General features: G+C 40.9%; 451 protein-coding genes, 7 tRNA genes, 1 other RNA gene and 2 pseudogenes (2 of these 461 cut by a window edge). 301 read left to right on the top strand and 160 right to left on the bottom strand.

Going from position 1 to position 461,373, the window contains the following annotated elements; genetic code table 11:
- Together QMN06_RS08370 and QMN06_RS08365 are read right to left on the bottom strand one after the other, a co-directional pair.
- A protein-coding gene (locus tag QMN06_RS08370) for a SemiSWEET transporter (protein WP_281969671.1) crosses the window boundary here: on the bottom strand, positions 1-20 show its 5' portion. 250 nt of this gene lie to the left of the window's left edge; the window shows 20 of its 270 coding nt (coding positions 1-20); the start codon lies at positions 18-20; its stop codon lies beyond the left edge, outside the window.
- A 35-nt stretch (positions 21-55) separates the two neighbouring features.
- Complete coding sequence (locus QMN06_RS08365; protein ID WP_281969670.1) at positions 56-1,723, bottom strand: long-chain-fatty-acid--CoA ligase; 1,668 nt, start codon at positions 1,721-1,723, stop codon at positions 56-58.
- 285 nt (positions 1,724-2,008) lie between these two features.
- Here QMN06_RS08365 and QMN06_RS08360 point away from each other — a divergent pair, with 285 nt between their 5' ends.
- Positions 2,009-2,293: an H-NS histone family protein gene (locus QMN06_RS08360; RefSeq protein ID WP_281969669.1), complete on the top strand. Its 285-nt coding sequence runs from the start codon at positions 2,009-2,011 to the stop codon at positions 2,291-2,293.
- On the opposite strand, the gene QMN06_RS08355 is transcribed toward QMN06_RS08360, so the two are convergent.
- The gene (locus QMN06_RS08355; RefSeq protein ID WP_281969668.1) at positions 2,290-2,904 is read right to left on the bottom strand and encodes a helix-turn-helix domain-containing protein; all 615 of its coding nucleotides are present in this window, start codon (positions 2,902-2,904) and stop codon (positions 2,290-2,292) included. The genes QMN06_RS08360 and QMN06_RS08355 overlap by 4 nt on opposite strands.
- Before the next feature lie 335 nt (positions 2,905-3,239).
- Here QMN06_RS08355 and QMN06_RS08350 point away from each other — a divergent pair, with 335 nt between their 5' ends.
- From QMN06_RS08350 to QMN06_RS08285, 14 genes are all read left to right on the top strand, one after another.
- Complete coding sequence (locus tag QMN06_RS08350; RefSeq protein ID WP_281969667.1) at positions 3,240-6,098, top strand: 2-oxoglutarate dehydrogenase E1 component; 2,859 nt, start codon at positions 3,240-3,242, stop codon at positions 6,096-6,098.
- Positions 6,099-6,140: 42 nt separating this feature from the next.
- Positions 6,141-7,367, top strand: a complete 1,227-nt coding sequence (gene odhB, locus QMN06_RS08345) for a 2-oxoglutarate dehydrogenase complex dihydrolipoyllysine-residue succinyltransferase (RefSeq protein ID WP_281969666.1) — start codon at positions 6,141-6,143, stop codon at positions 7,365-7,367.
- Between the two features lie 30 nt (positions 7,368-7,397).
- Positions 7,398-8,834, top strand: a complete 1,437-nt coding sequence (gene lpdA, locus QMN06_RS08340) for a dihydrolipoyl dehydrogenase (protein ID WP_281969665.1) — start codon at positions 7,398-7,400, stop codon at positions 8,832-8,834.
- A gap of 11 nt (positions 8,835-8,845) precedes the next feature.
- On the top strand, positions 8,846-9,952 hold the full coding sequence (zapE, locus tag QMN06_RS08335; protein ID WP_281969664.1) for a cell division protein ZapE: 1,107 nt from the start codon (positions 8,846-8,848) through the stop codon (positions 9,950-9,952).
- Between the two features lie 77 nt (positions 9,953-10,029).
- Positions 10,030-10,866, top strand: a complete 837-nt coding sequence (locus QMN06_RS08330) for a 3',5'-nucleoside bisphosphate phosphatase (RefSeq protein WP_281969663.1) — start codon at positions 10,030-10,032, stop codon at positions 10,864-10,866.
- Between the two features lie 12 nt (positions 10,867-10,878).
- Positions 10,879-12,081: a tryptophan--tRNA ligase gene (locus QMN06_RS08325; protein ID WP_281969662.1), complete on the top strand. Its 1,203-nt coding sequence runs from the start codon at positions 10,879-10,881 to the stop codon at positions 12,079-12,081.
- The gene (locus QMN06_RS08320; protein ID WP_281969661.1) at positions 12,068-12,616 is read left to right on the top strand and encodes a methyltransferase domain-containing protein; all 549 of its coding nucleotides are present in this window, start codon (positions 12,068-12,070) and stop codon (positions 12,614-12,616) included. The genes QMN06_RS08325 and QMN06_RS08320 overlap by 14 nt, the downstream gene beginning before the upstream one ends.
- Positions 12,617-12,633: 17 nt before the next feature.
- Positions 12,634-13,557: a 4-hydroxy-tetrahydrodipicolinate synthase gene (dapA, locus tag QMN06_RS08315; protein ID WP_281969660.1), complete on the top strand. Its 924-nt coding sequence runs from the start codon at positions 12,634-12,636 to the stop codon at positions 13,555-13,557.
- 15 nt (positions 13,558-13,572) lie between these two features.
- Complete coding sequence (gene bamC, locus QMN06_RS08310; RefSeq protein WP_281969659.1) at positions 13,573-14,727, top strand: outer membrane protein assembly factor BamC; 1,155 nt, start codon at positions 13,573-13,575, stop codon at positions 14,725-14,727.
- A gap of 140 nt (positions 14,728-14,867) precedes the next feature.
- Positions 14,868-15,803: a tripartite tricarboxylate transporter substrate binding protein gene (locus QMN06_RS08305; RefSeq protein ID WP_281969658.1), complete on the top strand. Its 936-nt coding sequence runs from the start codon at positions 14,868-14,870 to the stop codon at positions 15,801-15,803.
- Between the two features lies 1 nt (position 15,804).
- Positions 15,805-17,052, top strand: coding sequence for a CoA transferase (locus QMN06_RS08300; RefSeq protein ID WP_281969657.1), 1,248 nt, complete (start codon positions 15,805-15,807; stop codon positions 17,050-17,052).
- A complete protein-coding gene (locus tag QMN06_RS08295) occupies positions 17,049-17,846 on the top strand; it encodes an enoyl-CoA hydratase/isomerase family protein (RefSeq protein WP_281969656.1) in 798 nt (265 codons plus the stop codon). The genes QMN06_RS08300 and QMN06_RS08295 overlap by 4 nt, the downstream gene beginning before the upstream one ends.
- A 12-nt stretch (positions 17,847-17,858) precedes the next feature.
- Positions 17,859-18,953 (top strand): hypothetical protein, encoded by a 1,095-nt coding sequence (locus tag QMN06_RS08290; protein WP_281969655.1) that lies wholly within the window; start codon positions 17,859-17,861, stop codon positions 18,951-18,953.
- 14 nt (positions 18,954-18,967) lie between these two features.
- A complete protein-coding gene (locus QMN06_RS08285; protein WP_281969654.1) occupies positions 18,968-19,948 on the top strand; it encodes a tripartite tricarboxylate transporter substrate binding protein in 981 nt (326 codons plus the stop codon).
- A 79-nt stretch (positions 19,949-20,027) separates the two neighbouring features.
- Here QMN06_RS08285 and QMN06_RS08280 read toward each other — a convergent pair whose 3' ends face one another.
- Together QMN06_RS08280 and QMN06_RS08275 are read right to left on the bottom strand one after the other, a co-directional pair.
- Positions 20,028-20,282, bottom strand: coding sequence for a hypothetical protein (locus QMN06_RS08280; RefSeq protein WP_281969653.1), 255 nt, complete (start codon positions 20,280-20,282; stop codon positions 20,028-20,030).
- A gap of 125 nt (positions 20,283-20,407) precedes the next feature.
- Positions 20,408-21,571, bottom strand: a complete 1,164-nt coding sequence (locus QMN06_RS08275; protein ID WP_281969652.1) for a cupin domain-containing protein — start codon at positions 21,569-21,571, stop codon at positions 20,408-20,410.
- 89 nt (positions 21,572-21,660) lie between these two features.
- On the opposite strand from QMN06_RS08275, the gene QMN06_RS08270 reads away from it, so the two are divergent.
- The gene (locus QMN06_RS08270) at positions 21,661-22,266 is read left to right on the top strand and encodes a peptidylprolyl isomerase (RefSeq protein ID WP_281969651.1); all 606 of its coding nucleotides are present in this window, start codon (positions 21,661-21,663) and stop codon (positions 22,264-22,266) included.
- A gap of 15 nt (positions 22,267-22,281) precedes the next feature.
- Here QMN06_RS08270 and mutS read toward each other — a convergent pair whose 3' ends face one another.
- Genes mutS through QMN06_RS08255 form a run of 3 tightly spaced genes read right to left on the bottom strand, consistent with a single transcriptional unit; the run spans position 22,282 to position 26,418 of the window.
- The gene (mutS, locus tag QMN06_RS08265; RefSeq protein ID WP_281969650.1) at positions 22,282-24,921 is read right to left on the bottom strand and encodes a DNA mismatch repair protein MutS; all 2,640 of its coding nucleotides are present in this window, start codon (positions 24,919-24,921) and stop codon (positions 22,282-22,284) included.
- 4 nt (positions 24,922-24,925) lie between these two features.
- Positions 24,926-25,675: a serine O-acetyltransferase gene (gene cysE, locus QMN06_RS08260; protein WP_281969649.1), complete on the bottom strand. Its 750-nt coding sequence runs from the start codon at positions 25,673-25,675 to the stop codon at positions 24,926-24,928.
- 2 nt (positions 25,676-25,677) lie between these two features.
- Positions 25,678-26,418 (bottom strand): RNA methyltransferase, encoded by a 741-nt coding sequence (locus QMN06_RS08255; RefSeq protein ID WP_281969648.1) that lies wholly within the window; start codon positions 26,416-26,418, stop codon positions 25,678-25,680.
- A 122-nt stretch (positions 26,419-26,540) separates the two neighbouring features.
- On the opposite strand from QMN06_RS08255, the gene QMN06_RS08250 reads away from it, so the two are divergent.
- Positions 26,541-27,380 carry an inositol monophosphatase family protein gene (locus tag QMN06_RS08250; RefSeq protein WP_281969647.1) on the top strand — a complete coding sequence of 280 codons (840 nt, stop codon included), beginning with the start codon at positions 26,541-26,543 and terminating at the stop codon, positions 27,378-27,380.
- On the opposite strand, the gene QMN06_RS08245 is transcribed toward QMN06_RS08250, so the two are convergent.
- Genes QMN06_RS08245 through QMN06_RS08235 form a run of 3 tightly spaced genes read right to left on the bottom strand, consistent with a single transcriptional unit; the run spans position 27,366 to position 29,390 of the window.
- Positions 27,366-28,163, bottom strand: a complete 798-nt coding sequence (locus QMN06_RS08245; protein ID WP_281969646.1) for a UDP-2,3-diacylglucosamine diphosphatase — start codon at positions 28,161-28,163, stop codon at positions 27,366-27,368. The two genes, QMN06_RS08250 and QMN06_RS08245, sit on opposite strands and share 15 nt — an antisense overlap.
- Positions 28,164-28,171: 8 nt before the next feature.
- Positions 28,172-28,669, bottom strand: coding sequence for a peptidylprolyl isomerase (locus QMN06_RS08240; RefSeq protein ID WP_281969645.1), 498 nt, complete (start codon positions 28,667-28,669; stop codon positions 28,172-28,174).
- Positions 28,670-28,697: 28 nt separating this feature from the next.
- A complete protein-coding gene (locus QMN06_RS08235) occupies positions 28,698-29,390 on the bottom strand; it encodes a tetratricopeptide repeat protein (protein ID WP_281969644.1) in 693 nt (230 codons plus the stop codon).
- A gap of 223 nt (positions 29,391-29,613) precedes the next feature.
- Here QMN06_RS08235 and cysS point away from each other — a divergent pair, with 223 nt between their 5' ends.
- From cysS to QMN06_RS08145, 18 genes are all read left to right on the top strand, one after another.
- On the top strand, positions 29,614-31,038 hold the full coding sequence (gene cysS / locus QMN06_RS08230; RefSeq protein WP_281969643.1) for a cysteine--tRNA ligase: 1,425 nt from the start codon (positions 29,614-29,616) through the stop codon (positions 31,036-31,038).
- A 12-nt stretch (positions 31,039-31,050) separates the two neighbouring features.
- Complete coding sequence (locus QMN06_RS08225) at positions 31,051-31,686, top strand: DNA-3-methyladenine glycosylase (protein ID WP_348649136.1); 636 nt, start codon at positions 31,051-31,053, stop codon at positions 31,684-31,686.
- Between the two features lie 45 nt (positions 31,687-31,731).
- Complete coding sequence (locus QMN06_RS08220) at positions 31,732-32,700, top strand: acetyl-CoA carboxylase carboxyltransferase subunit alpha (RefSeq protein ID WP_281969642.1); 969 nt, start codon at positions 31,732-31,734, stop codon at positions 32,698-32,700.
- Positions 32,669-33,985 carry a tRNA lysidine(34) synthetase TilS gene (tilS, locus tag QMN06_RS08215; protein WP_281969641.1) on the top strand — a complete coding sequence of 439 codons (1,317 nt, stop codon included), beginning with the start codon at positions 32,669-32,671 and terminating at the stop codon, positions 33,983-33,985. Before QMN06_RS08220 ends, tilS begins: the two co-directional genes overlap by 32 nt.
- Before the next feature lie 79 nt (positions 33,986-34,064).
- Positions 34,065-35,315 (top strand): aspartate kinase, encoded by a 1,251-nt coding sequence (locus QMN06_RS08210; RefSeq protein WP_281969640.1) that lies wholly within the window; start codon positions 34,065-34,067, stop codon positions 35,313-35,315.
- A 93-nt stretch (positions 35,316-35,408) separates the two neighbouring features.
- Positions 35,409-35,501: transfer RNA gene (locus QMN06_RS08205), tRNA-Ser, on the top strand.
- 450 nt (positions 35,502-35,951) lie between these two features.
- The gene (locus tag QMN06_RS08200) at positions 35,952-37,067 is read left to right on the top strand and encodes an FIST N-terminal domain-containing protein (RefSeq protein WP_281969639.1); all 1,116 of its coding nucleotides are present in this window, start codon (positions 35,952-35,954) and stop codon (positions 37,065-37,067) included.
- Positions 37,068-37,074: 7 nt separating this feature from the next.
- Positions 37,075-40,002, top strand: coding sequence for a response regulator (locus QMN06_RS08195; protein ID WP_281969638.1), 2,928 nt, complete (start codon positions 37,075-37,077; stop codon positions 40,000-40,002).
- 93 nt (positions 40,003-40,095) lie between these two features.
- Positions 40,096-42,744, top strand: a complete 2,649-nt coding sequence (locus tag QMN06_RS08190; protein ID WP_281969637.1) for a hybrid sensor histidine kinase/response regulator — start codon at positions 40,096-40,098, stop codon at positions 42,742-42,744.
- Positions 42,745-42,774: 30 nt separating this feature from the next.
- Positions 42,775-43,599 (top strand): hybrid sensor histidine kinase/response regulator, encoded by an 825-nt coding sequence (locus tag QMN06_RS08185; protein ID WP_281969636.1) that lies wholly within the window; start codon positions 42,775-42,777, stop codon positions 43,597-43,599.
- Positions 43,600-43,647: 48 nt separating this feature from the next.
- Complete coding sequence (locus QMN06_RS08180; RefSeq protein WP_281969635.1) at positions 43,648-45,537, top strand: M14 family zinc carboxypeptidase; 1,890 nt, start codon at positions 43,648-43,650, stop codon at positions 45,535-45,537.
- Between the two features lie 157 nt (positions 45,538-45,694).
- Positions 45,695-46,738: an extracellular solute-binding protein gene (locus tag QMN06_RS08175; protein ID WP_281969634.1), complete on the top strand. Its 1,044-nt coding sequence runs from the start codon at positions 45,695-45,697 to the stop codon at positions 46,736-46,738.
- 20 nt (positions 46,739-46,758) lie between these two features.
- Positions 46,759-48,417: a UbiD family decarboxylase gene (locus tag QMN06_RS08170; protein WP_281969633.1), complete on the top strand. Its 1,659-nt coding sequence runs from the start codon at positions 46,759-46,761 to the stop codon at positions 48,415-48,417.
- A 51-nt stretch (positions 48,418-48,468) separates the two neighbouring features.
- Positions 48,469-50,187: an iron ABC transporter permease gene (locus tag QMN06_RS08165; protein WP_281969632.1), complete on the top strand. Its 1,719-nt coding sequence runs from the start codon at positions 48,469-48,471 to the stop codon at positions 50,185-50,187.
- Positions 50,188-50,202: 15 nt separating this feature from the next.
- On the top strand, positions 50,203-51,294 hold the full coding sequence (locus tag QMN06_RS08160; RefSeq protein WP_281969631.1) for an ABC transporter ATP-binding protein: 1,092 nt from the start codon (positions 50,203-50,205) through the stop codon (positions 51,292-51,294).
- Between the two features lie 118 nt (positions 51,295-51,412).
- Positions 51,413-52,375, top strand: a complete 963-nt coding sequence (locus QMN06_RS08155; protein ID WP_281969630.1) for a tripartite tricarboxylate transporter substrate binding protein — start codon at positions 51,413-51,415, stop codon at positions 52,373-52,375.
- A 5-nt stretch (positions 52,376-52,380) separates the two neighbouring features.
- Positions 52,381-52,755 carry a DUF2237 domain-containing protein gene (locus tag QMN06_RS08150; protein ID WP_281969629.1) on the top strand — a complete coding sequence of 125 codons (375 nt, stop codon included), beginning with the start codon at positions 52,381-52,383 and terminating at the stop codon, positions 52,753-52,755.
- A gap of 189 nt (positions 52,756-52,944) precedes the next feature.
- Positions 52,945-53,325, top strand: coding sequence for a helix-turn-helix domain-containing protein (locus QMN06_RS08145; RefSeq protein ID WP_281969628.1), 381 nt, complete (start codon positions 52,945-52,947; stop codon positions 53,323-53,325).
- Here QMN06_RS08145 and QMN06_RS08140 read toward each other — a convergent pair.
- Together QMN06_RS08140 and wrbA are read right to left on the bottom strand one after the other, a co-directional pair.
- Positions 53,322-53,717: a DUF2069 domain-containing protein gene (locus QMN06_RS08140; protein ID WP_281969627.1), complete on the bottom strand. Its 396-nt coding sequence runs from the start codon at positions 53,715-53,717 to the stop codon at positions 53,322-53,324. The genes QMN06_RS08145 and QMN06_RS08140 overlap by 4 nt on opposite strands.
- Positions 53,714-54,319, bottom strand: coding sequence for an NAD(P)H:quinone oxidoreductase (gene wrbA, locus QMN06_RS08135; protein ID WP_281969626.1), 606 nt, complete (start codon positions 54,317-54,319; stop codon positions 53,714-53,716). The genes QMN06_RS08140 and wrbA overlap by 4 nt, the downstream gene beginning before the upstream one ends.
- A 45-nt stretch (positions 54,320-54,364) precedes the next feature.
- Here wrbA and QMN06_RS08130 point away from each other — a divergent pair, with 45 nt between their 5' ends.
- Genes QMN06_RS08130 through QMN06_RS08115 form a run of 4 tightly spaced genes read left to right on the top strand, consistent with a single transcriptional unit; the run spans position 54,365 to position 58,054 of the window.
- Complete coding sequence (locus tag QMN06_RS08130) at positions 54,365-55,216, top strand: YhjD/YihY/BrkB family envelope integrity protein (protein WP_281969625.1); 852 nt, start codon at positions 54,365-54,367, stop codon at positions 55,214-55,216.
- Between the two features lie 45 nt (positions 55,217-55,261).
- A complete protein-coding gene (locus tag QMN06_RS08125; protein ID WP_281969624.1) occupies positions 55,262-55,708 on the top strand; it encodes a CBS domain-containing protein in 447 nt (148 codons plus the stop codon).
- Positions 55,709-55,759: 51 nt separating this feature from the next.
- On the top strand, positions 55,760-56,860 hold the full coding sequence (aroC, locus tag QMN06_RS08120; protein WP_281969623.1) for a chorismate synthase: 1,101 nt from the start codon (positions 55,760-55,762) through the stop codon (positions 56,858-56,860).
- A 6-nt stretch (positions 56,861-56,866) separates the two neighbouring features.
- A complete protein-coding gene (locus QMN06_RS08115; RefSeq protein ID WP_281969622.1) occupies positions 56,867-58,054 on the top strand; it encodes an MFS transporter in 1,188 nt (395 codons plus the stop codon).
- On the opposite strand, the gene QMN06_RS08110 is transcribed toward QMN06_RS08115, so the two are convergent.
- Positions 58,035-59,717 carry an electron transfer flavoprotein-ubiquinone oxidoreductase gene (locus QMN06_RS08110; RefSeq protein ID WP_281969621.1) on the bottom strand — a complete coding sequence of 561 codons (1,683 nt, stop codon included), beginning with the start codon at positions 59,715-59,717 and terminating at the stop codon, positions 58,035-58,037. The two genes, QMN06_RS08115 and QMN06_RS08110, sit on opposite strands and share 20 nt — an antisense overlap.
- A 174-nt stretch (positions 59,718-59,891) precedes the next feature.
- Here QMN06_RS08110 and QMN06_RS08105 point away from each other — a divergent pair, with 174 nt between their 5' ends.
- From QMN06_RS08105 to QMN06_RS08060, 10 genes are all read left to right on the top strand, one after another.
- The gene (locus tag QMN06_RS08105) at positions 59,892-60,134 is read left to right on the top strand and encodes an AbrB/MazE/SpoVT family DNA-binding domain-containing protein (RefSeq protein WP_281969620.1); all 243 of its coding nucleotides are present in this window, start codon (positions 59,892-59,894) and stop codon (positions 60,132-60,134) included.
- Positions 60,131-60,523: a type II toxin-antitoxin system VapC family toxin gene (locus QMN06_RS08100; protein ID WP_281969619.1), complete on the top strand. Its 393-nt coding sequence runs from the start codon at positions 60,131-60,133 to the stop codon at positions 60,521-60,523. Before QMN06_RS08105 ends, QMN06_RS08100 begins: the two co-directional genes overlap by 4 nt.
- A 98-nt stretch (positions 60,524-60,621) precedes the next feature.
- Complete coding sequence (locus QMN06_RS08095; RefSeq protein ID WP_281969618.1) at positions 60,622-61,413, top strand: SDR family oxidoreductase; 792 nt, start codon at positions 60,622-60,624, stop codon at positions 61,411-61,413.
- 62 nt (positions 61,414-61,475) lie between these two features.
- Positions 61,476-62,174 carry a CoA transferase subunit A gene (locus tag QMN06_RS08090; protein WP_281969617.1) on the top strand — a complete coding sequence of 233 codons (699 nt, stop codon included), beginning with the start codon at positions 61,476-61,478 and terminating at the stop codon, positions 62,172-62,174.
- Between the two features lie 33 nt (positions 62,175-62,207).
- On the top strand, positions 62,208-62,855 hold the full coding sequence (locus QMN06_RS08085; RefSeq protein WP_281969616.1) for a CoA transferase subunit B: 648 nt from the start codon (positions 62,208-62,210) through the stop codon (positions 62,853-62,855).
- 1 nt (position 62,856) lies between these two features.
- Complete coding sequence (locus tag QMN06_RS08080) at positions 62,857-63,795, top strand: cation diffusion facilitator family transporter (protein WP_281969615.1); 939 nt, start codon at positions 62,857-62,859, stop codon at positions 63,793-63,795.
- A 209-nt stretch (positions 63,796-64,004) separates the two neighbouring features.
- Positions 64,005-64,817, top strand: coding sequence for an alpha/beta hydrolase (locus tag QMN06_RS08075; protein WP_281971753.1), 813 nt, complete (start codon positions 64,005-64,007; stop codon positions 64,815-64,817).
- Positions 64,818-64,844: 27 nt separating this feature from the next.
- A complete protein-coding gene (locus QMN06_RS08070) occupies positions 64,845-66,788 on the top strand; it encodes an HD domain-containing protein (protein ID WP_281969614.1) in 1,944 nt (647 codons plus the stop codon).
- A 15-nt stretch (positions 66,789-66,803) separates the two neighbouring features.
- A tRNA-Val gene (locus QMN06_RS08065) sits at positions 66,804-66,880 on the top strand.
- 102 nt (positions 66,881-66,982) lie between these two features.
- Positions 66,983-67,333 (top strand): hypothetical protein, encoded by a 351-nt coding sequence (locus tag QMN06_RS08060; RefSeq protein ID WP_281969613.1) that lies wholly within the window; start codon positions 66,983-66,985, stop codon positions 67,331-67,333.
- Positions 67,334-67,770: 437 nt separating this feature from the next.
- Here the strand turns inward: QMN06_RS08060 and QMN06_RS08055 are convergent, their stop codons facing one another.
- Positions 67,771-69,864 carry an alkyl sulfatase dimerization domain-containing protein gene (locus QMN06_RS08055; protein WP_281969612.1) on the bottom strand — a complete coding sequence of 698 codons (2,094 nt, stop codon included), beginning with the start codon at positions 69,862-69,864 and terminating at the stop codon, positions 67,771-67,773.
- A 229-nt stretch (positions 69,865-70,093) separates the two neighbouring features.
- Here QMN06_RS08055 and QMN06_RS08050 point away from each other — a divergent pair, with 229 nt between their 5' ends.
- The gene (locus tag QMN06_RS08050; protein WP_281969611.1) at positions 70,094-70,306 is read left to right on the top strand and encodes a zinc ribbon domain-containing protein; all 213 of its coding nucleotides are present in this window, start codon (positions 70,094-70,096) and stop codon (positions 70,304-70,306) included.
- Between the two features lie 115 nt (positions 70,307-70,421).
- Here the strand turns inward: QMN06_RS08050 and QMN06_RS08045 are convergent, their stop codons facing one another.
- On the bottom strand, positions 70,422-71,156 hold the full coding sequence (locus QMN06_RS08045) for a hypothetical protein (RefSeq protein WP_281969610.1): 735 nt from the start codon (positions 71,154-71,156) through the stop codon (positions 70,422-70,424).
- Positions 71,157-71,347: 191 nt separating this feature from the next.
- On the opposite strand from QMN06_RS08045, the gene thrS reads away from it, so the two are divergent.
- The 11 genes from thrS (at position 71,348) to QMN06_RS07990 (ending at position 80,609) form a co-directional block, all read left to right on the top strand.
- A complete protein-coding gene (thrS, locus tag QMN06_RS08040) occupies positions 71,348-73,258 on the top strand; it encodes a threonine--tRNA ligase (protein ID WP_281969609.1) in 1,911 nt (636 codons plus the stop codon).
- Between the two features lie 43 nt (positions 73,259-73,301).
- On the top strand, positions 73,302-73,844 hold the full coding sequence (gene infC / locus QMN06_RS08035) for a translation initiation factor IF-3 (RefSeq protein ID WP_281971752.1): 543 nt from the start codon (positions 73,302-73,304) through the stop codon (positions 73,842-73,844).
- Positions 73,845-73,989: 145 nt separating this feature from the next.
- Positions 73,990-74,187 (top strand): 50S ribosomal protein L35, encoded by a 198-nt coding sequence (gene rpmI, locus QMN06_RS08030; RefSeq protein WP_281969608.1) that lies wholly within the window; start codon positions 73,990-73,992, stop codon positions 74,185-74,187.
- Positions 74,188-74,206: 19 nt separating this feature from the next.
- Positions 74,207-74,569, top strand: coding sequence for a 50S ribosomal protein L20 (rplT, locus tag QMN06_RS08025; RefSeq protein ID WP_281969607.1), 363 nt, complete (start codon positions 74,207-74,209; stop codon positions 74,567-74,569).
- 11 nt (positions 74,570-74,580) lie between these two features.
- Positions 74,581-75,639, top strand: coding sequence for a phenylalanine--tRNA ligase subunit alpha (gene pheS / locus QMN06_RS08020; protein ID WP_281969606.1), 1,059 nt, complete (start codon positions 74,581-74,583; stop codon positions 75,637-75,639).
- Positions 75,640-75,676: 37 nt separating this feature from the next.
- Positions 75,677-78,136 carry a phenylalanine--tRNA ligase subunit beta gene (gene pheT / locus QMN06_RS08015; protein WP_281969605.1) on the top strand — a complete coding sequence of 820 codons (2,460 nt, stop codon included), beginning with the start codon at positions 75,677-75,679 and terminating at the stop codon, positions 78,134-78,136.
- A 36-nt stretch (positions 78,137-78,172) separates the two neighbouring features.
- Positions 78,173-78,487: an integration host factor subunit alpha gene (locus tag QMN06_RS08010; protein ID WP_281969604.1), complete on the top strand. Its 315-nt coding sequence runs from the start codon at positions 78,173-78,175 to the stop codon at positions 78,485-78,487.
- Between the two features lie 65 nt (positions 78,488-78,552).
- Positions 78,553-78,945, top strand: a complete 393-nt coding sequence (locus tag QMN06_RS08005; protein ID WP_281969603.1) for a MerR family transcriptional regulator — start codon at positions 78,553-78,555, stop codon at positions 78,943-78,945.
- 17 nt (positions 78,946-78,962) lie between these two features.
- A tRNA-Pro gene (locus QMN06_RS08000) sits at positions 78,963-79,039 on the top strand.
- A 41-nt stretch (positions 79,040-79,080) separates the two neighbouring features.
- The gene (locus QMN06_RS07995; protein WP_281969602.1) at positions 79,081-79,587 is read left to right on the top strand and encodes a hypothetical protein; all 507 of its coding nucleotides are present in this window, start codon (positions 79,081-79,083) and stop codon (positions 79,585-79,587) included.
- A gap of 182 nt (positions 79,588-79,769) precedes the next feature.
- Positions 79,770-80,609, top strand: coding sequence for an aldo/keto reductase (locus QMN06_RS07990; protein ID WP_281969601.1), 840 nt, complete (start codon positions 79,770-79,772; stop codon positions 80,607-80,609).
- Here QMN06_RS07990 and QMN06_RS07985 read toward each other — a convergent pair whose 3' ends face one another.
- The 5 genes from QMN06_RS07985 to QMN06_RS07965 all read right to left on the bottom strand — a co-directional run bounded on the left by QMN06_RS07985 (position 80,610) and on the right by QMN06_RS07965 (position 84,254).
- Positions 80,610-81,605 (bottom strand): tripartite tricarboxylate transporter substrate binding protein, encoded by a 996-nt coding sequence (locus QMN06_RS07985; RefSeq protein WP_281969600.1) that lies wholly within the window; start codon positions 81,603-81,605, stop codon positions 80,610-80,612.
- A gap of 20 nt (positions 81,606-81,625) precedes the next feature.
- A complete protein-coding gene (locus tag QMN06_RS07980) occupies positions 81,626-82,729 on the bottom strand; it encodes a prolyl oligopeptidase family serine peptidase (protein WP_281969599.1) in 1,104 nt (367 codons plus the stop codon).
- A 251-nt stretch (positions 82,730-82,980) separates the two neighbouring features.
- Positions 82,981-83,268: a Fis family transcriptional regulator gene (locus QMN06_RS07975; protein WP_281969598.1), complete on the bottom strand. Its 288-nt coding sequence runs from the start codon at positions 83,266-83,268 to the stop codon at positions 82,981-82,983.
- Entirely contained in the window at positions 83,268-83,618 is a 351-nt protein-coding gene (locus QMN06_RS07970) for a type II toxin-antitoxin system RelE/ParE family toxin (protein ID WP_281969597.1), read from the bottom strand. The genes QMN06_RS07975 and QMN06_RS07970 overlap by 1 nt, the downstream gene beginning before the upstream one ends.
- 141 nt (positions 83,619-83,759) lie before the next feature.
- Positions 83,760-84,254, bottom strand: a complete 495-nt coding sequence (locus QMN06_RS07965) for a hypothetical protein (protein ID WP_281969596.1) — start codon at positions 84,252-84,254, stop codon at positions 83,760-83,762.
- 153 nt (positions 84,255-84,407) lie between these two features.
- On the opposite strand from QMN06_RS07965, the gene QMN06_RS07960 reads away from it, so the two are divergent.
- The 3 genes from QMN06_RS07960 (at position 84,408) to QMN06_RS07950 (ending at position 87,093) form a co-directional block, all read left to right on the top strand.
- Positions 84,408-86,066 (top strand): amidohydrolase, encoded by a 1,659-nt coding sequence (locus QMN06_RS07960; RefSeq protein ID WP_281969595.1) that lies wholly within the window; start codon positions 84,408-84,410, stop codon positions 86,064-86,066.
- A 324-nt stretch (positions 86,067-86,390) separates the two neighbouring features.
- Positions 86,391-86,660: a type II toxin-antitoxin system Phd/YefM family antitoxin gene (locus QMN06_RS07955; protein ID WP_281969594.1), complete on the top strand. Its 270-nt coding sequence runs from the start codon at positions 86,391-86,393 to the stop codon at positions 86,658-86,660.
- A gap of 13 nt (positions 86,661-86,673) precedes the next feature.
- Entirely contained in the window at positions 86,674-87,093 is a 420-nt protein-coding gene (locus QMN06_RS07950) for a PIN domain-containing protein (protein ID WP_281969593.1), read from the top strand.
- Positions 87,094-87,286: 193 nt separating this feature from the next.
- On the opposite strand, the gene QMN06_RS07945 is transcribed toward QMN06_RS07950, so the two are convergent.
- From QMN06_RS07945 to QMN06_RS07935, 3 genes are read right to left on the bottom strand one after another with little or no spacing between them, the layout of a single operon-like run.
- The gene (locus tag QMN06_RS07945; RefSeq protein WP_281969592.1) at positions 87,287-88,375 is read right to left on the bottom strand and encodes an NAD(P)-dependent oxidoreductase; all 1,089 of its coding nucleotides are present in this window, start codon (positions 88,373-88,375) and stop codon (positions 87,287-87,289) included.
- Positions 88,376-88,406: 31 nt separating this feature from the next.
- A complete protein-coding gene (locus QMN06_RS07940) occupies positions 88,407-89,786 on the bottom strand; it encodes an MmgE/PrpD family protein (RefSeq protein WP_281969591.1) in 1,380 nt (459 codons plus the stop codon).
- Positions 89,787-89,822: 36 nt separating this feature from the next.
- Positions 89,823-90,851 (bottom strand): tripartite tricarboxylate transporter substrate binding protein, encoded by a 1,029-nt coding sequence (locus QMN06_RS07935; RefSeq protein ID WP_281969590.1) that lies wholly within the window; start codon positions 90,849-90,851, stop codon positions 89,823-89,825.
- 117 nt (positions 90,852-90,968) lie between these two features.
- Between QMN06_RS07935 and QMN06_RS07930 the strand changes: the two genes are divergently transcribed.
- Positions 90,969-91,949, top strand: coding sequence for a tripartite tricarboxylate transporter substrate binding protein (locus tag QMN06_RS07930; protein WP_281969589.1), 981 nt, complete (start codon positions 90,969-90,971; stop codon positions 91,947-91,949).
- A gap of 14 nt (positions 91,950-91,963) precedes the next feature.
- Positions 91,964-93,109, top strand: coding sequence for a mandelate racemase/muconate lactonizing enzyme family protein (locus tag QMN06_RS07925; protein ID WP_281969588.1), 1,146 nt, complete (start codon positions 91,964-91,966; stop codon positions 93,107-93,109).
- Positions 93,110-93,143: 34 nt separating this feature from the next.
- Here the strand turns inward: QMN06_RS07925 and QMN06_RS07920 are convergent, their stop codons facing one another.
- A complete protein-coding gene (locus QMN06_RS07920; protein WP_281969587.1) occupies positions 93,144-94,097 on the bottom strand; it encodes a hypothetical protein in 954 nt (317 codons plus the stop codon).
- A gap of 159 nt (positions 94,098-94,256) precedes the next feature.
- Between QMN06_RS07920 and QMN06_RS07915 the strand changes: the two genes are divergently transcribed.
- A complete protein-coding gene (locus QMN06_RS07915; RefSeq protein ID WP_281969586.1) occupies positions 94,257-95,096 on the top strand; it encodes a hypothetical protein in 840 nt (279 codons plus the stop codon).
- A gap of 90 nt (positions 95,097-95,186) precedes the next feature.
- Here the strand turns inward: QMN06_RS07915 and QMN06_RS07910 are convergent, their stop codons facing one another.
- Entirely contained in the window at positions 95,187-96,152 is a 966-nt protein-coding gene (locus QMN06_RS07910) for a tripartite tricarboxylate transporter substrate binding protein (RefSeq protein WP_281971751.1), read from the bottom strand.
- A gap of 245 nt (positions 96,153-96,397) precedes the next feature.
- Between QMN06_RS07910 and QMN06_RS07905 the strand changes: the two genes are divergently transcribed.
- Positions 96,398-97,435 (top strand): tripartite tricarboxylate transporter substrate binding protein, encoded by a 1,038-nt coding sequence (locus QMN06_RS07905; protein ID WP_281969585.1) that lies wholly within the window; start codon positions 96,398-96,400, stop codon positions 97,433-97,435.
- 144 nt (positions 97,436-97,579) lie between these two features.
- Here QMN06_RS07905 and QMN06_RS07900 read toward each other — a convergent pair whose 3' ends face one another.
- From QMN06_RS07900 to QMN06_RS07890, 3 genes are read right to left on the bottom strand one after another with little or no spacing between them, the layout of a single operon-like run.
- Complete coding sequence (locus tag QMN06_RS07900; RefSeq protein WP_281969584.1) at positions 97,580-98,755, bottom strand: alpha/beta hydrolase; 1,176 nt, start codon at positions 98,753-98,755, stop codon at positions 97,580-97,582.
- Between the two features lie 45 nt (positions 98,756-98,800).
- Positions 98,801-99,775, bottom strand: coding sequence for a tripartite tricarboxylate transporter substrate binding protein (locus QMN06_RS07895; protein ID WP_281969583.1), 975 nt, complete (start codon positions 99,773-99,775; stop codon positions 98,801-98,803).
- 17 nt (positions 99,776-99,792) lie between these two features.
- Complete coding sequence (locus QMN06_RS07890; protein WP_281969582.1) at positions 99,793-100,794, bottom strand: tripartite tricarboxylate transporter substrate binding protein; 1,002 nt, start codon at positions 100,792-100,794, stop codon at positions 99,793-99,795.
- Positions 100,795-100,976: 182 nt separating this feature from the next.
- Between QMN06_RS07890 and QMN06_RS07885 the strand changes: the two genes are divergently transcribed.
- The gene (locus QMN06_RS07885) at positions 100,977-102,665 is read left to right on the top strand and encodes a CocE/NonD family hydrolase (RefSeq protein WP_281969581.1); all 1,689 of its coding nucleotides are present in this window, start codon (positions 100,977-100,979) and stop codon (positions 102,663-102,665) included.
- Positions 102,666-102,730: 65 nt separating this feature from the next.
- Here the strand turns inward: QMN06_RS07885 and QMN06_RS07880 are convergent, their stop codons facing one another.
- Both QMN06_RS07880 and QMN06_RS07875 read right to left on the bottom strand, forming a co-directional pair.
- On the bottom strand, positions 102,731-103,258 hold the full coding sequence (locus QMN06_RS07880) for a VOC family protein (protein ID WP_281969580.1): 528 nt from the start codon (positions 103,256-103,258) through the stop codon (positions 102,731-102,733).
- A 73-nt stretch (positions 103,259-103,331) separates the two neighbouring features.
- On the bottom strand, positions 103,332-104,990 hold the full coding sequence (locus QMN06_RS07875; RefSeq protein WP_281969579.1) for an FAD-dependent oxidoreductase: 1,659 nt from the start codon (positions 104,988-104,990) through the stop codon (positions 103,332-103,334).
- A 296-nt stretch (positions 104,991-105,286) separates the two neighbouring features.
- On the opposite strand from QMN06_RS07875, the gene QMN06_RS07870 reads away from it, so the two are divergent.
- From QMN06_RS07870 to QMN06_RS07800, 15 genes are all read left to right on the top strand, one after another.
- Positions 105,287-105,664, top strand: coding sequence for a hypothetical protein (locus tag QMN06_RS07870; protein ID WP_281969578.1), 378 nt, complete (start codon positions 105,287-105,289; stop codon positions 105,662-105,664).
- A 69-nt stretch (positions 105,665-105,733) separates the two neighbouring features.
- Positions 105,734-106,120 (top strand): hypothetical protein, encoded by a 387-nt coding sequence (locus QMN06_RS07865; protein ID WP_281969577.1) that lies wholly within the window; start codon positions 105,734-105,736, stop codon positions 106,118-106,120.
- Between the two features lie 548 nt (positions 106,121-106,668).
- Positions 106,669-106,818, top strand: coding sequence for a hypothetical protein (locus tag QMN06_RS07860; protein ID WP_281969576.1), 150 nt, complete (start codon positions 106,669-106,671; stop codon positions 106,816-106,818).
- On the top strand, positions 106,806-107,510 hold the full coding sequence (locus QMN06_RS07855) for a hypothetical protein (RefSeq protein ID WP_281969575.1): 705 nt from the start codon (positions 106,806-106,808) through the stop codon (positions 107,508-107,510). The genes QMN06_RS07860 and QMN06_RS07855 overlap by 13 nt, the downstream gene beginning before the upstream one ends.
- Before the next feature lie 59 nt (positions 107,511-107,569).
- The gene (locus tag QMN06_RS07850) at positions 107,570-108,730 is read left to right on the top strand and encodes a hypothetical protein (protein WP_281969574.1); all 1,161 of its coding nucleotides are present in this window, start codon (positions 107,570-107,572) and stop codon (positions 108,728-108,730) included.
- Positions 108,731-109,459, top strand: a complete 729-nt coding sequence (locus QMN06_RS07845) for a hypothetical protein (RefSeq protein ID WP_281969573.1) — start codon at positions 108,731-108,733, stop codon at positions 109,457-109,459.
- 17 nt (positions 109,460-109,476) lie between these two features.
- The gene (locus tag QMN06_RS07840) at positions 109,477-109,863 is read left to right on the top strand and encodes a hypothetical protein (RefSeq protein WP_281969572.1); all 387 of its coding nucleotides are present in this window, start codon (positions 109,477-109,479) and stop codon (positions 109,861-109,863) included.
- Between the two features lie 71 nt (positions 109,864-109,934).
- A complete protein-coding gene (locus QMN06_RS07835) occupies positions 109,935-111,266 on the top strand; it encodes an FHA domain-containing protein (protein WP_281969571.1) in 1,332 nt (443 codons plus the stop codon).
- Between the two features lie 14 nt (positions 111,267-111,280).
- Entirely contained in the window at positions 111,281-111,841 is a 561-nt protein-coding gene (locus tag QMN06_RS07830; protein ID WP_281969570.1) for an FHA domain-containing protein, read from the top strand.
- A gap of 12 nt (positions 111,842-111,853) precedes the next feature.
- Complete coding sequence (locus QMN06_RS07825; protein WP_281969569.1) at positions 111,854-113,227, top strand: protein phosphatase 2C domain-containing protein; 1,374 nt, start codon at positions 111,854-111,856, stop codon at positions 113,225-113,227.
- A gap of 1 nt (position 113,228) precedes the next feature.
- Positions 113,229-114,518 carry a trypsin-like peptidase domain-containing protein gene (locus tag QMN06_RS07820; protein WP_281969568.1) on the top strand — a complete coding sequence of 430 codons (1,290 nt, stop codon included), beginning with the start codon at positions 113,229-113,231 and terminating at the stop codon, positions 114,516-114,518.
- Entirely contained in the window at positions 114,515-115,378 is an 864-nt protein-coding gene (locus QMN06_RS07815; protein ID WP_281969567.1) for an RDD family protein, read from the top strand. Before QMN06_RS07820 ends, QMN06_RS07815 begins: the two co-directional genes overlap by 4 nt.
- A 3-nt stretch (positions 115,379-115,381) precedes the next feature.
- Entirely contained in the window at positions 115,382-116,833 is a 1,452-nt protein-coding gene (locus QMN06_RS07810) for a serine/threonine-protein kinase (protein ID WP_281969566.1), read from the top strand.
- 6 nt (positions 116,834-116,839) lie between these two features.
- On the top strand, positions 116,840-117,559 hold the full coding sequence (locus QMN06_RS07805) for a hypothetical protein (RefSeq protein ID WP_281969565.1): 720 nt from the start codon (positions 116,840-116,842) through the stop codon (positions 117,557-117,559).
- 41 nt (positions 117,560-117,600) lie between these two features.
- Positions 117,601-118,287 carry a hypothetical protein gene (locus QMN06_RS07800; RefSeq protein ID WP_281969564.1) on the top strand — a complete coding sequence of 229 codons (687 nt, stop codon included), beginning with the start codon at positions 117,601-117,603 and terminating at the stop codon, positions 118,285-118,287.
- Here QMN06_RS07800 and QMN06_RS07795 read toward each other — a convergent pair whose 3' ends face one another.
- The gene (locus QMN06_RS07795; protein WP_281969563.1) at positions 118,288-118,806 is read right to left on the bottom strand and encodes a hypothetical protein; all 519 of its coding nucleotides are present in this window, start codon (positions 118,804-118,806) and stop codon (positions 118,288-118,290) included.
- A 14-nt stretch (positions 118,807-118,820) separates the two neighbouring features.
- Positions 118,821-119,189 (bottom strand): hypothetical protein, encoded by a 369-nt coding sequence (locus QMN06_RS07790; RefSeq protein ID WP_281969562.1) that lies wholly within the window; start codon positions 119,187-119,189, stop codon positions 118,821-118,823.
- A 198-nt stretch (positions 119,190-119,387) separates the two neighbouring features.
- Between QMN06_RS07790 and QMN06_RS07785 the strand changes: the two genes are divergently transcribed.
- Positions 119,388-119,705, top strand: coding sequence for a hypothetical protein (locus QMN06_RS07785; protein WP_281969561.1), 318 nt, complete (start codon positions 119,388-119,390; stop codon positions 119,703-119,705).
- A gap of 36 nt (positions 119,706-119,741) precedes the next feature.
- On the opposite strand, the gene QMN06_RS07780 is transcribed toward QMN06_RS07785, so the two are convergent.
- Entirely contained in the window at positions 119,742-119,957 is a 216-nt protein-coding gene (locus QMN06_RS07780) for a hypothetical protein (protein WP_281969560.1), read from the bottom strand.
- A gap of 6 nt (positions 119,958-119,963) precedes the next feature.
- Positions 119,964-121,811 carry an amidohydrolase gene (locus QMN06_RS07775; protein ID WP_281969559.1) on the bottom strand — a complete coding sequence of 616 codons (1,848 nt, stop codon included), beginning with the start codon at positions 121,809-121,811 and terminating at the stop codon, positions 119,964-119,966.
- A 147-nt stretch (positions 121,812-121,958) separates the two neighbouring features.
- On the opposite strand from QMN06_RS07775, the gene QMN06_RS07770 reads away from it, so the two are divergent.
- Both QMN06_RS07770 and QMN06_RS07765 read left to right on the top strand, forming a co-directional pair.
- Positions 121,959-123,707 (top strand): CocE/NonD family hydrolase, encoded by a 1,749-nt coding sequence (locus QMN06_RS07770; protein WP_281969558.1) that lies wholly within the window; start codon positions 121,959-121,961, stop codon positions 123,705-123,707.
- 29 nt (positions 123,708-123,736) lie between these two features.
- Positions 123,737-124,726, top strand: coding sequence for a tripartite tricarboxylate transporter substrate binding protein (locus QMN06_RS07765; protein ID WP_281969557.1), 990 nt, complete (start codon positions 123,737-123,739; stop codon positions 124,724-124,726).
- A gap of 64 nt (positions 124,727-124,790) precedes the next feature.
- On the opposite strand, the gene QMN06_RS07760 is transcribed toward QMN06_RS07765, so the two are convergent.
- Positions 124,791-125,885: an OmpA family protein gene (locus QMN06_RS07760; RefSeq protein WP_281969556.1), complete on the bottom strand. Its 1,095-nt coding sequence runs from the start codon at positions 125,883-125,885 to the stop codon at positions 124,791-124,793.
- A 267-nt stretch (positions 125,886-126,152) separates the two neighbouring features.
- Here QMN06_RS07760 and QMN06_RS07755 point away from each other — a divergent pair, with 267 nt between their 5' ends.
- The 5 genes from QMN06_RS07755 to QMN06_RS07735 are packed head-to-tail and all read left to right on the top strand — an operon-like array spanning position 126,153 to position 130,287.
- Positions 126,153-127,811 carry a cbb3-type cytochrome c oxidase subunit I gene (locus QMN06_RS07755; RefSeq protein WP_281969555.1) on the top strand — a complete coding sequence of 553 codons (1,659 nt, stop codon included), beginning with the start codon at positions 126,153-126,155 and terminating at the stop codon, positions 127,809-127,811.
- A complete protein-coding gene (locus tag QMN06_RS07750; RefSeq protein ID WP_281969554.1) occupies positions 127,811-128,461 on the top strand; it encodes a cbb3-type cytochrome c oxidase subunit II in 651 nt (216 codons plus the stop codon). The genes QMN06_RS07755 and QMN06_RS07750 overlap by 1 nt, the downstream gene beginning before the upstream one ends.
- Positions 128,461-129,060 carry a cytochrome c gene (locus QMN06_RS07745; RefSeq protein WP_281969553.1) on the top strand — a complete coding sequence of 200 codons (600 nt, stop codon included), beginning with the start codon at positions 128,461-128,463 and terminating at the stop codon, positions 129,058-129,060. The genes QMN06_RS07750 and QMN06_RS07745 overlap by 1 nt, the downstream gene beginning before the upstream one ends.
- Before the next feature lie 12 nt (positions 129,061-129,072).
- On the top strand, positions 129,073-129,714 hold the full coding sequence (locus tag QMN06_RS07740) for an SCO family protein (protein WP_281969552.1): 642 nt from the start codon (positions 129,073-129,075) through the stop codon (positions 129,712-129,714).
- Positions 129,715-129,723: 9 nt separating this feature from the next.
- Positions 129,724-130,287: a hypothetical protein gene (locus QMN06_RS07735; protein WP_281969551.1), complete on the top strand. Its 564-nt coding sequence runs from the start codon at positions 129,724-129,726 to the stop codon at positions 130,285-130,287.
- Between the two features lie 13 nt (positions 130,288-130,300).
- Here the strand turns inward: QMN06_RS07735 and QMN06_RS07730 are convergent, their stop codons facing one another.
- The gene (locus QMN06_RS07730) at positions 130,301-130,567 is read right to left on the bottom strand and encodes a hypothetical protein (RefSeq protein WP_281969550.1); all 267 of its coding nucleotides are present in this window, start codon (positions 130,565-130,567) and stop codon (positions 130,301-130,303) included.
- Positions 130,568-130,720: 153 nt separating this feature from the next.
- Between QMN06_RS07730 and QMN06_RS07725 the strand changes: the two genes are divergently transcribed.
- On the top strand, positions 130,721-131,086 hold the full coding sequence (locus QMN06_RS07725; protein ID WP_281969549.1) for a phosphate-starvation-inducible PsiE family protein: 366 nt from the start codon (positions 130,721-130,723) through the stop codon (positions 131,084-131,086).
- Between the two features lie 239 nt (positions 131,087-131,325).
- Here QMN06_RS07725 and QMN06_RS07720 read toward each other — a convergent pair whose 3' ends face one another.
- Together QMN06_RS07720 and QMN06_RS07715 are read right to left on the bottom strand one after the other, a co-directional pair.
- Complete coding sequence (locus QMN06_RS07720) at positions 131,326-133,458, bottom strand: autotransporter outer membrane beta-barrel domain-containing protein (protein ID WP_281969548.1); 2,133 nt, start codon at positions 133,456-133,458, stop codon at positions 131,326-131,328.
- Positions 133,458-133,829 (bottom strand): hypothetical protein, encoded by a 372-nt coding sequence (locus QMN06_RS07715; protein ID WP_281969547.1) that lies wholly within the window; start codon positions 133,827-133,829, stop codon positions 133,458-133,460. Before QMN06_RS07715 ends, QMN06_RS07720 begins: the two co-directional genes overlap by 1 nt.
- A 77-nt stretch (positions 133,830-133,906) precedes the next feature.
- On the opposite strand from QMN06_RS07715, the gene QMN06_RS07710 reads away from it, so the two are divergent.
- The gene (locus QMN06_RS07710) at positions 133,907-134,239 is read left to right on the top strand and encodes a hypothetical protein (protein WP_281969546.1); all 333 of its coding nucleotides are present in this window, start codon (positions 133,907-133,909) and stop codon (positions 134,237-134,239) included.
- A gap of 318 nt (positions 134,240-134,557) precedes the next feature.
- Here QMN06_RS07710 and ssrA read toward each other — a convergent pair.
- The 4 genes from ssrA to ompA form a co-directional block, all read right to left on the bottom strand.
- Positions 134,558-134,916, bottom strand: a transfer-messenger RNA (tmRNA) gene (gene ssrA / locus QMN06_RS07705).
- A gap of 38 nt (positions 134,917-134,954) precedes the next feature.
- Positions 134,955-135,620, bottom strand: coding sequence for an HAD-IA family hydrolase (locus QMN06_RS07700; RefSeq protein WP_281969545.1), 666 nt, complete (start codon positions 135,618-135,620; stop codon positions 134,955-134,957).
- A 2-nt stretch (positions 135,621-135,622) separates the two neighbouring features.
- Positions 135,623-136,327, bottom strand: coding sequence for a bifunctional 2-polyprenyl-6-hydroxyphenol methylase/3-demethylubiquinol 3-O-methyltransferase UbiG (gene ubiG / locus QMN06_RS07695; RefSeq protein WP_281971750.1), 705 nt, complete (start codon positions 136,325-136,327; stop codon positions 135,623-135,625).
- An 88-nt stretch (positions 136,328-136,415) separates the two neighbouring features.
- Positions 136,416-137,030: an outer membrane protein OmpA gene (ompA, locus tag QMN06_RS07690; protein WP_281969544.1), complete on the bottom strand. Its 615-nt coding sequence runs from the start codon at positions 137,028-137,030 to the stop codon at positions 136,416-136,418.
- A 170-nt stretch (positions 137,031-137,200) separates the two neighbouring features.
- On the opposite strand from ompA, the gene gyrA reads away from it, so the two are divergent.
- The 15 genes from gyrA (at position 137,201) to cysM (ending at position 154,615) form a co-directional block, all read left to right on the top strand.
- Positions 137,201-139,861 carry a DNA gyrase subunit A gene (gyrA, locus tag QMN06_RS07685; protein WP_281969543.1) on the top strand — a complete coding sequence of 887 codons (2,661 nt, stop codon included), beginning with the start codon at positions 137,201-137,203 and terminating at the stop codon, positions 139,859-139,861.
- Positions 139,862-139,896: 35 nt separating this feature from the next.
- The gene (serC, locus tag QMN06_RS07680; RefSeq protein WP_281969542.1) at positions 139,897-140,994 is read left to right on the top strand and encodes a 3-phosphoserine/phosphohydroxythreonine transaminase; all 1,098 of its coding nucleotides are present in this window, start codon (positions 139,897-139,899) and stop codon (positions 140,992-140,994) included.
- On the top strand, positions 140,994-142,079 hold the full coding sequence (pheA, locus tag QMN06_RS07675; RefSeq protein WP_281969541.1) for a prephenate dehydratase: 1,086 nt from the start codon (positions 140,994-140,996) through the stop codon (positions 142,077-142,079). The genes serC and pheA overlap by 1 nt, the downstream gene beginning before the upstream one ends.
- Positions 142,076-143,203 (top strand): histidinol-phosphate transaminase, encoded by a 1,128-nt coding sequence (gene hisC / locus QMN06_RS07670; RefSeq protein WP_281969540.1) that lies wholly within the window; start codon positions 142,076-142,078, stop codon positions 143,201-143,203. The genes pheA and hisC overlap by 4 nt, the downstream gene beginning before the upstream one ends.
- 19 nt (positions 143,204-143,222) lie before the next feature.
- Entirely contained in the window at positions 143,223-144,101 is an 879-nt protein-coding gene (locus QMN06_RS07665) for a prephenate dehydrogenase/arogenate dehydrogenase family protein (RefSeq protein ID WP_281969539.1), read from the top strand.
- 1 nt (position 144,102) lies between these two features.
- Complete coding sequence (gene aroA / locus QMN06_RS07660) at positions 144,103-145,455, top strand: 3-phosphoshikimate 1-carboxyvinyltransferase (RefSeq protein ID WP_281969538.1); 1,353 nt, start codon at positions 144,103-144,105, stop codon at positions 145,453-145,455.
- The gene (gene cmk / locus QMN06_RS07655) at positions 145,452-146,102 is read left to right on the top strand and encodes a (d)CMP kinase (RefSeq protein WP_281971749.1); all 651 of its coding nucleotides are present in this window, start codon (positions 145,452-145,454) and stop codon (positions 146,100-146,102) included. The genes aroA and cmk overlap by 4 nt, the downstream gene beginning before the upstream one ends.
- A 134-nt stretch (positions 146,103-146,236) precedes the next feature.
- Positions 146,237-147,910 carry a 30S ribosomal protein S1 gene (gene rpsA, locus QMN06_RS07650; protein WP_281969537.1) on the top strand — a complete coding sequence of 558 codons (1,674 nt, stop codon included), beginning with the start codon at positions 146,237-146,239 and terminating at the stop codon, positions 147,908-147,910.
- 106 nt (positions 147,911-148,016) lie between these two features.
- On the top strand, positions 148,017-148,325 hold the full coding sequence (locus tag QMN06_RS07645) for an integration host factor subunit beta (RefSeq protein WP_281971748.1): 309 nt from the start codon (positions 148,017-148,019) through the stop codon (positions 148,323-148,325).
- 238 nt (positions 148,326-148,563) lie between these two features.
- Positions 148,564-149,757, top strand: a complete 1,194-nt coding sequence (gene lapB, locus QMN06_RS07640; protein ID WP_281969536.1) for a lipopolysaccharide assembly protein LapB — start codon at positions 148,564-148,566, stop codon at positions 149,755-149,757.
- A gap of 49 nt (positions 149,758-149,806) precedes the next feature.
- The gene (locus QMN06_RS07635) at positions 149,807-151,171 is read left to right on the top strand and encodes a UDP-glucose/GDP-mannose dehydrogenase family protein (protein ID WP_281969535.1); all 1,365 of its coding nucleotides are present in this window, start codon (positions 149,807-149,809) and stop codon (positions 151,169-151,171) included.
- A gap of 9 nt (positions 151,172-151,180) precedes the next feature.
- Positions 151,181-152,146 (top strand): D-glycero-beta-D-manno-heptose-7-phosphate kinase, encoded by a 966-nt coding sequence (gene rfaE1, locus QMN06_RS07630; RefSeq protein WP_281969534.1) that lies wholly within the window; start codon positions 151,181-151,183, stop codon positions 152,144-152,146.
- Positions 152,143-153,171 (top strand): ADP-glyceromanno-heptose 6-epimerase, encoded by a 1,029-nt coding sequence (gene rfaD / locus QMN06_RS07625; RefSeq protein ID WP_281969533.1) that lies wholly within the window; start codon positions 152,143-152,145, stop codon positions 153,169-153,171. The genes rfaE1 and rfaD overlap by 4 nt, the downstream gene beginning before the upstream one ends.
- An 83-nt stretch (positions 153,172-153,254) precedes the next feature.
- Positions 153,255-153,596 (top strand): helix-hairpin-helix domain-containing protein, encoded by a 342-nt coding sequence (locus QMN06_RS07620; protein WP_281969532.1) that lies wholly within the window; start codon positions 153,255-153,257, stop codon positions 153,594-153,596.
- Between the two features lie 101 nt (positions 153,597-153,697).
- Positions 153,698-154,615, top strand: coding sequence for a cysteine synthase CysM (cysM, locus tag QMN06_RS07615; RefSeq protein ID WP_281969531.1), 918 nt, complete (start codon positions 153,698-153,700; stop codon positions 154,613-154,615).
- On the opposite strand, the gene QMN06_RS07610 is transcribed toward cysM, so the two are convergent.
- Entirely contained in the window at positions 154,560-155,678 is a 1,119-nt protein-coding gene (locus QMN06_RS07610; RefSeq protein WP_281969530.1) for a lytic murein transglycosylase, read from the bottom strand. The genes cysM and QMN06_RS07610 overlap by 56 nt on opposite strands.
- Positions 155,679-155,813: 135 nt before the next feature.
- Here QMN06_RS07610 and QMN06_RS07605 point away from each other — a divergent pair, with 135 nt between their 5' ends.
- From QMN06_RS07605 to vapC, 7 genes are all read left to right on the top strand, one after another.
- Positions 155,814-156,737, top strand: a complete 924-nt coding sequence (locus QMN06_RS07605) for a histone deacetylase family protein (RefSeq protein ID WP_281969529.1) — start codon at positions 155,814-155,816, stop codon at positions 156,735-156,737.
- Between the two features lie 23 nt (positions 156,738-156,760).
- Positions 156,761-158,404, top strand: a complete 1,644-nt coding sequence (locus QMN06_RS07600; protein ID WP_281969528.1) for an acyl-CoA synthetase — start codon at positions 156,761-156,763, stop codon at positions 158,402-158,404.
- A 92-nt stretch (positions 158,405-158,496) separates the two neighbouring features.
- Entirely contained in the window at positions 158,497-159,246 is a 750-nt protein-coding gene (locus tag QMN06_RS07595; protein WP_281969527.1) for an electron transfer flavoprotein subunit beta/FixA family protein, read from the top strand.
- Complete coding sequence (locus QMN06_RS07590; protein WP_281969526.1) at positions 159,247-160,185, top strand: FAD-binding protein; 939 nt, start codon at positions 159,247-159,249, stop codon at positions 160,183-160,185.
- A 24-nt stretch (positions 160,186-160,209) separates the two neighbouring features.
- Positions 160,210-161,997 (top strand): acyl-CoA dehydrogenase, encoded by a 1,788-nt coding sequence (locus QMN06_RS07585; RefSeq protein WP_281969525.1) that lies wholly within the window; start codon positions 160,210-160,212, stop codon positions 161,995-161,997.
- 227 nt (positions 161,998-162,224) lie between these two features.
- Positions 162,225-162,464 (top strand): type II toxin-antitoxin system VapB family antitoxin, encoded by a 240-nt coding sequence (gene vapB / locus QMN06_RS07580; RefSeq protein WP_281969524.1) that lies wholly within the window; start codon positions 162,225-162,227, stop codon positions 162,462-162,464.
- Positions 162,464-162,862: a tRNA(fMet)-specific endonuclease VapC gene (vapC, locus tag QMN06_RS07575; RefSeq protein ID WP_281971747.1), complete on the top strand. Its 399-nt coding sequence runs from the start codon at positions 162,464-162,466 to the stop codon at positions 162,860-162,862. Before vapB (QMN06_RS07580) ends, vapC begins: the two co-directional genes overlap by 1 nt.
- Before the next feature lie 25 nt (positions 162,863-162,887).
- On the opposite strand, the gene QMN06_RS07570 is transcribed toward vapC, so the two are convergent.
- Positions 162,888-163,337, bottom strand: coding sequence for an NINE protein (locus QMN06_RS07570; RefSeq protein ID WP_281969523.1), 450 nt, complete (start codon positions 163,335-163,337; stop codon positions 162,888-162,890).
- 61 nt (positions 163,338-163,398) lie between these two features.
- Positions 163,399-163,920, bottom strand: coding sequence for an META domain-containing protein (locus QMN06_RS07565; protein WP_281969522.1), 522 nt, complete (start codon positions 163,918-163,920; stop codon positions 163,399-163,401).
- A 147-nt stretch (positions 163,921-164,067) separates the two neighbouring features.
- Between QMN06_RS07565 and rpsP the strand changes: the two genes are divergently transcribed.
- The 4 genes from rpsP to rplS all read left to right on the top strand — a co-directional run bounded on the left by rpsP (position 164,068) and on the right by rplS (position 166,114).
- Entirely contained in the window at positions 164,068-164,322 is a 255-nt protein-coding gene (gene rpsP / locus QMN06_RS07560) for a 30S ribosomal protein S16 (protein ID WP_281969521.1), read from the top strand.
- Between the two features lie 39 nt (positions 164,323-164,361).
- Complete coding sequence (gene rimM / locus QMN06_RS07555; protein WP_281969520.1) at positions 164,362-164,889, top strand: ribosome maturation factor RimM; 528 nt, start codon at positions 164,362-164,364, stop codon at positions 164,887-164,889.
- A 7-nt stretch (positions 164,890-164,896) separates the two neighbouring features.
- Positions 164,897-165,643 (top strand): tRNA (guanosine(37)-N1)-methyltransferase TrmD, encoded by a 747-nt coding sequence (gene trmD, locus QMN06_RS07550; protein ID WP_281971746.1) that lies wholly within the window; start codon positions 164,897-164,899, stop codon positions 165,641-165,643.
- Between the two features lie 81 nt (positions 165,644-165,724).
- Positions 165,725-166,114: a 50S ribosomal protein L19 gene (gene rplS, locus QMN06_RS07545; RefSeq protein WP_281969519.1), complete on the top strand. Its 390-nt coding sequence runs from the start codon at positions 165,725-165,727 to the stop codon at positions 166,112-166,114.
- A gap of 50 nt (positions 166,115-166,164) precedes the next feature.
- Here the strand turns inward: rplS and QMN06_RS07540 are convergent, their stop codons facing one another.
- On the bottom strand, positions 166,165-166,935 hold the full coding sequence (locus tag QMN06_RS07540; RefSeq protein WP_281969518.1) for a substrate-binding domain-containing protein: 771 nt from the start codon (positions 166,933-166,935) through the stop codon (positions 166,165-166,167).
- A complete protein-coding gene (locus QMN06_RS07535; RefSeq protein WP_281969517.1) occupies positions 166,936-168,195 on the bottom strand; it encodes a serine hydrolase domain-containing protein in 1,260 nt (419 codons plus the stop codon).
- Between the two features lie 79 nt (positions 168,196-168,274).
- On the opposite strand from QMN06_RS07535, the gene QMN06_RS07530 reads away from it, so the two are divergent.
- Entirely contained in the window at positions 168,275-168,958 is a 684-nt protein-coding gene (locus QMN06_RS07530) for a CoA pyrophosphatase (protein WP_281969516.1), read from the top strand.
- 3 nt (positions 168,959-168,961) lie between these two features.
- On the top strand, positions 168,962-169,915 hold the full coding sequence (locus QMN06_RS07525; RefSeq protein WP_281969515.1) for a CobD/CbiB family protein: 954 nt from the start codon (positions 168,962-168,964) through the stop codon (positions 169,913-169,915).
- Between the two features lie 13 nt (positions 169,916-169,928).
- Here QMN06_RS07525 and rsgA read toward each other — a convergent pair whose 3' ends face one another.
- Both rsgA and QMN06_RS07515 read right to left on the bottom strand, forming a co-directional pair.
- A complete protein-coding gene (gene rsgA / locus QMN06_RS07520; RefSeq protein WP_281969514.1) occupies positions 169,929-170,882 on the bottom strand; it encodes a ribosome small subunit-dependent GTPase A in 954 nt (317 codons plus the stop codon).
- A 12-nt stretch (positions 170,883-170,894) separates the two neighbouring features.
- Complete coding sequence (locus QMN06_RS07515) at positions 170,895-172,157, bottom strand: M48 family metallopeptidase (protein WP_281969513.1); 1,263 nt, start codon at positions 172,155-172,157, stop codon at positions 170,895-170,897.
- A 27-nt stretch (positions 172,158-172,184) separates the two neighbouring features.
- Between QMN06_RS07515 and orn the strand changes: the two genes are divergently transcribed.
- From orn to QMN06_RS07500, 3 genes are all read left to right on the top strand, one after another.
- On the top strand, positions 172,185-172,745 hold the full coding sequence (gene orn / locus QMN06_RS07510) for an oligoribonuclease (RefSeq protein ID WP_281969512.1): 561 nt from the start codon (positions 172,185-172,187) through the stop codon (positions 172,743-172,745).
- 284 nt (positions 172,746-173,029) lie between these two features.
- The gene (gene vapB, locus QMN06_RS07505) at positions 173,030-173,266 is read left to right on the top strand and encodes a type II toxin-antitoxin system VapB family antitoxin (RefSeq protein WP_281971745.1); all 237 of its coding nucleotides are present in this window, start codon (positions 173,030-173,032) and stop codon (positions 173,264-173,266) included.
- Positions 173,263-173,673, top strand: coding sequence for a type II toxin-antitoxin system VapC family toxin (locus tag QMN06_RS07500; RefSeq protein WP_281969511.1), 411 nt, complete (start codon positions 173,263-173,265; stop codon positions 173,671-173,673). Before vapB (QMN06_RS07505) ends, QMN06_RS07500 begins: the two co-directional genes overlap by 4 nt.
- A gap of 15 nt (positions 173,674-173,688) precedes the next feature.
- Here the strand turns inward: QMN06_RS07500 and mog are convergent, their stop codons facing one another.
- Entirely contained in the window at positions 173,689-174,309 is a 621-nt protein-coding gene (gene mog / locus QMN06_RS07495; protein WP_281969510.1) for a molybdopterin adenylyltransferase, read from the bottom strand.
- Between the two features lie 43 nt (positions 174,310-174,352).
- Between mog and pmbA the strand changes: the two genes are divergently transcribed.
- Positions 174,353-175,717, top strand: a complete 1,365-nt coding sequence (pmbA, locus tag QMN06_RS07490) for a metalloprotease PmbA (RefSeq protein WP_281969509.1) — start codon at positions 174,353-174,355, stop codon at positions 175,715-175,717.
- A 27-nt stretch (positions 175,718-175,744) separates the two neighbouring features.
- Here pmbA and QMN06_RS07485 read toward each other — a convergent pair whose 3' ends face one another.
- The 5 genes from QMN06_RS07485 to fdxA are packed head-to-tail and all read right to left on the bottom strand — an operon-like array spanning position 175,745 to position 179,248.
- On the bottom strand, positions 175,745-176,248 hold the full coding sequence (locus QMN06_RS07485; RefSeq protein ID WP_281969508.1) for a dihydrofolate reductase: 504 nt from the start codon (positions 176,246-176,248) through the stop codon (positions 175,745-175,747).
- Positions 176,249-176,253: 5 nt separating this feature from the next.
- Positions 176,254-177,048: a thymidylate synthase gene (locus tag QMN06_RS07480; RefSeq protein WP_281969507.1), complete on the bottom strand. Its 795-nt coding sequence runs from the start codon at positions 177,046-177,048 to the stop codon at positions 176,254-176,256.
- A 37-nt stretch (positions 177,049-177,085) separates the two neighbouring features.
- A complete protein-coding gene (locus QMN06_RS07475) occupies positions 177,086-177,772 on the bottom strand; it encodes a TerC family protein (RefSeq protein ID WP_281969506.1) in 687 nt (228 codons plus the stop codon).
- Positions 177,773-177,823: 51 nt separating this feature from the next.
- Positions 177,824-178,891: an NAD(P)/FAD-dependent oxidoreductase gene (locus QMN06_RS07470; protein ID WP_281969505.1), complete on the bottom strand. Its 1,068-nt coding sequence runs from the start codon at positions 178,889-178,891 to the stop codon at positions 177,824-177,826.
- A gap of 33 nt (positions 178,892-178,924) precedes the next feature.
- On the bottom strand, positions 178,925-179,248 hold the full coding sequence (gene fdxA, locus QMN06_RS07465) for a ferredoxin FdxA (protein ID WP_281969504.1): 324 nt from the start codon (positions 179,246-179,248) through the stop codon (positions 178,925-178,927).
- A 164-nt stretch (positions 179,249-179,412) separates the two neighbouring features.
- Between fdxA and QMN06_RS07460 the strand changes: the two genes are divergently transcribed.
- Positions 179,413-180,402: a D-glycerate dehydrogenase gene (locus tag QMN06_RS07460; RefSeq protein WP_281969503.1), complete on the top strand. Its 990-nt coding sequence runs from the start codon at positions 179,413-179,415 to the stop codon at positions 180,400-180,402.
- Positions 180,403-180,418: 16 nt separating this feature from the next.
- Here QMN06_RS07460 and QMN06_RS07455 read toward each other — a convergent pair whose 3' ends face one another.
- From QMN06_RS07455 to QMN06_RS07435, 5 genes are read right to left on the bottom strand one after another with little or no spacing between them, the layout of a single operon-like run.
- Entirely contained in the window at positions 180,419-180,703 is a 285-nt protein-coding gene (locus tag QMN06_RS07455; RefSeq protein ID WP_281969502.1) for a hypothetical protein, read from the bottom strand.
- Between the two features lie 47 nt (positions 180,704-180,750).
- Complete coding sequence (gene glp, locus QMN06_RS07450) at positions 180,751-182,079, bottom strand: gephyrin-like molybdotransferase Glp (RefSeq protein WP_281969501.1); 1,329 nt, start codon at positions 182,077-182,079, stop codon at positions 180,751-180,753.
- Positions 182,076-182,678, bottom strand: a complete 603-nt coding sequence (gene mobA, locus QMN06_RS07445) for a molybdenum cofactor guanylyltransferase MobA (RefSeq protein WP_281969500.1) — start codon at positions 182,676-182,678, stop codon at positions 182,076-182,078. Before mobA ends, glp begins: the two co-directional genes overlap by 4 nt.
- Before the next feature lie 5 nt (positions 182,679-182,683).
- Positions 182,684-183,802 carry a GTP 3',8-cyclase MoaA gene (gene moaA / locus QMN06_RS07440; protein WP_281969499.1) on the bottom strand — a complete coding sequence of 373 codons (1,119 nt, stop codon included), beginning with the start codon at positions 183,800-183,802 and terminating at the stop codon, positions 182,684-182,686.
- An 18-nt stretch (positions 183,803-183,820) separates the two neighbouring features.
- Positions 183,821-186,355 (bottom strand): Rne/Rng family ribonuclease, encoded by a 2,535-nt coding sequence (locus QMN06_RS07435; RefSeq protein ID WP_281969498.1) that lies wholly within the window; start codon positions 186,353-186,355, stop codon positions 183,821-183,823.
- Positions 186,356-186,807: 452 nt separating this feature from the next.
- Here QMN06_RS07435 and QMN06_RS07430 point away from each other — a divergent pair, with 452 nt between their 5' ends.
- The 3 genes from QMN06_RS07430 to QMN06_RS07420 are packed head-to-tail and all read left to right on the top strand — an operon-like array spanning position 186,808 to position 189,398.
- Positions 186,808-187,776 carry an RluA family pseudouridine synthase gene (locus QMN06_RS07430; RefSeq protein ID WP_281969497.1) on the top strand — a complete coding sequence of 323 codons (969 nt, stop codon included), beginning with the start codon at positions 186,808-186,810 and terminating at the stop codon, positions 187,774-187,776.
- Positions 187,773-188,432: an HAD-IA family hydrolase gene (locus QMN06_RS07425; protein ID WP_281969496.1), complete on the top strand. Its 660-nt coding sequence runs from the start codon at positions 187,773-187,775 to the stop codon at positions 188,430-188,432. Before QMN06_RS07430 ends, QMN06_RS07425 begins: the two co-directional genes overlap by 4 nt.
- 27 nt (positions 188,433-188,459) lie before the next feature.
- Positions 188,460-189,398 (top strand): S49 family peptidase, encoded by a 939-nt coding sequence (locus tag QMN06_RS07420; protein WP_281969495.1) that lies wholly within the window; start codon positions 188,460-188,462, stop codon positions 189,396-189,398.
- On the opposite strand, the gene QMN06_RS07415 is transcribed toward QMN06_RS07420, so the two are convergent.
- Together QMN06_RS07415 and QMN06_RS07410 are read right to left on the bottom strand one after the other, a co-directional pair.
- Positions 189,399-190,154, bottom strand: a complete 756-nt coding sequence (locus QMN06_RS07415; RefSeq protein ID WP_281969494.1) for an SAM-dependent methyltransferase — start codon at positions 190,152-190,154, stop codon at positions 189,399-189,401.
- On the bottom strand, positions 190,151-190,768 hold the full coding sequence (locus QMN06_RS07410; protein WP_281969493.1) for a Maf family nucleotide pyrophosphatase: 618 nt from the start codon (positions 190,766-190,768) through the stop codon (positions 190,151-190,153). The genes QMN06_RS07415 and QMN06_RS07410 overlap by 4 nt, the downstream gene beginning before the upstream one ends.
- A gap of 21 nt (positions 190,769-190,789) precedes the next feature.
- On the opposite strand from QMN06_RS07410, the gene QMN06_RS07405 reads away from it, so the two are divergent.
- From QMN06_RS07405 to nagZ, 17 genes and pseudogenes are all read left to right on the top strand, one after another.
- Positions 190,790-191,401 (top strand): DUF177 domain-containing protein, encoded by a 612-nt coding sequence (locus QMN06_RS07405; RefSeq protein ID WP_281969492.1) that lies wholly within the window; start codon positions 190,790-190,792, stop codon positions 191,399-191,401.
- A 67-nt stretch (positions 191,402-191,468) separates the two neighbouring features.
- Complete coding sequence (gene rpmF / locus QMN06_RS07400) at positions 191,469-191,648, top strand: 50S ribosomal protein L32 (RefSeq protein WP_281969491.1); 180 nt, start codon at positions 191,469-191,471, stop codon at positions 191,646-191,648.
- A gap of 106 nt (positions 191,649-191,754) precedes the next feature.
- Positions 191,755-192,828 carry a phosphate acyltransferase PlsX gene (gene plsX, locus QMN06_RS07395; RefSeq protein ID WP_281971744.1) on the top strand — a complete coding sequence of 358 codons (1,074 nt, stop codon included), beginning with the start codon at positions 191,755-191,757 and terminating at the stop codon, positions 192,826-192,828.
- A 3-nt stretch (positions 192,829-192,831) separates the two neighbouring features.
- The gene (locus tag QMN06_RS07390) at positions 192,832-193,818 is read left to right on the top strand and encodes a beta-ketoacyl-ACP synthase III (RefSeq protein WP_281969490.1); all 987 of its coding nucleotides are present in this window, start codon (positions 192,832-192,834) and stop codon (positions 193,816-193,818) included.
- A 26-nt stretch (positions 193,819-193,844) separates the two neighbouring features.
- A complete protein-coding gene (gene fabD, locus QMN06_RS07385; RefSeq protein ID WP_281969489.1) occupies positions 193,845-194,789 on the top strand; it encodes an ACP S-malonyltransferase in 945 nt (314 codons plus the stop codon).
- Between the two features lies 1 nt (position 194,790).
- Entirely contained in the window at positions 194,791-195,549 is a 759-nt protein-coding gene (fabG, locus tag QMN06_RS07380) for a 3-oxoacyl-ACP reductase FabG (protein ID WP_281969488.1), read from the top strand.
- Between the two features lie 57 nt (positions 195,550-195,606).
- Positions 195,607-195,846, top strand: coding sequence for an acyl carrier protein (gene acpP / locus QMN06_RS07375; RefSeq protein ID WP_108646345.1), 240 nt, complete (start codon positions 195,607-195,609; stop codon positions 195,844-195,846).
- A 5-nt stretch (positions 195,847-195,851) separates the two neighbouring features.
- On the top strand, positions 195,852-197,096 hold the full coding sequence (fabF, locus tag QMN06_RS07370; protein ID WP_281969487.1) for a beta-ketoacyl-ACP synthase II: 1,245 nt from the start codon (positions 195,852-195,854) through the stop codon (positions 197,094-197,096).
- Between the two features lie 160 nt (positions 197,097-197,256).
- A pseudogene (locus QMN06_RS07365) lies at positions 197,257-198,315 on the top strand (Do family serine endopeptidase); the annotation flags it as partial.
- 98 nt (positions 198,316-198,413) lie between these two features.
- Positions 198,414-200,222 (top strand): translation elongation factor 4, encoded by a 1,809-nt coding sequence (gene lepA, locus QMN06_RS07360; RefSeq protein ID WP_281969486.1) that lies wholly within the window; start codon positions 198,414-198,416, stop codon positions 200,220-200,222.
- Positions 200,219-201,100 (top strand): signal peptidase I, encoded by an 882-nt coding sequence (lepB, locus tag QMN06_RS07355; protein WP_281969485.1) that lies wholly within the window; start codon positions 200,219-200,221, stop codon positions 201,098-201,100. The genes lepA and lepB overlap by 4 nt, the downstream gene beginning before the upstream one ends.
- An 18-nt stretch (positions 201,101-201,118) precedes the next feature.
- The gene (rnc, locus tag QMN06_RS07350; protein ID WP_281971743.1) at positions 201,119-201,895 is read left to right on the top strand and encodes a ribonuclease III; all 777 of its coding nucleotides are present in this window, start codon (positions 201,119-201,121) and stop codon (positions 201,893-201,895) included.
- A gap of 2 nt (positions 201,896-201,897) precedes the next feature.
- Complete coding sequence (gene era / locus QMN06_RS07345) at positions 201,898-202,803, top strand: GTPase Era (protein WP_281969484.1); 906 nt, start codon at positions 201,898-201,900, stop codon at positions 202,801-202,803.
- A 3-nt stretch (positions 202,804-202,806) separates the two neighbouring features.
- Positions 202,807-203,523 (top strand): DNA repair protein RecO, encoded by a 717-nt coding sequence (gene recO, locus QMN06_RS07340; RefSeq protein ID WP_281969483.1) that lies wholly within the window; start codon positions 202,807-202,809, stop codon positions 203,521-203,523.
- Positions 203,520-204,272 (top strand): pyridoxine 5'-phosphate synthase, encoded by a 753-nt coding sequence (gene pdxJ / locus QMN06_RS07335; RefSeq protein WP_281969482.1) that lies wholly within the window; start codon positions 203,520-203,522, stop codon positions 204,270-204,272. Before recO ends, pdxJ begins: the two co-directional genes overlap by 4 nt.
- Positions 204,263-204,658: a holo-ACP synthase gene (acpS, locus tag QMN06_RS07330; RefSeq protein ID WP_281969481.1), complete on the top strand. Its 396-nt coding sequence runs from the start codon at positions 204,263-204,265 to the stop codon at positions 204,656-204,658. The genes pdxJ and acpS overlap by 10 nt, the downstream gene beginning before the upstream one ends.
- Before the next feature lie 74 nt (positions 204,659-204,732).
- Entirely contained in the window at positions 204,733-205,821 is a 1,089-nt protein-coding gene (nagZ, locus tag QMN06_RS07325; protein WP_281969480.1) for a beta-N-acetylhexosaminidase, read from the top strand.
- A 48-nt stretch (positions 205,822-205,869) separates the two neighbouring features.
- Here nagZ and efp read toward each other — a convergent pair whose 3' ends face one another.
- Positions 205,870-206,430: an elongation factor P gene (efp, locus tag QMN06_RS07320; protein WP_281969479.1), complete on the bottom strand. Its 561-nt coding sequence runs from the start codon at positions 206,428-206,430 to the stop codon at positions 205,870-205,872.
- A gap of 149 nt (positions 206,431-206,579) precedes the next feature.
- On the opposite strand from efp, the gene QMN06_RS07315 reads away from it, so the two are divergent.
- Positions 206,580-207,641, top strand: coding sequence for a transposase (locus QMN06_RS07315; protein WP_281969478.1), 1,062 nt, complete (start codon positions 206,580-206,582; stop codon positions 207,639-207,641).
- Here QMN06_RS07315 and earP read toward each other — a convergent pair.
- Positions 207,638-208,786, bottom strand: coding sequence for an elongation factor P maturation arginine rhamnosyltransferase EarP (gene earP / locus QMN06_RS07310; RefSeq protein WP_281969477.1), 1,149 nt, complete (start codon positions 208,784-208,786; stop codon positions 207,638-207,640). The genes QMN06_RS07315 and earP overlap by 4 nt on opposite strands.
- Between earP and uvrC the strand changes: the two genes are divergently transcribed.
- The 5 genes from uvrC (at position 208,785) to QMN06_RS07285 (ending at position 214,712) form a co-directional block, all read left to right on the top strand.
- The gene (gene uvrC, locus QMN06_RS07305; RefSeq protein ID WP_281969476.1) at positions 208,785-210,668 is read left to right on the top strand and encodes an excinuclease ABC subunit UvrC; all 1,884 of its coding nucleotides are present in this window, start codon (positions 208,785-208,787) and stop codon (positions 210,666-210,668) included. The two genes, earP and uvrC, sit on opposite strands and share 2 nt — an antisense overlap.
- A gap of 37 nt (positions 210,669-210,705) precedes the next feature.
- Positions 210,706-211,275 carry a CDP-diacylglycerol--glycerol-3-phosphate 3-phosphatidyltransferase gene (gene pgsA / locus QMN06_RS07300; protein WP_281969475.1) on the top strand — a complete coding sequence of 190 codons (570 nt, stop codon included), beginning with the start codon at positions 210,706-210,708 and terminating at the stop codon, positions 211,273-211,275.
- A gap of 79 nt (positions 211,276-211,354) precedes the next feature.
- Positions 211,355-211,430 (top strand) — tRNA-Gly (locus QMN06_RS07295).
- 46 nt (positions 211,431-211,476) lie between these two features.
- Positions 211,477-211,550, top strand: a tRNA-Cys gene (locus tag QMN06_RS07290).
- A 237-nt stretch (positions 211,551-211,787) separates the two neighbouring features.
- On the top strand, positions 211,788-214,712 hold the full coding sequence (locus QMN06_RS07285; protein WP_281969474.1) for an autotransporter outer membrane beta-barrel domain-containing protein: 2,925 nt from the start codon (positions 211,788-211,790) through the stop codon (positions 214,710-214,712).
- Between the two features lie 14 nt (positions 214,713-214,726).
- Here QMN06_RS07285 and QMN06_RS07280 read toward each other — a convergent pair whose 3' ends face one another.
- The gene (locus QMN06_RS07280) at positions 214,727-215,398 is read right to left on the bottom strand and encodes a DUF3313 family protein (protein WP_281969473.1); all 672 of its coding nucleotides are present in this window, start codon (positions 215,396-215,398) and stop codon (positions 214,727-214,729) included.
- A 219-nt stretch (positions 215,399-215,617) separates the two neighbouring features.
- Between QMN06_RS07280 and speG the strand changes: the two genes are divergently transcribed.
- Positions 215,618-216,142: a spermidine N1-acetyltransferase gene (gene speG / locus QMN06_RS07275; RefSeq protein WP_281969472.1), complete on the top strand. Its 525-nt coding sequence runs from the start codon at positions 215,618-215,620 to the stop codon at positions 216,140-216,142.
- Between the two features lie 15 nt (positions 216,143-216,157).
- Here the strand turns inward: speG and QMN06_RS07270 are convergent, their stop codons facing one another.
- The 6 genes from QMN06_RS07270 to QMN06_RS07245 all read right to left on the bottom strand — a co-directional run bounded on the left by QMN06_RS07270 (position 216,158) and on the right by QMN06_RS07245 (position 224,964).
- Positions 216,158-218,629, bottom strand: a complete 2,472-nt coding sequence (locus tag QMN06_RS07270; RefSeq protein WP_281969471.1) for a penicillin acylase family protein — start codon at positions 218,627-218,629, stop codon at positions 216,158-216,160.
- Between the two features lie 106 nt (positions 218,630-218,735).
- Positions 218,736-219,905 (bottom strand): ATP-binding protein, encoded by a 1,170-nt coding sequence (locus QMN06_RS07265; protein ID WP_281969470.1) that lies wholly within the window; start codon positions 219,903-219,905, stop codon positions 218,736-218,738.
- A 160-nt stretch (positions 219,906-220,065) separates the two neighbouring features.
- A complete protein-coding gene (locus QMN06_RS07260) occupies positions 220,066-220,788 on the bottom strand; it encodes an ABC transporter ATP-binding protein (protein WP_281969469.1) in 723 nt (240 codons plus the stop codon).
- A gap of 15 nt (positions 220,789-220,803) precedes the next feature.
- Positions 220,804-222,747 carry a branched-chain amino acid ABC transporter ATP-binding protein/permease gene (locus QMN06_RS07255; protein WP_281969468.1) on the bottom strand — a complete coding sequence of 648 codons (1,944 nt, stop codon included), beginning with the start codon at positions 222,745-222,747 and terminating at the stop codon, positions 220,804-220,806.
- A gap of 4 nt (positions 222,748-222,751) precedes the next feature.
- Positions 222,752-223,630, bottom strand: coding sequence for a branched-chain amino acid ABC transporter permease (locus tag QMN06_RS07250; RefSeq protein ID WP_281969467.1), 879 nt, complete (start codon positions 223,628-223,630; stop codon positions 222,752-222,754).
- A gap of 128 nt (positions 223,631-223,758) precedes the next feature.
- Positions 223,759-224,964, bottom strand: a complete 1,206-nt coding sequence (locus QMN06_RS07245) for an ABC transporter substrate-binding protein (protein WP_281969466.1) — start codon at positions 224,962-224,964, stop codon at positions 223,759-223,761.
- Between the two features lie 156 nt (positions 224,965-225,120).
- Between QMN06_RS07245 and QMN06_RS07240 the strand changes: the two genes are divergently transcribed.
- Positions 225,121-225,210 (top strand) — tRNA-Leu (locus QMN06_RS07240).
- A 245-nt stretch (positions 225,211-225,455) separates the two neighbouring features.
- Here QMN06_RS07240 and QMN06_RS07235 read toward each other — a convergent pair.
- Both QMN06_RS07235 and QMN06_RS07230 read right to left on the bottom strand, forming a co-directional pair.
- A complete protein-coding gene (locus tag QMN06_RS07235) occupies positions 225,456-225,728 on the bottom strand; it encodes a BrnA antitoxin family protein (RefSeq protein ID WP_281969465.1) in 273 nt (90 codons plus the stop codon).
- Positions 225,712-225,981 (bottom strand): BrnT family toxin, encoded by a 270-nt coding sequence (locus QMN06_RS07230; RefSeq protein WP_281969464.1) that lies wholly within the window; start codon positions 225,979-225,981, stop codon positions 225,712-225,714. The genes QMN06_RS07235 and QMN06_RS07230 overlap by 17 nt, the downstream gene beginning before the upstream one ends.
- 307 nt (positions 225,982-226,288) lie before the next feature.
- Between QMN06_RS07230 and QMN06_RS07225 the strand changes: the two genes are divergently transcribed.
- Positions 226,289-229,264, top strand: coding sequence for an autotransporter outer membrane beta-barrel domain-containing protein (locus QMN06_RS07225; RefSeq protein ID WP_281969463.1), 2,976 nt, complete (start codon positions 226,289-226,291; stop codon positions 229,262-229,264).
- 1 nt (position 229,265) lies between these two features.
- Here QMN06_RS07225 and QMN06_RS07220 read toward each other — a convergent pair whose 3' ends face one another.
- Complete coding sequence (locus tag QMN06_RS07220; RefSeq protein WP_281969462.1) at positions 229,266-229,550, bottom strand: hypothetical protein; 285 nt, start codon at positions 229,548-229,550, stop codon at positions 229,266-229,268.
- 132 nt (positions 229,551-229,682) lie between these two features.
- Here QMN06_RS07220 and QMN06_RS07215 point away from each other — a divergent pair, with 132 nt between their 5' ends.
- The 3 genes from QMN06_RS07215 to QMN06_RS07205 all read left to right on the top strand — a co-directional run bounded on the left by QMN06_RS07215 (position 229,683) and on the right by QMN06_RS07205 (position 242,530).
- Positions 229,683-231,404: a ShlB/FhaC/HecB family hemolysin secretion/activation protein gene (locus QMN06_RS07215; protein ID WP_281969461.1), complete on the top strand. Its 1,722-nt coding sequence runs from the start codon at positions 229,683-229,685 to the stop codon at positions 231,402-231,404.
- A 128-nt stretch (positions 231,405-231,532) separates the two neighbouring features.
- Entirely contained in the window at positions 231,533-241,462 is a 9,930-nt protein-coding gene (locus QMN06_RS07210; protein WP_281969460.1) for an MBG domain-containing protein, read from the top strand.
- Positions 241,463-241,567: 105 nt separating this feature from the next.
- A complete protein-coding gene (locus tag QMN06_RS07205; protein ID WP_281969459.1) occupies positions 241,568-242,530 on the top strand; it encodes a tripartite tricarboxylate transporter substrate binding protein in 963 nt (320 codons plus the stop codon).
- A 3-nt stretch (positions 242,531-242,533) separates the two neighbouring features.
- Here QMN06_RS07205 and QMN06_RS07200 read toward each other — a convergent pair whose 3' ends face one another.
- From QMN06_RS07200 to QMN06_RS07180, 5 genes are read right to left on the bottom strand one after another with little or no spacing between them, the layout of a single operon-like run.
- Positions 242,534-242,947: a biopolymer transporter ExbD gene (locus tag QMN06_RS07200; RefSeq protein ID WP_281969458.1), complete on the bottom strand. Its 414-nt coding sequence runs from the start codon at positions 242,945-242,947 to the stop codon at positions 242,534-242,536.
- A 2-nt stretch (positions 242,948-242,949) separates the two neighbouring features.
- Positions 242,950-243,651, bottom strand: coding sequence for a MotA/TolQ/ExbB proton channel family protein (locus tag QMN06_RS07195; RefSeq protein WP_281969457.1), 702 nt, complete (start codon positions 243,649-243,651; stop codon positions 242,950-242,952).
- Positions 243,652-243,668: 17 nt separating this feature from the next.
- Positions 243,669-244,382 (bottom strand): energy transducer TonB, encoded by a 714-nt coding sequence (locus tag QMN06_RS07190; protein WP_281969456.1) that lies wholly within the window; start codon positions 244,380-244,382, stop codon positions 243,669-243,671.
- Positions 244,383-245,171: a glutamate racemase gene (gene murI, locus QMN06_RS07185; RefSeq protein WP_281969455.1), complete on the bottom strand. Its 789-nt coding sequence runs from the start codon at positions 245,169-245,171 to the stop codon at positions 244,383-244,385.
- A gap of 31 nt (positions 245,172-245,202) precedes the next feature.
- Positions 245,203-246,723 carry a fumarate hydratase gene (locus tag QMN06_RS07180; RefSeq protein ID WP_281969454.1) on the bottom strand — a complete coding sequence of 507 codons (1,521 nt, stop codon included), beginning with the start codon at positions 246,721-246,723 and terminating at the stop codon, positions 245,203-245,205.
- Positions 246,724-246,911: 188 nt separating this feature from the next.
- Here QMN06_RS07180 and acs point away from each other — a divergent pair, with 188 nt between their 5' ends.
- The 4 genes from acs (at position 246,912) to QMN06_RS07160 (ending at position 250,623) form a co-directional block, all read left to right on the top strand.
- Positions 246,912-248,894 (top strand): acetate--CoA ligase, encoded by a 1,983-nt coding sequence (acs, locus tag QMN06_RS07175; protein WP_281971742.1) that lies wholly within the window; start codon positions 246,912-246,914, stop codon positions 248,892-248,894.
- A gap of 127 nt (positions 248,895-249,021) precedes the next feature.
- A complete protein-coding gene (locus tag QMN06_RS07170; RefSeq protein WP_281969453.1) occupies positions 249,022-249,309 on the top strand; it encodes a hypothetical protein in 288 nt (95 codons plus the stop codon).
- A 36-nt stretch (positions 249,310-249,345) separates the two neighbouring features.
- Positions 249,346-249,436: transfer RNA gene (locus QMN06_RS07165), tRNA-Ser, on the top strand.
- A gap of 323 nt (positions 249,437-249,759) precedes the next feature.
- Positions 249,760-250,623, top strand: a complete 864-nt coding sequence (locus QMN06_RS07160) for an EamA family transporter (protein ID WP_281969452.1) — start codon at positions 249,760-249,762, stop codon at positions 250,621-250,623.
- A gap of 26 nt (positions 250,624-250,649) precedes the next feature.
- On the opposite strand, the gene QMN06_RS07155 is transcribed toward QMN06_RS07160, so the two are convergent.
- On the bottom strand, positions 250,650-250,862 hold the full coding sequence (locus QMN06_RS07155; RefSeq protein WP_281969451.1) for a hypothetical protein: 213 nt from the start codon (positions 250,860-250,862) through the stop codon (positions 250,650-250,652).
- Between the two features lie 137 nt (positions 250,863-250,999).
- On the opposite strand from QMN06_RS07155, the gene QMN06_RS07150 reads away from it, so the two are divergent.
- Entirely contained in the window at positions 251,000-251,281 is a 282-nt protein-coding gene (locus QMN06_RS07150; RefSeq protein ID WP_281969450.1) for a transposase, read from the top strand.
- Between the two features lie 35 nt (positions 251,282-251,316).
- Positions 251,317-251,871 carry a DDE-type integrase/transposase/recombinase gene (locus tag QMN06_RS07145; RefSeq protein WP_281969449.1) on the top strand — a complete coding sequence of 185 codons (555 nt, stop codon included), beginning with the start codon at positions 251,317-251,319 and terminating at the stop codon, positions 251,869-251,871.
- 194 nt (positions 251,872-252,065) lie between these two features.
- Here the strand turns inward: QMN06_RS07145 and QMN06_RS07140 are convergent, their stop codons facing one another.
- On the bottom strand, positions 252,066-253,352 hold the full coding sequence (locus QMN06_RS07140; RefSeq protein WP_281969448.1) for an IS110 family transposase: 1,287 nt from the start codon (positions 253,350-253,352) through the stop codon (positions 252,066-252,068).
- An 81-nt stretch (positions 253,353-253,433) separates the two neighbouring features.
- Here QMN06_RS07140 and QMN06_RS07135 point away from each other — a divergent pair.
- Positions 253,434-253,736: pseudogene (locus QMN06_RS07135) on the top strand (integrase core domain-containing protein); the annotation flags it as partial.
- A gap of 277 nt (positions 253,737-254,013) precedes the next feature.
- On the top strand, positions 254,014-254,589 hold the full coding sequence (locus QMN06_RS07130) for a hypothetical protein (RefSeq protein ID WP_281969447.1): 576 nt from the start codon (positions 254,014-254,016) through the stop codon (positions 254,587-254,589).
- 60 nt (positions 254,590-254,649) lie between these two features.
- On the opposite strand, the gene QMN06_RS07125 is transcribed toward QMN06_RS07130, so the two are convergent.
- The 15 genes from QMN06_RS07125 to QMN06_RS07055 all read right to left on the bottom strand — a co-directional run bounded on the left by QMN06_RS07125 (position 254,650) and on the right by QMN06_RS07055 (position 268,240).
- The gene (locus tag QMN06_RS07125) at positions 254,650-255,039 is read right to left on the bottom strand and encodes a surface-adhesin E family protein (RefSeq protein ID WP_281969446.1); all 390 of its coding nucleotides are present in this window, start codon (positions 255,037-255,039) and stop codon (positions 254,650-254,652) included.
- Between the two features lie 281 nt (positions 255,040-255,320).
- The gene (locus QMN06_RS07120) at positions 255,321-255,665 is read right to left on the bottom strand and encodes a hypothetical protein (protein ID WP_281969445.1); all 345 of its coding nucleotides are present in this window, start codon (positions 255,663-255,665) and stop codon (positions 255,321-255,323) included.
- Between the two features lie 75 nt (positions 255,666-255,740).
- A complete protein-coding gene (locus tag QMN06_RS07115; protein WP_281969444.1) occupies positions 255,741-256,481 on the bottom strand; it encodes an amino acid ABC transporter ATP-binding protein in 741 nt (246 codons plus the stop codon).
- An 18-nt stretch (positions 256,482-256,499) separates the two neighbouring features.
- Positions 256,500-257,165, bottom strand: a complete 666-nt coding sequence (locus tag QMN06_RS07110; protein WP_281969443.1) for an amino acid ABC transporter permease — start codon at positions 257,163-257,165, stop codon at positions 256,500-256,502.
- Positions 257,165-257,953 (bottom strand): amino acid ABC transporter permease, encoded by a 789-nt coding sequence (locus QMN06_RS07105; RefSeq protein ID WP_281969442.1) that lies wholly within the window; start codon positions 257,951-257,953, stop codon positions 257,165-257,167. The genes QMN06_RS07110 and QMN06_RS07105 overlap by 1 nt, the downstream gene beginning before the upstream one ends.
- Positions 257,954-257,971: 18 nt before the next feature.
- Positions 257,972-258,880 carry an amino acid ABC transporter substrate-binding protein gene (locus QMN06_RS07100; RefSeq protein ID WP_281969441.1) on the bottom strand — a complete coding sequence of 303 codons (909 nt, stop codon included), beginning with the start codon at positions 258,878-258,880 and terminating at the stop codon, positions 257,972-257,974.
- A gap of 65 nt (positions 258,881-258,945) precedes the next feature.
- On the bottom strand, positions 258,946-259,233 hold the full coding sequence (locus tag QMN06_RS07095) for an AraC family ligand binding domain-containing protein (RefSeq protein ID WP_281969440.1): 288 nt from the start codon (positions 259,231-259,233) through the stop codon (positions 258,946-258,948).
- Between the two features lie 15 nt (positions 259,234-259,248).
- Positions 259,249-261,471: a molybdopterin cofactor-binding domain-containing protein gene (locus QMN06_RS07090; RefSeq protein WP_281969439.1), complete on the bottom strand. Its 2,223-nt coding sequence runs from the start codon at positions 261,469-261,471 to the stop codon at positions 259,249-259,251.
- Positions 261,468-261,926, bottom strand: coding sequence for a (2Fe-2S)-binding protein (locus QMN06_RS07085; RefSeq protein ID WP_281969438.1), 459 nt, complete (start codon positions 261,924-261,926; stop codon positions 261,468-261,470). The genes QMN06_RS07090 and QMN06_RS07085 overlap by 4 nt, the downstream gene beginning before the upstream one ends.
- Positions 261,927-262,019: 93 nt before the next feature.
- Positions 262,020-263,012 carry a tripartite tricarboxylate transporter substrate binding protein gene (locus QMN06_RS07080; protein ID WP_281969437.1) on the bottom strand — a complete coding sequence of 331 codons (993 nt, stop codon included), beginning with the start codon at positions 263,010-263,012 and terminating at the stop codon, positions 262,020-262,022.
- Between the two features lie 6 nt (positions 263,013-263,018).
- Complete coding sequence (locus QMN06_RS07075) at positions 263,019-263,681, bottom strand: carbon monoxide dehydrogenase subunit G (protein ID WP_281969436.1); 663 nt, start codon at positions 263,679-263,681, stop codon at positions 263,019-263,021.
- Positions 263,682-263,711: 30 nt separating this feature from the next.
- The gene (locus tag QMN06_RS07070) at positions 263,712-264,446 is read right to left on the bottom strand and encodes an enoyl-CoA hydratase/isomerase family protein (protein WP_281969435.1); all 735 of its coding nucleotides are present in this window, start codon (positions 264,444-264,446) and stop codon (positions 263,712-263,714) included.
- A 15-nt stretch (positions 264,447-264,461) separates the two neighbouring features.
- A complete protein-coding gene (locus QMN06_RS07065) occupies positions 264,462-266,864 on the bottom strand; it encodes a xanthine dehydrogenase family protein molybdopterin-binding subunit (RefSeq protein ID WP_281969434.1) in 2,403 nt (800 codons plus the stop codon).
- On the bottom strand, positions 266,861-267,334 hold the full coding sequence (locus tag QMN06_RS07060; protein ID WP_281969433.1) for a (2Fe-2S)-binding protein: 474 nt from the start codon (positions 267,332-267,334) through the stop codon (positions 266,861-266,863). The genes QMN06_RS07065 and QMN06_RS07060 overlap by 4 nt, the downstream gene beginning before the upstream one ends.
- A 15-nt stretch (positions 267,335-267,349) precedes the next feature.
- Positions 267,350-268,240 carry an FAD binding domain-containing protein gene (locus tag QMN06_RS07055; RefSeq protein WP_281969432.1) on the bottom strand — a complete coding sequence of 297 codons (891 nt, stop codon included), beginning with the start codon at positions 268,238-268,240 and terminating at the stop codon, positions 267,350-267,352.
- Positions 268,241-268,362: 122 nt separating this feature from the next.
- On the opposite strand from QMN06_RS07055, the gene QMN06_RS07050 reads away from it, so the two are divergent.
- The 11 genes from QMN06_RS07050 to QMN06_RS07000 all read left to right on the top strand — a co-directional run bounded on the left by QMN06_RS07050 (position 268,363) and on the right by QMN06_RS07000 (position 278,930).
- A complete protein-coding gene (locus QMN06_RS07050) occupies positions 268,363-269,286 on the top strand; it encodes a LysR substrate-binding domain-containing protein (protein WP_281969431.1) in 924 nt (307 codons plus the stop codon).
- A gap of 75 nt (positions 269,287-269,361) precedes the next feature.
- On the top strand, positions 269,362-270,993 hold the full coding sequence (locus tag QMN06_RS07045; protein ID WP_281969430.1) for a UbiD family decarboxylase: 1,632 nt from the start codon (positions 269,362-269,364) through the stop codon (positions 270,991-270,993).
- Positions 270,994-271,005: 12 nt separating this feature from the next.
- Positions 271,006-271,587 (top strand): UbiX family flavin prenyltransferase, encoded by a 582-nt coding sequence (locus tag QMN06_RS07040; RefSeq protein WP_281969429.1) that lies wholly within the window; start codon positions 271,006-271,008, stop codon positions 271,585-271,587.
- On the top strand, positions 271,584-272,576 hold the full coding sequence (locus tag QMN06_RS07035; RefSeq protein ID WP_281969428.1) for a tripartite tricarboxylate transporter substrate binding protein: 993 nt from the start codon (positions 271,584-271,586) through the stop codon (positions 272,574-272,576). The genes QMN06_RS07040 and QMN06_RS07035 overlap by 4 nt, the downstream gene beginning before the upstream one ends.
- A gap of 22 nt (positions 272,577-272,598) precedes the next feature.
- Positions 272,599-272,889 (top strand): DUF4936 family protein, encoded by a 291-nt coding sequence (locus QMN06_RS07030; protein WP_281969427.1) that lies wholly within the window; start codon positions 272,599-272,601, stop codon positions 272,887-272,889.
- A 27-nt stretch (positions 272,890-272,916) separates the two neighbouring features.
- Positions 272,917-273,879: a D-2-hydroxyacid dehydrogenase family protein gene (locus QMN06_RS07025; protein ID WP_281969426.1), complete on the top strand. Its 963-nt coding sequence runs from the start codon at positions 272,917-272,919 to the stop codon at positions 273,877-273,879.
- A gap of 45 nt (positions 273,880-273,924) precedes the next feature.
- The gene (locus QMN06_RS07020; RefSeq protein WP_281969425.1) at positions 273,925-274,563 is read left to right on the top strand and encodes a peroxiredoxin; all 639 of its coding nucleotides are present in this window, start codon (positions 273,925-273,927) and stop codon (positions 274,561-274,563) included.
- Between the two features lie 104 nt (positions 274,564-274,667).
- Positions 274,668-275,441, top strand: a complete 774-nt coding sequence (modA, locus tag QMN06_RS07015; protein ID WP_281969424.1) for a molybdate ABC transporter substrate-binding protein — start codon at positions 274,668-274,670, stop codon at positions 275,439-275,441.
- A 9-nt stretch (positions 275,442-275,450) separates the two neighbouring features.
- Positions 275,451-276,128 (top strand): molybdate ABC transporter permease subunit, encoded by a 678-nt coding sequence (gene modB, locus QMN06_RS07010; RefSeq protein ID WP_281971741.1) that lies wholly within the window; start codon positions 275,451-275,453, stop codon positions 276,126-276,128.
- Between the two features lie 4 nt (positions 276,129-276,132).
- Positions 276,133-277,911, top strand: coding sequence for an ATP-binding cassette domain-containing protein (locus QMN06_RS07005; protein WP_281969423.1), 1,779 nt, complete (start codon positions 276,133-276,135; stop codon positions 277,909-277,911).
- A 17-nt stretch (positions 277,912-277,928) separates the two neighbouring features.
- Positions 277,929-278,930: an XdhC family protein gene (locus tag QMN06_RS07000; protein WP_281969422.1), complete on the top strand. Its 1,002-nt coding sequence runs from the start codon at positions 277,929-277,931 to the stop codon at positions 278,928-278,930.
- A 7-nt stretch (positions 278,931-278,937) separates the two neighbouring features.
- Here QMN06_RS07000 and chrA read toward each other — a convergent pair whose 3' ends face one another.
- Both chrA and fabI read right to left on the bottom strand, forming a co-directional pair.
- A complete protein-coding gene (chrA, locus tag QMN06_RS06995; RefSeq protein ID WP_281969421.1) occupies positions 278,938-280,284 on the bottom strand; it encodes a chromate efflux transporter in 1,347 nt (448 codons plus the stop codon).
- Positions 280,285-280,293: 9 nt separating this feature from the next.
- Positions 280,294-281,079 carry an enoyl-ACP reductase FabI gene (fabI, locus tag QMN06_RS06990; protein ID WP_281969420.1) on the bottom strand — a complete coding sequence of 262 codons (786 nt, stop codon included), beginning with the start codon at positions 281,077-281,079 and terminating at the stop codon, positions 280,294-280,296.
- 113 nt (positions 281,080-281,192) lie between these two features.
- On the opposite strand from fabI, the gene QMN06_RS06985 reads away from it, so the two are divergent.
- From QMN06_RS06985 to QMN06_RS06965, 5 genes are all read left to right on the top strand, one after another.
- The gene (locus QMN06_RS06985) at positions 281,193-283,043 is read left to right on the top strand and encodes an extracellular solute-binding protein (protein ID WP_281969419.1); all 1,851 of its coding nucleotides are present in this window, start codon (positions 281,193-281,195) and stop codon (positions 283,041-283,043) included.
- Complete coding sequence (gene yejB / locus QMN06_RS06980; RefSeq protein WP_281969418.1) at positions 283,040-284,113, top strand: microcin C ABC transporter permease YejB; 1,074 nt, start codon at positions 283,040-283,042, stop codon at positions 284,111-284,113. Before QMN06_RS06985 ends, yejB begins: the two co-directional genes overlap by 4 nt.
- Position 284,114: 1 nt before the next feature.
- Positions 284,115-285,146 (top strand): ABC transporter permease, encoded by a 1,032-nt coding sequence (locus QMN06_RS06975; RefSeq protein ID WP_281969417.1) that lies wholly within the window; start codon positions 284,115-284,117, stop codon positions 285,144-285,146.
- Positions 285,143-286,771 carry a dipeptide ABC transporter ATP-binding protein gene (locus tag QMN06_RS06970; RefSeq protein WP_281969416.1) on the top strand — a complete coding sequence of 543 codons (1,629 nt, stop codon included), beginning with the start codon at positions 285,143-285,145 and terminating at the stop codon, positions 286,769-286,771. Before QMN06_RS06975 ends, QMN06_RS06970 begins: the two co-directional genes overlap by 4 nt.
- A gap of 81 nt (positions 286,772-286,852) precedes the next feature.
- Positions 286,853-287,425 (top strand): C40 family peptidase, encoded by a 573-nt coding sequence (locus QMN06_RS06965; RefSeq protein WP_281969415.1) that lies wholly within the window; start codon positions 286,853-286,855, stop codon positions 287,423-287,425.
- A gap of 40 nt (positions 287,426-287,465) precedes the next feature.
- Here the strand turns inward: QMN06_RS06965 and QMN06_RS06960 are convergent, their stop codons facing one another.
- Positions 287,466-288,314, bottom strand: coding sequence for a patatin-like phospholipase family protein (locus QMN06_RS06960; RefSeq protein ID WP_281969414.1), 849 nt, complete (start codon positions 288,312-288,314; stop codon positions 287,466-287,468).
- Between the two features lie 380 nt (positions 288,315-288,694).
- On the opposite strand from QMN06_RS06960, the gene scpB reads away from it, so the two are divergent.
- From scpB to QMN06_RS06885, 15 genes are all read left to right on the top strand, one after another.
- Positions 288,695-289,384 (top strand): SMC-Scp complex subunit ScpB, encoded by a 690-nt coding sequence (scpB, locus tag QMN06_RS06955; protein WP_281969413.1) that lies wholly within the window; start codon positions 288,695-288,697, stop codon positions 289,382-289,384.
- On the top strand, positions 289,377-291,149 hold the full coding sequence (gene rluB / locus QMN06_RS06950) for a 23S rRNA pseudouridine(2605) synthase RluB (protein WP_281969412.1): 1,773 nt from the start codon (positions 289,377-289,379) through the stop codon (positions 291,147-291,149). The genes scpB and rluB overlap by 8 nt, the downstream gene beginning before the upstream one ends.
- A gap of 106 nt (positions 291,150-291,255) precedes the next feature.
- Positions 291,256-291,750, top strand: coding sequence for a ribosome maturation factor RimP (gene rimP, locus QMN06_RS06945; protein WP_281971740.1), 495 nt, complete (start codon positions 291,256-291,258; stop codon positions 291,748-291,750).
- On the top strand, positions 291,747-293,213 hold the full coding sequence (nusA, locus tag QMN06_RS06940; protein WP_281969411.1) for a transcription termination factor NusA: 1,467 nt from the start codon (positions 291,747-291,749) through the stop codon (positions 293,211-293,213). Before rimP ends, nusA begins: the two co-directional genes overlap by 4 nt.
- A gap of 14 nt (positions 293,214-293,227) precedes the next feature.
- Positions 293,228-296,008: a translation initiation factor IF-2 gene (gene infB / locus QMN06_RS06935; protein WP_281969410.1), complete on the top strand. Its 2,781-nt coding sequence runs from the start codon at positions 293,228-293,230 to the stop codon at positions 296,006-296,008.
- Positions 296,009-296,014: 6 nt separating this feature from the next.
- On the top strand, positions 296,015-296,392 hold the full coding sequence (rbfA, locus tag QMN06_RS06930) for a 30S ribosome-binding factor RbfA (protein WP_281969409.1): 378 nt from the start codon (positions 296,015-296,017) through the stop codon (positions 296,390-296,392).
- Positions 296,392-297,411 (top strand): tRNA pseudouridine(55) synthase TruB, encoded by a 1,020-nt coding sequence (truB, locus tag QMN06_RS06925; RefSeq protein WP_281969408.1) that lies wholly within the window; start codon positions 296,392-296,394, stop codon positions 297,409-297,411. Before rbfA ends, truB begins: the two co-directional genes overlap by 1 nt.
- A gap of 23 nt (positions 297,412-297,434) precedes the next feature.
- Complete coding sequence (typA, locus tag QMN06_RS06920) at positions 297,435-299,255, top strand: translational GTPase TypA (RefSeq protein WP_281969407.1); 1,821 nt, start codon at positions 297,435-297,437, stop codon at positions 299,253-299,255.
- A 25-nt stretch (positions 299,256-299,280) separates the two neighbouring features.
- Entirely contained in the window at positions 299,281-300,207 is a 927-nt protein-coding gene (locus QMN06_RS06915) for a pseudouridine synthase (protein ID WP_281969406.1), read from the top strand.
- Positions 300,208-300,443: 236 nt separating this feature from the next.
- Positions 300,444-301,712 carry an amino acid ABC transporter substrate-binding protein gene (locus tag QMN06_RS06910; protein WP_281969405.1) on the top strand — a complete coding sequence of 423 codons (1,269 nt, stop codon included), beginning with the start codon at positions 300,444-300,446 and terminating at the stop codon, positions 301,710-301,712.
- A gap of 60 nt (positions 301,713-301,772) precedes the next feature.
- Positions 301,773-302,654 (top strand): branched-chain amino acid ABC transporter permease, encoded by an 882-nt coding sequence (locus QMN06_RS06905; RefSeq protein ID WP_281969404.1) that lies wholly within the window; start codon positions 301,773-301,775, stop codon positions 302,652-302,654.
- Positions 302,651-303,583 carry a branched-chain amino acid ABC transporter permease gene (locus QMN06_RS06900; protein ID WP_281969403.1) on the top strand — a complete coding sequence of 311 codons (933 nt, stop codon included), beginning with the start codon at positions 302,651-302,653 and terminating at the stop codon, positions 303,581-303,583. Before QMN06_RS06905 ends, QMN06_RS06900 begins: the two co-directional genes overlap by 4 nt.
- A gap of 2 nt (positions 303,584-303,585) precedes the next feature.
- Complete coding sequence (locus tag QMN06_RS06895) at positions 303,586-304,332, top strand: ABC transporter ATP-binding protein (protein ID WP_281969402.1); 747 nt, start codon at positions 303,586-303,588, stop codon at positions 304,330-304,332.
- Positions 304,322-305,050: an ABC transporter ATP-binding protein gene (locus tag QMN06_RS06890; protein ID WP_281969401.1), complete on the top strand. Its 729-nt coding sequence runs from the start codon at positions 304,322-304,324 to the stop codon at positions 305,048-305,050. The genes QMN06_RS06895 and QMN06_RS06890 overlap by 11 nt, the downstream gene beginning before the upstream one ends.
- Positions 305,051-305,065: 15 nt before the next feature.
- Positions 305,066-305,962: a polysaccharide deacetylase family protein gene (locus tag QMN06_RS06885; protein WP_281969400.1), complete on the top strand. Its 897-nt coding sequence runs from the start codon at positions 305,066-305,068 to the stop codon at positions 305,960-305,962.
- 60 nt (positions 305,963-306,022) lie between these two features.
- Here QMN06_RS06885 and QMN06_RS06880 read toward each other — a convergent pair whose 3' ends face one another.
- Both QMN06_RS06880 and QMN06_RS06875 read right to left on the bottom strand, forming a co-directional pair.
- Positions 306,023-307,255 (bottom strand): FAD-dependent monooxygenase, encoded by a 1,233-nt coding sequence (locus QMN06_RS06880; RefSeq protein ID WP_281969399.1) that lies wholly within the window; start codon positions 307,253-307,255, stop codon positions 306,023-306,025.
- Between the two features lie 16 nt (positions 307,256-307,271).
- Positions 307,272-307,751, bottom strand: a complete 480-nt coding sequence (locus tag QMN06_RS06875) for a VOC family protein (protein WP_281969398.1) — start codon at positions 307,749-307,751, stop codon at positions 307,272-307,274.
- A 136-nt stretch (positions 307,752-307,887) separates the two neighbouring features.
- On the opposite strand from QMN06_RS06875, the gene QMN06_RS06870 reads away from it, so the two are divergent.
- From QMN06_RS06870 to QMN06_RS06860, 3 genes are read left to right on the top strand one after another with little or no spacing between them, the layout of a single operon-like run.
- Positions 307,888-308,754 carry a xanthine dehydrogenase family protein subunit M gene (locus tag QMN06_RS06870; protein ID WP_281969397.1) on the top strand — a complete coding sequence of 289 codons (867 nt, stop codon included), beginning with the start codon at positions 307,888-307,890 and terminating at the stop codon, positions 308,752-308,754.
- Positions 308,755-308,779: 25 nt separating this feature from the next.
- Positions 308,780-309,262, top strand: coding sequence for a (2Fe-2S)-binding protein (locus tag QMN06_RS06865; RefSeq protein WP_281969396.1), 483 nt, complete (start codon positions 308,780-308,782; stop codon positions 309,260-309,262).
- Between the two features lie 9 nt (positions 309,263-309,271).
- Positions 309,272-311,659 carry a xanthine dehydrogenase family protein molybdopterin-binding subunit gene (locus QMN06_RS06860; RefSeq protein ID WP_281969395.1) on the top strand — a complete coding sequence of 796 codons (2,388 nt, stop codon included), beginning with the start codon at positions 309,272-309,274 and terminating at the stop codon, positions 311,657-311,659.
- Here QMN06_RS06860 and QMN06_RS06855 read toward each other — a convergent pair.
- Positions 311,645-313,135, bottom strand: a complete 1,491-nt coding sequence (locus QMN06_RS06855) for a 3-hydroxyacyl-CoA dehydrogenase (RefSeq protein ID WP_281969394.1) — start codon at positions 313,133-313,135, stop codon at positions 311,645-311,647. The genes QMN06_RS06860 and QMN06_RS06855 overlap by 15 nt on opposite strands.
- A 208-nt stretch (positions 313,136-313,343) precedes the next feature.
- Here QMN06_RS06855 and QMN06_RS06850 point away from each other — a divergent pair, with 208 nt between their 5' ends.
- The 5 genes from QMN06_RS06850 to QMN06_RS06830 are packed head-to-tail and all read left to right on the top strand — an operon-like array spanning position 313,344 to position 317,849.
- Positions 313,344-314,504 carry an ABC transporter substrate-binding protein gene (locus QMN06_RS06850; RefSeq protein ID WP_281969393.1) on the top strand — a complete coding sequence of 387 codons (1,161 nt, stop codon included), beginning with the start codon at positions 313,344-313,346 and terminating at the stop codon, positions 314,502-314,504.
- Positions 314,505-314,522: 18 nt separating this feature from the next.
- Positions 314,523-315,407, top strand: coding sequence for a branched-chain amino acid ABC transporter permease (locus QMN06_RS06845; RefSeq protein WP_281969392.1), 885 nt, complete (start codon positions 314,523-314,525; stop codon positions 315,405-315,407).
- A complete protein-coding gene (locus tag QMN06_RS06840) occupies positions 315,404-316,387 on the top strand; it encodes a branched-chain amino acid ABC transporter permease (RefSeq protein WP_281969391.1) in 984 nt (327 codons plus the stop codon). Before QMN06_RS06845 ends, QMN06_RS06840 begins: the two co-directional genes overlap by 4 nt.
- Positions 316,384-317,145: an ABC transporter ATP-binding protein gene (locus QMN06_RS06835; protein WP_281969390.1), complete on the top strand. Its 762-nt coding sequence runs from the start codon at positions 316,384-316,386 to the stop codon at positions 317,143-317,145. Before QMN06_RS06840 ends, QMN06_RS06835 begins: the two co-directional genes overlap by 4 nt.
- Positions 317,142-317,849 (top strand): ABC transporter ATP-binding protein, encoded by a 708-nt coding sequence (locus QMN06_RS06830; RefSeq protein ID WP_281969389.1) that lies wholly within the window; start codon positions 317,142-317,144, stop codon positions 317,847-317,849. Before QMN06_RS06835 ends, QMN06_RS06830 begins: the two co-directional genes overlap by 4 nt.
- Here the strand turns inward: QMN06_RS06830 and QMN06_RS06825 are convergent.
- Both QMN06_RS06825 and QMN06_RS06820 read right to left on the bottom strand, forming a co-directional pair.
- Positions 317,846-318,313 carry an aromatic-ring-hydroxylating dioxygenase subunit beta gene (locus QMN06_RS06825; RefSeq protein WP_281969388.1) on the bottom strand — a complete coding sequence of 156 codons (468 nt, stop codon included), beginning with the start codon at positions 318,311-318,313 and terminating at the stop codon, positions 317,846-317,848. The two genes, QMN06_RS06830 and QMN06_RS06825, sit on opposite strands and share 4 nt — an antisense overlap.
- Before the next feature lies 1 nt (position 318,314).
- Complete coding sequence (locus QMN06_RS06820) at positions 318,315-319,574, bottom strand: aromatic ring-hydroxylating dioxygenase subunit alpha (RefSeq protein WP_281969387.1); 1,260 nt, start codon at positions 319,572-319,574, stop codon at positions 318,315-318,317.
- A gap of 99 nt (positions 319,575-319,673) precedes the next feature.
- Here QMN06_RS06820 and QMN06_RS06815 point away from each other — a divergent pair, with 99 nt between their 5' ends.
- Positions 319,674-320,345, top strand: a complete 672-nt coding sequence (locus QMN06_RS06815; RefSeq protein WP_281969386.1) for a DsbA family oxidoreductase — start codon at positions 319,674-319,676, stop codon at positions 320,343-320,345.
- A 9-nt stretch (positions 320,346-320,354) separates the two neighbouring features.
- A complete protein-coding gene (locus QMN06_RS06810; protein WP_281969385.1) occupies positions 320,355-321,662 on the top strand; it encodes an AAA family ATPase in 1,308 nt (435 codons plus the stop codon).
- Here QMN06_RS06810 and QMN06_RS06805 read toward each other — a convergent pair whose 3' ends face one another.
- Both QMN06_RS06805 and QMN06_RS06800 read right to left on the bottom strand, forming a co-directional pair.
- Complete coding sequence (locus QMN06_RS06805; protein WP_281969384.1) at positions 321,663-322,658, bottom strand: NAD(P)-dependent oxidoreductase; 996 nt, start codon at positions 322,656-322,658, stop codon at positions 321,663-321,665.
- Between the two features lie 25 nt (positions 322,659-322,683).
- Positions 322,684-323,478: an alpha/beta hydrolase gene (locus tag QMN06_RS06800; RefSeq protein ID WP_281969383.1), complete on the bottom strand. Its 795-nt coding sequence runs from the start codon at positions 323,476-323,478 to the stop codon at positions 322,684-322,686.
- Between the two features lie 121 nt (positions 323,479-323,599).
- Here QMN06_RS06800 and QMN06_RS06795 point away from each other — a divergent pair, with 121 nt between their 5' ends.
- Positions 323,600-324,850 (top strand): ABC transporter substrate-binding protein, encoded by a 1,251-nt coding sequence (locus tag QMN06_RS06795; RefSeq protein WP_281969382.1) that lies wholly within the window; start codon positions 323,600-323,602, stop codon positions 324,848-324,850.
- A 52-nt stretch (positions 324,851-324,902) separates the two neighbouring features.
- On the opposite strand, the gene QMN06_RS06790 is transcribed toward QMN06_RS06795, so the two are convergent.
- Genes QMN06_RS06790 through QMN06_RS06765 form a run of 6 tightly spaced genes read right to left on the bottom strand, consistent with a single transcriptional unit; the run spans position 324,903 to position 330,665 of the window.
- The gene (locus tag QMN06_RS06790) at positions 324,903-326,099 is read right to left on the bottom strand and encodes an amidohydrolase family protein (protein ID WP_281969381.1); all 1,197 of its coding nucleotides are present in this window, start codon (positions 326,097-326,099) and stop codon (positions 324,903-324,905) included.
- Between the two features lie 59 nt (positions 326,100-326,158).
- A complete protein-coding gene (locus tag QMN06_RS06785; protein ID WP_281969380.1) occupies positions 326,159-326,872 on the bottom strand; it encodes an ABC transporter ATP-binding protein in 714 nt (237 codons plus the stop codon).
- Positions 326,862-327,602, bottom strand: a complete 741-nt coding sequence (locus tag QMN06_RS06780) for an ABC transporter ATP-binding protein (protein ID WP_281969379.1) — start codon at positions 327,600-327,602, stop codon at positions 326,862-326,864. The genes QMN06_RS06785 and QMN06_RS06780 overlap by 11 nt, the downstream gene beginning before the upstream one ends.
- Entirely contained in the window at positions 327,599-328,543 is a 945-nt protein-coding gene (locus QMN06_RS06775) for a branched-chain amino acid ABC transporter permease (protein ID WP_281969378.1), read from the bottom strand. The genes QMN06_RS06780 and QMN06_RS06775 overlap by 4 nt, the downstream gene beginning before the upstream one ends.
- Positions 328,540-329,400, bottom strand: coding sequence for a branched-chain amino acid ABC transporter permease (locus QMN06_RS06770; RefSeq protein ID WP_281969377.1), 861 nt, complete (start codon positions 329,398-329,400; stop codon positions 328,540-328,542). Before QMN06_RS06770 ends, QMN06_RS06775 begins: the two co-directional genes overlap by 4 nt.
- A 23-nt stretch (positions 329,401-329,423) precedes the next feature.
- Positions 329,424-330,665: an ABC transporter substrate-binding protein gene (locus QMN06_RS06765; RefSeq protein WP_281969376.1), complete on the bottom strand. Its 1,242-nt coding sequence runs from the start codon at positions 330,663-330,665 to the stop codon at positions 329,424-329,426.
- A 332-nt stretch (positions 330,666-330,997) separates the two neighbouring features.
- Between QMN06_RS06765 and QMN06_RS06760 the strand changes: the two genes are divergently transcribed.
- The 3 genes from QMN06_RS06760 to QMN06_RS06750 are packed head-to-tail and all read left to right on the top strand — an operon-like array spanning position 330,998 to position 334,493.
- Positions 330,998-331,885: an NAD(P)-dependent oxidoreductase gene (locus QMN06_RS06760; protein WP_281969375.1), complete on the top strand. Its 888-nt coding sequence runs from the start codon at positions 330,998-331,000 to the stop codon at positions 331,883-331,885.
- A 14-nt stretch (positions 331,886-331,899) separates the two neighbouring features.
- A complete protein-coding gene (locus tag QMN06_RS06755; RefSeq protein ID WP_281969374.1) occupies positions 331,900-332,382 on the top strand; it encodes a (2Fe-2S)-binding protein in 483 nt (160 codons plus the stop codon).
- A complete protein-coding gene (locus QMN06_RS06750) occupies positions 332,379-334,493 on the top strand; it encodes a molybdopterin cofactor-binding domain-containing protein (RefSeq protein ID WP_281969373.1) in 2,115 nt (704 codons plus the stop codon). The genes QMN06_RS06755 and QMN06_RS06750 overlap by 4 nt, the downstream gene beginning before the upstream one ends.
- Positions 334,494-334,512: 19 nt before the next feature.
- Here QMN06_RS06750 and QMN06_RS06745 read toward each other — a convergent pair whose 3' ends face one another.
- Together QMN06_RS06745 and QMN06_RS06740 are read right to left on the bottom strand one after the other, a co-directional pair.
- The gene (locus QMN06_RS06745) at positions 334,513-334,950 is read right to left on the bottom strand and encodes a heme-binding protein (protein WP_281969372.1); all 438 of its coding nucleotides are present in this window, start codon (positions 334,948-334,950) and stop codon (positions 334,513-334,515) included.
- Between the two features lie 18 nt (positions 334,951-334,968).
- Positions 334,969-335,505 (bottom strand): flavin reductase family protein, encoded by a 537-nt coding sequence (locus QMN06_RS06740; protein WP_281969371.1) that lies wholly within the window; start codon positions 335,503-335,505, stop codon positions 334,969-334,971.
- A 276-nt stretch (positions 335,506-335,781) separates the two neighbouring features.
- Between QMN06_RS06740 and QMN06_RS06735 the strand changes: the two genes are divergently transcribed.
- The 4 genes from QMN06_RS06735 to QMN06_RS06720 all read left to right on the top strand — a co-directional run bounded on the left by QMN06_RS06735 (position 335,782) and on the right by QMN06_RS06720 (position 339,644).
- A complete protein-coding gene (locus QMN06_RS06735; RefSeq protein WP_281969370.1) occupies positions 335,782-336,549 on the top strand; it encodes an alpha/beta fold hydrolase in 768 nt (255 codons plus the stop codon).
- A 14-nt stretch (positions 336,550-336,563) separates the two neighbouring features.
- Positions 336,564-337,583, top strand: coding sequence for a Gfo/Idh/MocA family oxidoreductase (locus QMN06_RS06730; RefSeq protein WP_281969369.1), 1,020 nt, complete (start codon positions 336,564-336,566; stop codon positions 337,581-337,583).
- Between the two features lie 73 nt (positions 337,584-337,656).
- Positions 337,657-338,337, top strand: a complete 681-nt coding sequence (locus QMN06_RS06725; RefSeq protein WP_281969368.1) for a TetR/AcrR family transcriptional regulator — start codon at positions 337,657-337,659, stop codon at positions 338,335-338,337.
- A 194-nt stretch (positions 338,338-338,531) separates the two neighbouring features.
- Positions 338,532-339,644: an LLM class flavin-dependent oxidoreductase gene (locus QMN06_RS06720; RefSeq protein WP_281969367.1), complete on the top strand. Its 1,113-nt coding sequence runs from the start codon at positions 338,532-338,534 to the stop codon at positions 339,642-339,644.
- On the opposite strand, the gene QMN06_RS06715 is transcribed toward QMN06_RS06720, so the two are convergent.
- A complete protein-coding gene (locus tag QMN06_RS06715; RefSeq protein WP_281969366.1) occupies positions 339,634-340,812 on the bottom strand; it encodes an amidase in 1,179 nt (392 codons plus the stop codon). The genes QMN06_RS06720 and QMN06_RS06715 overlap by 11 nt on opposite strands.
- 293 nt (positions 340,813-341,105) lie before the next feature.
- On the opposite strand from QMN06_RS06715, the gene QMN06_RS06710 reads away from it, so the two are divergent.
- The 3 genes from QMN06_RS06710 (at position 341,106) to QMN06_RS06700 (ending at position 343,731) form a co-directional block, all read left to right on the top strand.
- Positions 341,106-341,492, top strand: coding sequence for a hypothetical protein (locus QMN06_RS06710; RefSeq protein WP_281969365.1), 387 nt, complete (start codon positions 341,106-341,108; stop codon positions 341,490-341,492).
- A gap of 94 nt (positions 341,493-341,586) precedes the next feature.
- Positions 341,587-342,690 carry a tRNA dihydrouridine(20/20a) synthase DusA gene (dusA, locus tag QMN06_RS06705; protein ID WP_281969364.1) on the top strand — a complete coding sequence of 368 codons (1,104 nt, stop codon included), beginning with the start codon at positions 341,587-341,589 and terminating at the stop codon, positions 342,688-342,690.
- Positions 342,691-342,753: 63 nt separating this feature from the next.
- The gene (locus tag QMN06_RS06700; RefSeq protein ID WP_281969363.1) at positions 342,754-343,731 is read left to right on the top strand and encodes an MDR family oxidoreductase; all 978 of its coding nucleotides are present in this window, start codon (positions 342,754-342,756) and stop codon (positions 343,729-343,731) included.
- Here QMN06_RS06700 and QMN06_RS06695 read toward each other — a convergent pair.
- Positions 343,725-344,192, bottom strand: a complete 468-nt coding sequence (locus QMN06_RS06695; RefSeq protein ID WP_281969362.1) for a hypothetical protein — start codon at positions 344,190-344,192, stop codon at positions 343,725-343,727. The two genes, QMN06_RS06700 and QMN06_RS06695, sit on opposite strands and share 7 nt — an antisense overlap.
- 80 nt (positions 344,193-344,272) lie before the next feature.
- Between QMN06_RS06695 and QMN06_RS06690 the strand changes: the two genes are divergently transcribed.
- Positions 344,273-344,653, top strand: coding sequence for a glycine zipper family protein (locus QMN06_RS06690; protein WP_281969361.1), 381 nt, complete (start codon positions 344,273-344,275; stop codon positions 344,651-344,653).
- Between the two features lie 47 nt (positions 344,654-344,700).
- On the top strand, positions 344,701-345,045 hold the full coding sequence (locus QMN06_RS06685) for a hypothetical protein (RefSeq protein WP_281969360.1): 345 nt from the start codon (positions 344,701-344,703) through the stop codon (positions 345,043-345,045).
- Here the strand turns inward: QMN06_RS06685 and otnI are convergent.
- From otnI to QMN06_RS06670, 3 genes are all read right to left on the bottom strand, one after another.
- Entirely contained in the window at positions 345,036-345,812 is a 777-nt protein-coding gene (gene otnI, locus QMN06_RS06680; protein WP_281969359.1) for a 2-oxo-tetronate isomerase, read from the bottom strand. The two genes, QMN06_RS06685 and otnI, sit on opposite strands and share 10 nt — an antisense overlap.
- 27 nt (positions 345,813-345,839) lie before the next feature.
- Complete coding sequence (locus tag QMN06_RS06675; RefSeq protein WP_281969358.1) at positions 345,840-346,376, bottom strand: thermonuclease family protein; 537 nt, start codon at positions 346,374-346,376, stop codon at positions 345,840-345,842.
- Positions 346,377-346,464: 88 nt separating this feature from the next.
- On the bottom strand, positions 346,465-347,601 hold the full coding sequence (locus QMN06_RS06670) for an iron-containing alcohol dehydrogenase (protein WP_281969357.1): 1,137 nt from the start codon (positions 347,599-347,601) through the stop codon (positions 346,465-346,467).
- A gap of 128 nt (positions 347,602-347,729) precedes the next feature.
- Between QMN06_RS06670 and QMN06_RS06665 the strand changes: the two genes are divergently transcribed.
- The 6 genes from QMN06_RS06665 (at position 347,730) to QMN06_RS06640 (ending at position 352,777) form a co-directional block, all read left to right on the top strand.
- A complete protein-coding gene (locus tag QMN06_RS06665) occupies positions 347,730-348,725 on the top strand; it encodes a helix-turn-helix domain-containing protein (RefSeq protein ID WP_281969356.1) in 996 nt (331 codons plus the stop codon).
- An 87-nt stretch (positions 348,726-348,812) separates the two neighbouring features.
- Positions 348,813-349,508, top strand: a complete 696-nt coding sequence (locus QMN06_RS06660) for a fumarylacetoacetate hydrolase family protein (RefSeq protein WP_281969355.1) — start codon at positions 348,813-348,815, stop codon at positions 349,506-349,508.
- A gap of 16 nt (positions 349,509-349,524) precedes the next feature.
- Positions 349,525-350,196 carry a 3-oxoacid CoA-transferase subunit A gene (locus QMN06_RS06655; RefSeq protein ID WP_281969354.1) on the top strand — a complete coding sequence of 224 codons (672 nt, stop codon included), beginning with the start codon at positions 349,525-349,527 and terminating at the stop codon, positions 350,194-350,196.
- Positions 350,193-350,849 (top strand): 3-oxoacid CoA-transferase subunit B, encoded by a 657-nt coding sequence (locus QMN06_RS06650; RefSeq protein WP_281969353.1) that lies wholly within the window; start codon positions 350,193-350,195, stop codon positions 350,847-350,849. Before QMN06_RS06655 ends, QMN06_RS06650 begins: the two co-directional genes overlap by 4 nt.
- A gap of 13 nt (positions 350,850-350,862) precedes the next feature.
- Positions 350,863-352,065 carry a 3-oxoadipyl-CoA thiolase gene (gene pcaF / locus QMN06_RS06645; protein WP_281971739.1) on the top strand — a complete coding sequence of 401 codons (1,203 nt, stop codon included), beginning with the start codon at positions 350,863-350,865 and terminating at the stop codon, positions 352,063-352,065.
- Positions 352,066-352,078: 13 nt separating this feature from the next.
- Positions 352,079-352,777: a nitroreductase gene (locus QMN06_RS06640; protein ID WP_281969352.1), complete on the top strand. Its 699-nt coding sequence runs from the start codon at positions 352,079-352,081 to the stop codon at positions 352,775-352,777.
- Position 352,778: 1 nt separating this feature from the next.
- Here QMN06_RS06640 and QMN06_RS06635 read toward each other — a convergent pair whose 3' ends face one another.
- The gene (locus QMN06_RS06635; RefSeq protein WP_281971738.1) at positions 352,779-354,089 is read right to left on the bottom strand and encodes a replication-associated recombination protein A; all 1,311 of its coding nucleotides are present in this window, start codon (positions 354,087-354,089) and stop codon (positions 352,779-352,781) included.
- 47 nt (positions 354,090-354,136) lie between these two features.
- Here QMN06_RS06635 and purU point away from each other — a divergent pair, with 47 nt between their 5' ends.
- A complete protein-coding gene (purU, locus tag QMN06_RS06630; protein WP_281969351.1) occupies positions 354,137-355,033 on the top strand; it encodes a formyltetrahydrofolate deformylase in 897 nt (298 codons plus the stop codon).
- Positions 355,034-355,042: 9 nt separating this feature from the next.
- Here the strand turns inward: purU and QMN06_RS06625 are convergent, their stop codons facing one another.
- Positions 355,043-356,260: an acyl-CoA dehydrogenase family protein gene (locus tag QMN06_RS06625; RefSeq protein WP_281969350.1), complete on the bottom strand. Its 1,218-nt coding sequence runs from the start codon at positions 356,258-356,260 to the stop codon at positions 355,043-355,045.
- Between the two features lie 130 nt (positions 356,261-356,390).
- On the opposite strand from QMN06_RS06625, the gene yaaA reads away from it, so the two are divergent.
- Positions 356,391-357,167: a peroxide stress protein YaaA gene (gene yaaA / locus QMN06_RS06620; RefSeq protein ID WP_281969349.1), complete on the top strand. Its 777-nt coding sequence runs from the start codon at positions 356,391-356,393 to the stop codon at positions 357,165-357,167.
- The gene (locus QMN06_RS06615; protein ID WP_281969348.1) at positions 357,167-358,408 is read left to right on the top strand and encodes a DUF2863 family protein; all 1,242 of its coding nucleotides are present in this window, start codon (positions 357,167-357,169) and stop codon (positions 358,406-358,408) included. The genes yaaA and QMN06_RS06615 overlap by 1 nt, the downstream gene beginning before the upstream one ends.
- On the opposite strand, the gene QMN06_RS06610 is transcribed toward QMN06_RS06615, so the two are convergent.
- From QMN06_RS06610 to QMN06_RS06600, 3 genes are read right to left on the bottom strand one after another with little or no spacing between them, the layout of a single operon-like run.
- A complete protein-coding gene (locus tag QMN06_RS06610; RefSeq protein WP_281969347.1) occupies positions 358,397-358,873 on the bottom strand; it encodes a hypothetical protein in 477 nt (158 codons plus the stop codon). The two genes, QMN06_RS06615 and QMN06_RS06610, sit on opposite strands and share 12 nt — an antisense overlap.
- Positions 358,874-358,890: 17 nt before the next feature.
- Positions 358,891-359,865, bottom strand: a complete 975-nt coding sequence (locus QMN06_RS06605; protein WP_281969346.1) for a CoA ester lyase — start codon at positions 359,863-359,865, stop codon at positions 358,891-358,893.
- A gap of 14 nt (positions 359,866-359,879) precedes the next feature.
- A complete protein-coding gene (locus tag QMN06_RS06600; RefSeq protein WP_281969345.1) occupies positions 359,880-360,866 on the bottom strand; it encodes a malate dehydrogenase in 987 nt (328 codons plus the stop codon).
- An 87-nt stretch (positions 360,867-360,953) separates the two neighbouring features.
- Between QMN06_RS06600 and QMN06_RS06595 the strand changes: the two genes are divergently transcribed.
- The 27 genes from QMN06_RS06595 to QMN06_RS06465 all read left to right on the top strand — a co-directional run bounded on the left by QMN06_RS06595 (position 360,954) and on the right by QMN06_RS06465 (position 385,518).
- Positions 360,954-361,700 carry a GntR family transcriptional regulator gene (locus QMN06_RS06595; protein ID WP_281969344.1) on the top strand — a complete coding sequence of 249 codons (747 nt, stop codon included), beginning with the start codon at positions 360,954-360,956 and terminating at the stop codon, positions 361,698-361,700.
- Between the two features lie 171 nt (positions 361,701-361,871).
- On the top strand, positions 361,872-362,297 hold the full coding sequence (gene sdhC, locus QMN06_RS06590; protein ID WP_281969343.1) for a succinate dehydrogenase, cytochrome b556 subunit: 426 nt from the start codon (positions 361,872-361,874) through the stop codon (positions 362,295-362,297).
- A gap of 7 nt (positions 362,298-362,304) precedes the next feature.
- Entirely contained in the window at positions 362,305-362,670 is a 366-nt protein-coding gene (sdhD, locus tag QMN06_RS06585) for a succinate dehydrogenase, hydrophobic membrane anchor protein (protein ID WP_281969342.1), read from the top strand.
- On the top strand, positions 362,671-364,449 hold the full coding sequence (gene sdhA / locus QMN06_RS06580; protein WP_281969341.1) for a succinate dehydrogenase flavoprotein subunit: 1,779 nt from the start codon (positions 362,671-362,673) through the stop codon (positions 364,447-364,449).
- A gap of 10 nt (positions 364,450-364,459) precedes the next feature.
- Positions 364,460-365,167 (top strand): succinate dehydrogenase iron-sulfur subunit, encoded by a 708-nt coding sequence (locus tag QMN06_RS06575; RefSeq protein WP_281969340.1) that lies wholly within the window; start codon positions 364,460-364,462, stop codon positions 365,165-365,167.
- Positions 365,164-365,421: a succinate dehydrogenase assembly factor 2 gene (locus QMN06_RS06570; protein WP_281969339.1), complete on the top strand. Its 258-nt coding sequence runs from the start codon at positions 365,164-365,166 to the stop codon at positions 365,419-365,421. The genes QMN06_RS06575 and QMN06_RS06570 overlap by 4 nt, the downstream gene beginning before the upstream one ends.
- A 75-nt stretch (positions 365,422-365,496) precedes the next feature.
- On the top strand, positions 365,497-366,807 hold the full coding sequence (gene gltA / locus QMN06_RS06565; RefSeq protein ID WP_281969338.1) for a citrate synthase: 1,311 nt from the start codon (positions 365,497-365,499) through the stop codon (positions 366,805-366,807).
- Between the two features lie 13 nt (positions 366,808-366,820).
- The gene (leuC, locus tag QMN06_RS06560; RefSeq protein ID WP_281969337.1) at positions 366,821-368,230 is read left to right on the top strand and encodes a 3-isopropylmalate dehydratase large subunit; all 1,410 of its coding nucleotides are present in this window, start codon (positions 366,821-366,823) and stop codon (positions 368,228-368,230) included.
- A 22-nt stretch (positions 368,231-368,252) separates the two neighbouring features.
- On the top strand, positions 368,253-368,447 hold the full coding sequence (locus QMN06_RS06555; protein ID WP_281969336.1) for an entericidin A/B family lipoprotein: 195 nt from the start codon (positions 368,253-368,255) through the stop codon (positions 368,445-368,447).
- Between the two features lie 9 nt (positions 368,448-368,456).
- Complete coding sequence (leuD, locus tag QMN06_RS06550) at positions 368,457-369,104, top strand: 3-isopropylmalate dehydratase small subunit (protein ID WP_281969335.1); 648 nt, start codon at positions 368,457-368,459, stop codon at positions 369,102-369,104.
- A 13-nt stretch (positions 369,105-369,117) separates the two neighbouring features.
- Complete coding sequence (gene leuB / locus QMN06_RS06545) at positions 369,118-370,188, top strand: 3-isopropylmalate dehydrogenase (protein WP_281969334.1); 1,071 nt, start codon at positions 369,118-369,120, stop codon at positions 370,186-370,188.
- Positions 370,189-370,267: 79 nt separating this feature from the next.
- Positions 370,268-371,419, top strand: a complete 1,152-nt coding sequence (gene asd, locus QMN06_RS06540) for an aspartate-semialdehyde dehydrogenase (RefSeq protein WP_281969333.1) — start codon at positions 370,268-370,270, stop codon at positions 371,417-371,419.
- Positions 371,419-373,008 (top strand): FimV/HubP family polar landmark protein, encoded by a 1,590-nt coding sequence (locus QMN06_RS06535; protein WP_281969332.1) that lies wholly within the window; start codon positions 371,419-371,421, stop codon positions 373,006-373,008. Before asd ends, QMN06_RS06535 begins: the two co-directional genes overlap by 1 nt.
- Complete coding sequence (gene truA, locus QMN06_RS06530; protein ID WP_281969331.1) at positions 373,005-373,880, top strand: tRNA pseudouridine(38-40) synthase TruA; 876 nt, start codon at positions 373,005-373,007, stop codon at positions 373,878-373,880. Before QMN06_RS06535 ends, truA begins: the two co-directional genes overlap by 4 nt.
- Before the next feature lie 19 nt (positions 373,881-373,899).
- A complete protein-coding gene (locus QMN06_RS06525; protein WP_281969330.1) occupies positions 373,900-374,571 on the top strand; it encodes a phosphoribosylanthranilate isomerase in 672 nt (223 codons plus the stop codon).
- A 17-nt stretch (positions 374,572-374,588) separates the two neighbouring features.
- Positions 374,589-375,791, top strand: coding sequence for a tryptophan synthase subunit beta (trpB, locus tag QMN06_RS06520; protein ID WP_281969329.1), 1,203 nt, complete (start codon positions 374,589-374,591; stop codon positions 375,789-375,791).
- 13 nt (positions 375,792-375,804) lie between these two features.
- Positions 375,805-376,605 carry a tryptophan synthase subunit alpha gene (gene trpA / locus QMN06_RS06515; RefSeq protein ID WP_281969328.1) on the top strand — a complete coding sequence of 267 codons (801 nt, stop codon included), beginning with the start codon at positions 375,805-375,807 and terminating at the stop codon, positions 376,603-376,605.
- Between the two features lie 36 nt (positions 376,606-376,641).
- The gene (accD, locus tag QMN06_RS06510) at positions 376,642-377,514 is read left to right on the top strand and encodes an acetyl-CoA carboxylase, carboxyltransferase subunit beta (protein ID WP_281969327.1); all 873 of its coding nucleotides are present in this window, start codon (positions 376,642-376,644) and stop codon (positions 377,512-377,514) included.
- Between the two features lie 7 nt (positions 377,515-377,521).
- A complete protein-coding gene (folC, locus tag QMN06_RS06505) occupies positions 377,522-378,835 on the top strand; it encodes a bifunctional tetrahydrofolate synthase/dihydrofolate synthase (protein ID WP_281969326.1) in 1,314 nt (437 codons plus the stop codon).
- Between the two features lie 29 nt (positions 378,836-378,864).
- Positions 378,865-379,566 carry an SPOR domain-containing protein gene (locus tag QMN06_RS06500; RefSeq protein ID WP_281969325.1) on the top strand — a complete coding sequence of 234 codons (702 nt, stop codon included), beginning with the start codon at positions 378,865-378,867 and terminating at the stop codon, positions 379,564-379,566.
- Entirely contained in the window at positions 379,563-380,096 is a 534-nt protein-coding gene (locus QMN06_RS06495; RefSeq protein ID WP_281969324.1) for a CvpA family protein, read from the top strand. Before QMN06_RS06500 ends, QMN06_RS06495 begins: the two co-directional genes overlap by 4 nt.
- Before the next feature lie 17 nt (positions 380,097-380,113).
- Complete coding sequence (purF, locus tag QMN06_RS06490) at positions 380,114-381,655, top strand: amidophosphoribosyltransferase (protein WP_281969323.1); 1,542 nt, start codon at positions 380,114-380,116, stop codon at positions 381,653-381,655.
- 12 nt (positions 381,656-381,667) lie between these two features.
- A complete protein-coding gene (locus QMN06_RS06485; protein ID WP_281969322.1) occupies positions 381,668-382,873 on the top strand; it encodes an O-succinylhomoserine sulfhydrylase in 1,206 nt (401 codons plus the stop codon).
- Positions 382,874-382,876: 3 nt separating this feature from the next.
- Positions 382,877-383,221: a TIGR01244 family sulfur transferase gene (locus QMN06_RS06480; protein WP_281969321.1), complete on the top strand. Its 345-nt coding sequence runs from the start codon at positions 382,877-382,879 to the stop codon at positions 383,219-383,221.
- Positions 383,221-383,715 (top strand): hypothetical protein, encoded by a 495-nt coding sequence (locus QMN06_RS06475; RefSeq protein ID WP_281969320.1) that lies wholly within the window; start codon positions 383,221-383,223, stop codon positions 383,713-383,715. Before QMN06_RS06480 ends, QMN06_RS06475 begins: the two co-directional genes overlap by 1 nt.
- Positions 383,716-383,717: 2 nt before the next feature.
- Positions 383,718-385,079 carry a DNA repair protein RadA gene (gene radA / locus QMN06_RS06470; RefSeq protein ID WP_281969319.1) on the top strand — a complete coding sequence of 454 codons (1,362 nt, stop codon included), beginning with the start codon at positions 383,718-383,720 and terminating at the stop codon, positions 385,077-385,079.
- A gap of 1 nt (position 385,080) precedes the next feature.
- Positions 385,081-385,518, top strand: a complete 438-nt coding sequence (locus tag QMN06_RS06465; RefSeq protein WP_281969318.1) for a thioesterase family protein — start codon at positions 385,081-385,083, stop codon at positions 385,516-385,518.
- A 43-nt stretch (positions 385,519-385,561) separates the two neighbouring features.
- Here the strand turns inward: QMN06_RS06465 and QMN06_RS06460 are convergent, their stop codons facing one another.
- From QMN06_RS06460 to dapD, 5 genes are all read right to left on the bottom strand, one after another.
- Complete coding sequence (locus tag QMN06_RS06460) at positions 385,562-386,551, bottom strand: tripartite tricarboxylate transporter substrate-binding protein (protein WP_281969317.1); 990 nt, start codon at positions 386,549-386,551, stop codon at positions 385,562-385,564.
- A 62-nt stretch (positions 386,552-386,613) separates the two neighbouring features.
- Entirely contained in the window at positions 386,614-387,501 is an 888-nt protein-coding gene (prmB, locus tag QMN06_RS06455; protein WP_281969316.1) for a 50S ribosomal protein L3 N(5)-glutamine methyltransferase, read from the bottom strand.
- Positions 387,501-388,670 (bottom strand): succinyl-diaminopimelate desuccinylase, encoded by a 1,170-nt coding sequence (gene dapE, locus QMN06_RS06450; RefSeq protein WP_281969315.1) that lies wholly within the window; start codon positions 388,668-388,670, stop codon positions 387,501-387,503. The genes prmB and dapE overlap by 1 nt, the downstream gene beginning before the upstream one ends.
- Complete coding sequence (locus QMN06_RS06445; RefSeq protein ID WP_348649134.1) at positions 388,667-389,032, bottom strand: arsenate reductase; 366 nt, start codon at positions 389,030-389,032, stop codon at positions 388,667-388,669. Before QMN06_RS06445 ends, dapE begins: the two co-directional genes overlap by 4 nt.
- Positions 389,032-389,871 carry a 2,3,4,5-tetrahydropyridine-2,6-dicarboxylate N-succinyltransferase gene (dapD, locus tag QMN06_RS06440; protein ID WP_281969314.1) on the bottom strand — a complete coding sequence of 280 codons (840 nt, stop codon included), beginning with the start codon at positions 389,869-389,871 and terminating at the stop codon, positions 389,032-389,034. The genes QMN06_RS06445 and dapD overlap by 1 nt, the downstream gene beginning before the upstream one ends.
- Positions 389,872-390,003: 132 nt before the next feature.
- Between dapD and smc the strand changes: the two genes are divergently transcribed.
- From smc to ligA, 3 genes are read left to right on the top strand one after another with little or no spacing between them, the layout of a single operon-like run.
- Positions 390,004-393,525 (top strand): chromosome segregation protein SMC, encoded by a 3,522-nt coding sequence (gene smc, locus QMN06_RS06435; RefSeq protein ID WP_281969313.1) that lies wholly within the window; start codon positions 390,004-390,006, stop codon positions 393,523-393,525.
- A gap of 1 nt (position 393,526) precedes the next feature.
- Complete coding sequence (locus QMN06_RS06430; protein ID WP_281969312.1) at positions 393,527-394,693, top strand: cell division protein ZipA C-terminal FtsZ-binding domain-containing protein; 1,167 nt, start codon at positions 393,527-393,529, stop codon at positions 394,691-394,693.
- Positions 394,694-394,699: 6 nt separating this feature from the next.
- Complete coding sequence (gene ligA, locus QMN06_RS06425) at positions 394,700-396,718, top strand: NAD-dependent DNA ligase LigA (protein ID WP_281969311.1); 2,019 nt, start codon at positions 394,700-394,702, stop codon at positions 396,716-396,718.
- On the opposite strand, the gene QMN06_RS06420 is transcribed toward ligA, so the two are convergent.
- Positions 396,715-399,282 (bottom strand): [protein-PII] uridylyltransferase, encoded by a 2,568-nt coding sequence (locus QMN06_RS06420; RefSeq protein ID WP_281969310.1) that lies wholly within the window; start codon positions 399,280-399,282, stop codon positions 396,715-396,717. The genes ligA and QMN06_RS06420 overlap by 4 nt on opposite strands.
- 3 nt (positions 399,283-399,285) lie before the next feature.
- Positions 399,286-400,122: a type I methionyl aminopeptidase gene (map, locus tag QMN06_RS06415; RefSeq protein WP_281969309.1), complete on the bottom strand. Its 837-nt coding sequence runs from the start codon at positions 400,120-400,122 to the stop codon at positions 399,286-399,288.
- 154 nt (positions 400,123-400,276) lie between these two features.
- Here map and rpsB point away from each other — a divergent pair, with 154 nt between their 5' ends.
- The 16 genes from rpsB to QMN06_RS06335 all read left to right on the top strand — a co-directional run bounded on the left by rpsB (position 400,277) and on the right by QMN06_RS06335 (position 415,226).
- A complete protein-coding gene (gene rpsB, locus QMN06_RS06410; protein ID WP_281969308.1) occupies positions 400,277-401,029 on the top strand; it encodes a 30S ribosomal protein S2 in 753 nt (250 codons plus the stop codon).
- Entirely contained in the window at positions 401,029-401,916 is an 888-nt protein-coding gene (gene tsf / locus QMN06_RS06405) for a translation elongation factor Ts (RefSeq protein ID WP_281969307.1), read from the top strand. Before rpsB ends, tsf begins: the two co-directional genes overlap by 1 nt.
- A 91-nt stretch (positions 401,917-402,007) precedes the next feature.
- On the top strand, positions 402,008-402,718 hold the full coding sequence (gene pyrH / locus QMN06_RS06400) for a UMP kinase (protein WP_281969306.1): 711 nt from the start codon (positions 402,008-402,010) through the stop codon (positions 402,716-402,718).
- A gap of 13 nt (positions 402,719-402,731) precedes the next feature.
- Positions 402,732-403,292 (top strand): ribosome recycling factor, encoded by a 561-nt coding sequence (frr, locus tag QMN06_RS06395; RefSeq protein ID WP_281969305.1) that lies wholly within the window; start codon positions 402,732-402,734, stop codon positions 403,290-403,292.
- A 20-nt stretch (positions 403,293-403,312) separates the two neighbouring features.
- Positions 403,313-404,089: an isoprenyl transferase gene (locus QMN06_RS06390; protein WP_281969304.1), complete on the top strand. Its 777-nt coding sequence runs from the start codon at positions 403,313-403,315 to the stop codon at positions 404,087-404,089.
- On the top strand, positions 404,082-404,942 hold the full coding sequence (locus QMN06_RS06385; protein ID WP_281969303.1) for a phosphatidate cytidylyltransferase: 861 nt from the start codon (positions 404,082-404,084) through the stop codon (positions 404,940-404,942). Before QMN06_RS06390 ends, QMN06_RS06385 begins: the two co-directional genes overlap by 8 nt.
- Entirely contained in the window at positions 404,939-406,108 is a 1,170-nt protein-coding gene (gene ispC, locus QMN06_RS06380; RefSeq protein ID WP_281969302.1) for a 1-deoxy-D-xylulose-5-phosphate reductoisomerase, read from the top strand. Before QMN06_RS06385 ends, ispC begins: the two co-directional genes overlap by 4 nt.
- The gene (locus QMN06_RS06375) at positions 406,105-407,229 is read left to right on the top strand and encodes a site-2 protease family protein (protein WP_281969301.1); all 1,125 of its coding nucleotides are present in this window, start codon (positions 406,105-406,107) and stop codon (positions 407,227-407,229) included. The genes ispC and QMN06_RS06375 overlap by 4 nt, the downstream gene beginning before the upstream one ends.
- 136 nt (positions 407,230-407,365) lie before the next feature.
- Positions 407,366-409,681 carry an outer membrane protein assembly factor BamA gene (gene bamA / locus QMN06_RS06370; protein WP_281971736.1) on the top strand — a complete coding sequence of 772 codons (2,316 nt, stop codon included), beginning with the start codon at positions 407,366-407,368 and terminating at the stop codon, positions 409,679-409,681.
- A gap of 18 nt (positions 409,682-409,699) precedes the next feature.
- Entirely contained in the window at positions 409,700-410,221 is a 522-nt protein-coding gene (locus QMN06_RS06365; RefSeq protein WP_281969300.1) for an OmpH family outer membrane protein, read from the top strand.
- 29 nt (positions 410,222-410,250) lie between these two features.
- Positions 410,251-411,309, top strand: coding sequence for a UDP-3-O-(3-hydroxymyristoyl)glucosamine N-acyltransferase (gene lpxD / locus QMN06_RS06360; RefSeq protein WP_281969299.1), 1,059 nt, complete (start codon positions 410,251-410,253; stop codon positions 411,307-411,309).
- A 10-nt stretch (positions 411,310-411,319) separates the two neighbouring features.
- Complete coding sequence (fabZ, locus tag QMN06_RS06355) at positions 411,320-411,769, top strand: 3-hydroxyacyl-ACP dehydratase FabZ (protein ID WP_281969298.1); 450 nt, start codon at positions 411,320-411,322, stop codon at positions 411,767-411,769.
- 1 nt (position 411,770) lies between these two features.
- Positions 411,771-412,580, top strand: a complete 810-nt coding sequence (lpxA, locus tag QMN06_RS06350; protein WP_281969297.1) for an acyl-ACP--UDP-N-acetylglucosamine O-acyltransferase — start codon at positions 411,771-411,773, stop codon at positions 412,578-412,580.
- Between the two features lie 3 nt (positions 412,581-412,583).
- Positions 412,584-413,777 carry a lipid-A-disaccharide synthase gene (gene lpxB, locus QMN06_RS06345; protein ID WP_281969296.1) on the top strand — a complete coding sequence of 398 codons (1,194 nt, stop codon included), beginning with the start codon at positions 412,584-412,586 and terminating at the stop codon, positions 413,775-413,777.
- Between the two features lie 8 nt (positions 413,778-413,785).
- On the top strand, positions 413,786-414,376 hold the full coding sequence (gene rnhB, locus QMN06_RS06340) for a ribonuclease HII (RefSeq protein ID WP_281969295.1): 591 nt from the start codon (positions 413,786-413,788) through the stop codon (positions 414,374-414,376).
- The gene (locus QMN06_RS06335; RefSeq protein ID WP_281969294.1) at positions 414,369-415,226 is read left to right on the top strand and encodes an RNA methyltransferase; all 858 of its coding nucleotides are present in this window, start codon (positions 414,369-414,371) and stop codon (positions 415,224-415,226) included. Before rnhB ends, QMN06_RS06335 begins: the two co-directional genes overlap by 8 nt.
- On the opposite strand, the gene QMN06_RS06330 is transcribed toward QMN06_RS06335, so the two are convergent.
- Positions 415,223-416,047, bottom strand: a complete 825-nt coding sequence (locus QMN06_RS06330; RefSeq protein WP_281969293.1) for a pyruvate, water dikinase regulatory protein — start codon at positions 416,045-416,047, stop codon at positions 415,223-415,225. The two genes, QMN06_RS06335 and QMN06_RS06330, sit on opposite strands and share 4 nt — an antisense overlap.
- Positions 416,048-416,112: 65 nt before the next feature.
- Here QMN06_RS06330 and ppsA point away from each other — a divergent pair, with 65 nt between their 5' ends.
- A complete protein-coding gene (gene ppsA, locus QMN06_RS06325; RefSeq protein WP_281969292.1) occupies positions 416,113-418,494 on the top strand; it encodes a phosphoenolpyruvate synthase in 2,382 nt (793 codons plus the stop codon).
- A gap of 24 nt (positions 418,495-418,518) precedes the next feature.
- On the opposite strand, the gene QMN06_RS06320 is transcribed toward ppsA, so the two are convergent.
- The 5 genes from QMN06_RS06320 to smpB form a co-directional block, all read right to left on the bottom strand.
- Complete coding sequence (locus tag QMN06_RS06320; protein ID WP_281969291.1) at positions 418,519-419,313, bottom strand: peptidase; 795 nt, start codon at positions 419,311-419,313, stop codon at positions 418,519-418,521.
- A 34-nt stretch (positions 419,314-419,347) separates the two neighbouring features.
- Positions 419,348-420,142: a transglutaminase family protein gene (locus QMN06_RS06315; RefSeq protein WP_281969290.1), complete on the bottom strand. Its 795-nt coding sequence runs from the start codon at positions 420,140-420,142 to the stop codon at positions 419,348-419,350.
- A gap of 4 nt (positions 420,143-420,146) precedes the next feature.
- Entirely contained in the window at positions 420,147-421,127 is a 981-nt protein-coding gene (locus QMN06_RS06310; protein WP_281969289.1) for an alpha-E domain-containing protein, read from the bottom strand.
- On the bottom strand, positions 421,127-422,539 hold the full coding sequence (locus tag QMN06_RS06305; protein ID WP_281969288.1) for a circularly permuted type 2 ATP-grasp protein: 1,413 nt from the start codon (positions 422,537-422,539) through the stop codon (positions 421,127-421,129). Before QMN06_RS06305 ends, QMN06_RS06310 begins: the two co-directional genes overlap by 1 nt.
- A gap of 84 nt (positions 422,540-422,623) precedes the next feature.
- A complete protein-coding gene (gene smpB, locus QMN06_RS06300) occupies positions 422,624-423,073 on the bottom strand; it encodes an SsrA-binding protein SmpB (protein WP_281969287.1) in 450 nt (149 codons plus the stop codon).
- A gap of 82 nt (positions 423,074-423,155) precedes the next feature.
- Between smpB and QMN06_RS06295 the strand changes: the two genes are divergently transcribed.
- The 5 genes from QMN06_RS06295 (at position 423,156) to QMN06_RS06275 (ending at position 428,515) form a co-directional block, all read left to right on the top strand.
- Positions 423,156-423,590, top strand: coding sequence for a type II toxin-antitoxin system RatA family toxin (locus tag QMN06_RS06295; RefSeq protein WP_281969286.1), 435 nt, complete (start codon positions 423,156-423,158; stop codon positions 423,588-423,590).
- Between the two features lie 4 nt (positions 423,591-423,594).
- A complete protein-coding gene (locus QMN06_RS06290; RefSeq protein WP_281969285.1) occupies positions 423,595-423,951 on the top strand; it encodes an RnfH family protein in 357 nt (118 codons plus the stop codon).
- Positions 423,952-424,000: 49 nt separating this feature from the next.
- Positions 424,001-425,464, top strand: a complete 1,464-nt coding sequence (gene guaB, locus QMN06_RS06285; protein WP_281969284.1) for an IMP dehydrogenase — start codon at positions 424,001-424,003, stop codon at positions 425,462-425,464.
- A gap of 23 nt (positions 425,465-425,487) precedes the next feature.
- Entirely contained in the window at positions 425,488-427,095 is a 1,608-nt protein-coding gene (gene guaA / locus QMN06_RS06280) for a glutamine-hydrolyzing GMP synthase (protein ID WP_281969283.1), read from the top strand.
- A gap of 160 nt (positions 427,096-427,255) precedes the next feature.
- Positions 427,256-428,515 carry a site-specific integrase gene (locus tag QMN06_RS06275; RefSeq protein WP_281969282.1) on the top strand — a complete coding sequence of 420 codons (1,260 nt, stop codon included), beginning with the start codon at positions 427,256-427,258 and terminating at the stop codon, positions 428,513-428,515.
- A gap of 200 nt (positions 428,516-428,715) precedes the next feature.
- On the opposite strand, the gene QMN06_RS06270 is transcribed toward QMN06_RS06275, so the two are convergent.
- Positions 428,716-429,195 carry a hypothetical protein gene (locus QMN06_RS06270; RefSeq protein ID WP_281969281.1) on the bottom strand — a complete coding sequence of 160 codons (480 nt, stop codon included), beginning with the start codon at positions 429,193-429,195 and terminating at the stop codon, positions 428,716-428,718.
- 54 nt (positions 429,196-429,249) lie between these two features.
- Positions 429,250-429,693 (bottom strand): DUF6641 family protein, encoded by a 444-nt coding sequence (locus QMN06_RS06265; protein WP_281969280.1) that lies wholly within the window; start codon positions 429,691-429,693, stop codon positions 429,250-429,252.
- 173 nt (positions 429,694-429,866) lie between these two features.
- Here QMN06_RS06265 and QMN06_RS06260 point away from each other — a divergent pair, with 173 nt between their 5' ends.
- Together QMN06_RS06260 and QMN06_RS06255 are read left to right on the top strand one after the other, a co-directional pair.
- Entirely contained in the window at positions 429,867-430,427 is a 561-nt protein-coding gene (locus tag QMN06_RS06260) for a hypothetical protein (protein WP_281971688.1), read from the top strand.
- A 347-nt stretch (positions 430,428-430,774) separates the two neighbouring features.
- Positions 430,775-431,440 (top strand): site-specific integrase, encoded by a 666-nt coding sequence (locus QMN06_RS06255; protein ID WP_281971687.1) that lies wholly within the window; start codon positions 430,775-430,777, stop codon positions 431,438-431,440.
- On the opposite strand, the gene QMN06_RS06250 is transcribed toward QMN06_RS06255, so the two are convergent.
- Together QMN06_RS06250 and QMN06_RS06245 are read right to left on the bottom strand one after the other, a co-directional pair.
- Positions 431,437-431,658 carry a hypothetical protein gene (locus QMN06_RS06250; protein WP_281971686.1) on the bottom strand — a complete coding sequence of 74 codons (222 nt, stop codon included), beginning with the start codon at positions 431,656-431,658 and terminating at the stop codon, positions 431,437-431,439. The genes QMN06_RS06255 and QMN06_RS06250 overlap by 4 nt on opposite strands.
- 286 nt (positions 431,659-431,944) lie before the next feature.
- Complete coding sequence (locus QMN06_RS06245; protein ID WP_281971685.1) at positions 431,945-432,610, bottom strand: hypothetical protein; 666 nt, start codon at positions 432,608-432,610, stop codon at positions 431,945-431,947.
- Positions 432,611-432,743: 133 nt separating this feature from the next.
- Here QMN06_RS06245 and QMN06_RS06240 point away from each other — a divergent pair, with 133 nt between their 5' ends.
- The 4 genes from QMN06_RS06240 (at position 432,744) to QMN06_RS06225 (ending at position 437,474) form a co-directional block, all read left to right on the top strand.
- A complete protein-coding gene (locus QMN06_RS06240) occupies positions 432,744-433,133 on the top strand; it encodes a hypothetical protein (RefSeq protein ID WP_281971684.1) in 390 nt (129 codons plus the stop codon).
- A gap of 13 nt (positions 433,134-433,146) precedes the next feature.
- A complete protein-coding gene (gene dcm / locus QMN06_RS06235; protein WP_281971683.1) occupies positions 433,147-434,250 on the top strand; it encodes a DNA (cytosine-5-)-methyltransferase in 1,104 nt (367 codons plus the stop codon).
- 10 nt (positions 434,251-434,260) lie between these two features.
- A complete protein-coding gene (locus QMN06_RS06230; protein ID WP_281971682.1) occupies positions 434,261-435,256 on the top strand; it encodes a hypothetical protein in 996 nt (331 codons plus the stop codon).
- 316 nt (positions 435,257-435,572) lie between these two features.
- Positions 435,573-437,474, top strand: a complete 1,902-nt coding sequence (locus tag QMN06_RS06225) for a radical SAM protein (RefSeq protein ID WP_281971681.1) — start codon at positions 435,573-435,575, stop codon at positions 437,472-437,474.
- Between the two features lie 82 nt (positions 437,475-437,556).
- On the opposite strand, the gene QMN06_RS06220 is transcribed toward QMN06_RS06225, so the two are convergent.
- From QMN06_RS06220 to QMN06_RS06210, 3 genes are read right to left on the bottom strand one after another with little or no spacing between them, the layout of a single operon-like run.
- Positions 437,557-438,549, bottom strand: a complete 993-nt coding sequence (locus QMN06_RS06220; protein ID WP_281971680.1) for an FAD-dependent oxidoreductase — start codon at positions 438,547-438,549, stop codon at positions 437,557-437,559.
- Positions 438,550-438,559: 10 nt separating this feature from the next.
- Positions 438,560-439,264: a substrate-binding domain-containing protein gene (locus QMN06_RS06215; RefSeq protein ID WP_281971679.1), complete on the bottom strand. Its 705-nt coding sequence runs from the start codon at positions 439,262-439,264 to the stop codon at positions 438,560-438,562.
- Between the two features lie 21 nt (positions 439,265-439,285).
- Positions 439,286-440,245 (bottom strand): tripartite tricarboxylate transporter substrate binding protein, encoded by a 960-nt coding sequence (locus QMN06_RS06210; RefSeq protein WP_281971678.1) that lies wholly within the window; start codon positions 440,243-440,245, stop codon positions 439,286-439,288.
- 77 nt (positions 440,246-440,322) lie between these two features.
- On the opposite strand from QMN06_RS06210, the gene QMN06_RS06205 reads away from it, so the two are divergent.
- A complete protein-coding gene (locus tag QMN06_RS06205; protein ID WP_281971677.1) occupies positions 440,323-441,153 on the top strand; it encodes a ferritin-like domain-containing protein in 831 nt (276 codons plus the stop codon).
- Positions 441,150-441,611, top strand: a complete 462-nt coding sequence (locus QMN06_RS06200) for a MaoC family dehydratase (RefSeq protein ID WP_281971676.1) — start codon at positions 441,150-441,152, stop codon at positions 441,609-441,611. Before QMN06_RS06205 ends, QMN06_RS06200 begins: the two co-directional genes overlap by 4 nt.
- Here the strand turns inward: QMN06_RS06200 and QMN06_RS06195 are convergent.
- The 8 genes from QMN06_RS06195 to QMN06_RS06160 form a co-directional block, all read right to left on the bottom strand.
- A complete protein-coding gene (locus tag QMN06_RS06195) occupies positions 441,600-442,658 on the bottom strand; it encodes a phosphotransferase family protein (protein ID WP_281971675.1) in 1,059 nt (352 codons plus the stop codon). The two genes, QMN06_RS06200 and QMN06_RS06195, sit on opposite strands and share 12 nt — an antisense overlap.
- Positions 442,655-443,050, bottom strand: a complete 396-nt coding sequence (locus QMN06_RS06190) for a PaaI family thioesterase (protein ID WP_281971674.1) — start codon at positions 443,048-443,050, stop codon at positions 442,655-442,657. Before QMN06_RS06190 ends, QMN06_RS06195 begins: the two co-directional genes overlap by 4 nt.
- 12 nt (positions 443,051-443,062) lie before the next feature.
- Complete coding sequence (locus tag QMN06_RS06185; RefSeq protein WP_281971673.1) at positions 443,063-444,241, bottom strand: acetyl-CoA C-acyltransferase; 1,179 nt, start codon at positions 444,239-444,241, stop codon at positions 443,063-443,065.
- Positions 444,242-444,262: 21 nt separating this feature from the next.
- Complete coding sequence (locus tag QMN06_RS06180; protein ID WP_281971672.1) at positions 444,263-446,353, bottom strand: 3-hydroxyacyl-CoA dehydrogenase NAD-binding domain-containing protein; 2,091 nt, start codon at positions 446,351-446,353, stop codon at positions 444,263-444,265.
- Between the two features lie 127 nt (positions 446,354-446,480).
- A complete protein-coding gene (locus QMN06_RS06175) occupies positions 446,481-447,209 on the bottom strand; it encodes a 2-phosphosulfolactate phosphatase (protein WP_281971671.1) in 729 nt (242 codons plus the stop codon).
- Positions 447,210-447,212: 3 nt separating this feature from the next.
- The gene (locus tag QMN06_RS06170) at positions 447,213-447,671 is read right to left on the bottom strand and encodes a MaoC family dehydratase (RefSeq protein WP_281971670.1); all 459 of its coding nucleotides are present in this window, start codon (positions 447,669-447,671) and stop codon (positions 447,213-447,215) included.
- A 19-nt stretch (positions 447,672-447,690) separates the two neighbouring features.
- The gene (locus QMN06_RS06165) at positions 447,691-448,146 is read right to left on the bottom strand and encodes a PaaI family thioesterase (protein ID WP_281971669.1); all 456 of its coding nucleotides are present in this window, start codon (positions 448,144-448,146) and stop codon (positions 447,691-447,693) included.
- Positions 448,147-448,148: 2 nt separating this feature from the next.
- Positions 448,149-448,946 (bottom strand): enoyl-CoA hydratase-related protein, encoded by a 798-nt coding sequence (locus tag QMN06_RS06160; protein ID WP_281971668.1) that lies wholly within the window; start codon positions 448,944-448,946, stop codon positions 448,149-448,151.
- A gap of 85 nt (positions 448,947-449,031) precedes the next feature.
- Here QMN06_RS06160 and queE point away from each other — a divergent pair, with 85 nt between their 5' ends.
- Genes queE through QMN06_RS06135 form a run of 5 tightly spaced genes read left to right on the top strand, consistent with a single transcriptional unit; the run spans position 449,032 to position 453,269 of the window.
- Positions 449,032-449,697 carry a 7-carboxy-7-deazaguanine synthase gene (gene queE / locus QMN06_RS06155; protein ID WP_281971667.1) on the top strand — a complete coding sequence of 222 codons (666 nt, stop codon included), beginning with the start codon at positions 449,032-449,034 and terminating at the stop codon, positions 449,695-449,697.
- Between the two features lie 7 nt (positions 449,698-449,704).
- A complete protein-coding gene (gene queD, locus QMN06_RS06150) occupies positions 449,705-450,163 on the top strand; it encodes a 6-carboxytetrahydropterin synthase QueD (RefSeq protein WP_281971666.1) in 459 nt (152 codons plus the stop codon).
- Positions 450,117-450,617: a tRNA adenosine(34) deaminase TadA gene (tadA, locus tag QMN06_RS06145; protein ID WP_281971665.1), complete on the top strand. Its 501-nt coding sequence runs from the start codon at positions 450,117-450,119 to the stop codon at positions 450,615-450,617. The genes queD and tadA overlap by 47 nt, the downstream gene beginning before the upstream one ends.
- A gap of 9 nt (positions 450,618-450,626) precedes the next feature.
- A complete protein-coding gene (locus QMN06_RS06140) occupies positions 450,627-451,601 on the top strand; it encodes an LD-carboxypeptidase (protein ID WP_281971664.1) in 975 nt (324 codons plus the stop codon).
- Between the two features lie 60 nt (positions 451,602-451,661).
- On the top strand, positions 451,662-453,269 hold the full coding sequence (locus tag QMN06_RS06135) for an ABC-F family ATPase (protein ID WP_281971663.1): 1,608 nt from the start codon (positions 451,662-451,664) through the stop codon (positions 453,267-453,269).
- A 1-nt stretch (position 453,270) separates the two neighbouring features.
- Here the strand turns inward: QMN06_RS06135 and QMN06_RS06130 are convergent, their stop codons facing one another.
- Genes QMN06_RS06130 through tmk form a run of 6 tightly spaced genes read right to left on the bottom strand, consistent with a single transcriptional unit; the run spans position 453,271 to position 457,157 of the window.
- On the bottom strand, positions 453,271-453,486 hold the full coding sequence (locus QMN06_RS06130) for a DUF1289 domain-containing protein (RefSeq protein WP_281971662.1): 216 nt from the start codon (positions 453,484-453,486) through the stop codon (positions 453,271-453,273).
- Positions 453,483-453,881, bottom strand: coding sequence for a lactoylglutathione lyase (gloA, locus tag QMN06_RS06125; RefSeq protein WP_281971735.1), 399 nt, complete (start codon positions 453,879-453,881; stop codon positions 453,483-453,485). The genes QMN06_RS06130 and gloA overlap by 4 nt, the downstream gene beginning before the upstream one ends.
- Before the next feature lie 58 nt (positions 453,882-453,939).
- Positions 453,940-454,671: an ankyrin repeat domain-containing protein gene (locus QMN06_RS06120; protein ID WP_281971661.1), complete on the bottom strand. Its 732-nt coding sequence runs from the start codon at positions 454,669-454,671 to the stop codon at positions 453,940-453,942.
- A gap of 7 nt (positions 454,672-454,678) precedes the next feature.
- Complete coding sequence (locus QMN06_RS06115) at positions 454,679-455,452, bottom strand: TatD family hydrolase (protein ID WP_281971660.1); 774 nt, start codon at positions 455,450-455,452, stop codon at positions 454,679-454,681.
- A 2-nt stretch (positions 455,453-455,454) separates the two neighbouring features.
- A complete protein-coding gene (locus QMN06_RS06110; RefSeq protein WP_281971659.1) occupies positions 455,455-456,501 on the bottom strand; it encodes a hypothetical protein in 1,047 nt (348 codons plus the stop codon).
- Positions 456,501-457,157 (bottom strand): dTMP kinase, encoded by a 657-nt coding sequence (gene tmk / locus QMN06_RS06105; protein ID WP_281971658.1) that lies wholly within the window; start codon positions 457,155-457,157, stop codon positions 456,501-456,503. The genes QMN06_RS06110 and tmk overlap by 1 nt, the downstream gene beginning before the upstream one ends.
- A gap of 75 nt (positions 457,158-457,232) precedes the next feature.
- Here tmk and QMN06_RS06100 point away from each other — a divergent pair, with 75 nt between their 5' ends.
- Positions 457,233-458,138 (top strand): folate-binding protein, encoded by a 906-nt coding sequence (locus tag QMN06_RS06100; RefSeq protein WP_281971657.1) that lies wholly within the window; start codon positions 457,233-457,235, stop codon positions 458,136-458,138.
- A 4-nt stretch (positions 458,139-458,142) separates the two neighbouring features.
- Positions 458,143-458,994 carry an NRDE family protein gene (locus QMN06_RS06095; RefSeq protein ID WP_281971656.1) on the top strand — a complete coding sequence of 284 codons (852 nt, stop codon included), beginning with the start codon at positions 458,143-458,145 and terminating at the stop codon, positions 458,992-458,994.
- Here QMN06_RS06095 and QMN06_RS06090 read toward each other — a convergent pair.
- Positions 458,991-459,434: a PaaI family thioesterase gene (locus QMN06_RS06090; protein ID WP_281971655.1), complete on the bottom strand. Its 444-nt coding sequence runs from the start codon at positions 459,432-459,434 to the stop codon at positions 458,991-458,993. The genes QMN06_RS06095 and QMN06_RS06090 overlap by 4 nt on opposite strands.
- Positions 459,435-459,609: 175 nt before the next feature.
- Here QMN06_RS06090 and msrB point away from each other — a divergent pair, with 175 nt between their 5' ends.
- The 4 genes in view from msrB to QMN06_RS06070 are tightly spaced (at most 8 nt apart) and all read left to right on the top strand, a layout consistent with a single transcriptional unit that may run on beyond the window.
- Positions 459,610-459,996 (top strand): peptide-methionine (R)-S-oxide reductase MsrB, encoded by a 387-nt coding sequence (msrB, locus tag QMN06_RS06085; protein WP_281971654.1) that lies wholly within the window; start codon positions 459,610-459,612, stop codon positions 459,994-459,996.
- Between the two features lie 8 nt (positions 459,997-460,004).
- Positions 460,005-460,559 carry a septation protein A gene (locus QMN06_RS06080; protein WP_281971653.1) on the top strand — a complete coding sequence of 185 codons (555 nt, stop codon included), beginning with the start codon at positions 460,005-460,007 and terminating at the stop codon, positions 460,557-460,559.
- Between the two features lies 1 nt (position 460,560).
- Positions 460,561-460,842 (top strand): BolA family protein, encoded by a 282-nt coding sequence (locus QMN06_RS06075; protein WP_281971652.1) that lies wholly within the window; start codon positions 460,561-460,563, stop codon positions 460,840-460,842.
- On the top strand, positions 460,839-461,373 hold the 5' portion of the coding sequence (locus QMN06_RS06070; protein WP_281971651.1) for a peptidylprolyl isomerase. The gene runs 260 nt beyond the window's last position; 535 of the gene's 795 nt are visible here — the first part of the coding sequence; it begins with the start codon at positions 460,839-460,841; the stop codon falls past the right edge of the window. Before QMN06_RS06075 ends, QMN06_RS06070 begins: the two co-directional genes overlap by 4 nt.

The following is a 461,373-nucleotide window of genomic DNA, read 5'->3' as shown; positions in this document are numbered from 1 at the left end:
CCAAGTAAATTGCTATCCATGATGCTCTTTTCAGGGTTAATCGTTGTAAGATTTTCTAGCGTAAATCTTTACGTAAGATCTTACCAACATTAGATTTTGGTAAAGTTTCTACAAATTGAATCGTTTTAGGTCTTTTGTAATTGGTGAGGTTACTTTCACAAAAATCGATCACCTGTTTTTCAGATAATGTCGGATCTCTTTTAACAATAAATGCTTTGACACTGCTTCCAGAGTGTTCATCATTGATGCCGATAACGGCACTTTCAAGAACCCCAGGAATTTGTGATAAGACTTCCTCGACTTCATTGGGGTAAACATTAAATCCAGACACTAAAATCATATCCTTTTTCCGGTCAATGATTTTTACATAACCTGCATCGTTGATGAAGCCGATGTCACCACTTTTGAAGAAGCCATCGGCAGTCATGACTAATTGTGTTTCGTCATCTCGATGCCAATACTGCCGCATTACTTGTGGGCCTTTGATACAAATTTCCCCGGGCTGGTTAACGTCAACTTCCTCACCTAAGTTGTTACGTATAGAGACTTCTGTATTGGGTAAAGGTAATCCTACATGACCAGTAAACTCCGTAATCGTTGTAAGGTTGCAGGTTGCCACTGGCGAGGTTTCGGATAAGCCATATCCCTCTGTGATCGGGCAACCAGTATGTGCTTGCCAACGATCAGCGACAGTTTTCTGGATAGCCATACCACCTCCGATCGTAACGGCTAGACTAGAAAAATCAATCGTTGAAAAATGGGGGTGATTCATTAACGCATTAAACAAGGTATTAACCGCTGGAAAAATATGAAATTCTGACAACTTTGATAAGGTTTTAATTAATCCTAGAATATCTTTTGGGTTGGCAATTAGGATGCTTTTGCCGCCTGACCTGATAATAAAAAGCCCACAGGCAGTAAGAGCGAAGATGTGATACAGGGGAAGAGCACAGATGAAGGTAATTTGTTCAATTTGTTTTCTTTGAATAGTGGGCTTTAACCACGCTTCAAGTTGTAAGATATTTGCAACCAAATTGCGATGCTCTAGAACTGCGCCTTTTGAAACCCCCGTTGTGCCACCTGTGTATTGCAGAAAAGCAATATCATCATGACGAATCACTGGTTGGGTGAAACCCATTTGTTTGCCAACTTCTAAAGCAGCATTAAAAGTTGTGTAATGAGGGAGATTCCAAGTTGGCACAAGTTTTTTGACGTATTTCACAATAAAATCGATGATCATTCCCTTAATACCTAGTAATTCACCCATGGTAGTAACAACAATATTTTGCATTGGGACTTGAGAAAGAACTGCACTTAAGACATGTACAAAATTTTCTAAAATAACGATTGTTTGGGCGCCACTATCTTTTAATTGGTGTTCGAGCTCTCTCGGAGTGTAAAGAGGGTTAACGTTGACGACAATAGCACCACAGCGAAGGGTACCTGCAATAGCAATGGGATATTGCATCACATTTGGCATCATGAGGGCCACTCGATCGCCTTTCTTTACCCCTTGAAATTGTAAAAAGCTAGCAAATTGTTCTGATGCCTCATCGAGCTCTTTAAAGCGGAGAGATTTTCCAAAAGATTCAAAGGCAGTTCGAGAGGCATTTTTTTTAAACGATTCCTCGAAAACATCGATCAGAGTCAGATTCTCAGAAAGATCGATTTCATGAGGTATGTCCTTGGGATAGGTATTTAACCAACTTTTATCTGCTCGCATGCAAATCTTTCTGAAAATGATGTTTTGTTAAATTTTATTTTTTATTCTATTTTTAGAATCATAATCAAATAAAACTCATAAAGATATTCATATAAATACTAAGGTCTTATACACACTTTTTTAAAAGGGTTATAGATAAAATAGTCATAAAAACTATATGTTTGATGAAAAGATTAAAAATATGTCCTATAAACAATTTAATTGTTAATTAAATATAAGATTAATACTTTATTTATTATTTATTATTTATAATTAAATAAAAGAATTCGCAAATTGGAGAAATATATGTCAAATTATGATGAGTTGATTGAACAGCGTAAATTATTGGATCAGCAGATATTAGCGATTCAACAAAAAGAGAAACAAGAGGCAATCGAGTTAATCAAAATAATGATTGAAAAGCACTCTTTATCGGCGAGTGATTTATTTTCAAAAAAAGTCAATCAAGCCAATAAAAAAGTCCCCGCTAAATACCGAAATCCAGCCACCGGTGAAACATGGACGGGTAGAGGAAAAGCACCCTTGTGGATTGTTGGTAAAGAGCGAGAGACCTTCATCATTAGAGGTTAGAGCATTTTTTCAACAAGTGCTTTTTGAATGATATTTTCCAAAACCTCTAGCGAGTTTGAATATCCATACATTTTAGATTTTGCAAATGGACTCAATACCGCAGGGTTTTGACTCAACTCAGGTGATGCTTGGATAATATCCTGATGAATTAATATGGGTATTTGCCCGGTTATCGTGTTTTTATTAAACTGATGGAGTAAATGATATTGGTCAATCGTATTTACTTTCTGATCAATGTAAATAATCTCGGGTTTTAATTCTACGCCCGCCATTAATGCCTCACTAATATCTAAAAATGAATGGCAGAGGATTTGTGATTCAAAGGTTTTACAATGATTTTCGAATGATTCAATTTCCTCAGTGCTTGAGAATATCCCTAAAACCGAGTATTTTTTACTGCAAAAGTGACGTAAAAGCTCATGACGTTTAGCCAATTGCCGCTCGATCGATAAGTCTAAGATCCTGCGATGACCTCCTCTCGTCTTCCAGGCAATCAGCTCGCCTGTTTCGACCATTTTTTGAATAATAGTACCGAGAGAAACTTGCAAAATTTTTGCCGTTTCACGGGTACTTTTGTAGCTTAATTCATTTGATTGAGTAGTTTCCAGCATTGATTTATCTCCTTTAACAATGTGAAAATCCATCTTAAAAGTGTTAAATCGTTTTAAATATCAGAATTATCTGAATTACTTGTAGGAAAAATCCTTAAATTAAACTTTTACTGAAATAACAACAAGATTTATGTCAAAAACATACAAGACAATCTTAAATGTCATAAAATTGACTGATAAATCTACTTATTATGTATAGAGAATTAATAAGACAATAAGTTGGTTTGTAAAACGAGTAATTTAGAGTTTCGCAATCTACTAGTCGGTTGAGCCGTGTCGTAGATGGTTTACTAACCCACTTACATATCGGGATACCCGAAGAAAAGGTGAGCATTATGATGCAGTCTTATCAAGGTACTTCGTACCTTTTTGGTGGCAATGCGCCCTACGTCGAAGAGCTTTATGAAGCTTATTTAAATGACCCCACATCCGTGCCTGAGAACTGGCGTCAATATTTTGATGGTGTGCAGAATTTACCTGCAGTGGATGGCTCAACTTCCAAAGATATTGCGCACGCACCGATCGTCGCATCATTTGCTCAACGCGCTCGAGTAGCTCCGATCCGTCATGTCGAAGATTCGGCAGATTCTTCCATGGGGCGCAAACGTGTTGCGGTCCAACAATTAATTGCGACCTATCGTAATGTAGGAACTAGATGGGCGGATTTAGATCCCTTAAAAAGAACAGAGCGCCCAAATATTCCTGAGTTAGATCCTGCTTATTACGGATTTACAGATGCTGATATGGATATTGTCTTTAATACCAGCAATACTTTCTTTGGCAAAGACAAGATGAAATTACGTGAGTTGTTGCAAAACTTACGTCAAACGTATTGTGGCACGATTGGTGTGGAGTACATGTACATCACTGATCAAAACATAAAAAAATGGTGGCAAGAGAAATTAGAGTCCATTCGTTCTACCCCCAATTTTACCGCCGTTAAAAAAACCAATATCTTAAATCGTTTAACAGCTGCTGAAGGACTTGAGCGCTTTTTGCACACTAAATATGTTGGTCAAAAAAGATTCTCGCTCGAAGGTGGAGAGAGCTTTATTGCGTCCATGGATGAAATTCTAGATGCTGCTGGCTTAGCTGGCGTCCAAGAAATTGTCATTGGTATGGCGCATCGTGGTCGTTTAAACGTTTTGGTGAATACTTTAGGTAAAGTACCGAAAGACTTATTTGCAGAATTCGATCACACAGCTCCAGAAGAACTACCATCTGGCGATGTTAAGTATCACCAGGGATTTTCAAGTGATATTTCTACAGCGGGTGGCCCAGTTCACTTGTCGCTTGCATTTAATCCTTCTCATTTAGAAATCGTGAATCCTGTGGTTGAAGGTTCAGTTCGCGCCCGTATGGATCGTCGTGGGGATAAGAATGGTGCACAAGTCATGCCGATTTTGGTTCACGGTGATGCAGCGATTGCAGGACAAGGCGTTGTGCAAGAGACCTTAGCGTTAGCTGAAGTCCGTGGGTATCACACTGGTGGTACGGTACATATTGTGATCAATAATCAAATTGGCTTTACGACATCTGATCCGCGCGATATGCGTTCTACGTTGTATTGCACCGATATTATGAAAACGATTGAAGCACCCATTCTGCACGTCAATGGTGATGATCCTGAAGCAGTTGTTTTGGCTACGCAATTAGCGGTTGAATATCGGATGAAGTTTAAGAAGGATGTTGGTATCGACATTATTTGTTTCCGCAAACTTGGACACAATGAGCAAGATACGCCGTCAATGACTCAACCCTTAATGTATAAAACGATTTCACAACACCCTGGAACTCGTAAGTTATACGCTGATAAGTTAGAAACGCAGGGCGTAATCCCCCCTGGCGGCGGTGATGAGATGGTTAAAGTGTATCGGGCAGAGCTAGATGCTGGCGATAAAAGAACCTCTGATCCGGTGATTACTAATTTCAAAGGTAAGTATGCGGTTGATTGGACACCATTCCTGAATAAGAAATGGACAGATAATGCTGACACAGCTATTCCACTAACAGAGTGGAAGCGTTTAGCAGAAAAAATCACGAAAGCACCTGAAGGCTTTAAAGTACACCCACTCGTAGAGACTGTCTTAAAGAATCGTGCAGCGATGGGGCGTGGTGAAGTGAACGTTGATTGGGGTATGGGGGAGCACATGGCATTTGCTTCTTTAGTTGCCAGCGGTTACCCAATTCGCCTTTCCGGAGAAGATAGTGGTCGCGGAACATTTACTCACCGACACTCCGTATTGCATGATCAAGACCGTGAAAAGTGGGATATTGGTACTTATATTCCTTTGCAGCACGTTGCTGATGGTCAGGCTCCATTCGAAGTCATTGACTCTATTCTGTCTGAAGAGGCTGTATTAGGATTTGAATATGGTTATGCCTCAGCGGAGCCTAATACTTTAACCATTTGGGAAGCGCAATTTGGTGATTTTGCCAATGGCGCACAAGTGGTCATTGATCAGTTTATTGCATCTGGTGAAGTGAAGTGGGGGCGTGTAAATGGTTTAGTGATGATGTTGCCTCATGGATATGAAGGACAAGGTCCAGAGCATTCTTCAGCAAGACTAGAGCGTTTTATGCAGTTATGCGCGGACATCAATATGCAAGTTGTTCAGCCCACTACAGCGTCACAAATTTTCCATTTATTACGCCGTCAAATGATTCGTTCTTTCCGTAAGCCACTTATCATCATGACACCGAAGTCTTTATTGCGGAATAAAGATGCCACATCTCCTATTTCTGAGTTTACTAAAGGTGAATTCCATACGGTGCTTGGTGAGCAAGATACGAATGTTGATCCACAAAAAGTGACCAGATTAATTATGTGTTCTGGTAAGGTTTACTATGATTTGGTTAAAGCCAGAGAGGCTAAAAAGTCTAAAGATACTGCCATCATTCGTATCGAACAACTATATCCTTTCCCACATAAAGCATTTGCTGCAGAGTTAAAGAAATATCCCAATGTTGTTGAGCTAGTATGGACCCAGGATGAGCCACAGAATCAAGGCGCATGGTTCTTTATTCAGCACAATATTCATGAGAACATGTTTGAGGGGCAGAAGTTAGGTTACTCAGGTAGGCCGGCATCTGCATCTCCGGCTTGTGGATATTCTCATCTGCACCAAGATCAGCAAAAATCTTTAGTCGATGGCGCTTTTGCCAAGTTAAAAGGTTTTGCCCTCATTAAATAAATATAAATACACAGCGACAAACAACCAATTAAAGGATTTACCATGTCTATTTTTGAAGTTAAAGTACCCCAGTTGTCTGAATCAGTTGCAGAAGCAACCCTTTTGCAATGGAAGAAAAAAGCTGGTGACAGCGTTGCTCAAGATGAGATTCTCATTGAGATTGAGACTGATAAAGTGGTACTCGAAGTGCCTGCACCTTCAGCTGGGGTTTTATCGGAAATCGTCATTGCTGATGGTGGAACAGTTGTTTCAGATCAAGTGATTGCGAAGATTGATAGTGAAAGTAAAGGGGTAGCATCACCTGCAGCTTCAACCCCAACGCCTGTTGCGGCACCCGTAGCGGCTGTTGCGGCGTCTTCTGCACCAAGCTCCAATAGCGCGGCAGGTATAGCTATGCCAGCAGCGGCGAAGATACTTGCAGAAAAAAATATGTTAGCAACAGATGTTACTGGTTCAGGTAAAGATGGCCGTGTAACTAAAGCCGATGCATTGTCCGCAACACCAGCTAAAGCAAGTGCACCTGCACCGCAAAAATTAGCCTCATTACCTATCAATATGCCATTGGGTGATCGCCCAGAAGAGCGTGTTCCAATGAGCCGTTTGCGTGCCAGAATTGCAGAACGACTCTTAGAGTCACAAGCAAGTAATGCAATCTTGACGACATTTAATGAAGTCAACATGGCGCCAGTCATGAATATGCGTAATAAATATAAAGAAGTGTTTGAAAAAGAGCATGGTGTGAAATTAGGGTTTATGTCTTTCTTTGTAAAAGCAGCAGTTCATGCCTTAAAGAAATATCCTGTATTAAATGCTTCTGTAGATGGTACAGATATTGTTTACCACGGTTATTTTGATATTGGTATCGCAGTTGGATCGCCACGTGGTTTGGTTGTGCCAATTTTGCGTGATGTGGATCAAATGAATCTTGCAGAAATCGAGAAAAAGATTGCTGAATTTGGAGTGAAAGCTCGTGATGGCAAGCTCACCTTAGATGATTTAACAGGTGGAACATTCTCCATCTCTAACGGTGGTGTATTTGGTTCCATGTTGTCGACACCAATTATTAATCCTCCCCAATCAGCTATTTTGGGTATTCATGCAACGAAAGATCGTGCCGTGGTTGAAGATGGTCAGATTGTGATTCGTCCAATGAACTATTTAGCGATGTCCTATGACCACCGCATCATTGATGGTCGTGAGGCTGTCCTTGGGTTAGTCGCCATGAAGGAGATCCTTGAAGACCCTGCCAGACTATTACTCGATATTTAATCAGCCTAATTTGCATTTAAAGGAATCTCAATGAGTCAAGAATTTGATGTAGTAGTAATTGGTGCAGGTCCAGGCGGATATATCGCAGCGATTCGTGCAGCACAACTAGGATTTAAAGTAGCATGTGCAGAAGGTAATGCTTATGACGATCCTAAAGCAGAACCACGATTAGGTGGGACTTGTTTAAATGTGGGATGTATTCCATCGAAAGCATTGCTTGCATCTTCAGAAGAGTTTGAGAATGTACAAAAGCATATCTCTAGTCATGGTATTGAAGTACAAGGTGCAAGTATCAATGTGCCTAAAATGGTTACCCGCAAAGATGACATCGTGACAAAAATGACCAGCGGTATTCAGTACCTGTTTAAAAAGAACAAAGTAACCCATCTTAAGGGCTATGCTTCTTTTATTGGGCGTGAAAACAATCTTTATCAAATAGCCATTCAAGGCAAAGAAAACAAAACAGTTAACGCCAAGCAAGTAATCATCGCAACTGGTTCTAAAGCCAGGCACTTGCCCGGTATGGAAGTGGATAATATCTGGATTTGTGACAACGAGGGTGGTTTAAAGTTTGACCAAACACCTAAAAAACTGGGCGTGATTGGTGCTGGGGTGATTGGACTCGAACTCGGTTCGGTTTGGCGTCGTTTAGGTTCTGACGTAACAATATTAGAAGCCATGCCAACTTTTTTAGGCGCCTGTGATCAAGGAATTGCTGCAGAGGCACAGAAACTATTTATCAAGCAAGGACTGCAATTTAATTTAGGCGTCAAAATTGGTGAAGTTAAAAAAGGTAAAAATAACGTTACCGTTAACTACACCGATGCTGCAGGTGCTGATCATTCTTTAGTAGTTGATCGATTAATTGTTTCTGTAGGTCGTGTGCCAAATACGGACAATCTCAATTTAGAAGCGATTGGTCTAAAAGCGGATGAGCGTGGATTTATTCCAGTTGATGACCATACACTAGCAACGAGCGCTCCTGGTGTTTATGCCATTGGTGACGTTGTTCGTGGCCCAATGTTAGCGCATAAAGCGGAAGATGAAGGCGTTCTCGTTGCTGAAGTCATGGCAGGGCAAAAACCGCATATTGATTACAACTGTATTCCTTGGGTCATCTATACATCTCCAGAAATTGCCTGGGTTGGTAAAAACGAGCAACAGTTAAAAGCCGAAGGTCGTGCTTACAAACCTGGACAGTTTCCATTTGCAGCCAATGGGCGAGCATTAGGAATGGGATCCGCTGATGGTTTTGTAAAAATCTTGGCGGATGAAAAGACGGATGAGATATTAGGCGTGCATATTATTGCCTCAGCGGCTTCTGACTTAATTGCTGAAGCGGTGGTTGCGATGGAGTTCAAAGCATCTGCTGAAGATATTGCGCGTATCTGTCACCCACATCCAAGTTTATCTGAACCTATTCGTGAAGCGGCTCTTGCAACAGATCGTCGTGCATTGAATTTCTAAAATAGGAATGCATGCGCGTTACTGAGTTATATCAAGCATCATTAGAGAAAAAAGGGTATCAAAGTGATGCAGCCCAACAAGCTGCTATCCAACGCCTGCAACTTTGTCAAGATGAATGGGAGCAACGCCCAGCCAAATCTGGAGGATTTTTTACAAAGCTTCTGGGCAGTTCCTCAAGCACCGTTCCTAAGGGAGTCTATTTTTGGGGCGGAGTTGGAAGAGGTAAGTCTTTCATCATGGACTGCTTTTATGAAGCCATCAATATAGAAAAAAAGACACGCCTGCATTTTCATGAGTTCATGCGTGAAGTCCATCGCGAGCTTCAGGATTTACGTGGACAAGCTGACCCCTTAGATGAACTCGGGAAGAAAATAGGTCAGCGTTATGAGTTGATCTGTTTTGATGAGTTTCATGTCAGTGATGTTGCGGATGCAATGATTTTGTATCGTCTTTTAGATGCTTTATTCAAGAATAAAGTGCAATTTATCATGACATCTAATTATCGACCCGATCTACTGTATCCGGATGGATTACATCGCGATCGAGTTTTACCCGCCATTCGTTTATTAGAAGAAAAACTCGATGTGATGAATATCGATGCTGGGGTTGATTATCGGCAAGTGGTGATGGATCAAGTAAGGGCATATATTGCCCCGCTAGGTCCGACAGTTGAGCAAGAAGTGGAATCTGTCTATGTAAAACTTGCTGGTGCACATGAAGATGAGCCGATTGAGTTGATGATTGAAAACCGAACGATCAGGTGTTTGCGTCGAGCTGGAGGAATTGCTTGGTTTAATTTTCAAGAATTATGTGTTGGACCACGTTCGCAAAATGATTATTTAGAAATTGCGTCGACCTTTCATACAGTCATTTTGACTGGAGTGCCTAAAATGTCACCAAGAATGTCCAGTGAAGCAAGGCGCTTTACCTGGTTAATTGACGTCTTTTATGACCACAAAATTAAGTTAATTATCACGGCAGAAGTTGCACCGGATTTACTTTACACAGAAGGTCAAATGTCAGGCGAGTTTCACCGAACAGTTTCACGTATTATCGAAATGCAATCCAAAGAGTATTTACATGCGCCAAGAAGAGTAGTGGATACGTCCTTAACCTAAATGGCATGTTTTCCCCATTGATACATTGAAATGCTATTTTTATCGAAATTCCTGTGTGAAAACGGTAGAATAGGGTAATGAATTCTATTAACGCCGATTTGCATTGTCATTCAGTGGTATCTGATGGCACCCTCACACCTGAGGATTTAGCGATGCGTGCTCATCAAAATGGTGTACAACTTTGGTCACTCACCGATCATGATGTCATCGGCGGTCAGCATCGTGCTAGAGAAGCAGCGAATAAATTGGGGATGAAATATACCTCTGGAGTCGAAATCTCTGTGAGTTGGATGGGGCAAACGATTCATATTGTTGGCATTGGGCTTGATCCAGATCATTCTGTATTGGTTGAAGGATTGCGTAAAACACGAGATGGACGAACCGCTAGAGGTAAAGAAATTGCTCGGCAATTAGCAGCTGTTGGAATTGAAGGCGCTTATGAAGGTGCATTGACCTATGCAGGTAATCCAGAATTATTATCGCGTACACATTTTGCAAGGTATTTAGTTGAAAAAAATGTTTGTCGCTCAACCGATGATGTATTCAAAAATTACCTGATTGAAGGTAAGCCTGGCTATATTGGTCATGTCTGGGCAAGTCTCAAAGAGTCGGTTGATTGGATTAAAGCTTCTGGTGGAGTAGCAATTATTGCCCATCCAGGTAGGTATCGATTAACAGACCTCCAAAAACATGAGTTATATATCGCCTTCAAAGAAGCCGGTGGACTTGGAATTGAAGTGATTACTGGAAGTCATACGCCACGTCAATACGAGGAATATGCCAAAATTGCACTTCAATATGGATTTTATGCATCTCGAGGGTCTGATTTTCATGATCCGGCCGAGAGTCATATCGATTTAGGCAAACTACCGCATTTACCACTTTCACTTCAACCAGTTTGGTCATTACTTTAAGCTCATCACATTATGTATTCTGAACGCGTATTATCTGGCATGCGCCCCACTGGGTCATTGCATTTAGGCCATTATCATGGCGTATTAAAAAATTGGATTCGGTTGCAATCTGAATACCCTTGTTTTTTCTTTGTTGCTGATTGGCATGCCTTGACGACGCATTATGAATCACCAGAGGTCATACAAAACTCGGTTTGGGAAATGGTAATTGATTGGTTAGCCGCAGGCGTTGATCCAACACAGGCGACATTATTTATTCAAAGTAAAGTGCCGGAGCATGCTGAATTATTTTTACTGCTATCCATGGGAACACCTTTGGGTTGGTTAGAGCGGGTTCCTACCTATAAAGATCAAATTGAAAAGTTACGGGAAAAAGATCTTCAGACCTATGGATTTTTAGGTTATCCCTTGTTACAGGCAGCGGATATTCTCATTTATCGTGCTCAGCACGTACCGGTGGGTGAGGACCAAATACCTCACGTAGAAATGACCCGAGAAGTCGCAAGACGCTTTAATTATTTGTATGGTCGTGAAGCTGGTTTTGAAGAAAAAGCCATAGAAGCCGCCAAGAAACTAGGGGGCAAAAGAACCAAATTATATTTAGAGGCTCGAACAGCTTTCCAAGAGCAGGGTGATGAAGAAGCCCTCGAGCAAGCCCAAGCGATTTTGCATGAAGCGCAAAATTTATCGATGAGTGATCGGGAGCGACTGTTTGGTTATCTTGAAGGGGCAAGAAAAATCATTCTTGTTGAACCCCAAGCCTTATTGACACAAGCATCCAAAATGCCAGGATTAGATGGACAAAAGATGTCTAAATCTTATGGAAATACGATTTCATTGCGGGAAGATGCCCAGTCTATTTCTAAAAAAATAAAAACCATGCCAACAGACCCTGCACGCGTTCGAAGAACTGATGTTGGGGATCCTAAAAATTGCCCAGTTTGGGAATTACATGTGGTGTATTCAGATCAGACTACCCAAGATTGGGTTCAGCAAGGATGTAAGACAGCGGGTATTGGCTGTCTTGAGTGTAAAGAACCACTGATACAAAATGTATTGAAAGAGCAGCAACCCATGTTGGAAAGAGCTCAAAAATACTTGGATGACCCAAGCTTATTAAGAGCTCTTATTGCTGACGGTTGCGACAAAGCGCGCAAAACTGCTCAGGAAACTATGCGAGATGTTCGTGAGGCAATGGGGCTTGATTACTCATAATTTTTCTACTGTTTCTCCCTGGGTAGCACATTTTGCTGGGCGGATTCCTTCAAATAGTGGATCTAAAAGAGTTTTGGATTATGCGTGTGGCACTGGCAGGCATTCTGTTTATTTAGCAGAGTTAGGGTATCAAGTTTTGGCAGTTGATATTCACTTGCCGAGTTTACAAAGATTGCATCAATGTCAACCCAATGCCATTGAGTTACGTTGTATTGACTTAGAGAAAGAGGAGTTTGCCTTTGATCTTCAGTTGGAAAAGTTTTCAGGATTAATCGTTACGAATTATTTGTATCGTCCTCACTTAGAAAATATGTTGGAATTGATTGATGAGGGAGGAGTGTTGATTTATGAGACTTTTGCGATAGGAAATGAAGCATTTGGTAAACCCTCAAATCCAAATTTTTTATTAAGAGAAAATGAGCTTTTAGAGGTGGTTTTGGCCAAACAATCATTTCACATTAACGCTTTTGAAAGTGGTTATGTGGAAGATCCGAAGCCAGCCATGATTCAACGAATTTGTGCAGTAAGGACCTGAGATTGGGCTACAATTCTATGATGAACATGAAAACTTTATATCCACAGTTACCTATTCTAGGGAGCATTGTTGCAATTGTTTCTCCAATGCAAGAAGATGGGGAGCTAGATTTTGACGCATTGCGTCATTTGTTGGATTGGCATGTAGAGCAAGGAACTCACGGTATTGTCATTGTTGGGACATCTGGAGAGTCGCCTACGGTTAATGTAGAAGAACATTGTGAATTAATTCGTGTTGCAGTTGAGCATATTAATGGCAGGATACCTGTCATTGCTGGAACAGGCGGAAATTCAACTCGAGAAGCTGTAGAGTTGACACAATACGCTAAACAGGTTGGAGCAGATGCTAGCCTTCAAGTAGTACCTTATTACAATAAGCCGACTCAAGATGGCATTTATGCGCACTTTAAAACGATTGCTGAAAAAATTGACTTACCAGTCATTTTATATAACGTGCCAGGCAGAACGGTTGCTGATATGAGTAATGCAACTATTTTGCGCCTTGCTCAGGTTCCAGGAATTAATGGTTTAAAAGATGCTACTGGTAATTTAGAGCGTGTAAGCGCCTTGATTGCGGGCTTGAAAGAACAAAAGAGTCATCATTTTGCAGTGTATTCAGGAGATGATTTAACGGCTATTTTCTTAATGTTGATGGGTGGACACGGTAATATTTCCGTTACTGCAAACGTTGCTCCACAGATGATGTCATCTTTATGTGAGGCGGCAGTTATTGGCGATTTAGTTCAGGCTCGAGAATTACAATTTAAGTTATTAAAACTTCATCAAATGATGTTTGTTGAGCCTAATCCAATACCTGTGAAATGGGCTTTACATGAAATGGGTGTTATTGACAAAGGCATTCGTTTACCATTGACACCTTTGACTGAGAGTCTTCGCGAACCTTTAAAAGAGGTATTACGTAAGACAGGTGTAATTGTTTAAAACCTATAGGAAACTATGCTGAACGAATTAAGAGTGGCAAAATTAAGTATCACATTCATGGCTGTTTTTGGAGCTTTTTTCTTATCTTCTTGCACATCTACCTTGAATGGTGAATCTATTGATTACAAATCTCAGGGTGAAAAAAAGATTCCTAGTTTAGCGATTCCACCAGATTTATCTACTTCCAATCCTGAAAAGCGATATGCAGTTGCAGATGGTACAGCGACACTTTCGCAATATAACTCAGCAACATCGAAAGCAAAAAAAGAAGATACAAAGAATACGGTTACCCCTGCTCAAGCTGGCATTCGAATTGAAAGAGATGGGCAGCGTCGTTGGATTGTTGTCAATAAGTCAGCGAATGATGTTTATCCAAAAATCAAATCATTTTGGGAAGATACAGGTTTTTTACTAATTACAGATTCCCCTGCAACAGGAATTATGGAAACTGATTGGGCAGAAAATCGTGCCAAGATTCCGCAGGATATGATTCGACGGTTTTTGGGTAGTACATTAGATAGTATTTATTCAACCGGGGAGAGAGACAAGTTCCGGACCCGCTTAGAAAAGAATACGAACAATGAAACTGAAGTATATGTGACTCATCGTGGTGCTGAAGAGAAATTAGTTGGAAGTAATCCGACTCAGCCTGATTCAACTATGTGGACAGCAAGAGCTTCAGATCCTGAACTTGAAGCAGAAATGTTAGCAAGAATGATGGTCTATCTGGGTACAAATTATGATGCCGCAAAATCAGAACTAGCAAAAAATAGTGGCTCAGGGCTTGCACGTACATCACGCGTGACAGAAGTTGCGGATGCTGCTCAATTAACTATTAATCAAAGTTTTGATAAAACTTGGCGTGAAGTAGGTTTAGCCTTAGATCGATCTAACTTTACCGTTGAAGATCGAGATCGTTCACAGGGTATTTACTTTGTTCGTTTTGTTAATACGAAAGAAGTTGATCCTAAATCATCTGGTTCATGGTTCTCTAATATGTTTAAATCATCTAAAGAAGAGGAACTCAGAAAAGCAAAACGTTATCGTGTTGTTGTAAAGGGTGATAGTGCCAAAACAATCGTGACCGCGCTTGAAGACAATGGAACTATTGTCAAAGGCGACGTTGATCAGCAAATTTTAAAAATAATAGATGCACAAGTAAGTTATTAACGACAACTTGTTGCGGAGGCAGTATCTTTAAAATCCAATAAGGGGTGATACCTTTATTGGATTTTGGATTAATGTCAAGATGGAGATATGATCACATGAATGCAATAAAGAAAGTTATTAATCTTTTTTTAAACATTTCTTTGAGCCTTTTTTTATCTGATTTAGCACTTGCCCAGTCCCAAACCTCTGCGACCACTCAACCGATACGTTTATTAGTAGGTTCAGTTCCAGGCGCGTCTAGCGATACTTATGCCAGAATTATCTCTGAACCCCTTGGGAAAATATTAGGACAAACTGTTCTGATTGAAAATAAATCAGGGGCCAGTGGCATTATTGCAACTGGAAGCATGATGAGTTCGCCAGCGGATGGTCAAACATTACAGTTGATCTATACGCCGCATACACTCAGCCCCTATTTATTTAAAAAATTAAGTTATGACCCTATTAAAGATGTCACGGGTATAACGATGATTGTGACTTCACCATTGGTGCTCGTGGTGGGAGGTAATTCTCCCATTAAATCCTATAAAGAATTAATTGAACTCGGTAAAACAAGACCCTTGAACTATGGTTCTGCGGGTATTGGTAGTGGTGGTCATTTATCTGGAGAAATGTTACGCATCGATACCGGTTTGAAATTAACTCACGTGCCTTATCGAGGGGCTGCACCCGCGGCTACAGCGGTAGCAGCGGGGGATGTTGATTTTGCCTTTGTGGCGCAAATCACAGCAAAAGAACTAACCAGCGCAAACAAATTACGTTTATTAGGTGTTACAAGTAAAGTTCGCTCTCCAGCTTTACCTCAAGTGCCAACCATGCAAGAGTTAGGTTTAAAGGATTTTGAATTTGTGAATTGGTTTGGTTTAATTGCTGCGGCGAAAACCCCTCCAGAGATGATTAAAAAGATTCATCAAGCGATGCAAGAAGTCCTGAAGCAACCCGATATTAAAGCTCGCCTGACAGCTGATGGATCAGATATACTCGGTAATCAACCCGAGCAATTTACACAATTTTTGGTCTCAGATGCTAAGCGTTGGGGACCTTTAGTTGGCCAAATGGGGCTTAAGGGAGAATAAAATGCAAAGCAGTTCATCAACACAAGCAACTCCAAAAGGACCATTAGATGGCGTTGTTGTAGTTGATTTATCCTCCGTCGTGGTTGGCCCAGTATGCTCACTTACCCTAGCGGATCATGGCGCCGAAGTCATTAAAATTGAATCTCCTGAAGGTGATTTAATGCGCCAACTTGGAGGCGGTGGTAGAAACCCAGGTATGACTGGAAAGTTCATGAACTTTAACCGTAATAAAAAATCAATATGTATTGATTTGAAAAACGCCAAAGGTCAAGAGATACTGATTCGATTATTAAAAAAAGCAGATGTCTTTGTGACCAACATGCGTCCAGGAGCATTACAAAAACTGGGATTGGATTGGTTGAGTTTACAAGCGCACAACCCACAATTAATTTATTGTCAGATGTTGGCATTTGGACGAGGTGGAGCTTACTTTAATCGACCAGCTTATGACACCGTGATTCAATCATCGGCGGGCTTTGCCGCAACTTTTGAAAAATCTGCAGGAGAACCAAGATTTGTGCCGATGGTTGTGACAGATCACATCACTGGCCTAGTGAGTGCCCAAGCGATTGGCTTTGCACTATATCGACGAACTCAAGTAGGGCAGGGAGAACTCCTTGAGATTCCGATGTTTGAAACTGCAGCCGCATTTGTCTTAAGAGAGCATATGGGGAATATGACATTTGAGCCACCCATAGGCCCGATTGGTGATGCGCGGGTGCTAGATAAGAATAACCGACCAGCCAAAACAGCTGACGGATATATATCGATTTCACCAAACACGGATGCACAGGCATTTGCTTTTTTTGATGCGATTGGACGACCAGAGTTAAAAGATGATCCACGTTTTTGTAACGTTGCGATTCGAACTAAAAATAGTGAAGCTTATTACCAACTTCGATCGACTTCACTTGGCAGTAAAACATCAGAAGAGTGGATAGAAATTTTTGAGAAGTCAGATATTCCATGTATGCGATATAACTCTTTAGAAGATTTATTGAAAGACCCCCATTTACAGGACGTAGGTTTTTTGCAGGAAATCGAACATCCTACTGAAGGGAAGATTCAGCAAATCGGTTTAACCAATCAGTTTTCAGGTGGCATGCGTGAGGATTTTTTACCTGCGCCAAAACTTGGTGAAAACACGACCGAAGTGATGCAACAATTTGGTTTTAGTATGACTGAAATTGAGGCTGCGATTGCAGCACAAGCGGTGAAACAAGACGTTCGGAAAGGTAATGCAATATGAGTGAACCCCAAGAAGAGTTAGATGATTTAATCATTGAACATGAGGAGTTTATTAGAATCCTCAGGATCAATCGTCCGCATCGTCGCAATGCATTATCTGAGGCTCTCAAAATGAAGATGATGAATGCCATATTAGACGCCGAAGAAGATCCTGAAGTTCGGGTTTTAGTCATTACTGGAACTGGTGAAGACGCCTTTTGCGCAGGTGCAGATCTCAAAAACATCCACCACAATGATCAAGTGGGTATCAAGTTTCGTACACCCATGAATCGTGTGGAACGTAATATTTTTGAGCTGGTATATGAAACAAAAAAACCGGTGATTGCTGCTATTAATGGGAGTGCAGTAGCTGGTGGTTTTGAGCTAGCATTAGCATGTAATCTAAGAGTGACCCATGATGCTGCAATGTTTGGATTGCCGGAAACAAAGATTGGCATGGGTGCTAATTTTGGGTCCGTATTATTGCCCCGACTGATTGGTATTACTCACGCTTTAGACATGTTACTTACTGGAGAGTACATTACTGCGGCCAGAGCAAATGATTTGGGCTTAATCAATCGATTGGTATCTAAAGAAAAGGTTTTATCCACGGCTCTTGAGCTCGCACGAGTCATTGCAAGTAATGCCCCTATCTCAGTGCGACGTGTCAAAGCAGTGGCGCTAAAAGGGTTAGATATGCCCGTTGCAGCAGCGCTTCGTCAGGACCCTGGATTAAATCCCTACTTAAGTGAAGATCGTCAAGAGGGGATTACTGCCAGATTAGAAAAACGTCAACCTGTTTGGAAAAATTGTTAAGGAAGAGTACAAATGAAGAACTATCCTAAGGTACTCATCACGGATGAAACGTTGCGCGATGGTTTACAAATCGAACGTGAAGGTGTGACCGTTGATGAAAAATTAGAACTGTTACAAATGATGGTAGATGCCGGTGTAAACCGGATGGTGGTTGGCGCATTTGTAAATCCTAAATGGAGTCCACAAATGGCGGATTCTTTAGAAGTAGTCAAGCGTTTAAAACCGACACCGGGAGTTTCCTTTTTTGTCCTGGCACTCAATGAGCGGGGACGATTAGAGCGTTTGGAATACGCGCCGCCACTTGCAATTGATCAGATCCATGCCACTCATTTACATGCCTGTCCAATATTTATTCAAAGAAACACCAATCGAACACTCGAAGAACAAGAAGAGCAGTGGCAAGCACCGATTACAAGAAGTAAAGCGGAAGGACTACAAGAAGGTGCGATTGGCCTCAGTGCTGGATGGGGATCCAATTTCTCAGGTGAGTTTACTCATGAGATGCGCATGCAGATGTTGCAAAAGCAATATGATGCATGGCAAAAGCAAGGCATCAAAGTGACGCGCGTTGACATGGCTGACCCAATGGCATGGAATACTCCAACTGCAGTGGCAAAGGATCTGACAGCTATTACTGAGTTATTCCCGAGCATTACAGATTTTCGTTTGCATTTGCACAACGCTAGAGGTTTAGCGATGATCTCTATGTATGAGGCGATCAAGTGTTTAGATCATCGCCACACCATCATTGCGGACACCTCGATTGGGGGTATTGGAGGCTGTCCATATTGTGGCAACGGGCAGGCTACAGGCATGATTCCAACGGAGGATTTTGTCCATTTATTAGATACGATGGGGATTCCTACGGGGATTTCTGTGGATGGCTTAATTGAAGTTTCCGCAAGACTATCTCAGATTTTAGGACGTCCATTGCACTCCCAAGTAGCGCTGAATGGAGGACTACCCAAGGGCGATAAGGTTTATAGTGAAGATGTACCTGCCGTATTTACCTTTCAGGAGGCGCAGCATTTTCGATTAGGGCCCTCAGTTTATGAAGGTAATGCACGACCGTGGTTAAAGAAGTTACAAAAAACGACAACAGAATAAAGTCAGGAAGTTTGATGAAAAAGTATTTAGTTCATTTATCGTGGGTATTGATTGCTTTGATTCCAGTATGGAGTGTTGCGCAAACCAACTATCCGCAAAAGCCAATCCGACTGATCGTGCCGTTTCCTCCGGGTGGATCGACTGATATTTTTTCTAGAATGTTGGGTGAAAAATTAACACTGATTTGGAAACAACCCGTGATTATTGAAAACAAAGCTGGAGCGAGCGGGCAAATCGCGGTCAATGAAGTGCTCAAAGCCCCCGCCGATGGTTACACTGTTTTTATGGGGCATATCGGTACATTGGCAGTCAATCCATCTTTATTTAAAAATCTCTCCTATGATCCCGTCAAAGATTTTGCGCCTATCAGTAGGATAGCTTTGGTACCCAATATTTTTGTTGTTAACCCCAATCAGCCATTTAAAACCATTCAAGAGTTAATTACATACGCAAAAGCCAATCCAGGCAAACTCACCTATAGCTCAGGTGGTAGTGGTGGTGCTGCGCATATTGCCATGGAATATTTTAAATTGGTTACTAAAACGGATATTTTGCATATTCCGTACAAAGGCACTGCGCCAGCAGTGATGGATTTATTAGGCGGACAAGTTAGTATGACGATGACGGGAGCCCCCCCACTCATGCAACACATAGTGGCAAAGAAAGTTGTGCCTTTAGGAGTATCTAGCTTAAAACGGATTGACGTACTGCCACAGGTAGCAACCTTATCCGAATCAGGAGTTCCCGAGCTCAAAGGCTTTGATGCTACGCAGTGGTATGGAGTGGTTGTAAAAGCAGGTACACCCCGCGAGATTGTCGATAAACTAAATCAGGGGACAAGAATGGCTTTTGACACGATCGAAGCCAAAGAGAAACTGCGCAATGAAGGAGCCATAGTTCAAGTGGATACCCCAGAGGAATTCCGTGGCTTTATTAAATCTGAAACCCTACGTTGGGGGAAGGTGGTTCGTGAAGCAAATATTACTCCGAATTAATCGCTTACCAAACTTCACAAAAACAACCTTAAAAAACAAAAAAGCCGCTCAAAAGAGCGGCTTTTTCTAACAGAAAGAATTACTTCTTCATTGCGTCTTTAGCAGCATCAGCGGCAGCAGTACCAGCGTCTTTAGCAGCATCAACAGCGGCAGCAGCGCCATCTTTAACAGCAGCACCAGCTTGGCTAGCAGCATCTTTAGCGGAATCAACTGCAGCAGCAGCTTCTTGTTTTGCAGCTTCAGCAGCAGGAGCAGCAGGAGCAGCAGTTTCAGTTTTGCTACAAGCGGCTACAGCCATAGCTAATAAAGCAGCTAGTAATAGTGACTTCTTCATGTTTAATATCCTTTTAATTAATTGAATCAATATAACAACAATCTTTTGTAATTGGAGTTGGACCCATATTTAAATCCAAACTTATTATATCTAAAATTGATGAAATGTCCCAGAGTTTTCCCTAATTAGTCATATTCCCCTAATTCGAACCAGCCATTGGTGTAACCCTCATAAATATGTTCAAACATCGAAGGGTAGGCCAAGAAACGGCGACATTGCTTTGGAAGGAAGCCTCGTTGATGAGCAAACAGCAGCCAGTATTCGTAAGCCTCTGATTTCTTATCAATATAAGTTAGGATCGCACCATTACAAAACAGGTAATCTCCACTTATATTTAAGCGTGTTTGTGGGTGGACATGTAAACCTTGAAGAACACATGCTGCCCTGAATTCACCTTCGGAAAGGAGGTCAATTGGTGGTGAAAAAACAACTTGAGGTTTAGGTTCTGAGAGGATTTCACCGAGAGCAAATTCCAGTAATTCATCTAAATTTTTGCCATGCCAAGGAAGTTCATTAAAGCGATTTTTTAGAGACTGGGTTAAATGCGAAGGTATTTTGGAAGGTCGATCTGTGGCAGATTGATGTGGGTCTGTCAGAATCTGGCCTAGACTTAAATCGTCCTCGAGTTGATCTGCCAAGCGCCATAATGTCTCTTGAAGAAGCTCGCGCCAGCTGAGTGAGCGAAAGCCAACCGACCACGTTTGTGTGCCAGGATCTAGAGCAATGCCATCATGCGCAATTTGCGGCGGTAGGTACAATAAATCGCCAGGATTTAGAGTCCATTCATCGCTTGGATTAAATTGTTCCAAAATTTTCAGAGGGAGTTCTTCGATAAATCCTTTTTTTGGATTTGACTGAATTTTCCAAGTACGACGACCCTCCATTTGAATGAGGAAGACATCATAGGAGTCAAGGTGCGGTCCAACACCACCGCCAGGACCGGCAATACTAATCATCAAATCATCTAAACGATAATCAGGAATAAAACGAAACCAAGATAAGACTTGGGCTGCAGCTGGATGCCAACCTTCCATCCCTTGAATCAGCAAAGTCCAGTCTTTTTGATTGATTTTAGGGATTTTACGGACAGTGTGAGGACCATGTTCCAAAGTCCAGGGATTTCTTTTGACTAGTCGTGACTCAACAAGGTCGTAGCCTGCAAGTTCATATAGTTCCTTACTAGAAATTGGACTGGTCAGCTCAGGATTTTGGGCAAAGGCTGGAATTGCGCCACGAACCAGAAGCGGTTTCTTTTGCCAATAATCACGCATAAATTCAGTAGGACTCATTTGTCCTAACAAGGCCCAAGGATCTTTGAGTGGAAGAGGGAATGGAGGAGTTGGGGGGGTGTAATGAGGTTTCAAGTAGAATATCTTTAATGAAGATTGAAAAAAATACAGTTGTTTCTCTAATATACCGTTTATCAGACGCTCAAGGTAATTTAATTGAAGAGTCTGCAGATCCCATGATATATTTACATGGTGGATATGCAGGCACTTTTCCTAAAATAGAAGAGCTGCTTGAGGATCAAGAAGTTGGTTTTGAGACCAATATTCAACTTGAACCGCATGATGCTTTTGGTGATTATGACGCAGAATTGTTAAGAATTGAACAGCGTAATCGTTTTCCTGAACCATTAGAAATCGGGATGCAGTTTGAAGGAGTTCCGAGTTTAGATGATGAGGAGGATGGGGCGGAGTTCATTGCTGCCGATGATGAAGATGAGCAGACTCTCATTTACACTGTTACCGATTTAGCTGAAGATCGCGTTATTTTAGATGCCAATCATCCCTTAGCAGGTATGGCACTACGTTTTTGGATTCAGGTAACTGAGGTCAGGTTGGCAACCAGTGAAGAGGTTGAAAACGGACGTGCACAAGATGCAATGGGACTCATGATTGGTGATCAAGATGATGATACCGATTACGATAATTTGGATGATTTGATCAGTAATGGGCCTGACAATCACCCAACCTTGCACTAACGACAAAAACTTCAACTAATTAAGAAGTTTTTTTAGCTCGTAGAGGGCTTCTAAAGCTTGTTTAGGACTTAAAGAATCTGGATCAAGTTCACGGATCGCAAATTCCACCGGATGAGGCTCAGTTGCAACAGATTCTGCACCTTGGTCAAACTCCTCTATGGGTTGAGCAAATAGATCATTTTGGATCTGATGACTATCATTTTGCGCTTCAAGTTGTAGTAGTTTTTTGCGTGCCTGCGTAATGATGGGTTTTGGTACACCTGCAAGTTGAGCTACTTGCAAGCCGTAGCTTTGGCTCGCATGACCAGGTTTGACTTGATGTAAAAAGATCAGTTCACGACCTTGTTCAATCGCAGATAAATGGACATTGACACATTGTGGATAGTTACTCGGCAAATGCGCCAGTTCTAAATAATGTGTGGCAAATAAAGTAAAGCTGCGATTAACCTCTAACAAGTATTTGGCAATCGCCCAGGCCAGGGATAAGCCATCAAAAGTCGAAGTACCACGACCGATTTCATCCATCAAGACCAGGCTATGTTCCGTCGCTCGGTGCAAAATACCTGCCGCCTCAGTCATTTCAACCATAAAGGTAGATTTACCACTTGCTAGGTCATCTGCCGCACCAATTCTGGTGAAGATTTGATCAATTGGACCTAGCTTTGCATGGGATGCCGGTACAAAGCTGCCGATATAAGCCATCACCGTTATCAAAGCTACTTGCCGCATATAGGTCGATTTACCACCCATATTAGGACCCGTAATCATTAACATTTTCCGATTGCTTTGCAAATGGGCATCATTACTAGAGAACGATAAGGACTTTTTGGCTAATTGTGCTTCCACCACTGGATGACGACCTTGTTGGATTTCGATAACTGCTTGCTCAACGAGCTCAGGACAATGCCATTCATAGGTTTTAGCACAACTGGCAAAGCTTGCAAGAACATCGATTTTGGCAAGAGCTTTAGCGATGACCTGTATCGTTTGAATATCTTTTTGCAGCATTTGGACTAATTCTTCAAACAATTGTTTTTCTAGAGCAAAACTCCGTTCTTTTGCGGAAAGAGCTTTGTCTTCAAAAGCTTTTAATTCTGGGGTGATATAGCGTTCCGCGTTTTTGAGGGTTTGGCGACGTTGATAATCTAGAGGCACTTTATCCGTCTGACCATGAGTCACTTCAATAAAAAAACCATGGATTTTATTAAATTCAACGCGTAAAGTATTTATTCCTGTGCGGACGCGTTCACGGGTTTCTAGGTCAATTAAAAATTGACCCGTATCCGCTGATAAAGCGCGAAGCTCATCTAAATCTGGATGGTAACCATCCGCAATCACACCACCTTCTCGAATCACACTTGCAGGATCTTCCATGACTGCTCGACGCAACAGATCAAGCATATCCTCTTCGACCATTAAATCATTTTTTAACGCACTGATTAAAATACAATCACGCTCCAGTTCCGTTAAGGTCTCACGAATCTCCGGCAGAGAACTCAGAGTATCACGTAGGCTAGAGAGATCTTTCGGACGAACGCTTTTGAGGGCAATGCGAGAAGCAATTCGCTCAATATCAGAAATTCTTTTTAATTCAGCGCGTAATTCTTGAAAAGTAAAAGGGTTGCTCAGGAACTGTGTCACCACTTCATGGCGCTGTTTGATCTCGGCTTGAGATCGAATCGGGTGGTGAACCCAGTGACGTAACAGGCGACTCCCCATGGGACTTGAGCAATCGTCGAGTAATGAATACAAAGTAGGTTCAGGTTCGCCCCTTAATGTTTGGGTTAACTCGAGGTTTCTCCGCGTGGCAGCATCCATACCAATATACAGATCACCCTGTTCAATTTGACAGGACTGAAGATGTGGAATTTTTCCCGACCATCCCAAACCTTGTGTATAAGCAGCGAACGACAAGAGAACGCCGACTGCTTGTAAGGCGAGTTCCATTGGATGATTTTCATCAATCCCGATCACTGATAAATCAGGTATTCCCAGTGTGTCCTTTAAGCGTGCAGCACCATCTTTGGTTTGCCACACCCAGGAGGGCACTTGCTCCGTATTTGGAGCTTCCAGATAAGCAATATCTTGCAACATTTCTTGTAAGGCTAGACTTTGTTCAGGTTGGCATAGCCACTCTTGCGGCAAAATACGCGCAAGATATTGCGGTAGATCACCCCTTGGAAATTGCGCCATTTTTAATTCACCACTCGCCATGACTAACCAAGCAATACCAATTTGCTGGTGATGCATTGTTAAGGTGAGCAGGGTATTATTTTGACGTTCCGATAAAAGTGCTTTATCTGTTACAGTGCCGGGCGTTAGAATTCGCATGACCTTTCGTTCAACCGGACCTTTACTTGTTGCTGGGTCGCCGATTTGTTCGCAAATCGCCACACTCTGACCCGCTTGAATCAATTTGGCAAGATATTGTTCAGCAGAGTGATAGGGGACTCCCGCCATTTTAATGGGAGAGCCATTGGATTGACCACGTTGGGTGAGGGTAATATCAAGGATCTTCGCAGCAATTTGGGCATCTTCAAAGAAGAGCTCATAAAAATCACCCATTCGAAAGAATAAAAGAGCGTGCGGGTTTTCTGCTTTAATCCTCAAAAACTGTTGCATCGCAGGTGAATGACCAGCAAATGAATCTTGCATCGTTTCAGTCTTTCAACCAGTTTTTTAATTGGGTAATTTCTTTGGCATGATTCTCCGACTCAGCGCAGTCATCAGTATTCGTTCGTATTTGTTGCTCAAGAGATTTCACTTTATTCTCCAACTCTAAAGTAATATCAATCAAACTTTTAAGAGCTAAAGAGACAGGATCATCTGCTTCTGGCGTAATGCCATAAGCAGAAAAGTGTTCTTTTGCGGCGTCAGTTGCATTTGCTGGTAATTCGGCGCGAACAATACGTGCTGGAATACCTACTGCAGTGGCATTCGCTGGCACTTCTTTTAAAACAACTGCATTGGAACCAACTCTGGCATAGTCGCCAATCGTAAAACCACCCAGTACTTTTGCCCCAGCGCTGACGACAACACCTTTACCAAGAGTTGGGTGACGTTTAACCCCTTTGTACAAAGAGGTCCCCCCCAGCGTTACACCTTGATAAATCGTACAGTCGTCACCAATCTCGCTCGTTTCACCAATCACAACACCTAGACCATGATCAATAAAAACACGTTTACCAATTTTTGCACCTGGATGTATTTCAATTCCATTGAGGATGCGAGAGAGATGCGATAAAAAACGAGCGGGCCATTTTAGATTGGCATTCCATAACCTGTGGGAAATACGGTGGATCCAAATAGCATGAAGGCCTGGGTAGCAAGTAATGACCTCAAGACGACTTCTTGCCGCAGGATCGCGTGCAATAATCGAGTCGACTGTTTCAAAAAAATATAATGACATAACTATAGTTTAATTCTTTTATCTTTAGTCAGTAACATTTGCTTTGCCACCCCTCTTAGAAGAAGTACTTCCTCCGTTTGCAGTTCTGCCCGATCAAAGAGTGCGCGGAGTCGATCGATCAATTTTTTGGGGTGCTTTGGATCTAAAAACTCGATGGCCTCCAATCCCTCAGCTAGGTGGTCCATGAGAGCATTGATCGACTCAATACTTGCACGGCTAGGGATTGCATCATTTTGCAGGGTAGTTGGTTTAAGCTGCGAAGCTTGGCGCATTTCATAAGCGCAGATCATTACCGCTTGAGCCAGATTTAAAGATGGATAGTTGGGATTAGCATCAATCCAGACACGATGAGAACAATAATGAAAGTCTTCATTACGAAGACCCGTGCGTTCCGAACCAAATAAAAAAGCACAAGGAGTGTTCTGGGATAGAGCTTGCTGAGCTAGTGTGCAGGCTTCTTGAATCGAAATCGCCGGAGGACCAAATTCACGATCACGCGAAGTTAGGCCAAAAACATAGGAAAACGGAGCACATGCTGAAGCTAAATCCGCAGTGACTTGCGTATTGTCTAAAACATCCACCGCGCCACTGGCCAAGGCAATTGCTTCAGGAGCTTGCGCCATATCTGCAGATTTAGGGTTGACCAGACATAACTGCTCAAAACCCATGGTTTTGATAGCTCTGGCCGCAGAGCCAACATTTCCCGCATGACTCGTTTCATGCAAAATCCAAGTAACACCCATCTTGATTCGCTTTCTTTGCTTAAATTAGTTAAAATAGAGAACTTCGTTAAGTATGACTTAACTTGCTCTTTATCAACTTGTGTTCTTCTTTGTTTTGTATTCTACTTTTAAGAGAAATTCTTATGCATCCGATGATGAATGTCGCAGTAAAAGCGGCGCGTAGTGCAGGTAATATTATTAATCGTGCCTCCCTTAATTTGGAGCGTTTGCAGGTCGCTAGAAAGCAACAAAACGATTTTGTAACAGAAGTTGATCAAGCAGCAGAGTACGCAATCATAGAGGTTTTAAAAGAAGCCTATCCCACCCATCACTTTTATGCCGAAGAAAGTGGTTATTTAACTGCATCTGGAGAAAGTCTTGGAGCAATCTCTTGGGATGAAGTCGTGGCTTTGCAGCAGACTGAAGAAGAGCACTTCATGTGGGTTATTGACCCCATTGATGGCACCACAAACTTTATTCATGGATTTCCGCAATTTGCCGTATCGATTGCCTTATTTGTTAATGGTGTTGTTCAGCAAGGATTAATTTATGACCCAACACGTGACGAATTATTTACCGCCACCAAAGGTGCTGGCGCCTATTTAAATCATCGTCGTTTGCGAGTGGCACAGCAATTGCGCTTAGCAGATTGCTTAATTGGCACAGGCTTTCCGTACCGTAATGATCAAAACTTAGATCACTACGTCCATCTCTTTAAGAGGATGACCAGAAGTTGTGCAGGCTTGCGTCGACCAGGAGCAGCTTCCTTAGACTTAGCGTATGTAGCAGCCGGGCGCCTAGATGGATTTTTTGAAGGTGATTTAAAGCCTTGGGATATGGCCGCAGGGATTTTGTTAATTCAAGAATCCGGCGGATTAGTTGGTCAATATGATGGGGAAGAGGGTTATTTTTCTTCTGGACAAATTATGGCCGCCAATCCAAAAATATTTGCCCAAATGGCGCCTTTATTATCCAAGGCTTGAAGTATTGATTAAATCAATGGCAGTAATGCCTGAGGGATTAATGAGTAAAGCATTGGCGCGAGGCTTCATTTCCGGGTGATCTAAATCCCAGTCTGAGAGGACCCATCGGGTCCAAGAGTGATTGCCGAGTTGTTCTTCTTGCATACCTGGACGGTGTGTATGACCATGTATTAAACGTGGACAGTGATACTTCTCAGTTACTTTGGCGCAGGCCTCTAAGGTAACATTCCCTTTGATATTCGCGGTCATCGGGTCAAAATATTCGCGACGTTGATATTTCATGGCCGCGCGCGAGCGAAGCCGATCACCCATCTTTTGCCGGAACTTGGGAGGAATCAGCATAAACAGATATTGAAAAAATGGTACGCGAGTAAAATTTCGAAATAATTGATAAGCAGGATCAGCAGTGCACAGCATATCTCCATGGGAGAGCAGCCAAGATTGCCCCCCAATCGTGACAACACTAGGATCAGGAAGAGCTGTCCATGAGGTAATTTTTTGGAAATCTTTGCCCAACATAAAATCTCGATTACCCGCAATAAAGAATACTTGCACACCTGAAGCGCTAAGTGCCTGAATTTCATTCGCGATGCTTCGGTTAAAGGGGGTGTGCATGTGAGCATCATCCCCAACCCAAAATTCAAATAAGTCACCAATAATAAAAACCGCCTGAACTTGCCTTGCTTCGTTTTTACAAAAATCGATAAAACGATTCGCTGTAAAAGGGTATGCAGCCGTAAGATGCAGATCAGAAATAATCAGTGCACGATCAAATTCAGGCATGGTGGGTATTAAAGAGCAACAGCCTCAAGAACGACAACGTCTTCTTTCGGCACATCTTGATGAAATCCAGCGCTACCTGTTGGCAATTTACGGATTGTATCAACTACGTCCATTCCTTCAGTCACCATACCAAACACCGCATAGCCCCATCCTTGTGGAGTTGGTGAGCTATGATTTAAAAAATCATTATCTACGACATTAATAAAGAACTGTGAAGAAGCTGAGTGAGGATCACTGGTACGAGCCATAGCAACGCTACCACGAACATTTTTTAAACCATTCGCGGCTTCATTTTCGATATTTGCACGAGTTTCTTTTTGCTTCATACCCACTTCCATCCCACCACCTTGAACCATGAAATTACTAATCACACGATGAAAGATCGTACCGTTGTAATGACCAGAGTTTACATACTCTAAAAAGTTAGCACTTGAAAGTGGAGCGAGTTCCTCATTGAGTTCAATGATGAAATCACCATGGTTGGTTTTGAATTGCACACGTGACATATTTTTCCTTTGAGGTTTAAAAAAATGGTTATTGAGAAGTAATTGCTTCAGCCAATTTTCTTTTTTTATCAGCTTCGGTCATTCTCCGATTTTGCTTAAAAGCTTTATCGTAATAGCTAGCAGCTATAAGAGTATAAATGTCTCCTAAGTTTTGCAGGCCAATTGCATAATTCGGTGAGAGTTTGAGGCACATCTCAAGATTATCGCGCGCTAAATCGAGCTTACCAGCGCGAGCATAAAGAACCGCTAGATTATTATATGGTTCCGGAATTTCAGGATACTTCTCGATAAAAGCTACGAGGGCTTGGCGAGCACTTTCCAACTGGCCTTGTTCAGTCAAAATACGTGTCCGAATAAATAGGATTTGAATATTTCGCGGACTTTTTTTCGACTCAACATCAATTGCTTTGAGCGCCTCATCCCATTTTTTTTCTTTCATGAGCTTTGCAATATTGGCTGGAACGCCATTTTTAGAGCTTGTATCTGTTGACGCATTTTGTAAAGCGATAAAAGGCGTTGCTAGAGTAGGTGTATTTTGGGTAGTTTGAAGACCCGTATTATTAGAAGTCATCGAGGTAGAGGTCCCAAGAGGCGAGTACACGCCTAAATTACCAGGATTTTTGGTGGCTTCTTCTAGAGTAGTTGGCACATGATGATCAAGATTAGATTCTTTTGCGATTGAGATTTGATCCTTTTGATCTTTCGGTGTTTCTGGATTCATTGTGCTGCATGCGAAGAGTAAGGATACACTCAGGAGAATTACGCATTTTTTCCAAGCGAATGAAAAGTGATGATGATTGGTGTTGAACTTAAAACTCAAAGGAACTTGTTGTGGCATTTTTAATTTCTCAATGTTGAAATGATATTTTATGGCACTATTGACTATACTTGCGAGTTAGAACAATTGAACAAGATTATGTTGCGCTTTTATCACTTTAAATCCTATGCTTCAAATATATAACACCCTACATCGTCAAAAAGAAGTTTTTCAGCCAATCCAAGCAAACAAAGTATCTATTTATGTTTGCGGTATGACTGTATATGATCAATGTCACATTGGTCATGCCCGAGTCATGATTGTATTTGATATGGTCGTGAGATGGTTAAGAGCGAGTGGTTATGAGGTTACATATGTCCGAAATATTACGGATATTGATGACAAGATCATTAAGCGTGCAGTTGAAAATCAAGAGTCGATTGCAACCCTCACCCAACGCTTTATTGATGCCATGCATGCAGATGGCGATGCATTAGGCGTCCTGCGTCCCGATCATGAGCCTCGGGCCACGCATTATATTCAGCAAATGCAAGAAATGATCTCAGGCCTCATTGAGAAAGAATTGGCATATCAGGCCGATTCAGGGGATGTGATGTATTCGGTGAGAGATTTTCCACCCTACGGTCAATTATCCGGTAAAACTTTAGATGATTTAGAAGAGGGTAATCGCGTTATTATTGCCGGAGATAAAAAAGATCCACTAGATTTTGTTTTGTGGAAAAGCGCAAAAGAAGATGAACCCGCAGACACACGCTGGGCATCTAAGTGGGGTGAGGGCCGTCCTGGTTGGCATATTGAATGTTCAGCCATGGCATGTGATATGTTGGGTTATCACTTCGACATTCATGGCGGAGGTGCGGATCTTCAGTTCCCTCATCATGAAAACGAAATTGCTCAGAGTGAAGGCGTCTATCGAACCTTTACCGAGGATGGTCAAAGTACCGATCCGCGTTTTGTGAACTATTGGATGCATAACGGCCATGTGCGCGTTAATAATGAAAAAATGTCTAAATCACTTGGTAATTTTTTTGTGATTCGAGATGTCTTAGCGCAGTATGACCCAGAAGTGATTCGTTTTTTTATTCTCCGAGCGCACTATCGTAGCCCAGTGAACTATAGTGATGCGACCCTCGATGAAGCGGCACAAGGGCTTGAGCGTTTGTATACCGCTCTAAAAGATCATGATTTAAATCAAACAACGCCTTTAATCGATATTTGGGTAGAGCAGTTTCATGCGGCGATGAATGACGATTTCAATACCCCAGAAGCGATTGCTGTTTTATTTGGATTATCTACCGAGGCAAATAAAGCTCGGCAACAAAATGAGATGGACTTATATCAATCGCTGGCGCATACGTTAAAGCATTTAGCTGGATATATGGGACTTTTACAAAGAACGACACAAGCATATTTACAGAGTGGCCAATTGCAATTGAATGAGTCAGAAATTGAAGCACTCATTGAGCAGCGCGCAATCGCCAAGAAGAACAAAGACTTTGCAAAGTCAGATGCCATTCGTCAGGACTTACTGACCAAGGGTATTGTGCTAGAAGATCAGCCCCAAGGTAAAACCACTTGGCGTAAAAATTAAAGAGAGTCATTGATGACGAAGGACATGGATTCAATGGAAGACTATTGGGAGGATGCCTGCCATCAACTCATTACACAGGATCGCATCTTAAAAAAGATCATTCCAAAGTATCGTGATACTGGAGTTGTTTCACGAGGTGATCCATTCTTGACTTTAGCAAGGTCGATTATTGGACAGCAGATCTCCGTAGCGGCAGCCCAAGCCGTGTGGAATCGTTTTGAATTAACCATGCCAAAAGTAACGCCCAAGCATGTTTTAGTCTCTGAGCCAGAGGCACTTCGTGCGGCAGGCTTATCTTATCGAAAAATAGAGTATGTAAAAGATTTAGCTGATCATTTTCATAACCATGGTTTAGCCAAGACCAAATGGCATACCTTAGACGATGAGCAAATTATTAAAGAATTAACTTCGATTAGGGGGATTGGTCGTTGGACAGCAGAGATGTTCCTCATCTTTAATTTAAAACGACCAGATATTTTGCCACTGGATGACATTGGTTTGTTGAGAGCCATTTCAATCAATTATTTCAGCGGAGAGAAAGTCACACGCGCAGAGGCCAGAGAGGTTGCTGCCAATTGGGCGCCGTATCGAACCGTCGCGACTTGGTATTTATGGCGCAGTATTGACCCTATTCCTGTCGATTATTAGTTCAAAAAATCATATAAAGTAAGATTTGGGATGTAAAATAGCCTTATGAAAACTACGTTCCTAGATTTTGAGCAACCGATTGCAGAATTAGAAAACAAAATCGAAGAGTTACGATTTGTTCAAGACGAATCTGCAGTGGATATTTCTGATGAAATTAGTCGTCTTGCTGAAAAAAGCCAGCAACTGACGAAAGATATCTACACCCGAGTTACGCCTTGGCAGGTGTCACAGATTGCGCGTCATCCACAGCGTCCCTATACATTAGATTACCTCAATCAGATTTTTACTGATTTCCACGAGTTACATGGTGATCGCTCTTTTGGTGATGATCTCTCGATCATTGGTGGTTTAGCAAGATTCAATGGCACCTCTTGTATGGTGATTGGACATCAAAAGGGCCGAGACACAAAAGAGCGTGCTTTGCGTAACTTTGGGATGAGTCGACCGGAAGGGTATCGCAAAGCAATGCGCCTGATGCGACTTGCAGAAAAGTTTGAAATCCCTGTATTTACTTTTGTGGATACGCCAGGGGCATTCCCCGGAATCGATGCCGAAGAGCGGAATCAATCTGAAGCGATTGGCCATAATTTATATACCCAAGCAGAACTCAAAGTGCCGATTATTTCTACCATCATTGGTGAAGGCGGTTCAGGTGGTGCGCTGGCGATTGCGATGGGTGATATGGTACTGATGTTGCAATTTGCGACCTACTCAGTGATTTCACCAGAAGGGTGCGCTTCCATTTTATGGAAAACTGCAGAGATGGCACCAGAAGCTGCCGAGCAATTAGGCCTTACCGCACATCGTCTCAAAGGACTTGGTTTGATTGATAAGATCGTGAATGAACCAGTTGGAGGGGCTCACCGTGATTACGAAGGAATGTGCACGAATCTCAAACGAGCACTGGCAGATTCCTTACGTCAATTTTCTGGAATGAGTGTTAAAGATTTACTTGAACGCCGTCATGAAAGGCTCATGAGTTATGGTAAGTTCAAAGACACATCCAGCAAATAAAATCCCAACCGTTGATTCTGCCACGCGCATTGCCGTGGCTTTTAGTGGGGGCCTAGACTCCACCGTTTTATTGCACTCGACGGTCGCGGCCTATGGCCCTGAACATGTCATCGCATTGCACGTTAATCATGGCTTACAAGAAATTGCGGATGAGTGGGTGTTGCACTGCGCGCATGTGGCAGATTCATTCGAAGTTACTTTTGATTTTCGGTTGATCAACTGGCCTGACGGAGTGGGCGAGATGAGTAATGTAGAGGCTCAGGCGCGTGAGGCGCGTTATGAAGCACTTGCGCAAATGTGTCAGCAACACAGGGTTACTGATCTTTTACTCGGTCATCACCAAGATGATCAGGCTGAGACCGTACTTTTGCAACTATTACGAGGATCAGGTTTGCCGGGCTTATCAGGTATGGCAGCACAGCGCGGTTTAGAAAGAACTGATATTCGAGTATGGCGACCTTTTATTGATCTATCCCGTAAAGATTTAGAGTCTTATGCCAAAGAGTATCATTTACAGTGGATAGAAGACCCCAGTAACCAAGACGATCACTTTACAAGAAACTTTATCCGCTTACGGATCATGCCTATTCTAGAAAAAATACAGCCCCAACTTAGAAAAAACTTAAGTCGTACTGCATCACATATGGCGGATGCGCAGCACTTGTTAGATCAATTAGCGGATATTGATTTGAATGTGATGACCACCGAAGATGGTTTAGATATTGTTTACTTAATGGCTCTTCGTTTTGAAGATATGGCACGCGCCAATAATGCGCTGCGTCGTTGGATCTTTCTACAAGGCTTAAATATGCCTAGTGAAGAGCGGCTCACTGCTTGGTGGGCTGATCTTGAGCAACTAAAAAATATGGCAGATCACCAATTACAGTGGGTGCATGACGGAAAACACTTAAGAGTGTGGCGTCAAAAATTATCCGTTTGCGATCCTAGTATTACCCCTGGGCGCTGGGAATTTATGAAGATTGATGAAGACTCAGATGAATTTGGTTTGGCGCTAGAGGTTTATCAAATGGCGATGAACAATCAAGCAATACAAGAAAAAGTTCGGTCAGGTGGTGAAAAGATTCGTATACACCCCAAGCAGTCACGAAAAACCCTCAAAAAAATCTTTCAAGAGTTGGATGTTCCTCCTTGGCAACGCACAGCAAGGATTTTATGTTTGGATAATGAAGTATTAGCTGTTGTTGGTGTTGGGTTACATGTAGACCTACTTACTCAATATGGGCCACGCGTCAAACCGATTTTTATAAAAGAGAGCGCCCACTGAAGTTGAAGAAGAGCACGCACAAAGGTGTAAAATAACCCTTTATTCATCAAGCGTATAAAAATTACGCAAAAGTATTCATATGGCATTAATCGTACATAAATATGGTGGGACCTCCATGGGGTCACCTGAACGTATTAAAAATGTGGCAAAGCGCGTTGCGAAGTGGCAAAAAGCTGGTCATCAGGTCGTGGTTGTGCCATCCGCCATGTCAGGCGAAACTAATCGCCTGTTAGGGTTGGCGAAAGAGATTAACCCAGATCCAGACCCACGAGAACTTGATCAAATTGCCAGTACTGGAGAGCAAGTCAGTTCAGGATTGTTAGCGTTAGCACTCCAAGCTGAAGGGATAGCAGCATTAAGTTATGCTGGATGGCAGGTGGTGATACGAACCGATTCGGCGCACACTAAAGCGCGTATTCAAGGAATTGAAAAAGAAAAAGTTCTTGCTGATTTAGCACAAGGTAAGGTGGTGGTAATTACTGGTTTTCAGGGTGTTGATGAAAAAGGCAATATCACTACACTCGGACGCGGTGGATCCGATACCTCTGCGGTAGCAATTGCTGCTGCACTAGGTGCGGAAGAGTGTTTGATTTATACCGATGTGGATGGTGTGTACACCACAGATCCTAGAGTCTGTGATGAAGCGCGTCGGCTCGACCGAATTACGTTTGAAGAAATGTTGGAGATGGCAAGTCTTGGCTCCAAAGTCTTGCAAATCCGCTCAGTAGAATTTGCGGGAAAATATCGCGTTAAAACACGTGTTTTATCATCGCTGACCGACCCGATGATCCCTCTTGAGCAAGAGATGGCATCTGGCACATTAATTACCTTTGAGGAAGACAATAAAATGGAAGCTGCAGTTATTTCTGGTATTGCATTTGCCCGGGATGAGGCAAAGATTACGGTTCTTGGAGTTCCGGATAAGCCAGGCATTGCCTATCAAATTTTAGGCCCTATAGCAGATGCCAACATTGATGTGGACATGATTATTCAGAATCAATCGGTTGATGGTAAGACGGACTTTACTTTCACGGTTCCAAGGGCTGAGTATCAAAAAGCAACAGAGATTTTGAAGACCAAAGTGCAATCGCACATGGAAGCTAAAGAAATCTCTGGGGACCCCAAAGTATCTAAAGTCTCTGTAGTGGGTGTTGGCATGCGCTCGCATGTTGGTATTGCGAGCAAAATGTTTAGAACGCTTTCGGAAGAGGGGATTAACATTCAGATGATTTCGACCAGTGAAATCAAGATTTCTGTATTAATAGATGAAAAGTATATGGAACTTGCAGTCAGAGCATTACATAAAGCTTTTGAACTTGAGCAGAAGTAATAAGTAGTTGATTTATTAAATAAGTTGTTGATATTCCTTGGGGGTTTTTAATAAATCCGTTAGAATAGCAAACTTGTAGTTTTAGCGTATTACGGAGACGTGGCCGAGTGGTCGAAGGCACTCCCCTGCTAAGGGAGCATCTGGCTAAACCCTGGATCGGAAGTTCGAATCTTCTCGTCTCCGCCAATAGGCTATGCAAATCAAATACTTACATAAATTTTAATTTTTATGTACCATCTAATGTACCTAAAAAATCCTACTTACTGATTCTGCTCAGGAGTATCTTGCTAACGGCAATAATGAATGGCATGTTGTATCCACCGTAAAAGTTGATAATCCCGCATTTAAGAGTATGGGGAATTTCTAGGTTGAAAAGGTACCTGTTGCTGCGATTGGCAAAAACCAAATAGCGGCTCAGAAGTTACTCGATCAAGTAGGATATAAATAAATATCCAAGAAAAGTCTTCAAATCAAATAGCAAAAGGGGAATCTCAAAACCCCTTTGATCATCGCAAAAGAGAACTTTATTTATAAAAATTAGCATTATTTTTCTCTTCAGTTCCAAGAAAATCTATGCGGGACTTTCTCTTTCCACTGTTATTATGAAGTATTAGATTCATATAAACAGGGGTACTCATGCAAGTTAGTCAAATTCGTTGGGATCATCAATCTGGATGGGAATCCTTGCCTAGTTTTTCTACAAGTGCACAACTTGTTTTGGTATTTTCAGATAATCCGTATTTTCAAGAAGAGTCTTGTTTTAACGAGTTACGAGAAAAATTTCCTCAAGCGCAGATTATCGGTTGTTCTTCCGCTGGGAGTATTGCTGGGGTAAGTATTAGTGACGGTGACATGATTGCAACAGTAGTTCAGCTTGAGGATGCAAATATTCGAATGGTATCGACTGATATTGGTCCTGGAAAAAATGCTCAGGAAGTTGGTGAACAACTCATGTCTGAGTTAGCTTCTCCAGAACTACGTCATGTTTTTGTGCTTTCAGATGGACTACATGTAAATGGTAGTGATCTCGCACTAGGGCTAAACCAAGCAGGACTCCCCGTTACCGGTGGATTGGCTGGTGATGGTACGCGGTTTGGTAATACCTTGGTAATGGCTAATGCACCAGCTAAAACTGACAGGATTGTAGCTTTAGGATTTTATGGTGATCTCACCATAAAAAGTGGTTGTTTTTCTGGTTGTGAAGAGTTTGGAGCTGATCGAATGGTGACAAAATCCATTGGCAATATTGTTTATGAAATCGACAATCAACCAGCTCTAGCCTTATATAAAAAATATCTTGGTGAACAGGCTTCGGAATTGCCGGCTAGTGGCTTACGTTTCCCATTAGGCATTCAAGTAAATAAAAAAGAAAAACTGCTGATTCGAACTCTACTCGGGGTGGATGAGGGGAGTAATAGTCTGACTTTTGCAGGGGATGTACCACAGGGTTATCTGTGTAAATTGATGCGTACGAATTCTGATCTTTTAATTGAAAATGCTGGAATGGCAGCGGATGCTACTCATTCTCAAGAACAGTATGAAGCAGGATTATGCTTAGTCGTTAGTTGTGTCGGTAGGCGCTTAGTGATGGGACAATTGACAGAGGAAGAGCTGGAGGAAGTACAAGAAAAATTAGGGGAAAAGACAACGATTGCTGGATTTTATTCTTATGGGGAACTGGCACCATTTCGGGATATTCTGCAGTGTCAGTTACATAATCAAACCATGACATTAACCACCATTTACGAGTAGGGCTTTCATGCATCGTTTGTTGCAAAGGCAACTTCGTCGTTATTTAGGGAATGATTATCCGGCTGATGAAAAGCTGAAATCATTTTTAGACATCATCGATCAATATTATCAAGATGTAGAAAAAGAGCATCGCTTGATGCAACACGTCCACCTCATCAATAATGCGGAATTAAATGAAGTCAATGAGCGTTTTCGAGTACAAAACGCTGCGATGACTCTTACCCTTTTGAACACACTCAGTGATGGCGTATATGCGACGGATTTACAAGGTAGTCTAACCTTTATGAACGCGGCCGCAGAAAAAATACTGGCATGTCGTGAAGCAAATATGATGGGTCAACTCATCCATGAAAAAATACAATATAAGAAACCTGATGACCAACTATTTCCGCCGGAGGAGAGTCCACAGTTTAAAGTGATTCAGGCAGGAGTGCCGATGGATGGTACGACTCACTTTATCACTCAGGACGGTCAATTCGTTCCGATTAATTTTAGAGCAAGACCCATTGTGATGGAAAATATTACGGTAGGGGCAGTGGTCAGTTTTCAGGATATAACTGAGCGCCAAAAAAATGAGTTATTCATTCGACTCACTCAAGAGCGACTCAATTTAGCGCTCAATGGATCTAATTTAGCATTATGGGATTGGGATATTGCGAAACATCGACTATATCTCAGTGATCGTTGGGCACTCATGATGGGCGGCGAAGAAAAAGAGCAATTTACTCGAGATGATTTTCTTTTAAATAGGATTGATCAACAGGATCTTGTTTTAGTAAGAAATCATTTAATTGAAGTTCTAAAAGGTCAAAGTGAGTATTATTCAGTTGAATTTCGGGTACAGAAAAATAATGGTGATATAGCTTGGGTACAAGCACACGGTAAAGTGGTCGATCGAGATTTGGCAGGTCGAGCATTACGTATGACTGGCACGACTTCAGATATTACTGAGCGCAAACAGGCTGAAGAGATGTTACGTCAGGCGAAAGATTCAGCGGAGCAGTCGACCAAGATTAAAAGTGATTTCTTAGCCAATATGAGTCATGAAATACGAACTCCCATGAATGGCATTATGGGTATGACGGAATTGGTATTAGATACTGATTTATCGCATGAGCAGCGAGAATTTCTCGATCTGATTCAATCATCTGCAGATGCACTTTTGAATGTGGTGAACGACATACTTGATTTTTCCAAAATTGAGTCTGGGAAAATGGAAATTGAAATAATTGAGTTTTCATTAGAGGACATGTTACGCAGCACCTTGCGAACGATGGCGATTAAAGCGCACAAGAAAAATCTTGAGCTCTTACTGAATATCGATGCCAATATCCCCGATCAACTATTAGGTGATCCAGGAAGGTTGCGTCAGATCATTGTCAATTTAGTTGGCAATGCAATTAAATTTACGCAAACCGGTGAAATAGAAGTATCCGTCATGCAAGTGGAAAACCCAGTAGATGGTTCAATCGATGTACGTTTTTGCGTGAGGGATACAGGAATTGGGATACCAAGTAATAAATTGAAGTTAATCTTTGATTCTTTTTCTCAAGCTGATACCTCAACTACGCGAAAATTTGGTGGGACTGGACTTGGCTTAACTATTTCTTCGCAACTCCTTCAGCTCATGGGTGGGAGTGAGATTCATGTCGAAAGTGAGGAAGGTCAGGGGAGTTCTTTTTCTTTCACCCTAAAGATGGATGTGGTTAATCCAGATGTTGTCGAGCAATTTCAACAAACAGGGCAAATCTCTGGAATGCCTATTTTGGTAGTCGACGACAATAAGACCCACCTGCAACAGATCAATCAGACCTTACAGCGTTGGAAGATGTTGCCTACCCTTGTAACTAGTGTTGAACAAGGATTTATAGAAATTGAAGCAGCTTATCGGCGGGGTAAGCCTTACTGCATTGCTTTGGTTGATGCACAAATGCCGGGAATGGATGGCTTTGATTTAGCCCAAAAATTAAAAAATAACTCCAAGTATGCATGTCGTATGATCATGATGATGACCTCAGATAATCAAGCTGTTCACACAGCAAGGTGTCAAGAGCTAGGTATCGCTTCGTATGTGATGAAACCCATCGTCAAGTCTGAGCTACTCAATGCCATTTTAATTGCGCTTGGTGGTATCCAGCAAACTCTGCCAACTGTCATGCGAAAGTTAGTAGATCGATCAGAAAATGCTCTACATATCTTGTTGGTTGAGGACAACCATGTCAACCAAATTTTAGCCATCCGCTTGCTCGAGAAATTAGGACATCAAGTGACATTAGCCCAGCATGGTGAGGAGGCTTTAAAACATTGGCAGATGGGTCAGTTTGATGTCATCTTGATGGATGTAGATATGCCGATAATGAATGGCTATGAGGCGACCAAAAAAATTCGTGAAGAAGAACAAGTAAGTGGCGGACACATTCCGATCATTGCCATGACAGCACATGCTATGGCTGGAGATCAAGAGGAATGTTTAAGACATCAAATGGACGCCTATATATCTAAGCCCATTGATACGAAAGCTTTATCGCACCGCTTAGATGTTCTGGCACAAGAGAAGTTTCCTGAGGGAAAAAAAATTAAGAGCTCGAGTAATCAGTCGGTCATTATGGATCTTGATCAGGCGATGGAATTACTGGGCCATAGCCCTGCATTGTTTCATGAAATTGCAACTCAATTTATCAAAGATGTTCCTCAATTTATGCAACAAATGAAAGATGGCTTAGCTAAGAATGATGGTCCAAAAATCATGGAGAGCACTCACGCGATAAAAGGGATGGTGGTGATATTTTCAGCGCAGCGAACCTTACAAGCCATCGCCTCTGTTGAAGAATCGGTTGGACGGCAAGATTGTGTGGCACATGTCCAAGATCTTGAAAATGAGATTGCTGATTTAGTAAAGGCAATCCAAGCGGCTCAATCGAATCAAATGAATTAGGGTATATATTGAGCTTAATAGCCCCTATTTGCCTATGATGAGTTTTAAAGAAAAATTGCCGAATCTTCACAAAAATACATCATAATAGTTTGTATGAATCAAAACTTACCATCGTCAGAATTTACCAAAGAAAACATTGCTCATTTGGAAGCTCCTGTTCGCCAAGAAAAAAATAACAGTATCTTGTTTTTGGTTCTGTTATCAATTTTGCTATTGATCATTCTATGGACGTTTATTTTTACGCGCATACATTATGACAAGCAAAATATTGATAAAACTACATTTCAAGAAATTACCAATATCGAACGTGCTTTTAAAGAGCATTCGGAAACTATCCTTAATAGTGGTGATGAACTAATTCGGATTGTGAAGTTTTATTTCGAGAAATATGGCAAAGACTCTTATCCGATTATTAAAGAGTTATTGCGTGATCAGGTGATTGAACTGCGGCAGTTTAATCAGATTGGCATGATAGACCGAGAGGGTATTTATGCCTTTACGAGTCTACCAGTATTAAAGCCAATCGATTTATCAGATCGAGAGCATTTTAAGGTTCATAAAGAGATCTATTCCCCAGGTGCCTTTGTAAGTGTACCCGTGATTGGTCGCGCCACAGGTAAACCTTCAATTCAGTTAACTCGCAGAATTAATCAATCTGATGGCTCTTTTAATGGTGTTGCGGTTCTTTCTTTTGACCCGACTATATTTTTAAGTTTTTATAAGGAAATTGCCTTAGGTAAAAATGGCTTAGTTTCTGTTGTTGGTGAAGATGGAAAGTTTAGAGTCCTATATTTAGAAGGAGTAGAAGACTCAAGTTACACAACTAAAACTATTGAAATCCCCCCTATGATGAAGGGTCAAGATTCCGGCACATTTATTGGAAATGATTTTTATGATGGTGTGACACGTTATTACGCATTTGAAAAGATTAGAAATCAGCCTTTATACATTGTTGTAGGGGTGACTCAGGAAACAGTTCTTGAAAACTTTACGCGGTATCGCAATATCTACTTTTATTTCGGATTTTTAGTTTCTGCTTTGGTCTTGATTTATGCGGGTATTTCAGTAGGTTCAATTTTAAGAGCAACGAAGTTTAACAATCAGTTAAAGAAAAGTAATTCGGTCATTGAAGAGTCGATGGCACAACTTCAACAATTAAAAACCCAAGCGGAACATGCGAACGCTACGAAATCAAAATTTTTAGCGACCATGAGTCATGAGATTAGGACTCCATTAAATGGTATTTTGGGAATGGCGCAGTTATTACTGAATAAAAAAGTATCTGAAGTCGAGCAAAAAAAACGGATTGAAGTTATTTTAAAGTCTGGTTATAACTTACAAACTCTCTTGAATGATATTTTGGATTTTTCCAAGATTGAATCTGGCAAATTGGAATTACTCGAATCACCGATTCACCTTACTTCGATTGTCAAAGAAGTTGTCCAGTTATATGAAGACATTGCGAAGGCTAAAGGGCTTGAGTTGCTGTTAAATTGTGAGTTTCCTGAGAATCAAACCTATCAAGCGGATGCCTTACGTTTGCAACAGATTTTATCGAATCTGATCAATAATGCGATTAAGTTTACAAGTAGTGGATCCGTTGTAATAACAGTTAAAGAAGTGAGTCGTCATGACAAAATGGCGCAATTAGAAATCTCAGTACGAGATACTGGAAAAGGCATTTCAAAAGAAAACCAAGCTTTATTATTTCAGTCCTTCTCTCAGGTCAATACGTCGAAGGAAACGCTCACGAGTGGTTCCGGACTGGGCTTATCCATCGTGAGTAATTTAGTTAATCTGATGAAGGGTGAGTATGGTATTCATTCAACAGAGGGTAGTGGTTCAGAGTTTTGGGTCAAAATTCCCCTTGAGTGTTTGGATATTGAGGCAGTCAATATTCAGAGTGCATCAAGTAACTTACCTCAATCGTCCACTACATTAAAGCAATATCGTGGGCGCATCTTGATTGTTGAGGATAACCCAATTAATCAAATGGTGTTATCCAATATGTTGACGGATATTTGTCCACATGCCGTTCTAGAAATCAAAGATGATGGGAAGAAAGCATATGATCGTTATATGCAAGAGCAAAATATGGATTTAATCCTCATGGATATTGGGATGCCAGTTCTTACAGGGGATGAAGCCGCGAATCTTATTCGTGCTTTTGAAAGTGATATTCACCTACCTGCTATCCCCATTATTGCTGTTACAGCTTATTTGTATGAAGAAGATAAAACACGTTTTATTGAAAAGGGTATGAATGATGTTTTAGCTAAACCTATCGAGTCGCTTGCTTTAGAGCAGATGTTAGGAAAGTGGTTAACCACGCAAACAAGTGATAGCCAAACAGTTGCTCCAACGACTGAGGTGCCAAAGGTCTTTGAAATATTTAATGCTACTGCAATGCTCGGACGTTTAAGAAACAATGAAGTATTAGCGAAAAAGCTGATTCAGTCATCCCTTAAAGAGCCACCCAAATTTTTCGAGCAGTTATTGATTGCTGTGGATGAAAATCACCTCGTTCAACAAAAATCGATTATTCATACTTTAAAAGGGGTCATTGGGCAAATAGGTGGTGATCGATTAGCTCATGAATTGATGAGGCTTGAGCATCTGTTACGAAATGATGGCAGAATAACGAAACAAGATGTACATGAATTGCAGACTCATTATCATGACTTAGTTCAAGAGTTGACGAAGACAGGATACATCGAGGATGATTCTGATTCAGTTGGATGATAGATGAAGTTTTAACGAGTAGAAAATACAATGAGTGAAAATTCAAAAGTACCAACAATCGGAAAAGTATTAATTGCGGAAGATATTGAAGCTAACCGCTTAGTCCTTCATTTTTTACTAGAAAGCCTCAATTTAGAAGTGATTGAGGCAAAAGACGGTAATGAGGCGCATCAGTTATTCAAAAAAAATACAGATGTTAAATTAGTTTTAATGGATGTACAAATGCCTGTGATGAATGGTGTGGACTCTACCATTTTGATTCGTCGTTGGGAAACTTTTCTGAAAATAGAACCCACGCCAATTGTGGCAATTACAGCCTTTGATTATGTTGCTGACATCAAGCGATGTATGGACGCTGGCATGAATGATGTGATTTATAAACCAGTTGAATTAGACGCCTTATCAGCTATTGTAGAGAAGTATATTTATCGCCGGGAAGAAAGTTCCACTGGCCCAGATCTGACCCCTCAGGGTTTAGCACTTGAAATGATCAACAGTCACTCTGAAATGATATTCAACCCCGATTGGTTAAAGAGAGTGGTCAAAGACTACACTAAATTAGCTGGTGTATTAGCTAAAGAAGTTGTGTCAGCGATGCCTGGTTATTTTGAATTACTCAAGGAAGCCATTGAAAGTAAAAATTGGGATGAAGTTCAAGCTATTTTCCATATTTTAAAAACCCAGCTCCGTCAAATTGGCTCCGTTCGATTATCCAAAATCATTGAGAGTTTGAGTGAGGTTTTGAGTAATGGTGGCATGATTGATTTAGCTGCACTAGACAAGATCATGGAAAGTTATGCAGTATTTGAAAATGAGTTACGTGCATGGTTAAGAACCCACCTTGAGTATGTGTAACATTCTACTGAATTCACTTGATTCAATGATGTCTGGCTTGTTCCCTTGATGTTGTTATTCCGTGTATTAGTGCTTGTTTTACTTCATCAGAGCATATGGATTGCCCATGCGCAATCAAGCCCTACTCCAACTCGGACTTCTCAATTAAGGTCGCTAGATTTACAACTAACGGTTGAAAAAAGTAAATTTGTTGAAACCGGGTTTTATGCCGAGATTCCGAGCTTTTGTAAAAAGATGGCGCAAAAGTATCCCAGTCAAGTCTCGTGCAATGTCATGGGAAAAACCGCTGAGAATCGACCGATTGTGTATATGGTCACTTCAAAGAAAAACATCTTAACTCCAAAGCAGGCTCAAAAGAAAAAAGTACCGGTTGTATTTGTGATCGCTGGCACGCATTCAGGGGAGATCGATGGCAAAGATGCTAGCCTCATTTATTTAAAAGAATTATTGGATAACTCTGACCCCAGAAATCCTTTGAATGACATGACTGTCGTTTGGATACCTGTATTTAATGTGGATGGTCATGAACACCGTGGGCGGTTTCAAAGACCCAATCAAGATGGTCCATTTGAGCAAGGTGAGCGAACTACCGCTAGAAGAATTAATCTTAATCGCGACTGGATGCTTGCGCAAACACCAGAGATGCAATCGATGCTCCGTTTAGTCAATGCTTGGGATCCCGCAGTGACGATTGATTTACACGTGACCGATGGCTTACGGTTTCGGCATGATGTATCTCTCACCGTCACCCCCGAGTTTGGCGGTCATCCAGGACTTACACAAGTTGCCAAAAATTATTTAGACGATGTACTGCAGCAGCTAACAAAAGGCGGACATCGACCCTTAGGTTTTTATCCACGCTTGATTGATAAAGAAGACCCTAAACAAGGATTTGTTTTAGATACCGATTCGCCACGCCAATCCCATACTTATAGCGCGATTCGAAATCGTATTGGGGTCTTGGTAGAGGACTATGCCTGGGAAAGTTATTCCTCGCGGGTCAAAACATGCCACGACACATTAGACGTTTTACTCACCAATATTTCAAGGCACTCAAGCCAGATTCAAGATGCTCAAGCGAGAGCAGATAAAGCCTCGCAAGTCAGTGGAGGTAGCAACTATGCATTGGAGTTTGATGTGGATATACAGGCCACTGATAAAACCACCATTAAAACCATTGATTTATTAGGTTATAGCTATAAGGTTCTCAATCCCGCACCCATTGTTGGCGGAAGATTAGTTAGTTATGACTTGACTAAGCCTGAGGTATGGCATGTACCATTTTTTGATAACGTGCAGCCCGTTGATCAGGCGATTGTTCGACTGCCACAGGGTGGCTATGTCGTTCCACTAGCCTGGGCATCCATTGTCAAGCCATACCTAGATATACATGGTCTGCGTTATCAGGTTTTAAAAGCCAATCTAGCAGCATTACCCGTCCAAGCTTTTCAGGTTCTTCCCCAATATATTAACTTTGATCACGCCAGTTTTCAGGGAAGGCAAAAAGCTACGATTGACGGCCATTGGCGCTCGCAGACAATCACTTTACAAAAAGGTGCCATCTTTGTGCCGATTCAACAACCCAAGTCAGCTGTTGTAGCGCATTTATTTGAACCCAAAGGGCCTGATTCATTATCCGCCTGGGGGCAATTTAATACCGCATATGAAATCAGTGATTACATTGCTAATCACCGGGCACTTGAGTTGGTGCAATGGATGTATGACGGCAATGAAAAAATTCGTGAGATGTTTGGCGATATTATTGCTGAGCAATTGCCTGCAATCCGCAAAGAGTATGACCAAAAACTAGCAAGAGATGAGGATTTTAGGTTAGATTCAGATGCACGACTACAATTTTGGATGTCTTATTTACCTGATCAAGATGCTACCTTAAATGTGTATCCCATCTTTAAAGCAGATCGCACCCCCAATTTTTAGTCAGTGAAGCGTTAGCTGATTTATAAACAATTGATTTTATATCGACTAGGGTATTTCCCCTTCTATAAAGATATTCGAAGAGCTTTACCGTCATATTTGTAGTGGGTTGTGTGCTATGATTTAAAAAGATATATAAAAAATAAAATCTGGAGATCACATGAAACTTTACGAAGTGTCGAAGTTTTTTTTTGGTGCATGCATTGCCCTCATCGGGTTCAGTTCTTTTGCACAAAATGCATCTCTCCTGAATTACCAAGGCCCTGATAGAAATCAAAAACTTCTAGAAGCGGCACAAAAAGAACAAACAGTAACCGTTTATTCTGCTCTGAGACCATCTTTACTCAGAGTCATCATTGAGCCATTTGAGAAAAAATACAATATTAAAGTGAAATCTTGGCGCTCTGGCAGCGACACCGTCATGCAGCGCGTGATTACTGAAGCTACTGGTAAAAGATATGATGCAGATGTGGTCATGGCAACCTCCCCACATATTGAAGCTATTTATCGAGAAAAGTTATTTCAGCCTGTATATTCCCCATACCAAGCAGATCTAATGCCTGGCGGTGTTCCTGCTCATCGACACTGGGCGATGGGCATGCTCAACGTTTGGGGAGTTGCTTACAATACTGAGCAGATTAAAAAAGCGGATTTACCTAAAACTTATCAAGACTTACTTGACACTAAGTGGAAAGGTAAGCTTGGGGTAGAAGGTAAAGTTCGAGAGTGGTATATCACGACGATTAAAAATATGGGCGAGGATAAAGGTCAGCAATTATTTAAAGAAATTATTAGCAAAAATGGTGTTTCTGTCAGAAATGGAATGTCATTGTTAAATAATCTAGTTGTGGCAGGTGAAGTGCCCATGGCAATTTCTATGTATGTCGATTTACCCGAAACGGGTAAAAAAGCAGGTAAGCCCATTGATTGGATTCCTTTAGAACCAGTGGTTGGTATGGCATTTAATGTCGCCATTACTAAAAATTCCCCACATCCCAATGCAGCGCTTTTGTTCTATGACTATATGTTATCCCCAGAGACACAAAAAACGATTGCGGATTTGAGTATTTATCCAGCAAGTACCAAGGTCACAAATCCGTATCCAAAATTAAACGTCAAGATAGTTGATCCAGTCGATGCGATCAATCATTACGATCAATGGACCAAAATGTACGAAAACGACATAACCAAACAAGCTAAATAAAGACCCACAAGGAGACGGTAATGAGTAATAAAAAAAATACAGCAGAAGATCGAGGTTATAAGGATCTACATGAACATATTGAGGCGTTAGATCAAGCAGGTCTTTTAGTGCGTGTGGATCGTGAAATTAATAAAGATACTGAATTACATCCTTTGGTACGTTGGCAATTTCGTGGTGGGATTACAGAGCCGAACCGCAAAGCCTTTTTATTTACCAATGTTGTTGACGGTAAAGGTCATAAATACGATATTCCAGTTCTAGTTGGTGGTTTAGCTGCTAACAAGAAAATCTACAGTACTGGCATGGGTTGTGCGATTGAAGACATTGGTAAAGTATGGGGCCATGCCATTGCCAATCCAAAGGCGCCTATAGAAGTCACTGACGCTCCCTGTCAAGAAATTGTGATCATGGGTGAAGAGCTTAAAGAACCTGGAAAAGGGATTGATGGTTTACCAATTCCAATCTCCACCCCGGGTTGGGATAATGGCCCATATACAACCTTGTCGCAATACATTAGTAAAGATCCAGATAGTGGTATTCATAACATGGGGATTTATCGCGGTCAGGTTAAATCACCCACCCGGATTGGTATGAATCCTTCGATTGAGAATCAACCTGGTATTTATACACATTGGGAAAAACATAAAGCACGAGGAACTAAATTACCTGCTGCCATTATTTTAGGTTGTCCTCCGCAAGTTGCCTTTACTTCCGCCCAAAAGCTGCCTGAAGATGTGGATGAAATGACCATTGCTGGCGGTTTAGCTGGTGCGCCGATACATGTCGTCAAGTGCAAAACGATTGACCTGATGGTGCCAGCAGATGCTGAAATCGTCATTGAAGGATTAATTGATACAGAATGGTTAGAGCCAGAGGCACCGTTTGGCGAATCTCATGGTCACGTTAATCTTCAAGAATTTAATGCCTTTATGGAAGTTACAGCGATTACCCGTCGTAAAAAGGCAGTATTAACTTCGATTATTTCGCAAGTAACTCCTTCAGAATCAAGTTTGATTAAACGTGTAGCTTTAGAGCCCGTTTTCTTAAACCATTTGAAAAAGAATATGGGTATTAAAGGCGTCATTAAAGTTTCTTTACATGAACCACTCACGAATTTACGAAAAGTGATTGTGGTGGTTGTGGATCGTAAGATGCCGACCTCTGAAATTTGGCGTTCACTGTATGGGGCAGCATCGATGCTCCGTGCAGGTGGAAAACTGGTGATTGCAGTCAATGATGATATTGATCCAGATAATGCTGACGCGTTATTTTGGGCCATGTCTTACCGCGCAAACTACGCCCTTGATTTACAAACCCTAAAAAATCGTGACAGCGGTCATGGTCCAAGAAGCCCAAGAAATGATGGCATGGACTCATCATTGCTAATTGATGCGACCTTAAAAGATGATTTCCCACCGCTTGCATTACCCAAAAAAGAAATCATGGAACATGCGAAAACGATTTGGGAAGAGTTGGGATTGCCTGAACTCAAGCCAGAAGCACCATGGCATGGTTACTCGATGGGTAACTGGAGTGAGCGAAATGAAGAAATGGCGCAAAGAGCGATTCGTAGTGAATATTTTAAGACAGGTGAAGAACTCGTTGCACAGCGTCGCAATGATGTCCAAATGAATACTGAAATATATCCACAAAAACTCAAATCCAATAAAGAACATTAAACACAAAATTGGATAATTGATCAGAGTCATAGAGATGGAGAAAAAATCGTATTGAAAAATTCAGCTCAAAACATTCTGAAAAAATTAGAGTTGAAATGGTTTTTGATAGGCGGCTGTTTACTCACCGTCGCCTATCTCACCTTGATGCCCTTAATTTTTCTATTGTGGGAGAGTTTTCATACTCCTGGTACGAGCGATACGCCATCACAATTCACTTTAAAAAATTATATTGATGCTTATTCCAGTTCACAAACGTGGGCTTTATTTCGTAACTCGATTGCATTTGCAACTGGATCATCCATCTTTGCTTTTATAACGGGTACAGCCCTTGCCTGGATGAATGAAAGGACCAATACCCCATTTAAAAAGTTATTTTTTACACTCTCCGTCGTACCCTTAATAATTCCTGGAATTCTTTTTACGGTGACATGGATTTTTTTAGCGAGTCCTAAAATTGGCATCATTAATCTTTTCTTACAAAGTGTCTTTAATACCAAGTATGTATTTTTTGATATTTACTCTATATGGGGAATGATTTGGGTGGATGGACTTCATTACTCATCGATGGCATTTCTGATGATGACCTCAGCATTTCGGTCGATGGATCCTTCATTAGAAGAGTCAGCTATGATGAGTGGCGCGAGTATTTCCCAGACCGTTTGGCGGATCACGATTAAACTCTCTTGGCCAGCGATTTTTGCAACACTGCTCATTTTATTTGTAAGATCCATTGAATCCTTTGAAGTACCCGCATTGTTAGGACTTCCTGTTGGAATAGATGTATTTACCTCATCGATTTATCGTGCCATCCATGAATACCCGAGCAATATTGGCCTTGCAAGCTCTTACGGAGTGAGTCTTTTAATCATCACCACCATTGGCGTGTATTTACAAAGCCGTATTACAGGACAAGGTAATAAATACTCCACAGTCACAGGTAAAGGCTTTCGTCCGCGAGTGATGGATTTAGGTAAATGGCGTTATGTGACAGCTGGCTTATTTGCCATGTACTTTCTCATGATTGTGATTCTGCCATTTTCAATTTTATTGTGGTGTTCATTACAAAAATTCTATGGTGTACCTGGAGTTGATGCATTTAAAAACTTGTCATTAGATGCGTATAAATTTATATTGTCATATCCAAACCTAGGCAATGCCGTCTGGCATAGTTTTGTTTTGGCAATTGGGTGTGCAACCATTGTGATGCTTTTGACCGCAATCATTTGTTGGGTTGTTTTGAAAACAAAAATTCCAGGGCGCTGGATGATTGATAATCTTGCATCCTTACCGATTGTGTTTCCTGGTATGGTGCTGGGTTTATCCATTATGGTTTTCTACTTGAGCGTAGATATTGGGATTTATGGAACCCTGTGGATTATGCTGCTTGCATTTATTACCAGATTCTTGCCCTATGGCATGCGCTATAACACCACCGCCATGCTGCAAATCCATCAAGAATTAGAAGAGTCAGCAGGCATGAGCGGGGCATCATGGATGACGACTTTCCGTAAAATCATTTTCCCTTTATTAAAGCCAGGCTTGATGGCGGGTTGGATTTATATTTTGATTGTTTCAGTGCGTGAATTATCCACCTCCATTTTATTATCAAGCCCTGATAATGAAGTTGTGTCCGTCTTAATTTGGGAACTATGGGAAAACGGACAATATGTAGAATTGTCAGCACTGGGAGTTATATTAATTTTGAGCCTGTTTGTCCTCGTCATGCTCGCGCAACAAGTCAGTAAACGCTTTGGCGTAAAAGAAACCTAATCCTTTGGAGAAGTTATGTTAGAAGTTGAGCATTTATATACCGAGTATCCGAACGCTAGTGGGCAAATTGTCAAAGCAGTGCAGGATATTTCCTTTAAAGTTCCACAAGGTGTTTTATTTACTCTATTAGGACCCAGTGGATGCGGAAAAACGACGACACTACGATCGATCGCAGGATTAGAAAGACCCACCTCAGGTGAAATACGTGTTGGAGATACTGTCCTTTATTCATCACTGAAAAATATTTTTGTACCGCCCAATCATAGAAACTTTGGCATGGTGTTTCAGTCGTATGCCATTTGGCCGCATATGAGCGTTTTCAAAAATGCTGCATTTCCACTAGAAGTGGGGAAGAAAAAATGGAGTAAGCAAGAGATTGATACCAAAGTTATGCGCGTGTTAGATGCCGTTGGACTTGGTCAAGAAGCTGGCAGAGATGCTACCAAATTATCTGGTGGGCAACAACAGCGACTTGCATTAGCCCGCGCATTGGTGATGGAACCCAAACTGCTGTTACTCGACGAGCCACTTTCTAATCTTGACGCAAAACTCCGTGAACGCATGCGCTTTGAATTGAAGTCCATGCAAAAAGAATTTGGGTTAACCACCATTTATGTTACTCATGACCAGGGAGAAGCCCTTGCCATGTCCCACGAAATTGCCGTGATTCAAGCCGGTAAAATTGCACAAATTGGTTCCCCCAGAAATATTTATGAATCGCCACAAAATCAATTTGTAGCCAATTTTGTCGGTTTAAGTAACTTCATCAAAGCACATGTATTAGGCCCTGTTGAACAAGGTTTTTACCAAGTCAGATCAGCTATCGGTGATTTTGAAGTGAGTGCGATAGATACTTTAAATCCTGGTGAAGAAGTATTACTCTCGATTCGACCAGAAGATTTGCAATGGTTGCCTGAGACTGCGTCACAAAAAAACATGATTCAGGGAAGTATTAACTTTCAACTATTTTTGGGTGATTTCTTGGATTACCAAATTCAAGTAGGGGATCAAGAGTTTCTGGCTCGAGTGCATCCCTCCACACAATTGCCCGTAGGTAGTCAAGTCAAATTTGGGTTTGCCCCCAACAAATGTATTGCCTTGCGTTAAGTAGTTCTCACTTTAATCATCAAAAAATAGAACAGGGTTCTTCTTGTTCAAGTAATATCTTTACTATCATTAAAGAACTCACAAGATCCACATCATGCTTACATTACCTGGAGTCATTATGAAACTTGTTCAATCTGTCGTTTTATCCCTAGTTTTTAGCGCATCGTCTATCGTTTGTGCTGATACCTACCCGAGTAAACCGATCCGAATGATTGTGCCGGCCGCCGCTGGAGGAACAACCGATATCGCCGCCCGCACCATTGCCGATCCGCTTGGACGTGAGTTAGGACAAAACGTCGTGGTCGATATCAAGGCAGGAGCAGCTGCCATCATTGGAACCCAAGCACTCATAGCCAGCCCGCCAGATGGTTACACCATGATTATGGGCAATATTGGGCCTAATGCCATCAACTACAGCTTATATAAGAGTTTGCCTTATAAGATGGAAGATCTTGAGCCAGTAACTATGGCATTAGCAACCCCTAATGTTTTGGTCGTGAATGCCAATTTACCCGTAAAAAATGTTGCCGAGTTAGTTGCTCTTGCCAAAGCCAATCCAGGTAAATATTCATTTGCATCGTCAGGACGAGGCCAGTCGATTCATATGTCAGGCGAGATGTTTAAATACCAAGCCGGTATTGATATTACCCACGTACCATACAAAGGGGCAGGACCAGCACTCGTCGATTTATTAGGTGGCCAAGTGACCATGATGGTCGATAACTTACCCAGTTCTATGCCTTATATCAAATCTGGCAAATTAAAAGCATTAGCCGTCACCGGCAAAACCCGCAGTCCAGAATTGCCAGAAGTGCCGACCATGATTGAGTCAGGCTTTAAAGATTTTGAAGTCACCGCTTGGTTTGGTATTTTTGTGCCAGCAAAAACCCCGCCAGAAGTGATCAACAAGTTGTATGCCGCACTTAAAAAAGTACTGAATTCCCCAGAAGTAAAAGCGCGAATGACCGAACTTGGTGGTTATGCACCAGCGGATACGCCCGCCAATACCAAAGCGTTTGTGATCGCGGAAAAGAAAAAATGGGAGCAGTTAGTGATCAACGCCAAAGTACAACCGGAATAATCAACATGACTAGCACAATCGAAGTGGCGCGCAATGTTCTTGGAGAGCCCTTGGTGGCATGTTCATTTGAGCCACTCACGGGGTTTTATCGCGACGGCTGCTGTAAGACAGGCCCTGAAGATGTGGGGAGTCATTTGGTCTGCGCCATCATGACCGACGATTTTTTGGTGTTTTCCAAGCAAGCCGGCAACGATTTATCGACACCGATGCCCCAGTGGCGTTTTTCGGGATTAGTTGCTGGCGATCAGTGGTGTTTATGTATTTTGCGGTGGAAAGAGGCTTTTTATGCCGGTTGCGCTCCCAAAATTAAGCTGGAAAGTACCCATATCAATGCCCTACAGGTAGTGGAATTGGATATTTTGAAGTTATACGCCATATAAATATGACATTTGTTGGAAAATTCCTGACAAAAATTGTTTCTAAAGTCTATTAAAGAGATGAATTAAAGACAAATTATGCTCTTTATGTATCTTTTAATAAGACTAATTTCCGTAACAATATAGTTGTGTTGCAGGAGTAATAAAACCTGCCATTTAGAAGTTCAACTATTCAGGAATATGAGCAAAACTATGTCAGAAAACGCAAATCTATCTGAGATTTATTTTCAATACATTGAAAGCCTTTCATCACTTAAGCATTCGAATCAATTTCAGGCGCTAGATAGTATGGAGCTGGAATTGTTGAATGAAATTGCGATTACATGGAAACATGGCAAGCCCTTACTCGTCAATGAAGCGATTTCACTTAATGAAATCGGTTCACGTGCGACCTTACATGCCAGAATCAAAAACTTGCGTAAAAAAGGTTACGTCGATTTTCATACCGACATTGATGGCAGAAAAAAGATCATCAAACCAACCATTCTTGCGATGAGTTATTTTTCCAGTATTGCCAATTTGTTATCTACGGCTGTTGATAAAAATCGTAACAGCGCAGTTGCGATGGCCTAAGGCTGTTGCTTGAGTTGTTCAGACTCTTTCTTGGCCTTTGCTGCTTTTTTCAGCGGGCCAAGATGCATTAAAACACCATAGAAGATCAGACTGGAAAGTACTACCTCTACACTCGCCAAGATCCAGTTCAAACCAGGCTCAAAAAGCCTTGCAAAGCCTTCCAAAAAATACAGCAAAATGATCATTGAAGTTGCTTGCGACTGGTAATTTTTACCACGATAAAGACCTGGCAACATTAAGCCAAGAGGAATACATTTCAGAACCATCCAAGAGCCATTTGGGCGCAGGGGAGAGATGAACCATTCCCAAGCGATACAAAGCAAACATAAAAGAATCGCACACACAAAGGCTAATTTTTGATTAAAACTTAAAGGGTATTTAAATAGGGTCATACCGGATTTTTGAGTTGCTGTGCAATCTTTGCTAAACGAATTCCTTGCGCGATCGCTAAATGTTGTTCCTCACGCGAGATCGGGTGTTGTCCCCGATCACCTGCCAAGTGGGAAACACCATAGGGCGTGCCACCTGTCGTGGTGGAACTTAATTCAGGATGACTGTAGGGCAGACCCATGACCAGCATGCCATGATGCAAGAGCGGCAACATCATTGATAGAAGCGTCGTTTCTTGACCGCCGTGCAGACTCCCGGTACTTGTAAACACACAGGCTGGTTTACCAGCAAGTGCACCTGAGAGCCACTGCGAAGTACTGCCATCCCAAAAGTATTTCATGGCACTCGTCATATTTCCAAAACGCGTGGGTGAACCCAAAGCAAGACCATCACACTCAGCCAGATCAGTATATTCTGCGTAGGGCGAGCCATGAGTCGGAATTGCGTTTTCTGTTGCCTCAGATACCGCAGAAACATTCGGTACCGTGCGTAACGTCGCTTGACAATGCGCTACAGATTCTACCCCTTCAGCGATTAGTTCAGCCAAACGGCGCGTTGCACCATGACGGGAGTAATATAGGACAAGTATATTGGTATCTAACATAATGGTTATGATAGTGGTATTTTAAAAATCTAGTAAGTAAAGTAGATGGTTCGTACACGCACACAACAATTTAGAACAGGACGACAACTTTTTCTCTTTTGGCGCCAGCGCTTTTCGCAGGCCCAACTCAATCAAGTATCTGGTTCACTAGCGTACACCACCGTTTTAGCAGTTATACCGATGTTGTCGATTGCCACGATTTTGATTGGTCAATTATCGACCTTCATTAATTTACGTGAAGAGATTCAACTTTGGATTACCAATACTCTGATTCCCGGTGGCTTGAGTGACACGATTAGCCGCTACTTGACCAGTTTTTCAAGTCACTCCAAGGGCTTAACCTTGTTCGGTATTGCGGGCCTATTATTTAGTGCCATTTTGACATTAATGACTATTGAAAAAGCGTTTAACCAAGTGTGGCAAGTCAAGCAACAACGACCATTTTTCAAAAGAATCATGATGTATATATTGGTCACAGCCCTCGGGCCAGTATTACTTGGCCTGAGTATTTACATCACATCATATTTTGTGGCAGCGTCGCATGATTTAGATGTTGGGTTTCGTTACCATCTGGAGCTAATTGATTGGTTAGTGCCATTCTTACTTACCATGATGCCATTTATTGTGTTGTATAAATTTGGCCCAAGCGCCGACGTATGGTGGCGCGATGCTCTGATTGGCGCAATTGTGGCCGCTATTGTTTTTGAAACCGCCAAATATGGTTTTACATTCTTTGTTTCCAAGGCACAGGTTTATAAGACCTTGTATGGCGCATTTGCTATTGTGCCACTATTTTTAGTCTGGATTTACTTGACTTGGTGGGTCACGATGGCTGGTGCTGTCCTCACCGCAAGTTTGCCGCATATTAGGGATAACAACTGGTTTACAGATGTTTAAATAAGGGATAGACTGCATTGACAATGATGACCTCAAGGAGGCGATATGAAAGTTAGCGACATTTTAAGATTAAAAGGCAATACCTTATACACGGTTAGTCCTGAAACCACGGTCAATCAAGCGGTTCGCGCAATGGCTGAGCATGATATTGGTTCACTAGTGGTGATTCAGTATTCTGATGTTGTCGGCATGTTAACTTTTCGTGAAGTCATTGGTGTGTTAGCACATAATCATGGTGCGCTTGATGAGGTGACCGTGGGTAAAGTGATGGATGAGCATCCGCTCATGTGTACGCCAGAAACTGATCTTGATGAAGTTCGCCGAATGATGCTCAATCGTCATGCACGTTATTTACCTGTAATGGAAAATAAGATATTGATGGGTGTGATTTCTTTTTACGATGTGGCAAAAGCCGTAGTGGAAGCACAAGGCTTTGAAAATACGATGTTAAAGGCGTATATCAGAGACTGGCCGGAAGCTGGGAATAGCTAACCCCCCGATTTTTCATCAAAGCTTAGTGTAAAAAATGCCATAATAGAGTTTATGGCAGGAAGCACACTCGGAACTTTATTTTGCACGACCACCTTTGGTGAGTCACATGGACCCGCGATTGGAGCAGTGGTCGATGGTTGCCCACCTGGTATGGAACTAAGTGCAAGTGACCTGCAACATGATCTTGATCGTCGCAAGCCAGGCACCTCTCGGCACGTCACCCAGCGCCAAGAAGCTGATCAAGTCGAAATCTTATCTGGTGTGTTTGAAGGTAAGACCACCGGTACACCCATTGCATTACTCATTAAGAACACCGATCAACGTAGTCAAGATTACAAAGAGATCTTAGATACCTTTCGTCCAGGTCATGCTGATTACACCTATCAGCAAAAGTACGGGATTCGAGATCCACGTGGTGGCGGCAGATCCTCCGCCAGGCTTACAGCCCCCGTTGTTGCTGCTGCTGGAATTGCTAAAAAATGGTTACGTGAACATTATGGGATTAGTTTTCAGGGGTACATGACACAGTTAGGAGAACTCTCGATTCCATTTGAAGGAGTTGAGCATATTCACAACAATCCTTTTTTTGCTGCCAACGCCTCCAAAATTGCTGAGTTAGAAGCCTACATGGATGAGTTACGTAAAAGTGGCGATTCCTGTGGCGCCAAAATCATGGTCCGAGCTACGCACATGCCCGTTGGTTTAGGCAATCCACTATTTGATAAATTAGACGCTGCAATTGCTTACGCCATGATGGGAATTAATGCCGTCAAAGGTGTGGAGATTGGTTCGGGATTTGAGTCAGTAATACAAAAAGGTAGCGTGCATGGCGATGAGATCACTCCAAGCGGTTTTAAGACCAATCATGCAGGTGGCGTTCTTGGCGGTATCAGTACTGGACAAGACCTTGAAGTATTTTTGGCGATCAAACCCACCTCCAGTATCTTAACCCCCAAAGAGTCGATTAATAGTCGTGGTGAGACCGTGATGGTGCAAACCAAAGGACGCCATGATCCGTGTGTGGGGATTCGCGCCACACCCATTGCAGAAGCTATGTTGGCACTCGTCGTGATGGACCATGTATTACAACATCGTGCCCAGTGCGCAGACGTTCGCTCCCTAACTCCTGTTATACCCGGACAACGAACGTAACACCTTATGTTGTTTTTCCAAAATAGCCAGATCCTCTTCGCTATTTTTTTCTTTTTTTACTATGGTTATCTCGGGATTGTTAGTCCCTTTTTGAGTTTGTATTTTGATCAGCTCGGATTTACCGCAATCCAAATTTCATTATTGATGTCCATGTTACAAATTACCCGGATCATTGGACCGATGTTTTGGGGATGGTTATCCGATCTCAAGCAAGATCGTATCGGCATTATGCGCATTACCGCCCTCATCAGCCTGTTTGTCTTTTTCGGCATCTTTTTCTTTCAAACCTTTTTTGCCCTGATGATTTGGATGTTTGTTCTCAATCTTATCAGTAGTAGTTTGACTCCATTAGGGGAGGCTGCCACAGTCCATGCCCTCCAAAAAACTAATTCCTTCGAGAGTCGTTATGGCAAATTACGGCTGTGGGGGTCGATTGGTTTTATGACTGCCGTCTTTGCTGGAGGCTATTGGTTTGAGTGGATGGGTATAGAAACCTTGCCAGCCCTTGCTTTGGTAATTCTATTATTTGTCACCATCACCACCTACAAACTGTGGGAGCCACCACTTGAAAAAAAGAAACTAGAACGTGGGCAATTACGTTCCATCATCAAAAAGCCAGAGGTCATGTGGTTCTTTGGCTCTACATTTTGGATGATTTTTGCACATTCAAGCTTATATGTTTTTTATTCACTTTATTTACAAAAGTTAGGTTACGGTAAACAAACGATTGGCTTATTTTGGATGATTGGCGTTGGTGCTGAAGTTATCTATTTTTATTTTCAAAAACAAGTCTATCAAGTGTTGAGTGCGCAAAAAATACTGCGCATAACTTTTATTTTAGGAGCGATTAGGTTTGTTGTGATTGCCTTTATTCCAGCGTTTTGGCCATTATTGATTGTGCAATTATTTCATGCAGCAACTTTTGCTGCGCACCATAGCGCCTCTATTCGATTGATGCAAAATTGGTTTCATGGCAGCACTCAGGCTCGAGGACAAGCCTTGTACTCAACTGTGGCTTATGGTTTTGGTGGCACTATTGGAGGAGTCGTTGCAGGCTGGGTTTGGGAAGACTTTGGGCCTAACTATGCCTTTATGCTCTCCGGAGCAGCTTGTCTAGTGGGTTATCTTTGTATTGCACAATCTGCAAAACGAGCCGTGCCCACACCCCCAGTATTTACATCCCCGAGTAATTAGGTCCACCGCCACCTTCAGGCGTTACCCATACAATATTTTGCGTAGGATCTTTGATGTCACAAGTTTTACAATGCACACAATTTTGCGCATTAATTTGGAGACGATCGATACCGTCTGTTCGAACATATTCATAAACACCAGCAGGGCAGTAACGAGCTTCTGGTCCGGCATATTGAGCTAAATTGGTATTGATTGGCACATCAGGATTTTTAAGAGTTAAGTGTGCGGGTTGATTTTCCGCATGATTTGTATTGGAAATAAACACCGACGACAAACGATCAAACGTAATTTTTCCATCAGGCTTGGGATACTCAATGGGTTGATGCATTGATGCTAGCTCTAAACAGGCATGATCCGGCTTGGGATGTTTGAGGTTCCATGGGGCACTACCTTTGAATATCTTTTGCTCAAGACCCACTAAAAGACTACCCGTGTATAGACCCTTGGTCATCGCAATTTTAAAATTACGCGCTTTGTAAAGTTCATCGAAAAGCCAACTCGATTTGAAGTATTTTGGATAATGATGCAACTCATCTTGCGATCTTCCATTCTCAAGAGCGCCCACGATATCGCGAGCCACCAACATCCCTGATTTAATGGCCGCATGCGAACCCTTAATACGAGAAGCATTGAGATAACCCGCATCACACCCAATGAGGGCGCCACCTGGAAAAATAGTCTTCGGCAAGCTGTTAAAGCCACCTGCTGTGATAGCCCGGGCACCATAGCTTAGGCGTTTACCATTCTCAAAAAACTTACGAATACTTGGATGAGTTTTATAGCGTTGGAATTCTTCAAAAGGGGAGAGGTACGGATTTTTATAACCGAGCCCCACCACAAAACCTACAGACACCTGGTTATTCGCCATGTGATACAGAAAAGATCCGCCATACGTATCACTAGATAAAGGCCAGCCAGCTGTGTGTATCACCAAACCTTCTTCATGAACTTTTGGGTCGATTTCCCAAAGCTCTTTGATGCCGATACCATAACTTTGAGGCGCCGAAGAAGAATCTAATTTGAACTTGGCAATCAGTTGTTTGCCTAGATGACCTCGCGCCCCTTCTGCAAAGATTGTGTATTTGGCATGGAGTTCCATCCCCAATTGAAACTGATCCGTGACTTGACCATCTTTGCCAATACCTAGATTGCCTGTAGCAACCCCTTTGACATGGCCTTGTTCATTAAATAGAACCTCAGCTGCCGCAAAGCCAGGAAAGATTTCAACACCGAGTGCTTCTGCTTGAGAACCTAACCATCTCGTGAAATCTGACAAACTAATAATGTAATTACCATGATTCTTAAATGAATCAGGCAGTAACCAATCCGGAGTTTTAACACCCATGGATTGCGTTAAGAACAGAAAACGATCTTCTTTAACGGGCGTATGTAGAGGAGCCCCGAGTTCTTTCCAGTTCGGGAACAGCTCATTTAAAGCAATTGGATCCATCACGGCACCAGAAACAATGTGAGCACCGATTTCTGAACCCTTTTCTAGAACTACAACTGATATTTCCTGATTGTTTTGTTGTGCAAGTTGTTTGATATGAATAGCGCAAGAAAGACCTGCTGGCCCACCACCAACGATGACAACGTCATATTCCATGGATTCGCGAGGACCGTATTGCGCGAGAATTGCTGCTGAAGTGAGAGGATTTTGCATAAATCTTTCAAAACAAGTTCGTCAATCTTCAATTATGACATTATCAGCAAAAGCCGTAAATTGAAGAAGTAATGATCACACGGTTCAATTGTTTTTCTGATGAGGACCATGTCAACCTTGACACGATATAATCCTTACTATAAAGTAAGGATTATATTAAAAGTAAGGATAAACATGAGTACAGCGACAGTAACCTCCAAAGGGCAGATCACCATACCAGCCACAGTTCGGACCGCGCTTGAAATTGAAGCCGGAAGTCGTATCGAATTTGTTGAGATGGAAAATGGTCAATTTATGATCGTTCCCATCGTAAGCCCCATTCAATCTCTCAAGGGCATGTTACGTAAACCACTAGTTCCCGTCAGCATCGAAGACATGAATAGAGCGATTGCAACGCAAGGAGCAAAATTGCGATGATCGGACTGGATACCAATGTTTTAGTGCGCTATATCGCCCAAGATGACATCAAGCAATCTGCCCTTGCGACAAACTTAATCAACTCTCTAACAAAAGAGTCGCCGGGTTTTATTACCCTTGTGTCGATTATTGAATTAGTGTGGGTCATGCAAAGTTGCTATCAATCGACAAAAATAGAAGTTGTCAAAATTCTTGAAACACTCATTGCTACACGAGAGTTGATGATTGAAAATACAGAAACCGTCATCAAAGCCATTCGGGTTTTTTCTGGCTCTAAAGCAGATTTTTCCGATTGTTTGATTGAGCGCTCTGCCAATAAGGCTGGTTGTGAATATAGCGTTACCTTTGATGTTGATGCTATTAAGCATGCAGGATTTAAGAGTCTTTAAATAGACTTAAATTTGAAATAGTGGGAATCATTTTTTGAGTTGCGTTCATTGCTGAAGTATTGAATACAATTCCAATACATCAAGATGAAGGAGATAGCATGGCGTATCAAATTGATTTAATAGGTAAAGTGGCATTCATCACGGGAGCTTCTAGTGGCTTAGGCGTGCAATTTGCAACATCTTTAGCCAATGCTGGTGCAACGGTTGTACTCGCAGCTCGCCGAATCGATCGTTTGCAAGCGCTTGCCAAAGAACTCGGGAACACAGGAGCCAAAGTTCATTGTGTGGCCCTTGATGTCACCTCAACTGCGTCCATTGAGCAAGCCACCGCTCAGGCAATACAACTCGCTGGCCCCATTGATATTTTGGTCAATAATTCTGGCGTCTCTACCACCCAGCGGATTGTGGACGTTACCGAAGCCGATTACGATTTTGTGCTGGACACCAATACCAAAGGTGCATTTTTTGTCGCTCAGGCCATTGGCAAGCAAATGATTGCCCGAGCCAAAAAAGCCCAAGGAGAGGGACAAGAACCACCGGCGCAACGCATCATCAATATTGCTTCTGTCGCAGGCATCCGGGTTCTTGCGCAAATCAGTACGTATTCCATGAGTAAAGCTGCCGTGATTCATATGACACACGCCATGGCGCTCGAATGGGGACGATATGGCATCAATGTCAACGCCATTTGTCCGGGATATATTAAAACCGAGATTAATGCCGATTATTGGGGAACTGAAGGTGGGCAAAAACTCATCCAAAAATTACCCCGTAAGCGCGTGGGACAAACACAAGACTTAGAAGGCCTTTTATTACTTCTAGCCAGTCCCGAATCCCGCTTTATCAATGGTTCCATTATGACTGCCGATGATGGCTTAGCCGTTCAATAAATCTCCATTAGAAAAAGGTATCATATAGAAAGTGAATTGATTTCAAAAATAGGGGAAAAGTGATGAATAAAGTATATGCCTCAACAAAAGAGGCACTACATGATGTTGTGAAAGACGGCGTCATGATGGCCGTGGGTGGATTTGGTATTTGCGGCATTCCGGAAGCGTTGATTGCTGGAATGAAAGAAAATGGCGCAAAAAATCTGACCGTGATTTCCAATAACTGCGGTATAGATGGTTACGGCCTTGGCATTTTGTTAGAAAATCGTCAAATCAAAAAAATGATTTGTTCATTTATTGGCGGTAATGCTGAATTTGAAAGACAGTTTTTAGCCAAAGAAGTCGAAGTAGAACTTACACCACAAGGAACCTTGGCAGAAAAATTACGTTCAGGTGGTTGCGGAATTCCGGCATTTTTTACCAAGACCGGTGTCGGTACACTTGTTGCTGAAGGTAAAGAGACTCGTGAGTTTGATGGTCAGACCTATTTGATGGAAAGAACCTTAACACCTGATGTTGGCTTGGTCAAAGCCTGGAAGGCAGATAAATCCGGTAATTTGGTTTATCACCTAACAGCTCGTAATTTCAATCCAGTTGCTGCCATGGCTGGAAAAATCACGATTGCTGAAGTGGAAGAGATTGTTGAGAATGGTGAATTAGATCCAGATCAGATTCATACACCGGGTATCTATGTCCACCGGATTGTGTGCAATCCAACCCCTGAAAAGCGTATCGAACAAAAAACGACACGTTCAGCATAACTTACAGATAAAGAATCATTAAGGAAAATTAACATGGCATGGACAAAAGATCAAATGGCAGCAAGAGCTGCCCAAGAATTAAAGGACGGGTTTTACGTCAATCTCGGGATTGGCTTACCGACCTTGGTGGCGAATCACATTCCTGAAGGAATGGAAGTGTGGCTTCAATCAGAAAACGGCTTAATGGGCATTGGCCCCTTTCCGACAGAAGCAGAAGTTGATGCTGACCTCATCAATGCAGGTAAACAAACCGTCACTACCTTACCAGGTTCCTCCATCTTTTCATCTGCGGACTCCTTTGGCATGATCCGTGCCGGTAAGATCAATGTGGCGATTTTAGGAGCCATGCAAGTCAGCTCCAAAGGTGATTTGGCCAACTGGATGATTCCTGGCAAGATGATCAAAGGCATGGGCGGTGCAATGGACTTAGTCGCTGGCGTTGGTCATGTCATCATTGTGATGGAGCATGTTGCCCGTAAAAAAGACGGTACTGAAGATTTTAAGATCTTGTCAGAATGTACCCTGCCATTAACTGGAGTGGGCGTTGTTGATCAGATCATTACTGATCTGTGTGTGATCAATGTCACACCAACAGGACTCAAGCTAACAGAACTCGCCCCTGGCGTTACTGTAGAGGATGTAATTGCCAAAACACCCGCGCCATTAGAAGTGGCGGTTTAACATGATGCATGGACACTCTCATCATACCCCTAAAGAGAGTGTCCACATTCATGAACTTCACGCTCACAAAGTAGGTGATACGCCGCATTCCCATGCCAAAGAAGTCACCAGTCAAAAAGTACTCTCGATTGCATTAGCCATCACCTTAGGTTTTGCCTTGGTCGAAGTGTTTGCAGGTTTTTATGCTAACTCCCTAGCACTAATATCTGATGCCGGACATATGGTAACCGACGCTGCTGGTCTTTTACTTGCCGTGATTGCGCAATATGTTTCTAAGTCACCACCATCGGCAAAATATTCATTTGGTTTAGGAAGAGCGGAAGCATTAGCTGCATTTGTCAACTCCGTTGCCATGATTGCCTTGATCGTTTGGATTACCGTGGAGGCGATTAGTCGTTTTCAAGATCCGCACGTCGTCGGTGGCTCTACCGTAACAATCGTCGCCGCTCTTGGGCTTGTTGTGAATCTGATTGTGGCGTGGATGTTGTCCCGAAATAATCAAAGCATGAACACCCGTGCTGCGTTGATACATGTAATGGGTGATTTACTTGGTTCAGTTGCAGCTTTAATTGCCGGTATTGTGATCCAGTACACCGGTTGGATGCAAATTGATCCGATTCTCTCTATGGTCGTATGCCTCATTTTGATTCGATCGACGGTTCATATTTTGCTCGAGTCGTATCATTTTTTAATGAAGGGCGTCCCCAGGCATATCGACTACATTCAAGTCGGAAAAGATTTACAAACCATTGATGGAGTTGTAGCCGTGCATGATTTGCACGTCTGGGAAATGACACCAGGATTTCCGGCACTCATTGGCCATATTGAAATCACCAATCTTAATCAATGGCCTATCACCATGGATTTGATTCGTGAGATGCTCATCAAAAAACACAGCATTGATCACGTCACTCTCCAACCCGAAATTAGTACCACTTAGAAAGCACGAACATGAAAAATACATCCTGGATCAGTCGATTGCGTGGGATGTTCAGTTCAACATTTGCGAGTGGACAAAGTGATTTTCCGGCCAAACCTAACCCGCAATCAGACTCACTTGTAAATGCCCCGAGCGTAATCCAACCCCCGAATCCTGCCGGCAGTGGTCAGGGTAGCGTGCAATGCATTAGCCCAGCCGGACTGCATCGCATGGCTTATTTAACTTGGGGCGATCCCCAAAACCCCAATGTACTACTTTGTGTCCACGGACTGACACGACGCGGTAGTGATTTTACCGAACTAGCAAGAGCCATGTCTGATCGATACTTTGTTGTCTGTCCAGATGTTGTCGGACGTGGCAACTCTGATTACTTAGCTAATCCGATGCTCTACGGTGTCCCACAATACGTCAGTGACATGGTCACCTTAATTGCGCATCTCAAGCCACAGACGCTCGACTGGTTTGGTACCTCGATGGGTGGTTTCATTGGTATGGTACTTGCAGGCCTAAAACATCAACCTATCCAACGACTCTTGCTCAATGATGTAGGACCGCGCATTGATCCCGCATTTTTTATGCGTTTAATGAAATATCTCAGTAAACCCGTTGTGTTTGCCACCCAAGATGAAGGCTTAGCCTATGTCAATGAACTCACCACCACGTTTGGGCGCCACACACCAGAACAGTGGCGAGAGCTTAACTTGCCACAACTCATCCAAAAGCAGGGGAAGTGGCATTTACATTATGACCCGCAAATCAATGCCCCCATTCTTGCCTCAAACCCCATGACTGCTCTTGCCGGAGAAAAAGCCCTTTGGAATAGTTTCGATGCCATTCAGATACCGACACTGATTGTGCGGGGTGCTGAGTCTGATCTTTTATCCCCTGCAACCGTCGCAGAAATGCTTAAGCGCAATCCCTATGCCAAGAGTATTGAGATCCCGCAAGCAGGTCATGCACCCGCCTTTATATTGCCCAATCACATACACATTGCACGGGAATTTTTTAGTAATTTGAACTAAAGAATTGATTTCGTATACATTGTTGATATGCGAGATACAAAGATCATCCAAGACGTCAAACAACCAGGAAATTCAGCGGAAAACCAAACCGAACGCACCTGGTTTGGTGAGACGCAAGCCGCGCATCTCCAGGGTATGCTAGCGATTGCCAAAACCCTCTATCTCGATGAATCTACCTTAACTGCCATCGCGCATCTAGACAGTACACTAAGTACACCTAAATTACAGGCGCAATTTGGGGAAGAGACGAGCAGTCTGATTAAAAGTTTTCAGGCATTAGAAGCCACCCGCAACAAAGCAGCGACAGGGCAAGTAGAAACCCTGCGTAAAATGCTGTTAGCTTTTTCACAAGACATTCGCGTTGTACTCATGTATTTATCCTCCAGATTGCAAACCCTACGTTGGGTGACACAACAAAAAATGGATGTACCAACAGAGTGGTCGGCGGAACTTTTAGAGATTGATGCTGCATTAGCCAACCGCTTAGGCGTTTGGCAAATTAAATGGGAGATGGAAGATTTAGCATTTCGGTGTATGGAGCCAAAAGCCTATTACGATATTGCAAAGCAGTTAGACGGCAAGCGTAACGCGCGACAAGCATTTATTAGTAACATCATGACGCAGTTTGAAACCTTATTACAAGAGCAGCGGATTCCTGCGCAGATCCAAGGACGACCCAAACATATTTATAGTATTTGGAAAAAAATGAAAGGGAAGTCATTAGACTTTACTGAACTCAGAGATATTAGCGCCATACGAATCTTAGTCGATACCGTGCCTCAGTGTTATGCCGTCCTCGGCATTGCCCATGACGTCTTTAAGCCCGTCTTACAAGAGTTTGATGATTACATTGCGAACCCAAAGCCCAATGGCTATCAATCCTTACACACCGTAGTAACCGATGACCATGGCACCATCTTTGAGATACAGATCCGTACCCAAGAGATGCATCATCAAGCTGAGTATGGCGTAGCAGCACACTGGCGATACAAAGAAGGTGTGCAGAACGGTACACTCAGTGATGCTGCACTATATGAGCAGCGGATTGCTTGGGCAAGACAATTGATTTCTTGGAAAGATGAAGCCTGGGAGCAGATGAAAGGTCAAAGCATCGATGATCACATTTATGCATTAACTCCCTTGGGACGAGTGATCCCCCTAGACCCAAATTCCACACCGCTTGATTTTGCTTATGCCGTGCATACCAATATTGGACACCGCTGCCGCGGAGCAAAGATTGACGGTCAAATGGTCACACTCGATACCATTGTCAAAAGTGGTCAAACCGTTGAGATCCTAACGGTCAAACAAGGTGGACCTTCCAGAGACTGGTTGCTGGCCGATAAAGCCTATGTAGCGTCCCACCGCGCTAAATCAAAAATTAGGGCATGGTTTCATGCGCAGGAGACCGAGCTCGAGCATAAAGATCATAAACCTGAAAAAGAGCTCAAAGAAAAACTAGAAGAAGAAACCAGTCCATCCCCAGAAATAATGCTTCGTCCCTCCAAGCGTAAAAGTGAAGGAGGAGATGTCTTGGTGGTTGGGGTGGATTCTCTCATGACTCAATTATCTAAATGTTGCCGACCCGTGCCCCCTGATGAGATATGTGGATTTGTGACCCGCGGGCGGGGCGTATCGATTCATCGCCAGCAGTGTGCAACACTCAAGCAACTTCTTCAAAGAGCACCAGAGCGCATCATTAAAACCGCTTGGGGAGCATCATCTCAAGCAGAAAAAGCCTTGTTTTCAGTAGAAATCTTTGTATTAGCTATCGATCGACAAGGTTTACTCAGAGATATCTCAGAGGTCTACTCCAAGCTCAAAATCAATGTGATTGGTGTCAACACCCTTTCTAGTAAAGGGATGGCTACGATGAGTTTTTCTGTGGAAGTTCACCAAGCTACGGACATCCAACTAGCCCTAAACGCATTATCTGAAGTCAAGGGGGTGACAGAGGTGGCAAGAAAGTGATAATATAGGCGTTTTAGGCTCGTAGCTCAGTTGGTTAGAGCACTACCTTGACATGGTAGGGGTCGCTGATTCGAATTCAGTCGAGCCTACCAATAATTTGTAAGTCATTGTTTTAAAAACTTAAATACTCGCTTGCTCGCGATCAGGACGCCCCATAAAAGGCAATGATCTTTTTAGTGTTTAAGGAGTTAACAATGACAGTACTTTTTGATGTTTTATGCGAAGGCTATCTAGCCAAAATGTCGATCAGAAAAGACGGGTCTCCCAACCCTCAAATCCGCAATCTGCAACATCGCCTGCAGTTCTGGAACCAGCACTTCGGTTCTATTCCCATTGATGAAATAAGCCCCGATATGGTCGATTCAGGCATTCTTGCGCTCGCCAGTAGGGGTAAGCTCAGACCCATCCGCAATCAAGCCACTGTATCGGCTCAGCAGCCTTTGTCTGGGGCCACAATTCAGCGCTATTTCAGTGAGCTTGCTGGTGCTTTTAAATACGACAGAAAGCAAAAACTCATGATAGTGACATCGCCGATGCAGATTTAGAAATGGAGACCAATCCAGATGATGTTTTAACTGAAATTGCTCGTTTAGAACTTCGTGAAAAAAATCAGGCTCATCATCGAAGAAAGCCTGAGTAATATAAAAAACTATGCTTGTAAGTGATGTTTGAATTCATTTGACGAGTAGTGTATTTGAATGTGTCGTAAAAATGGGGATTTTATAGAATAGAGGGGTTCATTGCAAACTAAGACAAGGTGAATGCTGTCCATGCTTTGACTTTAATAAGTTATTCTTGACCAATCATGAGGATGCTTTTTAAGCACTGCCTGAATTTAAAATGGATAACTTAGTGGGATTGTGAGCGGCAATTTTTCTTGATTAAATTGAGCCCAATCTACCAAAATAAAAAGCGAGAATTGTTAAACAATCCTCGCTTTTTTTATCCTCCTCAACGAAGCTGAGGTGGAATATTAAATCTATTACTGATGCAATTCAGCAGCTTCTTGAACAACGAGTGGATCTAATGTTTTTAGAGGAGCAGTTGTTTTAGATTTTGTACCAGGCATTAACTCAAAGTCAGGAGTGAAGCTAGTCAAACTACTACGTAAATCTTCAAAGACTTGACGATTACCATCAAACTTAGCCTTTTTCTCAGTAATTAGCTGATCAAAGGTTTTTGAGCCACCCATGACAGAATTTAAATCCGCACGATTGAGAGTGATGGTTAGATCAGGGTTTTTCGCTTGTTGACCTTTGATATTCGTCAGTGCTGAATTACTTAACTCGACCACAAACTTCTCGCCATTATCAGGAGTCACGAGATTAATCACGGATTTTTTTCCAGCCACTTTCTTCGAATCTAAAGAGATTGCTAAAGAGTTAAGCCAAAGTTCAGTAGGCATACCACGAATCAAGTCAGGGCCACTGGATTTAGGAGGAGTGCCAGGAGGCATACCGTTACGTAATTCATAGGCTGCGCCGAGGAAACTATTACGCACACTTGGACTTTCTTTTTGATAACCGATTTGCTCAAAAAGATCAGCTAACAAATCTTTCGCTTCCGAATTATTGGGTTCGGCATAGACCAGCTTATTGACAATCTCTACACCCTCAAGATATTTGCCATCATCAAAGAGTTTTTTACCTTTTGAGATGATTTTGCTATTTCCCCCCATCATCTCAACATATAAAGGTGCAGAATCTTTTGGTGATAGAGGAGTCAAGGTTGCAGGATTACCATCCCAGTAACCAATATAACGGTTAATCACTGCACGGCTATTATGTTCTTCTGAACCATGGTAGCTGTGCGCTGCCCATTTATTTTTTAAACTATCAGGTAATTTATAGACGTTCTGAATCTCATTAATTGTCACACCCTGATTGGCTTGGTGAAGCACTTCATTATTTAAGTAAGCGTACGTATCACGTTGAGTTCTCATGATGTCTTGGATGCGTGCATTACCAAAACGAGGCCAAGAGTGTGATGCAAACATCACTTCAGCTTGCGTGCCGTAGCGATAGAGAGCGTTATTAATATTCTTTGACCAAGCTAAAGCATCGCGGACGAGTGCGCCACGCAGCGTGTAAATATTGTGGATCGTGCCAGTAATATTTTCAGCAGCCCAAAATGCCTTCATGTCTGGGAAGTAGGTGTTCATTTCCGCAGGGGCTTCAGTACCTGGTGTATTTTGAAACTCCATCTTGACACCATCAATTACCATTTCTTCAAAAGGCTTAGAGATGTATTTTGTTGGTGCAATCAATCCTAAATTGCCGGCAGCTGTATTTTTACCAATCGATTGATCCACGTGACCAAAAGGACTTCTTGGGAGAAGCACGCCGTATTGAAAGAACATTCTACGAGTCATCGCATTTCCTGCGTAGACATTCTCAGCAACCGCAGCTTCCATAAAGCCTGCAGGAGCAATAATCTGAATTTTGCCAGCCTTTACAGCAGCCTCATCGGCGACACCACGAACACCACCAAAGTGATCACCATGAGAATGCGAGTAAATGACGGCAACAACTGGACGCTTACCAACCTTTTCATTAATAAAATCTAAAGCGGCTTTAGCCGTTTCTTTTGCTGTAAGAGGATCAAAGACAATCCAACCTGTATTGGTTTTAACAAAGGTGATATTGGCAAGGTCGAAGCCACGTACTTGATAGATTTTTCCAGGAAGTACTTCATATAAACCGTAAGCCATGTTCAGGATCGCTTGACGTTGTAATGAAGGATGAACGCTATCAAAGTTTTTACCTTGTAATAAAAATTCATAACTACCCATATCCCAGGCAACGTTGCCAGCTTCTGCCTTGATCGTCTTGTAAGGAGGTGCAGCAATAAAGCCTTTTTTAGCTTCTTCAAAATCAGTTTTATCTTCAAACGGTAAAGTCTTACGAGACATTTCTTGCATTTTTACCGTGTAGTTAGAAGGGTACTTTCCCTTTTTATCAAAGTGCTTGCCTTCCATAGCGCCTGGATCGGCAAGAACTGCACCACCTCCAGAAGCATATACCGTTGATGCTAATAGGCTGAGAGCGACTAGTAATGTTTTTTGAAGTTTTATCATAGTAATTTTCATAAAAATGAGGATTTAAAGAAGCAGACTTCCCAAAGATAGTGCATCTTTATGATATTTTTGTTACATCTCTTTGTTATTGAGAAATTAATATATATACACACGAATATTCCACAAAAATCCCTATTGAACGGAGGATGTAAACTAGAAAAATAAGTTGCTATGTAAAAAAGTCGCGACTTTTTTATATAGTTATATATGCTGGAGTCAATTGAAGACAATGTTGGAATACAAGTGCCATGAGGCAAGAGTTTTCTTTTTAGAGGTGAATGAGCGCCATACAACCCAAACCTGTTCTTCATGTGGCCAAAAACCACCGTCGCGGCCGAAAGGTATCGCAGGACTTGGACTAAGAGAATGGGCTTGCGACTGTTGTGCAGTGATCCACGATGAGACATTAATGCCAACAAGAAGATTCCCCGTATCGGACTAAATATGCTAGCAGTAGGAGCCTCGTAGTTAAATCAAGGGAGATTTGAACCCTCTTGCTTTAGCTATGGGAAGTAGTCGATTGTTCACTTCATCAATGATGTTGTTAAACCACGCGTTTACAAATGATCTCGCAAAAGTACTCCATAACCAGGTAATGTATTGACATGACCGAGTATTTTTAAAGCACCCCAAAGACTGACTTGATTGGTTGTCATAACGGGTTTACCTGTTTTTTGTTCGAGCTGGTCAATTACTTCCATCGTGAACCAGTTACCACAAGCGAGCATGATGGCTTCTACATCTGGACCATCGAGTTCTAAAGCCATATCATAGGCAGTAGAAGAATCAAGTCTGCCGATATCTAAATTCTTGGCAATACCGAGGGCTTTATGTCTAGGTACTTCAATCCCATTCGCTCTTAAGAACCCAACACTAAACTCATTGATTTCATCGGTCCAAGGTGCACAAAAGGCAAGACGTTTTACACCCAATACTTCAAGCGCTTGAATGGTAGCAGTCGCTGCAGTGGTCGCTGGTTTACCAGTCGAATCTTCCATCATCTTTTTGAGGGTTTGATCGTAACCTAAACCTTTTCGTGATGACGGTGCAGTTAAGCCAAGAAGAAGTACATCCACATCAGCATCAGCAAGAGTTGCAGATGCTTCACCTAATTTTTCGACGACCTTAATGGTAGAGTCAGCTTCTACGTGTGTCAGTTTCAGGCGTGAAATGTGTAAAGAAGTTCCCTTTGGTAAGGCGCTATAGTATTCTCGCTCTTGAACGGTATTCGATGATGGGATTAAAGAACCAATCCGTTTTAAAACCTGAGTGTTTGACTGAATAGTTGTCATTGACACGTCTCCTTAATTAATTTTTTTGATTTATTTACATCATAAAGTGTTTTTAATGAAGATTTTATTTTTATCATCATGTGCGTAACAGAACTAAAGGCATAAAAGGCTTGATATGCCTTAATTGTTTGATGAATCAATCGTTTATAATTATGTTTCTTACTCAATCTAGCGCGACAACTTAAATACTTATGCCCGTAGTTACCTTACCTGATGGCTCACAACGCCAATATGACGCTCCTTTAACTGTAGCTGAAGTTGCACAAAGTATTGGCTCTGGCCTTGCTAAAGCAGCTCTAGCAGGTAAAGTTAACCAAAACCTTGTTGACCTTAGTTACCTGATTGAGCAAGATATTGATCTTGCGATTGTGACGGATAAGGATCCTGAAGGATTAGAGGTGATTCGTCACTCGACAGCGCACTTACTTGCTTACGCCGTAAAAGAAATGTTTCCAGATGCACAGGTCACGATTGGTCCTGTGATCGACAATGGTTTTTATTATGACTTTGCTTATTCAAGACCCTTTACTCCAGAAGATCTTCTCGCTATTGAAAAGCGTATGGCTGAAATTGCCAAGAAAGATGAAAAAGTTACACGTACTGTTGTGCCTCGAGATGAAGCGATCAGTTATTTCAAAGGTTTGGGTGAGCATTACAAAGCGGAGTTGATTGAAAGTATTCCGCAGGGTGAAGATGTTTCGCTATACGCCGAAGGCAAATTTACGGACTTATGCCGTGGACCGCACGTGCCAAGTACTGGCAAACTCAAAGTGTTCAAACTCATGAAGGTCGCCGGTGCTTATTGGCGGGGAGATTCTAAGAATGAAATGCTTCAGCGAATCTATGGTACTGCCTGGACGAAGAAGGAAGATCTTGAGCAATATCTTCATATGCTCGAAGAAGCAGAAAAGCGTGATCATCGTAAGTTAGGTAAACAACTCGATTTATTCCATTTTCAGGAAGAGGCTCCAGGACTCATCTTTTGGCATCCCAAAGGTTGGAGTATTTGGCAGCAGGTTGAACAGTACATGCGCAAAATTTACGAAAACTATGGTTACCAAGAGGTTAAAGCGCCACAGATCTTAGATCGTGTTCTGTGGGAAAAGTCAGGGCACTGGGATAACTACAAAGACAATATGTTCACCACAGAGTCGGAGAACAGAACCTATGCTTTAAAGCCAATGAATTGTCCAGGACATGTCCTGATATTTAATTCAGGATTACATAGCTATCGTGACTTGCCACTTCGCTTTGGTGAATTTGGGCAATGCGTTAGAAATGAGCCATCAGGAGCTCTGCATGGACTCATGCGAGTCAGAGGTTTTACTCAAGATGACGGTCATATTTTCTGTACAGAGGACCAGATTCAGCAAGAAGTAGCCGATTTTGACAAATTGGTCAGAAGTGTTTACAAAGACTTTGGTTTTAAAGAAGTTGCTGTCAAATTAGCCCTCCGCCCAGAAAAGCGGGTTGGTGAAGATGTTATTTGGGATAAAGCTGAGGACGCATTGCGTGCGGCGATCAAGGCCTCTGGTCAAGAGTGGGAAGAGTTACCTGGCGAGGGAGCTTTTTACGGTCCAAAGCTCGAGTATCACCTCAAAGACTCGATTGGGCGTTCTTGGCAGTGTGGTACGGTTCAGGTGGATTTTTCCATGCCCGGACGTTTAGGTGCAGAGTATGTTGCTGACGACAATAGTCGAAAAGTGCCGGTTATGCTCCACCGAGCAATAGTTGGTTCATTAGAGCGATTTATTGGTATTTTGATTGAAAACCATGAGGGAGCTATGCCGACTTGGTTGTCACCTACCCAAGCGGTTGTGTTAAATATTTCAGATAATTCTGCTCAATATGCACAAAATGTCGCACAAATGCTAAAAAAACAAGGATTTAGAGCCTTTGCGGATTTGCGTAATGAGAAAATAACGTATAAAATACGAGACCATGCTTTACAAAAACATCCTTACTTAATTGTGGTGGGTGATAAAGAGCGTGATGGCAACTTAGTTGCTGTTCGTGCTAGAGGTGGAGATGATTTAGGCGTCATGTCGATTGAAGACTTCTCTAGCAGGCTCCAGAAAGATATTTCTCAAAAAGATGTCTGAAAAGAGCGTCTATAAAAAGACGAGCAGGAACAGTTATTGATAAATTGAGAGAAGAGGTAAAGATATCGCTACAGAAAAACTGCATCGTATTAACCGGGAAATAAATGTTCCTGAAGTGCGATTGATTGGTTCCCAAGGACAAGCATTAGGCGTTTTCAAGGTATTTGATGCATTGAAATTAGCTGAAGAGGAAGAAACGGATTTAGTGGAGATTGCTCCTACTGCGGTTCCTCCGGTTTGTAAGATCATGGACTACGGTAAGTTCAAGTATCAAGAGGCCAAGAAAGCGCATGAAGCTAAGTTAAAGCAGAAGGTAATTCAGGTAAAAGAAGTGAAGTTTAGACCTGGTACTGATGACGGTGATTACGGTGTGAAGTTGCGAAATCTGATCCGCTTTTTAGAAGAAGGCGATAAAACCAAGATTACGTTGCGTTTTAGAGGTCGTGAAATGGCCCACCAAGAAATTGGGATGCGAATGTTGGATCGTTTGAAAATTGATTTAGAGCCTTACGGAGTTGTTGAACAATTTCCGAAGATGGAAGGCAGACAGATGGTAATGGTTTTATCACCTGTTAAAAAGAAGTAGTGATAAAAGCGTAAGCTTTTAAATATGAGCGCAAGCTCAAAGCAGTGAGAGCGTCAAGCTCAATAGAAGTATGGCTGGGTTTTAAAAGTGTTATTGAATATGAATAACCACCTGAGCGATACAAATTAGTGAAAAGGGAGCAATCATGCCCAAAATGAAGAGCAAAAGCGGTGCAGCCAAGCGCTTTAAGGTTCGCGGAAGCGGATCGATTAAGCGTGGACAGGCGTTCAAGCGCCATATCCTAACCAAAAAGACAACGAAAAACAAACGTCACTTACGTGGTTCTGCAGAGGTTCATGAAACCAATGTGAAATCTGTTCGTGCGATGTTGCCGTACGCTTAATTGATAAAAGGAGAATCTCATGCCTAGAGTAAAACGCGGAGTCACAGCACGTGCCCGTCACAAAAAAGTAACCGACGCAGCCAAAGGCTATCGCGGTCGTCGTAGTAATGTATTCCGTATCGCTAAAGAAGCGGTGATGCGCGCTGGGCAATATGCCTATCGTGACCGTCGTAATAAGAAGCGTACTTTCCGTGCTTTATGGATTGCGCGGATTAATGCGGCAGTTCGTGAACATGACTTAAGCTACAGTGTATTTATCAATGGCCTGAAAAAAGCGGAAATTGATCTCGATCGCAAAGTCTTATCTGACATGGCGATTCATGACAAGCCTGCTTTTGCTGCCTTGGTCGAAAAGATCAAAACTGTTCAAGCTGCAGCTTAAGTAAGTAGTGTATGGTTGATTTAGATCAACTGGTCAAAGAAGCTACTGAAAGTTTCTCCTCCACCAGCGACGCGGTCGCTTTGGAGGAGGTCAAGGCAAAATATCTCGGTAAGTCAGGTCTCTTGACAGAAATGCTCAAGGGACTTGGTAAGCTCGACCCAGACATCAGAAAAACCGAAGGTGCGCGTATCAATCTTGCCAAAGCGTCTATTGAAGGTGCTTTGCAGGTAAGACGTGCCCAACTCGCGGATGATCTCTTACAAGCAAGACTTTCCCAAGAGGCGATTGACGTGTCCTTGCCCGGTCGTGGCAGAGGGATGGGCAGTCTACATCCTGTAATGCGCACCTGGGAGCGTGTAGAAGAAATCTTTCATTCGATTGGATTTGATGTAGCTCAGGGCCCTGAAATCGAAAACGATTGGTTTAATTTTACAGCCCTTAATAGTCCAGAGAATCATCCTGCAAGATCCATGCAAGATACCTTTTATGTGGAAGGTCATGATGTGCAGGGCAAGTCTTTACTACTAAGAACCCATACAAGCCCGATGCAAATTCGGTATGCCAGTGAGGCAGTCAAACAACACTTAGCTACTTTTGGTAATTTAGATGATATGCCTGAGATTCGTGTGATTGCACCCGGTAGAACGTATCGTGTGGATAGTGATGCAACGCACTCACCGATGTTTCATCAAGTCGAAGGATTATGGATTGGTAAAGATGTGACCTTCGCTGCATTGAAAGGTATTTACACACAATTCTTAAAAGCCTTTTTTGAAAACGACGCACTTAATTTACGTTTTCGTCCATCGTATTTTCCGTTTACAGAACCATCCGCTGAAATTGATATTGCGTTTCCCTCTGGAAAATTAGCAGGCCGATGGTTAGAGATTTCTGGTTCAGGACAAGTCCACCCAACCGTCATTCGGAATATGGGTTTAGATCCTGAAGAGTATATTGGCTTTGCCTTTGGTTCAGGATTAGAACGGCTCACGATGTTACGTTATGGCGTTGATGATTTACGTTTATTCTTTGAAAACGACTTACGTTTTTTAAATCAATTTCCAGCTTAGTTCATATTCCTTAGTACATATTCAATAGAGACTTTATATGCAATTTTCCGAATCATGGCTAAGACAGTTTGTTAATCCGCCCATCACGACCGATGCCCTTGAGCATTTAATGACAATGGCAGGATTAGAAGTAGAAGAAACAAAAAAATTAGCGCCACCATTTCATTCTGTTGTTGTTGCCGAAATACTTGAAGCAACCCAACATCCCGATGCAGATCGTTTACGCGTTTGTAAAGTATCAGTGGGTACTCTTTCGCCAGAGCCCCTGCAAATTGTGTGCGGCGCACCCAATGCGCGCGTAGGTATTAAGATTCCGTGTGCCATGGTTGGTGCAGAGTTGCCACCTGGTGAAGATGGTAAAAGCTTCAAAATTAAGATTGGTAAATTACGTGGCGTAGAGAGTTACGGCATGCTGTGTTCTGGTCGAGAAATTGGTCTTGGTGAAGATCATGCTGGCATCTATGAGTTGCCACTTGACGCACCGGTTGGTACTAATATTCGTGAATACTTGGGCCTGGATGACACCATCTTTACCATCAAGCTCACTCCAAATAAAGCAGATTGTTTATCTGTTTTTGGGATTGCTAGAGAAGTTAGCGCATTAACTGGATCACCTCTGCTTGAGCGTCCTAACTTTAAAGTTAAAGAAACCATCAAAGATCGTTTACAAGTTCATGTGCTTGATAAAGCCCTTTGTGGCCGATTTGCAGGACGTATCATCAAAGGGGTCAATGCCAAAGCAGTGAGCCCCGCATGGATGGTACGACGCTTAGCTAGTAGTGGACAAAGAAGTATCTCGGCACTAGTTGATATCTCCAACTATGTGATGTTAGAGATGGGACAACCTACGCATATTTTTGATTTGGAAAAAATCAAAGGAGAATTGCAAGTTCGCTTTGCCAAACCAGAAGAAAAAGTTCTGTTACTCAATGGTCAAGAAGTAAGCTTGGGTAATATCTCTTTGCCCGTCGGAGTGATTACCGATGACCAAGGGATTGAGAGTATCGCTGGCATTATGGGGGGCGATCACTCAGCGGTCACTTCAGATACTAAGAACATTTATATTGAATCTGCTTTTTGGTGGCCAAGCGCCATTCAGGGCAGAGCAAGGCAACTGAAGTTCTCGACCGATGCGGCGTTTCGGTTTGAGCGTGGTGTGGATCCTGACCGTACCGTGAAGTATTTAGATTATGTTGTCCAACTTGTTCAAGAAATTTGTGGTGGGGAGATAGGTCCCCTTGACGATCAGATTTTTGAATTGCCAAAAAGTCATCAAATCACCTTGCGGGTTCCACGAGTAGAAAAGATCTTAGGTATCCAGATGGACGGCAATCAAATCAGTGAGTATTTTGATGGCTTAGATTTTTCGTATGCAAGAATGCATCCAGGTACACCGCAAGAGGTATTCGTGGTGGAGACACCAAGATATCGCTTTGATTTACAGATTGAAGAAGACTTAATCGAAGAGATCGCGCGTTTATATGGTTTTGAAAATATTCCGGAACTCGCACCACAAGCCAGTATCCGCGTCAAAACCACGAACGAGACCAAGCGTAGTATGCACGCTTTGCGTCACACGATTGCCGCACAGGATTATCAAGAAGTGGTTAATTATGGCTTTATTGATCAAGAGTCAGAAACCATTATTAGTAACAATTCGCAACCCATCCCGGTACTGAATCCTCTTGCCGAACAATTTGCCGTAATGCGTAGCTCACTGCTGGGTGGATTAGTTCACAACCTCAAAACCAACCTCAACCGCAAGGCAACCCGCGTTCGGATCTTTGAGCTTGGAAGAGTATTTACGCGTAATCAAAACATCCAAGACGGTCCACTCAGTGTCGCCGGCATGGAGCAACCGATGCGTATCGGTGGTTTAGCTTATGGTGATGTGGAATCAGAACAATGGGGAAGTGCCTCGAGAAGAATTGATTTTTTTGATGTCAAAGCCGATCTAGAAGCGATTTTGCAGCCTCTCACCATTACGACGCAAGCAGCGCAGCATCCAGCGTTTCATCCAGGTAGAAGTGCTGTGGTTTTCAAACAAGATGCTTCAGGAAATCGTCTTGAAATCGGCTTTATCGGTGAATTTCATCCCAAATTACAACAGCACTTTGGATTTGCTTTAGCGCCAGTGCTATTTGAGATTGATTTGGAAAAGGTTTTAGCGATTGATTTACCTAAACTAGTCGAACCAAGTAAGTTCCCATCGGTGGAGCGTGACTTGGCGATTGTTCTTCAAGCCAATATCCCTGCACAAAAAGTGCTTGATGCTTTGCATCAAGCAGCATCTCGTTTGGTCACACATATTGCTCTTTTTGACGAATTTAGACCTACACCTGAGCGTTTAAGTGGGATGCAATTGGATGAAAAGAGTTTAGCTTTTCGGGTAACTTTGTCGGACGATGCTCAGACTTTGCAGGATACTGATGTGGAAAATGCAATTAAACAACTTTTAGATCAAGTTCTTATTCAATTTTCCGCGAGATTAAGGTAGCATACACTTCTAACTATAAGATTTAAAGAGATAATTATGGAAAATACCCCAGCAACAATAACAAAAATAGAATTATCAGAAGCAATATTTGATCACGTTGGACTCAATAAACGTGAAGCAAAAGAGATGATAGATGCTTTTTTTGAGAACATTGCACATCATTTAGAGCGTGGTATCGATGTAAAGATTTCTGGGTTTGGTAATTTTCAGCTCAGAAATAAAACAGCAAGACCAGGACGTAATCCTAAAACTGGACAAGAAATACCCATCAGTGCAAGAAGAGTAGTGACGTTTCATGCCAGTCAAAAGTTAAAAGATGCGATAGACAGTAAAGATATTAAGGTAGTTTAATTAAGTAGAACCGAAGTAAATACCAGTTTTAGCAAACACTTGTATCAAACCCAAACACACCGAATATGAATTTACCCACTGAACTCTCGTTAAGCGATATCAAAGAAACCCAAAAGGTTACTTTGCCGCCGATACCTGCCAAGAGATATTTCACTATTGGTGAAGTAGGGGACTTGTGCGCTGTCAAGCCACACGTACTGCGTTATTGGGAGCAGGAGTTTAATCAACTCAAACCTCAGAAGCGCAGAGGTAATAGAAGATACTATCAGCACCATGAAGTGGTGCTTATCAGAAGAATCAGAGACTTACTTTATAACGATGGCTTTACCATCCATGGTGCTAAAAATCGCTTAGAAGAGTTAGATAGTCAAGGTCAGATTAGAACTGAACTTGAAGCTGTATTCAACATTTTGGGTGATTTACGCAAACTTGTTGATCACTCCAAATCTGTCAACTGATATAATTTAAAGCTCGTCGGGGCGTAGCGCAGCCTGGTAGCGTACTTGCATGGGGTGCAAGGGGTCGTGTGTTCGAATCACACCGTCCCGACCAATTATATAAAAGTTTTGAGATACTCTTTTCTCTAAAGATCTATGAAAAAAACATTAATATTCTTAAGTTTATTGATCTCGAGCTTTTCTTTTGCTCAGAGTAATTTGCCGACTTGTAATAGGGATTATTTAGGGAGTTGTTATGGGGGGACTTATTCTGGGGGAGATAAATATATTGGCGAATTTAGGGATGGTTTAGCGCATGGGTATGGAACAGTTACTTACTCGAATGGCGATAAATATTCTGGGCAATTTAAAGATAACAAATTTAATGGTCAGGGCACCTATACTTATCCAGACGGTAGTAAATTTGTGGGGCAACATAAGGACAATAAACGAAGCGGTTATGGTATTTATTACTATTCAAATGGAACAATTTATCAACAAGGCATTTGGAAAGATAATGAGTTTATTCAACCTCAGACTCCTCCTAAGCCGCCTGTTAACCCGCCATCAGTTCAAAGTAATCCACATGATATCAAGCGTCAAAAATGTATTCGCTTAGGTCTAATTCCAGGTAGTGCTGATTTTCAGCAGTGTATGAATTGAGAGAAAAAAATCTGAGTAACAAGGGGACGTTTTTTTCGAATAACACCGCCTCGATCAATGAAGGCAATGATAAGATAAGATAAGAGTACCCTCTTTAATCGTGACGTTAGACTGACATCGGTTCATTCAAGAGTCCAGATCAACGATGATCGCCTAATAATTAAATACTAAAAGGAGCGCATATGATTAATTCAACATCTGTACCTGTTATTACCTCTCAAGGATGCAGTATTCCTCAAATTGGTTTTGGAACTTCTCAATTAGGAGACTGTGCCGAACTAGTTTGCCATGCCTTAAAATTAGGATATCGACATATTGACACCGCCTGGAAATACGGCTCAGAAAAAGGAGTGGGTGAAGGTATACGTGCATCTGGTGTGCCACGCAGCGAGATATTTTTAGTAACAAAAGTCTCCCACGAATACCTCTCGAAAGATGCTTTTGCGAAATCAGTTGATGAGAGTTTGAAAAATCTTCAAGTCGATTATGTTGATATGCTGCACGTACACTGGCCAACGATTGACAATATTCCAATGGCTGAAACAATGACTGCGTTAGCGCTAGCAAAGCAACAAGGATTAACTCGCCATATTGGTGTAGCGAACTTTAATATTGCCTTACTTGAGCAGGCTATGTCGCTCTGCCCTGAACCCATTGTTTCTTTACAAGCGGAGTATCATCCCTACCTAGATCAGAGTAAGATATTAGCGTTTTGTAAAAGCAAAGGCTTAATTTTTACGGCTTATTGTCCACTAGCGCGTGGTCGTTTATTTGATGATCCAGTCCTCTCCCAGATAGCAAGAAATAAGGATAAATCCATCGCACAAATTGTTTTACGATGGCTCACTCAACAAGGGCAGATTATTCCAATTCCAAGATCGTCTAATCCCGAGCGTATTGCGCAGAACTTAGATATACTTAATTTCACGCTATCCCCATCAGAAATGGAACAAATCCACTCACTAGCTAAACCGGATGGAAGAATAGCAAACCCAGCTGGCAGAGCACCAATTTGGGATTAACTATTCAGATTTAATCCCTGCCGCTTTAATGACTGTTGCGTTACTATTAAGTTCATCCTTAATTAATTGATCAAATTGCTCAGGGGTCATTGGCATTGCTTCTGCTCCTAGACTGACTAAGCGATCTTTGACTTCGTTGTCTTGCAGCGCTTTTAAAGTGGATTGATTTAATTTATTTACAATATCTCGGGGAGTTTTGGAAGACACCAACATGCCGATCCAAAATAAATATTCTGATTTAGCAATACCCGCCTCAGCTAATGTAGGGACGTCCGGTAATTGGGATGATCGCTTTGGTGTGCTCACTGCTAAAGGAATTAATTTGCCTGCTTTAATCATGGGTAAGGCTGAGACTAAGGGCGCAAAAAAGTAATCTATGCGCCCAGTCATCGTCTCAGTAATTGCCTCAGGAGAACCCTTGTAGGGCACATGAATCGCGTCAATGCCAGTTGCTAATTTAAATTTTTCTGCGCTCATATGCGTTGCACTGCCTAAACCAGCCGACGCATAATTGAGTTGTCCGGGCTTATCTTTAGCAGCTGCTACGACATCCTTGACCGATTTATAACCTTTATTTGGCGATACAACCATGACATTTGGGACTACTGCAAGAGGTGTCACAGCAGAAAAATCTTTCACTGGGTCATAATTTACCTTGTTGATCAGAGGCAAAACAGTGTGCGCTCCCGTATAAACAAATATAGAGTGTCCGTCTGCAGGAGAATTTAAAATGGTTTGAATCGCAAGAGTCCCAGAGGCTCCAGGCTTATTCTCTACGATGACAGAAACTCCAAATTCATTCTGCAATTTTTCTGCAATAGATCGAGCAATAATATCTGAGGCGCTACCTGCAGTTGCCCCAGAAATCAATTTGATTGGTTTACTTGGGAAGGTTTGGGCAAAACCATTTAAATGGGTTAGTCCAAGACCCATACTAAACAACAAAACATAAGTTAAATGTATTGCTTTACTTCTAGTCAATCGCCATTGAGTCATTTTTTTCCTATTCAAAATTACTATATACGTGGCAAATCTAATTGCTCAGCCATCCAATCTGCTGTTCGATGTCGATATCGGTAAGGGCGGTTATTCGCAATATGATTACCATCTTCGACAATTAATAGTTCTGTTGAGCCAGAAGCCTCATCTGCCATTCGCTTGGTATCCTGCCAAGGTATTAACCGATCTAACTTGCCAGTAACTAAAAACAAAGGGCAAGTAATTTGTTGAGCAATGCCATTTTTCATCGTCAGCGTTTGACTATATTCCTTCGCCTGCGCCTCAGTCGCCAAATGACTTCTGACCCGAAATGCCTCTCTAGTAAGTGGTGGCAACTGCTCCCAAGTATCAGAAAAATCATAAGGTCCCGCAAGACCAATACAAGCTTTCAAGCGTTTTTCAAAAGCAGCTGCTCGAGGAGCGTAGTAGCCACCTAAGCTCACACCCCATAAACCAATCCGGGAATGATCAATATCATTTCTCAGCATCAACCAGTCGACCATTGCCTTGACAGGCACCTCATAATCCCCACGAATTGGGAAATCATATTCAGCTTCACCTTGGCCTGGACCATCTACCAATAAAGTAGCCATGCCTCGTGCCAAAAAAGGGAGCTCATAAGCTTCAAGCTCTTCTTTAGCTGAGTCTAGGCCTGGCACCATAATGAGTACGGGTGGTTTTTGATGATTGCTTGATGCTCCATTGTTATTGGCAGCATGAGGCAATCTTAAGAAACCAGCCAAAGTCTTTCCTAAATAAGGAATTTCAACGCGTACCGCTGGTGGGCGCATATGTGGCAATGCTAATTGTTTACATTCAACCGCCTTCATGTGAGCTGCCCTCATCTCACCAATATCATGTACCGATACGAATTTGGCAAAATGATAATACACCGCAGCGCGGGATAAATGCTCACTAGCACTGAAGAAATATTGTTGCTCTAATGCCTCTTTTCCGAGATTTTCGTGGACAAGGGCTCTTTTACTCCAAGCACTAGTCCAATCCTCCCAGCGATCAATTCCTTGTGTCACTTCCTGAAAATCGGTCAGTAAAATACCATTGGACACAAAACGTGGTGCCCAATGGGCAATAGCTGATTCAACTCGTGGATCTTTACTCATTAAACTTCTGTCTCCTTAGGCATACACCTGCATGCAAGACTCACAAAGTACGTGTGAGAAATGATGTTAGTGGTTTTATAAATATAATATCTATCATATCCAAAAATCACAACTAAGCAACTATTTTTTAAAGTGCCACAAATAACAGAAAATACAATTCCTAAATAGTTTACTTTTTAGGGGGTACTACACAGTCTCAGTTGATTTTCAGTGGTGCATGAATTAATTATGATGGGGTAAGCACTTTATTTTTAAGCTGGTATGAGTTTGATCTGAATTTTTTTACCTAAAACAACAGCTGCACTAGATAGTGTAGCTAAAGTTAAGCTTGTATCTGTTTCATCTAAAAGTCGATTCAGTGAAGCACGACTGGTGTGCATCATTTGTGCCATTAATGTTTTATTTATATTTTGTTTTTCCATTGCTTGTTCGATTTGCCATGCAATCACTCTTTTGACAGCAATTGCTGTAGCTTCTTGCAAAAGAGATTCTTCATTTAAGAAATCATCAAAATCAGAACCAATATATTTTGACTTCATTAAATTATTCCTTTCAGTTTTTTGATTCGACTGCGTGTAAGCTGCAAATCGGGCAGCGGTGTTTTTTGCTGTTTTTTTATAAAACCGTATATCAAAACCATAAAATCTTTTTCGCAAAGAAATAAAACTCTTGCAATGCGATGACTTTGCAACCTACTTCTTACTTCCCATAATCCAGATTCAATAAAACCTACAAGAGGCATACCAAGAGGCCAACCAAATTGAACTGTTTTAATATCTGCACCGATAACTTTTTTATCGATTAGATCTAGTTGCTTTAGCCACTCTCTAACAGGTTCTGAGCCAGAATCTGTTTTGTAAAACTTAACTTTTAATTTGATTGGAGACATGAAAATATTGTATCAAAAAAGATACGTTATGTAAAGAATATGATCAATCTAGCTCAAAAATTAAGTTCTGTATGTTGGAGGAGAAGAAAAGAGAGTTTGGATAGGGTTAAGAGATCAAGCGAAATCAATGTTTGAAAATTATTATTTTGATAGGTTTTGACAAATACCTTTGTATTCAGAAATTTGTGGGTTGGTGTATTCCGGTAGGAAATTGATTTCTTGCTTAGTCATTTCACCAGAAGCACGGTTGATTAAAACTTTGACCGTCTTATCGCGCCCTTTTGTTAAGTGACTGCCATTGACTCGGATGTTTTTCTCATCCACGACAACCGACATATGTTTCACATCATTTTCGCTACGATGGTTATAGGTGATAAATGAAAAATCAGGATCATCAGACTCAATGAGCCATACATCACTATATTTGCTAGGATCATTTGAAGTGGATACGGGAACATAGGTGACCGTCATCAAAGCATTAACCTCTTTGGGGGCAGACTCCACAAGAGTGCCGTCATTTTTCGTTAAAACTGACGTTAGGAGGCCTTTACACGAGAGAGAAATCTTTTCTTTTTCTATATTTTTACTACATCCAACGAGTGAAAGAAGGGCCATCCATAAAATAAGTATTTTCATAGGGCAACTGTACCACCGATCGATTATGCTAACTTACATATGAGTGTATATAAGAAAATATGATCTTAATCTTGTGTGAACGAATTCTCACTCTGAAGTATTGATATGTTAAAAATAGTTTTAGGCTGTTGATAGAATAAAGAGATGATAAAAATGAATAGACTATTTCTCACATTACTGTGTTTACTTCTTGTTTCTTGCAAAAGCATGGTTCAAGATGTCTCGAAGTCTGGACCAGAATTAGTCGTTCTGAATGCCAAGGTGCTTACAGTAGATACAAGGTATCCAAGAGCAGAGGCTTTTGCAGTTCAAGCAGGAAAATTTATTCAAGTCGGCAGTAATAACGACATACAGCAACTGATTCGAGACAACACAAAAGTTATCGACGCACGGAATAAAACGATTATTCCTGGATTAAATGATGGCCATATCCATATGGTTCGAGCTGGAATGTATTGGCAATATGAAGTTCGATTAGATGAAGCAACAAATCTAGCAGATATACTTCAGCTCATTCGAGTGCGTGCGCAAAACACCCCAAAGGGCACATGGATTTTAACTCTAGGAGGCTGGCATCCAAGTCAAATTAAAGAAGGTCGCATGCCAACCTTAGCAGAACTCAATCAGGTTGCACCAGATCACCCAGTCTATATTCAAGCCTTAAGGGAAGTAGGGCAAATGAATTCCCAAGCGATGCAGAAAAGCGGCATCACAGGAACTACTCCAATGCCAGTTGGAGTTAGTATTGGCAAAGATATAAATGGTGATTTTAATGGTTTGATAAAAGGCTTTAATGGCCAAGTGTTAGCGCTTAGACAATTTCCAAAATTAAGTTTAGATGAAAAAATTGAAGGATTAGTTTTAGCAATGAAGGACTTTAACCAAGCAGGTTTGACAAGTGTTGGAGAGACCTTTGGGATTGGGGTGGATGAGGGAGATTATGACATTTTGTTTGAAGCCTGGCGACGCAAGCAAATGAGCTTGCGAGTAGGGCTGCATTTCCCAACAGTCAACTACAAAGATGCACAAAAATGGATTGCCAATTCTGCCAAAGGTAAAAGTGATGACATGTTGCTTCTCAATGGACTAGGAGAAGGTGTTTTAAATTCGGTAGGTGATGGCTATTTTCCAAAACAGTTTCCGATCAGTAATGATGCAAAAGAAGAACTACGCCAAATCGTTGCTTTAGGGGTTCCCGATAAGATTAACTTTCAATTTCATGCAACTCTAGAAACCACGATGAATGACATGTTAGATTCATTAGAGGCGGTTGATCAAAAGACATCAATTAAAGATATGCGGATTACCTTTTTGCATGCTGAGCAGATTACACCTGCGATTATGGCAAGGATGAAGAAGCTTGGTATGGGATTGCAGATGCAAAATCGACAATCCTTAGGAAGTGATTTGATGAAGACCAATTGGGGTGATAGGGCAATTGATAGCCCACCAGTAAAATCCGTCTATCAGAGTGGCATTACATTAGCAGGTGGAACTGATGGCACCACATCCTCCTCTTACCGACCTTTTATCTCATTACACTGGTTAATCTCCGGAAAAAATTGGCGGGGTGATGTGGTCAGACCTACGCAAAAACTCACTCGAGAAGAAGCGCTTAAGATCTATACCCATGGAGGTGCATGGTTTACTTGGGAGGAGAATAAGAAAGGCACCATAGCAAAAGACATGCTAGCCGATTTTGTTGTTTTAGATAAAGACTACTTAACCATTCCAGAGGACGAGATTCGGTTTATCAAGCCCCTCATGACTGTTGTTGGGGGTCGAGTCGTGTATGAGTCAAAAACTCCCTAAAACTTTTTAAGTTTCGTAAGTTATCGACCCAGTTTTTATTCGTATAGTTCACTGCCTACATTTTGATAAATACCTTCGTATTTCCGTAAAGTCAATCAGCGTATCAAAATATGCAAACGACCAAGTCACTTTAATACATGAAATTACCAAAAGAAGCCTAAAGCGCCTTGCTTTAGATACGTAGAGTGGTCAATAATGCCCAACGATCTAAATATAATTTTAGAATTCTTCCTCGCGGTTGGTTAAATAAAATAATATCCTTGTTTTACGTTATCTTTAATGGTAAAATGTGTACACATAGATACACATTCTGAGGTGATAAATATGCAAACAACAAAAGTAGGTATTCGCGAATTCCGATCTGGACTAGCTGAGTTCATCGCTTCTAATTCAGCGGTTGCAATCACTCGACATGGTCAAACAGTTGGATATTTCATACCAACCAATGGACAGGCTGAATCTGATATGACCGCTTTGAAAAATGCCAGTAAAGCACTTGATAAAATTCTTGCCGCTAAAAAAATTGATATTGAATCTGTAGTTTCTGATTTCAAAATAGCACGTCGAAATGCTAATACAACTGTAAAAAAATGAAAGCTAAGGTTGCATGAGTGGAAAAGCAATTGTTTTAGACGCAAATATTTTGATTCGTGCTGTTTTAGGAAAAAAAGTTCGAGATCTCATTGTTTTAAATGCTGATTCAGTAAAGTTTTTTGCTCCTGATATTGCTTACCTAGATGCCAGAAAGTATTTACCTGATATTCTAAAAAAGCGTAACATTAATGAGAGTGCTGCGATGTCAGTACTGGATCAACTTGAAACCATTATTCATCCGATTGATATTATTTTGTATCAAAGTATGCAACAAAAGGCTCTGCAACAGATTGCTTTTCGAGATGCCGATGACTGGCCAGTTTTGGCCTGTGCAATGATGCTTGGTTGCCCTGTATGGACTGAAGATGCTGATTTTTTTGGCACTGGAGTTGCTACATGGACATCCAATCGAATTGAAATTTACTTTCGTTAATTTTAAAAAGTATTTAATATACTTTATGAAGCTTTACTTTCTTTATAAATTCGGCGGTATATTTTCAAAAGGGGCTAAGGCATAGATACTACTTCTCAGTAGTTAAATAACTTTTTAATTATTTAACTTTTGGTGCATTTTCCACCATTAATTAGGGCATTTAATATAGATTATTTTATCAAGCAGAGGAATGTCAAACTGCAGACAATTTTTTCATGACCCCTTGGATCGTAAGTAACATTTCCTGAGCATCAAGAAGACCATTCATACGAGAACCTCCGCCTAAATGCGGCGTCAGAATCACTTGATTCATGTTCAGTAAAGGTTCATTTTCTGCAGCCGGCTCTGTATAGTGCACATCGGATGCTGCTCCTGCAAGTTGCCCAGTCTGTAACGCCTCTACTAAAGCATCATGATTCACAATCGGCGCTCTTGAAGTATTAATTAAAAAAGACCCTTTTGACATGAGTGCTAAAGATGATGTATCGACTAAGTCTTTTGTTGCTTCTGAGAAAGGCACATGAACACTGACAAAGGTCGACTCAGAAAATAAGTCTGTAAATGAGCGGTACTCAACCCCTAAAAGGGACTCTTCCTCAGGACTGAGAGCTTGACGTTTGTGGTAAAGGACTTTCATACCAAAGGCTTTTGCCATCAATGCCACTTCTTGACCAATCTCTCCACAACCGAGCAAGCCCAAAGTACAACCCCTCAGAGTCAATAGCTGTGGTACACGAGCAAAATTAGCCCCAGCCGTATGACGCGTATCGTAAGGCCTAAAGCCAAAGTTAGCAGCGGCTAAACGATCTTTCGTGATTAAGCCATTAATCAACGGCAACCTTTTTGCCAGAGCTAAGATGCACATCATTGTATGTTCAGCCATTGCTGTATTGGTTCTTCTGCGCAGCGTAAATAAAGGCATCCCATGTTCTTTACAGGCTTGCTGATCGATATTATCCAGATTCGTGCCAAATTTATAGACGACAGATAATTGCTTAGCCATCTCTAGTTCGGCTTTACCAACCTGTAAACTTTCAACAATCAGAATATGTGCCTGCGGCAAATATTGATGCATCTCTTCTTGACTATTAATCAATTTCACATCAGATGGGTACAACTGATCTAACGATCCTCGAATGGCACTAAGCCAACCCGGAAAATCCGGTTGGTCCGTGGAGTTAAAGTCAGTAAAAGCATCTAAGCGCTCTTGGGTCGTTTCTTGACTCAGAATCACTTGAACCAAACGGAGAATACGATCTTCTTCTACTAAAATACACGGCATAAAAAATCCTTATTAAATAGTGGCGCAATAATTACACAGTAACCAATTGCATGAGTGTTCGAATCGAATGTTTGCCATCTTGCATATAGGCCAGAGTTTCATCGGCGCGATTCAAAGGCATATGCATCTTTGCACAGTCGATAAATTTTTGTTTTAAGTCGGCTTCAGAAGCGGGATTTTTTGGTGAACCTTTGTGGATTGGAACAGTTTCTGAGAAGATCTGTCCATCGAGCGTTTCAATGACGAGAGTTACAGGTTGTGCAAAGGGTGCTTTTCTGACTGCAGGAATATCTTCCGACAGATGAGGCGGAACATTCACTTCAATTAAATCAATGATTTTTGTAATTTCTGCACGATTGACCATGGCATCACTAAAAGAATGCAGAGTAGGTCTGCCGTCTAAGAGGCTTGTGGCGATACAGTACTGTAAAGAAGCTTTTGCTTGAAGACCATTTGTTGGATGCGTATGAATCAACGTTCTTGGAAATAAAAAGCTCACATCACAACGAATGGATTTGATATCTTTTGGCAAAATATGATGACGATCCTGAATCGCTAACGCACAGTCAACCGCAAAGAGCGGTGGACGACCACAGGGATAGAGTTTAAATGTAGCGCCTGGTGAGACAATCATAAAAGGCTTACCCCAATCATCTAAGCTTTGTTCTAGAGGATCGGATGTCCATTCCCTAGAAAAAACCTCACACAGATTCATTGGCCCATCAAAAATTTGAGGATCACCCGTAAAGCCTTTTTGCGCAAGTTGTGCAGCTCGAACACCATTACTGGCAGCCATACCACTATGCATCGACATCGTCATTGTGCCGAAGTTACGACGTACCCCACCCATCATCGAAGTCACGATACCCAGTGCATGAGCCATTTGTTCATCACTCAGTTGTAAGAGGATGCCACTTGCCACCACCGCCGCTAAAGTACCTTGTGTTGCAGTTGCATGCCAGCCCATTTCATAATGCGACGGATTGATCAGAGTACCAAGCCTACATTCCACTTCATACCCAATCACAAATGCTTTGAGTGCTTCATCAATCGTTTGATTATTGAGTTCAGCTAAAGCTAGTACCGCAGGCAAGAGGGGCCCAGAAGGATGGCCACGCATTTCTGCTTGATTGTCGTCAAATAACTGCAGACTAATCATCGTGCCATTGACCAGAGCAACATCCGCTGGACGGGATTTTTCCCCGTACCCAATCACCGTACTTTGACCCTGTGCCGATGCCTCAATGGTCAGTGAACGTAGAATATTAATCGGCTCCTCTTGATAGGCAGTTAGAGCGGTTGCTAAACTATCAACTAGACATTTACGCGCCGCATTGATTTCTGGTTCACCAACTTGCTTTGGTAAAAGATGTAGGCAAGTATGGATAAGTTTTTGGGTAATATTTGGCAACACAATCTCCTATTGATTCTTCATGGTTGTTTGGATTTAATCCGTTGTGATATTTGAATCTTTAATAATTTTTGACCACTTTGCTATATCTTTTTGGATAAAGTCTTTAAATTGTGAAGGAGTATACGTTGGCATTGGTTCAAAGCCCTCTTTAAAAAGCCGCTCTTTTACATCGGACAGTTTCATGATGGCGTAGATTTCAGCATTCATTTTGTTAACAATTTCTGCTGGAGTATTGGGTGGGGCAAAGACACCCAACCAGTTACTTGCCTCGAAACCATTCATACCGCTTGAGGCAATCGTCGGGATTTTAGGGGCCAGTGGCGAAGGTTTTAAACTAGAAACACCAATTGCCGTGAGCTTGCCAGATTCGAGGAAGGGCAAGACAGAAGTCAATCCCATGAGCATCACTTGCACATTGCCACCCAGAAGATCATTAATTGCTGGTGCCGCGCCCTTGTAGGGAATACGCGTTATTTGCACACCTGCTAAGCGATTAAATTGCTCCATTGATAAATGACTTGTACTTCCATTGCCAGAACTTGCATAGTTCAGTTTTCCAGGATTGTCTTTGGCATATTGAATCAGTTCATTAATGCTTTTGATATTCAGAGAAGGGTTAACGACCATCACACTCGAGAGAGTCGAAGTCAGAATGACCGAAGATAAATTTTTCAGAGGATCAAATGAGGAGTTACTAAAAATAGGATTCACACTGATCGGACCAGAAGTGGTATACAAAAACGTATAGCCATCGGCAGGGGCTCTGGCAACGAATTCAGCACCGATACTACCTCCTGCACCAGGACGATTATCAATCAGTACAGGTTGTTTCCAGCGAGTACTCAATTTTTGACCAACAATACGCGCTTGCACATCGGCAGGACCACCCGGGGGAAAAGGCACAATAAATTGAATCTGCTTATTGGGATAGTTGCCTAAATTTTGAGATTGGGCTGATACATGTTGACTAAAAACCAATGCAAAACATTGCATCGTCAAGAGAGTCAATAAGAACATTTTTTTATGAATGCGCAAAAATAGTTGATTCAGTATCAATGTCATGTCTCCGAGATGTAGTTAATTTTTTCCTATTATCGCAAATTAATATGCATCAAAAGTATTTGTCTTGATGTGTACTAAAATAGTGACAAATAAAAACAAAATCAATTAGAGACCTCAATGATTAATCCATCTTTCCGCAACGTATTCTTTAAATTAATATTACTTGTTTGGTTTTTTCCTCATTTGGCAAATGCTGATAATGCCTACCCCAATCGTGCAGTTCGATTAGTAATTCCTTTTGCCACCGGAGGAAGTAATGATATTGTGGGTCGCTTTATTGCAGATCAATTACAAAAACGCTTAGGCGAGCCCTTTGTCGTGGATAACCGTGGCGGGGCAGGAGGTACATTGGGAACCGACATGGTCGCCAAGTCCAAGCCTGATGGTTATACCCTGTTATTAATTTCTACACCCCATACAGCAAATGCTTCTTTATATAAAAAATTAGCCTATCACCCGATCAAAGATTTTTCCCCAATAGCAAGACTAGGTTCTGCTCCGCAAGTAATTAGTGTGTATCCTGGAATGCCTGTCAAAACTCTCCCCGAGTTGATCGCTTATGTCAAAGCTAGACCAGGACAAGTTAATTTTGTTTCTTCAGGCGTTGGGAGTTCCCAGCATTTAGTGAGCGAAATGTTTGCCAGTCAAGCCGGTTTGCAATTAGTCCACGTTCCATACAAGGGTGCAGGTGCAGCACTTGCAGATGTCGCTGCTGGTCATGCCCAAATTTCAATTGGTACCATTTTGCAAGGCTTGTCATTGATTAAAGCCGATCGTCTGCGACCCCTTGCTGTGAGTGGCAATAAACGTCAGCCCGTACTTCCCGATGTGCCTACGGCCGCTGAAGTAGGGCTTAAAGGCTATGATGCAGATAATTGGTGGGGCATATTGGCACCAGCAGGAACGCCCCCTGAAGTAATCCAAAAGTTATCGATGACCATTGCCGACATTTTGTCTAAACCAGAAACCATTAAAAAATTAGCGGATGAAAGTGCCACAGTTGCCTATTTAGGCCCTGATGAGTTTGGCAAGTTTATGGAAACAGAATCCCAAAAATGGGCACAACTGATTAAAAACCTAAAGATACAACCAGAGTAATTTGATCAAAGAACATGATGAATGCACAACAAAGCTTGATGAATGCAAAAATTACGAGGATTGAAGCCATTCCTTTAAAAGTCAAAATGGAAAAAGTGGCGACAGGCTCGACCTTAAAACTGTCCCATCGTTGTACGATATTGACCCGTATTCATACCGATGCAGGGGTGATTGGCGAATGTTTTAATGGCAATGATGATGCCTTGCAAGCATCTGTAATCCAAATGATTCAGCAAGAAATGGCACCCATGTTAATTGGTCATGAAGTGGCAGCCATTGAAGATGCTTGGTTATTAACGCGTAAAGCCACAGAGCCATTCTTACGCGATCGCCGCATTGCACTTCGAGCACAGTCATGTATTGATAGCGCTTTGCATGATGCCATCGGTAAGCTCGTTAATCTGCCCATTCATGTTTTATGGGGTGGTGCAAAAAAACAGATACGGGTATTTGCCATTGGTGGTTATTACCGCGAAAAAGATGATTTAGAAGGACTACAACAAGAAGTTGAAGAACTCAAAGCATTTGGGATACATGGACTTAAATTAAAGATGGGTGGTAAGAGTCCAAGAGAGGATGCATTGCGTGCTGAGGCGGTTCGCAGGGCAGGTGGTGATGATTTTATTTTGGGCTGTGATGCCAATCAAGCTTGGAGCCTTACTGAAGCACTTGAGTTTGCCAAAATCACCAAAGACCTCAATCTCAGTTGGTTGGAAGAGCCCTGTAAGTGGGATAATGACCGTGTAGAAATGGCCTTAGTACGTTCCATTGCAGGAGTTCCTATTGCTGCAGGTCAAAGTGAATTAACACGCTTTGGTTGCCGTGATTTAATGCAGGCCAATGCCATTGATATTTGTAATTTCGATAGCAGTTGGGGAGGTGGGCCAACAGAATGGCGCAGAGTAGCAAATATCGCTCATGCATTTGGCGTTAAAGTGATGCAGCATCTTGAGCCACAGTTTGGGTTGATGATGTCGGCAGGAATACCAAATGGTATCTATGGCGAAGTGATGATGCCTTGGCGTGACCCCTTCTTTTATCGCTTAATTGCTAATCAAGCTAAGCAACCCTTTAAAGACGGAATGTATACATTACCCACAGAACCAGGATGGGGAATGGTCATTGATGAAGATTATTTACAATCAGTCAGAATAGATTGATTTTGAGAGTTAATATCCACAACTAAGAGATTCGTTACTGAATCGGCTTTTTACACAAGGTAAGATATAAGTTCATTTCTCTACCTTGGCGCTTGCTTTGAGAAACAATACTCTTTAACTGAATAAAGTTTTTATTCACGTATTTTTTCCATTCCGCCTGTTCGGTATTAATCAACTTACCTTTTAGATCAGAAGCTGAAAAATATTTGATTTCTTTTGGCATAAATAGATTTCGACTACAAATCGGGTAGCCGTAAACTAGGACTGATTGATAAATTTGTCCTGATACTTGCGGAGTCTTACCTGGCGTCTTAGCGATATTAAAATATAGAAACATGTGCTGTTGATCATCGATTGTTGTAGCAGTATTTTTTGCTAAATAAAAATCCCGATCATAGTTATCAATGATGTCATCATCACGAAATAGATACTCATGCCCAACAAATTCCCATTTGGCTGATTCAATATTTCCGGTTGGGATTGGCGTAATTGCTTGTAATTGTTTGGTCGTTGGATGTTGTTCGCTACAAATACCTTCTAGTTTTAAGCTCGTATAGACATCGACATCGCCATCAGGCTGCTTTGCAGAATTGGATGTATAAATTAATTTCCCGCCCTCGCGACTAATCATGATGGCATCTTTAGCGCCAGATATTCTTGTTTGATTGATACCCCATTTGTAGTTTGAGTTCGTATTTTTTAACTCGGTTATATCATTATTTTTCTGAAAATACATCGTGGAAATTGGGCTAGCGCTATCGAGAGGAGTGATTCCTTGAGAATCTATTCTAAATAAGAAAGCATTCGGAAAATCTCCCTCATTTTTATTGATGGTCTCACGATCTCCACTTTTACCCCGTCTTTTTTGCGGATCAATTTGGTATTGTTTCCATTCATACTTTTGGATTTGGCAAGAAATAATCATTTCTTCTTGAGCAAATGCAAAGTTTGTTATGAGTGCGAAACACAGTATTACAAATGTTCTCATGATGTGATCAATTTACCAATGATTAGATTGTTTTAGTTAATCACAAGTATGCCTAAGGATTGTGATATTCATATATTGTTAATGGTTTATCGAATCATAGGAAAAGAACACTCATGAAACGGGTTTAAAATCTAAAAATAAAATAACCAGGTTTATAAAATGAAAAAAACTTTTCAAGCAGTCTTATTGATCATCGCGGTATTGACTCTCTTTGGATGTGGCAAATCTCAAGAAGATTCATCCCAAAATAAAAATACTAAAAACCAAGTATTAAATAAACCAGACCCTGCCTATCGCGTTCAAGAGTTTTTTAAATCTCGTTACAAAAAATTTAACGAGCAACATCAATGTTATGTCAGAGTATTTGGGGCTGGCACTTACTGTGTGACATTAAAAGTGATTGCGACGAATGAAATCAATAATAGTGAATTACTTTATGTTGTTGAGTCAGGATCGCCATTAGAAAAAGATGGCAGTTTGGCTAATTATCATGCTAGTACGGGATTAGTGACACTTTTCTTGATGGAAGATATGAACGATCAATTCAGAGTGATTGCTGAAAGTGATGAAATTAATAATGGCTTTTATGGCACACCTAATGCAGTTAAAACTTATCGTGCCGGTAGTGATGGACAATTAGGGTGGATCTTAGAAGATGCTTATGGCAATATGGGATATATTGCTGGCGGCATCAGTTTATATTTGCAAAAAGAGAATAAGATTATTGAAATTGCTGACTTGAGTACCTTTGCTGAAAATGGTGGCGCATGTGGTGACGCAAAAGAGCAAATCTGTGATTTATCAGAAATTAATTCGGTTGTTGAGGCTGTATATGCCAAGAATAAAAAATACTTTGATTTGAAAGTTTCAACCAAAATCTTTACAAAAGAGATGAGTAAAGCTGCAGTAAATAAAGATATAGTAAAAGTCATTCCGTTTGATGAGCAAAAATTTATGTATGATTTAGAAGAAGTAAATAAACCATATCGTCCTCAATAATAATTAACCATTGTTCAAGAGAATGTTGTCAGAACAAGAAACCGATTATGAGATTGGTTGGAATGAGGAAATTAATTTGGTTAGCCTATCTTATTCCAATTGAATTTTTGCTTTTTGAATGACCATTGCCCATTGTTCAGTTTCTTTTGCAATTTGTGCAGAGTATTCTTCCGGGGTGTTGACTTGTACAGTGGCACCTAGGTTTTGGATCCTTGCAGAAATTTCTGGCATAGCCACAATTTGATGGATATTCTTATTCAGTAAATTGACAATCTCACGAGGAGTTCCTACTGGGGCAAAAAAGCCATACCATGAGCCAGCATAAAAATTTCCAATACCTAATTCAGCAAAAGTTGGGACTTCAGGTAAGTTAACCAATCTCTTAGACGCGGCAACAGCGATTGGACGAATCTTTTTGGCTTGTATATTAGGGATTGAAGATAAGCCACTGTCAAAGGTCATCGTAATATTGCCAGCAAGCAAATCAGCCATACCAGGAGCACTACCTTTATAGGGAACGTGGATTAATTTTGTGCCCGTTAGAATCTGAAAGTATTCGCCAGCCATATGAGAAGAACTACCATTACCAAAAGAAGCAAATGAAAGTTTTCCTGGATTGGCTTTGGCATAACTAATCAGTTCAGCTAAATTATTGGCAGGAACACTGGGATGAACACTCAAGATGAATGGTGCATCGGCAACCATCGAAATCGGAATAAAATCACTTACTGCGTAAGAGAGTTTCTTATATACCAATGGATTGGTTACAAAGCTGCCCGTAGCGCCCATCAATAATGAGTAACCATCTGGTGTTGACTTTGCAGCTAGTTCTGTGGCGATTATATTTGCTGCGCCAGGACGATTATCCACAATAAATGTTTGGCCGAGATTTTTCGTTAATTCTTGTTGGATGAGTCTACCAATCACATCCGCGCCACCTCCTGGTGAAGAAGGGTTATACACCCGCACCGGTTTTGAGGGATAGGAGAGCGAAGATTGTGCTTGGCCCAAAAAACTAGCAAAAGAAAAAATGCAGCAGATGAAAGCGCAAATCATATTCTTCAATGTCGTATCTCCTTATATTAATAATGTGATTGAGAACTTGATACTAACCCCGTCATCAATAAATTTTCACAGCCCACTTGTTAGCTAATTTCCGTCATTTTGATATGTTTTTAAAGTACTAAATTTGTAGGAATACGATATTAGAAATTATCTACCTAGTGTATCAATATCAGGGAAAACGTTAACAGATGAAGGTGAGAATCAAAAAATCAAGACTCTAAAGAAATAGAGATATCATGTTTCAAAGAGAGATTTTTGTACATCAATACGATATTGGAGCAATGATGAGATCACGTATTTTATTTCAAATAAGCGTTATTTTTTCTTTTGGCGTGCTACTGCAGAATAGTTTTGCAGCAGATGTTGTCGGTAATTCCTATCCTGCTCGACCAGTGAAAATCATTGTGCCGTATGGTCCTGGTGGAGGGTCTGACATCATCATTCGGGCGATGCAAAATAAGCTTGCTGAGACCCTAGGTCAAGCCATCATTATTGAGAATAAGCCAGGCGCTAGTACGGTTGTAGGAACCGACTTTGTGGCCAAAAGCACTCCTGATGGATATACCGCATTGATAGTGGATATGGCATTCTTGGTCAACCCTAGTTTATTTGCCAAACTCCCCTATGATAGTCAAAAAGATTTGATTCCTGTGATCGAATTAGTTTCGACACCTTCTATCATGTTAGCCTCAAGTAAGATGCCCTTCAAAAATCTGAAAGAGTTTATTCAACTTGCTAAAACCTCTCCAAATAAGTTAAGTTATGCCTCAGCAGGATTTGGTACTGGCGGACATATGGCCAGTGAGATGCTCAAAGTTGTGGCAGGCGTTGATTTAGTTCATGTGCCTTATAAGGGAGCTGGGCCTGCGATGACAGATGCCTTAGGCGGACATGTCAGTATCTTGTTCACAACCGTAGGAGCCGCAAAACCCTATGTTGAGTCGGGACAAATCATTGGTTTAGGCATCACGAATGATAAGCGTGCAGATGCCTTACCTCAAGTGCCGACATTTGCTGAGCAGGGCTATCCTGAGGTCAATGCCAATATTGTCTGGGGGATCTTTTTGCCAGCAGGCGTACCAAAAGAAATAGTTCAAAAAATTAATGCCACATTTAATGCAAGTTTGCAATCACCAGAAATGAAGCAGCGCCTCACTGAATTAGGATTTACGCCAGCTGGGGGAAGTTCCGCGCAATGGACATCAGAAGTGACAAAACTGACCAATAACTGGTCGAAAATAGTCAAGCAAGCGAATATCAAACCAGAGCAATAAGACTTCAACATGAGACGAACAGGGGACTAGTTAAAGTTTCCCTTGTTAAATATTTCTGTTTAATTTTTATCGCTCGAGAAATAAATTCTATGAATTTATAACTTCTTCATTAAATCTATTTCTCGACTTTTGATTCACACTCATTTACTTACCGCGAATCAACTTATTTTCAAACCAGTTCCACATATCAGCAACTACGAGTGTGAGATAGTCACGTTGACAATGCTGTGATCCACCTTCTTCCGCCGTATAGACACGCAAAGTTTTGTCCTCTGAGCCGCAAGCATCATATTGTTTTTGCGCATCAGCTAATGGAATTTGTTCATCTTCCGCACCATGCACTAATAAAAACGGACATGTCATTTGTTGCATGACACCATCTAATTTGAAAGGTTTCAAGGTTTCTAATGCTTGCTTGAGCGTATCAACCCCAAGGATCCAATTAATATGATGACCTGGGACGGATAGAGATGTTTTAAATTGCGCTTCAATACGTTTTTTCCACGTATCGTAATAATCCCACTGTGCACCCCAAGCAATGCAGGCAGCCCAGCGATGATCCATCGCCGCACAGCGAGGAGCGTAGTAACCACCTAAGCTAATGGCTACAATCCCAATTTTTTTAGGATCCACATCGCTGCGTTTTTCTAAAAAGTCAAGACAAGCACTACCAGCGACCTCATAGTCATGACGCAAGTAATGATTGCGAAACCGAATCGCTTCACCAGTACCAGGACCGTCCATAATCAATACAGAAAACCCACGTTTGACTAAATCAGGTATACCACGCATAAATTGGATTTCTTTGGTCACATCAAGACCATCGAAGTAGACCACACAGGGAGATTTTTCAGCAATTTTCTTTTGTGGATGAACAAAATATCCAGGCAGACTACCATCGACGAAAGGGACTTCTACGATTTCTATGTTGTAATCGCTTAACTTAATAAATTGATGGAAAGAATCAACGCCACGTTGAAACACATCTAACGCTTTTTCATCTTTTGGCGTTCTAAAACGCTCTGCCATATGGTAATAATTAGCGGCACGTTGGTAAGCATGAGCAGCTGACGTGTTATTACCTTGCGTTGCCCAGCGATCAGCATATTGACGAACACCATCAGCAACTTCCGTACAGGCATCGAACCATGCGTCATCATCTTCAGGAGCTTTGCCTTTCAGTTTGGTACCGATTTTGTGTAGTTCACCAATCTCAGAACCTCCATAAGGGGCAGCACTTAACATATTAATAAACGCGGCTGACCAACGATAATTACCTGGGAAATACATAAAATAAGGTGGGTCTTTTTTTTCTGCCATGGTGTTTTCCTTTTCTAGAAATGACTACGATTGATGATTCATGATTTATTCTTTAATGTCTGCTAATTTAGCAACCTTAGTCCATTTTTCTATTTCTACTTGGATAAATTGACCGTATTCTTCAGGACTGAAATTGCTAGGTTCAAAGCCTTGAGAGATAAAAAGTTCTTGATTTTCTTTCGTGGCGAGTTGTTTACTCAGTGTTTGATGAATTTTGTTCGTAATGCTTTTGGGCAAACCCGCAGGTCCTAAAATGCCATTCCAGTTATAACTCTGAAACCCAGTTAGACCTTGCTCAGCGATGGTTGGAGTATCGGGTAGCAGATCACTACGCTTGTCTGCGGTAATACCAATCGTTTTTAATTTTCCTTGTTTTAAGAGAGGGATACAATTTGCCAGTTGAACTTGTGCCACTTGAATGTGTCCAGCGACTAAATCATTTTGATATTGAGACGCACCTTTATAGGGGATATGATTCAGTTTGATACCCGCTTGTGATGAAAATAATTCAATGGAAAGATGACCAACCGTACCGACACCTGGAGAGCCGTAATTTACTTTTCCGGAGTTGGACTTTACATAAGCTGCAAATTCCTTCACATTATTTGCTGGAATACTTGGGTGAATCGCAATACAGCTAGCCGTTCGTGCGATGAGCATAATGGGCGTGAGATCCTTCGTAGTTTGGTAAGGCATACTCGTTTTAACGGCAGGTGCCGCAGTGAGAGGCCCTGGATTACCAGCGAGTAGGGTATACCCATCGGCAGGACTTTTCACCACCTGATCGACACCAGGAACGCCACCACCCCCCACTTTATTTTCCACAATATACGGTTGACCAAAAGCCGTGTTGAGTTGTTGAGCGGCCCACCGAGCTTGAACATCAGTAGGACCACCAGCTGCAAAAGGTACGATGATTTTAGTAGGACGATTGGGGTAGTTTTGTGCATGGCTAGGTAAGCTCCAAGAGGCCATTACCACCACGAAAGCTATCTTGTTAAATTGCTTGAAGACAATCATAAACTCCCTTTACATGGTTATTGTTGAGCAATATTCGCTATTTTGAATAACTGTGTTTGTAACTCAATATCTTTCACAACAAATTGGGTAAATTCTGTAGGAGAAGACCCCATCGGCATTAAACCCAATTCTTCAAATTGTTTTTTTATTTCTGGATTTTTAAGAGCTTCAGCTAAAGCTTGTTGAACTTTTAGAACGAACTCTTTAGGAGTACCTGCTGGGTAAAATAATCCAGACCAACCATAGACTTGATCGATACCCTTAATGCCTGATTCTAAGAATGTTGGCACATTGGGTATGGCTGGGGAACGGGCAGTGCCACTAATAGCAAGACCTTTGACAATTTTTTCTTTGATACCATTCGCAGCCATTGCCGTCGAGATGTAGGTCATATCAACTTGCTTAGCCACCACTTCATTGTATGCAGGGCCTAAGCCTTTATAAGGCACATGCAGAATCGAAGTTCCATATTGAGTATTGAGAAGTTCGCCAACCAAATGTGAGGCATTACCATATCCACCAGAACCATAGCTGAGCTTATTGGGATTTGCTTGTGAATAAGCAATTAATTCTTTAACAGAATTTACAGGAAGATCATTGTTGACGACAAGGACCATACCGTAGCTACGGTAGACTTGGCTAATTGGTGCAAAGTCCTTGATGGGGTCATATGGTAATTTTTTATAAAGTGCTGCGTTAGCAGCAAATGATCCCGTCATGATTAACATCGTATAACCATCAGGAGTCGATTTAGCAACATAATCAGCACCGATTAAACCATTGGCACCAGCTTTATATTCAATAACTACCGGAGTTTTTAGACGGTCACTCAGATGTTGTCCAACCCGCCTCGATACGATATCAATGGGTCCGCCAGCAGAAAAAGGAACGATGATTCGGATGGGACGATCAGGCCAGACAGATTTGTTTTGTGCAACAGAAATATTAGACAGGCAAAAAAAGCCAGAGATAGAAAAAACAGATATCCAATAAAGAAATTTCCTTGCGAACAGATTCACAATGTCTCCCGACTGATGTTATTTGATTCCAATAACGATAGTTAATTTATTTATAGTTTTAGGTTAACATATTCGTGTGTATCGTGTCACTCGTGTAGTGCAATATGTTAAGTTAAGGGTAAACCTTTATCTAGAACAGGGGCGATTCAATACATAAAAAAATATAAAACCAAGGAGACCAAATGAGTTCACAATCGAATCTGATGTCATTGCCGAAAGAGCATGGCATGATCGTTGAAAAAGATGTCCAGATCCCGCTGCGCGATGGAGGATATGTGTATGCTGACATTTTTCGACCAGATGATATGTCAGAAAAATTCCCAGCGATCGCAAACATTACTGTTTATAACAAAGATAAATTATGGGTACCTCCGGAAGATTTAGAAGAAGAGGCTAATCCGTATATGAACTGGGAAGCAGCCAATCCATTGTGGTGGGTTCCAAGAGGTTACGTTTGTGTGCGGATTGATTCCCGCGGGACTGGAAAATCACCAGGTCGATGTGAGCCTAGCTCTTATCAAGAAAGCTTAGATTTTTACGATTGTATTGAGTGGTTGGCAAAACAAGAATGGTGTTCTGGCAATGTTGGTACTTTAGGAATTTCTTACCATGCCGCATGTCAATGGCGCCTTGCCAATTTAAATCCCCCCTCATTAAAAGCCATTATTCCTTGGGAAGGTCGAGCTGATCAGTATCGTGATCAAGCTTATCATGGTGGTATTTTTTCAATGGGATTTTTAGGTAATTGGATTAATCAGCACATGGCGCGTCATTTACTTGGTCGCACCCGTCATTACAATCCAGATTCTTTTACACCAGATATGCTGTGGCAATACCTTAGCCATGATTTAGATTCAGAGTGGTGGCGGATGTGTAGCGCAAAGTGGGATCAAATTAAGGTACCAGTTTATTCCGTTGGAAATTGGGGAGGTTGGGGTTTACATTTAAGAGGTAATACAGAAGCTTATTTATGTGCGCAATCACAGCATAAGAAATTACGGATTCATACAGGCGATCACTTTCGACCTTTTCACTCGAATGAAGGTAAGGTTGATCAATTAAGATTCTTTGATTATTGGTTAAAAGGCATCCAAAATGGGATCATGGATGAGCCACCCATTAAGTTAGAAATTCGAACTGGCGGAAGTAAAAAACCATATGTATTCCGCTTTGAGAACGAGTGGCCATTAGCAAGAACCCAGTGGACCAAAATGTATTTCAGTATTGAGCGCGAGCGTAAGCCGGAAGAAACTCATACAGAAGGGCGATTAGTTGTTGAGCAAGTGACGTCATCCCACCAGATTAGTTATCGCGGCAGTAATCCCAATAAGGCAGGTATTGGTTCAGGATCATCCGCCCCAGGTATAGGTCGCTCAGGAGTTTCATTTGTAACAGATCCAATGGAGCATGATACTGAAATCACCGGACCATTAATGGCTAATCTTTGGGTTTCCAGCACTGCTGAAGACATGGATGTCATGGTGACACTGCGTAATATAGATCCCCAGGGAAATGAAGTTTTCGAAATGGGGCAGCAAGGTCAGCCGGTGGTGTTGACCAAGGGATGGTTACGCGCTTCACATCGTAAATTAGACCTTGAAAAAACATTACCCTATCGCCCCTATCATGCGCATAATGAGCGGCAATGGTTGACACCAGGTGAGCCAGTTGAGTGCCAAATTGAAATCATTCCAACATGTATTGTTTTGAAAAAAGGTCACCAACTACGTGTAGATATCCATGCACAAGATAGTGCAGGTAGTGGCAATTTCACGCACTTTCATGCGGATTACAATGAAAACGCAACACACACGTTTCACTCAGGTGGGGATATGCAATCCTATATCCTATTACCAATCATTCCTTCTTGAGGGAAAGTGATGTCCCGGCAGAAGATGGTCAATCCAATGAGGATTGACCGTTGACTGGGATATATTTACAGGTTTTGTTCACCTAAAAGTTTAAAATCAATCACGCCGCTCTCACCATACTCAGCGACTAAACCTTGTACGCGAGCCATGATATTTTCTTCCGAATCATTAAAATCAAGACCTTGTAAAAATCCTTGGCGAGCTTTTAGACCCGTTGGCCAATATACCTCACAGATATTTTCATCAGGATCTTTAAAATAGCAACTCACGGCATTACCGTGTGTCACGGTATAGATGACCGTGACATTGTTTGCAACAAAACGTTTCCAATATTCAATCACATCTCGAAGGCAATAGACTCTGAAGGAGATTTGTTGTAAGAGGCGCACGTCATTGGGTACATTTCTGCCGGCTGCTAGTAACACCTCGTGGTGTTCTTCTTCTGGGTGAGATGACATAAAAATGAGGCCAGCAGGACGATCTTCATCGCTAATTTGTAGACCTAACATATCGCGGTAAAACGCAATAGAAGTCTCTAAATCTTGAACATGGATACCGACATGCGCTAGGCGTTCGATGGCTGGAATATGCATCTGTGTCTCCTCTATAGTGAGTTGGAATTATGAATTAATTATCCTACATTTTCCAAGCGAGTAAAACAACAAATTAAGATAAATCCCAGCCCAGTGCACGGTTAAGTACTTCCACAGCTTGATCATCTTGATCGCCACGCCAAGCAACAATTTGATCAGGGCGGATCAGTACGAGCTTAGCCTGATAAAGACTGACGAGCTCAGGGTGAGGATGGTGTACCACTTTGAGATCAACCCCACGCTGATTCGCTGCTTGGATAAATGCATCATGTTCGCTTACGTGGTCACCAAGACATAACAGCGTCCAGTTCATCCCAAAGGTGTCAAATAAAGATAATTCATCACTGATCCAAAGATGAGGGGGACGACCACCAGGTTTAGCACAAGGCTCATAGATGTTTGCCTGATCTAAAGGCTCAGGAATATCTTCCGTTGCGATAATCGGAGAGTTACTATAGCGTGTCCCAAAAGTGATACCAGGAATATTAAATTCTTTTCGAGCATGATCATTAAAGTGCTGGCTACCCAGTTCACGATCCGCGATGCCTTTGGGAGTATCAAGTTCAAAATCCTCACTCACTTGGAATAATCCAACTGAATCCGCAAAGCCTCTTGCGTAGGTCGTATTACGTTTCGCAATGGGGGATCGTTCTAAGGTATAAGTATCTAATAATTGTTTTGGCGAATGACCATGAATCACACTTGCCAGTTTCCAACCCAGATTCACAGCATCTTCAACTGCCGTGTTGTAGCCCAAACCACCCGTTGGTGTAAATAAATGAGCCGCATCACCCATCAGAAAGATGGGGCCATCTGACATTTTTTCCGTGTAAAGTGCATGTCCAGCAGTCCAAGTTAAATAGGATAGGATATCCACTTCAAGGTCACAGCCTAAAGATTCGCTAATGACTTGATACGCATTCGTGTGATCCCAGTCACTTGCTGTTTCATCCTCATGCAATGAAGCATGAAACGCGAATTCATCAACACCATTGACCGACATGAGAAGTGAGCGACGTTCATTATTGACCGTGACATACATCCACGATCTTGGATGTGGTATTTTCTTAAACAAATCTGGTGAACGAAAATAAATAGCAAACATGAGACCGCCCATATAGCCACGTTTCATGCCAGTATCACCACTATAAGAAATCCCCAAGCTTTGACGAACATTGCTTCGAGGACCATCAGCACCAACCAGATATTGACAGCGGACATGTATTTCGGCAGATGACTCATCCACCGGTTGGATCCACGCATCGATGTGGTTTGAGTGACGCTCATACCGGGTCATTTTCCAGGCAAAACGGATTTCATTCGTAGACCATTTTTCTGCATGTTTACGCAGTACTGGCTCAACATACTTTTGCGAGATACGGTGTGGTAATTCTGCAGCGCTCCAAGAACCACCCATTTTGCGCACATTCAAACTTGCTTGTGCCGAAGTAGGTAACGATAAACGCGCCAGTTCATACGTGCTATAGCGGGTGAAATAAGCAATATCCGTTGGGTGATCAGGAGGCAATCCAGATTGACGGATTTCATTAGCAAAACCATGACGACGGTAATACTCCATCGTTCGCGCTTGAGTGGCATTGGCTTGAGGATTAAATGCCGTCGATGGTTTTGCATCCACGAGCAGAGTAGGGACCTTGCGTGCCCCTAATTCATTCGCCAGCATTAAACCGCTCGGGCCACCACCAACAATTAAAACTGGAATTTCGATCATGTATATATTTCAAGGTTAGTGCATCATCCAAGCACACCCGACTATTAAATATAACAGAAGTAATGTACTTAATCGCTTCTCAGTTTAACACTTCATAAATTGCGCGGTTGTGAGCGGTTTTCTTTATTCAAAGCAGTAATGCTCCCTTCAGTTGTTGCATCTAGGAAGCAAAAAATGCTCCATATATTCAGTTATTTTAAAACTTAAAATATTCATGCTAATGAGGTAGTTAGATGAGATTTTTGGAGAGAAAATGATTTTAATATCACGCAATTCATGGGGATATTTACCTGTGTATGATGACTCTTTTGGTCATGAATCAATTGCTAGGAGATTACATGGAGAGTGAGTTCCCGGTCATGAGTCGACGTCAAATCATTGACGCTCTGATGACTATCCGTTGTTCAAATCAAATTAATAAAAAGATTTTGAGGACAACATTTGCTTATCACGAGGCATTTACTGATACGGAAATGGCCACCCTATGGTTTCAGCATTTTGGCGATGTTGTCCGGGTTGGGAATAGTCGTTTGCATGACATGATGCAAGAAGAAATCCTCATTACAACGGTGATGGCACAAATTATCATTGATCAAGTAAGCAATAACTCTAGGAAAATGGTAAATAAAACACCACCAGAAAAGCCAAATGAGCCAGATGCTTTTTTTAATTAATCATTACTTCAAAATGATACAAATATATGCTAATTTAACCATATCAATGAACTGATTGAGGAATAAATAATGGACAAAGGTTTAGAACACTTTAATGAATTAAGAAGACTTGCAGACTCTGAAGAGCCTGAGGTAGTCAAGAATTATTACCTTGGAATAGGTGATGAGTTCGAATTTGAAGTGGAAGAAGAGTTGACCTTTGAAGAAGATGAAGGAGAGCCATTTACTGAGTTGATCCAAACTATTCATGTGTATTTGGATGATGAAGAAGTATATGAATTTGAAAGAACCTACCAAGGATTTAATAGTGATGATGGTGACGATTGGGAAGTAGAAGAAATTGATAACACCATTGACTCAGATGTGGCTGGGATTTTTGAGGCTTGTGGAATTGAGTTGGATATTCCAGATGTGCCCAAAGCGGATGATCAGGAATTCGAGGAAGAAGAGGAGTAATTAACCCCTAGCTTTAACCGCCCCATTTCTGCACGATTGACGCTTGTCCAGCTTTCAGATAAGCATATACGAATCCCAGGTACAACATTATTTAACCGTAGAACTCAATCAATATCATTTCAAAGGTGTATCTCCTATCATTTGGCACTCCTGAGGGCTTTATTCCTGGATATGGTAGCTATTCCTTTTATGCCAAAGTTGATGAAGAAGCCTTACAGGCAATTGCAAAAATTACGTAAGGAGATTTCTTTTACGCCAGTAATGGCGATGACCTCAAGCAAATCTATGAGCATTTATCGAGCAAATTTCGGATAGAAATCAAAGAAACCGAAATATCTGTTATTTTTGCTGCTATTTCACTCCTTTAAGTTCTGGGCGTTTTTTCCTTATCTCACTTGTGGTTCAAAAGAATTTAAGCAAAGACCTCGATGAGCGTCACAGATCACCAACATTTTAGAGATAGTTCAATTTTGATTAAAATAAGAGACTTACGAAATATATTTTCTTGATTGAGATAAAACTAGTTTGTTTGAACAATGTGAGATCCCATGGATTTGATTACCATCCGTCAACCACTGCAAAAAATACATCCTGTGGTTAAGCCTCAAGCTTTCAAACCTGTGTTAGCTAAATGGCAACAGAGTATCCGTTTAGCTTTAGCCTCAGGAATGAGTGATTTCGCCCAATGCATCAATTAATCCGCTTTCGTTTACTCGTGATTTTGACGGGAATAGTTTTTCTCAGTGGCTGTGCTAAACCATTAGAAATAAGATATTTTTCCGCGCCATCTGGCGCAAGCATTTCCTTTAAGAACACCAATGGCGATACGAGTACCCTGGCAACTCCAGCAACATTAAAGTATGTAGATGTTGCAGATCGAGGCGGTTGTAATAACATTACAGTGCCAACAGTCACATGGCCAGATGGTGTAACAATACCCCCGAAAATGACAACTTTGTGTTCTAAAGAACACATATTTTATAAGCCTACGCCATCATCTTCCGCGAGCAAAGTAAGTCCACCTCCCGTTAAGAATAATTCCACATCTAGTGACGAGGCTTATTATAAAAACTTAGATACCGAGCGTCTTTGTCGGGTGATTCAAATTGGTAAACCACAAGATGTTGAAGGGGCAAGAAAAGAGTTAAATGCTAGAAGTGCTGTATGCAATACTGCCAATCCCGTCAAAGAGGAAGTAAAACCAGCTCCAGTAGTGCCATACATCCCGCCAATTCCAGTGTATACCCCACCACCTGCCAGTAATTCCAACCCTACGCCGAAAATTCCTCCCAAGCCAGCTCCAGAAAGTCCCATGGAGATCAAACGGCAAAAATGTTTAAGATTAGGTATTGCGCCAGGAAGTTTGGATTTTCAACAATGTATGCAATAAGGTAACTTTTATAAAATCAGTGCAAAATGCATACATATTATTTTCTAAAAGTGGTTCTCATGCGAGTTGTGTTTTTACTCTTATTTATGTTTGGGATTTCATTAGCAAATGCCCAAAATAGCCTACCACCCTGTAATGGTAATTATGAAGGGCCGTGTCATTTTATCGGACCGACTAAGATTGATGGAGTCGATACGGGTCATCGCTATGACGGTGATGTAAGAAACAATAATTTTAATGGCAACGGTACTTTAACTTATAAAAATGGCGATCGCTATGTTGGACAGTGGAAAGACGGTTTACGTGATGGACAGGGAACTTTATACAAAAAAGACGGTACGATCGAACGAGGCGTATGGCGTAATGATGAGTTAGTGCAAGATCAAGGAAGTACTCCCCCAAGTAACTCACCCGTAACACCACCAGTCAATAGTAACTTTCCAGCAAATAAGAGGAACTTACCTGATTGTGTCGTGGGCTTTGTCGGCCCCTGTTATTTTGAGGGAAATATGACAAAAGCAGGGCAATCATCGGCAGATCGATATGAAGGTGAAATGCTCAATAATTTGCCCCATGGTCAAGGGACCTATTACTATCAAGACAATACCGCAGATAAAGGCAATCGATATCAAGGTAATTTTAATCAGGGTATACGAGAAGGCAAGGGCAGTTATTACTGGTCCAATGGTGATCGATATGTTGGCGATTTTAAAAACAATCAGTTTGAAGGGACAGGGACTAAAACATTTAATGGTGGCTCAAAATACGTTGGTGAATGGAAAAATAACATCATCGAAGGTCAAGGAACTATGATTTATGCTGCAGAAGGTGAACGCTATGAAGGGCAATGGAAAAATGGTAACCGTCACGGCAATGGCACCTATAGTTATGGCGATGGCACCAGATATGTTGGGGCGTATCAATTTGCTAAAAAGAATGGCTTCGGTACTTTATACAAAGCTGATGGCTCGATAGATAAACAAGGTATTTGGAAGGATGGCAATTTGGTACAGTCACAAAGTACGCCTCCTTCGAGTTCAGTTAATCCGCCAAAACCGCCTCCTACCTATGTGCCAATGGTTCCTGTTACGCCACCAGTTAAACCCAAACCACCCGCATCACCACCGCCAGTAGAGAGTCAGTTTCAGATTAACCGAAAGCGTTGTTTGGGAATGGGTTTACAGCCAGGATCAGAATCCTATAGAAAGTGTATGGAGTAAATGCAAAGAATCCTCATTTTTATCATCTTTACCCTTACACCCCTCGTGCAAGCGCAGAGTTCCTTACCGCCTTGTAACGGCGTTTTCACTTCACCGTGTTTTGCTGAGTATCGATTCCCAAATGGTGGTCGCTATGTCGGGGAATGGGCTGCTGAGATATTTCATGGGCAAGGTAGCTATCAAATGCCCACGGGTGATACCTATGTTGGGGGCTTTCAATATGGTAAAAATCATGGTCAAGGTACCTATACTTGGGCGAATGGTCAGCGTTATGTTGGGCAATTTGTCAACGGTATCAAAACTGGTCAAGGCACCTACACCTGGCCGAATGGCAATCGCTACGTTGGGCAATGGGCGAATGATAAGAATAATGGTCAAGGCACACTCTTTTATGCCGATGGCGGCAAATATGTCGGAGCTTGGCGTGACGGCAAGCAAAATGGTAAAGGGCTTTATTACAAGGCTGACGGATCGATTTCACAGGACGGTATTTGGCGAGATGATATTTTTGTGCAACCAGCGAATCCTCCCGCACCGCCACCGACGTATGCTTTAGAAGAAAACTCCCGAAATGAATACAAAGTACCTCGACCAGTCCCACCCAAGCAAAATGTTACACCCGTCAAGCCACAACAAGTAGCAGAAAGTCCCCAAGATATTAAACGAAGAAAATGTTTACGCTTGGGATTAACTCCAGGATCTGTGGACTTTAGCCAATGCATGCAATAGGGAAAAGACTTTTAATCATGCTAATGTTAGGGTTTGCACCATGGCTTTATGGCGCAAGTTTTGACTGCACAAAAGCAAAATCTGTGAGTGAAAATCTGATTTGTGAAGATCCGGAACTATCGCAAAAAGATGAAGAGCTCAATTTTTTATTCAACCAAGCTAGAGCGCTGATGGGTAATGAGTCAGAGTTTCGACAAAATAATATTGAAGCGTGGCGTTGGCGAGAGGCGAACTGTTTTGATCGAAGCTGTTTATTTCAATGGTATGCTTCTAGAAAAAGTTATTTTCAGAACGTGGTGAGACAAGCAGATAGTACCCAAAATGCCTTAGATGTAAAAAAATCCAAATGCATTAAATTAGGTCTTAGGCCTGGTTCAAAAGACTATTTAGAGTGCATAAGGTAAAACCAAACCTACACAATGTAAAAGTAAGTACATTGTCGCAAGAACATGAACGAAGGGAGTAGTAATTGAAAATGCTTCATCTAAAAGTGCGATATTTTATTTTGGTTTTATTGACTTTAGCAGGGCCAGTCCTTGCACAAGACGATGACCCAAGAAAAAGTCATTTAGCCTGCCAATTGGACTCAGCAACACAAAAAGTCACCTGTGATTATCGCTATCCATTTTCGCTTGAAGTCAAAGATGTTTCATTAAAAGTTGGTGGTCAAGCAGTTCAACTGGCACAAAGTGATATTGCTTTATATCCTACGGAAGGTCAAACCACTGCTATCTTATTTTTGGTTGACATTAGTGATCCTGCTCGTAAAAAGACCGTAGAAAAGAAAAATGTTCCTTTGATTAAAGAGATGGTGGCATTGCAAAAGCCCCATCAACTTATTGGTTTAGCTAGTTTTGATAGTGAGTTTCATTTATTAACGCCGCTGACAAATGATGCAGAAGCAATCCAGGCTGGTTTAAAAGAGATTAAAGCCGCTGGTGAGGCAACTGAATATTACAAAAATATTTTAACAGCGATTGAGTTGCTTAAGAAAACAGAAGCTACAAGAAAAGCTTTAGTACTGATGTCTGATGGTAAAGATGAAGACAAAGCCTATACGCGTGATGATGTTCTTAAAGCTGCTAAAGATGCAGGTGTTTCAATTTTAGGCATAGGATATCGTGAGCGTAAATCAGATTCACCTTATTTGCAAAATGTGCAAAAGATCGCTCTTGAAACTGCAGGTCAATATATTGATGGTTCAGATGGTTTATATCCACCGAGTTTGACAACAAATCCTTTTGGTTTTGTTGAGCGTGGTGGCAGAATTAGTTTTAATGGTTCAAGTTATAACGCGCCACAAGATGTTTTGATTGTGCTTGGAACACGTGCAGAAAAGCCCATTGAGTTGAGTACCCGCGTGGACTTTCCTGACAAAAGAACGAAGTCACAAAAATATAAAGAGTACATCAAGACGTATTTACTCTACTTTATTCTAGGTGGCGTGGCACTCTTGGCTGTTATTGTATATTTCATTTACCTTTTAACCAGACCTAAGAAGATAGACGAGCCTAGCATTGAATATGCTTATTTAGAAGAAATGAGTGGTGCAAAAGCCCGGCATTCTCTAACCAAAACAGCAGTTCGGATTGGACGAAGTGTAGATAACGACGTGCATTTACCCAATGATTCGATTTCCTCGCATCATGCAGAGATTCACCGTCGGCGCGAAGGTGACTTTTATATTGTTGATTTGTCTTCGACTAATGGCGTCTTCGTCAATGAGCAAGAAGTTACCCAGACCGAGCTAAAGGATGGGGACTTGATAGAATTAGGTGAAGTTAGATTACATTTTTATATTAATTAATTCAGGAGAGCACCATGTCAGATGAAGAAACCACGCGCTTTATCAATCGCAAATCACCCAAATTAAACGCCCCGGTGGATGACACAGTCGCTTATTCGACGATGCAGGCACCTACTGGTTCGCCAAAGGCAAGCCAGACTAATCGGGATGATGACTATACCAAGATTGTTCGTCCAGGTTCATCCTCCATATCAGGTGCGACAGTCTTGACAGAGACAGCAGCAGATACCTTCAGTGGCGAACCTGTTGTAGGGTGGTTGGTCATTGTTGATGGTCCAGGTAAAGGTCAATCAATGCAATTAGGTTCTGGTATGAATGGCATTGGTCGCGCTAAAGAAGCTCGCGTATCACTCGATTTTGGCGATGAAGAAATCTCACGTCAAAATCATGCCTCTGTTGTTTACGACCCAAAGGGCAATAAATTTTATTTACAGCATGGTGGTGGAATTAATCTCACCTATTTGGGTGATGCACCAGTCTTACAGCCTGTAGAAATCATCGGTCGTGAAACAATCTCGATTGGTAATACTAAATTAGTGTTTGTGCCATTTTGTGGGCCTAATTTCATCTGGTAAGAAAGATCATTTATGAGTTCATCTGCAAATGCAACTGTATTTCGTCGTCAGTTTGATTTTGATCAAAAAGAATTTATTGGAGAGCGTGAGTTACAAGAAGATTATTCGTCCATTAATTTCTTAAAACAGCAGACGGAATTACTTTTCGTACTAGCAGATGGTATGGGTGGCCATGCTGGTGGAGAAGTTGCCAGCAAAACATCCGTTGATGCATTTGTCAAAACCTTTGTGGACTCAACCTCTGAATCGATACAGGCCAAATTAGGCGCGGCACTCCAACAAGCGAATCATGAAATCAGCAATCTCATCAACAGTAATGCGAGTTTAGATGGGATGGGTTGTACATTAGTTGGTATGCATATAAGCGTTCATGGGATTAATTGGATTAGTGTTGGTGATTCACCCTTATTTTTGATTCGAAAAAATCAACTGATTCGATTAAATGAAGACCATTCGATGGCACCATTAATTGAAAAATCCTTACGTGACGGAAAAATTACCCAGGATGAAGCAAGAAATCATCCGCATCAACATGTATTGCGCTCTGCAGTCACAGGCGGTGATCTTGAGTTGATTGATGCCCCTGCTAATACATTTATATTGCATGCTGGAGATGTTGTGGTTTTAGCCAGCGATGGTATTTTGACTTTATCCGATGATGAGATACTCAACACCGTGAAAGGTGTTGAACAGCGTCAGGCAGATGGAATAACTTCCGCACTATTATCTGCAGTGCGTGCCAAACGTAAACCAAGACAAGACAATACGACCATACAGGTCTTTGCGGTTCCACAGCAATGGAAGGGTGGTTCAAAGGGTAATTTAGGTCTTTGGTTAGCCATTGGCGCAGCCATGTTGGCATTTGCTGCTGGAGCGGCATACGTATTTTCGCAGAAATTTGACCTAAAACAATTACAAGATGCCACATCATCAAAAGTAGAAGAAGAGAAAATACCTCAGCCAATCAAACCAACTGAGTTACCAACCCCCACAGTCAAAGAGAATGATTCAGAAAACTCAAAACCAAAACAAGAGGAAGTAGTTAACAATAATAGAGAGAAAGAGAAAAAGGAAACTAAGGAAAATAAAGACCCCAAAAATCCTAAACAGCCACCAACGCAAACTAACAATCCACCAATAGTGAAGAAGCAGAATCCGTCAGCGACTACTGAGGGAGTGAAGCCGCCTAGTGAACCAAAAAAACCTGGTGACTCTACAAAAGACCCGATTAATGAAAAAATCAATCAACAAGAAATAATTCTAGAAAAAAAAGATAATACTTCTAACGCCTCGAGTGGATCTGTGGTCAAGAGCAATCCAAAAGAGTCTAATAATGGCCAGCCTGGGGCTTCGGATAATACATCATCACTGCCAGCAAAAGATTAATATGAACTCTATTGTTATTTCTATTGTTTGCATATTATTGAGTATTCAGGCGAATGCTCAGGATGTGATGGCACAAGCTGATCAAAGTGTGGTTCGAGTAGTAGCAAAGGACCGTGCTGGCTATGAACTTGGTAGTGGTTTTGTGGTTGCAAAAGATATTGTCGCAACCAATTATCATGTCATAGAAAATAATTTGGGGGTTGTTGTTCTCAAAAAAAATCCGAGTGGATCTGATATTAAGCCCGTTAAAGCTTCTGTTTTATGGCGCTCCGTTGACCTTGACTTAGCCTTATTAGAAGTTCCTGGTCTTGAGTTGCCCGCGATTACAGTGCGACAATCGATGCCTGCAAAAGGGAGCTCTGTGACAACTATGGGTTATCCTGGCGCTGCGGATGAAGCATTAAATGATTTATCTAAAGTTTCTTTAGTTGAGTCTACTTTTACTCAGGGCATTATTGGGCGAATGATTGAAGCCTCATGGTCTGCTAATGCTGATAAACAAATGATTATTCAGCATAGTGCGTCGGTTAATAGTGGCAATAGTGGCGGACCATTGTTGGATAATTGTGGGCGCGTGATTGGCGTCAATACCGCTAAAGCTTTAGGAATTGTGCAAGGTGACAATCGTTCTGGGATGACAGTCAATCAGAGTGACGGTATTTTTTACGCATCGCATATTTCTTCTTTAATTGAGGCGATGAAACAACAAGGAGTTCCTTTTAAGGTGACAAGTGAGGAGTGTGCAACTCAAACCACAGCCATCAATCCCAAGTTAGAAGTCAATATAGGATCACCGAAAAAATCGGATAATACTAAATTAATTGGTTTAGCGGCTGCTGCGGTCTTATTAGCTGGAGGGGCATTATTTTTCTCATTACGAAAAGTGCCGGTCGTGCGGGAGAGTTATACCCAATTCCGACGTCGTTCAGGAGCACCTGTGGTTGATCAAACGAAACTATCTGCTGCGAAAAATTTTCGTTGTTCCTTTGTCGGACAAGATAGCAGTGGCAATCCCGTCAATCTGAATTTTTCCGAAAAAGCCCTTCGTCAAGGACTTGTTTTGGGACGTGATCCTAATGAAAGTGATACACAAATTAACGATAATTCCGTATCTAGAAGACATGCAAAATTGCAATATGATTCTGGGATTTTAAAAATTCGGGATTTAGGGTCTACCAATGGGACCTGGGTCAATGGCGTTCGATTAGGTCCGGAAAGTACCGTATTGAAAGTCGGTCAGAGCTTTAATTTAGGAAAAGTTAGTTTGCGTGTAGAAGGGGAGCTCTCATGAGATATGCGGGATTTTGGATACGATTTGTGGCGTACATTATTGATACCTTCATTTTATCAACAGTGTTGATTTTATTAGGTACGATTTGGTCCTTGAAAAATGATGATAGTTCCGTCGATCTTGCCACCACGATAGCCCAGTCTGGCATGGTCTTGTCGATTAGTTTTTTTCTGCATTGGTTTTATTTTGCCATCATGGAGTCGAGTGAGTCGCAAGCCACCTTAGGTAAAAAAATATTAGGTCTAAAAGTTACTGATGAGTTTGGTCAACGAATGAGTTTTGGACGTGCTACGGGACGTTATTTTTCTAAATTTATTTCTAGTTTGATTCTGGGTATTGGATATATCATGGCTGCTTTTACAGATCGTAAGCAAGCTTTGCATGACAAAATTGCCAGTACCCTTGTGATTTACTCTTCAGGAACTGTAAGTTCAGTTCCAGTACGTTCAGGTGTAGGTTATGGAACAGGCAATTCTGGGGGGGCTTCTGCGGCTTACACAACGCGCCGAGACAATTCTCCCAATGCATCCAAACAAATTGTTTTATCTGGATTTGACGTCAATAATAAGGGCTTCAAAATTCGTCTGACTTTTGATAAAAATGATGCTCGCTTAATACAGGAGGGCTTAAAGATTGGGCGGGATCAAGCTGTCGTTGATCTGCATATCAATAACAATTCCGTATCTCGTCAACATGCAAAAATCCTGATGCAAGGGGGCGAATTAATGATTGAAGATTTAAACTCTACGAATGGCACCATCGTTAATGGTAAAAAATTACCTAGTAACGTTTTGGTTTCATTTCCAGATCGAGGTAGATTATTAATTGGTGACGTCGAATTATCAATTGGAGAGTTTTAAGGTATGGCGAATTTAAATGCACTTCCTATTGGGACGATTCTTGAGGAAGACTATCGCATTGAGAAAATCTTAGGTCAAGGTGGTTTTGGGATTACCTATTTGGGTATTGAGATCATGCTTGGCCGTAAGGTAGCCATTAAAGAATTCTATCCTCGTGAAGTTGCTGCTCGCGACAGCGGTTGGACGGTTCGGCCCTCTGGTGCCAAAGAAGATATTAATTTTTTTCAATGGGGATTAAATGCTTTTGAAAAAGAAGCTAAATTATTGGCACGCTTTGATGATCCGCATATTGTCGGCGTTCAACGTTTTTTTAAAGCCAATGGAACAGCTTACTTTGTAATGGATTACTGTGACGGGCAACCGCTTGATGAAATCATTCGCCAAGATGGTTCTTTGAGCTTGCAGCAGCTCAATAAGATTATTTTCCCGCTCTTAGATAGTTTGGAACGTATTCATCAAGAGGATTTTTTACACCGAGACATCAAACCCGGTAATATTTTTATTCGATCTGACGGTAGTCCCGTGCTACTTGATTTTGGCTCTGCCAGGCCAGAGAATGTCAGTCAAACGCGTAATGTGACCAACATGACAACGGATGGATATGCTGCCATTGAGCAATATAATCCGGATGGAAGACAAGGCCCTAGTGCGGATATTTATGGGTTTGCTGCTACCTTATATCGCGTTGTTACTGATGTAAAGCCCATTCCATCAACCGTCAGAACGTATGAAGATACTTTGGTGCCTGCGTCAGAATTAGCTGCAGGAAAATACCCTCCCTATTTTTTAACTGCAATTGATGCAGGAATGGCGGTTCGACCTGGAGATCGTCCACAAAGTATTCAAGAGTGGCGAGTTATGTTTGAACAAAGGGATCCTACTGCGCAGCCACCTCGCCCAGATGTACCAGGTGGTGTTAAAGATCCTATAAAGCCGCAAGCGCCTAAAACAAGTAAATTGCCTTGGATTTTAGGAGCGGGTGCAATTCTTGCACTATTTGGTTTGATTAGTGTTTGGCAATCAGGGCCTAGCACAAATCCTGTAGAAACCACTTCAATTCCTCCTATATCACCCCTCCCAGTTGCTTCACCAGATTCCACTTATCTTAAAGAGATTGAAGGTAGTTGGGCCGAGAAATATAGTCAATGTGGCGTGACTACAAGAGACTTTATTGTGAATGTCAATAAAAGTAATGAGTTTGTGATTCGTGATGAAGGTAAATCCTATCGCCGCAAAATCACCTCTGTGCAAAAACCCAATGCCTATACCTATGTGATTATGTCTAGTCCAGTCTCGAATCCGAATGAATCCTACGAAGAGCATTATCAATTAGCTAGTGGCACCTTGCGCTTAATGAAGCGTGTGGTAATCCCAACAAATGATGCGGTTAAAGTATTTAACGGTATGAGCTTAGAGGATGGTAAGAATACGCCTGTGCTTGTGAAATGTAATTAAGAGCAAATGATGCCAATCAGCTTCAATCTCAAGCCATGTTTAGTTTTACTGATAATGACACTTGGTTTGCCTATATGCCATGTTCAAGCCAAGTTGCCCGATTGTGAAGCAGGTTTTGCTGGCGCTTGTTTTTACTCCGGAACTACCTATAAAAACGGCAAAGCGACGTCTGATGTTTATGAAGGTGAAGTAAAGAATGGATTACGCCACGGTAATGGTACTTATACCTTTGCTGATGGAAAAAAATACATCGGCCAATTTAAAGATGATGTGTATTTTGGTTCAGGAACGCTGATCATGCCAGATGGTTCAAGATATGTCGGTCAATTCAAAGACGATCAATTTAATGGGCAGGGAACATATACCTGGGGAGATAATGCAAAATATACAGGGCAGTTCTTGAGTGGAAGTTTTAACGGCAAAGGGACCTATATTTGGCCGGATGGTAAAAAATATGTTGGTGAGTGGAAAGATAATCGTAAAAACGGTTTTGGAATTTATTATTTTGCCAACGGCGCAATTGATAAACAAGGTATTTTCAAAGACGATGTTCTTGTACAAGCACAAGCGCCCGTCGTGCAGGCGCAGCCACTTCCTGTACCGAAAGTTGCGCCAACAGCAAGTCAACCGAGTGCGATTGATAATGCCGCTGAGATCAAGCGTCAGCGCTGTATTAAATTAGGATTAACACCAGGATCTGAGGACTATAAACAATGCGTGATGTAATCTCCAATAAAAGAAATTTTCGATATCTATGTGTTCTAGTTATGTTTTTAAGTAGCCAGATACAGGCGCAACCGATGCAAAATTTACCTACTCCAGTTGATAGCTCTTCGAAGGGCTCGTTGATGAAGCCAGAGACGGTCACAAAAGAAGAGGTTGAACAGAGTTTTAAGTTTGAAAAATTAGAGCCGCAAGTAAAAGTGATTCCACCAGTTGAAGAGGTGAAGCCACCTGCAGGAAGTTATGAAGAAGTTCTGTATTATGAAAAGCAATGTCGCGCTAAGAAAGATGGTAATTGTGTCACGGCAGGTAATCTCATTATGGCGGAAAAACCACCCAAACAAATATATGATTTAGACAGTGCGGCGCGGGCAAAACGTGCCTTACGATTATATGAAGTTGCGATCGCTACAGATCATTTAGAGGCGATGGAAAATGCGTACGATTTATATTACGACCCATACACGATTCTTCGGGTGGTTAATTCTTATGGAGATAAAGCTAGGGCGATGGAAATTCGTGACGTGATGGTCAGTAAAAACTATTCAGGTGGGATGCTTCGATTGGCACAAGATTATTTGGAAAATCCAGAATATCTTTTATCCCTAGGTAAGAAAAAAGAAGCTTGTCAAATCATCAAGCAGAACTTAATAAACAACGATTTAACGACTAAGTCGAAAGAGATTTTGAGCGCTTTAAAAGGCGATTTAACCTGTAAAGTTATGAATTAATCATTTACGAAACTCGATGATGTGGAAGTTTGATCCCGCACCACCTTCCCCCGATATGATTTGATATACAGAGTCTAAATCTAAGATCCAAATACTATTATCTATCAGAGTATTTTTAATCGTAATGACACGATAGGTGTCGTGGGATATTCTGCTAAGAATGGCTTGAGTTTTTTGCAGATCGGCTTGGACCCGTTGATAATCTGAGGCTGGAATCATGCCAGAACGCATCCAATTATTGACTTGGTTAATATCCTGATTGAGGTAGTTTATCAAGTCATTCTTCGTAATGTTGCCGTTGTAATAGGCAGAGCATGTTCTTGGAACAACCCTTGACTCATTTCCGACCCAAATACAATTATTGAACATCGTAGGTGTGACATTCAGTTGCCAGCGTTTATTGTTTATTGAGCTGTATGGTGTTGATGTCCAATTACCTAACCAGCGATCATTGATAGCTTGAGCAAAACCAAGTTTCGATATAAAAGAAATACAAACGATGAGTAAAATTTTATTCATGAAAAAGATGCTTTTTAAAAACTACATTTTCTTAAGATAGAGTCTTGAAAACTGGGAACTTGTTGCGGAAACCCAATACCGCCATTTTTTGCAAAAGTGACTTTAGTGCCACCATTAGCCCATCCCCAAGAACCGTAGCCAAACTGTGGAGAGTAGACATCACAACTCACGCCAAGGTAAATGGTCGCATTTGAAGAGTCTAAACGAGCACCATCTTTCGTGTAGCTCAAGTTAAATTGAGTTCGTGGAATTAAATCACTCGCATAAAAACCATTGGCATGGCGCGGGTTTGAGCAGCAACTAGTAATAGTTTCATTCGGTTGGGCTTGTGCCTTGAAAGCTATAAGCGCACAGCATATCAACAGGTATGGAAGTAGTTTCATATCTATCACTATTAGAAAAAAGAGTTGATGGAGCACAAATGCCTAAATTTACTGACTTTTATTATATATCCCTAATTTAAACATATTGGAGAAGATCTCAACTCGCGATTTACCTACGAAGTAATCCGTAATTCCTGATTATTTTTTTGCACCAAAGTCGTTAGATTATTGCTTGCTCAACTCTTCAAAGGTAAAACCATGATCAACCTGACATTACTTTATTTCATATTGATTTGTACCTATTATTTAGGACGTAAATATTTACCTAAAATATATGGATTCTTTAAAGCCTCCAGTCGGATGATGAAAGATAATCCCCTGTTCATAACAGTATCTTTTTTGATTTGTTTGATGTTGATTCATCCAGAAAAAGACCTGTTAACAAACAAAATTCTCCAATTAGGTTTTGCTCAAGAGGTCGATAGTTTTCTACCGGAAGATTTTCATGAACTACTTCAGGGATCCGAAACAGAGATTTTGTTGTACCGGATATTTACTTTGTTACTTGCCGCATAAAAAAGCACTCCTTAGGGAGTGCTTTTTAAAGAGAAATTATCTTAATTGGTTTTTAACACAAGCCTCATAAAGTGGTGAACCAACGTTGAGTCCCATTCCAACACATTTTTGTACTGCATTGGAAAAATTTTCTGCCATTTGCGCATTGGATTGCGGTGCTTGAGCAGGTTTGGCTTGATGAGCATGCATTTGATCAGCGCAAGCGCCTAAGAAAAGAGAACTAAGAATTGCTATGGCAGATAGTTTTTTCATGGTTGATTAATGGTTGTGGTTGTGGGGAAGAAGTTGTGCAAAACCAGCTTGTGGTCCGAGGTTAGCAATCATCTCTTGGCATTTGTCTGAGGCCATACAAGATGATGGATGATTGGCTTGCGTGCTTGGTTTGAGTTCGTAAATCGTTTTACCCTCTTTGATTGTTTTGAGAACTTTGACATCCGCAATTTTAAGACGATCCATTGTTGTGGGGTTATCAGACAAGACCACTAAGTCAGCGAGTTTACCAACCTCAATGGAACCCTTGGATTTACCCTCACCATATTGCATGGCAGCCCATAACGAAATTGATTTCAGGCCAACCACCGGCTCAACCCGTTGATCTGGACCTAAAGTTTGTCCAGAGCGAGTGGTGCGATTCACGGTGGCAGATAAAACGCGCATCATATCTGGATTAGCAACAGGCGCATCATGATGGGAAGAGAAGGGGATCTTTGCGTCTTGTAACCACTTTGTTGGCGAAATATTCGCCGCTCGTTCTGGACCTAATACTGAGTCGCGATGCCAGTCTCCCCAGTAAAAAGTATGCATCGGAAAGACCGATGGGAAAATGCCTAATTGTTTAAGTTTAGGGATTTGATCAGCTCGCATTACTTGACCGTGGATCATTACCGGCGTGATCATCGTATTTGGATATTTTTTCTTCGCAAGTCCAATACCCTCAATCAGTTGATCAATGGCAGCATCACCATTGGTATGAGTTAAGATTTGCCAACGATTTGCATAGGCCTGCGTAATGAACCGATTGGCATCCGCATCCGGCATCGAGCCATAGCCGTTATAGTCTTCCTTTTGCCCATCAGGAACTTTAAAGTAAGGTTTAGTTAGCCAAGCGGTTTTACCCTGGGGTGATCCATCTAATACGAGTTTAACCCCACCAATACGAAGGTGGTTTTGATACTTTTGACTGACATAGAGGCTTTGCATTGCTTTTTCAATACCAGGGAACATGATGGGCGGGTAGGCAACCACATCTATCTCGAGCTTTTTACGATTGGCCATTTCTGTTAAGCCCAAAAGAAATGGTGCAATCGCTAAACCTTCTTGGCCCGTCGTATGACCAAATCGTTTGTACAATTCTTGACCAGCCATCGCCAAGTTAAACATTTCTTCCGTACCTACCTTTGGCAGTATTTTGGTATCTACCAAAAGCATGGCGCTTTCTTCAAAAACTCCATTGGGCTCTTGGCTGCCAGCTTTACGCTGAATAATACCGCCTACAGGATCCTTTGTTTGACTGGTGATGCCAGCCATCTCTAGAGCTTTACTGTTGTAGGAGCGAATGTGACCACTTTGATGAAAGCACATGATGGGGATATCTTTGGAAACCATATCCAACTCTTCTTTGGTTGGATGACGTTTTTCTTTTAGTTGCGAATCATCATAACCAAAGCCAATAATCAGACCATATTTTTTGGATACAGGAGACTTTGCTATCCAGTCTTTGAGAACTTGTTGCAGTGCTGCAATCGAATCTACACCACCATCGGGAGGAGGGAGTAAGTTAGCAGAGATTGCTTGAAGACCCACATTAACCATGTGACCGTGACCATCAATAAAGCCTGGTACGAGCGTTTTACCATCCAAGAAGACTTGTTCAGTTTTTTGGCCTGTCCAAGATATCATGGAGTTTTCAGAACCAACAGCAACAATCTTGCCATTTTTCACAGCAACAGCTTGGGCAGTCGGTTGCTGATCATTTAGAGTCACGATCGGGCCACCATAATAAATCACATCAGCAGCTTTTGTATTGCTGACAAATTGGGTAGCATGTGCACAAGATAGGGAGAGAGAACTGCACAGGGCAAAGGTAATTAGCGAGAGAATTTTCATGGACAGTAGTCAAAGAAATTATTGTGAGATTTATTCTATTTATTATTTATGACAATCTGTCATGATAAAAACATCCAAATAATGAGGATTCTTAAAAATCGTTTTAGAATGTATAAAACGTTAAAAAATTAAATCAAGGAGACAAAGATGCAAGCTTGGAAATCAGAAGTACGTGATGGTATGCACATTGATTGGGATATGCCCATTGAAATGGATGATGGCTTAGTATTGCGGGCTGATATTTTTCGCCCAACGCATGCGGGTAAATTTCCTGTTATTTTGTCTTATGGCCCCTATGGTAAAGGCTTAGCTTTCCAAGAGGGGTATAAAACCGCTTGGGAAATCATGGAAAAAGAGAATCCAGACGTCATGCGCGGTACTACTAGTAAATACCAGAACTGGGAAGTTGTTGATCCAGAAAAATGGGTTCCTGACGAGTATGTTTGCATCCGTATTGACTCTCGCGGTGCAGGTCGTTCCCCAGGTTTTATGGATCATAATAATGCCCGTGAAACCAAAGATATTCACTTGTGTATTGAATGGTTAGCCAAGCAAGAATGGTGTAACGGTAAAGTCGGGATGAATGGTATTTCTTATTACGGAAGTAATCAATGGCGTGCTGCAGCTAGCAAGCCAAAGCATTTAGCCGCGATTTGTGTTTGGGAGGGTTGGAATGATAATTATCGCGAATCCAATCGTCATGGCGGGATTGCATGTTCTTTCCGCAAAAATTGGTTGGAAATGCAAATTAAAACCGTGCAACATGGTGTCGGTGATCGGGGTAAGAGAAACCCTAATACCGGCGAGACCGTTTGTGGACCAGAGACATTACCGCATGAAGAGCTCTTAAAAAATGTAGAAGATATTTGGAAACGCGTCATTGATAATGAAATGATCAATGATTGGTACATGGAGCGTACTGCCAATCTGGATTTAGTTGATATTCCAGTATTAAGTGCAGCGAACTGGGGCGGTCAAGGACTCCATACACGTGGAAATTTTGAAGGTTTTGTCAGATCTAAATCCAAGCAAAAATGGTTAGAAGTACATGGTGGGTCTCATTGGGCGCCGTTTTATACCGACTATGGCATAGGGATACAGAAACGTTTCTTTGACTACTTCCTCAAAGGGAAAAAGAATGGTTGGAATAAGACGCCACCCGTTTCTATGTTGGTCAGAAGTCCAGGTGAAAAATTTGAGCCACGCGCTGAACAAGAGTGGCCTCTCAAGCGGACTCAGTGGTTTAACCTCCATTTAGATCCAACGGCCAAAACGTTTAGTCAAAAGCCCCTTAAACAAAACGCTCAAGTTACCTATGACATGATGGGTGATGGCGTTACATTTGCCTTCCCACCACAGCAGCAAGAAGTGGAAATCACAGGACCGATGGCCTTGAAATTATTTATTTCATCATCGACTGTAGATGCAGATATTTTTGCTATTTTTAGAATTTTCGACCCACAAGGCAAAGAAGTTTTATTCCAAGGGGCACTTGATCCCAAGACGCCAGTTGCACAGGGGTGGTTACGTGCATCACACCGCAAATTGGATAAGAAAAAAAGTTTGCCGTATCGTCCGTGGCATTCTCATGATGAAAAGCAGCCGCTCACACCGGGTGAAGTGTATGAACTCGATGTAGAAATTTGGCCAACCTGTATTGTTGTGCCTGTTGGATATAGCATTGCCTTATCGATTCGTGGACGTGATTATGAGCATGACGATGCAGCGGCAGTGTTATCGAATATGAAAAATCCTATGAAAGGTTGTGGCCCATTTGTGCACGATGATGAACAAGACCGCCCACCTGCTATTTTTGGCGGAAAGGTGACATTGCATATGGGGCCTAAGCACCCAGCGAAATTACTCGTGCCAGTTATTCCGAAGAAGAAAAAATAAGATATAGAAAAATAGATAAGGAGATTAATATGAGCATTTCTGAGAAGAAGCGCAACAGTATTCGTTCAGGTATTGCCGTTGCCTTAGCGATTGCCTGCCCACTGACCTTTGGGCAGGCCAGTAACTATCCCAATCGACCGATTAAAATCATTATACCGTTCCCTCCCGGAAACACCACGGACATCATTACGCGACTCATTGCGCCAAAGCTCCAAGAGCGCCTTGGTCAACCGATTGTGGTGGAAAACAAAGCAGGAGCATCTGGTGTGATTGGTATGGACTTTGTTGCCAAGTCGAAGCCGGATGGCTATACCATTGTGGCCTCTCAGGGAGGCAATATGGTGGTTCTGCCGCATACCAGTAAAAATATTTCCTATAACCCGATCAATGATTTCACATCAATTGCCGTATCGACTTATAACTACCAAGTCATTACAGCAAATAATAATGCGCCATTTAAAACTTTCGCGCAAATGATTGATTGGGCTAAAGCCAATCCAGGTAAATTAACGGTTGCTTCTAATGGCGAAGGTGGATTTCCGCATTTGGTATTTGAGCATTTAGCCAAAACTGCTGGCATCACGTTCACCCACGTTCCTTACAAAGGGACTGCCGCAATCATCACTGACCAAATTGGTGGGCAAGTGATGGCCTCTGTTGATGGTGTGAGCGGTCCCGCACCACACGTTCGTTCTGGAGCGATTCGCTTATTGGCAATCTCGAATAAGAGTCGTGTCTCAGAATGGCCGGGAATTCCAACGGTTTCAGAAACGATTCCTGGTTGGACGTCTAATGGTTGGTTTGCTTATTCTGGACCTGCTGGTATGCCCAAAGACATTACCTTAAGACTGAATCAAGAGATTAACCGTGCCATGAATGCTCCGGAAGTGGTTGAGCAACTCAAGCAATACGGATTAGAGGTAATGAATGAATCACCCGAGTATTTTGAAAAGGTCTTGAAAGAAGACTACGCAAGATACGGTAAGCTCGTCAAAGATATTGGCTATCAGGCACATTAAGAGTAGATTCAAAGCAAAAAAAGATGCCACTCACGTGGCATCTTTTGTATGTGAAGCTTGAGAATTAATTACGATTAATATCTACACGACGCGCTTCTTTATCGTCTGCTGCTCCAGTAACAAACTCTGGTTTTTTCATTTCGATCGCATCCTCTTTTACACCAGCGGCAATCAAGGCATCTTTGACAGCCATAGCACGATTTTTGGCTAACTCTTCGTTCATTTTTTCGTCACCTGTTTTATCGGCATAACCTGTAATGGATAACTTATTTGCATCCTTCGCGATAGCCTCACCAACACTTGCGATGACTTTTTTAGCCTCATCATCAAGGTCTTTTGTACCAACAGGGAAATATACTTTACCTGGGTATTCATAAGTAATAGAAACTGCAGGAGGTGCCACTGCTGCTGCTGGAGTTTCGACTGGTTTTTTGCCAGAAAAAATATTCCACAATGCAAGAGCCACCAAACCAGCAGCAAGCCATGGTAACCATTTCATGAGCGAGCTACTTGTTGCTGTTGCAGTTGCGGTTGTCGTTGCGGCAGCTACACCAGCTACAGCGGCCTTACCAGCATCTATACTTGTAGGCAATTTATCGAGAAGGGCAGCAGAGCTTGGTACCCCAATAGAATTTAATAAACCACGATCTAAATCAGCCTTTTGTAAATATTCTTTTTGACCTAAAAGAAGACTTGATAAGCCGTTTGCATCTAATGATTTGTCATTGACAATGTGCTTGATTCCGCCAAATACGAGAGGCATGACCATACCGACTAGGCTATTTGATGAGGAAGGGCTAATGCCAGTTGTACTCGCAAGTGAGCTCATTAAGCCATTTGCTTTATCAGCACCAAATAAAATGGCAGCAAGCCCAAGACCCGATTTTACGAGGGGATTATTTTGCAAATCGCCAGATAAGATATTCGATAAATTACCAGCAACACCCGCATCAATATTCGGTGATGTCACCATCTTGAACAAGTCAGAAGCACCAGTTGAAGTGGATGCTTTTTGCGCCATTCCACCTAAAACCACCGGAATTAATTTATTAATGCTATTTGTAGTATTTTCAGCATTTTCAGCGAGTAGGCCACTCGCTAATGTTGCTAATTCTTTACCACTACTGCCCATGAACATTTCAATTAGATTTGAAACCATGTTGATTTCTCCTGAGTTGATGACATGACTAAGTTAGTGAGGATTTGTTACAAACAGAAGAATCTAATATGTACGTTTTATGGAGATTTCATTATATGAAAAAGGATTGGTTTCATTACAATTCATTAAAAATTCATTTTTTTGGACATAATATTAATAATTGCTTGTATGATTGAACAATCACTTTAGAAATATAAGCCTTAAATATCTACTTCATAAATACATGTTAACTTTGTAAATAGTTATAACACTTTAGGAATCAAGCTTATGGATTTCACCGTTGCTATTTTATTGGGAACTTACATAGTTTCTATTGTTGCTTTATTTCTGTTTGTTTATTCGATGTCAAAAGGGATGTTTGGTGACGGCACTTCAGCTGCCCAGATGATTTTTGATAAAGATGAAATTGGACATACAGAAGATCCAGCAGCGACCAGCAAACAAAAAACGCAATTACAGCTTGATGTGGGGGAAAAAGACTCCTTTCACCACAATTTAGACTCCGCAGAACTTGATGCTCGTGTTGAAGCTGATCAGTCCACATCTTTAGTGGTGGGTATTTGCTTTACATTAGCTGTTATATGGTTGGTATTAGCTTCCGTTGCAGGTTTGATTTCCTCCATCAAACTGCATTCTCCAGACTGGCTGGTTGGATATGATTGGATTACTTTTGGTCGGATTCGTCCAATCCACGTCAATATTGTTGCTTACGGCTGGTGTGCGTTATCAGGAATTGGTGTTTCCATTTGGTTGTTGCCAAGATTACTCAAAACTAAACTAGTGGGTGCAAAATGGGCGATTGCGGGTGGTGGCTTATGGACAATCGGCGTATTTCTAGGTGTAGTTGCCATTGCTATGGGCAAATCAGATGGTATGGAGTTTTTAGAGTTTCCTTGGAAAATCGATATTTTATTGATTGTTGGCGGAGCATTAGTAGGCGTGCCACTTTGGTTAACTCTCCTCAATCGTAAGGTAGATCATCTATATGTTTCGATCTGGTATATTGCCGCTGCGCTACTATGGTTTCCGACATTATTCTTTATTGCTAACTTACCTAATTTTCACATTGGCGTAGAGCAAGCAACTGTTAATTGGTGGTTTGGTCATAATGTATTAGGCTTGTTTTTTAGCCCCATTGGACTGGCTACGATTTATTACTTTGTGCCTAAGGTTTTAGGTAAGCCAATCCATAACTACAACATTTCCTTGCTTGGTTTTTGGGCTTTAGCATTCTTTTATAGTCAGGTTGGTGGCCATCACTTGATTGGTGGTCCAGTACCGTCTTGGTTTATTACCTTATCCGTGACCCAGTCGGTGATGATGGTGATACCAGTAGTTGCTCTATTTATTAATCAATATTACACATTGAAGGGTAATTGGAAGGCCCTAGTGCACTCACCAACCCTGCGATTTATTGTGTTTGGCTTAGCTATGTACATTTTGTCTTCTATTCAAGGGTCGATGGAAGCACTGCGTTCAGTCAATACAATTACGCACTTTACCCACTTTACCGTGGCACATGCTCACTTAGGTTTGTATGGATTTTTTACGATGGTGATGTTTGGCGCGATGTATTACATCATGCCTCGCATTATGCATTGGGAGTGGCCATATCCGAGTTTAATTGCATTGCATTTTTGGTTGGTTTTTGTTGGCTTTGCAATATATATCATTTGGTTATCCATTGGTGGCTGGTTACAAGGTTTGGCGATGCTCGATGTCGCTCGGCCATTTATGGATTCGGTCACTTTAACGATTCCATACTTGCAAGCACGATCACTCGGTGGTGGTTTGATGACTCTCGGACACTTTGTATTTGCTCTGCACTTTTTTATTATGGCTTGGAAGTTTGGGCCAAGGCGTTTAGGGGCAGCAGTTTTAGGACCTGAGATAATTCTTAAATATTTAAAAAAGGGAGCTGCATAATGAATCAAAAAAAGCAACCCTTTGAGATGGATGAAAAGCGCTTAGTACTTGGTGCGATGGTATGTTTGGGACTTGCTACAGGAGTGATGGTACTGATGCCTTACTTCTTTACAAAGCGGATTAACCCACCACCAGGACTGAAACCTTACACTACGATACAGGCGGAAGGCAGAAGTGTATATGTTGCCGAAGGTTGTGTTTATTGCCACTCGCAACAGCCTAGAGATGCAAAACAAGCACCGGATACTAAGCGAGGTTGGGGCCGAGTATCCGTAGCTGGAGATTATTATTATGACTCTCCGCACCTCTTAGGTACCATGCGTACGGGACCAGATTTGTTTAATATTGCTGCTCGTCAACCCAGTAAGGATTGGCAATTAGGGCATTTATATCAACCTCGGGCATACACCCCTGGTTCTATCATGCCGGCATATCCATACTTATTTAAAGTTAAAAATACGAGTGAAGTTACAGCAGAGGATGAAGTTGTTAACTTACCTCCCCAATTTGCCAAGGCCGGAGAAACTGTCGTGACTACTCCAAGAGCTCGTGCCTTAGTTGCTTATTTACTCGCGCTTGATCATACGTATTCTCCTTTACCTGCGATTGCTGTTCCTGGAGATGAAAAACAGTTATCAGGAGATAAATAATGTCTGACCAAAAACCTCCCTTATTTGAACAAGAATTAAGAGAAAAAAATGACCCAACAGAAAATGTCCGCGCCGTTCCCTATGTATTAATTTTATTAATGGGCGCCATTGTTTCTTGGGCCTTCATCAATATTTTCAGTACCCCATCTGGAGAACTTACTGAATATGGTGATCAAAGAACCGTTGCTGATCTGCGACCTCCAGTTGAATCTGGTGGTAATTCAAAAGTAGATGGTAAGCAAATTTATGCGGCCAAATGTGTTGCTTGCCATCAAGCGAATGGTAACGGCGTAGCTGGGGTATTTCCGCCGCTGGCGGCCTCTGAGTGGGTGACTGGTGATGAGAAGATTCTGACCCATATACTGCTTCACGGTGTGAATGGCGAACTTGAAGTCAAGGGAGTGACTTATAAAGGCGCTATGCCAGCTTGGAAAACTCTATCCGATGATGAATTAGCTGCAGTCATGACATATATCCGAACTGACTGGGGCAATGCCGCACCAGCAATCAAAGCAGCTACCGTGAAAGAGCAAAGAGAAGCCACCAAAGACCAAGCAGGGCCTTACGAAGGTGGGAAGGCGCTGAAAGAGGGTTCGTAATAGAATAGGTGTGTGCAAAACCCTGATTCTTCTCCCGCCTCGTTAATACGAACTCTTGTTGCAACTTTAGTCGTTTTGCTCTTTGGGATTTGGTTATTTCTTGCGTCAACCTTTCATGGTCAGGCCCTTACCACTGAGGCTCTCAGACAAGTCGAACTTAATGAGAGTCCAAAAAAAATACCTCCCTTAGTTGTAGTAGATTCCAGCAATCAAGAACGAGAGCTGTCCCAACTATCAAGAGATCATCGTGTCCTGATTGTTGATTTTGTCTATACCCGATGTCAAACAGTTTGCCTCTCATTAGGTTCAGTTTTTCAGGTATTACAAACCAAGATTATTGAGTTGGGTTTGGAAAATAAGATTGGCTTAGTGAGTATTAGTTTTGATCCAAAAAATGATGATGCACAGGCTTTACAGCGTTATGAAAATCGACTACAAATGCAATCAAATGTTTGGCGTTCATATAGTTTAAAAAACCCGAGTGATCGACAATCACTTCTAGACGCCTTTGGCATTATGGTGATTCCTGCGCCTCTTGATGAGTTTGAACATAATGCTGCGCTGCATATCGTTCGAGGGGAATATCTCTTGCGCATCTTTCCACTTGAAAGTTCTGAAGAAGTGCTACTGCAAGCAGTAGCACTTGGAAAATAAATTATCTCCATGATTAAATCTTCTTGGCAACGGTTAACTGTTTTAGGGATGCTGATCATTGCAATCGGATTATCCGTATCACCTTTTCGGGCAATTATTGAGCAGAGTATGTTCATGCAAATGGTGATTCAAATGCCACTCTTATTTATTAGCGGCGCATGCTTAAACACCTTCAGCATCTCCAAAAAAGTCACCCAATCTATCTCATCTTGGAATGTCTTTGGCTTGACCGGTTTTATGCTTGCACAGATGATTTTAATGTATTGGATGCTTCCCATTAGTGTTGATCGAGCGGTCGTGATGCCACTCGTCGATGTGGTTAAAGTTCTGACGATGATTGTTGCAGGATTTTTGGTGGGGGATGCACTCCATAAGTCTCCAGCAGCGCTACAACTCTTTTTTATTGGTTATTTTGCCGCCATGATGATTTGGTTAGGGATGTATTTTATTTATACGGATATGCGCTTGTGTAATGCTTATTCACTTAATTCACAATACTGGACTGGGTATGGGTTGTGCGCGATTAGTATTGCAACCGTTGCTTATTGGTCCTGGTGCGTCCTCAAAAAATGATGCCAAAATTATATTAATGACTAGTCTTAGTTTTAGTGTTGAAAGATTTAATTCGTAGGAGTTTTTTTAACCACTTCTTTTTTATTTTGACCTTATCATTCTTAGCCACAATTGGCGCCTTATGATGACCAAAGTAAAGCTCAATTAAAGCAAGTCCAATCTCATGATCAAGATACTGGTGATGCATAGGATCCCAAAATTCACCTTTTGCCGCATCAAAAAAAACCTCACGTTGATCAAAATTGTAGGGACCTTGCAGCAATTTAATTTGCGTTTTCATGGAATATTTAAAAAGATAATGAAAACCTAGCTTAGCTATTAAATATTAATTTTTAATGAATCTAGAGTGAAGAAAAAATATCAGATTACCAGAATCTAAAAAATTAATTAATGTATGTGTTAAATTAAAGTTTGGAATTTGAGGAGATAAATTGTGATAATAAAAAATATCATAGGATTAACCGAAAAAATTTTTCTAGTGATCATTGCTGTTTTTACTGTTGTAGCAATGGGTCAAGAAGTATATTTAACCATCATGAATCAAAAGGTCGAATTAAAAGACCTGTTGTTGATGTTTATTTACGCAGAGGTATTAGGTATGTTGGCCGCCTTTTATTCTAGTCATCGTATTCCGATTACGATACCCTTGTTTATTGCAATGACAGCATTGAGTCGATTAATTATTCTGCAGGGTAAAGACGGGGATCCATCAATTTTACTTTTTGAGAGTGGGGCGATTCTTTTAATCGCAGCTTCATGCTGGGTCATTAGTCGTATAAGAGTAAATGATGAGCTCTAATTAACCCTTTATTAATGTTTTATCATCAATAATTGTCGCTCTCTAGATTTCTCATTCGTTTCATATATAAAAATTATTTCATTAATCATGGAGCTATTAAAGAAGTTATTTGATAAATTACATTCACACAAAAACTCTCTAAGAATAAAGAATTAATGGGGTTTGTGGCGAAACACGAATCTATTGAAATTTTCTACCGCGGTGGGTGTACTTTAATATCTTTGGTACTCAATAATTTTTTAAAACTTCAAACGAATTTCAGCACCGCCGCCATACTCTTGTCCATAGCTATTGATAGATGAAACAATTCCGACTCGGGCAGAAACATCTTGCGTAATTTGACCCTGAAGTCCGATACCAAACACATTGGATACTGGACCCATATTGGCACCAATTTGATTAAACGAGCCATAAATCGGACTTGTGGCAGTGATGGTATGGGCATTCGTGCTATTTGCAAACCAGTCATAACCGAATTTATAAAAACCAACGAATGAGAGCGGGTTATTGGTACCTTTAATCAGAGGATAAATGAGATCAACCCCCGCAGAGGTAACAGCGGAATAGGACGTGGCAGATGAAATTGAGTAATTGAAATCATTACCACCTTGCTCTGTCGTACCACCCATCCATAATTGTGAGTAAGATGCCCCGACAAAAGGAGAGACTGTAAAGTCTTGCATCTGAAATGCTTTCGCCAACTTAACGGCACTAAAGATACCATTTGTTTTATAACTACTCGTGGCATTACCACCCGTAAATAAGCCAACGCTTGGGGTATTACGACTAGCGTCCGTCATGCCATAAATATATCCTGCAGCAGCGGATACTTTGATCTCATCCGCATAGTTTTGTGTACCATAAAGACCGAGATAAAAACTTGTTTTATTAAAATTTTGGGTGACCTGATCACTCTCGGTCATCGATGAATTACCAACACCTCCAAAGACTCCATAACCACCATCTTTAGTTCTTTTTAAATCACGTCCAATCGTGAGGTTATAGAGTCGGTATCCAAATCCAACGAGGTCATTATGTGCATTGACCGTGCCCTTCATTCCTGAGGCATCAGCCCAGGTATAACGACCTTCGTCATCTTGATAGACACCTGCAGTAGGTGAGGCGCTCATTGGCGCATGAATCCGGTCGAGAACCGTATTTGTGATAACAGCCATATGCTCAAGGCTAATGGTCATGTTCGAGGAGTACCCCTCCGCATGAACATTGGTCAGTTGGTTTACTTGTGTCGAAGTAAGTCCTTGAACTGCCGAGGTAAAAGTGCTGCCGTTGCTTAAGCTTGGATTCTTGCCGGAACTCAGTGCTGCACTATAGGCAAAAGTGATTGAACTTGCCAGAGCAGTTCCAGAGCTACTGCTTGGAACGGTAGGGGCAACAGGAGTACCAAGCGTGGTTGATAAGTTCCAATTGGTACCACCGCTATTGCTTAGACTCCAAAGACTTGTGACGATACCACCACCAAAAGTACCACTCGTTGCACTGAAGTTCCCTGAAGTAAGACCTGAAACAACATTGGTATAGATATTAGTTCCTGATGGAACGCTTGACAGGGGTGACACACCAAACGCCACAGGACCACCATTCACACTGGAGAAAGTGGTTTGCCCATAATTCGTTGCGCTACTGATAATAATGTTGTAATTACTTGGCAAGGTCCCAGAGTAGGTTAATCCACTTTGTAGATTATTAAGTGCTCCAAGAGAGCCATTATTGGCTACTTGGATCCCTTGGATCGTTCCCTGATTGGTAATACTTCCTAAACGAGTCGGTATGTTAAAAACAGAGTCACCATCAATCCGAATTGCATTGACACCAGCTCCAGCAGTAATCACTGCCCCAGCTTTGTTCTCAATCGAGCCCATATAACCGCCATTGCCTACAACAACTCCAGATGCACCATTATCCCCTTGAATAGTGCCAGTATTCGTTAAACTACCAACTGACCCTGAAACAAAAATCGCATTTGCAGGCTTTGAGGAGAATCCATAGGTATAAATTTTCCCGTTGTTGATGAGATTATTAATGCCGGAACCATTGGGTATATATATGCCGCTAACATTTTGATAGGGCATTGTGTTTGAAATCGTGCCATTGTTCGTAAATGTGCCTATAAACACATTACCAAATAAAGTCACTGGCCCATAAGAACTGCCATACTGATCATTGATAATTACCCCGTTATTGACGCTCACGGATGTTTTATCTGAAGTCACTATTAAGCTAGTACAGTCTGCTGAAAACACTAATGGATCACCAATGCTCGAACAAGTAGCTAGCGCTTGACTCGAATGGTTCAATAGCACGAATAATCCAACTCCGAGCCCTAGTTTTTTTAATACTAATTGATTAGTCATTATTCGTTCTTAAAGGTTTTTACAGTACCACCGCAGGCTGAGAAGCATTGACGGTAAGATTCATCACACTGATAGTAGTTAGGGTTTGTTGGGCAATATTGCGGATTTGGATTACATCTTTTGACATCGTCATGGCTTTGAGCACGCGCTACACAATTTTGATAACTCATACTATTTTGATGTTGGCACATATTGCTATTATTTTGAGCTTGTTGACCCATCGAGTTATAACAAACCTGTTTGGTAGTCATGCACTGCATTGCGCAAGTTTTTCCAGATTCAGTTGGTGGCGCGATATATTCATAGCGATAGGTTGTACAAGCAACTAATAAAGAAAGAAGTACAAAGCTTAGTAAAAAGTATTTTTTCAAAATATGCGTCCTTTTCAACAAATCTACTTAAATATGTTGCATAATTAAATCATTTATCTTAACCTTACATGATATATATGAAACTTTTAACGGCTCTTTTACTATCAACTTTGACGATTACTTCATTTGCCATAGAGAAGCCTGAGGGAGTGGTCTATTGCCAAGGTAAAACTACGATTGAGTTTCGTCTCATTAATCCAGAGCAAAATGGTACTGCGTCAGATGTAGATTTGACTGTCAATGGCAAAACTAATCGTTACATGACTTCATATTCTTGGTTTGGATCCAATCAACCCACACCGAAGAACTTTAAATTTGCGATTTTAGGTGAAAAACAATTTGATCCACTGCTCGTTTTTGATACCTATTTACAGGATGCCAAAAAACAAAAGTATAAAAAGTGTAATTAATTAAAGGTGAAGACTAAATAAAAAGGGCTTGGAAAAAATCTAAGCCTTTTTTTATTAGTATAGATGGCGACAACTGAATGATATGACGTTGTAGAGTTTAGGTATAAGTATTTATAAAAGTATGGATGTTAGACACTTTTATCATAAAAACGCGAGTCTCTTGAAAGCTGCAGAGCTTAAGATAACCAATTCCATGCGTTGCGATAAAACGTAAATAATATTCTAGGTATTATTCTAGGTTATATACCTCGAAGGAAGTTTATATACTAACCTTCGAGGTATATAAGTGTTGACTCTAAAGCCTGTCAACATTTATTGTGGTGGAACCGGCGGGAATCGAACCCGCGTCCGCAAATCCTCTACATAAAGTTCTACATACTTAGTCATATCATTTGATTTAACCCATGAAGCACGGACTGACACGTTATTCATGAGCGATTCACTAAGTTTTCGAACTATTTATCGTGACGCAAAATAGTCTTATCTCTTGTATATGACCCTGATGTAACTTGCGTTACCTGACCCAAGAGAGAATCAGTTCAGGGGCAACCGCAATTAAGCGGCTAGTGCGAAACGTTCGTCGTTTGCAGTTATTACATTCCCATTGATTTACGAGATAACGGGTCCTCGGTATGCCCTTCATGCTTCGCAATCCACGTCGAAACCAAGTCGGTCCCATGAAAGCTTTACATTAGATGGTCTACCATTTTAACTTTTATTGGATAAAAAGGATACTAGTAAGGTCTTTTGGCTCATAAACAATAAAATCAGCAGCCCAGGATTCAGGAGGTTGATGGTCCCCACAATAACCATACGCTGCCGCAATGGTCTTCATGCCCGCTGCCTTGCCTGCTTGAACATCCCTTAAATCATCACCAATATAGACCGCGCTGGTGGCATCAACTTGCTTTTGTGACACAGCCAAAAGAATAGGGGCAGGATGAGGCTTGGCAAAAGGGGTTGTATCACCACTCACAATGGCATTCGTTCTTTGATCAAGGCCCAAACTTTTTACTAGTGGAATCGTAAAACGTTGATGCTTATTGGTCACAATACCCCAAGGAACTTGATGTTCATCCAATAAGTTCAAAAGTTCATTCATACTTGGAAAAAGCTCAGTATGTACATGAATTGCTTGCTCATAATTACTGAGGAACTCTTCTTTGAGTGTTTCAAAACGAGGATCTTCCATACCAACACCAAAAGCCGCATGAATCATTCCTCTAGCACCAGAGGACGCCAAATGGCGCATGACTTGCATTGGCAAAGGTTCCATTTGACGATCGATGAGCATTTTATTTGCGGCAGCGGCTAGGTCAGGAGCAGTATCCGCTAAAGTGCCATCTAAATCAAAAAAAACACTTTTAAATTGAGGGCGCATGATTAAAGGGGCTTTTTAACAGCAAACATGTAGTTAACATCCACATTTGGGCCTAAGGAGTACTTATCAAGTATGGGGTTGAAATGTAAGCCCATTATGTCGACAACCTCTAAGCCTGCTTCCCGAATAAATCCGGAAAGCTCAGAAGGTTTAATAAATTTAGCGTACTCATGAGTGCCGCGAGGTAGTAATCTTAATATGTATTCTGCGCCAATAATAGCCATGAGATATGACTTGGGATTTCTGTTCAGTGTGCTAAAGAATAGGGTAGCCCCAGGTTTGGCTAGCTTGGCACATGACTCTACAATAGACCGTGGATCTGGCACATGCTCGAGCATCTCCATGCAGGTTATTACATCATATGTGGCAGGCTCTTTTAAGGCTAAATCTTCGGAGCTGATGAGCTCATAATCCACGGTAACATTAGTTTCAAGGGCATGTAATTTGGCTACTTGAAGGGCTTTTTTTGATAAATCAATGCCTTTAGCTATTGCACCTGATCTTGCTAAAGACTCAGTCAAAATACCACCACCACAACCTATGTCGAGGACTTGTTGATTTTCAATGGTGCAATGCTCTTTAATCCAATTGAGTCGAAGAGGATTAATGGCGTGTAATGGTTTAAATTCACTCGTCTCATCCCACCAACGGCTAGCTAATTCACTAAATTTATCAATTTCAGATTGGTCGATATTTTCTGTTGTCATATTTGGGAAAGAGGTTGATTGCAATACAAGTCATGATTATCCAATAAAAAAAGCCCGGTTGCCCGGGCTTTTTCATCAGCTTAGAAGCTTATTGCTTTTTTGTACCAACAACTTCGATAACTGAGCGGCGGTTTAATGCACGGCCAACTGCAGTTTTGTTGTCGCCAACTGGCTCAGCAAATGCTTTACCTTCAGTGTAAACACGGCTAGCTTCGATACCTTTTTTAGTCAAATAAGCTTTAACAGCTTCAGCACGACGTAAAGATAGTTTCTTGTTGTAATCTAAAGTACCGATGCTGTCTGTGAAACCAACAACAATAATTACTTCGACAGTTACATCTTTGAGCTTTTGTACTAAACCATCTAATTTTTGAATGCCTTCTGGCTTCAATGTTGACTTGTCAAAGTCAAACAAAGCGTCAGCTAATAAAGTTACTTTTGAGCTTGTTGCTACAGGAGCAACAGGAGCTGCTGCTTTGGGAGCTGCTGCTGCTGGCTTGATAGCACCGTCACATTCAGCTGCCGCAGTTGCAGGAGTCCAGTTATTGTCTCTCCAGCATAAAGTTGAATCCGCTCCAGAACGAACGTAGGTAGAACCTACACCAGACGCCCAGTTATCAACTGTAGTTTGTTGTGCTTGCGCAAAACCAAAAGAAGCCATGAATGCAAGAGCTGCTAATAGTGAACGGTTTGATTTAGTCATTTTTTTTCCTCATTAAATCAGTGAATTAAGCTTGTCTCTAGATAGAGTAATATTACTGTAAATAATTATATCAACTTATTTATGTAGTTCAAGTGAAGTTGTCAATAGTGTTGTTATTGGGGTAAAGGTGAAATTACGAAGCCTAGCTTCTCACATGGTAAAATTATTAAATGGAACAAGCCGCTAAAGAAACAATACCCGTATCACTAGAAGATGAAATGCGGCGGTCCTATTTGGACTACGCAATGAGCGTTATCGTAGGACGCGCCCTCCCAGATGCTAGAGATGGATTAAAACCCGTACATCGCAGGGTGCTTTTTGCCATGCATGAGCTCAACAATGACTGGAATAGGGCATATAAGAAGTCTGCCCGTATTGTGGGTGATGTGATTGGTAAGTACCATCCCCATGGTGACACAGCCGTATATGACACGATTGTTCGTATGGCCCAGGACTTCTCCTTGCGCTATATGCTCGTGGATGGTCAAGGAAACTTTGGCTCTGTAGATGGTGATAACGCTGCTGCGATGCGATATACCGAAATTCGTTTGGCAAAGATTGCCCACGAGTTATTGGCGGATATTGAGAAAGAAACTGTCGATTTTGGCCCAAACTACGACGGAAGTGAGCAAGAGCCGTTAATTCTGCCGGCAAAAATCCCAAATTTACTCATTAATGGCTCCTCAGGCATTGCCGTGGGTATGGCAACGAACATTCCTCCTCACAATATTGATGAAGTTATCAGTGCCTGTATCTTTTTGCTTGAAAACCCTGAGTGTGACATCGAGGAGTTGATTAATTTAGTTCCTGCCCCAGATTTTCCGACGGGCGGCACAATTTATGGAATTCAAGGCGTTCGTGAGGGATATAGAACGGGTCGTGGTCGAGTCATTATGCGTGCAAAAACGCATTTTGAAGATATGGAAAAAGGCCAACGTCAGTCGATTATCGTTGATGAGTTGCCATACCAAGTTAATAAAAAGAACCTTCTTGAGCGTATTGCAGAGTTGGTTATTGAGAAAAAAGTTGAGGGAATTTCCGATATTCGCGACGAATCCGATAAATCGGGTATGCGGGTTGTAATTGAGCTTAAGCGCGGTGAAGTGCCTGAGGTTGTTCTCAACAATCTCTATAAAAATACCCAATTACAAGATAACTTTGGTATGAATATGGTGGCTTTGGTTGATAACCAGCCCCGTTTACTCAATTTAAAACAATTATTGGAGTGTTTTTTACGCCACCGTCGTGAAGTCGTGACAAGAAGAACACTATTTGAATTAAAAAAAGCCCGTGATCGTGGTCATGTTTTGGAAGGTTTGGCAGTTGCATTAGCGAATATTGATGAATTTATCGCTTTAATCAAGGCTGCCCCAACCCCCCCAGAAGCAAAAAAAGAGTTGCTTTCAAGAACTTGGGATTCAAGTGTCGTGCGCGAAATGTTAACCCGTTCGGCGATGGAAACACAGGGTGGCACTGCTGCTTATCGTCCAGATCGCTTACCCGCCAATTTAGGTCTTCAACCTGACGGTTTATATCGATTGTCAGAAGATCAAGCTCAAGAAATTCTGCAAATGCGCTTACAGCGCTTAACGGGCCTTGAGCAAGACAAGATTGTGGATGAATATAAAGAAGTCATGGCCGAGATTTCTGACTTACTTGATTTATTAGCTAGACCTGACCGTGTTACGGAAGTAATTCGTTCTGAGCTATTAGATTCGAAAAAAGAATTCGGTCAAGAAGGTTCAGATAATGGTCGTCGCTCCATTATCGAAATGAATGCTACAGAACTCTTTACAGAAGATCTCATTACTCCGCAAGATCTTGTTGTGACCTTATCTAACACGGGTTACATGAAGAGCCAGCCTTTGACGGAATATAAAGCTCAAAAACGTGGTGGTCGAGGAAAGTCCGCAACAACCACAAAAGATGAAGATTGGATATCAACATTATTTGTAGCCAATACGCATGACACGATACTTTGTTTCTCTGATCGAGGGCGTCTGTATTGGTTAAAAGTATGGGAAGTACCTGCCGGAAGTAGAACTTCAAGAGGAAAACCGATTATCAACATGTTCCCTTTACAGCCGAATGAAAAAATCACAACGATTTTGCCAATTAAAGGTTATGTAGAGAATCAATATGTATTCATGGCAACACGCTTTGGTGTCGTTAAAAAATCACGTTTAAGTGATTTCTCAAATCCACGTAAAGGCGGAATTATTGCGGTTGATTTAGATGAAGGCGACATTTTGGTTGGAGCTGCCATTACGCATGGCAATGAAGATGTGATGTTATTTTCTGATGCAGGTAAAGCCGTACGCTTTGATGAAAACGATGTAAGACCAATGGGAAGAACTGCCAGGGGTGTGCGTGGTATGAACTTAGCCCAAGGTCAAGAGGTGATTGCTATGTTGGTTGCGCCGAATGAAGCTGAGGCTGAGATAATGGCTCAAGCTGGCAATTTACCGAGCGTATTAACTGCTACAGAAAATGGTTATGGTAAACGAACTTCTTTGTCTGAATACACACGACATGGTCGTGGTACGAAAGGTATGATTGCCATTCAGACGACCGAAAGAAATGGCAAGTTAGTTGCAGCTTCACTCGTGACTGAGGTTGATCAGATTATGTTGATCACAACAGGCGGTATTTTAGTCAGAACTAGAGTTTCTGAGATTCGAGAAATGGGGCGTTCGACACAAGGTGTCACCCTTATCAATGTAGATTCAGGTACAGTGTTATCTGGATTACAACGAATTGCAGAAAGTGAAGATGACGATATTGACGACGAAGATTCTGCTGGTGACGAAGTACCGACAGTTAGTGAATAATCGCTTGATTCGCTAACACTCGCTGGGTGATATTTATGCCATTTGAACATCGTATTTACAATTTCGCACCAGGTCCTGCAACACTTCCCGAGGAAGTTCTAGAAACTGCAGGTAAAGATATCTTGTTATGGCAGGGCTTGGGTGCTGGGGTGATGGAAGTGAGTCACCGCAGTCCAGCCTTCATGAATTGCTATCACGATGCCTTGCAAAATCTCATTGATTTAATGAAGATACCGGCCAATTACAAAGTTTTGTTTTTGCAGGGTGGGGCGATTGGACAAAATGCAGCGATTCCAATGAATCTCATGAGCCTTGCGAAGTCAGGTCCTCAGGCAGATTTTATTGTTTCCGGTGTTTGGACCCAAAAGTCGGTTGCAGAAGCTAGTAAATACGGCACAGCAAGAGTTGCTGCAACAAGCAAAGATCAGCATTTTCATTGTGTCCCTGCAAGATCTTCTTGGGACTTATCACCTGACTCAGCCTATGTACATATTTGTGATAACGAAACTGTTGGTGGCGTTGAGTTTTTACAAACACCTGATGTTGGCAACATTCCCTTAGTAGCTGATATTTCTAGCAACATACTTTCACGAGAGATTGACGTGAGTCGGTATGGTGTTTTGTTTGCCGGCGCGCAGAAAAATATTGGACCAGCTGGCGTCACGATTGTGATTGTGCGAGAAGACCTGATTGGTCATGCCATGCCAATTACCCCAACGATATGGGATTGGCAAATACAAGCCAATAATGATTCCATGATTAATACGCCGACAACATTTGCGATTTATATGGCTGGAGAAGTATTTAAATGGTTAAAAAAATCTGGTGGAGTAGCCCAGATGGAAAAACTCAATCAGCAAAAATCGCAGCTTTTATATGAAGTCCTAGATCAGAGTTCCTTATATGAGGGACGTGTTCATAAAGATTCAAGATCAAGGATGAATGTTACCTTTTATTTGCGTGATGAATCCTTATTTGATACTTTCTTAAAGCAGGCGAGTGATGCCGGAATGACTGGTTTAAAAGGTCATAAGAGTGTTGGAGGCATGCGCGCAAGTATCTATAATGCGATGCCACTCGAAGGAGTGCAGTGCTTAGCGCAGTTTATGCGTGAATTCGAGAGGAGGGCATAATGTCTGATGAGGCTAAACGTCTAGAGCCATTACGTCAGAAAATTGATGAAGTGGATCGCGCTCTATTGGATTTACTCACTCAGCGCGCCCAACTCGCCTTAGATGTAGGACATGTAAAACAGGAATTTGGGTCAGTTGTTTATCGACCAGAACGTGAGCAACAAGTTTTAGATAAAGTAGCCACGAATAACCCAGGACCTCTCAAGAACGTGGGTGTACAAGCCATTTGGCGAGAGATTATGTCAGCCTGTCGCGCCATTGAAGGCGATATGAAAATTGCTTATTTGGGACCTGCGGGAACTTTTTCTGAAGCGGCTACCTTACAATTTTTTGGGCACTCTGTTGAGTTGCAACCATTGGCAACCTTAGATCAAGTATTTCGCTCTGTAGAGACAGGTCAGAGTCAGTATGGTGTAGTACCCATTGAAAATTCCTCAGAGGGCGCCATCTCGAGAACTTTAGATTTATTACTAGAATCTTCACTCTTAATTACTGGCGAGATATCGATTCCGATTACGCACACCTTGATGAGTCATTCAGGAAATTTAGATGGTGTAACACATGTCCTTGCGCATCCACAGGCCTTGGCACAATGCCAACACTGGCTGACGCAAAACGCCCCCAGATTGCATCGTGAAGCAATCAGTAGTAATGCTCAGGCAGCTTTGGATGCATCGAAGAATCCCCAATTTGCAGCAATTGCTAGCGCTGCCGCAGCCAATACTTATGGTTTAAAAATCATACAAGAAGGCATTCAGGATGATGCGCATAATCGCACACGATTTGTGGTGATTGGACATCACATGGCGAGTAAAACAAATAGCGATCAAACATCCCTGATTCTGTCAGTAAAAAATGAGGCAGGTGCGGTATATAAACTACTTGAGCCATTTGCAAAGCATGGCGTATCCATGACACGCTTTGAGTCTAGACCTGCCAGAAAAGGTACGTGGGAATATCATTTTTATATTGATATAGAAGGTCATCAAGAAGATGCGAACGTGTCTGCCGCGTTACAGACATTGAAAAATATTACCGCTTTTTATAAATGTTTAGGATCCTATCCAAGAAGTCGTCATCAATGAATACAAAGAAAACAAGTCAATTTGGACTAGAACAAGTCAAGAATATTGCGCCCTACATTGGTGGAAGACCCATTAGTGAAGTAGCGCGTCAATTTGGTTTAGTAGAAGACCAAATTGTGAAATTGGCCTCGAATGAAAACCCCCTAGGTATTCCAGAATCCGCAAAGGCAGCCATGATGGCGGTCATGCATGACTTGGGACGATATCCTGACTCTAATGGTTTTGAGCTCAAACAAGTCCTAGCAAAAAAGAATCAAGTGCCTGACAATTGGATTACGCTTGGTAATGGCAGTAATGATATTTTGGAACTTGCAACACGTTCAGTTGCGCAAATGGGCAGTGAAATTATCTTCTCCAAGCATGCCTTTGCTGTATATCCACTAGCAACGCAAGCAGTGGGTGCAAAAGCGATTGTGATTGATCCGACGCCTGAAGATTTAGGTCATGATTTAACTGCCATGCTCGCGGCCATTTCAGAAAATACCAAACTTATTTTTGTTGCGAACCCGAATAATCCAACAGGTAGTTTTATCCCAGGTCAGAGAATTGAACAATTTCTCAGTCAAGTACCGGGTCATATTGTGGTCGTCTTAGATGAGGCTTATAACGAATACCTTAAACCAGAACAACAATATGATGCCATTGCTATGGCACGTAAGTATCCTAATTTAATTGTTTCTCGAAGTTTTTCTAAAGCCTATGGGTTAGCTGGTTTGCGTTTAGGGTACGCGGTTTCTCAAGAAGAGTTAACCGATTTAATGAACCGGATTCGTCAACCATTTAATGTTAATTCTTTAGCGCAAGCAGCAGCGATTGCTGCCTTTCAGGATACGGAGTTTTTAGAGAGAGGTGCTAAGTTAAATCAAGCGGGTTATCAGCAATTAACGCAAGCCTTTGATCAAATGCAGTTACATTATTTGCCATCCGCAGGTAATTTTATTCTTGTTCAAGTTGGCGATGATGATCGTGCTGGAACAAGGGTCAATCTAGAGTTACTCAAACAAGGCGTGATTGTTCGCCCGGTAGATAATTATGGATTACCAAAATTTTTACGCGTATCCATCGGGTTGCCTCAAGAGAATGCGGCATTCTTAGTAGCTCTTAAAAAAGCTCTTCAGCAATAAATTACTGAGAAACTAGCTCGTGAGTTCTCCATCAACTACTTCTATCTTTCCGACAGTCGGCATTATTGGAGTAGGGCTGATTGGTGGGTCATTAGGACTTGCTCTAAAAAAAGCAGGATTGACCAACAAAGTACTTGGCGTTGGTAGAACCCTAGCGAATCTTGAGGTTGCCAAACAGCTTGGTCAGATTGATGCAATCGTTGATTTGTCGACACTCGCAAAAGAGTGTGATTTGATAATCGTGTGTGTACCCGTTGCACAGACCAAAGAAGTCTTAACAGCGATTCATCCCCATCTAAATAAAGATAAACTCGTCATTGATGTGGGAAGTACGAAAATGGATGTCGTTGCTTGCGCTAAAGAAGTTTTAGGTGAGAGTGTTGCCCAGTTTATTCCTTGTCATCCGATTGCTGGAGGTGCACAGCATGGCGCGGTAGCAGCGAAAGTTGATTTATTTGTTAATAAACAAATCATGATATGTCCGCTTCTTGAGAATCAAGTTGCCGATGTGCAGCGTATCCAAGAATGTTGGCAGGCAATAGGTGCTCAGGTATACAAAATGTCAGCCCTTGAGCATGATCACATCTTTGCGGCTGTTTCGCATTTACCGCATGTGCTTTCTTATGCACTGATGTTGCAGATTGCCAATGCAGAGGATGCACAAAATAAATTTGTACATGCAGGTGCAGGATTTAGAGACTTCACACGCATTGCGGGGTCGAGTCCAGAGATGTGGACAGATATTTCATTAGCGAACAAAGATGCGATTCTCAAAGAGTTAGAGTCTTATCTCTTGATTCTCGAGAGAATGAAAACAGCCATGCAAAATAATGATGCGCAAGCATTGCAAAAAATGTTTCAAATTGCGAGTGACTCGCGCAATGAGTGGCAGGGCTAAGATGTCTTCCAAAGCATTACTGATTTCTCCCACAGCATTTGCTAAAGGTGAGATTCAATTACCGGGATCAAAGAGTATTTCCAATCGCGTTTTATTGCTGAGTGCTCTGGCAAAAGGAACGACCACATTGCAAGGTTTACTCGATGCAGATGACACGCGAGTCATGCGAGACGCACTATCCAAGTTAGGTGTGCCGATGAAGACCTATTTCAAAAATGATGAAGAGTTGATTGAAATCACAGGACAGGACGGTAAGTTTCCTGAGGTTAGCGCTGAATTATTCATGGGTAATGCTGGGACAGCTATACGGCCATTAACTGCTGCATTGGCAATATTGGGTGGAGAGTACCATTTGCATGGCGTGCCTCGCATGCATGAGAGGCCGATTGCCGATTTGATTGAAGGCTTGTTAGGTATTGGTGCCAAGATTGATTATCTCGGCACTAAAGGTTATCCCCCTATACAAATACATGCAGGACAAATACAAAGTGATCAAGTAGTTCAAGTTCGAGGTGATGTCTCAAGTCAGTATCTCACCGCATTACTCATGGCTCTACCATTGCTGCGATCACCTAAGCCCATCAGAATAGAAGTGATTGGTGAGTTGATTTCTAAACCTTATATTGAAATTACCACCAATTTGATGAGTAAATATGGCGTGCATGTTCATAACGATGCATGGCAAGTATTCACCATACCAGCCCATATAGATATTGCGCAAGGGCCGTACATTGCTCCAGGAGAATTTAAAGTAGAAGGCGACGCATCATCTGCATCATATTTTTTAGCCTTAGGGGCATTAGGTCAAGGACCAGTGACTGTGAAAGGTGCAGGTCGAGACAGTATTCAAGGTGACGTGGCATTTGCGCATGCTTTATCGATGATGGGGGCGAATGTGACCCAAGGATCTGATTGGATTGAAGTTCGAGGAATCGGAACAGAGGATGGGTGTTTACATGGTATTGATTTAGACTGTACCGCAATCCCGGATGCTGCGATGACATTAGCAGTATTAGGCATGTTTGCTAAAGGTAAGACCCGCTTAACCGGCATTGCTAGTTGGCGCGTTAAAGAAACCGATCGCATCGCTGCGATGGTCTGTGAATTAAGTAAATTTGGTGCAATAGTTGAATCCGGCCAGGATTTTATTGCAGTTCAAGCGCCACAAGTATGGTTAACACCAAAGGATGGTGTTGATACCTATGATGATCATCGCATGGCGATGTGTTTTTCATTAGCCTCGTTTGGCCCCAATGCTTTTTTTATTAATGATCCTGATTGCGTCTCTAAAACCTTCCCTAAATATTTTGAAGTTTGGAGCCAATTAGTGCAAACAATCAATCTAGCCACATGATTCCAGTGATTGCCATTGATGGGCCGACAGCATCAGGTAAAGGAACCGTGGCCCAACTCGTAGCCGAGCGCTTAAGTTTTCATTACTTAGATAGCGGTGCTTTATATCGACTCGTAGGACTTGCTAGCCAACAAGCTGGTATTGAGTTTAATGAGCCCCACCGATTATGGGAACTCTGCTTAAAAATGGACATTAAGTTTCGTGATGGGCGTATTTTCTTAGATCAAGAGGATGTTTCTGAGGAGATTCGAACAGAGGAGATGGGTAAAAGAGCATCCAGTGCCGGGGCAGTTCCTGAGGTAAGAGAAGCCTTGATTCAAGTGCAAAAAAGCTTTTTAAAGCCTCCAGGACTCGTTGCTGATGGTCGAGATATGGGTTCAGTGATCTTTCCACAGGCCCAATTAAAGGTATTTTTGACCGCAGATGCCCAAATTCGTGCACAAAGAAGATATAAACAATTGATTGCCAAAGGAATTTCTGCTAATATAGATATTCTCACCAAAGATTTGGAGGAGCGTGATCTTCGAGATACTCAACGAGAAACTGCTCCACTAATACAAAGTGAAGATGCTTTTTTATTAGACACAAGCGATCAGACCATCGAAGAAGCAGTTAATCGAATCCTTGCTTGGTATCAACAAGTTTAGTAAATCAGTTTGTAGTAAATCAGTTGTTGTTGTGGCCCCATCTTGAATCCTAGCGCGCCGATTCGGTTCTTAAAAGCGTTACAAGACGGGATAATTAACCTAACCCGTTGGCTTAGCCAACAGATAAAGTAAACATGTCTGAATCCTTTGCAGCTCTATTTGAAGAATCATTAGCCCGTTCCAATATGAAATCTGGGCAGGTCATTTCCGCAGAAGTGATGCGTATTGATCATAATTTTGTTGTTGTGAATGCTGGACTTAAGTCCGAAGCGTTTATTCCCGTTGAAGAATTCCATAATGACCAGGGTGAAATTGATGTTCAACCTGGTGATTTCGTATCAGTTGCAATTGATGCGTTAGAGAATGGTTATGGCGACACGATTTTATCTCGTGATAAAGCGAAACGCTTAGCATCATGGATGAATCTTGAGAAAGCCCTTGAACAGGGTGAAATCGTTACTGGTGCTGTTACTGGTAAGGTTAAAGGTGGTTTGACTGTGATGGTCAACGGTATCCGTGCATTCTTACCTGGTTCATTACTTGATACACGTCCAATTAAAGACACGTCACCATTTGAAGGTAAGACGATGGACTTTAAGGTTATCAAACTCGACCGTAAGAGAAACAACGTTGTTTTATCTCGCCGTGCTGTTGTAGAAGCAAGTCAAGGTGAAGAGCGTCAAAAACTCATGGACAACCTTAAAGAAGGAACGATTGTTCAAGGTACGATTAAAAATATTACTGACTACGGCGCATTCGTTGATCTAGGTGGTATTGATGGTTTGTTACACATTACCGACTTAGCATGGCGTCGTGTGCGTCATCCAAGCGAAGTATTGACAGTTGGTCAAGAAGTAACAGCAAAGATCTTGCGTTACGACCAAGATAAGAATCGCGTATCACTCGGTATTAAGCAGTTAGGTGACGATCCATGGGTTGGTATTGCAAGAAGATATCCGCCAAATACCCGTTTATTCGGTAAAGTGACGAACTTGACTGACTACGGTGCATTCGTTGAAATCGAGTCTGGCATTGAAGGTTTAGTTCACGTTTCTGAAATGGATTGGACAAACAAGAACATTGCTCCAGGCAAAGCCGTTCAATTAGGTTTAGATGTTGAAGTCATGGTTTTGGATATTGACGAAGACAAGCGTCGTATCAGTCTTGGTATGAAGCAATGTAAAACAAATCCATGGGATGAGTTTGCGCGTAATCATAACAAAGGCGATAAGATCTCTGGTGCTATTAAATCCATCACTGACTTTGGCGTATTTATCGGTTTAGACGGTGGTATCGATGGTTTAGTCCATTTATCTGATATTTCATGGAATGAAGCTGGTGAAGAAGCTGTGAAGAAATTCAAGAAAGGTGACGAGATTGACACAGTAGTACTCGCTATTGATGTTGAAAAAGAAAGAATTTCTTTAGGTATTAAGCAACTCTCAGGCGATCCATTTAATAACTACACTGCTGAATTTGATAAAGGTGCATTAGTTTCAGGTACTGTGAAAACGGTTGATGCTAAAGGTGCTGTTGTTGAATTAGTTCCTGAAGTTGAAGCTTATTTACGTGCTTCTGAAATCTCAACAGATCGTGTAGAAGATGCACGTTTAGCCCTCAAAGAAGGCGATACTGTATCTGCGATGATCATCAACGTTGATCGTAAATCAAGAAGCATTAATCTTTCGATTAAAGCGAAAGACAATGCTGATCAACAAGAAGTGATGTCTAAGATGCAAAATGAAGCAAGTTCTGGAACAACGAATCTTGGCGCTTTATTAAAGGCTAAGTTAGATAACCAGGGTTAATTAGTAATATACCGCTACGCTTGCGTAGCGGTTTTTTATTTAAGGATGTTGAATGATGATGACACAAGAAACTTTAACAGCTCCAGACAAAATCATAGATACTTCGATTACTCGCTCTGAGTTAGTTGAGTTATTGTCAGAACAATTTCCACAATTATTACCAAAAGATGTTGAATTAGCAGTAAAGACATTATTAGATACGATGACGCAAGCGTTAGCACAAGGTAAGCGAATTGAGTTACGTGGAGTTGGTAGTTTTGTATTACATCATCGTCCTGCACGAGTTGGCAGAAATCCTAAGTCTGGTGAGCAGGTCATGATCCCAGAGAAAAAAGTTCCTCACTTCAAGCCAGGAAAAGAACTTCGCGAGCGTGTTGACTACAAAGCTACAGCTGATGTAACGAACATTGGCTAAACAATGATTGCGCTTCTCCAAGTGGCATGGCGAATCTGTTTGCTTGTTAGCCGAATTGTATTATTTCTCCTTTTGTTTTTGATTGCCATCACAAATACAGCAGTGATAGATTTTCATTGGTTCTTAGATCAATCCATACAAGTGCCGCTGAATATCCTATTACTTGGTGCATTCTTATGTGGTTTGATATTAGCCGTAGTAGCTCTGCGACTCACGAAAACAAAGCGGAGTTATTGATATGCAAGTCCAAATGTATTGGTTGTTACTTATTCCGATTCTTTTTGGAATGGGCTGGTTAGCTGCACGTTGGGAGATGCGTCTTCAAGAGTATGAAGACGATGTCGAGCAAGCTAAAAAAGAGCGATCTACATTTAAAGGTATTAATTTACTTCTCAATGAGCAGCATGATAAAGCCATCGATGCTCTAGTCGAAGTGGCGCAATTAGATCCAGAAACAACCGAGCTTCATTTTGCTTTAGGTAGTTTATTTAGAAGGCGTGGAGAAACTGAGCGCGCCATCCGAGTGCATCAACATCTCACTAGTCGACAAGATATACGGCCGCGAGATCGGGCTCATGCATCTTATGAGTTAGGTCGAGACTTTTTGCGTGCTGGAATGCTAGACCGTGCAGAAGCTAGTTTGAATATGGTAACAGAAGGTAAATACATCTTACCCGCTAAAGTATCACTTTTAGAAATGTATCAAATTGAAAAGGACTGGCAAAAAGCCATTATTGCCGCCACTGAGTTAGAGCTTCTAGAAGAGAAAAGTTATAAAGAGCAGATCGCGCATTTTTATTGTGAAATTGCTCAAGAAGCGATGCGCTCTAAAGATTTACTCGCAACTAAAGAGGCGATTGATCATGCCTTGCAAGCAGTGCCTCATCATATCAGAGCAACTATTCTCAAAGGTGAGTTAGCGATTGTTGAGCAAAAACCCTTGGATGCAATTGCTACGTGGGGATATATTGAAAAACATGCGCCGATCTTTTTACATTTGATTGCAGATAAGTGGATTAAAGCCTATGCGCAAATGAATAAAGAAGAAGAGGGATTAACTGTTTTAACCCAGCATTTAAAAGAGCAGGGCACGGGTGAATTATTAGATTTAGTATTTAAAAATGTTTTACGTTTACATGGCCCAGAAAAAGCCTTGGAGTTGATCAATCAAGTGATGTTGGACTCAGCAAGTTTGACTGCGATGACCAAACGCTTTGAAACCGAGCATCTTTTAGCTCAAAGCAAAGACGATGCTCTGTTGATTGCGCAAACAAAAGCATCCTTAGATTTACTGAAGCATCGCACGAATAGTTTGGCTAGATATACCTGTAGTAATTGTGGTTTTCGGGCTAGGCGTTTTTATTGGCAGTGTCCAGGCTGTAATCACTGGGATGTATACTCACCTAAAAGAAGTGAAGGCTTGGCAACTTAAGTTAAACCAAGTTTCATGATAAAAAAACTGTTTTAGAGGAAAAGAAACTGTGAAAGTTACCATTATCGGCAGTGGATATGTGGGTTTGGTTACAGGCGCATGCCTTGCCGAGCTGGGTAATCAAGTATTTTGTTTAGATGTTGATCAAAAGAAAATTGATATTTTAAATAGTGGTGGCGTACCCATTTATGAGCCAGGTTTAAAAGAAATGATTACCCGCAATAAAGAAGCTGGGCGAATTATTTTTTCAACAGACATTGCTGCTTCCGTAGAGCATGGTGAGATTCAGTTTATAGCGGTGGGAACGCCTCCAGATGAGGATGGTTCTGCAGACTTAAAGTACGTGTTGGCAGCGGCTAAAAACATTGCCAAGCATATGACAAGTTTTAAAGTCATTATTGATAAATCGACCGTACCAGTTGGCACAGCAGAAAAAGTATCACACGTCATTCAGGCCGAGTTACAAACGCGTGGCGCCAGTGAAGTGCATTTTTCGGTTATTTCCAATCCGGAATTTTTAAAAGAAGGTGCCGCGGTTGAAGACTTCATGCGCCCAGATCGCATTGTGGTTGGTTCGGATGATAACGAGTATGGTCGTTATGCTAAAGATAAAATTCGTAAATTGTATTCACCCTTTAATCGACACCACGAACGCACGTTTTACATGGATGTAAAAAGTGCTGAATTAACTAAATATGCAGCCAATGCGATGTTAGCAACGCGCATTTCATTTATGAATGAGTTAGCGAATTTAGCTGATCAAGTAGGTGCTGATATTGAAGCCGTAAGGCAAGGCATTGGATCTGATTCCAGAATTGGTTATGGTTTTCTTTACGCAGGCACAGGTTATGGTGGCTCATGTTTTCCGAAAGATGTTCAGGCCTTAAGTAAAACAGCCCAAGAATATCAATTACATCTAAAAATATTAGAAGCCGTAGAAGAGGTGAATGACGCTCAAAAACGCGTGTTAGTTGATAAGATTTTGGGTTACTATGGTGAAGATCTTACAGGACTTACATTTGCTTTATGGGGCTTGGCATTTAAACCGAATACAGATGATATGCGCGAGGCTCCAAGTCGGGTAATTATTCAAGAGTTAGTCAAACGAGGGGCCAAAATTAGAGCCCATGATCCCGTGGCAACGCAAGAAGCTTGGCATGCCTTAGAGCTTGATTTAGTTAATCAACCTGAGCTCCTTCTTAATATTCAGACAGTGGAAAAGCCAAATGATGCCTTAGAGGGTGCAGATGCTTTAGTGATTGTGACAGAGTGGAAAGCATTTAGAAGTCCAGATTTTGATTTGTTAAAACAAAAACTAAAACAACCTATTATTTTTGATGGCCGTAATTTATTTGAACCTGAAAATTTAACTGAACTTGGCTTTACTTATTACGGCATTGGCCGACACAATTAAAGAGCATCGATGACGGATCGTATATTACAACCTATTCATGTACAAATCACCCTCGATGATGTGAGGAACTTTCAGAACACAGCACTATTAGTTGTTGGTGATGTGATGCTTGATCGTTATTGGTTTGGTGACACAGAGAGAATATCACCCGAGGCACCAGTGCCTATCGTGGCAATCAAAAAGGTCGAAGAGCGTCTCGGTGGAGCAGCAAACGTTGCTAGAAATGGTGCTTCCTTAGGGGCAAAAATTAAATTATTAGGCCTGATTGGGAATGATGAAGCAGGATTACAAGTGCAGCATAAGTTAGCACAGCAGGGTATTGAAAGCCTATTGCAGATAGATGAGACAGTCCCCACGATCGTGAAGCTTCGGGTTGTAGCTCGTCAACAGCAGTTAATTCGTTTGGACTTTGAAGAAGCTCCGGCTCAGGATTCATTAGCCTCCAAATTTGCCAGTTTTGAAGAAACCTTACCACTTGTTAAAGCAGTGATATTTTCTGATTATGGCAAAGGCGCTCTTAAACATGTCGCACGCATGATTGAATTATGTCGACAGGCAGGGAAGTTAACTTTAGTTGACCCTAAGGGCGATGATTACAGCAAATACTCGGGTGCAACAGTGATTACCCCCAATCGTAGTGAATTAAGGCAAGTCATTGGTAGATGGAGTAGCGAAGCTGATTTGACATTAAAAGCGCAAAATTTACGAGAAAGTTTAGGATTAGAGGCAATTTTGTTAACACGGTCAGAAGAAGGTATGACCCTGTTCCGTGCCGACCAAGTCAGTCACGTTGGGGCTCAAGCGCGTGAAGTTTTTGATGTGTCAGGAGCGGGCGATACTGTGATTAGTACCTTAGCAGTTGCCTTGGCAGCAGGTTGGGACTGGAATCTTGCAATGGCATTAGCGAATCGTGCAGGCGGCATTGTTGTGGGTAAACTTGGAACTGCAACAGTCTCCTGGGAGGAATTGCGATGAAATTGATAGTTACTGGAGCTGCAGGGTTTATTGGCGCAAATCTTGTGCACGCATTAAACCAGCGCGGTGAAAAAGATATTGTGGCAGTAGATGATTTAAAAGACTCGAAGAAGTACCGCAACTTAGCAGACTGTGAGATTTCTGATTACTTTGATAAATCAGAGTTTTTACAAGTACTGAAAAGTAAATCTTTAGGCCGTATTGCTGCCATCTTTCATGAAGGAGCTTGCTCAGACACTATGGAGTCTGACGGGCATTACATGATGGCGAATAATTATCGTTATACCCTCGACCTACTCGACATCTGTGCAGAGCAGGGTATACCGTTAATTTATGCCTCATCTGCAGCCACATATGGTGGCGCCGCAAGTTTTATTGAAAAAAGGGAGTGTGAAAAACCGCTCAATATCTACGGTTACTCCAAATTTTTACTCGATCAAATCGTTCGTCAGCGCTTAGCTGCTAGCGCCTTAAAAACGCAAGTAGTAGGTCTAAGGTACTTTAATGTATATGGTCCACGAGAGTCTCATAAAGGACGAATGGCTTCAGTTGCATTTCATCATTTTCATCAATATAAAGATAATGCAAGTGTTAAGTTGTTTGGTGGTTATGACGGCTATACTGCTGGTGAGCAAAAAAGAGACTTTGTGTATATAGAAGACGTTGTTAAAGTTAACCTATTCTTCTTTGAGAATCCCCAAATCAGCGGTATTTTTAATTTAGGTACAGGACGCGCACAGCCTTTTAATGATGTGGCGCTATCGGTTATTAATCGCCTAGATCAAATTCAGTTAGCCAATGATTTTCAAGAGCAGTCTTTGATTGAGTTGGTGCAGAAGAATAAGCTTTTGTATATTGATTTTCCAGAGGACTTAAAAGGTAAGTATCAATCGTTTACTCAAGCGAGTTTAGATCATTTGAGAAGTGTCGGATATTCAGAGACCTTCCATACGGTTGAAGAAGGTGTCAGAAAATATGTAACATGGTTATCAGATAACGCTGATTTCTTGGCTGAGAAGCTATAGACCAGTTTTTCCGTCAACGATTCCAACAGTCTCTCGTTATCCTTGAACGTGCAATATGGATTGCGCGTAATTTTCAAGGAGAAATGATGAAAAAATTGCATCAAACTTTAAATGTACGCTCATTACATCGTGGCCTATTGGCCTTGGCTTTAGGATCAATGATGGCATTTGGTGTGCCGAGTTATGCTGTCAATGTGAATTCTGCATCAGCGGAGATCTTACAAAATGTGAAGGGTATTGGGCCAACGCGTGCTAAAGCAATCGTTGAGGAGCGAGAAAAGAATGGACCATTTGTGAATTCTGAAGATTTAAATATTCGCGTGAAAGGTATCGGGCAAAAAACGGTTGAAAAAATGACGGAGTCTGGTTTAACTTTTGATGGGGTAGAGCCTTTAACTAAGTCGAAAAGTGCAAAAATAAAATAGTATCTTGAATTAATTCGTTCCTATTCAACTCTTCATTGAGTTTCTTACAAGGGCAGAAGCTTGAGGTTAAAATAAACTTCACTTCTGCCCAATTATTTAATATGAATACAGCCAACGTTTTTTATCCCACAATTGCAGATACAGTTGGTAATACACCACTGATTCGTTTGCAACGCATTCCTGGTGAAGGTAATCAGGTGCGTAATAACATTATTTTAGGTAAGTTAGAAGGGAATAATCCTGCCGGATCCGTTAAAGATCGTCCAGCCTTATCGATGTTTCGGCATGCTGAGCAACGTGGTGAAATTACGCCAGGGGACACCTTAATTGAAGCAACTAGTGGCAACACAGGTATTGCACTAGCGATGGTAGCAGCAATCTTAGGCTATAAGATGATTTTAATCATGCCTGAGAATCAAAGTATTGAACGTCGTCAAAGTATGACTGCATATGGCGCAGAATTAATTCTTACCCCAGCTACTGGCGGGATGGAGTACGCAAGGGACTATGCCAACCAACTTCAAAAAGAAGGTCGTGGAATCGTTTTAGACCAGTTTGCCAATAAAGATAATCCGTTGGCTCATTACGAGGGAACTGGTCCAGAAATTTGGCGTGATACCCATGGGCAGATTACCCATTTTGTTTCCTCGATGGGAACCACAGGCACTATAACTGGAACCTCCAAGTTTTTAAAAGAGCAAAATCCCCACATTCAGATCATTGGTGTGCAACCAATGGAAGGCTCACAAATCCCAGGAATCAGAAAATGGGCTCCAGAGTATTTACCGAAAATTTACGAAGCGAGCCGCGTAGACTCTTTAGAGTATGTGACTCAAGCAGAGGCAGAAGAGATGTGTCGCAAAATGGCTCGAGAAGAGGGTATATTTTGTGGCGCCTCAGCAGCTGGTGCATTAGTAGTTGCTCTGCGGATTGCGGAGCGTATTGAAAATGCGACGATTGTTTTTATCGTTTGTGATCGTGGCGACCGTTATTTGTCGACTGGAATTTTTCCGGCTTAGATATTTTGGTTGACGCGAAGCCATTGTTGATGACGGCTTGGCCAAATTCTGTGACGGACATGGCGTAGAAAAAACTACGGTTGTATTGCGTGATGACCTCAAAGTTGTTTAAACCAACCAGATAGTCGATCGAGTTCTCACCATTTTTTGAGATGCTTGGAAGATCGACGATGAGTGCGGGACTCATTTCATGCATCGGCGTAGGCCATTTCGTAATCACTTTTTTGTTTTTTAAATCACCTAAATTGTATTTAGGGTTTGGATCACCATCGGCAAGTTCTTTGACTATGGCACTGGTTTGCATCTCGGCAGAGATTGGCAGATAAATGGGTTCTCCCGTTTTCCAGCCATGGTCGTTCAAAAAATTCGCAATACTTTGCATTGCATCTTTTGGACTTTTTCTCAGATCGATGACACCATCACCATCGCCATCTTTTGCAAATTTACGAATACTGGTAGGCATGAACTGTGGCATTCCCATTGCACCTGCAAAAGAACCCTCTTGAGTTAGGCAAGCTTTTAGCTTGAGCATTTCAGGTGCTGATCGCTCGGTAGTAGAAAAGCAATTGAGAACATGGTCATAGAGTTGCTCTTTAAACATTGCCTTACGACTTGCTTGATTGGTGCTTGGGGGGTAATCAAAGGCAAAGGTGGCTAATACGTCACGGACAGGAAAAGAGCCCATGTTTCTGCCGTAGACAGTTTCAACACCTAAGATGCCTACAACGATTGAACCAGGGACCCCGGTTTCCTTTTCGAGTTGATCTAAAAATAGATGATGTTCTTGCAGGAATTTTTTACCGGCATCAAGACGAATTTGATTCATGACATTGGCTCGATACGCTGCCCAATTTTTTCGTGGAGGTGTAGTACCTGATGGCGCCATATACTGTCGAGCCGTGGTCTGCCATTTCATATCGCGAAATGCATCTCGTAAAGTTTCCACAGAGAGGTTTTCGCGCATTGCTATCTCAATGAGAAAGAAGTCTAGTGCTTGTTCTTTTGAAAGAGAAATAGGTGCAGAGTTAGAAGATACAGAATCTTGATTTTGTGCATTGCTCAAGGCGGATATCAAAAGGCTGAAGATGAATAGCAGTTTAAAAATGATGGTCATTTGTTATCTATTGAAAAAATGCATGATTTCGTGAGGATTAGGTAATAATAAGATTATTACTTATAAATACGAGAATTGTGTTTTATGACAACTGGCTATATTAGTCATCCGGATTTTTTCAAGCATGAAATGGGTAGTTATCATCCAGAGTGCCCGGCACGTTTAAGTGCCATTGAAGATCAGTTGATCTTAAGTCGGATTGATGACTTTTTGATCCGTATTGATGCCCCTCTTGCAACAGAGAGTCAAGTAGGACTCGTGCATGATCAAGGATTGATCGATTATTTAAAACAACACACCCCACAGTCAGGATATGTAGAAATCGATGGTGATACGTCGATCAACCCGCATTCATATCAAGCTGCACTAAGAGCTGCTGGCGCATGTATTGCTGGTGTGGATGCGGTGATGCAGGGAGAGGTCAATAATGTCTTTTGCGCCGTTCGACCTCCTGGTCATCATGCTGAGCCTAGTCACGCTCAAGGTTTTTGTTTCTTTAATAATATTGCTATTGCGGCCAAATATGTCTTAGAGCAATATCATTTAAATAAAGTGGCGATCATTGATTTTGATGTTCATCACGGCAATGGCACAGAGGCTGCATTTACAAATGAACCTCGCGTCTTGATGTGTAGTTTTTTTCAGCATCCACTTTATCCCTACAGTGGGGATAAACCAAGTTCTGCAAATATGGTCAATATCCCAGTACCAGCTTATTCAAAAGGTATGGATATACGAAATATTGTTTCAGATATTTGGTTACCTCGCCTTGAAGAATTTGCACCAGAGTTTATTTTTATCTCGGCAGGCTTTGATGCCCATCGAGAAGATGAGTTAGGGCAATTGAGTTTAGTTGAGTCAGACTATGCTTGGATTACAGAAAAAATTCAGCAAGTAGCGAAAAAGTATTCCAAGGGAAGAATATTAAGTACCCTTGAAGGTGGCTATCATTTATCTGCTCTAGGAAGAAGTGTCGTAGCGCATATTAAAGAGTTAGCAGAAATTTAAATACCTCGATTGGAGAGTGCGTCATGAGTCATATTTTTGTCGATGGACTAGAGCAAAATTCTGCAAATTATGCACCAATGACCCCACTCAGTTTGATTGAGCGGTCCGCGCAAGTTTATCCCCAAAAGCTAGCCATTGTGCATGACAACTTACGGCAGGATTGGCAAACGACTTACCGCCGCTGTATACAACTTGCTAGCGCGCTAAATCAACATGGCATTGAGCGTGGCGACACAGTTGCTGTCATGTTGCCAAATACGCCCCCCATGGTCGAAGCACACTTTGGTGTACCGATGTCTGGGGCAATATTAAATGCTTTAAATACGCGCCTTGATCCCGAGGCAATCGCATTTATGCTGCAACATGGTGAGGCAAAAGCCATCATCATTGACCCGGAGTTTAGTTCCACTATGAAAAAGGCATTGGAAATTGCCAAAATCAACGATATATTAATCATTGACATTAATGATCAGCTTTATCAAGGTGATGGAACCTCTATCGGTCAAATGGATTATGAATCCTTTTTAGAGTCAGGTGATTCAACATATGCATGGGAAGGTCCTCAAAATGAGTGGGATGCTATTTGTTTAAACTACACATCAGGAACCACTGGTAATCCGAAAGGGGTGGTCTACCATCATCGAGGTGCGATGACCAATGCCATATCCAATATTTTGGAATGGGATATGCCTAAGCATCCTGTGTATTTATGGACATTACCCATGTTCCATTGCAATGGCTGGTGTTTTCCGTGGACCGTAGCCGCTAGAGCTGGCGTCAATGTTTGTTTGCGTAAAGTAGATGCTGCAAATATATTTCAGGCGATTAAAACCCATGGTGTCACGCATTATTGCGCAGCACCCATTGTGCATGGCTTTTTAGTCAATGCCAGTCCTGAATTAAAAGATGGCGTTCCACCTGGAGTTAAAGCAATGGTTGCCGGAGCAGCGCCACCAGCAGCCATGATTGAAGGTATGGAAAAAATGGGCTTTGATTTAACTCATGTGTATGGCTTAACGGAAACCTATGGACCTGCAGCGGTTTGTGTGAAACATGATCATTGGGAAGAACAAGCTATCGGCGATCGCGCAGCTCTTAATGCTCGTCAAGGTGTTCGTTACCATTTGCAGGAGGGGATGACAGTCATGGATCCTGAAACAATGACACCAGTCCCTGCGGATGGAAACACCATTGGTGAAATTATGTTTCGTGGAAACATTACGATGAAGGGTTATCTAAAAAACCCATCGGCTACTCAAGAGGCGTTTGCCGGAGGTTGGTTCCATACGGGGGATTTAGCAGTAATGAATCCGGATGGGTACATCAAAATCAAAGATCGCAGTAAGGATATTATTATTTCCGGCGGTGAAAATATTTCATCCATTGAAGTAGAAGATGTTTTATATCGTCATCCCGCTGTTATGGCCGCAGCAATCGTTGCTAAGCCAGATGCAAAATGGGGTGAAACTCCTTGCGCATTTATAGAAATTAAACCTGGGGCTACCGTCACTGCAGAAGAGATTGTTGCACACTGCAAAGAGCATTTAGCAGGATTTAAAGTACCAAGAGCAGTCGTTTTTGGTGAATTACCTAAAACTTCCACAGGAAAAATCCAAAAATTTGAATTACGGAAAAGAGCAGGTTCTGCCCAAGCGATTGACGTTTAGCCTTAATAGTTTCATGGTCATTGAATACACAGAATCTTTAGGGGTTTGTTTGCAGTAAAATTATTATAAGAAACAAAATAAGAGGCAATTCCATGAAAATATTAGTAGCAGTAAAACGGGTTGTAGATTACAACGTTAAAGTGCGTGTCAAATCAGACAACTCTGGAGTTGAAACAGCCAATGTCAAAATGTCTATGAATCCATTTGATGAAATTGCTGTTGAAGAAGCCGTTCGACTCAAAGAGTCTGGTGTGGCTTCAGAAGTTATTGCAGTCTCTATTGGTGTGGCACAGTGTCAAGAAACCTTAAGAACTGCGATGGCCATTGGCGCTGATCGCGCCATTCTGGTTGAGACTGATGAAGAGATTCAGCCTTTAGCCGTGGCCAAAATCATGAAAGCGATTGCTGATAAAGAAGTTCCTCAACTGATCATTTTAGGTAAGCAAGCCATTGATGATGATAGTAATCAGACTGGGCAAATGTTAGCAGCTCTGATGAATATTCCGCAAGCGACATTTGCCTCGAAAGTAGTCATAGACAATCAATATGCACAGGTCACACGTGAGGTGGATGGTGGTTTAGAAACGATTCGAATTTCATTACCTGCAGTAGTTACCACGGATTTACGACTCAATGAGCCAAGGTATGTCACTTTGCCAAATATTATGAAGGCCAAGAAAAAAACATTAGATACGTTTAAACCCGCTGATCTCGGTGTGGATGTAAGTCCGCGCCTCAAGACAATCAAGGTAAATGAGCCGGCGAAGCGTCAGGCAGGGGTGATGGTAGCTGACGTTGCTGCCTTAGTGGATAAATTAAAAAATGAAGCAAAGGTAATCTAAATGACCGTACTCGTAATCGCTGAATATCAGCAAGATCAGATCCAAGCTAGTACATTGAATGTCGTCAGTGCGGCATCACAAATTGATCAAGATGTCCATGTGTTACTCATGGGACACAATATATCAGGGGTAGCCAATGTTGCCGCTGCTATTTCTGGAGTGAGTAAAGTCTTGGTGGCAGATGATGCTATTTTTGCGAATCAGTTAGCCGAAAGTTTGACGAGCCAAGCCCTCTCCATTGCAAAAAACTATACGCATCTTTTAGTTGCTGCTAGTGCTAATGGTAAAAACATCATGCCGCGCATTGCCGCTTTATTAGATGTGGCGCAGATTTCTGAAATCACCAAAGTGGTTAGTCCTGACACATTTGAGCGTCCTATTTATGCAGGTAATGCAATTGCGACGATTCAGTCGATGGATTCGATTAAAGCGATTACGGTTCGCTCTACAGGCTTTGAAGCTGCTTCGGCAACGGGTGGGCAAGCGAGTATTGAAGCAATTAGTTGCGTCCAAGATGCAGGTATAAGTCAATTTATATCGCGTGAGACAACGAAGTCCGATCGTCCAGAACTGACTGCTGCAAAAATTATTGTTTCCGGTGGGCGAGGATTAGGATCTGCAGAACAGTATCACACCGTTATGGAGCCCTTAGCGGATAGTTTAGGCGCCGCTCTAGGCGCTTCACGTGCTGCGGTTGATGCGGGATATGTTCCTAATGATTACCAAGTAGGTCAGACTGGAAAAATTGTTGCACCACAGTTATATGTAGCAGTCGGTATTTCGGGAGCGATTCAGCATTTAGCGGGTATGAAAGACTCTAAAGTAATCGTAGCGATCAATAAAGATCCGGAGGCACCTATTTTTGGTGTGGCGGATTATGGATTAGTAGCTGATTTATTTACTGCAGTTCCTGAGCTTACTGCAGCGATGAAAAATTAAACGTAGTTTAACTAGGAGAAGTTGATGACGTATCAAGCGCCTGTAAAAGAGATGATGTTTTTGATGAATCACTTAGCAGGTCTTGAGCAGATTAGTAAGTTACCTTATTTTTCTGAAGCGAGTGTGGATGCTGATACTGCAGAGGCGATTCTTACTGAGTCTGCAAAATTTTCTGAAGAAGTGCTTGCACCTCTCAATTGGATTGGTGATCAACAGCCTAGCCATTTTAAGGATGGACATGTAGTAACCACCCCTGGCTTTAAAGATGCTTTTGATAAATATGTTGAAGCAGGATGGCAAGGTATTACACATCCTTCTGAGTATGGTGGGCAGGGCTTACCCAAGATTATTTCTACTGCGTGTCAAGAAATGGCAAACTCCTCATGTTTGTCATTCTCTTTGTGTCCGATGCTCACTGATGGGGCGATTGAAGCACTGATTGTTGCAGCAAGTGATGAGTTAAAACAACGTTTTATTCCAAACATGATTTCTGGAAAGTGGACCGGGACTATGAATCTCACAGAGCCTCAAGCAGGTTCAGATTTAGCACTGGTTCGAACACGAGCTGAGCTGGTTGGTGATGGTACATACAAAATATTTGGTACAAAAATTTATATCACCTATGGAGAGCATGATTTTTCGGAGAACATTATTCATTTGGTATTGGCAAGAACCCCAACAGCACCAGAAGGAGTGAAGGGTATATCTTTATTTGTGGTGCCTAAATTTTTGGTGGATGATCAAGGAAACATTGGGCAGCGTAATGATGTGCACTGCATCTCCATTGAACATAAATTAGGTATTAAGGCTAGCCCAACTGCCGTATTGCAATATGGTGATCATGGAGGAGCCATTGGCTATTTAGTTGGTGAGGAGAACCGAGGTCTAGAGTATATGTTCATCATGATGAACGCCGCACGTTTTGGTGTGGGTATGCAAGGGGTATCTTTAGCAGAGAGAGCGTATCAAAAGGCAGTGAGTTACGCAAAAGAACGGATTCAGAGTAGAGATCTTGCTGGGTCGACAGGTTCAGTTGCCATCATTCATCATCCAGATGTGAAACGGATGCTCATGACCATGCGTTCTTATACCGAAGGGGCAAGAACACTCGCTTACGTTGCTGTTGCAGCATCAGATGCCGCAGAGCATGCATTAGATGAAAAAACGAGACAAGAGAACCAAGCCTTTTATGAATTTTTAGTACCGATCGTTAAAGGATTCTCCACAGAAATGGCTGTGCAAGTTGCAAGTCTTGGGGTGCAGATACATGGCGGGATGGGCTTCATTGAAGAAACAGGTGCCGCGCAGTATTATCGTGATGCACGTATTTTGCCCATTTATGAAGGTACTACGGCGATTCAAGCAAACGATTTAATTGGCAGAAAAACCTTAAGAGATGGCGGGGCTACAGCGCAGGCTATTGGTAAACAGATTGCCAGAACAGAAGAAGCATTGGCCGCATCAAATTCTGCAGCAGCAAAGATCATGTCGGAGCAGTTAAAGCTTGCTAGACAATCATTAGAACAAGTAGTGATGTATATCCTCATGAATGTCAAAACGGATATTAAAGCAGTCTTTGCAGGTAGTGTTCCTTACTTACAAATTTGTGGACTTACACTTGCTGGATGGCAAATGGCAAGAGCCTTACTTGAGGCTGAGAAGTTGCGTGATCAAGACCCAGACTTTTATCAAGCCAAAATTAGCACTGCACAGTTTTATGCACAACATTTACTCACCCAAGTTCCGGGGATTGCCAAGTCCATTATGGAAGGTGGCAGAGTGACAAATGAGCTAAAACCGGAACAGTTTTAATCTTTAGATGCGGCTGAAGCCCAAAAAAGCCATTAATCAACAGAGAAACTATTAGAAAAGATATTTCTAATAGAGTAGATTTTTTATTCAATAAAACCCTAAAGGCTCATAGGATATAGGGTCTCAGATGTGAACTCTTTTATATTTGCTTTAAAGTAGAACTCATTTCTCGTTAGGAATAATAGGATAAAATGCTATATACTAATGCCATATACATGGAGAATCCTATGAAAATAACTCTGTCTACTGTTTTTACTAATAATAGGACGCAAGCTGTTCGCCTCCCAGCTGAAGCTCGCCTTCCAGATGATGTAAAAAAAGTGGCTGTAAGGATTAGAGGTAAAGATCGCATTATTTCTCCTATTGAAAATACTTGGGATCATTTCTTTTTAATTGGTCCCACTGTTACCGAAGATTTTATGAATGATCGTGGGGTACAAAAAAATTCATTAAGAGAGAGTTTTTGATATTGAAATACATGCTTGACACGAATATAGTGATTTATGTTCTAAAGAGAAGGCCTATTCAAGTACTGGATATATTTAATCAAAATACTAATCGAATGGCGATTTCCAGCATCACACTTTCGGAATTAATTTATGGTGCAGAAAAAAGTCAAAATATTAGTAAAAATCTAGATGCTATTGAGGATTTTATAAGTCATATTGAAGTACTTTCATATGATCAAAAGACTTCTCAAACATATGGTCAAATTAAAGCAAAACTTGAAAAAAATGGAGAAATAATTGGTGAAAATGATATTCACATTGCGGCCCATGCTATCAGCCAAGGTTTAATACTAGTAACAAATAATTTATATGAGTTTCGGAGAGTTCCTCATTTATCTCTAGAAAATTGGGTGTGATTTATTAATCCAAGCCTTCAGATTTTTACTGAGAAATTTCTTTAGCCGCTTCTACTTGGCTAATAAAGTATTGTTCAAAGGCAATGGCAAGACCACTCATTAGCACAAATGCACCGACCATTAAAGCGATGATCATACAGATAATAATGAGCCAACCAGAGTGGTTTTTTTGAGAAGATCCTGAGTTAAATTGAGCATCAAAACGTTCGTCTAAACGAAGACCATAGACCAGTGTGCAAAGCCAACTTGTAAGTAATGAGATATGACCTAGAGCGACAGCAAACCAGCCCAGTAAAGATTCTTTTTCCGTATGAGCTAGTTCAAACCAACCCCAAACACCCAATAGCAAAGCAATCAGTTGTAGATAAAACCAAGGTGAACTTTTCCCCTTGAGATAAAGCCAATGAAGGCCAGTACCTGGTAAGAATAGACTGAGAAGGCAAGTTACTAATTTGGATTTAAAAGGAATAGTCATAGGGATATGATGATACCCCAAAATGAATCAAGATTTACAGCAGATGATGACTCAAAGAAAATTATGGAGGCCCACGTCTACCAAAGGCGAGAACATCTCCAGATCGACCAATGAGTAGTAATTGATCATTTTTCACTTGTATAGATCGATAATCTTGAAGTTGATTCAAGAAATCTTTCTCGAGATCCATTCGGTAGTTTTCAGCGCACATCATCTTCGTGCTACCCATTTTGCCGATTTCAATCGCATTTTTAGAGTCTGTTGTGATTGTTCCAAAAAAGCGATTACATCCTGAATAGCCTGTAATCATTTTTTTCTCATTACTAAATTCGATGATGATCGGTTCGCCATTATCACCATGAGGGATTTTGCGCAGCTGGACTTTGCCAGAAGCGTCAGGCGGGTAATTCCAGCGCAGGAGTTCCCAGCGACCATTGAGTTGAGAGAGTGGGGGGGATGAGCAGGAGTTGCAATCTGGGAGGATATTTGAGCAGGAGCTAATAAAAAATAGACCAAAAAAGACAAAATTTAAGCGAAAAAAAGAGAAAAAAGGGTTTAATGGGGAATAAAAGTTTGTTCTCATGGCAGATTTAAGATAAAATAGTGAGTTTTCTAGGGTAGTAATTCGTATTATTTTGCATGATTAATAATACTCTTTGGTGACAAGTTTCAACTAAAGTTTGAGTTTAAGCCTACATTTTTTTATTTTTGTTTAATTTGAGGAATACTTATGGTCGTCATTCGACTCGCACGCGGTGGTTCAAAAAAGCGTCCTTTTTATAGCGTTGTTGTTACGGATAAACGTAACCGTCGTGACTCTAACTTTGTAGAGCGTCTTGGTTATTACAATCCAAGAGCAGTAGCTACAGAGCAAGGTTTCCGCGTTGCTCAAGACCGTTTAACTTATTGGACTGGTGTTGGTGCAGAAATGTCTCCAACCGTAAAACGTTTAATTAAGCAACACAGCACAACTGCAGCGAACTAATTTTGATGGGGGATTCCCCATCCCTGAGGTGGCGTCACTATGACGACTGAGAACAGTGATTTAATCGAAGTCGGTACCGTGATTGAAGCATATGGTATTCGTGGCGCCCTCAAAATCCGACCTTTTTCGAATGACCCTGTAGCACTTTTAGCCACTAAAGAAATTTGGCTGTCGGGTATTCGTTTGCCGCAAATGCGTGATTTTTCTGTCTACAAAGCTAAAGAGCATAGCGGCTCAGTGATACTGGAGTTGGTTGGTTTGACTGACCGTGAGATTGCTTTGTCTTTTAAATCAGCAACCGTATTAATCCCAAGATCGAAGTTTCCACCCCTTGATGATAACGAGTATTACTGGACCGATCTGATGGGTGCTGAGGTTCATAATCAGCAAAATGAGTTGATTGGCATCGTTAATGAAATCGTGGATAACAGTGCCCAAACCGTTCTCATTGTCTTAGACGAAGAGAAGAAGCAACATTTAATTCCTTTTGTAAAATCCTTCATTATTGAAGTTGATTTAGAGAGTACTCCAAAGAAAATTGCCGTCGACTGGCAAAAGGACTGGTAAGCACATCATGCGCTTTGATGTCATTACAATTTTCCCAGAAATGTTCAAAATCATTCACGCTGGTGGGGTAGTTGGCCGAGCTTTAGACAAGCAACTATTTGAACTCAAGACCTGGAATCCGAGAGATTACACCACTGACAGCCGTAAAACGGTAGATGATCGTGCCTATGGTGGAGGACCTGGCATGGTGATGATGGCAGAACCACTGGAGAAGACTCTCAAAGCTATTCACCAAACGCAAACCAATGCAGGACCAGTAGTCCTTCTATCACCTCAAGGAAAGACCTTTAATCAGCAAATGGCTGCTGATTTGCTCAAACATGAGCAAATCACAATGGTCTGTGGGCGTTATGAAGCGATTGATCAGCGTTTTATTGATAGCAGTGTCGACATAGAGATGAGTTTGGGGGATTTTGTGCTTTCTGGTGGAGAAATCCCCGCGATGGCAATCATGGATGCCATGGTGAGGCTTATTCCCGGGGTGCTTGGAGATAAGGATTCTGCCTTGCAAGATAGCTTTATGGATGGACTTTTGGACTGTCCGCACTACACCAGACCAGAAATATATGAAAATTCTGCTGTTCCAGGGGTGCTTTTAGGTGGAAATCATGCCATAATAGAAGGCTGGCGTCGTGAGCAATCTTTGCTTGCTACCCATTTGAGGCGTCCTGATTTAATTGAGACGGCTCGCAAAAAAGGGTTGTTAAGTAGTAAAGATGAACTTTTTTTAAAGAACATCCAAACAAAAACTTAGCAGTTTTATTATTTAGTATCCTCTTTCAGGTCCAAACTGGTTTTGGGATCAACGCTGAAATGATACATAAGGAGTTGATAGATGAATCTCATCGAAAAAATTGAGCAAGAAGAAATTGCTCGCCTAACGGCAAACAAAGTAGTTCCTGATTTCGCACCTGGCGATACACTCATTGTTAACGTCAATGTAGTTGAAGGAACCCGTAAACGTTCACAGGCTTTTGAAGGTGTAGTGATTGCTAAGCGCAATCGTGGCCTCAACTCAAGCTTTATCGTACGTAAAATCTCATCTGGTGAAGGTGTTGAAAGAACATTCCAAACTTACTCACCACTCATTGCAAGTATTGAAGTGAAGCGTCGCGGTGATGTCCGCCGTGCGAAACTTTATTACCTCCGTGAGCGTTCAGGTAAGTCTGCACGTATTAAAGAGAAGTTAGTTTCTCGTAAAGTTAAAGAGACTCCTGCGCAGTAAGTCTTCTTTATGACAAGAAAACCAAGCTCTTGTAGCTTGGTTTTTTATTTTTAATTTTGCAAAGTCATCATGCCGTTTTTTCGAATCGGCTCAATTGCTTTTTCAGAACGAAGTAATTGAATCAGTTGTTTGGCTGATTCAGTATGTTCAGATCCCTTCACAATCGCAGCAGAAAAAGTTTGTAGCAATTGCGCTTGATCTGGAAGCGCACCAATCAAATGAACACCTGGAACATTGACTAGTTCACTACTCGGCTGAATCGCTATCTTCACTTTTCCTGATGCAACTAAACCAGCGGATTGATTACCGCGCTCCGTTACAGTAACCGTAATAAAAGGAGTTAATCCTAATCGAGGAAAAAGTTCTTGAGTTAAATAAATGCCACTGGTACTGCCAGGAACAGCGACTGTTTTTAGTTCGATTAAAGTTTTTTTCAAAGCATCGACCGTGGAAATATCTGGAACCAAAGAACCAGTAGCCACTCCAGCACCCAAAGGTGCGATGGCTAGATCAACATCAGAACCCTCAAGGATACGATGTTGTTCCATGAGTTCAGTGAGACCTTCACGCGACATAATCACCACGTCAACTCGCGTGCCTTTTTGCAATTGTGCTTTAATCGTTAAAGGACCATTGCCTTGAGAGGCGCCTGACAGTGTGGTTACTTTGATACCGGTGGACTTTTCAAATTGAGGTAAGAGAAGTTGATAAGGGCCATTAAATCCCCCAGAAATCATGACTTGAAGTTGTGCCATAGCAGAAGAGCTTATGAATAAAGTAAAAATAAAACCAACAATTCCGTATTTCAAGAAGAGTGCCATTTATTGATTGAGACCAGCATAAATGTAGGCATTCAATCTTTCGCGATACTCCTTACGAAGTTCACCAGGAGCTGCAGCCATCATCACAACCACTAATTTCTCTTTAGGGTCGACCCAAAAGATCGTACCGTTTGCGCCATTCCATGTGTAATCACCGATATTACCGTTCGTTGCAGATAAACCTTTTTCTTTACGAACAGCAACTCCTAAACCAAAGCCATAGCCTTCGCGACCGGGCTCCGTGCCGCCAACATTATTTTTAATTTGGTTGCCTAAATGATCTGAGGTCATTAGTGCCACCGTTTGTGGTCCCAGAATACGTTGCCCATCTAAAGAGCCGCCGTTGAGCAACATTTGACCAAAACGAATATAGTCGGCTGCCGTGCTATATGCACAAGAACCACCGCAATCGAATTTAGCGGGGTTTTCATAGATGCCAATCTTTTGTTTCTTTCCAGTAATTGGATCAATCTCATGAGGCTGAGCCAAACGTTTTTTCGCAGATTCACTTAAAGTAAAGCCCGTATCTTTCATACCAATACGCGACCAGATTCTCTCATTCAAAATATCATTGAGACGCTTTCCCGCAATTTTTTCTTGCAAGAGACCAAGAACATCGATACCAAAGCTATAGTCCCAAGCGGTGCCAGGCTCATACAGTAGAGGAGTAGTTGACAGACGTTTAATAAAGTCAGCACCACTAAATTCAGCAGCCGCTTCAGCGGAAGACCTAAGAGATGCTTGGTGCACCGGCGTATTTGCACGAGCACCATAGGTGAGACCGTTCGTATGACGCATCAGATCTTGAACCGTGATGGGTTTAGTCGCAGGCACTTGACTTAAAACACCATTTTCAAGCTTACCCACATTCATGGATTTAAATTCAGGAAACCAATGCGAGACAGGGGCGGACAACTGTAACTTACCTTCTTCATAAAAAGTCATGGCACCTGCTGCGGCCATCACCTTCGTCATGGATGCTAAATTAAAAACCGTATCAAAAGACATCGGAATATTGTTCTTTTTATCTTGATACCCATAGGTTTTATAAATAATTAATTTACCATTTTTAGCGACAGCCAATACACCCCCAGGCATTCTATTTTGTGCGATTTCATCACTAAAAAATTGATCGATTGCTTGTACATTTTTGGGGTTAAAACCCTGTGAAGCGGGAGTTGCTGTTGGCAGTGGTGCGCCCAGAACAGCGGAGCTGATGGATAAATAAGCAGCAATTCCAAATAAGTATTGATATTTCATTCACATCCTCTTCATTATTTTTTTATTATGTAGAGTTTATTCTAATATTGGATTAAAAGACTAGGCTTATAATCATTTGATGCAAAGACGTGTTCCGAAGTTTGATCCCCAGATGGTTCCTATCCAGGAAGCATCGCTTCATACTCCTCCAGTACCACTCGATTTGTTACAGCCGCATGCGTTAAGACAGCGTTTCGAACAAAGCAAACCATGGACACCGGAAATAACCGATGAGTCCAGAAAGTCACTCGAATATCAACCGGGTATGGGTAAACGGATTGCCGCAGTCCTCATTCCGATTGTGCAAAAAGAGAATCACCTCAGTGTCTTACTCACCAAGCGTGCTGAGCACCTGAATGATCATGCCGGACAAATCAGTTTTCCGGGTGGACGAAAAGAAGAAAGTGACATTGATCTCAAACATACCGCACTCCGCGAAGCACATGAAGAGATCGGACTTGGTCATCATCATGTGGAGCATTTGGGGCATTTACCAGACTACTTTACGATCACTGGTTATCAAGTGACACCGATTGTGGGACTTGTTTCTTCCGTTGAGGAATTAGTACCCGATACCAATGAAGTTGCAGAAATTTTCGAAGTCCCATTAGCTTTTTTGATGAATCCTGCGAACCACCAGATTCGTGAATGGGTAGGACCCGATGGATATCGTAAGTTTTATGCCATGCCCTATGAGTCGAAGTTCATTTGGGGGGCAACTGCTGGTATGCTCAGAAATCTGTACCATTTTTTAAGAGCTTAAATAATGACATTTATTTCTGTTTTGTTGAGTTTAATGCTGGAGCAGTATCGACCTGTAGGGCCTAATCATTGGGTTCAGCGCCTCATGAAACTGTGGATCGATCGTGTTCCCAATTATTGTGACACAGGGGAAGAAACTTCCGCTAAAGTAGCCATCTTTGTTTTGGTCGTCCCACCCGTTTTATTTGTCTTCATGGTGCATTTATGGCTCATATATCAATTGCCTCTATTAGCACTTGTTTGGAATATTTTTATTGTGTATTCCTTGATGGGATTTCGTCAATTCAGTTCCCACTATCGCTTGATTCAGGAAGCATTACAAGAAAGGCGTTTGGATGATGCACGAAGTGAGTTGGCTAACTGGGTAGGGTCTAATTTAAATACCGAGACCCTCACCGAATCTGAAGTGGTTAGACACACATTAGAGCGTGCAATTTTAGCCGTTCATTCGAATGTATTTGGCCTATTCTTTTTCTTTTTATTACCGATTGGACCTGCTGGGGTAGTCTTATATCGACTTGTATTGATGGCGGAAGATCTCTGGAAATTCGGTATGGTAAGTCCTAAGCTCATGGTCATGATTCAAAAATTTCGGTACCTGATTGATTGGGTACCCACGCGATTGACAGCTATTGGCTTCACCATTGTGGGTAATTTTGAGCAGGCAGCTTATGCTTGGCGTTATCATCAAAAGAAATGGGATACCCAGTCTAAAGCGATTCTTATTGGCACAGGTGGTGGTGCTTTGGGAGTGCAACTGGGTGAGCCCATTGCGCAGGTATCTACGGATGAAGCCTTACGGCTTGCTGAAACCGGAGAGGTACCTGTTCAGGAAATAGGATTATTACCAGTTCCCGCACATTTAGCATCTGGAGCTAGTCTTGTTTGGCGTGCCGTGGTGCTGTGGATGATTCTTTTGGCAATGCTCTCGATCGCTGTTTGGTTTGGCCAACTATAAAACTTTAGAGCCATTAAGACTGATGTCCCTGTGTTTGAATCGTGGCATTGCGACTCTCGTGCAATAGTTGATTAAATAATTTAACCCGTGTAGGTGAAATGAGACCCTGTGATACTCCTTCAAGAATAGCGCATCCAGGCTCATGCGAATGAGAGCAGTTATGGAAGCGGCACTGTCCTAGATAAGGAATAAATTCAGTAAAGGCATGTTGTAATTCACTTTCTGATAAATGCGCTAGACCGAATTCCTGAAAACCTGGTGAATCAATGAGTGCACCAACAACACCATGTTGAACTCCCCAAGCAGGTAAGTCGTAATAACGACAAGCAGTTGTTGTGTGTTTGCCGGTATCTAACTTCGTTGAGTGTTCTCTTGTTTGAGCGCTTGCAGTAGGAATCCATTGATTGAGGAGGGTTGATTTACCCATCCCCGATTGTCCAACGAGAACTGAGACCTTGCCTGCTAAAAAAGGTTCTAAGGATGACATGCTATCCGCATCAAACTTTGCTGAAATCTCATGAATCGGAATCCCGAGATGTTGATAGGGTGCTAAGAGTTCACGCGCTTTGAGAAGCTGCTCCTTTAAATCAGTTTTATTCAGTAAGATCCGCAGTTCAATACCCTCATGCGCAGCAGCGATAGCAGCTCTGCCAAGTAAGTCAGGTGAAAATCCTGGCTCAGTTGCAAGAACTAGCAGAATTTGATCCACATTGGCCGCAATGGATTTTGATCGAAAAGCATCAGAGCGAAATAATAAATTGTTACGAGGCAGAATGTTTTCTATTACTGCTTGATTGGGAGAGGTTGTTTGTAATTCTAAAAAATCACCCACAGCCGCTTCATGCTTTTTTCCCCGCGATTTAACTTCGTAAAACTCGGGTTCAGAAGAACTTGGGTGAAGAGGTCTTGCTAAATAATTTCTACCATAAGAAGCTACTAAGAGCGCCTTGAAGGAAGAGTTAAGCAAGACGGTATTCCATTAGGTTGCGACCTTGATCAATTGATTCAGATGAGCGATTCGAATCGGTGCTGGTGGATGTGAGTCATAAAATGCCGAATATAAACGGTCTGGAGTCAGAGTTGCAGCATTATCTTGATAAAGCTTAATCAGTGCTGAAATTAAGTCACTTGCATTCGATTTCTCGGCGGCAAAGGCGTCAGCCTCGAACTCATGTTTGCGTGACAGTAAACTACCCAGTGGAGTAATAAAAAACGTAAAGACTGGAATTGTCAAAGAGAATAGAGCAAGGGCAAGACCTGCATTATTACCATCGATTTCTGGAAGTACGCCTAAGCTTTCATAGAACCAGATTTGTTGAGACAGCCAACCCAATAGTGCTAAACCAGCAAGACTCATGAAGAAGGTTAGTAACATTCTTTTATGCACATGGTTTTTTTTAAAGTGACCAAGTTCATGAGCTAAGACAGCCTCGATTTCAACAGGAGAAAGTTTCTCAATCAGCGTATCAAAAAATACAATCCGTTTATTTTTACCAATCCCTGTAAAGTATGCATTGCCATGGGCACTTCTTTTACTGCCATCCATCACAAATAGACCTTTACTCACAAAGCCACAACGATCTAAAAGAGATTGAATTGAGGTTTTGAGAGGACCATCATCAAGTGGTTTAAATTTATTAAAGAGAGGCATGATGACAACTGGGGCGATCCACGTAGCTAGCAAAATAAATCCTACCAAGAAGACCCAAGCAAATAGCCACCAATATTGACCCGCTTGTTGCATGAGACTCAGAATCACCCAAAGTAAAGGGACGCCAATTACGAGGCTCAGGGCAGTGCCTTTGATAAAGTCGAGCCAAAAGAGTTTTTGAGTCATGCGATTGAAGCCAAATTGTTCCTCTAAACGAAATTGTTTGTACCAAGAAAAAGGAAGATCGATCAAGCTAGATAAAAAACTGATGGAGAGTAGGAGAGCGATTTGTTGCCAAACACCAGCAGAGAATATATCTAGTAGCTCACGATGAATCGAATATAAAAAACCCAACATCGTGAGAGCAATTAATAGTGCTTGCGAGAAAAATGTTTCAACTGATGAAAGCTTTAATTTAGCGATCGTGTAGTGAGCAGCTTTTTGATGATCGGCTAGCGAGATGGATTCTTCAAAGCCGGCAGGTACTTGATTGCTATGAAGACGAGCAGATTGAATCTGACGCTGCGCAAGGAAAAATTGGGTAAAAAGGCCCAATAACAAAAAAGCGAGGAAAATATAAGTAAATATCATTTGTTAATTATAGAAGCGAGTTGCGATTTGAACACAGAACTGAAAAAAGACCGTTTAATTTGGTTGGATATGGAAATGAGTGGGCTAGACCCCGAGAAAGAGCGGATTTTAGAGTTAGCCATGGTGATCACCGATGGTAATCTCGAAATTATTGCGGAAAGTCCTGTTTTAGTGATTCGTCAGGACAAGACATTACTCGATGGCATGGACGCTTGGAATCAAGGTACTCATGGAAAATCCGGCTTAATTGATAAAGTCCTTGCCTCCACCACAACCGAAGAAGAAGCTGAGAAGATTTGTTTGGAGTTTTTAGCCACCCATCTCAAATCAGGAGTCTCTCCGATGTGTGGCAATACCATCCATCAAGATCGACGGTTTATGGCAAGATATATGCCTAAACTTGAAGGATTTTTCCATTACAGAAATATTGATGTCTCCACCGTAAAAGAACTCTGTAAACGTTGGCAGCCAGAAGTAGCCAAGAACTTTACAAAAAAACAAGCCCATACTGCCTATGCGGACATCATTGAGTCCATTGAAGAGTTGCGCTATTACCGCGAGAACTTCTTTAGAACCCCTCACAGCTGAAGGCATTTCCTAAAGTCACGCTTTGGGCTTTAGAAGTAATACTTAGTAAATAAATTGTGATTAAGCCCACTTTAATCATTTATTTTCCTAGCTAATGAATCAAGAGACCATCTTGGCATTGGAGGATTAGGTAGAGGCTAAAATTAAACTCTTCAAATCTTGAGGAAATTTTTTTGCCTGTTCCAATCAAAAGTATTGATATTACTGAAGAAAATTCTATAGAGAAGTTTACAGATAGCCTAAACATGCGTAAGATGTACATGTACATCCAATCGGAGGGTTTTATGGCTAATACCAAGCTTTTTAAAAATGGAAATTCTCAAGCAGTAAGAATCCCTGCTGAACTTGCCTACAGTAAATGGGATATAGATCTCATCATCGAACGGCATGGTGATGAGTTACGTATTCGACCTGCTCAGAGGAGAATTGGAAATGTAATGAAAAAATTTGCTCAGTTTTCACCTGATTTTATGGTGGAGGGAAGAGGAGAAAATATTGAAAAGGAGCGGGAATCTTTATGACTCCAAAATTGATGTTGGATACGAATATTTGTATTTATTTAATGAAGAATCAATTACCAGATGTTGAGGAGCGTTTTCAAGATTTTTTTGTTGGAGAGATTGTCATTTCAGCAATTACTCTTGCTGAACTTGAGTTTGGAATTAGCCTAAAGGGTAAAGAATTTGAAAAAACAAATCGATTGGCTCTATCAAGCTTATTGGAAGAATTTCTTGTAGTGCCTTTTGATCATTTGGCGGCAAGATCTTATGGGCCTCTAAGAGCAATTTATAAGGATCGAACAAGAGATGCATTGGATAAACTAATTGCCTCTCATGCTGTTTCTTTGGGAGTAATTTTGGTGACTAATAATGAAAAAGATTTCATAAATTTTCCAGGCTTAAAAGTAGAGAACTGGGTAAAACATTAAAAAAATTCAAAAACGCTATGACAAGTTTTTGGGCCTTAATGCAGACTTTGGTCGAAACGCTTTGACAACTGCTTCATTTGTTTCGATGTAGGGGCCACCAATCAAATCAATGCAGTAGGGTACGGCAGCAAAGATACCAGAGGCGATTATTTTCCCATCGGTATCTTTAAGGCCCTCTAGGGTTTCTGCAATCGCCTTTGGTTGACCCGGTAAATTGATGATGAGTGCAGCGTGACCATCGATTTCACGAAGAGCCCCAACTTGACGTGACAAAATCGCCGTAGGGACGAACTTTAAGCTAATTTGGCGCATTTGTTCCCCAAATCCAGGCATTTCCCTTGTACTGGCAGCCAGCGTTGCTTCCGGCGTTACATCACGGCGACTCGGACCAGTCCCACCAGTGGTTAATACCAAATCGCATTGCTCCACATCGACTAGTTCAATTAGAGTTGCAGTAATCACCGCTTGTTCATCCGCAATAAGTCTTGTAATGCACGTAAATGGCGTCGTTAAAGCGCTACTTAACCACTTTTCAAGTGCGGGGATTCCTTGATCTTCATATATCCCCGAAGATGCTCTGTCGGAGATAGAGACCAGGCCAATACGAATTTGTTCTAAATTTTCAGTATTTATCATAGTGATTTTCATTGTTGATACAAATAATCGCTATGATAAGGGAATGACAAATAAAACTTTTACTTATTCCGCATTTGAGTTTCAAGAAATCATTCAAGATGCCCTTTCTCGAGCTAAATCCCTTGGTGCGACCGATGCTGCTGTTGAAGTATCTGAGGGCAATGGCTTATCTGTGTCCGTGCGCCGTGGTGAGGTTGAGACGATTGAGCGTAGCGTTGATAAATCCTTAGGGATCAGCGTGTTCATAGGTCAACAGCGTGGCAATGCCAGTACCAGTGACTTTTCTCCTGAAGCAATCGAGCGTACGATTCAAGCGGCCTATGATATTGCCAGATATACCGCCCCTGACCCATTTTCCGGATTGGCAGAAGAAGAGTTATTAGAAAAAAATCCAAAAGATTTAGATTTGTTTCATCCATGGGATTTATCTGTTGAGGATGCGATCGAGATTGCAAAACGCGCAGAAGATGCGGCTTTTGCAGTAAATGCTTTAATTACCAATAGTGATGGTGCTTCGATTGCTGCCAATCAGACCCATTTTCAGATGGGAACGACACGTGGATTTTTAGCAGGCTACCCATTTTCAAGGCATTACATCTCCTGTGCTCCGATAGCTAGTGCAACACGTCGTAAAGGTGCACCGATGCAAAGAGATGACTGGTACTCTACCTCACGCTTGCCACAAGAGCTTGCAGACCCAGAAGCCATTGGACGATACGCTGCACAGCGCGCCTTATCACGACTTGGTGCAAGGCCTATACCCACCCAAAAATGCCCCGTGATATTTGAGGCTCCGGTTGCGATTGGCTTATTAGGTGCTTTTGTGCAGGCCATATCTGGTGGTTCTTTATATCGACGTTCAAGCTTTTTATTAGACAGCCTTGGCAAGCAAGTTTTTCCAGATCATATTCAGATTGATGAAGACCCCCATCGCTTAAGACTCAGTGGCAGTACACCATTTGATGATGAGGGAGTTAGGACACAAGCTCGTCAGGTTGTTTCGGCAGGCGTTGTACAAGGATATTTCTTATCCACTTATTCAGCCCGTAAATTAGGAATGCAAACCACAGGTAACTCAGGTGGTGCGCATCATCTAACAATGGCAAGTTCTAGAACTTCACCTAGTGATGATTTATCTGGTTTGGCACAAAAAATGGGACGTGGACTTCTCGTCACTGAACTCATGGGGCAGGGCGTTAATTACGTCACCGGCGATTACTCTCGAGGAGCTTTTGGTTATTGGGTTGAAAACGGCGTGATTCAATATCCCGTAGAGGAAATTACTATTGCAGGTAACCTCAAACAAATGTTTCTAGGTATAGAAACGATTGGTTCAGATGTCTTAACACGAGGAACCAAAGAGTGTGGATCCATACTCATTCGTGAAATGATGATTGGTGGATCGTAAAAGCAACGAGAAGAAGACTTTAGATCGTTATTTTCTAGAGTAGGTAACAAAAGCAAATGCTGGAAATTCTTTTCCAGCATTTTTTGGATCTGGTTCAGCAGGATGTTCTTCAAAGTGAGTTACACGCCAATCCTCTTCCTCGAACTCCGGGAAGTGGGCATCACCGACAACATCGATTTGCACCTCAGTTATGATCATTTCATCAGCAAATTCTAAAGCCTGCTCATAGACTTGAGCGCCACCAATAATAAATACCTGATCAGAAGTCTCGCAGGCCGATAGAGCATCTTCAAGACTTGAAAAGGTTTCCGCATCTTCCGCCGAGAATCCTGGAGTGCGACTAATGACGATATTCCTGCGATCAGGTAAGGGACGGCCCAAGGATTCCCAAGTATTACGCCCCATAATGATTGGGTGACCTAGAGTTGTATTTTTAAAGTGCTTCAGATCTGCCGGTAGACGCCATGGCAACTCATTATCACGACCAATCACACCTTGAGTAGAACGAGCAACGATGATCGTGATTTTCATGACAATTAAATCGCTACAGGGGCTTTGATTGCAGGATGACATTCATAGCCAAGCACTTCAAAATCTTCAAATTCATAATCAAAAATACTAGATGGAGTACGTTTGATGACCAGTTGTGGAAGAGGTAGCGGATCTCTAGTCAGTTGCAAATTAACTTGTTCAAGGTGGTTTGAATATAAGTGACAATCGCCACCCGTCCAGACAAAATCACCTACCTCAAGACCCGTTTGCTGAGCCACCATATGGGTGAGTAATGCGTAGCTTGCGATATTAAAAGGAACACCCAAGAAAATATCTGCACTACGTTGATAGAGTTGGCAAGAAAGTTTCCCATCTGCCACATAAAACTGGAAAAACGCATGGCATGGAGCTAGAGCCATTGACGGAATATCTGCCACATTCCAGGCGGAGACAATAATCCTTCGCGAATCTGGAGTCGATTTAATTTGTTCAATGATTTGGCTAATTTGATCGATATGTTCACCACTTGGCGTTGGCCAAGAGCGCCATTGATAGCCATAGATAGGCCCTAATTCACCATCAGGCTTTGCCCACTCATTCCAAATAGAAACACCACGCTCAGTTAGCCAGTTATTATTCGTACTACCTTTGAGGAACCAAAGCAGTTCATAAATGATAGATTTGAGATGGAGTTTTTTGGTGGTCACCATAGGAAAGCCTTTAGCCAAATCAAAGCGCATTTGGTGGCCAAAGACGGATAAAGTTCCAGTACCAGTTCGATCAGTTTTTTTGACGCCATGATCGAGAACGTGGCGCATCAGATGTAAATAAGAATCCATGACTTATTTTAGGCGAAAACCAAAGCCATGCGAATATTTAGTGCGATTTTATTTCTGATGTTTTGTTACGTGCCCGAATACCTAGACCTAAAATCACGATTAAAGACACGGCCATCAAGATAAATTCATTATATGGATGAAGGATTTCGTTGAACCAAGGGTCTAGCAGTTTTTCATGGCCAATCATTTTGACTCCAGTAATAATGAGCACAGTCCCACCGACGTAGATCAGCCAGGTATATTTTTCAAGCAGTTTTAGAACCAATTGACTGCCAAATACAACAATCGGAATACTAATGAGAAGACCGATAACAACTAAATAAATATTCCCTTCAGATGCTCCTGCGACAGCTAAAACATTATCAATCCCCATCACTGCATCGGCAATAATAATGGTGCGCATTGCACCCCAGAAGGTGACAGATCCAGCTTCTTTATGATCATCACCACTATCTGTGATGAGTTGATAAGCAATATAAAGTAGGGCTAGGCCACCGATGGCGCTTAAACCTGGAATCTTCAATAATTGCACCGCCAAAATAGTCATGAGGGTACGAATTACAATTGCACCAACACAGCCCCACATAATCGCTTTACGCTGAAGGTTGGCAGGGAGATTTTTAGTGGCAAGAGCAATCAAAATCGCATTATCCCCAGCAAGTACTAGGTCAATAATGATGATTGCGATTAAATTATCAATGAGGGCGGCGTATTCAGCAGGCATATTTCAAGAATATAGCAGTTTTAATGACATTCAAACCTAAAACCTTAAAACCTAGTCAAAAGTAGGGGTTTCTACGCCAAGTACTTTATGCAGTTTAGGAGATGTTGTGGTGTATTGCAGATGTACCTTTTTATCGGGGTACATATATTCTTTCGCAGCAAAAGCTGCCAAAGCTGCTTCGTGAAAGCCGGATAAGATCAGTTTCTTTTTACCTGGGTAGGTATTGATATCGCCAACAGCATAGATGCCTGGAATATTCGTTGCGAATTTTTCCGTATCGACCACGAGTTGTTTACGCTCGATGTCTAAGCCCCATTCAGCAATTGGACCTAGTTTTGGGGATAGACCAAAGAAGACCAAGAGCATATCGAGAGGAATACGGCGTGTGACGCCATCAGCGCCGGTTACTTTAATTTCGGTCAGAGTAGAGTCTTTTTCTTCAAAGCCAGTAATTTGACCGACTTCGAACTGCATTTCATACTCTGCACAAAGTTCTTTCATTTTGGCAACAGATGCGGGTGCTGCTTTAAAGCCATCACGACGGTGGATCAGAATGACACTTTCAGCTTTGCCAACAAAGTTAAGAGCCCAGTCTAAAGCGGAGTCACCACCACCACAAATCACGATATTTTTACCAAAGAAAACCTCAGGATTTTTCACACGGTAAAAGAGTTGTTTATTTTCAAACGTTTCTATACCATCGACCTTGATTGTTCTTGGCTGAAATGAGCCGACACCAGCTGCAATAAAGATAGTTTTGGTTAAAAAGCGGGTATCTTTTGACGTTACAACTAAGAACCTACCATCCTGTTGTTGCGCAACCTCAACCACTTCCTGGCCTAAATGGAATGTCGGGTGAAAAGGCTCAATTTGCTTTAACAGATTATCAGTGAGTTCCTGACCGGTACATACTGGAACGGCAGGGATGTCATAAATTGGTTTGTCAGGATAGAGTTCAACACACTGCCCTCCAACCACGGGAAGAGAATCAATGACATGCGCATTAATTTCTAATAGACCGAGCTCGAATACCTGAAATAGTCCAACAGGACCCGCACCAACAATTACTGCTTCAGTTTCAATGAGGGGTAAACCAGGTGAAGTGTTTAAATCTGACACTTGAAATTCCTAAAAAAATATTTGGAAATAATATTAGCGCACGAGTTGATCGAGCTTATTTTTAACATCTTTCCAATCTTCTGCCTCAGGCAAAGAACCTTTGGATTTGGTGATCGACTTCCAAGAACGCGCGAGTTCAGTATTGAGAGAGATAAATTGTTGTTGGTCACCTGGAACATCATCTTCTGCATAAATCGCATTCACTGGGCACTCAGGGACACAAACGGCGCAATCAATGCACTCATCCGGATCGATGACTAAAAAATTAGGGCCTTCACGAAAGCAGTCAACTGGGCAGACATCCACACAATCGGTGTATTTACATTTGATGCAAGATTCTGTGACAACGTAAGTCATAATGAAATAAAGTTAAGCATTAAAAACTCATTTTACCGTAAAAATTACTTGATTTTCATTCGCTTAGATTGTTTTATTATTTTTTGACTAAATAAGCATCTATTTCCTGATGGCGTAGTTGCTTCCACTACAATCAATTTTTAGTCGATTTCGGAGAAAAGTGTATGACAACAAGCCCAGCAAAACCGAAGATTTTTGTTGCACGGCAGATATTCCCAGAGGGTCTAGAGCGACTACGTGCGGTTGCTGATCTTGATTACAACGACCAAACTGCCCCACTAAGCCCAAGTGAATTAACCATCCGCTTAGCAAACGTTGACGGTGCTTTAGTGACTGGTAGCGAAAAAATCGATGCACAAACATTGAGTCAGGCAGATCGTTTAAAAATTGTCTCCAATATTGCCGTCGGGTTTAATAATTTTGATATGCAATGCCTCACTGATAAAAATATTTTCGCCACTAACACACCAGAAGTTTTGACCGATACCACCGCAGATATGGGATTTTTATTATTGATGGCAGCCGCAAGACGACTTTCTGAGAGCGAGCATTGGTTACGAGCAGGTCATTGGCAGAACTGGTCTTTAGGTGGCATGATGGGAGTGGATATTCATCATTCCACGATTGGGATTTTGGGGATGGGTCGAATTGGACAAGCGATTGCCAAACGAGCTTTAGCTTTTGGTATGACCGTGATTTACTATAACCGTCGACGACTCTCAGAAGAGATTGAGAAGGAGTGTCAAGCTAACTATGTGAGCAAAGAAGAGTTACTAACAAGCGCTGATCATGTGATGTTAGTTATGCCATATGTTCCAGAAAATCATCATTTTATTGGGGAAAAAGAACTTGCCTTGATGAAGCCTACGGCCACCTTGATCAATATTGCAAGAGGAGGTATTGTGGATGAGAATGCCTTAATTCAGGCTTTGAAGAATCACCAGATTTTCTCTGCTGGCCTTGATGTATTCGAAGGGGAGCCTAATATTCATCCAGGATTATTAGAAGTGCCAAATATTGTTTTAGCACCCCATATTGGGAGTGCAACCAAAAAAACACGTTTAGCGATGATGCATTTAGCGATTGATAATTTACTGGCGGGTCTTAATCAAGAGCGACCGCCTAATTTAATCAATACGGAGTTATTGAAGTGATGATTTAAAAAAAGACTTAGCGATCTTCAGGAATTTCTTTGAGATCAAGTTCGATGCCACCAAATTTTGCAGCCACCCAGTTATAGACTTTACAAGCAAGCCATAACACTGCAAAGCCTAAAACCACGTTCAAAAATACCCCGTACAAGACAACAAATAAGGGGATTTCGCCATAACGAAGGTAGGCGTCTATAAAGAACAAGCCAATGACTGGCAGTGAAAAACACATATAAACCAAGACAAGCGTTTTGGCTGTATGCATCGGATCAACCGATATGATTTCTCTTTTACTGCTGGTCATGAAAAATTGTTTCTTTAATGAATACGGTTTAAAAGACAACAATTATATTAGATTAAACAATTTATTACAGAGATATCTACAAGATCACCATGAAATATTTGTGTCTGAGATGATGGTAGATTAACTAGGCAGTCTGCCTCACTCATGGATCGCAAAATCCCAGAACCTTGATGACCATGTGGCTTGACCCAAAGATTACCAGATGCATCACGATGCAAGATCCCGCGAATAAATTCTGTACGACCAGGCCTTTTGGTAAAAGAACCATCAAATTTTGCTTGGAAGCTGGTTGGAATATGGTTCGCACCCCCCATATAGAGCAGGATATCTTGTACAAATTGATAAAAAGTCACCATCACAGCAACAGGATTGCCCGGCAAACCAAATAAGACCGCTGAAGAATCCGTCGCATTAATTTTACCGAAGGCCATCGGGCGTCCGGGTTTGATGGCAAGAGTCCAAAATGCAACATCACCTAAATCTTGCATCATTTTTTTGGTGAAGTCTGCCTCACCTACCGAGACACCACCTGATGTAATAATAGCATCTGCCTGATTTGCCGCGGTGGAGAATACTTCTCGCAGCGCAGCAGGATCATCGCGCACTATACCTAAATCGATTAATTGCACACCTAACTGAGTTAGCATTCCAAGAAGGGTGTAGCGATTACTATCATACAAAGCACCCCCACGAATCTCAGCACCTAAAGGAGTTACTTCATCTCCCGTTGAGAAATAGGCTACAGTGATGCGTTTTTTAACCTGAACAGTCGCAAAGCCCATTGAGGCAATTAAGCCAAGATCACTGGGGCGCAGAATACGTCCAGATGGCAAAACCTCATCTCCTAAACGAAGATCCTCACCTTGCAGTCGAAGATTATCACCCGCAGTAATTTTTAAAGGATCAAATGTAATTTCTTGAGAATTAACCGTTACCCATTCTTGCGGAATAACCGTATCGCAACACGATGGCATGACGGCACCAGTCATGATGCGAAGACAATGGAGATTCGGGTCAAATTGTTGCATTAATTCTTGTTGAGGCGCTTGACCAGCCATTTGTTTGCCAATGACCGTGAGTTCAATCGTGGATTGATTGCTTAACGCTGTGGAGGAAAACGCATAGCCATCCATCGCCGAATTATTGGCTGATGGTACATTCATGTTGGCAATGATAGGAACTGCAAGAACGCGCCCTAAAGAAGTTTCTAGTGGAATAATTTCGTTTCCAAGTTTGATACGAAATTCATGCGTATAGGAGCGCATAAACTCTTTTGCAATATCGATTTGCAGTGCATTAGGGTTGAACAAGTCACTCCCTTTTTGCTGTTGCCAATTCTTTTGTAGTTGCCCTGTATCTGGAAATAATGGATTCACGACAGTAGGCCTTCCATCTTCAAAAGTTCTTCAGGAGTATTGATATTTGCAAAAGCAGATTCATCTGGAAAAAGTACCTCAGCATAATTTAGTTGATGGAACCAACGATCGATTTTACGATCTCCGTGATCTAAAAATTGACTCAGATGATCCTTTAAACCATTGCGTATTAAACAAAATACCGATTGGTTTTGTTGTTGATCTTGACTATTTTTTGTCACTGCGTAACTGACATCGGCATGACTTGCTTGTAAGCCCATGAATAAGCGCTCGACCAAGTCTAGTGGGAAAACAGGGGAGTCACATGGAACAATCGCCAAATAAGGGGCTTTGCATTGACTTAGACCCACATAAAAACCTGCCAGTGGACCAGAAAAATCTAAATGAGTATCTGCGTAGACAGGTAATTTTGATAATGCATAACGATCTTGATTGCGATTGGCATTGAGCATCAAAGCACCCACTTGAGGGGCAAGCCTTTCTATACAGTGCTCAAAGAGTGGACGTTGTTTGAGCTGAATAAGACCTTTATCTTGACCACCCATTCTTTGGGCTTGACCACCACACAAAATTAAACCTTCAATCAATGATCTATCCATGATTTTTATCCCCCGATATACGACATTTCCACTTTGGGATGATGGATTTCACCTTTTTGAATTTGCGTTCGTAACTCCGAGTACCGATCATCACGTGATTGCCAAATATGCGCAATTGAATTGGCAATTGCAAGGTCATTCACGTCTGAACGAAGTAGCGTTTTTAGGTCGTAACCTTGATTTGCAAATAGACAGAGGAATAATTTACCTTCCATGGAAATTCTGGCACGTGTACAGGTATGACAAAAGGTTTCCGTCACACTTGAAATAACACCAATTTCACCACCACCATCGAGCATTTTCCAACGTTGAGCAACTTCGCCAGGATAGTCAGGATCAATCGCAACTAATGGAAATTGTTCATGGATTCTTTCAATCACTTGACGCGATGGCAAAACCTCATTCATTTGCCAACCATTCGTATTGCCAACATCCATGTATTCAATGAAACGGACAATTACACCCGTATTTCGAAAGTGTTTAATCATCGGCAAAATTTCGTGATCATTCACACCTTTTTTGACAACCATATTGACTTTGACCGATTCGAACCCCACCTCAATAGCCGCCTCGATACTATCAAGTACATCACGCACCGCAAAATCAACATCATTCATTTTCCGAAAGCTAGCATCATCGATACCATCCAAGCTTACTGTGATACGTTTTAAGCCAGCATCTTTGAGAGCATTTACCTTCTTTTTCAGTAAACTGCCATTCGTGGTTAATGTGAGATCAATCGGCATTTGATCCAGTGTTTGCAAAGGTGATAACATTGCAACAAGATGTTCAATCCCTTTACGAAGAAGGGGTTCACCACCAGTTAGCCGAATCTTTTTTACCCCATGGGTAATAAAAATCTGAGCAAGGCGAGTAATTTCTTCAAAGGTCAATAATTCTTTTTGGCCTAGGTAGTTGTAATCACTCGTAAAAATTTCTTTAGGCATGCAGTATGGACACCGAAAATTACAGCGATCCGTAACTGAGATTCTTAAGTCTTGAAGAAACCTGCCACGGAAGTCTTGTAAAACTCCCGTGGGTTGATTAAATTGCTTTGGCACCAGTGCATGCTTTGTTTTACTTTGGAGAGCATCCAAAGCAGAGATTGGGATGATTTTTTTCATTCCAATATCAAGTCGTCGTTAATGAACAACGCGCTCAGCACCGCCAGTTTCCACCAAAATCATTGGACCTTCAGTTAGTGGGGTAGCCGGTCTTGGTTCACGAGGAACATGAGTAGGTTTCGGTTGAGCAGCAATTTGACGAAGCACTTCTTGATGACGCTCTGGATTGGTATCGACCCAGACTAAACCAACATGAGATAAAACAGCCTCTAAAGGCTCACGATTTAAGGCTTGCATAGCTACTGTTGGTAATGCTACAGGAATTTTAGGTACAGGAACCGCCGCTACGATCGTTGGTGCTACAACATCAGGTGCGATTGGAGCAACATTGAGTGATGCATTTTGGGTGCTAGCCACAGAATTTGTTACACCTGTGTTGGAACTCATTTGTGAAGCAGAGTTTGCGCTCTGATCCGGCATTTGTTCAGTCAAAACCAGTTGTTCAGATGCATCCGTTGTTTTGTCATTACGATCGGCACGATCTTTATTGCGATTACGATTGCGACGATTACGTGAACGACGTTTTTCATCGCTACCTTCCTTTGACTCTGAAGCAATTTGAGGTATTTCCGAACCATTTACTAAAGCAGTTTCAGTCGATTTTTCTTGCTCAGGGCGTTGGTTACGACCACGCTTTGGTTTTGGAGCAGAGCCAGAAACGTTGGTGCCAGCATTTAAACCTGCATCTACCGTATTTTCAAGATTTTTAGCTGGAGCATCTGCTGTGCGTTGCTGATCTGGGCGACCACGGCGTTGGGGTTGTTTGCGAGCAGGGCGATGAGCGGGTTGCGCAGGAGCAACCACCACTGCTGCTGGCGCAGGAGCTGCGGGAGCGACACTAAAAAGGCGCTTAATAAAGCCCATAAAACCAATGGTTTGATTAGGGTTTGCTGGAGCTTGTACCTTCGCTTGTTCAGCACGTTGATTAATTGGTGCAGGCTGACTTGGCGTAATGCCGCGAACCGCAGCAACTTGGCGAGGTTTAACTTCCTCTGCGCGTTTACTGACAATCGTATCCTCTTCCATTTCTTTTGTCACTTCTTCAGCAATCGCATAACTTGCTTTATTTTGATCGAGTCTAGGATCATCATGACGCAATCTTTCGAGCTTGTAGTGAGGCGTTTCTAGATATTTATTTGGAATTAAGAGAACATTGACTTTGGAACGAGCTTCAATTTTGATCACTTCTGAACGTTTTTCATTCAATAAGAAAGCAGCCACATCCACTGGCACTTGGCAGTGAATTGCCGCCGTATTTTCTTTCATACTTTCTTCTTGAATAATACGTAAGACTTGCAGAGCTGAGGACTCAGTATCGCGGATATGGCCAGTACCCGTACAACGTGGGCAGGTAATATGACTACCCTCTGATAACGCAGGGCGTAGACGTTGACGAGAAAGTTCCATCAAACCAAATTTGGAAATTTTCCCCGTTTGAACGCGAGCGCGATCATGTCTTAGGGCATCTTTGATACGATTCTCAACATCCTTTTGACTCTTTGTGGACTCCATATCAATAAAGTCAATCACGATCAGGCCACCTAAGTCACGAAGACGCATTTGACGAGCGATTTCATCAGCAGCTTCTAAGTTCGTCCTTGTTGCTGTTTCTTCGATATCAGAGCCGCGCGTTGCACGAGCCGAGTTGACGTCGACAGAAACTAAAGCTTCAGTATGGTCAATTACAATCGCACCACCGGAGGGTAGGTTGACTGTTCTGGAGTAGGCCGTTTCAATTTGGTGCTCGATTTGAAAGCGAGAAAATAGTGGCACATCCTCAAGGTATCGCTTGACCTTTGGCATATTGTCAGGCATTACGACAGACATAAATGCTTGTGCTTGTTCGAAAATGTCGTCCGTATCGATGAGAATTTCACCGATGTCTGGCTGGAAATAATCCCGAATCGCACGGATTACCAGGCTAGATTCTAGGTATATAAGCAGAGGAGCTTGGTTCGACTTGGCGGCGGAGTCAATTGCAGACCACAATTGCATGAGATAACTTAAATCCCATTGCAATTCTTCCGTATCACGACCAATACCAGCCGTTCTTGCAATAATGCTCATACCATCAGGAATTTCAAGACCAGCCATTGCCTCACGGAGCTCTTGACGATCTTCACCCTCAATACGTCTTGAAACACCACCCCCACGAGGATTATTGGGCATCAATACTAAATAGCGACCAGCTAAAGAGATAAAACTAGTTAATGCAGCACCTTTATTGCCACGTTCTTCTTTCTCCACCTGCACGATGATTTCTTGACCCTCTTTGAGAGCGTCCTTAATCGTTGCCTTTTTAACATCGACACCCTCGGCAAAGTAAGCGCGTGAGATTTCTTTAAATGGTAAAAAACCATGGCGTTCTTCACCATAGTTCACAAAACAAGCCTCTAAAGAAGGCTCAATTCGGGTAATTACACCTTTGTAAATATTGCCTTTTTTTTGTTCACGACCAGCGGCTTCAATATCGAGATCGACTAGTTTTTGCCCATCGACAATCGCAACGCGCAATTCTTCTTGTTGGGTTGCGTTAAATAACATTCTTTTCATAACAGTTTCCTTTTCAGAAAGCGCTAAAGCAAAAGAAGTTTTAACAGGGCGAAGATAGGGTAACCAGGAGGTTCACCAAACTGGATATGGAAATCATATCCAAAAAACCTTTTATATTTAATAACTTATATCTTATTAAACTTACTGCTTCGCATGCTCGCTAGGACTTTACAGCCACTAAGCGTTCACAAAAATATCTGTCAAACTTCCATTTATGCTCTAAAAGAGCTTTCAATTTCTGCTCCTCATTACAACAAGGGGGGAGCTACCTTGGGGAAAATGCCTTCCCTAGCTATAATTAGTGCAGTTACAGTAAAACACAGTTGGAAATATTCTGATTTGGATTCGTCGCAACCGCAGTTTTTAATGCACTAGCCCCGATTATATTGCAAAGTCATTGTATTTAGTAAAACTCCTACATATATATACAAAATAATTTATAAAGTCCCTCCATGTCTGAATCTAGCGTTAGTCAAATCACCATTTCAGAGGAAGAAGAAGGGCAAAGATTAGACAATTTCCTCCTTAAATGGGCAAAAGGAGTACCCAAAAGCCATATTTATCGAATTATTCGATCTGGTGAAGTTCGGGTCAATAAGAAGAGGGCGACCGTCACCACGCGGATTGCGGCAGGAGATGTTTTACGCATACCTCCCATTAGAGTTTCGTATCGTGAAGATATTTCTCATGATGTAAAAATTGAGTATTCTGCCAAAAAGATCTCTGAGGAGATGCCGATCTTGTTTGAGGATGCTCACTTATTGATTGTCAATAAACCATCAGGTTTAGCTGTTCATGGAGGTTCGGGCGTTTCTTTAGGATTAATTGAAGCATTAAGAATGGCACGACCGGAATTAAAATTTTTAGAGCTGGTCCATCGCCTTGATCGGGATACCTCGGGGGTGCTCATTTTAGCTAAAAAAAGAAGTGCACTTACAGCCATGCATGAGGAGATTCGAGAAGGTCGGGTCGATAAAAGATATGTGTTGGTAGCGCATGGTCAATTTCAAGGTGGGCAAGGTCATGTTTCCTTAAAGTTTCCGCTGCACAAATACCTCTTGCCAAATGGTGAACGACGGGTGCGGGTCGACCAAGGTGGTCAGGAGAGTTACACCATCATCAAACAACTTGGATCCTCACATCAGGAACAGTGTTTTGTTGCGGAGGCGATACTTAAAACCGGTAGAACCCATCAAATTCGCGTTCATTTACAGTACATTGGACATCCCATTTTAGGTGATGATAAATATGGAGATTCGGACCTTGATAAAAAAATTGGTGTAAAACGATTAATGCTTCACGCTTTTCGTTTAGTCTTTACACATCCATCATCCAAAGAAAAAATCCAAATACAGGCGCCATTGCCTGCAGGTTTTTCGATTGATCCATTGGGTAATACTCAAGAGGTAATAAAAATATGAAGACGGCAGAGTTACGATATGAAATGATTGTTTGGGATTGGGACGGTACTATTATGAATTCCACGCCCACAATTGTGGATTGCATGCAAAAAGCCTGCGCGGATTTGGATTTAGAAATACCGACAAATGAATTAGCTAGTCACGTGATTGGACTTGGACTACACGAATCGATTAAGATCATTCTACCGAACTTAGATCTAGGAGATTACCCGATAGTTCTCGAGCGTTTTCGACATTATTATCTCAGTCAAGATCATGAATTAATTTTGTTTCACGGAATTCGTGAATTGCTAGAAGAATTAAAAAAGAAAGGTCATTTATTGGCGGTTGCAACGGGTAAGCCGCGCCATGGATTAGATCGAACCCTAAAGCTTCATGGCTTAGAGCAGTTTTTTCATGACACGAAGACCGCTGATCAAACACGTGCAAAGCCGCATCCCCAAATGCTGCTCGAGCTTCTCGACCAATGGGGAACACCGCCGCATAAAGTCGTGATGATTGGCGATACATCACATGATTTAAAAATGGCAAAAAACGCTGGGGTTGATGCGATTGCAGTGACGTATGGGGCTCATCCTAAAGAAGAGCTCTTAGTTCATACCCCACTTGCGTGCGTTGATCATGTAAAAGAATTAAGAGAAATACTCCTGCGTTAAAGTATTAAAAAATCAAAAGGAAACTGTATGAGTGAAGAGTCAAGTTGGGAAAAGCAGGCATTAGAAAGCTTGCTTAATGAAAATTTAAAAGATAAGCGCAGTGAAAGAAGATGGCGCACCATTTGGCGTGTGATTTGGCTGGGGTTGTTTTTATTTGCCCTTTATACATTTTTTAATCCCTTTAAAAATAAGTCCAGTTCCGTACTTGGTAAACATACAGCACTCATCAATATTCAAGGTGAAATTGCAAGTAATACACCTGCCAATGCAGGTGATATTAATGCCGCACTTCAAGCCGCATTTGAAAGTCCTGACAGTGTTGGTGTGATTGTCAAAATTAATAGTCCAGGTGGCTCTCCAGTGCAAGCAGGGATGATTCATGATGAAATGTTGCGTTTAAGAAAAGAGTATCCGAAAAAACATTTATATGTTGTAGTTGAAGATATCTGTGCCTCAGGTGGCTATTACATTGCGGTGGCCGCGGAAAAAATTTATGTGGATAAAGCAAGTTTAATTGGCTCGATTGGCGTCATTATGAGTGGCTTTGGATTTACAGGTCTTATGGATAAATTAGGGGTTGAACGTCGCGTAATTACTGCGGGTGAAAACAAAGACATGCTCGATCCATTTATAAAGCAAGACCCCAAAAATCGTGAAGTATTACAAACGATGATTAATGAGATTCATCAACAATTTATTGATGTTGTCAAAAATGGCCGTGGCGATCGTTTAAAACCCAATGACACATTGTTTACTGGAATGGTGTGGAATGGTGCGCGTAGTATTGAGCTTGGGATTGCCGATGAAATCGGGACAATGGATTTTGTCGCCAAAGAAGTGATTGGTCAAAAAGACATTATTGATTATTCACAAACAGAGAATGTTGCAGAGCGGATTGCCAAACGGTTTGGCGCCTCTTTTGGAACATCTTTTGCGCAGGCCATGCAATTGATGTCAGTCAAGTAATTACGCTTGCATGACAAATACAGCCGGGCGACGATCGAGGTCTTGCGGTAACTTAGGAGATTGGGATAGTAGTAATTTTTTCCACTCCTCGATACTCAAGCGAAGGACTAGTTCACTCTCGAGAGTTAAGTCCATTGCTACACAGAGTTGCGTTTGAGGCAGTAAAAAATCAGTGAGGCTTTGTAGCATTGAAGTATTTCGGTAGGGGGTTTCAATCCAAAGATGAGCTGATTGATGGAGTTTTGAATCTTGTTCGATAGATTTGATTTTCTTTTGGCGCTCTGGTCCCTTAATGGGAAGGTATCCATGAAAAGAAAAATGTTGACCACTCATCCCAGAGGCCATCAGAGCGAGCATTAAAGAGTTTGGTCCTGTTAACGGGCGTACTTGAATACCCATTTGATGCGCAAGAGCGACGATTTCTGTTCCTGGATCCGCGATGGCGGGAAGACCTGCCTCGGACATCAAGCCCATATCTTGACCTTGCAATAATGGTGCAATTAAATCTTTTGGCGATACCTCAGAGCGAGGGCCGCGCCACTGCGTCATTTTGATTTCTTGAATGGGTTTACGAAGAGGGGTGATTTGATGCACTGCCCCCAAAAATGAGCGGGCAGTTTTAGCATTCTCCACTATCCAGCAATCAAGTTCCGCGGCAATTTGTGCGACGAAAGGTGGGATTACATGAGTGATTTGCGACTCACGATTCTCTTCCCCAAGTGTATTGGGTACTAAAAATAGTCGACCTTTTTTCATGGTGTGGGCGTTAAAGCTATTTGAGGGGCTGGAATTGCGTAACCGACTGAACGTAAAAGGCCTGAGAGAGCAATTAGTGGTAAGCCGATGAGAGCCGTTGGATCTTCGCTTTTAATTTTAGACAATAAGCTGATTCCTAGACCCTCTGATTTAGCACTTCCAGCGCAGTCATATGGTTTTTCAGCGTGTAGATAATTTTCTAGAACAGCATCATCTAAATCATGAAAACTGACTGTCGTCGGAATACATATATAAATAGAGCGATGGGATTGGTGATGCATCAAACACAAGCCAGTTTTAAAAACCACTCTTTTGCCTTGCATTATTTTGAGTTGCGCTAAGGCTTTTTCGTGAGTACCGGGTTTACCAATAGCATGACCATTGAAATCCGCAACTTGATCCGAAGCAATCACCCAAGCATTTGGGTGAAGCTGCGCGACTGCTTGCGCTTTTTGTTGAGAAAGACGTTCAATGAGATCATCCGTTGATTCATCAGGAAGTTGAGATTCATCAATGTTGGGAGCAATACATTCAAATGGGATCCGCAAGCGCTCTAATAATTCTTTTCGATAGATAGAAGAAGAGGCTAGAATAAGAGGAGGTTGGTCTTTCATTGGATTCTTAAGAAAAAAGTAATGACTCGAAAAAATATGCCAGTTAAAGAATTAAACGCAAGTGTATCTTCGCTTGCTCAAGTTGATTTTAAGTCAGGTCAACTACTCCATGGTAAAGGTTTTTTGAAATTAATGGAATTGCCACGGATAGTTGAAGAAATCAACAAGCGTAGTTTAGTAGATGAATTTTCTGCTCAAGAACTTACCTGGGAATTACATTCATGGATCGATGAATTGCCCGGAGGTGGGCAAGAATATCGTATTCAATTGATTCTTGACTTATCGTATCCCCTTGAGTGTCAGCGTTGTCTCCAGCCGTTTTTAGATGAACTACATATTGTTTCGCAATTTGTTTTAAAAGACACCATAGAAGAGGTCGAGAATTTCCCGTTAGACAATGATGAAGAAGATGCCTTGTTGACCAGTCATCAATTTCAGTTATTGGAATTAATTGAAGATGAAATCTTGCTCAATCTTCCATTGATACCAAAGCACCCATCTGAAGTATGTGAATCTAAGATGATTTTTGTCCCAGGAATTGTTGGTAGTGGTGAAGAAAGTATCAGTAATGAAGCAGAAAATTCACCAAAAAACCCATTTGAAAGTCTCAAAAAGTTGAAATTTGATGCTTAAGGTTGAAAAGGATTAGATTTTTTGCCAAATAAGTGTTAAAATTTTGGATTGTTTAGGAGTTAATACTATGGCCGTCCAGCAGAATAAAAAATCCCCATCTAAGCGTGGCATGCACCGTGCTCATGACTTTTTAGTTGCACCCTCATTGGCGGTAGAGCCAACGACAGGTGAAGCGCATTTGCGCCATCATGTTAGCCCATCTGGCTACTATCGTGGTCGTAAAGTAGTTAAGACTAAAAACGATTAATTTGTTGTTAAACCTTCTAGGGTTTGATATAAAAGATGGATTCCGTTAAAGAATTCATATGCATAATAAGACGACAAAAGTCGTCTTATTTCCACCTCTCTTCGATATGACAATTTCCATTTCTGTTGATGTAATGGGTGGCGATTATGGCGTGTCTGTAACTGTTCCTGCTTGTTTGGATCTTTTGCATGATTACGAAGATACTGCAGTCATTTTAGTTGGTGATGAGGCCGCAATCCAAAAAGCCCTCAAAAAAGTTTCCGAAGAATATAAAAAACGCATCAAAATTGTTTCAGCGACTGAAGTCATTAGTAGTGATGATTCCATCGAAGTAGCACTTCGTCGTAAAAAAGATTCATCGATGCGTGTTGCCATTGAACAGGTAAAAGAACAGCATGCGGATGCAGCTGTTTCTGCAGGAAATACCGGTGCACTGATGGCTATTTCGAGATACTTGTTAAAAACCCTTCCTGGCATTGATCGTCCAGCAATTGCAACAAGAATGCCCAATCAAAAAGGTACCGGTACGACCGTCTTAGATTTAGGTGCCAATTCTGATTGTGAAGCGTTTCATCTTTTGCAATTTGCACAAATGGCTAATGTGATGGTGCGCGTGATTGATAACAAACCTAGTCCGACCATTGGCTTATTAAATATTGGTGAAGAAGTGATTAAGGGCAATGAAGTGGTCAAACAGGCGGGAGAGTTATTGCGCCAAAGCCAGCTCAACTTTTACGGCAACGTAGAAGGTAATGATATTTTTAAAGGAACCACCGATGTTGTGGTGTGTGATGGCTTTGTTGGTAATGTGGCTTTAAAAACCAGTGAAGGTTTAGCCAGCATGATTTCCCAAATGATTAAAGAAGAATTTAGTCGATCACTATTAACGAGATTTTTAGCTTTTTTAGCATTACCGATTTTATTAAGATTTCGGAAGCGTGTTGACCATCGAGCCTATAACGGCGCCATGCTCTTAGGATTAAAAGGTTTAGTTATTAAAAGTCATGGATCTGCTGATAAGTATGCCTTTTATGTCGCTTTGCTACGTGCCTACGAGGCGGCTAAAAATAAGATGGTTGAAAACATAGAAAAAGCATTTGAACATGAAAAAATTCATGAATCTGCACCAGTAGAAACTGAAATTTCAACGCCTGTTGAAAATGTCGAGATAAAATCTTAGTCTATGAGCACATATGCAAAGATTATTGGCACTGGAAGTTATTTACCTCCAAACAAGGTAAGTAATGATGAGTTAGCCAAGCGACTAGAGCTGCAGGGAATCGAGACAAGCGATGAGTGGATTTACTCTCGGAGTGGCATAAAAAGTCGTTTTTTTGCAAGTCCTGAGCAAATGACCAGTGATTTAGCTGTTGAGGCCGCTAAGGCTGCCATCGAGGTGGCACAGATTGATATTCAAACGATTGATTTAATCATTTTGGCAACCTCTACGGCCGATCATCTAGGTGGCTTTCCAAGTACTGCTTGCGTAGTGCAAGATAAATTAGGGATTACAAGTCATTGCGCCGCATTTGATGTTCAGGCAGTTTGTTCAGGATTTATCTATGGGCTCAACTTGGCCGATGCACTGATTCGGTCAGGCACGAATCAAAGAATACTTGTGATTGGTGCCGAAGTTTTCTCCAGGATATTAAATTTCCAAGATCGCACGACATGTGTTTTATTTGGTGATGGTGCTGGAGCTGTATTGCTAGAAGCAAGCAATGAGCAAGGAATATTGAGTACAGCCCTTCATGCAGATGGTTCCCATCGAGATATTTTGTGTGTGCCAGGTAATACGAGTGCAGGTGGTATTGTTGGTTCAGCATTTTTGAAAATGGATGGGCAGGCCGTATTTAAACTAGCCGTCAAAGTACTGGAGCAAGTGGCGATTGAGGTTTTAGACAAAGCGCAATTAACAACGGCTCAAATTGATTGGTTAATTCCCCACCAAGCGAATATTCGCATTATGGAGGGAACAGCTAAAAAGCTTGGGATTGCTTTAGATCATGTCATCGTGACCTTAGCTGAGCAGGGAAATACCTCAGCCGCATCAATTCCTTTAGCATTAGATGAAGGTGTGCGCAGTTGCAAAATTCAGCGTGGACAATATTTATTATTAGAAGGTGTTGGTGGTGGATTTACATGGGGTGCAGCTTGCATCCGTTATTAAAGTAAATTGACCGTAAAATTGAATATATGAATAAAAAAATAGCTTTTGTATTTCCTGGTCAAGGTTCTCAAACCGTTGGCATGTTAGATGCATTTAGTGGCGACGCAGTTGTGCAGAGTACGCTTCAAGAGGCGAGTGCTGCGATTGGGTTTGATCTCGGACAAATGATTCAAGCAGGACCTGCAGAAACTTTAGCTTTAACAGAGAACACCCAACCGGTGATGTTAGCAAGTGCGATTGCCATTTACCGCGCTTGGTTAGCGGCGGGCGGTGTTGTACCCTCGATGGCGGCAGGGCATAGTTTAGGTGAGTACACTGCTTACGTTGCAGCAGGTGCAATTGGATTTCATGATGCGATACCCCTTGTTCGTTTTCGTGCTCAAATGATGCAAAATGCAGTTCCCGTTGGTAGTGGAAGTATGGCGGCAATTGTTGGTATGGATGATGCGAGTGTGATTGAGCTATGTAAAAGTAGTCAATTAGCTACGGGTAAAATTGTTGAAGCGGTGAACTTTAATGCCCCGAATCAAGTGGTGATTGCAGGTGATAAAGAAGCGGTTGACGATGCTAGTGCAAAGGCTAAGCCTGCTGGGGCAAAGTTAGTTGCACCCCTTGCTGTTTCCGCACCATTTCATTCCAGTTTATTAAGGCCTGTAGCTGATCCATTACGTGATTATTTGAGTAAAATTGATATCCATTCACCCGGCTTTGCTGTGGTGAATAATGTTGATGTGACAGTCATTGATGATCCAATAGGGATTCGAGATACATTAGTTCGCCAGTCTTATTCACCAGTGAGATGGGTACAGACTATTCAATACATGTCGAATCAGGGGATTACCCACATAGTAGAGTGTGGTCCTGGTAAGGTTTTAGCTGGTATGGTTAAGCGGATAGATGCAGAATTAAAAGTTATGAATATTTATGATCCAATGAGTATTGCGCAAGTTCTTGAAGAGTTAAGTAAATAATATGAATGTTCAATTACAAGGTAAGGTAGCTCTCGTCACGGGAGCGTCACGTGGGATTGGTCAAGCGATTGCTTTGCAATTGGCAAAATCTGGTGCCATCGTGATCGGTACCTCAACTTCAGAGTCTGGAGCGCAGTCTGTCACTCAAGTGTTAGCTCAAAGCGCGGAAATTCCTCATGCTGGAAAAGGCATGGTGTTAAACGTTACGGATATTAAAGCTTGTGATGACATGATTGATGCCATTGTCAAAGAGTATGGTGGACTGCATATATTAGTTAATAATGCAGGTATTACAAAAGATCAATTGGCAATGAGAATGAAAGATGACGATTGGGATCAAGTTATTCAAACCAATTTATCTGCCGTCTTTCGTCTCAGCCGTGCTGTTTTAAGACCGATGATGCGGGCCAAAGGTGGCAGAATTATTCATGTGACATCGATTGTTGGGCATATGGGTAATCCTGGTCAGGCAAATTACGCCGCTGCAAAAGCAGGGGTGGCAGGTATGAGTCGATCACTTGCCCGTGAAATAGGTAGTCGAAATATTACCGTCAACTGTGTTGCGCCAGGCTTTATTGATACAGATATGACACGAGCTTTATCAGAAGATCAACAGAATGCTTTGAAGGGAAATATCCCTCTGGGTAGGCTGGGAACTGCTGATGATGTAGCAAATGCGGTGGTTTTTTTGGCCTCTGATCAAGCAGGATACGTCACAGGAACCACTTTGCATGTCAATGGCGGGTTATATCTCGCATAATGTTTTACGAAACTGATAAAATACTTTTTAATTTAACAACATCCCTGGAGGGAACGCATGGACAATATTGAACAACGAGTTAAGAAAATCGTCGCCGAGCAATTAGGCGTAACAGAAGCTGAGGTTAAAAACGAATCTTCATTCGTCAATGACTTAGGCGCTGATTCACTCGATACCGTTGAGCTTGTAATGGCTTTAGAAGATGAATTTGGTATTGAGATTCCTGATGAAGAAGCAGAGAAGATCACTACAGTTCAATTAGCAATTGATTTTGCTTCTTCAAAAGCACAAGGCTAATCATAGTGTCTTTCGCAAGAGACCAACGCCGGGTGGTTGTTACCGGCTTAGGTTTAGTTAGTCCTGTAGGTAATACCGTTGCAACAGCTTGGGATAATCTCCTAGCGGGTAAATCGGGTATTGCTACGATATCTAAATTTGATCATTCAGGTTTATCAGTGCATTTTGCTGGTGAAGTCAAAGATTTTCAAATTGAGGACTATATTTCCGCCAAAGAAGCTAGGCATATGGATACTTTTATTCATTATGGCATTGCGGCTGGAACGCAAGCATTTACAGACAGTGGTTTAGTCATCACAGAAGAAAACGCAGAACGTTGTGGCGTTCTTGTGGGTTCAGGCATTGGTGGTTTGCCAATGATTGAAGAAACCCATAAGGAATATGTGGAACGTGGTGCTAGAAGAATTTCACCATTCTTTGTACCGGGTTCAATCATTAACATGATTTCTGGTTACTTAAGTATTAATCTGGGTCTCAAAGGTCCTAATCTAGGTGCGGTAACTGCTTGTACTACCGGATTACATAGTTTAGGTCTTGCTGCAAGGTTAATTCAGTATGGTGATGCCGATGTCATGATTGCCGGCGGTGCTGAGTCAACAGTTTCTCCGTTAGGTATCGGCGGTTTTGCCGCTGCAAGAGCGCTCTCAACTAGAAATGATGATCCTTTGACTGCTTCACGTCCTTGGGATAAAGACCGCGATGGTTTTGTTCTCGGTGAGGGTGGTGGTGTGATGGTTCTAGAAGAATATGAACATGCCAAAGCTCGCGGGGCAAAGATTTATGCTGAACTTGCCGGATTTGGTATGAGTGGTGACGCATACCATATGACGGCTCCTAACATGGATGGTCCTAGACGTTGCATGATTAATGCACTTAAAGATGCAGGCGTCAATTCTGATCAAGTTGATTATATTAATGCCCATGGAACTTCGACTCCACTTGGCGATAAAAATGAAACAGAAGCAATTAAAGCCGCGTTAGGTGATCTTGCCAAGCGTGTCGTTGTCAACTCAACGAAATCCATGACCGGTCACCTATTGGGTGGCGCAGGTGGATTAGAGGCTGTATTTACGGTCTTGGCTTTGCATCATCAAAAGTCACCTCCGACAATCAACATTTTTAATCAAGACCCAGAATGTGATTTAGATTACTGCGCAAATACTGCAAGGGATTTAAAGATAGATATTGCGGTCAAAAACAATTTTGGTTTTGGTGGAACTAATGGCACATTAGTTTTCAAAAGACTTTAAAATACAAAATTATTAACAATTTAATTTTCTTTTGTCAATGATTGCTATCCATAGCGGTTTTATGTTTTTAAGAAAAATACTCACATTGAGTTTGTTTTTTATAGGTTTGACTATTGCCTATGGGCAAAGTCCTACAACTACTTCTTCAGACCCACTCAATATTCAGACGCCGCAACCGACACGGCGCGTGATAGGTGACTTTTCTGATTTAGTTGAAAAAGCAAGTCCTGCGGTGGTCAATATTCGCACTACAGAGCGCGTAACGGTTTATCAAGTCCCTTCCAACATTACCCCACAAGATCAAGCTGAATTTTTACGACGCTTTTTTGGTATTCCAATTCCAGGCTTACCTCAACAGCAGCAGCCAAGAACCCCGAATCAAGCCGGCCCTAAGTCACAAGAGCAAGAGCGGGGAACAGGTTCAGGCTTTGTGATTGATGGTAGTGGTTTCATTCTCACCAATGCACACGTAGTAGAGGGTGCTACAACGATTTATGTCACATTGACAGATAAACGTGAGTTCAAAGCAAAATTGATTGGTTCTGACCCTAAAACCGATGTAGCCTTAATTAAAATCGAAGCAAATAATTTAACCAAATTACCCATTGGCGAGTCATCGAAGGTTCGCGTTGGGGAATGGGTGCTTGCGATTGGATCACCTTTTGGGTTTGACAATACCGTGAGTGCGGGCATCATTTCTGCAAAAGGGCGTGAAGTCAACGATAGCATTACACCATTTATACAGACCGATGTAGCAATTAATCCAGGAAACTCTGGTGGTCCTTTGATTAACACCCGTGGTGAAGTGATTGGTATCAATTCACAAATTTATAGTAAATCTGGTGGTTTTATGGGGATTTCCTTTGCCATTCCGATTGATGAGGCGATTCGGATTTCCGATATATTGCGTACAAATGGCCGTGTTGTAAGAGGAAGAATTGGTATTACGATTACTGAGCTCAATAAAGAGTTGGCGGAAAGTATTGGTTTTAGTGGTAAGGCAAGAGGTGTTTTGATTCGAGGTTTAGATCCAAACGCTCCTGCAGCCCAATCTGGTATTGAGGTGGGTGATGTCATTTTAAAAATCAATGACAAAGATATTGAAAAAGGTGCTGATTTAACGAGAACAGTTAGTGAAGTAAAGCCAGGAACTAAAGTGAGGTTATTAGTCTGGCACAAGGGAGTAACGCGCGAGCTCAATGTCCCTGTTGTTGAGATAGATACGCCTCGCAAATCCTAAACCGTTACAATAGAACATAGACGTCTTATTGCAGCATGACATGGTGTCATGCTACGGCAAGGCGCCTTTAGGAATTCATGAAAAATATTAGAAACTTCTCCATTATTGCCCATATTGACCATGGAAAATCGACCTTAGCGGATCGCATTATTCAACTCTGTGGTGGCCTTTCAGATCGTGAAATGGAAGCGCAAGTCCTTGATTCTATGGACATTGAGAAAGAAAGAGGCATCACCATCAAAGCCCAAACGGCAGCTTTGAGCTATCCAGCTCGAGATGGACAGGTATATAACCTCAACCTGATTGATACCCCTGGACACGTTGACTTCTCTTATGAGGTCAGCAGGTCACTATCTGCTTGTGAAGGAGCTTTGCTCGTCGTGGATGCCTCTCAAGGGGTTGAGGCACAAACTGTAGCCAATTGTTACACGGCCATTGAGCTTGGAGTTGAGGTTGTCCCGGTACTGAATAAAATTGACCTACCTTCTGCTGATCCTGATAAGGCCAAGCAAGAGATTGAAGATATTATTGGTATAGATGCTACTGATGCTGTTACGTGCTCTGCTAAGACTGGTTTAGGTGTGCAAGACGTCATTGAACGTTTGATTGCCAGTGTTCCGCCACCGGAAGGGGATCCTACTGCACCATTACAAGCCTTGTTAGTTGATTCTTGGTTTGATAATTACGTGGGTGTAGTGATGTTAGTTCGCATCAAAAATGGCACCCTCAAACCTAAAGATCGTATTTTATTAATGGCCAATGGTTCGACCCATTTAGTCGATCATGTGGGTGTTTTTACCCCTAAATCGATTGATCGAACAGAATTAACTGCAGGGCAGGTAGGATTCATTATTGCTGGTATTAAAGAGTTAAAGGCTGCCAAAGTAGGGGATACGATTACGCATGCCCCAGGTCAACAAGGTAAAACTCCGGCCTCAGTTCCACTGCCAGGATTCAAAGAAGTCAAGCCACAGGTCTTTGCAGGTTTATATCCTGTGGAAGCCAATCAATATGAAGCCTTGAGAGAGTCTTTAGAAAAGCTCAAGCTCAATGATGCATCTTTGATGTATGAGCCAGAAGTATCACAGGCATTGGGTTTTGGGTTTCGTTGCGGGTTTTTAGGTTTGTTGCATATGGAAATTGTGCAAGAGCGCTTAGAGCGTGAGTTCGATATGGATTTGATTACGACAGCACCGACCGTTGTGTATGAAGTAGAGCTTTCTGACCGCTCCCGCGTTGTGGTGGATAACCCATCTAAAATGCCTGAACCTAGCAAAATAGATACTATTTTTGAGCCCATAGTTACAGTTAATTTGTATATGCCTCAAGAGTATGTTGGTGCGGTGATCACACTGTGTACCGGTAAGCGGGGTATTCAGACTAACATGCAATATTTAGGCCGACAAGTGCAGTTGACATACGAACTTCCAATGGCAGAAATCGTGATGGATTTCTTTGATCGTTTGAAGTCCATCTCGAGAGGTTACGCCTCGATGGATTATGAGTTTAAGGAAAATCGTCCCTCGGATGTCGTCAAAGTTGATATATTAATTAACGGAGATAAGGTGGATGCTTTATCCGTGATTGTGCACCGTACGAATAGTCAATATCGAGGACGTGAAGTTGTGGCGAAAATGCGCGAGATCATTCCACGTCAAATGTTTGATGTAGCGATCCAAGCGACTATTGGCAGCAATATTATTGCCCGTGAAAACGTCAAGGCATTACGTAAAAATGTTTTAGCTAAATGTTATGGTGGCGATATTTCACGTAAGCGTAAATTATTAGAAAAACAAAAAGCAGGAAAGAAGAGAATGAAGCAGGTAGGTAATGTCGAGATTCCTCAAGAAGCTTTTTTAGCAATATTACAGGTGGAGGATAAATGAGTTACTGGGCAATCATTGGACAGCAATTTGCAAAGATATTATTAGGTCTTTTTATTGTTTGCGGTATTTTTTGGGCATTAGATAAGCTGTTCTTTGCTAAACAACGTCAGGCTGCTGGAATTGATAAAAAGCCGATTTGGTTAGAATTTACTGCTGACTTATTTCCCATCATTGCGTTTATTTTTATATTACGTTCTTTTTTCTTTGAGCCATTTAAGATTCCTTCTGGCTCCATGATTCCGACCCTGCAAATTGGGGACTTCATTCTTGTCAATAAGTTTACCTACGGTGTTCGCTTTCCTGTTTGGAACAAAAAAATCATGGAAGTAGGCTCTCCCGCAAGAGGTGATGTAGTGGTCTTTCGTTACCCTGTAGATGAAACTGTAGATTACATCAAACGCGTGGTGGGTGTTCCAGGGGACGTGGTGGAATATAAAAATAAACACTTAACCGTCAATGGTAAGCCTTTTACTTACGAAAATATTATGTTTATTCCTCAAGTTGGTTATGACGAGCGAAGTGACTTCATTAAGAATATGACACCGCAAAATTTACGCCCAATCCATTTGCAAGAATCATTTGCGAATGAGCTGGGTGGGGGAAGTCACATGATTGAAAATGATCCGCAGCGTCCGAGTGGTTTTCCAAGCAATTTTGTTCCAGACCATGTTTTTCCGAATATGAATAACTGTCAATATAGTTTTGAGGGCTTTGTTTGTAAAGTTCCACCAGGAAATTATTTCATGATGGGTGATAACCGTGACAACAGTTTAGATTCAAGATATTGGGGATTTGTTCCTGAGGCGAATTTAGTTGGTAAGGCAGTTTTTATTTGGATGAACTTCAGTGATTTAAAGCGGATTGGGACCTTTCATTAAATGAATTCTCGGATCACCATTGACACTAAACTTCTGCAGGAGCGCCTGGGCTATCAGTTCCAGAAAAATGATTTATTAATGCAGGCGTTAACGCATCGCAGTCATGGTAAAAAAAATAATGAACGACTGGAGTTTTTAGGTGATTCTGTTCTGAACTGTATTGTTGCTGAAATTTTATTTGAAAAATTTACTGCGCTTGATGAAGGAGATTTATCACGTGTAAGAGCTAATTTAGTCAAGCAACAAGCCCTTTACGAAATCGCGCAAAGTTTATCTCTATCTGATTATTTGCGACTGGGAGAAGGTGAGTTAAAAAGTGGTGGTTTTAAACGGCCTTCGATTTTGGCAGACACTTTAGAGGCAATTATTGCGGCTATTTTTATTGAAGCTGGATTTGATAAAGTCCGAGAAGTATTGCGACGCTTGTATGCACAAATTTTAGAAAATGTTGATCCAAAAACATTAGGCAAAGATGATAAGACCTTGTTGCAAGAGTATTTACAAGGCCATCAATTACCACTCCCCGTGTATCAAGTGACTGCGACAACTGGAGTTGCCCATAATCAACAATTTGAAGTTGAGTGTTTAGTGGAGAGTTTAAATATTCAGGTATCTGGCGCTGGGGCGAGCCGCAGAGCTGCAGAACAGTCAGCAGCTAAATTGGCTTTAATTGCTGCACAAAAAGCCTTGCCACAAACTGGGCAAGCCGCCAAAAAACAATCATCACGGAAGAAAAAAAGCATCTTAGATCCAAGCTCAGGTGATGAGCAGTTAAACTTAACCTTGCGAGCATAGAGATGACCTTTCGTTGCGGATCCATTGCATTAGTTGGACGACCTAACGTCGGTAAATCCACCTTACTCAACGCCCTAGTCGGGCAAAAAATTAGTATTACTTCACGCAAGGCCCAAACCACACGTCATCGCATTGCTGGAATCAACACTACGCCTACTGCACAATTTATTTTTTTAGATACGCCAGGATTTCAGACGCATTTTGTTAGCACCTTAAATAAATCATTGAACCGAACCGTTACCAATACATTAGGTGATGTGGATGTGATCTGTTTTGTCATTGAAGCTGGAAATTTTTCCAAAGATGATGAACAGGTACTCGAGATGTTAAAAGGGGAAGTGCCAGTTATTTTGGTGGTCAATAAATTAGATGTGTTCGCTAGTCACTCAGCCACGCCATCCGATCGAGATTATTACCTTCTTGAGTTCATGAAGGACATGGCCGCCAAGTTTGAGTTTGCCGAGATCATACCGATGACAGCCAAGCACCCCAATGATGTTGCAAGGCTGATGGATACACTGGAAGGATATTTACCCGAACGTGAAGCCATTTATGATCCAGATACCCTGACCGATCGTAGCGAAAGGTTTTTAGCCGCAGAGATTTTGAGAGAAAAAGTATTTCGTCACACCGGCGCAGAATTACCCTATGCGAGTTCAGTCGTTATTGATCAATTTCAGATGGATGGAACCATGCGTCGCATTGCTGCCACGATCTTAGTCGATCGGGACAGCCATAAACCGATGGTGATTGGCGAAAAAGGTGAGCGTTTAAAACGGATCTCAACTGAGGCACGAGTGGACATGGAAAAACTGTTTGACGGTAAAGTGTTTTTAGAAACTTGGGTCAAAGTAAAGCGTGGCTGGGCAGACGATCGAGCTGCACTGCGAGAACAAGGCTTAGAGTAGTTTATGAGGGTTTTAAACGAGCCTGCCTTTGTATTGCATTCGATTCCGTACAAAGAAACTAGCCTTATTTTAGATGTGTTTACCCGCGATTATGGGCGTGTTGCTTTAATTGCTAAGGGGGCTAAACGTCCCCATTCTAGTTTACGTCCTGTGTTGCAACAGTTTCAGCCACTACAAGTACACTGGACAGGTAAAAACGAACTAAAAACATTAACGAAATCGGAATGGATGGGTGGAGTAGTCCCCTTAGTGGGTGATGCCTTGTTATGTGGTTTTTACATGAATGAACTGATTGTTAAATTTTTAGCGCGTGAAGATGCTCATGAGAATTTGTATGATCAGTACCATGCCACGATTGCAAAATTATCCGAGGCTACTGGATCCTATGAAAAAATCCTACGACCTTTTGAAATCTTCCTATTGCAAGAAACGGGATTTTGTGGACCACTCGATTATTGCCAAGACACAGGGGATGTATTAGACCCAGAGATACATTATGTGTATCAACCAGAGCGGGGTTTGCGACCATCGACTGGACTTGAGCCGGGACATTGGCCAGTGTTACAAGGAAAGCATTTATTACAGCTTGCACAAGCACATTTTGAAGATCAAGAGACGATTTCTTTAAGTAAAGCACTCATGCGATTTTTGTTAAGCTTACACTTACAAGATCAGGTTCTGACAACACGTCAAATACTCATTGACTTAAAAAAGCTATGACATCCAACATCATTGAACTCGGTATCAATATTGATCACGTTGCTACATTGCGCAATGCAAGGGGAACAGCGTATCCTGATCCGATTCGAGCGGCGATCGAAGCAGAAGCAGCTGGTGCAGACTTAATTACCTTACATTTACGTGAAGATCGACGCCATATTAAAGACGAAGATTTATTTCGGCTAAGACCCTTGATTCAGACGCGGATGAACTTAGAGTGTGCCATTACCAGTGAGATGATTGATATTGCTTGTCAAGTCAAGCCTCATGATGTTTGTTTGGTTCCAGAAAAACGTCAAGAAGTGACCACCGAGGGTGGGTTGGATGTACTTGGGCAACTTAAAACTGTTGAAGCTGCTGTCAAGCAGCTCCAAAAGAGTGGGATTCGGGTGTCATTATTCATTGATCCTGATGCACAAGTATTAGAAGCAGTAAAGAGCATTGGTGTTGGTGTGGTGGAATTGCATACCGGTCGTTATGCTGATGCAGGCCCTGAGCAAGGGGACATGGAGTTAGACAGAATTGTGCGGGCAGCGTATTACGGACATGAATTAGGTCTCAGAGTGAATGCCGGCCATGGCTTAAACGAAGCGAATGTGATTCCCATTGCAAAGATACAAACGCTTGCTGAGCTCAATATTGGCCATGCGATCGTGGCGCAGGCCATCTTTAAAGGTTGGAAGACTGCCATTGCTGATATGAAATCCTTAATGCTGACAGCCCGCTCACAGGAGTCAACATGGTCGTAGGCATAGGCAATGATTTGTTGCACATTGAGCGGATGGTCAAGACCTATGAGCGAACCGGCGGTCGGATAGCTCAGCGCATATTAGGTCCACAAGAATATCAAGTATTTTTAGCTAGAAAAGAACGTAATCTCAAGCGTGGAATGGCTTATTTATGCACGCGATTTGCAGCGAAGGAAGCATTTTCTAAAGGGATTGGGTTAGGGATGCGTTACCCGATGACATGGCAATCGGTGCAAACGCTCAATGATGCCACTGGTAAGCCTTACTTAACCTATAGTGGAGCTTTAGAGACTTTCATGCAAGAACGCCAGTGGTCAGCCCTTGTTACGATCACTGATGAAGTAGAGATGGTCAGTGCAGTGGTAATTGTGACAAAAAGTGAATAAAAATTCATAGTAAATCATGTGTTGCTTGATAGTATGTTGTGAATTTGAACGAAGATAAACAGAAAAATATCGATATGAAAAAGAAAAATTACTCACCAGGGCCTGTGGTTTTAGATGTTGAAGGTTTGGTTCTCAATGAACAAGACAAAGCCAGAATCCTTCACCCATTGACTGGCGGTGTCATTTTATTTGCGCGTAATTTTGCATCTAGAGCACAGTTAACAGAACTGACTAAATCAATCAAAGCGATTCGAGAAGATGTGCTTATTGCAATTGACCATGAAGGTGGTCGAGTACAGCGTTGTAAAACAGATGGCTTTACCCATTTACCCGCCATGCAGCGATTAGGTTATTTATGGAGTGGGAAACAGTTGCCAAAAGGCTTGCACACACCAGCAGAAACCGCTCTTTTAGCCATGAAAGCAGCCACGGCAGTAGGTTATATACTCGCTTCAGAATTACTCGCTTGTGGCGTTGATTTTAGTTTTACACCCGTTTTAGATTTAGGCTATGGCAATAGTGAAGTGATTGGTGATCGAGCGTTTCATGTTGAGCCGAGTATCGTTTCGATTTTGGCGAGAAGTTTAAATCATGGGTTGCTGATTGCTGGCATGAAAAACTGTGGAAAACATTTTCCAGGACATGGCTTTGCAGAAGCCGACTCACATGTAGATATTCCGGTAGATAATCGTTCTTTAGAAACCATTCTCAAAAACGATGCAAGGCCTTATTTAGATTTGGGGATTACCCTAGATGCTGTCATGCCTGCCCATGTGATTTATCCCCGCGTAGACGAGTTACCTGCTGGTTTTTCTAAGAAGTGGTTACAAGATATTTTGCGACGCCAAATGGAGTTTACCGGTGTTATTTTCAGTGATGATCTTTCCATGAAAGGTGCATCTGTCATGGGGAATGTCGTGCAAGGAGCCCAGTCGGCACTTGAAGCTGGTTGTGATGCCGTCTTGATTTGCAATCGTCCAGAGCTAGCTGATCAATTACTTGCGCATTTGCAGATCAATGAAAAATTATTTGCGATGTCCAAGAAGCGTTTAATTCGACTATTTCCGTCCAACCCAGGACATACCTGGAAAACACTGCAACTTGAGATTCAGTATTCCGAAGCGAAGATGTTGCTCCAGAGTTACGGCTTAATTGCGGTTTAAAAAAAGGAGCCTAGGCTCCTTTTGAATGACATTTATCAAGAACTTGAATTAATTGGCACGACTGCGATATTCGCCAGTACGTGTATCAATTTCAATCAAGTCATCAGTTCCGCAAAACAGAGGTACTTGTAATTCATAACCAGTTTCAATTTTTGCCATCTTCATGACTTTACCTGAAGAAGTATCGCCTTTGACTGCAGGCTCTGTATAAATGATTTTACGAACAATCATGGTTGGTAAATCGACAGAAAGAGCTTTACCTTCATAAAATACGACTTCTACAGTCATACCATCTTGCAGATAGTTCAAAGCATCACCCATGTTTTCAGCTTCAACTTCATATTGGTTATATTCAGTATCCATGAAGACATACATCGGGTCAGCAAAATAAGAATAGGTACATTCTTTCTTTTCGAGGATGACGATATCAAATTTATCGTCAGCCTTATAGATGCCTTCGTTTGGTGCTTCGGTCATCAAATTTTTAAATTTCATTTTAACAACGGCAGAGTTACGGCCTGAGCGGTTATATTCAGTACGTTGAACTACCATTGGTTCGTTGTTAATCATGACAACGTTTCCTACACGAACATCTTGAGCGATTTTCATCGTCTATTTCCTTTGAATATCAAACCTAGTATTTTAACCCTGTTTTAACAAAAGTCCGAAAGAAATCTCCTTCCTTCAGGTGGGGGATGAATTTCGTAAAGCTTATATATCTATTGCTTCAACGGTAAAGTACTGTTAAAATATACAGTATGGCATCCATCAAAACAATCCGAGTTCGCATCAAAGATAAGCACGCAAAAGTACTGCGTCTGCTGGCGAACGAGGTGAATTTTGTTTGGAATTACTGCAACGAATTATCATTAAAGCATACCCAAAGAACAGGCAAACTTATGTCTGGTTATGACTTGCAAAAATACACTGCTGGGGCTGGTAAAGAAGGATTGAATCTCAACTCTGCAAGTGTACAAATGGTTTGTCATGAATTTGCAACTAGACGTAAGCAGTTCAAGAAACTCAAACTACGCTGGAGAAAATCGAAAGGTTCACATCGCTCACTTGGTTGGATACCATTTCGCAGTGATTGCATTTCCTACAAAGGTGGACAATTACGATTTTCTGGATTCAAGTTCAATGTTTGGGATAGTTATGGTTTGGCAGACTACGAGCTTAGTTCTGGCTCATTTTCAGACGACTCGCGTGGTCGTTGGTATTTCAACGCTACGGTGAAAGTCGAAACAAAATCAAATACAGCAACAAAATCAGTCGGTATCGACCTTGGGCTCAAAGAGTGTGCTGTTACGAGCGATAACCAACGCTTAGTTGGCAGAGAATATCGTAAGCTGGAACAACGATTAGGTATTGCGCAACGAGCCAATAAGAAATTAGAAGTAAAAAACATTCATGCGAAGATTAAAAATCGACGTAAAGATGCGATGCACAAGTTTTCAACCATGCTCACACAAGAATATGGTGTGATCTTTGTTGGAAAGGTCAGTAGCAAGGGTCTCATTCAAACCAAGATGGCTAAATCTACGTTAGACGCTGGATGGTCATCACTCAAAACGATGTTGGAATACAAAAGCGCATACGCTGGCGTGGTATTTGAGGAAGTGAATGAAGCTTATACAACCCAGACTTGTTCGTGTTGCAAAAGTATCAACAGCAACAGTCCGAAAGGTAGAGCAGGTTTGCGAATAAGAGAGTGGGCATGTTCAGATTGTGGTTCGGTCAATGACCGCGACCTCAATGCGGCCAGAAATATTCTCGCGCTCGGACATGAGCGTCTAGCAGTAGGAATCCCCGTCCTTTAGGGCGGGGAGGATGTCAATTTCTCTTGAATGAAGTCTCTTAAACGGATGGCTAAATCACCATGAATTTGGGATTTTATTAATTCTTGACGCCACATCATGGCATGTTGCGACATGGCATGAAGAGAGGGCCACCAATGAGAAAATTCTTGCCAATGCATGGCTTCAAGAACAGCCCGTTGTGCATTTGGGGTGGCATCTTTCAGGTAAACCTCTAAAAATGCGTCTAATTTTTTTAGATGTGCATCAATATCTTGAGGGTAAATATCCCAAATAAAAGGTTTACCGGCAAATTGAGCCCGAACAAAAGAGTCTTCGCCACGGACCAAATTCAGATCACAGTGATGCAAAAGCCAGTCAAAATCATCTTGCGGGATAAATGGCATGGCAATGCACTGTAAATGATTGCGTGTTACGGGGTTGGTTAGAGGCCAACCTAACCATTGTTCAGCAGTTTGGATGGCGGGTTCATCGCAAAACAAAAGATCTAGTGGTAAGTGACTGGCATGTAATTGATCAAGTAAACGCAATAACTTATCGCCCCCATAAGTAAATACACAGACCCTTTTTGCCTCTGAAGAAGGCCTTAGTTGGCGCCAAACTTGCTCAAGAGATCTTGGAACATATTCTTGATGATCTTCAATTGCAGGCAGTTTGCCTTGTAACAGACCACCAGAACTTGAAGTAAAACCCGGATAATAAAAATATCTCAGCCAATCATCGGTATGACTTGGAGGGGATGGAAGACCATGTGCTTCAATCGTCCAGGACTCCGCGCTTAGATATTCCACATTGATGATCAGTGGGGTATGGATGTTTTTTAATTGAGTTAGATATTCCGTAGGGAGTTCACAAGAAAACGTTTCGATCACGACATCGGGAAATATTTCCGCACTTAGTGATTGATTAGCCGATTCCCACGGTAGAATCTCCACCCCATGAGTAATTAATTCACGAAGGACCTCTTCGCCAGCTAATTTTTTGATTAATTCCGGCTGGTCGCAAAAGAGTCGCAGGGAATCTTTATCAGAAGACGTAAAATGATCATCAGAAGTATAGTGAGTTAACGCCAGACGCCTTACCAAACGAAGACATACACCAGCATCACCCAAATGATCAACAACATGACAGAAAATATCAAAGCGCATGACTCAAAATACCTTTGAAATATTACAGGAAAAAGTCAAGGAACTGACCGAGCTTCCTGGAGTATATCGATTTTTTGATCAGCAAAAAAATATCCTTTATGTAGGTAAAGCCAAAAATCTCAAAAAACGCGTTTCAAGCTATTTTCAGAGAACGCAATTATCACCGCGGATTGAGCGTATGGTGAGCAAAATTGAAGATTTTGAGACCACGATTACCCGCACGGAGACAGAAGCTTTAATTTTAGAGAACAACTTAATTAAAGCATTAGCACCCCCATTCAATATTTTGTTCCGGGATGATAAGTCGTATCCGTATCTCATGATCACAGGACATGCATTTCCAAGAATTACCTCTTACCGGGGGAAAACAGACAAAAAGAACACCTACTTTGGACCATTTCCGAACACGTGGGCAGTGCGTAATAGCGTGCAAATTTTGCAAAAAGTATTTTTATTAAGAACCTGTGAAGACACTGTTTTTAAAAATCGTAGTAGACCCTGTTTATTGCATCAAATTCATCGCTGTAGTGCACCCTGTGTTGGTTTAATTCCGATATCAGAGTATGCTCAAGACGTTGCAAAAGCAGTATCCTTTTTAGAAGGTAATCACTCTAGTGTGATGCAAGATCTTGAAATACAAATGTTGGCACATAGTGAGGCTTTGGAGTTTGAGCAAGCAGCCACAGTGCGGGACCGCATTGCAGATTTATCAAATGTTTTACAACAACAATCGATGGATGTAGCAGCTGATGGTCAAACGAATATTGACATCTTAGCCGTTGTCGAAAAGATGGGACAAGTGTGCGTTAATTTGGCGATGGTACGAGGCGGACGACATTTGGGTGATCATGCCTATTTTCCCAGTGTCGTGAGGGTGCAAGGTGATATGCAATCTGAATTAAAAGATTACCTCATCTCCTTTATGGCGCAGCGCTATTTAGATGAAGCAGCACTTGAAGTAGAGGGCGCAATCAAAATGTTGCCCAGCAGTTATGTGATGAATATTGAGCTTGGAGAAGAGGGCGATTTACTGCAAGAATCCATGTCTTTACGCCTCAAAAGAAAAGTACATTTCATCACCCAACCCCAAGAGCAGAGAAGGCATTGGCTCAAATTAGCACAAGACAATGCAGAGTTATCATTACTTAAGCGGATCAATGAAAATAGTGGACAACACCGACGAACCCGTGAATTGATAGAAACATTACAACTAGAAATCGAAGATACAGAGCAACTCCGTATCGAATGTTTTGATATCAGTCACACATCCGGTGAGGCCACGCAAGCATCCTGTGTCGTTTATCAAAATCACGCTATGCAAAATAAAGAGTACCGGCGATTTAATATTGAAGGGATCACTCCAGGCGATGATTATGCAGCGATGAAACAAGTATTGGGAAGGCGGTATGCAGCCTTTCAAGAATTGCCCCCAGAAAAAGTGCCTCATATCATCTTAGTAGATGGCGGAAAAGGTCAGGTTGAAGTTGCCAGGCAAGTGCTCACCGAGTTAGGGATTGATATTCGCCTCATTGTTGGCGTTGCCAAAGGAGAAGGGCGTAAGGTTGGTTTAGAGACATTGATCTTTGCAGATGACAGACAGCCTTTGGGATTAGGTGTCGAGAATGCCTCTTTAATGTTAATTGCGCAAATCCGTGATGAAGCACATCGCTTCGCGATCACTGGGATGCGTGCCAAACGTCAAAAAACCCGTAATGTATCCCGCCTAGAAGAAATCGAAGGAATAGGTGCCAAGCGTCGACAGAAGTTATTGGCTCGCTTCGGAGGAATTAAAGGAGTAGCTGGAGCAACGATTGAAGAGCTCTCACAAGTTGAGGGTATTTCGACCAGCTTAGCCCAGCAAATCTATAAACAATTACACTAATGGTATTCTTTCGTATTATTCAAACAACATAATTTGCATGCCATTTAACTTTCCTATATTTCTCACTTGGTTACGCATTGCAGTCATACCCCTTTTAGTGTGGATGTATTACATACCAGACTCTGTCATTAGCTTAGCTGACAAGAACTTATTGGCAACGATTCTTTTTGTTGCGGCAGCTGCAACGGATTGGTTAGATGGTTACCTTGCTAGAAAGTGGGGGCAATCCTCTAATTTTGGCGCTTTTTTAGATCCTGTTGCTGATAAATTAATCGTTGCAGCGGCATTACTCGTTTTGCTCAACTTTGATCGTGTGCAGATTTGGGTAGCGATTATTATTATTGGTCGTGAGATTACAATTTCAGCACTGCGCGAGTGGATGGCCTTAATGGGGGCTTCAGCCAGTGTTGCCGTGCATTTTTTAGGCAAAATCAAAACAACGATGCAGCTGATTGCAATTAGTTTTTTACTCTATGATGGGCCGTTATTTGGGATCAATTGTGGTCAAGTAGGTAAGTGGTTGATTATGATTGCTGCTTTACTTACCTTATGGTCGATGTTCTATTATTTGCAAAAAGCCAAACAAGTGATTATTGAAAAAGGATAACACTAGATATTTAAATTAAAGTTTGGTAGAATATAAGACTTATTTGATTTCTGAATAAAATTAGAGATTAAATAAATATGCGGGAGTAGCTCAGTTGGTAGAGCGCAACCTTGCCAAGGTTGAGGTCGCGAGTTCGAGCCTCGTCTCCCGCTCCAGAATATGTGGGGAAGCCAAAAGCTTCCCTTTTTATTCCGCACAAATGGCGCGATGGCCGAGTGGTTAGGCAGAAGCCTGCAAAGCTTTGAACGGGGGTTCGATTCCCTCTCGCGCCTCCAAAAAGCCTTAATAACCACATAAAATCCCTGTAAAAAACTGATTTCTTTTCAGATGACGATAAATGCCATTATTGGGGTAAAGAATTTCGAATTTTGTTCGTATTAATCCTATAGTCCTTTTTTGAATGTTTGAATATGATCTCTTGCTTTAAGTACCTTTTTAATACATTCATCCGCATAAATTTACACATCAGATTTAGATCGTTTTTTCGTTTATTGGTTACTTACAATACAAGTATGAATTGCCTTCTATTGACGGTAATTCTTCTTTTATCCTCACCAAACTTTGTGTGGGCATCTTGTGCAACTCCAAGTTCTTATTTTGGAGTCCTTAGTTCAGAATGTACTTGGACTAATTCAATCCCACAAACTAGTGTAACTTTTAATTTAGATACCTTTACCCCTACTAACTTATTTTCAAGTGCAACGATTGTCAATAATTCTTCAATAACGAATGGTTCAGCTATTACAACGATCGATTATGGAGGTTTTTTAACGCTGAATAATTACGGTTCAATTACAGGACCCGCAAAAGTGATGATTAATGTTTGGGGTGGGTTAAATCTCTTTAATGATACTTTAGGTGAAATAAAGATCACTTCTCCTGATTCTGGCAACAAATTTGGAATTGTCTCTAATTCTCCATTTTATGGATATTCCCAGAGCAATTATTTGCCATCCACAACCCTTTTAAATAATGGATCAATAACCACGGACATTGTTGGTACAGTTACCCCAAACTATCCATCACTTTTATTCAGAAATCTTGCTGGCGGCATTTTAGATATAACTAATAATGGCACGATTTCAGCATTGGGTAACACTACCCCAACAGACAATACTGTCTTAATTGAAAATTCCAATAGTAGTGCAGGTTCAAAGATCGTAAACACAGGTACGATGTTAGTTGATGGACAAAATAGTGCCATTTTAAAGAATAGTTCTCCAGATATTATTGACGGTCTTCAAACACAGACTATTCTTTCGAGTGTTACTAATATTGGTACGATGTCGAGTGTTGGAGGATCAGTTAGTGCTCCGTCTGTTGGTATTCTTAATAACGGTACGATTCAGGCCTTAAACAATTTACAAGGCGTTGGTAATACTGCTGGTGCTTTAACCTATGCGGGTATCTTGCCAGTTAATTACAATGTCATTATTCGTTCACCAACGAGCTATGGTCAACTATCTGTCCTTGCACTTCCTAGTGGTGCAATGGCCTTTGGTATTTACGGTAGTGCAACCGGATTTTCACCGATTACCTACACCAATAGTTCAGGTTCAACATCAAGTATTGCGGCTTCTTCAATTGCCACTGGTACTTATAACAATGTCTTACAGGGCTTAACTGGTGTTTTATCCCAGGGAGTCATTACAGGTACAGGCTTTACGATTACCGGAACTTCTGGAGTCTATGGTGCATTCAGTTATAGCTTATATGCAGATAATTCTTGTACAGGTTGTTGGAGTATGAAAGTAGATCCATATATCAGTAACCCAGTTGTTTCAAATACGACAACGAATCTCAACGACCTCGTCAATGCGTCCTCCATTAGCCTTAACTCTGGAACACTTTTAGCAACAAATTCTGTTGCAATCACTGCCCCCATTTCTTTATCAGGAAGTAGTGTGACACTAAACTCCAATGGTTATAAGGCTACTTACAATGGAGCGATTACTTCAACTGATAATACAAAATTAGTTATTTCTGATCCAACCAAAACCGGTACAACCACCCTCAATGCCTCAAACAACATTATTAGTGGTGGAGTAGCTGTAACAGGAGGCACATTAGCTATTGGGGATGCCAATAATCCAAATGCCTCATTAGTAGCGAATGTCGTCGTCAACAATCAGGCAACTTTGATCGGTCATGGAACTATTGCCGGTGCAATATTTATTGATGGTGTTGTTAGGCCAGGGGGATCGATTGGTACATTGTCCCTCAGTGGCGCATACACACAATCGTCGAATGGCAAACTCTCAATTGAGGTTAATCCTACCCAAAATAGTCAGTTAGCTATATCCGGTAGTCCTGGAACAGCGAATGTAGCTGGGTCACTTGAGCTAATCGCAACAACAGGTACATACACACCCAAAAAATATACGATTCTTACAACAACAGGTGGCTTATCAGGAAAGTTTGATACCGTCTCAACTAATTTAAGTGGTTATAGTAATTTAGCTTCAGCGGTTAATTACGATAGCAATAATGTGTATTACACAATTTATCCCTTTACCTTGAGTAATGTTCAAGACTCCATAGCGGCAACAGCGAATGCACTTCAGAGCGTTTATGCGATTCAAAGTTCGGCATTAAATGCTGGACTTAACTACGATTGCAATATTTCAAATTCAAATCAAATGTGTGTATCTACCGGGGGTAGATACACAGTAGTGAACACCTCAGAAAATTCCACAAATGCTCTATTAATTGGGTCTTACCGTTTAAGCCCCAACTTTCGAGTTGGCGGATTTCTGGATCAAAATCTTTCTGCAAATCAATTTAGTTCGGGAATTAGTTATGGTAATAATAGACCAATGATTGGTTTGTTTGGCGTATGGAGTCCAGAAAAAGATAGAGTGATTTCAGTACGAGTGGCCGTTGAGTATGGTGATAAAGATATCAGTATTACGCGTCCTGTCATCAATGGCACAGAGCCAGGTACAGGCACTACACGCCTCAACAGCCAAGGGGCATCGATTACCTCTGAGTATCAAATACCAGTGATAAGAAATTTGAGCTTTAGTCCATACATAGGTTTACGATATACCAAGGTGGCAGGAAGTTCTTACACTGAGCAATCTAGTTCAAAAGTAACTGCGCCACTAACCGTAGATGCGTTAACACAAGAGACAAGCTCTGCTTTGTTAGGCCTGAAGTCTAATGCTCTTATTGGACAATATACCCATGTATATGGAAGTTTAGGTATCGAGCAGGACATCAATCAACATGGTGGAAATTATTCTGCATCTGGGATCATCGGTCTATCAGACATCAATCTCAGTAACTCTAAAAAAACACGACCAACAGCTAATCTAGGCCTAGCATATGATTTAGGTAAAAATCAGCGAGTTAACTTAAGCTATTTATATATGCAGGCACCATTTAGCAATATCGGAAGCTCATCTATCTTATTGATGTATCAAATGGGACTGTAGAACAACTCGATAAATCAGTTTTGAAGTGCTAAGCGAATTGATTTTTTAGTCATTTCTACAAAAGAGTCCACGGAGCCAGATCCAGTTCTGAATGATTCACCTTTAATCGTGATTAATCCTTCACTCAAAATATCTCTGCTTTGACTATCAAGTACCTTGCTTTCTAAGATCATGGCGGGAATCTTTGAGTTTAAGTCTGTGGCTCGACCAGCGACATTGCTCACAAGTCCAACAGGAGTAAAGTCGCGGGGTCTCAGACTACCATTATTCGCATAATCAGCACCGGTAATACCTACAGTAAGTCTAGCGACACCAGGGCCAGGTTCATTCACAACCTTAAAGCCGCGATTGCGAAGAGAATCCAAAATATCTTTTTGCAACTCAGCTTTGATTGAAGCCAAAACCTCAGGAGTTAATTTCTGATTCGGTTCATGATTAATCATGATGGGATCAACGATCACGGCTTGATAGGAGTTCGAAGTCATTCCACTTTTTCTATAACGCCATAAATGAACATCAGGATCCTTAATGGCTACAGGTGTCAAAATTTCATAGTTAGGCAAAAAACCTGAATTAGGGGCGGCTAATTGAGTTTTTTGTGGACCTGAGCTGCAACCTGCGAATAGATCAATGAGAAGAAAAGCTGTCAAAGAATAAATCATTTTGAAAGATTTGGAAGTGTTCATGAATGACCTATTCTTAGTTTAAATAATATGTTGTAAGTCTCTCATGGTAATTCATTAAAGTAACTCAATGAATACTTATTGCGATATATTTGAAAATTGATAAGAGAATGAGTGTTTTTATCAGATCAATATGTAGGGTTAATTGGAATCATTGAGATGTCTTATCCATTTTGCATAATATGATGGACAAATTTAAAAAGTTTATTTAGGAGTAAGTTCATGAAAGAACACTTAAAACTAAGACCGCTTGAACGTGAAGACCTACGTTTTGTTCATGAATTGGATAATAACGAAACCGTTATGCATTATTGGTTTGAAGAGCCCTATGAAGCATTTGAGGAGTTATCTGACCTCTATCAAAAACACATTCATGATCAAAGTGAGCGTCGCTTTGTAGTGGAGTTAGAAAAAAAATCAGTTGGATTGGTTGAGTTGGTTGAGATTAATCACATTCACCGACGTGCGGAGTTTCAGATCATCATTAGTCCTAATTACCAAGGTAAGGGCTTTGCTACCATTGCCTCACAAATGGCGATGGATTATGCGTTTCGAACACTTAATTTAAACAAGCTATATTTAGTCGTTGATTCTGAAAATGAGCGTGCGATTAATGTCTACGCAAAACTCGGCTTCAAAAAAGAGGGTGTTTTATTAAAAGAATTCTTTGTTGATGGAAACTATCGGGATGCTTTTCGGATGGCGATTTTTCAGAATGAATATTTAGAAATTAAAAATTATTCTTAAAGATGTCTTTGACTATTATTTTGATTGCGATTGATCGGGACTTAATTGAAGTTGATAGGACTTAAAGTCTTTAGGATCGATCATCAGAGGTAGATAATTTCCTTTGCTCCATGTGTTGGAATACTCCTTATAGCGAGGGCTTTGGACCCAGCCTGATTGACCGCCAAAACCGATAAAAGTTGATTGATTTAAATTCGATAAATCATAAACAGCGCGCATCCCTGCCGCAACACCAGAGCTGTAGGGCTCTTTTAGATTTTTATAGCTCATCGCGCCAACATTGATGGTGTGCCCATCACCGACTGATGGGATACTGATGTTAAAAAAATGACTCAAAACAGAAATTTGACCCAATGGTTTATGAGCCCCCACTGCAGGATGAGCCTCTCCCCATTGCCATTTTTTAGGATCTTTACCATAGCGTTGATTTAAGTAGTTAAGCGCACGATCCATTGCGAGGTTACTGAGTTCGGCACAGTTTTTAATATCTGGGAGATTACGAGGACGACACCACACCTCCGGATGATTTTTTATTACATTGAGTAGACCATCACGCAGACCTTTATTTGGGTATAAGCGATCAAACGCATCACCTAATTGGTCACTAAAAACAGCTCTCGTCAATTGATCCACCCAGGCATTAAAAATGAGAGCCCCTGAGCTATTCATGCTCATATCACCTTGAAAGTTTTGTATCTCCTGTCGAACTGGATCTGTTAAATCATTTGAGGTAGAACTTTCATGAAACAGTTTGAGAAGAGGTTGCGCGGCGAGCGAGACCGTGTCATTTTGAATTGTCTGCATCCCACTCAGATCATGAACTTTATTTTTTTCTAGTAATTCAACAATCCGATTGGCGCGGTAAGGCATGGTCCAATCTGCCGTTAAAGTAAATGGAGTCGCGGCATCTTCTACCTTTTGATTAGCGGTCACAACCCATGGTTTGTCTGGGGCGTAGTTGTGGGGCAGTTCTTGAGTCTTGAGATATTCTTTCCAGTCGTTGCTTGGATCCCAACCGAAAACGGGAGCAACACCCACCATCCCTTGTTCCTTCATGCGCTTGGGAGCAACACCAGCAGCTACAAAAGCAATTTTTCCATCGGTATCCGCCATCACCACATTTTGCATCGGGGCATAATAATTTTCTAGACTGCCTCTTAACTCCTCTAAGGAAGTAGCTTTATTGATATCGATTAAAGCGCGAATGGATTGATTTTGTGGATCTAGAGCTGTCCAGCGTAATGCTAAAACAAAACGATTCGTATCTATTACTTTCGCTACTTGGGGGTATGCATCAGAAATCACCGGACCATGACGTGTTTCACGAACTACAAAATTAATTGGTTCTTTATCTTTGACAAGAATACTTTCTCGTCTAACTTTAAAGGACTCAAATCCTGTAGGAGTTTTATATTGAACCGTATTGTTGGGATTAATTGCTTCGATATAAAGATCCTGAACATCGGGAGCCGTATTAGTAAAGCCCCACGCGATATTAGGTGTATATCCAAGAACAACACCAGGAAGACCAGGAATCGTGCCGCCGATGACATTGAGATCTTTCGCTTGAAGATGAGCAAAATACCACGTAGAAGGGCTTGACAGCCCAAGGTGAGGGTCATTCGCTAAGAGGGGTTTTTTACTTTCAGTACGCGAACCCTGGATGACCCAATTATTTGAGCCCTTACCTTCAGAGCCTTGAGGTAACCAAGCCTGTAACTGATCATTAGAGGAACGCTGCTGTGCTTGACCAGTCTCAGACTGAGTAAAGATATTCGCATCTTGATACATCTTGGCAAAGTCTAATTTAGTAGTAGCAGACTCATCAACATAGGGGGGTATGATCTCCCAGATTTGAGCAGTTGTCATATTTTTAGCCAGTTGAAGCCTGGAAAATTCACGTCCCCAGTTATCACCTAAATCCAAAGCCATCATGAGCGACCAGCTGACACTATCAATCGGCGTCCAAAGAGCAGGTTTTGATCCAGTGAGAAAGAATTCCACAGGTAAAGCCCAACCAAGATCTGCAAATCCAGCATTAATGCCGTTGCAATAGGCCTCTAGCGCTAATTTTGTAGCGCTCGGTAAGTTTTCATATTGAGTTCTTGCGGCGCGCCTAATACCAATGGTTTTCATGAAACGATCGATACCAACTGTTTTTCCCCCGAGAATTTCGGAGAGGGTTCCTGAAGCTAAACGACGGTTAAATTCCATTTGCCAAGTACGCTCGCGGGCATGTAAGTAGCCAAGAGCAAAATAGGCGTCATTTGGATATTTCGCTTGAATATGAGCCACGTCACTTTGGTCAAACACCACACTCGTTTTATCTCGCAAATAGACACTTTTAAATGAACCATTGGGAAGGCTTTTGACATCAAAAGAATAGAACGCAATCAACGAGCCGATCAGCAATCCAATGGAAAGGACTAGCCAAAAGAAATATTTACTCAGACGAATGAAGAAGTAGATAGGTGACGAAAAATTCATAGTGATTGCTTAGATGATGGATTGATTGTAGCCTTTTTGAACATATTTTGAATGACCAATACATGATCCAAGCCGACAGAAATAGGTTGCAAAACTCTAATCATTCTTATTGAAATGACTCTAAATCCGACTCGCAGAGTGATCGCCACCCGAGATAGTGAATTTTTTCTTTCATACAATCTCCTTGGCCCCCATAAATAATGAGTGGGGGTATTGTATTATTCGTATGTTTTTGCCATAACGAAATTGTCTTTGGCCAATCGCTAGTGATAGTGGCGCCTGATTTAACTTCAATCGCTTGAAGGCCATTTTCTCTTTCAATGAGCAAATCAATTTCTTGCCCACTTTGATCACGCCAAAAAAATAGAGGCGCTTGAGAGCCTTGGTTATAAATATCCTTTAAAAATTCTGTGACAACCCATGTTTCAAATAAATGGCTTCGCTGTGGATGTAGCTCGAGTTGAGAGCTGTGTTTAATGCCAAGCAACCAAGCCATTAAGCCAACGTCAAGAAAAAATAACTTAGGTGTTTTTACAAGCCGTTTGCCAAAATTTTGATAATAGGGATGAATGATTTTTACTAAATAACAGGCTTCAAGAACACTCAACCACTCTTTAGCTGTTACAGAAGTAATGCCACAATCGTTTGCAAGGGAGCTTAAGTTGAGAAGTTGTGCAGATCGAGCGGCACATAATCGAATAAATCTTTGGAAGCGGTTGAGGTCTTGAATCGCTAAAATTTGACGCACATCTCTTTCAACATAAGTTGCAACGTAGTTGGAGAACCAATCTTCTAAGCTAACATCACGATCAAAAATAGCCGGAAAGCCACCCTGCAGAAGTAGGGTATTTAAATCGTTGGATAAACCATATCCCACCAACTCCTTGCCTGAAAACGGTAAAAGTTCCACACGACCCACGCGTCCTGCAAGAGTTTGACTAATCCCTGACATTAAATCGAGTTGTGCGGAGCCTGTGAGGATAAAATCCCCCATTCGCTGACGCTCGTCCACAAAACCTTGAAGCCATGAAAGTATGCTGGGACAGCGTTGTACCTCATCTAAGATTGCACCGTCTGGAAAACGTGCTAAAAATCGCTTAGGGTCCTGATTTGCAAAGGATCGTTCATCTAAATTTTCAAGACTGATATAAGGTTTATTGTTAAACACTGATTTGGCAAGCGTTGTCTTTCCGGACTGTCGTGGTCCGGTAATAGCGATAATAGGAAAACCTTTAGCTAGACGAAGTAAGGTTTCTGCGGCATTTCGTGGAATCATGACTTATTATATGTAAAATTTAAGTTTGAAACTTAAATTTTACATATGGCTCAATAACCCTTATAAAATCAATAACTTATCTATAGGAAGAAAATCTAAATTTGCCCCTCAAATAACAAAAAAGGGGGCCAAAGCCCCCTTAGACTGATTCGTATTACCTTTAGTGACTACCACCTAAGTAAGCGGCAATCACTGCAGGATCATTCTTGAGTTTATCTGCTGGACCATGAACTTTGATATGACCATTCTCCATCACATAGCCATAATCAGCAACGTTTAACGCGGCAGCTGCGAACTGTTCAACCAGTAACATCGTGACACCTTCGGATTTGAGACGTTGGATAATCTTAAATACTTCATCCACCAAAATTGGAGCCAGCCCCATAGAAGGCTCATCAAGCAAAAACACATCGGGGTTTAGCATCACCGCACGAGCCATTGCAAGCATCTGCTGTTCACCACCAGATAATGTTCCCGCCAATTGCGTCCGTCTTTCTTTTAAACGCGGAAAAAGTTCCATCGCTTTTTCGAGGTCATGTTTGACATCACCCTTTGGACGACTGCCAGTCAAGCGCGGAAATGCCCCAAGAAGCAGATTATCGGTCACCGACATCGTTGAGAACACACGACGTCCCTCAGGGGAGTGAGCCAAGCCAAGGCGCGCCACCCGGTGAGATTCAACACCAGTGATATTTTCATTGCCAAGCGTGATTTCACCAGCAGTGGGTTTAATCATGCCCGTAATCGCCCGCATCGTCGTGGTTTTACCAGCGCCATTCGAACCGATTAAAGTAATAATTTGGCTTTTAGGAACTTCAATACTGATACCATGAAGCACTTCAACTTTACCGTAGCCAGCTTTTAGATTTTTAATGGATAACATAGTCTTCCTTTATTCTCAGGCTGTAGTTGACTGACCACCTAAATAGGCCTCAATCACTTTTTCATTCGTTTGGATTTCTTGAGCAACACCCTCAGCAATTTTCTGACCAAAGTCCAGAACAGAGATCTTGTCGCACACGCTCATGACCACGTCCATATGATGCTCAATCAAAATAATCGTAATACTATGATCACGAATCTTACGAATCACCGCTAAAAGCTCTTTAATGTCAGGAGCAGTTAAACCTGCTGCAGGCTCATCTAATAAAAGCAGGTTAGGATCAAGTGCAAGAGCACGAGCGATTTCTAGCATCCGCTGTTTACCATAAGGTAAATTACGAGCTTCCTCATTCGCGAGCTTATCCAGACCAACAAAGTGTAATAAGCCTAATGCACGATCACGAGCTGAGCTTTCCTCATTCGTAAAGCGAGGTAAGTGTAGAGCAACATCTAAGAGATTCGAGTTAAAGCTGTGATGCAGACCCACGAGAATATTTTCAAGGGCCGTCATTTCACCGAACAGTTGCACGTTTTGGAAAGTTCTAGCGATACCGGAAAGGGCGATTTCAGAAGAAGTCTTCCCTACAACCGTTTCATTTTCAAACTTCACATCACCAGCCGTTGGAATATAAATACCGGTTAAAACGTTCATCATCGTGCTCTTACCAGAGCCGTTCGGGCCAATTAAGCCATGAATCGTGCCACGTTTGATCGTGATATCGACATTATTCAGGGCTTTTAGACCACCGAATTGCATCAAGATCGATTCAATGGTGAGGATTGGTGCGGATGTATCTTTGACAGCAGCTTGATGAATCACATTGGCATCAGCTTCACCAGCACTTGCTGAAAGATCTTGCGCCTGAACAACTTTCGCTCTGAGAGCACTTGTAAAGTTCCTAAAGAACCCGACAATACCCTCTTGGAGATAGTAGACCACCAATAAAATCATGGCACCAAAAATACTCAAACGCCAATCTGTAATGTTTTCGAGCCAGAGAGAGAAGATAGCCAGTGCGATTGTCCCAATGACAGGAGCTAAGACTTTTTTACGCGTGGTAATACCTTTTGATAGGGCAACGGCGGAGCCTAGGGCAACCAAGACCGCAAGGGCAATCGAAACCATTCTGAAAAGATTAATATCATCTAAGAGTTTCGGTAACAGAACAATGACGACCGCCCCTAAAATCGCACCCAGGCGTGATTTACGACCGCCCATGATAATACCGAGAAGGAATAGAACGGTAAGTTCATTGTTATAGGTGTTTGGGGAAATATATTTTTCTGAGTAAGCGTACATCGCACCAGCAAAACCAGCAAAGCCAGCACTGATGACGAAGGCATAGACCTTATAGCGGTAGACAGAAACACCCATACAGTCACAGGCAACAGGACTATCACGCAGTGCTTCAAAGGCACGACCCAGTTGGGACTTTAAGATTCTGTGAACCACCACTAAAGAGACCAGCATAGCAACAGCACTTAACCAGTAGAACTCGCGTTCACCCATTTCAGGGCCAAATAAAGAAGGCTTTAACAGTTTGATCCCCATTGGACCTTCCGTTAAAAAGCTCATCTCATTAATCAAAATTTGCAAAATAGTCCCGAACGCGAGGGTTACCATCGCAAGATATGGACCAATCACCTTGAGTGCGGGTAGAGCTAACAAACCACCAAAAATTGCAGTGACAACAATACTCGCAGGAACCGTGACATAGAACGGCATACCCAAATGGAAGAAGAGTACGCCCGTTGTGTAGGCACCAACACCGAACAAGCCAGCATGACCTAAAGATACTTGCCCGGTATAACCAACCACGATATCAAGACCAAACAACAAAATGATGTAGATCAGGATTGTCGTACCTAAATGAATGTAGTAATCATTATTTAAGAAGATCGGAAACGCAAAAAGCGCAACGATAGCTAAAGCGATTGCAATAATTTTTGATGAATTCATAAACTTAAACTTTCTTGATCGCAGTTTTACCGAACAGGCCCGATGGCTTTAATGCCAAAACAAGCAGAAGGAGTAAAAGGCCAGGAACATCTTTATAGCCAGTCGAGATATAAAAACCAGTAGTGGTTTCAGCAATTCCTAAAATGAGACCACCGATAATAATTCCGAAGCCACTAGAAAGACCACCAATAATGGCTACCGCAAACGCTTTAAGACCCAGCGATGCACCCATCGTGGCACCGGTCAAGGTTAAAGGAGAGATTAAAACACCAGCAAACGCTGCTGTTATGGATGACAGCGCGTAGGAGAACATAATCACTACGCCCGTATTAATACCCATGAGGCTAGCAGCATCCCGGTCGTTAGAAGTCGCAACAACTGCTTTACCGTAAATAGTTTTACGGTTAAACCATTCAACCAATAACATCATCAGTAAAGCCCCTACTACCACAAGAACTTCCATTGGGAGGATATTCGCACCTAAAAACTGAAAGGGCTCCTCAGGAAGCGGGGAAGGGAAGCGTAAATCATCACGACCCCAGACGTTTTCTGCCACGTTTTTGAAAATGATACCGAGGGCAATCGTGGACATAATCCAACCGAATTCGGATTTAATCTTGATGGCAGGACGAACACCAACCACTTCAACCAAACTACCTTGAAGCGCGCCAAAGATACATACCAGTGGAATCATGAGCCAGTAGTTGATGCCTAAGGTATCCACGCAGGTCAGACCAACTAGGGCGCCGAGCATCAACGCTTCACCTTGACCAAAGTTTAAAGTGCCAGAAGTAGCAAAGGTCAGTTGATAGCCAAAAGCAACTACCGCATAAATCATGCCGAGTGCTATTCCGCTAAAGATTAATTGAATCAGAATTTCCATGGATTTTTCCGAGAATTTAAGATACTAAAAGAGTGACAAAAAAATTAATAACGTGCAATTATAATAAAAAAAGTAGCAAAAAAACAAAAAGCGCTACAAAAAGTAGCGCTTTTTTGAAGAGTTAAAGATTACTTCTTCTTTTTCAAACGAATATCTGAACCCTTATCCGCATCTTCTTGATAAGCATAGACCACCTTACCGTTTTTGACTTCACCCATGACTGGGATATTGTCGGTAATCGCTTCGTGGTCAGTTTTGCTAAATGGCTTGTCGTAGACAGTAACGATACCAGCTACTTTTTCATTCAGGTTTTCTAAAGCTTCACGAATCTTTTCACCATCCGTTGAACCAGCTTGCTTAATAGCTGAGGCTAATAAGTAGACAGAGTCGTAACCTTGAGCGGCGGATACTGGAGAATCGATACGATTATTCTTTGGCTTGAACTCTTTGAGGTAAGCTTCAATGAAAGCCTTACGCTTTTGCGTATTCGCTTCTTGAATAAAGGTTTGTGGCATACGAGCGCCTTCACCATTTTTACCGGCAGTATCAATAAAGTTAGCCATCGATAAAGTCCATGAACCAATTAATGGTTTTTTCCAACCGAGTTTTGCCATACCGTTAGCGATTTGAGCAAGTTCAGGTCCGATTGCGTAAGTCAAGATGACTTCAGCGCCAGCTTCTTTGGCTTTGAGAAGCTGAGAAGTCATGTCGGTATCTTTAATATTGAACTTTTCAATTGCAACAGGAGTAATCCCTTTTGCAGTTAAAGCCTTCATTAAGTCAGTTTTGCCGAGTTCGCCGTAGTTTGTTGAATCATGCAAAATCGCCACTTTTTTGAAGCCACGCTTATCAATTGCTTCTTGCACAATCATTGGCGCTTGGATTTCATCACGGGCTGCGTTACGGAAAACATAGTTCGCTGGCTCTTTGTCGAATTGACGTGTCACAACAGTACCAGTAGCCACGTTATTAAAGACAGGGATCTTCGCTTCTTGATAAATACGCTGAGCAGCTAAAGCAACACCTGTATTAATAAAGCCAACGTCAGCAACAATTTTCTCTTTGTTTACGAGTTCTTGAGCAATCGTAATACCGCGGGCGTTATCAGCTTGGTCATCACGCTCAATCAGTTCAATTTGACGGCCAAGAACACCACCAGTTGAGTTAATTTCTTTGGCAGCAAGACGTACGCCATCACGCATACTCACACCCATGGAGGAAGAACCTCCAGTAAATGGTCCGGTAACACCGATTTTGATTGTTTGGGCAAATGCTGGAGCGCTCAATAAAGAGGCAGCTACCGCGATTGCTGATAATTGGATTTTAAATTTCATATTTTCTCCACAATATTGATAAAACGTAATACAAGTAGAAAAACAACTTGATTACAAGATAATTACAAAATTACTGAATATTGATTGTAACCATAAGAATTTATTAAAACACTAAGGGTTTGCCCCCTAATGTATGGTAAGATGACGCCTTCGCGTGCCCGAGTGGTGAAATCGGTAGACACAGCAGACTTAAAATCTGCCGCATATAAAACATGCATGCCGGTTCGATTCCGGCCTCGGGCACCATAGTTGCATAAAACCCCCTTATTTATAAGGGGATTTTTTATTTGCAGCCACTTGTTAGTTGTCCATGAATTCTTGCGATTTAAAGACAACAAGTCATGTATTCTAAGGCTCGGTTCGCTTCGCTTATAGAAGATTAATTACTTAACTATGAAGAGGGTTGGTAAGGAACTTAATCATTTTAGATTTTTTTAAGCCCCATAACTTACAATGAATACCGACTTATTCAACTGTTCTATTAGGAATATTTAAAGCACTGGGTGCTGACTTATATATTCTCGTAAAACGCTATCTATTTTCGATTGCCAGCCTTTCCCAGACGCTTTAAAAGTAGATACGACATCAGCTGACAGGCGGATAGACGTTTGTATTTTAGTTGGAGCAATTTGTGCGCCTCGAGCAGCTCTTGATTTAAGCTTTTCTTGCAATGACATCGGTAATTGATTAAAGCGTTTTGCGCTTTTCATCATTTCAGCAGTCCACTCCATATTGTCTTCATCTAATTTAGGTTTTTTGTTCATATATTTTTTCCTCTCTAGAATTTGCTTTTCTAAAGCTAATCACACGAATTCCATCCACGGTCTCAGTAAATACTAAAACATGGAGTCTGTTCTCTAAGAGTCCGATTGCCCGCATTCTAACTTCTCCATAGTCTATGCGTTTATCTACTTCATAAAAGGCATTTTCAAAATCAAAGTCTACAACTTGATCAAAGGAAAGATTGCGACCCTGAATATTGCGATAGTTTTTGATGGGGTCATATGAAATATCCATACATCAAATTGTATCTACTATTAGATGGTAACTGAAATATAGATAAATAACAATAGGATAAATAAGGTCATTAAGAATGCTTCAAATAACTGTCAGAAACATTATTTTAAGTTACGAGCTCGTTCGATAATCTACAAAACTCACTAGTTTTGGCACGACTATTTAATAGGCTAAGGTCGGAAGTACCCCTATACGGTACAGTAAAGTTTACAACTCCGTCTTTATATTTGGATATTAAAGATTTGTCAGTAATGCTGAAATTGATATAATTAGCGGATAAATTTCAAATTACTTTCGTTTGCTATTCATGCTTATCAAAAAAATTACCCCTGCAGTATCCATTTTTCTTTTTGCTTGTTTTGCATCTTACGCTTGGGCTGATTGTGTTCAAGTTGGAAGTATTGCGACTTGTGACACAAATTCACCGAACCCTTATACAAGTACCTATGGCGCCGGTAATTCTGCAAGTGCTGATAGTCAAACCATTACAGTTAATTCAGGTTCTGGTATCAGTTCAGGGAATGCCTCTGCCATCTCATTGAGAGATGGCGCAAATATTACTGTTAATGGCATTGTTCAAAATAACTCAACGAATTCTTCTGGTAGGTATAACACGGGCGGTAATACCATTGAGTTTCGGAATGGTGGAACATTAACGATTAACTCGGGTGGTCAGGTTTTATCTTTAGGAACTCAGGGCAGTGCCGAAGCAGTTAATCCTCAAGGCGTAAATAATACTATTCTCAACTACGGAACGATTCATGCTCGTAATGCAGCAGCTATATGGCAGCAATCAGCTGGAAAATTAACCATAGATAACTACGGAATTATTTCAACAGGCGGGACTGTTTCCGCAACCGGTGTTCCGAATAGTCCTAGCTTAACCAGAAACGTCATTGGTGGAAACACGGGTGCTGGCATCGATTTTTATAACCGTGAATCAGCGATTGTGTACGGCAGTCTAATGTTTGGAAGCGGTAGTGATAATTTGTTCCTTTATACAGGTAGTAAGATCACTGGTACCTTTGATGGTGGTGGTGGTACCAATAGTATTTACTTTAGAGGATCAGGGGTTGGTCTCGAGAGTAGTGATATGACTAACTTCCAGTATTTATATAAAGATGACCCGGGAACTTGGACTATTTCAGGAAGCATTGAAGGTCTTCTTGCCGCACAAGTTCGTCAGGGAACTTTGATACTGACCAATGAAGCAAATAGTGCTTATCAAGGATCGGCAAGCGTTTATTCAGGAGCTACCTTGCAGGGCAATGCCAACAGTTTGCCTGGTGCTATCACCAATAATGGTACCGTTCGCTTCGATCAATCACATGATGGCGCTTATATTGGAGCAATCTCTGGATCGGGTAATTTAGAAAAAACGAATACTGGTTTACTCGAATTAACAGGCACTAATACGTATAGTGGTGGCACAAATATTCTTGGTGGAACCTTAGCAATAAGTTCCGCCAGTAATATAGGTTCTGGAGCAATCGCTCTGTATGACGCAACAACCCTTCAAGCCAATAGTTCATTTAGTTTGTCAAATACCGTCTCATTAACCGGTCAAAGCACGATCAATACCCAAGCAAGTGATGTGATTGCTTCTGGGGTTTTTAGTGGCTCTGGTGGTTTTAATAAAACAGGTGAAGGCATGTTGTGGTTAAACGGCACGACAAACACCTACACTGGACCTACCAATGTCAATGAGGGTATTCTTAGAATGACAGGTTCCATTACCTCGAACACCACAGTTGGCAGTGGTGGAACTTTACAAGGCGGTGGAACCATCAATGGCAACTTAGTGAACTATGGTGTTGTTCAGCCGAGTTTTAACGATGTGATCACGAATCTAACGGTGAATGGTAATTATGTTGGACAGGGTGGAACTTTTAGAACCCACGTCTACGCTCCAGATACAACTCCAACAGCAGATATGTTAGTCATTTCTGGTTCTGGTAAATCAGCTTCTGGCATCACATTTATTGATGTGGTGGATAAAGGTGGTCTTGGAGAGATTACCAAAGGTGATGGTATTAAAGTAGTGAATACCCTCAACGGAGCAACGACAGCTGTTGGAGCTTTCAAGCTTCCTGGGGATGGCACTATTTCAGCTTCGATCTTTAACTATCAGTTGTATCGAGGACCAGTCACAGGTACAAACGAAAACTGGTACTTAAGAACGGTTGCGATTCCTGATACTTTAGTATCTCAATTCAGAGGTTTTTATTTACCGACTTCTGATCCATCGAACCCATTTGATTACACACCCGACACACCAGCGCCGATTAATCAGTTGACACCAAACGCCTATGAACGTATTGAGGTGGTGACCTACACCAGCTTGCCGACACTGGCACGTTTTTATAACTACGGAATAGTTGACACATTAGATCAACGTCGTGGAGATTTAGTCGCGCACAATTACTCTGGTATGGAAAATAAAGACCGCGATTGGATTCGTGTTTTAGGGCGTGGTGGTGCTGTGACACCAACTGAAATTGATCGTGGTGGACGTCTCAATTTTAAGCAATTTGCGGTTCAATTTGGTGTTGATGTCTATCAGAACGAGGATGATCACGGTGGTCGAACTTATATTGGACCATTTGTAACCATTGGAACGGCGAAAGCTGATGTAAGGAACTGGGGTGGTGTCTACAACATGGGTAACTCCTCTTTACAAGGCTTAACAGGTGGTTTAGCAGCAACTTATTTTGATCCATCAGGTTGGTATGTTGATGGCTTGGCGCAAGTGACACGATATGTTTCAGCAAAATCTGATTCTCCATCGGGTGACAGTGTTAAATCTACTGGTTGGGATATGACCGCATCTGTAGAAGTCGGGAAAAAGTTTGATATTGGTTATAACTGGAAGCTAACTCCCCAAGCGCAGTTGGTGACACAGTCAATTCGTCTGAATGATTATGTTGATACTCCATCAAGTGAAGTGCAATTCCAAAAAGACGAGTTCTCACGAGGAAGACTAGGTATTATGCTCAACAATCAAGATCCTAATAGTGAGTCTAAGATGAACTACTGGGGAAGGTTAAGTTTGTGGAAAGTATTCAAGGGTGGAACTTACACCACATTTGCGACTGAAGCCGGAGATGATCCCTACACATATTTATCTGAGACTGGATCCAAATGGTTAGCTTTAGATATTGGTGTTACCACGAAAATTTCGAAAACAAGTTCGATTTTTATGAGTATTGGTGGCGAAAATTCGATTAATGATGCCAACTATTACACCTATTACGGCAGATTGACATACCAAAGTTCATTTTAATCTAGTGGTTGGGTTTAGAGGACAGGGTGCTGAGGGATATATTCTCCTTAAACACCGTCGATTTTTGATGCCAACCTTTTCTAGATGCTTTAAATGAAGATATGACATCAACTGATAGGCGGTTAAAGGTTTGTATTTTAGTTGGAGCAATTTGAGTATCTCGAGGAGTTCTTGATTTGAGCTTTTCTTGTAAGGATATTGGCAATTGATTAAAGCGCTTTGAGCTTTTCGTCATTTCAGTTGTCCACTCAAACTCGTTTTCTTCTAATTTAGGTTTTTTGTTCATATATTTTTTCCTCACTTGGATTTGCTTTTCTAAAGCCAATTACAAAGAAATAGGACTCTCAATCACCTACATTAAATAGATTGTCATTTTATGTTCATAAAATAAATAATCTAATTTTCTAAAATAACTATCGTGTGCTTATTAGTTCAATTTTTTGTAGGACTTCTTTTATTCTTTATACAGATCATAAGTTCCTCAGTTTTTGCTCAAGCGCCTGATGCGGGAGCTCTTCAACAGCAACTAGAGCGCCAATTACCTAGCTTTGCCCCATTACCAACTCCAGGACCGGTTGATCTAACACCTGTTAAGAAAAAATCGGACAGTAAACAAAAGATTCTTGTAAAAGGATTTTCTTTCAAAGGTAATACACTTTTTAATGATGTTGAATTAAAAAAAATCGTAGAGCCTTGGATAAATAAAGAATTATCTTTATCCGAGCTTGAAGAGGCGACGAATGCCATCTCTGATTTTTATCGAGATGAAGATTATGTCGGCAGAGTAGTTGTTCCTGAGCAAGATGCCACGGATGGTCAAATCCTATTACAAATTATTGAAGTCAAAATTGATAAAATTTATGTATTGCGTAAGCCAACTAAAAATGAAGAACGATTCCCCCCAGACCGAGTTAAAAAATTTATTGAGTATTACCAGCCAGATGATGAATTTTTAAGAATTGATCACTTACAGCACGGTATTATGGTGGTCAATGAAATCGCTGGACTTAATTTTGAAGGTGTCCTAGAGCCTAGTGATGTTACGGATCATGTCAATTTTGTAGGGGGCTTATTAGATACCCCTATCTATACAGGTAAAGCAGAGATATCTAATTATGGGAGTCGCAGTACGGGCATACCTCAGCTAATTGGCAATCTCAATATTAATGACTATTGGGGGGGTGGGAGTTTAATTAGCCTTAATGGTATTGCTAGTGAGGGATCTACTTATGGTCGTATTGGTGCGACTCGCCCCATTGGGTATTCCGGCTTTGGCTTGGGCGTGAGTGCGAGTTATTTAGACTATCGTACCGTGGGTATTTTTGATAGTAACGGTGCCAGGGGTAATGCCGCCACCTATGGAATGAACGCCTACTATCCACTCGTTAGAGGAGTACAAGCCAATACAAGTCTTGTGATGGGTTATGACTTCAAGAACTACCTCAATCTCACGAGTATCCCTTATTCGGTGACCAGTAACTATGACCTACAAAATGTTTATATTGGCGCTAATGGTAATTTCTTTGACTCCCTCAATGCTCTTTCTTATTGGTCCCTTATATTAACGAACGGTCAGATGCATATTAATGATCTCAACCAAAGAAGCTCGGATCAAGCCACAACCCTAACGGAAGGTAACTTTAAAAAATTAACCTATGCGTATAGTCGCTATCAAAAAATTGATGGTGATCAAACAGTTTTGTTAATGAGTTTGATGGGGCAGTTTGCAAATAGTAATTTAAATTCAGCCGAGCAATTTTATTTAGGTGGACCCTACGGCGTCAGAGCCTATCCCGTATCTCAAGGAGGTGGAACACAAGGGTTTATTGCCACCTTAGAATTACAACAAAAAGTCCCCGAGATTGATTCAACCCTGATTGCATTTTTTGATATGGGTCAAGTGCAGCAATATAAATCAACCTGGGATGGTTGGCAGGGTTTGACTGGAGCAGATAATACCTATCGTTTATATGGTGCTGGATTTGGGATAAGGTATGCAAAACAAAATATACAGGTTAATGCAGTTCTTGCCTGGCCGATTGGTTCGAACCCACTTCTTACCAATACGGGCGCGCAGGTCAATACCGATGGAAGACAACTCAGTCCACAGGGTTGGCTACAAGCCATTTATTACTTCTAGTTGACAGCATTCTAAAAAATAGAAATATCTTTTCATTTTCTATATTAAATTTTGATGAATCGGAATAAATTCATCAAGAGGTATTGTAAGTTTTATAGGATAGACGTTCAATTCTCAATTGAGTCTATATGTTCAAAAGTAAAAATAATATTTTTACTATTAAGAGATTATGTATCTCCAACATATTGATGGTGTGGTTCATATCCCAGGCATCAGTTACACTCGCTGGGCCCGCACAAGGGGGGTTACCAATTCCTACAAATACTTTACCATCTGGAGGACAAGTTGCGCAGGGTCAGGCCAACATCACACAAAGTAATGCGGTGATGAACATCAATCAAAGTAGTCAAAATGCTGTAATTAATTGGAAAAGTTTTGATGTAGGATCAAAAGCGCAAGTGAACTTCAATCAGCCAACTGCAAGTTCAGCCACATTAAATCGCGTACAAAGTGCAACACCCTCCATGATTGATGGTGCAGTTCGAGCAAATGGACAAGTAGCTTTTGTTAATCCCAACGGTATTATTTTTGGACCCAATGCGCAGGTCGATGCTGGCGGTATTGTCGCAAGTACCCTAGATGTTGCCGATAAAGAATTTATGGCGCGCGGCAAGATGTCCTTTAAAGGCAATGGTACAGGCAAGATTATTAATCAAGGTTCACTTAAAGCCAGCGGTAATAATGCTTATGTCGCACTGATGGCTCCTGAAGTACAAAACCAAGGTGTGATTGCAGTACAGCATAGTAGTAGTGCAATGGTAGCAATAGCAGGTGGTAAACAAATTACCCTGGAAGTAAATGGCAGTCAATTGCTGGGTGTAAAAGTAGATGAATCAGCCTATAAGACATTAATCGATAATCAGAAAATGATTGATGTCGGAAATGGTACGCTGATTATCGCGGCCAATTCGGTGAATAATCTGATGGCATCCGTAGTTAAAAACTCAGGAACGATTATTGCTAATACGATTACTGAAAATGGTGGTCGGATATTGCTGACGGGTTCTAAAATCGAGCAGAGTGGCACGATTCAAGCAAATTCACAAAATGCCCAAGCAGGTAGTATTACATTTACCGCAGAAAATATTGATATTGCGCAAGGATCATTAACTCAAGCCTTAGGAAATTCAAATACAGGTGTGATTCGACTGAATGGCATTAATCAATCGAATATTCAAATTGCCGGACAAGTTCAATCAAGTGGTGCCATATTAATTAATCTCCCAGAAAATCTAGGGGTAAAAAATATCGGTAATGGTATTCAAAATTCCGTGAATATCATAGATATTAAAAACTATTTAAATCAAATTGATTTATCCCAAATATCTAATAATGGGTCACAATTAAATATCACCACAACAGCTGAGATTCAATCACCTAATATTGTTTCATTAGCGGCACTTACTATGATGGATGGGAATTTAAATACCCAGATAAAACCAGCGGTAATGAATCCAACCGAATCAACGCCAGCATATTTTCAGGCATTACCAGTTGGACAAAATACTTCTGACACTACATCACCGTGGATTGCATTATTTGGTGGAAGCATGATCGTAAATGGACGAATCAGTGCCCCTGGGGTTGCAGGAGTATCAGCAAGTAGAGGGCGGATTCAGTTAAACGTACAACAGCAATTATTGCTTTCAGCCACAGGTCAAATTATCGCTAGTGGTGAAGATGGAGGAGAAGTCATTCTGCGATCCGAGCAGGGTGATGTCAAGATACAAGGAATGATTCAAACCAATGGTGGGAGTGGCAGAGGCGGAACGATGCTAGGGTATGGGTATCAAACAACTTGGATTGATGGCGCCACCATTTCTGCGGACGGACTGTTGCAGGGTGGTGACATTCGCTTAGGAATTGACCAACCTAGCTTAGCTGATAGAGCTTACTTATTATCGGATGGCACTGGCGGAGGTTCAACGCAAGGGCCGCCTATCCTTTCCCAACTCACCATCATCGGCAATCAAAGTACATTGAGCGCCACCGCCACACATACCACAGGACTTGGTGGATTGATTGAAACATCTGGTCACCAGCTTTCTGTTCAAGATATTCAAATCACAGTTACAAAAAATAATATAGGTCAGTGGTTATTAGATCCGACGGATATCATTATTGCGAGTTTAACTGGGGCGGATTCCACAAAAACATATATCCTAGATTCAACGATTATTAACTCTATTAATAATGGAACCAATGTTAATATTCTCGCAAATAATTCCATTAGTCAAAATGTAGATTTATCGTTTAATAATACTACGATTAATCCTGCAACACTAACCTACGATATTCGGTCTGGTAATGCTAGTAGTTTAATTAATATTAATGGCAATATCTCTAATTCGGGAAGTGGTTTGGTGCACTTTAATGCACTTACTCAGGGTGGACGAGTTCGCCTTGCAGATAATAAAAGTATTAATCTAAATGGCGTAATTACTTTTAATGATCAAACTACACAATTACAGATTAATGCTTCTCAATTAACGATTACCAAAACATATAACGCTAATGTTGGATTTATCCTATCTAATTTTGTGATAGGTATTAATAGTTCTATTAATAGCAAATTACTAACCCTATCCGATTATCAAAATGCATCATCTCAAGTTAATACATATGTTGTAGGAAATATTTTCGGAACAAATACCACTACAAATTTAGTAATTAATCCTGCCGTATTAACCGTCACGGGTACAACCAGTCCAACTAAAACCTATGACGGCACCATAAGTGCAACAATCACCGGTGGCACTTTATCTGGTCTTGTAGCTGCAGATACTTCAGATGTGGTTTTAGTTCAAAGTGGGGCATTTTCCTCTGCGAATGCAGGAAGTAATATTTCTATCACAATGGCAAATTCCTTATCAGGGACTGCCGCAACTAACTACACTTTGACGCAGCCTACAGTCTCGGGAACAATCAACAAAGCCATTCTTAGTTTGAGTGGTGTGAAAACGTACGATGGCACTGCAATTTTCTCTACCGGACAAATGACTGTAGGGGCAGGAGTAAACTCTGAGTCAATTACATTAACAAATACCTATACAAATTCGTCGCCAAGTGCTGCAGTGTATGATAGTGTTGCTCCTACGGGAGTCACGTGGAGTGTCACAGGTGGTAATGCTCTAGCTACTAATTATGCATTACCTACGACCGCAAGCTTTACGATTAATAAAGCAAGTTTGACCATTACTGCAAAAGATGATGCCAAAGTTTATGGAACAACAAGTACCACTCAAAATAATGTTATTTATAACTCGACTGGCGATGCCTCACTAATTAGCTCTACAGCTTTTACTACTTCAGGAACTTTATTTGGTACTGATCAAGTATTGTCTATTTCATTAAGTTCAAGTGGTGCCTTAGCTACGGCGACATCTACCGCTAATGGTGGGGGACCTTATACAATCACTCCAAGTGCAGCATCGGGAACTGGTTTATCTAATTACACAATCAATTACCTCAATGGCGCAATGACCGTGAATCAAGCGCCACTGACCATTCAGGCGCTCAATGATGCAAAAGTGTATGGAGCAACGACAACCTCCTCAAATGGAATTACCTATACTGGATCAACAGCTGTAATATCTGGCGGAGTAGGGTATACCGTTCAGGGCCTTGTTAATAGTCATACTTTAACTAACGTAACATTGACCAGTAATGGTGCTCTAGCAAATGCTTCAGTTGCATCATCTCCTTATACGATTACACCCTCTGCAGCACAGGGACTTAATAACACGTTAGGTAATTACACCATTAATTATTTGCCTGCAGATTCCGGCATGGTGGTCAGCAAAGCTAACTTAACTATTACCGCAAGTTTGCAATCGACAACCTATGGGACTGAACTCGTATTACCAACTTCTTCAGGATTTACGACCTCCACATTAGTAGGTGGAGATTCAGTCACAGGTACCACGATTAAATTCAATAATATTTCAAGTACGGTACCAGCAACCACCCTTTATCAATCTGGAGGATATGTAAATTCTTTAGTAGTTGGAAATGCAACGGGAACGGGTTTAAATAATTACAACATTACTTATGTTCCTGGAACTTTAACGGTAAATAAAAAAGATTTATACATTACAGCCAATAACCAAACGATTACTTATGGACCTTCTTGGAAATTAGGCTATGCAGAATTTACAGCAACCGGCTTAGTGAATAGCGATAGTGTGAATAAAGTAGCATTGACTCAAAATGGGGTTTCAACTGTACCCGCAAATCAAGCTGCTGGAACATACTCTGGGAGCAACGGTATTGTTGTCACGAGTGGTTCAGCCGTCGGTACAGGCTTATCCAATTACAACATATTTTATAACCAAAGTACAAGTACTAACTCAGTTCAAGGGACATTAACGATTGATAAAGCGCCTTTAACGATTTCGGCTAATAATCGCTCGATTACCTATGGAGATGGACTTATTTTAGGTACATCAGCTTTTTCTACATCTGGGTTAATGGGTGTTGATTCGTTGACCAGTGTGGCACTTACACAAAATACTAATACTTCAGTACCATCTACCCAGAATGCGGGAACATATTCAGGAGGTAGTAATGGAATCATCATAACGCCATTAAGCTCAGGAACAATTTTTTCCAATTACGCGATTACCTATCAGCCGGGCACATTGACGATTAGTCCCAAACAACTGAGTGTGTCAGCGATTAAAGAATATGATGGAAATACTAACTTTAGCGTCAGTCAGGTGAGTATCACTGGTACCGTAGGTGGGCAGACCCTCAATTTATCTGGAAATGGTGTAGGTAATAGTGCCAATGTTGTCGGGATTAGCTCGATGATCACGGGTGGCTTAAGTCTTGCAAATGGAACCAGCGGCACCATTGGACTAGCCAGTAATTACGTATTACCTATTTCAACAACACAAGCTATTATCACGCCGAAAAATTTAACCGTTGATGTTGTGAATAATCCAACCAAAATCTACGATGGTGGACAAGTTGCGACTTTAGGATCATCCAACTATAGTATTACTGGTTTTGTTGGAACACAGTTAGCAACGATTAATCAAACTACAGGCTTGTACGCTACGCCAGATGTTCTTGGCTCTAATGCAAGTAGCGTGAGCGCAATATTAAATGCAGCAAATTATTCTGCAACCTCGGGAACAGGGTTTGTTTCGTCTAATTACTTGTTACCATTATCAGCAAATGGAACAGGAACAATTAACAAGGCGATACTGACAATCACCGCTTACTCAGGCTGGAAGTATGTTGGACAAAGCGACCCATCATTTACAAGTAATTATTATGTAACTGGAGGTGTTAACGGAAGTAATCCTGTGGCAAGTGCTACTGTTACACGAACAAATGCTGGAGTTACTACCTCGGGGAATAATCATGAATTACCAGGTATTTATAACAATGCTTTAGTTCCCTCTAGTGCAGTGGGTACGACAGCAACTATCTTGAATAATTACAACGTAAATTATGCAAATAACATATTTACGATTGTTGATAAGAATCAAATAGTGATTACTACTAATTCTAATCAAATCAATTACGGCATTGCTAACTCCTCTGCAACTTTACCTACTGCACCTGTCATTTCGGCACAATATTGCATTATTGATTGTACTGTCGCCGGAAATATTAAAACATTCAGTTTGAACTCTTCCTCAGTCAATCAGAGCATTGATGGATTAATCAATGTTACACGAGCGGTATTGAAAGATGATGCTAGCGGTGGTGGAACGATTACGGTTACTGCGGGACTCAGTGCTTCACAGATGAGTAGTTCAAAAAGCACATCCGAATATTACAAAGCAGGGACATATGGCTATCAAATGGCTTCAAGTGTGCCCACGATCAGTGGGACTATTGTTGCATTAAATACAACTCAAAACACAATTAATGAATCAACATCTACAACCCCAACTTCTTCGACTAATAGTTTTAGTGGTTTTTACAATTTCTTGGGAACATTAACGATATCACCTGCCACAATCACTCCATCTGCTAATGCGATTACCAAGGTATACGATGGTACGGTTATAGCAACACCATTATTATCAATTTCTGGAAACATCACCGGTGATGGTGTTCAATTAAATAGCCCTTATAGTACCTTTGCATCGAAAAATGTACTTGCAGCATCATCGTACACCTCAACGGGTTTATTTTTGAGTGGAACAGATGCTGGTAACTATATTCTTTCAGCGACGTCAGTAACTAATAATACGAGTACGATTACCAAAGCTCCGATATTAGTAGCAGGACTGCAGGCAAGTGATAAAACTTACAATGGGAGTACTGATGTAAGTGTTACTGGGGCAAGTAATTCCCGACTAATTACACCATTTAAGGGCGATACGGTTTCATTGTCGGCTTCTAGCGATACCCTTAATTGTTCATCAGCATGTACTTTTGATACAGCCAATGTCTATACAAATAAACCTGTTACGGTTACACAAGGAGTCTTGCAGAATAATTTTTCATTGGGTGGAACAGATGCAGGTAATTATGAGATATCGGGTGTAGCAGTTAATCTATCCGCTAACATATTTCCAGCTCCCTTATATGTAAGTGGTTTATCTGCTCAAAATAAAATCTATAACGCAAACACCACAGCGGTTATCACCCAAGGAACACCGACGGTTACGGGTACAGTTTATGGAGGTGATTTGATTAGTCAATTTTCTACGATTGGAACTTTTGGTGGTACAGGTACCTTTGCGACTCAGAATGTAGGTACTGGAATTACAGTGACTCCTAATTTAGGTGGTCTTGGTTTGAGTGGTACTAATTTTTCAAATTACTACCTTGCAGGAACGACTAGCCCATTAACTGCAAACATTACACAAGCACTACTTTATTTGAGTGGACTTTCAGTCACGTCTAAAACTTACGATGCAAATGTCTATGCCAATTTAACAGGTAGCATTTCTATTACTTCAGGAGTTCAAGGATCAGATGTATTAACACTTTCTGGCATTGTGAACTCCGGCACATATATTAATCAAAATGTCGGTATTGGAAAATCTGTGACTGCAGATTTAAGTGGTCTGAACGTGAAGGGCAGTGCCGCTTCTAATTACTATTTGTCTGACTATGTAATTAGTGGCAATATTTCCGCAGCTCCAGTAACTTTCTCTGGAACTAAGATTTATAACGGGTCATTGAGTTTTGATGCAAGTCAATTAACAGTCAAAGGCGTTAATGGTGAAGTTTTAAGTTTAGCCAATTCAGGCACATTAACCACCAATAGTGCCAATGTTGGCGGAGTCTCGTCCATTAGTGCAATTAATAATTTGACACTGCAAGATGGGAGTGGAAGTAAGGCGAGCAACTATACCTTAAGTAACTATGCAATGGGCTTATTAAGCATTACTGCGGCTCCGATTACTATTCAGCCTCATACAATAACTAAAATATATGATGGAAGTACATCGGCAACTACCTATTTTGATGTAACAAGTGGAACTCTGTACACCAATGCATCTAATAGTAATACAGCCGACTCCATGAGTGCAACATTTAACTATGCCAATAAAAATGTAGGCTCTGAAAACAAAGTGGTGATGGCTTCCAATCTTGTAGTGAATGATGGAAACTCTGGAAAAAATTATACGGTTACTTTAAGTTCAAATACTGTCAGCTCAATTACACCAAAAGACTTAATCATTACCCCAAATAATGTCTCCAAAACCTATGCTACATACGATCCCAGTCTCACTTATTCATATGGGGCATTAGCAAGTGGAGATACTTCCAGTATTTTTACCGGAAACCTTCTCCGATCAGGAACCTCTGCAACTCAATTGTCAACATCTTTAGCTAATGAGGCAGTTGGTACTTATCAAGTTGGTATAGGAAGTTTAACTGCGAGTAATTACAACTTAATATTGAGTAGTTCATCTAAATATTTAACGATTAATAAATACATCACACCGATTTATGTCACCGCAGTCGCCAAAACCAAAGTATATGGAACCAATGATCCAACTCTGACATATACATATACTGGATTTGTAACCAATGTAACAGTTGATGGCGTCACAATTAATGATAACCCTGTAGGTGGTAACAATCCTTTTACAGGAAGTTTGCTTCGTGTTGGAACTTCAAGCCCTGGAGTTTCATCGACTTTAAGTAATGAGGTAGTAGGGACATATCAAATTAATCAAGGATCATTGCTAGCTAATGCCTACGATATTCAATATACAGGAGCTTATTTGACGATTACTAAAGCACCTTTAGTCGTAACCGCGAATAATCAATCAAAAACCTATGGCGATTTTGATCCTAGCTTAACCTATACAACTTCTAGAGTCATCAACGGGTTGGTTAATGGGGTTCAGATCAGCGATACTATATCGAGTGTTTTATCGGGATCTTTAACTAGGGTTGCTGGTGAGACTGTTGCGTCATCACCATATAGAATTAATCAAGGCACTTTAGTCTCTAATGGTAATTATCAATTGAGCTATAACTACAATAATCTTACGATTAATAAGGCATCATTAACTGTATCAGCAAATAGTCAATCGAAGACATATGGTGATGTGGATCCGAGCTTAACGTATACATCTTCTGGTTTGATTTATGGTGTGGTGGTTAATGGCGTTCAAATCAACGATACTTTAGCGAATGTTTTAACAGGGTCTTTGACTAGAGTTTCTGGGGAGAATGTTGCGTCCTCACCTTATATGATTAATCAAGGTTCTTTATTAGTAAATAACAGTAATTATCAATTAACCTACAATGTCAATAATCTCGTGATTACACCCGCTAGTTATACCGCTATCAACGGCACGAAGGTCTATGATGGCACGAGTGGCATTATTAATAATGCAACATTAACTGGAGTCAATGGTGAAACATTTACCGTCAGTGCAACTGCTAATAGTCTGAATGTGGTGGGAGCAACAAAATTTACTGCTATAGGAACTAGTCTGATCGGTAATACCAACTACATACTAGCGAGTGCGAGCAGCCTTTTAAGTGGCAGTACCAACAACACAGCAACAATTACACCCGCTAGTTATACATCAATCACCGGCACGAAGGTTTATGATGGCACGAGTGGCATTATTAATAATGCAACATTAACTGGCGTCAACGGTGAGACATTTACCGTTAGTGCAACTGCAAATAGCCTGAATGTAGTAGATGCAAGCAAATTCACTGCTATAGGAACCAGTCTGAGTGCAAACACCAATTATGTACCAGCAAGTGTCAACAGTATTCTGAGTGGAACATCTAATAATCGAGCGAGTATTACTGTAGCAAGTCTCAATATTGTTGCAAATGACCAATCTACAATTTATGGTACTAGCCTTAGCTTGGGAACTACAGCCTTTAGTGCTTCTGGATTAAAAAATAATGAACAAATCTTAGGCGTGACTTTGACACAAGGTGGCAATACGACTGTGCCGGGCGATCAAAATGCGGCAACTTATAGTGGCAATGTCAACGGTATCCTTCCTTCAAACCCTAAAGGAAATTTACTTCTTTCCAATTATCAAATTAGATATACTCCAGGAGCATTAACCATTAACCCCAAAGTGTTAACGATTACTGGTAACGATACAGAAGTCACCTCAGGTAATAAACCGACATTTACATTTAATGTGACAGGATTTATCAATCCACAAGATTCAAATAATGTTCTCATTACTGGATCATTAGTTACTCCTGAAGGTACTTTACCAGGAACTTATGAGATTGGCATTGGCGATTCAAAAGTAGCAAATAATCCTAACTACATCATCAATACCAGTGGTTATAAACCCGCTAAATTTACTATTCGTCCTGCACCAACTTCACCGGTAACACCAAGTAATCAAGGGGCTGCAAAAGGACTGTTTGTAGATCAAAATTCTGTTTCGATTATTGCTGAGATCAAGCATTCGACTGCTGATGAACAAGATCAAGATTTAAATGATGTTCGATCCATTGGTAATTCTAAAATGACAGCATATGATGGTACAACTCGTCTCAATTTATCCATTGATGTAGGTAATGATTATTCTGGCCTGCACCCTGAAACGCTGCCTGCTGTCGATAATATCTATAGCTTCAATTAGATTTATTTACAGCTTTGAAGAAGCAAAAGTTACAAGTTCCGAGAAGAAGGAGATATATACTTCAATATCTTAGTATTAAAAGACTACTATTGTTTGGAGATTTAAGTGTATTTATTTCTTAAGAGCGCATTACTTTTGTTTTGTGCCATTTTTCAAATGGCGCATGCTGCGACCTATCCACAAAAACCAATTACTCTCATTGTGCCGTTTGCACCTGGCGGTGGAACGGATAGCATTGCGCGAGATCTTGCTAAGGCTTTATCTGAAAGTTTAAAGCAGCCTGTAGTTGTAGATAATCGAGGTGGTGGTGGCGGAGCAATTGGCGCACAAATGGTCGCCAAAGCGGATCCAGATGGCTATACTTTATTATTTATCACATCAACCTTTGTGACCCACGCTGCAACGGAAACTACACCATCGTATGATGTGGAAAAAGATTATGCCCCCATCGCTATGCTTGGTCGTGGACCTTTAATGGTAGTGGCAAATAAAGAGCTAGGTTTTAAAACCATTGCTGATGCGATTGCATATGCAAAAAAATCCTCTGATGGAATCAATTATTGTTCAGCAGGTCTTGGGAGTATCAACCATTTATCTGGTGAACTATTCAAACAAAAAGCCAATGTTCCAATGACGCATATTCCCTATAAAGGAAGTGGTCCAGCAACCTTAGATTTATTGGCGGGTAGGGTACAAATCTTTTTTGCAACCATGCCAACGATGCTGCAATATGTGGAAACGAACCGAGTGACTCTTTTGGCGATGACGAGTGACAAACGATCACCATTATTTCCGAATACACCTACAGTGATGGAATCAGGTATTCCTGGTTTTGATATATCCACCTGGTGGGGTGTTGTTGCGTCAGCAGGCACACCAGCTTCGATCGTACAAACACTCAATCAAGAGATTCAAAAGGCGTCTAGTAAAGATCCATTAAAGGGCAGGCTTCTCAAAGAAGGCGCGCAGCTGTATCAAACAACACCAGCACAAATGCAAAAGTTACTCACTAATGAATTACAGCAGTGGCGGAGTGTTGTTAAATCTGCCGATATGAAACTGCAATAATACTTAAGGCGTTTCCGTTACAAATCCTAGTTTAGTAAGACCATTTCTTTTGCTAGCGCTGAGTACTTGAGCTACCGAATCGTACTTCACACGTCGATCCGCTCGTAGATTAACTTCTGGTATTGGTTCTTGGGCAGCAGCTTGTTTTGCTTTAACGATATATTCGTCAAGCGTCACAGGCGTGGTATTCCAAAATATTTTGCCATTAGCATCAATAGAAACCTGAATCGTTTCAGGTTTGCTATTACTGGCAGAGCTTGCGGCTTTCGGTAATTCAATTTTGACCGAGTGCTGAATCACCGGCAGAGTAACAATAAAAATAATTAACAAAACTAACATGACATCCACAAATGGCGTCATATTAATTTCAGCCATCAGACCTGTGTCGTCATCACCTTGAGGAGAAGAAAATGCCATGTTTAGGGCCTTTCGTTCTGAATTAAATAGGTATGTAAATCATCGTTAAAACGACGCAAAGGAACGAGTAAATCTTTATTGGATTTAGATAAAGCGTTATAACCCAATACCGCTGGAATCGCAACAGCAAGACCAAGACCCGTCATGACCAAAGCTTCACCAATCGGACCAGCAACTTGATCAATAGAAGCGGATCCGGAAGAACCAATCGTCATGAGTGCATGATAAATCCCCCAGACCGTACCAAAAAGACCAATAAAAGGAGCCGTTGCACCAGTCGAGGCTAAAAAGGCTAGACCTTTTTGCAAAGAGGCAATAATGAGATCAAGTTCAGCCTTTAGATTGCTTGATAACCAATCATCCGTTTCGATTTGATTGGCCAGAGGTATTGATGTTGCTTGATTGGCGCCTAATTGCCGTTCTTGCATAATCGAGTGCGCTTTAGCTGCTAGTTGATGAAACGGATTATTACCTTGCTTGGTAAAGCTATTTAAGCCATCTTGCCAAGAAGTTTTTTTCCAGAAAAGAGCAATTTCTTTTACAAGTGGTTTAACCTGATAAAGGCTGATAATCCTTGTAATGATAATGAACCAAGAGCCAATGGACATCACTAGCAAAATGATGGCGACGATGTGCGTGACCGTGTCACCTTGGTACCACAGGTGAGCTATGCCAAAATTAGTTTCATTAGTTGTATTTTCCATAGGTATATTTTCTCAAATTATCGATTCAGTTGGAATTTTATTGAAATACCAGCATTGACTCTGCTAGGTACGCCATTGACGAGGTAAGGCCGAAAACGAATACGTGAAGCTAATTGCGTTGCTGCATTATCTAGCCTGGAAAAGCCACTTGATTTAACAATACTTACAGACCTAACTTCTCCAGCTTCATTAATAAATAACTGTACTGAAACGATACCTTGTTCACCGATATCTTTCGATAAGCGTGGATAGAAAAGTTCGGTTTCTGGTTTATAGACCATGATCAGTTGATTGAGTTCGACAGCACCAGCGTCAGTCCCAATAGCATTTGAAGATTTTGCAGAACTCGAGGATGCCACCGGATCAGGTGTTTTTGCGCTTTCATTAGACGAAGTTGCTTCCGTCTTGCTAGGCGTTGGAACCTCTGATTTTTCCTGAGGGCGTTCTTTCACTTGCTCTTGGGGTTTGCTACTGGCCTTTGCTTGCGCAGGTGCGACGCTCAGAAGTTTCGGTGGTGCCGCTTTAGGAGGGGGCGGAGGCGGTTTTGTTTCCGCTTTTGGTGGGGCAGGAGCAGCAGCAGGAGGAGGGGCGGGACTAATTAATTCTGCTTGCAAAACATCGACTTCTTTTTTATCTGGGTTCGGTGTATGTAGTAATCCTAAAATAAAGATTGACGCATGAATTGCAAGTACCGCACCAAGAATTAGAAGATCTTTGATTGAGATGAACATTTAGATCGACACAGTATGCGCTGTGGCATTTCTTAAATACGGGTGGATGAGGAGTTTTTGTGCAAGTTCCAAAAGAGCACTACCATCTTGTGTCGAGTACACACTCACACGACCGTTTTGAATAGAGTTTGGGTCTTCGATTAAGCGGCATAGTTGACGTACAACTGCCACACTTGTATCAATTAGTTGCAGTCTATTCCCATATAACTTCACGATAGCATCTCGTAAAAAAGGGTAATGCGTACACCCTAGGACAAGCGTATCTGCACCCTGAGCGAGCATTGGGTCGATATATTGATGGAGAAGTGCTTCAATCTCAGGGCCATCTAAGATACCTTGTTCAATAAGAGGTACGAGACCATGACCCGCTTGTTGAATAAATTCACAGTTGGCATTAAGACTCGCAAGAAGTAACTTAAATTTATCGCTGATTAAGGTGTTTTGAGTAGCTAATACCCCGACAATTTTTTGTTGACTAGTCATGGACGCTGGTTTAATACCGGGTTCAACACCAATAATCGGAATCTGTGGAAGTTGTTCCCGAATGAGGGCAATTGCCTGAGCAGTTGCGGTATTACAAGCGACTACTACTGCGTCACAACCTTGCTTAACTAACCATGAGCACATTAGTAGGCTTCGATCAGTTACCCACTGGGTCGATTTTTCACCGTAGGGAGTGTTGGCTGAATCAGCTAGGTACAAATAGTGATGATCTGGTGATTGGATTAGGGCCTCATTTAAAACAGAGAGGCCACCAATACCTGAGTCAAAAACACCGATCGTTGACAATGGAACAGAATCCCCAGTAAGTCGTTGCGGATTAAGCTACAGTGACTGGAATCTTACCAATCTTCATTTGCCATTCACGAGGACCTGTCTGGTGTGCAGAAATTCCATGAGAGTCAACAGCAACTGTCACAGGCATGTCCTTTACTTCAAACTCATAAATGGCCTCCATGCCAAGATCAGCAAAGCCGACCACTTTAGCTTTTTCAATTGCCTTTGCAACGAGGTAAGCGGCGCCACCGACAGCCATTAAATACGCAGACTTGTGTTTCTTAATCGCTTCGATTGCCACAGGACCTCTTTCTGCCTTACCAATCATCGAGATCAAGCCGGTTTCACCTAGCATCATTTCGGTAAATTTATCCATTCTTGTAGAGGTTGTGGGACCAGCAGGACCAACCACTTCCCCCTCGATTGGATCTACCGGACCGACGTAATAAATGACTTTATTCGTAAAGTCCACAGGTAATGTTTCACCTTTGGCGAGCATTTCTTGGATGCGTTTATGGGCAGCATCACGACCCGTAAACATTTTGCCATTCAGTAATAAAGTTTGACCTACTTTCCAAGTAGCTACTTCAGCTGGAGTCAGAGTATCGAGATTGACGCGTTGTGATTTTTCAGTATCAGGCTTCCATGCAACATCAGGCCAGTCTTCAAGTTTTGGAACCGGGAGAATCGCAGGGCCACTACCATCTAAGTGGAAATGGATATGACGCGTTGCCGCACAGTTCGGGATCATTGCCACAGGCAATGAAGCGGCGTGTGTTGGGTAGTCCTTGATTTTGACATCTACTACCGTGGTTAAGCCCCCTAAACCTTGAGCACCAATGCCCAGAGAGTTGACCTTTTCAAACAGCTCTAAGCGCATTTCTTCAAGTTTGTTTTCTGGACCTTTTGCGAGTAAATCATATATATCCACAGGATCCATTAAAGATTCTTTGGCCATGAGCATCGCTTTTTCAGGAGTACCACCAATACCAATTCCTAAAATGCCAGGTGGACACCAGCCAGCACCCATGGTCGGCACAGTTTTTAAGACCCAATCGACAATCGAATCAGAAGGATTGAGCATGACTAATTTACTTTTGTTTTCTGAACCACCACCCTTAGCCGCACAAATGATATCGACGCTATCACCAGGCACGATTTCATAATGAATCACGGCAGGTGTATTGTCTTTAGTGTTGCTACGTTTACCGCCTGGATCACGTAAGATGGAAGCGCGAAGTGGGTTGTGATGATCACCATAAGCACGACGTACGCCCTCATTGATCATATCTTCAAGACTCATTGAAGCTTCCCACTTCACATTCATACCAACTTTCACAAAAACCACAGCAATACCAGTGTCTTGACAGAGAGGGCGCTTGCCTTCAGCGCACATTCTGCTATTGGTTAAGATTTGTGCAATGGCATCTTTTGCTGCGGGACTCTGTTCGCGATCATATGCTTTTCCTAAAGCTTGAATAAAGTCGATAGGGTGATAGTAGGAGATATACTGAAAAGCATCTGCTACGCTTTGGATGAGGTCTTCTTGGCGAATGGTAGTCATTGAGGTCGTCTCTCGAATCATGTGGAATCAGGTTAATTTAAATCTATTTTATAGGGTAAACCTTACAATTCACGTAAAAATTGAATAAATGTCATTTTTATATAATAAAAATGAGAATAGATAAAATATAGTATCTAAAATCGCATAGATTATTTGGTAAGCTTGTACTTATTAAAAAGGAGAAAATGATGTCTGAAATTGAACAGTTACTGGTAGAAAATCGGGTGTTTCCACCATCGAAGTCGTTTGCCAAACAGGCAGCAATCAGTAGTATGGGTCAATATCAGGCGATGTGTCAGTCCTTTGAAAAAGATTTTGAAGGTACGTGGGGTCGTCTTGCAAAAGAAAACCTCTATTGGAAAAAACCATTTAAGAAGGTTCTTGACGAATCCAAAGCGCCTTTTTATGAGTGGTTTAATGATGGTACAACCAATGCCTCATACAATTGCCTTGATCGCAACATTCAAACCGGATTAGGCAATAAAATAGCCATCATTTTTGAGTCAGATGCTGGTGAAGTAACCAACATTACCTATTCCGAACTGCATGCCCGTGTATGTCAATTTGCCAATGGTTTAAAGAGTATTGGCGTGAAGAAGGGTGATCGTGTAGTTTTATACATGGCGATGTCGATTGAGGGCATTGTGGCGATGCAGGCATGTGCCAGATTGGGTGCAACGCATTCTGTCGTATTTGGTGGATTTTCAGCTAAATCTCTCGAAGAAAGAATCGTGGATGTTGGTGCAACAGTTGTGATCACCGCTGACGAACAAATGCGCGGCGGCAAAAAGTTGCCACTCAAATCAGTCGTTGATGAAGCATTAGCTTTAGGTGCTGATGCAGTTGTTCAGCATGTCATTATTTATAAACGTACCGGAAGTGATATTTCTTTTACAACTGGACGCGATCACTGGATGCATGATTTAGTTGCAGGACAACCAACCAGTTGTGAACCTGAGTGGGTGGAGTCTGAGCATCCACTTTTTGTTCTTTATACATCGGGATCTACCGGTAAGCCTAAAGGCGTGCAACATTCAACGGGTGGATATTTATTGTGGACCCATTTGACCATGCAATGGACATTTGATATTCGTATGAAAGATATCTTCTGGTGCACGGCTGATATTGGATGGATTACAGGTCATAGTTATATTGCGTATGGACCATTATCTGTAGGTGCGACCCAAATTGTGTTTGAAGGCGTGCCAACTTTCCCGAATGCAGGACGTTTTTGGCAGATGATAGAGCGTCACAAAGTCACTATCTTTTATACCGCACCAACAGCAATTCGCTCTCTGATTAAAGCATCAGGAGCTACGCCAGAGGCTCATCCACGCAACTTTAATTTAAAGAGCCTACGTATTTTAGGCTCCGTTGGAGAGCCGATTAATCCAGAAGCATGGATGTGGTATTACAAAGAAGTTGGTGGTGAGAACTGTCCGATTGTGGATACTTTCTGGCAAACAGAAACTGGCGGACACATGATTACGCCATTACCAGGAGCAACACCATTAGTTCCTGGATCATGTACCTTACCTTTACCTGGAATCATGGCAGCGATCGTTGATGAAACAGGACATGATATGCAAAATGGACATGGCGGAATATTAGTGGTGAAGCGCCCATGGCCATCGATGATTCGGACGATTTGGAATGATCCAGAACGTTTTGTGAAAAGTTATTTTCCACAAGATTTAGGTGGCAGGTTGTATCTTGCTGGCGATGGTGCGATTCGTGATGCGAAGACGGCTAACTTTACGATTACAGGCCGTATTGATGACGTTCTGAACGTATCAGGTCACCGTATGGGAACCATGGAAATCGAATCATGGTTAGTTGCTCATAATGACGTAGCCGAAGCAGCAGTGGTTGGACGACCTGATGATATAACTGGTGAGGCGATTGTTGCTTATGTCGTTCTTAAAGGGGCAAGACCGGAAGGTGACGCAGCAATAGCCAAAGCAAAAGAGTTGCGTGATTGGGTAAATAAAGGGATTGGTCCCATTGCTAAACCAAAAGAAATACGGTTTGGTGATAACTTACCTAAAACACGTTCAGGAAAAATTATGCGCCGCCTTTTAAGAGTCCTTGCTAAGGGCGAAGATATTACACAGGATACCTCTACCCTAGAAAATCCAGCCATTTTGGATCAACTCAAAGAAGCTTTATAAGAGAGTGTTATTTGCCCAATAAGAGGCGCTGATGCGCCTCTTTTTTGTTTGTATGAGTAAAAATACCCATTGCACTGTGCAATCATTAGGAATAGGATAAAAGAATAATATATTCGAAAGGGGTCCTATGAAATGTCCTCGTTGCCAAAGTGCCATCGTGATTGGTTTTACTGATTGTGTTGTATGCCATAGAAACACGATGAGTTCAGAGCCTTTACCCGCTAAATATTTTGTAGTGGCTTGTGCCATGATTTTAGGAGGAATGAGTTTATTTCAACCAACTAATTCTGCACTAGATTTTTTTAAAGTCCTTATGATTTCTTCAGTGGTAGGGGGTCTCTGTGGCTCAATTCTATGGCTTTTTTACGATATTTTTGACCTGACCATTCGAACTAAGCAAACAAAGTTTAACTAAATTGCAGAACACCGTATAATCTACTTTTCCAGTAACGGAAGGGTGGATGAGCGGTTTAAGTCACACGCCTGGAAAGCGTGCGTAGGTTAATCGCCTACCGCGGGTTCGAATCCCGCCCCTTCCGCCAAGTCTATTGGTTTTATAACGACTTGATGAAGTACAACACTTTAAATATCAATGTCGTACTCAAACTGAGCCTTAATCAGATCCCCCTAAGCAATAATTCGCTGGTTTGAATCGTCCTGCGCAGGCCTAACTCTAAAAAATACTTGAATATAGATAAAACCTTAGATGGCATGACTTATCTGAACGGAGTATCCTGTAGGAACTGTTCGCTACTGATATCGGTTAATTTGGTCAAAGTGTAGTTTGTTTTAGACTCTTAACAGATGCATTATGATCAAGAGTAGACCTAATTTCAAATTCATCGTAAAAGCGCCTTACTAAAGTATGGAAAATTCTTATCTACTGATTGCATTATGTTCGATGTTTTTTTATGGGTCGGGTGACGTTATTTTTAAAATAGCAGCTCGTAAAGGCTTACCATCCCATCAGTTTTTAATCATGCAAACGATCTTTTTTCTACCAAGTGCTTTGGTTCTAGGAATAGCATCATCATCCATTCATTTTGGTGTGCCATTTTTGTATGGGATGTCTGCTGGAGTAACGCTTTATTTTGCATTACTCTATTTTGCAATCAGTTTAAGTACTGGCGATGTGAGCGTGGTGGCTCCTGTTTTCAGGAGTAGCTTTATTTTATCAGCAACCCTTGCGATTATTTTTTTAGACGAACCTATTACTGTTTATAAAGTTTTGGCATTCTTTTTATTAGTGATTGCAGCATTTTTACTTCTGAGTAATCTCAACGCTCAGGTAAGTCATGTAAAGCAAAGTGCTCAAAAAAATAGAACGATTCGAACCCTTGCTATTGCTACAGTCCTCCTTGGTATTACAGGATTTATTTATAAATTGGGTGCAATTGCTGGTGGTAATTCAATATCCATCCTGACTGGTCAAGCAGTTGTTTTCTTTTCACTGGCTTTTATATCTTGCTACCATAAAGAAAAAAAGATTATTTTTGTATGGAAATATCTTTATTTAGGCTTTTTAGCAGCACTCTTTTTATTTTTAGGGCTCTACATTTTGCTTGAAGCTTTAAAGTATGGACCTGCAAGTACTATTGTGCCCATCTCACAAATGAGCTTTGTAGTAACTGCTATGGCAGGTATTTTTATTTTCAAAGAAAAAATCTTGTGGCAGAAAATTTTAGGATTAGCCTGCTCTGTAGGGGCCATTATTCTTTTAGCTCAGTAAGATTTACAAACAGTCCGGAAGCTCACTTAACGCCATTGAAAAGAGATTTTTTGATTATTGGCAGAATGAACAACAATACTACGAACCATCTTTTTATCTTGATAAATAGCTTGAATATTATATTGTCCAGGTTTTAAACCAACCAATAGCATTGGACCCTGATTCGATTGATTTAATATTTGATTTCCTGAAGCATCTGTAATGATGATAGATACTTCTGAAATCCAATTTGATTTCATGCCATCTTTTTGGGAAAGTTCAATCAATAATGGCCAATTCTTAGCCTCTGCTTTGATAGAACTTGATCTGACCTAATTTTTAGTACCACTCCCAAAGAGAGGAATTTTTGATAATCTATCTCTAAAAGGAGTAAAAAATGCCTAAAGGTCAACGTATTAAACCGGAACAAATAGTGATGTTGTTGCGTCAAGTCGAAGTTTTGACTGCCAACGGAAAAACACTAGCTCAGGCTTGTAAAGAGGTTGGTGTAGGTGAACAAAACTACTATCGCTGGCGCAAAATGTATGGCGGTATGGAAATCGATCAAGCCAAGAAATACAAAGAACTTGAGCAGGAAAATGCCCGTTTAAAGAAACTGGTAGCTGACCTATCCCTGCGGGAGGTGATGCTCAAGGAAGTCATCAAGGGAAACTATTAAGCCCTGCTAAACGGAAGAATGCAGCGCAGATGCTCATGGATAAGTATCATATCTCTGAGCGATCTGCCTGTGGTTTAGTGGGGCTGTCTAGAACAACTTGGCGTCATTTGCCAATCCCTAGAGATGATGAAACGCCCATGAGGGCAGAAGTGATTCGTCTCGCTAGTACCTACGGTCGCTATGGTTATCGAACGATTGCTGGCTTAATGAGGGACGCTGGTTGGCTTAGTGCGACATCGGCTAAAGTTGCTCGTATTTGGCGAGAGGAAGGGTTGAAGGTCCCACAAAAGCAGCCGCCAAGAGGTCGGCTATGGTTAAACGATGGAAGTTGCATGCGGCTCAGAGCTACACATCCTAACCATGTCTGGAGTTATGACTTTGTATTTATTAGAGATGCCTATGGCGGTAAGATAAGGATGCTCACGATGATTGATGAATTTAGTAGAAGATGTTTGACGATCCACTGTGCCCGAAGGATAGGCTCGATCCAAGTGATTGAGCAATTAGCCAATGCGATGGTAGTTCATGGCATCCCTGAATATATTCGATCGGATAAAGCTACTAAATGCAAGAACTTTTTCCAGCGATAGGCAAAGCCATCCCTTCACTGCAATTTGCAGTTAAAAAATTAAAAATTACTACTCACCTCTACCCAAACAGTCACTTCCAAAAATAAATCAGGGGTCCCGATTAACCATAATGAACACAAGATCCGCCACTTTACGTTTTGGTCTTTACCCTACTTAAAACAATCTGAGGTCCCAGTGGAAGGTCCAAACATTATCTACGAGGTCCTTACGGCCTCTACGGCCCTACAGAGAGGGATCGATCCACTGGGTAAAGCTTTTTCATAGTAACCTTGATACATCTGTTTTGACTTCACTAATCCATAAACGACACGTGCCATTTTCGCTGCGACGGCAGTCCGTGCTTTGCGTTGTAAATCCTTATCCTGCGGGGCATCTTTAATATAGCGCTTATATTTTTGCTGAAAACTATTTTCTGGCTGAGTAATGGCGGTGTTGACCGCCATCCACAATGCCAAACGTAAACGTGCATTACCTCGTTTGGAGATGTGTTCTTGACCACGATAATTGCCAGATTGGTTCTTGGCTAGATCAAACCCGCAATACTTTAAGAACTGACGATGATGGTTAAAGCGACGTAAATCGCCACCCTCAGCCAGAATTGTTAGGGCATTAATCGGACCAATCCCCGGTACACTTTGCAGAACCACAGAGTCTGGATTATTAGCCAATACTGCTTGAGCGGTCTTTTCTAACTCAGTGCGGCAATCATTGATCTCCTGATAACGTCGCAGTTGTATTTGAAAGGTTTTACAAGCCAAAGAATCCTCAGTAATTGGTAGTCCAATGCTATGCTGGGCGGTCTCATAAAGTTCAATAAGCTTGGCTGCTTTATTCACTTTACGACCAACAATAGGACTGGCGATCTCGCAAAACGTCTCTTGAGAGTGTTTCGTTACTGCACTAGGAATAGGGAAGTGCAAAAGATAATTAATCCACCAAGCAGAGCGAGTACTGTTCCACCATTTACCCATCTCAGGAAAGTACAAAGGCAGATAGTGCGTGAGTATAGAGTGCTGCAAGCGCGTGCGACTTAATGTCACTTGATAGTAGGTTTTAGACAGCTCCTGGAGATCGTGATGCCCTGCAATTAATGGGTCAACATAACGTTGAGTGATCTCCTGTTTGAGAAGCTCCAAAAGTACGGCAGCATCTTTGGGATCATTTTTATCCCATGAATTAAACATCACCTCGCGGTACCGGGCACTGGCTAATGATGAAATAAAACAGACCTCAAACCCCTCCGATGTCAAGCGATGCCCCAACGCTCGATGGTAATTACCGGTTGCCTCAAACCCAATGATGCAAGGCGAGGGCAAGCTCTTTAGAAAAACAATAAATCGATCATGATCCTCGGCAGAATTAGCCATCCGAAAATGTTGTCGTTTACCCTCGTTTGTCTCGCTCAGCACAGCATTAAAGTTCTTGGCAATATCAATTGCAATCCATGCCCCATAGGGTTTATCATTTAAGTGGTCAGCCATAGTAATACTCCTTGTTAATGATCTCGCAATCACAAGCATGGCTTAAATTGCTACGACTGACTACCATTCTGCATGTACTATGGCCCAGAATTTATTGCCAAAGACCTTCGTAAGTGGCTCAGCGGTATTGGTGTCAAGACCGCCTATATTGAACCAGGTAGTCCCTGGGAAAATGGCTTTTGTGAAAGCTTTAACGGGACCTTCAGAGATAACCTACTTGATGGCGAACTCTTTTATAGCCTGAAAGAAGCAAGAGTTATCGTTGGCGAGTGGGTCAAGCATTACAACCATGTTCGGCCTCACAGTGCCTTAGGTTATCGACCACCAGCACCACAAACCCAAGTGCCGAAAATCATCCACAATCAACCCATCATGATCCAATGATAAGATATGAATACTCTCTTTAATCGTGGTACTAAATTAACATCAGTTCAGTGATTTAAATTGGGTTTCCTACCCGCGTATATTTACCTAATTTAAACCTAACAAATTGGAGAGAATTCGCTTGAAGCTATTCCTTAAATACCAGGCTAGCGATAGAACTTATAGATTCAAACTGCATGATTCAATTTCAATCAAATGAAACGTGACGACTATGTAAAAATTTTATTTATAATTAAAAAATACCTAAAATCATTTCCAACTCAAGAGAAGGAAAAAAATGAAAGAGACATTGCTTTATCGATCACCTCATAACATGTTCCGAGCAGGGTTAGTTGCAATCATTGTGCTTTCCCAAATAAGTTATTCAGTGGTAGCTAACTCCGCCTCCATTCCGCCACAGGAAGACAACTTTATAAGTATCGTAAGTCTTGCTCAAGCTGATGCCAAGAGTGCTGATAATGACATGCAAAAAGGGGGTATCAAAGCGAAGCGTGACCGGGCCATTTGTAATGTATTGGCTAATAAGGCTGTAAAAAATTGGGTAGGTAAAGTGCAAAAAGTAAGTGCCAATAGTGACGGTAAGGGTGTTTTAGAAATTTCATTAGCTAAAAATATCACAGTCAAAACATGGAATAATGATTTTTCAGATGCCTCTGCTAAGACCTTAATTAATCCTGGTAGCAATCTTTTTCAAAGTGCTTCCATGTTAAAAAAGGGTCAATCAGTTACTTTTTCAGGTACATTTCTTCCTGGCAAAGATGGTGAATGCATCTACGAATCAAGTATGAGCTTAAGTGGAAAATTAAGAGATCCAGAATTCATCTTCCGCTTTAGCAATATTTCGGCTAACTAAGTTGCCTGGGAGATGGAGATGATTTGTTCGAAGATAAAACCATTTCATGGTTAATGATGACTAATCACAAATCTTTTTTTCGAGTTCGCTGATACTACTTTTTTCAGGGATTGGTGACATTTTTGGATAAGAAAAATTTTTTGCTCTTGAATTTCCTCGCAGATTTTGCTCATCGAAATCAATCATTTGTAATACAGAAAAAGTTTTATTTCGGCAATTGATTGAAACATGCGTCATGGTACTTTTACTTGCATATGAATCATCAGGACGAGCCTTTGTAAAATTCGAGTAAATTCTGACATGAAACAAATTTCCATTTTGGACGATACTAGAAGGATCATAAAACATCGTGTCGTTACGCGTATTTTCTAATAATGGGACCCATTGAGCACTTGTGTGAAAGCTTATTACTAAAAGAAGACTCAATAAAATTTGTGGTTTAAATTTCATAGACGGTTTTATGATCAATTAAATTTTTTCGATTAGTTTTTTAGTGCTTTGCCTTAAGAATCTTATATGTGTAGTAAAGTAAATATCGTTTGAATTCAATTAAGTTTCATTTATTTATGTTTCATTTTATATATGTTCTCTTAACATATAGAATTATTCTATCCTTCGCTTTATTGGGAAGTAATTTGACATTAGCACTAACTCCGCCGGATGCTATTGTTGAATCTTATTTTATGATTTCCTTATCGAAAGAAATTCATGCGCAGGAAAAGCTATTTAGACTAATTGAAATCTCTTTCTAAACCCAACACATTACCTTTAGTGTTTACTACGCACCATACCTTGACAGTATCTCTTCCCCTGATTTGACCATTTTCATATTTATCAACAACTGCCAAATAGAGTAGAGCATTATTATTTCCAAATTTATGCATACCAGGTCCTTGTGTAGCATAGTATTGAAGCATTGATATCTTCCGACTAGAGCCATTGCCATACTTATCCTGGTATTCACCGGAGTATTTATTCTTAATTGCATTTTCACACGGGATACTTTGCGCAAAAAGATCAGCACTTACCCCAAAAAATAAAGAACAGAACAACCATATAAATTTAGATAAACGCATGATGAGCCTCCATATTTGTTATTTTTTAACTTATATTTTCGAATCATTTCCAAGAAATCATTCAAAATAGTATACCTAATTAGGGATAATTTTTTGTAAAAATTCTTGAGTTCGCATTGCTCTAGCGCTGACATTATCAAAAAATTCCTCTTTGGAACAGTCTTCGACAATTCGTCCCTGATCCATAAAAATGACGCGGTTACTGACTTTTTTCGCAAACCCCATTTCATGGGTCACGCACATCATCGTCATTCCCTCATTTGCCAACTGCACCATTACATCAAGAACCTCTCCAACCATTTCAGGATCCAGAGCGGAAGTGGGCTCATCAAATAACATGACATGAGGGTCCATACATAGAGCCCTGGCAATGGCGACACGTTGTTGTTGACCGCCAGAGAGTTGCCCTGGGAATTTATCCTTTTGCGCAGTTAAACCAACGCGCTCAAGATACATCAGTCCATGATTTTTTGCATCAAGAGGAGAGCGTTTTAAGACTTTGATTTGTGCAATCGTTAAATTGTCAGTGACTGATAAATGGGGAAATAATTCAAAGCTCTGAAACACCATCCCCACTTTTGAGCGAAGGTTAGATAGGTTCGTTTGAGTGTCTTGTAGTGAAGCGCCATCCACAATAATAGTTCCTGATTGAATTGGCTCAAGACCATTAATTGTTTTGATGAGAGTTGATTTGCCGGAACCTGATGGACCACAAATCACAACGACTTCACCTTTTTCAACAGTGAGATTGCAATCACTCAACACCTGAAACTGCCCGTAAAATTTGTTGACATGATGAAGTTCAATAAAAGCCATAAATATAACCTTGGTTAATTAACGAATAATTGCTACTTTTTGTTGAATTTTCTTAACGATCGTCGATAGTGAAAAACAAATCACAAAATAAACAACCGCAGCAAGGAGGTAAGTTTCAATCGGACGACCATAGTTTTTCCCCGCAACCTCAAATCCTTTTAATAGGTCATAAGCACCAATGGCATAGACTAAGGAGGTATCTTGAAACAGAATGATGGTTTGGGTCATTAAGACAGGAATCATATTCCGGAACGCCTGCGGCAAAATAATGAGGCTCATTTTTTGTTGGTAATTCATGCCAAGAGCGTAGGCCGCATGATTTTGTCCTTGCGGAACCGAGTTAATACCAGCCCGGATAATCTCAGAGAAGAAGGCGGCTTCAAATGCAATAAAGGTGATGTAAGCGGAGAGTTCTGCACCGATAGAGCGACCGATAATTGAGGGCATCAATAAAAAGAACCACAGAATCACCATCACCAGTGGAATCGAGCGCATGATATTGACATACCAAGAGGCAACGCTAGATAAAATCCTCTGACTGGATAAGCGCATGAGCGCGAGCAAAGTACCAAATATGATTCCACCAAGAGTCGCAATGATGGTGAGTTGAATACTGAACAACAATCCCTTGAGAATAAACTTCTCAATCAAGTCCCAGGTATAAAACGAGAGATCCAGTTGCATTAGTGAGATCCCTGACTCGATGTAGCTATAAAACCTGGGATACACGTTTTACGTTCAATCAAGGCCATGACTCGATTGACAGTAAAAGCCGTCACGATATAAAGAGCAGTGACACCAAGATACATTTCAATCCCTTTGGAAGTTTCTTCTTGGGTTTGCATTGCAAAAAGTGTTAACTCCGAGACAGATACAGCAAATGCAACAGCAGAGTTTTTAACAATATTCATACACTCAGAAGTTAGAGGGGGAATCACGATTCTCATAGCCATCGGCAAGAGAACATAACGATATGTTTGCACTTTAGTCATGCCTAAGGACTGGGCAGCCATGCGCTGACCTTTCGGTAATGAAAAAATACCAGCTTTCATTTGTTCAGCGATTCTAGCCGAAGTAAAAAACCCAAGGGCAATACTGACGAGAAGAAATGATGGGAAATTTTTGAGAGCAGGAATCAGCATCGGAATGACGTGGTACCACAAAAATACCTGAACCAAAACCGGAATATTACGAAAGAGCTCTACCCAGGCATTCGAAAAAAAGATCAGTACTTTACTTAAAACCGTTTCATTCGATATTGTTCGAAGTGTGCCGATCGTAATACCGATCAAAAGAGCAATGAATAATGCTAGGGCAGATACAGCAATAGTCCAACCCCATGCAGTTAAGAGCCAATCAAGATATGTGGGATCACCAGTACCTTGCCCGAACTGAAAAAACTCCCCAAAGCAACGAGGGGAGTAGGTATCATCAAAGGTGCTTTTACAAAATATCTGAAAATCTAGTGACATGAACTAAAGAGTCACCGATTATTTTTTAACGTAATCTTCCGCAGGCTTATCGTTTGGATTAGCCCAAGCATTTTTTGTGTTGTCAGATAAATCAAGTCCGACACGATTTCCTTTGGGTGGAATTGGGTCTTGAAACCATTGCTTATACATTTTGGCAAGCGTGCCATCCTTCATCATTGCTTTGATGGAGTTATCCACTTCCGTTTTAAAAAGGGCTGGAGCATCTTTGCGCATCATGATGGCGATCGGTTCGACACTGAGTACTTCACCTACAATTTTGAAGTCTTTAGGATTTTTTGCGTTGGCAATATTACCCGCAAGAATAGAGCCGTCCATCACAAAAGCATCAGCGCGACCAGATTCAAGCAGCAAGAAACTATCGGCATGATCTTTACCAAAAATCTCTTCAAAATTGACGCCATTCGCACGCTCATGTTTGCGGAGTAACTGCACAGAAGTTGTACCAGTTGTTGTAGCTACTTTCTTATTCACTAATTGGGCAATTGAAGTGATATTAGAGTCTGCTTTGACTGCAATACGAACTTCCTCAACATAGGTAGTCACAGCAAACGAGACATCCTTTTGACGAGTAGCATTATTGGTGGTTGAGCCACATTCAAGATCAACCGTACCATTTTGAACGAGAGGGATACGATTTTGTGAGGTAACAGGTTGGTACTCAACTTTAAGAGAGGTTTTTAATTTCTTCTCTAAATCGGCAATCACCCGTTTACAAATCTCCACATGAAAGCCAGTATATTTACCATCACCTAATGTATAGGAAAGGGCTCCAGAGGAATCGCGTACGCCCATAGTGATAGTTTTTGTCTCAGCAATTTTTTCCATGGTTCCTGCCTGAGAGGCACAAACGATACCAACGAGGGTTGTTGAAAATAAAATAACTTGGACTAACTTGCTAGGTTTCATGGCCTTACCTTTAGATCAATTGTGGATGACACCAATTTATCATAGATTCATTAATACTTGCGGTATTAGATTTTGGGAAATTTTCTTGCGGCCCAGTAAATAGTACCTTCAGGGCCATATTTTTCAGAATGGGGCGTTTCAGGGTCCATAGTGAAGGTGTCCCCCACTTGCAGGTGTTGCGTTTGATCATTCCGCGTGAGCCACATTTCACCTTGAGCAATTACCGCATGAACGGCAAACTCATGAGTATGGAGTTCACTCACTGAATTTGCTGCCCATTCTCGAGGCGTTACATTGTCATATCCTTTTGCAATGGAGGCTTTTGTAAACTCTTCGAGATTGGGCAAGTTCATATCAGTTTCTTTCGTTTAGGCAAATAATTTTTTTACTTTGACTGGTGAGAGAGGAAGGTCATAAACCCTGCCATTGGTAGCCATTGCAAGTGCATTGGCGATTGCTCCTACAATAGGAGCATTGCCTTCACCTACGCCAATCGATTTTTCATTTGGACGATTAATGAGTTCAACCTGAATATTGGGTACATCTTCAAAGCGAAGAATTGGATAGTCAGCCCAAGATGCTGTTTGAATACCAGTCTTATTAAATTTGATTTCTTCAAAGATTGTCCAGCTAATCGCTTGAATCAAGCCACCTTCAATTTGATTTTTAAAACCATCAGGATTGATGATTAAGCCAGCCTCCGCAGCCGCCCAGACATCGGTTACACGAATCTTGCCATTTGCATCGATTTCAATATCAGTTACCACTGCACAATAGACTTGTAGGTTTTTGTATTGAGAAAATGCCATCCCACGACCATACAACTTACCATTCTTTTTGACACGTTTTGGATTAGGTTTCCAGTTGGACATTTCAGCGACCTTTAGAATCACATCCTTACCCCGTTGATTTTGGAGATGGCGCAACCGGAATTCAACTGGATCAGCATTCGCTTCTTTAGCTAGCTTATCCATCATCGATTCAATCGCAAAAATATTTGCAAAAGCACCAAGAGTTCTAAATGCAGAAACTCTCACTGGCATTTCTTGAACTAAATGATTATTGATTTGCTGATTTGGGAAACTGTATAAAGGAATGCCATTCCGATGGGACCCACCAGCAGGAAGAGGGATATTCGTCACAGGTGATCTTTTTTGCGGATTCGCCATGTACCAACTACTAATGAGGTTATTACCTTCTTTTTCACCAGGCCTTGTACTGTGGGTATTACTATAAATATCCTGTGTCCAATTCGAGATATTGCCACTTTCATCCAGACTAGCCCGAATCTTCACGGTCATCGCGCTGTTATAGGGCTCCCATTTAAATTCATCATCGCGCATCCATTGCACACGAATATGTTGATTTGGAAACTCTCGAGCAATCAAAGCAGCGTCAAGAGCCACATCATCGGCTCCACTTTGGCCGTACATTCCAGAGCCTTCGCGATGAATACAGACAACTTTTTCAGGAGGTACTTGCAGAGCTTTCACAATATCTCGCTGTAAAGGGTACATCCCTTGGGCGTGGTTATAGATCGTTGTAACACCATCTTTCAGAATGCCAATCGCACAAGAAGGACCGATACTCGCATGGGCTAAGAAAGGTTTAGTAAATTCCCCTCCAATGGTTTTTTTGCCCTGTTTAGATGGATCTTTTTTGACGCCGTGTTCAGTATCCAAATTCGGTGATTCAATCATCGTTTTGAGCCATTCTGCCTGGTTATTAGGCAGGTCGTTCGCCATTTCCCATTTGGCTTGTTTTTTGGCTTCATTTAAAGCATTGATGGCCTGTTCCTCGCGCTTGGCTACAACGGCTAAGAAACTACCATTTTTGACAACCCCAACAACACCCGGCATCGATTTAATCACGGATTCATTGATACTGATTAATTGAGCCCTTGGTGCTGGAGGACGCACGACCCGGGCGTGCAGCATGCCAGGGAACTTCATATCTTGGACATAGGCTACGCCGCCAGATACTTTGGCAGGAATATCAATGCGTTGGATAGATTTACCAATATATTGAAAGTTATTGATACCTTTTGGCTTGTATTTACCATCGGCTTTTTGTTGCAATAGCTCAGTAGAAGTTAGCTTCCAATAATTAGCTGTCTCACCATTTTTAGCAGTAATGACACCATCTTTGATGCTTAAATCGCCAACGGGTACATTCAACGATTTGGAAGCTTTTTCTAAGAGAGTACCTCTTGCTTGGGCACATGCATAGCGTAGTGCTAGACCACCGTATTCAACAGACTGACTACCGGAAGTAACACCTTCATTCGGGGCGATGCCCGTCACACAAGGCAGAATATTGACACGTTCAATATTGACATCCATTTCATCAGCAACAATTTGTCTAAAAGCAGTTGCGATTCCTTGACCAAATTCGACTTTTCCGGAGTAGACATCAATTTTTCCAGTAGGGTCTACATAGAGCCAACTATTGATATTGAGATTATTTTTTAAATCAATGGGTAAATCAGGAGTAGTGTCAGCGATTAATTCACGACCAAAAGTAAAGCCGATAACTAAGCCAGTACTTTGAAATAAAAATTGGCGACGTGAGTTTTTAAATGGGGCGTTCATGCTAACTCCTTGACTGCTAATTTAACTGCTTTGAGGATTCGAGAATAAGTTCCGCAGCGGCAAAGGTTGCCATTCAGAGCACTTTTAATTTGAGTATCACTAGGATTTTTGTTTTTATCTAACAAAACTTTCGCGCTCATCATCATACCGGCAATACAAAAGCCACATTGGGCAGCTTGTTCTGTAATAAATGCTTTGTTGAGAGCATTTAAGACAGGATCATTTTGATAGTTTTCTAAGGTCGTTACATTTCCAGAAATAGCGCTTACCGGGGTAATGCAGGAACGAATTGGATTGCCGTTAACAACCACGGTACAAGCCCCGCATTGACCAGCTCCACAACCGTATTTTGCAGAGTTGATATCGCAGTCATTTCGGAGTGCGTATAAAAGTGGGGTTTGTGCTTCGGTATCCACACTATGTGATTTACCGTTGACCTGAAGTTGAATGGCCATTTTTGCTCCTATTGGTTGTATTTATATTTCTATAATATAACCGAATTTAGCAAGTTTGAACCTAAGGTGCATCCCTAATCAAGCGTAAATCGACTAAATCTTAACAACCTGATTACGCGCGACGATTTCACCCCAATTGATATATTCCTTCTGAAGATATTGATTGGCTTCTTCAGTGCTGGAGCTTGTTCTGGGAAGACAACCAAGAGACAATAGCTTCTGCTCTACTTCAGGGGTAGACATCACCTTCATGAGGGCTGCATAGGAGGTATTAATTTCGGATTTTGGAGTACCTTGAGGATAGATAAACATGATCCAAGTAGCTGCTGTAAAGTCTTTATAGCCCTGTTCAATAAATGTAGAGGTATCTTTGTATACACCACCTAATCTTTTTGAACTTCCTACGGCAATGACCCGTAACTTGCCAGATTCTATATGTGGCCGAACTGCGGAAGCAGTTTCTAGAGCCATCGTAAGATTGCCAGCAATCACATCGGTTAAGCCCGCAACACTGCCACTATACGGAACATGGAGGGACTGAATGCCCGCACGCCGTTTAAACTCCTCAAGAGCTAAATGAGAAACCGTGCCGATACCAGAAGATGAATTACTGAGTTGGGTTGGATTTGCTTTGGCGTAATCGACCAATTCTTTTAAGTTTTTAATCGGTAAATTAGGATTAACCGCCAAAACAAATGGTAAGTCACCAACAAGTCCAACCGCACTAAAGTCTTTTTGAGAATTGTAATTAACACTTTTGTAGATATGTGGGTTAGTAGCAATCGCCGACATATGAGCCAACATCATGACATTCCCATTATTTGGGGATTGGGCTAATTGTCCAAGGGCAATACTTCCCCCTTGACCAGGACGATTTTCGATGATGTAGTTATCGTTAGTAATATGTTGCAATTTTTCAGCCAAAAATCGCGCCACTTGATCTGTGGCTTGCCCTGCAGGAAAACCTACAATCACCTTTACAATTTTTCCGCTACTACTTTGCGCAAAAAGTTGGGGTACAACGGCTAAGGAACTTAAGCCGATGAGAAGTTTGCGGCGGACATCTTGAAAATTAGCAGATTTCATATGTAATTACTTTAAGATCAGTTCAGCAATTATGACGATACTAGCTCCAACTGCAGCAGCGATGATGAGCCAAGATGCAGGCACTTGTTGTCCTGAGTTAGAGGCTTGGACGTTAGGGGTTGATGATGTATTTGTGGAGCTAATAGCCGCAGGGACATGGGACGTTGGTTGTTGTGCGATTGGCGCAGAATTTTCGTTAGAAGATGTATTTTCTTGAGAAGGTGCTGATTGGGCCCCCAGCTCTTTATTAAATGCCTTAAAAAAGTCATCCGACATTTTTTTAGCAACGCTATCAATTAATCTAGAACCAATTTGAGCAAGTTTTCCACCAACGTGAGCTTGTGCTGAATAAGTTAATTCAGTGCCACCATCAACGGGTTTTAAAGTAACGGAAGAAGAACCTTTGCCAAAGCCAACAGCGCCGCCTTGACCCTCAAAAATAAGTATACAAGAATGAGGTGCATTAGCTTCTGTTACATTCAGCGTCCCATTAAATTTTGCTTTTAAAGGTCCTATCGCCGCAGTAATCACCACTTTGAATACATCTGGGCTGACTAATTCTACTGACTCACAACCAGGCAAACATTTTTTTAAAACGTCTGGACTATTTAATCCATCCCAAACGGCTTGTTGACTTGCAGGAATTATTTGCGATCCTAGGATTTCCATATGATTCTCTCTTATATATAAACACTAATTTTAGTGAGCTTTTTTCTTCATTGCGGCAGAGGTATTGACCATCGAATGAATACTTCTAGCATAATCAATTGCGCCAGCTTCGTCCATTCTAGCTGCATGATGAGTATATTCTTTCAGGCCCAAAATTGCAGGGCGAGGTCTTGATAAAAGAACTTGAATAAAGTCTTCTACTTTTTGCTTGAGTTCACTGGCTGGGTAAACCTTACTTGTAAAACCAAGTTGGTGAGCTTCATGAGCATTGATAAATTCGGCACTGTAAGCCATGTAAAGCACAGCATTGCGATTAATCCGGTCATATAAAGCTGACATGACCATGGTAGGCATGACATTGTGCTCAATCTCAGGAATGTTAAATGTTGCGGTATCACTTGCAAAAGATACATCTGCAAGAGCAGTAATGGCGGCGCCAAAGCCCATCACACGACCTTCGACAGCAACAATCACAGGAACTTTACAGTCACGGATAGATTTATAACATCCAAAAATTGAATCATACTCAGCACGACGCTCGTAAGCCTCAGGAGATGGCGGCGGGGCATCTGCATTACGTTTTCTGCCGGTACAAAAATCCGGACCAATACTAGTAATCAGAACGGCATCGGATTGCAGATGAGCGGTATCCATCGCTTGGCTAGCTGCGAGAGCCATTGCATCACTCACGGCATTATCTAAAGGCCTATTGAATGTAATTCTTAATAAGCGACCATCTTGTTGGATTTGAACTTCTGCACTCATGTTTGTTCCTTGTATTTAATTAGTTGTATCTTGTTGAATGGCATTCCAAATAGCATTTGGAGTCATTGGTAAATAATCAATCGATTTGTTGATTGTAGCTAAAGCATCGTTAATGGCATTCGCAATTGCTGCGGGGCTACCTAAATAACCAGCTTCACCAGAACCTTTTTGACCGAATTCTGTTAGGGGAGAAGGTGTGCAATGATCAATAATCGTGATGGCCGGCACTTCTGAAGAGCTAGGCAGTAAATAATCCATAAATGTTCCGGACAAAAATTGTCCTTCAGGGGAATAGGCAAATTTTTCCATGAGCGCAGCACCAATACCATGAGCAATCCCACCATAGGTCATGCCATGGACAACATCAGGGCTGATCATCACACCACAATCATGGCCACAAACGTAACGATGAATCTTTGCTTTACCAATTTCAGGATCAATGCTGACGAGCACCACATGTGATTCAAAAGAATGACATGGGTACATTTGTACACGACCTTGCTCATCAGGCAGGTCGCCACCTGTGGGAACTTCCCAAACAAATTTTTCTTGCAGACCTGGTTCCATATCTTTTGGCATTTGATGATATTTACGATGAGCAATAGCAACTAGATCTGCCCAAGTGATGTTTTTCTCTGGCGCGTTATTGACAAAAACTTCACTTCCAGTAAAAGTCATATCTTCACTAGCAACCCCAAACTGCTCCGCTGCGATAGTGATGAGTTTAGCTTTGAGTTTCTTGGCGGCACCAGCTGCTGCACCGCCTAACATAATTGCCATACGGCTACCAACAGGGCTATTAGATGGTAGAGCGTTTAATGAATCTGCATGTAAAACACGCACCGAGTCTGGATGTTGTAACAATACCTCGCCAACCACGGTTGATACTAAGGTTTCATGGGCTTGACCTGAAGATGAAGTAGCCATCAATGCGGTCACACGACCACCTAAGTCAATTTTTACTACGCAAGATTCCATCCAAGTGGTTGTCTCATTTTTTGGATTAAATAAAGGTTCAAATGACGAGTTACCACCTGAAGGCTCCAAGCAAGTGGAGATTCCGATACCTGCTAATTTACCCTCAGCTCTAAGAGCATCTCTTTGGGCAATCAGTTGGTTTAAATTAGCCTCTGCTAGAGCTTTATCAAGAACGGTTGAATAATCTCCAGAGTCATAAGTTGTGCCACTAGGGATGAGGTAGGGGAATTCGTCTTTATGAATCAGATTGCGTTTACGCAGTGCTATCGGATCCATCTTTAAAAACCGGGCAACCTTATCAATCCCCGATTCTAAAGCGTAGTTCGTCGGTGATTGACCAAAACCACGCACAGCCTCTTGCGGGGTTTTATTAGTTAAAACAGCTTGTGCGAGATAAGAAACGCTTTTGATGCGATAGGGCCCGCTGATGGCGCCAATCGGTTTGCCAAGCTGCAGAGGTGAACGACCAGCATATGCACCAATATCTTCTAGAGCGCGCATTTTCATGCAAGTAATTTCACCATCTTTTTGAAATCCTAAAGTCACCTCAAAAAGACGATCGGGACCTTGCATATCGCCACCACGCATATTTTCCAAACGATCTTCAATAAAGCGAATCGGTTTACCTAATTTTTTAGCAAGATAACCCACCAAAATGGCATGCTTTAGACCTCTTTTGACGCCGTAACTACCACCCACATCCACATCATAGTGAACCCGCACAGCATTAGTTGGGAGTTGTAATGCGCTAGCAATTTGTTCAGGGTATTTAGGCATTTGTACAGATGCCCATATATCTAAGATGCCTGTAGCATCAGACCATTCACATGTTAATGCAAAAGTTTCAATTGGAACGGTAGAGCTGCGCGCCCACTTCACGCGATAACTTAATTGATGGTCGGTCTTTGTAAAATCTTCTTCAACCGGACCCCAGACAAATTGACGATTAAAAATTAAGTTGGTTCCAGCATCTGCGTGGACGTGATGGGAATGATCATCAATGGCAATCTCTGGATCTAAGACATAAGGTAATTCCTCATAATCCACTTGAATCAGTTCCGCTGCATCCTCGGCAATCGCTCGAGACTTTGCGACAACTACGCAGACCCACTCTCCAGAGTATCTAGTGACTTCATGCGCAAGGGGAAACCGTTTGACTGCAGGAGCATCAACTCCTGGCAATACGGGTAAAACTGCCGAGTTGATTTCAGCGCCTGTCACGACTGCCTCAACCCCTGGAATTGCAAGTGCTGCTGAGGCATCAATCTTCAGAATTTTTGCGCTGGCATATGGGCTAGCAACAATGGCTACGTGCAATGTTCCTGATTTGAGAACATCCCCAGCATAATTGCCTTTACCAACAACAAAACGGCGATGCTCAACCGCGCGACGGTGTTTGCCGATGTACGTAAATTCATCATAATGTGGAGATTGGCTCATGAAGTTTCCTTAGTGGCAAAGACAACGGCATCCACAATTTGTTGATAGCCTGTGCAACGACATAAATTACCACTAATTGCGTCCCTAATTTCCGCTTCACTTGGGTGAGGGTTCTTATTGATCAGCGCTTGGCAAGTGATTAACATACCTGGGGTACAAAAGCCGCATTGCAAACCGTGTTTCTCACAAAAGGCATCCTGGATTTTTGAGAGTTGACCACGTTCTGGAGCTAAGCCCTCTACAGTGGTTACTTCCAGACCATTTGCTTGAACGGCAAACATACAGCAAGACCGAACCGGGTCGCCATTCAGTAGGACCGTGCATGCGCCACAAATGCCGTGTTCACAACCCACGTGAGTGCCTGTTAGACGAAGCTCGTCACGTAAAAAATCAACGAGGCTGGTACGAGGCTCTACATGAGAACTGACTTGTTTGCCATTGACTTGTAGATTAATAGAAATGTTTTTCATCAGTTTTCTTTCCGCCTAGCGAAGATGATGTTGAAAAGAATTTATTGCCATTGCAAGAGACTGTTCAATGGTTCTGCTCAATAAAGTTTTCGCAAGGTTGCGACGATAAGCCGCATTTGCGTGTAAATCACTTGCTGGCTCCGTTTGTTGGATAGCTTGCTCAGAAAATGCAAGGATCATATCTTTAGACAGAGTTTGTCCAATCAAAGGTGAGGCCATATCTTCAAAGCTATAGGGTGTTCCTCCCATACCACCAACACCGCAATGCAGACGAATAAGTTTGCCACTTGCGTCAACTTGTAATTGCGTCGCGGCTGAGGCCATCGCAAAATCACCTTGCCGAATCGATGTCTCTTCAAAAGCATGACCAATGCCATGACCTTGCCAAATTGGCCAATCAATGTGGGTGAGGCATTCCTGAGGATCTAAAGTGGTCCACATAGGACCTAAGAAAAAGTCTTTTGCAGAAATGATGCGATGAGTATCAAGGTGGTCACAATGGATTTGTGCTTGCAAAATCACAGCAATGAGTGGTAGCTCTGCTGAAGGATCAGCGTGGGCTAGACTACCGCCAACAGTACCACGATTACGTGTTTGATGATGCCCAATCCAAGGAACAACTGCTGACAATAGGGGGATTTTTGAAGTTAGAGAATGATTCTCTAAAACACATTGTTTTACCCCCGCGCCAATTCGAATCGATTCTTCAAAAGACGAAATCAGTTGCAATTCATCAATTCGGGCGATATCTATCAAGTGGCTGGGTTTTGCTAAGCGCATTGCCATCATGGGCACAAGGCTTTGACCACCAGCGATTAGTTTTACATCCTCACCATACTCTTTTAGTAAATTTTTCGTGTGAGATAAATTTTCTGCAAGGTGGTAATCAAAAGGAGCGGCTTTCATAGGGGAATATTTAAATCCTTGTAAGGTTCTTTGCAGATTAGATTAACATATGTATTATTAACTATTTAATGTTCCAAAAACTCACACTATTCAATTTTATTAGAAAAGATTAATATCTAAATATGAGGAAATTACCTCCTTTAAACGCGATTCGGGCTTTTGAAGCTGCTGCTAGGCATGTGAGTTTTACTAAAGCTGCTCAGGAATTGCAAGTTACCCATGGCGCTATTAGCAAACAAGTTGCCATTTTAGAGGGTTGGTTGGGCATTGATTTATTCATGCGCTCTAAATCTCAAGTAGTGTTAACACCATCGGGTAAAGATTTTTTATCTTCTCTAACGCCTGCATTAGATCGGATCGCTGTAAGTGCTTCTCAATTAATTGATCGGTCGGTTGAAAATATTTTTCAAATTAATGCACCACCGACATTTAATCTGCGCTGGTTGATACCCCGAATATCCACATTTCAAAAAAAAATTAATCATCTAGAAATCAAACTAACCTCGTCGATTGAACCCATTGATTTTGATTCAGGTGAATATGATGTTGCGATTCGTGGAGCTTCGGTCGCCTTATCAAATCATGTATCAGTACCCTTTATGACTGAAACGATTGTGCCAGTATGTCATCCTGATTTGATGGAGCATGGTCGATTACAACAGGTGCGGGATTTGAATCAGCACACCTTAATTAGTTATGCCACTGAACCATACGCATGGAAGCATTGGTTGGTCGAAGCGAATGCTTCACATATTAAACCCGCGAATTATTTGGAGTTTGAGCAGATGTATTTTGCCCTTCAAGCAGCAGCAGAGGGTTTAGGCATTGTTTTAGTGCCATTATTTTTGGTTGCGGATGAAGTAATTTCTGGCAAATTAACTTTACCCTTTGGACTTTTAGGAGCTAGAACTAGAAGATATTTCCTGAATGCGCCACTCTTGATCCCGCAAAATCCTGTGATAGAAAAATTCACAACATGGTTAGCACAAGAGGGACAGGACACTGAACTTGCAATTAATACTTTATGTAGAAATATGAACTTTTAACGTATGAGTTATTTTCTATTCTAAAGTGATATCATTTTTTTAAATTCTATTAAAAGAAAAGGCAAGACATTTCTCATGAAGCAAACTCCTTCCTACAATGATTTACAGCAACATATTGACGAATTAAGGTCTAAAGGACTCTTACAAGTCATTGATCAGCCCATAGATAAAGACTCTGAAATGCACCCACTCGTGCGTTGGCAATTTGTTGGAGGGATGGCAGAAGCGGACCGTAAAGCATTTTTATTTACCAATATTGTGAATGCTAAAGGTCGTACATATGATATTCCGGTTTTAGTCGGAGGATTAGCCGCGAATCGATCAGTCTACGGTGTTGGAATGGGCTGTGACGTTGAAGAGATTCAAGCCAAGTGGGATAAAGCTATACAACATCCAATTGCACCAGTGATGGTAGAAAACCCCATTTGCCAAGAAGTGATCCTGGAAGGGGCAGCTTTGCAAGGTGAGGGTAACGGCTTAGATATGCTTTCTATTCCGATTTCAACACCAGGATTTGATAGTGCACCTACCTTAACGGCAACCAATGTTATTACTAAGGACGTACAAACGGGTGGGCAGAACATGGGTACTTATCGCTGCCAGCTCAAGGCACCGGATCGTTTGGTTGTTCGTATGGCAACTCGAGTAGGTGGAGCAGGTGGCTATTTGCACTATTTGGGTTGGAAAAAAGCCGGTCATAAAACCATGCCTTGTGCCATTGTATTGGGCTGTCCTCCTTACGTTGCATTTATGGGGCCACAAAAATTACCATTAGGTGTAGATGAGTTTGATGTGGCTGGAGGTCTAGCAGGTGAACCCATTCAGATTAGCAAGGCTCATTCAGTCGATCTTAAAATTCCCGCTCAAGCAGAGATTGTGATTGAGGGATTGATCGATCTCGAGTGGTTAGAGCCAGAAGCACCATTTGGCGAGTCTCATGGTCACGTTGCCCTTGAGGAGTTTAATTTGCCGATGAAGATTACAGCTATTACACATCGCTTTAAGCCAGTCATACCCTCATATATCAGTCAAGTGGCACCAAGTGAATCAAGTGTGATTAAGCGCGTCGCTTATGAACCTTTATTCTTAAATTACCTATCTAAAACCCTAAATATTAAGGGAGTCAAGCGGGTTTCCTTGCATGAGCCTTTAACTGGTTTGCTAAGGGTCACAATTATTACCTTCGCTCAAGACGTATCAAAAACTGAGATTTGGCGAGCCTTGTATGGAGCAGCCTTTTTTAAAGGCGATTGTGGCAAGATTTGTATTGCTGTCAATGAGGATATTGATCCGGATAATGCGGACGCGTTATTTTGGGCAATGGCTTATCGAATGAATCCCGTACATGACCTGAAAACGCTCGAACATCGTGGTCAAGGACATGGTCCTAAAAGAGAAAATGATGGGGAAGAGGACTCTACCTTACTCATGGATGCAACGATGAAAAGTCCAATGCCACCATTGGCATTGCCTAAAGAAGAGTACATGGTTAAAGCTAAAAAACTGTGGGAGTCCTTCGGTTTGCCTCAACTAAAACCCCAAGCACCTTGGTTTGGATATTCTTTAGGTGATTGGTCAAGCGTTTGGGATGCAGCAGCAAAACGCGCAGTCGATGGTAATTACTTAGAAAATGGCAAAATTAGTCAAACTCAGATCAGGAATGATGTAACAGCGGAAACTAAATTTCGCCCCGATGAAACTAATTGATAGGAAAAAATAATGACGAATCCGCAACGATTGATTGTTGGTATTAGTGGTGCATCTGGCATTATCTACGGTATTCGTATTTTACAAACCTTAGCAGATTCCGACGTAGAAACACATCTAGTGATGTCTGAATCTGCGCGTTTGACTTTAAGTTCTGAATCAAACATGAACGTTAAAGAGGTGGAAGCGTTAGCAACTGAAGTGCATCATATTAAAAATATTGGTGCGACGATTGCTTCAGGCTCCTTTAAAACGATGGGTATGGTGATTGCACCATGTTCAATTCGATCTTTATCTGAAATTTCTTGGGGGATGACAACGAGTTTACTATCACGCGCAGCAGATGTTGTTTTAAAAGAGCGCCGTCGCTTAGTACTTTTGGTTCGTGAAACGCCATTACATGCAGGGCATTTAAAAACGATGTTACAAGCGACCGAAAATGGAGCCATTATTATGCCTCCAGTTCCTGCTTTTTATGCACAACCAGAGACGATTGATGAGATGGTTAATCACACGGTTGGTCGTTGTTTAGATTTATTTGATATTGATACAAAACTCACCAAACGCTGGGAAGGAATAGGTAAGAAAGAATGAAAAAGGTAAAAATGTTATTAAAAAAAATTGCTAGTATTTTTTGTGCAGCTTGGATTGCTTTGCAATTTTCCCCCATTGTCACTGCAGCTGATGTTTATCCGAGTAAGCCAATCCGCTTGGTCTTAGGTTATGCGCCAGGTGGAGTAGCTGATATTACGGCACGTTTAATAGCGCAGAAAATGTCTGACTCTATGGGTCAGCAAATTGTTGTTGATAATCGTCCAAGTGCTGGCGGGATTGTAGCGGCTCAAGCAGTAGCAGCAGCGGATCCAGATGGATATACGATTCTGCATCTTAATTATGGAAACGCAGTGAGTGAAGCTATTTTTAAAAAATTACCTTACGATATTCAAAAAGATTTTGAGCCTGTTTCGTTAATGGGTTCCTTTGACGTTTTAATGCTAGTAGATAAAAACTCTGACATTCAAAATGTGGCTGACTTCATTGCTAAAGCAAAAGCAAATCCAGAAAAATACAACATAGGGTCTGTTAGTGTTGGTAGTGGACAGCACATGTCCGCTGCACTATTTAAAAGTATGACGGGTTTGCAAGTGGAGTTAGTTCCCTATAAAGCAACGTCTAATTTATTTATGGCACTTAAATCGAAAGATATTTCTGTTGCATTTGAAATTATTTCTCCAGCCATGCCGATGATAAAAAGTGGTGATTTAAAGCCTTTGGCCGTATCAAGCGTGAAGCGCTATGAGGCCCTAGCAAATGTACCGACACTCAATGAAAGTGGTGTTAAGGGATATGATGTCGTTGCATGGAATGGTATGGCAGTGCCAGCAAAAACCCCTAAAGCAGTCATAGATCGTTTAAATAAAGAGGTAAACCTTGCCTTAAGAGATCCTGAAGTCAAAGCTAAATTTCAATCGGTAGGCATCGAACCAAAAGGTGGAAGTCCTGAAGACCTCAAAGCTCTTTTGGCAAATGAAATTGCAAAATGGAAAAAACTAGTAGCTCAACTCAATATGGAAAAACTGTAAAAAAACCAGTTTTTTAACCATCATGAACCAAGCCATATTATATGTTTACTATAAGCTCAAGCCGAGTGATCATACCGCTTTAAAAGAGGGTATCCTTCGCTTGCAGTCAGAAATAAAAAAATTTGATTCCTTACTAAAATTTCAGGTTTTACAACGTCCAGAAATTGGTAGTGATGGAAATGAAACTTGGATGGAGGTTTATCATCATCCTGAAGGGATTACTCCAACAATGATTCAGCAAATTCATCAAATTGCTTTATCCTGTGGATTGCCTGAGCAAAGAAAGAATGAACTCTTTATTCCTTTGCGTTAATCCAATTTAAATGACTGAGAGATTGAAATGCATATTGTTGTATTAGATGATTTTGAAAACGCACTTGCCGTTTTAAAGGATAACGACACCGTCAAAGCAAAAGCCACGATTGAACTCCATCAAGATCGTCTACTAGGAGATGCTTTGGTTGCCGCACTCAAGCCTGCTAATATCATTGTGATGAATCGTGACAGAACACCTCTTAGAAAAGCTTTGCTTGATCAATTGCCTAATTTGCAATATGTTGTGTTTACAGGAAGCCGTAATTTACTGATTGACTATGATGTATTAGAAGCCCGCAAGATACCGGTCAGTTATACAGAGTTTGGACCATCTAAAGAAACTACAGTTGAATTAACATGGGCGCTTATTTTGGCAGCCTATAAGAGGATCGGTGAGCAGAGTCAATTATTAAAAGATGGCAAGTGGCGTAACGAACATTCTGTATTACCTGCCCTAATTGGGGAGCGTTTAGGCGTTCTTGGTCTCGGAAATATTGGTGCTAAAGTTGCGAAAGTAGGGGTCGCATTTGGTATGGATGTAGTGACTTGGAGTCCTAATATGACTCCTGAGCGAGCTGCTGAGCATGGCGTCAAGGCAGTTAGTAAAGAAGAGTTGCTGAGTACCTCTAAGATTGTTACTTTACATTTAGTGCCTGGTGAGACCACACGTGGGATTATTAATGCGCAAACTCTTTCTATCATGAGAAGTGATGCTCTTTTAGTTAACACCTCACGATCAACCTTAATTAACACTGCTGACTTGGTTAAAGCTTTAAAAGTAGGTAAACCAGGGATGGCGGCACTTGATGTATATGATGACGAACCCTTGCCGAAGGACGATCCGTTTAGACAATTAAATAATATACTTATGACCCCACATTTGGGATTTGTTTCACAGCCTGTATATCAAAGGCTTTCCCAAGGTGCTGTGATGGCGATTGAGGCTTGGCTAAAAGGTGAACCCTTAGTTAATATCGTCAAAAAGTAATCATTTTGTTGCATAATTTAAGATCATTTTAAAAGGATATAAAACATGACAATTCGACTTGGCGATCAAGCCCCAAATTTTGAACAAGAATCATCCATCGGTAAAATCAATTTCTATGACTGGGCTGGCGATTCTTGGGTGATTTTATTTTCTCACCCCGCTGACTTTACACCTGTATGTACAACAGAACTCGGTTTAACGGCTAAGTTAAAGCCTGAGTTTGATAAGCGCAATGTCAAAGCTATTGCATTATCTGTTGACCCAGCTGATAAGCATGTGACTTGGATTAAAGATATTGAAGAAACTCAAAAGACTGTAGTTGGTTTTCCGATTATTGCGGACGAAGATAAAACGGTTTCTAATTTATACGACATGATTCATCCAAACCAATCTGCAACTGCAACCGTGCGTTCACTCTTTGTGATTGACCCGAAAAAAGTTGTGCGTTTAATGATTACTTATCCAATGAGTACTGGACGCAATTTTGATGAAGTCTTACGTGTTGTCGATGCCTTACAATTGACTGATGCCTACACAGTAGCTACCCCAGGAAACTGGAAAGATGGAGACGATGTCATTATTCCAATGACAGTTCAAGATCCAGAAGTGATTAAAGTAAAGTATCCAAAAGGTGTAACATCACCAAGACCTTATTTACGCATCACACCGCAACCAAATAAGTAATCTTATAAGCCTCATTGAAAAGCCCGCTCTAGCGGGCTTTTTACCTATAATAGGATTTTATATTTGAAACCATAACCTGAATGGTTGAACTCAGATTCAACTCAATGATGAGACGATTTTTTCTTGTAGCGGTTATCGCTAGTTTTTTTTACTTACCTTTGACGCCTTCTCTTGCCCAATCTAGAGAATCGATTTCTGTTGCTGCCGCCGCTAACTTAAATGGTGTTCTTGATGAGTTGCTATTGCAATATTCAAAACAAGGCGGATTGCAGGTCAAAATTGTTTATGGATCTTCGGGACATTTTTACCAACAAATGACACAAGGAGCAAAATACGACATCTTTTTATCGGCCAATCAAGATTATGTTGATCGTCTCGTTAGTCAAGGTTATGCAAATGAGGCAGGGATTATTTATGCTAGGGGAAGGTTAGTGGTGTTGGTATCCAACAAGTCAAAGATTCGTGTTACTCCAGATTGGAGTGATTTGAAGTTAGCTATACAAGATGGTCGACTTTCCAAGTTCGCAATTGCAAATCCAGCATTGGCTCCATATGGTGCGGCGTCAATACAGACTCTAGAGTTTTTAAAACTAAAGAATTTGTTTCAACCGGCCTTAGTGATGGGCGGAGATGTCGGACAAACCATGTTATTTATTCACTCTGAAGCAGCTCAAGCGGGAATGGTGCCATGGTCCATGGTCAAGCAATCTAAAACTATTCAGGATGACTCCTATTTCCTCATACCAGAACAACAGCACCAACCAATTTTGCAAAAAATGATGATTTTTAAACAAGCAAACCCTTCGGCAAAAGGTTTTTATGATTATTTGCAATCTGCACAAGCAAAAAAGATTTGGCGTCAATATGGTTATGAGTAATACTTGACTATGGATTGGCAAGCACTTTATCTCTCGATTCAATTGGGATTATTAACGAGTATTGTCTTAATACCGTTGGGTATTTTTGTATCTTTTTGGATGCAAAGACAATCAACATTGACTAATCAAATACTCGAAACGCTATTTACACTCCCACTTGTTTTACCACCAACAGTTCTTGGATACTACATGTTAGTAGGTTTTGGTAAGGGCAGTTGGATCGGTGAGTGGCTATATCAGTTAACACATGTTTCATTCGTATTCTCATTTGCAGGTATTTGGTTAGCCAGTTTAATTTTTAATATTCCATTTGCATGGCTACCCATTCGTAGAGCCTTTGAGGCTATCCCTCAAGATCTAAAAGATGCTTATCAAACCTGTGGTCTCAACCCATGGCAAGCATTCTGGAAAATAGAGTTGCCGCTTGCTTGGAAAGGAATTGTGACGGCACTCATTATGACGTTTACGCATACACTTGGGGAGTTTGGAGTGGTTCTGATGGTGGGTGGAAATATTCCTGGCAGTACGAGAACAGTTTCCATTTCAATTTATGATCAAATGCAAACCTTGCATATGGATGAAGCGGGCATGATGGCGTTAATCTTATTGATTATTTCATTCTTAGGCTTATTAATTAGTCAATGGATTTTGACTCGTCAGCAGAGTATGTCCCGTTATAAAGCGTAAATACATGTTACAAGTTCAACTTCGATCCCAAGATCCTGTTTATTTAGATATGGCATTTGAATGTCAAAATGGACAGCTACTCGCTCTTGTTGGACCCTCCGGAAGTGGTAAAACCAGTGCATTACGCGCAATTGCTGGACTTCTTCCCGTTGCAAGTGGAAAAATTTGTATTGGCAATAGCACTTGGTTGGATACTGAAAATAAGGTGCTTGTACCATCCACCAAAAGATCAGTAGGTATGGTATTTCAGAACTACGCACTATTTCCCCATCTCACGGCTTATCAAAATATACAACTCGCCTTACCGAGTCATCTTTCCCAAGAGTATGTGGAAGGTTTGTTGAAAGATATGGGGTTGATCGACTTACAAAAGCGCTATCCTCATGAGTTATCCGGTGGTCAGCGTCAACGCGTGGCATTAGCTAGGGCATTTGCCCGCCAACCACAAGTATTGTTGCTCGATGAAGCCTTTTCTGCAGTAGATCATCCAACCCGTAAAATTCTGTATGAAGAGTTAATTAAACTTCGGCAACGGATCGAAATTCCGATTGTGATGGTTACCCATGATCTCCGAGAGGCAAGGTTACTCAGCGACAACATGTGTATTCTGGATCAAGGAAAATCCTTACAACAAGCCACCCCGGCTCATATTTTTTCGAGCCCAAGGAATGAGCGAGTTGCCCAGTTGGTAGGACTGTCTGATATTTTTTCAGGTACTTTTTTCAAGAAAGAGCAAGTTGATTCTCAAACTGGAATGCCGATTGCGCATTTACAGTGGGGGCAGGGGATACACTCAGTTGTCTTAGAAATCAATGATAAAGGTCGGTTACCAAATCACACAGAGGTGAAATGGGTGATATCAGGAGCCTACGTTGACTTATCTTTGACTAAAAACTTCAAAGTGAATAGTTTTGCAGCCAGCGTCAGTAAGATTTTACAATTAGGTGATGTCTCAAGTTTGACTTTATCTTTAGAGTTACCTTTCTCACAATTGATGCATCTTGAGATTAGTACGCGAATGGTAAGAGATTTAGCTTTGGTTGAAGGAAAAACCATTTACCTATCACTTGACCCTGCTGGCATCCATATTATGCCGGTGTATTCTGATCCGAGCGTCAAAATGGCGCAAAAACAATTACGTGAAAAGCCAATTCAAATAGGGGCAATTTTATTAGTCGCTGGTCAAGGAAGTCGATTGGGGGGTATTCCTAAATCACTTATGAAAATTGATGGGGTGACTTTACTTGAGCGACATGTCGAAACCTTAAGTAGATTTGTGACCCAAGCACCGATTGTGGTGACTGGTTTTTATGCGGATTCTATACAAGAGAAGATCAAGTATCAGCAAGTTCAGTGGGTCCATAATTCTGCTCCAGAAGACGGTCAATCTGGTTCCGTCAGATTAGGTTTAGAAGCCTTGTATCGAAGTTCACAAAGCTTAGATGTGATATTGATGATGCTGGGAGATCAACCGTTTTTAAATGAGGCTGATATTCGGCAACTCATTGAAAACTTTAAAGTACGCAAATCGGGACAGTTTTTATTACCCATGGTTCAAGGTAAACGTGGAAATCCCGTCCTACTCTCTGGAAGTGCACTGAAGAAAGTGATTGAAAGCGGGCTAGAGATGACCGTTCGACAATATATGGATCAATATCCTGAGGAAGTGATACATTGGGAAAGTGCCAATCATCATTATATTTTTGACATTGACTCTTTTGAGGATGTGATTGATTTTGAGAATAAGACAGGCTTTAAAATAGAGCTACCTGCAAAACAATAACAAGTAAGGTTGATCAGATGGAAAATATTGACATCACAGTTCTGCGGCAGTTACATACTTGGCGAAGTGAGCATAAAAAAGCAATGCTCGTGACAGTGGTAAGGACTTGGGGATCTTCACCAAGACCTATTGGTTCGATCATGGCTCTGTGTGAGGACAGTCGGGTGGTTGGAAGTGTTTCTGGTGGTTGCATTGAGGATGATCTTATTCGTCAACACCTCGAACCAGGGGCCCTCAAAGATCAATTGCCGCGATTAATGCAATATGGCATTACTGCAGATGAAGCACATCGATTTGGCTTGCCATGTGGAGGAACTTTAGAATTAGTATTAGAGTACAACCCCCAAGCCCAACCATTAAAGGAATTAATTGATCATTTAGGTCATGGCCAATTAGTGGCACGTTGTTTAGATCTTACAAGTACAGAAGTGACTTTGAGGACTACTGATCAGCCTGCTGAACTTGAAATTACACCTACCTCTTTAATCAATACCTTTGGTCCAGAATATCGGATGTTAATTATTGGTGCAGGTCAAATGAGTGAATATTTAGCCACGATGGCTTTATTTAATGGTTTTTCTGTCACCATCTGTGATCCTAGAGATGAGTATCGATCTAGTTGGTCAGTTCCCAATGTGGCACTTGATTTTGGATCCCCAGATGATATGGTGACTCAATTTAAGCCTGATTCAAGAACCTGTGTCGTGGCACTTACACACGACCCGAAATTAGATGATTTAGCGTTGCTTGAGGCCTTAGAAACAGAGGCATTTTATGTTGGAGCGATTGGCTCAAGACGAAACAATGCTTCCCGAAAATCAAGACTGATTGAGCATTTTGGACACTCTGAAAAATCCTTAGAAAAATTACGAGGACCCATTGGTATTTATATTGGGAGTAAAACACCCTCTGAGATTGCTGTTAGTGTTATGGCAGAAATTTTGGCAGTGAAAAATGGCGTGACCTTACCCAGAGAAATGACAGTCGCTATTGCTAAGCAGGGTTTGGATTCAGAATAAGCTTGATTTAATGGACATTGAAGTAATGTGCCGCGATGCCTAAACAGCCACTCACCAGCAAGACTCGCAAAATACTTTGACCATATTTAATCATCGCAATACTAGCTACTACCATCACGGATAAGGCAAAAATGAGATGTTCGTATTTCACATTTGAATTGAGTTCATCTGGAAATAACGTGTGTATAGCAAAAAATATCGCTAAATTTGCAATGACACCGACTACGGCGCACGTGATGCCATTGAGAATGGGCATTAACCTGAGTTCAGTGCGGGTAGATTCAATAAACGGGCCGCCTAAAAAAATAAAACAAAATGACGGCATAAAGGTAAACCAACTAACAACTAGCCCACCAAAAAATCCTGCAAGGATTGGAGAGTCCATCAGTAAAGTATGGCCGTAAGAAGCAATAAATCCAATATATGTCACAACAATGATCAGAGGGCCTGGAGTCGTTTCACCCAAAGCCAAACCATCCATCATTTGTGCAGTAGTAAGCCATTGGAAGTTTTCAACCGCAGATTGAAAGACGTAGGGGAGAACCGCATAAGCCCCACCGAAAGTAAGAAGGGCAGCCTTCGTGAAAAACCATGCCAATTGAGTGAATACATGATCTGAACCGAACGAAACTAACAAAGCCCCAAACGGTATTGCAAAGGCCAAGAAAGAGACAAATAAAATAATCAAAAAATTCTTGAGTGCAAAATGCGTGTGTGGCAGTTGTTCTGAGTCATCATCGATCAGTGCTCGGGTAGTAAGCTTGGTTGGCCCTTTTGAAGAGTGGGCTGAATTATTGGAGTTCATCCACTCAGGTTTAATGTGGGAGACTAAAAACCCCAAGACTCCAGCGCCAATAATAATGATGGGGTAAGGAATATTGAACTGCATGCCCAAAAATGCCGTGAGTGCAATGGCAAAATGGATTGGCTTTTTGAGAATTTTTTTACTAATCCGATAGCCGGCGGCGATTACAATCGCCGTGACCGCGGGCTTAATACCTAAAAAAATGCCTTCAATGATTGGTGATTGACCGAAGGTAACATAAATAATAGATAAGAGGATTAGCAGTAACATTGCTGGGAAAATAAATAAAACGCCGGCGATGATGCCACCGATTGTTCGGTGCAATAACCAACCCATATAAATCACAAGTTGCAATGCCTCTGGACCCGGCAAAATCATGCAATAGTTCAGAGCGTGTAAAAAGCGTTTTTCAGAAATCCAGTGTTTTTTATCTACTAGTTCATTGTGAACCGTTGCAATCTGACCTGCAGGACCCCCAAAACTTATAAAACCAAGCTTTAGCCAAAATAGAAGCGCCTCTTTAAAAGAGGCGTTTACTGAACTTTGCATTTTATTTATTTACAACTCACTCATGCCGCCAACCACTTGACTATAGCCTGCATCAACATAAGTAATTTCTCCTGTAATACCACCGGCTAAGTCAGACATAAAGAAAGCTGCAGCATTACCAACATCATCAATTGTTACATTGCGACGCAGTGGCGCACTTTGCTCAACACTATTGAGGATTTTGCTGAAGTCTTTAATGCCACTTGCAGCAAGTGTTTTAATTGGACCAGCAGAAATTCCATTCACACGGATACCTTTAGAGCCGAGGGATTGTGCTAAATATCGCACGCTTGCTTCTAGAGAGGCTTTAGCTAAGCCCATCGTATTGTAGTTAGGTACCACGCGCACGGAGCCTAAATAAGTGAGCGTTAATAAGGCCGCACTTGGGTTGAGCATGTGCTGTGCAGCCTTTGCCATTGCTGGAAAACTATAGGCTGAGATATCATGAGCAATCCGAAATGATTCGCGGTTTAAACCCTCCAAAAAATCACCCGTGATGGCATCTTTAGGTGCAAAGCCGATGGAGTGGACAAATCCATCAAATGTGGGCCAAGTTTTACTCAAATCACTGAAGAGTTGGGAAATTTGCTCATCGCTACCCACATCACAGTCAAAAATCAACTCACTATTGAATTCTTTAGCAAAATCAGTAATTCTTTCTTTAAAACGTTCACTTACGTAGGTAAATGCAAGTTCTGCACCTTCCCGATGACATGCTTTAGCAATACCGTAAGCGATTGAACGATTTGATAAAACGCCCGTAATGAGAATTTTTTTACCTGCAAGAAAGCCCATATAAATATCCTTTTGATAGTGAGGTTTATAGGAATTATCCCAAAAATGAGAAGTCACTACTACAATTGTGCAAAATTGAACGGAATTGTAAGTTGTTAGAATATTCGTAACTCATGAAAATACTGATTTTTTTCCTAAGCCTTCTGTTGATACCCCAGTCTTCTTGGGCGGGTCACGCATTTGCGCAATATGGCAATCCTAAATATGCAAAAGATTTTCCTCACTTTGATTTTGTGAATCCTCAAGCCCCTCAGGGTGGCACACTCACTCTAGCCAATCCTGATCGACGCACCAGTTTTGATAAATTCAACCCCTATACATTAAGAGGTGTTGTTGCCCCTGGGATTGCTGGATTATTGTTTGAGTCATTAGCAATTGGTAGCGCAGACGAAACGTCGACGATTTACGGATTAATTGCTGATGATATGACCTTGTCGAATGATCATTTGTCGATGACATTTCATATTCGGTCAGAAGCTAAATTCAGCGATGGAAGTTCCATCTTGGCGAGTGATGTGAAGTACAGTTTTGATACTTTAATGAGTAAATTAGCTCATCCTAGTTACCGCAATGTCTTTGCAGATATCAAGCAAGTTGTAGTGATTTCAGATCGACTGGTACGATTTGACTTTAAGAGCAGGACTGGGGAAGCACCATTACTTGCTGGCACAATGCCAATTTTTTCTCCAAGGTGGGGAATAAAGCCTGATGGTACTAAAACACCATTTGATCAATTAGCCTTTGACAATCCGATTGGAAGTGGGCCTTATGTCATTGATTCCTACCAGGCTGGTAGAAATATTGTCTTTAAAAAGAATCCTAATTATTGGGGAAAAAATCTGAATGTACGCGTGGGTAACTTCAACTTTGACCGCATTGTGTATAAATTATTTAGTGATGATACGGTTCGATTAGAGGCATTTAAAGCAGGGGAGTTCGATGCCATCGTTGAATATCGAGCGAAACTTTGGGCGAAAAGTTATGTTGGTAGAAAATTTGATCAAGGGCTTTTAGTAAAAAAAGAGTTTGAACATCACAATGGTGCTGGAATGCAAGGCTTTGCGATGAACACACGTAAAGAAATATTTAAAGATCCAAGAGTGCGTCAAGCCTTAGGCTTAGCCCTTGACTTCGAATGGCTTAATCGGCAAATTTTTTATAGTCAATATAAACGCTTAGATAGTTATTTTTCTAATTCACTTTTAGGTGCCACCTATGACAAAAATAGTGTCCCAACTGGAGAAGAGCTCAAGTTATTAAAAAGTTTGCAACAAAAATATCCTGGTGAAATACCTGCTTCTGTTTTTGGGCCGATGCCATCTGCAGTAAGTACAGCTCCGCCTAATTCTTTGCGCTCCAACTTACTCAAGGCAAAAGAACTTTTAGCGCAGGCCGGATGGACATATCGTGATGGGGCATTACGGAATGCTGCAGGGCAAGCCTTTGAATTTGAGATGCTAGAAGACAGTCCATTTTTACTGCGTATATTAACGGCTTATGTCCGTAATTTAGAAAAATTAGGTATTAAAGCGAACGTTCGCACCACAGACAATGCTTTATATCAGCAACGACTCGATGAGCATGATTTTGAAATGACAACGATTAGGTATCAGGATACCCAAAGTCCTGGTAATGAATTATGGGATCGTTTTGGGAGTGAAGCTGCTACGCAAAAAGGTACTGATAATCAGATTGGAGTGCGACTGCGCAGTGTGGATGATTTGATTTCAATGATTACAAGAGCAGAAGAGCGCGAGAATTTATATATTGCCACGAGAGCGCTTGATCGTATTTTGATACATAATTATTTCGTTGTGCCACACTGGTATAACCCTACGCACCGCATTGCTTACAGTACACAATTAGGAACACCGCAGCCACCACTTTATTACACTGCAGAGGCTTGGATTATTGGCAATTGGTGGCGTGATACAAGTAACTCTACTCAGAAAGAGTCCAAATGAGACATGGTTTAGCACCTTATATTGTCAAACGGTTATTGTTGATGATTCCTACATTGATTGGGGTGTTAACAATTACCTTTGCCGTTGTCCAGTTTGTGCCTGGTGGTCCGGTTGAACAAATGGTTCTGGAACTAAAAGGACGTGGTGGAGCGGGAGTTGGTGCTGGTGAGTCTACAGGAGGTGGGAGCACCTATCGAGGACGGCAAGGAATAGATGAAAAAAATCTTGCAGAAATTAAAGCACTCTATGGTTTTGATAAACCACCTATTGAACGTTACTTCAGTATGTTGGGGCGGTTTGCCCGATTTGATTTAGGGGAAAGTTATTATCAGCATCAAAGTGTATGGCATTTAGTCATTTCTAAATTACCAGTATCTATTAGCATTGGTTTGTGGACTTTTTTTATTACGTATTTGATATCCATACCTTTGGGTATTTCAAAAGCGATTCGAGATGGTACTAGGTTTGACACGGCTACGAGCATGTTGGTCTTGGTGGGGTATGCTATTCCTGGTTTTGTGATGGGGATTTTGTTATTGGTTTTATTTGGGGGTGGTACTTTCCTGCAAATTTTTCCATTACGGGGTTTGGTATCTGATAACTGGGAAACACTTAGCTGGTCAGGAAAAATTCTGGATTATGCCTGGCATTTAGTATTACCAATTACGGCATCCGTTCTAGGTAGTTTTGCCGTCATTACGATGCTCACGAAAAATTCTTTCATAGAAGAAATTCGTAAACAATATGTGATTACTGCAAGAGCAAAAGGCTTACCGGAAAGACTCGTTATGTGGCGACATATCTTTCGTAATGCCATGATTCCACTTGTTACAGGATTTCCAGCAGCATTTATTGGCGCTTTTTTTGCGGGCTCACTTTTGATTGAAACCTTATTCTCCCTTGATGGTCTTGGTCTCATGTCGTTTGAAGCAGTGATGCGTAGAGACTATCCAGTTGTATTAGGGACCTTATATATATTTACTCTGATAGGTTTATTTACGAAATTAATATCGGATGTGGCGTATGTGTTAGTTGATCCACGAATTCAGTTTGAGAGTCAAGGGTCTTAAGATGGCTTCAATAAAGAAGAAAAATACCTCTTGGCAACGTTTCAAAAGTAATCGTTTGGGCTATTACAGCTTGTGGATATTTATGATTATTTTTGGGATTAGTTTATGTGCGGAATTAGTCGCTAATGATCGACCCTTAGTTGCATCGTATGATGGCCAGATATATTTTCCAATTATCAAAGATTATCCTGAGACCGTATTTGGCGGTGACTTTGAAACTCCGACTGATTTTCATGATCCTTTAATACGAGATAATCTTCGTCAAAAAGGTAATTGGGCAATTTATCCTTTGATTGAATACAGTTATTTGAGCCTTAACTATTTTTCTAAACAACCCAATCCAGCCGCCCCATCAGCTGATAATTGGATCGGTACTGATGACCGTGGACGGGATGTACTTGCAAGACTGATTTATGGATTTCGGATTTCTGTCTTATTCGGTTTGGCGCTTACGCTTGTTGGTGTAATTATTGGAGTTTTACTTGGTGGTCTGATGGGATATTTAGGTGGTAATTTTGATTTAATTTCACAGCGTGTTATAGATATTTGGCGCTCCTTGCCGGAGCTATACCTACTGATTATTCTAGCCTCCGTATTTAGTCCAAGTATTTGGTTGTTGGTCATTCTGCTTTCATTATTTAGTTGGATTAATTTATCAGATTATGTACGAGTAGAGTTTTTTAGAAACAGGGGCTTAGAGTATGTCAAGGCAGCACGCGCTCTTGGTCTTACGAATTGGAAGATTATGGTTAAACATATTCTGCCCAATAGTTTGATTCCTGTGATTACTTTTCTACCGTTTCAAATGAGTGCGGCTATTTTGTCATTAACCAGTTTAGATTTTTTAGGGCTGGGTGTTCCACCCGATACGCCAAGCCTAGGTGAATTACTCTCACAAGGAAAGTCTAACTTAGATGCTTGGTGGATTTCTTTATCAACATTTATTGTGCTCGTAGGTACTTTGTTGTTGTTAACCTTTATGGGTGAAGCACTGCGAAATGCATTTGATCCTAGAAAAAGGGGATCCATGTGAAAGAGCATTTAAAAATTACACAGTTAACTATTCAGTTTGGTGAAGGACGGAAACAGCGCAAGGTCGTTGATGGACTGAATTTAGAAGTTCTACCAGGTTCACGAGTTGCGATTGTTGGGGAGTCTGGGTCAGGTAAGTCATTAACAGCATTATCGGTTTTGGGTTTATTACCAGAAGGTGCGCAAGTGAGCGGACATATTCACTGGGGTGATAAAAATTTATTGCGTGTACCGATTGATGAATTACGAAGTATTCGTGGACGTGAGATTGCCATGATTTTTCAAGAGCCGATGACGGCTCTGAATCCACTCTTTACGATTGGCTATCAGATCATTGAAGCTGTCATGATTCATGAACCATTCTTAGGGAAAGAAGCTGCGCGACAACGTGCGCAGGAAATGCTTGAAAAAGTAGGTTTACCCGACGTAAAAAATAAAATGCAGGCCTTCCCCCATCAGTTATCTGGAGGGCAGAGGCAGCGAGCGATGATTGCTATGGCTTTATCTACCAAACCCAAATTATTGATTGCAGATGAGCCAACCACAGCACTTGATGTAAATTTAAGAAAGCAAATCTTAGATTTATTACAAGAGTTACAACAACAGTCTGAGCATCAATCCATGTCAGTTTTACTGATTACCCATGACCTTAATTTAGTGAAGAGGTTTGCACAGCAAGTAGTGGTGATGCATCAGGGGAAAGTGGTGGAGTCTGGGACAACTCAAGAAATATTTCACGCACCAAAGTTGTCATACACACAATCCTTGGTCAATAGTCATCCAGAATCACATTTGTTGCCCATTATCCCATTAGCAACACATTTGTTGGATGTTAAAAATATTGGGGTTTCATACCCAACACCAAAATCTGGCTGGAGTCAGATACTTGAATTTTATAAAAAACCATCATTTACTTCTGTATTGAGAAATATCAATCTAGATTTACGTCAAGGTGAAACATTGGGTGTCATCGGTGAGTCAGGTTCAGGTAAAACCACCTTAGGAATGGCCTTATTAGATTTACTTGGTGGTACTAGCGCTCAGGTTGAAGGAGATGTAGAAATATTGGGCTGCCATTGGAAGCAAATTGATGCAAAGCAGCAACGACAGATGCGTGCAAAGTTTCAAGTGATATTTCAGGATCCGTTTGGATCTCTTTCACCACGAATGTCGGTTGGGCAAATTGTCTCAGAAGGACTAGACGTTCACCAACCCAATTTGAGTAAAGAGCAAAAATTACAGAAAGTCTCAGAGGTACTAGCAGAAGTCGGACTCGAAAAAAGCGCGATTGAGCGTTATCCACATGAGTTTTCAGGAGGACAAAGACAGCGGATTGCCATTGCTAGAGCTTTGATTTTAAAACCTGAAATCTTGATTTTAGATGAACCAACATCCGCTTTAGATGTCACCATTCAAAAGCAGGTATTAACGCTACTCACTGATTTACAGCATAAATACAATTTAGCGTATATTTTTATTAGTCACGATATTGCAGTAGTTCGGGCAATGTCCCATCGCATTATGGTCTTGCAACATGGCGACATTGTGGAGTTTGGAGAGACAGAAGAGATCATTCGTTCGCCAAAGTCGAAATATACCCAACAGTTGATTCGCGAAGCTTTTTGAATAATTTATGACAATTTATATTGAAAATAGTTGTAAACTTGGTTAGACTAATATAAATTGATAATTAAAATTAATATTTACATGAAATTTCAACAACTTACAAAATACTCTTTAGTTAGTTCTTTAGTCTTGACTACTTTAATAAGTCATTTTTCTATAGCTCAGTCTACGGAAGAGGTAACCGCACCTGCTGCTACACCTAAACAAAGTTTTTATGGGAAGGTTGCAGGAACTGTTTCGGATAGTACTTCATCACTGATCAACAATGCAATGCAATTGATTGGTGTTCGTTATCGTTGGGGCGAAAAAGTCCAGACCGGTTTTGATGCCAGTGCTTTTGTGAAATATGTGTTTAAGGATAACTTAGGCTTTTTATTTCCTGCGAAGACGGACGAAATGAGCAAAGTTGGATTACAAATTTCAAGAGATAACCTAAAGCCAGGTGATTTGGTGTTCTTTAACACCTTACAACGTGAGAATTCACACGTTGGTATCTACGTTGGTGAAAATAAGTTTATTCATGCTCCAGCCCGTGGATCTGGAGTGAGAGTAGATGATATGACGACGGTTTACTGGGATAAGCGTTTTGATGGTGCTCGAAGAGTGAATCCTGCGACTAAAGATAGTATGCAGATGGATATCATCACTAAATAAAGCCTGTTTTATTTAATGGCAAAGGCAGCTCAGGCTGCCTTTATTGTTTCTTAAATTCGTCAATCTTATTTTTTAAGAGCGTGATTTGTTGTTGCATGGCAATTTCTCCAGCCAAGATTGCAGCATTTCGAGATCTGAAGTCAGTGCTCTTCATTTGGGGCAGTTGAGGAACCACAATGACATCAGCAAGAGGTAACTCCCAGTTGGTGATACTTCGCCCCATAATTGTTGTAGTTTGTAATAAAGTTCCTAAAATTCCGCTGACATTTTGATCTGATGGATCAGAGGAAATGTTGACGGCGATGACAATGTCCGCTCCTAAATTTTTAGTAAACTTAATTGGTACAGGCGAGGTGAGGCCGCCATCAACATATTCCTTACCTTGAATAACCGTTGGCATAAATACCCCAGGAACACTACTAGATGCTCTGACTGCTTGTCCAGTATCGCCTCGCTGAAATAAGATGGGATTACCAGTTTTTAAATCGGTAGCAACGATTCCGAGAGGAATCTTCATTTGCTCGATGGGGCGATTTTTGACCAATTGATTGATTTTGGATTGCAGAGCATCACCCTTAATCATCCCTCCCATCTTTGTTGAGAAGGGATTTGTCCAATCTGTAATCGTTGCCTCATCTAAGTCAATCGCAATTTGTTGAAGTTCATTAGCAGATTTGCCAGAAGCATAAATAGCGCTTATTACGCTACCTGCACTTGTCCCAACGATGATGCTAGGTTTAATGCCATTCGCTTCAAGGACTTTAATCACACCAATATGAGCAAATCCGCGAGCAGCGCCACTTCCCAAAGCTAGACCAATGACAGGATCCTTGATGATGTGAGAAGGTTTCGTAACTGATCCCTGAGAAGTTTCTTTACCGGAATGCATGATTGAACAGCCATTCAGGAATAGGAAACTCAGGAGGAGTAAGAGTCGTAAAACGTAGCCATTGAAAAACATAAATGTTTGCGCGATATGGGTGGTATATTGATTTATAAGTGAAATTCCACAAGAAGGATATTAACTATTTGGATTATCCTTAGGAATTCGATATAATAGCCTATTCGAATAAAAAGCATACCCTAATTTGTTTATTTACGTTCGTCTATAAAGTTTTATTTGTCACCTTTGACACTAATACATTCGACATTTCCAGTTAGAAAAAAGTCAAATCGTCGCAAATAAAAACCATTGTGGATCGTTGAATTCCATCACTCTTGATAGAGTTAGTAGAAAGTTATTATTGAAAGCAATTTCAAACCTCACTTATGATTGAAAACCATTACAAGCAAGTGCTTGAAACAGCACTTTTATGCAGTCCGGAACCCTTATCGATCAATGAACTCTCTCGCCTATATGGTGATGAGGTAACTCCAGAAAACATTATTACTTGGTTACATGAGTTACAAAGCGATTGGTCAGAAAAAGGCATGGAACTCGTTCATATCGCAACAGGATGGCGTTTTCAAAGTCGTATATCGATGCGGGAATACCTGGATCGAATGACAGTGGAAAAGCCACCTAAATATTCACGTGCAGTCATGGAGACATTGGCTATTATTGCTTATCGTCAACCAGTTACTCGTGGCGAGATAGAAGAAATACGAGGTGTAACAGTGAGTTCTCAGATTATTCGCCAACTAGAAGACCGGAATTGGATTGAAGTCATTGGTCATAAAGATAGCATTGGTAGACCTGCACTGTATGCGACAACTAAGCAATTTTTAGACGATATGAGCATACCTAATTTACAGTCTTTGCCCTCACTAGAGGACGGTGTTGTGGTAGATCAGATTGCTCAACAAGTCATTAACTTTGAGCAAACTTTATTGGATGAGTCTGCAATAGATAATGCCCTGGAAGAAGAGGCACAAAATTTAAGTACTGAGCATGAATCAAGTGAAGATGAAGAAGTTCCACACCCTGAATTAGAAGGGAAGAAGCCGAATAATGACTGAAAACGACATACCTGATGGTGCACCAAAGTTGCCTAAAATGGAGTCATCAGAGCAAACTGCAGTTTCAGATCAGACTTCTACTGGAGCTCAAGAGGGTGCAGCAAGCACAGAACCTAGGCGTCCAAGAAATCCTCGATTTGGTCGCAAGGGTGGTAAGTTTGGGCCTAAAAGACCGCGGCCTGAAGATGGTACCCAAGAGCCAATTCAAGCATCTGAAGACGGCCCATCAACCCCTAAATCGAATCGACATCGGCCTGCGAGCAGAGGGCCACATGCAAGAGCTTCTGCAAGTAATAAACCTAACCCGATCAAAGAACAAAGTGAGATGTTGTTTGCTCAGGTTGTCTCGGGGGAGTTTGATGCGATTTTAGAAACCCCAGAAAAGCCGGAAGCCTCATTGAATGGTGAAATGAGTGATGATCAATCCCAAGCAGTGATTGTTGATCCAAGTTTAAAAGCCCTAGAAGATGCTCAGTCGCGAGACTGGAAAGAGGATCACGATGGCGAGTCATCCGAATCAGATGAGCCAATTCAGCAATACCAATTTGCAAATGTCAATGAATTACCAATGTCGATGCGAGACGAAGTTTGGTCAGATCTCGATGGCTTAGATGATGATGTTGAAGACGAAGATACCGTTAAATTACATAAAGTACTAGCTGATGCTGGTATGGGATCGCGTCGAGAAATGGAAGATTTAATAATACAAGGGCGAGTTTCCGTCAATAGTATGCCGGCGCATATTGGACAACGTATTGGTGCAACTGATCAAGTTCGCATTAATGGCAAACTGGTACATCGTAAAATTCAGACTAAACCTCCTAGGGTATTGATGTATCACAAACCTACTGGCGAGATTGTTAGTCAGTCCGATCCAGAAGGGCGTCCTACAGTATTTGATCGTTTACCCAAGGCTAAAAATGGCCGATGGATTGCAGTAGGTCGTCTAGACTTCAATACCGAAGGACTGTTACTGTTTACCACCTCAGGTGAGTTAGCTAATCGACTCATGCACCCAAGATATGGCATTGAGAGGGAGTATGCAGTTCGTATTTTTGGTGAACTAGAGCATGAGCAAACGCAACTCTTAAAAAATGGTGTGACTCTAGAAGACGGTGTGGCTAAATTTTTACGACTTGCAGATGGTGGGGGTGATGGATCCAATCGTTGGTATCACGTTGCTTTGACAGAGGGTAAAAATCGCGAAGTTCGAAGAATGTTTGAAGCGGTTGGTCACATGGTGTCGCGGTTAATTCGAACAAGATACGGTATATTTGTGCTTCCTCCTCGCTTGAGAAGAGGGCAATTTGATGAAGTACCAGCGGATCAAGTTGTGCAACTGATGAAGATGGCTGGTTTAAAAACTGCTAATTTAGCCCTTTCCGGAACAGGTAAGCCTCACCAACGGGGTCAAGATCGTCAGCAAGATAGTCATGGTCAGCCTGACCCTATGCAGACGTCTGTGTCTTATTGGGGGTCTAGAGAAGCCCTCAAGATGGCAGACGGTCGTTTAGGCCTTACGCAGCACAAAAGCGGTCAAAATGGTCAAACCGGTAATGGTCACCATCCTTCTGGAGCAAAGAAAAATGGTCGAAGTAATCAAGGTCGACCTGGTGCGAGGGTTTCTCACGAGCATGGATTTGCAGGAGCAACTGGAAATGGCGGTCCCAATCCGCGTAATGCTAGGAATTCAAAAAATACAAAAAATCGACCTAAGTCTAACTTTAAAGGTCCTAGGCCAAAGAAATCTAGTGATTTAGGATAAATTCGTATATAATTCTATTTTGCTGAAATTTGTAAGAGTTTTGGTAAGAAATGGGCATTTGCCCATTTTTTTTTGCACAAAATGGTTTTGTTGAAGTTGAATAATGATGGTTAATCCAAACCAAGTGATTACTGAAGTAGTAGAAAACCTAGGGTACCAACTCGTTGATATTGAACGAGAAGGGAGAGGTTTACTTCGCGTGACGATTGAAAACATAGATTTCAATATCTTGATAAATGTGGGTGACTGTGAAAAAGTTAGTCATCAATTAACTTATACATTACCTGTAGAAAACGTTCCTTTTGAGAGATTAGAAGTTTCTTCTCCAGGGGTAGATCGCATTTTGAAAACTGCGCAAGACTTTGAACGATTCAAAGGCTTGGAGATTACGTTAAAGCTTCATATTGCGATGGGTAACCGTAAAAATTTTACTGGGATTTTGCAAGGTCTACTGAGTGGTGACCCGCAGTCTCGGGATGCAGTTTGGGGATTGTTGATTGAGCCGAAGCCTGGTGAACCAGCAATGCTTGAGTTTTCATTGGCCGACGTTGATAAAGCGCGGTTAGTTCCAGTACTTGATTTCAAAGGAAAAAAATCATGAGTCGTGAAGTTCTCCTCTTAGTAGATGCATTAGCACACGAAAAAAACGTAGATCGTGGAGTTGTTTTTGAAGCGTTAGAAATGGCGTTGTCTTCTGCGACTAAAAAGCGTTATGACACAGAAGTAGACATTCGCGTTGCGATTGATCGTCAGACTGGTGAGTATGAATCTTTCCGTCGTTGGTTAGTTGTTCCTAGTGAGTCTGGTTTACAGGAACCCGATAAAGAAATTTTGTTATTCGAAGCTCAAGAAGAAATTCCAGATATTGAGACTGGCGAATATATTGAAGAGCAGATTGAGTCTGAAGCATTTGGTCGTATTGGTGCACAAACTGCTAAGCAAGTGATTTTGCAGCGTATTCGTGATGCTGAGCGTGAGCAAATTCTGAATGATTTCTTGGAGCGTGGTGAAAAAATCATGAACGGTACCGTCAAGCGTGCCGACAAAAATGGCTTAATTATTGAGTCTGGACGAGTTGAAGCTCTGTTACGTCGTGATCAAATGATTCCGAAAGAAAATTTAAGAAGTGGCGATCGTGTTCGTGCTTATATTTTGAAAGTGGATCGTGAAGCTCGTGGTCCACAAATTGAATTATCGAGAACTTGCCCTGAGTTTTTATTAAAGCTATTTGAAAACGAAGTGCCAGAAATTGAGCAAGGACTTTTAGAGTTAAAGGGTGCAGCTCGAGATCCTGGCATTCGTGCGAAGATTGCCGTTGTAACTCACGACAAGCGGATTGATCCAATTGGAACGTGTGTGGGTGTTCGGGGCACACGTGTGACTGCCGTTAGAAATGAAGTTGCTGGTGAAGCGGTGGATATTGTATTGTGGTCTGAAGATCCAGCCCAGTTTGTCATTGGTGCATTAGCTCCCGCCCAAGTATCTTCCATCGTTGTTGACGAAGAAAAACATGTGATGGACGTGGTTGTGGATGAAGATAACTTAGCCATTGCGATTGGGCGAAGCGGTCAAAATGTTCGTTTAGCCAGTGAGTTAACTGGTTGGCAGATCAATATTATGACTCCTGAAGAGTCTGCGAAAAAACTAGAAGACGAAGTGCACAAAGTGCGTGAACTTTTCATGGCGAAATTGGACGTAGATGCTGAAGTTGCTGATATTTTGATTGAAGAGGGCTTTAATAGCTTAGAAGAGGTTGCTTATGTGCCTTTGAGTGAAATGCTTGAAATAGAAGCATTTGACGAGGATACTGTGAATGAGTTACGTACACGCGCAAGAGATTCGCTTGAAGCGGTTGATCTTTCTGCAAGTGGTGAAGTGTCTCAGGAGTTAAGTTCTGTCGTAGGCATTACAGCACAAATCATTGAGCAATTAAATGCGCATCAAATTTCTACACGCGATGATTTGGCTGAACTCGCTGTGGATGAGTTGGTTGAAATGACACAGATGGATGAAGAAAGTGCCAAGACTTTGATTATGACGGCACGAGCACATTGGTTTAATTAAAGAAGAGGGATCGCATGGCGACCACAACTGTAAAGATATTGGCTGAAGAGTTAAAGCGTTCGACCGACAATGTCCTTGAGCAATTGCGGTCGATTGGTATTGAAAAAAAAGAATTAACAGATACGCTTACGGATAAAGAGAAGAAGGCACTATTGGATCATATTGAAAAAACACCGGCACCAACAGACGCTAGTGGTAGAAAAAAAATCACGTTAACCAAGCGTGAAACAAGTGAAATTCGTCAATCAGACTCTGCTGGAAGAACTCGCACAGTTCAAGTAGAAGTTCGTAAAAAACGTGTTTTGGTCAAGCAGGATGAAACTCCAATAGAAGAAGTTTCGCAACCGCCAGCGATTGTTGAGGCTCCTAAACCAATTATCAATGAGCAGGAGTTAGCCAAGCGTGAAGCTGAAGCAAATCGTCAAGCGGAGTTATTGGCTAGACAAGAAGCTGAATTGCACGCGGCCAATGAAGAGAAAAAGATGAAGCAGCTAGCAGCCAAAGAGGCTGAAGAGCTTGCTAACAAGAAATTAGAGGAGTTACAAACGAAGGAGTCAGTTAAAGCGACTCCAGAAGTTGCTAAAGCCCCTGAAAAACCAACAACGCCAGTTGTTGAAGAAAAAGATGCAGCTGAAGAAGCCCTCAAATCGATTCGAGCCAGAAGAGCAATCGCGGAGGCTGAGGCATTAGCTATCCGTGAAATGATGAGTACCCCTTCAAAAGTATTGAAGGCACCTCCACCACCTACGCCTCCTGTTGTTGAGGATAAAAAAGGTACCTTACATAAGCCAGTTAAAGTTGAAAGTGCAGAAGATAAGAAAAAAGCGCTCCTTAAACCGACTGGTAAATTAATTAAGACAACTGAGACTTCTTCCACATGGCAAGAAGAAGGCGTAAAGAAAAAAACTACTCTTAAAACTCGAGGTGACTCTACGGGTGGTTTGGGCGGTGGTTGGAGAAGTGGTGGCGGTAAAAAGAAATCTCATGGATCTCAATCGGATGTAGCCACTAATTTCGTAGCACCGACGGAGCCAGTTATTCGAGATGTTCACATTCCTGAAACCATTACGGTTGCTGATTTATCGCACAAAATGGCAGTTAAAGCCGCTGAGGTTATTAAACTCTTGATGGGTATGGGACAAATGGTTACCATTAACCAAGTTCTTGATCAAGATACAGCAATGATTATTGTTCAAGAGATGGGCCACGTTGCACATGCTGCTAAATTAGATGACCCAGAGTTAGATCTTGGAGAACAAGCACAGGGTGACCAAGAGCAATTCACACGTCCTCCTGTAGTCACCGTGATGGGCCACGTGGACCACGGTAAAACTTCATTACTCGATAAAATTCGGTTCTCAAAAGTTGCCGCAGGTGAGGCTGGTGGTATTACGCAACACATTGGTGCGTATCACGTTGAAACCCCGCGTGGCATGATTACCTTTTTAGATACTCCAGGTCACGAGGCATTTACAGCAATGCGAGCTCGCGGTGCACAAGCAACTGATATTGTTATCTTAGTGGTTGCTGCCGATGATGGTGTGATGCCGCAGACAAAAGAGGCGATTGCGCACGCTAAAGCAGCAGGAGTACCAATTGTTGTTGCAGTGAATAAGATTGATAAGCCAGATGCAAATCCCGAACGCGTCAAGCAAGAGCTGGTTGCCGAACAAGTTGTACCGGAAGAATATGGTGGTGATTCCCCATTCATTGAAGTATCGGCGAAGACAGGTATTGGTATTGATGATCTGTTAGAAAACGTTCTTTTACAAGCTGAAGTGTTGGAATTAAAAGCGCCTGTTCAGGCACCAGCCAAAGGTCTCGTCATTGAAGCAAGATTAGATAAAGGTAAGGGACCTGTGGCAACCATTTTGGTTCAAAGTGGAACATTAAAACGAGGCGATATGTTGCTCGTTGGACAATCCTTTGGACGTGTCAGAGCGATGCTAGATGAAAATGGTAAACCGTGTAATGAGGCTGGTCCGTCAATTCCTGTTGAAATTCAGGGATTATCTGAAGTGCCGGCTGCGGGAGAAGAAGTATTAGTGGTTTCTGACGAACGTAAAGCACGAGAAATCGCGCTATTTCGCCAAGGTAAGTACAGAGATGTCAAACTAGCTAAGCAGCAAGCTGTCAAACTAGAGAACATGTTTGAAAATGTTGGTGAAGGTAGTGTTGAGACCAAATTTTTGCCGATCATTATTAAAGCAGATGTGCAAGGCTCTCAAGAAGCTTTGTCACAATCCTTGATGAAGCTCTCTACACCAGAAGTTCGAGTTCAAATTGTGCATGCTGCAGTTGGCGGTATTACAGAGACTGATATTAATTTAGCGGTTGCCTCAAAAGCTGTGGTAATTGGCTTTAATTCCCGCGCAGATGCATTGGCCCGTAAGTTAGCTGAATCTAATGGTGTTGATATTCGTTACTACAACATTATTTATGATGCAGTAGATGAAATCAAGGCAGCGATGAGCGGCATGTTGACACCTGATAAGAAAGAAGAAATCACCGGTATGGTTGAGATTCGTCAAGTCTTTACGGTATCCAAAATTGGCTCTATTGCGGGTTGTTTGGTTATCGATGGTGTGATTAAGCGTACGTCTAAAGCAAGATTGCTGCGTGACAATGTGGTTGTTTGGACGGGTGAGTTAGATTCCTTGAAGCGTTTTAAAGATGATGCTAAAGAAGTTCGTGCAGGTCTTGAATGTGGACTTTCTCTGAAAAACTATAACGATATTAAAGAAGGCGATCAATTAGAGATCTTCGAAGTGACGGAAGTTGCAAGAACTCTATAAAATTTCATGGCAAAAGCTCCTAAACACCGCAACCAGCGTGTTGCGGATCAGATCCAGAGGGATTTGGCACAGATTATTCCACAGGAGATTCGTGATTCCTCTATGGGGCTTGTTACTCTGCAATCGGTTGAGTTAACGCCAGATATGGCACATGCCAAAGTGTATTACTCTGTTTTAGGGGCAGATCCTGAAATTGCCGCTCGTATTTTTAAAGAAAAAGCTGGTTTATTACATTCAATTCTTTTTAAACGTTTGCATATTCACACAGTACCTACCCTGCATTTTTTTCATGATCAATCGATCGAGCGTGGTATTGAGATGTCACGTTTAATTGATCGTGCCTTACAAAGTTCAGTACCGGAAAACCCCAAAGAGGATCATTAATGCGCAATGAAACATTGCGCTGGACTGATGGGGTTGTATTACTAGACAAACCCCGCGGGATCAGCTCTCAAAAAGCAGTGACCATGGTCAAGCATGCTTGTCATGCTGATAAAGCTGGTCATACTGGAACTTTAGATCCTTTAGCAACCGGTTTACTAGCTGTTTGTTTGGGAGAGGCAACTAAATATTCCCAAGATTTATTTAATGCAGATAAGTCGTATATTGCCACCTTACTGTTCGGAGTTACAACAGATACTGGTGATGCCGAAGGAAAGATCATTGCTCGTGCAGATGAGCCTACGAGCCTGTGGGTTGAGAGTTTTGCTGAGCAATTACAGCAAATACTTCCCCGATTTATGGGGAATATTGCTCAAGTGCCCCCGATGTATTCTGCGATTAAGCGTGATGGTAGACCCCTTTACGCTTACGCTAGAGAAGGGGAAATATTTGACCTTGAAGCAAGACAGATTCAGATAACAGAATTAGAGGTTTTATCCTGTTCATGGCCAGTAGCTGTGATTAAAGTGAGTTGTAGTAAGGGAACCTATATCCGTAGCTTAATTTCTGATTTGGGTGATGCTTTAGGTTGTGGCGCACATATGACAGAACTGCGTCGAACTCGGATTGGTCATTTGCACCTGAGAGAGTCTCAATCGATGGAAGAAGTGATAGAGAGCGTCAAAATGATGGAAGTTGATTCATTAATTACCCATGTACCAGCCATTGTAGTAGAGCATCATCTTGCATTGCGTTTAAAAATGGGCCAAAGAATCAATGTGCGAGAACTGCTTTCCCAAGAATCAGAGGACCTATTGAGTCAACCCATACTCAGAATTTATCATTTGCAACAAAACTCCAAGCAATTTATGGGGCTTGTAGACCAAAAAAATGGAGTATTACATCCTAAAAGATTACTTGCAACAGATCGTTTGGAGAACGTATTAGAACAAGGACTTATTTCGCAACATTTCAGTACTGACATATCCATCAAGCATCATTTAGAGAATTCTCATTTTTAGTTTTTATTTTTGAAAGTATTACGATGACACAACGCGCTATTAGAAACATTGCAATTATTGCCCACGTCGACCACGGTAAAACAACCTTAGTTGACCAATTACTTCGCCAATCTGGAACATTTAGATCAAATCAAGCTGTTACAGAACGAGTGATGGATTCAAATGATTTGGAAAAAGAACGTGGTATTACTATTTTGGCTAAAAACTGTGCGGTTGAGTATGAAGGCACGCATATTAATATCGTTGACACCCCGGGTCACGCGGACTTTGGTGGCGAGGTTGAGCGAGTATTATCGATGGTTGACGGCGTATTGCTCCTAGTAGATGCAGTTGAAGGCCCAATGCCACAGACACGTTTCGTGACAAAGAAAGCTTTGGCTTTAGGACTTCGACCCATTGTCGTTGTTAACAAAGTAGACCGTCCAGGTGCACGTATTGAATACGTTGAGAATTCAACATTTGAACTATTTGATAAATTAGGTGCAACAGAAGAGCAATTGGATTTCCCGATTGTTTATGCATCTGGTTTAAATGGATTTTCTGGATTAAGTCCAGACGTGCGCGAAGGTGATATGCGCGCTCTATTTGAGACCATCATCGAACATGTTCCAGTGCGTGATGATGACACAACAGGCCCATTGCAATTACAGATTTCTTCGATTGATTACAACAGTTATGTCGGTAAGATTGGCGTCGGTCGTATTTCACGCGGCACGATTAAACCAGGTATGGATGTGATTTGTATGAACGGTAGTGAAGGTACACCCTTCAAAGGTCGTATTAATCAATGTCTAAAATTTAAAGGTCTTGAACGCGAGCAAGTTTCCGAAGCTATTGCTGGAGATATCGTTTTGATCAACGGAATTGAAGATATTGCGATTGGTACCACCATTTGTGCAGTTGACAATCCAGACCCATTACCAATGTTAAAAGTCGACGAACCGACATTAACAATGAACTTTATGGTCAACACAAGTCCATTAGCTGGTCGTGAAGGTAAGTTTGTTACAAGTCGACAATTAAGAGATCGTTTAGATCGTGAGTTGAAAGCCAATATGGCTTTACGCGTTAAAGATACCGACGACGATACTATTTTTGAAGTCTCTGGTCGTGGTGAACTTCATTTAACTATTTTGATTGAAAACATGCGTCGTGAAGGTTATGAGCTCGCTGTTTCAAGACCAAGAGTTGTTTTTCATGAAGACGAAAATGGTAACAAGTTAGAGCCTTATGAAAATCTCACAGTCGACGTGGAAGATACTACACAGGGTTCTGTGATGGAAGAGTTGGGTAAACGTAAAGGCGAACTGCTTGACATGGTTAGTGATGGTAAAGGACGTACACGTTTAGAGTACAGAATTCCAGCAAGGGGCTTAATTGGGTTTCAGGGTGATTTCTTAACCATGACTCGCGGTACAGGTTTGATGAGTCATACCTTTGATGCATATGATCAAGTCAGAGACGGGATGTTAGGTGAGCGTCATAACGGTGTTTTGATCAGTCAAGATAATGGTGAAGCAGTTGCTTATGCCTTATGGAAATTGCAAGATCGTGGCCGCATGTTTGTGGTACCTGGCGATCCTTTATATGAAGGAATGATTATTGGTATTCACAGTCGCGATAATGACTTGGTTGTCAACCCGATCAAGGGTAAGCAATTAACGAACGTGCGAGCATCGGGAACTGATGAAGCAGTGCGTTTAGTTCCGGCGATTCAGATGTCCTTGGAATATGCTGTTGAATTCATTGCCGATGACGAGCTAGTTGAAGTCACTCCAAAGAGTATTCGACTTCGGAAACGTTATCTCAAAGAGCACGAGCGTAAAAAAGCTTCTAGAGATTAATTCAGATGATTTAGGTTCTTCTATTGTGAATAAGAATCTACAAAATTTGAATGGCGTTGGGCCAAGTAAGGTTTTTCTTCCAGAAGGACCTTACTTAACCGTACTAGATTTTTTAGAAAGACGCTTTCCAAGAGGCACAAGAGCTGGTTGGGAAAAGCGCATGCAAGCTGGACGTGTTTTGAATCAAGATGGTCAGGCACTTCTGCCTGATGCGTGCTATTTGCCAAGATCCATTGTTTATTACTATCGTGAAGTAGTAGAGAACTTTGTCATTCCTTTTCAAGAAAACATTATTTACGAAGACGAATACTTATTGGTAGCTGATAAGCCGCATTATTTACCGGTAACACCAGTAGGACCGTATATACAAGAAACCTTATTGGTTCGACTTCGACAACGTACAGGAATAGATGAGCTGAGTGCCGTGCATCGCTTAGATCTTGAAACCGCAGGTTTAGTAATGTTCACGAAACAAAGCTCCACGCGAAATGTTTATGCTCAGTTATTTCGAAACCGCTTGGTAGATAAAACATATTTAGCTGTAGCGTCCTTTACGAACCAGCATACATGGCCACTCGAATACACAAGCCGAATAGAAAACTCTCATCAGTTCATGAAAATGCAAGATCGGGAGGGTGATGAAAACGCAATTACTCAAATTGATCTTATCGAAAGAAGTGGTGATCAAGCTTTATATCAATTAAAGCCATTGACTGGAAAAAAACATCAACTCAGAGTCCATATGAATGCGCTTGGGATCCCGATTTTGCATGATCAGATTTATCCTCAAATGCAGGCCTATTTGGCGCCAGAAGATAGAAATTACGATAAGCCAATGCAGTTATTAGCTAAAAGCTTGGCATTTACAGACCCTATTACTGGTCAAGAGAATTATTTTGAATCACAATTAAAACTACAGTGGCCTCATATTGATCTAATTGATCAAAGTTAGATATAAATAAATTTGCAATACTTGGCAAAAGAGTAAAGAAATCGTTGGCATTAATAGTATTTAATTTATATAATTTAACTTATACTAATCAATAGCTTATTAATTTAAAAAGACTAAATTACCGCCTCATTACAGATGCTTAATCATGAACACACTCATCTCTAAGGGTTTTCCATAGATAGCATTTTTTTGAAAATAGATTAGCATTTGATCATTAGTTTAATAAGGAGATTTATATGTTTGTATCAAATATGCGTCGTCGTCTTTTAGTGGCAGCAGTTACTATGATGGCTTCTTTCGGTATAGCTACAGTATCTGTTGCTCAGAACAAGCCGCCACTGAAAATTGGTTTTGGTATGGGTTTGACCGGTGGTATGGCTGCTAACGGTAAAGCCGCCTTAGTTTCTATGGAAATTTGGCGTGAAGAAATTAATAAAAAAGGTGGTTTATTAGGACGTCAAGTTGAGTTTGTTTACTATGACGATCAAAGTAATCCTTCTTTAGTTCCCGGTATTTACACAAAACTATTAGACGTTGATAAAGTTGATTTGATCATCTCTGGTTATGGAACAAACTTAATTGCTCCAGCGATGCCGATTGCGATGCAACGTAACTTATTGTTCATGACCTTGTTTGGTACAAACGTTAATGCCAAGTTTAATTACCCTGGTTATTTCCAAATGATGCCGAACGGTAAAGAGCCTGCAGTTGGTTTAGCTGGCGGCTTTTTTGATGCGGCAATGACTGCAAAGAAAAAACCTACCACTGTGGCGATTGTTGGTGGTGATAATGAGTTCGCAGCAATGACGATCGAAGGTGCACGTGTTGTGGCGAAAAAATACAATCTCAAAGTTGTATATGACAAAACGTATCCGCCAAATACAACTGACTACACACCAATTCTTCGTGCAGTTCAAGCAACTAATCCGGACATTGTTTTCTTTGCTTCATATCCAAATGAGACCCCTGGTGTCATTCGCGCTGCTCGTGAGATTGGTCTGAAAACTGAAGTATTTGGTGGAACCATGATTGGTCTAGGATTTGCCGCAGTTAAAAAACAATTGGGACCTTTACTCAATGGTGTTGTAGGTTATGAGTTGTATGCTGCTGAGAAAACAGTAAACTTCCCTGGTATTGATGCATTCTTGAAAATTTATCAATCACGTGCCGAAAAAGAGGGTGTTGATCCTTTAGGATACTACTTACCTCCTTATGCATATGCCGAAATGGAAATCTTGGGTAATGCCATTACTACGGTTGGTAGTCTTGATCAGAAGAAACTCATCGACTATATTCGTGCAACTACACACAAAACTGTTGTTGGTGATGTGAAGTTCGCTTCAAATGGTGAGTGGGAAGTAGGTCGTCCGATGTATGTTCAATACCGTGGTGTGAAAGGTAATGAAATTGACCAATTCCGTAAAGCAGGTCCATCAGCCATTATTTCTCCTAAAGAACTTAAGTCTGGCGAGTTGATTACTCCATATCAAGAAGCAAGTAAGTAATACTTCCTTTTAATCAGTCCCCAATCGTTCAGATTGGGGATCTATTTATAGAATTGAGTTATGGATATTTCTTTAGATTTGCTCTTTAATGCAATCATCTCTGGAGTGTTGCTCGGAGGTTTTTATGCTGCGATGAGCTTAGGTATTTCAATTTCATTTGGTATGTTAGATATTGTGAATATCTCTCATCCAGTCATGATTATTCTTGGAGCATATTTAACCTGGTGGTTAAATGAGAAGTTTGGGGTTGACCCAATACTCGCTGCTGTTATTATGGCGCCATTCTTTTTGCTACTCGGTATTTTTATTTACCGAATTTACTATGACCGTTTTGAAAGAGAGGCAGGCGGGGGAGACTCATTACGAGGCTTGGCCTTTTTCTTTGGACTGCTTTTCATTATCGAAATGATTTTGATTTTATTATTTGGTGTTGATTATCGTAACGTGAACACTTCTTACACTGATGTATCTCTCAATTTAGGTTTTGTGAATTTACCATACCGATTATTGATTCCATGTGTATTATCCGTTGGTCTGTTATTACTCATCCGTGAATTCTTTAGAAGAACCTACTTTGGTCGTGCGGTGAGTGCGGTTGCGCAAGATCCATTAGCTTTGCAACTGATGGGAGTTAATCCAGTCAAGATTAAAGGTTATGCTTTTGGCTTATCACTCATGGTTGCGGGATTTAGTGGCGCAATGCTCATGATTATTCAAAGTGTTCAGCCCGCCGCCGGTCGAGAATATATTGGATTAGTCTTTGCTGTTTGCGTTTTAGGTGGCATGGGTAATTTGATGGGGACTTTATTTGCTGCCATGATTTTAGGGATTGCTGAGAGTATGACTTCAACCTTTGCTGGCCCGTCTTGGGCCCCTGCAGTTTCATTTGGACTGTTATTGTTAACCTTAGCATTTAGACCACAAGGAATTTTTGGAAAATGAAAAATAATTCAAAATTTCTTTTTGGCATGCTCGTCTTTGCGGCTGTCTTAGGTTCTCTTCCCTTTTTAATTAAGTCTGAGTATTTCTTCTTTGCGGCTTATTCAGTATTACAGTTTGTGATTTTGGCTACGGCTTGGAATATTTTAGGCGGGTATGCGGGATATGTGAACTTTGGATCAGCAGCATTTTTTGCCATTGGCGCTTATGCTACGGTTGCAGGTTTTAAGTTGCAATTACCGCAGGGAGTCAATATCTTATTAGGGACTTTCATTGCTGGTTTGGTTGGTTTAGGCATGGGCTATTTAACTCTAAGACTCAAGGGAGTATTCTTCTCCATTGCAACCTTAGCCTTATCCGTTGTGCTCTTGACCATCGTCATCAATACACCGTTCCTAGGTGGTGCGCGTGGCGTTTACGTTATTGTTCCTCGTGAATCCCCAATTGGTGTAGGTCAATATATTCATTGGTTGTATTTTCTGATCTTAGGAATGGCTATTCTTTCTGTGATAGTTGCACGCTATATTCAGCATTCATCATTAGGTCAGGGCTTAATGGCAATTCGTGATGATGAGCTTGCTGCGGAAGGTTTGGGTGTGCCGACATTACGCTTAAAACTCTATGCAACAACCATTAGTGGAGCGATGATGGGTCTGGCGGGTACAACTTTCCCATATCTGATTACTTATATGGAACCAACTGCTGCATTTAATTTATCCTTTGCTGTCAATAGTATTGCCATGCCAATTGTTGGTGGTTTGGGATCTTGGTTAGGCCCGTTGATTGGTGCATTACTATTGGGATCAATTCAGCAAGTTGCCTCTGTGACTTTGTCATCGACATGGAATTTGTTAATTGTTGGTGGCATGTTGGTTTTCTTTGTGACCTTGGCTCCAAATGGAATCATGGGTATTTTTAAGAAAAAAAATTAAATATGACAAATCATTCACAAGAACCCCTCGTAAAAGCCACAGGAATTATTAAAAAATTTGGTGGTTTTACAGCTTTAAATAATGTGGAATTAGTGATACATCCAGGTGAGCGTTTAGGTCTTATTGGTCCTAATGGTTCAGGAAAAAGTACCTTGGTGAACTGTATTTCTGGTATGTTAAAAATTGATGGTGGCAGCGTTAGTTTGCGTGGGGAAGATATTAGTGCTCTAAGCCCGCATGAGCGTGTCCATGCTGGTATCGCTAGAAGTTTTCAGATTCCAAAGCCTTTTAAATCGATGACAGTTTTAGAAAATATAAAAGTGGTCATTAATTTCTCTGGTAACCGAAGAGCAGATTCCGATGATCAACGCAGCATTGATGAAAAAGCGATTGCAATTGTTCAAAGCGTTGGATTGCAGAATAAAGCTGATGCGATATCAGCAGGATTAACACAGGTTGAATTACGTAAACTCGAATTGGCACGAGCAATGTCAGCAAATCCACAATTGTTAATTGCTGATGAAGCTCTAGCAGGCTTATCTGGGGCAGAGGTCGATGAAATTCTCGAGCTGATTATGAGTATGAAGCAAAAAGGTATCTCTGTATTAATGATTGAGCACATCATGAGTGCCGTCATGCAGTTCTCAGAGCGTTTAATGGTCTTAGTGGCAGGAACTAAAGTAGCTGATGGTAACCCACAAGATGTAATCAATAATCCCGAAGTGATAAAGGCATATCTTGGCGAATAAAATTATTCTGAAAGACATTGATGCCGCATATGGAGCGGTACAGGTCTTGCATGGTATATCCATGGAAGTTTCTAATGGTGAGACGGTTGCATTACTTGGTACGAATGGTAATGGTAAATCGACGTTAATTAAATGTGTAGCTGGATTAGTAAAGCCTACTGCGGGTCGTGCTGAGGTAGTAATCGATGATGTCACGCATGACTTAAGAAAGCTAGCCCCTGAAGAGATTGTTAATTTAGGTGTAGCAATGGTTCCAGAGGGAAGAAGATTATTTCCGCTACTTAGCGTGAAAGAAAATCTTTTACTAGGAGCCTCAAGAGCGCATGCTAGAGCCCATGTGAATGAAACGATGGAATATTGTTTTGAGGTATTCCCAAAGTTACGTGAGCGTGCAAGTCAACGAGCAGGAAGTATGAGTGGTGGAGAACAACAAATGGTTGCTCTAGCTCGTGCGCTCATGAGTATGCCGAAGATTTTGTTGATTGATGAACCATCCGTTGGTTTAGCTCCCATCATCGTGAAGCAAATGATTGATAAGATTGGTGAATTAAAAGTACAAAAAGGTTTGACTGTACTGATGGCGGAACAAAACTTTACACAAGCGATGCGGATTGCAGATCGAGGCTATGTGATTGTGCATGGTGAGATCAAGATTGAAGGTAGTGCGGCTGAGCTTGCAAGTAATGATATTGTTCGTAAGTTATATATGGGTGTTTAAGACAAAGGTTATATAGTGAAATATTCTTTACCAAGTGAACGCGTTCCTTTTGTTCCTATCGTTGATCGTCCACAATGGAATTTACCAAACGGCAATAACTTATTAGTTTGGATTATTGTGAATGTAGAACATTGGACGATGGCAAATGCCATGCCAAGAATGGTTTTAAGCCCGCCGATGGGGCAGCCCTTATTGCCGGATGTACCGAACTGGTCATGGCATGAGTACGGAATGCGTGTGGGTTTTTGGCGTATTTTTGATGCACTGGTACAAAGAAGTATCGTCCCGACATTAGCAACTAACGGTATTGTTTGTGAGTCTTATCCGAGAGTTGTGGAATCCACTCTAAAACATGGTTGGGAAATGATGGGTCATTCTTATGTACAAGGCCCAATGCATAAATTACCTAATCAATTAGAGTCTATTGAAAAGACCATTGATACGATTAAAAATTTCACGGGTCAGGCACCGATTGGTTGGGAAAGTCCGGGACTTACGGAAAATGAAGAAACGATCGATCATTTATCGAAAGCTGGTATTCAGTATGTTGCTGACTGGCCCCTAGATGATCAGCCGACATGGATTGAGGCTTCACCCAAGCCAGTTTTATCTGTGCCATATACAGTTGAAACAAATGACATACCCATGATGTTGCTCCAACAACATCGTGGTGAAGAAATGTTATTGCGTGGCCGTGAACAATTTGATCGTTTACTCGCTGATAGTCATACGATACCTCGTGTGATGGCAATCAGTGTGCATCCTTACATTACAGGTGCTGCTCATCGAATTGGTTATTTTGAGCAACTTTTGGATTACATACAATCCAAAAAAGGTGTTTCAATTAGAACGGGTGAGCAGATCAATGATTTATATCGTGCGCAGTTCCCTGCGCCGGTGAGCAAGAAATAACAACAATAAATAACTACAACGCCTCAAATGAACTTGAACCGCATCGATGATGCGGTTTTTTTATAGTTCTTCAGGGATGAGGTCATCGCTCATGATGATGTCAGAAATATCAACGGCGGTTTCTTCCATGACGCGGTGGGCAATACCGATATGATTATTTTTGAGTTCTTCTTGACCTTGTGCCGTCATAAATTTACCGAGGTATTGGGCACGAGCAATCACCCGTTGGCAAGGAATCAGACGCTCACTTTGATATTGTTCAATGGCTTTGGGAGTTGCACCATGCAATTCAATATTAGTCACAATCGATAGAGCATCTTCCGCTGCTTTAGAGACACCCATGCCGACGTGCGGTCTTGCAACAAAACTCGCATCACCCATGAGAGCAACTCGACCAAATGCTATTTTTTCGGAATACACATCATAAATTGGTTGAAAAAACACCATTCCAGTTTTTTCAAGAACTTCTGCAAATTGAGGGGCTAGATTATTTTTAGCCGCTTGCCTTACTGCGGCAATATGTTTCCAATTGACTTGTATAGGTGAAATACCCTGAGGGTGGAAAACACCATCAGCATCTGTCAGAAGTTCTTTAAGAACAGTATCCTCCGGTGCTTGACGATACCAAACAAAGTTATATTTACGGTGCCCAATACTTAAATCATTATTGTTCCCTGCAACAGGGTAGCCTAACATTTGCTCCCCTTCAGGTAGGCCAAAGCTAAAATAAGGAAAGAGTGTATCTTTCATGTATTTACTTAAGGCAGCTTCTTCACAAACACCACGCCAAGCAACATAGCCTGTATAGACAGGTTTAATTTGTGGAGCCACGATGGCACGTATCACTGAGCGAAGTCCATCAGAGGCGATTAATAGTTCACCATTGTAGGAAGACCCATCATCACAATGGACCATAACTTCCTGGCTATTTTCACCAAAAGAAACGACATTTTTACCAGAGTGATAGTTTTTTTCCGGAAAATTTTCTTTCAGAAGATGGTAAAGACGACCCCAAGAGGTGAAGATTTGGTGTAGTTCCATATCCGCAATCGTATTTCCTTGTTGATCCAAGGTTACTCGGCGTTCTACAGGAACTCCAAGATTATGATCAATGGCAATACCGCACATTTCTAGAGCTTTAATCAGAATAGGGTGGGGCACAATACCAGCGCCGCGACCGTCAAGTGATCCAGGGACTTTTTCTAAAATATCAACCTCATGACCTTTGCTACCAAGTAAATTTCCTACAAGCAGACCACCAAGTGATCCGCCAACAATAATAATTTTTGCCATAATTTGATTTGAAACTTTAAGCTTTTGCCGTTTGTTGAATTTTTAGATCTAAGTCAGTTCTCTCATGCGCTGGATAGTTAAGTTCGATAACAATACCATTAGGGTCATCTAAGAAAAGCTGATGGAGTCCAATTGTTGGCACTAGTCGTTCACGACAAGGAATTCCTAGACTTGATAAATGGTCTAACATCTTTTCCAAGCCAGTTGCGAAGAAGGCTATGTGATCAATCGCACCAGTACCATAAAGATCTGGAAGCTCACGATCACCCAAATATTGGACTAAGCCTTCTTTATCATTAGGGTCTATACCTACGATATGAACTACGGCATTGAGATAACTTGAGTGGTCAGAGTCTGATTTATAGAGCCAATAACCAGGAAACGGAAAGTTGGGCCTAGGTCCTGGAACTAAATCCAAGGTTTTCATGAAAAATTCGCGCGTCATTTCAGCATCTGGACTACGAATCGCTACATGATTGATGGCTAATTCACCCATAATTTTCTCCTTGAATTCGAATTATTTTTGTAAGATATTTTTCATCTGCAATGGTTAAATAATAGCAGTATTATTGAGTAAAATAAAAATTCAAATATTAATAAAAGTACATTTACTTATACAATAGGAGGCAGGCGTGAAAGCAGCTGCATTTAATTATCAAAGAGTTCACTCGATTCAAGAGGCCTTAGCACTTCTTGCTAATCACGGTGACAATGCCAAATTAATTGCTGGAGGTCAAAGTTTACTTCCCAGCTTAAATATGCGTTTGTCCAATCCCGAGATTTTGATTGATTTGCAAGGAATTGCAGAATTAAAAGGAATCACATTCGAGGGTAGTCTAGTTCGCATTGGTGCGATGACTACTCATACGGAAATACAACATTCAAAGATCATTCAAGAGCAACTGCCACTACTGACAGAGGCAGTGCCACATATTGCGCATCGTGCGATTCGTAATTTAGGGACATGGGGTGGTTCGTGTGTTTTGGGCGATCCTGCAGCTGAGTGGCCGGCGTGTGCTGTAGCACTGGATGCAATGATGGTCATTGCTGGTCCAAAAGGGCAACGTAAAGTTGCAGCGAAGGATTTTTTCCTTGATTTATATACAACTGCTTTGCAGGCAGATGAGATATTGGTTGCTTCAGAATTCACTATAACCTCAGCAAAGAGAGTTCATTATTTTGAGGAATTATCTCGTCGCCATGGCGATTATGCTGTTACGGGTTTGGTATGTAGTTTGTATTTAGAGCAAAACAAAATTACTCAAAGTCGTTTCGTGTATTTTTCAGTCGCTTCAATTCCATTGTTGGCCCAAGGTCTTCAAAGTGTCTTACACAATCAATCAATCAGTGACTTATCAAATCCGTCCTTGATTGCACAAGCGCAACATAGTGTTCAAGCAGAAATTCAAACATTATCTGATTTAACTAATTCTGCGGAGATGAAAAAACATTTGCTTGGAGTTTTATTAGAGCGAGCAATGAAAAAATTGGTAAGTTAAAAGACAATACATACGAGATAAAAATATGCAAACCACATCCATCACGATGACATTAAATGGTCAAAAAATTCATGCTGAAGTAGAACCACGTCAACATTTAGTTGATTTCTTACGCGAAGATCAAGCCCTTACCGGTTCACATTTAGGCTGTGAACAAGGAGCTTGTGGCGCCTGTACTGTGAAGTTGGACGGAAAAATTGTCAGAGGTTGTTTAGTCTTGACTGTTCAAGCAAATGGTTCCACGGTAGAAACCATCGAGGGTATGAGTGCTTCAGGTGCTTATAAAGATCTACAACAAGCTTTCTTAAAAATGAATGCCTTGCAATGTGGCTTTTGTACCTCTGGCATGTTAATGGCCGCAGCAGAATTAATTGAAACTCAACCCACAGCAACACGTACCGAAATTAGAGAATGGATCTCAGGTAATTATTGTCGTTGCACCGGGTATCAGGCAATCGTTGATGCGATTGCCTATGTTCTTGAAGAACGTCAATTAGCTAAAAAATAAGGAGACATCATGAATAAACCTAAAGAACTCCCAGCACTCGCACCGGTAACCAATGAGCAACGCTACATTGGTATGAGCGAACCAAGACATGGCGCAAAACGTCTCACTGAAGGTCTTGGAAAATACATTGATGATGTGCAATTACCCAAAATGGTTCATGTAGTTTATTGGCGCTCTCCAGTAGCTCACATGAAAATTAAAAAAATTAATAAAGCTCCCGTCCTCGATATGCCAGGCGTAGTCGCGGTGATTGATGGACATGATTTAGCTACAGTTTGTAAACCGTGGGTAGCCACATTAAGCCATTTGGCTGGTATGAAATCCGCCCCACAAAATGCATTAGCAATTGATCGTGCATGTTGGCAAGGAGAACCTGTAGTTGCCGTTGTGGCGCAATCGCGCGCCCAAGCCGAGGACGCACTTGCTTATTTGGAAGTGGAGTGGGAAGAACTTCCAGCCTTATTAGATATGCATCAAGCCCTTGATCCGAAGGCCATGATGATCCATCCTGAATTAGGTGACAACATCTGCTTTAAACGCTCCTTAGATACAGGAGATGTTGATGCACAATTTGCCAAGGCTGCAGTGGTAGAAGAAGCGACCTTTAAGTTTGGTCGACATACTGGGGTAACGCTTGAACCAAGATCACAAATTGCGCATTACACACCAGACGGTCGTTTGACGGTATACCACTGTCAACAAGCGCCGCACATGATGCAAGATTTATATTGTCGTCAGTTTGATTTGAGTGAGTCAGACGTCAGGGTTGTTTGTTATGACGTTGGTGGGTCTTTCGGTATCAAAGTGCATGCCTATCCTGATGATTTTGCAACTGTTGGTATTTCTATATTACTCAAACGGCCGGTTAAATTTGTCGCTGACCGTTTAGAGTCTTATCTTAGCGACATACATGCTAGAGAGCACGTGATTAAAGGTCGTATTGCAGCCTCAAAAGAGGGCGATATTTTGGCTTTTGAGATTGACGATTTAACGGGTATTGGACCTTACTCGATGTTCCCTAGAACGAGTGCCATTGAAGGCAATCAAGTGGTGAACTTAGTAGGGGGACCATACAAACATCAACAATACCGTGCCAATTTAAACGTTGTGTTTCAGAACAAAACTCCGACTTGTCAATATCGTGGTGTTGGACACCCGATTGCATGTGCGGTGACGGAAGGTTTGGTTGATTTGGCTGCCAGAAAATTAGGCATGGATCCATTAGAGTTTAGAAAACGCAATGTGATACCAGATGATGCTTATCCCTATACGGGAGTTTCAGGTATTAAGTTAGAAGTACTTTCGCATGAACAATGTTTAGCAAAGATTGAAGACCTCATGGATTATCCAAGTCTCCTTGCTGAACAAAAAGCTTTACGGGAAAAGGGAATTTATCGTGGGATTGGTTTTGCCACTCTCATTGAGCTCACCAATCCAAGTCCGGCATTTTATGGAGTTGGAGGTGCGCGTATTGCCTCTCAAGATGGCGCAACCATTCGTATGGATCCAACCGGTGTTATTACCGTATCTGTTAGTGTTGGAGAGCAGGGTCAGGGAGCAGAAGGTATTTTTGCTCAAATAGCAGCTGATGCAGTCGGAGTTCCTATCGAACATGTGCGCTTAAAGACGGGTGATACTGAAACAATTCCTTATGGTGGCGGAACTTGGGCTTCACGTGGCGCTGGCATTGGCGGCGAGGCGGTCCTATTGGCTGGTATGGCTTTGCGTGAAAACATCCTCAAGATTGCAGCTAATATATTGAAGTTGGAAGAGAGCCAATTAACTGTTAAAAATGGCAAAATCTTTGACCGTTTAAGCAATGAAGAAAAGATTCCACTCAGTGAAGTGGGTCGCGTCGGATACTATAGAACCGACCTATTACCAGCCGGATTTCATCCTGAATTAACGGTGACCAGACATTATTCACAAAAAGACTTTCCATTTATCTTTACCAATGGAGTTCAGGCGTCTTATGTGGAAGTTGATGTCAATACAGGCTTTATTAAACTTCTCAAACATTGGGCGGTTGAAGATTGTGGGAGAGTGATTAATCCGATGTTGGTCGATGAGCAAATGCGCGGAGCGATTGTTCAGGGTATTGGCGGAGCTCTTTTTGAAGAGTGTTTGTATGATTCACAAGGGCAGATGATTAACGGTAATATGGCTGATTATTTGGTGCCAATGGCTTCAGAAATGCCTGATATCGAAGTGGCTCACGTGCAAACACCTACAAAATCATCCCTCCTAGGAGCAAAAGGGGCAGGAGAGGCAGGAACTGCCGGAGCACCTGGTGCAGTTGTGAATGCGATTAATGATGCAATAGCACCATTTGGAGTGCATAACTTTGATCAGCCGATTACTCCTGAGAAAATTCTGCGGACTTTAAAGAAGATTTAATTTTCGTAGTAAAGGACTGGATCGATACCGCTCACCCTTGTAGTTCAAATCTAGTTGATTGATGATTTGAACGACTTGGGTTGAGTTCCATTTTTCCAGCCAATCAAAAGGCCCAGCTGGGTAATTGACTCCAAGCTTCATCGCTTGATTAGTTGCATCCATTGAGCAAACCCCTTGAGTAACTGCATCGCAAGCTTCATTAATGAGCATAGCTAGAGTTCTTGCAACGATGAGTGCAGGACTATCTTGAATACGAATCGGTTTAAATCCAAGATGATGTAACCAGGAGGGGGCTTCTTGAAGCCACTCAGGAGCAGCATTTTCTGCAATTGCCCAGGCGACAATCATTTTTTTTTCTTGTGGTTGCAAACACAGATCAAAGACAGCAACATGAGAACCAAGTGATGATGCAGTTTGCCCATCTGTTTGTCTTAAATGATTGCCGTTGACATCCAAACCCACCCAAGAACTTTGTATATTCTGAGTAAAAGTAATTCCTAATTGCTTGAGTTGATTAGCAAAGTATGCGGTTAAATGACTGTCGCCATGCAGAGTTACGGTTGGTGAATGGTTGAGGGGACTTGGATGAAACTCAGGAAGCTTTGGTGCGACTGCATCTTCTGAGTAATCATAAAAGCCGCGCCCCGATTTGCGACCAAATAAACCACCATCAACCAACTCTTTTTGCACTATTGAAGGAGTAAAACGACGGTCATAGAAGAAGGCTTCAAACACACTAGAAGTGACAGCAAAATTAGTGTCATGACCAATGAGGTCCATGAGTTCAAATGGACCCATCCGAAAACCAACTGATTTGATGCAGGCGTCAATCACTTGAATGGAGCTTACTTGCTCTTGAATGAGGGCTAAGGCTTCTGCATAAAATGGGCGGGCAATCCGATTGACGATAAAACCAGGCGTTGATTTAGCATGCACGGGTGTTTTACCCCAGTGGATGGATAAATCATAAATGGCAGAAGCAACTGCACTAGTAGTTTGTAATCCAGAAACTACTTCTACGAGTTTCATAAGAGGTACTGGGTTAAAGAAATGCATGCCCACTAAGCGATTTGGATGTTGTAAACCATTCGCAATTGCGGTGACTGAGATCGAGGATGTATTGGTTGCCAAAATACAATCTGGAGTAACGATTGATTCTAGTTCTTTAAAGAGAGTCCTCTTAATATCGAGTCTTTCGATAATAGCTTCAATTACTAGTTTGACGTGAGAAGCTTGGTCTAGAGATGAAATCGTTTGTATTCTTGAAAGGGTGGAATGTGCCGCCTCTGCCGTTATTTTTTCTTTTTTGATGAGACTTGAAAATATATTTTTAATATTTTCAATCGCCTGTTCAGTTGCACCTGCTTTTTGATCAAATAAGATTACCGTATGGCCAGACTGAGCAGCTACTTGAGCAATCCCGGCACCCATGATGCCAGCTCCGATGACGAGTATGGGTTGATTTTTTAGTTCCAAATGTCTATATCCAAAATGTAATTAGTTTTTAAAATTTTAGGTGTGCGCAAGAAAAATATGCCAATTTTTACTAGAGTTCTGATGATAATCTCAATTGTAGTCATTCCTCTAATCGCGATAGTCCTATAATACATATGGTACTTTAAACGAATTTTGCTAACTATATTTTCAAATTCAAATAAGTAATTTTTATATAAGGAGATTTCCAATGAAAGGTATTAAATACAGTTTAGTTGCATTAGCGATGGTCATTCCATCAGCTTTTGCTCAAAGCCAACCACCCCTTAAAGTTGGCATGATGTTGCCCTATAGTGGGACTTTTGCAGCCTTAGGTAATGCAATTGATAACGGTTTTCAGTTATATGTGAAAGAGCAGGGTGGCAAAATTGGTGGTCGTGAGATTACTTATGTCAGAGTAGATGATGAATCTGAGCCATCAAAGGCTACTGATAATATTAATAAACTCATTAAACGAGATAACGTTGATGTAGTGATTGGGACAGTTCATTCTGGAGTTGCGATGGCAATGGCTAAAGTAGCTAAAGAAACTGGTACTACATTAATTATTCCAAATGCTGGAGCAGATATTATTACTGGCCCGATGTGTGCAAAGAATATTTTTAGAAGCTCTTTTTCCAATAGCCAGCCAGGTGTTGCGATGGGCGAAGTCGCCGCGAAAAAGGGTTATAAAAATGCGATGACTATTACTTGGAAATATGCTGCTGGAGAAGAGTCTGTTAAAGGATTTAAAGAAAGCTTTGAAAAAGGTGGCGGTAAGGTAACTAAAGAATTAACTCTACCTTTCCCAGGTGTTGAGTTCCAAGCATTGTTGACTGAAGTTGCTGCGGCTAAACCCGATGTTGTATATTCATTTTTCGCAGGTGGTGGTGCAGTGAAGTTTGTTAAAGATTATGCTGCTGCAGGCTTAAATAAAACGATTCCTCTGGTGGGCCCTGGATTTTTAACGGATGGCACTCTTGAGGCTCAAGGAGAATCTGCGCAAGGCATGTTAACAGCGTTGCATTATGGTGATAACTTGAATATCAAGCGTGATAATGAATTTAGACTTGCTTACGCAAAGCAATATAAGTTACAGCCTGATGTTTATGCAGTTCAAGGTTATGATGCTGCGCAAATGTTAGCCGTTGGTTTGAAGGCAACTAAAGGTGATATCTCGAAAAAAGATGATTTTGCTAAAGCTATTCGCTCCACTAAATTTGATAGTCCACGTGGATCATTTACGATGTCTAATGCAAATAATCCAATTCAAGACTTTTATTTAAGACAAGTTGTTGGTAAAGAAAACAAAGTGATTGGTATTGCTAGTAAGTCACTTGCTGATCCGGCACGTGGTTGTAATATTCAATAAATTTTCATCAGCCCATTTATGGATTTTTCGACTTTTTTAATACAATCACTGAACTCTGTTCAATATGGGCTGTTGTTATTTTTAGTTGCCGCTGGACTCACTCTCATTTTTGGCATTATGGGAGTGATTAATCTTGCCCATGGTAGTTTTTATATGATGGGTTCTTATTTAGCTTTTGCCTTATCACCAATGGTTGCCGAAGCCTTTGGCGGTGGATTAATTTCAACCTTTATTATTGGAATTGTGATCGCCATCATTCTTGGTTATATATTGGAGTGGATGTTTTATAGCTACTTATACGAACGAGATCATTTACAACAAGTACTGATGACCTATGGCCTCATATTAGTTATTGAAGAAATTCGAAGTATATTAGTTGGCGATGATGTTCATGGCGTAGCTATTCCAGAATGGTTATCCGCCAGTATTCAGTTAAGTGAAGTCATGACTTATCCCGTCTATCGACTATTTATTTCTGGGGTTTGTATTTTGTTGGCTTTAGCTATGTTTTTTGTATTAAGTAAAACCAAATTAGGGATGATGATTCGAGCGGGCAGTGTAAATCGCGAGATGATTCAATCGTTGGGCGTGAATATTAAATTTCTATATCGCATTGTTTTTGCTGCAGGTATAGCGATTGCTGCTTTTGCAGGGATGGTAGCAGCTCCTGTGTCTTCTGTATACCCTGGTATGGGACAGGGTGTTTTGATTATTTGTTTTGTCATTGTTGTGATTGGCGGTATTGGTTCCATCAAAGGAGCTCTGATTGCTTCTCTTTTAATTGGCTTCATTGATACGTTTGGAAAAGTTCTTTTACCAGAAGTTGCAGGAGTCTTGGTGTATGTTTTTATGGCAATGATTCTTTTATGGAAGCCTAGCGGATTATTTAAGGCTGGATCATGAAAAAATCCCAAACAGTATTTATTGCTATTTTGTTCATAGGACTCATGGGGCTGCCATTTCTTGGTTCTGAGTACGCAGTAGACTGGATGACCAAGACCTTGATTTACGGAATTTTTGCGCTTAGTCTGGAGTTGTTGGTTGGAACAACGGGCTTAGTTTGTTTTGGTCAAGCAGCATTTTTTGGCATTGGAGCTTATGCGGTGGTCAAGATTTCAGCAGATCTTGGCGCACCAGATGCCATTTACCTCTTGCCGATATCGATGTTACTGGCTGGTCTATATGCTTTATTTGTAGGGGCATTGTCTCTAAGGACCAAGGGTGTATATTTCATTATGGTCACTTTGGCTTTTGCGCAAATGGCCTACTATGTGATTCACGATACCCCAATTGGCGGTGGTACCGATGGTATTTATTTATACAATAAACCTTTATTATTTGGTTGGTCAATTAGCTCATCTTTAGAGTTTTATCTGTTTACATTGGGTTGCCTATTTTTTGTTTTTGCTTTATTGGGACTCATTACACACTCGCGATTTGGCAGAGCTCTTTCTGGAATTCGTATCAACGAATTGAGAATGCGAGCGATCGGATATGAAACCTACAATTACAAGCTAATGGCATTTGTAATCTCTGGAATGATTGCAGGTCTAGCTGGTTATTTATTTGCCGTAAAAGATGGTTTTGTTAATCCTGAATTATTAAGCTGGCATTTGTCAGGTGCAGTATTAATTATGATTATTTTAGGTGGATTAGGTCACTTGCGAGGTGCTTTTATTGGAGCATTTGCATTTGCACTTCTTGAAGAGTTCTTCCGTTCAGAAGCCATTTTTGGCTCATTTGCTAAATATTGGCATTTAGGTTTAGGGCTCTCCATTATTTTCTGTGTAGCATTTTTACCGCGTGGATTATTTGGTATTCCATCGATTTGGCAGTCTAAATTAATGGGAACTAAAAATTCAACACTTGAGGATCAAGAATGACTCAAGAACAAACAATGTATCTAATGCGAGGTGTTAAGCTAACTAAGCGCTGGGGTGGTTTGGTTGCTGTGAATGAGGTCGATATTGATCTTGCGCTAGGTCAAATACATGCAGTGATTGGTACAAATGGTGCAGGCAAATCCACATTGATTAATTTATTATCTGGTGAGTTGCCATTAAGCTCTGGAACGGTTGAATTGCTAGGGAATGATGTCACAGAAAAATCGCAGCCTGCAAGAGCCCACCTTGGACTCGGAAAAAGTTATCAACGAAATACGATTTTTCCTGAATTAACGGTTTTAGAAAATTGTCGATTGTCAGCCCAATCTCTCTTACAAAAGCCTTGGCATTTTTGGCAGGATGGGCAACTTTGTCCTAGCAGTAATCAAGTTGCTCTTCAGACCCTTGATAAAACAGGTTTATCCACCGTCATTCATCGGCAGGCTGGACTTCTTTCACATGGACAAAAGCGTCAATTAGAGGTCGCAATGTGTTTGGCTACCAAGCCGAAAGTGCTTTTATTAGATGAGCCACTAGCAGGTATGGGAGCAGATGAAACTGATCGTATGTTGAACTTTTTAATCGGTTTACGTACTGATCATGCAATTATGTTGGTCGAGCACGATATGGACGCAGTCTTTAAAGTTGCCGATGTCATTACTGTCATGGTGAATGGTTCTGTCATTACTAAAGGTTCTCCTGACGAGGTTAAAAATAATACACAGGTTCGAACTGCATATTTGGGTGAGTCTGAATGAATCATTTCTTAGACGCGAAAGATATTCATGCTTGGTATGGATCAAGCCATGTTTTACATGGTGTAGATATACAAATTAATCCTCATGAGACCGTTGGTTTATTGGGGCGAAATGGTATGGGTAAAAGTACTTTGATTCGCACCTTGCTTGGGCATGTTGAGCAGCGTACAGGCAGTATTATGATCAATGGCCATGATTCTCTTGAGATGAAACCATATCAAGTGGCAAGACTGGGTGTGGCATACGTTCCTGAGGGGAGAGGAGTTTTTCCTAATCTAACAGTTAAAGAAAACCTGATCATGGCGGCTCGTCCGGGTCGTAAGGGGCAATTAGATTGGACTCTTGATCGAGTGTTAAGTACTTTTCCACGTTTAGCTGAGCGCATTCACAATCTAGGAGAGCAACTCTCGGGTGGAGAGCAACAAATGTTATCGATTAGTAGGGCGTTAATGACGCATCCTGATTTACTTATTTTAGATGAGGCTACAGAAGGATTAGCGCCTCTCATTGTTGCTGAAATTTGGCGCGTGATTCAAGAAATTAGAGAAGCTGGAATTGCCACATTGATTGTGGATCGAGACTGGCGTAAAGTGTTGCACAACACGGATCGAGCAATTGTTTTACAAAAAGGTCAAGTTGTACTATCTGGACCATCTTCAGAAATCGCTCATGATCCAGAATTAATGAATTACTTAGGTGTTTAGATTGGGTAAATGATCGAGTTTGGAATCATTTCTGAATCATAGACACATAGCCTAGAACGTATTTTTAAACCATTCTTTGTGATTTGTAGTTCATCGATATAACGACCCACATTAAATACCGTTGTTTCTTGGCTGAGTTTGGTTCGAAATACAGAATAATTTGATTCACAAAAAATAACTTCATTCTCAACTTTGTGGATGAGTGGTATGCCAATGATATGACGTTGGTAATACGGGTCATGAAATAAGGTCTCTGAAATGCCGTAAGCACGATCTTTTAGCATTCCCTTGGAGAGCATTGCTAAAGTACAAAGTGGAAATCCTCGATCAAAGTTTTCTCTTGGCTGTATTTTGTATGTACAGTTTTCTACAAATAGATCAATCCACTGATCCCATTGTTTTTCATCGACAACATGAGCATATAAAGCATTCAGATGAGTCACTTGTTGGATATAGTCAATCATCTTAAATTTCCATCACTTTACGCCAATAGTTATACATACCTCGAATGAGTGTTTCAGTAACCATATGTTCCGTATTTTCACATTCAACACCACCGAGTTGTGCAATCACTTGGTGTGACGGTTTTTGTTCAAAGCCCATTTGAGAAAGCTCAATTACTTCTCCATCATCAGCAGAAACAAATCCTGCTGGCCCGAATAAATTTGCCTGAATCAGTCGGCGCTCAGTCATTTCGGGAGTATCTTCCGCAAAACCAAAATGGGTCCATACAAAATCGAAAGAACCATTACCATTGGGTTGGATGTGCCTGGTTGACACACTATTGACCTGTTGTTGAATAATGACTGAAGGGAAAATCGTTAGCATCACTGCGGTTGGACCGTTCCACCAATCTTCTGGGACGATATCAATCAATCTTTTATCATTGATTTCCATTGCATCTTTAAAGCTTGTTACCCCAGCGGTGACTTCTTGTGATTTGACGCCAGCATTCCCTCGGGTTGAGATCATTGCGGCGTGACGAAAATGACGATCCATCCGCAGTTTAGATTCATTATCCGCACGCCAGAGACCGTAGGTAATGAACCAAGTATGAAGTAATCCAGGATGGTAGGGGTCTTTGATATTCTCTTGCATCAACTTCCAGTTGCCTGGAATACGTTGTCTGTTGTAACCCAAAATAGTTAACTCTCGACCATCAAATAAGCGATCGAAATAATGCACAATATCAGGACCTAAATAGTCTTCCAGCGATTCGACAGAATGATCAAATGAGGCAAATATTACCCCGCCTCTAGTGGCAACTTTTAAGCGATTGAGACTGTGGTCAGTTGGGTTGAAATCTTTTGGCATTCCCCCTTGTATTTGTCCATCTTTTTTCACGCCGCGGCGAAAAGGAACGCCTTGTAAATCACCCTTTAAGTTATAGTTCCATTGATGGTAGGGGCAAACAAACTCTTTTTTATTACCATGTCTTTCGCGGCAAAATTGCATACCACGATGGGCGCAGACATTTTCAAGAACGTGGATAACTCCTTCAAGATCTCTAGAGACAATGACAGATCTTTCACCAATGACAGTGCGTTTAAAGTCTCCTAAATTGGGGATTTCTGCTTCTAGTCCAACGTAACACCAATGTTGATTATAAAAAAGACGATCTAACTCTTTTTGGTAAATATCTTTGTCAGTATATGCCCAAAATGGGATTCTGCTTGAGCCAGATTCTGACCAATTGTTGTTGGTTGGAAAGGTCGTATTTGTCATGACGGAATTGCTCTTGAAAGACTTATTGTACTGAAACTCAATCGTACATTGAAAATTAGATTATTCTATGTATGTTAGTGTATAAATTAGAGAATGTAGATGAAAAATATCCGTATTGACTTTGTTTCAGATGTGGCATGTCCATGGTGTGCGATTGGCTTAGGCTCTTTGGAGCAAGCCCTTGATCAGGTTAAGAATGAAATACAAGTCGAATTGCAATTTCATCCGTTTGAGCTCAATCCAAATATGCCAAAAGGTGGTCAAGATACAATGGAGCACCTTACTCAAAAGTATGGATCTTCTGAAGAAGAGATTCGAAAAAATCAACATCAGATTCAATCACGAGCAAATGCCGTCGGTTTTCCATTTAATGAACAAATTCGACCACGTGTGTATAACACTTTCAATTGTCATCGTCTCCTGCATTGGGCGCAAACTGAGATTAGCTTAGCCGCTCAGTATTTATTAAAGCGAGAGTTACTCACTGCATATTTCACTCTGAATCAAAATTTAGATGATCCTGAAGTTCTTTTTGATGCAGTTCGCAGAGCAGGTTTAAATGTTTCTCAAGCGAAACTAGTTCTTGAGTCAGATCAGTACACGAGTGATGTTCGAGAGGCCTTAGAGTATTACAAGACGATTGGCATTACTGCAGTGCCATCGGTCATTGTGGAGGGAAAGTACCTAATTCAAGGTGGTCAACCAGCAGAAGTTTTTGCTAATGCATTGCGTCAAATAGCAGCTGAACAGTCCACTAATGTTACTGAATAAAGAATTACCTTGATAGAAATCACACCAGAGTATGAAGCTGTTTTAGAGGCGGTTGCAAGAAAAGATCCATTTATCTTTATTAGCGGTCGAGCTGGTACCGGTAAAACTACCCTTGTCAATTATTTACGTAATAACCTCACTGAGCAGGTTGCTGTAGTTGCACCAACCGGTGTAGCGGCTCTTCAAGTTCGAGGCGTTACTATCCATTCTTTTTTTCGTTTTCCACCACGTTTGATTTTTCCTGAAAACGATATTAAAAAATTAAAAGATCGACGCCTCTACAACAAGCTAGGTGTTTTAATTATTGATGAAATTTCAATGGTTCGAGCAGATATGGTTGATGCCATTGATATGTTTTTACGTGCTAATGGTCCTAGGGAGGGACACCCCTTTGGTGGCATACAAGTCATTTTTGTTGGTGATTTGTTTCAATTACCACCCGTAGTTCGTCAAGAAGAAATGGAAGTTTTACGGGAAAGAGGGTACGAGGCGGCTTATTTCTTTAATGCTAATATTTTGCATCGCTCTGAACTAACCTATATTGAACTCATTAAAATCTTTCGTCAAAAAGACCAGTCCTTCACACAATTACTCAATAAAGTACGGATGAATCATGATGTCAGTATGGCATTACAAATTATTAATGAAACGTGTTATCGGCCTAATATGGGGACTGATAATCAAGCGATTACGCTTACTACCACGAACCATCGTGCAGATAGCATTAATGCTAAAGAAATGCGTCTGCTTGATACAGAAACACGTATTTATAAAGGTCGCATTGATGGTAAATTCAATGTAGATGAAAGAAACCTTCCGTCTCCGCTCGATTTGACATTAAAACTCGGCGCTCGAGTGATGTTTACAGCGAATGACCGAAATATTCCAAGGCGTTGGATGAATGGCACCTTGGGCAAGGTTGTGCAATTTGAGACAGACTCCATCACGGTTGAGTTGGATGTGAGTGTGCATGCATCATCGAAGTTAAGGCACCTTGTAGAAGTGCCTATTTTTGCCTGGGAGTCTTATCAATACGAATTTGACGAAAAAGAACAGCAAATTAAACCAGTAGTTAATGGAAAGTTTGAGCAGTTTCCTTTGATGCTTGCATGGGCAGTGACTATTCATAAAAGCCAAGGAAAGACACTCGAGAAGGTGAGAGTCGATTTAACCGGTGGCAGCTTTGCGCCTGGTCAGGTTTATGTGGCATTGAGTAGATGCACCACGCTCGAAGGAATTGAATTACTCCAACCCATAAAAAATAATGACGTGCGCACGGATGCACACGTCAAAGAGTTTTATCGAAAATTAAATTAATTATTTCTTTGATTTTTTCTTTTTCTTGCTAGATTCTTTTTTTGCCAAAGGTGCAGACCAGTTTTCAAGCACTTTATAAACTACAGCAGTGTCATCTTTTGCATGTCCAAGGGCATTTGCAGCGTTATAGACAGGAATACAAGAAGCAAACACCGGAGCTGGCACAGCATACGACTCAATGGCGTCTCCAATAAGATGCATATCTTTATTCCAAACATCAATTTTCATGGTGGCATCACCCCATGTTCGATTCGCCATTGCAGGACCACGCACTTGGAACATTCTTGAGCTACCCGCGCTATTACCAATCACTTCGACGATTTGATGCGCATCCAGCCCCATTTGAACACCTAATAAAATCGCCTCAGCAGAAGCCACATTGTGAATCGCCACTAAATGGTTAGCGACTAACTTCATTTTCATACCTTGACCAAATTCACCGATGTTGTACATAGCACGAGCAAAGCCTTCGAAAACGGGAGACATTTTCTGAATAGCTTTTTTATCACCACTCGCATACACAACTAGATCTCTTGTTTTGGCTTGAGCGCCGGTGCCAGATAATGGGCAATCTAAAAGAATAATGCCAGCTTTTGCAAGAGTATCACGAGCAAGCTCTTTAGCTTCGATAGGAAGAGTCCCTAATTCAGCAACAACCGTGCCTTTTTTCGCCTTAGTGATGATTTCATTCACAACACTCATCAGAGCACCAACAGAGGGAAGGGATAGTAAGATTAAATTAGCATTCGCTGCAACATCTGCTGCAGTAGTTTGAATATCAATCCCTTCTTTTTTCATCACCTTTTGTTGCTTTGGGCTGGGGTCAAAACCAAACACGTGGAATCCTGCTTGGTTTAGATTGGAAGCCATTGCAGAACCCATGATACCAAGACCGATAAATCCAACGATTGGTTTAACATGAGATTCTTCAATTTTTTTAGTTGAAACTCTAGTGACTGGAACTCGAACTGGAGCTAATTTTTTTGTCGTTGCCATAAATGTCCTTTTAGGTTATCGATACTTAGATAAAAGAATGAATTGCTTCTAAAAATGCATGAGGATCTTGCAGTTGTGGAACGTGAGCAAGTCCAGGTAATATTTTTAACTGCGCATTGGGGAGTAATTTTGCTAGCTCCTCAGACATTGGGACTGGAGTTGCCTCATCGAATTCGCCAACCACGACTAAAGACGGAATAGCTAAATTGGTGACCAGTGGTCTTAAATCCATCGTTGATAAAGCTGCGCAAGCTCCTTGAAAAGTATCCATATGGATATTTAAAAAGCGTTCTTTACGATCAGCAATTAATTGTGGATGTTGTGTTTGATATTCAGGAGCGAATAAACGACGCATCGCTACATCAGCAATCGCAATCAAGCCTTTGTTTTTAGCATTTTCTGACATACCCCTAAATGCGGCACGACCAGGTTCTGAAAAACATGCTCCACAGTCCGCTAAGACTAATTTAGCAGGCAATTGAGGATGTCTAAGAGCAGTATTTAAAGCAACAAAACCACCATAACCATTACCCATAAAAATAGGGGCTTGAGTAAGTTTTAAAGAATGAATGACTTCGGCAATTTGATCAGAAATAGCATCTAACGAGCCGCCTACAAAATCAGACTCATCAAAACCAGGAAGACTTAATTGAATCACTTGATGTGTTTTGATCAAGCTTGGAGTAATTAAATCCCAGCTAGATTGATCAGCTAGTAAAGAATGAAATAAGACAATTGCTTGTCCAGAACCAGCAGATTTAAAACTTAAATTTTTTCCTTGATTACTAATTTGATGTGTTTCAAAAGAATGCATCTGCATGAGAAAGTGTCTTTATATTTAGATTGTTATAAATGTACGAGTGATAAAAAAGTTATCATCACTAACTCGTTGTAATATAACATATTCAGTTCAATAAACAATATTACAAATGGAGACTTCAATGACAATACAGAGTGCTTTTTTGCATCGATTCATTTCAGTATTTCTTTTTCTTTTCGCTACGAATATGTCATATGCAGGCCCAAATGATCCGATTCGAGTTGGCTTTTTGACCATTAAATCGGGAGCTTTAGCTGCTGGTGGAATACAAATGGAGGATGGCTTAAAGCTCTATTTAAAAGAGCATAACAATATGATTGCAGGACGTAAAGTAGAGCTTTTTGTCGCTGATACTGGGGGGCAACCAGCAATTACTAAAACTAAAATTCAAGAACTAGTTGAGAAAGATAAAGTCAATGTAGTGATTGGACCTTTGGCGGCCTTTGAAGCACTGGCGGTTGATGACTATATTCGTAAAGCAGAGATTCCAACGATATCGCCATCTGCAGGTGCTGAAGATTTAACCCAGCGTAAACCTAATCCATGGTTTGTTAGAGCCGTAGGTAGTTCAGCACAACCGAATCATCCCTTTGGTGAGTATGTGGCCAAAGAGCTTAAATACAAACGCATTGCTATTTTAGGGGACGATTTTGCCTTTGGACATGAGAACGTTGGAGGCTTTCAAAGAACCTTTGAAGAGAACGGTGGAAAAGTTGTACAAAAGCTTTGGTCACCACTTAATACCGCAGACTATGGAGCTTATATTAGCCAAATTAAATCGAACGTCGATGCTATTTACATTGCGTATGCTGGTAGCAATGGCGTTAAATTCTTACGTCAATATAAAGAGTACGGTATGCAAGGTAAGATTCCTGTTCTCGGAAATATGACCGCGGTTGATGAAGGTATTTTAGGTTCAATGGGCGATGAAGCTATTGGCGTGATTTCACCAGGGTGGTATGCGCAAACGATTAATAATCCAAACAATACTAAGTTCAATCAAGGGATGCTCACCAATTACAAACAAGCTCCAGGATATTATTCAGTTGGGGCTTACGGTGCAATGCTGATGCTTGAACAAGCTTTGAAAGATAATAAATCGAATATTGAAGATAAAAAATCGTTCATGACTGCACTACGTAATGTGCAAGTTTCGAATGATCCAAGAGGCAAAATTACACTTGACGCTTTAGGCAATCCTGTAATGGATATTTATATTCGTAAAGTAGAACGTGTTAACGGCAAACTCACGAATACGATTCTGAAAACTTATCCTGGGGTGACGCAATTTTGGAAATATAAGAGTTCTGAGTTCTTGGCTAATCCCGTTTATTCTAGAGATTACCCACCATCCAATAATATTGAGAGATAAAATGTAAAAAAAGGGCTCATCAAAAATGAGCCCTTTTTCTTGATGATAAAAATTACAGTTTAATTTTCATCATTTTGACTGCATTACCACCTTCAATTAACTGACGATCAGCAACTGATAGTTTTTTAACTCCACGGATGGTTTGTAATGGGTGATCATCAGCCATATCATAAGGGTAATCTGTACCGAGCATCACGTGATCTGCACCGAAACGACGGATCAAGTTACCGAGCATTTCTGAATCATGCGTAATCGTATCAAAATAGAACTTCTCTAAATAAGAAGAAGGTTTTTTCTTGATCACTGTACGAGTATCTTTACGAGCTCCCCAAGCATGATCCATACGTGCCCAGTAGTGTGCTAAGAAACCGCCACCATGTGCGCAAATGAATTTGATTTTAGGATATCGCGCTACCACACCATCGAAAATCAAATGGCTAACGGCAACAGTCGTTTCTAAAGGATTACCAATCACATTGTTGAAGTAGTGATTGGTTAAACGTTCACCTTGAGTAAAACCTAATGGATGCATAAAAATCACGCAACCCAGTTCGTTTGCTTTCGCGAAAAACTTTTCTAGACCTAAGCTTGGATCAGTCAGGTTTTTACCATTCACATTCGTGCAAATTTCAACTCCCTTAAGACCTAAAGTTTTGACACAGTACTCTAATTCTTTTACTGCCATATCGACATTTTGTAAAGGTACGGAGCCCATACCAACAAAACGGTCAGGATTGCCAGCAACGACATTGGCAATACCATCATTGACTTCACGTGCAAGACTTGCACCGAGTTCAGCTTCAGTGAAATAAAAATAATGATAAGGTGCAGGAGCAACCGCTTGAATATCTACGCCCATTTTGTCCATATCTTTTAAACGCTCTTCAACACCCATGAGCTTGGGAGCACGGGTCTTCATTTGTAAAACGTTAGTTTCATTTGTTAACTCAGTAGCGTAAATCACCGTTGGATCATAAGAGGCTGCATTTAGATGTGTTGTTTTTGCATTCACTTCAGGGTTTAAATAATGACAGTGAATATCGACAACCACATGTTGACCTTTACGGTTTTTAACCACACGCTGTGTTGGGCTTGTTAATTTTTTTGCTGTGGATTTCTTATCAACAGTAGCAGCACTCTTTTTGCTTGCGGCTTTAGCAACTGCTTTTCCAGCAAGCATCTGAGGAGATTCATAAGAGCCATGTTGATGACTTGGGTCTGAGCAAAGTGCGGAACAGGTATAGAACATAAGAGCCTCGTAAAGTAGGAATGATTAAATAATTGTAAGTAGATAAGATGACAGGGTTTTTAAAACACACCAAGATGTTTTGTTGCGAGTTCTGGGTTGGATTGAACTTCGGCCGCGCTTCCATAATAAGCTAGACGACCTGTATTCAGAACAGCAACATCATCTGCCACAGACATCGCTAACTGGAAATTCTGTTCGACCAAAATAATGGAGAGGCCTTCGTTTTTGATTTCCTTAATACCTCGTGCGACTTCAGCAACGATTAATGGCGCTAGTCCCTCGGATGGTTCATCTAAAAGAAGTACATCCGGATTACCCATTAATGCACGACCAATCGCAAGCATTTGTTGCTCACCACCAGAGAGAGTGCCGGCACGTTGTTTAAAACGATCTCTCAATTGCGGGAAGAGGTCATAGACACGATTCATATTCCAAGGATTCTGAATCTCTCTATTTTGGGCTGCTACTTTGAGATTTTCTTCTACGGATAGGCTTGGGAAAATTCTTCTTCCTTGAGGGACTAACCGAATACCTGCGCGTGCGATTGTTTCAGGTTTTTGCCGAGCAACTGGCTTGCCAAACAAAGAAATTTGCCCAGTTTTAGCTGTTACCAAGCCGGCAACGGTCATCATCGTGGTTGTTTTTCCAGCGCCGTTTCTGCCAAGAAGAGCAAGAAGGGAGGATTTTCTCAGAGTAAGAGAGACATCATGTAGCACATGACTATCGCCATAGTATGAATTGATTTTATCGATTACTAATGCATCAGTGGCCAAGATAGACCTCCTGTGTTTTTGGATCATTGACTACCGCATCACGGTCGCCATCAACAATGACCTTACCGTATTGCAAGACGAGAATTTTTTCAGCAAAAGCTAAAGCCATTTCCATATCGTGTTCAATCATGACAATCGTCACATCTTTAGAGATGTTATTGATGAGGTCTGCTACCACCACACGCTCATCTTGGGATAAGCCCGCTAGGGGCTCATCTAAAAGTAATAATTTAGGCTTTTGTGCAAGTGCGAGAGCAATTTCTACCCGACGTTGTTCTCCGTAGGAAATCTCCGATACATTCCTAAATGCTTGATGTTTCAAGCCAACGTTATCTAAGAACTCGATAGCTTCATCATATAAAGTATCTTCGGTAGTAAGAGGATTGAAAATATTTTTCTTTCGTTGATGAATACCTAATAAGGACAACACCACATTGTGAGCCAAAGTATCTTGTTTAAATAAAGTAATAATTTGGTAAGTTCTGCTCATTCCCATATGCGCGCGAGCATGAACAGGAAGGGAAATCACCTCATTACCAAAAATACTTACAGAGCCTGAATCAGGCTTTAAGTCTCCAGTAATTTGAGCGAAAAGTGTGGTTTTTCCAGCACCATTAGGTCCAATAATTAAACGCCGTTCACCAGGACTTACTTGTAAAGAAACGTTTTGGGTAACAGCAATACCACCAAAACTCTTTTTAAGGTCTTTGACTTCAAGAGCGAGGGTCATAGTTTCTTACCTCCGAACAAACGATTCTTAAGTTGTGTAAAACCAGGAGCCATACCAGCAGGCATGAAGATCACAATAAAGACAAAGATAATACCCAGTAACATATTCCAGCGCTCAACAAAACCAGATACATAGTTTTTCAGAAGAACGATCAGAATAGATCCAAGAATAGGGCCTGCCAAAGTGCCAGCACCGCCAGCAATCACACAAAGAAGAGCTTCTGCGGATGATGTTATGGAAATTACGCTTGGGTGAATGTATTTGTTGAGATAGATATACATCAGACCAGAAACTGCCCCAAAGAAACTCGCTATCACAAAAGTAATCCAGCGGATCATCCACACGTTATAGCCTAGGGCGCTCATCCGTTTTTCTTGATCGCGCGTTCCTTTTAAACTAGAACCGAATGGTGAGTTCACAAAACGTGCAATAAAAAATAAGCAGATGATGGTGATGACTAAGCAGAACCAATAAAAATTATTTGAATTTTCTAGGTTGATACCAAAAGGCATTGGGCGAGTTAACCCGGAAATACCATTATCACCGTTGGTAAGACCAACCCAACGATAGCCGATACCCCAAATAATTTGCGATAAAGCCAAAGTCAGCATTAAAAAACTTAAGCCGGAAGCGCGTAATGAAATCCAACCAAAAATGGCACCAACGAGCGTTGTAAATAGAAGAGCGATGAGAGCCGTATATTCATGCGACATACCGTAGTTTTGAAAAAGCCAAGCGGACGTATAGGCGGCAACACCTAAGTAGGTTGCATGACCTAAAGATGTTAAACCCCCATAACCAACGAGAAGATTTAAGCTCGCAGCAAATACTGCCGCCACCATGATTTGACTGCCAAGATTGACGTAATACTCGCCAAAAAATAGCGGCAAAATCACAAGAATCGCAATGAGTACAATGTAAAGAAGAGAATTTTTTATCATGCGCGAATTGTCCCAAAAAGACCTGATGGACGGAAGGCAATGACAAGCACCATAGGTAAAAACAAAATAACGTAAGCTAAATCAGGGACGAGAGCAATACCAAAGGTATAGATAAAGCCGATAATAAAACTAGCGACAAAGGTACCGATTAAACTACCAACACCCCCCAATATCACAACAATCAGAGCAAGAGGGAGCATGTCGGCATCAAGACCAGGATATGCATTGAGCATAGGGCCGCCAACCGTTCCACCGAGACCTGCAAGTAATGCACCTAGGGCAAATACAATCGTGAATAATTGAGATGCAGGAATCCCAACAGCTCGAGCCATTTGCATATCATCAACACCAGCACGAATCATTGCACCCAGACGAGTTTTTTCCATTAGGAGATAGAGTAAAACGGCGCTAATCATAGAAATAACAAGCACTACTAAGCGATAGGTTGGGAACATAAAACCAAACATTTGCATCGGGGCGCGCAACATTTCTGGAGCATTAATTGGAATAGGATCACCACCCCAAATCATGAGACATGCATCCGCCGCAATAAAAGAGAGTCCAAGAGTAGCTAATACTTGACCTTGAGAATTTCCAGAAAGACTTCTAAGGATAAAGCGCTCGATAATTGCACCAATTAAACCAACTAAAGCCATAGCAACTAAAGCAGCCACGATCAGGCTGTAACCACCTTTCAAGACTGAAGCAGCAATATATGCCCCAATCATAAAAAGAGAGCCGTGCGTTAAATTGGCGATGCGCATGAGACCGAATATCAAAGCAAAACCGGAGGACAACATAAACAGAAGCCCCCCGAGAGCAAGACTATTCAGGGTTTGAATGACCCAAAATTGCATATATTAATTTCTGTAAAAAATGATTACTCTAAGTTTCTAGCTGGTGGCCAGTCTTTGGAGTAAACAGGGTTTGCTAAGAATGCCTTAGGATCATATTTCCAGAATTGGCTAACGTTTGTATAAGTTTTTGTAACGACGTTCACTAAACGACCATCTTTACGTTCAACTTTACGGATATAGACATCGCCAACTACGTTACCATAGCTATCAAATGTTACTGGACCTCTGGCCGTTGGAACATTGGTCTTTTTCAGAGCGGCCATTAAGCCTTCTTTATTGCTCGCATTACCATTGATCGACTTGAGAGCAGCATCAAGAACAGCAGCATTGGTGTAAGTTGCAGCAGCATAGAAGCCTGGATCATAGCCTTGAGCTTTGCGGAATGCTGGAGCAAATTTATTATTGATTGGATTATTTAACTCAGCTGAATACCAGCAAGCTGTCTCAATACCCAAGGCTTCATCGCCCATATTCTTCAGAACGGCTTCATCGAGAGCAGTCATACCACCCACAATAGCGATTTTGCCTTTGAGGCCATACTCATTCATTTGACGGATGAAACGGAAACCATTTGATCCTGCAAAACCTAAGAAGACTGCATCAGCATTAGTTTTTAATTGAGCAAGGTAGCTACCGTAATCAGGAACAGTGAGAGGTGCGAACAAACGTTGGACAATTTTGCCACCATTTTCTTCAAAAACTCTTTGAAAGCCTGCGCACATTTCATGACCGTATGCAATATCATCCGCAACAACAACCATCCGCTTATATTTTTTGATATTGGCACAATAATCGGCCATAGGGTGAGCACTTTGGGATGAAGTTGAAGTTGCACGAACAAACCATGGATTGGCTTTACGTTGCGTCATATCTTCCGCAGCTGCAACTGATAGAGTCGGAATTTTGTTATCACGAATATAGTCATCGACCGCTAGAGCTTCAAAAGCTGCGAGGGGGCCCATAATGACGTGAACTTTATTTCTTTCGTTGAGTTCAGAAATTTTTGTTTTTGTATTTGCTGGAACGCCACCAGTATCAGCGACCGTGAGTTCAACTTTACGACCAGCTAACATATTGCCATTTTCTGCTAACCACTGTTTTAATCCGAGTTCCATATCGATACCACCGGATGCAAGAGGTCCCGTTTTAACGGTGAGCAAACCAACACGAACAGGTTCGTTATTTTGCGCAAATAGGCTAGGAACTGCGAGTCCAAGACCAGCTGCGGCGGAACCCTGAATAAACGAGCGACGATCTAAAGTCATATTGTCTCCAAATGGTTAATTTAATTTTTCATTCATTCTAATTGATTATTTGATCATTTAGAATTTTGAGTGATTTACTTAGGTATTTCAATTACAAGGGTTTGACAAGTTATAAGATTAATGGAATACGCCCTGATAAAACATAAGGGTTATTACTTAGTTATTGTCATGTGACAGAATGAATGAATCTGAATTAACATAATATTTATTGAGTGAATACAAATTTAATAAGATTTAAAAGGATTTTTAATGATTATTTGATCATTACTATAATAATATTTGTTTAGCATATTGAAAATGAAGTAAACATTGAATAATCTTAGGGGGCAAGTATGAAAATCGGACTTCTTGGCACAGGCAAAATGGGTAGTGCCATGGTGGAGCGTTTAATCAATTGTGGTCATGAGTTGGTTATTTGGAATCGTTCCGTTGAAAAAACTACCCCCCTAGTAGCGAAAGGAGCTACTGTCGCTAGTTCCCCAGCGCAGCTGGTGGATCAAGTAGAGATCATTATTTCTATATTGACCGATGCCCAGGCGATCGATGCATGTTACCGTGCTCCCGGAGGTGTTCTGACTACTTCTGTTGCTGGTAAATTATTTATTGAGATGAGTACAGTACGACCTGTAACTGCCATCGCAATTGCTGCAGACGTTACAGCCAAAGGTGGGGCAATGGTTGATTGTCCAGTTGGTGGCACTGTTGGTCCTGCTAGAGAAGGAAAATTATTAGGTTTAGTTGGTGGTGAAGAAAAAGATGTTGAACTTGCAAGACCCATTTTGGAACAATTATGCCGCCGGGTAGAACATGTTGGACCTAGCGGTTCAGGTGTGCGTTTGAAATTAACGGTGAACTTACCTTTATTAGTGTTTTGGCAATCATTTAGTGAAGCTTTGTCCTTGTCATCACAATTAAATATCTCACCAGAGCGATTGATTGATATTTTGTCTGACACCTCAGGCGCACCAAGCATGATGAAAGCTCGAACGCCAGTATTGGTCTCCACACTTAAAGGTGAGCCGCAAGCACCTGCGGCATTTACCCTCGATAATATTCGTAAAGATTTAAGAACCATGATTGAGGAAGCTCAGTCGAATGGTTGGAGTATTCCAGTTACCCAAGCAGCTCTTGCCGAGCTAGATAAAACCTCTGCTGCAGGCTTAGGCGATAAAGATGGTACTGCTGTGCCAGCTTGGTTCATTCAAACTTATTGTAAATAAACCCTCAAACAACAATGACAACATCTATTCAAATCATTCTTAATGGCCAAAGCGTTACTGTTGACGCTCCAGAAAATACCCCGTTACTTTATGTTTTACGTAATGACCTTGAACATAAAGGAACCCGTTTTGGTTGTGGATCAGGTAATTGTGGAGCATGTACCGTGATTGTTGATGGACAGGCGATGCAGTCTTGCGATATGCAACTTTGGGCTGCTACTGGCAAAGAAGTTATTACTGCAGAGGGTTTAGCGAGCGATCCAATAGGTCAGTTAGTACAAAAAGCGTTTATTGATGAACAAGCAGCTCAATGTGGTTATTGCATTAATGGAATTTTGCTGAGTGTTACGGCCTTATTGAAGAAAAATCCTCAACCCACTCAAGAAGTATTAATGGAGTCATTAAATCGACATCTCTGTCGTTGTGGGACTCATGTACGTATTTTGCGGGCAATCGATAGTGTGATTCAACAGTTAAATGAAAAGAAGGCAGCATGAGCAATCTTACTCTTCCAGCAAATATTGTTTCGAACCCCAAGTTATCCCAATGGTTTCGTTTAGATCATCTGCCATTGATTACTGTATGCACTGGTAAAGTTGAGCTAGGGCAGGGTATCCAAACGGCCCTACAACAAATCGCCGCAGACGAAATAGGAGTTGATTTAAAGCAAATTAACTGGATTGCTGGTGATACGCATTTATCCCCTGATGAATGGTATACCGCCGGTAGTTTATCGATTGAAAATGGTGGCTCCGCACTCAAGGTAGCTTTGGGTTATGCACGGTACTTATCGCTAGAAGCTGCTGCAAAACAATTAGGCGTCAATGCAAATTCGATCTCCATTGAGCAAGGTGTTTTTAGTAGCAAGGAATCAAATGAGCAGATCACTTATGCTCAGCTAGCCAAGCATTTGGATCTTGATGTTGAGATCATTTCGAACGAGCAGATTGTTTCCAGTAAGCAACAGGTGATGACCAAGTGGGTTGGAAGAAGTATTGCGCGTGATGATTTGCATAGTAAGTTATCCGGAGCGGCATTCATACACGACTTTACATTGCCAAACATGCGTCATGCACGCATGCTTAGAGCCAAGCATGTTCAATCCACTATTACTCACGTAGACATTGAGAAAATTCAACAATTACCGGGTGTTGAGCAGGTCGTTCATAGTGGTAGCTTCCTTGCTATTGTTGGTAGTAACGAAGCTTTACTTGTGATGGCACAAGAAAAAGCGCAAGCTTTTGTTACATGGCAGGCACCAGCATATGTGCAAGCACAAACACCTACTGAAGAAATGATTATTGGACTTCCAGCCAGCGATGATATTGCATATCAACAAGGTTCTAGTGATACAGCGCAACAAACAGTCAAGGCCAGATACTCCCGGCCATTTATTGCCCATGCATCGATTGGCCCTGCATGTGCAATTGCTCAAGAAATTGATGGAATCTTAACCGTTTGGTCGCATACGCAAGGATCTCATTTGGTTAAAAATCAGATTGCAGTTGGATTACGTCAAGATCCAAACACTGTCAAAGTGATACATTTACATGGCGCTGGATGTTATGGTCATAACAGTGCTGATGATGTAGCCTTTGATGCGGCATTTATTGCCAAAATGACAGGGCTACCCATCCGTGTGCAATGGAGTCGTGAAGAGGAGTTAACTGCCTCACCATTTGGATCGCCGGGTGTCGTGGAGTTTGAAGTTGGAGTTGATGCATCAGGCAGAATTATTAATTGGCAATCGGAAATTTGGTCACCAACCCATATTCATCGGCCAGGATGGTCAGGTAAGCTCAATTTATTGGGAGCTTGGATGATTGATCCACCGCATCCCATCGATGAAACTAAAGACAATCCCTTGCCGCAAGGCGGTGGATTACGCAATGCGATCACCATGTATAACGTTGACTATCAACAAGTAAGACATCACATGATTCCACAAGCACCTTTAAGAACCTCTGCACTAAGAGGCCTGGGAGCTTATTTAAATGTTTTTGCTATGGAATCTTTTATGGATGAAATTGCACAAGAGTTAGGACAAGATAGTCTTGAGTTCAGAAAAAAGCATCTATCTGATCCAAGATCGATTACCTTGCTCGAGACTCTTGCGCAAATGGCTAATTGGTCAAATCGAGCAAATTTACCTGAAGGCACAGGCTTAGGCATGGGGTTTGCTAGGTATAAGAACAGTGGTGCTTATTGCGGAGTAATGGTGCAATTACGTGCCGAAGAAAAAATCTACATTGACCAAGTCTGGTCGGTCTGTGACGCTGGAGAAGTCATTAACCCGGATGGGTTGATCAATCAGATTGAAGGAGGCATTATTCAGTCGATCAGTTGGACCTTAAAAGAAATGGTCACATGGGATACAGAGGGAGTTACTTCTGCAACTTGGGATACATATCCTATTTTGAATTTTGATGAAGTTCCACAGGTTGAAGTCAAGTTACTCAATCAACCTGGAGTTCAAAGTTTAGGTGGCGGTGAAGCTTCTGCGGGACCTACAGCTGCGGCGATTGCCAATGCACTGGTTCAAGCATTAGGAGTTAGGGCAAGACATTTGCCCTTAACTCCTGATCGATTAGCTGAATTGATGAGCTAATATTTGAACGATAAAGAGATTACTTATCCCCGGTATCGGGGGTAAGTCCAGCCGCTTGAATACCAGCGACTGCACAGAGTTCATCATTGTCTGAAGTATCACCTGTAACACCAACTGATCCAATAATGTGATTATTGGCGTCACGAATTAAAACACCACCTGCAACAGGCACCATTTTGCCTTCGGACATGACGTTTAATGCGGAGATAAATGCTGGCATTTTTTCTGCGCGACGAGCGATTTCACGACCTCCAAAGCCCATACCTAAGACACCCCATGCTTTACCGCGAGCGATATCTTCACGCAAAATACTGCAATGATCTTCACGAAGAAGGGCTTTCATATGACCACCCGCATCTAGAACAACAACGGTGAGGGGATGAAAGTTCATTTCACGACCTTTTTTTAAGGTAGTTTGAGCAATGGTAAGAGCTTGTTCTAAATTGACGTTTGACATATGAATCCTTGATTAAAGTTATGAAGTGTGGTCAGCTGCGCAGTGATATTTACCCTTCCAAAAAAACAGTGGGGAAGTATCCTGCGCTTTATTGTAAGAATAACTCATGACACGACCAATAAAAATCAGATGGTCGCCACCCTCAACATCACGTTCTTTTTCGCAAATAAAGTGCCCTAGAGTATTTTCTAAAATAGGGATACCTTCTGGACTTAAATGGTGGGCAATGTCTTTAAACTTATCTTCGCTAGGTTTAGCAAAGTGATTGGAAATATCTTTTTGTGACTCCGACAAGATATTCACGATGAAGTAAGGTGATTCTAGGAAAGCCTGATGACTTGGTGCACCTCGTACTTGTGACCATAGCACTAAGGGAGGGGAGAGTGAGACAGAGTTGAAAGAACTGACAGTAACACCGTACAACTGACCGGAAGCATCTTTGGTGGTAATCACAGTCACGCCTGTACCAAAATGTCCGAGGGCATTTCTAAAATCTCGTTGGTCAAACTCAGGAGATTGTTCTGGAGTGTCTATTGCGTTGCTTGGATTTGTCATGGGGTCATCTCGCATTAATTTTTTAAATAGTAATCGCTTGATCATTAGATGTCAATGAATGATATTTTAATAAAAAGCATTAGGTGTGTAAGATAATTAATTGAAAGTAAATATAAATTATTAAAAAAATTAATTGCTTAGGGTAAACCCCATTGAAATATTGATTCACTAAATCAGCATTCATATGACTTGTCAAAATAAAAAACATGTAATAAAGTGATCGGACGATCTCTTTAATTGAGTCTTTTTCATACATAAATACAAGGTGAGACTAACATGACAAATACGGCATACGTTCTTGAAGGTAAATTAGGTGCTCCAGTCCTACTGGTTGCAAATTCATTAGGTGCTAATTACTCAATGTGGGATCCACAGATTGAGGAGTGGAAAAAGAACTTTCAAGTTTTGAGATACAACTATCGAGGTCATGGCGGCACACCATCCGTTGGTAACTTTGCAACTTCACAAGATTTGGCTGATGATGTTAATGAGCTTTTAGATGCTCTTAATATCAAAGAGGTCTACTGGGTAGGATTGTCACTAGGTGCCATGTTAGGACTTTACTTTGCGGCTCATTACCCTCAAAAAGTCAAAGCATTAGCTTCCGCTTGTTTTCGCCCTTATCAAACGCCAGAATCGTTTGCGATGTGGGAAGCCAGAATTAAGACCGTTACAGAGCAGGGTGTAGGCGCAATTGTTGCAGGTACAGCCGATCGTTGGTTAACCGAAGGCTTTCGTCAAGCCAATCCAAGCATTGATACAGCGTTGCGTGTCATGATTGGCGCCAACGAACCAGACGGTTATATGGCTTGTGGGCATGCAGTCAAAGACTATGACCTAAGACCATATGTTGGTAAAGTGAGTTGCCCGGTTCTTTTGATTGGTGGTCAATTTGATGGTGGTGCACCTGCTTCTGAGGTTAGCAATTTGCGTACGGTGATACAGAACAGTGAATATGCGGAACTTCCTGGGGCGCATATTGCTAATTTAGAGTGTGCTCCTGAGTTCACGCGTATCGTTAATACATTTATGCTTGCCCATTAAGAAGGGAGATTGTTGTGTCTGTAAAACCTTTAAACGTTGCCGTGATTGGTTATGGTTGGTGGGGTAAGATTATTACCGCAACCTTGGAAGCCAGTCCATTATTAAATGTTGTTTTAGTCATTGAGAGCGACCCTAAGGTCAATGAAATCGCTCAAGAGTCTGGTAAAACTATGCACTTTGCAGTTGGTAAAGACTTTTCGGAAGCTTTGGTGCATCCTGAAGTTGAGGCAATTGTTCTTTGCACCCCCCATCAGTTCCATGCTCAGCAAATCCAGTTAGCGGCAAAAGCTGGTAAGCATGTCTTTTGTGAAAAACCTCTTTGTTTAACTTATGAGGATGCGCAAGCATCCATTGCCGCCTGTAATGCTGCCGGTGTGAAGTTAGGCATTGGTCATGAAAGACGTTTTGAGCCTGCCATTGTTGCGATGCGTGAGGAGATTGCCAAAGGAACTTTGGGCGTTGTTTTACAAATTGAGGCTAATTTTTCACAAGACAAATTTTTTGCTCTGCCACCTGATAACTGGCGCTTATCCAATAAATTTGCACCTGTAGGGCCCTTAACTGCAACAGGAATTCATTTAGTTGATTTAGCGATCGCTATTTTAGGCCCTGCACAATCCGTATGGGCGCGACTTTCAACCCGAGGAAGTCAGTTTGAAAATGGTGACACCTTAGGTATTATGTTGGCATTTCCAGGCGGTGCAAATGCACTGATTAGCGCTATTTTGGCAACGCCGTTTGATGGTCGCTTTTGTGTGTACGGATCCAAAGGGTGGATGGAGATCAGAGATAATACCCATCCTGAGCATCCAACCGGTTGGAATATCACTACCCAGTTACGTGGTGAAGAAAAGAAAACACACTTTATGCCACCAGCACCTACGGTACGTTTTAACTTAGAGGCTTTTGCGAATGGTGTAAGGGGAGTTACCCCATATCCCGTATCGCACCAAGAAATGTTAGCAAATGTTGGAGCATTAGAAGCGATCATGCGATCTGCTGCGTCTGAGAAAATTGAATTAATTCAAGGGTAATTCCCTATAAAACAAGTATTTATAGCTGACCATATGATCAGTTAAAATAATGACATGGAGTTAAAAAAATAACATGTCTGAAGAAAATAGTTTTTCTGAAGTAACTGCTGTCGAAGTTCAGCCTCGTAAGCGCATGAAGCGTGAAGATCGTGATCGTGAGATTGCGTCTGCTGCTGTAGCTTTTTTTGCGGAGGTTGGCTTTGATGGTGATACGCGTGAGCTAGCCAGACGACTCGGTGTAACTCAGTCTTTAATTTTTCGCTACTTTCCGAATAAAGCGGCTTTAATTGAGCGCGTCTATCAAGAAGTCTATGTCGGACGATGGAATCCTTATTGGGAGACCATTATTGCTGATCGCAGCGTTCCCTTGCAAGACCGTTTGATTCGTTTGTATAAAGATTATTCAAGGATTTCGTTAACCTATGATTGGGTCAGAATCTTCATGTTTTCTGGACTGAAGGGCGAGGATATCAACACCCGATATTTGAAGTTTCTGCGTAGTCGTATTTTAGAGCCCATTGCAATTGAGGTTCGAGCTGAACTCGGTTTACCTTCGCCAGATGAAATACCACTCAAAATGAGTGAAGTAGAACTGGCTTGGGGTATTAATTCGCGGATTTTTTATCTCGGGCAAAGGCAATGGATCTTCAATGTGCCCCTTGATATCGATATTGACTCAATTATTGAACATACGATCATTACTTATTTGTCCGGTGCAAGAACCGTTGTTCCCATGTTAATAAAACAAGATTAACTCTTTGTTTTATCAAAGTTAAATTATCCTTACGAAGTACTCTAATCTATTAAATTGAAGTTAATACTTCCAATTATTTAGGGTTTTTACCTATTGATTTGACCTGTTTTCACTCTTATAAATGATCAATTGATTACTTTTTGTTTATAATAAACAATTACCTTCTATTGACCGAATCCTAACTGGGACATGCTATGAAATTAAGTACATTTATGATGCCGATTCATCCACCAGGCAGAAATCTCACTGAAACTTTTAATGAAGACCGTGAGGCAGTTATTTTTGCCGATCATTTGGGTTACAGTGAAGCATATGTTGGTGAGCATGTTACTGATGCGGCTGAGACAATCACAAATTCGATGATATTTCTTTCAAGTTTGATTTATCACACCAAGCGCATCAAATTAGGTACTGGCACAATCAATCTTCCCAACTCACATCCAGCCGCGATTGCAGCCCAAGCCGCCATGATGGATCATATGTTAGAGGGGCGTTTTATTATGGGTATTAGTCCTGGTGGATTAATGTCCGATGCGGAGGTATTTGGTAATTTTAAGGCTGATCGTAATGCGATGTTTGTCGAAAGTATCAATACGATTCTGAAAATTTGGGAGGGGGAAGCGCCTTACAATATCGATGGAGAGTATTGGAAGATCTCTACTCAAAATACAATGATTCCCGAGATTGGCCAGGGTTACATCATGAAGCCATTTCAACAGCCACACCCATTGATTGTTGGGACAGCAGTAGCACCGTTTTCTAAAGGTGTTACAGAAATGGCAAAACGAGGCTGGCAACCGATCTCAGCTAACTTCTTAATGCCAGAATGGGTCAAAACCCACTGGCCTAAATATGTCGAAGGTCGTGAGGCGATAGGCGCAGTTCCGCACGCTAGTGAATGGCGTGTTGCAAAGAGTATCTTTGTTGCTGATGATGCGGCGACTGCAGAAAGTTATGGTCGTGGTCCAGAAGGTCCTTATTATGCTTACTTCAAGTCATTAAGTCGTAAGTTAGTTAATGGTGGTCGCAGTAATCTATTTAAAGTCGATCCCAACATGCCTGACTCTGACGTCACACCTGAATTTGTCACAAATCGTTTAGTACTTGCAGGAACTGTAAATTCTGTTGTGGATCAACTCCTCAAGTTCAGAGAAGAAGTAGGAGATTTTGGTAACTTGCTGTATGCATGTCATGACTGGAAAAATATTCCATTAGCCAAGCGCTCAATGGAGTTAATGGCGAAAGAAGTAATGCCAAGAGTCAATGAAGCTATTGGTCAGACTGAAGATAATCCAGTTATTGCTTAAAAAGATCCTCAGCGATTTGCAACAATTGTAAATCGCTGTTTTTGGCTCCTAAGATAGAAATTCCGAGAGGTGCACCTGCATGGGTGCAAATCGGCAGGTTGATTTGTGGAGTACCTGATAAGCCAGAAATACAGAGTAGCTGAAAGCATTGTTTTCGATAGATCTCTAGCTCATCATTTGGGGCGTTCAATAGAGGTGCTATGCCAGCGACCGTTGGTAAAACCAGGATGGCATTGTTCTCCAAGATTTGATTCATTTTTGATTGGATTGCGAGCCATTTGATTTGGGCTTGCGATTGTTGCTGAGAGCTTAATTGTTGCGCCATTTCAAAGCGAGCCCGAATAGCTGGACTAATATCCGCCCAATGCTGACTCACCCAAGGCCCTAGGTTTTTCCAAACTTCTGCCCCTTGTAAAATACGAAATTGATCAGCCCATTCGATAAGAGACTCATTACCTAAGGAGACTTCACTGAAGACGCCAAATTTAGCAAATTCTTGATGAATTACATCTGCAATTTCAGGATGAATGACATCAAAAGCTTCTTTGAGATAGTAAAGCTTTGAATTTGATGGTGATGTAGGTGAAGTATTCGTATCATTTTGAAGTAAAAGAGCTCCAATTTGACGAAGTAAAGAAACATCTTTTGTCATCCAACCCAAGGTGTCAAAACTAGGAGCCAATCCACAGGAATGATCTAAGGAAATACTTCCATGAGTTGGTCGAATACCAAATAAGCCACAAAAAGAAGCCGGGGCACGAACGGACCCACCTGTATCTGAACCAATAGAGAAATCGACAAGGTCAGCACAAACAGCAGCTGCAGAACCACTAGAAGATCCGCCAGTCATGCGCTGTGGGCTAGCATGATTGATGGGAGTGCCGTAATGAAAATTATTGCCGAAGAGATTATAGGTCAACTCATCACAATGAGATTTACCCTGTAATGAAGCTCCAGCATGAAGGAGTCGCTCGACCGAAGAGTTGGTATGGGTTGCGAGTGGGTGAGTATTCATCCAGGCAGGGTTACCAAACCCAGTCTTAAAACCTTTGACATCAAAAATATCCTTCAAAACGAAGGATTTTTCCAGCAAAGAACCAGAAGGTTCACCTGCAATAGAACAAGTTGCATCGATTAAAGCGCCGACATTATCAACAATATTTTTCATGGACTAACTTTATAGAAAAATTTAATTATCCAACATTTGTATCTAGACCATCTAGATAAAAAAGATGAAGCGAGCAGGTTTTGAGACAATATAACAATGGAATCACCACAAAAAATACTAGCAGTTGCGCCCATGATGGATTTGGCACAATGTTCCAATAAATAAAGGTATTTAGAGTTTATCTGTGTAAATTTGTGCAATAAGTTAAGGAATATGCCCTTTGTTATACTTTTCAGAATAATTATCTGCAATAGATCCCTCTTTAAAAATAAGGAATAACCTTAGGAAATGATATGAATAAATTAATAGGTTTTTACAAAAATTCTTTCAATGGCGAAGAATCAGCACGTAAAGTTTTTATTTATGGATTTATTGCGGCACAGATACTTTTTTTTGCAGTTAATTTAGCTTTAAATATTTCTATGTCGTCCTATTTAAATCTTTACCAATCATACGAAGAGTATAAAAATACTATTCAATCTAAAACTATTTTCATTTTTTATCAACTTATTAATTATTCAAATTATGCATGGTTATCAGTGTCTCTATGGAAATGTGCAAAAAACACGAATAGTGCATTTGGTAGAAAATTATCTAAATTTGGTAGTGTGTTAGTTGGATTTATTGTTTTGGGTTTTCCGATGTTCCTAATAAACTTTTTTTCGGGTATTTACAGGTAAATACTTATTAGGTTTTGGATTTAAATTTTAGAGATTGTCTGTTTAATATTCATCACAATTGATGCAATTACAAACTATATAAAAATATATTACTGTGAATCAAGATAATAGTGGCAAGATTTTAGCCGTTGCGCCCATGATGGATTGGACTGATCGACACTGTCGATCATTTCACCGGATACTTACTAAAAAAACTCACCTGTATACAGAGATGATTAATACAGGTGCGATTATTTATGGAGATGTTCATCGGCATTTAGACTTTGATACTCGTGAGCATTATGTTGTTCTGCAGTTAGGTGGAAGCGATCCATCTGATTTAGCGATTGCAGCCAAAAAAGCACAAGATTGGGGCTATGATCAAATCGATCTTAATTGTGGCTGCCCATCAGAGCGTGTTCAGAAAGGATCTTTTGGCGCCTGCTTAATGTCTGAGCCATCACTCGTTGCTGACTGTGTTAAAGCCATGAAAGATGCTGTATCCATTCCCGTATCCGTCAAACATCGCTTAGGTTTAGACGATATGGATCCTAGAACTGATAAGGATTATCAATTTGTATTAGATTTTATGGCGGGAGTTGCTCAGGCCGGCGCTAGTCAATTGACGATTCATGCACGAAATGCTGTACTTAAAGGATTATCACCAAAGGAAAATCGAACCATACCGCCACTTCGATACGATGTTGCTGAGCGGCTCAGGCAGGATCTACAACAGCATTTTCCTAGTACGAAGGTGTTGCTTAATGGCGGCTTAGAGCAGAATCAATTGATTGCTAATCATTGGCATGATTTTGACGGTTGCATGGTTGGACGCGCCGCTTACCATACACCTGCAATGATGCTTGGGTGGGATCGGATGTTAGAAAGTGAAGGTCATGAATTTGGATATTTTTTAAATGATCAAACCTGGCTAGAGATTCAGAGTGCAATTATTGAGTATGCACAAGCATGGTTAACGCAGTGTCAAAACAGTGGTGAATCTTTTTATATTGCAGCTATTACACGCCATATACTTGGTTTAGCTCATGGCTTGGGTGGCGCAAGATTGTGGCGTCAACACATGTCTGATCATCGCATTCTCTCAACAATTAAAACGCACCAAGATATTGAAAACTTTTTTACAAGGGCTAGTCGTGAATTACGCATATTTTCTGATGAACAAGAGGAAGATCGATTATCACCGCTGGATGAATCATAATTTGTCATTGGTAATTAATAGAATAATAGTATTAAAAATTAGCTGAAAAGGAAATCAAACATCATGTTTAAAGCACTGGTATTGCGCAAAGAACCCCAATTTACAGCACAAATAGAAGACGTTGATGAGGCACATCTACCTGTCACGGATATTGCCGTTGATGTGCAATACTCCACTTTAAACTTTAAAGATGGCTTGGCCATTACGAATAAAGGTCCAGTTGTAAGACTATGGCCCATGATTGCAGGAATCGATGGTGCAGGCACCATCTCTAATCCAAGTCATCCTGATTGGAAGCAGGGTGACTTATTTATTCACAACGGTTGGGGTGTTGGTGAAAATCATTGGGGATGCTTAGGGCAAAAAGCCCATTTAAAAAGTGAATGGTTAGTGAGATTGCCTTCTGCATTTACACCTAGACAGGCGATGGCTATAGGTACCGCAGGTTACACTGCAATGTTGTGTGTGATGGCAATCGAAAACGCAGGGGCCAAGCCAGGTCAAGGTGAAGTAGTGGTTACTGGTGCGACAGGGGGTGTCGGAAGCGTGGCCATTGCTCTCTTAAGTCGTTTAGGTTACGAAGTAGTCGCTATTACTGGAAAATTGACAGAAGAAAGTTATTTAAAAGCATTAGGAGCAACCCGAGTCATAGATCGCCAGGAGTTTACTGCAGCTGGCAAGCCTTTGCAAAAAGAACGCTGGGCTGCTGCAATTGATACTGCCGGATCAAACACCTTAGCGAACCTTTGTGCCCAAATGCAATATGGAGCGCCAGTTGCTGCTTGTGGATTGGCACAAGGTGCAGATTTGCCGTTGACGGTGATGCCATTTATTTTACGTGGAGTTCAGCTTTTAGGAATTGATTCTGTGATGGCGCCACTGGTAAAAAGGCAACAAGCTTGGGAAAGATTAGGTCGTGATTTAGACATCGCGAAATTAGAAACCATGATTAGAGATATTACCTTAGATCAAGTTCCTGAATATGCAACTGCCTTGATGGCTGGTCAAGTAGCTGGCCGAATTGTAGTAAAAATTCAATAGTTTTTATCTAGGATTAACAAGGTAATCCCGGGATTGCCTTGCATATCTTTCGTGATTGAGTTTTTCAAAGCTGGATAAGTCTTAATTAAATCTTGATATTGGGGCAAGTGTGGAGAGAGCATTTCACCGAAATAAACTTCAATAATCGCCTCACCCCAGAGACCATATTCCATAGCTTGACGAAATTCTCGACGAATATTTCCTCCGCGACCAGAAGAACCATGACCATGAATCACTTTGATGGCGCGAAGACCTTTACCGCGTAATTTTTCTAAATGATGATGTAAACGCTCAAAAGCTTCTTCAACTAAAGGCATGTTCGATTCTAGATTAATGACTTGGCAACGCCATTTTGACTCAGCATCGATGAAAGACTCCTTAGATCCACAGAAAGGACAGTCAATTGCCATGAGGTTTCTGGGATTACCGCATTCGGAGCATATAGCAATTGGATTAGACATTTTGAAAGATTGGTTTTTTTACAAATGTTAGATTTAATAGGTATATTAATAGGTATTATTTACTCCAAGGAGAATCTTAGATGTCATATCAAAATAAATTCATGAGTTTGCTCGTACTTGTAGCCCTAGCAGGTTGCTCTAATACAGGGTCAAATTTTTCCCCTATCGTTGATAAACAGGGGATAGATGAAGCGAAGTATCAGCAAGACTTGATGGAATGTCAGAACCTATCAACTCAAGCTCAAGGAGCAGCCAAGGACGGCGCTAAAAAAGCTGCAGGTGGTGCTGCGATTGGAGCATTGATTGGCCTTGTTGGAGGAGGTAACGGGACTAATATCGCGCAAGCTGCTGGAGTTGGTGGAGTTATCGGTGGTGCATCAGGATTGTATTCTGGGAATGCTGAAAAAGAAACGATCATCAAGCGTTGTCTTGCAGGACGTGGCTATAAAGTATTGAATTAATCTTTATAGAAAGTCAATCTTTTAGTTATTTGTGGCAAGATAATGCCATGCGTATCTATGTTTGCTTCTTGATTGTTTATGGTAGTTTATCTGGCTGTGCTTTAGCGCCATTGGCTAGTACAGCCTTTAGTACTGCCACATCTGCAACGTTCATAGAATCGACCGCAATTAATGGCGCAAGTTATGTAACGACAGGTAAGGGCGTATCAGAGCATCTGTTGTCTGGAGCCGCCGATCAAGACTGCAAACTTTATAACATCATCGATGGCAAACGTGTTTGTCAAGAATATCAGCTGGACAAAATTCCACAAAGGGACTTAACTACAAGGTATACAACGATCAAACCGGTAACTGTGGAAGACGTTATTCAAATACATACCAATCAACGATAAAAACTTAACCACTTCAAACCTTCAGAAGTGCCGTTGAGGGGTTTATATTCACAACCGACAATACCTTCGTACCCTAAAGTATCTAAGAGATGCAATAGATACTCATAATTGACCTCACCCAGATTGGGTTCATGACGATGAGGAACCCCAGCAATTTGAATATGACCAATATGCGGTAAGTTTTTGATAAGAAGATTTTCTAAATTACCTTGCATCAACTGGGCGTGGAAAAAATCCATCATCAGTTTGACGTTTGGTAAAAGAAGTTCTTGAATAATTTCTACTGCTTGATCTTGATAATTTAGAAAATATCCTGGCATGGTGATGGTGTTGATTGGCTCAATAACCACATCAATATTGTGCGGTTCACAGGCAATGGCTGCTTGTTCAATTCGCTTTAAATAACATGCTCTGAGTTCTTGATGAGATATGCCTTCTGGAATAATGCCTGCCATTAGATGCAAATTTGGGCAATCCATGGCTTGCGCATACTCGATGGCAAGAGCTAAGCCATCATCAAATTCTTTTTGACGATCAGGAAGAATTGCTAAACCTCTTTCACCCGCTTGATAATCGCCGGGTGGTAAGTTAAATAACTGTAACTTAAGACCGTGGATTGTCAATTGATCAACAATTGCTTGTGCTGGATAGGTGTATGGAAATAAAAATTCTACGAACTCAAAACCATCTGCTGCGGCTAAACCAAAACGGTCAATAAAATCAACTTCTTGGTACATCATTGAAAGATTTGCTGAGAATGTTGGCATAAATGACTTGTTTAAATTGGAAGAAAACTACTTTTTTGGAGCTTTTTTAGCTTGATCACGAAATTCCCAAGGTGGCATTGGGTTATCTTGAATCCACAAACCACGTTTATTTTGACTAGCAAGTTCTTGTGCTTTTGCGTAACGATTAGCTTCTTCTTCCGGTTGGCTTTTCGCGTATTTTTTATAATGCCAAGCCACCCCTTGAGAGATCATATATTCGTTGATATCTTCATCACCGACTTTAACAATACCTAGGGTCCTGCCATATTTATCTTTATCGCGAGTTTCTACTTTGACATTTTGGGAAAAAACTTTATTGCTCAGAGTTATTTTTGCGCGGTTGCCGAAGGCTTGAGACTTTTCAGGGCAATCGATACCAGCTAGACGAACTTTAATTTGCTCTTGTTTATCGTTAAGAATGGTGATGGTGTCACCATCTGAAATACCAATGACTTTGCCGGTAATTGTGCCAGTTGATTTAGTCAGATTCTCGGCAAATGATAGATGAACAAAGCTAAGAAGACTTAACAAGAAAAAAATTAAGAGTTTTTTTATAAAATTCATTATTTCCTAATCATTTGAAAAAAAACTAATCATTAATCCAAAATTAGTTAATAAGGTTAAACAGCTTTTTCATTCTAACTGATATATCTTACATAGACTCCAGAAGCATCATTTCATAATCTTCAGAAGTGGCAATTTTCGGATTCATTAAATGACAGTGGTCCTTGATTGCCCCTCGGATGATATTCGGAAATTGTTCCTGATTGACGCCAAGTTCTTTTAATCCCTTTGGAAGTCCTAAGCGTTGATTTAAATCGATAATTGCAGGAATAACATCCTGAGCAGAAGATAAACCCATGGCTTGTGCCATGCGTAAGATTCTGGATTCATCAATTACCGAAGGTGCATCTTGATTAAAGCGAATCACACTGGGGAGGAAAATAGCATTGAGGGTACCATGATGTAATTTTGGATTGACTCCGCCTAAGCTGTGACTAAGACTATGGACACAGCCTAAGCCCTTTTGAAAAGCCATTGCCCCTTGCATGGAAGCAGACATCATTTGCAAACGGGCATTTCGATCTTGACCCTGATTGGTAGCTTTTTCTATATGAGACCAAGCCCTTCTTAATCCATCTAATGCAATACCATCTGCTGGAGGATTAAAAGGCGCAGCCATAAAAGTTTCCATGCAGTGTGCGATCGCATCCATGCCAGTTGCAGCGGTTAATCGAGGGGGTAAGCCGATGGTCAGAAGGGGGTCGCAGATCGCTGCCTTCGGCATTAAAAACCATGAGTGCAACCCTACTTTTCTTCCATCATTCAATATAACAATCGCGCCCCTTGCTACTTCACTGCCAGTTCCACTCGTTGTGGGAACTGCGATTAGTGGTGCGGTATTCGCAGTAATTTTTGGAGATCCACCTTCAATCGTGGCATACGTTTTTAAGGGGTCTGGATGGGTTGCTAGGATGGCAACAGCTTTCGCACAATCGATGGATGATCCGCCGCCTAATGCGATTAAACCATCACATTGATATTGGTTATAAGTCTTAGCAGCTTCTTGAGCGGCGGCTTCAGTTGGATTAGAAGGTGTGTCTTCAAAGATGGTGACTGGCAAGTCTTTTAATTGAATGAGAGCTTGAGCAAGAATTCCAGCTTGTTTAATTCCTTGATCAGTAACGATCAAAGGGTGTTTAATACCAATTCGTTCACACTCAGTGAGTAATTTTTCTAAAGCACCGAATTCGATATGAATTTGGGTCAAATAATTGATTGTTGACATAGGTTATTTTTATGACAAAAAGATTGGGTTTGTCATATATTTTTAATAGAGTTATTGGATTAATAAATTCTACCAATATTTGTGTAGATATTTGTTAAAAAAATCACGAGATTATTTGAATTCAATTTATGCATCCGATCGACATAGAGTCCTACATTATTGGTGAAAATTTTCAACAAGCAAGAGAGTTGCAGGGTAAATCTCGATCTTCTATCAGTCAAAAATTATGTTGTTCTGTATTACAAATTCAACAAATTGAAGAGGGTGGAAAATCTTCTTTTTATACAGAAGGGCAAAAATTAAAAACAGCCCAAAAAATGGCTGCGCTTTTAGGAATGACTTCAGAACAAGCATTTTTAGGCGTTGCACCCCAACTTAAATCTGAAATCAATTTTTCAGGTTTTCATCGTAGTAATCAATCAGCACCATTACCGAAGTTTTCCTTCAGCGGTGCAATGGGTTTAGGTCTTATTTGTTTGATCATTACGGCATATAGTGCTTATGAATTTTTAAGTCCAGATGCAAATCTTTACAGTGTTGCAATTTCTTCGCCAAAAAACTCAGAAATACAAACAGCTCAATCCTTGAATGCAGAAGATGGGTTCAAAGAAGAAGTGATCGTCCTGGACCAAAAATTAACGCAAGATAATACAAATCCTTGTGCAATTCAAGCTCAATACACGAGTACTTTTGTGCCATCAAAGGCTAACTTCGCCGGTAATTTTGTTGTCTTAACAAGTAAAACACCGCAAAGTGTATGTGTGATTGATGGTAATGGAAGTCAACAAAAAATTGATGTCGTGCCAGGACAAAATAAAGTTGTGAGTGGCGTCGGGCCATTTCGACTTCTTAGCCATCATTTTCAGGAAATTGATGCATATTTTCAAGGAATGAAAGTGGTCAGTTTGACTCAAAATATCCAAAGTATTGAACTTAAAGAAGCACCAGTTCAATTACGTACGGAGCCAGTCAAAACGATTGTTGTAAGTCAATTGAAAGAGAATAATGAGTCTGAGACTTTTTCTAACGCAGCTCTTCCTGCAACTAAATTGAATGCTTCTTCGGATAGCGGTTCTGGAATGACCATATTGGACAATAAAGCGAATTCTTTGAGTGAAGAGTAATAAAAAGCTTTCTTAGTAGAGATACTTTTTTCTTTTGGTTTATCATCCTAACAAGATCAATTAAATCAACTTGAAAGGTGACGAATCGTGGATTACGTGTATACCCCAGAACCCATTCCAAGTGTGCCAGTTCGTGGCTCACAATTACAATATGCTGTCTCTAGAATCTTTTGTGTAGGCAGAAATTATGCGGCTCATGCAAGAGAAATGGGCTTTGATCCTGATCGTGAGCCACCGTTTTATTTTACTAAAGCAGCCAACTCTTTAGTTTTGAGTGGTGCAACGATTCCATATTCACTCGGAACCAAGAACCTTCACTACGAAATGGAATTAGTGATTGCAATTAGTAAGCCTGCTTTTAGAGTTTCTGTAGAAAATGCACAGGATTATATTTATGGTTATGCCTGTGGATTAGATATGACAAGAAGAGATTTACAAATTAAAAGTCGCGAAATTGGACGTCCATGGGACTTTGGTAAAGCATTTGAAAATTCTGCTGTGATTACTCCATTAGTACCTAAATCAGAGATTGGTGAGTTAAATCAGGGAAATATTGATTTACTGGTCAATGGTGTAACGAAACAAAAAGCAGATTTAAAAGACATGATTTGGAATGTTGCAGAAATTATTGCTAACTTGTCTGAGTACTACCATTTAAATACAGGCGATTTGATTTATACCGGAACTCCAGAGGGTGTTGGTCCTGTTGTAACGGGTGACCATTTGGTCGGTAATATTGATCAGCTTGGGAGTTTAGAGTTACATATTGGTCCTGCCGAATAAATAGTGTAGAAATTGAATGATTAATAAAATTTTAGGTCGGATGGAAGATGCCTTTAAGGGTTTAAAGGATGGTGCAACGATTATGGTTGGTGGTTTTGGGGGATCTGGTATCCCTCATGATTTAATCGACTGTCTGGTTGAGCAAGATGCAAAAGACCTGGTCATTATTACCAATAATGCTGGTAGCGGTGAGACTGGTATTGCTGCCTTGCTAAAGGCGCGTCGAGTCAGAAAAATCATATGTTCATATCCTAGAATGGCTGATTCTCACCACTTTGAAACACTCTATCGATCCAAGCAAATAGAACTAGAGTTAGTTCCACAAGGTAATCTTGCCGAGCGTATTCGCGCTCAGGGAGCAGGTTTGGGAGGGTTCTTTACTCAAACTGCTTATGGAACTTTATTGGCACAAGGTAAAGAGACACGCCTAATCAATGGGAAACATTATGTATTTGAGACGCCTTTAGCTGCCGACTTTGCCCTTATCAGAGCTTTGCGTGCTGATCGTTATGGGAACTTGGTTTACCGAAAAGCCGCTCGTAATTTTGGTCCCGTTATGGCAACAGCTGCCAAAACAACTATTGCGCAGGTAAGTGAGCTTGTTGAGATCGGTGAGATTGATCCTGAGACTGTTGTTACTCCGGGAATTTTTGTGCAACACGTCGCACTAGTAAGAGGTGAGTCATGAGTCAAAATAATCTAAAACCTATTACAAGAAACGAAATTGCACAGAAAATAGCTCTCCATATCGATGAGGGTTCTTATGTGAACCTTGGTATTGGAATGCCAACCTTGGTGGCGAATTATTTGCCTGAAGATAAAGACATCTTCTTGCATTCTGAAAATGGTATTTTGGGGATGGGTCCTGCGCCAGAAAAAGGCCAGGAGGATTGGGATTTAATCAATGCGGGTAAGCAACCAGTAACTCTTGAACCAGGAGGAGCATTCTTTCATCAAGCGGACTCCTTTGCCATGATGCGTGGTGGTCATTTAGATATTTGTGTTTTAGGGGCATTTCAAGTATCACAAACAGGGGACTTAGCAAGTTGGCATACTGGTGAAGCAGATGCAATCCCTGCTGTTGGTGGGGCTATGGATTTGGCTGTTGGAGCGAAAAAAACCTTTGTAATGATGGAACATCAGACAAAAGATGGTGTAAGTAAGTTAGTTGACAAATGTACCTATCCTTTAACTGGCGTTGCTTGTGTTGCTATGGTATTTACAGATTTGGGTATTTTTGAGATTACTCCACAAGGTTTTTTAGTCAAAGAATTATTTAATGGCATGAGCATCGAAACTGTCCAAGCAGTAACTCAAGCCCAATTAATAAAAGGAAATTAATATGTCGAATGGAATACCTGTCGCGTATTTATGTGATGCTGTGAGAACACCGATTGGTCGTTATGGCGGTATTTTATCCAGTATTCGAACGGATGATTTAGGTGCATTACCGATTAAAGCATTGATGGCAAGAAACCCCTCTGTAGATTGGACTAAGTTAGATGAGGTAGTGTATGGAAACGCCAATCAAGCTGGTGAAGATAATCGTAATGTAGCCCATATGAGTTCATTATTGGCAGGCTTACCGGTGGATGTTCCTGGTTCTACAGTCAATCGTTTATGCGGCTCTGGTATGGATGCAATTGGTGTTGTAGCGCGTGCGATTGCTTCAGGTCAAATCCAAATGGGTATAGCTGGCGGTGTTGAAAGTATGAGTCGTGCCCCATTTGTAATGCCAAAAGCTGAAACTGCTTTTTCTAGAAACAATGCTGTTTATGACACAACAATCGGCTGGCGTTTTGTTAATCCATTAATGAAACAAATGTATGGTGTTGATTCGATGCCTGAGACTGCACAGAACGTCGCAGATGATTATGTAGTATCTCGCGCAGATCAGGATGCATTTGCTTTGAGAAGTCAGGAAAAAGCTTTACTTGCCCAGAACAATGGGCGTTTAGGTAAAGAAATTGTGCCAGTAAATATTACTTCCAAAAAAGGTGAAGTTTTTACCATTCTTTTGGATGAGCATCCACGTTCAACTACCATTGAAGCTTTACAAAAATTAAAGCCGATTGTTCGTCCTGATGGAAGTGTAACTGCTGGAAATTCATCTGGAGTAAATGACGGAGCTTGCGCACTGTTGATTGCTTCCGAACAAGCCATGAATCAATATCAATTAAAACCACGAGCAAAAATTTTAGGAATGGCAACTGCTGGAGTGCCACCTAGAGTGATGGGGATTGGTCCTGCACCTGCGAGCAAAAAACTCTTAGCGCAATTAGGGATGAGCATTGATCAAGTAGACGTTATTGAACTCAATGAAGCATTTGCTGCACAGGGGATTGCCACTCTTCGTGAACTTGGTGTAGCAGATGATGATGCAAGGGTAAATCCAAATGGTGGTGCCATTGCACTTGGACATCCTTTGGGCATGAGCGGAGCTAGACTAATTACCACAGCACTCTATGAATTAGAACATCGTCAAGGCCGTTATGCTCTCTGTACCATGTGTATAGGTGTCGGGCAGGGAATTGCCATGATGATTGAACGCGTGTGAGTAAATAAAAGTAATGACAAAACAGCCAGTTAGTGAGATTGTTGATGATGTGATTCGAACCAGAAAATCTGTACGATCATTTTTATCAACACCCATTCCCAATCAAACTGTTTTAGATATTATTGAAGTCGCTGCTAGAGCGCCCTCAGGATCCAACATTCAGCCATGGAAAGTTTATGTATTGGAGGGTGCAGCTAAAAAGCGGCTTTCGGAATCTGTAAAAGCGGTATTTAATGATCCTGCCTTACGTGCTTTATATCGCCCAGAATATATTTATTATCCAAAAAACTGGGTTGAACCATTTTTATCGAGACGTCGTAAAGTTGGCTTTGATTTATATAAGTTAGTAGGGATTGCGCGTGGAGAAAATCAAAAGATGCATGAACAACATGCGAAAAATTTTGATTTTTTTGGCGCTCCTACCGTTTTATTTTTCTCCATCCCAAGAATGATGGAGCAGGGGAGTTGGTTGGATTATGGTATGTTTTTACAAAGCATAATGATTTCTGCCAATGCTAGGGGCATTGGATCTTGCCCTCAAGCTGCTTTTATTTCTTATCACAAGATTGTCGCAGAGCACCTTAACTTTGCTGAAGATGAACAATTGGTCTGTTGCATATCACTAGGCTATGAAAATATGCAAGCCCCAGAAAATCAACTCGTCACTGAACGATCTCCTGTGCAGGAATTTGTTCGATTTGTGCAAAATTAAGTTATTTCTTTTTCATGGCCTGTTCATCAAGACTTTTTAATAAAGCCATTTTTTCTCTAATTTGAATCTCTAATCCACGGTCTGTAGGTAAGTACCATAGTGGATTTTTCATACCCTCAGGTAAGTATGACTCACCAGCAGCGTAAGCATGTGGTTCATCATGGGCATATCGATATCTTTGCCCATAAGCTAAAGTTTTCATCAATTGAGTGGGAGCATTTCGCAGATGTAGAGGAACTTCCTGACTTGAGTCCTTCGCTACAAAGGCTTTTGCTGCGTTATAAGCGTTATAAGCCGAATTACTTTTAGCAGCTAGTGCCAAATAAATAACTGCTTCACCTAAGGCTAATTCGCCTTCTGGTGAGCCTAGACGTTCATAAGTTTGAAGCGCATCTAAACATAATTGAATTGCTCTTGGATCAGCCAGGCCAATATCTTCCCAGGCCATACGAATGATTCTTCGACCTAAATACAATGGGTCAGCACCACCATCTAACATTCGACAAAGCCAATATAGAGCAGCATCTGGATGAGAACCACGAACAGATTTATGCAGAGCTGAGATTTGATCATAAAAATGTTCACCGCCTTTATCAAAACGTCTTCCTTGAGATTGAAGCACTTGCTCTAACAGGGGTTGATCAATCAAATAATGATCATTAGAGATTTGATTAGCAAGAGCTTGATCAATAGCGTTTAAAAATCTTCGACCATCACCATCGGCAAAATGAATTAAAGTTTGAATGGCTTCCTCGGAAATTTCGAAAGGTCGCTTGGTTACTTCAGGAATACGAACTAGTAAAGCTCTAAGATGCTTTTCTTCAAGAGGTTTTAATACGTAGGTGTGCGCTCGAGATAAAAGTGCTGAGTTGACTTCGAAAGAGGGATTTTCGGTCGTTGCGCCAATGAAAGTGAGAAGTCCAGATTCTACAAAAGGCAAAAGAGCATCTTGCTGACTTTTATTAAAACGATGGATTTCGTCGACAAAGAGGATAGTTTTTTTATTCGATTGTTGTTCGACTTGCAGTGCTTCTTCGACAGCTTGTCGAATATCTTTCACACCAGCAAGAACCGCGGATAAAGCTATAAAATGGTATTCAAATGCTGTCGCCATGAGTCGTGCTAGGCTGGTTTTACCAACACCAGGTGGCCCCCATAAAATCATAGAATGCATTTTTTTTGCATTGAATGCCATTTGTAATGACTTGTTGAAGCCTAAAATATGCTCTTGGCCTACAACATCCTCAATTCGAATTGGTCGCATGACTTCAGCCAAAGGTTTATGGGGCCAAAGTTCTTTTGCGTTATTCAGCATGATGAATTATTTAATGATATTTAAAATTGAAAGATAATACTGTTATGAATACATTATCCACAAACCCTCCAAATTCGCCACATCCAGGTTATATTTTGACAATCATCTGCCCAGACTGTCCCGGGATTGTCTATGCAGTAAGTCAATTTTTATTTGAGCAGCAATGTAATATCGCCGATTCTGCGCAATATACGGACCCTTTCTCAGGTCGTTTTTTTATGCGTATTCATTTCGAGCAAATAGAAAAACCTTTACAGTTAGCTCAAGTCAAAGAGAATTTTTCTATTATTCAAAACCGTTTTCAGATGGATGCAAAATTTTATAATTTGCAGCAACATCCTCGTGTACTAATAATGGTTTCTAAATTTGGACATTGTTTGAATGATCTTTTATTTCGAACTAAATCAGGTAGTTTACCGATTGAGATTGCTGGAATTGGATCGAACCATCATGATTTCAATGATTTGGCAAAGTCATATCAAATTCCGTATCATTTTTTTCAAATTACTTCTGCTACAGATGAGCGCAAAAATGATGTAGAACAGCAGTTACTTGATTTAATTGAAAAAGAAAATATTGATTTAGTCGTTCTTGCACGTTATATGCAAATCTTATCACCTAAATTATGTGAAGCTTTAACAGGAAAAGTCATCAATATTCATCATTCTTTCCTACCTAGTTTTAAAGGGGCGAAACCTTACTTGCAGGCCCATCAACGTGGGGTTAAATTAATTGGTGCGACTGCGCATTACGTTACGACAGATTTAGATGAAGGACCTATCATTGAGCAGGAGATTTCGCGCGTTAATCACTCCATGACACCAGACCAGCTTACGGCGATTGGTAGGGATGTCGAGTCAATGGTTCTGGCAAGAGCTATTCAGTGGCATGCCGAGCACCGTATTTTATTAAATGGCAAAAGTACGGTGATATTTCAATAGCATTGCCAGTTATAAGGATTTACCAAGCTCAATTTTTGCGATAGCGGCCCGATGCACTTCATCGGGTCCATCCGCTAATCGCAAAATACGTTGCCAAGCATAATGGTAGGCGAGCTCAAAATCCTGACTGACGCCGGCACCGCCATGGGCTTGGATAGCCCAGTCAATAATTTTTGCAGCCATATTGGGGGCAACCACTTTAATCATTGCGATTTCTGCTTTTGCTACTTTATTTCCGGCAACATCCATTGTATGAGCTGCTTTAAGAGTTAAAAGACGCGCCTGATCGATCATGCATCTTGATTCAGCGATACGCTCATGCCAGACACCTTGCTCTGAAATAGGTTTGCCAAAGGCAACACGTTCTTTTAAGCGCTTGCACATAGACTCTAGAGCGCGCTCTGCGGCGCCAATGGAGCGCATGCAGTGGTGGATTCGTCCGGGACCTAAACGACCTTGAGCAATTTCAAAACCACGACCTTCACCGAGCATGATATTGCTTGCAGGAACACGTACTTGGTCGAGAATTACTTCCATATGTCCATGAGGAGCATCATCATAACCAAAAATAGATAATGGACGAACTACTCGAATACCAGGAGTATTTGACGGTACGAGGATCATGGATTGCTGAGTATGGCGTGGCGCATCAGGATCAGTTTTACCCATAACGATATAGATTGCGCAACGAGGATCACCAGCGCCAGAAGACCACCATTTACGACCATTAATGATGTATTCGTCACCATCTTTTTGAATACTGCATTGAATATTGGTAGCATCACTTGAAGCAACATCAGGTTCTGTCATTAAAAAAGCTGACCTTATCGTACCTTTTAGGAGCGGCTCTAGCCACATATCCTTTTGGGCTTCCGTACCATAACGTTCAATAGTTTCCATATTGCCCGTGTCTGGCGCATTGCAATTAAAAACTTCTGGAGCAATATGTGAGCGACCCATGATTTCGCATAAAGGAGCATATTCAAGATTATTAAGCCCCTCAGGAGCACGGTTAGAGCGCGGTAGAAATAAATTCCACAGACCCGCTGCTTGTGCTTTAGGTTTTAATTCCTCAATCAATTGGGTTGGTATCCAAGCGTTACCTGCTTGACGGTTGGCAGACACCTCTTCATAAAAACGATGCTCATTAGGATAGATATGCTCATCCATAAAACTTAACAAACGTTGTCTTAATTCTTCTACTTTGCTTGAATATGTAAAATCCACAAAATTCCCCTCATGTCAATTGATTAATTGTAAACTGATAGAGCATTCATTAAAGGAATCATTTTCTCTATGAGTGATAAAGAAGTCTTGATATAAATATAATTAACTTAATTACATTATTATTCATCATATGTTGATCATCTTATCTCCAGCAAAAACTTTAGATTTTGATGAGTTTGAGTTGTCTTTGCCAAACACCTTACCTGAGTTTATTCCTGAGGCGGGTCAGTTAATTACTGTGTTAAAAAAACTCTCAACTCAAGAAATTGCCTCCTTGATGACTTTATCTGACAAATTGGCTGCATTAAATGCGGCAAGATATTCTAGTTGGAGCAAGACCTTTACTAGTAATAATAGTAAGGCTGCCTTGTTTGCGTTTAACGGAGATGTTTATGAAGGTTTAGACGCGACATCTTTGAATAAAAAGCAATTAGATTTTGCTCAAAAGCATGTTCGTATCCTTTCGGGTTTATACGGCGTATTAAAACCACTCGATTTAATGCAAGCTTACCGTTTAGAAATGGGCACTCGCCTCCGAAATAAACACGGCGGTGATTTGTATAGTTTTTGGGGATCAAAAATAACTACATTTATTCAAGCAGAATTGGCTAAACAAAAAAAACCGATGTTACTAAATTTAGCATCTGAAGAGTACTTTAAAGTCATCCAAGCTAAAGAATTAGGGTATCCGATTATCTCACCCGTATTCCAAGATGAAAAAGATGGTAAGTTCAAGATTATTTCATTTTACGCAAAACGTGCCCGAGGATTAATGGCGCGTTATGTGATTCAAAATGCAATTCAAGATCCAATCAAATTACAAGATTTTGATTTTGAAGGATATCAGTATGTTGAAGGACTATCGAAGGCTTATCAACCTGTTTTTCAGAGAAAGCAACAAAAATAATGGCTATCTCAAAATCTTCTATTAAACCTGTCTTATCGACAAGGATACCTACTAAATCAAGAAATACTCCTGAGGTTGAAAAATTAGTTTCTGAGGCATTAGCTCTTGCTGCTTCTGGGAGCAAGGTGGAAGATAATTTTTGGGAAAAAAAATTATTTGAACGCCTGAATCGATTACTCAGTAATCAAAACCAAGCTGTATTGGATGCCGCATTAGATCAAACCTTTAAATCCCAAACGGCAGCATTTGAAATACTCGCTGATGCCATTGAAACAGCCTCTGAGTCCTTAGTATATGAATTAGATGGCAAGCACTATGAAGTTTTGCTTTTGGCAATACCAATGATTGCTCAAACTCGATATGCAATTCCATCGGGACCGATTCGGACTGGTTTAATTGCTGAAACGGTTGAGTATTTAAAAGAATTTATTTTCACTAAAGAAATTCATTTATCCATTGTTCCTTGGTTATATAGCATTGATCAAATTCCACAGTCTCATAGTCAGACTAGAATGTTATTGGAGAAAATGGCTAAATCAGCAGTTGAGCAAGCAGATGTTGTGTATCAATTAAAAGAGATGCCAGAAACGATTCCTGTCTTAGCTGACCCACGTTTCATTCTTTGCGCAGTTGCCGTAGAAATTGGTCAACCCATGTTTATTTGGCAGGCGGAAGAGCCCCTTCGCTTAGAGCGGAGCTTGGCCCTTAAACAGTGGCAAGAGTCGATGCATTCGGTTTTGTCCGAATTACTACCTGGATGCGAGTTTGAAATTTTATTACCCGATGCTTTTTTCACTAATTGTCGAGAGGCTGATAAGCGGGTAAGACCGCTGAGTCTCACAGCTGCAGTCAATTATTTAGAGTCATCACTTGGTGTAACTCCACCTGAGCTTTCTTGTGTTGTAGCTCCATTTGGTCATGAGATTACTGATGAGTTTCGTGTTTCTTTTGCAATTAAGGGGCATCCCGAAATTATTTATGGAGTAGTGTGGCCACTTTATGACCGTGAAACAGTTTCGATGGATGATATAGAAAGTAGTGGGGATGGAAACACCACTATCGAACTAATTTCGGACACACTTCATTTGGCGGGGGTGGGTGATGTATTTAAACATGCGATGTTATTTACGCCAGAGATGTGTGAAGATTGTGGAGTGCCCTTATTTCCAAATCGATCAGCTGAAGTAGTTCATGCTGAAATGCCCGAAGACACTCCAGCACAACAATTGCTATTTCATTAAATCGACTTGTTTTGATTGATCAACTACTGCTAAATCAGGGTGTTTACAGTAGTCGAGTAAGCGTTGTCCAGCTTTGCTATCAAATAGCATCGCTTTGCCAGGAATAATAATCCAATCAAGACGATGCACAATGTCTGAAAACCGAGAAACGCCATTCAGGGCTTCTATACCATTCATTGTGTAGAGTTTTTTATTGTGCAGAAACAGGTATTGACTCCCAGCCTGGGCCGTTTTCACTTTGACATTATTCTCACAAGTCCAAACGGTCTCATTCCCAGATTTAAGCATATCAAACTTTTTTTCATCCTCAGATGAACTTACTTTAGGAGGAGTTTGATTAGTATTTTTCTTTTGGGCATAGGCATCTGATTGATATGCCAATAAGGTGGCACATACAAATACGCCCACAATCAATAAACGAGTGAAGTGATATGCGGATTTTATTTGGTACTTTTGTGTATTCAAAAAATATTTAAACATTGTTAATTAAACCAATCTAAAGAGTTTAGCTGCGAGAAGTTTTTCCCTGAGCTTTTTGCGCGTTGTAAAACCATCCAATAAAAACGATAACTTGCTCTATCGTGAAGCTTTCCATCATATTGTATAGGACCCCAATGGGCATTTTGTGCTGCCAGAAGAATCTGAACTGCCTCATCCACTTGTTGATTTTGTGGACTGAATGCTTCTACAATAACAGGTATTTGGTTTGGATGGATGCTCCATTTGCGAGTGTATCCAAAAAAGTCCTTAGCCTTAAGGCAATCATCTCGAATTCGAGCCACATCATGAATTTCGGTACACACATTATGCGAAGGCGTGATTGCAAAACGATGACATGCAGCAGATATATCCAACATTGCACGCTGAATCAAGGGGTGGTTAAATTGATCGACATTCATAGCACTTGCTGGAATAGCACCATAGTGCGCAGACACAAAATCCATTAAACCGAAGCTTAGACATTCTATTTGAGCCAACGAAGCGATATGCATTGCATCTGCTAGCGAAGTATGTGTTTCGATTAATACATGAATCGGAATCAGAGTAGTGACTTCATGTTGAGCTGCTTTGGAATTAATTTGTTCAATTAAATGACTTACTTGAACAGCTGATTCGACTTTTGGAATAGTGATGTAGGCCAGTCGGTTACCACATTCCTTAATCAGTATTTCGATATCTTGTGTGAAGAAGGGGCTTTGTGGATCATGCACTCGAACCCCGACCCTAGCAAATTGGTTTTCTGGACTATTGATAAGACGAGCCACCAAAAAAGCGTGCTGCTCTTCTTCGCCCATTGGAGCACCATCTTCACAATCGAAAGTAATATCAAAGCAAGGCCCAAGCTCTTGTTGCAAAGCGAGGGCCTTTTTCATACGAACTTCAGTACCACAATAGTGGTCGCAGACTGGTAAGGATTTGGGAACCCTACCTTCGAAGAGTACTTCAGATGGCTTCATCAATTTGCCTTAAATTACAAAAGATGCTTAACTCCATCTTGCTCTTCAAGCAATTCCTTTAACGTAAAGTCCATACGTTCGCGAGAAAACTCATCAACTGGAAGATCTTTAATTACCGTGTACTCACCATTCTCACAAATAACTGGGAAGCCATACATTACCTCCGCAGGGATACCATAAGAACCATCAGATGGAACACCCATCGTGACCCATTTACCATTGGTTCCAAGGTGCCAATCGTGTATATGATCAATCGCAGCATTTGCTGCAGAGGCTGCAGAGGACAAGCCACGAGCTTCAATAATCGCTGCACCACGCTTACCAACTGTTGGCAAGAAAGTGTTTTTATTCCAATCTTCATCATTAATTAATTCTTTAATGGATTTTCCAGCGACTGAAGCGAAGCGATAGTCAGGATACATCGTAGGGCTGTGATTGCCCCAAACAACTAATTTTTCAATATCCGCTACAGCTGAGTTAGATTTAGTTGCTAGTTGAGATAAAGCACGGTTGTGATCTAAGCGCAACATGGCAGTAAAGTTTTTCGCTGGTAGGTCAGGAGCAGACTTCATTGCAATGTAGGCATTGGTGTTTGCAGGATTACCTACGACTAAAGTTTTAACCGTTCTTTTTGCCACCGCATTTAAAGCTTTACCTTGTGCAGTGAAAATCTGGGCATTGGCGGAAAGTAAATCTTTTCTTTCCATACCAGGACCACGGGGACGAGCACCAACGAGAACAGCATAATCAATATCTTTAAATGCCGTCATTGGATCGCCATGCGCAGTCATACCTTGCAACAATGGAAAAGCACAATCATCGAGTTCCATCATGACGCCTTTTAAAGCATTTTGGGCTTTTTCGTCAGGAATTTCTAATAATTGCAAAATAACTGGTTGATCTTTTCCTAACATATCGCCATTTGCAATACGGAATAAAAGAGAGTATCCAATTTGACCGGCCGCTCCGGTGACTGCTACGCGCAGGGGTGCTTTTGACATAACTAGCTCCAAAATGATTAAAAATAAAGGCTATTTGACAAAAAATGTTTCATTTTTTTATCTCACAGTGCATATATGATATCTATTATGGAAACTAAACATGACAATTCATCAGAAAAACATCTTGATTTGCCACTTTATGCACAAATAAAACTCAAAATATTGATTGCTCTTGAGCAGGGAGTATGGAAAGCAGGGGAGTTGATACCTAGTGAGTTTGAGTTAGCATCCTTGTATCAAGTTAGTCAAGGAACCATTCGCAAGGCTCTTGATGAACTCGTACAGCAACAATTGTTGATTCGAAGGCAAGGAAGCGGTACTTTCGTTGCCACCCATCAAGAAGAGCAAAGTAAGTATCGTTTTTTGCATTTAGCAAATTCCTCGGGGGTGATTGAAGACTCTCAAAACAAAATCTTGCTTTGTAGCCATCAAAAAGCCCCAGAAGTCGTCTATTCACCTTTCAAAATGCAGGCTGATGATGTTTTTGTGCATATTCGTCGGTTAATGAGTTTTAATGACAAACCAATTGTTTTCGAAGACATTTGGTTACCTTGCCCACTATTTGGCGATTTAACACTTGAACTCTTGGAGAGCTGGACGGGTTCGATGTATGGCTTATTTGAAAGTCATTTTGGTGTTCATATGACCCATGCTAATGAGCGTATTCGAGCAGTATTGCCCAGTAATTTGGCCTCGGAATATTTAAAAATTGAACCGTTTGTTCCTGTATTAGATATTTTTCGGGTTGCCTACACATACGGTGATAAGCCAGTTGAAGTTCGTCAGGCTCAATATATCACTACGGAACATCACTATTTCAACCAAATTAGTTGATTGGTAATTGATAAAAAAACTCAAGTTTTTAAAAAATAATTCAAGAAATCTCAGGATATGACAAAATTACGTTATACAACTTTATATGTAAATTAAATTTACATATAAAGTTGTAAAAATTAAAATAGTAATTAGAAGTTTTATACAGCGCATACAATTAAAAGGAACATCATGTCTGAAACTGTCGATACGAGCCCCAAGCGAGCTCGCCGCGAATTCAAAAATATTGGATACGGGCAAATCTTAACTTCCTATAAATTACCTTGGTCAGGAAAAGTATCAATTATGCATCGCGCTAGCGGTGCTTTACTTTTTTTATCCCTGCCATTTATTCTTTATCTTTTTGATAAGAGCCTGACTTCTGAGCTCAGTTTCATTACCTTCTCCGAAGTCGTTGGTCATCCCCTCGTTAAATTATTTTTACTCGCCTTAATTTGGGCTTTTTTACATCACTTTTGTGCTGGTATCCGCTTTTTGATGTTGGATCTCCATAAAGGAATTGAGAAAACACAAATTCAAAAATCTGCTGTAACAGTACTGGCTGTGAGTTTATCTCTCACGGCGGTACTTGGGGCAAAACTTTTTAATTTATTCTGAGGTCAACATGTCAAAAAATAATATTGGTGCAAATCGACTTGTTGTCGGCGCGCATTACGGTTTAACTGAATGGTTATTACAGCGCGTTACAGCTGTAATTATGGTTATTTTTACGATTCTTTTTTTAGGGGTTTATTTGGTTTATGGCAATGCTAGTTATGAAGGTTGGGCCAGTCTATTTGCCAATCAACTCATCAAGATTGTTACTTTCCTGACATTATTAAGTCTTTTTTATCATGCGTGGGTTGGTATCCGTGATATTTGGATGGATTACATTGGTTCTGCTGGATTGCGTCTAGCATTACAAACTTTTACTGTGTTGTGGCTAGTCGGTTGTGCTGGTTACACTGCTCAAATTCTTTGGAGGGTTTAAATGGCAGCTATAAAATCAGCTATTCCACGCAGACGTTTTGACGTGGTGATTGTTGGAGCAGGTGGAGCAGGAATGCGTGCTTCTTTACAGTTGGCAGAAGCGGGACTTAATGTCGCCGTGTTGTCTAAAGTCTTCCCAACGCGTTCACATACAGTTGCTGCGCAAGGTGGTATTGGAGCATCTCTTGGCAACATGAGTGAAGATAATTGGCACTACCATTTTTACGACACGATTAAAGGTGCGGACTGGTTAGGTGATCAAGATGCTATTGAGTTCATGTGCCGTGAAGCTCCCAAGGTCGTATATGAGTTAGAGCATTTTGGTATGCCATTTGACCGCAATCCAGATGGTACTATTTATCAGCGTCCATTCGGTGGTCACACTGCAAATTACGGCGAGAAAGCTGTTCAAAGAGCATGTGCGGCGGCAGATCGAACTGGCCATGCCATGTTGCATACCCTATATCAAAGAAACGTCCGTGCGCGTACACAGTTTTTTGTAGAGTGGATGGCTTTGGATTTAATTCGTGATGCAGACGGAGACGTTCTTGGTGTTACCGCCATGGAAATGGAAACAGGTGACATCCACATCCTCGAAGCTAAATGTACGATGTTTGCAACCGGTGGTGCTGGCCGTATTTGGCAAGCTTCTACTAATGCTTTCATCAATACCGGTGACGGTATGGGTATGACTGCTCGTGCAGGAATTCCATTAGAAGATATGGAGTTTTGGCAATTTCACCCAACAGGGGTCGCCGGAGCTGGTGTCTTGTTAACTGAAGGTTGTCGTGGTGAGGGTGGTATTTTGCGCAACAAAGATGGGGAGCGTTTTATGGAACGTTACGCACCTACACTGAAGGATTTAGCGCCTCGTGACTTTGTTTCTCGCTCAATGGATCAAGAAATTAAAGAAGGTCGTGGCTGTGGACCGAATGGTGATTACGTTGTATTAGATTTAACGCATATTGGTGCTGAGACGATTCATAAACGCTTACCATCTGTTTATGAGATTGGTATTAACTTTGCCAACGTGGACGTGACAAAAGAGCCAATTCCTGTCGTTCCAACTATTCACTATCAAATGGGCGGTATTCCGACGAATATTCATGGTCAAGTGGTGGCACCGAAGAATGGTAATCCCAATGATATTGTCAATGGATTTTATGCAGTAGGTGAATGTTCTTGTGTTTCTGTTCATGGAGCAAATCGCCTTGGAACAAACTCATTACTTGACTTATTAGTCTTTGGTCGTGCTGCTGGTAATCATGTTGTTTCAACCGCTCTAAAGCAAAAAGAACATAAGCCGTTGCCTGCTGATGCAGCTGATTATGCGTTATCTCGAGTTGCTGCCTTGGATAGTTCTACCTCAGGTGAATATACCCAAGATGTAGCCAATGAAATACGTAATGCCATGCAAAAACATTGCGGCGTATTTAGAACGCAAAAAATCATGGATGACGGTGTCGTCAAAATGGCAGAGTTAACTGAAAAAGCCAAGCATATTCACTTAAAAGATAAATCTAAGACCTTTAACACGGCTCGTGTTGAAGCTTTAGAGTTAGCGAATATTGTGGAAGCTGCGAATTCAACAATGTACTCAGCAGCAGCTAGACAAGAAAGTCGTGGAGCCCATGCGCACGACGACTGTCCAGATCGCGATGATGAAAACTGGATGAAGCATACTCTTTGGTATAAAGAAAACAATCGTTTAGATTACAAACCAGTCAATCTACAGCCTTTAACTGCTGAATCTATTCCACCTAAAGTTCGTACTTTCTAAGAGGTTAATCATGAGTCAAAAGAGAATTTTTGAAGTTTATCGCTACGATCCTGATCAGGATGCGGCGCCACGTATGCAGACCTATGAGCTAGAGCTAGATGGTAGCGAAAGAATGTTATTGGATGCATTAATGAAGTTAAAGAAATTGGACGAGACATTGTCATTCCGTCGTTCATGCCGTGAGGGTGTTTGTGGTTCAGATGCGATGAATATCAACGGTAAAAATGGCTTAGCTTGTTTAACCAATATGTTAACTTTGCCCAATAAGATTACTCTGCGTCCATTGCCAGGTCTTCCAGTTGTTCGAGATATGATTGTTGATATGACGAACTTTTTCAAGCAATATCATTCAATTCGTCCCTATTTGGTCAATGACACTCCACCACCTGAAAAAGAGCGTTTACAGTCTCCTGAAGAGCGTGATGAGTTAAACGGCTTGTATGAGTGTATTTTGTGTGCATCTTGCTCAACATCTTGCCCATCTTTCTGGTGGAATCCTGATAAATTTGTTGGTCCAGCAGGTTTATTACAGGCTTATCGATTTATTGCTGATAGTCGTGATCAAGTTACAAGTGAGCGTTTAGATAATCTGGAAGATCCTTATCGGTTATTCCGCTGTCATACCATTATGAATTGTGTTGATGTCTGTCCAAAAGGCTTAAACCCAACTAAAGCAATTGGTAAGATTAAGGAATTGATGGTACGTCGCTCAGTATGATCGCTGATGCACAAACCCTTTCTAGACTTCGCTGGAGTGCTAGAAGGGGTTTACTTGAAAATGATTTAATTATTGAGCGTTTTTTTAATCGATATATCGATACATTGTCGATGGATGATGTCTTTGCCATGGATCAGTTGTTAGACCTAAGTGATAATGATTTGTTGGATTTGCTTCTCAAGAGGAAAGAGCCTGCAGGAGTTTTAGACAATCCTGATGTGATTAAAATATTACAGATGATGCGTCAATTGTAAAATTTGGTGGTTAAGATGAAAAGTAACTAGTTGTGATCTATTAATATAATGTTTTGAATGGAAGGAAATCCTGCAATGACCCCCTCTGAAATTAAAGCCACACTATCTTTCTCTGACGGCACACCTGCTATCGAAATGCCCATTTATAAAGGCACAGTTGGTCCAGATGTAATTGATATACGTAAATTGTATGGACAAACGGGTAAATTTACCTATGATCCAGGCTTTATGTCTACAGCTTCATGTAACTCAAAGATTACCTTTATTGATGGTGATAAGGGTGAGTTGCTTTATCGTGGTTACCCCATTCAAGAATTAGCTGAAAATTGTGATTTTTTAGAAAGCTGTTATTTGTTGATTAATGGCGAACTACCGAATGCTGAACAGAAAAAGTCATTTGATACCCTCGTTATGCATCATACAATGGTTCATGAGCAGATGCAGTTTTTCCTGAGAGGATTCCGTCGTGATGCGCATCCGATGGCTGTATTAACTGGTTTAGTTGGCGGAATGGCGGCTTTCTATCATGATGGCCTTGACTATAGTGACAAGAAGGTTAGAGAAATCGCGCAAATTCGCTTAATTGCAAAAATGCCTACCTTGGTAGCTATGTCTTATAAGTATTCTATTGGTCAACCTTTTATTTATCCAAAAAATGATTTGTCTTACACAGCAAACTTCATGCGTATGATGTTTGCTAACCCTTGTGAAGAGTATGTAATCAATGAAGTTTTGGTACGTGCTTTAGACAGAATTTTCATTTTGCATGCCGATCATGAACAAAATGCCTCTACGTCAACTGTCCGCTTGGCTGGTTCTTCTGGCACCAATCCATTTGCGGCAATTGCTTCTGGAGTTGCTTGTTTATGGGGTCCTGCACACGGTGGTGCTAATGAAGCTTGTTTACAAATGCTTGAAAATATTCAAGCCATGGGTGGCGTAGATAAGATTGGTGAATTTATTGCACAAGTTAAAGATAAAGATTCTGGTGTACGCTTAATGGGCTTTGGTCATCGTGTTTATAAAAACTTTGACCCACGTGCGAAGTTAATGCGTGAAACCTGTTATGAAGTTCTCAATGAGCTTGGTTTGCAAGATGATCCATTGTTTAAATTAGCGATGACATTAGAGAAAATAGCATTGGAAGATGAATACTTTGTTAGCCGTAAACTCTATCCTAACGTCGATTTTTACTCTGGAATTGTGCAGCGTGCATTAGGAATCCCAACAGAAATGTTCACTTGCATTTTCTCCTTAGCAAGAACAGTAGGCTGGATTGCACAATGGGAAGAGATGATTACCGATCCTGAGTATAAAATAGGACGTCCGCGTCAGTTATTTAACGGCTATCAAACTCGGTCAGTTTCACCTATTAACAAACGATAAACAAGGAGATTGCATGGCACGTACCTTATATGACAAACTTTGGGACGACCATGTGGTCTATGCAGAAGAAGACGGTACCTCAGTCTTGTACATTGACCGTCATCTTTTGCATGAAGTAACCAGTCCTCAGGCTTTTGAAGGTTTATCGCTGGCTAAACGTCCTTTATGGCGTAATTCTGCGAACTTAGCTGTTTCAGACCATAACGTTCCGACTACCGATCGCTCTGAAGGAATTACTGATCCTATCTCAAAATTACAAGTAGATACCTTAGATACCAATTGCGATCGATTGGGTATTACTCAATATAAGATGCATGACTTGCGTCAAGGAATTGTGCATGTCATTGGTCCTGAGCAAGGGGCTACATTACCCGGCATGACGATTGTTTGCGGTGATTCTCACACAAGTACTCACGGCGCCTTTGGGGCCCTGGCTTTTGGAATTGGGACTTCAGAAGTAGAGCATGTTTTAGCTACCCAGACCTTGCTCATGAAAAAAAGTAAAAACATGTTAGTTCGTGTTGACGGTAAGCTCCCATCGGGTTGCACGGCGAAAGACATCGTACTTGCAATTATTGGAAAGATTGGAACTGCTGGTGGAACTGGTCATACCATCGAGTTTGCTGGTGAAGCAATTCAACAGTTATCGATCGAAGGGCGTATGACGGTTTGTAATATGGCTATTGAAGCAGGGGCAAGGTCAGGTTTGATTGCTGTTGATGAAAAAACCATTGAGTATGTACAAAATCGTCCCTATGCACCAACAGGCCAAGCTTGGAGTTTAGCAATACAGTATTGGCGTGGACTACATTCAGATCCAGATGCTGTATTTGATCAAGTTGTTCAGTTACGTGCCGAAGACGTCAAACCACAGGTTACTTGGGGAACTTCCCCAGAGATGGTTTTATCGATTGAAGATCGTATTCCAGACCCTGAAAAAGAGAAAGATTCTAACAAGCGGTCTGCGATTGAGCATGCCCTGATTTATATGGGTTTATCACCTAATACGCCTATCGATTCCATCATGATTGATAAAGTATTTATCGGCTCTTGTACGAATAGTCGTATTGAAGATATGCGTGCTGCGGCGAAAGTTGTGGAGCGCTTAGGTAAAAAAGTTGCACCAAATGTGAAGTTGGCACTGGTTGTGCCTGGTTCTGGTTTGGTTAAAGCGCAGGCTGAAAAAGAAGGTTTAGATAAGCTCTTTATTGCGGCAGGATTTGAGTGGCGTGAACCTGGATGTTCTATGTGCCTCGCCATGAATGCTGATCGTCTAGAACCTCAAGAACGTTGTGCGTCAACATCTAATCGTAATTTTGAAGGACGCCAAGGCGCTGGAGGCCGAACCCATTTAGTCAGTCCTGCAATGGCAGCTGCTGCCGCGATTGAAGGTCATTTTGTAGATGTGCGTAAAATTGCATAATTACTCATAAAAAGGTTGATTGATGAAATTTCTTCAAGTTGCTTTAATTTTAGCTATTCCCCATTTTTTAATAGCTTGTTCCACAGTAGAAGGAATGGGCCGTGATTTACAAAGTTTAGGTAAGTCGATTGAAAAAACGGCAGGGCCATCTGTAAAGCCTGAAGAATCTAAGCCTATTGAACAGCCATCTGGTGCTGTTGTAACCCCTATTAAATAGACAACTATTATGCAAGCTTTTAATCTACATCAAGGTTTAGTTGTGCCCTTGGATCGTGAAAATGTCGATACCGATGCGATCATTCCTAAGCAGTTTTTAAAGTCAATTGCCAGAACTGGTTTTGGGCAAAATCTCTTTGATGCTTGGCGTTATTTAGATGCAGGCGAGCCAGGAGTTGATTGCTCCAAGCGTCCTCTTAATCCGGATTTTGTTTTAAACCAACCGCAGTACAAAGGCGGAAGTATCTTACTTGCGAGAAAGAATTTTGGTTGTGGAAGTTCTCGCGAGCATGCCCCATGGGCTCTTGTGCAGTATGGTTTTAGAGCGGTTATCGCGCCAAGTTTTGCAGATATTTTTATGAATAACTGCTACAAAAATGGTTTATTACCAATTATTCTGACGAATACACAAGTGGATCATTTATTCAATGAGACATTTTCTTTTAATGGTTATCAAGTAACCATTGACCTAGAAAAGCAGATTGTGATTGCTGCAGATGGTAGTTCTTATGATTTTGATATCACACCATTTCGCAAGTACTGCCTAATCAATGGATTAGATGATATTGGTTTGACCTTACGTCATTCCGATAAAATTAAGAATTTCGAATCACAGCGTTTATTAAAAATGCCTTGGTTGGATACGAAGCTACCTTAAGTTTGGAATAATTATGAAAATTGCAGTTTTACCTGGGGACGGTATTGGTCCAGAAATCATTGCACAAGCAAGATTGGTGTTAGATGCATTAGGCGAGTCCTTTGAAATTGAAGAGGCTCCTGTAGGTGGAGCTGGTTATGAGGCTGAAGGTCATCCTTTACCAGATAAAACATTAGCCTTAGCCAAAGAAGCTGACGCCATCTTATTTGGTTCAGTTGGTGACTTTAAATACGACAATTTACCTAGAGAGTTACGTCCGGAGCAGGCTATCTTGGGGTTACGTAAACATTTAGCTTTATTTGCGAATTTAAGACCGGCTATTTGCTATCCGGAGTTAACGGCAGCTTCATCGTTAAAGCCAGAAATCGTTTCAGGTTTAGATATTTTGATTGTGCGTGAACTCAATGGTGATGTCTATTTTGGTTCACCTAAAGGTATTCGCACGGCAACAGATGGCCTTTTTCCTGGTGCACGCGAGGGCTTTGATACGATGCGCTATAGTGAGCCTGAGGTTCGTAGGATTGGGCAAGTAGCGTTTGCTGCTGCTAGAAAAAGAAATAAAAAAATCTGTAGTGTTGATAAATCAAACGTCTTAGAAACATCACAACTTTGGCGTGATGTCATGATTGACCTAGGTAAATCATATCCAGATGTTGAACTTACGCATATGTATGTTGATAATGCGGCAATGCAGTTAGTTAAAGCGCCAAAAGCTTTTGATGTGGTAGTTACAGGAAATTTATTTGGCGACATTTTGTCGGATGAGGCAGCGATGCTCACAGGTTCGATTGGTATGTTGCCATCAGCATCACTTGATGTTAACAATAAAGGCTTATACGAACCTAGTCATGGTTCAGCTCCCGATATTGCTGGTAAAGGAATTGCAAACCCACTTGCAACGATTTTATCTGCCGCAATGATGTTGAGATATTCACTTGGTAAAGAGGATCAGGCTATCCGAATTGAAAAAGCCGTGCAACAAGTTCTTGCCAAAGGATATCGAACTGCTGATATTTACACCACTGGTACACAGAAGGTCGGTACCGTTGAAATGGGTCAAGCGGTATTATCAGCACTCGTTTAAATTGAGGTAAATTTCCCAACAGGGCTCAGAAGTAATAAAATGGAGCCCAGTTCATTTTATTTTTAGATAAGGTTGAGTAATGGCACTTCCTGTAGTGGGTTTGGTAGGTTGGCGAGGTATGGTTGGCAGTGTCCTCATGGAAAGGATGTTGGCAGAGAACGACTTTCAGTTGATTGAACCTATATTTTTTAGTACTAGTAATCCTGGAGCAAAGGTACCTTTATTTGCGGGTCAGGCCTTAACTAAAAATGAAGCATTCTTGCAGGATGCAAATGACATCCACGCATTAAGAAAATGTGATTACATCATCTCTACACAAGGCGGAGATTACACCAAAGCTATTTTTGAGCCCTTAAGAGCTAGTGGTTGGAAAGGGCATTGGATTGACGCGGCAAGTAGTTTGAGAATGAATCCGGAAGCTGTTATTGTGCTTGATCCTGTGAACCGTCATGTGATTGATCAAGCATTCTCAAATGGAAATCTAAACTGGATCGGTGGTAACTGCACGGTTAGTCTGATGTTATTAGGTTTACATGGACTATTCAAGGCGGGACTCGTTGAATGGATGAGTGCAATGACATATCAAGCCGCTTCTGGCGCTGGTGCCCAGAATATGCGTGAGTTATTGCAACAAATGGGCTATTTATACAATAGCGTGCAAGCTGACCTTGCTAACCCCAGTTCTGCCATATTGGATATTGATCGCCAAGTGACGAAATCACTTCAAAGTGGTGATTATCCCAAAAGCAATTTCAGAAATACGCCTTTAGCCGGAAGTTTAATTCCGTGGATTGATGTCCCTGTTGAAAATGGACAGACAAAGGAAGAGTGGAAGGGTGGCGCTGAATGCAATAAAATACTTGGCTTGCCACCATTTAGAGAAGCGGGAAGTATTCCGATTGATGGCATATGTGTCAGGGTTGGTGCAATGAGATGTCATTCTCAGGGATTGACTATTAAATTAAAAAAACATGTCCCCATGAGCGATTTAGAACAATTGATTACCAATGCAAATGAGTGGGTCAAGTTTGTACCGAATGATCGTGAAATGACCGAGAAATATCTAACGCCTGCTGCGATTACTGGAACATTGCAGATACCTGTTGGCCGTATGCATCAGTTAGCGATGGGGCAAGATTATATTGGGGCCTTTACCGTTGGTGATCAATTATTATGGGGGGCAGCAGAACCTCTCAGAAGAATCTTACGTATCTTATTGGAATCGAAGTAATGAAAATAAGACTTCATACAAAATATCTTTTTTTGCTTTGGAGTCTCTTTTTCTGTCAAGTTTCATTTGCTTTGTCTTTAGGGGCATTAAGTACACAATCTTCTCAAGATGAACCATTAGAATCTAAAATTTTTATTCTGATGAGTACCAAGGAGTCTAAGACTCTTGGTGCATTTGAAGCTCGCTTAGCAGACCAAAGTCTCTATGAAAAATTTGGAATACAAAAACCAAATGATGAATTTACGCCAAGTGTATCTATTCAAAAAGATAAAGCGGGTAAGCCTATCGCCATCGTTCTCAAATTTTCTAAAAAAAGTGTTGAACTAGAAAAAGCCTTTAATGATGCAGTGATTGAACTCATTTGGTCTTCTGGAAAAATTACCCGTGTCTATACCATTCTTAACACTCAGTCTAAAGAGATTCAAGTTCAAGCGGGTGATAGCCTCGTGAATATAGCGAGTCAGATAGCCCCCCAATTAAGTGGTGTTGAGTTCAATCAAGTGCTGGTTGCACTCTATCGATTGAATCCTAAAGCATTTTATGCAGGTAACATCAATCGCTTAAAGCAGGGTGAGAAATTAATCGTACCTTCAGAAACTATGGCAGCTTCAATTCCGGAACAAGAGGCTCGAGAGTTTGCTACCTCAGCAGCTAAAAATTACCGTGAACGTCAATTGAACAAACCTTCCGAGGATAGTTTAAAAAATAATAACCGCACCTATCAACAAGCTCAACTTAAAGAGGGTTTTAAAGATCGTTTAAAGATTGGATCCTCTCAAACTGACTCAGAACAGGCGATTACTCAAGCCAAATTAAATGAAGACATGATTGCCCAACAAAAAATGTTGGAAGAGGCGCAAGTCCGCATTGCCGAGTTAGAGCGAAATATTGCCGATTTAAAAGAAATCAATGCGAAAAAAACGACAACCTCAGTTCTGAGCAAGCCCATTGATTTTGAACAATACGGAACCATTGTGGGTATTCTTGCTTTAACAGGAATATTTTTATTTGGTATATTACGTAAATCTTCTCCCTATCAAGTTGTACCAGTAAGTGCTTCAAAGTCAACATTTGAGGAACCGGTAGTCCCAACTTTTACCATTCCACAAATGACTCCAGTGATGAAGGCAAATCCTGATGATGAAGATCAAGAGGATGACTCTGAGGTGGTGATTAGTCAGGCCGCTATAAATGCCGTGAATCATGAAGTTCCCAAGCATGTTAAAGAGTTGTTTTCAAGTATTGATTTGAGCTTACCTTCTGACCCAGTCAAACAAGAAGTAACCATTAGCCCTGTAGTTGAAAACCAATCAGTTCCCAATGCTTCGGCAGCTATTACAACAACGCCAAGTGGATATTCACTAGACCTCGGTGTGAATGCTAATCCTGGTTCTAGCTCATCTGCGGTTTCCAAGTTATTGCTTAATTCAGATGAGCAGAAAGTAAGATTAAACCTTGCACGTTCGTATATCAAAATTAAAGATTTTGAGACAGCTAGAATTTTATTGACTGATCTTGTTGAGCTTGGTGACAATGCTGATCAAGAGGTTTATGCCCAGGCCTCAGAGATACTTGTGGAAATTTCGTGATTTTTCAAGCACCATCAGGGAACAGTAACGAATTAAGACGAATTGCCATTGGGATCCAATATGATGGTTCTCCATATTGTGGTTGGCAAAGTCAAGTTCAACAAGCGACCATACAAGACCATATTGAATCTGCAATTAGTCACTTCATTGGTGGATTTAAAGAGCCAATTATTCGCTTAACCGCTGCCGGAAGAACAGACACTGGAGTTCATGCACTGGGTCAAGTAGCACATTTTGATACAGTAGTTGAACGACCAGATTGGTCATGGGTTAGGGGTTTAAATAGTTTTTTACCGCCATCGATTTCTATCCAATGGGCAAAAGAAGTACCATTCGAATTTGATGCTAGATTTAGTGCTTATGAGCGATCCTACGCCTATTATTTAATTACTTCACCAGTTAAAACACCCCTGTTACACCGAAAGGCTGGTTTTCATATGTTGCCGTCGAATAAGTCCTTGCGCGTTGATGACATGCGTCAAGCGGTGACTTATTTACTTGGTGAGCATGACTTTTCTTGTTTTAGATCATCTGAGTGTCAAAGTAAAACCCCCGTGAAAAATTTATATCAAATCGATATTATTGAAGAAGGGGTGAAAGTGTTCTTTTTTTTCAGAGCGAATGCTTTTTTACATCATATGATTCGTAATATTATGGGAAGTTTGTTGCACGTTGGTCTTGGCAAAGAATCAGCGGACTGGTTTGGTGAACTTCTATTAAAAAAAGATCGATCGAACGCTGCGCCCACGTTTTCCGCGGATGGGTTATATTTAGCTCAGGTAGGCTATCCTAATCAATTTGAAATACCATTACCTCATTTTGATTTAAGTGTTATTCCCTCAGCATATTTACACACAGCGTTTCGTACTTAGGCATAAGAAGGTATAAAGAATGAGTTTATTGAATTATGACCCGCTCCATACACGAATAAAAATTTGTGGTTTGAGTACCGAAATAGATATTCAAACAGCGATGAACTTAGGTGTAGATGCGCTCGGACTAGTTTTTTACCCCCCGAGTCCAAGATGTTTAAACATGAGCCAAGGAGCTAACTTATCACGTTTGCACGGTGGCACTATGCAAAACGTAGTTCTAGTAGTCGATGCAGATGATTTTCTAGTTCAAAGTATCAAAGATCATTGCAAAATCGATATATGGCAGTTTCATGGGAATGAAACTCCACAGCGTTGTTCTGAAATTTCAGGTGGTTTGCCTTGGTTAAAAGCAGCTAGGGTTGACGAAAAATTCCAACTTGACGAATTTTGCCTACAATATAGGGATGCGTCTGCATGGATATTAGATGCGGTTGTTGAAGGTTACGGTGGTGGTGGTAAAACATTTAATTGGGATTTAATACCGCAGGCATGGATAAAAGAAAACGCGCATCGGGTCGTTTTGAGTGGTGGATTGAAAATAAGCAATGTTGCTGAGGCAATTGCACATTTTCGGCCATTAGGAGTGGATGTATCGAGTGGGGTTGAGATTTCTAAAGGAATAAAGGACCCCGAATTAATGAAACAATTTGTAATGCAAGTCAGAAAGATGGATTCATCTTCTCACTAGCAAAAAAAGGATAGCTTATGTACGATTTTCCAGATACACGTGGACATTTTGGCCCTTACGGAGGAGTTTTTGTTTCGGAGACTCTCATGTTTGCCCTTGAGGAACTCAAGCAAATATATGCCAAATACCAACATGACCCTGAGTTTCTAGCAGAATTTCACAGTGAGTTAAAGCACTTTGTCGGTCGACCAAGTCCGATTTACCATGCAAAACGATGGAGTGAGCAGGTTGGTGGAGCACAGGTTTACTTTAAAAGGGAAGATTTAAACCATACTGGTGCGCATAAAATTAATAATGTGATTGGTCAGGCATTACTTGCTAAAAGAATGGGTAAGCCTCGAGTCATCGCTGAGACTGGCGCGGGTCAGCACGGTGTTGCTACAGCAACGATTTGTGCAAGATTTGGCTTAGAGTGTGTCATTTACATGGGAAGTGTTGATGTCGCGAGACAGGCGCAAAATATTTATCGCATGAAGTTGCTTGGTGCCACGGTAGTGCCTGTGGAGTCTGGCTCTAAAACACTGAAAGATGCTTTGAATGAAGCAATGCGTGATTGGGTTACGAATGTAGAAAATACCTTTTATATCATTGGTACCGTTGCAGGTCCGCATCCTTATCCTATGATGGTAAGAGATTTTCAAAGTGTGATTGGACTTGAATGTATTGAGCAAATGCCCGAGATGACAGGAGCACAACCAGACTATGTATTAGCATGCGTTGGTGGTGGATCCAATGCGATGGGTATTTTTTATCCTTATATTAACTATCCAGATGTGAAATTAATTGGTGTTGAAGCCGCTGGTTCTGGAATTGAGACTGGTATGCATGCTGCTGCGTTATGTGCAGGTACACCAGGGGTTTTACATGGCAATAGAACCTATTTGATTCAAAATGCGGATGGACAAATTATGGATACCCATTCAATCTCCGCAGGTCTGGATTATCCTGGAGTCGGTCCGGAGCATGCTTGGTTAAAAGATATCAATCGAGCAACCTACACAGCAGTTACAGATGCTGATGCACTTGCTGCGTTTCATACCTGTTGTGAGATTGAAGGGATTATTCCAGCTTTAGAAACCAGTCATGCAATTGCATATGCTTTTCAGTTAGCGAAAACACTGCCTAAAGATAAGACGATTCTTGTTAATCTGTCAGGCCGGGGTGATAAAGACATGCATACAGTCGCGCAAGCCGACAAAATTAAACTTTCACCAGCATAAGGTTGATTTATTTATGGGACGTATTGAAGTCGTATTTCAAGAACTTAAAACTGTTGGTAAAAAAGGTCTAATTCCCTTCGTCACTGCTGGAGATCCTGATTTATCAAGTACCTTACCAATTTTGCATGCTTTGGTAGAGTCTGGAGCTGACATTATTGAACTGGGTATCCCTTTCTCGGATCCAATGGCAGATGGTCCTGTAATTCAAAGAGCATCAGAAAGAGCGCTTGCTAGTGGCACGACTCTTCTCAAGTGCTTAAAAATCGTTCAAGAGTTTCGGTCGACCAATCAACAAACACCCATTGTATTAATGGGATATGCCAATCCAATTGAACATATGGGTATTGAAGTCTTTACCCAAAAAGCAAAAGAAGCGGGCGTTGATGGTGTGTTGGTGGTTGATTATCCACCTGAAGAATGTACTGAATTTGCAAGTATCTTAAAAAATGCAGGTTTAAGTCCTATATTTTTATTAGCACCGACATCATCACAAGAGCGTATTAATCATGTTTCACAAGCCTCAAGTGGCTATATTTATTATGTATCCTTAAAAGGTGTTACTGGAGCAAGTAACGTTAATATTGCCGAAGTTGCCACCATCACAGATCAGATACGAGCGCAAACCACGACCCCACTTGCTATTGGTTTTGGGATTCGAGATGCAGAGTCGGCGAAAAAACTCAGTCAAAGTGCAGATGCAGTCATTATTGGTAGTAAATTAGTACAGTTATTAGAGGAGTCATCGGCTGATACAAGGTTACAATCTCTAAAAAGCTTTATTCGTGACATTCGTGCAGCCTTAGATAGTCAATAAAGTAGAGCATTTTGATAAGATAACTAGAGGAATGATATGAGTTGGATTGATAAATTATTACCTCCGCAAATACAGCAAACTGACCCTAGTTTACGTAAATCTGTACCTGAAGGCTTATGGGTTAAATGCGTATCTTGTGAAGCAGTTTTATATCGGACTGATGTTGAAGCCAACCAGTACGTATGTTCAAAATGTGATCATCATATGCGTATTCGCGCAAGACAGCGCTTGGATTATTTATTGGACAAAGAAGGGCGTTATGAAATTGGCCAAGAAATTGTCCCGATAGATCCTCTCAAGTTTAAGGATACAAAAAAATACACAGATCGCTTACAAGAAGCCATGGATAGTACCGGTGAAACCGATGCGATGGTAGTCTTCGGTGGATCGATTCATACACTTCCCGTAGTGATTGCTTGTTTTGAATTTGAGTTTATGGGTGGTTCGATGGGATCAGTTGTTGGCGAGCGTTTTACAAGAGGTGCGCAAACCGCCTTAGATCAAAAAGTTCCCTTCATCTGTATTAGTGCTACAGGTGGTGCGCGCATGCAAGAAAGCCTATTATCCTTGATGCAAATGGCTAAAACAAACTCCATGTTGACCAAACTAGCAAAAGCGAAGTTACCTTACATTAGTGTTTTAACAGACCCGACTATGGGTGGAATTTCTGCAAGTTTTGCTTTTATGGGCGATATTGTTATTGCAGAACCAAAGGCTTTAATTGGTTTTGCTGGTCCAAGAGTGATTGAACAAACTGTCAGGGAGAAGTTGCCAGAAGGATTTCAGAGATCTGAGTTTTTAATGCAAAAAGGGGGCATCGATATGATTGTGGATCGTCGTCAAATGAGAACTGAAATTGCTAAATTATTAGCCTTGTTACAAAAGCAGCCGACTGACTCAATCGCTTAATATTCTTGTGTTTTCTAAAGATCCTCATTATTTTTCAGATTTACCAAGCTGGTTAGCTTTTTTAGAGACTGCTCACCCCGTTGGTATTGATATGGGCCTGACCCGTATCAAAAAAGTACAAGACGCCCTGGATGTAAAGTTTCAGTGCCCTGTCATCACAGTTGCTGGCACGAATGGCAAGGGTTCGATTTGTGCTTTTTTAGAGTCTATCTATTCAGAGGCTGGATACCGAGTTGCATGCCATACATCACCTCATTTTTTGGACTTTACAGAACGAGCGCGGATTGATCGTCAGAGTGTTTCTGAAGAGCGATTATTAGAGCATTTTTATGCGGTAGAGAAAGCGCGGTCCTCACTTGATGAATTAGTAAGCCTGACTTATTTTGAATTTACTACCTTAGCTATCCTGCATTTATTCGCTTCTATGGATGTAGATGTTGTGATTTTAGAAGTTGGGCTCGGAGGTAGGCTGGATGCCGTGAACATCATCGATGCTGATTGCGCAATTATCGCTAGTATTGATCTTGATCATACGGCATTGTTGGGTAATACACGTGAGTTAATCGCCGTTGAAAAAGCGGGCATCATGAGGCCTGGAAAAATTGCCATCTGTGCAGATCCATTGCCACCTTCCACCTTAGTTGAATATGCAGATCAATTAGGCGTTGATTTATGGCTACATGGAAAGGATTTTAATGTTTCAGGAGATCAACAGCAGTGGGGGTGGTCAGGAAGAACCCGGCGAGTGAATGGCTTGGCATATCCTGCCCTAAGGGGTGCTAATCAATTAATTAATGCAGCCGCGGTAATTGCTGCATTAATGAGTTTAAGAGAGGTATTACCAGTTGGCGTTCAGGCAATCCGAAATGGCTTTGCCATGGTCGATTTGCCGGGAAGGTTTCAAGTACTGGCAGGACAACCCACTGTTGTCCTTGACGTGGCTCATAATCCACATGCAAGTAGTGCATTAGCAGCTAGTTTAGATAAGATGGGGTATTTTCCATTTACGCATGCAATTTTTGGTGTCATGTCAGATAAAGACATAGAGGGCGTTATTCGACCCATGTTGGGAGTTGTGGACTATTGGCATTGCGTCAATCTACCCACTCCAAGAGCGGCAAGTGCTTCAAAAATTGAAGAGACTTTAGAAAGTCTAGGAGTAAAAAACACAAATGAATCTGGCATTACAACTTATGTAACTGTAGCAGAAGCATATCAAAAAACCTCCGAACTGATTGGTCAAAATGATAGAATGGTGGTATTCGGGTCTTTCTTAACAGTAAGTGCAGTGATGGCTTTACAGAAATTGCAAAAACATTGAAATTCCTCTACAAGTGCAGATAAAGATTAATGATTTCATTTTTTAAATTCAAAAATAACAAAAATTCAGAAGATAGTTCTGTTCGTACTGAACCAAGTATTAAATCTCGTCGCCAGATTCTTGATGATGATGATCAAGAATCGATGTCAGAAAATCCAGAAGTTCAAAGAGCTAGACATCGACTTTTGGGTGCAGTTTTTTTACTGTTAGTTGCAATTATTGGATTGCCAAGAATATTTGATGCTGAACCCAAAAAAATTAAAAATGATGTTGTAATTAAAGTTGTTGGTTCTGTTGGCGATTCTGTCAGTAACAATGAAGAAAAAAAACCAACTGATAACACAATAGCTTCCTCTTCAGAGGAGAAAGTTGCTGTTGCTAATAACGTGCAAATACAAGAAACAAAACCTGCCCCAAATAATGCGTCTGAAAATAATGAAGTTGTTATTTCTGAGTCTGCACCAAAAGACGCAGATAAACCCAAGGCGAAATTTTATATTCAAGTTGCCACGTTCTCCTCAAATGAACGCGTTAAGAAAATGTCAGCTAAGTTAAAAGAATTAAAACTATCTTCCTATGTTATTGAGAGAAAAAAAGAGGCCGAGGGTACGACTTTATATCTTCTGCGGTCAGGCCCATATACCAGCAGAGAAGATGCTCAAGCCGCAGTTAAAAAGATGGCTGAGCTTGAAGTAACACCCAAAATCATTGAAATGAAAACTCCTCAATGATGAATACCTTTGCCTTCACAACCATTGATTTTATTGTTATAGGGATTATTGCTTTTTCAGCAATATTAGGTTTGGTACGTGGGTTTATTCGTGAAGCTTTTTCATTTGCTGGTTTTGCTGTAGCAATGTACGTTGCTTATCACTTTTCAGGCGTGATAGCGACAAAGTGGTTAACTTCAGTTCCCGGTGGAATCACAGGTCAACACGCTTTAGCATTTATTGGAGTTTTTGTAGCAATATTAATTTTGTCTAAAATTATTTCAAGTCTATTTAGCAGTTTAGTAAATAAGATTGGTTTATCTTTTTTTGACCGTTTACTGGGAGCCTTTTTTGGGGCGATTCGAGGTGGGCTTATTGTTGTCGTATTGTCCACTTTATTTGCTTTAACTGATATCCCTAAGAGTTCTGAATGGAAAGATGCTTTAACAAAACCCGGAATTGAAATGGCTGTTGGATTGATACGTAATTGGTTGCCAGAAGATTGGGCGAATCAATTAAAAAATGCCACTGATATTCGTCAAGTACCTTAATCTTCGAAAGTTATCATATGTGCGGAATTGTTGGGGTTATTGCTAATGAACCAGTCAATCAACTGATTTATGATGCCTTGCTACTGTTGCAACATCGTGGTCAAGATGCGGCAGGTATTGCAACGCATAACGGTTTTTCCTTTCATATGCACAAAGCGAATGGCTTAGTCAGGGACGTGTTCCGAACGCGTAATATGCGAGGTTTAGTAGGTAATTCAGGGATCGGTCAGGTTAGGTATCCTACTGCAGGTTCTGCGAGTAGTGAGGAAGAAGCCCAGCCTTTTTATGTGAATGCTCCTTTTGGTCTTGTTCTCGCTCATAATGGCAATTTAACGAATGCAGCTAAGTTGCGTGATGAAATGTTTCACCGTGATCGACGTCATATCAATACAAGTTCAGATACCGAGGTTTTATTAAATGTACTTGCCGATGAGATTCAACGATCGACGAATGGCATCATCATGGATGCTTCATCAGCTTTTCATGCCTTAGAAAGCGTCTATGAGCGTTTAGAGGGTTCTTTTGCTGTTGTGTCAATGATTGCAGGGCATGGATTACTGGCATTTCGTGATGCTCATGGAATACGTCCTTTATGTATTGGAAGGATGGATGTTGGGCAAGGTAAATCACAGTGGATGGTCAGTTCTGAGTCTGTTGCCATTGAGGGTATTGGCTATGAATTTGTAAGAGATGTGGCACCAGGAGAGGCCATCTTTGTGGATCTTGATGGTAATTTTGCTAGTCGACAAATTGTGGCAGATGCCTGTCTTAATCCCTGTGTATTTGAGTATGTATATTTAGCTCGACCTGACTCCTTCATGGACGGCATCTCTATTTTTGATGTGCGCATGAAAATGGGTGATTATTTAGCAAATAAAATCAGACAAGAAACCGATATCACAGATATTGATGTTGTAATGCCCATTCCAGACTCTAGCCGACCTGCAGCGATGCAGGTTGCTAAGTTATTAGGTATTGAATATCGAGAAGGTTTTTTTAAAAACCGCTATATCGGACGTACATTTATCATGCCAGGACAGGCTGTACGAAAAAAATCAGTCCGTCAAAAGTTAAATGCGATGCATGTTGAGTTTTTGAATAAATCCGTGCTAATCGTCGATGACTCGATTGTGAGGGGAACAACTTCATATGAAATTGTTCAAATGGCAAGAAGTGCTGGTGCAAGAAAAGTCATATTTGCTTCTGCCGCGCCACCCGTTTGTTTCCCAAATGTCTATGGGATTGATATGCCAACTCGTGGTGAGTTAGTGGCTTATGGAAGAACGGTAGAAGAAATCAATGAGTTAATTGGTTCTGATCAGCTCATTTATCAGAGCCTAGAAGATCTGAAACAGGCAATCCGTGATATCAATCCAATTATTAACGGTTTCGAGGCCTCATGCTTTGATGGCAATTACATTACTGGTAATATTACGAATTCCTATTTAGATGCTTTAGAAGCTTCACGCATGTCCCCAAATGATATGGAAGATCGTGGTTCTGAAGTAGGTGATTTTTCTCGTTCACAATTAAATTTACAGCTTACTGGGCTGGAATAGGAAGTCAAGATCATGTCAGATCAAAATAAATTGGAAGGTTTGCATCCTGATACCTTAGCGGTCCGTTCAGGGACAATGCGCTCCCAATTTAACGAGCATTCAGAGGCGATGTTCTTGACCTCTAGTTTTGTTTATGAGAATTCGCAAGTGGCAGCAGATCGATTTGCCAATGCGGAGACCGGATTCATTTATTCACGATTTACCAATCCCTCTGTTTCCATGTTTCAAGATCGTTTAGCCGCTCTTGAAGGTGCGCAGGCTTGTATTGCAACCGCATCTGGAATGGCGGCAATATTTGCCTTATCCCTAACAGTTCTGAAAGCAGGTGATCATATTATTTGTTCACGTGCAGTCTTTGGTTCAACCATACAAATGTTTAGCAATATTTTGTCTAAATTTGAAATAACGACAACTTACGTTGACCCTACCTCAGTTGAAGAATTTTCTGCAGCGATGCGTCCAAATACACGGATGGTTTATATTGAAAGCCCTTCAAACCCCTTAACTGAAATCGCTGATATAAGAGCTATTAGTGCCATTTGTAAAGCGGCAAATGCTCTATTTGTAGTCGATAATTGCTTTTGTACCCCGGTTTTACAAAAGCCATTAGAGTTAGGTGCTGATGTCATTATTCATTCTGCAACCAAATTTTTAGATGGTCAGGGTAGGGTTTTAGGAGGAGCTGTGCTTGGTTCTAAAGAGCTCATCTCAAAAATATTTGGATTTAATCGTATTACAGGTCCAACTTTATCTGCCTTTAATGCCTGGGTTCTATTGAAGGGACTTGAAACACTTTCATTAAGAGTTGAAAAGCAAAGTGATAATGCTCTTGAGATTGCTTCATGGTTAGAGTCATGTGAGATGGTTGAACGTGTTTATCATCCACAATTACCGTCGCATCCACAGCATGAATTAGCCATGCGTCAACAATCAAAGGGTGGTGCCATTGTTTCATTTGTGGTGAAGGGTGGTCGTGAAAATGCTTGGAAAGTCATCGACTCCACAAAACTGTGTTCAATTACCGCAAATTTAGGTGATACCAGAACGACCATTACACATCCAGCGACTACGACACATGGACGTATGCCTGTTGCAGATCGAGAAAAAGCGGGATTAGTAGAAGGTTTAATTAGACTGTCCATTGGCTTAGAGCATGTTAGTGACTTAAAAAATGACCTCTCACGAGGTTTAACTCTTATTACCTCATCGAAAGGATAAATCATGACCGTTGATATTACTACCCACAATCCAGAATTTTCTACGACTGGACAGATTAGTCCTGAACAGGTGAATGAAGTTGCTGCTATGGGCTTCAAAAGTGTGATCGATAATCGTCCAGATTTGGAGGGTGGCCATGAACAACCATTGCATACTGATATTGAAAAACAAGTGATTGCAAGTGGTATGCAGTTTGCATACTTGCCAGTCATTAGTGGCGCAATCACAGCAGATCAAGTTCATCAAATGGCTGAATTAATTGATTCTTTACCTAAGCCGATCCTTGCATTTTGTCGAAGTGGTGCTCGATCAACTAACTTGTATCATCTGGCAATGAGTCGTAGTTAATGCCAAATCATTCTTTATTTTTTGCGAGTTTTTTGCTGTTGCTTACTTTGCATTCGCAGGTACACGCAGGTGTTTCTCAAGATAAAGAATTGCAGCAAATTGATCTCATCCAAAATAATTTAAACACCCAGTTTGAATGGATTCAGTATCGCTATGATCAAGCTGTGTCTGAATGTTATGGTAAATTTTGGATGCAGCGGTGTATGGATAAAGCAAGAATAGTTTTTTTAAAAGAAAAAAAGATTGTTCGTGATCAAGAAATTGCTCTACACGATCGTCAACGCGTTGTGAATGAAATCATCAAAGACGAAAAAGATCAGCAGCGTATGGCAGAGTATCAAGACCCTCAGAAAGTAAAAGAGCGAGCTGAAAATAGGGCAAATTATGAAGAAAAACAGCGATTACGTGCTGAGCGCGAAGCTGAACTAGAGGAGCGACGCAAAGATGCTGATAAGCGTGCAAAAGAAAATCGTAAAACATCACCCCTTGATTAAACGTGTCTAAAGTTAAATCTCAGTACGTTTGTCAAAGTTGTGGGGCAAGCTTTCCTAAATGGAGTGGGCAGTGTGCAGCTTGTCAGGAGTGGAACACACTTGAAGAGTTTTTAGAGAAGTCATCGAATCAGCGCTTTATTGGATTAACTAAAACCGCACCCTCCCAAAAGTTATCTCAAATCACTCTTGAAGATTACGGTCGAATATCAACCTTAATCCCCGAATTTGATCGCGTATTGGGTGGCGGACTAGTCGATGCTGGGGTTGTTCTCATTGGTGGCGACCCTGGTATTGGTAAATCAACATTGCTGCTTCAGACACTGGCCAGTTTAAGCCAAGCTGGCGAGTCAGTGATGTATATCAGTGGCGAGGAATCCTCTGCTCAAATTGCTCTGCGCGCTCAAAGAATTGGGTCATTTGCCCCAGACTTAGATATTTACCCAGAAATTCTTTTAGAGAAAATCATACCCACATTAGAGGCTGTAAAGCCTCGAGTTGCAGTCATCGACTCCATCCAAACTATATATTCAGAAGCTTTAAGTTCAGCACCAGGATCAGTCGCACAAGTACGAGAGTGCGCATCGCAGTTAACTCGCCTTGCAAAATCTTCTGGTATATCGATACTTCTTGTTGGGCATGTCACCAAAGAAGGTAATATTGCAGGCCCTCGTGTTCTTGAGCATATTGTGGATACGGTACTTTATTTTGAAGGTGACCCTCAATCTTCATTCCGTTTAGTACGGGCTATAAAAAATCGTTTCGGCGCTGTTAATGAGCTTGGTGTATTTGCGATGACGGATAAAGGCCTCAAAGGCGTGAGTAATCCATCTGCTTTATTTTTGTCGCAAAGTAATGCTAGTGTTCCTGGAACCTGTGTGTTGGTAACCCAAGAGGGAACGCGACCTTTATTAGTTGAAATCCAAGCATTAGTAGATCAATCGCATGTACCTAATCCCAGAAGATTAGCCGTAGGATTAGAGCAAAATCGATTAGCGATGTTACTTGCAGTCATGCACCGTCATGCAGGAATCGCATGTTTTGATCAGGATGTGTTTTTAAATGCGGTAGGTGGGGTAAAAATTACTGAACCTGCAGCCGATCTTGCAGTGCTTCTAGCCATACAATCCTCCTTAAAGAATAAACCTTTACCGCGAGATTTAGTGGTATTTGGTGAGGTTGGTTTAGCCGGTGAAATTAGAGCTTGCCCCCGTGGTCAAGAGCGTTTAAAAGAAGCGGCAAAACTAGGATTTAAGAGAGCAATTATTCCTAAAGCTAACCTTCCTAAGCAATCTCAATTTGATAATATGGAGTTGATTAGTGTTGAAAGAATTGAGACCGCGCTTCAAATAGTGAGAGATTTGTAATATGCCTAGTATTCCTGAATATAAAAGGGATGATTTTCCGAAGTTGGTAACTATTTCTACTAGGTGGTCTGATAATGACATTTATTTACATGTCAATAATGTTATTTACTTCTCTTATTTTGATACTGCGGTTAATCAAAACCTTGTTGAAAATGGCGTATTAGAAATCGAAAACAGTGATGTCATTGGCCTAGTTGTGAATAATCAATGTCAATTTTTTGCATCAATTGCTTTTCCAGATGTGGTTTATGTTGGTGTTGCTGTCGAAAAAATTGGCAATTCGAGTGTTACTTATCGTTTGGGAATATATAAAAACCAAGAAAATACCTTATCAGCTTTGGGGTCTTTTACACATGTATATGTTGACCGACAATCGCATCGACCAGTTCCAATACCAGAAAAAACTAGAACTCTATTTAAGAGCATGGTAGTCGAATAAAAAAGGAAGCCTTAGCTTCCTTTCTCTTTAGAGTTCTATCAAATTAATCGATGTAAGAACCGGATGCTTTGATAATTGGAGCCCATTTTTTAATCTCAGATTCAACCTGACGTTTAAGACTTGCAGGAGTCACATCTTCTGGCGGAGCAATTTCAACGTTTAATTCTGCTAGGCGCGCTTTGACATCAGCGTCAGCCAAGGCAAACTTGAGTGCGGCATTCAGTTTTTCTGTCACTGCTGTTGGAGTGCCTTTCGAGGTATACATGCCGTGCCATGCAACGACTTGGAAGCCTTTTAATCCTTGTTCATTGAGAGTCGGAACATTCGGTAAGCTAGACAAACGTTTTAAAGTAGTTGTGCCAAAAAGTTTGACTTTATCTGCTTTGATATGTGAAAGGGTATTTGTGGTTTGGTCACAAAGTAAATCAACCTGACCACCCAAAATATCTGTAATCGCTGGACCGGTACCTTTGTATGGAACCTGAGTCAATGGAATACCTAGTTGGCTTGTAAATAACATACCACAAAGTTGCGAAACCGCACCGGGACCTGCGTTTGCAAGGGTCACTTTATCTCGATTTTTTTGGATGTAAGCCAAAAGCTCTTTATAGTTATTGGCTGGTAAGTTTTTACGGCCAATCAATGTCATTGGAGCGTTAACTACCTGACCAATATATTCAAAGTCGTTTAAGGTGTCATATGGTAATTTTGAATACAAAGCTGGAGCTGTTGATATGCCGATATGGTGCAGCAGAACTAAGTAACCATCTTTTGGAGACTTTGCAACTCGATTAGCTGCAATCGTACCACCAGCACCAACCGTATTTTCAACAATTACTGTTTGTCCTAAAAACTTGGTCATTGGAACAGAAAGTAAGCGCGCAACTGCATCTGTTGGGCCACCAGCTGAAAAGGGCACAACGATTGTTACAGGTTTGGCGGGATATTCTTCCGCTTGTGCGGATAATGAAATTGATAGTATGACTAATCCAACTACTGAAACTATATTTTTAAGTGATTTCATCATGGTCATAGGGAGTAAGTTTAAGAAAATTATAGAAAACTTATTATATTCTTAATCATAGAAACATACACCTATGGTAAGTCCTTATAAGTAATTAATAATACTTGTTGAGTTCCAGAAGAAACGGATAACCATGTCACATTCATTTCAGGGAATGCTTTCTTAAAATGTTCGTATTCATTGCCAATTTCTAAAACCAAAGCACCAGAGTGATTTAAATAATCTTTAGCTTGTTTAATAATTTTTCGAATAATAACCATTCCATCTGTACCCCCTGCCAATGCTATTGATGGTTCTTGAAGGTATTCATCTGGCAATTGCGCCATCGAACTCGAGTTAACATAGGGTGGATTGCACAAAATAATGTCAAACCTATCATTCGCTGAAAGGGGGGGTAATCCCTCAAATAGGTCTCCACAAAATAGCTCAATGGATTCATCGAGTTGATATTTTTCAATATTCAATGCTGCGAGTTCAAGAGCATCTGGACTGATGTCAGTGGCACAAACGATCATATCTGGGCAAGCAATCGATAAAAGAATGGCTAAAGAGCCATTACCAGTACATAAATCAAGAGCACGCCCCCCTGGAGGTAACCACGGCTCAAGAATTTCATCAGAAATCAGTTCTGCAATAAAAGATCGGGGAACGATACTACGTTCATCACAAATAAAATCGTAACCCATCAACCAAGCTTCACCTAATAAATAGGCAAGTGGTTTGCGAGTTGAAATTCGCTCATGAACGATGGCATTTGCTCTGTCAAAAGCCAAGGTAGGATAAGGTTCATCAACACGATCTAAAGCATCAATCGGCGCAATATGAACACAATGTGACAATATCCAGAAAGCTTCACTATCTGCATCCGGAGCGCCGTGACCAAAGGATAAGTTAGCAGTTGCGAGGAGCTCGCTTAAGACATCACAGGCATCGTTAAAAGTTAAATCAGAGTTCTGCACTATGAGCGTACTAATTCTTCAAGGGTACGGCGATAAATATTTTTTAAGGATTCAATATCCGCCAGGTTCACGTTCTCATTCACTTTGTGTATAGAGGCATTAATGGGACCAAACTCGACCACTTGAGGACAAATTTTAGCGATAAATCGTCCATCACTTGTCCCACCAGTTGTGGATAGTTGTGGCTCAATACCAACTTCCTCAACAATGGCATGACTTAATGCTTGGCATAACGTACCTTGAGGTGTCAAGAAAGGCTCGCCGGCTTGATTCCAGGAGATGTCGTAATTCAGTTGATGCTTTTTTAAGATATCCTCTACCTGAGTCATTAATCCTTTGGCAGTACTTGATGTAGCAAAGCGGAAATTGAAATCAATAATAGCGTCCCCGGGGATCACATTTAATGCCCCTGTTCCGGAGTGGAAGTTTGAGGTTTGCCAAGTGGTTGGAGGAAAGTATTCATTCCCCTGATCCCATTCGATGGCTGCTAATTCTGATAAAAGCGGTGCTGCGAGATGGATTGGATTTTGAGCAAGATGTGGATAGGCCACATGACCTTGAATTCCCTTAATCGTTAATTTAGCAGACAATGAGCCTCGGCGACCATTTTTAATCATATCGCCGAACTTATTCGAGCTTGTCGGTTCACCAACAATACAATAATCAAGTCGAACCTGACGTTCTTGTAATTTATTGACAACGACCACTGTCCCGTCAGTATTTTTGGGACCTTCTTCATCACTCGTTAATAAAAAAGCGATAGAGCCAAAGTGTTGAGGATACTGTGCAATAAATTCTTCTGTTGCAACAACAAAAGCAGCTAAAGAGCTTTTCATATCAGCCGCACCACGGCCAAACAAATGACCATCCCGAATTTGAGGAATAAAAGGATCCGAGGTCCATTTTTCAAGAGGCCCAGGTGGCACTACATCAGTATGGCCAGCAAAAACTAAGCAGGGAGCGTCATTAGCGCCACTTCCACGACGAATCGCCCATAAATTTGTTACCCGAAAATCATCAGGCCCACTCAAAATTGTTTCGCAACTGAAGTCTAAAGTTCGCAGCCGGCTTGCGATTAGATCTTGAATTCCACCATCTTGGGGGGTAATGGAAGGATGGGCAATAAGTCCTTGAGCTAGTAACTGGGTATTCGTTAAAGAGGAATTCATAAAGCTCCAAATATCGATTGATAGTCCGCTTCTTTAAAACCAAGATAAATGGATTTAGAATCTTCTAAGATAGGGCGTTTGATCATCGAAGGATTTTGTATCATCAAAGAAATTGCCCCAGATTGAGTTTGAGATTGTTCTTTTTGTTGATCCGTTAAATTTCGATAAGTCATGCCAGAGCGATTAATTAATTGAGTCCATTCAACATGTTTTAACCATAGTTGGATGAGCTCCTCATTCACGACCTGTTTTTTAAAATCGTAAAATTGGTAATAAATCTGATGACTTTCAAGCCAAACTCGTGCTTTTTTCACAGTTTGACAATTAGGTATACCGTAAAGGGTAATAGGCATTCGAGTCATCAATCTCTTAAAAGTTCATTAATAGCTGTTTTGGCTCTCGTTTGAGCATCGACTTTTTTAACAATGATGGCAGCATAAAGACTATATTTACCATCACTAGAGGGCAAAGATCCAGGAACTACCACAGAGCCTGCAGGAACGCGACCATAATGAACCTCACCCGTTTCACGGTCATATATTTTTGTACTTTGACCAATATAAACACCCATTGATAAAACACTATTTTCTTCGATTACTACACCCTCAACGACCTCAGAACGTGCGCCAATAAAGCAGTTATCTTCGATAATGACTGGACCAGCTTGAACTGGCTCCAAAACCCCACCAATACCAACACCGCCTGATAAATGAACATTTTTGCCTATTTGAGCACAAGAACCAACCGTTGCCCAAGTATCGACCATACTTCCTTCATCGACATAAGCGCCAATATTGACGTAGGAGGGCATCAAAACAACATTTTTTCCGATAAATGAACCACGTCTTGCAACAGCAGGTGGTACTACGCGAAAACCACCTTTAACAAAATCTTCTTGCGTATATTTTTCAAACTTGGAGGGTACTTTATCAAAGAATTGCGTGTAACCTCCAGCGCTCATTAATGCATTATCTTGGAGTTTGAATGAGAGTAAAACAGCCTTTTTAACCCATTGATGAACAGTCCAAACACCAACGGACTCCCTTGAAGCTACACGAATTTCCCCATGATTAAGCCCTTCAATTACTTCGGCAACACTTGCGCGTAATTCGGGTGAGGCGTTTTGATTCGAAATTTGAGCACGGTTATCCCAAGCTTGGTCAATAATTGATTGAAGTTGATCTTTGTTTGTGTTTGTCATATAGGAGTTTTCAGAGGTTAGGGCAATTTAATGTGTTTATTTTATATCTTTGTTGGCAAATGTTGTAAAAACACAGATTCAATTACAAAAATTGATATCATCATGTTTTAACGGTGAAAAATGTAAAACGTTGTGAGACTGAAATCAATCAAACTAGCAGGTTTTAAATCCTTCGTTGACCCGACCAACTTTGAATTACCAGGCCAACTTATTGGTGTTGTGGGACCAAATGGGTGCGGAAAATCTAATATTATCGACGCTGTAAGATGGGTGCTTGGTGAATCACGTGCAAGTGAATTGCGCGGAGAGTCGATGCAAGACGTCATTTTTAATGGTTCAGGATTACGAAAGCCAGCAGGTAGGGCGAGTGTTGAATTAGTCTTTGATAATACCGACGGCCGTGCACAAGGTCAGTGGGCTCAATTTGGTGAAATTTCTGTCAAACGTGTCTTAACGAGAGACGGCGCCTCAAATTATTTAATTAATCAGCAAGTTGTTCGTCGTAAAGATATACAAGATATGTTCTTGGGAACTGGTCTTGGTCCTAGGGCCTATGCCATTATTGGTCAAGGAACGATTTCAAGAATTATTGAATCAAAGCCTGAAGAATTGCGTGTCTTTTTAGAAGAAGCTGCGGGCGTTTCAAAATACAAAGAACGACGTAAGGAGACTGAAGCTCGTCTAGAAGATACCCAAGAAAATCTGACACGTGTACAAGATATTTTGCGGGAATTAGATGCTCAATTAATTAAATTAGAGTCTCAAGCAGAAGTTGCCCAAAAATATACAGAATTTCAACAAACCATGCATGAGCAGCAGCAAATGTTGTGGGTTATGAGATATATTGAAGGCGAGCAGATTCAGCAGCAACAACAACAAATCATTCGTCAAGCCCAAGTTGATTTAGAGGAAAAGATTGCATCGGTCAGGTCTATCGAATCTGATCTAGAGATAAAACGTAATCAGCAATATGAACTACAGAATAATGTTTCTCAAGCACAAGGCGATTTATACGAGGTGAACGCCCAGATATCCAGAATTGAGTCTGAAATTAAATTTGCCAATGACTCAAAACAGCGCTTAGAGAATCAATTACAAAGTTTACAAACTCAACTATTACGCTGGCAAGCCCAATATGACCTGGCCTCTGAACAGCAAAGTAAAATTCAGGTTGAAATTGAGCAGGCTCAAGACCTAGACGAGATGTGTCAGGCTGATGTTAAACAACATGAGGCAGGATTACCTGACCTAGATGATTGTTGGTTGTCATCCGAGCAACTTGTGAACCAATTGAGAAATACCTTTAACGAATTAGATAAGCAAGTTGTTAGTAAAAAAGCATCTATTCAGGGGATTAGTTCTCAGGTTGAACAAGCAGAGCAACGCTTGGTGCGTTTACAAATTGATTTTGAAAAACTGATCAAACCGAATGAAGAAGCTTTAAACACTGCAATTGATCGTAGTCAAAGTGCTTTAAAGAAAAGAGATGAAGCACAGATTAAATTACAAGCTTCTGAGCAGGCGGTTCCATTAGCTGATAAAGCAAGACAGGAGTCCCAACAAGCACTTCAGCAGGCAAATCAATTGGTTAGCCAAACTCAAGCAAAACTGTCAGCTTTAAAAGGTATCCAAGAACGCGTTCAGTCTCAAGGTAAATTACGCCCTTGGTTAGAGCAGCATCAATTGCATGATCTACCAAGATTATGGCAAAAAATTCAAGTTGAAAATGGATGGGAATCCGCAGTTGAATCTATCTTAAGAGAAAGAACTGGGGCAATCCAATCAAGCGATTTAAACGATGCAGTCAAGTTCGTTGAAATGATTCCGCCTGGCCGAGTTGCTTGGTTTGAGACATCGGCTAATCAAGCCATGTCAAAACAGGCGAGTGTTAGTAATTTAACGCCTTTATTTAGTCGAATTGTGGTGAAAGATTTAGCACTAGCTGGCGTATTACAAGAGTGGCTGGTTAATGTGTTTGTCATCGACTCTGTAGCTGATGGTTTATCGAGAAGACATGATTTACCAGTGGGGGGAGTATTTGTTGCGAAGTCAGGCCACATTATTTCTCGAGTTGGTATTCAGTTGTACGCCCAAGATAATGAACAGTCCGGTTTAATCGCCAGAGCTAAAGAAATTGAAAGTTTAGAATTACAAATTAAATCTGAGCAGATTATTCTGGATGAGTGTCAAAGTGAACACTCTAAAATGCAATCGCAATATCAGATAACCCATCAACAAGCAATTAATGATCGATTAGCTGCTGAACAAACAGTTAAAGATGCGCATCGCTTTGAAATGGAAACTTTGCAACTCAAGCAAGCTGAGCAAGAGTATGCCAATAAAGCAAATCAAGTAAATAATGATATTGCTGAAACAGAACAATCGATTACTCATTTAAAAGCTACCTTAACGAACAGCACGGCTGATATTCATCAGCTTGAACTAGAAATCATTGAGTCCCGAACTCATTTTGAAAAGTCTCAAGTTGATCATCAAGAATTACAAAAAGCACGAGATAGCGCTCTTAAACATCATCAAAGTTTAGTATCCAAAGCTCAAGAGGCTTCTTATGAATTAAGAACACTTCTTCAGAGACAGAATGATTTAAATAATGAAATGAAGATGTCCTCTGAACAGATTGAGCAAATTAAAAACTCAGAGCTAAGTATTCATCAAGATTTAGAACAATTTTCCGATGCCTCATTACAAGAACAACTCCAGGAACAATTAAGTTTTCGCTCAGACAAGGAGCATGCCCTTGCACAAGCAAGAACTATTTTTGATGCGTTAGTATTCGAAATTAAGTCTACAGATGAAAATCGTATGGGCCTAGAAAAATTTATTGAACCGATACGTGAAAAAATCACCGCTGCTCAATTAAAGGAACAAGCATCTAGACTCACCGTTGAGCAATTTAACACCTTACTCAAGGAACAGAATGCTGACATAGAGAGTGTCAAAGCAAAAATAACATCCGAGCATCGTGTGTCGCAATTGCAGACACAAGTAAATCAATTACAAAATCAGATTCAAGCCCTAGGTCCAGTCAATATGGCTGCTTTGGACGAGTTAAAGGCATCGAGTGAAAGAAAAGGTTTCTTAGATGCTCAGATGGCTGACTTAAATGAAGCAATGAGCACTTTAACGGATGCCATTATGCGAATTGATTCAGAAACAAGAAGTCTCTTGCAAGATACCTTTGATCAAGTGAATCAGCATTTCTCTGAAATTTTCCCAGCCTTATTTGGTGGTGGTAATGCTAAGCTAGTAATGACAGGCGAAGAAATCTTGGATTCAGGCGTCCAAGTGATGGCCCAGCCACCTGGCAAGAAAAATACAACGATTCATTTGCTATCTGGCGGAGAAAAGGCACTTACAGCAATTGCTCTTGTATTTTCACTATTTCAATTAAATCCAGCCCCATTTTGTTTATTAGATGAAGTTGATGCACCGCTAGATGATGCAAATACGGCAAGGTACTCAGACATTGTTGCCAAAATGTCGCAAAAAACACAATTTTTGTTTATTTCACACAACAAAATAACAATGGAAATTGCGAATCAATTGATTGGTGTTACGATGCAAGAGCAAGGTGTATCTAGAGTTGTTGCTGTAGATTTACAAGCTGCCACTGCATTGACCCAGAGTGAATAAAATGCCTGAAAGTGTATTGCAATTAATAGAACAGTTAGATTTACAAAAAGCACTACTTATAGTTAGTGTTTTAATTGTGCTTGCCTTGATCATTAACAATGTTTTACGTACCCAACGACTCAAAAAGCGCATGATGAGCAACTTTGCTCAGGCTGCTTTACAAGAGTCTGTAAATTCTGAAAAGATGATTGAACCTCATTTTGGCCCTGCATCTTCTGATGTTGATCAGCAAATAGGTGAAGCACCTTCAGACAATACCCAAGCCACGCCACAAAATTTAGGTAGTTCAACTGTTGACAGTATTTCTGCAGCGCCTTTGAATGAAGACGCAAATTCTGCGGAGCAATACAGTACCCGTATGGATCCGAATATTGACTGTGTTGTTGCGCTTAAATTTTCATTATTGATTCATGGGCAGGAAGTTATCGAGAAAATGTCCAACTCTCCAGTCAACCCAACATATCGTATTGCATGTGAAGGTTTATGTGAAAATGACGCGCATCAAACTTGGGAGTTGATACAAGCAGATCATGAGTATCGTGAATTACAGCTAAGTATTCAATTAGCTAATCGCCGTGGACCAATCAGTAAAGAAGATTTAGCAGAATTTTTAGGGTTTGCCTCTCAATTAGCCCAGGATGTCGATGCCGAAATTGATTTACCCCCAATACCTCAGGTTTTATCTCAAGCTCAGGATTTAGATCAATTTGCAGTTCAGTCTGATATTCAGTTGAGTTTTAATATAGTGCCTAACATGATTAGTTGGTCAACCAAAGATGTCGATGCGGTTTTAATCAAAAATGGTTTTTCACTATCAAGAGATGGTTTATTTTTTAATTATTTCATACAGAATAGGATTCTCTTTAAGGCCCAAATACCTGGCGTAAACCTCTTGACTGATGATTTACAAACAATTCGTGTTAAAAGTGTTTTATTCGCCTTAGATGTACCTTTAGTTCCTCAAGAACTTCATCCGTTTTCTAAGATGCTAGAGACTTCAAAATTGATTGCGCAAGAGCTTGATGGACGGGTATTAGACGATAATGGTCAAGTCTTAGAGTTAAGTTCGATTGATCTGATTGTGGCGCAACTTGAGCCGATTTACGCGTTGATGGAAGAACGTCAGATACCCGCAGGATCTTCATCTGCGGCAAGATTATTTAGTTAAATTTGCATGGCAGAGCAACTCGACCAACGCTATGCTTGGCTGAAAGAGCAGATAGCTCAATTTGATCAGGCGTATTACTTAAATGATAGTCCGTTGATTTCGGATGCTCAGTATGATGAATTGTTTCGCGAGTTACAAGCGATTGAAAAAAATCATCCAGAATGGATAACCATTGATTCCCCGACACAGAAAGTCAGTGGCTATGCCAACCAAGTATTTTCCGAGGTTGTGCATGGCAGCCCCATGTTATCCCTTAATAACGCACTGACAGAAACTGAATTAATTGCATTTGATAAGCGTTGTCGAGAGAGTTTAGAGTTATCTTCAGTTGAGTACGCTTGTGAACTTAAATTTGATGGCTTAGCTATTTCTTTACTCTATGAAAACTCTTTTTTAGTAAGAGCTGCGACACGCGGGGATGGTGCTGTAGGCGAAAACGTGACCGATAATATCAAGACAATTTCACAAATCCCGCAGCGTTTAATCGGGACGAATCTGCCACAAAGAATTGAAATTCGTGGTGAAGTCTTTATGACACATGAAAATTTTCGTCAGTTAAATGAAGATCAAAGAAATCTAGGCGAAAAAGAGTTTGCCAATCCCAGAAATGCTGCGGCAGGCAGTTTAAGGCAGCTTGATTCTAAGGTTACTGCCCAAAGATCGCTCTCGTTTTATGCTTATGGAATAGGGGAACTTATTCCTGATCGATGGTTGCCTGAACGACATTCAGACTTAATGGATCAAATGATTGCTATGGGTTTACCGGTTTGTGAAGATCGATTGATTGCATATGGTTATTCAGAATTAATGCAATTTTTCCAGAATATTGAAAGTCGTCGTGAACAATTACCTTTTGATATTGATGGTGTTGTCTATAAAGTAAATGCATATCGTTTACAACAACAATTAGGTTATGTATCGCGTGCACCAAGATTTGCTATTGCGCATAAATTTCCTCCGCAAGAGGCATTTACAAGAGTTTTAGCCATTGAAGTTCAAGTTGGTAGAACGGGAGCCATTACTCCTGTAGCGCGTCTTGAACCAGTCCTTGTTGGTGGCGTCACTTTGACCAATGCTACCTTACACAATGAGGATGAAATTATTCGAAAAGATGTTCGTATTGGCGATACCGTGGTCGTTAGAAGAGCTGGGGATGTGATCCCTGAAGTTGTGATGGTCGTTCAAGAAAAACGGCCGATAGATGCCGAGGTATTTCGTATGCCAACGCATTGTCCTATTTGTAATTCACAAATTAGAAAGCTACCCGGTGAAGCAATCGCTAGATGTACAGGTGGATTATTTTGTAATGCTCAAAAACTTCAATCCATCATTCATTTTGCGCACCGTCGCGCAATGAATATTGATGGCCTTGGCGAAAAAATAATTGAACAGTTAATTTCTGAACAGTTAATTAGAAATCCTTCTGACTTATATCGCTTAGGTTTGAATGCTTTATTACGCTTAAATAGGATGGGTGAAAAATTAGCTTCTAATTTATTGATAGCTATTGAAGAGTCGAAACAATGCTCTTTGGCACGAGTGATCTTTGCCCTTGGTATTAGACACGTTGGTGAAACAACAGCAAAAGATTTAGCCAAACATTTCGGATCTTTAAACGCATTTATTTTGTCTGATGACGAAGCCTTGTTGAAGGTGAGAGACGTTGGTCCTGTTGTTGCACAGTCGATTCGAGATTTCTTATCTCAGGAACATAATATCGAGGTCATTGAGCAATTGATGGTTTGTGGAATTAACCCAATCGAAAAAGCTTCTGAAGAAATAAAAGTGACTGCATTTATTGGCAAAACGGTTGTGATTACAGGGACTTTAGCTACACTCTCAAGAGACCAAGCAAAAGAACTTCTTGAGCGAGCTGGTGCAAAAGTTTCAGGTTCTGTTTCTAGTAAAACAGACTTTTTACTCGCAGGCACAGACGCAGGCAGTAAATTAGATAAAGCTCAAACATTAGGTATTACTATTATCGATGAATCTGAATTTTTAAAGCTTTTAGCTATAGAACTTTAGTTAGATAATGCTTCAATCAACTCAGTTTCGATTTGAATTTGAAGTTTCGGATTGAGTTTTAGCTTATCACCATCTAGTAACAAAGTATCTTCAACACGCTCTCCGAGAGTATTAATTTTTGCATTTCTTAAAGAAATTTGATGGCTCGCTAAAATTTTCGAAATACTATAAAGAAGTCCTGCCCGATCGTTTGCTGTGAGGGAGAGAATAAATAAATCACCTTTTTCATCTGGGATGAGCTGAACCCTTGGTTGCATCGGAAATGTGCGCGATTGTCTTGAGATACGGCCTTTTTGAGGCGCGGGCAGTGGCCCATCTTTCTTGAGCATTTCAACCAATTCATGTTCTACCATTTGGATGATTGGACGATACTCGGATACTTGAATATCCTGTAAATAGGACACTTGAAAAGTATCTAATGCATAACCATGTCTAGTCGTATGAATGATCGCATCTTGAATTGAAAACCCATTGTGATCAAAATAGGAACAGATTTTGGCAAAAAGATCAGGCTGATCTTTTACATAAACGACAATTTGTAAACCTTCACCAATAGGTGACAAGCGGGCTTGTACGACAGGTATTTTGGAATCGATGACATGGTAGAGATGTCTGGTTATCCATGCAATATCCTGTGCATCGTGTTTTAAGAAAAATCCGACATCAATTTTTTTCCATAGCTCAAGGTGAGCATTTTGTGCTAGCCCATGAAACCGAAGTTGATCGATGGCTTCTTGCTGACGGATTTCTAACTGTGAGGAAGTATCAAACTTCGCTCCACCGAGATAATTGAGCGTAAGACGATACAAATCCTCTAATAATTTACCTTTCCAGGCATTCCAAACCTTGGGACTTGTACCGCGAATATCGGCAACAGTTAGCAAATAAAGAGCAGTTAAATGTCTCTCGTCGCCCACCTTTTTAGCGAACATCGCGATAACCTCTTGATCGGAGATATCCATTTTTTGAGCAATTTGACTCATACTCAAATGTTCAGCCACAAGAAAAATCACAACTTCAGTATCTTCTTTTGAAAGACCATGTTGAGAAGCAAATAATTTGACATCCTTTTTACCGAGATCAGAATGATCACCGCCACGTCCCTTAGCAATATCATGAAATAAAGCCCCAAGAATAATTAACCAAGGTTTATCAAAGTTAGCTGCTAACTCACTACAGAAAGGGAACTCATGAGACAGTTCGGGGACAAAAAATCGACGAACATTTTTTAAAACCGTCAGAATATGCTGATCAACCGTGTAGACATGGAACAAATCATGCTGCATTTGGCCGACAATTTTTCTAAACGGCGGAAGATATCGACCTAAAACACTGGTTTGATTCATAATGTTTAAAGACCGAAAAACCCCTTTAGACGATTGAATAATCGTTAAAAATTGTGCACGGTTTACTGGGTTGTTGCGCCACTGTGAGTCCATGAGTTCGCGGGCGTTATATAGAGCTCTTAGGACCTGTGAGGAGAGCCCAGTAAGGCCAGTTGTATTTGCTAGTACAACAAAAGTTGCCAAAATTTGATCAGGTCTTTTGGTATATAGTAGTGGATCAATGATATCCAATTGACCTTGGCGTTCAATAAAGTTTTCTGAAATAGTTCTAATATTTTGCGCTTCTTTAGGAAATAATAGTGCCTCAATATTTTGAATCAGAACTTCATTGAGTTGAGTAACAGCTTTGGCCGCCCAGTAATAACGACGCATTATTTGTTCGCTCGCTCTTTTTTCTGGGGTACTCACTAGGCCAAATTTTTCCGATAGAGGATTTTGAATTTCAAAAGCAAGTTGATCTTGACGACGATGACTAATTAAATGAATGTGTGCACGAATGGTTTGAAGAAGTTTATGGTTTTTAGCTAATTCACTTGCTTCACGACCCGTGATAATGCCTCTTTTATTTAAATCCCGAAATGTATGACCAAACTTTGCTGCTCTAGTCATCCACAAAATAACTTGAATATCTCTTAGTCCCCCAGGACTTTCTTTCACATTGGGTTCAAGTGAGTAGGGTGTATTTTGATATTTTTGGTGACGTTGACGAAGTTCTAAAAGTTTTTCTAAAAAGAAGGCTTTGGGATCTAAAATTTCATCAAATTGAGACATCAATCGTTGGAATAATTTTTTATTACCAAACAAAAATCTTGCCTCTAAAAGAGAGGTACGAACCGTTACATCCTTACTTGACTCTTCAATACATTCATCAATACTCCGAACAGAGGAGCCTATTTCTAAACCTAAATCCCAACAAAGGGTGATAAATTTCTCAATTTTTAAAGTAAGAGCTGAATTGAGTGTGTTGCTTGGAGAGGATTGAAGTAAGAGCAGAATATCGACATCTGAAAATGGAAATAACTCATTACGACCAAACCCTCCTACTGCAATTAAGCTTGGAGATTCCTCTGCAGGCAAGGTATCCATTCCGCAGTCAACCCATGCTTTTTCTAAAACTTTACCAGCGGCGATACTTAAACCTTTAGTTAAAGTATGAACCTGATGATTTTCTTCAAAAGACTTGAAGAGTTCTGTTTTCATTTCGAGAAAATAATTCATGGCTTATGATCTTGGCGGGAAGGTATTGCCAAACAATGGCCTGACAATTTCTGGTGGAATAGGAGAGTGTTCTGATACCGTTAAAACTTCTACCCCAGAGGCAGTCACAAGAACAGTATGTTCCCATTGCGCAGATAAACTACGATCTTTTGTTTTTACAGTCCACAAATCAGGCATTGTCCGAATTTCACGACGACCGGCATTGATCATTGGTTCAATCGTGAACGTCATTCCTTCCACTAAGGAATCGCCAGTTCCAGGTTTTCCATAATGCAAGATTTGGGGATCTTGGTGAAAAACCTTACCAATACCATGACCACAATACTCCCGGACAACAGAGTAACCAGCTTTTTCAGCATGTGTTTGAATCACATAGCCAATATCTCCTAAGCGAGTTCCTGGCTTGACTTGTGCAATACCTAACCACATGCATTCAAAGGTGATTTGACATAAGCGGTTAGCCATTATCGACGCGTCACCTACTAAGAACATGCGACTGGTATCGCCGTAATAACCTTCTGGCGTAATAACTGTAATGTCCAGATTGACAATATCACCAGATTTTAAGATTCTTTCCCCTGGTATACCGTGACAAATCACATCATTAACGGACGTGCAAATAGACTTTGGAAAAGGAGGATAACCTGGAGGTTGGTAATTCAGAGGTGCAGGGATGGTGTGTTGCACATCTCGCATATATTCATGGCATAAGCGGTCAATCGTTTCCGTACTGACGCCTTCTTGAATCTGAGGAGTAATAAAATCCAACACCTCACTGGCAAGTTTCCCAGCATGACGCATGCCATTCAGATCTGATTCTTCTTTAAAAATTGATTTCATAGTGGAATTATGACTCAAAGTAGTCTATAATGTGGAAACTTTGTTGGGTTGAATAATCTTATTCATTCACAAAGAATCACGAGTCAAACCATCCGGGGTGCCGCTATTGAGCGTAATCAGGATTTGACTTTAGTTTAAACCCTAAGGAGAAATTATGTCAGTGACAATGCGTCAAATGCTCGAAGCTGGTTGCCATTTTGGCCACCAAACCAGATTCTGGTCCCCTAAGATGGCCCCATTTATTTACGGTCATCGCAATAAAATTCATATTATTAACTTAGAGAAGACTCTTCCGATGTACGAAGAGGCGATTAAGTTTGCCAAAAATATTGCTTCTAATCGCGGCACTATTTTGTTTGTTGGTACAAAACGTCAATCCAAAGAAATTATTGCTGAAGAAGCTGCTCGTGCTGGCATGCCCTATGTTGATGCTAGATGGTTGGGCGGTACATTAACCAACTTTAAAACAGTTAAAGGCTCAATCAAGCGTTTGAAAGAAATGACTGCAGCTCAGGAAAATGGCGAGTGGGAGCGTTTATCCAAAAAAGAAGCTTTGATGAATGAGCGTGAAATAGATAAATTACAAAAATCTTTAGGTGGTATTCAGGATATGGGCGGTATTCCTGAAGCGATTTTTGTCATAGACGTTGGGTATCATAAGATTGCTCTAACAGAAGCCAAAAAACTTGGTATTCCTGTCATAGCAGTAGTAGATACTAATCACTCACCAGAGGGTGTTGATTTCATCATTCCTGGAAATGATGACTCAAGTAAAGCGGTTACTCTTTATGTACGTGGAATGGCAGATGCTATCTTAGAAGGCAAGGCAAATGCAGTCAACCAAGTATTAGAGTCAATCAAAGAAACAACTGAAGATAGTCAAGTCGAAGAAGGGCGGGAAGGTTAATGGTAGCAATAACTGCTGGAATGGTAGGAGAGCTTCGGGCCAAGACCGATGCTCCCATGATGGAATGTAAAAAAGCGTTAACTGAAGCACAAGGAGATATGGTCCGTGCCGAAGAGCTTTTGCGCGTTAAATTAGGTAGTAAAGCTAGTAAAGCGGCATCTCGCGTTACTGCTGAGGGCGTAATTGCATCCTTTATTGATGGTAATCAAGGAACATTGATCGAAATTAATTGTGAAACAGATTTTGTTTCCAAAAATGACGATTTCTTAAAGTTTACGCAAGATTGTGCCAAGTTGGCTGTTCAACATCACATCGCAAATGATGATGTTGCAGCATTGTCTGCATTGGCATTAGATGGAAAGACAGTTGAGCAAGTTCGTACTGAGTTGATTGGTCGTATTGGTGAAAACATTTCAATTCGTCGTTTCAAAGTATTCCATCAAGGAACTTCACTCGTTTCATATTTACATGGAACTCGTATTGGTGTCATGGTGGAGTTTTCTGGAAATGAGACGGCTGCTAAAGATGTGGCGATGCATATCGCGGCAATGAAACCAGTTTCTCTATCTACAGCAGATGTACCTGCAGAAAAAATTGCTGCTGAAAAGAGCGTTGCTGAGCAAAAAGCTGCAGAATCAGGAAAACCGCCAGAAATCGTTGCCAAAATGGTTGAAGGTTCAATCCAAAAGTATTTAAAAGAAGTTTCTCTTTTAAATCAGTCATTTGTAAAAAATGATAAGCAGACAGTTGAGCAAATGCTGAAAGAAAATAATACAAGTATTCAATCTTTCACGATGTACATTGTTGGTGAAGGAATTGAAAAGCGTCAAGACGATTTTGCGGCAGAAGTTGCAGCGCAGGTTGCTGCGGCAAAAGGTAGCGCCTAAGAGTTTGTTTTTATTAAAAAAAGGCGCTTTTTAGGCGCCTCTTTTTTAGCCCTTTATAATAGATTTAATATCGTAAATAGAAAGAATCCATATGCCTGCCTATAAGAGTGTACTTCTTAAGTTATCTGGTGAGGCTTTAATGGGTAACGATTCCTACGGAATCAATCCGGCGACAATTGATCAGATGGTGACTGAAGTAGCTAAGGTAGTTCATCAGGGTATCAAGCTAGCTATTGTTATTGGTGGTGGTAATATTTTTAGAGGTGTTGCAGGTGGTGCCGCTGGAATGGACAGAGCGACAGCGGACTATATGGGAATGCTTGCCACGATGATGAATTCTTTAGCACTGCAAGATGCTTTACGTCAAAAAGGAGTTGAAGCTCGAGTTCAGTCTGCTTTAAGAATGGATCAAGTGGTCGAGCCCTATATTCGACCAAGAGCAATTCGTCACATGAGTGAAGGTAAGGTGGTTATTTTTGCTGCAGGTACTGGAAATCCATTTTTTACAACAGATACTGCAGCGGCTCTGCGTGGAGCTGAAATGGGCGTAGATATTGTTTTGAAGGCTACTAAAGTCGACGGTATTTACTCGAGTGATCCAAATAAAGATGCCAACGCCACACGGTATGAATCTATTAGTTTTGATGAAGCGATTAGTAAAAACCTGCAAGTCATGGATGCGACTGCCTTTGCATTATGTCGCGATCGTCAATTACCGATTAAAGTATTTTCAATATTTAAACCAGGCTCTTTACTCCGAGTAGTCAATGGAGAACAAGAAGGCACTTTGGTACATGTGTAATTAAGGAACTGTTATGTCAGCAAATGAAGTTATATCCAGTGTGGATCAAAGAATGAATAAGTCCATAGAGGCTTTAAAAAATGCTTTAGCGAAAATTCGTACAGGAAGAGCCAGTACGGGCTTATTGGAGCATATTCAAGTCGACTATTACGGAAATCCAACTCCCATTTCTCAAGTTGCTGCTTTAGGTTTAGCGGATGCCAGAACACTTACTGCGACTCCATGGGAAAAAAATATGATTGCCGTTGTGGAAAAAGCCATACGTGATTCTGATTTAGGCCTCAATCCAGCGACGCAGGGTAATGTTATTCGGATTCCAATGCCTGCATTGACTGAAGAGCGTCGTCGCGACTTAGTTAAAGTCGTCAAATCAGAAGGTGAAGATGCAAAGATTGCCATCCGTAATTTAAGGCGCGATGCGAATGAATCTCTCAAAAAATTAACCAAGGATAAGTTAATTTCAGAGGATGATGAGCGCCGTTCACAAGATGATGTGCAAAAACGTACTGATCGTTTTGTTACAGAAATCGATAAGATTGTGCAAGAAAAAGAAAAAGAAATTATGACTGTTTAGTCATTGATATATTTACTCACATGGAGTCCATTATTAATAGTTCAACGATAGAAGTACCTAAAACCAGTGTAATTCCCCGACATATTGCAATCATTATGGATGGCAATGGTCGTTGGGCTAACCAACGGTTTTTACCCCGAGTTGCAGGACATTCAAAAGGGCTAGAGACCGTACGGAATATTGTTGAGCAATGTACTTTACATGGTGTTGAATTTTTAACATTATTTGCATTTAGTTCAGAGAATTGGCGTCGTCCAAAAGATGAAGTTAATTTCTTAATGAATCTATTTTTTAAAGCATTAGATAAGGAAGTTGCCCGACTCCACACGAATAACATTCGTCTAAGGTTGATTGGGGATATGAGTGGCTTTCCAGAAAACATACAAAAACGGGTCGAAATTGCTGAGCGTTTAACGGAGAATAATACCGGTTTAGTTTTAACGATTGCAGCCAACTACGGTGGCCGCTGGGACATTTTGAATGCAACTCGAAAAGCCCTTGCGCAAAATCCAAATATCGATCCTGCACTGATTAATGAATCATGGCTTCATCCTTATCTTGCCATGGCATATGCACCAGAACCTGACTTATTTATCCGAACTGGTGGAGAACAGCGCATCAGTAATTTTCTTTTATGGCAGTTAGCATATACAGAAATGTATTTCACAGATATATTTTGGCCAGACTTTGATGCAAAAGCTTTTGAAGATAGTCTCCATTGGTTCAGAAAGCGTGAACGTCGATTTGGGCAAACAGGTTTACAGATATTAGAAAAAACCATCTCTAAAAATGCTTAAAACGCGCGTTATTACGGCTGTCGTTTTATTATCCGTATTTATTCCTATTCTCTTGTTTAGCCCAACTATTATTCTTTCACTAGTAGTGTCTATCATCATTTCTTTGGCTTCTTGGGAGTGGGGAAGATTCATCTGGGGTGTGAAATCACGATTACCTATTTTTTACAGTGTAATGATTCAAGCCTTATTGGTTCTTCTGATTTACTGTATTGAAGGTAATAATCAAAATGTTATTACCTTATTCAGTTATTTGATGCTGGGTATTTTATGGGTGAGTATGATTTTTTGGTTGATCGTTGTGCCTTTCATCTTAAGTAAAAAATTACAATTTTCGATCAAAACCAATACACCGTTACTTGCAATTGCAGGAGTGATTATATTTTTGAGTGATTGGTATGCATTTATGCTTTTAAAAGACAAAGGATTATGGGTTTTGCTTTCTGTACTCATGATTGTTTGGACAGCTGACATTGGTGCTTATTTCGTAGGAAAACAAATAGGTAAAAATAAATTAGCTCCTCAATTAAGTCCTGGAAAATCTATTGAAGGAGTAATTGGAGGAATGCTGGCTGTTTGCATATTGGGATGCATCTTCTTTTCACTTAATATTTCCTCCATGAACTTTTTTAATGTTATTGGGCAACAATCTAGTTGGATAGTTTTAATACCCTTATGTATATTTTTAGCTGGTATGAGTGTTGTCGGTGATTTGTTTGAATCCCAGCTCAAAAGAATCTCCGGCATGAAAGATAGTAGTGGTCTATTGCCAGGTCATGGCGGGGTTATGGATCGTCTTGACGCGCTATTGCCAGTCTTACCAATTGCTGCAATATGCATTCAAGGAATATCATGAGAGGCTTATGTATATTGGGTTCTACTGGATCAATCGGTGAAAATACCCTAGACGTAGTTGCACGCCATCCAGATTTATTCCAAGTAAAAACTTTAACCGCTAATACTCAAATTGAAAAATTAGCAAAACAATGTATTCAGTTTCAACCTGAAATTGCTGTTGTCGCGAATGCTGAATTAGCCAAACAGCTGAAATCACTTTTACCTCATTCTTCAACTCAAGTCTTATTTGGACCAGAGGGTTTGATTGAAGCTGTGATGCAACATCAAGTTGATACTGTCATGTCAGCTATCGTTGGCGCAGCTGGTTTATTGCCGACGATCGAAGCCGCTAAAGCTGGGAAAAGAATTTTGCTTGCCAACAAAGAAGCCTTAGTAATGTCAGGTCAAATTTTGATGGATGTGGTTGCTCAAAGTGGTGCTGAATTATTACCGATAGATAGTGAACATAATGCCATCTACCAGTGTTTACCCCACTCGAAAGATAGTAACCCCTTAGAAATTGACGAGCTCCTTCTGACTGCTTCAGGGGGGCCGTTTTTACATCGTCCGATCGAAACATTAATGCACGTCACTCCTGAAGAAGCATGTGCGCATCCTAATTGGGTGATGGGGAGAAAGATATCAGTTGATTCATCGACGATGATGAATAAAGGCCTTGAGTTGATTGAAGCGATGTGGCTTTTCCAAATGCCTCAAGAGAAAATTCAGATTGTGATACATCCACAAAGCGTGATTCACTCCTTAGTAAGGTATGTTGATGGATCACTACTTGCGCAGCTAGGAGAGCCGGATATGCGAACGCCAATCGCATTTGGTTTGGGTTGGCCGCAAAGAATAGCATCTGGCGTTAAGCCGTTAGATATGATGCAACTTGGCCAACTTAATTTTATGCCTGCAGATGTCCAACGATTTCCTGCCATAACACTAGCCCGTGAAGCAGCAAGATTAAGAGGAACCGCCCCAGCTATCATGAATGCTGCCAATGAAGTTGCGGTAGAAAGTTTTCTTAATCGTCAGATTACCTATCCTCAAATAGTTCAAGTCGTTTCTCAAGTATTAGAAAATATTCCATCTGAACCGGCTACATCATTAGAGTTAGTTTTATCAGTCGATCAACTTGCTAGAGATAAAACAAAACAATATATTTTGGAGGCCCTGCAATGACCTTAATTTCTTTTTTAGTTGCAATTGTTATCCTCGTAGGATTTCATGAGTTTGGACACTACATCGTGGCAAAGTGGTGTGGTATCGCTGTAGAACGATTTTCCATCGGATTTGGACCAGTATTACTGAGAAAAAAACCAAGCAAACCCTTAGGGACAGAGTTTGTTTTATCCGCCATTCCTTTAGGTGGGTATGTCAAGATGATTGATACTAGAACGCATAGCAACTTAAATGCAGAGCAAATTGCTCACGCATTTGATCAACAAGCTTTATGGAAGCGATCAAGTGTTGTTGCGGCAGGTCCTTTTGCAAATTTTCTACTTGCCTTTATCTTTTTATTCATTTTGTATTTAAGTGGTCCATTGCAGGTAAAAGCAATTTTAGATGAGCCTCCGGTAAATTCTATTGCAGCTAAAGCAGGATTAGTTGATGGTGATGAGGTTAGGGGATTTGCCTTCCTACCAAAGGACTCTGATGGTGTTGATCTGAGTGTTGAATTTACCCCAATCGATAGTTGGAATCGTTTACGCTGGAAACTTTTACGAACAATGATGGGTGAACAGGGGTTTGTATTACAAGTGGCTCATGAAGGGAGTGGTGATACTAGAGTCGCCTTTACACATGATGAAATACAATCACTTCACCTCAAAAATGATATGTTTTCTCAACTAGGCTTGATATTGAGCAAGGATAATCCCTTACCTACTTTTCGTTTAGAGCTTGGAATCACAGAATCCATCTCTCGTTCATTTGAAAGAGTTCAAGATATCACTACTGTTTCGGCTTTGAGCATTTGGTCTCTAGTTACTGGCAAGGCATCCCTTAACCAGATCAGTGGTCCTATTGGAATAGCTGGTATGGCTGGTCAGTCAGCCAATTCCGGCTTTACCGCATATATTGGATTTTTAGTACTCATCAGTATTAGTTTAGGGCTTATGAATTTATTACCTTTACCAATGCTAGATGGCGGCCAACTAGTTTTTGATTTTTTTGAATTACTACGTGGAAAGGCCGTATCGACAGAAGTGAGGGAGTTTACCTCCAAACTAGGCGTTCTTGGAATACTTATCCTTACAGGAATTGCTGTTTTTAATGATTTATCACGGCTTTTTCATGGATAATGGAGTGTAGAATCTAATCTATTGGATTTTATGCATTAATCTGACAATAATTACATTGAATTTAAGAGCCTTTTAGTTGAATATTAAGAAAAATAAATTACATCTCGCGATTGCTCTAGCATTTAGTCTAGGAACCATGATACATAGTGAGCTGAGCCTTGCGGCTGAGCCTTTTGTTGTGAAAGATATCCGCGTTGAAGGTCTTCAACGTGTTGAGCCTGGAACTGTATTTAGTTATTTGCCCGTTAAAGTTGGGGAGACATTTGATGACTCCATGGGTGCTGATGCGATTCGAAGCCTATTTAATACCGGTTTTTTTAAAGATGTTCAAGTTAAAGTCGAAAATAATGTGTTGATTGTTCTCGTGGAAGAACGACCAACTATTTCTAAAGTTGACTTTACTGGTATGAAAGAATTTGAGAAAGAGGCTATTTTAAAAGCCTTAAGAGCGATTGGACTAGCAGATGCAAGATACTTTGATAAGGCACTTGTTGACAAAGCTGAACAAGAAATCAAGCGCCAGTATGTAAGTAAGGGTTTCTATGACGCTGAAATTGTTACTACAGTTACTCCGGGTGAAAGAAATCAAGTATCTGTGTACTTTAATATTGAAGAAGGAATTGTATCCACTATTTCTGAAATCAACATTATCGGCAATAAAGCATTTAGTGAAAAAGAGCTTAAAAGCCAAATGCAACTTTCTATCGGAGGTTGGTTTTCTTGGTATTCAAAAAACAACCGTTATTCGAAGCAAAAACTATCTGCTGACCTTGAAAACATACGTTCTTTCTATTTAAATCAAGGTTATCTAGAGTTTCGTATTGACTCTACCCAAATATCTATTTCGCCTGATAAAAAGGGAATGTATGTCACCATCAATATCTTTGAGGGTGATCAGTACAAAGTAAAAGATATTAAGTTGGGTGGGGAGATGTTTGGAAAGGAAGATGAGTTCAAAGCTTTGATTCCTCTAAAGCCCGGCGAAATTTTTTCATCGGCAAAGTTAAATCTAGGTACTAAAGCAATTGCAGATTCATTGAGTACTTATGGGTATGCATTTGCAACCATCACACCTCAACCAGATTTACGCAAAGAAGAAAAACTAGTAGATATGTTACTGGTTGTTGACCCAGGAAAAAGAGCTTATGTCAGGAATATCAGTATTTCTGGGAATGCTAAAACAAGAGATACAGTCATTCGTCGCGAGATGCGCCAGTTAGAAAGCTCTTGGTATGATGGTGAAAAGATCAAATTATCCAAAGACAGAATCAATCGATTAGGTTACTTTACTGAGGTTGATGTTGGTACTCAGGAAATCCCCGGATCGAATGATCAAGTTGATTTAAATGTAAAAGTAGCTGAAAAACCCTCAGGCTCTCTCAGTTTAGGTGCTGGATACTCCTCCTCTGAGGGAGTTGTTCTTTCCGCAGGTATTAACCAAGAAAATGCTTTTGGTACAGGAACCAGTGTTGGATTCAACATCAATACCAGTCAAGTTAACCGAACCTTAGTTTTATCTCAATTTGACCCTTACTTTACCGAAGATGGTATTAGCCGATATACCGATGTCTACTACAGAACTTCACGTCCACTATATTACTTAGGTGACTCGGATTACACCATCATTAATACTGGTACCTCTTTACGTTTTGGTATTCCTTATTCAGAAAAAGGGCGGTATTTTGTTGGCGGTGCATTTGAGAGATTAGAGCTCAATACTACCCAAAACTCACCTTTAACCTATCAGCAATATGCCGCAAGCATATCTGGATATGATCCTTCATTAGTTGATGGTACTTCCAATGACCCTCGTAATGGGTACTATTCTGGAAGTTCTTGGAATATTCCATTGTCTGTAGGTTGGTCAAAAGACGGACGGGATAGTGCACTTCTCCCTAGTAGTGGTAATTATCAAGTGGCAAATGCTGAAGTATCGATGCCGATTGATCAAATGCAATACTATCGCTTGTTCTATCAGCATCAATACTTTTATCCTCTGACAAAAACGAATGTGATTGCACTGAGTGGACAACTTGGATATGGGATGGCTTATGGAGATAAACCTTTCCCAATTACGAAAAATTACTATATTGGTGGTATTGGATCTGTTCGAGGTTATACACCGGGATCTTTAGGCCCTCAAGTTTATAATCCAACTTTAGGTATTTATCAACCAACGGGCGGTTCTTCGAAAGCAGTATTTAATGCAGAATACGCTTTCCCCGTCCCTGGGTCTGGAACAGATAAAACCTTACGCTTTTTTGTGTTTTTCGATGCTGGTAATGTGTATGATGGAGCACCTAATATGGGCGACTTGAGATATTCATATGGAGCTGGTATTACTTGGATTTCTCCATTAGGTCCATTAAAATTCAGTTATGGTATTCCGCTTAATACAACTAGTTTAGATAAAATTCAAAACTTCCAATTTCAAATTGGAACAACTTTTTAATATTTTAAGGAAAATGGCATGAAGCAGTTAAAAATCCGTTACTACCTGTCAATGTTTGGTTTGATTGGTTTAGCATTCTTTATACAGTCTGTTCATGCTCAAGAGGCAGGAACTAAAATCGCATTTGTCAGTTTAGAGCGCATTTTGAGCGAGTCAAAAATGGCTAAAGATGCTCAAGCTAAAATGCAGGGCGAGTTTGGAAACCGTGAAAAAGAAGTTCGAGATGCTATTGCTAAAATAAAAACTCAGGCGGCTCAACTTGATAAAGATGCGGCAGTAATGCCTGAAGCAGAACGAATTCGTAAACAACGCGAGTTAGCTGATAACGATCGTGAAATTCAACGTAAACAACGTGAATTGATTGAAGATACTCAACGAAGAGGTGCTGAAGAGCGTGCCAAGATTTTTGAAAAAGCCAATCAAGTATTAAAAACTATTGTTGAACAGAAAAAGTTAGACTTAGTTGTTCAGGAAGCAGCCTTTGTAAGCCCAAGAGTTGATATTACCAACGAAGTCATTGCAGCTCTTAACTCTAAATAATTCCGCAGGTTATGTGGAAGTGAACGAGGATGCATAAACCCATTACCCTAGGTGATCTTGCAAATCATTTTGGCGTAGATCTTGATGGCGATTCTAGTTTATCGTTAATGGGTTTAGCTCCCCTAGACATTGCTCATCATCAACAGATCTCTTTCTTAGTCAATCCTATTTATCGTCAACAGGCTCTTCTTAGTCAAGCTGGAGTTTTAATACTCAATCAGAGTGACTACACCTTTGTAAAAGAAGCCTCTGAGCATACTAAATCCTATCTTATCTCCCCAAATCCTTACGCTTTATTTGCTAGAATCGGACAATTTTTTGAAAAGTTAAATCTTAGCCCAATACCCTCAGGTATCCATCCAATGGCTGATGTTCATCCATCTGCCGTTATTCCTCAATCATGTACTATTGGACCATTTTGTTCCATTGGTTCTGGAGTGATACTGGGCGAAAAGGTTCATTTAGTTTCACATGTCAAACTAGGTGTAAATGTCCAGATCGGTTCAGAGACCACGATACATCCTATGACGGTCATTTATGATCATTGTCAAATTGGTAAACGATGTATTCTTCACGGCGGTGTTGTCATCGGTTCAGATGGCTTTGGTTTTGCTCCTGATTTTTCAGCTCAGGGGGGAGAATGGGTCAAAATTCCTCAGACTGGAAGAGTGATTATTGGTAACGATGTTGAATGTGGTGCATCGATGACGGTAGATCGTGGTGCTATGGCAGATACCATTATTGGAGATGGTTGCAAATTCGATAATCAAGTTCAAATTGGGCATAATGTAAAAGTGGGCGCTCATACAGTCATGGCGGGTTGCTCAGGCATTGCTGGAAGTACAGAGGTTGGAACTTTATGCGTCATCGGTGGGTACGCTAATTTTTCCGGGCATTTGAAAATTGCAGATCGAACAACCGTTTCTGGGGGAACTTCTATTACCAAATCAATTAAAGAACCAGGTGGTCATTACACGAGTGTGTTTCCTTTTACATCTCACTCTCAATGGGAAAAAAATGCTGCAATCATTCGTGGAATTGATAAATTACGTCAACAAATTAAAGATTTAACAAAAAAAGTGAAGTAGAAAGAAAAAAATGGTTAATGAAGTCAATTTAGATATCAATAAAATATTAAAGCTCTTACCCCATCGTTATCCGATTCTTTTGGTTGATCGAGTATTAGAGCTTGATCCTAGAGTTCGAATCAAGGCTCTTAAAAATGTTACTGTGAATGAGCCATTTTTTCAAGGGCATTTTCCGGACTACCCTGTAATGCCAGGTGTTTTGATCCTTGAATCACTTGCCCAAGCGTCCGCTTTATTAGCCTTCTCAGAAGAAAAAGATGATGATTCTTTATATTTCTTTGCTGGTATTGATAATGCGCGATTTAAAAAACCGGTTTTACCTGGTGATCAATTAATTCTCAATGCTGAGGTTGAGCGATATAAAAGTGGTATCTGGAAATTTAAAGCCTTTGCCATGGTTGGTGAGGATATTGTTTGCCAGGCTGATTTGTTATGCGCTTTAAGAAAAAGGGAAGATTAACATGTCGTTGATTCATCCTACCGCGGTGATTGATCCTCAAGCGGTCATTCATCCTCAAGCGATTATTGGACCTTATGCAATTATTGGCCCTCATGTACAGATTGGTGAAGGGACATCCATTGGCTCACATACGGTAATTGAAGGTCATACGCACATTGGTAAAGACAATGTTATAAGTCATTTTTCTTCCCTAGGTGGAGTTCCTCAAGATATGAAATATCGTGGAGAGCCGACGCAATTAATCATTGGGGATAGAAATACTATTCGTGAATTCACGACGATTCATACTGGCACGATTCAAGACAAGGGTGTCACCAGTATTGGAAATGATAATTGGATCATGGCTTATGTTCACATTGCCCATGACTGTGTTGTCGGAAACCATACGATTTTTTCAAGTAACGCCCAAATTGCTGGCCATGTAATAGTTGAAGATTGGGCTATTTTAGGAGGCATGTCTGGCGTCCATCAATTTGTTCGTATTGGCCAACACTCCATGTTGGGAGGAGCTTCTGCTCTTGTGCAGGATATTCCACCCTTTGTGATTGCTGCTGGGGATAAAGCACAGCCTCATGGTTTAAATGCTGAGGGTCTTAAGCGTCGAGGTTTTGCACCTGAAACTATCACGGCATTACGCCATGCTTATCGTCTTTTATACAAAGATGGGTTAACTTTTGAAGAGGCTAAATTAGCCATTCAAGAGATGATTGATTCTGGTTTTGAAGGAACATCTTTATTACCAGAAGGCGTTGAAAAAATTAATGAATTTTTAAAATTTATTCGTGCATCAACGCGCGGAATCATCCGTTAATTTATGACATATTTGATTACCTGTGTGGCAGGTGAGCCCTCGGGTGATATGCTTGCGGGTCAGCTTTTACATGGTATACAACAACATCCAGAATTATCAAGTAGTCGCTTTTTTGGGATAGGTGGTCCTAAAATGCAGGCTTATGGTTTTGAGTCTTCCTGGCCAATGGACACCTTAAGTGTGCGAGGGTATGTTGAGGTTCTAAGTAACTTATCCAAGATTCTAAAAATTAGGCGAGAACTCACTCAACGCATTCGAGACGAGAGACCTGATGTTTATATTGGCATTGACGCACCAGATTTTAATTTGGCCATTGAAAAAAAATGTCGTCAAATGAACATCCCAACAGTTCATTACATCAGCCCATCCATATGGGCTTGGCGATATCACCGTATCAATGGCATTAAAAAGGCCGTAGATCATATGCTTTGCATATTTCCATTTGAACCTAAAATTTATCATGATGTTGGCATGCAAGCAACTTATGTAGGACATCCTTTAGCCAATCAGATTCCGATGCAACCAAGCCCTCAGAAAGCAAAAGATCAATTATCGAATCTCGGACTTTTAAGTTATGGATCTATAGCCTCGAATGAAACCATTATTGCTGTTATGCCCGGAAGTCGAGAATCAGAAATAGAGTACATTGCAAAAGGCTTTTTTGAAGCGATGCTTATTATGCATAAGACGCATGGAAATAAAATAAGATTTCTAACGCCTGTAGCAACACCTAAATTACGTCCCGCCCTAGAGTTACTAAAACAAGATGCAGTAAAGAAAAATCCTGATATTCAAATTGAATTAGTCACCGAAAACTCAAGTCTTATTCTCGAAGCAGCTGACTCCGTTCTCATCGCTAGTGGAACAGCCACTTTAGAAGCGGCATTGTGGAAAAAGCCCATGGTTATTTCTTATTCTGTACCGTGGTTAACTGCTCAAATTATGAAGCGCCAAGGGTATTTACCTTATGTTGGGTTACCCAATATTCTTTGTCAAAGTTTTGTTGTGCCTGAGTTATTGCAAGAAGAAGCAAAACCTGATGTATTGGCAAGAGGTACTTTAGAGTGGTTAGATCGCCCAAATCAAGTAGCTTCATTGGTTTCTATTTTTGAGGAGTTACATATTCTTCTCAAACAACCCACTGAAGAATTAGTTGCCCATGCAATTGCACAAACGATACATACTAAATCACATTAAATATTCCTATGGAACTGATCTGTGGAGTTGATGAAGCCGGCAGGGGCCCCTTGGTTGGTAATGTTTTAGCTGGTGCAGTGATTTTAAATCCTGCTCGTCCGATTGATGGATTAAAAGATTCTAAAAAACTCTCGTCACAAAAAAGAGAATTCTTGTATCAAGAAATCGTAAATCATGCTTTAGCTTGGGGTGTCGGACAGGCAAGCCCTGCAGAAATTGATCAACTCAATATCCTTCAGGCTACGATGTTAGCGATGAAACGAGCTGTAGAGCATCTGATTCTGCAATATCAAATTACACCAACATTACTTTTAATAGACGGTAATCGTGCTCCAGAGATACATATCCAAACGCAAACAATAGTGAAGGGTGATGCGATGCAGCCCTGCATCTCTGCTGCATCTATACTTGCTAAGGTAACTCGAGATCAAGAAATGATGGCATTGCATCGGCAGTACCCTGATTATGGATTTGATCAACATATGGGTTATCCAACAGCTCAGCATTTAAAAAAAATAGCAGAGCTAGGAGTTATTCCTGGATATCGTTTAACTTTTGGGCCGATCAAAAAATTAATCTCAAGGGATCAACATGATTGATATTGCATCCTATTTTAGGCTTATACAATCCCCTCAAAACGAGGTAGTGAAACAATTTAAAACACACCTTGAGGGGGGCTCAAAGTCTACTAAATTACGCAAAGAATCTGGCCAGGCTTGTCTTGAAGGAATTCATTTAGTAGACGCATGGATACGCTCTATACGGCTCAAAGAAATTAAAACCGTCATTACCTCCATCGAAGATATTCACCATCCAGAGATATCAGCAACCTTGCATTATCTGATTGAACAATGTCAAGATCATGATTTGGAATTCCCAGATCTGATTATGATTGAAGATCAGATGAAGTCTTCTCTGAGTGGAGTTGTTAATGGCCCATGTTTGATTGCCTTGATTGATATTCCAAAGAGCGTGATTCGACTGGATGATCCAATCGATACAATTGTCTTGGATGCGATTCAAGATAGTGGAAATGTGGGAACTATCTTGCGAACATCACTTGCTGCTGGATATAAGCGTATTTTATGTACAGTTGGAACAGCTAATATTTGGTCGAATAAAGTATTGCGAGCAGCAATGGGCGCACATATATATCTTGAAATTTTAGAAATGGTTGAAGTACAAACGTTGATTCAACAAACATCTCAACAGATTTATGCTACAGCATTAGATAATTCAGCGAAAGATTTATACCAATTAGGAAATGATTTACTGGCACCTCACACTTTTGTTTTTGGTAATGAAGGGCAGGGGGTTAATCCAATCATTTTGGACCACAGTACAAGGATTTTTATTCCACAAGAATTAGGTGTTGAGTCTTTAAATGTGTCTGCTGCTGCCGCAATTTGCTTATTTGAAGCAAGGCGAATCCGTCACAGTGCCAACTAGTAAGCGGTAGAATCTGATTTAATGAGTTGCAAGATAGTCGTAGCAATTTCCTCGATTGATTTATGGGTAGATGACAACCAAGGGATGTTATACCGCCCCATCATTGCTTGAGCTTCATTAATTTCGTATCGACAATTTTCAAGAGAGGCGTATTTACTACCAGGCCTTCTTTCATTTCGAATTTGCGACAATCTTTGTGCTTCAATGGTGAGACCGAATAGCTTGGAATAATATTTATTCAACTCTGAGGGTAGTTGACCTCTTTCAAAATCATCTGGTATCAATGGGTAATTTGCAGATTTAATACCATATTGCATGGCAAGGTAGAGGCATGTGGGTGTTTTACCACTGCGTGAAACCCCAACTAATATAACATCGGCTTCTTCCAAGTTTTTATGTGACTGACCATCATCGTGTGCAAGTGAAAAATTAATCGCCTCAATACGGTTTTTATAACTCTCAGTCTCAATATTCTGGTGAAAACGTCCCATTGCATGGGTTGATTTCAATTCAAGCTCTATTTCAAGAGGCGCAACAAAAGTATGAAACATATCTAAAACCATTGCATGCGATGTTTGAATGAGAGCATTGATCTCAGTATTGACTAAGGTACTGAAAACAATGGGTTTTACTCCATTTTTCAGGGAGTTACTATTAATCTCAACCAAGGCTTGACGAGCTTTTTCAATAGTATTTACAAAAGGGATACGAATTTGCTTAAATTCAGTTTCAAATTGAGCCAAAATAGAGTGACTAAAGGTTTCAGCGGTAATGCCTGTTCCATCTGAAACAATAAATACGGTGCGTGGTTTATTCGTCATATAAAGTTTGGCTGATAAAATTAGTTCATTAATAAGTACAGATTTTCAATTTTTAGAGAGTATCTATGTCTACAGTGTCCCACCAAAATGCTTATGTCATTCCATTTGAAGAGTTGCGCATGGCCGACGTTGAAATCGTTGGCGGCAAAAACTCCTCTTTAGGAGAAATGATTTCACAACTTCATTCTAAAGGAGTTCGTGTACCGACTGGCTTTGCGACGACCGCACTTGCTTTTCGTGACTTTTTGAACTACCATCAATTGACCCAACGTATTATCGATCGATTATCTGAGCTCAACATTGATGACGTAAAAGCCTTAGCTCTTGCCGGGCAGGATATTCGTCGTTGGATTATTGAAGTGCCACTTCAAGAACGCTTAGAACAAGAAGTACGCACCGCTTTTGCACAACTAGATGCAGATGGTCGCGGTTCATTTGCTGTAAGATCCTCTGCAACAGCCGAGGATTTACCAGACGCATCCTTTGCGGGACAGCAGGAAAGTTATTTAAATGTTGTCGGCATAGAAGATGTTTTATTAAGGATTAAAGAGGTATTTGCATCACTCTATAACGATCGTGCGATTTCCTATCGGGTTCACAAAGGATTTTTACATGCTGAGGTCGCACTCTCTGCAGGAGTGCAACGCATGGTTCGTTCTGACAAAGCATCATCCGGAGTCATGTTTACTTTAGACACCGAGTCTGGCTTTAAAGACGCAGTTTTTATTACGTCTAGTTATGGACTTGGTGAAACTGTAGTGCAAGGGGCAGTTAATCCAGATGAGTTTTATGTTTTTAAGCCCTCTTTACGAAATGGCAAATATCCGATTATTCGACGCACATTAGGATCTAAATTAATACAAATGCGCTTTACTGATAGTGGTGAAGAGGGGCGAGTTAAAACAGTTGACGTTCCTTTGGAAGCACGCAATCGGTATTCTTTAAATGATGCTGATGTCATTGAGCTCGCTCAATACGCATTAATTATTGAAGAACACTATCAAAGACCTATGGATATTGAATGGGGTAAAGATGGTGTAGATGAAAAAATTTATATCCTCCAAGCCAGACCTGAGACCGTTCGAAGTCAAGCCTGTAATCAAGCAGAATTAAAGTATCAACTCAAAGGCAACTCCACCGTTCTTACCCATGGACGTGCGATAGGACAAAAAATAGGAGCAGGACCAGTGCGCATCATTCATGACCCCTCGGAAATGGATCGCGTCCAACCGGGTGATGTATTGGTTGCTGATATGACAGATCCTAATTGGGAGCCCGTCATGAAACGCGCCTCGGCCATTGTTACAAATCGTGGCGGTAGAACATGTCATGCTGCCATCATTGCCCGTGAGTTAGGAGTACCTGCTGTCGTGGGTTGTGGTGATGCTACTGATGTATTAAAAGATGGTGCAATGGTTACTGTTTCCTGTGCAGAGGGTGATGAAGGAAAAATTTATGACGGTTTGATAGAAACAGAAGTGAGTGAAGTGCATCGTGGACTATTACCTGATATTCCAGTCAAAATCATGATGAACGTCGGTAACCCACAATTAGCCTTTAACTTTTGCCAAACTCCGAACCAAGGGGTCGGTCTTGCAAGGCTTGAGTTTATTATTAACAATAATATAGGTGTTCATCCAAGTGCCATATTGCAATACCCGAATGTGGACTCTGATTTAAAAATAGCGGTTGAGAGTATTGCTCGCGGACATGCTAGCCCACAAGCCTTTTATGTTGATAAGTTAGCCGAAGGTATTGCTACGATTGCGGCAGCCTTCTATCCTAAGCCAGTTATTGTGCGCTTATCTGATTTTAAATCCAATGAATATAAAAAACTCATTGGCGGATCTCGCTATGAACCGGATGAAGAAAATCCTATGTTAGGTTTTAGAGGGGCCTCGCGGTATTTATCGGCTGACTTTGCAAAAGCATTTGAAATGGAATGCACTGCGATTAAACGTGTCCGAAATGATATGGGTTTAAGTAATGTTGAAATCATGATTCCGTTTGTAAGAACTGTCAAACAAGCAGAAAAAGTGATTGACTTGTTAGCGTCCAATGGCTTAAAACGTGGTCAAGATGATTTACGAATTGTCATGATGTGTGAAATTCCTTCGAATGCGATATTGGCTGATGAATTCCTAGAGTTTTTTGATGGGTTTTCTATTGGCTCGAACGACTTAACACAGTTAACATTAGGCTTAGATAGAGACTCCGGTATGGAATTGCTGGCCATTGATTTTGATGAAAGAGATCCAGCGATTCTTTACTTGATTGAAAAAGCAATACAAGCATGCTTAGCCAAAGGTAAATATATCGGTATTTGTGGTCAAGGACCTTCTGATCATCCTGATTTTGCAAGATGGTTAACTACCAAAGGAATTACCTCTATCTCTTTAAATCCAGATACTGTGATTAAAACCTGGGAAGATTTAGCTAAATCCTAAATCAAAATAAAATTAAAAATAGGCTTAATTCTCAATCACGGGAATTGGGCCTAATTTTTTAGGCAGTGTGAGAATCGATAACAAATCTTGATTATTTTCCCAATTAGGTTCTTGAATAGAAGTTACGATTTCTGTTAATTTTTGCCCCCACAAATCTCTAATCATTGAAAAATAGGGATTATTTTCATCGATGGTGATTGCCTTTTCTTTTGAAAATGAATGGGTAGGGTATACAAAAAGGTCTAAAGGTAAACCAACTGAAATATTACTTTTTAAAGTTGAATCCATTGAGATAAGAGCTGCTTTGGTTGCTAAATCGAGCGGGGTTTCATATTTAATCACACGATCAAGGATTGGCTTGCCGTACTTTGCTTCACCAATTTGGAAATAAGGGGTTTCCAAAGTTGATTCAACAAAATTACCTGCGGAATAAATATTAAACAAACGTGGTTTTTCCTCACCAACTTGCCCGCCAAAAATAAAACTACAGTTAAAGTCAATTCCCGCACTTAGCAATGATTTTTCATCACGTTCTTTTACTTTACGTATGGCCATTCCCACAACGATAGCTGCATCGTAAGAAGTATCAGCATTCCATAGATTGATACCATCAAATAGGACACCTTGAGTCAGAATTTCGCGAACAGATTGAGAAATAGCTAAGTTTCCAGCACTAAGTAAAGTAAACATGCGAGCATTTGACTTCTGATAAATGGTCATCTTGCGAAAAGTGCCAATATCATCAACTCCTGCATTTGTTCGTGTATCCGATAAAAATACTAATCCTTCTTGAAGGCAAATAGCAACGCAATAAGTCATGAGAGTAAATATATAGTTCTAGGAATGTATGAATTTAACACTTTTCTATCGAAACTTTGGAATTTAACTGTTCAACCCCACCACCAGAACGAATTCCTTTGACAGGTGCCACATGAGAATAATCTCGACCAATAGCAAGACGAATATGCCGCTCATTACTAAAGCAACCATTTGTAATGTCGATACTATGCCAAATAGCATTTTCAATATCAAAACAAACATCTACCCAGGCATGACTAGCCATATCAGAAGAGTTTTCATCATAAAAATAGCCGCTTACATAACGTGCTGGTAATTTTAAATAACGACAAAGGCCGAGCATGATGTGGGAGTGATCTTGGCAAACACCGCTTTTCAGATTCCACGCTTGTGCAGCAGTCGTATTTGTATTGGTAACTCCTTTTGTGTAGGTTACTTTTTTCTGAATATCGATAGCTAATTGCATAATGGTATCTGGAGAAGGGTCTGTTATTTTTTTGCCTAACACATAATGCTTCATTTCATCCGATGGTTCAGTTAAGGGGGTTTGTTGTAACAAGTAGTAGGGTGAAACTGCTGACGTTGCATCAGTAAAGACATATTGGTCTTTTGTGAGAACTTCACCATGTGCCTCAATCAACATTCCAGAATAGTTATTATCAAGGACAAAAACGTGGCAAATATTACCGAAGGCATCAATAGATTCAGTTAATTTACTTGGAGCATTAATTTTCCATCGATCCAATAGCTGACTTGAGGAATCTTGAGGTGTTAGGCGAAGCTCCTGGATGGAATGATGAACTGAACGCTCATACAAATATTCGGTACGATGGGTAACAATATAACGCATAATTTTAGCCTGCTAAAGGTATTAAATACGTACTACTAAATTCATCAGCAATGTGATTAATCTTTTCTAAAAAACGCTGAATAAATTGATCTAGACCTTCAGCGTAGATATCATCAATGGTTGAATAATCTAACTCTGATTTTAATTTACCAATTAAACGTTCAATCTCTTTTGATTTACTATTTTTAAGTAAGGTAATTAATTGCAACAGTTGATTTACACACTTATTGAGTGATCTTGGCAATTGAGCATTAAAAACCAATAACTCAACAATACGCTCTGGGGTAATTTGATCAGAGTAGGTGTGTCGAAATATTTCAAAAGCGGAGACTGACCTCAATAAAGAAACCCAATGATAAAAATCAAAAGTTTCTGATGTATTTTCAACCTTAAATAAACTCGTTTGATTATTACTTCCTTGACTTTGTTGAATTTGGGATCGGTATTTAGCTTTTAAGATTCTGGCTGTATTATCAGCTCTCTCCAGATAGGTGCCAAACTCCATAAAGTGTAACGCCTCATTTGACAGCATCGTACCGAATACAACACCACGAAAGAGATGGCACCGATACTTGACCCATTCAAAGAATGCTGATGGATCTTGAGAAGGATTGTCTGGCAAAAATTGCTCTAAGTTGAGCCAACTTAAATTTTGCGTTTCCCAAACTTCGGAAGGAATTGATCCTCGAATAATTCGGGCATTGACGCGAGCAGCATTAAGGCAACAGACAATACTCGAAGGATTTTCTTCATCAAATATCATAAATTGCAAAATGTTTTCACGATTGTATACAGAGTATTTAGTTTCAAATAGCTTTTCTAATAATGAAACATTTAATAGCTTACGCCAACTCTCATGCATAAATTCGACAGGTTGAGGCATTAAAGAAGTTTGATATGCAACATCTAACATACGGGCAGTATTTTCAGCACGCTCGTTATAGCGAGCCATCCAATAGAGGCAGTCGGCTGTTCTACTAAGCATTAGGACTCCAGCACCCAAGTGTCTTTAGTGCCCCCACCTTGAGAGGAGTTTACAACTAAGGAGCCTTCCTTCAGCGCAACACGTGTCAGACCACCTTGTACCATTTTTATTTGCTTTCCTGACAGCACCAATGGACGTAAATCAATATGGCGTGGAGCTATACCAGCATCTACAAAAGTAGGGCACGTTGATAAAGCTAGTGTCGGTTGAGCAATATATTTGTCAGGATGATCGATTATGTATTTTCTAAAATTCTCAATCTCAGCCACAGTTGCTAATGGCCCAATTAACATGCCGTACCCACCAGCTCCGTGAGTTTCTTTAACTACCAAATCTTTTAAATGAGCAAGTGTATATTGCAAATCCTCTTTTATACGGCACTGAAAAGTAGGGACGTTTTGTAGGATCGGTTTTTCGTTCAGATAAAACTCAATCATTTTTGGGACATAAGGATAAATCGATTTATCATCTGCGATTCCAGTTCCGATGGCATTTGCAATACCCACATTACCAGCACGATAGGCATTTAAAATTCCTGGTATACCTAAAGTTGAATCTACACGAAGTGACAAAGGATCTAAATAGTCATCATCAATTCTTCGATAGATCACATCGACTAATTGTGGACCTTGAGTGGTGCGCATGAACACTTGTTCATTTTTAACAAATAAATCCTTACCTTCAACCAATTCAACACCCATCTGTTGTGCAAGGTAAGAGTGTTCAAAATATGCTGAATTAAACATTCCCGGGGTTAAGACAACTACATTAGGCTTTCTGGAGTTTGAATGAACTGCGGTTTTCAAACACTCAAGCAGCAAATCAGGGTAATGTTCAACGGGTGCGATGCGATGACGCTCAAATAACTCGGGGAATAAGCGCATCATCATCTTACGGTTCTCAACCATATAAGAAACACCTGATGGAACTCTTAGGTTATCTTCTAAAACATAATACTCACCTTGTCCTGCACGAATAATATCGATACCCGCAATATGGGCATAAATATTACGAGGGACATCAACAAAGCGCATTTCTGGACGATATTGAGAGTTGTTATATATTTGCTCTTGAGGAATGAGGCCTGCTTTTAGGATTTTTTCTTCATGATAAATATCATGTAAAAACATATTTAAAGCTTTGACCCTTTGTTTTAGGCCATCCTCTAAGACACTCCATTCTTTTGCAGGAATGATACGGGGAACTTGATCAAAAGGAATGGTTCTTTCTGTTCCTTTTTCATCTCCATAAACAGCAAAAGTAATACCAATCCGACGAAAGATTAATTCAGCTTCAGCTCTTTTATGAGCTATATGTTCCTCAGCTTGCCGCGAAAGCCAATCATCAAATGCTTTATAGTGTGGACGGGCACGACCATGCTCGTCGTACATTTCATCAAAAGGAGTTGTCATAATTACAAGATAATGCTTTCTTGTGAAGAAATGATGGTAAAAGTACCAAAAAAGACAGATTTGCACATCAATAGTGCAAATGCTTTACATATATTTGCCGCGACTAATTTGGGCTTTTTCTCTGACCCAGTCTTTTTCTTTTTGAGTTTCACGCTTATCAAACTGTTTTTTACCCTTCGCTAAGCCAATTTCACACTTAATTCGACCTTTAGAGTAATGGAGATTGAGAGGCACAAGGGTATAGCCTTTTTGCTCGGCCTTACCAATCCATTTATTAATTTGTTCTGTGTGCATCAATAATTTGCGTGTTCTGACAGGGTCAGGATGAATATGGGTAGAAGCTTCAGGTAGGGGGCTAATGTGAGAACCAATTAAATACAACTCAGCTTGGCGAATAACGACGTAGGCTTCTTTGATGTTGCCTCGTCCAGCTCGAATTGCTTTAACTTCCCATCCCTCAAGAACAAGACCTGCTTCAATACGGTCTTCGATAAAATAGTCAAAAAATGCTTTTTTGTTTTCTACAATGCTCATGACTACATTATATTAACTTCTCAAACAAAAAGTTGGAGAAGTTTTCCTAAATCATTGATAATAGGATGAAATTGGAAGAAATATGGCAGACGTTCAAAAATCACTACTTATTCAGCACTCAGCCCAACGGATGTATAACTTGGTAACTGATGTTGCAAAATATCCTGAATTTTTACCTTGGTGTGGTGGTGTAGAAATTTTTCAGTCAACTCCAGAATTAATGGAAGCAAAAATAAACATTAATTTTAAGGGGGTAAAACAGTACTTTCATACAAAAAATATTCAAAAATCTCCGACCAATATCGATATGACCTTTGTTTCAGGCCCTTTCAAAAAATTTGAAGGCCAATGGATTTTTACTCCTCTTGCTGATGATGCATGCAAAATTGAGTTTTCCTTAAGATATGAATTTTCTAATTTTGTATTAGATAAACTCATCGGCCCTGTATTTAGTGTCATTGCCAATACATTTGTTAACAGTTTTGTTAAAAGGGCTGACGATTTATATGGAGAATAATCCAATGAAAACAATTCAGTTGGAATTGTTTGATGCTCGAGAGTCTCTTCCCAAACAAGTTTTTTTTTCATTCGCACCTACCCAATCTTCAGTCCCATCAGTGCTTGAAGCACTTTTGCATATGAACATAGTCAAAAACAGGGATGATGTGCTTTTTCAAAAAAAAGGTGCGGTTGGGGTTTTTAGCATTCCTTTAGGTCCAGATGATCCGGTTTATGATGGAGACCGAATTGAGCTCTACCGTCCAATTTTGATCGATCCCAAAAAAATCAGGCGCAAAAAAGCCAATCAAAATAAAGATGCGGAATTAAAAACTAAAGCCAAAATCAGAAAAGAACGTAAAGAATTTAAGGAAATATGAACTTGTAGCGTGAAGCATTTATAATCATGTTTTGTGTCTAGGGGTTTTTATGCGTCTAATTAAAAAAGCACTTACCTTTGACGATGTGCTATTGATACCTGCCTACTCGTCAGTTTTACCTCGGGATACTCTTTTAGGTACCCAACTTACACGTCAAATTTCCTTAAATATTCCTCTTGTATCTGCAGCAATGGATACCGTTACAGAGGGAAAATTAGCGATTGCAATGGCTTCTGAAGGTGGAATAGGAATTATTCATAAAAACCTTAAGGCTGCCGAACAAGCTCGAGAAGTACTTAAAGTTAAACGCTATGAGTCTGGTGTTTTAAGGGATCCGATCACGATTCCGCCTTCGATGACCGTACGTGAAGTCATTTATCTATCGAAAGAGCATGGCTTTTCAGGATTTCCGGTTCTTGAGGGAAAAACAGTTGTGGGCATTATTACCAATCGCGACTTACGTTTTGAAGAAGATTTAGATGCACCAGTCAAGTCAAAAATGACACCACGTGAAAGATTGGTCACTGTAAGCGAGGGTGCAAGTCTTGATGAAGCAAAGCGTCTGATGAATAAACATCGTTTAGAGCGAGTTTTGGTAGTGAATGATGCGTTTGAATTAAAAGGCTTAGTGACGGTAAAAGATATTATGAAAGCCACTGAACATCCCAATGCTTCCAAAGATCACCTTGGGCGTTTGATCGTTGGTGCAGCAGTTGGGGTTGGGCCTGAAAACGACGAACGGGTTGAATTATTAGTCAAAGCGGGTGTGGATGTCATTGTGGTAGATACTGCTCATGGTCACAGTCAGGGAGTTTTAAACCGTGTGAAATGGGTAAAAACCAATTATCCAAATGTGCAGGTTATTGGTGGCAACATTGCTACTGGAGCAGCAGCGCTATCTTTAGTTGAACATGGTGCTGATGGTGTCAAAGTTGGTATTGGGCCTGGTTCAATTTGCACGACTAGAATTGTTGCAGGAGTCGGGGTTCCACAAATTACTGCTATTGAAAACGTTGCAACTGCCTTAAAGGGTACTGGAGTACCCTTGATTGCTGATGGTGGTATTCGTTACTCTGGTGATGTATCAAAGGCGCTTGCAGCTGGTGCGCATACTGTCATGATGGGTTCTATGTTCGCCGGAACAGAAGAAGCTCCCGGAGAAGTATTTCTGTTTCAAGGTCGATCATTCAAGAGTTATCGAGGAATGGGCTCCGTTGGTGCGATGAAAGATGGTGCTGCGGATCGGTATTTCCAAGAAGATAATAGTGCCAATGTGGATAAATTAGTACCCGAAGGTATTGAAGGGCAAGTTCCTTATAAGGGCAGTGTTTTAGCAATTGTTCATCAATTGACTGGTGGGGTGAGAGCTTCGATGGGTTATTGTGGGTGCGAGACAATTGCTGAACTTCACGATAAAGCTGAATTTGTAGAAATTACCTCCGCTGGAGTGCGTGAATCTCATGTTCATGATGTGATGATTACAAAAGAAGCTCCAAATTATCATATTGACTAATTTATTCCAAAAAGATTCGATTCGTGCACGATAAAATATTGATATTAGATTTTGGGTCCCAAGTGACTCAACTGATTGCTCGTAGAGTTAGGGATTTACAAGTTTTAGCAGAAATTTTCCCTTATGACATCGACCCTAATCTTCTGGAACAGAAAATCACCCATGAGGGTTTCAAGGGTATTATTTTGTCTGGTGGACCAAACTCAGTTACTGAAGGCGACACCCCTCGAGCGCCAGAGAATGTATTTACTTTAGGGGTTCCAGTTCTTGGTATTTGCTATGGCATGCAAACCATGGCTCAACAACTTGGCGGGGAAGTAAAAACTGCAGAATCCTTGGGAAAAGCTCGCGAGTTTGGCTATGCTGAAGTTAGGGCAAGAGGTCATACACAATTATTCAATGACTTAGCTGACTTCACTACGAGTGAGGGACATGGTATTTTAAAAGTCTGGATGAGTCATGGTGATTCAGTCACAGTCATGCCAGTGGGATTCAAACTAATGGCATCAACAGATTCTTGTCCCATTGCTGCAATGGCAGATGAATATCGTAAATTTTATGCGGTACAGTTTCATCCAGAAGTAACTCACACCATTCAGGGTACAGCGATTCTTGAGCGCTTTGTCAAAAACATTTGTAAATGTATTCCCGATTGGGAAATGGGTAATTATGTCGAAGAAGCCATTTCAAACATTCGACAACAAGTGGGGACGGATGAGGTTATTCTGGGTTTATCCGGCGGAGTAGATTCTTCTGTTGCTGCAGCGTTGATTCATCAAGCAATTGGTAATCAATTAACTTGTGTGTTTGTAGATCATGGCCTTTTAAGGTTAAATGAGGCCAAAATGGTCATGGATATGTTTGCTCGTAACCTTGGGGTTAAGGTCATTCATGTGGATGCTTCAGTACAATTTATGTCTCAATTAGCAGGCGTTTCTGATCCAGAGCAAAAAAGAAAAATCATTGGTCGTGAGTTTATTGAAGTGTTCCAAAGTGAGTCTGGGAAAATCAAGAATGCTAAATGGCTTGCTCAAGGAACTATTTATCCTGATGTGATTGAGTCTGCGGGCAAAGGAAAAAAGGGTGCCCACACGATTAAGAGTCATCACAATGTAGGTGGTTTGCCCGACGATATGCACTTAAAGCTCTTAGAGCCTTTACGAGAATTGTTTAAGGATGAAGTCAGGCAGTTAGGAATTGAACTAGGACTACCAAAAGAAATGGTGTATCGACACCCATTCCCTGGCCCTGGTTTAGCTGTCAGAATTTTGGGGGAAGTCAAAAAAGAATTTGCTCATTTACTACAAAGAGCTGACGATATCTTTATTGATGAACTCAGAAAAACGATTGATCCCCAAACAAATAAGTCATGGTATGACTTAACTAGTCAAGCTTTTGCAGTATTTTTGCCTGTAAAGTCCGTAGGGGTTATGGGAGATGGTCGAACCTATGAATACGTTGTGGCACTAAGAGCTGTCCAAACTCAAGACTTCATGACGGCGCATTGGGCTCATTTACCTTATGATTTATTAGGTAAAGTTTCAAACAGAATCATCAATGAGGTAAGAGGAATTAATCGTGTGGTTTATGATATTTCTGGAAAACCCCCGGCAACGATTGAGTGGGAGTAGTAACTGAGCGTAAGTCATTGATTTATAATGACTTAAAGTTACACAAAAATCACACAAATGCAAAAAACACTTGCGTTTAAGTGCTATTAGAAGTTACAGTTACACAACTTACTACACACTGAAGTAGCTATTCAAAACTGTAACTACCCAATGTCGCAAAATGACACTGAAGAAAAAGACATTTAGTGAAGAAGAAATACTGATTTACGATGAGGCTGTCATATACAAAAGGGGTGACATATGGCAGTTTCGCTACTGGCTTGAAAAAGAGCGTAGGTATGTGAGACTTAGCTTAAAGACTAAGAACATAGATGTAGCAATAGAAAAAGCCAAAAAACACTTTGTCAAAATAAAGAGCGAAACAGATAGCGGAAAGACATATTACTCAAAGACAGCAAAAGATGGAGTGTTGATGTACTTGGAGTACAGAAAAGGACACATAGAAAGTAGAACTACTAAGAGTATTGTTAAGGGTAGATACGGGACAATACGATCACATCTAGATCATTGGTTAGACTTTATAGAGCGTGACACAAAACTAAAAGAGTTAGATAGAGATAGTTGTGCTGATTATGCTAAAACTAGAGAAAATCCAAGTGCTACAAAGACTACAGCTTTATCAACAATAGCTGGTGAACAAAGTACTATCAACTCAATGATGAAGTGGCTTCACAAAAAAGGTGAAGTTTACATTGAAGGATTTGACTTTGAAACAATATCAATACGCAATACACCAGAAGAGGCAGTAAGACGCTCATCATTTACAGACGAAGAGGTACGGGCTTTTAGATTAGCTATACCTAAGTACATTGAAGAAGCAATGAAGGATTTGACAGACTTAGAAAATAAGGCACGAGTTCTATCTGGTCACTATCTACTAATTGCTTCTATTTGTGGACTTAGAACTGGTGAGCAAAAACAATTAAAATGGAAGGATATTACATTTCAAAATGAAACAATTAAAGGTGAAGAGATTGATTTCGTCAAAATAAATGTAAGAAAAGAAACAAGTAAAGTAAGAAAATCTCGTGTAGTAAAGATAAGAGATATGGAGTATTTTGATAACTTATTCAAACTAACAACTCCTACGCATACTAAGCAACCATACGCAGAAAACTTTATCTTTAGTTTTAATGGAATCAATGTTGTAAGTCAAAGAGCAGTTACACATCACTTTAAGAAGATATTAGAAGCGGCAGAAATTGATGTAGGTAAGAGGAAGTTAGTGCCATATAGCTTTAGACATTACTTCATTACTAACAGAATTAAAGCAGGATTAAGTTATAAAGCTGTAGCTGATATGTGCGGTACAAGTAGAGCTCAAATTGAAAAGACTTACTGGCATATTGATGAAGATATATTGACAACGCAAGCAATGGCAGGATACTACACAATAGATGGAATGATTGTACCAACATAGTATTTTAACTATGCCTGTCGTCGCCATGCTCATGGTTTTACAAATTACTATGAAAAATGGGTAAAACACCCGTCTTTAACGCCGAAAGACGCATTTGTAGCAAATAAGGTGGGGGTATAGGTAAAAAATCACCAACCCAAAAGTTTCAGCTATATGCTAAAAATCCGCGTAGCAATTTTTTACAAAGCTAGGACCCATTTCTAATAGCTGTCTTTCTCGTCATCTTCATGTGGGTATAGCTGTCTATTGAGCTTTGACTTGATAGGGTACTTGGTAGCTACAGTAGGCTTGATAGGGGGTATAGGCTTAATATGGGGTAAAGCTGTGGGGGCTACTGTTTTATTGGGTAGGGTAGTAAGGCTATTTGTTGGGGTTTGTGTAGGGTGACTAGATAGATTACTAGGGGGTTGACTAGATTTAGCTAGTGTTTGGTTGGGGTTGGTAGTAGGTGTACTAGGTTTGGTAGGGGGCTTGGGTGGGGCTGATACTTTGATACTTGGTAATGACTTAGATTTGATACTAGATTTACGCTTGGGCTTTAACTTAGCTAATCTACTCTGTTCTGCTTTTTCTCTAGCTTGTTGTTCAGCTTGCTGTCTAATCGTACTAAAAGTAGTATCAAATATTAGCTGTAATAGCTTAAGTTGTTCTTCAGCATTTGTAAATTCAAATAGTCTCATAAAAAGTATCCTTTTCTTATATTTATAGAAAAGGATACTTGTACAAAATGATAGCTACTTTGCGAAGCTGTCTCGTGTAGCTTTACTTACATCATTGATGAACTCATCTAGCTCGCCATTTTCAATTGAGCCAGCGATGTGTTTTAGTGTGCTAATAAGTTCATCACCATTGCTAACTTCAATAGCGTTAGCACCTTTCTTATTAAGCATAAGAGTCTTAGAGCCATACTTGATAGCAAGATGAATCTTGCCTGTATCGCTAATCCAGAACCATTCTTTAACTCGCTTAACAGTTTCAATAGTCTTGCGTTCACCAGTTGCTTTATCTGTGAATGTTTTAAGACGCTTAGGTGCGTAGCTATTACCTTCTTTTTTAGCTGTACATAGTTCAATTTGTTCATGTACTTTAGCAAGCAATTTCAATCTGCGATTGACTACTGGGCTAACAGTAGATTGCTTCTTGCTTGTAACAAGTTTAAGTGCTGACATAGTAGCCATTTCATACTCCAAAGTAGTTAAAGGAATAGTTAATGTAATACCTTTTATCCGTTTTTCCTACTAAATTACTTTCAAAATCTTTCGTAAATTATTGATATATATAATTTTTTCATAAAAATTTACGCTATCCTTACATTAAGCATAAATATATCTATATAAAAAATATAGGTGTAATGATGCTTAAGCAAGTAGATATAAAGAAAGATTACAGATTAGAAGTAGTTAAATGGCTGACAAATGCTAAAGAACTTGGACTGACACAAGGTCTTACTGTCATGCCTAAAAAAGTCTATTACAAGCATGTGGCTAAGTCACGCTATGCTGTTGACGGAAAGGTTTACAGACACTTGACTAAAGATGAGCTAGAGAGGGCTAACGCTAGACTTATACACTTGATTAATAAACTGGTGCTTAAAAACGCATATAAGCGTGATGGTAAAAAATTAGTAGCTGTAGGAAGCATAGAAGGTGATAACAATAGTTGTATTGATTTACACACACATTTCTTGTTACAAAAGCCAGATAGCTATACAGCTGAACAGTTCCATGAAAAAGTTGTTAAAGCTATAGAGTTAAGTGGTGAATTTGAGATGAGCAATCCAAACTATCGTGCCGACAAAGATAGTGAGGACAAGATGTATAGATATAAGATTGAAGAGATTACAGAAGGTTGGTCGGGATACATTACAAAAAAGATAGATAAGCTAGAGCTAGACAGGCTTTACTTTTACTAATCTAAGCACTCCAGTCCTTAGTTGACGCTTGCGGTTAATGGTTAATAAGCATTTAAAGAGTGCTTAATTAGCGTAGCTTTGCCAAAAATAAGCAAGTAAGTAAAACAGTCAAACAATTAAATCCAAATCTAGACGCACTAGAACAAGCTACAAACGCTTAAAACTGTACGCCGAATACTAGGACAGCAGAACAGCGTATCAACAGCTTGTAGGGCTTATAAGCAAACAGTTAAATAAGTGTGGCACTACAGCAACGACACTAGGAAGCGAATATAACAAAATAATAAGTTTTATTATATTTTGACGAAAAGAAAAGCTAAGTCGTTGATTTTTAATAAGAAAACACTATGACTAAAAAAGAACAAAAACAGGTAGGAATTTCGAATACAAGACAATACACTAAAAATGTAGAAAAAATTACATTTGAGGTGAACAAGATGGCAAAGCAAGCTAAGACATTAACACAGCAAGAATTTAGACGAGTACTTGATTACATAGCTACACGCAAGCATTGTGCTAGAAATAGGGCTATGCTTCATTTAATGTATTGTGCTGGAACTAGGGTAGGTGAGACAAGTGCTTTACGAATTGAAGACGCTGTAGATTGCGAGGGCAATGTAAAGCGTGAAATTCTACTCAAGTCAGATATAACTAAAGGGAATGTAGCTAGGACAATTTATGTTAGCGACAAGCTATACAAGGAGCTTGATGCTTACATTAAGACTTTAGACATTACAGACCGTAAGCGTAAGCTGTTTTACTCGCAGAAAAAGACAAGTGATGGCTTTAGTCCGAATACACTTACACAGTACTGGCACTATCTATTTTCTGCTTGTGGTATCGACAACGCATCCAGTCATTCAATGCGTAGGTCATTTGCTACACAGATTAGTAGCAAAGGTGTTGGCATTAGAGTACTACAAAAATTAATGGGTCACAAGTCAGCTCAAACTACAATGGTGTACATTGACGCAAGCGATGACATGATGCGTAAAGCAGTTGAGCTTGTTTAACTAAAAAAGTCATCAAAAACTACTTTTATATTTTGATTTTTAATTGAGTATTCATCTGAATGTTGATCTATATTTAGATCTATAAATTCCTCTACATATGGATCACTATCAAAAATATCAGTAAAGTCACTATACAGTTCAGATTCAATAGACTGTAGATTGCTTAAAGCACGATCTAACTCTTTTAGCTTCTTAGCCATGTTGCCAAGTGCTTTCATCTTATCGTACAAGTCTTCATCTAATACTTTATCAATTGTCTTAAAGGTAATATCAGCATATTTTGTTAAAAGAAATAAATGATCTTTATCATCAACTTCAAAGCAATCTAAAACCTGTCCATAGTACTGCGAAGCAGTAAAAGCTATAGAATCACATTATGTCCATTCATTTGAATTTTTAATATGATTTCTTATTGAATTATTGTATTTTTTTTCTAATGACTCTTTACATAAATCTAACCATGAATTGCTATTGAGATTTCTTTTAACTATCAAGTATTTCATGTTAATCCTTTTTAGATGATTTTGGTACGATAACTACTTCTTTCTCATTTCTGTCATTTGTATAAAAAACAGCATCTTCTTTAGTAAATGGTTTAGTAAGTAATGGTATGTTACCAAATTGAGACTTAAATCTGTTATGGAACCATTCTGCTGTTTTCTTATCTAGTGTCCAGCTAAATCCATCTGCTTTACCTGCTCTATATGCTGTAAATCTATCTGGTAGTTCTTCAGTCAATCTAGGTAACTTAGGTCTATGACTGAATATCTTTTTCCAGTTCTTTTTTCGGTTACCATCTGTATTAAATTCCTGTCTACTCCAGATACTCTTAACTAATTCCCAGTACTCTTCATCTGTTACTTCTAGTTTATGATTTGTGATTAGGTATACAAGTTCATCATCGAAAAAGGCTTTTTCCACAAGCCAACTGAATATTTCACTTAAGTCATCATTGCTAAGTGAAGGCTTCTTTAACAAGTCTTGATACATAGTGTGTTTCCGTATCATTGCTTCTAGTTGACTTGCTCCAAACTGTTCAGCACCTTCTGCTAGGCTAATGTCCATGCCGCAATAGTGCTTGGACTGTATGAACATCCCATTGGTATAAAAGTTCTCAAATCCTATTGCTGTTATATATGGTGCCCAGAACTTACGCTGTTTGTCATTCATAAATGTCCTTAGCTTGTAGTCTCTTCAACAAATCCTAGCTTATCTTTGTTACTAGAACAAGTAGGTATTGACACTAGGCAAGCGTTAAACTAGAGTAAGGTTTTTTACAACGCTACTACTTAGGAGAGTACACATGGGATTCTTTGACACTTACGGCAAGCCAGATGACATCAAAGCAGACAAGAAGCTGACAACTGAAGAGATGTTGGAACACGGCATTGAACAGCAAGAGAAGTTGCTCAATGGCGAAGAAGTCTTGAACAACAAAGACGAGCCAATTCGTAGCTGGTTTAGAGATGGACGCTTTGTGCCTAGCATTGGTATCTTTGGCTTGTTTGATGGTAAAGCGATACCGTGGAAAAAAGGTACTGAGAAAGCTATGCTTGAAGCGTTCAAGAAAAGCTATGAGGCTGGAGATTTCGCAAGCTATATCAAAGCAGTAGACAAAAAGCGTGAAGCCAATACAGCCAAGTTGCTTGAAGCTCGAAAGAAAATCGGTAAAACAGCTACTAAATCCAAATAATTGAGAAATAATTGTGGCTACTAGAATCAAAAATATAAAATTTAGACTTGGTGAATTGTTCTGTGGACCAGGTGGAATTGCTGTTGGGGCATCAGGTGCTGTAGTATTAAAAGGAAGTACTAGATACTCAATAGAACATACTTGGGCATCTGATTATCATGAAGACACTTGTAAGACATATGAAGTTAACTTTCCGGGAGTTAAAGTAGTATGTGAAGATGTTAAAAAATTAAAAATAGATTCTCTTGGTGATATTGATGCGTTTGCTTATGGATTTCCATGTAATGATTTTAGTATAGTTGGTGAGAGCAAAGGTTTTGATGGTGATTTTGGTGGTTTATATAAGTTCGGTATAAAAGTACTAAACAAATATAATCCTAAGTTCTTTATCGCTGAAAATGTTGGTGGTTTAACAAGTGCTAATGAAGGCAAAGCATTAAAGAAAATAGTTCATGACTTAGAGAGAGCTGGTGACAATGGTTATGACTTGACTATTCACAAATATAAATTTGAAGAGTACGGTGTACCTCAAACTAGGCACAGAATAATTATTGTTGGTATTGATAAAAAGTTAGGTATCAAGTACAGAGTACCTTCTCCAACTACTTCAGAAAAATATATAACAACTAGAGAGGCTTTAGAGAGTCCACCAATACCATTAGATGCTCACAATAATGAAAAAATGGGTCAAAGTGCTACAGTGGTTGAGCGATTAAAATACATTAAGGCCGGTAATAATATTTGGCAAACTGATTTACCAGAACATTTAAGATTAAATGTAAAGGGAGCTAAGCTAAGTCAAATATATAAACGACTAGATCCAAATAAGCCGTCATATACAATTACTGGTAGTGGAGGTGGCGGTACACATGGATATCATTACAAAGAGCATAGAGCACTTACTAATAGAGAAAGAGCAAGAATACAAACTTTTCCCGATGACTTTCTTTTCATAGGTAAGAATGATAGTGTTAGAAGACAAATAGGTATGGCGGTACCTCCAAAAGGTATTCAAATAATTTTTGAGTCAGTACTTAAATCTTTTGCGAAAATTGAATACGATTCAATTGATGCGAGTATTTTAGATTCTAGTGTCGATCAATCCGATTTAATTTAGTAAGGAATCTATGACTCAAGCACAAGATGAGAGTAATATCCACGGATTTGTAGTCAATCAAATGTTAAAAGACTATGAAGATATGGACTCAACAGTCGCTACACAGTTCATTTCTAAGGCTTATGAAGTAAGAGTATTCAAGGATACTACATATGATTCTTTGAGTGATTGGTATTTTAATAAGTTTAAGCCAAATGTGTTTTTATTAGATGAAGATGAATATACTGAAGCAAGTATACAATCATTAAAAATTCAATTCTTAATTGCTGGTACTGATTTTGGTACAAGTAGACAAAGAGATATGGGTCAAAAATGGTCTGATACTATTAGAGGATATCTTGGTGAATTAGGTCTTAAACAACTTCTATCAAATAGATTTAATATTGATATTGAGCTAGGTCATGAACCTGGAAGATTAGAAGAATATTTAGATTTAGATATAAAACAAGTAAAAAAATCAAATGATCTAAATTATAGAAATCCTCTAATAAATGTATCTATAAAAACTACAAAATCTAATGGTGTTTGGCTTGATATACCAGGTGATCAATTTAGTCATTCAGACTTATATGTATTAGCTTTAATTGGTGTAGATGTTAACCATCTTTTTAGTTTCTTCAAGCATTTGTCTGTATTCAAAGACAAAGTATTAAAAAAAGGTGTTGATAATAATTGTATAAATCAATTGGAAGCAGATGAAATATACAATAAAGTTCCTTCTTTTAGAAAGATATATGGTTATATTGCTGGTCTAGTTAGTAGTGATATGAACAAAGATGATTATACATATGAAGGATTGATGGGTAGAACTAATTTTACTATCACTAATTGGTCAGGAAAATATGAGGAAGACTATTTAGATATAGTTAAAAGAGATAAAGGTGCTCGTACTGTAAAGTTTGCTGGTATTGGTAGCTTTACACAATCTAATAGACATATATATGGTTTAGCAGGATTGAAAAATAGTGCTGAAGATTGGCAATCAATGCTTGTAGATAAGATATAGATTTGTTACACATTGTGTAACTTCTATATTTTTTCCTATGTATACTAATGCTCAAAAATTAAATAAGAATCCTTAAGTAGTCAAAATGTTACGCAAAAGTTACACAACTCACAATTTTGAATTACAAGTTGTTGATTTTATTGACTTTTCTAACAGGCTATTTATGGAGTGGGAATAATATTTAAGTATTAAGTAACTTATTGAAAAATATTTATTTTTAAAATTGCTTTCACTCAAAAACATCAAATAACTTGTTCAATAAGTTATTTTTTTTTCATTTACACTGAATAATTTTTTTAGACTTGATCCATCACGTATGAAAATCTTAAGTCTCATTCCACCCATGACGCAGTTAAATACTCCGTATCCATCTACGGCGTATTTAACAGGATTTTTAAGATCTCGCGGATTTGAGGCTGTACAAGAAGACTTAGCCTTAGCTTTAGTTCTAAGTTTTTTCAATCCTAAAGGCTTAATTGAGATACATTCACGTGCATTAGCTCAACCGGAAAAAATTCGGAGTGCTAGTGTAAGTTTTTTCCTCGAGTATTTTGATGATTATCATTCAACAATATCATCTGTGATTGCTTTTTTACAGGGTAAAGATAGCACATTAAGTCACCGTATTAATACCCGTGACTTTCTACCTGAAGGACCGAGATTTAACTCCCTAGATGCTTTTGATGATGGGGAGTTCGGAGATACTTTAGCATGGGCTTTTGGTTCTTTAGGCTCCACCGACAGAGCTCGACATTTAGCCACCTTGTATCTTAATGATCTTTCAGACGTATTACGCGATGCAATTGATAGTCGTTTTGAGTTTGTACGTTATGCAGAGTCTCTGGCTGGTAGTCAACCAACATTTACGCCCTTAAACGAAGCTTTACATGCGGAACCAAATTTAATGGATCTTCATCTCAGAGATTTAACAATCGCTACGCTTCGTCGCCATCAGCCAACTTTGGTACTATTGTCAGTACCATTTCCAGGTGCCATGTACGCGGCGCTTCGGATCGCTCAAACGATTAAAAATACAGATCCGAATATACAAGTTGCTCTAGGTGGCGGATATGTCAACACAGAGTTGCGTGAAATAAAAGATCCTCGAATTTTTGATTATGTTGACTTTATTACTTTAGATTCTGGTGAAAGACCTTTACTCGCTTTGTTGGATCACTTAAACGGCAAACGATCTAAGAGTCGATTAGTACGAACCTTTATGAAAGGTGAAAGTAATCGAGTTGAGTTCATGAATTGGCAAGAGCCTGATATACCATTCGAGGAAGTTGGCACCGCTACATGGGATGGATTACCACTCGACTCCTATTTATCTCTATTAGATATGCTTAATCCAATGCATCGCTTATGGAGTGATGGACGTTGGAATAAGTTAACGGTTGCACATGGATGTTACTGGAAAAAATGTAGCTTTTGTGATGTCTCATTAGATTACATTTCTCGTTATGAAACCGCTTCTGCAAGTTTACTCGTTGACCGGATTGAACAAATCATTGCAGAAACCGGTCAGACCGGCTTTCATTTTGTTGATGAAGCAGCTCCACCAAAAATCTTAAAGGCCCTCGCGGAAGAATTAATTCGTCGCAGAGTAGTCATTTCTTGGTGGGGGAATATTCGTTTTGAAAAAACATTCACTCCTGAATTAGCTGATCTATTAGCTAGGAGCGGCTGTATTGCTATGTCTGGAGGACTTGAGGTTGCTTCAAATAGATTACTTGATTTGATGAAAAAAGGTGTTTCCGTCGCACAGGTAGCTAAAGTAACAAAAAGCTTTTCCGATGTAGGTATATTAGTACATGCCTATTTAATGTATGGATTTCCAACTCAAACAGTCCAAGAAACAGTCGATTCATTGGAGTATGTCAGACAATTATTTGAGCATGGTTGTATTCAGAGTGGATTTTTTCATCGCTTTATTTGTACTGTTCATTCTCCAGTGGGTAAAAATCCAGAAGAGTATGGTGTACAGCTTGTTCCTCTTCCTGAAATTACATTTGCTAAAAATGACATCAGCTTTATTGACCCCGCTTGTGTTGACCACGATAGTTTAGGGCAGGGCCTTAAAAAAGCGATTTATAACTTTATGCATGGTGTTGGGCTCGAAGAGGATGTTAGATCATGGTTTGAAAGTTATGGCAAAAAGATCCCTAAAACAACTGTCTCTAGATTGTATATTGGGAATGCTTTACAACAAAACTGACTCGGTGATCCTCAAGTGAATCTTTTTGGAGATATGTAAAGCCATACTTTGTTATTTGAGTTTCAAAGTATGTAATTGTTACTTATACTGCTCGCATTTTTATTTCATTTGATAATTTCAAGCCACTTAACCATGCGCCTTCAACTCTGCCTCCGTGAAGCCAATCGCCGCAAAGTCCTAGTTTCATGTTTTCAAAGAAACTATATTCAGGGCTAGGACTTATTGCTCCGCTAGCATAACGCCAGCGGTGAGTAGAAATTTCAGCGCTCTGAAAATGAAAGCCTAGCTTTTCAGCACACTCCAAAATACGCTTACATGCTTCTTCTTTATTTAATTCCATCCACTCTTGACTCCATTGCGGATTCGCTTGAAACGTCCATGACTCTTGACCTGTTCGTCCTGGTTTTGAATTATTTCTCGAGATCCAACTAATGATTTCGTTATTAACAAAGGCGGCATCAAAGGACACTTTAGGCTGCTCTGCAAATTGTGCCATCACAGTCCAACACCCCAACATATTGAAGTCTTTACAAGACTCTTCAATTGATTCATCTACGAATTTAGTAAGAATAAAAGCTTGTGTAGCAGGAAGGGCGATTACCAACCAATCAAATTGATCTTCAATATTCCCTGATTCGATACTATGGAGAGACCACTTACCATTTTGACGAGAAATTTGATCAATTGTTTGATTAAATTCTATTGTTAGATTCTTAGCTAAATATTTACCAGGTGAATTCATCGCCGGAATACCTACATAACGATTCTCTAAAACCGATCCATCTCGCCACTCATTGGACTCAAATACTTTTAAATTAGGATACCAAGCGCCTGCAACACCAGCGCTAATCCAAGTTTGTAGTTCCTCAATAAAGAGGGAGTCTCTTGCAGTGAAGTATTGTGCGCCGTGGTCTGCTGCCCAGTCCTCACGACTACGAGTGCTCATCCGTCCGCTAGGGCCACGACTTTTTTCAAACACCTGGACCCTAAAGCCATCCTCTTGTAATTGAGTAGAGCAATTAAGACCCGCTAAACCTGCTCCAATAATAGCAACATTTTTATTGATCGGATTCATATTGGTTTCTTTAGATTAAATAACCAATTCTTTTTCTAATTACTAGTGAATCCTGCCCGACTAAAACATCGGCAAGATTTTTTGCTAAAACAGAATTTTTAGAATTCTTACATATACCAAGGGTGTAGTCGGTATTCAACTCAAGTTCTTGTGGTAATAAACCAATTAAATCGACACCTGAGCAGATATTGATTTCCGTAGTCTGTGTGCCGCCAATCACATTTGTATCTGGATCTAATGCCATTTGCGCCATCGCTGTAGCACCATTTGGAAAGGTTTTAAAACGAGTTGCTAATTCTTGATCTAAGCCAAGAGTTTTCATCACCTTCATAAAGTGGATACCTGCAGTTGATTTTTCCATATCCGGAAAATATAGGGCAGGTGCAGATCGAAAAGCTTCTTTTAGTTCATCAACTGTTGAAATCTTAGGTGATGGCGAAGTTCTTTTACTTGGAATGGCTATACCTGTAGGTACTATACCTAATGACCTAACTGAGTTGGGATCTACATGACCAGAATTCACAAGTTCATCAACTAAAGATTTTGATAGGATCACAAGATCACACGCCTCACCTTGCAAAACCAAATCACGCATCGCACCCACAGCGCTAAAAGTGCCGTTGATTTTACATTGATTGGTATTTTCAAAATCTTCCTGAATACCCTTTACAACTCCAGCTGCCGCACCACCACTTAACACTCTAATTTCAGTCATTATTTCATTCCAAGTTAAACATTAATCAGGTTTGATACCTGCAGACTTTACAATCGCTGACCATTTTGCAATATCTGCTTCTAAATATTTTGTAAATTCCGTTGGAGTCATAACAAGAGGAAGGGCACCTTGTTTAGCCCAAGTATCTTTTACATCTTGTTGTGCAATAATTTTTCTAATGGAATTATTTAGTATGGTTATAACTTCCGCTGGAGTACCCTTTGGCGCCATAAATCCCAGCCAGATTGTGGCTTCATATTTCGGTACTCCTGATTCATTTACAGTTGGAATATTGGGTGTGATTGCTGAGCGTCGACTTCCTGTAGTTGCTAGGGCATGAACCTTATTTTCTTTAACAAACTCATTCATGGTTGTTACAGCATCAAACATCATATCCACTTGACCGCCAATCACATCAGTTCTAGCGCCTGAACTACCTTTGTAGGGAATATGAGTAATATCAAGTCCCGCCATAGATTTAAATAATTCACCAGCCATATGATACGGAGTTCCATTACCAGAAGAAGCGTAGTTATATTTACCTGGTGATGCTTTAACTAGAGCAAGTAATTCAGATAAGTTTTTAACTGGCATTTTAGGATTGACTACTAAAATCAAGTCAGAGTAATTGACTGGAGCAACAGCTACAAAGTCCTTCATTAATTGAAATGGCTTATTTGGAACTAATGATTCATTAACGGTCTGAGTGTTAGACATCATCAATAAGGTATAACCATCTGCAGGAGATTTAGCAGCAAAATCTGTACCAATAATTGAGCCAGCCCCAGGTTTATCCTCAACAATAAATGATTGTTTCAAGTCTTCTTGTAATCTTTGGGCCATGAAACGGGCATAGTTGTCTGCTGGACCACCTGCAGCAAAGGGGACAATAATCTTAACTGGCTTATTGGGGTAGGCTTGGGCAAGTAAGAGGGTTGGCAAGCTTAAAAAAGTTGCAATAATACAAGAGAAAATTTTCATGGGTCTCCTTCGATGGGATAATTGATATACGTATAATTTACCACTTTTAAGATAAATTTTCTTATCCCTGAATGGCTATGTCACGACAACCAAATCTAGTTAAAGACAATATCCGATTACTGGCTTATCAAGCCCTGATAGAACTAGATCCTTTAACCAAAAAAGCTCAAGTTGATCACATCGTGGCAGGTATTGTTCATGAAGATTTTTCTATTCAAGATCTTTCAATTCCTGTAATTGAAGAATCATTGATTCCTGGACGACCTCAAGAACCTCAATTAGTTAATCCTTTATCAGTAAAAAAACGGTCAATGCACACCATAGAGGGCAGGGCTATAGCGATTCATGCATTAGCTCATATCGAGTTTAATGCGATTAATCTTGCACTTGACGCTGTCTGTCGATTCCCCAATATGCCAGATCAATATTATCTTGATTGGATCAAAGTTTCTGGGGAAGAAGCTAAGCATTTTTTTATGTTAAAAAATCATCTCAAATCGCTTGGCTTTGATTATGGAAATTTTCCGGCACATGATAGCTTATGGGAAATGGTCGAAAAAACGAAAGGGGATATACTAGCTCGAATGGCTCTAGTGCCAAGAACAATGGAAGCAAGGGGCTTAGATGCAGTTCCACTGATTCGTGCAAGATTTTTACAAGCGAAGGATCTTGACATGGTTGATATTTTAGATGTCATCCTAAAAGACGAGATTGGTCATGTTGAAATCGGTAACCGTTGGTTTAATTTTTTGTGTAAGGAGCGAGAAGTTGACCCAATCCAGATATTTAAGCTCTTATGTCGGCAGTACAAAGCACCCCATTTAAGAGGACCTTTTAATATTGAAGCGCGTAAACAAGCCGGATTCACTGCAACGGAAATTAATTTATTACTGGATAATTATTTATGACCAAGGTTTTGTTTCATGACTCAAGCGAACTAACTCATTTAATCGGCAAAGAGGTTGCTGTAAGTGAATGGTTAGAAATCAAACAATCGATGATTCAAACATTTGCTGATTGTACAAACGATCATCAGTGGATCCATACCGATGTTGAAAGGGCAAAAAAAGAATCTATTTATGGAACTACAATTGCTCACGGATTTTTAACTCTTTCATTAATTCCATACTTTTTAGAGTCCTGCATTGCATATCCTTTTGCCAAAAGATCGATTAATTATGGCTTAAATAAAGTACGATTTCCTCATGCCGTTACCGTGAATAGTAAATTACGTGGCAGGTTTTTTGTTCAAGAAATTATTCCGATCGAAGATGGGGTTCAAATCGAATGGAATATCCATATTGAAATTGATGGGATTGAAAAACCTGCTTGTGTAGCTGATGTGCTATTGCGCTTATATTTTTAAGACTTGTTCCCATGCAAGCTCAGCGAGTGGTTTAGCTTTCTTACCGGCATCCATTGCATGATCACTTGAGGCATTCCCCTGAATGGCTCTAGCCATAATTCCTTGTAAGATAGCGGCTAGACGGAACATATTAAAAACAATATAAAACTCCCAATCTTTAGGGTGATCAATGACCTGACCTGTTCGTTTAAGGTAAGCACTTAAATAATCTGCTTCATTTGGAATACCAAGACTTTTAATATCAACGCCACCTAGACCTCTAAATAAATCAGGAGAGAGACGCCATACCATGGCATGGTATGCAAAATCAGATAAGGGATTTCCGAGAGTGGATAGTTCCCAATCAAGAACACCAATGATTCTTGGTTCAACGGGATGGAAAATTAAATTATCTAATCTAAAATCTCCATGAACAAGGCGTGTTGAATCATATTTTGGAATATGCTGTGGAAGCCAATCAATTAAATTATCCATAGCAGGTATTTTTTCAGTCTCCGACGATCGATATTGTTTCGTCCATCGTTCAATTTGGCGTTGAACATATCCGCCAAAACGACCATAATCTTCCAAGCCAATTTCTACAGGGTCGAATGCATGCATTTGAGCAATGATCGCATTCATGGCATCAAAAACTTGTGGCCTATCTTGATGAGATAATTCTGTTAAACGAGGATCCCAAAAAACTCTACCCTGAAGATAGCTCATCAAGTAAAACTCAGATCCTATAACACTTGTGTCGGAACAATATCCAAGTGGTTGAGCTACTGGAAAATGATGCTGATAAAGTGCCTTAATGACTTTATATTCACGATCAATAGCATGGGCACTTGGAAGAAGATTGCCTGAGGGTTTTCTTCTTAAAACATAAGATGATTCATTGTGTTTCAATAAAAAAGTAGGATTAGATTGGCCACCTTTAAACTGACTAAGTTCCAGTGGCAGTTGAAGATCTATATTGGGAAGATGATCTTTGGCCCATGCTAAGAAGAGATTACTGGAAAAGGTGTTTTCCTCACTTAATGGTTTAGTGCCAGAAAAATCACTCATTTTTTAATATCTACTAATTTAAAAGTTCCCATTGCTTTTGCAACCATTTCACCTGTAACATCAGTAACAGTAGCTTCACAGAAATGTATTGATTTACCACTGCGTAAAACCTTACCGCGCACGATGAGCTTTTCCTGACCACCTTTCATAAAAGCAATGGACATATCGATCGTCAGTCCTGCCCCATGATGCTTAGCTTTCGATTTTGCTGACATGGCCATAGCAAAATCCATCAATGTCATTAAAATCCCACCATGAGAGAATCCCATCGGATTAAGGTGATGATCTTTTAACTCAAGCGTAGCTTCCACTTCACCTTCAGCAATCTCGCGCGCCTCAACACCAAGATGTGCAATGAAGGGTACATGAATACCAAAATATTCTTTTTTCAATTATCTAAATCCTTAACAAACTTCAAATAAACCAGCAGCGCCTTGTCCACCACCAACACACATCGTAACAACGACATATTTCGCTTTACGACGTTTTCCTTCGATCAATGCATGTCCAACCATTCTGGCACCAGATACACCATAGGGATGACCAACCGCAATCGCACCACCATTCACGTTTAAAATTTCATCTGGAATACCAAGTTTGTCCTGACAATATAATACTTGTACAGCAAAAGCTTCATTCAGTTCCCACAGTCCAATATCAGACATTTTTACCCCAGTTCTTTCTAATAGCCTTGGGATAGCAAATACAGGTCCAATACCCATTTCATCGGGCTCGCACCCAGCAACAGCAAAACCCCTAAAAATGCCCAATGGTTGTAATCCTCGTTTTTCAGCTAATTTCGCATTCATAACTACTGCAGCACTAGCTCCATCAGAAAATTGGCTTGCATTCCCAGCTGTAATAACACCTCCAGGCAACGCGGATCTTATTTTACTAACCGCTTCTAGATTGGTATCAGCACGAATTCCTTCATCCTCTGAAATAGTCACTTGCTTCGTTGAAAGCATTTTTGTATCAGTGTCTGCAACTCCCATAGTGACTTGAATAGGTGCAATTTCGTCAATAAAGAGGCCTTGATCTCTTGCATGTGCTGCCCGTAATTGACTACGAACACCATACTCATCTTGACGATCTTTACTGATGTTGTAGCGCTTTGCGACTTGCTCGGCCGTTTGAAGCATCGTCCAATATAGTTCTGGTTTGGTTTTTTGAAGTGATGGCTCGAGTAGCATGTGTTGATTCATTTCTAGTTGTACACAAGAGATTGATTCAACGCCACCTGCTACTAACATGGGAACTTGATCAACGATGACACGTTGTGCAGCCATTGCAATAGCTTGTAAACCTGAAGAGCAAAAACGGTTTATCGTTACACCACCAACAGATACTGGAAGTCCTGCTTTAATAGCAATTTGCCTAGCAATATTGAGTCCTGTCGCACCTTCTGGGTTTGCACAACCCATCATGACATCCTCAATCTCAGCAGGATCGACTTTGGCTCGAGAAACAGCTTCTTGAACAACATGACCCCCCAGTACTGCTCCATGCGTCATATTAAAGCCACCTCGCCAAGACTTAGTCAGGGGAGTGCGTGCTGTTGAAACTATTACGGCATCAGTCATGATATCTCCTTGAATTAATAATTAGGAACCAGTCAAGGTTTTCATTTGGGTTAAAGAATCTTGCAATAACTTAGCAGGAAGCCAAAATGGGTCTTTGCTACTTTCATAGAATTTCAAGCAAACTTGAATGACTTGAAACAAACCAATTTCATCAGCATACTTCAAAGGACCACCACGATAGACAGGAAAACCATAACCTGTGAGATAGACAATATCGATATCCGATGCTCTTTGAGCGATACCTTCCTCAAGGATTCGAGCACCCTCGTTAATCAACGCAAAAATACAATATTGAACAATTTCTTCACTCGAAATCTTTCGAGCTTGAATGCCTTTTTTTGCTCTAAATTCAACCAAGAGTTGTTCTAGTTCAGGGTCTGGAATAGGCTTGCGGTTACCTTTTTCATAGAGATACCAACCTTTTCCAGTTTTTTGGCCAAATCGTCCAGCTTCGCAGATCTGATCTGCAAATGCTGAGTACTTAACCTCAGGTTGCTCAATTACACGACGTTTTCGTATAGCCCAACCAATATCGTTACCGGCTAAATCACTCATTCGAAATGGCCCCATGACCATACCAAAATTCTCTAAAGCTTTATCAATTTGCAATGGAGTTGCACCTTGCTCTAGTAAAAAACCAGCCATTCTTAAATACTGCTCTACCATTCGATTACCAATAAAACCATCACAAACTCGACAAATCACTGGAGTTTTCTTCAATTTTTGGGATAACTTCATCACAGTAGCAATCACATCTTTTGAAGTAAGATCGCCACGAATAACCTCAACAAGTTGCATAACATTTGCGGGACTAAAAAAATGCATTCCAATGACGTCTTGTGGACGACTTGTAAATTGAGCTATCTGATTTACATCTAGCGTGGAAGTATTGGAAGCCAAAATCGCCCCTGGTTTAACAATGGAGTCTAACTTCTTAAATACTTCTTTTTTTACCCCAATATCTTCAAATACAGCCTCGATCACTAAATCCACCTGACTTAAATCTTGATAGTACAAGGATGGTTGAATCAAACTCATTCTTTGTTGAAGTTTTTCAGGTGTTAACTTACCTTTTTTGACTGAACTCTCATAATTGGCTTGAATAATACCTAATCCCTTCGCGAGTTTTTCTTGTGAGGACTCTACAATCGTTACAGGTATTCCGACGTTAACAAAGTTCATAGCAATACCGCCACCCATCGTTCCAGCACCAATAATGCCAACATGCTTAATGTCACGTAATGGCGTATCACTCGGAATATCTGCAACCTTACTCGTGTTTCTTTGAGCAAAAAATGCATAACGCATAGCACGCGAGACGGAGGTATTCATTAATTCTAAAAAGTACTCACGCTCCTTGGCAATCCCTTGCTCAAAGGTTAAGGTAATTGCAGCAGAAATTGCATCAATCACTTTTAAAGCAGCAGGATAGGGTGCGGCAACTGTTTTTACTGTATTTCTTGAAAATTGTAAAAAAGCCTCATGCTCTGGATATTGAATTCGTATATCTCGAATCTTTTTTAGTGGCTTTTTTTCTGCAATGACTTGTTCAGCAAATTGAATCGCAGATGGGATGAAGTCTGTTTCAAATATAGCGTCTAACAAAGGTGTTCCTTTAAAAGCAATAGCAGGAACAGGGTCTCCAGAAAGAATAAAGTTGAGGGCTTTTTCTACGCCAATGACTCTAGGCATTCGCTGTGTACCACCAGCACCAGGTATTAGACCTAGTTTGATTTCTGGAAGAGCTACTGATGCATTGGGGCTAGCTACTCGGTAATGACAACCTAGAGCTAATTCCATACCACCACCCATACAGACTCCCTGAATTGCTGCTATCACTGGTTTAGGGCTATTTTCAATGACTCGAATCACAGATTGTAGATGTGGTTCAGTAATGGCCTTCACAGTGCCAAATTCCTTAATATCAGCTCCACCTGAAAATGATTTTTCAGAGCCAGTAATTATAATTGCTTGAATATTTGGATTTTCAACTGCTTGACGGATTCCATCAATAATTGCAACTCGTAGGTCATAGCCCAAACCATTGACAGGTGGGTGGTTCATGGTAATTAATGCTACGTGATTGTTAGTCTCGAAATGCGTGAGTCCCATATATTATTCCTTTATTTGCTAGCAATTCAATATATACACATGCTGGTTAAATCATTATTTCATTGATGATAATTTGTTTGGGTAGTCATGTTCAATTCATGGTTATTGCTTGCAGCAAAATCATTACTTAAATTAACTCAACTTTTCCTTCAGGAGTTAAATAAGGCACTACTGGATAGATGTCTTTTTGAGCAGCAAAAACTAGCTCCTCACTCCAACTTCTATCATTTAACATTTTCCCAACTCGAGAAGTATTCAATAAATCAATAGCTGATCCACTACCGTGAAATAACTGTGCGGCCTTTGCACTATCAGATAGTTCTAAATCAATTCCACGATGGTGATTTAGAAAAGTCTCTACAAAATATCCTGCACCATAAAAATCTTCGATATTAAACTGGTCGTTAGAACCTGAACAGACGATGAGAATCGTCTCTTCTTGCCAATCATTCATAACATGTTGAACAATCGACTGAGCATTGAGAAGGCAACCTACCAATGTTTTCTTTGCAGTTTTGCAGTCATTTAAAGCTACTGTTCCATTTGTCGTGCAATACACTAAATGACAATTTTCCATGCCTGACCTCAAAAGTGCGATGGGTGTTGGTTGAATAAAGCCAAATAAAGTGTCCGCGTTAAGTTCTCCTGAAAACTTATAACTTTGGTAACTAGGATTGTTTTTCAAAGTTAATGCTTGTTCATAATTTCTCACTGGAATAATCTGCCCACAGCCGTTTGCCATTGCGGTCACTATCGACGTAGTTGCAATCAAGATATCAAGAACGATGACGATTTTATCGTGTAACTGTTCTTTTTTTAACTCTGATTTATTGGTTAATACGTGTAATTTATTCATTAGCTATTTTGCACTTGGACGTTTCTCAAACATATTCCAAGCTTCGATACTTGTGGTTAGTTCATCATGTTGGTTATAGCAACTCCATGTTGATTGAATCATGCCAAGATGAGGTTTGCTATTCAGGGCCCGAGTATCGAGGACTTCTACTACGGTTCTTAGAGTATCACCAGGTCGAACGGGTTTTATCCATTTAAGGCTATCAAGTCCAGGTGAGCCAATCGATGAGGAGTTCGTCATAAACTTATCGCATACCATTCGCATCATAAAAGAACCCGTTTGCCAACCACTGGCGATGATGCCTTTAAAAATTGTATTTTCGGCATCTTCCTTACTGACGTGAAAACGCTGAGGATCATACTGACTGGCAAATTCCAAAATCTGCGACTCCGTTATGGTCATCGGTCCACAATGGATAACTTGACCTTTAAAAAAATCTTCCCAATAATAAAAATGACTCATTTTCTATTCCTAATCTCTTTTATGAACTAACTCTTTGCAAGCGCTGCAACATAGTAAAAACTCCACTTGTGCGCAGTATTAACTTTTCACCTACTTTTAAATAACAATCTGCAAAACTCATTTTGGCACCAATTTTATGAATTTTTATTTCTGTATGAACCCAGTCACCCGGTTTAGGGCTTGCAATAAAATCTGAATTCAAGTGGACTGTCACCAGCTTTTGTGGTGGATCCGTTGCTCTAGATAAGTTATATCCTAATGCAGAATCTGCCATCGAAATCAACATTCCACCATGTGCTGAACCCCAAATATTCGTATGTTTATCTTCAATCAAGATACCAAATATTTTTTCATGATGACCATCTTCATGAATATGATCTTTGTAGTACCAAGGACCCAATAAAGTTAAAAATTTTTCTGCTGTTGCAGACATTGTATGTTGTTCAAAACCATCAGGAATACTCGATATCGTCATTTTTATGCTGTAGATGAGGGTTTAAAAAGCGCTCGGTTAGGGGATCTTTTTTCTATAAAGGCCAGAAGAATTTCCTTAGCAGCAGGTTGTTGCAATAACTTGATGAACTCATTAAATTCATTCTCGATAGTTTCATTTATTGCAGAGATATGATGTTTTTTTAATAATCTCTTACTCGACTGCAGTGCATTAATTGGTTTCATGGCTAATTGATGACAGACTTCTAGAGCATTAGTCAGTAATTGTTCTTTGGCGCAAATTTGATTGATAATCCCAGCTCGATAAGCTGTTTCACTATCAAAATAATTACCTAACATCAACAGTTCATTACTTAATTTTGACCCAGCGATTAAGGGCAATATATAGCTTGATGCTCCTTCTGGACTCAATCCTAGATTGACAAAAGGTAGTTGAAATTGTGCATCCTCAGTAGCAATGACAAAATCACAATGCAGAAGTAGGGTAGTGCCAATGCCAATCGCTTTTCCGCCAACGGCAGCCACCAAAGGTTTTTGACAATTGGCAATAATTTTTAAAAAATCAAAGGCTGCCGATGCGTCCGCTTGACTGGGATTAATAAATTCATTCAAGTCATTACCCGAAGTAAAAAGATCTTCTTGAGCATGGATATAAATTACGTGAACTTCTGGATTGGCTTCCCCATGATGAATTGCATCCTTAAGACACTGGTACATGGTAGAAGTAAGAGCGTTTTTTTTCTCTCGACGGTCAATTTCTATCTCTAAGATATGCTGATGAATACTAACTTTGATATGGGAAGTAGGATCAGATTGAATCATGAATTTCCAGTATTTTTGAATAGAAAAACTTGCTTGAATTATCAATTAAAAAAATATTGCCTTGTTCAAGTTTAAAATAGAACCTATGTATACAGTAAAAGAAATCTTTAGTACCTTACAAGGCGAAGGGGCACAAGCTGGAAGAGTCTCGGTTTTTTGCCGTTTTACGGGTTGTAATTTATGGTCAGGGCGTGAAGAAGACCGCCTCAACTCGATATGCCAATTTTGCGATACTGACTTTAATGGCACTGACGGTTTAGGTGGTGGCAAATACGCCACGGCACTAGATTTGGCAAAGGCCATTACTCAAGAATGGGCAAAGATGAATTTGTCCAATACTTATCGTTATGTTGTTTTTACTGGTGGAGAGCCTCTTTTACAGTTAGATCATGCGTTGATTCAAGCATTAAAAAATGAGCAGTTTGAAATTGCCATTGAGACCAACGGCACTCTAATTCCCCCTAAGGGCATTGATTGGATTTGTGTAAGCCCCAAAGATGGAAGTGATTTAGTTCTATTACAAGCTGACGAAATTAAGTATGTTGTGCCCCAAAAACATGAAATACCTCAAAAAGAAAAGATAATTCAACGGCTCAAGCGTTTTGAGCAAATGAACTTTAAGCACTTTTTTCTTCAGGCCATGGATAGTCCTGCAAAAGATCAACATCTTCAGCTTGCCGTTGAGTTATGTAAAGAGCGCCCCATCTGGCGATTAAGTATTCAGCAACATAAATATCTAAATTTACCTTGAGAAACTAATGTCACTATTTCAAATTACCCGAAGACTAGAGTTTGATGCAGGTCATCGAATTCCAAATCATCAAGGTCAATGCCGTCATCTTCACGGTCATCGTTACCAAATTGAAGTTACTTTACGTGGTGAATTAAACCAAAGCCAAGGAAGTTCAGAGGAGGGGATGATGATGGACTTTGGGCATATAAAATCTATCATGCAGGAATTGATTATTGATCCTTGGGACCATTCTTTTTTTGTGGCAAAAATAGATACTCAGTTGATAGAGTTTTTAAAAACAATACCTGATCATAAAACAACCATCATTGATGGTGTCCCAACCGCTGAAAATTTAGCCAAAATTGCTTTTGATCTTGTAGCCCCAGTATTACTTGAGAAATATTTGGGGCGCATCCGTCTTTATCAATTAAGGCTTTATGAAACTCCTAACTGTTGGGCTGATATCTTTGATGAGCCAGTTTGATCACAACTATTGGATGAGGATTGCCTTAGAGGAGGCAAATCGAGCTGCTGTGGAAAATGAGGTTCCTGTTGGGGCAGTCTTAGTAGACAACAACCACGAAATATCTCGAGGTCATAACATGCCTCTTCAACTGCATGATCCAACCGCTCATGCGGAAATCATCGTATTACGAAATGCAGCGAAAACTCTTGAAAACTATCGCTTACCAGGACTTTCTTTGTACGTAACATTAGAGCCTTGTTTAATGTGTGCAGGTGCCATCATGAACTCTAGAATATCCAATGTCTATTTTGGGGCATCTGATAGTAAGACTGGAGTTGCTGGTAGTGTGATAAATGCCTTTGAGAATACACAACTCAATCATCATTGTGCAATTGAGGGTGGAATTTTGGCGCAAGAAAGTGCGACAGTACTCAAAGATTTCTTTAAATTCAAGCGTTTAGCAAAAGAGTAAAATAATTTTATGTCTACTTCCCAATTACCCTTATATTGCTTTGCTCCTTCAGGAAAAATATCGGATATTGAGTCTATTTATAGAGCAAAGGCCTTTCTTGAAGCAAGGGGATTTGAACTTCATAATATCGAATGTGCGAATCGAGTGTATCAACGATTTGCTGGATCGGATCAAGAAAGACTCAATGAAATTAATGACTTACCTGAAATAACTGCATCTATTGGCCCTCATATTGCCCTTGCCATGCGAGGTGGTTATGGAATTTCAAGGCTGTTGCCTCACATCCAATGGGATCGATTAGCCAAAGCAGTCGATGATGGTTTGGTGATTGTTGGTCACAGTGATATTACTTCACTAGAAATTGGCTTATTTGCTAAAACTGGCCGGGTTAGTTACGCTGGTCCCATGCTGAGTTATGATTTTGGCCGTCAACCAGCCGAGTTATCTCAATTTACCTTACAGCACTTTCAAGATACTGTCCTTCATCATGAGTTTGAAGTTCAAGTACAGCATCAGCAACATTGGCTACAAACAAGCCATGCACATTATGAAGGTACGCTTTGGGGAGGTAACTTAAGTATCTTAGTAAGCTTACTAAACACCTCATATTTCCCAAGCAAATCATTGATTAAAAACGGTATTTTATTTATTGAAGATGTCAACGAGCACCCATATCGTGTTGAAAGAATGCTCTTGCAGCTATTACAGGCAGGCGTACTTGATTCTCAACAGGCCATTTTGTTTGGTGATTTTTCAAGCTATCAACTTAGTCCGCATGACGATGGTTATGACCTAAATGCCTGTATTTCTGTAATTCAATCGCAGTTAAAGGAGCTTGGGGCACATACCCAAATCTTTAACAATTTACCTTTTGGTCATTGCCATGATAAGTTAACCCTTCCAGTCGGTGGCATGTGCCAAATAATCGGTAATCGAGAAGGTTTTCATCTAAAAAGTATTAAAAAACAATTGCTTCAGAAGTGAAAGGCAATGTTAAAATAAGCTTCTTTTAACGATTTCATCTCTTTTTTCCTGAGTTATCACGTGCTAGCAACCTCCAATATCACCATGCAGTTTGGGCAAAAGCCCTTGTTTGAAAATATTACAGTTAAATTTGGTGGCGGTAATCGTTACGGTTTAATTGGCGCTAATGGTTGCGGTAAGTCTACATTCATGAAAATCTTGGGGGGAGAATTAGAACCTTCCTCTGGTCATGTCATGCTCGAACCAAATATTCGTTTGGGTAAATTACGTCAAGATCAATTTGCTTTTGAGGAGTTGCGTGTGTTAGATGTCGTGATGATGGGGCATGCGGAAATGTGGACTGCTGCTCAGGAGCGCGACGCAATATATGCCAATCCCGATGCCACAGAAGATGACTATATGCATGCAGCAGAACTTGAAAGCAAGTATGCTGAATATGGCGGCTATACAGCCGAAGCAAAAGCAGGGGAGCTATTATTAGGCGTTGGTGTTCCAATTGATCAACATCAAGGGCCAATGAGTGCGGTTTCTCCAGGCTGGAAATTAAGGGTTTTACTTGCGCAAGCTCTATTTGCAGATCCAGATGTATTGCTTCTTGACGAACCAACTAACAACCTCGATATTCATACGATTCATTGGCTTGAAGACGTTCTCAACGAACGTAATAGCACGATGATTATTATTTCTCATGATCGACACTTTTTAAATTCCGTTTGTACCCATATGGCGGATATGGATTTTGGTACTTTACGAGTTTATCCAGGTAATTATGATGACTATATGCTTGCTTCTGCGCAGGCAAGAACTCAGCAAATGTCTGATAACGCAAAAGCAAAAGAAAAGATTGCTGAATTACAAGACTTCGTTCGACGATTTTCTGCCAATAAGTCCAAAGCAAGACAAGCTACATCAAGACAACGACAATTAGAGAAAATTGAAGTTGCAGATATTAAACCCTCTTCGCGTCAAAACCCTTTTATACGCTTTGAACTAGAAAAAGTATTACACAACATTGCCGTTGAATGTGAGGGCATCACCAAAGAGTTTGACCGCACGATTTTTAAAAATCTCAACATTACCATTCAACCAGGTGAAAAGATTGCCATTATTGGTCAAAATGGAGCAGGGAAGACGACTCTTTTAAATACCATTTTGAGTGAACGTTTTGATGGTATTTCATCGGATCATGGCAAAGTACGTTGGGCAGAGCACGCCAATCTTGGCGTGATGCCTCAGGATACAAATGAGTGCTTTCCGAAGGATATGGTTCTGTCTGATTGGATGAATCTATGGGCTAAACCTGGTGATGATGACCAAGCAATTAGGAGCATATTAGGGCGATTGCTCTTTTCCGGACCAGATATTACGAAGTCTGTAAAAGTTATTTCTGGGGGAGAAAAAGGGCGAATGATTTGGGGTAAATTGATGCTAGGCAGACATAATGTCCTGGCCCTAGATGAACCAACCAATCATATGGATATGGAATCGATTGAGAGTATGCAAATTGCTCTTGAAAAGTTCAAAGGGACCTTGATTTTTGTCTCTCATGACCGTGAATTTGTTTCAGGCCTTGCCAACCGAATTCTAGAAGTAAAGATGGACGGTACCGTGAACGATTTCTCAGGAACTTATGAGGAATATCTCGTCAGTCAGGGCCTTGAAGTCTAAATTAGTCCTGTGGATTCGTAAAGCGCATAGCTGTAGCTTCAAGAGTAATGCGCTCCCATACGTTTTTTTTCTCTGCAGGGCTCATAGCTACCCAGTTTGATACTTCCAAAATAGTTCTCCCACATCCTTTACATACGTCATCAAACAAAGTTGAGCATATTCCGATGCAGGGAGAGTCCACATTTTCGTAATCATTTCCACTGAAGTCATTACTCATTGATGTGTTCCTAGTTGAATCAACTCTATTTTGTAGCCATTGGGATCTTCGACGAATGCAATAATCGTTTGACCACCTTTCACAGGTCCAGCCTCTCTTGTGACTTTCCCGCCTTTTTCTTTAATCTTTTGACAGGTTAGTGCAACATCATCAACCCCTAAAGCAATATGACCATAAAATCCTCCATGATCATAATGATCAACACCGTAGTTATACGTTAACTCTAGTTCACCTTGACCTTCTTGATTTCCTTTGCCATAGGCTAAAAATGCCAATGAGTACTTTTGCTCTGGACGATCGGTAGTCCGCAACAGATTCATACCTAGAACATCTGTATAAAAGTGAATTGATTCTTGGAGGTTGGTGACCCTCAACATGGTATGCAGAAACATTATTCTTTATCTTTCATTCAAATATATCTTATTTAACATAATAATTATTATACGCAATAATTCATTGCTGTGAAGATAGGAGTCTTGGCTTCAAAACGTAATCTTCCCCATACAACTTCTTCCAACGAGACCTTAATCCATCGCCGATTTCCTTTTGGTTATAAAGGTAGGCAAAATCGATCGCAGTAAGATTTTGTGTATTGTGTAATGACAGATCTGCTTGATTGTCCAGGAGGTATTTAACTACCTTGATATGCCCATATCTCGCAGCCATCATCAAAGGTGTTGTATTGGATGGACTTTGAGCATCGATATCAACCTCCTTAGAAATCAAATATTCAACAATATCTAAATGTCCAGAAGTCGCTGCGTAATGTAACGGTGCCCAACCATCTTTATCTGGTTCAGCACCTAAGTCTTCAACCAAATACTTCACTAGATCCAACTTCCCTTTAAATGCTAACATCATCAGTGCATTTTCAGTGCTTTTATTTTCAAAATTTATATTAATATCAGTAACTTGTGTAAGGTATTTAAAAACTTTATAAGCATCTTCTTTGACAGCGTAAGGTAATGGGGCGTCACCATATTTGCTTAATGTATTAGGACTTAAGTCTTTATTATTTAATGATTTTTTTACACCCTCCACATCATCAAAGCTAATTCTTCGAAAAAAAGTATCAATTTCAGGTATGACAATTTCTTCTCTGAAGCTTTTATCATTTGAGTTTTGAGCAAAAACAGCATCAGGAAAACTAACCAATAGGGTAAGAGCAAATAGGATTCGACGCATAGATAAATTAAATTTTAAATAATTGATGAAAGTTATGGCTTGTCGTCTGCCCAATTTGCTCAACAGAAACTCCTTTTAATTGAGCTACATACTCAGCGACATGACTAACCCAAGCCGGTTGATTTGTCTTTCCTCGATGAGGCACAGGAGCCAAATAAGGAGAGTCCGTTTCAATTAATAATCGGTCTAAAGGAACAAATTGACAGGTTTCTTTAATTTCTAAGGCATTCTTAAAGGTCACAATACCAGAAAATGAAATATAAAATCCAAGATCCATCGCTGCTTTAGCAACTTCTTTAGACTCTGTGAAACAGTGCATAACACCACCAACCTGATCTGCACCCTCTTCTTTTAAAATCCGAATCGTATCTTCAGAAGCTGATCGAGTATGAATAATCAGTGGTTTTTGAGATTCTATCGCCGCTGCAATATGTGTCCGGAAACGGTCTCTTTGCCAGTCAAGTGATGCATACGGGCGATCATTCATGCGGTAATAATCTAAACCTGTTTCACCAATTGCAACTACCTTTGGATGCTTTGCTTGCTGAACTAACCAATCTTTTGTCGGTTCAATCGTATCTTCGTAATCAGGATGGACGCCAACCGTGGCATACAAATGCACATAATTAGAAGCTAAAGCTAATACTTTAGGATAATCAACGACATCCACACTAATACATAATGCTTTATCAACTTGTGCATTTTTCATGTTGAGCAAAATCTCATCCAACTGATTGGAAAACTCTTCAAAATCTAAGTGGCAATGGGAGTCGATGAACATATTTAATTAAAAAGTTGTTTATAACGCATCAAAACTGCGTCTAATTGCACTTTGGGAAATAAAGGATGGTTGGCTAAGCGAATATCATCTTTCAAACTAGCCAAAAATTGTTGCAAAGATATCTTATTTAAGTTGCTACATGCAATTTTCATTCGCCCCTCTAGTTGAGGAAAATATCGAGGCTTTTGACCAAATAGAACTAGATTCATATCAAAAGACCATTTTAAAATACTATTTAATATATCTAAAAGGGCATATTGCCCAAGCAGGTCTATTATCTCACCTGAATGTAACAGGTTGAATTGAGATAATTGTTTCGTAATGATGGAATCATCTAAAGCCTTCTCATGCAATGAAGAAATAACTTTTAATGGTGATCCTGCATGCAGTAATAGTTTTTGCTCTAGTTCTTGATCAGCATATTCTTCTGGAAGTTGGGACTGAAGCCACCTCACGACCAATTCGAGTGAAGGTCTTGGAATAGGAAATAAATGGCAACGCGATCGAATGGTCGGTAAGATTTTTTCAAGTTGATTAGTCAGCAAAATAAAATGTAACTGATTGGAGGGTTCCTCCAGTGTTTTGAGTAAACAATTTGCAGCTTCAGCTTGCATCGCCTCTATCGGATAAATTAAAACAACCCTTTTACCACCTCGATAAGAACCCAACTCATTACTAGAAATGATATGCCGTATTTGCTCTATACGGATAAACTTACTTTGTTTTTTTTCCTCACCATCCTCCCCTACTTGTTCATCTTGTACCTCAAAAGGAAGAAGATTTTTGAGGATCTGTGGAACAACAATAAATAAATCAGGATGATTGCCCTGTCGCACCCAATGACAAGCCTCACATTGACCACAGGGCTTACTTCCTTGGGATTCACATAATAGGTAATTAGCTAACTCAAGGCCAAATTGGAGCTCTCCAATATCCTTTTGAGCAAATAACAATAATGAATGTGGGATTTTATTTTGGGTAAGTTCAAAGAAAGGCTTACTTAACCAAGGATATAAAAAGCTATTTGAAGTAACAACATCAGAGCTCATTACATACTCGCAATATGAGCTTTAAGCTGTTCTTGAATAACCATAATAGATAAACTTGAATCGATTAAAACAAATCGTTGGGGATGATTGGAAGCTCTACGCAAATATTCCGTTCTTACACGATTGAAAAAATCAAGGTCAAGTTCTTCAAATTTATCGGGTGATCTTGATGCGCTTCGTCTTTGTTCTGCGGCATGTGCAGATAAATCAAATAAAAAAGTGGTTTGTGGCTGGAGTAAAAAACTTTGGTTATCTACCGAGCGTGTTTGGACCCAACGCTCAAGTTTTTCTAGATCTTCTACCAAAAGACCCCGACCGCCACACTGATAAGCAAAAGAAGAATCCGTAAAGCGATCTGAAATAACAATATCACCTCGTTGCAAAGCTGGTTCAATCACTTGAGTTAAGTGTTCTTGACGACTAGCAAACATTAACAGGGCCTCTGTGCGAATATCCATAGGATCATTCAAGAGTGTTTTGCGCAATACTTCACCGAGTTGTGTCCCACCCGGCTCTCTTGTAAGAACCATCTTTTTATCAGGAAAACGCTTGGCTAATTCTTCAGAAAAAAACTGAATATGCGTGCTCTTACCAGCTCCATCGATACCTTCAAAGGAGATAAAAATACCTGGATAAAGTTGATTTTGAATATTCATTAATGCATTCATTCAATCATTTTAACAGTGAGAATTTTTTAGCTAAAAACCAAAAAACAATAGATAATAGTCTAGATGACTAATACTAATACAAGTTCAATAGCACCACTGAATGACTGGACATTAATACACGTTAATGGCCCAGATTCAAAGCCTTTTTTGCAAAACTTATTGACTAATAATATCTTACATTTGCCACTAGGTTCTGAGCATTTAGCAGGATTTTGCTCTCCTAAAGGACGATTATTAGCCAGCTTTTGGGTGAGTCATTCTCATCATGAAAGTTATGATTTATGGATTAGTAAGGACATTTCTGCGGAACTTGTTAAAAAGTTATTGATGTACAAACTAAGATCCAAAGTAGATATTACCCTTTTAGATTCATCGATGCTGATCTATGGCGAGTTCAGCAAAACCCCATTTCAACCAAGTCCACATCATTTATGTAACTTGCCAGCGGTTGAATATGGAGAAGTCACCTATTACAGAAGATTGTCAGCACAGGCAGTTACTGATATTGAATCACCTTTAGACTCTAGTTTATGGTCAATTCTTGAGGTGCAAAGCGGCATACCGCGAATTACTGCCAATACTAAAGACTTATTTGTTCCACAGATGATTAATTTTGAATCAATCGGTGGCATTGACTTTAAAAAAGGCTGTTATCCAGGGCAAGAAATTGTTGCTAGAAGTCAATATCTTGGCAATATTAAGCGCAGGCTCAAAATAGGGTCGATTGCTCAATCGGATGCTTTAATTACAATCATTCCGGGATCTGAAATTTATTCCGAAAGCGATCCTGAGCAAGCCTGTGGAGTAGTGGTTTTATCTAGTTTAGACTCCTCTAATCATCGTTATCATTTACAAATTGAAATCAAACTATCAGAATTAGAATCTAATCTCTATTTCAAAAATGAAAATGGTAAGATTTCAGGATTGATTGAAGTTAAAGAACCACCCTATCCCTTATTAATAATCTAGTCTTATGTGTCTAATACTTTTTGCCTGGAACTCTCATCCTGATTATTCTCTCGTTGTGGCGGCTAATCGAGATGAGTTCTATGAAAGACCTACTCAATCTATGTCTTGGTGGGATGATCATCAAAACATTTTAGGCTCTAGGGATAATGCTGATGTCATTGGTCTGCGTGGAACAGCGTTGGGACTTTCTGTAGAGGGTAAGTTTGCAGCGGTCACCAATATTCGTGCACCAAGTGAAAAAAATCCAGACTTAAGAACACGTGGAGAATTAACGGCGAAATTCTTATCTCAAAAATTAAGTGTCGATGAATTTATTCAAGCGAATCAAAAAACGTTTATGCAATACAACGGCTTTAATTTATTAACAGCCGATTTAAGTAAGAGTGATCATCAAGAACTCAGTTGGGTTAGTAATCGTATCTTAGTTGGTGACAAGATTCGTCAACGAAAAATGGTAAGTCCAGTAAAAGTTCATCCTGGCATCTATGGCTTATCCAACTCTATGCTTGACACTCCATGGCCAAAGGTTCGTTTGGGGGTTGCTCATTTTGCACAAGCAATAGCAATGGATCAAGGCAAGTTTAATCATCCAGAGCACTATCTCAAATTTATGAGTAATTCAACTTCATTTACCGATGCGGAATTACCTTCAACGGGTGTCAGTCTGGATTGGGAAAGAGCTCTTTCGCCTATATTTATTAAAACCGCTCACTACGGTACAAGGTCAAGTACCCTGCTCCGCGTGAGAAAAGATGGTAATTTTCAAATGCTTGAAAGAAGATTTGATAGTTCAAACCATCATGAAACAAGTATTATTGAAGGGCAATTACAAGGCTCCGAACAAATCGGTCGTTAATTGTTTGTATTACTATTTGTATTAACTTTACGAACACGTGTTGGTAAATTTTTAAAGTACTTAAAAGTTCCCGTTGCAAGACAACATAACTTCTCGTCTTCATCAAACACTCTAGCTTCACAAAATGCCATCGTTGTTGATTGATGAACTACTTTTCCAACAACATGAACTTGACCATTTGCTGCCTGCATAAAACTATTTTTTAATTCAATAGTCACCACGCTGCGATCATCTGGATCTGCTGAACGAGCAGCAATTGCCATTGCAGCATCTACTAGAGCAAGCAATACCCCTCCATGGGCAACTGACCAGGAATTTGTATGCTTTTGTTCTATGGCTAAAGAGATTTCTCCAAGACCGTCATGCATTTTTAATAATTGAACGCCTAAAAGATTCAAAAATGGCACATCTAGTGGTAGAGCTTGATTTGGATTATTCATATATTGTTCATTTAAAGTCACTTCATCCAAAATTTTACTTGAGAAAAATAATAAGTTTAGATGGAGGCCTTTCACTGTATTTTAACTATGAAGCATTCATCCATTCTTCTTTGAATTTATAATGAGGAATTAGTTGTCATATATAACTTTCGACCCTATTAATAACTTACATTAAATGAAAAAAACAGATCAAGAGTATCAAGCACAATTGAGTCCTATTGAGTATGAAGTCACTAGAAAAGCAGCAACAGAACGTCCATTTACTGGAAAATATTGGGATACATGGACCAAGGGTAGTTATCAATGTATTTGCTGTGGCACTCAATTATTCTTATCAGACAGTAAATTTGATGCAGGTTGTGGCTGGCCCAGTTTTTTTGTTCCTGCTGAAGGCGCACCTATTCAAGAAATCAAAGATCATTCTCATGGCATGATTCGAACTGAAGTTAGGTGCCAATCATGTGACGCACATCTAGGCCATGTTTTTGAAGATGGTCCTCAACCTACAGGGCTTCGTTATTGCATTAACTCAGCGTCTCTTCACTTAAAACCACAAGAATAAAACGATTAATGAAATTCCTTTTTGAATTTTTACCTATCTTGGCATTTTTTATTGCCTTTAAAACATTCGATATTTATGTAGCAACTGGCGTCGCTATTGCCATTACCTTATTGCAAATGATTTGGTTGAAAATGAAAAATCAACCCATTACCAAAATGCAAATATTCAATTTCTTGATTATCTTGGTATTTGGTGGGCTGACTATTTTTCTGCACGACAAAACTTTTATTATGATTAAGCCGACTATCCTGTATTGGAGTTTTGCACTTGCTTTAGGTATTAGTTTTTATCTTTTTAAAAAGAATCTAATTCAAATGGTTCTTGGTAAAGAAATTAAATTAAAAGAAGATGCTGATGTCAATATATGGTCAAAGGTCAATTTATCCTGGATTGTCTATTTTGCAGTCCTTGGGGTATTGAACTTATACGTAGCCTACAATTTTTCAGAGGAAACTTGGGTAAACTTCAAACTGTCTACCATCGGCGTACTACTGGTTTTTATTATTTTACAGGGTCTATGGCTGTCTAAATATATCCAAACTGATGAGAGTGAAACCCCCTAACATGACGCAAATCCATCCTCAAATTGAAATCTACAAAAATACTCTAGTAGAACACCTACAGCCACTCAGCATCCAAATTATTGATGATTCAGACCAACACGCAGGTCATGCGGGACATCATTCAGGTGGTGCAAGTCATCTGACATTACATATTGTCTCGGATAAATTCACTGGTCTTTCTCGTGTTGCTAGACATCGATTAGTGTATGATGTCTTGGATATTTGGATGAAATCCCACATACACGCACTTGTTATAAACGCTAAAACACCCACAGAAAAATGAAAATATCTAATTTAGTACAAACTCTTTTGCTCGCATGTTCTATTGCTTTTATTAGTCAAGCTATCGCTCAAAATGCTGTTGTTGTGAACGGCACTCCCATTCCATTATCTAAATTAGATCGTTTAGTTCAAAATTCTGGGCAAGAAAATACGCCCGAGATCAGAAACAAAGCTCGCGATGTTTTAATTACTAAAGAACTCATTTCACAAGAGGCTAACAAGCGTGGCATTACAAAGGATCCTCAAGTTCAAGATGCTATTGAACAAGCGAAACTAAGTGTTTTAGTTTCTGCAGTATTTGAAGATTGGATTGCTAAAGAAGGTATCAAAGATAAAGATCTTCAAACTGCATATGATTCTCTCAAATCTCAAATGGGTGGAAAAGAATATAAAGCTAGTCATATCTTGGTGGAAAATGAAAAACTCGCTAAATCCTTATTAACGCAGATTAAAGCCGGTGCAAATTTTGGTGATTTAGCTAAAAATAACTCCTTAGATAAAGGGTCAGCTGTTAACGGTGGAAGTTTGGATT

The sequence above is a fragment of the Polynucleobacter sp. SHI8 genome (assembly GCF_027944005.1).
GTDB lineage: Bacteria > Pseudomonadota > Gammaproteobacteria > Burkholderiales > Burkholderiaceae > Polynucleobacter.
The sequence above is the reverse complement of the archived record's forward strand: the minus strand, read 5'-3'. Positions and strand labels throughout refer to the sequence as shown.

Coding starts and splice junctions, on each gene's coding strand:
- QMN06_RS07830 (WP_281969570.1), top strand. CDS start 111,281: ATGTCAGATGAAGAAACCACGCGCTTTATCAATCGCAAATCACCCAAA.
- gyrA (WP_281969543.1), top strand. CDS start 137,201: ATGGAACAAGCCGCTAAAGAAACAATACCCGTATCACTAGAAGATGAA.
- QMN06_RS08295 (WP_281969656.1), top strand. CDS start 17,049: ATGAGTGAACCCCAAGAAGAGTTAGATGATTTAATCATTGAACATGAG.
- QMN06_RS07730 (WP_281969550.1), bottom strand. CDS start 130,567: ATGAAAACGCAAATTAAATTGCTGCAAGGTCCCTACAATTTTGATCAA.
- QMN06_RS07480 (WP_281969507.1), bottom strand. CDS start 177,048: ATGGATTCTTATTTACATCTGATGCGCCACGTTCTCGATCATGGCGTC.
- QMN06_RS07265 (WP_281969470.1), bottom strand. CDS start 219,905: ATGATTCCACGAAATGCCGCAGAAACCTTACTTCGTCTAGCTAAAGGT.
- chrA (WP_281969421.1), bottom strand. CDS start 280,284: ATGCAAAGTTCAGTAAACGCCTCTTTTAAAGAGGCGCTTCTATTTTGG.
- pdxJ (WP_281969482.1), top strand. CDS start 203,520: ATGACATCCAACATCATTGAACTCGGTATCAATATTGATCACGTTGCT.
- QMN06_RS07755 (WP_281969555.1), top strand. CDS start 126,153: ATGGATTTCACCGTTGCTATTTTATTGGGAACTTACATAGTTTCTATT.
- rfaD (WP_281969533.1), top strand. CDS start 152,143: ATGAAATTGATAGTTACTGGAGCTGCAGGGTTTATTGGCGCAAATCTT.
- QMN06_RS06775 (WP_281969378.1), bottom strand. CDS start 328,543: ATGATAAAAAATTCTCTTCTTTACATTGTACTCATTGCGATTCTTGTG.
- QMN06_RS08010 (WP_281969604.1), top strand. CDS start 78,173: ATGGAAAATACCCCAGCAACAATAACAAAAATAGAATTATCAGAAGCA.
- QMN06_RS06700 (WP_281969363.1), top strand. CDS start 342,754: ATGTTTAAAGCACTGGTATTGCGCAAAGAACCCCAATTTACAGCACAA.
- QMN06_RS07845 (WP_281969573.1), top strand. CDS start 108,731: ATGCAAAGAATCCTCATTTTTATCATCTTTACCCTTACACCCCTCGTG.
- QMN06_RS06570 (WP_281969339.1), top strand. CDS start 365,164: ATGATCGCTGATGCACAAACCCTTTCTAGACTTCGCTGGAGTGCTAGA.
- QMN06_RS08240 (WP_281969645.1), bottom strand. CDS start 28,669: ATGTCACGTGTGCAATTCAAAACCAACCATGGTGATTTCATCATTGAA.
- QMN06_RS06310 (WP_281969289.1), bottom strand. CDS start 421,127: ATGCTTAGTAGAACAGCCGACTGCCTCTATTGGATGGCTCGCTATAAC.
- fabI (WP_281969420.1), bottom strand. CDS start 281,079: ATGGGCTTTCTTGCAGGTAAAAAAATTCTCATTACGGGCGTTTTATCA.
- QMN06_RS08125 (WP_281969624.1), top strand. CDS start 55,262: ATGAAAGTTAGCGACATTTTAAGATTAAAAGGCAATACCTTATACACG.
- QMN06_RS06845 (WP_281969392.1), top strand. CDS start 314,523: ATGGATTTTTCGACTTTTTTAATACAATCACTGAACTCTGTTCAATAT.
- QMN06_RS07475 (WP_281969506.1), bottom strand. CDS start 177,772: ATGCCTGCTGAATACGCCGCCCTCATTGATAATTTAATCGCAATCATC.
- rnhB (WP_281969295.1), top strand. CDS start 413,786: ATGGAACTGATCTGTGGAGTTGATGAAGCCGGCAGGGGCCCCTTGGTT.
- QMN06_RS06735 (WP_281969370.1), top strand. CDS start 335,782: ATGACAAATACGGCATACGTTCTTGAAGGTAAATTAGGTGCTCCAGTC.
- QMN06_RS08045 (WP_281969610.1), bottom strand. CDS start 71,156: ATGACAACTATTCAGTCAAACACTCAGGTTTTAAAACGGATTGGTTCT.
- QMN06_RS06690 (WP_281969361.1), top strand. CDS start 344,273: ATGTCATATCAAAATAAATTCATGAGTTTGCTCGTACTTGTAGCCCTA.
- QMN06_RS06675 (WP_281969358.1), bottom strand. CDS start 346,376: ATGAATTTTATAAAAAAACTCTTAATTTTTTTCTTGTTAAGTCTTCTT.
- QMN06_RS07110 (WP_281969443.1), bottom strand. CDS start 257,165: ATGCAACTGGATCTCTCGTTTTATACCTGGGACTTGATTGAGAAGTTT.
- QMN06_RS07860 (WP_281969576.1), top strand. CDS start 106,669: ATGGATTTGATTACCATCCGTCAACCACTGCAAAAAATACATCCTGTG.
- QMN06_RS07235 (WP_281969465.1), bottom strand. CDS start 225,728: ATGAACAAAAAACCTAAATTAGATGAAGACAATATGGAGTGGACTGCT.
- QMN06_RS07250 (WP_281969467.1), bottom strand. CDS start 223,630: ATGGAAATTCTGATTCAATTAATCTTTAGCGGAATAGCACTCGGCATG.
- QMN06_RS06480 (WP_281969321.1), top strand. CDS start 382,877: ATGACCGTTGATATTACTACCCACAATCCAGAATTTTCTACGACTGGA.
- QMN06_RS06230 (WP_281971682.1), top strand. CDS start 434,261: ATGACTCAAGCACAAGATGAGAGTAATATCCACGGATTTGTAGTCAAT.
- QMN06_RS07595 (WP_281969527.1), top strand. CDS start 158,497: ATGAAAATATTAGTAGCAGTAAAACGGGTTGTAGATTACAACGTTAAA.
- QMN06_RS08330 (WP_281969663.1), top strand. CDS start 10,030: ATGAATTCTATTAACGCCGATTTGCATTGTCATTCAGTGGTATCTGAT.
- QMN06_RS06100 (WP_281971657.1), top strand. CDS start 457,233: ATGACTAATACTAATACAAGTTCAATAGCACCACTGAATGACTGGACA.
- QMN06_RS07105 (WP_281969442.1), bottom strand. CDS start 257,953: ATGTCACTAGATTTTCAGATATTTTGTAAAAGCACCTTTGATGATACC.
- QMN06_RS07000 (WP_281969422.1), top strand. CDS start 277,929: ATGGAAAATATTGACATCACAGTTCTGCGGCAGTTACATACTTGGCGA.
- pyrH (WP_281969306.1), top strand. CDS start 402,008: ATGCCTGCCTATAAGAGTGTACTTCTTAAGTTATCTGGTGAGGCTTTA.
- QMN06_RS07075 (WP_281969436.1), bottom strand. CDS start 263,681: ATGGAAATCCTAGGATCGCAAATAATTCCTGCAAGTCAACAAGCCGTT.
- QMN06_RS07085 (WP_281969438.1), bottom strand. CDS start 261,926: ATGGCCATTCAACTTCAGGTCAACGGTAAATCACATAGTGTGGATACC.
- QMN06_RS07025 (WP_281969426.1), top strand. CDS start 272,917: ATGCATATTGTTGTATTAGATGATTTTGAAAACGCACTTGCCGTTTTA.
- QMN06_RS07700 (WP_281969545.1), bottom strand. CDS start 135,620: ATGCGCCCTCAATTTAAAAGTGTTTTTTTTGATTTAGATGGCACTTTA.
- QMN06_RS07750 (WP_281969554.1), top strand. CDS start 127,811: ATGAATCAAAAAAAGCAACCCTTTGAGATGGATGAAAAGCGCTTAGTA.
- QMN06_RS07030 (WP_281969427.1), top strand. CDS start 272,599: ATGAACCAAGCCATATTATATGTTTACTATAAGCTCAAGCCGAGTGAT.
- QMN06_RS06965 (WP_281969415.1), top strand. CDS start 286,853: ATGAAATTTCAACAACTTACAAAATACTCTTTAGTTAGTTCTTTAGTC.
- QMN06_RS07875 (WP_281969579.1), bottom strand. CDS start 104,990: ATGATCGAAATTCCAGTTTTAATTGTTGGTGGTGGCCCGAGCGGTTTA.
- scpB (WP_281969413.1), top strand. CDS start 288,695: ATGATTGAAAACCATTACAAGCAAGTGCTTGAAACAGCACTTTTATGC.
- QMN06_RS06365 (WP_281969300.1), top strand. CDS start 409,700: ATGAAGCAGTTAAAAATCCGTTACTACCTGTCAATGTTTGGTTTGATT.
- QMN06_RS06385 (WP_281969303.1), top strand. CDS start 404,082: ATGCTTAAAACGCGCGTTATTACGGCTGTCGTTTTATTATCCGTATTT.
- QMN06_RS06670 (WP_281969357.1), bottom strand. CDS start 347,601: ATGTCAACAATCAATTATTTGACCCAAATTCATATCGAATTCGGTGCT.
- QMN06_RS06600 (WP_281969345.1), bottom strand. CDS start 360,866: ATGTCAAAAGCACCCCTGCGCGTAGCAGTCACCGGAGCGGCCGGTCAA.
- QMN06_RS06880 (WP_281969399.1), bottom strand. CDS start 307,255: ATGGCAAAAATTATTATTGTTGGCGGATCACTTGGTGGTCTGCTTGTA.
- QMN06_RS08050 (WP_281969611.1), top strand. CDS start 70,094: ATGTTGGAATACAAGTGCCATGAGGCAAGAGTTTTCTTTTTAGAGGTG.
- smpB (WP_281969287.1), bottom strand. CDS start 423,073: ATGAGCATTGTAGAAAACAAAAAAGCATTTTTTGACTATTTTATCGAA.
- QMN06_RS06860 (WP_281969395.1), top strand. CDS start 309,272: ATGAATAAACCTAAAGAACTCCCAGCACTCGCACCGGTAACCAATGAG.
- modA (WP_281969424.1), top strand. CDS start 274,668: ATGATGAGACGATTTTTTCTTGTAGCGGTTATCGCTAGTTTTTTTTAC.
- QMN06_RS06255 (WP_281971687.1), top strand. CDS start 430,775: ATGACTAAAAAAGAACAAAAACAGGTAGGAATTTCGAATACAAGACAA.
- QMN06_RS07130 (WP_281969447.1), top strand. CDS start 254,014: ATGAAAGAGACATTGCTTTATCGATCACCTCATAACATGTTCCGAGCA.
- asd (WP_281969333.1), top strand. CDS start 370,268: ATGGCACTTCCTGTAGTGGGTTTGGTAGGTTGGCGAGGTATGGTTGGC.
- QMN06_RS06185 (WP_281971673.1), bottom strand. CDS start 444,241: ATGACTGATGCCGTAATAGTTTCAACAGCACGCACTCCCCTGACTAAG.
- trmD (WP_281971746.1), top strand. CDS start 164,897: ATGCGCTTTGATGTCATTACAATTTTCCCAGAAATGTTCAAAATCATT.
- QMN06_RS07710 (WP_281969546.1), top strand. CDS start 133,907: ATGAAACTTTTAACGGCTCTTTTACTATCAACTTTGACGATTACTTCA.
- QMN06_RS07805 (WP_281969565.1), top strand. CDS start 116,840: ATGATGCCAATCAGCTTCAATCTCAAGCCATGTTTAGTTTTACTGATA.
- QMN06_RS06170 (WP_281971670.1), bottom strand. CDS start 447,671: ATGAGTCATTTTTATTATTGGGAAGATTTTTTTAAAGGTCAAGTTATC.
- fabG (WP_281969488.1), top strand. CDS start 194,791: ATGAATGTTCAATTACAAGGTAAGGTAGCTCTCGTCACGGGAGCGTCA.
- QMN06_RS06305 (WP_281969288.1), bottom strand. CDS start 422,539: ATGACAACTCCTTTTGATGAAATGTACGACGAGCATGGTCGTGCCCGT.
- QMN06_RS06115 (WP_281971660.1), bottom strand. CDS start 455,452: ATGTTCATCGACTCCCATTGCCACTTAGATTTTGAAGAGTTTTCCAAT.
- QMN06_RS08055 (WP_281969612.1), bottom strand. CDS start 69,864: ATGATAAAACTTCAAAAAACATTACTAGTCGCTCTCAGCCTATTAGCA.
- QMN06_RS06500 (WP_281969325.1), top strand. CDS start 378,865: ATGATTTCATTTTTTAAATTCAAAAATAACAAAAATTCAGAAGATAGT.
- QMN06_RS06525 (WP_281969330.1), top strand. CDS start 373,900: ATGAGTTTATTGAATTATGACCCGCTCCATACACGAATAAAAATTTGT.
- acpS (WP_281969481.1), top strand. CDS start 204,263: ATGGTCGTAGGCATAGGCAATGATTTGTTGCACATTGAGCGGATGGTC.
- trpB (WP_281969329.1), top strand. CDS start 374,589: ATGTACGATTTTCCAGATACACGTGGACATTTTGGCCCTTACGGAGGA.
- QMN06_RS06080 (WP_281971653.1), top strand. CDS start 460,005: ATGAAATTCCTTTTTGAATTTTTACCTATCTTGGCATTTTTTATTGCC.
- QMN06_RS07905 (WP_281969585.1), top strand. CDS start 96,398: ATGTTTCAAAGAGAGATTTTTGTACATCAATACGATATTGGAGCAATG.
- infB (WP_281969410.1), top strand. CDS start 293,228: ATGGCGACCACAACTGTAAAGATATTGGCTGAAGAGTTAAAGCGTTCG.
- leuC (WP_281969337.1), top strand. CDS start 366,821: ATGGCACGTACCTTATATGACAAACTTTGGGACGACCATGTGGTCTAT.
- QMN06_RS07985 (WP_281969600.1), bottom strand. CDS start 81,605: ATGACTCAATGGCGATTGACTAGAAGTAAAGCAATACATTTAACTTAT.
- QMN06_RS06725 (WP_281969368.1), top strand. CDS start 337,657: ATGTCTGAAGAAAATAGTTTTTCTGAAGTAACTGCTGTCGAAGTTCAG.
- lpxB (WP_281969296.1), top strand. CDS start 412,584: ATGACATATTTGATTACCTGTGTGGCAGGTGAGCCCTCGGGTGATATG.
- QMN06_RS07780 (WP_281969560.1), bottom strand. CDS start 119,957: ATGAAAAAACTATCTGCCATAGCAATTCTTAGTTCTCTTTTCTTAGGC.
- QMN06_RS07055 (WP_281969432.1), bottom strand. CDS start 268,240: ATGAAAGCCGCTCCTTTTGATTACCACCTTGCAGAAAATTTATCTCAC.
- QMN06_RS06535 (WP_281969332.1), top strand. CDS start 371,419: ATGAAAATAAGACTTCATACAAAATATCTTTTTTTGCTTTGGAGTCTC.
- QMN06_RS07415 (WP_281969494.1), bottom strand. CDS start 190,154: ATGAAAAAAGGTCGACTATTTTTAGTACCCAATACACTTGGGGAAGAG.
- QMN06_RS07910 (WP_281971751.1), bottom strand. CDS start 96,152: ATGATTTGCGCTTTCATCTGCTGCATTTTTTCTTTTGCTAGTTTTTTG.
- QMN06_RS08090 (WP_281969617.1), top strand. CDS start 61,476: ATGAATAAAGTATATGCCTCAACAAAAGAGGCACTACATGATGTTGTG.
- QMN06_RS06420 (WP_281969310.1), bottom strand. CDS start 399,282: ATGAATTATTTTCTCGAAATGAAAACAGAACTCTTCAAGTCTTTTGAA.
- yaaA (WP_281969349.1), top strand. CDS start 356,391: ATGTTGATCATCTTATCTCCAGCAAAAACTTTAGATTTTGATGAGTTT.
- QMN06_RS07965 (WP_281969596.1), bottom strand. CDS start 84,254: ATGAAAATACTTATTTTATGGATGGCCCTTCTTTCACTCGTTGGATGT.
- vapB (WP_281969524.1), top strand. CDS start 162,225: ATGAAAATAACTCTGTCTACTGTTTTTACTAATAATAGGACGCAAGCT.
- QMN06_RS07420 (WP_281969495.1), top strand. CDS start 188,460: ATGAGTGAAGAGTCAAGTTGGGAAAAGCAGGCATTAGAAAGCTTGCTT.
- QMN06_RS06760 (WP_281969375.1), top strand. CDS start 330,998: ATGAAAATCGGACTTCTTGGCACAGGCAAAATGGGTAGTGCCATGGTG.
- QMN06_RS07455 (WP_281969502.1), bottom strand. CDS start 180,703: ATGACCAGCAGTAAAAGAGAAATCATATCGGTTGATCCGATGCATACA.
- QMN06_RS07540 (WP_281969518.1), bottom strand. CDS start 166,935: ATGGCACTCTTCTTGAAATACGGAATTGTTGGTTTTATTTTTACTTTA.
- zapE (WP_281969664.1), top strand. CDS start 8,846: ATGCGCGTTACTGAGTTATATCAAGCATCATTAGAGAAAAAAGGGTAT.
- QMN06_RS06650 (WP_281969353.1), top strand. CDS start 350,193: ATGAGTCAAAATAATCTAAAACCTATTACAAGAAACGAAATTGCACAG.
- QMN06_RS08085 (WP_281969616.1), top strand. CDS start 62,208: ATGGCATGGACAAAAGATCAAATGGCAGCAAGAGCTGCCCAAGAATTA.
- QMN06_RS07535 (WP_281969517.1), bottom strand. CDS start 168,195: ATGAAATATCAATACTTATTTGGAATTGCTGCTTATTTATCCATCAGC.
- QMN06_RS07815 (WP_281969567.1), top strand. CDS start 114,515: ATGAGATATGCGGGATTTTGGATACGATTTGTGGCGTACATTATTGAT.
- QMN06_RS06975 (WP_281969417.1), top strand. CDS start 284,115: ATGGCTTCAATAAAGAAGAAAAATACCTCTTGGCAACGTTTCAAAAGT.
- QMN06_RS07145 (WP_281969449.1), top strand. CDS start 251,317: ATGGATAAGTATCATATCTCTGAGCGATCTGCCTGTGGTTTAGTGGGG.
- QMN06_RS07485 (WP_281969508.1), bottom strand. CDS start 176,248: ATGAAAATCACGATCATCGTTGCTCGTTCTACTCAAGGTGTGATTGGT.
- QMN06_RS07960 (WP_281969595.1), top strand. CDS start 84,408: ATGAATAGACTATTTCTCACATTACTGTGTTTACTTCTTGTTTCTTGC.
- leuB (WP_281969334.1), top strand. CDS start 369,118: ATGAAAATTGCAGTTTTACCTGGGGACGGTATTGGTCCAGAAATCATT.
- QMN06_RS07915 (WP_281969586.1), top strand. CDS start 94,257: ATGAAAAAAACTTTTCAAGCAGTCTTATTGATCATCGCGGTATTGACT.
- QMN06_RS06665 (WP_281969356.1), top strand. CDS start 347,730: ATGCATCCGATCGACATAGAGTCCTACATTATTGGTGAAAATTTTCAA.
- guaB (WP_281969284.1), top strand. CDS start 424,001: ATGCGTCTAATTAAAAAAGCACTTACCTTTGACGATGTGCTATTGATA.
- QMN06_RS07820 (WP_281969568.1), top strand. CDS start 113,229: ATGAACTCTATTGTTATTTCTATTGTTTGCATATTATTGAGTATTCAG.
- aroA (WP_281969538.1), top strand. CDS start 144,103: ATGTCTTCCAAAGCATTACTGATTTCTCCCACAGCATTTGCTAAAGGT.
- QMN06_RS07180 (WP_281969454.1), bottom strand. CDS start 246,723: ATGACTACCATTCGCCAAGAAGACCTCATCCAAAGCGTAGCAGATGCT.
- QMN06_RS06225 (WP_281971681.1), top strand. CDS start 435,573: ATGAAAATCTTAAGTCTCATTCCACCCATGACGCAGTTAAATACTCCG.
- speG (WP_281969472.1), top strand. CDS start 215,618: ATGAAAGAACACTTAAAACTAAGACCGCTTGAACGTGAAGACCTACGT.
- QMN06_RS07870 (WP_281969578.1), top strand. CDS start 105,287: ATGATGACTCTTTTGGTCATGAATCAATTGCTAGGAGATTACATGGAG.
- QMN06_RS07790 (WP_281969562.1), bottom strand. CDS start 119,189: ATGAAACTACTTCCATACCTGTTGATATGCTGTGCGCTTATAGCTTTC.
- tsf (WP_281969307.1), top strand. CDS start 401,029: ATGGTAGCAATAACTGCTGGAATGGTAGGAGAGCTTCGGGCCAAGACC.
- QMN06_RS08255 (WP_281969648.1), bottom strand. CDS start 26,418: ATGGGTGTTACTTGGATTTTGCATGAAACGAGTCATGCGGGAAATGTT.
- QMN06_RS07970 (WP_281969597.1), bottom strand. CDS start 83,618: ATGTCTCCAATCAAATTAAAAGTTAAGTTTTACAAAACAGATTCTGGC.
- QMN06_RS07770 (WP_281969558.1), top strand. CDS start 121,959: ATGCAAGCTTGGAAATCAGAAGTACGTGATGGTATGCACATTGATTGG.
- QMN06_RS07405 (WP_281969492.1), top strand. CDS start 190,790: ATGACTCGAAAAAATATGCCAGTTAAAGAATTAAACGCAAGTGTATCT.
- QMN06_RS08275 (WP_281969652.1), bottom strand. CDS start 21,571: ATGAGTCCTACTGAATTTATGCGTGATTATTGGCAAAAGAAACCGCTT.
- QMN06_RS06250 (WP_281971686.1), bottom strand. CDS start 431,658: ATGAAAGCACTTGGCAACATGGCTAAGAAGCTAAAAGAGTTAGATCGT.
- QMN06_RS07925 (WP_281969588.1), top strand. CDS start 91,964: ATGATGAATGCACAACAAAGCTTGATGAATGCAAAAATTACGAGGATT.
- QMN06_RS07220 (WP_281969462.1), bottom strand. CDS start 229,550: ATGAACAAAAAACCTAAATTAGAAGAAAACGAGTTTGAGTGGACAACT.
- QMN06_RS06795 (WP_281969382.1), top strand. CDS start 323,600: ATGACAATACAGAGTGCTTTTTTGCATCGATTCATTTCAGTATTTCTT.
- QMN06_RS07430 (WP_281969497.1), top strand. CDS start 186,808: ATGTCTGAATCTAGCGTTAGTCAAATCACCATTTCAGAGGAAGAAGAA.
- serC (WP_281969542.1), top strand. CDS start 139,897: ATGCCATTTGAACATCGTATTTACAATTTCGCACCAGGTCCTGCAACA.
- QMN06_RS06090 (WP_281971655.1), bottom strand. CDS start 459,434: ATGAATAATCCAAATCAAGCTCTACCACTAGATGTGCCATTTTTGAAT.
- pmbA (WP_281969509.1), top strand. CDS start 174,353: ATGACAAATAAAACTTTTACTTATTCCGCATTTGAGTTTCAAGAAATC.
- QMN06_RS07155 (WP_281969451.1), bottom strand. CDS start 250,862: ATGAAATCAAATTGGATTTCAGAAGTATCTATCATCATTACAGATGCT.
- QMN06_RS06200 (WP_281971676.1), top strand. CDS start 441,150: ATGACCAAGGTTTTGTTTCATGACTCAAGCGAACTAACTCATTTAATC.
- QMN06_RS06910 (WP_281969405.1), top strand. CDS start 300,444: ATGTTTGTATCAAATATGCGTCGTCGTCTTTTAGTGGCAGCAGTTACT.
- QMN06_RS07210 (WP_281969460.1), top strand. CDS start 231,533: ATGTTCAAAAGTAAAAATAATATTTTTACTATTAAGAGATTATGTATC.
- QMN06_RS08185 (WP_281969636.1), top strand. CDS start 42,775: ATGAGTGAAAATTCAAAAGTACCAACAATCGGAAAAGTATTAATTGCG.
- QMN06_RS07900 (WP_281969584.1), bottom strand. CDS start 98,755: ATGGCAGAAAAAAAAGACCCACCTTATTTTATGTATTTCCCAGGTAAT.
- QMN06_RS06315 (WP_281969290.1), bottom strand. CDS start 420,142: ATGCGTTATATTGTTACCCATCGTACCGAATATTTGTATGAGCGTTCA.
- rpmI (WP_281969608.1), top strand. CDS start 73,990: ATGCCCAAAATGAAGAGCAAAAGCGGTGCAGCCAAGCGCTTTAAGGTT.
- acpP (WP_108646345.1), top strand. CDS start 195,607: ATGGACAATATTGAACAACGAGTTAAGAAAATCGTCGCCGAGCAATTA.
- QMN06_RS07765 (WP_281969557.1), top strand. CDS start 123,737: ATGAGCATTTCTGAGAAGAAGCGCAACAGTATTCGTTCAGGTATTGCC.
- QMN06_RS08245 (WP_281969646.1), bottom strand. CDS start 28,163: ATGCCTGAATTTGATCGTGCACTGATTATTTCTGATCTGCATCTTACG.
- QMN06_RS06110 (WP_281971659.1), bottom strand. CDS start 456,501: ATGAGCTCTGATGTTGTTACTTCAAATAGCTTTTTATATCCTTGGTTA.
- QMN06_RS08365 (WP_281969670.1), bottom strand. CDS start 1,723: ATGCGAGCAGATAAAAGTTGGTTAAATACCTATCCCAAGGACATACCT.
- QMN06_RS06320 (WP_281969291.1), bottom strand. CDS start 419,313: ATGACTTATTGCGTTGCTATTTGCCTTCAAGAAGGATTAGTATTTTTA.
- QMN06_RS06330 (WP_281969293.1), bottom strand. CDS start 416,047: ATGACGAATAAACCACGCACCGTATTTATTGTTTCAGATGGAACAGGC.
- QMN06_RS06825 (WP_281969388.1), bottom strand. CDS start 318,313: ATGATTGACTATATCCAACAAGTGACTCATCTGAATGCTTTATATGCT.
- rpsP (WP_281969521.1), top strand. CDS start 164,068: ATGGTCGTCATTCGACTCGCACGCGGTGGTTCAAAAAAGCGTCCTTTT.
- purU (WP_281969351.1), top strand. CDS start 354,137: ATGAATACATTATCCACAAACCCTCCAAATTCGCCACATCCAGGTTAT.
- QMN06_RS07195 (WP_281969457.1), bottom strand. CDS start 243,651: ATGGAAAATACAACTAATGAAACTAATTTTGGCATAGCTCACCTGTGG.
- QMN06_RS06960 (WP_281969414.1), bottom strand. CDS start 288,314: ATGCATTCCGGTAAAGAAACTTCTCAGGGATCAGTTACGAAACCTTCT.
- QMN06_RS06575 (WP_281969340.1), top strand. CDS start 364,460: ATGAGTCAAAAGAGAATTTTTGAAGTTTATCGCTACGATCCTGATCAG.
- leuD (WP_281969335.1), top strand. CDS start 368,457: ATGCAAGCTTTTAATCTACATCAAGGTTTAGTTGTGCCCTTGGATCGT.
- QMN06_RS08075 (WP_281971753.1), top strand. CDS start 64,005: ATGGCTTATTTAACTTGGGGCGATCCCCAAAACCCCAATGTACTACTT.
- QMN06_RS07315 (WP_281969478.1), top strand. CDS start 206,580: ATGGCATCCATCAAAACAATCCGAGTTCGCATCAAAGATAAGCACGCA.
- QMN06_RS06740 (WP_281969371.1), bottom strand. CDS start 335,505: ATGACAAATCCAAGCAACGCAATAGACACTCCAGAACAATCTCCTGAG.
- QMN06_RS07435 (WP_281969498.1), bottom strand. CDS start 186,355: ATGAAAAGAATGTTATTTAACGCAACCCAACAAGAAGAATTGCGCGTT.
- QMN06_RS07570 (WP_281969523.1), bottom strand. CDS start 163,337: ATGACTATTCCTTTTAAATCCAAATTAGTAACTTGCCTTCTCAGTCTA.
- QMN06_RS07225 (WP_281969463.1), top strand. CDS start 226,289: ATGCTTATCAAAAAAATTACCCCTGCAGTATCCATTTTTCTTTTTGCT.
- QMN06_RS07745 (WP_281969553.1), top strand. CDS start 128,461: ATGTCTGACCAAAAACCTCCCTTATTTGAACAAGAATTAAGAGAAAAA.
- QMN06_RS06865 (WP_281969396.1), top strand. CDS start 308,780: ATGCAAACCACATCCATCACGATGACATTAAATGGTCAAAAAATTCAT.
- QMN06_RS07835 (WP_281969571.1), top strand. CDS start 109,935: ATGCTTCATCTAAAAGTGCGATATTTTATTTTGGTTTTATTGACTTTA.
- QMN06_RS07935 (WP_281969590.1), bottom strand. CDS start 90,851: ATGACATTGATACTGAATCAACTATTTTTGCGCATTCATAAAAAAATG.
- QMN06_RS06815 (WP_281969386.1), top strand. CDS start 319,674: ATGAAAAATATCCGTATTGACTTTGTTTCAGATGTGGCATGTCCATGG.
- rimM (WP_281969520.1), top strand. CDS start 164,362: ATGACGACTGAGAACAGTGATTTAATCGAAGTCGGTACCGTGATTGAA.
- QMN06_RS07425 (WP_281969496.1), top strand. CDS start 187,773: ATGAAGACGGCAGAGTTACGATATGAAATGATTGTTTGGGATTGGGAC.
- dapD (WP_281969314.1), bottom strand. CDS start 389,871: ATGACAAACACAAACAAAGATCAACTTCAATCAATTATTGACCAAGCT.
- QMN06_RS07255 (WP_281969468.1), bottom strand. CDS start 222,747: ATGAATTCATCAAAAATTATTGCAATCGCTTTAGCTATCGTTGCGCTT.
- QMN06_RS06430 (WP_281969312.1), top strand. CDS start 393,527: ATGCCTGAAAGTGTATTGCAATTAATAGAACAGTTAGATTTACAAAAA.
- lpxD (WP_281969299.1), top strand. CDS start 410,251: ATGCATAAACCCATTACCCTAGGTGATCTTGCAAATCATTTTGGCGTA.
- bamC (WP_281969659.1), top strand. CDS start 13,573: ATGCTGAACGAATTAAGAGTGGCAAAATTAAGTATCACATTCATGGCT.
- QMN06_RS06755 (WP_281969374.1), top strand. CDS start 331,900: ATGACAACATCTATTCAAATCATTCTTAATGGCCAAAGCGTTACTGTT.
- rpsB (WP_281969308.1), top strand. CDS start 400,277: ATGTCAGTGACAATGCGTCAAATGCTCGAAGCTGGTTGCCATTTTGGC.
- acs (WP_281971742.1), top strand. CDS start 246,912: ATGTCTGAAATTGAACAGTTACTGGTAGAAAATCGGGTGTTTCCACCA.
- QMN06_RS07950 (WP_281969593.1), top strand. CDS start 86,674: ATGAGTGGAAAAGCAATTGTTTTAGACGCAAATATTTTGATTCGTGCT.
- QMN06_RS07840 (WP_281969572.1), top strand. CDS start 109,477: ATGCTAATGTTAGGGTTTGCACCATGGCTTTATGGCGCAAGTTTTGAC.
- QMN06_RS06210 (WP_281971678.1), bottom strand. CDS start 440,245: ATGAAAATTTTCTCTTGTATTATTGCAACTTTTTTAAGCTTGCCAACC.
- QMN06_RS06390 (WP_281969304.1), top strand. CDS start 403,313: ATGGAGTCCATTATTAATAGTTCAACGATAGAAGTACCTAAAACCAGT.
- QMN06_RS07720 (WP_281969548.1), bottom strand. CDS start 133,458: ATGACTAATCAATTAGTATTAAAAAAACTAGGGCTCGGAGTTGGATTA.
- QMN06_RS08355 (WP_281969668.1), bottom strand. CDS start 2,904: ATGCTGGAAACTACTCAATCAAATGAATTAAGCTACAAAAGTACCCGT.
- moaA (WP_281969499.1), bottom strand. CDS start 183,802: ATGAAAAAAATCATCCCAATCTCTGCTTTGGATGCTCTCCAAAGTAAA.
- QMN06_RS07080 (WP_281969437.1), bottom strand. CDS start 263,012: ATGAAATCTGCTAATTTTCAAGATGTCCGCCGCAAACTTCTCATCGGC.
- typA (WP_281969407.1), top strand. CDS start 297,435: ATGACACAACGCGCTATTAGAAACATTGCAATTATTGCCCACGTCGAC.
- QMN06_RS08060 (WP_281969613.1), top strand. CDS start 66,983: ATGACAGTACTTTTTGATGTTTTATGCGAAGGCTATCTAGCCAAAATG.
- QMN06_RS06985 (WP_281969419.1), top strand. CDS start 281,193: ATGAAAATACTGATTTTTTTCCTAAGCCTTCTGTTGATACCCCAGTCT.
- QMN06_RS08250 (WP_281969647.1), top strand. CDS start 26,541: ATGCATCCGATGATGAATGTCGCAGTAAAAGCGGCGCGTAGTGCAGGT.
- yejB (WP_281969418.1), top strand. CDS start 283,040: ATGAGACATGGTTTAGCACCTTATATTGTCAAACGGTTATTGTTGATG.
- QMN06_RS06780 (WP_281969379.1), bottom strand. CDS start 327,602: ATGACCCTCGCTCTTGAAGTCAAAGACCTTAAAAAGAGTTTTGGTGGT.
- QMN06_RS07620 (WP_281969532.1), top strand. CDS start 153,255: ATGATGAAAAAATTGCATCAAACTTTAAATGTACGCTCATTACATCGT.
- truB (WP_281969408.1), top strand. CDS start 296,392: ATGCGCAATGAAACATTGCGCTGGACTGATGGGGTTGTATTACTAGAC.
- QMN06_RS08200 (WP_281969639.1), top strand. CDS start 35,952: ATGCAAGTTAGTCAAATTCGTTGGGATCATCAATCTGGATGGGAATCC.
- QMN06_RS07140 (WP_281969448.1), bottom strand. CDS start 253,352: ATGGCTGACCACTTAAATGATAAACCCTATGGGGCATGGATTGCAATT.
- QMN06_RS07500 (WP_281969511.1), top strand. CDS start 173,263: ATGACTCCAAAATTGATGTTGGATACGAATATTTGTATTTATTTAATG.
- sdhD (WP_281969342.1), top strand. CDS start 362,305: ATGTCAAAAAATAATATTGGTGCAAATCGACTTGTTGTCGGCGCGCAT.
- tadA (WP_281971665.1), top strand. CDS start 450,117: ATGAAACTCCTAACTGTTGGGCTGATATCTTTGATGAGCCAGTTTGAT.
- QMN06_RS08210 (WP_281969640.1), top strand. CDS start 34,065: ATGGCATTAATCGTACATAAATATGGTGGGACCTCCATGGGGTCACCT.
- QMN06_RS06900 (WP_281969403.1), top strand. CDS start 302,651: ATGAAAAATAATTCAAAATTTCTTTTTGGCATGCTCGTCTTTGCGGCT.
- rluB (WP_281969412.1), top strand. CDS start 289,377: ATGACTGAAAACGACATACCTGATGGTGCACCAAAGTTGCCTAAAATG.
- QMN06_RS07885 (WP_281969581.1), top strand. CDS start 100,977: ATGAGTTCACAATCGAATCTGATGTCATTGCCGAAAGAGCATGGCATG.
- QMN06_RS07785 (WP_281969561.1), top strand. CDS start 119,388: ATGATCAACCTGACATTACTTTATTTCATATTGATTTGTACCTATTAT.
- QMN06_RS07100 (WP_281969441.1), bottom strand. CDS start 258,880: ATGAAACCTAGCAAGTTAGTCCAAGTTATTTTATTTTCAACAACCCTC.
- QMN06_RS07810 (WP_281969566.1), top strand. CDS start 115,382: ATGGCGAATTTAAATGCACTTCCTATTGGGACGATTCTTGAGGAAGAC.
- QMN06_RS08360 (WP_281969669.1), top strand. CDS start 2,009: ATGTCAAATTATGATGAGTTGATTGAACAGCGTAAATTATTGGATCAG.
- QMN06_RS06180 (WP_281971672.1), bottom strand. CDS start 446,353: ATGGGACTCACGCATTTCGAGACTAACAATCACGTAGCATTAATTACC.
- rbfA (WP_281969409.1), top strand. CDS start 296,015: ATGGCAAAAGCTCCTAAACACCGCAACCAGCGTGTTGCGGATCAGATC.
- QMN06_RS06165 (WP_281971669.1), bottom strand. CDS start 448,146: ATGACGATATCGAGTATTCCTGATGGTTTTGAACAACATACAATGTCT.
- pheA (WP_281969541.1), top strand. CDS start 140,994: ATGTCTGATGAGGCTAAACGTCTAGAGCCATTACGTCAGAAAATTGAT.
- QMN06_RS06270 (WP_281969281.1), bottom strand. CDS start 429,195: ATGAGACTATTTGAATTTACAAATGCTGAAGAACAACTTAAGCTATTA.
- efp (WP_281969479.1), bottom strand. CDS start 206,430: ATGAAAATCGCTCAAGATGTTCGTGTAGGAAACGTTGTCATGATTAAC.
- QMN06_RS08300 (WP_281969657.1), top strand. CDS start 15,805: ATGCAAAGCAGTTCATCAACACAAGCAACTCCAAAAGGACCATTAGAT.
- rimP (WP_281971740.1), top strand. CDS start 291,256: ATGGTTAATCCAAACCAAGTGATTACTGAAGTAGTAGAAAACCTAGGG.
- QMN06_RS08190 (WP_281969637.1), top strand. CDS start 40,096: ATGAATCAAAACTTACCATCGTCAGAATTTACCAAAGAAAACATTGCT.
- QMN06_RS06685 (WP_281969360.1), top strand. CDS start 344,701: ATGCGTATCTATGTTTGCTTCTTGATTGTTTATGGTAGTTTATCTGGC.
- QMN06_RS07270 (WP_281969471.1), bottom strand. CDS start 218,629: ATGAATTTTTCGTCACCTATCTACTTCTTCATTCGTCTGAGTAAATAT.
- nagZ (WP_281969480.1), top strand. CDS start 204,733: ATGAAAAAGAAAAATTACTCACCAGGGCCTGTGGTTTTAGATGTTGAA.
- tmk (WP_281971658.1), bottom strand. CDS start 457,157: ATGAATATTCAAAATCAACTTTATCCAGGTATTTTTATCTCCTTTGAA.
- QMN06_RS06555 (WP_281969336.1), top strand. CDS start 368,253: ATGAAATTTCTTCAAGTTGCTTTAATTTTAGCTATTCCCCATTTTTTA.
- ppsA (WP_281969292.1), top strand. CDS start 416,113: ATGTCTACAGTGTCCCACCAAAATGCTTATGTCATTCCATTTGAAGAG.
- QMN06_RS06160 (WP_281971668.1), bottom strand. CDS start 448,946: ATGATTCAATCTGATCCTACTTCCCATATCAAAGTTAGTATTCATCAG.
- map (WP_281969309.1), bottom strand. CDS start 400,122: ATGAAATCAATTTTTAAAGAAGAATCAGATCTGAATGGCATGCGTCAT.
- earP (WP_281969477.1), bottom strand. CDS start 208,786: ATGCGCTTTGATATTTTCTGTCATGTTGTTGATCATTTGGGTGATGCT.
- queE (WP_281971667.1), top strand. CDS start 449,032: ATGTATACAGTAAAAGAAATCTTTAGTACCTTACAAGGCGAAGGGGCA.
- QMN06_RS06275 (WP_281969282.1), top strand. CDS start 427,256: ATGACACTGAAGAAAAAGACATTTAGTGAAGAAGAAATACTGATTTAC.
- QMN06_RS06120 (WP_281971661.1), bottom strand. CDS start 454,671: ATGCGTCGAATCCTATTTGCTCTTACCCTATTGGTTAGTTTTCCTGAT.
- QMN06_RS06260 (WP_281971688.1), top strand. CDS start 429,867: ATGATGCTTAAGCAAGTAGATATAAAGAAAGATTACAGATTAGAAGTA.
- QMN06_RS07880 (WP_281969580.1), bottom strand. CDS start 103,258: ATGCATATTCCAGCCATCGAACGCCTAGCGCATGTCGGTATCCATGTT.
- QMN06_RS06800 (WP_281969383.1), bottom strand. CDS start 323,478: ATGCAGATGCATTCTTTTGAAACACATCAAATTAGTAATCAAGGAAAA.
- QMN06_RS07005 (WP_281969423.1), top strand. CDS start 276,133: ATGTTACAAGTTCAACTTCGATCCCAAGATCCTGTTTATTTAGATATG.
- QMN06_RS07565 (WP_281969522.1), bottom strand. CDS start 163,920: ATGAGAACAAACTTTTATTCCCCATTAAACCCTTTTTTCTCTTTTTTT.
- QMN06_RS07035 (WP_281969428.1), top strand. CDS start 271,584: ATGAAAAAGGTAAAAATGTTATTAAAAAAAATTGCTAGTATTTTTTGT.
- QMN06_RS07020 (WP_281969425.1), top strand. CDS start 273,925: ATGACAATTCGACTTGGCGATCAAGCCCCAAATTTTGAACAAGAATCA.
- bamA (WP_281971736.1), top strand. CDS start 407,366: ATGATACATAGTGAGCTGAGCCTTGCGGCTGAGCCTTTTGTTGTGAAA.
- QMN06_RS07190 (WP_281969456.1), bottom strand. CDS start 244,382: ATGTTCATCTCAATCAAAGATCTTCTAATTCTTGGTGCGGTACTTGCA.
- frr (WP_281969305.1), top strand. CDS start 402,732: ATGTCAGCAAATGAAGTTATATCCAGTGTGGATCAAAGAATGAATAAG.
- plsX (WP_281971744.1), top strand. CDS start 191,755: ATGACAATTTCCATTTCTGTTGATGTAATGGGTGGCGATTATGGCGTG.
- QMN06_RS08160 (WP_281969631.1), top strand. CDS start 50,203: ATGTTAGAAGTTGAGCATTTATATACCGAGTATCCGAACGCTAGTGGG.
- QMN06_RS06445 (WP_348649134.1), bottom strand. CDS start 389,032: ATGACTCGAATGCCTATTACCCTTTACGGTATACCTAATTGTCAAACT.
- QMN06_RS06835 (WP_281969390.1), top strand. CDS start 316,384: ATGACTCAAGAACAAACAATGTATCTAATGCGAGGTGTTAAGCTAACT.
- QMN06_RS07125 (WP_281969446.1), bottom strand. CDS start 255,039: ATGAAATTTAAACCACAAATTTTATTGAGTCTTCTTTTAGTAATAAGC.
- QMN06_RS06485 (WP_281969322.1), top strand. CDS start 381,668: ATGTCAGATCAAAATAAATTGGAAGGTTTGCATCCTGATACCTTAGCG.
- QMN06_RS06295 (WP_281969286.1), top strand. CDS start 423,156: ATGGCAGACGTTCAAAAATCACTACTTATTCAGCACTCAGCCCAACGG.
- QMN06_RS06895 (WP_281969402.1), top strand. CDS start 303,586: ATGACAAATCATTCACAAGAACCCCTCGTAAAAGCCACAGGAATTATT.
- QMN06_RS06460 (WP_281969317.1), bottom strand. CDS start 386,551: ATGACCATGATGAAATCACTTAAAAATATAGTTTCAGTAGTTGGATTA.
- QMN06_RS06640 (WP_281969352.1), top strand. CDS start 352,079: ATGACAAAACAGCCAGTTAGTGAGATTGTTGATGATGTGATTCGAACC.
- QMN06_RS06130 (WP_281971662.1), bottom strand. CDS start 453,486: ATGAGTAATGACTTCAGTGGAAATGATTACGAAAATGTGGACTCTCCC.
- dapA (WP_281969660.1), top strand. CDS start 12,634: ATGATGAACATGAAAACTTTATATCCACAGTTACCTATTCTAGGGAGC.
- lpdA (WP_281969665.1), top strand. CDS start 7,398: ATGAGTCAAGAATTTGATGTAGTAGTAATTGGTGCAGGTCCAGGCGGA.
- rplT (WP_281969607.1), top strand. CDS start 74,207: ATGCCTAGAGTAAAACGCGGAGTCACAGCACGTGCCCGTCACAAAAAA.
- QMN06_RS07825 (WP_281969569.1), top strand. CDS start 111,854: ATGAGTTCATCTGCAAATGCAACTGTATTTCGTCGTCAGTTTGATTTT.
- queD (WP_281971666.1), top strand. CDS start 449,705: ATGTCACTATTTCAAATTACCCGAAGACTAGAGTTTGATGCAGGTCAT.
- aroC (WP_281969623.1), top strand. CDS start 55,760: ATGGCAGGAAGCACACTCGGAACTTTATTTTGCACGACCACCTTTGGT.
- trpA (WP_281969328.1), top strand. CDS start 375,805: ATGGGACGTATTGAAGTCGTATTTCAAGAACTTAAAACTGTTGGTAAA.
- QMN06_RS07280 (WP_281969473.1), bottom strand. CDS start 215,398: ATGAACACTTCCAAATCTTTCAAAATGATTTATTCTTTGACAGCTTTT.
- rpsA (WP_281969537.1), top strand. CDS start 146,237: ATGTCTGAATCCTTTGCAGCTCTATTTGAAGAATCATTAGCCCGTTCC.
- QMN06_RS07600 (WP_281969528.1), top strand. CDS start 156,761: ATGAGTCATATTTTTGTCGATGGACTAGAGCAAAATTCTGCAAATTAT.
- QMN06_RS08270 (WP_281969651.1), top strand. CDS start 21,661: ATGAAGATTGAAAAAAATACAGTTGTTTCTCTAATATACCGTTTATCA.
- QMN06_RS06720 (WP_281969367.1), top strand. CDS start 338,532: ATGAAATTAAGTACATTTATGATGCCGATTCATCCACCAGGCAGAAAT.
- QMN06_RS07260 (WP_281969469.1), bottom strand. CDS start 220,788: ATGTTATCCATTAAAAATCTAAAAGCTGGCTACGGTAAAGTTGAAGTG.
- QMN06_RS07040 (WP_281969429.1), top strand. CDS start 271,006: ATGACGAATCCGCAACGATTGATTGTTGGTATTAGTGGTGCATCTGGC.
- QMN06_RS06745 (WP_281969372.1), bottom strand. CDS start 334,950: ATGTCAAACGTCAATTTAGAACAAGCTCTTACCATTGCTCAAACTACC.
- QMN06_RS07245 (WP_281969466.1), bottom strand. CDS start 224,964: ATGAAATTTAAAATCCAATTATCAGCAATCGCGGTAGCTGCCTCTTTA.
- modB (WP_281971741.1), top strand. CDS start 275,451: ATGGATTGGCAAGCACTTTATCTCTCGATTCAATTGGGATTATTAACG.
- QMN06_RS07800 (WP_281969564.1), top strand. CDS start 117,601: ATGTTTTTAAGTAGCCAGATACAGGCGCAACCGATGCAAAATTTACCT.
- QMN06_RS07590 (WP_281969526.1), top strand. CDS start 159,247: ATGACCGTACTCGTAATCGCTGAATATCAGCAAGATCAGATCCAAGCT.
- QMN06_RS07045 (WP_281969430.1), top strand. CDS start 269,362: ATGAAGCAAACTCCTTCCTACAATGATTTACAGCAACATATTGACGAA.
- odhB (WP_281969666.1), top strand. CDS start 6,141: ATGTCTATTTTTGAAGTTAAAGTACCCCAGTTGTCTGAATCAGTTGCA.
- QMN06_RS06820 (WP_281969387.1), bottom strand. CDS start 319,574: ATGACAAATACGACCTTTCCAACCAACAACAATTGGTCAGAATCTGGC.
- QMN06_RS07605 (WP_281969529.1), top strand. CDS start 155,814: ATGACAACTGGCTATATTAGTCATCCGGATTTTTTCAAGCATGAAATG.
- cysM (WP_281969531.1), top strand. CDS start 153,698: ATGAATACAGCCAACGTTTTTTATCCCACAATTGCAGATACAGTTGGT.
- QMN06_RS06595 (WP_281969344.1), top strand. CDS start 360,954: ATGGAAACTAAACATGACAATTCATCAGAAAAACATCTTGATTTGCCA.
- QMN06_RS06695 (WP_281969362.1), bottom strand. CDS start 344,192: ATGTCTAATCCAATTGCTATATGCTCCGAATGCGGTAATCCCAGAAAC.
- QMN06_RS06715 (WP_281969366.1), bottom strand. CDS start 340,812: ATGAAAAATATTGTTGATAATGTCGGCGCTTTAATCGATGCAACTTGT.
- QMN06_RS07095 (WP_281969440.1), bottom strand. CDS start 259,233: ATGAACTTGCCCAATCTCGAAGAGTTTACAAAAGCCTCCATTGCAAAA.
- ubiG (WP_281971750.1), bottom strand. CDS start 136,327: ATGACAACAGAAAATATCGACCAATCTGAAATTGATAAATTTAGTGAA.
- QMN06_RS07735 (WP_281969551.1), top strand. CDS start 129,724: ATGATTAAATCTTCTTGGCAACGGTTAACTGTTTTAGGGATGCTGATC.
- QMN06_RS08235 (WP_281969644.1), bottom strand. CDS start 29,390: ATGAATCCAGAAACACCGAAAGATCAAAAGGATCAAATCTCAATCGCA.
- ispC (WP_281969302.1), top strand. CDS start 404,939: ATGAGAGGCTTATGTATATTGGGTTCTACTGGATCAATCGGTGAAAAT.
- QMN06_RS07070 (WP_281969435.1), bottom strand. CDS start 264,446: ATGAGTGCAGAAGTTCAAATCCAACAAGATGGTCGCTTATTAAGAATT.
- QMN06_RS07410 (WP_281969493.1), bottom strand. CDS start 190,768: ATGAAAGACCAACCTCCTCTTATTCTAGCCTCTTCTTCTATCTATCGA.
- QMN06_RS07995 (WP_281969602.1), top strand. CDS start 79,081: ATGAAAAAAACATTAATATTCTTAAGTTTATTGATCTCGAGCTTTTCT.
- QMN06_RS07390 (WP_281969490.1), top strand. CDS start 192,832: ATGAGCACATATGCAAAGATTATTGGCACTGGAAGTTATTTACCTCCA.
- QMN06_RS08095 (WP_281969618.1), top strand. CDS start 60,622: ATGGCGTATCAAATTGATTTAATAGGTAAAGTGGCATTCATCACGGGA.
- QMN06_RS08350 (WP_281969667.1), top strand. CDS start 3,240: ATGATGCAGTCTTATCAAGGTACTTCGTACCTTTTTGGTGGCAATGCG.
- QMN06_RS08140 (WP_281969627.1), bottom strand. CDS start 53,717: ATGACCCTATTTAAATACCCTTTAAGTTTTAATCAAAAATTAGCCTTT.
- rpmF (WP_281969491.1), top strand. CDS start 191,469: ATGGCCGTCCAGCAGAATAAAAAATCCCCATCTAAGCGTGGCATGCAC.
- msrB (WP_281971654.1), top strand. CDS start 459,610: ATGAAAAAAACAGATCAAGAGTATCAAGCACAATTGAGTCCTATTGAG.
- QMN06_RS07285 (WP_281969474.1), top strand. CDS start 211,788: ATGAATTGCCTTCTATTGACGGTAATTCTTCTTTTATCCTCACCAAAC.
- pheS (WP_281969606.1), top strand. CDS start 74,581: ATGGTTGATTTAGATCAACTGGTCAAAGAAGCTACTGAAAGTTTCTCC.
- hisC (WP_281969540.1), top strand. CDS start 142,076: ATGAATACAAAGAAAACAAGTCAATTTGGACTAGAACAAGTCAAGAAT.
- QMN06_RS06805 (WP_281969384.1), bottom strand. CDS start 322,658: ATGGCAACGACAAAAAAATTAGCTCCAGTTCGAGTTCCAGTCACTAGA.
- QMN06_RS06220 (WP_281971680.1), bottom strand. CDS start 438,549: ATGAATCCGATCAATAAAAATGTTGCTATTATTGGAGCAGGTTTAGCG.
- QMN06_RS06075 (WP_281971652.1), top strand. CDS start 460,561: ATGACGCAAATCCATCCTCAAATTGAAATCTACAAAAATACTCTAGTA.
- QMN06_RS06475 (WP_281969320.1), top strand. CDS start 383,221: ATGCCAAATCATTCTTTATTTTTTGCGAGTTTTTTGCTGTTGCTTACT.
- QMN06_RS07160 (WP_281969452.1), top strand. CDS start 249,760: ATGGAAAATTCTTATCTACTGATTGCATTATGTTCGATGTTTTTTTAT.
- QMN06_RS07975 (WP_281969598.1), bottom strand. CDS start 83,268: ATGAAGTCAAAATATATTGGTTCTGATTTTGATGATTTCTTAAATGAA.
- lepB (WP_281969485.1), top strand. CDS start 200,219: ATGAGTTACTGGGCAATCATTGGACAGCAATTTGCAAAGATATTATTA.
- QMN06_RS06655 (WP_281969354.1), top strand. CDS start 349,525: ATGATTAATAAAATTTTAGGTCGGATGGAAGATGCCTTTAAGGGTTTA.
- QMN06_RS08100 (WP_281969619.1), top strand. CDS start 60,131: ATGATCGGACTGGATACCAATGTTTTAGTGCGCTATATCGCCCAAGAT.
- QMN06_RS06850 (WP_281969393.1), top strand. CDS start 313,344: ATGAAAGGTATTAAATACAGTTTAGTTGCATTAGCGATGGTCATTCCA.
- rplS (WP_281969519.1), top strand. CDS start 165,725: ATGAATCTCATCGAAAAAATTGAGCAAGAAGAAATTGCTCGCCTAACG.
- mutS (WP_281969650.1), bottom strand. CDS start 24,921: ATGCAAGATTCATTTGCTGGTCATTCACCTGCGATGCAACAGTTTTTG.
- QMN06_RS06335 (WP_281969294.1), top strand. CDS start 414,369: ATGATTGATATTGCATCCTATTTTAGGCTTATACAATCCCCTCAAAAC.
- purF (WP_281969323.1), top strand. CDS start 380,114: ATGTGCGGAATTGTTGGGGTTATTGCTAATGAACCAGTCAATCAACTG.
- QMN06_RS07775 (WP_281969559.1), bottom strand. CDS start 121,811: ATGAAAATTCTCTCGCTAATTACCTTTGCCCTGTGCAGTTCTCTCTCC.
- cysS (WP_281969643.1), top strand. CDS start 29,614: ATGCTTCAAATATATAACACCCTACATCGTCAAAAAGAAGTTTTTCAG.
- QMN06_RS08155 (WP_281969630.1), top strand. CDS start 51,413: ATGAAACTTGTTCAATCTGTCGTTTTATCCCTAGTTTTTAGCGCATCG.
- QMN06_RS08005 (WP_281969603.1), top strand. CDS start 78,553: ATGAATTTACCCACTGAACTCTCGTTAAGCGATATCAAAGAAACCCAA.
- QMN06_RS07795 (WP_281969563.1), bottom strand. CDS start 118,806: ATGAATAAAATTTTACTCATCGTTTGTATTTCTTTTATATCGAAACTT.
- QMN06_RS07515 (WP_281969513.1), bottom strand. CDS start 172,157: ATGATATTTACTTATATTTTCCTCGCTTTTTTGTTATTGGGCCTTTTT.
- QMN06_RS07990 (WP_281969601.1), top strand. CDS start 79,770: ATGATTAATTCAACATCTGTACCTGTTATTACCTCTCAAGGATGCAGT.
- QMN06_RS06790 (WP_281969381.1), bottom strand. CDS start 326,099: ATGTTCTATACCTGTTCCGCACTTTGCTCAGACCCAAGTCATCAACAT.
- QMN06_RS07200 (WP_281969458.1), bottom strand. CDS start 242,947: ATGGCATTTTCTTCTCCTCAAGGTGATGACGACACAGGTCTGATGGCT.
- QMN06_RS06750 (WP_281969373.1), top strand. CDS start 332,379: ATGAGCAATCTTACTCTTCCAGCAAATATTGTTTCGAACCCCAAGTTA.
- QMN06_RS08325 (WP_281969662.1), top strand. CDS start 10,879: ATGTATTCTGAACGCGTATTATCTGGCATGCGCCCCACTGGGTCATTG.
- gltA (WP_281969338.1), top strand. CDS start 365,497: ATGACCCCCTCTGAAATTAAAGCCACACTATCTTTCTCTGACGGCACA.
- QMN06_RS07170 (WP_281969453.1), top strand. CDS start 249,022: ATGAAATGTCCTCGTTGCCAAAGTGCCATCGTGATTGGTTTTACTGAT.
- QMN06_RS08110 (WP_281969621.1), bottom strand. CDS start 59,717: ATGCAAAATCCTCTCACTTCAGCAGCAATTCTCGCGCAATACGGTCCT.
- QMN06_RS08285 (WP_281969654.1), top strand. CDS start 18,968: ATGAAAAAGTATTTAGTTCATTTATCGTGGGTATTGATTGCTTTGATT.
- QMN06_RS07065 (WP_281969434.1), bottom strand. CDS start 266,864: ATGAGCCAATCTCCACATTATGATGAATTTACGTACATCGGCAAACAC.
- accD (WP_281969327.1), top strand. CDS start 376,642: ATGAGTTGGATTGATAAATTATTACCTCCGCAAATACAGCAAACTGAC.
- era (WP_281969484.1), top strand. CDS start 201,898: ATGACCTTTCGTTGCGGATCCATTGCATTAGTTGGACGACCTAACGTC.
- QMN06_RS07060 (WP_281969433.1), bottom strand. CDS start 267,334: ATGAAAAACATTTCTATTAATCTACAAGTCAATGGCAAACAAGTCAGT.
- QMN06_RS06875 (WP_281969398.1), bottom strand. CDS start 307,751: ATGGGTGAATTAGCCATCAATCATGTAGCGATTCGTAGTCCAGATGCT.
- mobA (WP_281969500.1), bottom strand. CDS start 182,678: ATGGATAGATCATTGATTGAAGGTTTAATTTTGTGTGGTGGTCAAGCC.
- tilS (WP_281969641.1), top strand. CDS start 32,669: ATGGTAAGTTCAAAGACACATCCAGCAAATAAAATCCCAACCGTTGAT.
- QMN06_RS06095 (WP_281971656.1), top strand. CDS start 458,143: ATGTGTCTAATACTTTTTGCCTGGAACTCTCATCCTGATTATTCTCTC.
- QMN06_RS08145 (WP_281969628.1), top strand. CDS start 52,945: ATGTCAGAAAACGCAAATCTATCTGAGATTTATTTTCAATACATTGAA.
- QMN06_RS07980 (WP_281969599.1), bottom strand. CDS start 82,729: ATGAGTAAAGATCCACGAGTTGAATCAGCTATTGCCCATTGGGCACCA.
- QMN06_RS06205 (WP_281971677.1), top strand. CDS start 440,323: ATGTCACGACAACCAAATCTAGTTAAAGACAATATCCGATTACTGGCT.
- QMN06_RS08220 (WP_281969642.1), top strand. CDS start 31,732: ATGAAAACTACGTTCCTAGATTTTGAGCAACCGATTGCAGAATTAGAA.
- dapE (WP_281969315.1), bottom strand. CDS start 388,670: ATGAATTCCTCTTTAACGAATACCCAGTTACTAGCTCAAGGACTTATT.
- QMN06_RS06265 (WP_281969280.1), bottom strand. CDS start 429,693: ATGGCTACTATGTCAGCACTTAAACTTGTTACAAGCAAGAAGCAATCT.
- sdhC (WP_281969343.1), top strand. CDS start 361,872: ATGTCTGAAACTGTCGATACGAGCCCCAAGCGAGCTCGCCGCGAATTC.
- QMN06_RS06840 (WP_281969391.1), top strand. CDS start 315,404: ATGAAAAAATCCCAAACAGTATTTATTGCTATTTTGTTCATAGGACTC.
- QMN06_RS06215 (WP_281971679.1), bottom strand. CDS start 439,264: ATGACTGAAATTAGAGTGTTAAGTGGTGGTGCGGCAGCTGGAGTTGTA.
- QMN06_RS07585 (WP_281969525.1), top strand. CDS start 160,210: ATGACGTATCAAGCGCCTGTAAAAGAGATGATGTTTTTGATGAATCAC.
- QMN06_RS06830 (WP_281969389.1), top strand. CDS start 317,142: ATGAATCATTTCTTAGACGCGAAAGATATTCATGCTTGGTATGGATCA.
- QMN06_RS07525 (WP_281969515.1), top strand. CDS start 168,962: ATGACATTTATTTCTGTTTTGTTGAGTTTAATGCTGGAGCAGTATCGA.
- QMN06_RS08280 (WP_281969653.1), bottom strand. CDS start 20,282: ATGAAGAAGTCACTATTACTAGCTGCTTTATTAGCTATGGCTGTAGCC.
- otnI (WP_281969359.1), bottom strand. CDS start 345,812: ATGCCAACATTCTCAGCAAATCTTTCAATGATGTACCAAGAAGTTGAT.
- QMN06_RS07955 (WP_281969594.1), top strand. CDS start 86,391: ATGCAAACAACAAAAGTAGGTATTCGCGAATTCCGATCTGGACTAGCT.
- pheT (WP_281969605.1), top strand. CDS start 75,677: ATGCAATTTTCCGAATCATGGCTAAGACAGTTTGTTAATCCGCCCATC.
- QMN06_RS06290 (WP_281969285.1), top strand. CDS start 423,595: ATGAAAACAATTCAGTTGGAATTGTTTGATGCTCGAGAGTCTCTTCCC.
- QMN06_RS07865 (WP_281969577.1), top strand. CDS start 105,734: ATGGACAAAGGTTTAGAACACTTTAATGAATTAAGAAGACTTGCAGAC.
- ompA (WP_281969544.1), bottom strand. CDS start 137,030: ATGACTAAATCAAACCGTTCACTATTAGCAGCTCTTGCATTCATGGCT.
- uvrC (WP_281969476.1), top strand. CDS start 208,785: ATGACTCAAAATACCTTTGAAATATTACAGGAAAAAGTCAAGGAACTG.
- thrS (WP_281969609.1), top strand. CDS start 71,348: ATGCCCGTAGTTACCTTACCTGATGGCTCACAACGCCAATATGACGCT.
- rfaE1 (WP_281969534.1), top strand. CDS start 151,181: ATGACGGATCGTATATTACAACCTATTCATGTACAAATCACCCTCGAT.
- fabZ (WP_281969298.1), top strand. CDS start 411,320: ATGGTTAATGAAGTCAATTTAGATATCAATAAAATATTAAAGCTCTTA.
- QMN06_RS07120 (WP_281969445.1), bottom strand. CDS start 255,665: ATGCGTTTATCTAAATTTATATGGTTGTTCTGTTCTTTATTTTTTGGG.
- pgsA (WP_281969475.1), top strand. CDS start 210,706: ATGCCATTTAACTTTCCTATATTTCTCACTTGGTTACGCATTGCAGTC.
- QMN06_RS08170 (WP_281969633.1), top strand. CDS start 46,759: ATGAGTAATAAAAAAAATACAGCAGAAGATCGAGGTTATAAGGATCTA.
- nusA (WP_281969411.1), top strand. CDS start 291,747: ATGAGTCGTGAAGTTCTCCTCTTAGTAGATGCATTAGCACACGAAAAA.
- QMN06_RS08070 (WP_281969614.1), top strand. CDS start 64,845: ATGCGAGATACAAAGATCATCCAAGACGTCAAACAACCAGGAAATTCA.
- QMN06_RS08290 (WP_281969655.1), top strand. CDS start 17,859: ATGAAGAACTATCCTAAGGTACTCATCACGGATGAAACGTTGCGCGAT.
- QMN06_RS06465 (WP_281969318.1), top strand. CDS start 385,081: ATGCCTAGTATTCCTGAATATAAAAGGGATGATTTTCCGAAGTTGGTA.
- lepA (WP_281969486.1), top strand. CDS start 198,414: ATGAAAAATATTAGAAACTTCTCCATTATTGCCCATATTGACCATGGA.
- QMN06_RS06770 (WP_281969377.1), bottom strand. CDS start 329,400: ATGCAATTTTGGGTCATTCAAACCCTGAATAGTCTTGCTCTCGGGGGG.
- QMN06_RS07895 (WP_281969583.1), bottom strand. CDS start 99,775: ATGATTGTCTTCAAGCAATTTAACAAGATAGCTTTCGTGGTGGTAATG.
- lpxA (WP_281969297.1), top strand. CDS start 411,771: ATGTCGTTGATTCATCCTACCGCGGTGATTGATCCTCAAGCGGTCATT.
- lapB (WP_281969536.1), top strand. CDS start 148,564: ATGCAAGTCCAAATGTATTGGTTGTTACTTATTCCGATTCTTTTTGGA.
- QMN06_RS07050 (WP_281969431.1), top strand. CDS start 268,363: ATGAGGAAATTACCTCCTTTAAACGCGATTCGGGCTTTTGAAGCTGCT.
- ligA (WP_281969311.1), top strand. CDS start 394,700: ATGGCAGAGCAACTCGACCAACGCTATGCTTGGCTGAAAGAGCAGATA.
- fabD (WP_281969489.1), top strand. CDS start 193,845: ATGAATAAAAAAATAGCTTTTGTATTTCCTGGTCAAGGTTCTCAAACC.
- QMN06_RS08080 (WP_281969615.1), top strand. CDS start 62,857: ATGATGCATGGACACTCTCATCATACCCCTAAAGAGAGTGTCCACATT.
- QMN06_RS07850 (WP_281969574.1), top strand. CDS start 107,570: ATGCGAGTTGTGTTTTTACTCTTATTTATGTTTGGGATTTCATTAGCA.
- QMN06_RS07090 (WP_281969439.1), bottom strand. CDS start 261,471: ATGAACGCCCCATTTAAAAACTCACGTCGCCAATTTTTATTTCAAAGT.
- fdxA (WP_281969504.1), bottom strand. CDS start 179,248: ATGACTTACGTTGTCACAGAATCTTGCATCAAATGTAAATACACCGAT.
- QMN06_RS08130 (WP_281969625.1), top strand. CDS start 54,365: ATGGTTCGTACACGCACACAACAATTTAGAACAGGACGACAACTTTTT.
- QMN06_RS06605 (WP_281969346.1), bottom strand. CDS start 359,865: ATGAAGCCATCTGAAGTACTCTTCGAAGGTAGGGTTCCCAAATCCTTA.
- QMN06_RS06140 (WP_281971664.1), top strand. CDS start 450,627: ATGTCTACTTCCCAATTACCCTTATATTGCTTTGCTCCTTCAGGAAAA.
- QMN06_RS07150 (WP_281969450.1), top strand. CDS start 251,000: ATGCCTAAAGGTCAACGTATTAAACCGGAACAAATAGTGATGTTGTTG.
- QMN06_RS08105 (WP_281969620.1), top strand. CDS start 59,892: ATGAGTACAGCGACAGTAACCTCCAAAGGGCAGATCACCATACCAGCC.
- recO (WP_281969483.1), top strand. CDS start 202,807: ATGAGGGTTTTAAACGAGCCTGCCTTTGTATTGCATTCGATTCCGTAC.
- QMN06_RS08180 (WP_281969635.1), top strand. CDS start 43,648: ATGTTGTTATTCCGTGTATTAGTGCTTGTTTTACTTCATCAGAGCATA.
- wrbA (WP_281969626.1), bottom strand. CDS start 54,319: ATGTTAGATACCAATATACTTGTCCTATATTACTCCCGTCATGGTGCA.
- QMN06_RS06240 (WP_281971684.1), top strand. CDS start 432,744: ATGGGATTCTTTGACACTTACGGCAAGCCAGATGACATCAAAGCAGAC.
- QMN06_RS07930 (WP_281969589.1), top strand. CDS start 90,969: ATGATTAATCCATCTTTCCGCAACGTATTCTTTAAATTAATATTACTT.
- QMN06_RS06615 (WP_281969348.1), top strand. CDS start 357,167: ATGGCTATCTCAAAATCTTCTATTAAACCTGTCTTATCGACAAGGATA.
- QMN06_RS06495 (WP_281969324.1), top strand. CDS start 379,563: ATGATGAATACCTTTGCCTTCACAACCATTGATTTTATTGTTATAGGG.
- QMN06_RS07920 (WP_281969587.1), bottom strand. CDS start 94,097: ATGAGAACATTTGTAATACTGTGTTTCGCACTCATAACAAACTTTGCA.
- QMN06_RS08115 (WP_281969622.1), top strand. CDS start 56,867: ATGTTGTTTTTCCAAAATAGCCAGATCCTCTTCGCTATTTTTTTCTTT.
- QMN06_RS07945 (WP_281969592.1), bottom strand. CDS start 88,375: ATGCCGTGTATTTTAGTAGAAGAAGATCGTATTCTCCGTTTGGTTCAA.
- vapB (WP_281971745.1), top strand. CDS start 173,030: ATGGCTAATACCAAGCTTTTTAAAAATGGAAATTCTCAAGCAGTAAGA.
- QMN06_RS08175 (WP_281969634.1), top strand. CDS start 45,695: ATGAAACTTTACGAAGTGTCGAAGTTTTTTTTTGGTGCATGCATTGCC.
- QMN06_RS08150 (WP_281969629.1), top strand. CDS start 52,381: ATGACTAGCACAATCGAAGTGGCGCGCAATGTTCTTGGAGAGCCCTTG.
- QMN06_RS07855 (WP_281969575.1), top strand. CDS start 106,806: ATGCATCAATTAATCCGCTTTCGTTTACTCGTGATTTTGACGGGAATA.
- QMN06_RS08225 (WP_348649136.1), top strand. CDS start 31,051: ATGACGAAGGACATGGATTCAATGGAAGACTATTGGGAGGATGCCTGC.
- cmk (WP_281971749.1), top strand. CDS start 145,452: ATGATTCCAGTGATTGCCATTGATGGGCCGACAGCATCAGGTAAAGGA.
- QMN06_RS06195 (WP_281971675.1), bottom strand. CDS start 442,658: ATGAGTGATTTTTCTGGCACTAAACCATTAAGTGAGGAAAACACCTTT.
- sdhA (WP_281969341.1), top strand. CDS start 362,671: ATGGCAGCTATAAAATCAGCTATTCCACGCAGACGTTTTGACGTGGTG.
- QMN06_RS06375 (WP_281969301.1), top strand. CDS start 406,105: ATGACCTTAATTTCTTTTTTAGTTGCAATTGTTATCCTCGTAGGATTT.
- QMN06_RS08195 (WP_281969638.1), top strand. CDS start 37,075: ATGCATCGTTTGTTGCAAAGGCAACTTCGTCGTTATTTAGGGAATGAT.
- QMN06_RS06765 (WP_281969376.1), bottom strand. CDS start 330,665: ATGACTTTAGATCGTCGCTCGTTTATTCAGGGTTCCGCCGCAGCTGGT.
- QMN06_RS06905 (WP_281969404.1), top strand. CDS start 301,773: ATGGATATTTCTTTAGATTTGCTCTTTAATGCAATCATCTCTGGAGTG.
- mog (WP_281969510.1), bottom strand. CDS start 174,309: ATGATAAATACTGAAAATTTAGAACAAATTCGTATTGGCCTGGTCTCT.
- QMN06_RS06245 (WP_281971685.1), bottom strand. CDS start 432,610: ATGAATGACAAACAGCGTAAGTTCTGGGCACCATATATAACAGCAATA.
- QMN06_RS06710 (WP_281969365.1), top strand. CDS start 341,106: ATGAATAAATTAATAGGTTTTTACAAAAATTCTTTCAATGGCGAAGAA.
- QMN06_RS07530 (WP_281969516.1), top strand. CDS start 168,275: ATGCAAAGACGTGTTCCGAAGTTTGATCCCCAGATGGTTCCTATCCAG.
- QMN06_RS06175 (WP_281971671.1), bottom strand. CDS start 447,209: ATGAATAAATTACACGTATTAACCAATAAATCAGAGTTAAAAAAAGAA.
- QMN06_RS07115 (WP_281969444.1), bottom strand. CDS start 256,481: ATGGCTTTTATTGAACTTCATCATGTCAACAAATTTTACGGGCAGTTT.
- QMN06_RS07230 (WP_281969464.1), bottom strand. CDS start 225,981: ATGGATATTTCATATGACCCCATCAAAAACTATCGCAATATTCAGGGT.
- QMN06_RS07760 (WP_281969556.1), bottom strand. CDS start 125,885: ATGGTTTCAAATCTAATTGAAATGTTCATGGGCAGTAGTGGTAAAGAA.
- QMN06_RS07460 (WP_281969503.1), top strand. CDS start 179,413: ATGACAACAAGCCCAGCAAAACCGAAGATTTTTGTTGCACGGCAGATA.
- cysE (WP_281969649.1), bottom strand. CDS start 25,675: ATGTCATTATATTTTTTTGAAACAGTCGACTCGATTATTGCACGCGAT.